The sequence below is a fragment of the Bradyrhizobium sp. USDA 376 genome (assembly GCF_054063675.1).
Genome location: NZ_JBSSGN010000001.1, coordinates 7,888,553 through 8,340,226, shown reverse-complemented (window position 1 = coordinate 8,340,226; position 451,674 = coordinate 7,888,553). Strand labels below are relative to the sequence as shown.

Here is a 451,674-nt window from a genome sequence, read left to right as displayed (position 1 = left end):
CCGAGCGGCAGGGCGTCGGGCAGGGCGTCGATCACCCTAGTGAGGTCGAAGCGTGCGGCCATGTCGCGGACCCGATCGTGGATTGTATCAGGTGCGAGCCGGAACAGGCGCGCGTGCAGCTCGAGATTCTGGCGGACCGTCAGCTCGGAATAGAGCGAGAACGCCTGCGACATGTAGCCGACGCGACGTCGCACATCCATGTCCCTGGGATCGACCTCGCGCCCGAGCAGCCGGGCATCGCCCTCGCTGGCCGGCAACAGCCCGGTCAGGACCTTCATCGTCGTGGTCTTGCCGCAGCCGTTGGAGCCGAGGAAGCCGAAGATCTCACCGCGGGCGATGCGGAAGCTGACATTGTCGACCGCCGTGAAGTCGCCGAATCTGACGGTGAGATGCTCGGCCTCGATCGCGATCTCATCGTCGTGTTCGCTCGCGCGAGGCGGGATCACCACCTCCCTGTGGTCCCGTCGCTGCTCTTCGGGCAGCAGTGCGATGAAGGCGGCGTCGAGATTGTCGGTGCCGGTCTGTCGCAGCAACTCGGCCGGCGTCCCGGTAGCGAGCACATGCCCGTCATTCATCGCAACCAGCCAGTCGAACCGCGCCGCTTCCTCCATGTAGGCGGTTGCGACGATGACACTCATACGGGGGCGATCATTCCGGATCTCGTCGATCAGCTCCCAGAACTGGCGGCGCGAGAGCGGGTCGACGCCGGTGGTCGGCTCGTCGAGGATCAGCAGGTCGGGGTCGTGGATCAAGGCGCAGCAGAGCCCGAGCTTCTGCTTCATGCCGCCGGACAGCTTGCCCGCGGGCCGGTCAGCGAACGGCGCAAGGCCGGTGTTTCCCAGGAGCTGTCGAATTCTCTCCTCGCGCTCGCGCCTGTCATGGCCGAACAGACGGCCGAAGAAATCGACATTCTCGAATACGGAAAGCGTCGGGTAGAGATTCTTGCCGAGGCCCTGCGGCATGTAGGCGATTTGCGGGCAGGTCCGCCGCCGGTGGGCGGCGTCGGCCATGTCTCCGCCGAGCACGTGAACGCGGCCATCCTGGATCGCGCGAGCCCCGGCAACAAGCGACAGCAGGCTGGATTTGCCGACGCCGTCGGGTCCTATCAGGCCCACCATGCGTGCCGAGGGAATCTCGAGAGCGATGCGATCAAGTGCGCGGATCGCCCCGTAGTGCAGGCTGACCGCCTCGAGGTGGATCACCGGCGCGACGGAGGATCGAGGTTCGGGCGACGCGTTGTTCATTTGACCAGGCGTTCCGTCAGCTGGGCCGGCCATGCGGCGTTGGAATCGAGGCGGACAAAGGCGCGGCCGGGCAGGCCGGTTTTGACCTGCTCGATGTTTCGCCGCAGCAGCTCCGGCGAAATATGCGCCCTGACGCGGAACATCAGCTTCTGCCGCTCCTCCTCGGTCTCGACCGTCTTCGGCGTGAACTGGGCGACGCTGGCAACGAACGTCGCCGTGGCCGGGATGACCCATTGCGGCGCGGCATCGAGGATGAGCCGGACCTCCGAGCCGATCGCGATGCGGCCGGCCTGCGCCGTCGGCAGGAAGAAGGTCATGAAGACATCGCCGAGATCGACGAGATTGAGTACGCGTCCGCCGGCGCTGAGAACCTCGCCCGGCTGGGCGACACGAAACTGGACGCGCCCGTCGCGCGGTGCGCGGAGTGTCGAATCGTTGAGGTCGGCCTTGATGCTCTCGATGGCCGCCTTTGCCGCCTCGACCGCAGCCTCCGCATCGACCACCTGCGCCTCGGCCGCACTGATGGCAGCACCCGAGGCGGCGAGCTGGGCCTCTGCCGCCGCGACGGCCGCGCGGGCGCCGTTGGCGGCCGCGCGGTCGTCGTCAAGCACCTGCTGGGATACGGCATTGGTTCTGATCAATTGCTCGGAGCGCTGCAGCTTTCGATCGGCAGCGTCCAGCTCCGCACCGCGCTGGTCGACGACGGCTGTTGCGGACTTCTTTTCGGCCTGGCGTTGGGTGACGAGGCTCCTGGCGGTCTCGATGCCGATCGTGGCGCGCCGCAATTGGGCCTGGGCCTGACGGTACTGCGCCTCGAGCTGCACGGTATCCATCTGTGCGAGCGCCTGTCCCGCCGAGACCAGATCGCCTTCCCGCACCAGGATGTCGCGGATGCGCCCGGGCGTCTTGGTCGCGATATCGATCTCGACGGCCTCGATGCGCCCGTTGCCACTGGCAAACCCGCTCGGAAGGCCGTCGCCCCCGAGTGTCTGCCAGGCGAAGTACCCGCCTATGCAGAAAGCAGCGACGAGCAAGGCGATCAGCCAGCGTTTTCGATTGCGTGTCATGGTCCAGGTCGTTTTCATCGAACCACCAGGCGGGATGCGGATTATTGCGGGCCTCGCGGCCCCAATGTCAGATGGGTTACGCCAGCCGCGAGATTGAGCCCGATCGAACGTTCGACCGAGATCGGCTGCAGCATCACGCTCCTTCGCGAGCCGCCGATCAGGACGTTGGCGCCGAGGCCGGGACCCAATGCAAAATTGCCGCTCGCGCCGACATAGCTGCCGCGGAGCGTGCCGGGGCCGATCCGCGAATTCCGCGCGAAGACCGCCCAGGACAGCGTGCCCGCGCTGGTCACACCGAGGTCAAGGCCGACGCGCCTGATCCGTCCCTCGTAGACGTACTGCCGCGGCGGGCGCAGCCCGTTGAACACGCAACGCATCGCCTGTGTCGACCCGAGCACCAGCCCGACGCGAGGTTCGGAGAAGCACAGCAGCCTGCCAATCCTGAATCTCTCGGCGCGCGCGGACGTGGTGGTGGTGCAAAGAACGGTCAGCGCGCAAATGGCCGCAAGACATCGCAATGTTCGCATTCAAGCCTCCGTCTGGTGTTGAGCTCCGGTCGCTGCGCCCGCGGGGCGGCCGTCCTGGCGCAGCCAGAACGAGATCGCGAGGCCGATCAGCAGCACGGCGCCGAGCAGGAAGAAGAAGATGGACTGCTTCAGCCAGGATATCGCCGGGACGGCCGCGCCCATCGCAAGGCCGAGAAAGGCGATCTGCAACGACAGCAGGCTGACGCCCGCAAGGAACGTGCCGAGCGCAAGCAGCATCAGCAGCACGAGACCGGTCGCCGGCGTCGGAAGCATCTGCTGAACCCCGGAGACCAGCATGATGTTCATGGTGATCAGGACCGCGATCCAGTGCAGTGCCTGGGTCCACACCAGGCGGATCTGCCTCTCCCTGCCTTCGGTCTCCGGCCATTTGGTGATGACGCAGACCACGCCGATGGCAAGCGCCAGGAACTCCCAATAGCCGACCAGCGGTTGGTGCGAGACGTTCGTATAGGCGACGCCTGCGATGGCGAGCAGCAGCGCGACGACATACGGAAGCTGCTGCCAGAGAAAACGACCGGCCCCTGCGCGCGTCAGGGGAGGCTCGGGAGCATCGCGTTGCCGTGCATCGATTTCGCTCATGGCGGTTCACCCACGATTGTCCGTTGCCGGCTCGCTGCGGTCGCCGAGATAGTCCTCGACGTAGAACCGGATGATCGCGACCCGTCCGACGGCGACGAGTGGCATCGCGAGCGCAATGCCCATGACGCCAAACAGGGCACCGAGCAGGACGATCGCAACCAGCGTCCAGGCCGGCGGTGTCTCGACCGCCCGGCGCTGGATCAGGGGGCCGATCACGTAGCCCTCGATCGACTGGATGATGGTGTAGACGGCGACGGCCCAGATCAGCAGCGAGGCGCCGAGCGGCATCGCCACGAGTGCGATCGGGATCGCGGCGACGATCGGCCCGAGATAGGGGATGAAATTCGACAAGCCCGCCTGCAGGCCCAGCAGGAACGGCCCCGGCAGCCCGATGAGATAGAGCGCGGGCCAGACGCACAGCGTCATCAGGATGATGCGGATCAACTGGCCGACGAACCACAGCCGCATGACGTTGCCGATCTCGTCCATCACGGCGCGCATGCGGGCGCGGTAGGATGGCCTGACCAGCACGACAAGGCTCTCGCGGTGGCTGGTGGGATCGAAGGCAAAGAGAATTCCCAGGAACACGACCACGAGCACGCCGGTCAGAAGGCTCGAGGCGCCCCCCAGCAGGAATTGCGCGTGGCTGAGAAAGCGGCCCTGATCGGCGAACAGCCATTGGGCGAAGTCGCGCCCCCATTCCGGGCCGAGCAGGTCCACGCCATAGGACAACAGGTGCTCTTGCAGAATGTCGACCTGGGTATCCATGACCTTGAGCAGCAGGCGCGTTTGTTCCGGCAGCTTGCCGGCGCCCCAAACCAGCCCAAAGCCCGACAGGGCCGACAGCAGCATGAGAACGAATGTCAGACGCCAGATGCGGCTGAGCGGAAGGACCGGCGCCAGAGCCCGCGCTGCGGCATCCAGAAAGGCTGCGAACAGCACCCCCGCGAAGACGATGAGGAGGCTGGACACCGTTTGCCACACCAGGAACAGGGCAACGGCTGCGGCGAGCAAAGTGAGGCCGATCGCGAGGAGGCTCGGCCGTCCGGCTTCCCCGGATTCGTCGACGGGACTCTCGCGCGGAACGACCCCGCGGACCCGCTCAGGTCCGATCCTGGAATCGCTCATTGATCGGTCCGCCGTCATGTCGCCGTGTCTCAGGTGCGAACGCGGCGGCTGCCATAATGCGGATGCTTGCCGCCGCGATGACGCCAGTAGCGGTGCTTGACCGGATTCGTATTGGTGTTGGGCCTCGCATCGCCTGGTGCGGCCGCGCCGGTCTGCTTCGGTGCCGCCACGGTGCTGTCCTTGGGCTGAGCCAGGGCAATGGCCGACGGTGCGGCGACGGTCACCACTGCGCTCAGGATCGAGGCTCGACACACGGTCCAGATGTTCATACTCGCCTCCATGCGGTCAGCGACAACTGGTCAGATTGAGATGGCTCCGACGGCCAGCCCATAGATTCCGGCGCCCGCGGCGATGGCGATGGCCCCGAACAGGACGGACTCGACCGGCCTGAACAGCCTCTCCTTGCGCTCGCGCTTGGCGATCAGGAACAGCAGCGTTCCCGGCGCGTAGAGAATTGCGGACAGCAGAAGAAATTTTGGTCCGCCGGCATAGATCATGCCGGCCGCGTAGAGCGTCGCGACGGTTGCGACGATCCCGTCGCTGGTGCGGGCGCGCTCGCCGGCATCATAGGCCTCGCCGGTCGATGCGAGCTTCAGGCCGTAAGCCGCGACGAGAAAATACGGGATCAGCGTCATCGCGCTCGTCATCTTCAGGGCGAGCGTGAAGGCATATTCGGCGAACCAGCTCACGACCAGAAACGTCTGTATCACGCAATTCGTGAGCCAGAGCGCCCCGACAGGAACCTTGTGCGCGTTCTCGCGCGCGAGAAAGGCCGGCATGGTGCGCTGGTTCGCCGCCGAGTGCAGGATCTCGGCCGCAAGCAGCGACCATGACAGGTAGTTGCCGAGGATCGAGATCAGCAAGGCGATGCTGATGAACACGCCGCCCCAGCGGCCGACCATCGCTTCCATCACGCCCGCCATCGACGGTGTCGGCAGATCCGCGAGTTCACCCCGCGGCAGGATGCCGTAGGACAGGAGCGTCACGAGCACGAGAAGACAGAGCACCGTCAGAAAGCCGGTGACCGTCGCGATACCGATGTCAGAACGCGTCTTGGCATACCGCGAATACACGCTCGCACCCTCGATGCCGACGAACACGAATACGGTGAGCAGCATCGTGCCGCGGACCTGGGACAGCACGTCCCGGGCGTCCGGCCGCTCCGCACCCCAGAAATTCCCCGAGAACACTTCGCCGTTCAGGGCGATCGCAGCCACGACGATGAACAGCAGGATCGGAATGATTTTCGCGAAGGTCGTGGCGGTGTTGAGCGCGGCAGCTCCCTTGATGCCGCGCAGCACCAGGACATGGACGCTCCACAGCAGCAGGGACGCCGAGGCGATCGCGATTGGCGTCGTGCCGTCGCCGAAGACAGGGAAGAACTGCCCGAGCGTGGCCTTGATCAGGATGAGACAGGCGACGTCGGCGAGGCAGCAGCCGATCCAATAGCCTGCGGCGGAGGCAAAGCCGATATAGTCACCGAAGCCGTCCTTGGCGTAGGCGTAGATGCCGGCGTCGAGCTCCGGCTTGCGCCGGGACAGCGACTGGAACACGAAGGCCAAGGTCAGCATGCCGGTGCCGGCAATCACCCAGGCGATGATCGCGCCGAGAGCGCCGGTGGCGCGTCCGAACTGGGCCGGCAATGCGAAGATGCCGGAGCCGACCATCGACCCGATCACAAGCGCAATCAGCGCGTTGCGCGAGAGTTTCTGATCGGCCTCGTTCGCCGCCATGACGGATGGCCTTCCAATCCGAGGCGTCCGCAGTTGCGGCGGCCGCCTCATGCGCGGACCTTAGAGGGCCGCACCCCGTGCGCCCATCAGGGATTCTCTGTAGGGAGCAGGGCAGGAAATCGGCGGGCGCGGAGCGTCAGGTGCGGACGTCAGGTCTTGGGTCAGGTCTTGGGAAGCAACGCGTCGTCCTCGTTCGTGGAGCAGGAGCGGGACTCCGTCGCCCGGGCAACGAGCACGACACTGCCACGGAAGAATTCGCCGGCCTTGGCAAGCTCGGCGGCAAGGCGGCTGGCATGCAGGAAGGCTGCGTCCTGCTCGGCATACTCGCATCCGATCCCGTCGGTCGAAACACCATATTTGTCAGCGATATGGAAGAAGAAGCGCATGCCCCCGATTAGGCCGGACCGCGGCATGCCTCCAGTGACAACGGCGTAAGGTGCCTCCGCCAAAAGACTGAGAGGCGCAGAAGGGGTTCCCGACTTGCGGGTTGGTCATGAACGCGGGTGCCGTGGGCGCTCTGGCGCCGCCGTGCCATTTGCATCGGAAGGCGGTGGTTTTCACCGGGGCCCCTCGGGGGATTGTCCGATGTTGGTCCGCAGGTTCGAAGGCTAGCGTGGTCTCACTCGGCGAGCGCCAGAGGAGACATGCGATGTCGAACTATGATCACAACCTCACCGCCACGGATGCCGCCGGCGGCCTGACCGCGGTGGATGCCGGATTGCGCGACTACATGCTGCGGATCTACGGCTACATGGCCGCCGGCGTCGGCTTGACCGCCGTCGTCGCCTGGGTGACCTATCAGGCCATCGGTCCCGAGTTGCTCCAGAGTCCCCTGATGTGGGTCTTCATCCTGGCGCCGCTCGCCCTGGTGTTCTTCATCGGCTCACGCATCAACACGCTGTCGGTGTCCACGGCGCGGATCCTGTTCTTCGTCTATTCGGCGCTGGTCGGCGTATCGCTGTCGATATTGCTGCACATCTATACCAGTTCGTCGATCACCCGCGTCTTCTTCATCGCGGCCGCGATGTTCGGGGCGCTTAGCCTCCTCGGCTACACGACCCGGCGCGATCTCTCGGGATTGGGCACCTTCCTGTTCATGGGTCTGATCGGGATCATCATCGCGAGCCTGATCAACCTGTTCCTGGGGTCGACCGCACTCGACTGGCTGATCTCGATCGTGGGTGTCGGCGTGTTTGCCGGCCTGACGGCCTACGATACCCAGCGGATCAAGGGGATGTACGACATCTCGGATGACCACACCGCGACGGGCCGCAAGTCGGTCGTTGCCGCGCTGTCGCTCTATCTCAATTTCCTCAACCTGTTCATGATGCTGCTGCGACTTGCCGGCGGCCGCCGTTGAGACGCGGGAGGACGGCGGCTCAGGCCGCCGGTCGCTCCACCGCACTGGCGAGCGCGTCGCGCAGCGCCGCTTCCTTGGTCTCATCGAGCGAGGTCTTGAGCACGACACCGCCGGCGTCCTTGATCTCCTTGATCACCTTGTCCGCGGTCATGTGCTTGATCAGGACGAACAGGGCGGCGTTGCCGGTCTGGAGATTGGCTGACAGGTTCTTCATGAAGGAATCGTCGATGCCGAAGTCGGAAAGCGCGCCGCCCAGCGCGCCCGACGCGGCGCCCACGGCGACCCCGAGGATCGGATTGAGAAAGAGGACTCCGATGAGGAGGCCCCAGAAGCTCCCGGTCATCGCGCCCATGGCGGTGGTGTTGACGAGCTGATTGAGCTTGATGCCGCCCGAATCCGTCTTCACGGCGATCACGGCGTCGCTGATCGTGATCAGATATTCCTTCTGCAGCTTGAGCAGCCGCTGACGCACTTCTTCGGCTTTTGCCTCGGACGGATACACGATCGCGACCAGATCGGACATGAAGACCTCCCGTTGGATCGAAGATGCAGACCGAAATGTTGGTGCGAACGGTATCCCGCGGGCGGCACCTCCGGGATCAGAGGAAACCCTGCCTCAGGCGGATGAATGTCCCAATGGGTGCACCCGCACTGCGCGTCGCTCTGGAGGTGGGGCGGCGCGTGACGACCGGAAGCCGCCTTGCGACGCCCGACCGGCGAGGCCCGGACGGGCCGAGTTCTGCCGCCGGAGCAGCTGTTATGCGCCGCCCGCGCGGTCGATCATGTGTCGGGCAATAACGTCGATCACGATTGTATCCGCGGGCGCTCAGTAGATTTACCGATACAAGGGCGATGGCTCCTCGGCAAAATCATCCGGTGAAGTCGACCGGTGATCATGTCATGCCGAGGCTCAGGACGATGGCAATTGCAGGCGCGGCGTCGCTGCTGCTGGCGGCCTGCGAAAGGGAGGCGGCCAAGGACGTCGCGCTGACGCCACGACCGGTTCGCACGACGACGATCGCGAAGCGGGAGTCGCCGACGCCGTTCGTCTTCACCGGACATATCGAAGCCGAGGACGAGATCAGCGTTGCGTTCCGAATTTCCGGACGGCTGCTCGCGAACAACACCAGGCTCGGCGATCGCGTCGAGGCCGGCAAGCTTCTGGCGCAACTGGAATCGCAGAACGAAGTGAACGCGCTGCGCCAGGCGCATGCGGCTCTCGCCGCCGCGCAGGGACAGCTCACCCAGGCACGCAATCATTTCGAACGTCAGCAGACATTGCTCGCGCAGGGATGGACCACGCGCGCCAATTTCGAAGCGGCAACGCAGGCGCAACAGACGGCGCAGTCCCAGGTCGACGCGGCCGAGGCCCAGTTGAGCGCCGCCCACGACCAGGTCAACTTCACCGAGGTGCGCGCCGATGCGCCGGGCAAGATCACCGAGACGGGGCCCGCCGCCGGCGAGGTGATCCAGGCCGGACAGACCATTGCGCGGATTGCGCGGCAGGATGGCCGCGATGCGGTCTTCGAGGTCCCCGCCCAACTGGTGCGAGCGGCTCCCGCCAATCTGCAGGTGACCGTCAGCCTGACGGACGATCCGGCAGTGACCGCGCAAGGGCGTATCCGGCAGGTTGCCGCGCAGGCGAACCCGGTCACGCGGACCTTCGAGGTGAGGGTGGGACTTAGCGATCCGCCCGCCGCGATGCGGCTGGGAGCCACGGTGGTCGGTCGCGCCGAGGCGAGCGCCGGACCGATGATCGACATTCCGGCAACCGCGCTGACCAGGATGAACCAACAGCCGGCCGTCTGGATCCTCGATCCCTTGACCAAGACCGTCTCCGTCCGGAACGTCGACGTGCTGCGGTTCGATCAGGCACAGGTGATCATCTCGCAAGGGCTCGACGCCGGCGAGATCGTCGTGACCGCGGGCGTTCAGGCACTTCACCCGGGCCAGAAGGTGCGCGTGCTCGGGTCGGAGCCATGACCGGCTTCAACCTCTCGGAATGGGCGCTCGAGCGCCGCTCGCTCGTCATCTATCTCATGCTCGTCGCCGTGCTCGCCGGCGGACTGTCCTATGTCCGTCTCGGCCGGAACGAGGACCCTGCATTCACCATCAGGACGATGGTTGTCCAGGCGGCGTGGCCGGGGGCGACGGCCGCAGAGACGATGAAGCAGGTGACGGAACGGCTCGAGCGACAATTGCAGGAGACGCCGCATCTGGACTTCCTGCGCAGCTTCACCCGGCCCGGCCTCACCACGATCTTCGTGAACCTGAAGGGGAGCGCCAACGCAAGGGATGTCTCCGATACCTGGTATCAGGTGCGGAAGACGATCGGGGATATCCGCCATACGCTTCCTGCGGGAGTTGTCGGCCCGGCGTTCGACGACGATTTCGGCGACACTTTCGGCATCGTCTACGGCTTCACCAGCGACGGGTTTACCGAGCGCGAGCTGCGTGACCGGGTCGAGGCGATCCGATCGCGCCTTCTGGGCGTGCCAGACGTTGCAAAGATCGAGCTGCTGGGCGCGCAGGAGGAAGTGATCTTCGTCGAATTCTCCAAGAAGGAGCTCGCAAATCTCGGCGTCGATCGGACAGCCCTGATCGCCCCTCTGCAGGCTCAGAATGTCGTGATGCCGACCGGAACGATCCAGACCGGGTCCGAGAGAATTTCGCTTCGGGTGTCGGGAGGCTTCCAGTCCGAGCAGGACATTGCCGGCATCAACTTCGCAGCCGGAGGCCGGATGCTCCGCCTGAGCGATATTGCGACGGTGCGGCGCGGCTATGCCGATCCGCCGCAGCCGCTGTTCCGGATCAACGGCCATCCGGCAATCGGGCTCGCGATCGCCATGCGCGACGGCGGCGATATCCTCGCTCTCGGCAGGAACGTCAAAGCTGAGATGGCAGCCATCACCGCCGATCTGCCGATCGGAATCGAGCCGAGCCTGGTTGCCGATCAGGCCGTCGTGGTGGACAGGGCGATCGGCGAGTTCATGACCTCGCTGGTGCAGGCGATCGCCATCATTCTCGCGGTGAGCTTCGTCAGCCTTGGCCTCCGTCCCGGCCTCGTCATCGCGCTGGCGATTCCGCTCACGCTTGCCATCGTGTTTCCGACCATGGAGCTTCTCCGCATCGACATGCAGCGAATATCGCTCGGTGCCCTCATCATCGCACTCGCGCTGCTGGTCGACGACGCCATGACGACGACAGATGCCACGCTCAACCGGTTGGCGCTGGGCGACAGCAAGATGGCGGCGGCGAGCTACGCCTTCCGTACCCATGCGCTGGCCATGCTGGCCGGTACGCTGGTGACCATCGCCGGCTTCATTCCGGTCGGCTTCGCCGCCAGCGCCGCCAGCGAATACACGTTCTCGCTGTTCGCAGTGATTGCGGTCGCATTGCTGGCATCGTGGTTCGTCGCGGTCATCTTCGCGCCGCTGCTGGGCGTCGCCATCCTTCTGCCGCCCATGCAGACGGGCGCTCCGGCCCCCGGAGCGGTCTTCCGGCTGTATCGGCGCTTTCTGGTGCTGGCGATTCGCGCCAAATGGCTGACGCTGGGCGGGACGGCTGCGCTCTTCGTCGCGTCCGTGCTCGCGCTCCCGCTGATTCCGCAGCAGTTCTTTCCCCTGTCCGACCGGCCGGAGCTGCTCGTCGACGTCAGCCTGCCGCAGAACGCCTCGATCTTCGCCAGCGAAGCTGCGGCCGGGCGCCTGGACAAGGCGCTGACCGGTGATCCCGACGTCGCGCATTGGAGCACCAATGTCGGCCGCGGTGCGATCCGCTTCTATCTGCCTCTCAGCGTCGAGCTGCCGAACGAGTTCTTCACCCAGGCCGTCGTCGTCGCCAGAAACGTTGCGGCGCGCGAACGCCTGCATGCAAAGCTGGAGCGGTTCCTGGCGGATGAATTCCCCAACGCGATCTCGTCGGTTTCACCGCTTGGCCTCGGTCCCCCCGTCGGATGGCCGCTGCAGTATCGTGTTAGTGGTCCCGACGTCGAGCGGGTGCGCGACATCGCGCTCGCGGTGGCGCGGATCCTCGCCTCCGATCCGAGCGCCAGAAGCACGAACTTCGACTGGATGGAGCCGGATCGTCAGGTGCGCATCCGCGTCAATCAGGATGAGGCACGCCTTCTCGGTCTGAGTTCGCAGGCGATCTCCACAGTCCTGAACACCGTGATCTCCGGTACACCCGTCACACAGGTTCGGGACGATATCTATCTGGTCAACGTGGTGGTCCGCGCGACGGACGAACAGCGTGTCTCGCTGCCGAGCTTGCGAACGCTCCAGGTGCCGATCCCCGGTGGCCGGACCGTTCCGCTGAGCCAGTTTGCCTCTTTCGAATACGATCAGGAATTCCCCTTGATCTGGCGACGCGACCGCGTGCCCACCCTGACGGTGCGAGCTGCCATCCCCGACGGGGTACTGCCGGAGAGGGTCGTCAATGCGCTGGCTCCCGCCATCGCCAAGCTGAGGACGACGCTGCCGCCGTCCTACGATGTCGTGATTGGTGGCACCGTGGAGGAGAGCCGGAAGTCCCAGGCGTCCGTAATGGCCGTCGTGCCGGTGATGCTGTTCGTCATGTTCACGGTTCTGATGGTCCAGGTGCAGAGCTTCCCGCGGCTGTTGATGGTGATCAGCGTTGCACCGCTTGGTCTGATTGGCGTGGTCGCGGCGCTGCTCCTGTCGGGGCGGCCGCTCGGGTTTGTCGCCATTCTCGGCGTCCTCGCGCTGCTCGGCATGATCAGCAAGAACGCGGTGATCCTGATTGGTCAGATCGAGGCCGAACGCGCGCAAGGGAAGGGACCCTGGGAGGCCGCGGTCGATGCCAGCAGCTCGCGCTTTCGTCCGATCATGCTGACGGCGGTCTCCACCGTCCTCGGCATGATTCCGATTGCGCCGACCGTCTTCTGGGGGCCGATGGCCTTTGCGATCATGGGCGGGCTGCTCGTCGCAACCGTTCTGACGCTCGTCTTTCTGCCGACCTTGTATGTGGCCTGGTCGGGCGGAAAGGAGCCAGTCGCGCCGTGAGGGTAATCCCGGACTCCGACTAGGTAATCACCTGATAGGCCGCCTTCATATCGGGGAGCATGGTTCGGCCTCGGAATGAGCAGGCCGGCCAAGACGTCGTCCAAGGGACCGTCGAAGACATCGGTCACGGCATCGGTCATCGTTCGCGGTTCGAGGTCTCCCCATGACTGCGACGCCAACGGCCCAAAAGCTTTCGTTGTTCGCACTGACGGCAATGGTCGTCGGCTCCATGGTCGGCTCAGGCATCTTCTCGCTGCCGCGGACATTCGGCATCGCCACCGGCCCGTTTGGCGCCATTCTCGCCTGGTGCATCGCAGGCGGCGGCATGTACACGATGGCGCGCGTGTTTCAGACTCTGGCCGAGCGAAAGCCGGATCTCGATGCCGGCGTCTACGCCTACGCGAAGGCAGGTTTCGGCGACTATCCCGGCTTCCTGTCGGCGCTCGGCTACTGGATCGGCAGTTGCATCGGCAACGTGTCCTACTGGGTCCTGATCAAGTCGACGCTTGGCGCGTTCTTTCCCGTGTTTGGCGACGGCAATACGGTTACCGCGATCGTCGTCGCCTCGATCGGGATATGGCTGTTCCACTTCATGATCCTGCGTGGCGTGCAACAGGCCGCCGCGATCAACACCATCGTCACCATCGCCAAGATCGTGCCGATCCTGATCTTCATCGTCATCCTGGCGTTTGCCTTCAAGGCCGACCTGTTCCGCGCCAATTTCTGGGGCGGCGAGGGGATGCCGGACAAGGGTCTGTTCGACCAGATCCGCGCGACCATGCTGGTCACGGTGTTCGTCTTTCTCGGGATCGAGGGCGCCAGCGTCTATTCCCGCTACGCCAAGGAGCGGTCCCATGTCGGTGCCGCGACGATCATGGGCTTCGCGGTGGTCACGAGCCTCATGGTGCTCGTTACCATGCTGCCCTATGCCGTGCTGCCGCGCGCCGAGATCGCCGACGCGCGGCAGCCGTCGATGGCGACGGTGCTGGAGGCGGTGGTAGGGCATTGGGGCGCCGTCTTCGTCAGCATCGGACTTCTGGTCTCGGTGCTCGGAGCCTATCTCGCCTGGTCGTTGATCTGCGCCGAGGTGCTCTCCGCCGCCGGCCGGACCAGGGATATGCCGCGCGTGTTCGGCACCGAAAACGCCAACAGGGTGCCGGCCGCAGCGCTCTGGCTCACCAATATCGTCGTGCAGCTGTTCGTCATCAGCACCTATTGGTCGCGGGACGCCTTCGCGTTGATGCTCAATTTGACGAGCGTCATGAACCTCATTCCGTTTTTCCTGGTCGCCGCCTACGGGCTCCTGCTGGTCAAGCGGGGCGAGACCTACGAAAAGAGCCCGGACGCGCGCAGGCGTGACCTGGTCTTCACCGGCATCGCCGTCGTCTACACGCTCTTCCTGATCTATGCCGCCGGGATGAAATATCTGCTCCTGTCGGCGATCCTCTACGCTCCTGGCACGGCGCTGTATTTCTGGGCGCGCCTCCAGCAAAAGGCGAAGATCTTCACTTCGATCGATTGGGTCATCTTCATCGTGGCCGTGATCGGCGCCGTGATCGGGATTCATGGCCTGGCCACCGGCTACATCACCATCTAGGCGAGGCACCTCCCATGGCGACAGCACAGGCGTCGGATTCAAGGATCCCGTTCGGTGTCCATTCGGAAGTCGGTCAGCTGCGCAAGGTGATGGTCTGCTCGCCAGGCCGCGCGCATCAGCGCCTCACGCCCACGAACTGCGATACTTTGCTGTTCGACGATGTGCTGTGGGTCGACAATGCCAAGCGCGATCATTTCGACTTCGTGCAAAAGATGCGTGACCGCGGCATCGATGTCGTCGAGATGCACAACCTGCTCACCGATACCGTCGCCATTCCGGAGGCAAGGAAGTGGATTCTCGACAACCAGGTGGTTCCCAATCAGGTCGGGCTCGGGCTGATCGACGAGCTGCGCAGCTATCTGGAAAGCCTCAAGCCTCGTGAGCTGGCGGAGACCCTGATCGGCGGATTGTCGACCCACGATTTTCCCGAGGCCCATGGCGGCGAGATGCTCAGGCTGATCCGTGAAGCGGCGGGCATGACCGAATATCTGCTGCCGCCGCTTCCGAACACCCTGTACACGCGCGATACCACTTGCTGGATCTATGGCGGCGTGACACTGAACTCGCTGTTCTGGCCGGCGCGCCATGAAGAGCCGATCCTCGCCACGGCCATCTACAAGTTCCACCCGGACTTCGCCGGCAAGGTCAATGTCTGGTGGGGAGATCCGACGCAGGATCACGGCCTCGCCACGCTGGAAGGCGGTGACGTGATGCCGATCGGCAAGGGTAACGTTCTGATCGGGCTGAGCGAGCGGACCTCGAGGCAGGCGATCAGCCAGCTTGCTGCGGCGCTGTTCGGGAAGAAGGCGGCCGAGCGGGTGATCGTGGCCGCGATGCCCAAGCTCCGCGCGGCGATGCATCTCGATACCGTCTTCACCTTCGCCGACCGCGATTGCGTGCTGCTCTATCCCGATATCGTCAACAACATTACCGCATTCTCGTATCGGCCGGCCGACAATCCGGCAGGCCTCGAGTTGCGCAAGGACGAGAAGCCCTTCGTGGACGTCGTCGCAGACGCGCTCGGCCTGAAGAAGTTGCGTGTCGTCGAGACCGGCGGGAATGCCTATCTGCGCGAGCGAACCCAGTGGGACAGTGGCGCGAATCTCGTCTGCGCATCCCCGGGCGTCGTGTTCGCCTATGACCGCAACACCTACACCAACACGCTGCTGCGCAAGGAGGGGATCGAGGTGATCACCATCGTCGGCGCGGAGCTCGGACGGGGGCGCGGCGGCGGCCATTGCATGACATGCCCGATCATCAGGGACGCGGTTGACTACTAGGCGTACGTGACTTTGCGGCCGCCACCGAACGCTGATTGATCGCATCAACCAGTGATTTAAAATTGTGACATTAACACGCCACAATCGTTGCGCAGCGTGACGCGAAACCCGGTCTGCGCAGCAGCATCGGAGGTGGGCGCCATGCGAAGCTCTGGATTCCTTCTGCCGGTCGTCGGCTTGCCCATCCTCGGCTTACTCAGTGCGGGCACGGCCGGGGCGGCGGACCTTGATCTCACCGAGTTCAAGACGAGCCCGATTGCCGCTGTACCCTACTATTCCGCACCGTCCTGGAGCGTCGTCGGTTCCATCTCGCCGACCTTCACCGACAACGCGCTCTTCACCCGCGACAACCGCAAGTCGGACATCTACTACGAGCCGGACGTCAGTGTCAGGCTCGACGGAAACCTCACCAACGACCTGTCCTACCGGCTCTATGCGCGGGCCCAGTACGAAGCCTTTTCGCGGGAGAAGGATGGCAATTTCGCCGTGGCGCGCATGGGCGCGCGTCTGACCGAGAACTGGAACGGCTGGCGCTTCTCCGCCATCTACGAAAACCGATACGATTTCGACGGGGTCTACCGCGACCTCGCATTCACGTCCCATGATGTGATGGGCTCGGTGGCGCGCGACTTCCGCATCGACAACACGATTTTCTCGCCGCTGCTGCTGCTGACCTATCGGTTCTCGGACCTCGCGGAAGCGCGCCGCTGGCGCTTTGACGCCGTGCTCGGTATCGAGGTCAAGCTCGATCCCAGATGGTCCATCGTGAGCACACCGCTGTTCGAGGCCTACTGGTTCACCGATGGGCTCAACAGCGGGCGTCAGGATCAGCTCTATTCGGTTGATGTGGGCGTGAAGTATAACTTCGCCAGCAATGTGGCGCTCACGACCACCGTGCTATACGAAGCGCGAACATCGAACGTTCCGCTGCGGCGGTACAGGGATGTTCGCATCGGCCCTCGCCTGGATTTCGCCTTTTGAGTGAGACCTGAAAGATGCCCGCAAGACGCCTGTTGACGCTGACCTGCATCGTCGCCGGAAGTCTGTCGGCATCGGTGGCGCTCGCCGATCCGCGCGATGCGGTGGATCGAGGCCAGCGTCTCGATACCGATGCGCTTCGGGATGATGCCGCAACGCACCGTCTGCAGCAGCCGTCGCATCCCCTCGATATCGCGCCGACTCGCCCCGCACCAGCGGCGAAGGCAGTGAGGAAGAAGAAGTCAGGCACCAGCAGCAGCCGCTAGGCCGGTCGCGCATCGTGCCCAGCGGGCCGGGAATGATGCTGATGAATTGCGGCAGGCGTACTGCTGCGTATCGGTGCAACCGCGTTGCCACAGTGCCCTCGCGGCCATCCGCATCTTGATTTTGAATCTCTGTTGCATCGGATTTGATGTCGCGGGCGTGGCACAAACTGCATAGCGCCCGCCGCAGAACGCATGCCTCACGAATTCGAGATTTCAATCTGGAAATAATACTACCTGATGGTGTGGCCGCGCGGCGGGGTGTATGATTGGTCAGCCCCAACGGCGTGCGTCTTCCGGATCCGGTGGCGGATGTCTCGCCGGTGGGGCGGGGAGGGGACCTGCGATATCGTCGCCAATATCGGGCGTCGCCGGAATAGAGTGAGTGCGTACCGTGAAGCCACATGGCTGCCCCGACAGCGAGTCGGATCGAACCGGTCTGAAGAACTGGCTGCGCATAGGTTCGCAAGAATCGATCGACGAGCTCTATTGGATATCTTCGGCAGATCTTCTCTTCGTCGCGCGCCCGTCTTTCCGCGGACACTTTGCCTATGAAGGAATCAATCCGGCATTCGAGTCTCAGCTCGGCGTATCGTCGGAAGACGTCAGCGACATGGACGTTTTCGATTGCATGAGTGCGGACGACGCAAGGTCCGTCTGCGAGGCGCTTCGGGCGGGCCTCGCGGAGGGAACGGAGGTCAGGATCCGCCAGCGACTCTCGCTCGGCGGGTCGCCACGGGCGATGGAAACGACGGTCACGCCGATCGTGGACGGCGGTGTGGTCCGGTTGATCGGCAGCCACCGCGAGCTGCGCAACGGTGCTTTGGAGCACGCCGCCGCATGCGATGACGGGCTCGATATCGACGTCGGCCTGCTCGCCATTCAGGAAGGCATCCAGCAACGGATCGCCTCCGATCTGCACGATTCGACCTGTCAGCATCTGATCGCCGCCAGCCTCGGCCTGATGCGGATGCGGAGCAATCTGGGCGACGCCGCCCTGGCGGAGCGGCTCTGCGACGACATCGACGCGTCGATCGATGAGGCGCTCAGGGAGCTCCGCGCCTTTGCCTATCTCCTGCATCCGCGGAATCTGGCGGGTGAGGGATTGAAGGCTGCGATCGAGCGATACGCGGAAGGATTTGCGGCGCGCACCTCTTTGCGTGTGACCGTGAACATCGTGCCGGATATCGATCGGCTGCCGTATGAAACGAAGCGTTCGCTGCTGCGCGTCGTTCAGGAGGGTCTCACGAACGTCTTCCGCCATGCCAAGGCGACGGAGGTGGCGATCGTCGTCTGCCTCGCCGAGGGCCGTTTCGTGCTGACGATCAGCGACAATGGACGCGGTCTTCCCGACGCGGTCGGGCGCGGCCACAAGGCCGTATCGACCGGGGTCGGCATTCCCGCCATGCGGGTGAGGCTGCATGAGATCGGAGGTACGCTCGACATCCGGTCCAGCCGGACCGCGCCACTTTCCGGAACCGTCCTGTGCGCGATGTTTCCGCGCCGTCTCGCGGCGAACAGGCGGAATCGGCGAAGCACCACGACCATCATGAGGGCCCACGCAGGCACACGATCAGCGAAAGAACATTAGCCCGCGGCGGCAGGCCGGAAGGGCGGCCGGACCGCCGTGAAGGATTTGGAGCGTGCTGCCATGAAACGAATTCTGATAGCCGACGATCACGAAGCGGTGCGTTCTGGCTTGCGGGCGGTGCTCGAACAGCGGGCGGATTGGGAGGTGGTCGCCGAGGTCACCGATGGCGGCCGGGCGGTCGCTGCGGCGATCGAGAGCCAGCCTCACGTCGCCATCCTCGATTTCTCGATGCCCCGCATGACCGGCGTGGAGGCGGCGCGGCGGATCAAGGACCATCCGTTGCAGACCGAGATCCTGATCTTCACCGTGCACAATTCGGGCCTGATCGCGCAGCAGGCATTCGAGGCCGGCGCGCGTGCGTTCCTGGTGAAGTCGGACGCGAACAAGCTGCTGCTTGCGGCGGTCGAAGCGTTGCTGCTGCACCGGCCATTCTGCACCACGAGCTGCGTGACGGAATTCGACCGCGGGTCGGGTGCCAACGGCGAGCGGCATCACGAGCTGACGGCGCGCGAGCAGCTCGTGGTCAAGCTGGTTGCGGAAGGCTACAGCAACAAGGGGATCAGCGCGATCCTCAATCTCAGCGTCAAGACAACCGAGGCGCATCGGGCGGCTGCGATGCGCAAGCTCGAGGTGAATTCGACGGCAGGCCTCGTCCGGTATGCGGTCCGGACCGGGCTGATCGAGGCCTGAACGGTGATATCGGCGAGCCGACCCTGGGCGTCAGTACCTTCGCCGGGACATCTCAGGGTTTTGTTGGATAACGCTGGCCGCAGGGCGCCGTATGATCGTTCGACCTTACGGCCGGTCACTGCCGTTGTCCGCCCGGTCGGATAGGAGCCGGCAAACGGGAACGATGTCGTGAAACGCATCTTGATTGCGGATGATCATGAAATCGTACGTTCCGGCCTTCGCGCGATCGTTGGAACGCGTTCCGACTGGATCGTGAGCGGAGAGGCCACCAACGGCGAGCAGGCCGTCGCGCTGGCGCTCGAAACCCGACCGGACATCGTGATTGTCGATTACTCCATGCCGATCATGAACGGCCTGGAGGTCAGCCGTCGCCTCAGGACGCTGCATGTGCGAACCGAGGTGCTGATTCTGACCATGCACGAAAGCGAGGAACTCCTGACGGAGGCCATCCTGGCCGGCATTCGCGGCTTCCTGTTCAAGTCCGATGCCCGCAAGCACCTGATTTCAGCTATCGAGGCCTTGCTCGACGGCAGGCCCTACTTCACCAGCGTTCTCCTGGAAAAGCTGCTTCACGATTACCAGGCGAACAAGCAGAACCGGGCCGACATGCTGCTGACGTCACGCGAGCAGAGCGTGGTCCAGCTGATCGCGGAAGGGAATACCAACAGGTCGATCAGCGCGATCCTGAATCTGAGCGTGAAGACCGTCGAGACCCATCGCGCCTCGGCCATGCGCAAGCTCAGGATGTCGTCCACCGCCGAGCTGGTGCGCTATGCCGTACGCAAGAAGCTGGTCTCGCCCTGAACGGATGCTGATGTGCCGCGCCAAGTGCAGTTTTGGGGGCGTATGACGACCTTATCTAGAAGTCCGAGACCTTTCCGACCGCAAGTCCGGCAAAGCGGTCCGGCCGATAGGGTTGGGGATCGACGATCGGCGCGGCGCCAGTCACGAGATCCGCGATGAGGTGCCCGGCTCCTGGACCGATGCCGAAGCCGTGGCCGCTGAAGCCGGCGGCCAATATCAACCCAGGCAGGCCGGAGGTCTCTCCGATGACCGGCACACCATCGGGCGTCGAGTCGATGTAGCCGCCCCACGCGGCGGTGATCCTGGTGTCCTTCAGGGCGGGCAACAACTCGAGCGCGCGCCGATGGGTGAGCTCGATCGTGTTCTGATCGGGCGCGGGATCCAGAATGCGCATGCGCTCCATCGGTGTCGGCTCGCTCGCGCGCCAACGCTGGAGCGTTTCGTGTCCGGACCTGACGCCTTCGAGGCCGCCCGGGAGCAGACTGCGCCAGCGCCGCCGAAACATCGGCAGGAATTGCGGCGCGAAGCGCAATTGCTGCGCGGTCGGATCGACGCGGCCTCGGCCGCTGATGGCGAGTGTATAACCGCCATCGCCGCGTTTCGTCACCGAGACAGCGGCAGTGTGGAGCGCGTCCGGCAGGCCTTTTGCATCCCCCGAGACGGACAGAATGGACGATCGAATCGAGGCGAGCGGAAGACGGATGTCGGCCTGATGGCAGAAGGAGGAGGACCACGCGCCGCCTGCCAGTATGGCGACACGCGTGCGAATCGTGCCGCGCTCCGTCACGACGGCGCTCACGCGGCCGCCCTCGGTCTCCAGCCCGCGCGCCGCGCACATCTGGTGCACGGTGCCCCCGTGCCTGAGTATCGCCCGCGCCACCGCCGGCGCAGCCCTGCCGGGATCGGCGATGCCGTCGGTCGGGGAGAAGACGCCACCCTTCCAGGCGCGTCCCGTCGCCGCACCGCGCTGCGTCGCTGCGGCTGCATCGAGCATGTGCGTGGTGACGCCGACCGTTCGCGCGAAGTCGCGCCAGCGCGCCCAGCCGTCGAGCTCGGCCTCGTCATTGCTGAGATACAGAAGGCCGCAGCGGGAGAAGCCCGTGCTCTCGCCGCTTTCGGCGTCAAAGCTCTCCCACAGGTCGAGGCTCTTGGTCGCCATCGGCAACTCGCGGGTATCGCGATTTTGCTGCCGGCACCAGCCCCAGTTGCGGCTGGACTGCTCGGCTCCGATTCGCCCCTTCTCCACGAGGACGACGCTGAACCCTCGCAGGGTGAGATAGTAGGCCGCGAACACCCCGACGATGCCGCCTCCGATGACCACCACGTCGGCGGCACGGGGCAGCTCCGGCGAGGTCTCGATGTGGCTGAGTGGGGCGGGCATCCTGGCTTCCTAGATTTCGCTCGTCGCAGCGTAGGTCGCGCATCGGCGCAGGCGGCGCTGGATTCGATGGCGGGCCAGCATTTTATGCTGTATCGTCACTGCGCTACAAAACTGCCTTCTACTCGAAGGATATGATGTCAGTGGTGGACGATAGGTGCAGGCTGAGTGAGCTTTCGGTGCATTTTACCAAATTTTCTGCTGCGCCTTCCGGCGCGTGCTCAATGGAGAGTCACCAATGAAGCTGGACCGGATCGACATCAAGATCCTCCACGAACTCCAGAAGAACGGTCGCATCACCAATGTCGAGCTCGCCGAGCTGGTGAACCTGTCGCCCAGCCCATGCCTCATGCGCGTGAAGAGGCTGCAGGCCGAGGGCTACATCGAGGGGTATGCCGCCCAGATCAACGTGCGCAAGCTGGGACAGACGCTGACGGTGTTCACCGAAGTGACGTTGAAGAACCATCGACAGATCGACTTCGCTCGTTTCCTGTCGGCGGTCGACAAGGTCGATCAGCTGATCGAATGCCATCTGGTCTCCGGAGGCTACGACTACATGCTGAAGTTCGTCACCGCGAGCATCGGCGAGTACCAGACGATCATGGAGCGGTTGACGGACATGGATATCGGCATCGACAAGTATTTCAGCTTCGTCGTTCTCAAGTCGCCCATCGTCCGTTCGCAGATGCCGCTGACCAGCCTGTTTCCGGCTTGATGCCGGCTGCGCCTACGGATGGCAATAGGCCCGCACCTGGTCGGCATCCTGTTCCAGATTGTCGAGCCAGCCGGTATCGAGCTTGGGCACCGAAGAGAACAGCAGCCGCGTATAAGGGTGCTCCGGTGCTGCCAGGCGGGTCGACGCGATCTGTTCGACCTTCTGACCGCGATACATCACGATGATCTCGTCGCAGATCGCCTCGACCACCGACAGGTCATGGCTGATGAAGATGTAGGAGATGCCGAGCTCACGCTGCAGCTCCTTCAGCAGCTCGACCACGGCGGCCGCCACGACCGTATCGAGAGCCGACGTGATCTCGTCGCACAGGATGAGCGTCGGCTCGGCGGCGAGTGCCCGGGCAAAATTCACCCGCTGCTTTTGGCCGCCTGACAGCTCTCCCGGCAATCGATGCCGCACGGATTTGGGCAGCCGGACCAGATCGAGCAGCTCGCTGACGCGCGCATCGCGGGCCTTGCCCCTCATGCCATGATAGAAGGTGAGGGGACGCCTCAGGATGTCTTCCACCGACTTTGCCGGGTTGAGCGCGGTGTCCGCATGCTGGAACACGATCTGGATCTGGCGGAGCTCGTTGCGGGTGCGGTTGCGGCCGGCCTTTCCCAATTCGCGCCCGTTGAAGACGATGTCGCCCGCATGAGCCGGCAGGATTCCGGCAATCGCTCGGGCAAGCGTCGACTTGCCGCAGCCGGACTCGCCGATGATGCCGAGATTCCGCCCTTGATCCAGCTTGAGGCTGACGGCCTGCACGGCAGTGATCAGCGGCTGTCCATCGCGCGTGCGAGGTCCGTAGCCGACTGTGAGATTGTCGACCTCTAGCAACGGGCGCTTTGTCGCGCCCTCGTCGTCAGGCTGCCGCTGCTGGGTCTTTGGCCTGAACGCGGCCAGCAGCTCCTTTGTGTAGGGGTGCTGGGCCTCCTCGAGGATATCGTTGGTCGTCCCCATCTCCTGGACCGTACCGTCCTTGAGCACGACGATCCTGTCGGCGATCTGGGCGACCACGGCCAGATCGTGCGAGACGTAGACGCCGGCGATGTTGTGCTGCGCCGTGACGGACTTGAACGCCCGCAGCACCTCGACCTGCGTCGTGACATCGAGCGCCGTGGTCGGTTCGTCGAAGATGACCACCTTCGGTTGGCCGATCAGGGCCATCGCGGCGGCGAGGCGCTGCAGCTGACCGCCCGAGACCTGGTGCGGGTAGCGGTTGCTGATCGTTTCGGGCTCAGGCAGCGACAGGGCTTTGAACAGCAAGAGGGCTTTCGCCTGTGCTTCGGCGGCCGACATGAGCCTGTGGATCCGCGCCACCTCGATGACCTGATCCATGATGGTGAGCGCAGGGTTGAAGGCGGCCGCAGCGCTCTGCGGCACATAGGCGACGCTCGTCCCGCGAATGCCGGCGCGTTCCGCTTCCGACAGCTTCACCATGTCGACGCCGCCCACCCGCACCTCGCCGCCGGTGATCGCGCAGCCCTGCCGGGCGTAGCCCATGAGCGTCATGGCAATCGTGGTCTTGCCCGAGCCGCTCTCGCCGATGAGGGCGACGATCTCGCCTTCGGCAATGTCGAGGCTGACGCCCTTGATGATCTCGACCCGCCTGCCGGCGTCGGTCGTCGCCTCGACCCTGAGATTGCGGATTTCGACGAGGTTTCCCGTCATTCGGCGCTCCGGTCGCGGATTTTGCGCGGCAGGTTATCGATCAGAAGGTTGACGCTGATGGTGAGGCTTGCGATCGCGAGCGACGGGAAGACCACCGCCGGCGCGCCAAAGGGCAGCCCGCCGATGTTCTCGCGAACCAGTGCGCCCCAGTCCGCGTAGGGCGGCTGCACGCCGAGCCCGAGAAAGGACAGGCCGGAGAGCAGCAGCACGATGAAGACGAAGCGCAGGCCGAGATCGGCGAGCACGGGACCGAGAATGTTGGGAAGAATCTCTGAGGCGATGAGATAGGGCAGGCGTTCGCCCCTGATACGGGCGACCACCATGAAGTCCATGGTATTGACGTTGACGGCGAGGGCGCGAGCGAAACGATAGGCGCCGGGCGTGTAGATCACCGAGAGCGTCGCAACGAGTGCCGGGATCGACGAGCCGACCGCGGCGACCACGACGAGGCCGAACAGCTTGCTGGGTATAGAGTTGAGCGCATCGAGAAACCGGCTCAGCATGCTGTCGAACCACCCTCCGGCGACTGCCGCAGTCATGCCGAGCGCGACGCCGCTGAAGCAGGCAATGGAGACGGCGGCAAGCGAGATGCCAAGCGTGTAGCGCGCGCCCATCAGGATGCGCGAGAAGATATCCCGGCCGAGATAGTCGGAGCCGAACCACAGCTCCCGGCTCATGGGACCGAAATAGTCGGTATCGACGATCTCGCCGACGGAATGCGGGATGATCTGCGGAGCGAACAGGGCGATGCCGGCCCAGAGGAGGATGATGCCGAGGGCCGAGACGCCGACGAGATTGAAGCGATAGCCCAATCGCATGCTGAGCCGGCCTGACGAGGTCGGATTCGTCATCGGAGCCTCGGATTGGACAGGACGGCAATGATGTCGGCGGCCGTGATCAGCGCCAGATAACCCAGGCAGAAGATCATCGCGCAGGTCTGGATCAGCGGCAGGTCACGGGTCGAAACGGCATCGACCATCAGCTTGGCCACGCCGGGATAGTTGAAGATGGTCTCCACGATGATGACGCCGCCGAGCAGGTATGACAGCGAGAGCGCAACCGCATTGACGATGGGGCCAAGCGCATTGGGCAGCGCATGTCGCAGTACGAGCCGCGGGCGCGAGGCGCCCTTGAGCAGCGCCATCTCGACATAGGGCGTGTTCAACGTCTCAACCACGGCGGCGCGGGTCATGCGGATCATCTGCGCCGAAACGCCGAATGTGAGCGTCATGACGGGCATCGCGTAGATCCGCACCAGGTCATGGAACGACTTGACCTCGTTGGTGAGCGACAGGGCCGGCAGCCATTTGAGGTAGACCGCAAAGAGCAGCACCGCCAGCGTTGCAATCATGAACTCCGGCACCGAGATGATGCCGATGGTCCCGACGGTCACGATGCGGTCGTACAGCGTGCCGCGCCACATCGCAGCGGTGATACCGAGCGTCAGCGCGAGCGGCACGGCAATCGCAGCGGTCAATCCTGCAAGCTTCATCGTGTTGACGAACCGTCCGCTTATCAGAGCGGCGACCGGGACATTGTTTGCGTAGGACTTGCCGAAATCGCCCTGGAAGAGACCGGCGATCCATCTCAGGAAGCGGATGATCGCGGGATCGTCGAGATGCATTGCCTTGCGCAGGCCCTCGACGGCTTCAGGTGTCGCGGACTGCCCGAGCAGAATCGTGGCCGTATCGCCCGGCAGGAGCGTGGTGGCAAAGAAGACGGCGAAGGAAACGATCACGAGTGTGATCAAGGCGATGAGAAGCCGCCTCACCACGAGCGACGAAACTTGTCCTCTCACATTCGTCCTCCCACGCCACGCCGCTCATTTTGGTCAGCTCGGGTTCCGATTCCGGCCCCCGTGCCGCGACCTCGCCCTGTGCCGGTCAGGCGGTCAGCCAGACGTATTCGGCGAAGGCGTAGCCCATCATGCCGCCGAGCGGGTTGGGCTGAAGTCCCTTCAGCTTGGCGCTGATGGCGTCCACGTTAGAGATGTAGGCCGGAATGATGGTGCCGGCTTGCTCCGACACCAGGACCTGCATCTCATTGTACATCGCGCGACGCTTGGCCTGATCGAGCGAGCCACGGGCTTCGAGCAGCATCTTGTCGAATTTTTCCGAGGTGAACCGGCTCTCGTTCCACGGCGCATCAGACTTGTATAGCAGGGAGAACAGAATGTCGGGCGTCGGACGCGGATTGATGTTGCCGAAATGGATCGGCGCCTTCAGCCAGTAATTGCTCCAGTAGCCGTCGGACGGCACGCGCTTCACATCGAGCTTCATGCCGATCTGGGCGGCGCTTGCCTGGACGATCATGGCCATGTCGATCGACGAACCGGCCGCCTCGGAAGCGATGACCTCGATGGTCTGACCGAGCACGCCGGCCTTCTGGAAATGGAATTTTGCCTTGTCCGGATCGAACGATTTCGGCTTGAGGGCCGCATTGTGGTAGGCGTTGGCGGGCGACACCGGCTGGTCATTGCCGACGACACCGAAGCCGCGCAGGGCCGATTTGACGATCTGCTCGCGGTTGATCACGTATTTCATGCCCTCCACGAAATCGCTGATGTTGCCGGGCGCCATGTCCATGCGGATGTTCAGGTCGGTGTAGGTGCCCGACGTGGTCGTGGACAGCGCGAAGCCATCCTTGCCGTCGAGGAGGCGGACCGATCGCGGGTTGATCGAGGCACCGAGATGAATGTCTCCGGACAGCAGGGCATTGATCCGGGCGTTTTCATCGGGGATCGCGAAGAACTCGAATGAATCGACGTTCGGGCCTGCCTTGAAGTAGTTCGGATTCCGCACGCCGATCGAGCGCTCGCCGGGGGTGAACTGCTTGCACGTGAAGGCGCCGGTCCCGTTGCCCGAGGAGAAGTCGGTGGTGCCGTCGGCCACGATCATGAAGTGATGCATGGACAGGATCGTCGGCAGGTCCGCGTTGGGGCTCGCCAGCGTCACCTCGACGGTGCTCTTGTCCACGGCCTTGAAGTCGGTCATCTGGGACGCGATCGCAGCGACCTTCGATCCGGTTGCCTTGTCCAGATGGCGCTTCAGCGAGAAGATGACGTCGTCGGCGCTCAGCTCCTTGCCGTTATGGAAGGTGACGCCTTTCTTGAGCTTGATCGTCCAGGTCTTGGCATCGCCGCTCTCGATCGATTCGGCGAGCTCCATCTGGGGCACGCCGGTCTGGTCGAGAAATGTCAGGCGATTGTAGAAGGAGCAGCAGCGAACATAATCGGTCGAGAGCGAGGCCTTGGCCGGATCCAGCGTATCGGCGGTCGACGAGGACCAGGCCGCGGCTTTCAGGGCTCCGCCTTTCACAGGCGTCGCCGCCACCGCGTCCGACGCGCGGCCGAAGATCGTGCCGGCTGCAGCCATGGCGATGCCATTGGCGAGCATCAGCTTCAGAAGATCGCGGCGCGAAGCCCCGCGCCGAATGGCGTTCTCGATCGTGGCATCGTCTGAACGGGACCAGTTCGTCGTGTCGCTCATGTCAATCCCCTCGCTGATTAAGGCTACGACTCGTGTTGCGGTGAGCGGCGGATTGTTCTCCCGCGCCGTTGTGGTGGATGCTGGCGCGGTCTGTCGTAACGACGTTGCCGCGTCTCCACTCAGGACTGCATTCTTTCCCGCGATCGAAGTCTCGCAGGATAGTCCCGCGGCTTTGGCCGAAAAAACCGCGGGCAGCGGCACAAAATTGCGAAGATGTCTCTGTTTCTAGTATTTCGAGCCTGCGTCCAGCCGCCTCGTTGTGCATGCCTATTATTATCGCAGTGCGGCGCGAACTTCGGCATCAGCCAGCGTATCGTCGAGCGTCGTGGCGGTGCGCTCGATGATGGCGTCGATCTCCGACTCCGAGCAGCAGAGCGGCGGGGCGTAACCCAGTACGCCCGTGGGGAAAGCCCGGATGACGAGGCCGTTCTTCCAGGCCCGGTCGAAGATGCGTTTTGCCGGCTCTGCCGCGGCAGGAAGCGGCGTCTTGCGTTGCTTGTCGGTGACGAGCTCGAGCGCGGCCAGCATGCCGCGGCCGCGCACGTCTCCAACGAGGGGATGATCCCTGAGCGATTGAAGGCCGGCCATCAGACGGGCACCCGCCCTCGTGCCGTTCTCGAGCAGGCCGTTTTCGTAGAGGCGCAACACTTCCAGGGCGACCGCGGCGCTGACCGGATGGGCGGAGTAGGTGTAGCCGTGGCCGACGGCGCTGGAGCCCGCCGCATCGGCGATCGTGTCGTAGACGTGATCCGACATGAAGACAGCGCCCATCGGGACGTATCCCGAGGTCAATCCCTTCGCGACCGTCATGAGGTCGGGGATGATGTCGTCCTCGCTGCATGCGAATAGCGGCCCGGTTCTGCCGAACCCGGTGATGACCTCGTCCGCGACGAAGAGGATGCCATGCGCCTTGCACCGCGCGCGCATGGCCTTCATCCAGCCCTTTGGTGGTACGAGCACGCCGCCCGAGCCCTGGATCGGTTCGGCGTAGAACGCGGCGACGCGTTGTGCGCCGCCGATCTCTTCGATCTTCGCGTCGAGCGCGGCGAGCGAGGCGGCGATAATGGCGTCGTCGTCCTCGCCGGCCGGATTGCGATAGGCATAGTGCGAGGGGATCCTGTGCTGCCAGCTGAGCGGCACGCCGAATCCGGCGTGGAAGGCGGGCAGGGCCGTCAGCCCGGCACCGACGGTCGAAGACCCGTGATAGCCCTGTTCGACCGAGATGAAATGCTCGCGCAGCGGCTCGCGCCGCGCGTGCCAATAATAGCGGACGAAGCGGACCGTGCTGTCGACGGCATCCGAGCCGCCAAGCGTGAAATAGACATGGTTGAGATCGCCGGGCGCGCGCTGCGCCAATTCGGCCGCAAGCCGGATCGCGGGCTCCGAGCCGAGGCTGAAGTAGCCCGTCGCGTAGGGAAGCTCCCGCAACTGGCTGGCAGCGGCTGCAACGATGCTCTCGTGCCCGTAGCCGGCATTGACGCACCAGAGTCCGGCGAAGCCGTCGATCAGCTGATGTCCGGAAGCGTCCGTCACGGTCGCTCCCCTGGCCGACTTCAGCACCTTGACGCCGGCCGCTTCGTGACCCCGGTAGGATGCGACCGGGTGGATGAGGTGAGCCCGGTCGAGCTCGATGAGCGAATTGCTAAGCATCAAAGTCTCCGTCTATCCAAAAGCCTGGCTGGCGAGGGCGAATGTCGTGAACGGGGAGGGGCTGGATGGCACCGCGACGGGGCGCTGCATGGCGATGCCGTCGCCGACCTGGACCAGGCCTTGCTCCGAGAGCCAGGCGCTCAATTGCGAAGCTTCGGCAGTATCGACGCGAACGAAACGCCCTTCGCTCCGGGCCATGAAGAAGCTGAGCAGAGCTTTTCCGTCATCGACATTGGCTGCAACCACAGGTCCGATCACTTCACCTCTGCCGAAGGTGCGCGACGCCGCAAATCCAGCGATCCCATGGCCACGATCGAGCACGGCCAGCTGGCCGACCTCTGCAAGCGTCCGCAGCAGGCATCTGCGGTCGGCGCCGAATGCGCTTCTGTCGAGCGCGAGGATGCTGAAGATGTCGTGCGACCTGGCCGGCCGGACATCGGCGGGCGCTGCGACGGGCAAGACCGTTCCCTGGTGCTGGATGATCGTTCCGGTCCGGCAAAAGCCCAGCTTTTGATAGAGCGGCAGGCCCTCGCCGGTCGCGACCAGCCTCAGCGCACGCAATCCCGCCTGCTCGATGATGGCTTCCATGAGCTGGCGCCCCAACCCACGGCCGCGGGCAGCTTCATCGACGATGACCATGTTGACGGTTGCGACATCCCGCTTGTAGGGCGTCATCAGGATCGTTCCGACAACGGTTGAAGCATCCATATCCAGGGCGACGAATCCCGCGCTAAGATCGAGCGCCAATTGCCAGTCCGCGAGGCGGTGCGGCCATCCGGCTTGACGCGAAAGACGCAACGCGCCCTCGAGATGATCGGGGCGAAGGGCCGTGAGCGATATGGTGCTCTGGGTCATTGACTCGTGTTCCTGTCCGGCACCAGTTTCTTATCTCGGCGACGTGCAGATCGTCTGAAGGGCCGGGCGCGAACGATATCTTCCACCGCAGCCGGCGAAAAAAGCCGCATCTTATGCCGCGTTGACATTCTATTGTTGCAGCCCTGACATTGCGCGGCGCACCAGGATAGGATGATGAGCCAGTTTCGCCCGAAATACGTGACCTTCGACTGCTACGGCACGCTGACGAATTTCCAGATGGCGGAAGCGGCGCAGGATCTCTATCGCGCGCATCTTCCTGAACCGCAAATGGCCGCGCTGGTGCGGGATTTCGCGGCGTATCGGCTCGACGAGATTCTCGGCGACTGGAAGCCCTATGCCGACGTGATCCACAACGCGCTGGAGCGTGCGTGCAAGCGCAACGGCGTCGCCTTCAGGTCCGAGCACGGGCAGATGGTCTATGACCGCGTGCCGAGCTGGGGACCGCATCCCGACGTTCCCGCCGGTCTTGCCAAGGTCGCCAAGGAGATTCCGCTCGTCATCCTCTCCAACGCCATGAATGCGCAGCTGCCGTCCAACGTTGCCAAGCTCGGGGCGCCTTTTCACGCCGCGCTCACCGCCGAACAGGCCCGATCCTACAAGCCTCGCATGAAAGGCTTCGAATTCATGTTCGATACGCTGGGTTGCGGGCCTGAGGACGTTGTGCACTGCTCCTCGTCCTTCCGCTACGACCTGATGACCGCGCACGACCTCGGCATCAAGAACAAGGTGTGGGTCAATCGGGGGCACGAACCTGCCAACCCCTATTACGGCTATGTCGAGATCAAGGACATCGGCGGCCTGCCGCGCGTGTTCGGGCTCTGAGCCGGCGGGATCTGCGGTGAAATACGTCTCCTATTGGCACGATACCGCACCGCGCTTTTCCGGCGGCGCCGAAGGTCCCGTCGAAGGGCATTATGACGTTGCGGTGATCGGCGGTGGCTTCACGGGCCTTGGAGCTGCGCGCCAGCTTGCCAAGGCGGGAGCGAAGGTCGTCGTGCTCGAGGCGGACCGGGTGATCGGCGGCGCATCGGGCCGGAACGGCGGGCATCTCAACAATGGTCTCGCCCACAGCTATCTCGCCGCCAAGGCGGAATTGGGCAAGGAGCGAGCCGTCGCGCTTTACCACGCGCTCGACGTTTCGATCGACACGCTCGAGGCGCTGATCGCGGAGGAGGGGATCGCATGCGATTTTCGCCGCGCCGGCAAGCTCAAGCTCGCCTCCAAGCCGAAGCATCTCGACGCCATCGCGCGCAATTTCGAAGCGGTCCATCGCGAGGTTGATCCGGACACCGCATTGCTGTCCGCTCGGGATCTCGGCGCGGAGATCGGCTCACCCTTCTTTGGCGCGATGCTCTCGAAGAAGAGCGCGATGATGCATATGGGACGCTACGGCGTCGGCCTGGCGGAGGCCGCCAAGCGCCGCGGCGCGATCGTCTTCGAGCAGGCACCGGTCACCGCGCAAGCGCGCGAAGGATCGCGCCATCGCCTGACGACGCCGCGTGGCAGCGTCACCGCCGATCAGGTGCTGCTGGCGACCGGCGCCTACACCACGCCCAACTTTGGTTACTTCCGGCGGCGCCTCGTCGCCGTCGGCAGCTTCATCATCGCGACCCGTCCACTGGATGCGGCCGAAATCGCGGCCACCATGCCAGGCAACCGCACTTGCGTCACGTCGATGAATGTCGGCAACTATTTCCGCCTCGCGCCCGACAATCGTCTGATCTTCGGCGGACGGGCGCGTTTCTCGGCGACTTCGGACCAGCGTTCCGACGCAAAGAGCGGCGCCATTCTCGTCGACGGTCTCACGCGACTCTTCCCGCAGCTCGCGGGCATCGGGATCGACTATTGCTGGGGCGGGCTCGTCGACATGACCAGCGACCGCTTCCCGCGGGCCGGCTATCAGGACGGGCTGTGGTATGCGATGGGTTATGCCGGTCACGGCGCGCAGCTGTCGACCCATCTCGGCATGATCATTGCCGATGCGATGCTCGGACGCGAAGACCGAAATCCGATGAAGGGCCTCGACTGGCCTGCGGTGCCCGGTCACTTCGGCAAGCCGTGGTTCCTGCCGCTGGTGGGAATGTACTACAAGATGCTCGATCGCGTTCAGTAGGGCGAAGGGCTGCGCCCTTCGCCCACTGCTGCTTAGCCCAATCCACCAATGTGGAAGGCCTTGGTCTCTAGATATTCCTCGATCCCGACCTGCGCGCCCTCACGCCCCAGCCCCGATTGCTTGATGCCGCCGAACGGGGCCACCTCGGTCGATACCATGCCCGTGTTGAGGCCGACCATACCGGCTTCGAGCGTCTCCGCAACGCGCCAGGACCGCTTCAGGTCTCGCGTATAGAAATAGGCGGCAAGGCCAAAGGGCGTCGCATTGGCGATGGCGATCGCCTCGTCGTCGGTCTCGAAGCGGAAGAGGGGCGCGACGGGACCAAATGTCTCCTCATGCGCCAGCACCATGTCGGTGGTTGCCTCGGTGAGCACGATCGGCGCCGTAAATTGGGAACCCTTGGGCAAGGTCGCGGGCTGGGCGGCGATACGGGCGCCCTTGGACAGCGCATCGGCGACATGGCGGTTGATCTTGCTGATCGCCGCTTCGTTGATCATCGGTCCGATCGCCACGCCCGGCTCAAAGCCCGATCCCACCTTCATGATCTTGACGCGGGCGACGAGCTTGTCCGCGAAGGCGTCGTAAACGCCGGCCTGCACGAGGATCCTGTTGGCGCAGACGCAGGTCTGGCCGCCATTGCGGAATTTCGACATGATTGCACCCTCGACCGCGAGGTCGAGATCGGCGTCGTCGAAGACGATGAAGGGCGCATTTCCGCCGAGCTCGAGGCTCACACGCTTGACGCTGTCGGCGGCACCGCGCATGAGCAGCGAGCCGACGCGGGTTGAGCCGGTGAACGAAATCTTGCGCACCGTTTCGTTGGCCATGATCTCGGCGCCGATCTCGCTCGGCAGTCCGGTGACGATGTTGATCACGCCGGCGGGAATTCCAGCGCGCTCGGCCAGCACGCCGAGAGCCAGCGCCGAATAGGGCGTGAAGTCCGATGGCTTGATCACGACGGTGCATCCCGCCGCAAGCGCCGGCGCGACCTTGCGGGTGATCATCGCGTTCGGGAAATTCCAGGGCGTGATGATCGCGCATACGCCTACCGGTTCCTTGAGCACGACGATGCGCCGGTCCGGAGTGGGCGAGGGAATCGTGGTGCCACCGATCCGCCGGGCTTCCTCCGCGAACCATTTGACGAAGGAGGCGCCGTAGCGAATCTCGCCCTTGGACTCCTCCAGCGGCTTGCCCTGTTCGAGAGTGAGGATGCGCGCGAGGTCGTCGAGATGCGCGATCATGAGGCCATGCCAGGCTTCCAGAAGCGCGGCACGCTCGGCATTGGTCTTCGTGCGCCAGGTCGCGTAAGCCTTCGCGGCCGCGGCGATGGCGGCGCGCGTGTCGTCCCGTCCCATATCCGGCACGGTCCCCAGAACGGATTGCGTCGCCGGGTCGATCACGTCGATCGTCGCGCCCGAGAGCGACGCTTGCCATTGGCCGCCGATCAAGCCCTGCTGGCGGAAGAGTTGCTGGTCAATCAGTTTCTGCATCTGTTGCGCCTTGTCATGATACCGTGACGTAGATCTTGCGGACGGTCTCGATGGTCTTCCAAACGCCGGTGAAGCCGGGCTTCATGACGAAGCTGTCGCCGGCCTTGAACGTGATTGGCTCTCCGCCATCCGGCGTGATCTCGATCCGGCCGGCGAGGATGTGGCAGAATTCGAAGGTCTCGCCCTTGATCGAGCGCGTCTCGCCCGGCGTCGCTTCCCACACGCCGGTATGCACCAGCTCACCCTTGGCCTCGTCCTGCGCCCAGGTCTTGAAGCGCGGCGCGCCGGCAATGAGCCGCTCCGGGATTGGGCCGGATTCCTCCGGGGCGAACGTCGGGTTGGGATCAATCCGTTTCAGCAGCAAGTTGGGCTCCTCTCAGATTGCGCGATGTTATCGGAGCGGCGTTCCATCCGGTGCCGAATGCAATCGCGATTTGGTGGATTGTTTTGCCAGATGGCTGTTCTGAAACGTAATCTGCGGCGAAGCTCGGTTATGCTGAGCGCCACAGCGGCTCTGGAGCGACCTCGGAAGGCGCTACCGCGACCAATGTCAGGCCGATCAGGGGGAGACATGAAGTCCCGCACGACCCGTTCGCTGACGATCGACGCATTCGATGCGCGTGCGGTTGACATCGACACGGTCGAGCTCGACCAACTCTACACCCTCTCGATCGGCGTCGGCTGGCCGCACCGCCCGGAGGACTGGCAGTTTCTGCGTGACGCCGGCCACGGCATCGTCGTTCATGATGAAATCGGGCGGGTCCTGGGATCGGCCATGTGGTTTCCCCATGGGGCGGATTTTGCCACCGTCGGCATGGTCATCACCTCGCCCCGTCTTCAGGCGCTTGGCACGGCCCAGTGGCTCATGAAGCGCATTCTGTCCGCCGCCAAGGGACGCAATCTCCGCCTCAATGCCACGCATGCAGCGCGCAAGCTCTATCTCTCGCTCGGCTTTCGTCGCGAACGAACGGTGTTCCAGCGGCAGGGCGAGGCACAGTGGTCCGGCGAGGTGCCGAGTCCCTCCGAAGGTGGCGAGCTGCGGGAGCTGGCTCGGAAGGACCTGCCGGCCATCGCTCAACTGGATGAACAGGCGTTTGGCGCCTCGCGCCTCGATTTGCTTGCGGCGCTTCTCGGACAATCCGCCGGGTTCGGACTCTATCGGCAAGGTCGTCTCGAAGCGTTCGCAATGTGTCGCCCGTTCGGGCGAGGGCACGTCGTGGGGCCTGTCGTCGCATCGAGCGACGAGGATGCGATCCTGGTCGTCGCGCCGCATGTCGCGGCTCACGAAGGACAGTTTCTGAGGATCGACACGCATCTGACCGACGGTGAGTTCTGTTCCTTCCTGGCCCGCTGTGGCCTCGTCTTTTTCGACACCGTCACGACGATGTCGCTTGGCGGAGCGTTTCGTGATCCCAACGATCGCTCCGGAGACACACCTGTAACCTACGCGCTCGCAAGCCAGGCGCTTGGCTAAGAACGTCGACCCTGACGAGATCGCCGAAGCCCCCGGCACTCAATTGACGTTGTCGCCGAGCATGTTGCGCAAACCCGTGGTGACCGCGGCGAGGCCGCTCGCGCCTTGCATCAGCGCGATCTCGCCCTGCTGCGCGTGGCGGATCGCATGAGCCATGACCCGAAGACGCGGATCGCCGCGGCTATGCCACATCTGGTCGGCCATTTTGACCGCCCCCTTGTGATGCCTGCTCATGCTTTCGACGAACGTCGTGTCGAATTGGCCGGGCGACGCTGTCTTGATCAGCCGCATCTCCGCCGGCGTCAGGAAGCCGGGCATCGCAGCACGTTCCTGCGCGTCGCAATCCGGCATCTCCGTGTCGAACCAGCTCAGCCACCAGTTCTCGAAGATCCGGCTCTCGCCGGTCTGGCTTGCGACCATCAGCGTCGCGAGCTTGCGCAGATGCGGATCGTTGGCGCGTTCGGCGCCGAGGCGTGCCAGTTCGATGCCTTGGGCGTGGTGCGCGGTCATATAGCGAATATAGGTCTGGTCCGCATCCCTGTCGTAACCAAGCCACGGCGGCTCGTAACCGTGACTGCCGAACAGCGCGACCGCTCCGAGCAGAGCGATGACGACGAGCGCCCCCGTGATCCAGGCATTGGTGAAACGCAAGTCCTGCCTCGGCACGTTACCGTGTGCCCAGCGCAGCCGAGCAAACAGAGGATACATCACCGCCGACGAGCCATGGACAAGCAGCCCGATCCAGTACGGCTGCTGCAGCGTGAACAGCGGCTGCCAGAACGGAAACAGCGGGACCAGCAGGAGCCACTCCATGCCTGAGGAGAACACTGCCCACGGCATCGCGAGCAGCAGGATCGTCAGCGGCCGCAGGTTCGCCGTCCAGCGGCCGAGCACGCCGAAGAACAGCAGCACCCAGGAGAAGTCCGCCCATTGGTGAAAGGCGATTCCTGCGAGGATCGCGCCCCACGATGGTTCGGCAGTGATGGCCCAATCGCCCGCCGAAATGGCGGCAACCGTCATCCAATCGACCGTTGCATCACGGCCGATCCGCGCCGCGAACAGTTGGCTGACGATTGTCGAAAACGTACTGCTGATCAGGCCGAGCTCGATTGCGGCGATCCAGCGCGAACGGCGTTGGCTCGTCATGCGCGCCGCTGCGCTTGCCTCGGTCGGCCCGGCTGAAGCGGCGGGCGGCGCGGTCGCACTCACGTGAGTTTGTTGAGCTTCTTGAACGGATTGAGTTCGCTCGGCTTGTCCTGTTCTTCGCGGCCACGCTGCGCTTGCGTCTTGCCGTCCTCGTGCAGATCCTGGTCTCCGATGACCTCACCGACGGCCTGCTTGGCTTTACCGACGATCCGTTGCTGCAAACCCTTCGTCTTGCCCATGGCCGGCCTCCGAGCTCACGCCGCGACCCCGGCGCATGAAGGGGGCTGAGCGCCGGGGCTGCGGTTTCGTCCAGTCTGCCTCCGGCAGCAGGGGGGATGGTGCCGGAGGCGTTGGTGAGACTCGGTGGCGCTCCAATGGTTCCTCGCGCGGCTACCGGATCTCGAGCGCGATAACGACGCCTTCATTGGCCCGGAGCAGGATCGAGGCATGGAACGCGGGCAGGTGCCTGCAGTTCCTATCCTCAGGCATGAGAGGGAGGGTCGACATGGCCGACGAACGCTTCGCTTATCTGCTGGGCCAGGCCGCCATGGACGTGTGGGGTGATATGCCGCGCGACGTCCAGGAGGCACTGTTCGAGACGGCGATGAAGGGGCGCGCCTCGGAGCGGGAAGCGCTCGCGCGACTGCTGCACGACCGTCATCCGCGCACGGCACATCCTGCCAAGCCCGCGTGAGGGTGCGAACGAACAACGTCTCGCTGATCAAGGCGTTTTGCGAGTGTTGACCATGGAGCCGATGGAAGCCGAATCCGTCACCGAGCTTCCCCGCGGGGCGCAATGGCAATACGACCTCGCCTATCGCAGCGGCGCGCGGGACGGGATGCAGAAGATCAAGCTGCTGCGATCGGCCGATTGCGTGATCGGCGGCTTCAGATATGGCGAGAAGAAGCAGGGCAAACGGAAGGTGATCGGCTCGCTGCTGCTTGGGCTGTATGATGACGCCGGCCGCCTGCATCACGTCGGCTTCACCTCGGCGATCAAGGCGTCCGACAGGCCTGGCCTCACCGAGAAATTCGAGAAGATCATCGGCAAGAGCAGCTTCACCGGCAAGACCCCGGGCGGGCCCAGCCGATGGTCGACCAGGCGATCTGCCGAGTGGCAGCCCGTGCGACCGGTTCACGTCGTCGAGGTTTGCTACGATCATGTGTCCGGCGACCGGTTTCGTCACGGCACGAAGATCCTGCGCTGGCGCCCGGACAAGAAGCCTTCGCAATGCCGCATGGATCAGCTTCGGCAGAAATCAGCGAAGCGACCCAAGGCAAGAGACGCGAAGACGGATGAGCGATAGCGGCGAGCCTGCGCTGGAACGTGGGGTGCGGGAGGACGTTGAGAGCGCAGATATCGGAGGGAGGAGGCGCAGGTGCTGTCGCGCCTGCGGCGACGCTCGCCAAGCAGCATCGCAAGATGGCGGAACCCGGCTCCGCCAAGCACTAGCCGGTGAAAGCGAGGAAGGAGATTGTCATGTTTCAAAAGTCAATGTTGGCCGGCGCTCTGCTCGTGCTCAGTTCGACGATCGCGCTCGGCGGGCCCTGCAATACGGCCAGCCGCGATGCCGGCTCCGGGCCGGTGACAATAGGGAAGGCCGGTGAAACGACGGGAGTTGCTTCATCCAATGCCAAGGAGCATCCGCCGACCGAGGCCATGAAGAAGGCGACCGAGGGTACCGCGGCCTCGTCGCAGGATGCCCAGCGTCAGATGCAAAGCCAGCCGACGGCGGCCGAGCAATCGACCAAGTCCACTGCGGCGGACGCCAGCAAGTCAACCGCTGCCGACGACGAGGGCTGCTGACTGGGTTCGCCTGTCGTTGTTCTGATGAAGGAGGGCGCCCCGTTACCGGAGCGCCCTTTTTTGCGATCGTCCTTCAATTCGCCCTAGGGCATGGACTGCGGCGTCTCGGCCGGGCGGCTTGACCAGCGGTTCGAATGCGTCATCCAGGCGGAAAGTGGCGCACCATCCCTGTGCCGTCCGCCTGCCGCGGCGCCAGCCCAGGCGGCAACCGCTCCAAACAGCAGTGCAGCGGCTGCCGAAAAAGCCAGGATGATGCTCGCCGCGCGCGCCCTGGAAATGGCTTGCTTGGCGTTCGCAATCGTCGCGTCGACCCGCTTCTCTGAATCCGGTCCGGTCAGGCCTGTGAGCGCGGTGACCTGCTGGACGAGGTAGGCGCGATCGTCGGTCGCAACGCCACTATGGCTGGACGACGTCATCAGGATGCGGGCAGCTTCGGCTCGTTCGGCGCTCAGATCGACGTTCGGCGGCCGACGCGGCGCGCGGAACAGGCGATCGAGCTCGAAACTGAGAACCGAAGGTGCGGAAGCCGAAGGCGCCTGCATCGTTGAGGACGGCTTGCTGGCCACCGATGCAACCAAGGCGGCCAGGACGGCGCCGATCACGACGGCAAGCGCCCAGGAGGCAACGCCATGCATCCCGTCACGGGTTGCAACGTCCTCGTTGACGGAGGCATAGGGCGCCCGGATGCGTCCGGCAAAATAGCCGCCACAACCGAAGCTGATGAGGGCTTGAAAGATCAGGTAGACGCCCGAGAGCAGCCAAAGCGCAAACGACGTGTCCCGCCAGGTCGGAGCCGTCGAAGCGACACCAAGCCCAAGAGCGGTCGCAAACGAGATCAGGATCAGGGACAGCGCCGATGCCGCCAAAGCGCCGGCAACGACAGGCGTCCATTGCAAACTCCACGGTGGCACTCGGTCTTGCTCGAGCGCCGTCGCTTGTCCGGCTGAAACCAGCGTTTCCATCGTTGTCACCGCAAGCCGAACAGAGACAGGATGAACATGATGATCACGATCAACCCGACGAGATAGATAATCCCATTCATATGAAATCCTCCGAATTGTGCGGTACCAATTCGGTGTTGTCGCGGGGGTTCCTAATCAGGCCGGTGGCGATCCAGGAAGGCCGCCCACACGACGTCACGCCCCGTGGCGGTACAGTCGTTTCATGGCGCGGTCAGAGTTACGTACCTTTCAGCAGAGGAGGCGGCCTGCCGGCTATATCCAAGGCCATATGATTGGCGCGAGGAGCGTCATGAAATGACAGCTTGGTCGGTGCACTTCGCGCTTCGGCGCGACTGATCAATCGTCGCGCCCGTGCACCTGCGCCGGCGGTGCTGTCGCCTCGATCGCGGTAAAGGTCTTCTGAATCCGGTAGGCGTGCTTTGCCTGCGCTGGAACGAGCCAGGAATCGCCGGGTTTCAGATTGATCGTTTGCCCTTCAAGCGTGAGCTCGGCCTGGCCCGCAATGACATAGCCAACAGTCTCGTATTCTCGCTGCGTCGTCGCGCCCTGTTGCGGCGCCTCGTTCTGCCACAAGCGCATTGAAACGTGCTTTCCGGAGACCAGGTACGTTTGTCCCATCTCCCCGACTGGAGAGTGGCTGGCCGAAACTTTCTTGATCGTGGTGTCGCCCATGCTGGACCTCCGACGTCGTTCTGTCCGGTTAAGAAGCCAGGCTCCTGCTTGTTCCTCGCGGATGCGTCTTGGAACCAGCGTTCCTGTTTCAGGTTTCTTGGGCAGGCCTGCAGTGGCCGGAAATTACTCTGCGACGCCGCACCGCGCCTCAGGCGCGGGCGCTGCAAGCGGATCGGTCGGGCTCGTGAGTACGGGTCATGCAGGCGGACGGTGACAGATAATGAGGGATAGCAAGTCGGAGGTCGCGGAGATTCGCGGCGCCGTTCATCTCTGCATCGACATGCAGAACATCTTTGCTCCCGGCGGTCTCTGGGAGACTCCGTGGATGGAGCGAGTTCTGCCAACGATCGTCACGATCGTGTCGCGCTACGAGGTGCGAACCGTGTTTTCGCGCTTCATCACGCCGCAACACCCGGAGGACCGTCCCGGGCAATGGCGCAGCTATTTCCGGCGTTGGGAGCAGGCCACCCGCAACCATCTTCGAGCATCCGCGCTTGACCTTGTCCCGGCCTTGGCACGCCACGCCCCGCCGGCCCGCGTCGTCGACAAGCCGGCCTATTCGGCGTTCAGCAATCCGGCGCTGGCAACTTCGTTGATCGAAAGAGGAATCGGGACGGTGGTCATCACAGGCGCCGAAACCGATGTTTGCGTCCTGTCGACGGTCTTGAGCGCGGTCGATCTTGGCTTCCGGGTCGTCATCGTGGAGGACGCTCTGTGCAGCTCATCCGACGTCGGCCATGACGCGCTCATGACGATGTATCGCACGCGCTTCCATGGTCAGGTCGATCTGGTGACCGCGGAGGAGCTCGCGGAATTCTGGCGCGAATAGCAATGCGGTATTGCGCGCGGCCTATAGCAGCGCCCCCTCCTGCCTTAGGAACCGCACGCAGCACTCTCCGGTTGATCGGATCGCACCGATATCCAGAGGAGACAGCATGACGGATCCGGACATTCGCAAGGGGATGCCACCCGTCAAACTGTCGCGCGAGGCGTTTGAGCGCCGCTACAGGGACCAGTTTGTTGATCCCTTGTTTGCGCCCCTGCAGCATGAGCTGGATGCTGTGATCGGAGCGGCCTGGGATGCCTACAGTCATTCGCGCAAGGCGCCGGTGACCCGGAAGGCAGGGGCGGGCTTTTTCGATCCGGACTACGATCTCGCGATTGACTGGCTGAATGCCCGGTCTGCGGTCCTCGAGGCCCAGCGGCGGCATGATGACGCCAGTGCGCCTCCCCGCATCCTCATCATCAACGGGTCAGCCCGGAGCGAGCACACCTGTCCTGGCGAGATGTCCAAGACCTGGCGCATGGTCAAGATGGCTGAACCCGTCTTCATCGAGATGGGCTTTGCCGTGGATATCCTCGATCTCTCCCGCCTGACCTCGGAGTTCGGCAAGAACATCCATCCCTGCAAAGCCTGCGTGTCCACGGCCATGCCGCTCTGCCACTGGCCGTGTAGCTGCTATCCGAATTACTCGCTGGGCCAGACCAGCGACTGGATGAACGAGATCTATCCGCTCTGGGTCGCCGCCCACGGCATCCTGATCATGACGCCCGTGAACTGGTACCATGTCCCGGCCGGACTCAAGGCGATGATGGACCGGCTCGTGTGCGCCGATGGGGGAAATCCCGATCCGACCTCGACGCATGGCAAGAAGGCGGATGAGGCCAAGGCGATCGAGCTGAAAGGCTGGCCCTATCCGCGTCATCTCGCCGGCCGCCATTTTTGCCTCGTGGTTCACGGCGACAGTGTCGGCAGCGAGGGTGTGCGCAGAACCCTGTCTGACTGGCTGACGGACATGCACCTGATCTCGGCGGGTCGCTTCGGCGAGCTCGACGGCTACGTCGGCTATATGGAGAAATATGCCACGTCGCATCAGGAGCTGGACGAAGACCGCGCATTTCAGCAGGAGGTGCTGAACGTGGCGCGCGCGCTGGGACATGCAGTCCAGCTTGCGAGGGCCGGCCGGTTGGATGAACCGGGCGCAGGATTGGAACAGCCCAACCCGAAGTGACGCGAGGGTGTTCGGCGCCAACTCTGTTCAATCGAGCGCGGAAATCACGCCTCCGATGAGATTGCACGCCAGCAGATGGTCACTCGTGGGCGCGGCGGTGCGCTGGATCTCGACCAGGGATGCGTCGATGCGCCTGATCCGTTCGCGCATGTCGCGGGCGAGCTGCACGGCGACGTCCTCTTCGATCGCCTGAAAGCGGACGCGTTCGCCGGGGCGGAGCTGAGCAAGCCGCGGCAGGTCCGCCGAGATCACGGTTGCGATCTTTGGATATCCTCCAGTGGTCTGGCGATCGGCGAGCAGGATGATCGGCTGGCCATTTCCCGGAACCTGGATGCTGCCAAACACCGTGCCGTCTGAGACGATGCCCACCGCGCCCGCATGCTGAACCCGCGGCCCCTCGAGCCGGCATCCCATGCGATCGGACAGGGCCGTGACGGTGTAGTCGGAGCCGAAGAAGGTTGCGATCCCCTCGGCGCTGAAGGCATCGTCCTGCGGGCCGAGGAGGACGCGAACCGGGCCTTGCGCGCGACGGCGGTGCGCCGGGGGCACCATCAAATGTGGCCGGGCCGGCAGTCCGGGCGCTGCCAGGGGCAATCGATCGCCCGCACGCAGCGGACCACCGTCGAGCCCGCCGAGCTGGCTGCGCGAATGCGTCGAGACGCTGCCGAGCATCGGTGCGATCTGAAAGCCGCCGGAGACGGCGAGGACGGCGCGTGCGCCGTCTCGCGCGGTCCCGACCGAGAGGCGCTGGCCTGCCTTCAGATCATGTGTTTCGTGCGACGAAACCGGCCGCCCGTCGATGGCGATTGCGAAGTCCGCGCCTGCAAGAGCGAAGCGGAGATCGGCGCCGGCGCAGGTGAGTGTGGGTCCTGCGAGGGTGATTTCGAGGGCGGCCGTTTCGGCCTTGTTGCCGACCAGTGCATTGGCGGTCGCGAGTGCAATCGGATCCATCGCGCCCGACGCCGAGATGCCAAAGCGCTGGAATCCACGGCGGCCAAGATCCTGGAGGGTCGTTGCAAGACCGGGCTCGATGATTGCGAGATCAACAGACATTGCGCCGCTCAGACCTTCAACTCTTCTCTCTCGGCGATGATCGCGCCTGCTTCGGCCGCGCGCTCCAGCGCGGCAAATTCGCTAGCAGCGATGGGATGAAACCGCAGCAGATCGCCTGCGCGAAACAAAAAGGGCTCGTGCGTGCGTCGCGGGTCATAGGAGCGCACCGGCGTGCGCCCAAGCATGTGCCAGCCGCTCGGCGAGGCGAGGGGCGGCGCAACCGCGGCCTGCTGGCCTCCGACGGAGACGCTGCACGGGGGGGTCACGAGCCTGGGTTCCGGGCGCCGATCGACATGAAGTGCGGGATCGAGCCCGCCGAGATAGGCAAACCCCGGCATGAAGCCGATCATGTAGACACGGTATTCGGCTGCGCTGTGCCGCGCCACGATCTCGTCCGTGGTCGTGTCGAGCCGCTGCGCGAGCCAGTCGAGGTCCATGCCGTTGTCGCCGCCATAGGCGACGGGAACGGACCAGCGGCAGCGGACCTGTCCCTTCGGCGCCACCGGCGGCCACAGCGCCATGATCTCGGCCTCGATCTCGCGCCGTGACAGCACGACCGGATCGAAGCAGACCAGCAACGTGCGGTAGGTCGGCACGATCTCGACGATGCCGGGCAGCGCACGCTCGGTCAGTGCACGGTCGAGATCGACGACCCGCGCATTGACATCGGCGTCGATGCCGTCGCCGACTTCGACCGTCAGCGCGGCATCGCCCGAGCGGCGGAAGCGTGGCACCGCGTAGAGTGCATCATCGGCCATGCTCATTGAGGCCCTGGTGAGATCGTTGGACGTAGCCATGCTCTTCGAAAAGCGTCACCGCCCCATGCAAGCGGCGCGCCGAATTTGTCGTGACGCGCAGCGCGCATCATGTCTATATCGAACCTGAGCGACAAGCGAGGACGACGATGACTCTGATCGATATGAACTGCGACATGGGGGAAGGTTTCGGCGTCTATACGCTCGGCGATGACGCCGAGATGCTGCGGACCGTCACCTCCGCCAATATCGCCTGCGGCTTTCATGCCGGCGATCCGCTCGTCATGCATCGCACCCTGAGCGAGGCGAAGGCCAATGGCGTACAGGCCGGTGCGCATCCCGGCTTTCTCGATCTCTGGGGTTTTGGCCGCCGGCCCATCCAGGGCGAGCGCCCCGCCGACATCGAGAAGATCGTGCTCTACCAGGTGGGCGCGCTGATGGCGCTGGCGTCCGACGCGGGGCACCCCGTCCGCCACGTCAAGACCCACGGTGCGCTCGGCAACATCGCCGCGGAGGATCGCGACCTCGCCGAAGCCGTGGCGCGTGCGATCCGCACCATCGACCGCAACCTGATCTTCGTGGTGATGCCCGGCCAGGAGACGGAGCGGGCCGGCGAGAAATTCGGCCTGCCGCTGGTGCGCGAGATCTATGCCGATCGCGCCTATGCCGACAATGGCAATCTGGTGTCGCGCCGCCTCGCCGGAGCCGTCATTCATGATGCCGAGGTCGCGTCCGAACGGGTCATTCGCATGATCGAGGACCGCGCGATCACGTGCCTGTCGGGCGCGCAGTTGCCGACCCGTATCGACAGCGTCTGTGTCCACGGCGATACGCCCGGCGCGGTCGCGATGGCGCAGCGCCTGAAGGCGCGCCTTGCCGCAGCTGGAGTGACGCTGGCGCCGATGGCCAAGGTCATCGGCGCCTGAGCCGCCCTTCGTCGGGCCTTCGCCCGGGGGGCAGGCCTAGACGTGGATCGCGTGGCCGAGTGCCCTAAAGGCCGCTTCCTGGATCGCTTCGCCCAGCGTGGGATGCGCGTGAATCGTGCCGGCGATGTCCTGCAAGACGGCGCCCATCTCGATCGCCAGGCCAAACGCGGCAGAAAGCTCCGAGACGCCCTGTCCAACGGCGTGGATACCGAGGATGCGTTGATTGTCGGCCCTGGCGACGACGCGCACGAAACCGGGTTCGCCATGGCGCGTCATCGCGCGGCCATTGGCTGCAAAGGGAAACTGCCCAACCTTGATGTTGATGCCGGCTTGGCGAGCCTCTTCCGGTGACAAGCCGGCGGAGACGATCTCGGGATCGGTGAAGCAGATCGCTGGGATGCACTGCTTGTCCCACGCGCGCGGCATGCCGGCGGCGATTTCCGCCACCATCTCGCCCTGCGCCATGGCGCGATGGGCCAGCATCGGCTCTCCCGTGACATCGCCGATCGCATAGATGCCGCGCATCGAGGTCTCGCAATGCTGGCCGATGCGGATGAGGCGGCCGTCCATGTCGAGGACGAGTTGCTCCAGCCCCAATGCGGCGGTGACCGGCGCGCGCCCGACCGTGACGAGAATCTTGTCCGCCGGCAGGCTGCGCTCCCTGCCGTCGGTCGTCTCGACGCGCAATCCGTCGCCTTTGGCGGTCAGGCCGAGCGCCCGGGCCCCGGTCAGCACCTCGACCCCGAGCGCGCCCAGACGTCTTGTGATCGGAGCGGTCAACTCGGCATCGTAGAGCGGCAGGATATTGTCCAGCGCCTCCACCACGGACACCTTGCTCCCCAGCTTGGCGAAGGCGGTCCCGAGCTCGAGCCCGATATAACCGCCACCAACGACGACAAGGGATTTTGGCACTTCTGCGAGCGAGAGAGCGCCGGTCGAGGAGATGACGTTGCCGCCGAACGGCAGCGAGGGCAACTCGACAGGTGCCGAGCCGGTTGCGATCACCACCGTTTCGGCCTTGATCGTCTTCGGGCCGGTCTCGGTCTCGACAACGATCGTCTTGCCGTCGCGAAAGCGAGCATGGCCCTGGACGATCTTGACCTTGGCCTTGCGGAGCAGCGCGGCGACGCCGTTGTTCAGCCGCTGGACGATACCGTCCTTCCAGGCGATCGCCTGCTTGAAGTCCAGCGCGGGCTTTGCCGCAGTCAGGCCGAACGGCGTCTTGCCGTGTGCGGCCTCGGCCAGCTTCTCGAATTCCTCGGCAACGTGAATCATCGCCTTCGAGGGAATGCAGCCGACGTTCAGGCAGCTTCCGCCCAGCTTGCCGCGTTCGACGAGGACGGTGTCGAGGCCGAGCTGGCCGGCGCGGATCGCGCACACATAGCCGCCGGGGCCGCCACCGATAACGACAAGCTGACAGGTGATCTCGGTCATTGCTTCTTCTGCCTCAGGGATCGACGAAGATCGTCGCCGGATTCTCCAGCAGCTCCTTGAGCCTCTGCACGAAGACGGCGGCATCCCATCCGTCGATGACGCGGTGATCGAAGCTGGAGGAGAGGTTCATCATCTTGCATGGCATGAACTGCGTGCCGTCCCAGACCGGACGCACCGCGATCTTGTTGACGCCGACAATGGCGACCTCGGGGTGGTTGATCACCGGCGTGGTCGCAAGGCCGCCAAGCGCGCCGAGCGAGGTGATGGTGATCGTCGATCCGGTCAGTTCCTCGCGCGTCGCGGTGCCCTCACGGGCGCGCTGCGCGAGGCGGTTCAGCTCGATGCTGCAGTCCCGCAAGTCGCGCGCCTCCACATGCTTCACCACGGGCACGACGAGGCCCGACGGGGTCTGGGTCGCGATGCCGATATGGATGCCGGCATGCTGATGCACGATGCCGGCCTCGTCGTCATAGAGCGCGTTGAGCGCGGGCTGCTCGGCAAGCGCCTTGGCCATGGCGCGCATCAGGAATGGCAGCAGCGTGAGCTTGGGATGCTCCGGCGCCGGCTTCCTGTTGAGCGACGCGCGAAGATCCTCCAGCGGGGAGACGTTGACCTCCTCGATGATGGTGATGTGCGGGATGCGTGACTTCGACAGCGCCATCTTCTCGGCAATGCGGCGGCGCAAGCCCACCACCTTGACGTCTGTGACGGCGGTCTTCGGGGTCATGCCGCGACCGTGGACCGACGCCGGTCCGCGCGAGAGGAAAGCGTCGATGTCCTCGTGGGTGATGCGTCCGGCGGGGCCGGTGCCGTGGACCTGGCGCAGGTCGATGCCGGCTTCCCGCGCCTGGAGGCGTATGGCGGGCGAGGCCAGCGGCTTCTCGCCCGGCGCGCGGCGGACCGCAGATGTCGTCGCCGGCCTGGCCTCGATCGCCGCGGGACGAACGCGGGCAGGGGGCGTCGGCCGAGCGTCAGGGGTTTCGGCTTTCGTCACGGCCGATGGCGCCGCGACGTCTTTCGTCGGTGCCTCGTCTGCCGGCTCCGAGGCGTCGTCGCCGGCGACCTTAAGTTTCACGAGCGTCGAGCCGATCGCGACCGCTTCACCGATCTGGGCGCCGACCCAGCTGACCTCGCCCGCGAGCGGCGAGGGAATTTCGACCGAAGCCTTGTCGGTCATCACGGTGGCAAGCAAATCGTCCTCGCGAACGAGATCGCCCACCTTGACGTGCCATTCGACCAGTTCGGCTTCGGCAATGCCTTCCCCGATATCCGGGAGCTTGACGCTGCGCTCGCCCATCAGCGTGTCTCCACGATGTCGCGTAGCGCCTGACCGAGCCTGGCAGGGCCGGGGAAATAATCCCATTCCTGTGCATGCGGGTAGGGCGTGTCCCAGCCCGTGATACGCATCACCGGCGCTTCGAGATGATAGAAGCAGTGCTGCTGCACCAGCGCCGTCAGCTCCGCGCCGAAGCCGGAGGTCAGGGTTGCCTCGTGCAGCACGATGCAGCGGCCGGTCTTGGCGACCGAAGCCACGATCGTCTCGAGATCGAGCGGAAGCAGGGTGCGCAGGTCGATCACCTCGGCATCGACGCCCGTCTCCTCGACGGCGGCGAGTGCGACGTGAACCATGGTGCCGTAGGCGAGGATGGTGACAGCCTCGCCGGCGCGTCGCGTCACCGCCTTGCCGAGCGGCGTGGTGTAATGTCCCTCCGGTACTTCGGAGAGCTCATGCCTGGCCCATGCGGTGACCGGGCGATCGTGATGACCGTCGAACGGGCCGTTGTAGAGCCGCTTCGGCTCCAGAAAGATGACGGGGTCCGGATCCTCGATAGCCGCGATCAGGAGGCCCTTCGCATCATAGGGATTTGACGGCACCACCGTCTTCAGTCCCGCGACATGCGTGAACAGCGCCTCGGGACTCTGGCTGTGGGTTTGCCCGCCGAAAATGCCGCCGCCGGTCGGCATGCGGATGACCAGGGGACAGGTGAAGTCGCCAGCCGAACGATAACGCAGGCGAGCTGCCTCCGAGACGATCTGGTCGTAAGCCGGATACATGTAGTCGGCGAACTGAAGCTCGACGCAGGGGCGTAAGCCATAAGCGGCCATGCCGATCGCGGTGCCGATGATGCCGCATTCGCTGATCGGCGCATCGAAGCAGCGCGAGACGCCGTACTTCTGCTGCAGGCCCTGCGTGCAGCGGAACACGCCGCCGAAAAAGCCGACGTCCTCGCCATAGACCACGACGTCGTCGTTACGAGCCATCGAGACGTCGAGCGCCGAACGGATTGCCTCGATCATCGTCATGCGCGGCATCGCGTCAAACTCCGATCTGCTGGCGCTGGCGCCGCAGATGCGGCGGCAGCTCGGCATAGACATCCTCGAAGATATCGCGCGCCGAGGGCTTGCCGCCGGAATGCAGGGTGCCGAAGGCCTCGGCTTCCTTCTGCGCGGCGATGACGGTGGCAAGAATCTCGGCCTCGGTCTGCTTGTGGCGCTCTTCCGACCAGGCGCCGGCTGCGATGAGGTGCTGCTTGAGCCGGATCACGGGATCGCCCAGCGGCCACTCCTCGGATTCGTGCTTCGGCCGGTAGGCGGAAGGATCATCCGACGTCGAATGCGCGCCGGCGCGGTAAGTGACGTATTCGATCAGTGTCGGCCCGAGGTTGAGTCGCGCCCGCTCGATCGCCCATTTTGCGACGGCATAGGTCGCGAGATAGTCGTTGCCGTCGACCCTGAGCGCGGGGATGCCGAAGCCGAGGCCGCGCGCCGCGAAGGTGCCCGAGCCGCCACGCGCGATGCCCTGGAAGGTCGAGATGGCCCACTGGTTGTTGACCACGTTGAGGACGACCGGCGCCTTGTAGGTCGAGGCGAAGACAAGCGCCGCATGGAAATCCGACTCCGCCGTCGAGCCGTCGCCGATCCAGGCGGCGGCAATGCGGTTGTCGCGCTTGATCGCCGACGCCATGGCCCAGCCGACCGCCTGGACGAACTGCGTGGCGAGGTTGCCCGAAATCGAAAAGAAGCCGTGTTTTTTCGAAGAGTACATCACGGGCAATTGCCGGCCCTTGAGCGGATCATGCTCATTGGAATAAATCTGACACATCATGTCGACCAGCGGATAGTCATGTGCGATCAGAAGCCCGGCCTGGCGGTAGGTCGGAAAGTTCATGTCGTCTGGACCGAGTGCGATGCGGAACGCGCAACTCACCGCTTCCTCGCCGGTGTGCTGCATGTAGAAGGATGTCTTGCCCTGGCGTTGCGCCATCTGCATGCGCGCGTCGAACGTGCGCAGGGTCATCATGTGGCGCAGGCCGGCGACCAGCTCGTCCTGGGAGAGGTCCGGCACCCATGGCCCGATTGCCCGGCCCTCGTGATTGAGCACGCGGATGATCGAGTAGGCGAGGTCACGAATCTCCTCAGGGAGCACGTCGACCGGCGGACGCCGGACCGATCCTGCCTTCGGAATCGAGACGCCGGAGAAATCCGGCTTTCCGCCTGGCCGGCTTGCAGGCTCCGGAACGTGAAAGCGAAGTGGCGTGGGGCTGTTCATGGGAGTATCCGCTCGTTTGCGGGTTCTGAAGAGGCAACGCCTGGCCGCCCGGAGTCCTCACGCGCGAGCTCCACGACGTGAAGGCCGGTGATTGCCGGATGCCGTGACAACCGTTCCGCAAGGTCTGTGCAATCGGCCGACGGCTGGACTTCAAGAACCATCCGTATCGTTCGGTTCCCATCGGGGTGCGTCGTCATCGCGACCTGGTCGAGGCCGAAGCCGAAACGCGCCGCGTCGAGCACAAGCCGGACGATCCCGTCGAAGGGGTCGGGCGTGGTGGCCATCACGCTGACGCGCCGGGGGTGCCGAGGTTGCATGTCACGTTCTCTCGCGACACATGATAATCTCCTGTTTCAAGAAAATTTCCCAAAATTCAGACAGAAGTGCAAAAATGGCGGAAGGTTTTCCCGGCAAAATACGAAATGACAGAAGGATCTTCCGATGCCCTCCAAACGCAGCCCCGTCGAGGAGCTCGATCAGCTGGATCGCCGGATTCTCTCGGCGCTTTGCGAGGACGGCCGGCTGACGACGAGTGCGCTGGCGGAGCAGGTCGGGCTCTCGAGCTCGCCGTGCTGGACCAGGGTGAAGCGCCTGGAGGAAAACGGCGCGATCGAGAAATATGTCGCGGTGCTCAATCACGCCCATCTCGGCTACAACAACATCGCCTTCGTCGAGATCACGCTGGACAAGCATGACGAGAAGGTGCTCGAGCGCTTCGGCGCCGCCCTGTCGCGAATTCCGGAGGTGATGGAAGCCTATCTGGTGACCGGCGAATACGACTATCTCATCAAGGTCGTGGTGCGGGACACCGATCACTACGAGCGCTTCCTGCGACAGGCGTTGTACAGGATACCGGGCATCCGGCAGTCGCGAACGACGTTCGGCCTGCGCACCCTGAAGCGCCAGATCTCGATCGATCCTTCCAAGGCCGTCCAGCCCTGACATTCGGCTCCCGTGTTCGAGCGGACGACCACGGCTCATCACAATGCAGCCCACGCCATCGTGGTGGACCCTGCCCGAGGCGAGGAATCACCGCTATGAAAGCGCGAAATCAAATAGCGGCGTGGCATCCGTCCATCGCCTCTGTTGAGACAGGAGTACTGCGATGACGAAAGCTGACATCCGATTTCCGATCGACGGCCGAACCCGAAAGATGTTCGTCGATGGCTCCTGGGTGGAAGCCCGCTCGGGCAAGGACTTCGAGACGCGCAATCCCGCGACCGGCGAAGTCATCGGTCGTGTCCCGCGCGGCGAGGCGGCCGACATCAACGAGGCGGTCGCCGCGGCCCGTCGCGCCTTCGTCGGGCCGTGGAGCCGTTTCAAGCCGTTCGAGCGGCAGGCGCTGCTGCTGCGTATCGCCGACCTGTTCGAGAAGCACTGGGAGGAGATCAGCCAGTCCGATACGGCCGATATGGGAATGCCGATCGCCCGGACGCGGGCGAACAAGCTCCGCGTGATCGGCATGCTGCGATACTACGCCGGCATGGCGACCGCGCTCCACGGGCAGACGGTGGACAATTCGCTTCCGGGGGACATCGTCTCGTTCACGCGGAAGGAGCCCGTCGGCGTGGTTGGCGCCATCATTCCCTGGAATGCACCGACGGCCGCATCGGTCTGGAAGATCGGACCCGCGCTCGCGACCGGCTGCACGATCGTGCTCAAGCCGTCGGAGGAGGCGCCGCTGACGCCGCTGCTGATCGCGGATCTGATGAACGAGGCCGGCGTGCCGCCGGGCGTCGTCAACGTGGTGACCGGAACGGGGGCGGAGGCCGGCGCGCCTCTGGCCGAACATCCCGGCGTCGACAAGATCGTCTTCACCGGCTCCACCGCGACAGGCCAAGCGATCATCCGGGCATCGGCCGGCAACCTCAAGCGGGTCTCTCTCGAGCTTGGTGGAAAATCACCGGTCATCGTCTGCGCTGATGCTGATCTCGACAAGGCCGTGCCGATCGCCGCGATGGCGGCATTCGCTAATTCAGGCCAGATCTGCATCGCCGGCTCGCGGCTGTTCGTGGAGCGTAAAATCCATGATGAACTGGTCGAACGGCTCGGGAAGTTCGCCTCGGCGCTGAAGATCGGCGATGGCGCGGATCCGGCGACGGAAATCGGGCCTCTCGTTTCCCAGCGACAGCTCGACAAGGTCGAAGGCTTCCTGCAAAGCGGGCGCGAGGAGGGCGCGAGGGTGGTGGCCGGCGGCCGGCGCATCAGGGAGGGCAGTCTTGCGAGAGGCAACTTCGTCGAGCCGACCGTGTTCGCCGGCGTCTCAGACGACATGCAGATCGCCCGGGACGAGATTTTCGGCCCGGTCATTTCCGCACTGCCGTTCGACACCCTCGACGAGGCCGTGGAACGCGCCAACGCGACGCCGTACGGGCTCGCGGCAGGTGTCTTCACGCGCGACGTGAGCAAGGCCCACATCATCTCGCGCAGCTTGCGCGCAGGGTCGGTGTGGGTGAACACCTATCACGCGCTGGATCCCGCCATGCCGTTCGGCGGCTACAAGATGAGCGGTTATGGCCGCGAGGGCGGCACCGAGCACCTCGACGAATATCTGCAAACGAAGGGCGTCTGGATCAAGCTGGACTGATGCGCGGCTATTGCCGGGCAGCGATGGCGGTCATCTCGAGCTTGACGCCAGGCCCGAGATCGGCCACGCCGATTGCGGCCCGCGCCGGCAAATGAGCTTCCGCGAAATGCGCCCTTCCAGGCCGCATTGAACTCCGCCTTCTCCTTCAGGTTGGTCATGTAGATCGTCACCTGCAGGACGTTGCCGAGGTCGGATCCGAGCGTCTTCAACAGGCGCGCCAGCTGCCCGAGGACGTCGTTGGCCTGGCCTGACATATCGAGGCTCGTATCCTCGGGGACGATCCCGCCGATGTAGAGCACACCATTATGCTCGACCACCTCGTGGAGCAGTCCTTCGTAGGGCAAGACGCGATTTATCATGATGAGACCGATGCTGCTGTGGAACGGGCGGCATATCGCACATTTCCATGTCGATGTCGTTTGAAGAGATTCCCCACCAAGCCCGATCGGATGAGGGAGCGCAGCACCCGCGCGTGGCCAGATAAAGCATTGGAAACAATGCATAAATGGCTCGGTGTCGCCGTCCATCGCTGGTCGAAATGTTCACCAAGCTTGCGCTTGCGCGCAGGAGCCCAGCGTTTCCGCTGGCCTGATCGCGACGACATCGGGATGTGGATCGGTATACTGCCACCCCCATAGCGATGCGAACGACTCGGGCCCGGACCGGAACAAGGATCAGACGATGGACGATAAGATTGGCTTCCCCGACCCCGGCCTCGACCTGTCCGACGGCTTCAAGCCGCACACCTCGCATTGGGGTGTGTTCTCGGCGCGCAACGGCGCGGCGGGGCTCGAGGTCAGGGCCTATGCGGGTGATCCCGATCCGAACGGCATCATCGACAATTTCCCCGGCGCGCTCCGCCATCAGGCGCGCATTGCGCAGCCGGCGATCCGCCGCGGCTGGCTCGAGCGCGGGCCCGGCCCGGACGACCGCCGCGGCCGTGACGAATTCGTGTCGGTGAGCTGGGAGAAGGCGCTCGACCTGCTCGGCGACGAGCTCTGCCGCATCCGCGACACGCGCGGGCCCGGCGCCGTGTTCGGCGGCTCCTATGGCTGGTCGAGCGCAGGCCGCTTCCATCACGCGCAGAGCCAGGTGCATCGCTTCCTCAACATCGCGATGGGCGGCTATGTGCGCTCGGTGAACACTTATTCCTCCGGCGCGTCCTCGGTGCTGCTGCCGCAGATTCTCGCGGGCTACGAGGACATCACCAAGCGCAACGTCACCTGGGAGCAGATTGCGACCGAAACCGATGTGGTGCTGGCCTTCGGTGGCATGGCGCTGAAGAACTCCATGGTGGCCGGCGGCTCGATCAGCAAGCATGTCGAGCGCGGCGCCATGGAAGCTGCGCGCCGGCGCGGCTGCGAGTTCATCCTGGTCAGCCCGCTGCGCGACGATCTTCCCGTCGAGGCCGGTGCCGAATGGATGACCTGCCTGCCCGGCACCGACACCGCGCTGATGCTCGGCATCGTCCATACGCTGGTGAGCGAGAACCTGCACGACCAGGCCTTCCTCGATCGCTACACCGAAGGCTGGCCGGTCTTTCTGCGCTATCTCACCGGCGAGAGCGACGGGCAGGCGAAGCACGCCGAATGGGCCGCCGCGATCTCGGGCGTCGATGCGAGCACGATCCGCAAGCTCGCGCGTCGCCTTGCCGGAAAGCGCGCGCTGATCACCGTCTCGCACTCGCTCCAGCGCGCCGAACATGGCGAGCAGCCGGTGTGGATGGGCATGGTGCTGGCGGCAGCCCTCGGCCAGATCGGCCTTCCCGGCGGCGGCTACGCCTATTCGCTCGGGGCGATCGGTTATTACGGCCGCCGCGTCAACGATGTGCCGGGGCCGACGCTGGCGCAGGGCCGCAACGGTGTTGCCGATTTCATTCCGGTGGCGCGCATCGCCGACATGCTGCTCAATCCCGGAACCACCTATCGCTACAATGGCGAGACGCGCACCTACCCGGACATCCGCCTCGTCTATTGGGCCGGCGGCAATCCCTTCCACCACCATCAGGACATCAACCGTCTGCGCAAGGCCTTTGCGCAGCTCGACACGTTCGTGGTGCACGAGCTCGCCTGGACCGCGACGGCGCGGCATGCCGACATCGTGCTGCCCTCGACGATGACGCTCGAACGCGAGGACATCGGCTATTCCACCAACGATCCTCTCATGGTCGCGATGCACCAGATCGCCGAGCCGTTCGGCCTTGCGCGCGACGATTATGAGATCTTCGCCGATCTCGCCGACCGCCTCGGCGCGCGTGAACCCTTCACCGAGGGGCGCACGTCTCGCCAGTGGCTGGAATATCTCTACGAGCCGACCCGCGCCTCTCTGGCCAAGCGTGGCCTGGAAGCCCCTCACTTCGATGAATTCTGGCGCCGCGGCAGCCTGGTCGTGCCGCAGCAGCCCGACGACGGCGGCCGGCTGCGCCGCTTCCGTGAGGATCCGGTCAATCATGCGCTGCCGACGCCGAGCGGCCGCATCGAGATCTTCTCGGCCAAGATTGCGGCCCATGGCGATGCCGATTGTCCCGGCCATCCGGTCTGGCTGGAGAAGACCGACATGCCGAAGCCCGGCACACCGTGCTTCCTCGTCGCCAACCAGCCGGTGACGCGCCTGCACAGCCAGCTCGATTTCGGTGGCCATTCGCTTGGAGCAAAGCATCGCGGCCGCGAGGTCGCGTGCATGAATCCGCGCGATGCCGGCGCGCGCGGCATCAAGGACGGCGACATCATCCGCCTGTTCAACGACCGCGGCGCGTGCCTCGCCGCCGTCCACGTCACGGACGGCATCGCGGCCGGCGTCGTCCAGCTTCCGACCGGCGCCTGGTACGACCCCATGGATCCCGAGGACGACGCCCCGCTCTGCGTTCACGGCAATCCCAACGTGCTGACCCGCGACATCGGCACCTCATCCTTCGCGCAGGGCTGCACCGGGCAGCTGACGACGGTCGAGGTGGAGAAGTTCACCGGCAACCTGCCGCCGATCCGGGCGTTCGATCCGGTGTAGGGATTCACGTCACTCTCGTGCCCCGGACGCAGCGCAGCGCTTCTTCAGCGGTGCGCTGCAGAGCCGGGGCCCATCTCTCCGCATTGTGCCATGTCGCCTCCTGGGTCCCGGCTGCTGCGCAGCGTCACTGCGTGCCGCAGCGCGTCCGGGACACGAGACCCCCCCGTGCGAATTCGAAATCGTCGCGCGCATGACGGAAGAACCACAAGCGCGGCGCTGCTAAGGGTTCGTCCCCTCACCGACGGATCAACGAACATGACCAAAGCAGACCTTCAAAGCCCGACCGATCTCGGCGCCAATGCGAACCGCGACATTCCCGCCGCGCTGCGCGCTTTGCTCGCCGACGTCTTCGTGCTCTATCTGAAGACCAAGAACTTTCACTGGCACATGTCGGGCAGCCATTTTCGCGACTATCACCTGCTGCTCGACGAGCAGGCCGACCAGATATTTGCGATGACCGACGACATCGCAGAACGCGCCCGCAAGATCGGCGGCACGACGCTGCGCTCGATCGGCCAGATCGCGCGCGAGCAGCGCATCCTCGATAACGACGCGGACTATGTCGATCCCCTCGATATGCTGGCGGAGTTGCGCAGCGACAACCAGCAGCTCACGCGCGAGATGCGGCGCGTGCACGAGCTCTGCGACGAATATGGCGATGTCGCAACCGCAAGCCTGATCGAGAACTGGATCGACGAGGCCGAGCGACGGGTCTGGTTCCTGTACGAGTCGGGCCGCACCGGCGCGCATGGGTGATTCCAGACGCCAGAAAAAGGGGCCGTCCTGTGTGGGAGCAGGGACGGCCCCAATTGGCTCACAGACCCGGGAGGAAGAGGGTGCGAGCCGGCGCAAGTTGCAGGGCGCTTGCGCCAAAAGAGCGTAACGACGAGCTACGCAGCCGCGCTGGCGATCCAGTCCCTGTCCGGAGCGGGCCGATGCCGCAGCAGCGCTTCGATCTCACAGCGCTCGCCCTTGCTGGCGAGGCGCCAACGTGCCGGGGACTGGCCGCTGATGCGCTTGAAGACGGTGGAAAAATGCGCCTGCGTAGAGAAGCCGACGGCAAGCGCGATCTCGGCCAGCGGCCGCCCGGTCGTCGCCAGCAGCGTCTTCGCATGTTCGATCCGGTGATTGAGCAGATATTCGCGCGGACGATAGCCGGTCGCGGCCCGGAATTGCGCCGCAAAATGCATCCTGGAAAGCCCGGCCACGTTGGCGAGTTCGGACAGGCTGATGCTGCGGTCGAAATGATCGGCGATATGCTGCTCGACGCGTCGCAGCCGCCATTTCGGCAATGCATTGACCCGCGCGCGTGGCGGCTCCAACCGCGCAAGATGCATCGCAAGGGTCTGGCCGATACAGCGCGCGAATTGACGGTCCGCGGCATCGCCATGCTCGATCAGCGCCTTGGCGAGCTCGGCGGCGAGCGGGTCGCGCAGCAGGACGAGATCGCCAAGCCCGTCGGTCGCGGGCGATTGAGCCGGGAATTGGTCAGCCGGGATGTGGAAGTGCAGGAAGGCGCACGGCGCCTGGAATTGCGCGCTGAGGTGCCTCGACGGCGCGCTGACATAGAGCGTGCCTGCGGGCATGGTGCCGTCGAAAATGATCTGGCGGTCGCGCGTCAATTTCGCGCGCGTGGACTTCAGCGCGATGCCGACGAAATAGCGATCCTCCGGGGTCGTCGCGTCATGCGACGAGCTGTCTCTCGGCTCCTCCCATCGCGAAATCGTGATGCCCTCGATCGCCGCATTCGGGCCGCGCTCGAGCCGGCGCCATCCGTTCTCCCTGGGAATCGGCTGCGCCGTCTGATGCACCTCGTGATCCCGCGGGTTGGCCTGAAGATCAATCCAGGCATGTGCCGCCTGCAAGTCGGTAAACATCGCTCATTCTCTCCGCATCGCGGTCGCTGGTGGCGACCGGCAAACTCTCAAGCCCAGTCACCAGGCTTTCGAGAAGGCTTTCCATGCTCGGAGGATAGGCGTGGGCCCGACAAGAAGCCCGTTAGTGGTGATTAGGATGTGTTAGATTTTGTGCGAGCGCACATGGTGTGACAGCTCGTCGCAGTTGGTCTGACTTCGTCAAGCTTTTCAATTTCTTGCGGCGGCCGGCGTGGTGCGGGGATGGCGCGGGAGAGTTCGATCGGCATTGCGCGCGGCGCGGCGGAACGCCACGCCGTCGTTGTTCAGCCCTTGTGGCCGTCGAGCCGTGCAAGGAAGTCGCGCACGAGCCCGGCGATCTCGTCGGTCGCCTCGTCCAGCGCGAAGTGACCGGCTTCGAGCATGTGGACTTCGGCATCCGGCACATCGTCGCGATAGGCGGTGGCACCGGCGACGGTGAAGGAGGGGTCGTATTTGCCCCAGACCACCAGCGTCGGCGGCCGCGCCTTGCGTAGCCAGTCCTGCCACTTCGGATAGGACGCGACGTTGGTCCGGTAGTCCAGGAACAGCGTGGTCTGGATCTCCGCCTGGCCGGGACGCGTCAGAAAGGCGTATTCGTCGATCCAAGTGTCAGGGTCGTAGCGCTCGGGATGCGGGCTGGAGCCGAGGTGGCGCTGGCGCGTCGCCTCCAGGGACGTGAAGTTGGCCTTGAGCGCCTCGAGCCCATGCGCGGGATCGGCCCAGTATTTGCGGCGCGCTTCCCACAGCGGGCTCAACCCTTGCTCATGAGAGACCGCGTTCTGGATGATGATGCCGCGGATACCTTCAGGATGTGCCAGCGCCATGCGGAAGCCGACCGGACCGCCATAATCCTGCATGAACAGGACGTAGCTGGTGAGTCCGAGCTTCGCCGTGAGCTCGCCGATCACGCCGGCGATGTTGTCGAATGTGTAGCCGAAGTCGGATGGCGGCGGCGCGCTGCTGTGGCCGAAGCCGGGATAGTCCGGCGCGATCAGGTGATATCTGTCCGCGAGCAGCGGCAGCAACGGCTCCCACATCCGCGATGACGAGGGAAAGCCGTGGAGCAACAGCACGGTCGGAGCGTCCACGGGCCCAGCCTCGCGGTAGAAGATCTTGAGGCCGCTCACGTCGACGCTGTGATAGCTGATCGACCGACGGCTTGATCGCAGATCGTCTGCCGCAGCCTGCGCGCTCGTTGGCGCGTCGCCGCTGCTACTCGAATACGGCATCAAAAATCTCGACGTCCATCAGCACCGGCTTGGCGATCACGGTTCCGTCAGGCTGCAGCGCCTGCGCGCGCCGAAGCGTCGGCACCACGATGCCACCGAAACTGTCGTGGGCCCAGGAGTGGTGAGCAACCTTCGTCCCGAACAGATCGTGATCCGTTCGCCGTTGCAGCGCGTTCTCGTCGAAATAAAAGATCTGATCGGGCGCGAGCGTGATCAGGCTCGGGGGGAATTGCGCGCGCAGCCGCCGCCAGGTTTCGGTGTTCTCGCGCCACGGCGGCAGTTCCTCCAACACGACACCGGGATGGGCGAGCAGGAATGGATTGGTCAGATAATTCCAGATCGCGACGCCGCAGAAGAACACGAGGTGCAGCTCGTCCGCGAGCGCATCGGAGCCGGCCTCGGGGAACGCCAGGCTCGGATTGCTCCAGGTCCGCAGCACCTCGCCATCGGGGCTTTCGATCGTGATCGCATCCGGTTGAAAGGAGCCCGAGTATTCCCCGCCGGTGATGCCGGTGAAACGGACGGATTGCGTCCGGGTCGAGCCTTCCGCGGTCACATCCTTGAACTCCCTGGCATGTCCGGCGCTTGCGAACAGCGTTCCGCCGACGGACAAATGGAGCGTGAACCGGTTCAAGCTGTTCCAGCGCGCCAGACCGCCGCTGGCATCGATTACGTCGTCGAGAAGAGCCATGTCCCGCCAAGTCCACCGTGAAGCGCCACCACCATGGCGGGGCGCTTGCGGCTTGGCGTGTTAGAAGTTGTTAGGAGTTGCGAGCGGGCAGGATGATTGTATCCCGTTGAAGATGCTCTCAATTCAGCGCGCCCAGGAGCCCCCCGGCGGCCACGAGATCGCGGGTCTGGAGGCCTTCCTGGTAGCGCGCGACGAGCGGAGCGAGCAGGTCGCGTGCGTCGCGGGCTTTTCCTTCCTGGTGCCAGATGCGACCGAGGCTGATCGCTCCGCGAAGCTCCCAGCCGAGAGCGCATTGCCGGCGCGACAGATCGAGCGATTTGCGCAAGCAGCTTTCGGCCTCCGCCGCGTTACCCGAGCGGGCCAGAATATCGCCCTTGACCCTGAGCATCTCCGGCATGTCGAAGGATTCGCCGTGATCGGGAATCTGCGCGATGGCCTCGTTGATCGTGCGCAAGGCCTCGCCGGTCTGGTTCTGCGCTGCGAGACCCTCCGCGAGCGCCGTCGCAAACACCGTGGTCATGATCCGGTGCCGCGTCGCATAGAGCGTGGCCTGGCTGCGGCGAAGATGCTCGATGCTGCCGGCAAGGTCGCCGCGGCGCAGCAGCAGCTCGCCTTTCTGGCCGATCCCGACGGCGTGATAGGGGCCGAGGAAGTGCCGCGCCGAATGATCGATCAGCCGCTCTATCAAGGTTTCGGCATTGGCCCAGTCGCCGACCCAGAGGAAGACGTAGATGGTCCAGATCAGGGAAATGCCGAGCGTGAGCGGCTGTTCAAGCAGCTCGGCCTCGCGCACCGTATATCTGGCCGCCTCGACCGCGCGATCGGGCCGGCCGGTGAGCCACAGCCCGCGCGCCAGCGCCACCAGCGCGACGATGCGGTCGTCGTAGCCGAGATGCCCGATATTCAGCCGCTGCGAGCCGGGATTGTGCACCATCGCGCTCTCGCAGAACTGTACGGCCTTGTCCTGGTTGCCGATCAAATGATGCGCGACGCCGAGCATCCATTCCACGTTGAGCGTGGCAGCGGGATCATTCAGCTTGCGCGCAACACTCTCGCCGTCTACGCCGGTGCCGAGCGCGCCGTGAAAATCTCCGACCCTGGTCAGGTAGATGTGCAGGCCGCGCAGCAGCCAGAGCTGCCAGTGCAGATCCTCAAGCTCGCGGGCAAGCCGGAGGCTGCGCGTGAACGCGGAACGGACCGCCTCCGTATTTCCTTGCGTGAACATCACGGAGACGCCGAGAGCGGCCTGCAGCGTCATCTCCTGGCGGCCGTCCAATGTGCCCGTATCGGAAGCGGCCAGCGCCTGCTGCGTCCAGCGAAAACACTCCGTCAGCAGGGTCAGCTCGAGGAAGAACTGGGCGGCCGAGGCTGCGAGATCGACGCCGATTGCCCGGTCGCCGCTGTCCGAAAAGCTCCAGGTCAGCGCGGCCCGGACATTGGGCAAATGGTCCGCATAGGGCAGGAAACCGCCCGCCGTCTGCAGCCCCGAGGATTTGAGTGCGATGTCGCGCAGGAAATCGCGGAAATATTCGGCGTGTGCACGCGCGACGTGGTCCGCTTCCCCGTTCTCGACGAGCTTGTTGCCGACGAAGGTGCGGGTGGTATCGAGCAGACGATAGCGCAGCCGCCGCTCCGCAGGCGAGGTTGCGATCAGTGACTTGGAGAGCAGGTTCGAGATCGCCTCGACCGCCTCGGATTCGCCGATGCCCTGGCCGGATGCGACGGCCAGCGCGGCCTCCAGCGTGAACGGCCCGACGAACACCGACAATCCGCGCAGCGTCGCGCTCTCGGCTGCGGGGAGCAAATCATAGCTCCAGGCGAGCGCGGCGCTTAAGGTCTGATGCCGTGGGATCGCGGTGCGCCGTCCGCGCCACAGCAGCGAGAAGCGGCTGTCGAGCAGCGAGGCGGTCCCGGCGATGCCATAGGCGTTGACGCGTCCGGCCGCGAGCTCGATCGCGAGCGCGATGCCGTCGAGCCGCCGGCAGATTTCGGCGACGAGCGGCGCGTCCTCCTCGCTGAGCTCGAACTCGCTCAGGCTCTCGGCAATGCGCTCCACGAAGAGCTGGCTTGCGGGATAGGCAAGGATATCGGCAATGCCGAGCCCGTCGCGCTCCGGCGGGCTCTCCAGAGGAAACAGCCGATGGACGCGCTCGCCTTCGGTGCGAAAGGATTCGCGGCTGGTGGCGAGAACGTGCAGCTCGCTTGCCTCCTGGACGAGGCGCTCGGCCAAGGGCGCGAGCTCGTCGAGGATGTGCTCGCAGCTGTCGAACACCAGCAGCGTGCGCCGGCTGCGCAGGAAAGTCAGCAGGCCCGGCATCGGGTCGTCGGAATTGACCGTCAAGCCGAGGGCGGCCGCGATCGTTCCGGGGACGAGGCGGGCATCCGTGAGTGCGCCGAAATCGACGAAGCACACCTGGCCCTGGAAGGCTTCCAGCTCGCGATGCGCGACGGCGAGTGCGACCGATGTCTTGCCGATCCCGCCGGGGCCGACGATGGTGACGAAGCGGTGCAGGGCGAGCTCGGTGGAAATCTTCTCGACGGCGTCGTCCCGCCCGATCATCCGCGCAAGCGGCGATGGCAGCACGTGCAGCGAAGCGACAGGGCTGGCCCGGCCGTCCGAAGCAGCAGGGCGGAGCAGCGGGGCAGCGAAGCAGTAGCCGCGTCCGGGAACGTTGACGACATAGCGCGAGCCTTCGCCGGCATCGCCCAGGACCTTGCGCAGCGTCGTGATGTGGAAGCGCAGGCTGCCTTCGTCGACGTTCACGTCGGACCACACCTGCTTGATCAACTCTCGCTTGTCCACGACCTCGCCGGCGCGTTCGGCAAGAAAAATCAGGATGTCGAGTGCGCGGCCGCCGAGATGAAGCGGGACGCCGTCCTTCTCCAGCAGGCGCGACTTTGCAAGCAGCCGGAATGGTCCGAAGGAGATGGCCGAATCCTGGTCGTTAGTGTCCGGCACGAGCCAATGGTTCCAGTGGAAAGGCTGCTGTTTGCAACTTTGGTCTAGCAGAACGACATTGCGAGTAAACTGGTCGAAAGTGGCGAAATGGCGCGGCGATCGCCGCAGCTTCCAGGGAATAACCGTGGCAAATTTTGCTTAAACGCGAGCGGCTTACGACGCGGCCCGCGACAATTCGTCAGTGTGCTTGACCGTCGTGGCGACAGTCTCCGCTGCGCAGATTGTGACGCCGCCGATCATAACAGAATCTTGCAACGTCTAACGAGCAAATTGCAGGCGACGCATTCACTATGGCCTTTCGGGGCAGGTCCTGTTGCAACGGAGAGGCTATCATGTCCGCCATCGGCCCGATGCCGAACGGCAGCGCCGTTCGATCGCAATTCGGCGCAGGTCTCGACGATCGGTCGCGCGATTGGGAACTCGTGCTGCGTGAATCCCACCACCGCATGAAGAACACGCTGACGCTGCTGGGTGCGTCAGTCCGCCGCGACTTCACGCGGACCGGCACCAGGGACGTCTCGCTGGCGGTGGACCGGTTCGAGCGCCGCATCGTTGCCTTTGGCAGGCTCTATCAGCTCCTGTCCGACAACGACGATCCGTCGGCGGTCGCCGTCGCGCCCTTCTTTGAAAATCTGTGCGGGGCGCTCTCCGAGGCGGTGCTGGAGCCGGCGGGCATCCGCTGCGAAGCCGCAATCGAATGCGGCGTGCTGCCGGCCTCACAATGTCATCGGCTCGCGTTGATGCTGACGGAGCTGGTCACGAATGCGGCGAAGCACGCCTTCGCCAACAAGAGCGGCGCCCTGATCCGCATCGAGGTCGCGCGCCGCGACGACGCCTGGGTCTGCACGGTGGCCGACAACGGCATTGGCGCGACCGGTCCGCTCCAGGGCACCGGCAGCCGCATTCTCGAAGGGCTCGCCCGCAGCATTCATGCGCGGCTGCATGGCGAAGCGGGGCAGGGCGGCACGCGGGTGACCATCGTAATGCCGTCCGCCGTTTGAAGGATCGCCTTAACTCACACCATGGGAGCTCGACATGGCTACACTCGAAATCGACCGCGACGCCGCGGCCAAGCCTTCGAAATCACATCAGGTCGATACGAAGCTCGAAGTCGTCGTGATCCCGGTGTCCGACGTCGATCGCGCCAAAGCGTTCTACGCGCGCCTCGGCTGGCGACTGGACGCCGATTTCGCCTCTGGCGACGAGTGGCGGGTGATCCAGTTCACGCCGCAGGGTTCGGCCTGCTCGGTGATCTTCGGCAGGAATGTCACCGCAGCTGCGCCAGGTTCGGCGCGCGGTCTGTATCTGATCGTCTCTGATCTGGAAGCTGCGCGAAGAGATCTGCTCGAGCGCGGCATTGCTGTCAGCGAATCCTTCCACGGTGCCGGCGATGTTCATGCAGGTCCCGATGAGCCATACCTGTTCGGCAGCCTTCGGGTCAGCGGCGCTGACCCGAAGCGCGGCAGCTACAGCTCATTCGCCTCGTTCAGCGATCCCGACGGCAATGGCTGGCTGTTTCAGGAGATCACGACGCGACCGCCGGGACGCATCGCGGCAGACGACACGACATTTGCATCGCAAACTGATCTCGCCGCGGCGCTGCGTCGCGCTTCAGTGGCGCATGGCGAGCACGAGAAGCGCACCGGCGGTCATGACGAGAACTGGGCGGACTGGTACGCCGACTACATCGTGCGCGAGCAGACCGGTCAGGAGCTGCCAACCTGAAGCGACTGCATTTCTCGGACCACGGCGCGGGGCCACTTCGCCGCCTGGGAGCAGCCCACGCTGTTCTCGCGGAAGTGTGCACTAGAGCGTTTTCGAGCGAAGTGGATACCGGTTCGCGTCAAGAAAACGCGTCAACCATGAATCCTGAGCCCATTCCGAAACCATCGGAACGGGCTCAGGCGGAACCGCTGCGGCGCTCGACCGGTTGGGAGGACGGCAGGCGGTCACGCCGATGTCGCCTTCCACCGGTACGGAGCGCCGGTGCTTGAACACAAACAAGGAGAACTGAAATGATCCGCAAGGCAACAGCAGTCTGGAAGGGCACTGGTCGCGATGGCACAGGTCAGCTGTCGAGTGAATCCGGCGTGCTGGCCGGGACGCCTTATTCGTTCAAGACTCGCTTCGAGAACGAGAAGGGCACCAATCCCGAGGAATTGATCGCCGCGGCCCATGCCGGCTGTTTCACCATGGCGCTCGCCTTCGGACTTCAACTCGCCGGCTTCACGCCGGACGAGCTCTCGACGGAAGCTGCCGTCACGCTCGAGCCCGAAGGCAAGGGTTTCAAGATCAGCAAGTCGGCGCTGACCTTGCGCGCAAAAGTGCCGAACCTGGACGAAGCAAATTTCGCCAAGATCGCGGGCGAAGCCGAGAAGAATTGCCCGGTGTCGAAGGTGCTCAACGCCGCGATCACGCTCGACGCCAAATTGGGCTAGAGCCGAGTTTTCAATTTGGGTCCATCCGGTTCTAGGAACCGGATGGACAGGCGTGCCATGCGTGACTTTCGGCCGGGCGGCCGAGAGCATATGATGCGGTAGATGCAGAGCGATCAATTGGGAGCGGACAGATGACGACTGAGCGCGCAGTTTTGGCCGGAGGCTGTTTCTGGGGCATGCAGGATCTCATTCGCAAGCAGCCGGGCGTGATCTCCACCCGCGTCGGCTACACCGGTGGCCACGTGAAGAACGCGACCTATCGCAATCACGAAGGCCACGCCGAAGCCATCGAGATCATCTTCAATCCCGCGAAGACGAACTTTCGGACCATGCTGGAGTTCTTCTTCCAGATCCACGACCCGACCACGCTCAACCGTCAGGGCAATGATCTCGGCACGAGCTACCGTTCCGCGATCTTCTACACCAGCGACGAGCAGAAACGGATTGCCGAGGACACTATCGCCGACGTCGAGGCGTCCGGCCTGTGGCCCGGCAAGGTGGTCACCGAGGTCACGCCCGCAGGCGAGTTCTGGGAAGCCGAGCCTGAGCATCAGGATTATCTCGAGCGCTATCCCGACGGCTACACCTGCCACTTCATCCGGCCCGACTGGAAGCTGCCGCGCCGCGCGGCGGCGATGGGAGGTTAGCGCGCATCAGCGCGCGGTCAGTACCGCAGTTGCGCCATCAATTCGCGCGCGGTGCGCATGTCGGCGATCTCCGCACCCTCCGCGAACGATCCGGAGACGTTCTCCAGAATGGCTAGAGCGTCGGCGCTCTGGCCGGCCTCGCCCATCAGCCGCGCGAGGCTGGTCGCGCAGCGCAGCTCCCAGAAGCGAGCGCCCTGCTGGGCCGCGATGCCCATGGCCTCGCGAAAGAGCGCTTCGGCGTCGCCCGAATGCTTCGCGCTCCTGCGCATCAATTCTCCCTTGATGCGGGTCAGCTCCGGCAGATACCAGAGCTCCTGCCGGTCATGGCAGCGGGTCAGGACGTCCTCGATCACGTCGAGGCCGCGGTCGATCTGGTCGGCCTCGCCAAAGCAGGCCGCAAGCTCGCCAAGCAGGGGAAGGAAGCGCGGCAGGAAGCGCGCATCGCCGGCCCGGTTGAGCTCCTCGCGCAGCAGCGGCAGGCCGCTCGCAACGTCGCCGCGCCTGGCGATGACCGCCGCATTGAACGCACGTGCCCACAAGCCCCATAGCCGGATCGCGTGCCGCTCGGTGTGCTCGAGCAGCTCGGTGCCGTGGCGTTCCGCAGCGTCGAAATCGCCGGCCCAGAAGGCGATGGGGCAGGCGGCCTGTCCCAGCACGCTGCAGAAGGTCAGGGCGTGGCCGTTGGCGCGGCCCTCGTCGATGTTTCTGGCGGCGAGCGCCTGGGCCTGGTCGGCGAGACCCTGCAGCCACAGGATGCGGGCGCGGAAATATTGCGTCGAGATTCTGAGATCGAGCGGGAAGATCTTCGGCTTCTCCGCCAGCACATGCAGCGATGCATGCACCCGGTCGATGCGCAGCCGTGCGTCGTTCTGGTCGCCGAGATAGTGCAGCGCGACGGCCGTCAGCCGGTCGCCCAGCATCACGTCGGTCCTGTCGGGAGAGTTCGCCGCCGCGTTCGCAAAACGATCGGCGAACGCACGGGCCTTGCCGAACTGTCCGTTGTTGAACTGGTCGATGCACAGGCCCCACAGCGCGCGCAGCCGGAAATCCTTGTCGTCGAGCCTGTCGGCGAGTTCGAGCGTGGTCTCCAGGATCGGGCGCGCCTCACGCGCACGGCCCTCGCCATACATCAGCGACCAGCCGAGTGCCGACAGGAGCTGCATGCGGATACGGTCGTCGCCGGTGTCGCCGAGCACCGCCAGTGCCGTCCTGCATCGTTCGCGGCATTCGGCGAACAGGGAAAGCCGCACCCAGAGCGTGACCGCGGCCGCCGTCAGCGCGATTCCCAGCTCGGCATCGCCGTCGGGCGCAAACGCCCAGTCGAGCGCTGCGCGCACATTGTCCAGCTCGGCGCCATAGATGCCGAGCCATTCGGGCAGCGGCGTCGACGTGTCGGCCTCCGCGTGCGCGAAGAAATCGCGAAAATGCTCGGCGTGGCGGCGTGCGAACTGCCTTGTTTCGTCGAGCTCGCTGAGCTTTCCAAGCGCGTAGGCCCGCGTCGTGTCGAGCAGGCGATAGCGCAGCGTCCGCGCGCCGGACGGCGAGATCAGCGACTTGGTGACCAGGCTGTCGATGGCCTCCAGCGTTTCCGATGCGCTGAGGCCGTCACCGGATGCAACCGCGGCGGCCGCTTCCGGGGCGAAAGGCCCGGCGAACACCGAGAGCCGACGCAGGGTCGCGCTTTCGGCCGCAGGCAGCAGATCGTAGCTCCAGTCGAGCGCGGCGGCGAGGGTCTGGTGCCGCGGCACGGCCGTGCGCCGGCCGCGCCATTGCAGCGAGAATCGGCTGTCGAGCAGCGATGCGGTGCCGGCGATGCCGTAGGCATTGACCCGCCCCGCCGCGAGCTCGATCGCGAGCGCAATGCCGTCGAGGCGCCGGCAGATGCTCGCGACCAGCGGCGCTTCGTCCGCGCTGAGCTGGAACGGACCGGAGCTCTGCGCGATGCGCTCGACGAAGAGCTGGGCGGCGGGATAGGCGAGGACCTCGGCGACATCGAGCCCCTCGCGCTCGGGCGGACAATCCAGCGGGAACAGCCGGAAGATGCGCTCGCCTTCGCTGCGGAACGATTCGCGGGTGGTTGCGAGAACCCGAAGCTGCGGCGCCTCGCGCACGATGTGCTCGACGAGCGGGACCAGATTGTCCAGCACATGTTCGCAGCTGTCGAGGATCAGCAGCGCCGGGTCGACCTTGAGGAACGTCAGCAGGGCCGGTGTCGGATTCTCTGCGCTGATGGTCAGGCCGAGCGCGGAGGCGATGGTGGTTGCGACGTGGCTGGCATCCCGGAGCGGGCCGAAGTCGACGAAGAAGACGCGCCCGCGAAAATCCTGGGAGCGGCGATGCCCGACGGCGATGGCGACGGCCGTCTTGCCGATGCCGCCCGGGCCGACCAGGGTCATGAAGCGATGGAGCGAGAGGCCGCTCGATATCTTTTCGACGACCTCCTCCCGTCCGACCATTTTCGAGAGCGGCGCGGGAAGGGCGCGGGGCGGCAGGATGTCGATGGTGGGCTGCGCGGCGGGCGAGGCCGGCGGGGCGAGCGAGGCGACGAAGCAATAGCCGCGGCCGGGCACGTTGACGACGTAGCGCGCCGACTTGCCGGTATCGCCGAGCGCTTTGCGCAGCGCTGCGACATGGAAGCGCAGGCTGCCCTCGTCGACATTGACGTCGGCCCAGATGCGCTTGACCAGCTCCCTCTTGTCGACGACTTCACCGGGCCGCTCGGACAGAAAGATGAGGATGTCGAGCGCGCGGCCGCCGACATGGAGCGGCACGCCCTCCTTCTCCAAGAGCCGGGACTTTGGAAACAGTCGAAATGGCCCAAATGAAATGGACGAGTCTTCGCTACGATCTGGCACGCGCCATTACCCCCGCGACGGGAGTCAAAAGGTATTTCTTTGTGGTCTATCAGAACGAACCGTACAGTAAACTGGCCGAAAGGCGTGGGCGGGGCCGGCAGCCCTGCGTGGACCGCGTGGGTCAGCCGGATTCCGAAATATTGTTTTAAAAGCAGCGACTTAGAGCGCATGACATGGCGGTGACGCCGCCGACTAGTCCGGACGGAGCATTGACGTCGGTCGCCGATTGCTGCGATGGAATCGTCCGGGAGCCGGTCCCGCCTCCATAGTGACAACCGACTTCCGGATTCCAATATGCTCTCCTTCTCGCGGCGACAGGTCGTCCATGCATTGTCGGGCGCAGCTGCGCTTGCGGCGATTCCGCGCAGCGGACACACCGCCGACTATCCATCCCGTCCCATTCGCCTGGTGATCCCGTACGGGGCTGGCGGATCGGGCGATCAGATCGGGCGTCCCTGGGCAGAGAAGATGTCGTCGCTGCTCGGACCCGTCTTCATCGAAAACATCACCGGTGCGGGCGGCGCGATCGGGACAGCGGCGGTCGCGCGCGAGAAGCCCGACGGCTACTCGCTGCTGCTCGGAAACGACAGCACGCAGGCGGCCATTCCGCTGCTGTCGCAAAATCCGTCCTATGCGATGGACGATTTCCGCGCCATCTGCCGCCTCATCACCAGCGCGCTTGTTTTCGTTGTCCATCCGTCGGTGCCCGTCGCAAATCTGCGTGAGCTGATTGCCTACGCGAAAGCCAATCCGGGAAAGCTGTCCTACGGGACACCCGGTATCGGCAGCGGAAATCATCTCGTCGGCGAAGCCTTCAAGCAGCAGGCGGGCGGGCTGGACATCGTCCATGTCCCGTATCGGGGCATCGCGCAGGCCAGCAACGACCTCCTCGCCGGCCAGATCCCCCTCATCATTGCCGTGATGTCGGTGCAATTGCAGCAGTGGAGCGAGGCCCGCAAGATCCGGATGATCGCGGTCGCCACCGAAAAGCGGCTGAGCGTGGCCCCCGATATCCCGACCGCCATCGAATCCGGCATGCCGGGCCTCCGCTATGACGGCTGGTTCGGCGTGTTCGCGCCCCGGCAGACCGACGATGCGATCATCGACCGGATCGCGCAGGCGACGCGCATTGCCATGGCCGACAAGGCGATGCAGGCCAATTACCGTGCCGAGGGCATGGAGCCGGACGGCGACTCGAAGCCGGCTGAATTCCAGCGCCTCGTCGAGGCGACGTCGGCGAGCCTGGCGCGCATGATCAAATCGATCGGGCTGGAGAGGTTTTGAGACGACTCAACCCGCGGGGCGCGTGACGATGCGGGCCGACAATGTGACCAGACACATCAGCGCGGCCAGAAGCCAGAACGCCGTCGGCAATCCGCCAAGGCGGGCGACGAAGCCGACGCCGGCAGGACCTATGAGGATGCCGGCATAGCCGGCGGTCGTGATCGCGGCGACGGCGAGCCCCGTTGGCATCACCGTCTGCCATGCTGCGCGGCGGAACAGCACCGGCACGAGGTTCGATGCGCCGAGGCCGATGAGCAGGAAGCCGGCCATAGCAACCGCTGCAACTGGAGCCGTGAGCAGCACCACGAAGCCCCCGATCGCAATGAGGCTGCCCCAGAACAAAGTCGCACGATCTCCGATGCGTGCGACGACGGCGTCGCCGCCGAGCCGCCCCATCGTCATCGCGATCGAGAACACGATGTAGCCGGTCCCGCCTTGCGCCTCCGGGACGAGGCCTGCACCAATCACCAGCAGCGCGCCCCAGTCGAGCATCGCGCCTTCCACCAGGAAGGTGATGGCGCCGAGCAGCGCGAGCAGCAGCACGGAGCCGTGCGGCAGCACCAGGAGCGGCCCGTCCTGCACCTGCACGGAGCGAAGCAGCCGGGGCGACGTCGCCATCATCGCGATCAGCATCAGGACCGAGCAGATCAGCGTGCAGGCGAGGGCGCCGAGCTGCAGCGAGAGCAGCGCGGTCATCAGCGCCGATCCGGCAAAACCGCCGATGCTGAACAGCGCGTGGAAGCCGGACATCAGCGGAATTTTCGCGGCGCGCTCCACCTCCACCGCATGGATGTTCATGGCGACGTCGATCGAGCCGAGCGCGGCGCCGAAGGCGAACAGCACCAGTGCCAGCGATGCGGGCGTACTCGCGATGGCCAGCAGCGGCAGCACCAGCGCGAGACCGAGCCCGCCGGCCATGATGATCGGCCTGCTGCCGTAGCGCGCGCTCATGATGCCGGTCAGAAGCATCGCGGCGACCGAGCCGATGCCGAGGCTGAGCAGGAGCAGCCCGAGCACGCCGTCATCGACGCCGAGCCGCGTCTTCGCGAACGGCACCAGCGGCGCCCAGCATGCGATGCCGAAGCCCGCGACGAGGAAGGCAAGCCGCGTCGCAAGGCGTGTCGCCGGCCGGTCGGCAGAAGACATTGGAACTCCGGGGGAAGCACGATGAAGGAGGCGAGGCCGACAAGCCCGACGATTGCCGCGACTTTATGGCCGGGACGCCTCCGGCGCCTTGCCGGTCTTGGCGAGCTGCAAGCGGACGCACAGGCCTTTCGGCGCGTTGTCGAGCAGCTCGAGGGTTCCATCATGCGCGGTCACGATCGCCTGCGCGATCGAGAGGCCGAGGCCGAATCCGGTCGTCTCGTCCATGGTGCGGGCGTCCTCGCCGCGGACGAAAGGCTCCAGCATCGCCGCCTTCCTGTCATCGGGAATGCCGGGTCCATTGTCGGAAACGTCGATGACGAGATGATCCCCCGATATCGACAGCGCGACGTCGATCCTGGTTCCGAAGCGCGTTGCGTTCTGGACGAGGTTGGTGACCGCGCGGATGATCTCGTCGGGTCGCAGCACGAAGGCGGCGCGATCGGGGCCGGAATAGGTCACTTCATGGCCGCTGTCGGAAAATTGCTCGCACACCATCTGCAGCAGCGCGGCGACGTCCACCAGCGTCGGCTTCACCGGGCTTTCACTGCGCAGCAGCGAGAGCACCGATTCCAGCATCGACTGCATCTGGTCGAGGTCGCGCACGGTCTGGGTGCGCTGCGCCGGATCCTCGATATATTCCGAACGCAGCCGCAGCCGCGTGATCGGCGTGCGCAGGTCGTGGCTGATGGCCGCGAGCATGCGCGTCCTGTCGTTCATCAGCGCGGTGATGCGCTCGCGCATCCGGTTCAGCGCCCTTGCCGCGGACCTGATCTCCTCCGGCCCGTTTTCCGGCAGCGGCGGCGAGGACCGGTTCAGGCTGAAATTCTCCGCGGCGCGCGCGAAGGCCGAGAGCGGCGAGGAGAGCGCCCGGCCGGCCCAGACGCCGAGCAGCGTGACGCTCGCCACCAGGAACAGCAGTGTCGAGGTCCAGAGGCCGCTGACGAAGCCCGGCAGTTTCGGCGATCCCATCGTCGCTTCGAGCACGTCGTCGCTGGCGAGATAGAACCAGACGCGGTCCTCTTGGCCGTTGCCGCGTACGAGCTCGGCCCGGCCGCCAAGCGCGGACGGGATCGGCAGCGGTGTCCGCGTCGGCTGCGGTGTCATGGAGGTGGAAACGCCTTGCCGCAATTGCAGCTTCAGCGCCGGAAAGGTCCGGCTGATGGCGTCGAGGACGACCGCGCGCTCCGCCTGCGGCGTCTTGGTGATGATCCGCGCGATCAGCTCGAACTGCTCGACCGGCGAGTCCGCGAGCAGCTTTGGCTGGTTGAGCAGGAAATATCCGGCGATCAGTACGTGGATCAGGAGCAGCGAGACCAGGATCAGGGCGGCGATCTGACCGCTGATCCGCCTGAAGCTGAACAGCGCCAGGATGTCGGCGGCGCGGCTCATGCTTCCTCCACCCTTGGTGTGAAGATGTAGCCGCCGGTGCGGATGGTCTTGATTACGGATGTGCCCTCGGTGCGGTCGAGCTTGCGGCGCAGCCGGCTGACCAGCACGTCGATGCTGCGGCCGAAACTTCCGCCGGGGCGGCCGCGCGTCATGTTCAGGAGGCTGTCGCGGCCGAGAACACGGCCGGCGCGCTCGCAGAAGGCCTGCAGCAGGTCGAACTCGGCGCTGGTCAGCGGCACCTGCGCGCCCTCGGGGTCGCGCAATTCCCGCAGGCGCAGATCGATGGTCCAGCCCTGGAACTTCAGCCGCGTCGCGGTGGAGGCGGCCGTGTGACCGCTCGCGTGCCGGCGCAACACCGCGTTGATCCTGGCGAGCAGCTCGCGCGGGTTGAACGGCTTTGGCAGATAGTCGTCGGCGCCCATTTCGAGGCCGAGGATGCGGTCGAGGTCCTCGCCCTTCGCGGTGAGGATGATGATCGGCGTCGTGGACTCCATCCGCAACCGGCGGCAGAGACTGAGGCCGTCCTCGCCCGGCAGCATCAGGTCGAGCACGATCAGATCGGCGCGGCTCTGCGAGAGGTGGCGGTCCATCTCCTTGCCGTTGGCGACGGCGCTGACCGCGAACGAGTGCTCGCGCAGATAACGCGAGATGAGGTCGCGGGTCGGCGGATCGTCCTCGACGATCAGGATGTTGGGCGTGCCGTTGGTCATGGTTGAGATCGCATCGGGGGCGCCGATCGTTGGTCGATTTGCGGACGATTGTCTCGTCCGAAGAACTACGGTCATGGTGCAATCCTACGGTCAGTCACGGCTCAGCGCCACCACGGGGTCGAGGAAGGCGGCGCGGCGGGCGGGGAAGAAGCCGAAAGCGATTCCGATCCCGGTCGAGGTCAGGAACGCCGCGCCGATCGAGAACGGCGAATAGCTGACCTGGAAGCCGGGCACCGCGACGTTGATGGCGACGCCGAGCAGAACCGCGATCAGGATGCCGGCGATGCCGCCGATCGACGAAATCAGGGTCGCCTCCACCAGGAATTGCTGGAGGATGTCGCTGCGCCTCGCGCCGACCGCCATGCGCACGCCGATCTCGCTGATCCGCTCGGAGACGGACACCAGCATGATGTTCATGACGCCGATGCCGCCGACGACCAGCGAGATCACCGCGATCGCCGCCACCAGAAACGCCAGCGTCTGCGTCGTGCTGGTGATGGTGCGGCGGATGTCGTCGGTATTGAGGATGACGAAATCCTTGGTGTTGTGGCGCTGCGTCAAGAGCGTGGTCACCGCGTCCTGCGCCAGATTGGTCGAGACCTCGTCGCTGATGCGCAAGAGGATGCTGCGCAGCGCGCGGTCGCCGGTGAATTGCGCCTGCACGGTGGTGTAGGGCAGGTAGACCGACAGGTTCTGGTTCGAGCCGAAGCCGCCCTGCTGCTGCGCGATCACGCCGACGATGCGGCACGGCACCTTGCCGAGCCAGATCACGCGGCCGATCCCGGACGTCTGGTCGTCGGCGAAGAAGGTTTTTCTTGTGTTGTCGTCGATGACGGCCTGCCGCTCGATGTTGCGGACGGCGTCTGCGTCGAACAGGCGGCCTTTCGCCAGCTTGGCGCCCTTCACCAGGAAATAGCTCTCGCCGACGCCGTTCACCAGCACGTTGGATTCGTTGCCGCGATATCGCACCGTGGTGCTGGTCGACACCGTCGGGGTAACACCGGCGATGAATTCCTGCCGGTCGAGTGCGCGGGCATCGTCAAGCACGAGCGTCTTGATCTTGCCGGCGCGCGCATCGCCAAAATCCTTGCCCGGAAACACCTCGATGGTGTTGGTGCCGAGGCTTGAGATGTCGGACAGCACCTTGCGCTGCGACGCATTGCCGAGCGCGACCACCGACGATACCGCCGCTATGCCGATGATGATGCCGAGCATGGTCAGGAACGCGCGCAGACGGTGCGCGGCCATCGCCACCAGCGCCATCCGCGAGGCCTCGCGCAGGCGTCCCAACGCGCCGGTCCAGCCGGCACCGCTGTTCGATGCGGTGCGGGCGACTGCAGCAGACGGCTCCGGTGTGACGGCGCCCTCCGTGCGGCGATCGGAAACGATTCTGCCGTCGCGCAGCTCGATGATGCGCTCGGCCCGCGCGGCGACGTCGGCATCGTGGGTGACGATGATGATCGTCCGTCCCTCGCGATGCAGTTCTTTCAGGATCTTCAGCACCTCCTCGCCGCTGCGCCGGTCGAGCGCACCGGTCGGCTCGTCCGCCAAAATGACTTCTGCGCCGTTGATCAGCGCCCGCGCGATCGAGACGCGCTGCTGCTGGCCGCCGGAGAGCTGGTTCGGGCGGTGGCCGCCTCTCGTGCCGACGCCGAGCCGCTCGAGCAGCGCGCTCGCACGCATCCGCCGTTCGCGCGCATTGAGGCCGGCATAGACGGCGGGGATCTCGACATTCGCGGCGGCGGTGAGATCGCCGAGCAGATTGTAACGCTGGAAGATGAAGCCGAAATGCTCGCGCCGCAGCGCCGCCAGAGCGTCGGCGTCGAGCTCGGAGACGTTCTTGCCGGCGACGCGATAGGCGCCGGACGTCGGGCGGTCGAGACAGCCGAGGATGTTGAGCAGCGTCGATTTGCCCGATCCGGACTGACCGATGATCGCGACCATCTCGCCGGGCTGGATGCTCAGCGAGAGATCATCGAGCGCCACCACGGTGGTGTCGCCGGCCGCGAACTCGCGGCGGATGTCCTGGAGATCGATGATCGGATCGGTCATGTCAGGGACCTCCCCCTCCGGGCGGGCCGCCGGGCATGCCGCGCGATGCGGTCTGCTCGCTGGCCTCTCCGGTCACGACCCGTTCGCCCTCGTCGAGACCGGACCTGATCTCGACGGTGGTGCGGTCGTTGAGGCCGGTCTTGACCTCGCGCTCGCGAACGTCGCCCGACGTGCCGAGGGTGCGCACCGTGCTGCGGCCGTCGGATTTGCGCATCACGGCGAGCGCCGGGATGACCTTTACCTGCTTGGCCTCGCCGGTGATGATGTGCACCTCGGCGGTCATGTAGGTCCGGAGCGCATAGTTCTTGTTCGGGACGTTGAAGACGCCGATGTAGTAGATCGCCGTGCTGGTCGAGCTCGACGAGCTCGATGTTGAGCTCGACGTCGCGGTCGAGGAGAAGCTGGCGTCGTTCTTGATCGACTCGGGTGCCGGCTCGATCTGCTCCAGACGCGCCTCGTAACGGTGATCCTGGTCGCCGAGGATGGTGAAGTAGAGCGATTGCCCCGGCCGGACCTTGACGATGTCGGCCTCGGAGATTTCCGCCCGCACCGTCATCGTCTCGAGCTGGCCGAGCACGACGATGGTCGGCGCGGACTGCACCGCGTTGACCGTCTGCCCCTCCTGCACCACGGTCGCGAGCACCGTGCCGTCGATCGGCGCGGTGATGCGGGTGTATTCGAGGTTCACCCGCGCCGTCTCGACGCTGGCTTCGGCGCCGACGATCAGCGCCTCCAGCGCAGCGATCTGGGCGCGGGTCTGGCGCACCGTCGCTTCCGCGCTGTCGAAATCGCTGCGCGAGGTCGCGCGCTGCGCCAGTGTCGCCTGCTGGCGCGCGAGGTTGGCTTCGGCCAGCACCAGCGCGGCCTCCTTTTCGGCCTTCTGGGCGCGGTAGTTCTTCAGCGACGCTTCCGAGCTGCGCAGGTCGTTCTGCTTGGTGACGGGATCGATCTGGGCGATGACGTCCCCGGCCTTGACCGTGTCGCCGACGCGGACGTTGAGCGCTGTGATCCGGCCGGACACCTGCGCGCCGACGGCGGTCAGCCGTGCCGGCTTCAGCGTGCCGCTGGCGAGCACCTCCTCGCGGAGATCGCTGACCGCGACCTGCGCGGTGATGTAGGATTGCGCCTTGTTCGACGTCCCCGGGGCCCGCGTCGCCAGCACCATGCCGGTCGCGACCACGGCAAACACCGCGGCCGCGATCTTGACGCGCTTGACGGTGATGATCCCAGTCACTTCTGCGCCTCCCGGACGTGAGGTCCCGTGTTGCTGTCCACGATGATCGGCGTCGACACGTCGACCGGATCGGACCAGCCGCCGCCGAGCGCCTTGGCCAGCGCGATGTAATCCTTGGCCGCAGCCACCTTGCTCTGGATCAGCGAATCCTCTGCCGAATAGAGCGAGCGCTCGGCGTCGAGCACGTCGATGAAGCTGGCGCTGCCGGTCTCGAACAGCGATCGCGACAGCTTTGCGGCCTCGCGGTAGTTCGTCGCCGCTTCGGTCAGCTTGGTCGCGCGCACGCGTTCCAGTGACAGCGACACCAGCGCGTTCTCGACATCTTCGAGTGCGGTGAGCAAGGTCGCATGGAACGTCGCGAACGCCTGGTCGCGCTGTGCTTCCGCGATCCTCACCGTGGCCAGTCGCTTGCCCGCATCGAACACCGGCACGGTGACGGAAGGCCCGACCGACCAGCTCACGCTGGAATATCTGGCGAGATCGCCGACGCGCATCGCCGAGGTGCCGACCGAGCCGGTCAGCGACACCGCCGGATAGCGGTCGGCCTCGGCCGCGCCGATCTTGGCGGTCGCCTGCGCCAGCTTGCGCTCGGCGCTGGTGACATCAGGACGGCTCATCAGGAGATCGGCGGGCAGGCCAATCGGCAGCGGCATGCGCGGTGCCGGCACGGGTGCGGGCCGCGCCATCAGTGAACCGACACTATCCGGCGGCCGTCCGAGCAGGATGCCGAGCCGATGAAGGTCGGCGGCGAGCGCGGCCTGATAGGTCGGAACGTTGGCTTCGGTGCTCGCGGCCTGCGCGGTGGCCTTGGCGAGATCGACGGCGTTGCCGCTGCCGGCCTCGTATTTGCTGCGGGTGAGCTTTTCGGTGTCGCGCTGGGAGACCGCGGTGCGCTGCGCCAGCGCGATCCGGGCCTGATAGCCGCGGGCCTCGACGTAATAGGCGGCGACATCGCCGATCAGCGTGACGAGGCTGTCGCGCAGATCCTCCTCGGCCGACTGCGCCCCGCGCACCGCCGCCTCGATGCTCCGCTGTGTGCCGCCGAACAGGTCGAGCTCCCAGCTCGAATCGAAGCTCGGCTGGTGCAGCGTATAGGGCGCGCTGTCGACGACGGCTGATGCGGAGCCCGAGCTTGTCTTGTTGTCGGTCACCGAGGCCGAGCCGCTGACCGACGGAAACAGGCCGGCGCCGGTCTGCTGCACCGTCGCGCGTGCCTCGCGCACCACCGCTTTCGCCTTGGCGACGTCGGGATTGGCCTCGACGGCCTGTTCGATCAGGCGGTTGAGCAAGGGATCGCGCAGGCGCAGCCACCAGCGATCGAGCGTGCCTGCGCCGTGCCGCGAAGCGGTCTCGGTGCTCCAGTGCGAAGGCAAGTCCAGCCGGGGCGGTCCTGCGTAGTCCGGCCCCACGGCACAGCCCGCCAATGAGCCGGTCAGCGCCAGCGCGAGGCAGGCCGATCCGGCACGGGAAAGGACTGCGCGCAGCGGAAGGGGCGTCGGATGACGGTTCTCCTTTGCGGAAGGCACGGGGATTGGGACGGACAAGTGTGACGGCATCAAATCGGCTGAGATTCATTGGCCTCGCCCCGGAAGGAGGAGGGCGTTCACGGCCCTCGGAGGGCAGGATGAGGCAGGAACCACTAGCCTAGGGATCGTGGCCTTTCGGCAGCCCGAATGTTGCTGAATGTAAACAGATGTTGCGCGGCATCTCGGTGCCGGCGGGAAGGGGGATGGTCGGGAACAGCATCGCCCCTGTTTCGCAGGTCAGTCAAGCCCTCGCGATAAAAACATTCCACTTTACCGAAATTCGGATTTATCGTATATATCGGCCATCCCGGTTCATCCTTGAGGGGCGATCATGTTGTCGTCACGATACGCGAGCCGGGCTTGCGGTGGACGCGGCAGCGTCGGCACGAACAGGTCGCGGGCAGGGCGGGTAGTCCCTGTGAGCTCGTAACCGCGTGCGGATGAGCGGCGCTGTGTAGTTCGTCGCGCCAACATTTCGATGGCAACGTGCACAACGTCATCGAACCCTGTGGCGCCAACGAACGCGCGTACGGCAAAACCGTGTGGTCCTGGCCGTCGTTGCTACGGTCAAGCCTTTCGCGAAGATGCGCGCGAGCCCAACCGGGCAGACGGCATCGTCAATTCGCGGGGTGAGGGAGGCCAGAACGAACTCGGCTCCCGGGAGAGCACGGCATAAGCCGTCCAACCACTGCGCAGGGTAGGCCGTGTGTTGGGCTTCACCTGTATGCTGCTGTGCGGTTTCTCTGCGTGTGCTTTTCGCGCGGCGGACCGCGGGTGCTAGCCGGCACCCGGCCTTCCCTGCGCCCTCTTGGCTTTGAGGGTGGAGTGACGAAGCAAAGCTCGGGCGAATTGCGCCGCGAGAATGCGAAGGCGTGTCTGCGATTCGAAATGCAAGCCGAACAAGCGACGCTGTTTCCTCATACTCCGTCATTGCGAGCGCAGCGAAGCAATCCAGAGCCTTTCCGCGGCGGCAGTCTGGATTGCTTCGCTGCGCTCGCAATGACGAGATTGAGGAGGCTGCGTGCCACAAGTGCGGAATCGTAGGGTGGGCAAAGGCGCAAAGCGCCGTGCCCACCACTGATGATTGGTGGGCACGCTTCGCTTTGCCCACCCTACGGCACTTCGGCTGTGCGCAGAGCCTGGGCCCATGTTTGCGGCGTTGCCTTCTGGGTCCCGGCTCTGCGCCGCAACGCTTACGCGTTGCAGCTTGTCCGGGACACGAGAGTGGGCAATGGCGCTACCACCGATAGCTCAACGTCCCGATCACCTGACGCCGTGCGCCGGCGTAGCAATAGCCGGACTGGCAAGTGTCGTACTTCTTGTCGAACAGGTTGGTAGCATTCACACGCATATAGGCGCCCCGGAAGCTGCGGTCGAGCTTGCCGAGATCGTAGTCGACCACGGCGTCGAACAACGTGACGGCCGCATTCTCGAACGTATTCTGGTCGTTGCCGAAGTTTGCGCCGATATAGCGCACGCCCAGACCCAGTCCCAGCCCTTCCACCGGCATGCCGGACTGGAACGTGTACTTGCCGAATGCCGCGAACGAGTCTCTCGGAATGCCGGAATACTCGTTGCCGGTCGTATCGGTATTGCCGCGCGTGATCACGACGTTGAGGTGGGTGTAGGCCGCGGTGAGATCGAAGCCGGGCTTGAGCGCGAGCTTGGCCTCGAGCTCAACGCCCTTGGACTCGATCTGTCCGGTTGCCGCCTGGAATGCAACTGCACTGGGATCGGTACGCAGAACATTGTCCTGCTTGATGTCGAAGGCAGCGGCGGTCAGCAGCAGCGGAACATTCGGCATCTGATACTTGACGCCGACTTCCGTTTGCTCCCCGGTGGTCGGTTTGAACGTGGCCCCCGTCACGTCCACGCCGGTTTGCGGGCTGAACGAGGTGGCGTAGCTGACATAGGGCGCAACGCCGTTGTCGAACACATAGCTCAGGCCCGCGCGGCCGGTGAAGGCCGAAGGCTTCGAGGTATCCGGCGCCCCATTCAGCGTCGTGGTCGTGCTCTGCGACACCCAGCTCTGACGGCCGTTGAGCGTCAGGATGAATCCGCCGAGCCTGGCCTGCTCCTGCGCGTAGACTCCGATCTCGTTGGTCGACTGCTTGGTGAAGATCGAGAATGCCGGCGTCGCGATCGCCTGCGTGCCGTAGTTCATGGTCGCAAGATTGAGATCGGGCGCTGCTCCCCACCCGATCTTGTCGTCGTAACGGGAATTGCCGTAGTCGACGCCGAACAGGACGGTGTTCTTGACCGCGCCGAGCATGAACTTGGCTTCGGCCTGATTGTCGAGCGTGGCGGTCTTGAAATTGTCGAGAATTCGCCAGGCCGAACGCGTCGCGGTCTGGGTCGCGAAGTCGAGCGTATCGATCTGGGTGTATTTCGCGTCGGTGTTGACCTGATAGAACCGGAAATTCTGCCGGACGGTCCAGGTGTCATCGACATTGTGCTCGAACGCGTAGCCGACGCGGAACTGCTTCTGGTCCATGGCGCTGAACGCCGGATCGTTCGAGTAGATGTTGGTCAGCTTGCCATCCGCCGTGCGCGCGTTGCCGATGCTCGCGGCGGTGCGGCTGGTCTGGTACTCTCCGAGGATGGTGAATGTCGTATCGAGGTTCGGTTTCCAGGTCAGGGCAGGGGCGATATAGGCGCGGTCGTCGTCGTTGCCGGGAAACCAGGTTTTTGCGTCGCGCAGCAAGCCCGTGAGTCGGTAGTACAATTGATCGCTGCCGGGAACCGGCCCGCCGACGTCAAAGGCGCCCTGGTAGCGATCATAATTGCCGGCCTGCAATTGCACCTCGCCAAACGCCGTCATCGGTGGTCGCTTGGTCGTGACATCGACGATGCCGCCCGGAGAGCCGAGGCCATAGAGGCCGGAGGCCGGCCCGCGGAGGATAGATACGCTCTCGATTCCATAGGGCTCGATCTTGGGAATGGCGAAATTGCCGCCGCCCTGCCGCAGGCCGTCGCGATAGATGCCGGTATAGGTCACGTCGAAGCCGCGGATGGAAAAGGCGTCGAAGCGCGGATCGTAGCCGAATGCCGTGGTCGTGACGCCGGGCGTGTAGTTGACGGCGTCCTTCAGCGTCTGGACGTTGCGATCCTCGAGCTCCTTCTTCGTCACGACCGAGAGGGATTGCGGCGTCTCGATCAACGGCGTGCTGGTCTTGGTGCCGGCGGTACCGCTGGTCGCGACGTAGCCGGTCGTCGTACCAGCCGCGCCCCCAGCCGCCTGCGGCGCGCGATTCTGATCGGCTGCCAAATTGCCCCGACGATTCGCGGTGGTCGCGCGCTGAGACCGCGTGCGCTGATTGGACGAGGCACTGCTGCGCGTCTTCGGCGCGCTCGGCGCTTCGACGGTGACCGGTGGCAGGTTGCTGCTCTGGGCCTGTGCCTGGGACGCCAGGACGTCAACAGATACGAATACGACCGAACCGAACATCGTTGCGTTGATCGCTGCTGCGCTTCCAAACCAACGATGTTTCCTCTCCGACAAAGCAACGCCCACCAATGATGATCCCCAATTTCGCAGAACTGATGTCGATCGAACGCAGCGCAGCTGTGTGCTGCGCGCCTCGAACGATGCGGACTTCTATTGGTGAAGAGATCGGAATTCCACACGCGCAAAATAGAATTGCTTGAACGTGCGATGAGCGAACTTGGAATGATTCAAGACGAATGTGGAGAACATGAAATCGCGTGCGGCAGATGCGCGCACGCACACGTCATCTCCGCTCGCGCGCAATTGCCAACGTATGACCAGCGGAATACTGCTGGAAGCAGCGCATTGACTGTCGTCTCGTTTATCGAGGCGGCAGTCAGGAGTCCCGCAAACCGGTCACCACGAGATCGGGATTCTCTGTGTGAATCCGCCCAGATCCGAGTCGGGGCTGAGCGGCTGGCGATCGAGCGGCCGATTGTTGTTCTCGCGCGCAAACGAGATGCCGGGCGGCAAGGCAAAGTCGCTGAACTTGCGCTCGCCGGGGAGCACCTCGGTCCCTCCATCGAGCCAGGACCGCTTGCTGACATAGATACGCGTGTGCGCGTCGGACTGATAGGACCGGTTGGGGCCGCTTGGACCGTATTCATAGACAGTATTTTGTGTCGTCCGCCGTTGATCGCGCTTGCCGGCCGTCGCGGCATGAGCGGCCAAGGTCGAGGCGAGGAGAGCGACCAGCACCATACCCATGCGAGTTCCTGATGTCGTCGCCTCTCGCACCGCCTTAAGCCTCTGTAAAGAATCCGGGCGTTGCGCGATGTTGCTGAAAGCCCGCAACGGCAAGCCGTATGCGTGGCAGGCTCAATGCCGTCCAGTCACGCCGCAGGCCCCGCGCGATCGTCATGGCTGCCACGCCTGCGTGCCGATCCGCCAATCAAATTGAACGACCAGAAACAATGCAGAAATCACAAAGCCACATCGCGGCCACAGCCGTCTCGTTTCAGAGCAGGCTAGGTGCTCTTGAGGTGTGGAATGTCGTTTTTGCGGCCCTGGCTGATCGCGGTGGTGATGTGCGGTGTATCGATTGCGAGTTCAGTCCCTGTCGCGCTGTTGCCGCAGCCGGCGGCCGCGCAGGCGGTGGAGACGATCGTCGTCGAGGGCAATCGCCGCGTCGAGGCCGAGACCGTGCGCTCCTACTTCAGGCCCGGCCCGGGTGGGCGTCTGGATCAGCCGGCGATCGATGAAGGTCTCAAGGCGTTGATCGCGACAGGCTTGTTCCAGGACGTGAAGATCAACCAGGCCGGCGGCCGCATCGTCGTGTCGGTGGTGGAAAATGCCGTGATCGGGCGCATCGCCTTCGAGGGCAACAAGAAGATCAAGGACGAGCAGCTCTCGGCCGAGATCCAGTCCAAGCCGCGCGGGACCTTCTCGCGGGCGCTGGTGCAGTCCGACACGCTGCGAGTCGCCGAGATCTATCGGCGCTCCGGCCGCTACGACGTGCGCGTCACGCCCGAGATCATCGAGCAGCCGAGCAACCGCGTCGATCTCATCTTCACGATCGTGGAAGGCGTCAAGACCGGCGTGAAGTCGGTGGAGTTCATCGGCAACAGCGCCTACTCGGCCGCGCGCCTGCGCGACGTGATCAAGACGCATGAGAGCAATCTGCTCAGCTTCCTCGGCAACAACGACCTCTACGACCCCGACCGCATCGAGGCCGATCGCGACCTGCTCCGCCGCTTCTACCTCAAGAACGGCTTCGCCGACGCCCAGGTCGTGGCCGCGCTCACCGAATACGATCCGGAGAAGAAGGGCTTCAACGTCACCTTCAAGATCGAGGAGGGCCAGCAATATCGCGTCGGTTCGGTCGATTTCCGCTCCAGCATTGCCAATTTCGACACGAGCTCGATGCGCTCCTATTCGCGCGTCGGTGTCGGATCGCTCTACAACGTCGAATCGGTCGAGAAGTCGACCGAGGAGATGCAGATCGAGGCCTCGCGCCGCGGCTACGCCTTCGCCGTGGTGCGGCCGAGCGGCGACCGCAACTTCGAGGCGCACACGGTGTCCGTCGTGTTCAACATCGACGAGGGCCCGCGCACCTATATCGAGCGCATCAACCTGCGCGGCAACACCCGCACGCGCGACTACGTCATCCGCCGCGAGTTCGACATCTCGGAAGGAGATGCCTACAACCGCGCGCTGGTCGACCGCGCCGAGCGGCGCCTGAAGAACCTCGACTATTTCAAGAGCGTGAAGATCGTCACCGAGCCGGGCTCCTCCAGTGACCGCGTCATCCTCGTCGTCGACATGGAGGAGAAGTCGACCGGCGACTTCTCGATCTCCGGCGGCTATTCCACGACCGACGGCGCGTTGGCAGAGGTCTCGGTCTCCGAACGCAACCTGCTCGGCAAGGGCCTCTACGCCAAGGCGTCCGTCAGCTACGGCCAGTATTCGCGCGGTATCTCACTGTCCTTCGTCGAGCCATATCTGCTCGACTACCGACTGGCGCTCGGATTTGACACCTACTGGCGCCAGCAATTGTCGAACAGCTATACGAGCTACGGCGTGACGACGCTCGGCTTCTCGCCGCGCCTCGGCTTTGCGCTGCGCGAGGATCTCTCGCTCCAGCTCCGCTACTCGCTGTATCAGCAGAGCATCACGCTCGCCAGCGCGTACAATAACTGCAACAACAACGCGTCGAACACCTCGCTGGCCTTCAACCCGACGCCGGCCTACATCAAGAACGTTCTGGGCGGCGTGGATCCGACCAATGCCACGGATTCCGGTGTTTACGGATACGGCTGCTACGGCGACGGCGAGTCGAGCCTGCCGGTCCGGAAAGAGCTGGCGAACGGCGCGACCTGGACGTCGGCGCTCGGCTACACGCTGAACTACAACACGCTCGACAACACCAAGAACCCCACGGATGGCTTGCTGATCGACTTCCGCCAGGATTTCGCCGGTGTCGGCGGCGACGTCACCTATCTCAAGACTGTGGTGGACACCAAATACTACACGCCGCTGGTATCCGAGATCGTCAACGTGATCCACCTGCAGGGCGGCATCCTCAACAAGATCGGCAACAACGATCTGCGCATGCTGGATCACTTCCAGATGGGCCCGAACCTCGTGCGCGGCTTCGCTTCCAACGGCATCGGTCCGCGCGACATCACCTACTACAATTACGGCGCGAGCGGTGATGCGCTCGGCGGCACGAAATACTGGGGCGCCTCCATGGAATTGCAGATGCCGTTCTGGTTCCTGCCGAAGGAGGTCGGCCTGAAAGGCGCGGTCTATGCCGATGCCGGCTCGCTCTGGGGCTACCAGGGACCGACGTCGTGGACCGCCACGGGCGAGGTCAACACCAAGGCCTGTCCGACCTGCGGGCTGCAATATGACGACGGCAACGTGGTGCGCTCCTCGGTCGGTGTCGGCCTGATCTGGGCCTCGCCGTTCGGACCGCTGCGCTTCGACTACGCCGTGCCGATCACGAAAGGCAAATACGACATGGTCCAGGAGTTCAGGTTCGGAGGCGGCACCTCGTTCTAGCGCCGCGAGGCCGGCATGGGAACTTGCGGCATTTGTCGTGCATTTGTGAAAATGCCGGATGGCCTCGCGCGAGCGTGCGTGGACAACCATTTGCGGATGTCGGATGATGTGCCTTGCAATTTGCGGGACACTGTGGCCTGCACTTGAGCTTCCACGGAAGGACGATCGCGATGACACAGGCAGGCGCCTACGGGCAGAGGCTTGGGCAGTTCCTGCGCTTGAAGGACGCGCCGCCCGCGCTGGTCGCCCGCTCGCTGCGTAGCGCCGAGCTGGCGGTCACCGAGACCCGGAACGACCATCCGGAGCGCGGCCTGTCCGGCTCGCTGGCCGCTGAAGATGCCTTTCTCGTCAGCCTGAAGCTTCACGATTATCCGGACTGCGAGCTCTGGGAGCGCGGCAAGTCCATCATGACGGCGGACGTCCGCGCCGGCACGACCTACCTCTATGACCTCAAGCACGATCCACGCTATGTGATCGACAAGCCGTTCCATTCGCTGTTCTTCTATATTCCGCGCTCGGCGCTTGACGGCATCGCCCGCCAGAGCAATGCGCCGCGGGTCGACCAGCTCGACTGCCAGATCGGCGTCGGCCATGACGATGGAATCGTCCGCCACATCGGCGCGTCGCTGCAGGAAGGGCTGCGCAGGCCGGACGAGGCCAACCAGCTCTTCGTCGATCATATGATGCTCGCGCTGACCGCCCATGTCGCCCAGACCTATGGCGGACTTCAGCGCACGGGCGGACTGGCGCGCGGGGGACTCGCTCCATGGCAGGCGAAACGCGCCTGCGAGCGGCTCGAGTCCGATCTCAGCGGCAAGCTTTCGCTGCACAAGGTCGCGGCCGAGCTCGACCTGTCGGTCAGCCATTTCTCGCGCGCATTTCGAATCTCCGTCGGCATGCCGCCGCACCAATGGCTGCTGCATCAACGCGTGAAGGCGGCCAAGCAGTTGATGGGTGTCCGCGACCTGCCGCTGTCGGAAATCGCGATCTCGGCCGGGTTCGCCAACCAGAGCCACTTCACGCGCGTGTTCTCCTCGATCGCCGGCGTCAGCCCCGCAGCATGGCGCCGTGAGGCGCTCGGCGCCTCGGGCGGCGAGGTGTGAGGCGCAGCGCTCAGCTCCGTTTCGCGAGTGAGATGGTGTAGGCGGCGCGCCGTGCCGCAAAGATCTCATCCGGCGGGTGACCGATGCCCTCAGCGAGATTGGCCGGATTGAAGATGGAGCCGTCGCAGGCCTGATCGGGCTCGAAGGCGGTGATCACGATCGTGCCGAGCCGCACCTCCTCGCGATGATCCTCATCCGGCCAGCGCATGGTCACGTCCATGGTGGGATCGCCCGGCCGGTCGAGCAGCGCCATGACATTGAAGCGGGCATGGCCCGTAGCGATCCGCGCAGCCAGATCGTCGCGCAGGAAATCGGCCGGCTTCGTCCTGGCCTCGTCCGAGTTCAGCGTGATCTGGCCGCGGGCCGGGACCACCTTGAACTTGATGAAGCGCGTCTCGTCGTGCTCATTCGTGGCCGGGAAGGCATGCACGCCCCAATAGGTCGTGCCGGCAAGGCTTCCGGGCAGCGGACGCGCGGCGATGTAGTTCGCCTGATTGAGCGTTTCAGGATTGGCCGCCGAGAACGCCTTGACCTTGGCCATATCCGGCCTGCCGTCCGGCCCCGGCATGCGCGCCTCGAGGAAGGCCAGCATCTGGTCGAGCGTTCGCGCAAAATGCACGGGCGCGCTCTCCACGAGGATGTCCGAGCGGTGATCGTCGCCGCCAAGCTTGAAGCTGAAGCCACGCAGCACAAGATTGTTTGTGTCGGCGACGCCGGGATTGCCGCCGCCGACCGAGAAGCGTGCCAGCACGCGTGATGGTTTCGTGAAACTCTGCGATCGCGTGACTTCCCCGGCTCGGTCCGACGGGGTGTAGGTGCCGCGAACGCACCAGCCCTTGGCGAAGCTGGCGCGGACCTTCGGCGGATTGCCGGCGACGGCCTTCAGGGCTTCGACGATGGAGGCGGGCGTTGCGGCGGGGATTTGAGACATGGTGAGCCTTCTCGCGGGGGCGAGGCAGGCTAGGCGTTACGCGAAACAGCGTCTTTTCCAAACCGATCGCGCCTTGCACGATTCTGCTCAAGGCGCGTGCAAGGTGGAACGCTGATTGGTTGCCGTCGTGTCGGCCCGATGCGGAGGACCGCGTCCGGCTAAGCGCTGAGGATGCGCCGGCAGGCATCGACGAAGACCTGCGCGCCGGTGATGATATCGGCATCGGCGGTATTCTCGGTCCAGTGATGGCTGATGCCGCCGATCGACGGCACGAACACCATGCCGGCCGGCATGACGGTCGCGAGCATCTGCGCATCGTGGCCGGCCCCGCTGGGCATGCGGATGGATCGCCCGCCGGCAACGGCCTTGCTCGCAGCTTCGATCGCGTCCTGAAAGCCCGCGTTCATCATCGCAGGTGCGCCGGTGCGCAGCTTCGTAACGCTGACGGTGCAGGGACCCTTCGCGCTGGCCTCATCTGCCATCGTGTGCAGCAGCTGCTCCAGCCGCGCGATGACGGCCGGATCGTCGTCGCGGATCTGGAACAGCATTTCGGCACCGCCCGGAATGATACTCGGCGCGCCCGGCTCGAGCGCGATACGGCCGGTGGTCCAGACCGTGCGCGGACCGCAGGTATCAGGAAAACGTTCGTCGATGGCGACGCAGAACTTCGCCAGCGCCAGGCCCGCATCCTTGCGCACGGCCATGCGCGTGGTGCCGGCGTGGTTCTGCTCGCCGGTGAAATTGATCCGGTATTGCCAGATGCCGACGATCGAGGTCACGACGCCAACCGCAAGATGGCTGCTCTCGAGCGTGTCACCCTGTTCGATATGCGCCTCCAGGTACCCGACGTGCCGGCCCGGTTCGACAGCGACACGTGCGCGCCCCGAGAGACCCATCTCGGCGAGGGCATCGCGCATGGCGCGGCCGCTGGTGCGATCGCGCGCGGCGTCGATCTCGGCCTCGGCCACCTGCCCGACATAGGAGCGCGAGCCGAGGAAGCTGCCGAAATGGCCTTCCTCGTCACACCAGGCGGCGACCTCGACGGCTCCCTTCACGGAGGGATCGGCATTGAGCACGCGGGCGGCTTCGAGCGCATAGACGACGCCGAGCGGGCCATCGAGCCACCCGGCATAGTTCTGGCTCTCCAGATGCGAGCCGGCAAGAAGCTTCGGTCCGGGCTTCGTGCTCGTCCCGAACACATTGCCGATGCCGTCGATCGTAGCCGAGAGGCCCGCGTCGGGCAGCTTCTGAACCAGCCAATCGAGCGATTGCCTGTGCGGCTCGGAAAATGTCGGCTTGTGCACGCCGGTCTTGTAGGCGCCGATGGCGCGCAGTGCGTTGAGGTCGGCGAGAACGCGATTCCCGTCGGCGTGGAGCTGAGTATCAGGCATGTTCGGCCACCTTCAACGCCTCGGTGCGGATCTCCTCGACCAGCCGTTCCTTGAGCTGGACGAATTCGGGCGTCGTCTTGATCTTGTACGAGCGTGGATGCGGCAGGTCTACATTGATCTCGGCCTTGATGCGGCCGGGGCGGGCGCTCATGACGATGACGCGGCTGCCGAGGAAGATCGCTTCCTCGATGTCGTGGGTCACGAACAGCACGGTCTTCTGGTCGCGCTCCCAGATCCCGAGCAGCATTTCCTGCATCAGGGCGCGGGTCTGGTTGTCCAGCGCGCCGAAGGGCTCGTCGAGCAGCAGGATTTTTGGATCATTGGCGAGCGCACGCGCGATCGCCGTGCGCTGCTGCATGCCGCCGGAAAGTTGTTTCGGCCAGTGGTTCTCGAAGCCGGACAATCCGACCTGGCGGATGAGGGCATCCGCGATCTTGTTTCGCTCCGCCTCCGACACGCCGCGCTCGCGCAGGCCGAAGGCGATGTTCTCGCGCACGGTCAGCCAGGGGAACAACGTGTAGGACTGGAACACCATGCCGCGATCGGCGCCGGGGCCGGTGACCTCGCGCCCGTCGAGCGTGACGCGCCCGCTGGTCGGGCGGTCGAGGCCGGCGACGATGCGCAGCAGCGTGGACTTGCCGCAGCCGGACGGGCCGAGGATGGTGACGAAGTCATTGTTGCCGATGGTGAGGTCGGTCGGCTCCAGCGCGCGCGTTGGCGCGTTGCCGTGGCGTGCCGGGAAGGTGCGCGAGACCTGCTCGATCTTCAGCGTGGTCATGCGAGCCTCCACGGAAACAGCCAGGCGTTGAACGCCTTGAACATGAAGTCCGAGAGGAGGCCGATCAGCCCGATCACGATGATGCCGAAGATGATCTGACCGGTGTTGAGCAGCGCCTGGCTGTCGGTGATCATGTGGCCGATGCCCGAGGACGAGCCGATCAGCTCGGCGACGATGACATAGGTCCAGGCCCAGCCCAGCACCAGCCGCAGGATCTCCGCAATCTCGGGGGCGGAGGAGGGCAGCAGCACGCGGCGGATGATGCCGCGGTCGCTCGCCCCCAGCGTATAGGCCGCCTCGACCAGGTCCCGCCGCGTGGCGCCGACAGTCACCGCGACCATCAGGATGACCTGAAACACCGAGCCGATGAAGATGACGAGCAGCTTCTGCAATTCGCCGATGCCGGCCCACAGGATCAGAAGCGGGATGAAGGCGGAGGCGGGCAGATAGCGCGCGAAGGAGACGAACGGTTCGAGGAACGCCTCGACGGGCTTGTAGGCGCCCATCAGCACGCCGAGCGGCACCGCGATGATCGCGGCGAGCGCAAAGCCGCCGACGACGCGCCAGATCGTCATGCCGATGTCGAACAGGAAGCCCTGCCTGGCGAGCAGGTCATAGCCTTCCTGCACCATGGTCAGCGGGTTGGCGAGAAAGGTCTTCGAGACATGGCCGCCGAAGGTCGCCCAGGACCAGAGGGCAACGAACAGCACGAAGAACGCGAGACCAAAGGCCACGCGCTGCCTCGAAGTCACGGGATCCAGGGGGCGCATCGAACAGTCTATCCGGGTGGTCGATCGGGCGCCGGTCCCGCCTTGCGGCGAGACCGGCAGCTCGTCGGAGCTTACTTGATGAAGCTGGCGTCGTAGAGGTCCTCGACCTTCGGCGCGGACTTGATGATGCCGATCTCCAGCAGGAGCTCGGCAGCGTCCTTGTTGAAGGTCAGGAAGTCGCCGGCGAAGAACTTCTGGTTCGCGGCCTTGTCCTGCCAGCGCAGGTACTTTGCCGAGTTGCCGAACTGCTCGCCGGTCTGCTTCACGTCCGCGCCCATGATCTCATAGGCCTTGGCCTGGTCCTTGGCGATCATGTCGAGCGCCTCGAAATAGCTGTTGGCGAGCGCCTGCGCGGCCTTGGGATTCTCCGTCAGGAACTTCGGCGTGCAGCCAAAAGTGTCCATGACCATCGGGTAGTCGAGCGTGGTGGCGATGATCTTGCCTTTGTCCGGCGCGGCGCGCACGGTCGACAAATATGGCTCATAGGTCATCGCGGCATCGTTCTGGCCGGAGACGAAGGCCTGCGCGGCGGCAGCCGGCTCGAGATTCACTACGGTGACGTCCTTCACCGACAGCCCGTTCTTCTTGAGCATCCAGGCCAACGCGAAATAGGGCGACGTGCCCGGCGCGGAGGCCGCGACGGTCTTGCCCTTCAGGTCCTTGATTGCGGCGACGTCGTTGCGCACGGCCATGCCGTCGGCGCCATAGCTCTTGTCGAGCTGGAAGATCTGCTTGGTGGCGACGCCGTTGGCGTTCCAGGAGATCCAGGTCTCGACCGTGGTCGCCGCGCACTGGATGTCGCCGGAGGCGATCGCAAGGTGGCGGTCCTTCTGCGGGATCTTCTTGATGGTTACGTCGAGGCCGTTCTTCTTGAAGATGCCGGCTTCCCTCGCCAGCGTCAGCGGTGCGAAGCCGGTCCACCCGGAGATGCCGACGCCGACCTTGACGTCGTCGGCGAGCACGGGAGTGGAGGCCGCGAGGGCAATGATTGTCGCAAAAATTGTCGAATTACGCATGTTTGTCGTCCTCTTGCCGATCGATGGATTGACGTCCTGTTGATCCCTATTGGTCCATGCAGACCGTTGCCCGAAGCATTGCACGAATTGTGCCGACATTCCTCTCTCAGCCTCCCTTGAATCGGGCGACAAGGCGGTGAGAGTCACCGGGATAGAGCAGACGCACGGCGGTGATCGTGCGTGCACTGCGCCAGGTGTAGCGGTCGATCACGAGGCAGGGTGCGCCGACGGCGATGTCGAGCGCTTCCGCCGTGCGATCGTCCGCAACGATGGCGCTGATCGTATGCTCGGCCTCTGTCCATGGGACATGGTGAAGCAGCCAGGAGCCGGGCGGCTCGCGTGAGAAATCCGCGGTCGCGGCGTTCGGCACGGATGAGAGATCGATCAGCCTGTCCTCGACCGCGAACGGTACCTTGTCGGCGCTGTGCCGGCAGGTGATCGCGACCACCTTGCCGGCCTTCTTGACGCCGAGACGGTCGCGGTCGGCAGCGGTCGCAGCGCGCAGCTTGCGGCCGATCAGCTCGTAGCCGTAAGCGCGCCCCAGCGCGGTGATCTCGGCGCGGATGTCGGCGATCTTGAGCACCGCCGACTGATGCTGCGGCCGGCGCACGAAGGATCCGGCACGCCGCCGCCGCTCGATCAAATCGGCCTGGGCGAGCTCCGACAGCGCCTTGTTGACGGTCATGCGCGAGCAGCCGTAGCGCGCGACCAGCTCGTGCTCGAAGGGAATGCGATGGCCGGGCGGCCATTCGCCGGTCAGGATGCGCTTCTCGATGTCGGCGCGGATGCGCTTGTAGAGCGTCGGCTGGTCGGCTGCGTCTGCGGTGAGGCTCATGCGACGAGCCTCCGCACCGCGGCGTTGAAGCGTTCGCGCGCCGTCTGGCGCAGTCTGTGCCGCCCGCCTTCGACCACCTTGTTGCCGCCGGCCCAGACGCAATCGATCGCAGCGCCGCCCGCGGCAAAGATCCAGCCGTCGATGACAGCGTCGTGCGTGCGTCCCGCCAGCGACGGATGCGTGGCCTCGAGCGTGACGATGTCGGCGCGTGCGCCGGGCGCGAGGCCGATGGTCGGCTGCGCCAGCGCCCGCGCGCCGCCGGCAAGGGCGTCGTCGAACAGCGTCCGTCCTGTCGAACGACCTGCGCCGCCAGAGAGCACGTTGCGTTGACGGTGCTTGAGCCGCTGGCCGTATTCGAGCTGGCGCAACTCGTCGGCGACGCCGATCAGCACGTTGGAATCGGTGCCAACACCGAAGAGGCCGCCAGCGTCGAGAAATTCGCGCGCAGAAAAAATGCCGTCGCCGAGGCTTGCTTCCGTGATCGGGCAGAGGCCGGCGACCGCGCCGGTCTTCGCGAATGCCGCCACTTCCTCATCCGTCGTGTGGGTTGCGTGAATGAGGCACCAGCGTCGATCGACGGGGGCGTGCTCCAGCAGCCATTGCACCGGCCGTCGGCCTGACCAGGCCAGGCAATCCTCGACTTCCTTGACCTGCTCGGCGGCGTGAATATGCACCGGTCCACCTTCGGCGAGCGGAATGATCGCGGTCAGCTCGTCCGGCGCCACCGCGCGCAAGCTGTGCGGCGCGATGCCGATATTGGCGCCCGGCAATGCTGCAATCGTCTTGCGCGAGGCTGCCATCAATGCTGCGAACTGATCGACCGTACAGATAAAGCGGCGCTGGCCGGCATGCGGCGCTGCGCCTCCAAAGGAGCCATGCGCATAAAAACTCGGCAGCAGCGTCAGCGCAATGCCGGAGGCTTCGGCAGCCTGCGCGATCCGCGCTGCCATCTCCGCGATATCGGCATAGGGCGAACCGTCGCGGTCGTGATGCAGATAGTGGAATTCGCCGACGCGGGTAAAACCCTGCTCCAGCATCTCGACATAAAGCAGCGTCGCAACAGCCGCGACGTCGTCGGGCGTCATTGCCAGCGCGAAGCGATACATCGTCTCGCGCCAGGTCCAGAACGTGTCGGTGGAATCGCCGCGCAGTTCCGCAAGCCCCGCCATGCCGCGCTGGAAGGCGTGGCTGTGCAGGCTCGCAAGTCCCGGAAGCGCGATGACGTGGCGCTCGTCGCCAGCAGACGGGGCCACGCCCGGTGTCACCGCCGCGATCGCGCCGGCGGTGACGACCACCTGCACGTCATTGGCCCAGCCCGAGGGCAGGAGCGCGGAGGCGAAATGCAGTCGGGACATGATGACACGCCGGCTGGACAGAACCGCCTTACGATTATATGTCTAGACATATAAGTCAAGCATCCGACGGCGAATGGATCCCCGCATGGCAGAGCGCTTCGACCGGATCTGGCACAATGCCCGGCTCGCGACGATGCGGGCCGACCGTCCCGATCTCGGCGAGATCGAGCACGGTGTCATCGCCGCGCGCGGCGGCCGCATCGCCTATGCGGGTGCGCAGGCGGATTTTCCTGTTGATGCGGATGCGATCGATCGGATCGATTGCGAGGGGCGCTGGATCACGCCGGGTCTCGTCGACTGCCACACCCATCTCGTCTATGGCGGCAACCGCGCGCATGAATTCGAGCTGCGCCTGAAGGGCGCAAGCTACGAGGAGATCGCGCGCGCCGGCGGCGGCATCGTCTCGACGGTGGCGGCAACGCGCAAGGCGAGCGAAGCCGATCTCGTCGCAAGCGCGCTGCCGCGGCTCGATGCGCTGATCGGCGATGGCGCCACCACGGTGGAGATCAAATCCGGTTATGGCCTCGATGTTGAAACCGAGATGCGGCAACTCTCCGCAGCGCGGAGCCTCAGTCGTCAGCGGCCGGTTGCGATCAGAACATCCTTCCTCGGCGCGCATGCGTTGCCGGTGGAAGCCGATGGCGACAAGGATCGCTACATCGATCTCGTCTGCAAGGAGATGCTGCCCGCAGTCGCCAAGGCCGGTCTTGCCGATGCCGTCGATACCTTCATGGAGGGGATCGCGTTCTCGGCTGAGCAGACCGCGCGGGTGTTCGAGGCCGCGAGGGGGCTTGGCCTGCCGGTGAAGCTCCATGCCGACCAGCTGTCGAATCTCGGCGGCGCTGCGCTTGCCGCAAAATACGCAGCATTGTCGGCCGATCACCTCGAGCACACGGATGAAGCCGGTGCGGCGGCGATGGCGAAAGCCGGCACGGTGGCCGTACTGCTGCCGGGCGCGTTCTACTTTATCCGCGAGACGCAGAAGCCGCCTGTCGAAGCGTTTCGCAAGCATGGCGTTCCCATGGCGCTCGCGACCGACTGCAATCCCGGCAGCTCACCGCTGACATCGTTGCTGCTCGCCATGAACATGGGTGCGACGCTGTTCCGGATGAACGTGGCCGAGTGCCTCGCCGGTGTCACCCGTGAAGGCGCGCGTGCGCTCGGTGTGCTGGATGAGACCGGCACGCTGGAAGCGGGGAAATGGTGCGATCTCGCGATCTGGGACGTCGAGCGTCCCGCCGAGCTCGTTTACCGCATCGGCTTCAATCCGCTGTATCGACGGGTATGGAGGGCGCAGTGACGGAGCAGGGTACGGCGATCGTCGTCAAGCCGGGAGCAGTGAGCCTCGACGACCTCGTGCGCGTGCTCGAAGGTGCACCTGTCGTCCTCGATCCGTCGTTCTGGCCGCGCGTCGAGGCGGCTGCGCAGATCGTTGCGCGGGCCGCGCAGGCCGACGTCCCCGTCTATGGCATCAACACCGGCTTCGGGAAGCTCGCATCGAAGCGCATTCCACCTGACCAGACTGCGCTGCTCCAGCGCAATCTCATCGTCTCGCATTGCTGCGGCATCGGCCCGGCGACGCCGGAGCCGATCGTCCGCCTGATGATGGCGCTGAAGATCATCTCGCTCGGGCGCGGCGCGTCCGGCGTGCGGCGCGAGGTGATCGAGCAATTGCAAGGCATGTTGGTGCGGGGTGTCTACCCGCTAGTGCCGCAGCAGGGCTCGGTCGGCGCCTCCGGCGATCTCGCGCCGCTCGCGCATATGACCGCGGTGATGATCGGCGAGGGGCAGGCGATCGTTGGCGGGAAAACTGTATCCGGCAGCGAGGCGCTCGCCGCCGCCGGTCTCGCGCCGCTGACGCTCGGGCCCAAGGAAGGCCTTGCTCTGATCAACGGCACACAGTTCTCGACCGCCTATGCCATTGCAGGCGTGCTGCGTGCATTTCGCCTCGCCCGTGCCGCGCTCGTGACCGGCGCGCTGTCGGTCGATGCGGCGATGGCCTCGACGGCGCCATTCCGTCCCGAAATCCAGGCGCTGCGCGGCCATGTCGGCCAGATCGCCGCGGCGGCGACGCTGACCGCGCTGCTCGACGGCAGTGACATTCGCCTGTCGCATCTCGAAGGCGACGAGCGCGTGCAGGACCCTTATTGCCTGCGTTGCCAGCCGCAGGTCGCAGGCGCCGCGCTCGATCTCGTCACGCAGGCCGCGCGCACGCTGATCGTCGAGGCCAATGCCGTCACCGACAATCCGCTGGTGTTGGTCGAGACCGGCGAGATCGTCTCCGGCGGCAATTTCCACGCCGAGCCGGTGGCCTTTGCCGCCGACGCAATCGCGCTGGCGTTGTCGGAGATCGGCGCGATCAGCGAGCGGCGCATCGCGACCCTGGTCGACCCCGCGCTCAATTTCGGTCTGCCGCCGTTCCTGACGCCAGATCCGGGACTCAACTCCGGCTTCATGATCGCCGAGGTGACGGCGGCTGCGCTCTATGCCGAGAACAAGCAGCGCGCGATGGCCTGCTCGATCGACTCGACGCCGACCAGCGCCAATCAGGAAGACCACGTCTCGATGGCCGCGCACGCCGCGCGGCGTCTCGCCGACATGGCGGACAACCTCGCCGCCATTTTGGGCATCGAGCTGCTGGTCGCGGCACAGGGCATCACGCTGCGCGCGCCGCATGCGACCAGCGTGCCGCTGATCGCCGTCATCGCGACCCTCCGCGAGCAGGTGCCTGCGCTCGGTGCCGACCGCTACATGGCCGGCGATCTCGCCAAGGCCGCCGCGCTGATCGAAGCCGATGCATTGCCGGCCGCGGCGATTGCCGCGCTTCCAACCGATCCTTTCCGAGACTTGACTAAGAGGTCCACATGAACCGCCGACTGGACAACGACCGCACCATCCGTGCTCCCCGCGGCAGCGAGATCAGCGCCAAGAGCTGGCTGACGGAAGCGCCCTTGCGCATGCTCATGAACAATCTCGATCCCGATGTGGCGGAGCGTCCGAGCGAGCTCGTGGTCTATGGCGGCATCGGCCGCGCCGCGCGCGACTGGGAGAGCTTTGACCGGATCACGGCTGCCTTGCGCAAGCTCGAGGGCGACCAGACGCTGCTGGTGCAGTCCGGCAAGCCGGTCGGCGTCTTCCGCACCCACGCTGATGCCCCGCGCGTCCTGATCGCCAACTCCAACATCGTGCCCCACTGGGCAACGCTCGACCATTTCAACGAGCTCGATCGCCAGGGCCTGATGATGTACGGCCAGATGACTGCGGGCTCCTGGATCTATATCGGCAGCCAGGGCATCGTGCAGGGCACCTACGAGACATTTGTCGAAGTCGGGCGTCGCCACTATGGCGGCAGCCTCGCCGGCAAATGGATTCTGACCGCCGGTCTCGGCGGCATGGGCGGGGCGCAGCCGCTGGCCGCGACCATGGCCGGCGCGTCGATGCTCGCGGTCGAATGCCAGCCGAGCCGCATCGAGATGCGCTTGCGCACCGGCTATCTCGATCGGCAGGCCGCAACGCTCGACGAAGCGCTCGCGATCATGAACGAAGCGGCGAAGACCAAGAAGGCGGTCTCGGTCGGCCTGCTCGGCAATGCCGCGGAGATTTTCCCCGAACTGGTCGGCCGCGGCATCAAGCCCGACATCGTCACCGACCAGACCAGCGCGCATGATCCGATCAACGGCTACTTGCCGAAGGGCTGGACGCTGGCCGATTGGGAAGCCAAGCGCGCCTCCGATACGAAGGCGGTGGAGCGCGCCTCGAAGACGTCGATGGTCGAGCACGTCCAGGCGATGCTGGATTTCCACGCGCAAGGAATCCCAACGCTCGACTACGGCAACAACATCCGCCAGATGGCTCAGGACATGGGCCTGAAGAACGCCTTCGACTTCCCCGGCTTCGTGCCCGCTTATATCCGCCCGCTGTTCTGCCGCGGTGTCGGGCCGTTCCGCTGGGCCGCGCTCTCGGGCGATCCCGAGGACATCTTCAAGACCGACGCCAGGGTCAAGGAGCTGATGCCTGATGACAAGCATCTGCATAATTGGCTCGACATGGCCAAGGAGCGCATCAAGTTCCAGGGCCTGCCGGCACGAATCTGCTGGGTCGGCCTCGGCGATCGCCATCGCCTCGGCCTTGCGTTCAACGAGATGGTGGCGCGCGGCGAATTGAAGGCGCCGATCGTGATCGGCCGCGATCATCTCGACAGCGGCTCGGTGGCGAGTCCGAACCGCGAGACCGAGGCGATGAAGGACGGATCGGATGCGGTGTCCGACTGGCCGCTGCTGAACGCGCTGCTCAATTGCGCCAGCGGCGCGACCTGGGTCTCGCTGCACCATGGCGGCGGCGTCGGCATCGGCTATTCGCAGCATGCCGGCATGGTGATCGTCGCGGACGGCACGCCGGAAGCGGCAAAGCGGATCGAGCGCGTGCTGTGGAACGATCCCGCCAGCGGCGTCATGCGCCATGCCGACGCGGGTTACGACATCGCGATCGATTGTGCCCGTGACAAGGGGCTCGATCTGCCGAGCCTGGCGGAGTAGCCGCGCCTCAGGCCACGACCTCGGCTCCGGCGCCGCCGAGGCGCTGGTCTTCCTGGGCCAGGTACTCGCCGATTACATGGCCCGGCATGGGCTTTGCGAAATAATAGCCCTGAATGAAGTCGCATCCGAGCCGGCGCAGGGTATCGAGCTGGGCGCGCGTCTCGACGCCCTCGACGACGCAGGCGATCTCCATGTCGTCGCACAGGCCCGTGAGCGACTTGATGATCTTGTGGCTCACCGGATTGTCGTTGATGTCGGCGACGAAGCTGCGGTCGATCTTGATCTTGTCGAGCGGCAGCCGGTGAACGTGGCTCAGCGAGGAATAGCCGGTACCGAAATCGTCCAGCGAAATGCCGCAGCCCATCGCCTTCAAGGCCGTGATCGATTGCTGCGCGCGTACGAAGTCGAAGGTGACGGCGGTCTCGGTGATCTCGAAATCGATCCGGTGCGGCGGCAGCCCGCTCTTCTCGATGATCGAGATCAGCGGCAGGATGCCCTCGGCCGCGCAGACGTCGTGAGCGGAGAGGTTGAACGACAGGCGGATGTGGTCGGGCCAGGTCCTGGCGATTGCAAGCGCGCGCGTCAGCAGCGCCTGCGTCAGCGGCCGGATCAGACCGATGCGCTCGGCGGCCGGAATGAAGTCGGCGGGAGAGACCCAGCCGAGGCGAGGGCTGTTCCAGCGCGCCAGCGTTTCGAAGCCCGCGGTGTGCTCGCTCATGGCGTCCACGATCGGCTGGAACACCAGGTCCATCTCGGTGCTGAAATCGGCGGTACGCAGCAGGTTCTCAATCACGCCGCGGCTGCGGATCTCGGCCTCGAGCTCGCTCGAGAAGATCACGGTGCGGCCGCGCAGATGACGCTTGGCGTGATAGAGCGAATAATCGGCGCATTCGTAGAGCGCTTCCGCTGTCGTTGCTGATTGCGGGAACAACGCAAAGCCGATCGAGCAGGACAGCCCCGTATGGGCGGTGTCGAGCTGATAGGGAAGCTTGACCTGGTCGCCGATGCGCTGGCCGAGCCGGAGCAGATCCGCATCATCGGGGTCACCGCACACGACGAGGCCGAACTCGTCGCCGCCGAGTCGGGCGAATTCCGCGCGCTGCGGACCAAAACCCTCGCAGACCTCGCGGATGCGCCGGCCGGCCTCGATCAGCACGCGGTCGCCGACCGAGTGGCCGTAATTGTCGTTGATCGGCTTGAAGCCGTCGAGATCGATGATTCCAACCGCAACGCGAACGCTCCTGCGCTCGGCATCCGTGAAGGCGCTCGACAGCTCGGCGAAGAAGCGGCGGCGGTTCGGCAGCTCGGTGAGGGAATCGAGATTGGCGAGGCGGAAGTTCTCGTCCGAAAGCGCCTGCGTCGCCGCCTGCTGTGCGAGCAAAGATTTACGGCTGGCGACGAGATCGGCGAAGTCGCGATAGTAGATGAACAGCACAGTCACCATCGCGCCGGAGACGAGCAGGTTGTTGACCGCGATCGCCTTCAGCGTCGGCTCGCCGGTGGCCCAGAAGAACAGCACATAGGGTACGTCGACGACCAGCGTCACGATCAGCGCCGCGGAGCGCAGATGCATCAGCGAGAAGATGCAGCCGATCACGGTGACGGCCATGTAGAAGGCGACCTGGCTCTTGGCGAAGGGATCGCCGTAAGGGAAGAGCGCGAAGGACCAGGCGGTGAAGCCCGCTCCGATCGGCAGTGTCATCCAGTTGGTGGCGCGCAGATTGCGCAGGATGTCGGCATCGCTACGCACGAGATGACGCTGGCCCAGCCACCAGAAGGTGCGCAGAGCCGCCAGCACGGTGAGTACGCTCGGCACGATCATCGTCAGCCAGTCCGGCGCCACGTTCACGTAGGTGTAGGCGACAGCGATCGTGTTGCTCATGAGGATGAAGTAGAGCAGCGGGATCTGCTTGGAGAATGCGTCGAACTGCGCGCGCGTCAGGTCCGGGTCGGTCGGCACGCGAAACAGCCGCATGGCGGCGGCCAAATGAGACTTCAAATCGCCGACAGGCATTGCAATACGCGCCCCGGATCCCTTCAAAAAACGGGGGCGATCTTGCACGGCGGGGGTAAAGGGCGCGTTAGACGGGTTCCATGCGAAAAGGTTGGCGCAGGTTGCACGCGACCGCATCAATTCCGGCCGCGTGCATTGGTGAGGCCGCATTAACGATATGAGCCGGGGAAGCGAGCCGTATCAACTGCAAAGCACCGTAGAGGCGCGGCTACACTCTGCTAACCATGCGCGCCGGCCGCAACGTGTTGCCGCACCTCTCCCTCGGCGGGGAGAGGTGGGCAGCACCTGATGGCGCTATTTCTTCTCCAGCGCCGCGGTCTGCTGTGCGAGTTGCTTGTCGAACTCCTGCGACAGGCCGGTCGCGTAGGTCGCGAGCTCGCCCGGCTTGACGAACGGGTTCGGCGCGCCGTCCTTCATCTCCGCGCGCTTGGCCTGCATGCCATAGACTTCCGGATGCGGCCCGAGCAGCACGTCGATCTTCATCGCCTTCACCTTGTCGTAGGTCGCGCGGTAGTCGTCGACGATGCCGGGATAGGTAGGCTGGCCGGCCAGCCGGTTCAGCGCCACCGTGCCGCTACAGAAGAACAGCACCTCGCGGTCCTCCTTGCCGTCCTTGACGGTTATCTCCCAACTGGTGCAGCCCGGCGAATGGCCTGGCGTTGCGTGCGCGGTCAGCGTGGTGTCGCCGAGCGTGACCTTGTCGCCTTCCTTGACGGTGCGGTCGACCTTCACCGCGGGGAACGCGAGGTCCTCGTTCTTCTCGTCGCCCGGATAATAGCCGCCTTCGAGCAGCGGCTTGTCGCGCTCGCCGGCGATGAGCTGCGCGCCGGACTCTTTCTTGATCTCGGCGAAGCCGCCGGTGTGGTCGAGATGCGCGTGCGAGTTGAGGATGATCTTGATGTCGGCGACCTTGAAGCCGAGCTTGGCGATGTTGTCCTTGATCATGCCGGTCGATTGCGGCATCGCCGTATCCATCAGGATCAGGCCCTGCGAGGTCTTGATGACGTAGACGGCAATGCCGTCGGTGCCGACATAGTAGATGTTGCCGATGAGCTGGAACGGCTCGAACGGCGCCGTCCATTTCTTCATGGCGATTGCCAGGAAATCCTTGATGGTCTGCGCTTGCGCGCCAGTCGAGAGCAGGGCCAGTGCACACAGCGCGGCCACGAGTTTCTTCATAGTTTCCTCCCACAGTGTTCTTGTCGTTTTTGGTCGGGCGCGGACGTCGTGGCCCGGGCGGTGCGCAAGTTACGTCGCGGCTGGCGTTGAGGGCAACTGTCTTGCGTCTGCAAAAATTCGTGGCCCTGCGGGAATATCGGCGTGTTTTCTGAGTGAGCGGGAGCCTATCGCCCGATCGTCACGCCGGCGGTCGAGCGCATGGCGTCGCGCAGGCTCGTCGCCTTCATGTCGTCGAGGACCTCTCGCGTCAGCACGGTGGTCTGGCCGGGCGTGTTCAAGATCGTCTCGCCACGCGAGGACGAGAGCCGGTCGGCTTTGTAGCCCGCTGCGGCATCGGAGGCATGCGCCGTTGGCGGCACGTGGCGCGGCCGCTTGCTGGACGCCGCAAATGCTCCTTGCGAGAAGCAGAGGGCGGCGATGACGATCAATCGCAACGATGTCGCGCGCATGCGATCTCCCATATCCGGGGCGGCTAGCCTAGCATATGGCGAGCATCGTTCGCAGGGAAAAGGATCAGGCGAGGGCGGCCTGCCGTTCCCGCGCGGGTTCGCGAGCCCGGTCCGGAACTCGCGGCTCGGCGAGTCGGGTGAAGCTGCGATGGCCCGCCTGCACGGGCGCCTCGACGATGACGCCCTCGCACACGATCTGCCCGCCGAGCATCCTGAATTCCAGCTTGTCGTAGCGTGGCATGGTCTCGCCGGGCGCGGGCGGCAGCAGCTCGATGCTGCCCTGGATGTTCAGCGTGGCATCGCCGGTGCCGTGAAGCCGCGGATTCCACATCCTGATGCCGGTCTCGGCCCAGCGCTGTCGGATCAGCGCGGCGCGATCAGCCGGTTCCGCGGCCTTGGCGCGAACTTTCGGTGCGCTGCGGACCTCGGGCGCGGCAGGCGCCAAGTCCGGCGCGATGTCCGCGGCGACGCCGGGCGCGTCGTCCGAAGAGCTCTCAGTGACGACTGCGACGACGACCGGCGCTGGATCGGTCGCAGGGATCGGCTCGATCTCGATCGCGACGCTGGAGGTCGGCGCGCTGTCGATGCAGCTCTCGGAGACGTCCTCCACCGGGACGTCGCTGCCGGCAAGCGCGACGCAGGGCGCGTCTGCGACGACGGGCTCGACATCGGCGGGAATGCCAGAGGAGTGATCATCGTTGACGATGAGGGCGTCAACCGGCGCGATCGCGACGTCGACGGACACGACCTCGGTCTCCTCGGCGATGACAGGCGCGATGCCGGCAGGAGGCTCGGGAGATGGGTCGCTGCTGATAGCAATGGGCTCGGGCTCGGCGTCGACCGATTCACTTTCGGCTTTGACAGATGCGGCCGCGGCCTGCTCGGGCTCGCCGGGCGCAACATCGGCCGAATGTTCCGCCGGAGGATCGTTGTCGACGATGGGCTCGGGAATATCGGTCGGCTCGGGCGCGACGTCGACCGGCGAAATTGCAGCCTCCGCGACGACGACCGGCCCAACTTCTGTCGGCGTCTCCTGCAATGAATCGTCGGTGACGCTCACATCAACCGGCGCTGCCGACGGGCTGTCCGCGACGACAGAGATCGCGGCTTCGTCCGCGGCGACCGCGATGGCTGCGTCGCTGGGTAGTGGATCGGCGCTGATGCCGACGTTCGGAGCCGGCGCAGTTTCTGCGGCATCGACGACGAGAGCTGGCAGATCATCTGCGGCAATCGGGGCGGCGTTGCCGCCATGCGGCGAGGGCCGAAGCCGGGTCAACGCCCATTCCACCGCAGGGATGCGGCGCAGCAACGATATCAGTCTCGAAAGCACTGGGAGCTGTCCAAGAGGTACTCGGCGTGAGGCGATCGCTGATTCGTCAGCAATATCAAAAACTGCCCCGGCCGTCACACCGATGTCAATGTAGGTGGGACCAATTGCAGAACATGCGCGCGTCGCTGGCTAGCCCCTGATTCGACTCTGCGGCGTGACGCGACACTTCCCGTGGGAGGGGACATCCGTCCCCTCCCGGGATATCGCGGTTACTTCCCGGAGCCTGCGCCACCGCCGGCCTGGCTACCCATGTTGTTGGTGTTGCTGCCGCCGGCCGAAGGCGACTGCGTGCCCTTGCTATCCGCAGCCTCGTTCTGCATGTTCGAGGAACGTCCCGTCGTCATTCCCTTGGTGGCGGGGCCTCGCGACGAGGGACCGACCTCGTTCTGACCGGATGCGCCTGGAGCTGGTTGCGTCTGAGCGAAGGCGCCGCCGGTCGCCAGCGCCATGATGCACGCCGATGCCAAAATGATCTTCTTCATGTCGTTCTCCTGCTGCATTGCCCGAGACAACCTGTGCGTGGAGGGGGCGTTCCAAACTCGGGCGTGGCGCGTCGCAGCAATGTGAGTTGCGCCGAATGTGGGGGTTCCCTGTGGTGCGCACTCAAGGTTAGCTTGGAACTCCCGGGCATCTTCTGTAGGGACGACGCATGAGAAAAATAGTCGCCATCGGAGCGGTTCTGCTCTGGTCCACCATCGCGTGCGCGCAGGATCGCACCATCACCGTGGCTTCGACGACGTCGACGGAGCAATCGGGATTGTTCGGCCATCTGCTGCCGCTGTTCTCGAAGGCCGAGGGCATCGATGTGAAGGTCGTTGCCGTCGGCACGGGCCAGGCGCTGGACATCGGGCGGCGAGGTGATGCCGACGTGGTGTTCGTTCATGACAGACCTGCCGAAGACAAGTTCATGTCGGAGGGGCAGGGCGTGAAGCGCTTTGACGTGATGTACAACGACTTCGTCATCGTCGGCCCGAAGAGCGATCCCGCGAAGATCGCCGGCGACAAGGACGTGGCCGAGGCGCTGCGCAAGATCGCGGCCGCAAAGGCGCCGTTCATCTCGCGCGGCGACAAGTCCGGCACGCACGCAGCCGAGTTGAGATTGTGGAAAGAGGCGGGTGTCGATCTCAGTGCCGGCAAGGACAGTTGGTACCGCGAGATCGGCCAGGGCATGGGTCCTGCGCTGAACATGGCCTCGTCCTCGAACGCTTATCTGCTGTCGGATCGCGGCACCTGGCTGTCGTTCAGGAATCGCGGCGAGCTCGCTGTCCTCACCGAGGGCGACAAGCGGCTCTTCAACCAGTACGGCGTCATGCTGGTCAATCCGGCCAAGCATCCGAACGTGAAGGCGCGGGACGGGCAGGCCTTCGTCGACTGGCTGGTGTCACCGAAGGGACAGCAGGCGATTGCCGGCTACAAGGTCGGCGGCGAGCAGCTATTTTTCCCCAACGCGGCCAACTAGCAGAAAGGCGACGGTCGACACCGCCACGCTGAGTGCGAGCAGGATCAGCCCGAGACCCAGCGCCAGCGGCAGGTCGCCCTTGCTGGTCTCCAGCGCGATCGCGGTCGTCATGGTCCGCGTGAAGCCGCGGATATTGCCACCGACGATGATGATGGCGCCGACCTCCGCGATGGCGCGTCCGAAGGCCGCGAGAAAGGCCGTCAGCAGCGAGGTCCGTCCCAGCGCGAGCAGGAGCGCCATGCTGCGGAAGGCCGACAGACCGTCGATCCGCGCCAGATCGCCATACTCCGCCCAGAGCAGGCTCGCCGGCCGGTGCACCAGCGCCACCACGATCGGCGTCGCGAGCAGCGTCTGCGCGATCACCATGGCGGTGGGCGTGAACAACAGACCCGCCGCCCCGAGAGGGCCGGACCGCGACAGCAGCAGATAGAGCGCGAGCCCGACCACGACCGGCGGGAGGCCGAGCAGCGCATTGGTCAGCACGATGATGACCTGCCGTCCGCGGAAGCGGGTGATCGCGAGCAAGGCGCCGAACGGTGCGCCGATCGCCAGCGCGACAAGGCTGGCGGTCAGGCTGACCCGGACCGACAATGCGACGATGCCCAGCAGCTCGGCGTCGGCATCGCCGATCAGAACGAAGGCGGCGCCGATGGATCGCGCGAAGTCGTTCATCCGGCCGGACGCTTCGGCGATGGACAGAATGCCTCGGGATTGACGATATCGAGGGCGCGCAACTGCTTCACGACCTGGTCTCTGCGAGTCTTGTTAAGGTACACAGAATACCCAGGGCGAACGATTTGGAAACGCGTTTCGTCCACAAAATGTGTGCCAGTACCGCGTTGCACAGGCTTCCCGGACGTGTCCGAACAGCGTTTCGCGTTGATCCGTCGGTCGATCTTTCGCGCCTCAACGTTTCACGGCGGTCGACACGGAGACCGTGGGGGCTGCTTCAAGGCTCTGCTGCCAGTAGCGCTCGATCTGGTCGATCAGGGCGGTGGGCAGCGGAACGTAGTTGAGGGTTGCGGCCTGGGCTTTTCCATTCTCCAGCGACCAGCGGACGAAATCGATCGCGGCTGCCGATCGCTCCTGTGATTTCGGCGTCTTCGGCATCAGCACGAAGGTGGTGGCCGTGATCGGGTAGGCGTCTTCGCCGGGTGCGTTGGTGAGCACGAGATGGAAATCCTTCTCCGCCTTCCAGTCCGCGCTCGAGGCTGCCGCCTGGAACGAGGCGGCATCGGGGACCACGAAATTGCCGGCGCTGTTCTGCACGATGCCGAAGGAGATTCGATCCAGTCGCTGCAGGGCGTAAGTGTATTCGAGATAGCCGATCGCGCCAGGCACGAGACTGACCAGCGAGGCGACGCCGTCATTGCCCCGGCCGCCGAGGCCGAGCGGCCATTCGACCGAGGTGCCTTCGCCGACGCTCGTCTTCCATTGCGGGCTGACTTTCGAGAGGTAATTCGACCAGTTGAACGTGGTCCCGGATCCGTCGATGCGATGGACCACCGTGATCGGCGCATTCGGCAGCCAGATGTCGGGATTGATCGCGCGAATGGCCGGATCATTCCAGGATTTGAGCTTGCCGAGATAGATGTCGGCGAGCATCCGGCCGGTGAAGCGGATCTGGCCGGGCTTCACGCCGTCGATGTTGACGACAGGCACGACGCCCCCGACCACGATCGGGAATTGCATCAAGCCGAGGCGGTCCAACTCCTCGGGGGCGAGCGGCATGTCGCTGGCGCCGAAATCGACGGCTTCCTTCTTGACGAGGCCGAGGCCGATGCTGGAGCCGACGGCCTGATAGCTGACGATGTTGCCGGTCTTCGCCTTGTACGCGTCGATCCATTTCGCCATCACGGGCGAAACGAAGGTTGAGCCGGCTCCTTTGATCTCGGCGGCCAGGCTTTGCGTGGCGACGAGCAGAGCGGTGAGGATGATCGGGAGCTTGATGGATTTCGTCATGTGCGCGACGCTAACAGGTCGGGCACGCGGCCGATGTGGCCTATGTCACAAAAACGTCACAAGGCGACTCCGTCGCGCCCGGTAAAATGCGGCCGCGAGACCTTGGATCAGATCAACCCGCGCAGCTCGTCGATCAGCCGGCCGCACTGCTCATCCGTTCCGACCGTGATGCGCAGGAAGTCCTCGATGCGAGGCTTCTTGAAATGCCGGACCAGCACGCCACGCTGGCGAAGCGCGGCCGCGAGATCGGCACCGCTCCGGCTGCGATGGCGCGCGAACACGAAGTTTGCAAGCGAGGGCAATACCTCGAAGCCGAGTTGCCCGAGATCGCGCGCCAACACGTCGCGGCTTGCGATGATGCGGGCGCGGGTCTCGATGAACCACGCCTCGTCCTCGATGGCGGCGACGGCGCCGGCGATGGCGAGACAATCGACGGGATAGGAGTTGAAGCTGTCCTTGACCCGCTCCAACGCCTCGATCAGCGGCCGCTGGCCGATGGCAAAGCCAACCCGCAAGCCCGCGAGCGCGCGCGACTTCGAGAAGGTCTGGATGACGAGCAGATTGTCGTGGCGCGCAACGAGCGGCACGGCGCTCTCGGCGCCGAAATCGACATAGGCCTCGTCCACCACCACCAGCCGGTCCGGATTCTCCGCGAGCAGCGCAGCGATCGCCTCGCGCGGAAGGGCAATGCCGGTGGGCGCGTTGGGATTGCAGAGCAGGATGGCGCTCGACGCTCGCCTGTAGCTGGCGGTCTCGATCCTCATCGCGGCATCGAGCGGCACTTCCTCGTATGTTATGCCATAGAGGCCGCAATAGACCGGGTAGAAGCTGTAGGTGACATCGGGAAACAGAAGCGGCGTATCGTGCTTCAGAAGCGCCTGGAAGGTGTGGGCCAGAACCTCGTCCGATCCGTTGCCGACGAACACCTGCTCGGGCGCAACGCCGCCATAGGCCGCGATCGCCTCGCGCAGGCGCGTAGCGTGCGGATCGGGATAGAGGCGTAGCCGCTCCGCAGCCGACGTGATAGCCGTCAGCACGCGCGGCGAGGGCGGATAGGGATTCTCGTTGGTGTTGAGCTTGACGACGCCGTCCTGCTTCGGCTGCTCGCCCGGCACGTAGGGCGAAAGCGTGTGGACGACCGGACTCCAGAAGCGGCTCATGATCTCCAATCCGGGTTGATCCGGCACAGTAGGGGATGCAGGGCCTTGGCGGAAGTGCATCTGCCTTCAGCATCCCCCGGTCGATCCGCGCGGGCCTCACGGCCAGTGACGTTCCCCCAGGCGCGGCCTTCATGCTAGCCTCATCGTGCAAACGCAAGACCTGAAAACAACAAAGAAGGCCGGCGCAGCCCAAGGCTGCGCAGAAGAGCCGCAAAGAGAGGAACGCATGCCGGGTGCAGCCCTTGTCACCGCTCCCTCCATTCCGACCGCGCCCGTGACGCCGGTCATTCTCGATCGCTTGCAGGCGATCGTCGGCGACAAGGGCCTGATCCTGGACGAGCACGACAAACGGCCGTTCGTGACCGACTGGCGCGGCGAGCTAGCAGGGCAGGCTGCAGCGGTCGTGCGACCGGCCAGCACCACGGAAGTCTCCGCGGTCGTCAAGCTCTGCCATGACAACGGCATTGCCATCGTTCCGCAGGGCGGCAACACCGGCCTGATGGGCGGTGCCACGCCGTGGCCTGCGCATCGCGGCATCCTGCTCTCGCTCGGCCGCATGAACCACGTGCTGCATGTCGATCCCGTCGGCTACACCATGACGGTGGAGGCGGGTTGCATCCTCCAGACGCTTCAGGACACCGCCGCGCGCCATGACCGCTTCTTTCCGCTCAGCCTGGGCGCCCAGGGCTCGTGCATGATCGGGGGTAATCTCTCCACCAATGCCGGCGGCGTGCAGGTGCTGCGCTATGGCAACGCCCGCAATCTGGTGCTGGGCCTCGAGGTCGTCCTGGCCAACGGCGATGTCTGGGACGGGCTGCGTGCGCTCAAGAAGGACAACACCGGCTACGACCTCAAGCACCTGTTCATGGGCGCTGAAGGCACGCTGGGCATCATCACCAAGGCGGTGCTGAAGCTCTGGCCCGCGCCGAAGGACGTCTGCACGGCGTGGCTTGCGATCCGCGATCCCAGCGCGGCGATCGAGCTGCTGTCGGAGGCGCATGCGGCCTCCGACGACAATGTCGGTTCTTGCGAGCTGATGAGCCGCGCATGCACCGACATGGTGCTGCGGCATATTCCCGGTACCCAGGATCCTCTCAAGGCGGAGACCGATTGGTATCTCCTGCTCGAATGGTCGTCGGCCCGCCCGCGGCAGGACGGCGGCGCGGGCATGTCGGACAGGATGGAGCAGTTCCTGGCCGATCAGCTCGAGGCGGGCCGGGTGCTGGATGCGGTGATCGCGCAAACCGAAACGCAGTCGCGCAACATGTGGCGCATCCGCGAGAGCGTGGCCGAGGCTTCGCGCGCCGAAGGGCCCGGCCTGAGCTACGACGTGTCGGTTGCGATCTCCCGGATTCCCGAATTCATCGACAAAGGCCTGAAGTCCGCGCTCGACATCCTGCCGACGATCCGCCCCTATCCGCTCGGCCACATCGGAGACGGCAATGTGCACTTCTCCTTCATGGGTCCGAAGGGCATGGATCGCGAGACGCTCGGCCAGTATTCCCCGGCGATCACGCGGGCCGTCAACGACCTCATCACGTCCATGGGGGGCTCGATCTCGGCCGAACACGGTATCGGCATCGAGAAGCTCGACGAGCTCCAGCACTATCGCTCCAGGACCGAGCTCGACATCATGCGCACGATCAAGCGGGCGCTCGACCCCAGCAACATCATGAATCCGGGCAAGGTGCTGCGTCTCGGGTGAGATGAGGACCGGCGCCATAGGTCGGCCGCCGTTCGGCGACCACCGGAGGCTGGATGTGGTGCAAACCCGGGCAAAACAGGCGACAAAGGTGCCAAATCATGCCTTTTCGCCGCGGACGAACGGCTTTATTCCCCCCTTGGATGCTTTAAGGAAGGGGCAGGATCAGGTCGCAGGCGCCCCTTGGCGGTGCTAGACCCTGATGCAGGAACAATGGGGCCGGGCCGGTAGCCGGCTGGCCCCGCAAGGATAAAGGATATGAGGCAATGATCCAGAGCGTTGGCATCATCGGGGCAGGGACCATGGGGAACGGCATCGCGCAGATCTGCGCGGCGGCCGGGCTGTCGGTTGTGATGGTCGACATTTCCGATGCGGCGGTGAATCGCGGCCTGTCGACCGTTGGCGGGAGCCTCGAGCGCCTGGTCAAGAAGGAGAAGATGTCTGCGGCCGACCGCGAGGCAACGCTCAAGCGCATCACCGGCACGACCGATCGGGCGAAGCTGTCGGATTGCGACCTCGTCATCGAGGCCGCCACCGAGAACGAGGAGCTCAAGGTCAAGATCCTGAAGGATCTCTGCGCGACGCTGTCGCCGCGCACGCTGGTTGCGACCAACACCTCGTCGATCTCGATCACCAAGCTCGCAGCCGCGACCGATCGTCCGGACCGTTTCATCGGCATGCACTTCTTCAACCCGGTTCCGGTGATGGCGCTGCTGGAGCTGATCCGCGGCCTGCAGACTTCCGACGACACCCACGCCAAGGCGCTCGATTTCGCCCAGCGCGTCGGCAAGGTGGCGATCACCGCCAAGAACAGCCCGGGTTTCGCCGTCAACCGCATCCTCTGCCCGATGATCAACGAGGCGATCTTCGCGCTTCAGGAAGGCATCGCGACGGCCGAAGAGATCGACGCCGGCATGAAGCTCGGCTGCAACCACCCGATCGGGCCGCTGGCGCTCGCCGATCTCGTCGGGCTCGACACCATGCTCTCGGTGATGGAGGTCTTTTACAAAGGCTTCAACGATCCTAAATATCGGCCAGCGCCGCTGCTCAAAGAGATGGTCGATGCCGGCCATCTCGGCCGCAAGACGGGGCAGGGTTTTTACACTTACAACGCCTGATCGAGGCGTCGGCGGCGGGCGTCGAGCGTCCGCCGCCAGATCCCGCAATTTGCGCTGCGACAAAGACGCCGTGCGCGATTGGCCCGACAATGTCGAACGGGCGGCCTCGCGGGAAACAACGAAACGGATAACAAGGGACATGTCAGATCGACTGAAGGCCGAGCGGGAAGCTGCGGCCGCGCGGCGGAACCTATTGACCCAGGATGCGATCGAGCGCACCGGGATCACCGAGGAGATGATCGGGGAACTCGTCACTCGCTTCTACGGGCGCGTGCGCGAGGACGCGCTGCTGGGGCCGGTGTTCGCGATCGTGCAGAATTGGGACGAGCATCTCGCCAAGCTCAGGGATTTCTGGTCGTCGGTCGTGCTGATGAGCGGCCGCTATCATGGCTCGCCGATGCGCGCGCACCTGCCGCTGAGCCTGGTTGGAGGCCATTTCGACCGCTGGCTCGATCTGTTCGAACAGACCGCACGCGAAGTCTGCCCGCCCGCGGCGGCTGCGCTCTTCATCGACAAGGCGCGTCGCATCGCCGACAGTTTTGAGATGGCGTCGGCAACCGTTGCAGGCCGCATCGCTTCACCGCGTCACGTGCTCAGGTCGTGAAATACAAAATGCATGCCTGAGAAACGTGCAGCTCGCATCGCGTGATGGCGCGTTGCACCAATTCCTGCATCATCGGTCTGATCTGCAAAATCATCATGCCGTTCGCGCAATACGATGTAGAATTTGCGAAAACGCGCTTGCTCGCGTTCATTCTCGCTCAATCAACGCGAGCAAAGACATATTGATGCACTGCGGCGCCAATTCTTCGCCTTGTTTTCGGCAGAGTTCCAGCGCCTGCTAGCGAGCATGGCTCGCGCATCGTTCAACACCACATCTTCATCCTCCGAGAGTGCTGCAGACCCTGACGTTGACGCGGGCACGGAGCAGACGCGGCGAACGCTGCTGCTTGGTGCACTCGTCACCACCGCATGCCTCGGCTGTTCCACTCAAACGCACGCCGGCGAGGATGCGCCTGGCTCCGACGAACGGCCGCAGAAGGGCGACGTGTTCGTATTTTCCGAAGGAGATCAGGAGGGAAAGCCGGTCACCTTGGCCGATCTGCCGGCCGGTGGGCCGCCGGTGCATGCCTGGCCGAAGGATCCCAAGACATCGGTGGTGCGCAGTGCGTCTCGGCTCAACGAGATCCTGATCATCCGCCTCGATCCCGCCGAGCTCGACGAAAAGACCCGCGAGCGCGCCGTCGATGGCATCCTCGCTTATTCGGCGATCTGCTCGCATGCCGGCTGTCCCGTCACCGCCTGGGTGAAGAGCGATGTCGGCGACAAGGAGGTGTTCAAGTGCATGTGCCACAACTCCGAATACGATCCTCGCGCGGGCGCGCAGGTCGTGTTCGGACCGGCGCCGCGGCGGCTCGCGGCGCTGCCGCTCGCGCTGGCTGATGGATCGCTCAGCGTCGCCGGCAACTTCGTCGGAAAGGTAGGTGGCGCGCAGCCGGGATGATGGACGGTGCGGGGTATGCCCGCGTCACGAGAGGCCGCATCCGCCGAGGGGCGGACGACGGGACGAACGACAAGAATTCAAATCAAGAATTCAAGCGGATGAAAAAGGGGAACGTCCATGAAAACGTCCAAGGAAACGTCCAAGGAAACGTCGAACACCAGAAAGCAATGGTACCTGTCCGGCTTCGTCGCCTTCACCTGTCTTGCCGCGACCGCCGCAACTGCCGGCCCGATCGAGAAATATTCTCCGGTCACCGCGCAGCGGCTGGAAAATCCGGAACCCGGCAACTGGATGCTCTACCGGCGGACCTATGACGGGCAGGGCTACAGCCCGCTTGACCAGATCAACGCCTCGAACGTGAAGAATCTCACGCCGGTCTGGACCTTTGCCACCGGCGTCGTCGAAGGCCACGAGGCGCCGCCGATCGTCAACAACGGCGTGATGTTCGTGGCGACCCCGATGGGGCAGGTGATCGCATTGAATGCGAAGACCGGCGACGAATACTGGCGCTACAAGCGGCAGCTTCCCGACGATCTGTTCCAGCTGCATCCGACCAGCCGCGGCGTCGGCCTCTGGGAGGACAAGCTCTATCTCGCAACCACCGACGACCACGTCGTCGCGCTCGACGCCAAGACCGGCAAGGTGGTGTGGGACACCAAGGTGCAGGACTACAAGAAGGGCCAGTACATGACCCTGATGCCGCTGGTCGTCGACGGCAAGGTCATCGTCGGCGGCTCCGGCGGCGAGTTCGGTGTGCGCGGCTATGTCGCCGCGTTCGACGCCAAGGACGGCAAGGAGCTGTGGCGGACCTACACCATTCCCGGCGAAGGCGAGCCCGGTCACGACACCTGGCAGGGCGACGACTGGAAGAACGGTGGCGGCTCGGCCTGGATGACCGGCAATTACGACAAGGAAACCAAGACGATTTATTGGGGCGTCGGCAACGCCGCGCCCTGGCCCGGCGAGATGCATCCAGGCGACAATCTCTACACCTCGTCGGTGCTCGCGCTCGATCCGAACAACGGCAAGATCAAGACCTATCACCAATATCACCAGAACGATTCCTGGGATTGGGACGAGGTCGAGGCGCCGATGCTGATCGACCTGCAACGCGATGGCCGCAACATCAAGAGCCTGGTCCATCCGGGACGCGATGCGATCTTCTGGGTGCTCGAACGCGCGCCGACCAAGATCAACTACGTCGCCGGCTGGCCGTTCGTCTCCACCGACGTCTGGAAGGGCATCGATGCAGAAACCGGCAAGCCGATCGTCGATCCCGCCCACAAGCCTGTCATCGGCAAGCGGGTGGAGTTCTGTCCGTCGCTGTGGGGCGGCAAGGACTGGCCGTCGGCGGCCTACAGCGAAAGGACCAAGCTGGTCTACGTGCCCGCCAACGAGAATTTCTGCGGCGGCTTCACCGGCGAGAAGCTTCCATTGAAGCCGGGTGAGCTCTGGCTCGGTACCAAGCCGGAAGACATCGGCCTGAAGGCCAAGCCCGGTGCCGACCATTTCGGTGAGCTGCAGGCGTGGGATCCCGCCACGGGCAAGAAGGTGTGGCAGCACAACTTCCCGAAGTCACAGCTGTTCGGCTCGGTCACGGCAACCGCGGGCGATCTCGTCTTCGCCGGCGGCACCAACGACCGCAACTTCCGCGCCTTCAACGCCAAGACCGGCGAACTGTTGTGGGAGCAGAAGACCAACTCCGGCATCATGGGCATGCCGGTGTCCTATGAGGTCGACGGTACCCAGTACATCGCCATCCAGTCGGGATGGGGCGTGGACGCGCAGCGCATCCAGGATGCGCTCGCCACCAACAATATCGGCATCGAATCCAACGTGCCGCAGGGCGGCGTGATCTGGGCGTTCGCGCTGAAGAAATAGCTCCGCGGGCGGATCGACGAAGGCGGAGCAGCAGGGGGGTGGTGAATGCGGCGGACGGCAACGTCCGCCGCATTCTTGTGTGGGCCTCGTCTTTTTTCCTTGGCAACCAGCGCCGCCGCCCCCCACGAGGTAGGGCGCAGATGGCTTCTTGATGACGGCCAGAGCAAGCGCCTCGTCCTTCGAGACGACCGCTTCCAGCGGTCTCCTCAGGATGAGGCTAAGCAGCATTGGCTCCGTTGAAATTGCTGTCGCACACTCCGTCCTCATCCTGAGGGCCCGCCATCGGCGGGCGTCTCGAAGGATGGGCTGCGGGCGAATGCGCCTGCGGCCGTCAAAAGAAAGGCGCCCGACAGCGAGACTGCGAGCGCCTTTGAGATGTTGGTCATCGATCTGCTCCTGTCAGATCGATGGAAACGGCGCGAGGCCGCCTCCGTTCCGTTCCCTCACGCCTCCAATTGCTTGCCGAGCGGCAAGCTCCGGATGCGTTTTCCGGTCGCCGCGAAGATGGCGTTCATCAGCGCCGGCGCGAACGGCGGCACGCCGGGCTCGCCGACGCCGCTCGGCGGCGTGTCCGGGCCGGGCGGCACGATGTAGACGTTGGTCACGACAGGAGATTCGTCCATCCTGACGACCTGGAAGTCGTCGAAGTTCTTCTGCTGCACCTTGCCGTCCTTGAACGTGATCTCGCCGTATTTGGCGATGCTCAGGCCCATGATCGCCGCGCCCTCGATCTGCGAGGCGATGCGCTCGGGGTTGACAAAGGTGCCGCAATCGATCGCGGTGTCGACCCGTGGCACCGTCAGTTTGCCCTTCTCATCGACGGCCACCTCGACGATGGTTGCGATGTAGCTGACGAAGCTGCGGTGCACGGCGATGCCGAGACCGTGGCCCTTCGGCACCTTGCGTCCCCATTCGCCCTTCTCGGCGACCAGCTCGACCACCTTGCGCAGCCGCGCGGTGTCGATCGGGTAGCTGTCCAAGGGCTCGCCGTAGTTCCAGAGGTCCTTCACCGCCGGCTTGACGATGCGCGGACTTCCGATCAGCTCCAGCAGCATCTGCTTCTGGTCGCGGCCCGTGGCCTGCGCGATCTCGCCGACCATCGACTGCACCGCGAAGGCGCGCGGGATGTTCGAGACCGAGCGGAACCAGCCGATGCGGGTGTGCGCGGCCGCCTCCGGATTTTCGCAGCTGATGTTGGCGATCTCGAACGGCATATCGACGAGACCCATGCCGATTTCGAAGGGCGCCTGATGCACCGTGCCGGCCGCAAAGGTCGAGGCGATGCTGGGGGCCACGCTGCGGTGGCGCCAGGCGATCACCTTGCCGCTCTTGTCGAGACCGGCCTCGATCCGCTCGACCGAGACGGTGTGCAGGAAGCCGCTGTGGATGTCGTCCTCGCGCGTCCACTGCACCTTCACCGGCGCGCCGAGCTCCTTCGACAGTAGCGCGGCTTCGAGCGCAAAGTCGCATTTCGACTTGCGGCCGAACCCGCCGCCGAGCAGCGTCACGTTGACGGTGACGTTCGCTTCCGGAATGCCTAGCGTCTTGGCGACGTCCTCGCGCGTGCCGCCCGGGCTCTGCACCGGCGCCCAGATCTCGGCCTTGTCGCCCTTGACGTCGGCCACCGCCACCGGCGGCTCCATGCTGACATGGGCCAGATGCGGAATGTAGTACTCGCCGACGATGACCTTGTCGGCGCCCTTCAGGGCGGCGTCCGCGTCGCCCTCCTGGCGCAGGACCAGGCCGGGCTTGCGCGAGGCCTCTTCGAGCTCCTTGCGGTAGGCGACCGATTCGTACTTGCCGTTGGGGCCGTCGTCCCAGACGAGCTTCAGTGCATCCCGGCCCTTGATCGCAGCGCCGGTGTTGCGCGCGATCACGGCGACGCCGCCGAGCGGCTGGAATTTCGAGGGCCACGGCCAGCCGCGCACCTGCATCACCTTCTCGACGCCGGGCACCTTCAGCGCCTCGTCCGGCTCGAACTTGACCAGCTTGCCGCCGGTCACCGGCGGCCGCGCGATCACGGCGTACTTCATGCCTGATAGCCGCACGTCGGCGCCGTATTGCGCCTTTCCGGTGGTGATGTCGTGGAGATCGACGATGCCGACCTGGCCTTTGCCGAGATAGCGGAAGTCCTTGGGGTCCTTCAGCTTGAGGCCTTCGATGCTCGGCACCGATTCCTTGGCGGCGTCGGCAGCGAGCTCGCCGAAGCCGAGCTTGCGTCCGCTGGCGCTGTGGACGACCTCGTGATTGACGGCCTTGACCTGGGTCGCCGGCACGCCCCAGCGCTTGGCCGCGGCCTGCTCCAGCATGGTGCGGGCGGAGGCGCCGATCTGGCGCATCGGGATCAGATAGTGCCGCGTGCTGCGCGAGCCGTCGGTGTCCTGGTTGCCGAACTTGACCTCGTCGCCATGGGCCTGCTGCACCTTGACCCTGGACCAGTCGGCTTCCATCTCTTCGGCCACGATCAGCGGCAGGCTGGTACGCACGCCGGTGCCCATTTCGGAGCGGTGCCCGACGATGGTGACGATGCCGTCGGGCGCGACCGAAACGAACACGCGCGGATCGACCACGACGCCGTGCGGCATCTTTCCGGCGCCTGTCTCATAGGCGAGCGCCTGGCGCGACATCACGGGCGCGGCAAGCACGAAGCCGCCGGTGACGCCGAGCCCCTTCAGGATGCTGCGGCGCGAGACCTTCTCCACCCTGATGTTTTTTTCGAAGCCGCGAAGCCTGCGGGGATTGTCGATGAAATTCATGTCACACTCCCGTCGATGCGAGATGGACCGCGTTCTCGATGCGCTGGTAGCAGCCGCAACGGCAGATGTTGCCGGACATCGACTCGCGGATCTGGTCGTGCGACGGCTTTGGATTGTCCATCAGAAGTGCCGCGGCCTGCATGATCTGGCCGGCCTGGCAGAAGCCGCATTGGGGAACGTTGACCTGGCGCCAGGCCTTTTGAACCGGGTGATCGCCGGTCGGGTGCAGCCCCTCGATCGTCGTGACCTCGCGTCCGGCGACGTCGTTCACTGACGTGATGCAGGCGCGCACGGCTTGCTTGTCGACGATGACGGTGCAGGCACCGCACAGGGCCTGGCCGCAGCCGAACTTGGTGCCGGTTAGCCCGGCCTCGTCGCGCAAGAACCAGAGTAGCGGGAGATCCGGGTCGCCGTCCCAGCTCTGTTCCTGGCCATTGATCTTCACCTTGATCATGATCGTCCCTCGCTCTTCATAAGCATCTTGATTGAAATCCGCCGATGTTGGCGGGCGGTGGTCCGTGCATTGCTTCGCCGCCTGCCGTCGTCCCGCGCGGGCAAATCCCGGAGGGAGGCAGGAACGCCGATGACGATGTCTGGATGTTCTCGATACCTCCCGTCTTGTTCTTAATTGTTTTGAACTTCGTGCGGCATCGTGACGGCGCGAGCGTAGCAGAGATCGCGCCGACCCGGCGTTCACAGCCGAGTGTTCTCACCGGGAAAAGATTGCATCGATGGTTTGTCAAAAGCAGGGCGCGAGGTCGCGCCGCGTGCATCGCGCGGCCGCAAATGCGCCCCTGCAGCGAAAAAGGCTTCGTCCGCCAGGAAGACTGCGCGGACGAAGCAGGATGCCTCAGTCGAGGGAGGGAGAACGCAGGGACCGCGGACCTCAAGCAGGAAGCGGGCGGCCCTGCGCAGTCATTCAGAGACCAGGACTGAGGGAGCCGACGGTTCTCGCCAGTCCATCGACGGCGAGGAGGCGGCTTCGCCGCAATCGTCCGGGAGCCAGGCCCGTCCGGTTCGCTGGGAGTGAGGGAGGGGGAACCAGCGATCGGACGGGCGTGGCGAGAGCGTGGGCCGCCGGCTCAGGCGGCCCGTTCAAACCGCTTCTCAGGCGGCCTTGGCTTTGGCCACGTGGGTCGCGATCGCGTCCATCAGCGCTGGCGACAGGCAGTCATAGGGCTCGAGCCCAAGCTCCTTGAACCGAGACCGTATTCCGCCCATCTGCTCCGGCTTCACGCCCGATTCGATCACCGACGAGACGAAGGCGGCGAATTGCGGCGCTGCCGAACCCTGCTCCTGGAACAGTTCGGCGTGGATGAAGTCGAGGCCGTAGAACGGATGGTTCTTGTTCTCGATGCGGCCGTACATGTGCGTGCCGCAACCGGTGCAAGCGTAGCGCTGGATCACCGCGGAGGGATCGACGATCTGAAGCTTGTCGCCGTTCTCGAGCACGGTGATGTTCTGGCGCGGCACCACGGCCACGACCGAGAAGATCGCGCCCTGCGGTTTCCAGCACTTGGTGCAGCCGCAGGCGTGGTTGTGGGCGACGTCGCCCTTGACGGCGACCTTGACCTGATGGTCCGCGCATTTGCAGGCCAACGTGCCGCCGGCAAAGCTGCCGCTGCCCTGTTTGACGCCGTTATCGATCGAGGGATGGAGTGCAACAGTCATGGGTCGATCCTCCTTGGGGGTGACGATTTCGAGCTAGAACACGACGACTGAACGGATGGATTTGCCCTCGTGCATGAGGTCAAAGCCCTTGTTGATCTCTTCGAGCTTGAGCACGTGGGTGATCATCGGATCGATCTGGATCTTTCCGTTCATGTACCAGTCGACGATCTTCGGCACGTCGGTACGGCCGCGCGCGCCGCCGAAGGCCGTGCCGCGCCAGTTGCGCCCGGTGACGAGCTGGAACGGGCGGGTGGCGATCTCCTTGCCGGCTTCGGCAACGCCGATGATGATCGAGGTGCCCCAGCCGCGATGGCAGGCTTCCAGTGCCTGGCGCATCACCGTGGTGTTGCCGGTGCAGTCGAAGGTGTAGTCGGCGCCACCGTCGGTCAGGTTGACGAGATGCGGGACGATGTCGCCGGTGATCTTCTTGGGATTGACGAAGTGGGTCATGCCGAACCGGCGGCCCCAATCCTCCTTGGAGTCGTTGACGTCGACGCCGATGATCTTGTCGGCGCCGGCCATCTTGGCGCCCTGGATCACGTTGAGGCCGATGCCGCCGAGGCCGAACACGACCACGTTGGAGCCCGGTTCGACCTTGGCGGTGTTGACGACGGCGCCGACGCCGGTGGTAACGCCGCAGCCGATGTAGCAGCTCTTGTCGAACGGCGCGTCCTCGCGGATCTTGGCGACCGCGATCTCCGGCAGCACGGTGAAGTTCGAGAAGGTAGAGCAGCCCATGTAGTGGTAGATCGGCTTGCCCTTGTAGGAGAAGCGGCTGGTGCCATCGGGCATCACGCCCTTGCCCTGCGTCGCGCGGATCGCGGTGCAGAGATTGGTTTTCTGGCTCAGGCAGCTTTTGCACTGCCGGCATTCCGGCGTGTACAGCGGAATGACGTGGTCGCCCGGTTTCACCGAGGTCACGCCAGGGCCGATCTCGCGGATGATACCGGCGCCCTCATGGCCCAGGATCGACGGAAAGATTCCTTCGCTGTCGAAGCCGTCGAGCGTGTAGGCGTCGGTATGGCAGATGCCCGTCGCCTTGATCTCGACCAGGACTTCGCCGGCCTTCGGTCCTTCCAGATCGACTTCGACGATCTCGAGCGGCTTCTTGGCTTCGAAAGCAACGGCGGCACGTGTCTTCATCGTAAACTCCTCAAATTCTCGCAGGACGCCAAGAGGCAATCCCGGCAACCCTCGCAACGTTCATTTCTTGCCCATGCAGGCGTCTTCCGCCTTGGTGTAAGTCTCATTCTTCTCCTCCTTCTTGGAGGGACGCTGTCGGCCCCATGCCTCGTCGGAGCGAGCGCGCAGATAGACATAGAGATCATCCATGTAGCAGGCGACGTTGGGGTTGTCGCCGAAGGCGGGCATGACGTTCTCCTGCGCGGTCGAGATGTTCTTGCGACCGGAGGCGACGACACCGAGGAAGTCGCCATAGCTCATGGTCTTGACCGAGTCCTTCAACGCCGGTGCGTAGGTCGATCCCATGCCGTCGGGGCCATGGCAGACGTGGCAGTCGGAGTGATAGCGGCGGTATCCGGAATAGGTGAACCAGTCCACGGTGCCGTCGGCCGAAATCTTGTAGGTCGGGTTTCCGTCCTTATCGAGCCACTTTCCGTCGTCTTCCTTCTTCACGGCGGTCGGGTCGCCCGGACCGTCCGCGGCAGCAATTCCTCCCGATGCAACGAAGAACATCGCAACAATGACAGAGCAGATTTTACGCAAGAGATTTTCCTCGAAGGCGTTCGGTGGAGACGAGCCGGCGCGTGGAGTTGATCCACGCGCCGGAGCGATACTGAACGGGCCTAGTTCGTCGGCAGCGAGAACACGGTCAGCGTCCCGCCGAGTGCCGTGTAGTTGCTGAGGGCCGCGTAGCCGCCGACGGCGCCGAGACCGGCGGTCGGATCGGTCAGACCTGCGGCCAGACCGATGCCGGCCCAGCCACCCACGCCGGAGAGCACGGCAACGTACTGCTTGCCATTGTTCTCATAGGTGGTGACGTTGCCGATGATGCCGGAGGGAGTCTTGAACTTGTAGAGCTCCTTGCCGGACTTGGCGTCGACCGCCTTCAGGTAGCCTTCGAGCGTGCCGTAGAACACCACGCCGCCGGCGGTTGCGAGCGCACCCGACCAGACCGAGAACTGCTCCTTGTTCGACCAGACGATCTTGCCGGTCTTGCCGTCCCAGGCGATGAAATTGCCCATGTGGCTTTCACCCTGCGGCGGATACATCGAGAGCGTCGCACCCACATAGGGCTGGCCCGCGGTGTAGCTCACCTTGAACGGCTCGTAGTCCATGCAGACGTGGTTGGTCGGAACGTAGAACAGCTGCGTGTCCGGCGAGTAGGCTGCCGGCTGCTCGTCCTTGGTGCCGAGCGCGGCCGGGCAGATGCCCTTCACGTTGACGTCCTCGCCCGCCTTGTCGGTCGAAGCTGCGTCGAGCACCTTCGGACGGCCATAGGTCGGCGAGTTCTTGTTCATGTCGACGCCGGAGGTCCAGTTCACCTTCGGATCGTACTTTTCGGCGACCAGCAGTTCGCCGTTCTCACGGTCCATGGTGTAGGCGAGACCGTTGCGGTCGAAATGGGTCAGGAGCTTGCGAGGCTGGCCGTTGATCTGCTGATCCGTGAGGATCATCTCGTTGACGCCGTCATAGTCCCACTCGTCATGGGGCGTCATCTGATAGACCCACTTGGCCATGCCGGTGTCCGCGTCGCGCGCGAAAATGGTCATCGACCATTTGTTGTCACCCGGACGCTGCTTCGGATTCCAGGTCGAGGGATTGCCCGAGCCGTAATAGACCATGTTCAGAGCGGGATCGTAGGAGATCCAGCCCCAGGTGCAGCCGCCGCCGATCTTCCACTGATCGCCTTGCCAGGTCTTCAAGCTGGAGTCGGCTCCGACCGGCTTGCCGAGCGACGTCGTCTTGGCCGGATCGAGCTTGATCTGGTCATCCGGACCTTCGGAGAAGGCGCGCCACACCTGCTTGCCGGACTTGAGGTCGTAAGCGGTGACGTGGCACTGCACGCCGAACTCGCCGCCGGAGATGCCGACCAGGACCTTGTCCTTGACGACGAGCGCCGCCGAGGTGCCGGTCTCACCCTTCGCAGGGTTGCCGTTGGTCGAACTCCAGGCCACCTGGCCGGTCTTGGCATCGAGCGCGACGAGGTTGGTGTCGGCCTGATGCAGGATGATCTTGCCGTCGCCATAGGCCAGGCCGCGGTTGACCGTGTCGCAGCACATCACCGGGATGACGTTCGGGTCCTGCTTGGGCTCGTACTTCCAGATGATCTTGTTCTCGTTGGAAAGGTCAATAGCATAGACCTTGTTCGGGAACGGCGTGTGGACGTACATGACGTTGCCGATGATCAGCGGGCCGCCTTCATGGCCGCGCAGCACGCCGGTCGAGAAGGTCCAGGCGACCTGGAGCTTGCCCACGTTTTGTGCGTTGATCTGGTTCAGCTTGGAATAGCGGGTATTGGCGTAGTCGCCCGCCGGCATGACCCAGTCTTTCGGGTTCTGCGACATCTTGATCAGCTCATCATTGGCTGAAGCGCTGCCGACGGCGAGAGCCGCCGCGGAGCCAAGATAGGTCGCCAGTAGCACCTTGCGCATAGTTATTTCCTCCGTTGGTATCGTTTATTGTTTCCGAAGCATTGCTCAATCACCGGGCTTCTCGTCCGGCGTCTGCTCGTGCAGGGCGGTCACGGTTGGGACCAGAAACGATGCTGTGGTGTTTCCTCCTCCTGATGAGAGCCACGGGTCCACGTGCAGGAGCGGCCCGTTCTTGTTGTTCCTGCCGCCATCCCTAGCCACTTCGCCATCGGGAAACTTGCCCAAGAGAGAAGGCGGTTTGCTTGACAGCGCACGGAGGCGAAGATTTTGATTTTGCAGTAGCGAATTCAGCGGCTTCGGTAAGCCTTTTGAGCCGGCTTCAACGGTCAGGTTCCCCTTGACGGCGCTGCAACTAAGGCGGAGGATTAAGTTTCAAGAGTGGCAATGGAACGATGGCGCTCGTTGCAAAAGACCGCTCAAATTCGAGGTAAACGTCACGCAATCACGGCTGAGGGCTATGGCAGCGCTGGTCGCGATTCGCGTCGAATCTCCGGATCAAACCAGTGGCTGGATTAATGTCCGACACCATTCACACGCTCTCGACGACCGGAATGACGCCGAAGCGGCAGATCCAGAGTTGGATCGACGGGCTGACCAGCCTGTGCGGGTATTTCGACGTCGATCCGCTCGAGGCGTCCTCGCTCGAAGGCCGCATCGACTACACCACGGTCTCGCGCCTGAAGCTCTGCCAGATCGAGGTCAGCCAGCATCGCATCGCGCACACGATGGCGCGGGCCAAGGCCAATGAACACCCGTACATCAAGATCCACTTCCAGACCTACGGCGTGTCCTATTTCGAGCAGGAAGGCCGCCACATCGAAATCAACCCGGGCGATATCATCGCTTATGACGTCTCCTGCCCGCATTCGATCATCAGTCCCGCCTTCACCCGTCACGACGTGGTGATCGTGCCGAAGGCGCTGCTGCGTGATCGCGGCTTCCCCTCGCAGCGGATGCCTGCGTGCAAATTGTCGGCGAAGACGGGGACGGGGCGGATCGCCCACGATTTCGTCCATGCGACCTTCGACGAAGCGGCAAAACTATCGGCGAACAGCGCGGTCGGCGTTGCCGATTCGCTGATCGACCTGTTGCTGCTGCCGCTGCGCGAAGCCGACACGATGTTCGACCGTGTCGGGCCCGAAGCGATGTATGTGCGCGCCCAGTTCTTCATCCGCGAGCACCTGCGCGATCCGGACCTGTGCATCGACCAGATCTCCACCGAACTCGGCTGCTCCAAGCGCTATCTGCACATGTTGTTCTCCGAGCGCGGCACCACGGTGAGCGACTACATCTGGCAGGCGCGCCTGCAGAACTGCCGCCAGGAGCTCGAGGCGCACGCCGGCAAGACCATCACCGACGTGGCGTTCTCCTGGGGCTTCTCCAGCTCGTCGCATTTCAGCCGCGTGTTCCGGAAATATTTCGGCGTGGTGCCGTCCTCGATCCACAAGGCGCAGCAGGGCACCGCAAGCTCGGGCGAGCATTAGGCGCGCGCGGGAGAACTTCCGGCGCGGTGGCCGACGTGCTTACGCTGTCGCCGCAATATAGGGAATGCTGGCCACGAGAGCGACGAGCAGCACGGCGTTGCCAAGCATTCCGCTCCAGTGCAGCCGACGCAGCCGTCGCGGGGCCTCGGCATCGCCGGCATCCCTCGCGCTGAGCTGATCGTCCATCCGTCGCATGAACCATCCGCGTCCCCAGATGGCCAGGGCTGCAATGGCGCCGACGCCCATCGCGGCGAGCAGGCGGCCGTCGAGGAGAAGAGCCACCGTTCCGACGACGCCGGCAACGCGCATCACCAGGAAATGGGCATTGAACATTCCGCGCAGCAACTGCGCGACGGGCTGGATATCGAGCCTCACCAGCAGGAAGGCGGGCGATGCCAGCGTGAAATAGCCCATCGGAAAGAGCAGGATGACCATAACGGCGACTGCGACTCCATCCGGTGTCATGCGATCGGCCCTTCTTGTCCGCCCCATCGAGGGCTTGCGGCAGCGGCGCACAATCATAGCGGGAAAATTCGCCGCCGACACTAGGCTTTGGTCGGACGCCGGGCCGGGAAGGGCGCAACCGGCGCCGCGCCGGGCGGCGGCTCGAGGTCTCAGGCCGGCTCGAGCCCGAGCGACTGCGCGCTCTCGATCCAGATCGGCAGCTCGCGCTGGTACAGCGCATTGCTTTCCTTGAATCCGATCGCGGGTTCGAGCACGAAGGTCGCGAGAACCTCCTTCACCTTCGGATCGTTGTTGGCTGCGACGCAGAGCTCGGCGAGGCGATCGACCACCGGCTGTGGCGTCGCCTTCGGCACAGCCCATCCCGAGAAACCGCTCACCGTGAAGAACTTTGAGGTCGCGCCCTGTTCCGGCAGCGTCTTGACGTTCGGGATCGCGTCGACCTTCTTCGAATGCACCGCGAACACGGTGCCGCGGTCGCTTTGCAGAACCGACTGTGCGGCCGTGTAGCTGCCCATGGCGGCATCGAGCGTGCCCTCCAGCATTCCCGTCCACATCGGCGCCTCGCCGCGATAGTGCACCGGCTCGATGTTGAGGCCGTACTGCTTGTTGAGCTCGTTGATCGTCATGTGCGGGGCCGAGCCGGCGCTGTAGGTACCGAAATTCACCTTGCCGCTCTTGCGCGCGAAGGCGACGAAATCCTCCAGCGTCTTGACGCCGGTCTTGGGGTTCGCCACCAGCAACAGGCCGGCGCCCGGAATGATGCTGACGAGCGTCAGGTCCTTGTCCATGTCGTAGCCGGGGTTCTTCATCACCACCCGGTTCATGATGTAGGTGGTCGAGATCGAGCACAGGATGGTGTGGCCGTCGGGCTCGGCGCGGGCGACCTCCGCCGTGCCGATCGCGCCGGAGGCGCCAGGCTTGTTCTCGACGACGACGGTCTTGCCGACCTGCTTGGAGATGAACTCACCATAGGCGCGCGCAAGCAGATCGGTCTGGCCGCCGGCGGGATAGCTGCAGATCATGCGAATCTGCCGCGACGGCCACGCGGCTTGCGCCGAGGCGCCGCGCGCGACGAAAGGCATCGCGAGGGCCGTGGTACCGGCGGCGATGAAGTGGCGGCGATCGAATTTGGCAGACATGATTCCCTCCTGATTTTGGCCGAACCTACTGCATCGGGCTGGCGCCGCCATGGGCGGCAGGCGAGACAGATTGGCGCATTCGATCAGGCGGCGCGGCGTTCATTTTCCGTCACCCGGACGATCGCGCCTTTCGCAGGACGCGCAGCCAGACGATCTCGGTCAGGGCCACGGCAATAAGGCCAAAAGTGCCGCCGATCAGCACGTTGATGATGCGCTCTTCCGCAATCCCGCTGGCGCCTCCGGCAAAGGACGCGGCCAGCGCGATGAAGAAACAGCGCAGGCCGAAGCCGACGGTATAGCGCGAGAACGAGATCAGGGTGAGGGTGGCCGCAAGCACCGCGATCGCGTAGCCGACGCGGCTTTGCGGCAGGACAAGGCCGGCGAGAAAGCCGAGCGGCACGCCGACCAGGGCGCCGATCGCCCGCTGCTTCAGCTTGCCGGTGGATGCGGTGAGATCGCCGACCACGACGCTCGCGGCCGACCACATCACCCATTGTCCCTGCGCAAGGTTGAGGATCTCGACCAGCGCCGCCGCGGCAAAGACCGCCATGGCGGTTGCGGCCGCGGGCAGAAACCACTCGGCCGCTGGCGGTCCGAACGAGGTGACGGTTTTGGTATGCCGCCGCTGGTCATAGATCTGGATGCCGCAGACCAGCGCCAGCGCAATCGGCGAGGACATGATGATCACACCGGCATGGCGCATCGCTTCCGGAGCGCTGACGCCCTCCCGCACCTCGCAGGCGAGATAGACGGCGGGGATGAACACCCAGTTGCCGAGCGTGCGGAAGTGCTCGCCATAGCGCGTTCCCGCGACCGCAAGGAAGCCGGCAAGCGCCGTCAGCACGACGAACAGCGGCTTGATCGGGGCTGCCAGGAAGAGTGCGGCGAAGGTGACGAGGATGGCGAGGTAATGCCACGCCACGACTTTCGGCGGAAAGTGCTGCCTGAGCGCCGGGATGAGCAGCGAGACCGCGACCAGCCCGAGATTGAGCAGCGCGGTCTCGCGCGCGATGAAATAGGCGGCGACCATGGGGCCGACCACGATCAGCGCGCGCAGCAACTCGGCGGTCTTGATCTCGCGCGCGATGAGGGCGCGAAAGCCTGCAGCGTTCGGGAAGTTCACGGGGCACCAAAGAGGCGAATGAAACCCAACGCATAGCACGGAAATGGGGCGAGCACTTGGGTGCGCGAGGCGATGGCCGTGCCACGCTCTCGCTGTCATCGCCCGCTTGACCGGGCGATCCAGTACTCCGTGACGTCAGTGGTTCAATCGATAAGCCGCTGCGTACTGGATGCCCCGCCTTCGTGGGGCATGACACCGATGATGTGGTGGCTGCTGCCCGCCGCTAACGGTTCGTCACCGCTGAATGATCTTCATCCAGACATCGCCCAGGATCGCGGGCTCGCGCGGCGGCAGATAGGTCAGGCCGGCCTGCTTGCCGAACTCGGCGATCTTGCCTTCCGTGGCAAGCTCCGCCAGCGCCTTGTTGACCGCGTCGATCAGCGCGGGGTCGCTGGCGAGCCCGACATAGCCGCGATTGGCGCCGATCGGGTAGTAGTAGCCCGACGCGGTGATCGCCGTATCAGGATGCGCGGTGCGGTAGGCGTCGAAGCGGCCGAGGTCGATCAGCGTCGCGTCATGGTCGCCGCGGTTGAGCGCGCCGAGGAGGTCGTCGCGGCCGGGGACGAGATGGGTGATGCTGTCGATCAGGCGTCCCTTGTCGAAGGTCATCAGGATGGCATCGCCGAGCGAGCCGCTCTCGATCACGAGGCGGAGCCCTGCGAGATCGCTGATGCCGGCGATCCTGCGCCCCTGCACCTTCGGCCCGAGCACCACCGTCATGGGCGAGTAGACGTAAGGCCCGCTCGGCGCGAGCACGCCGAGTGCGACGCGGCGGCGCCGGTCTTCGCGGGTGGCCCCGGCAAAGTCCGGCAGGCGCGCCGTCTTCATCCCGGGCTTCACGAGCGAATCCTGCGTCAGCGCATAGCCGCCGACCAGCGAGCATCGACCGTCGGAGAGCAGCGCATTGGCCTCGAGCTGCGGGCTGGAATCCTCGTCCAGCTTGCTCTCGAACCACTGGATTTTCAGCGGCCGGCCAAGGCGCTCCGCGATTGCCTGCGCCAGCAGCAGGTCGAAGCCGGCGTCCGGTTTGCCCTTGTGATGCACCGAGAGTGGAGGGCGATCCTCGTCGAGACAGATCTTCAGCGGATCATCGGCCGCGTGCGCATCCGTCGTGGCCGCGAAGACCGCGGCAACACTCCACGCCGCTAGCCAGCGTCTCATGGCTTCCTCCGGCTCGAGACGAAGGCCCAGAGGTCCCCGATCTCATCGTCGCTGAGGATGTCGCCCCAGGGTGGCATCTTGTTGTTCTTGCCGTTCTTCACGGTGGAGACGAAGCGCGTCTTGTCATCGGGAAAGACGCGCAAATCCGGTGTGATGGTGCCGGAGTTCATCATGTTGGGACCGTGGCAGTGCGAGCATTTCGAAGCATAGGTCGACTTGCCGTGATCGATCTGCGCCTGCAGGGGATTGCCGGTTGCGTCATCCGCGGCGCGGACGGTCGCCGCAAGCGCGACCGTCAGCACCGCGACGGTGGCGATCGTCGCCACCGTCCTGTGTGATACTTCTCTCAGCATCGTGCCGTGGTTACTGCTTGACCGCAAAGACCCACAGCGAACCGCCGGGCGGCACCTTGGCAAGCCGCTCGTCGCCTGAGAACAGCGAATAGACGCCGCCATAGCCGCTCGTCACGGCGACGTATTGCACGCCGTCCTGCTGCCAGGTCACCGGTTGTCCCTCGATGCCCGAGCCGGTCTGGAACTGCCAGAGCTTCTTGCCGGTGTCGGCATCGAAGGCCTCGAACTCGCCGGTCAGCGCGCCCGTGAACACGACGCCGCCCGCGGTCGAGAGCACGCCCGAGAAGCGCGGAATGTCGGCGGGGGCTTCCCACTTGGCCTTGCCGGTCATGGGATCGATCGCCTTCAGATGACCGCGCGGGCCGTCACCCCATTCCCAGAGGTCGGTCAGGTCCATGCCGAGATACCATTCACCCTGCTTGAAGGTGACGGGCTCTGTCTTGTACCTGCCGCCGAAGGCGAGGGTGTTGGCGTAGGCGAGGCCGGTCTGCGGGTTGAACGACATCGGCTCCCAGTTCTTGCCGCCGAGGATCGAGGGATAGACCGTCACCTTCTTGCCCTCGCGCGCGTCCTTGCTGACGTCGGTCTCGATCGGCCGGCCCGTCTTCATGTCGATGCCGGTCGCCCAGTTGACCTTCACGTAAGGATTGGCCGCGAGCAGCTTTCCATTGGTGCGGTCGAGCACGTAGAAGAAGCCGTTGCGGTTGGCATCCATCAGCACCTTGGTCGGCTTGCCCTCGACGTTCATGTCGGCGAGCACCATCTCGGCCACCGAGTCATAGTCGAACGGATTGTTCGGCGAGAACTGGTAGTGCCACTTGATCTTGCCGGTCTTGGGATCCATCGCCAGCACGGAGCAGGTGTAGAGATTGTCGCCGGGGCGCACCGCCGAATTGAACGGGCCGGGATTGCCGATGCCCCAATAGACCGTGTTCAGCTCGGGATCGTAGGACCCGGTGATCCAGGTCGAGCCGCCGCCGAGCTTCCAGGTGTCGCCCTTCCAGGTGTCGCCGCCCGGCTCGTCCGGCGAGGGAATCGAATGGGTGCGCCAGAGATGCTTGCCTGTCGCCGGATCCCAGCCGTCGATGAAGCCGCGGGTGCCGAACTCGGCGCCGGAGATGCCGGTGATGACGACACCGTCGGCGACCAGCGGGGCCACCGTCATCGAATAGCCTTCCTTGATGTCGGCCGCCTTCTGCCGCCACAGCTCCTTGCCGTCCTTGGCGTCGAGCGCGATCACGTTGGCATCTAACGTGGTGCGGAACACCTTGCCGTCGTAGAGCGCCGCGCCGCGGTTGATGATGCCGCAGCAGACGATGCGCGGCGTCTCGGCGGGATATTCGATCTTGGATTTCCAGATCTGCTTGCCGGTCTTGGCATCGACCGCCATGGTCGCGTTGTGCGAGGTCACGTAGATCACGCCCTGGTACACCAGCGGCTGCGATTCCTCGCTGCGATCGTCGTTGAAGGAGTAGTTCCAGACCGGGACGAGGTTCTTGATGGTGTCCTTGTTGATCTGGTTCAGGGTCGAGAAGCGCTGCAGATTGTAGCCCATCCCGTAGTTGAGAACGTTCGATGTATCGGTCGCGCCCTTGACCAGCTGCTCGGTGGTCTGTGCATACGCACACGTCGATGCAAGCATGACGAGGCTCGCGGCCATCGCAAAGCGTTTCATCCGTTCCTCCCAATATGCGCGCCTTTTGACGCCGCGACGGCAACACTCCGCCCGAATGCAAAACGCGTCAATACGAAAGTCGAATGCGTGCTGCCGATATGTTGGATGCCAGACGCCGGCCACCTGACGGAGACCTTACATACAACTCTCACTTGTGCGCAGGCGCTGGAAAAATTCCGCGGCGTGACGCAGCGCCGGAGGCCGGTGCGGACAGCTGGGTTCCCTGAGGTTACCGCGCGCAGGTTGTGATTCCGCTTGAACCGGGGTTGGCCTTGCGGATTTATGTTGCTTTGATCCCGCTCGAAGCGGGGCTCTTGGTCTGGGAGGTCATGATGATATCGCGTCGCTCTGTTGCGCTTGCGCTCACGCTTGCAGTTCTGTCCGGCCCGGCCTGGTCGGCATCTGCCGTCAAGATGTTCGATACCGACAATGACGGCACACTCGATCTCGCCGAGGTGAAGAAGGCCGCGACCGCGCTGTTCGCAAAGCTCGATCCCGATCACGACGGCACGCTGGACGCGCGCGAATTGCGCGGACGGTTGACGGCCAAAGAGCTCGCCGCCGCTGATCCCGATCGCGACGGGACTCTGACGCTGGACGAATATCTGTCCGTGGTGGAGCAGCGCTTCAATGCGGCCAATCCCGACAAGGACGGAACGCTGGACGCAAAGGAGCTCAACTCGCGCGCCGGCCGCGCGCTGCTGCGCTTGCTGCGGTGAGTGCGGCAGCGCTTGACTGAGAGCGAAGGCGATTTGCACGAGAGCGAAATTCGCAAGCAATTTGCGACAGTTCGCTGTATCGTCGGTTCGATTCCAGCTTGCGCTGTGCATGATGCAGCCCTAGGTTTTGCCCCGCGCGATGTCGCGCTCAATACCTTGGGGAGACCCCGAATGGCTTGGAAAGCTCCGAAGATCGTGGAAGTGCCGGTCGGCATGGAAATCAACATGTACGCCTGCGCTGCGCGCAAGTAAGACTGACGAACCTGCCGCGGCTTCGGTGGCGAATGCCATCGGAGCCGTGGTAGTGTTTGCCAGATGCGCATTGGAGCCCACACAATTTGGATGGCGGTCGCGTGCACGGTTGCGCTCGCGCCTGCATGTGTCAGCGCCGAGGAGGGCTTTGACACCGAGCATATCTTCGGCTTCATGATCGGCACCGATGTCGGCAACGTCGGCGAGCGCGAATTCCAGACCCAGACGACAGGGCGTTTCGGGAGGGGCGGGGGCACTTATCGCGCCCTCGAGCACGAGGTCGAGATCGAGGTGGTGCCGCTGCCGAACTTCCGCATCGAGCTCGGCGCCACCGCCAGCCTGCACGACATCACCGGCGTTCCTGACATCGACGACCGCCGCCAGTTCAACTTCCAGGGCGCCTCGCTCGACCTGCGCTATCGCCTGCTCGACCGCGAGCGGTCACCGTTTGGACTCACGGTCGCCGCCGAGCTCCACGGCGACCGTATCGACGAGACCAGCGGCGCGAAGGGGCGGATGTACGGCACCGAATTCACGCTCGCCTTCGACCGCGAGCTCGTTCCGAACTTCGTCATCGGCGCCGCCAACCTGATCTATCAGCCGGAATGGGCGCGCTTCGAGGTGGCGGGGACGTCCGAGAAGAGTTCGACGATCGGCGCGGCGTTTGCCGCCCTGGCGCGGGTGCGCCCCAATGTGCTGCTCGGCGGCGAGATGCGCTACTTCCGTCAATATGAGGGCATCGGCCTTGGCGAGTTTTCAGGCCAGGCGCTGTTTGTCGGGCCTACGGCCTATTTCCAGCTATCGGAGAAGTCGCGGCTGACCATGAGCTGGAGCATGCAGGCCTGGGGGCGCCCGGCCGGCTCAGGCGGCAATCTCGACCTCGTCAATTTCGAACGGCATCAAGCGCGATTGGTGTTCGGGGTGAATTTTTAGCGAGCTTGTTTCGCCTCTCCCCGCAAGCGGGGGGAGGCGACGGAGGTAGTTCCCCCATCCTCAAGTCCGATTGAAACTTCCCGCTCCCTGACACGTAGCCTATCGTGCTAGTCTCGATTGCCCCGCGAGAGGATCCCGGCATGAACCCTATCGACCTGGTGGTGACTGTGTGTGCGGTGCTCTCGCCTGCGACCTGCGAGGAGCAGCATCTGGTGTTCAACTACACGGGCTCGCCCCGCCAATGCGTGATGGCCGCGCCGCCCTATATCGCGCAATGGGTCGGCGAGCATCCGAAATGGCAGGCGGTGCGGTGGCGCTGCGAATATCCGCACCCGAACGACAAGGCGTAAGCCGGGCGCGCTACTTCGTGCAGTCCTTCAGATCCTTGTCGGCGATCGAGAACACCGCATCGGTCCTGATCTCGATGTCGCGGACGATGCACTGCCGTGCATTGGGATAGCTGACCTTGGCGTCGTAGCGGCCGGGCTCGACGCCGGTGATGCGCAGACGCTCGTCGTGGTCGACCTCCTTGTCCTTGTCGTTGAGGCACTGGTTCGGTCCCCAGTCGGTCTTGCCGGCCGGCGAGAGCTGAAAGCCGGAGATCGTCTCCGTCGTCAGATTCCACAGCCTTATGCCCTTGCCCTTGGTCTGCGCGGCGGCTTCGCCGGCAAGCGTCAACAACGCGATCAAAGCAAGAACCCCACGCATCAGCCAGTCCTCCCAAAGGCGCCGTCATTCCCTGATCAGGCGCTCGCGGTTCTTTGCCTTGTCGAAATTCTTGGCGCGGTCAAGGCCGTTCGGTGCGATCAGCTTCGCCGAGACGAGATCGGCGCCGTCGAAATCGGCGTCGGCGACGATGGCGCCGGTCAGATCGGCTCCGCCGAGCTGGGCGTTTTTCAGTGATGCGCCGCTCAGATCGGCGCCCCTGAGGACTGCGAATTCGAGGTCGACGCGCGACAAATCGGCGTTGCGCGCGTTCAGCCGTTCCAGGTTGGCGGATCTCAGCACCGCGCGCATCAGCCCCATCGACTGGTTGCGCATGTCGGCGCCAAGATTCGCGTCCGCGATCGAGGCGCCGACCAGGCTTGCGCCGGTGAGGTCGGCAGCGATGCGCGCTCCCGACAGGTTCGCGCCGTCGAGACGCGCGCGGGCCATTTGCGAGGCGAACAGATTGGCGCCCTTCAGGCTTGCGCCGGTCAGATCCGCATCCAGCAGCCACGCCTGATCGAGGATCGCACGGTCAAGCCTGGCGTCTCGGAGTATTGTCTTGTTGAGCCGCGCGGCGCGGAGAACCGCGTTGGACAGGTCCAGCCCCGAGAGATCGAGGCCCGACAGGCGTTTGCCAGTGAAATCGGCAGGCTGCGTTGAGCTCGCCTTGGCCAGCACGGCCTCGACCTCTGGCCTCGTCATTTCGGCCGAGACCATCGCGGGGGAGGTGAGGTCGACGTCACGCATCATGTCCTGCGCGCCCGCCGTCGTCGCAATGAGTGCGAGGCTAAGCGCTGCAAGACCAAGCGTTGCGAAGGCGACCGTCCGCGTCATCATCAGCTCCGCCGCCGGCCTATAGCATGATCCGGAAAAGTGCGAAGCGGTTTTCCGGAAAGATCATGCGCAAACAACAACCTAAAGCGCGATGACTATTCATCCAAATCTCATCGCGCTTAGTCTAGCACGTCTGCCAGGCGACCGACTATGAGACATCTCGCTCGGTGCGGTCGCCTTGAGTTCGTTGGGCGAGGCCGGCCTTGATGGCCGCAATCTCGGCTTCGCCGCGTGTGTCGCGCGGGATGCCGATCGGCACCTCGGCCACGACCCGCGCCGGTCGCGGCGACAGGAAGAACAGCCGGTCGCCCAGGCGCACTGCATCGTCCAGGCTGTGTGTCACCAAAAGCGTCATCACTGGCCGGCTCGCGACGAGCGTTGCAATCTCATCGCGCAGGCGTCCGGCGAGAGCGTCATCGAGCGATGCCAGCGGTTCGTCGAGCACCAGAATATCCGGCTCGACGGCAAAGGCGCGGGCGAGCGCCACGCGCCGGGCCAAACCCAGCGAGAGCTCGCCGGGATAGTGGCTGCGATGGGCTTCGAGCTCCAAAATTCTGAACAGCTCGGCCAGTTTGGCCTCGGTGACATCGGGCGCAGCCAGCCGCACATTCTGCTCGACTGAGCGCCAGGGCAGCAATCGCGGCTCCTGGAACACCATGCCGATCCGAGCCTCCGGCGGCCGCGCGACGTGGCCTGCAAAGTCGTGGTCCAATCCCAGGATGATGCGCAGCATCGTGCTCTTGCCGCAGCCGGACGGGCCGATCAGCACGCCGACCTCGCCGGATTGAAGCGCGAACTTGACCGGCGCCAGCACCTCGTGCGTTCCGCCCGCGGCACTCCTGAAGGTCTTGCCTGTGATATCGACCTCAAGCCGCACGGGGCCGCCACCTGTTTGCGCGGGCTTCGAACGGCTGCACCAGCAAGGTTTCGATGACGAGCACGACAGCGGCGAAGGTCAGCGAATAGGCCAGCAGCCGCGGCGTGTCGAACAGCTGGAAGGCGACGCCGATCTCGAAGCCGACGCCGTTCGGCCGCCCCAAGAGTTCGGCGACCAGCACGATCTTCCACACCAGCGACAGCCCGGACCGGGCTGAGGCTGCGATATAGGGCGCGAGCTGCGGCAGCACGACGTGGCGGAACGCGCGCCAGCGCGGCATCGCGAACACGCTTGCCATCTCGTCGAGCGAACGGTCGAGCGCACGCGTCCCCTCGCGCAAGGTGACGATGGCTGTCGGCAGCTTGTTGATGGCGATCGCCGCGATCGCGGCGGCTTCAGTCAGCCCGGCCCAGATATAGGCGAGCACGATCACGACCAGCGCCGGCAAATTGAGCAGCAGGATCAGCCAGGGATCGCCGAGCCGGTCGGCGAGCTTCACCCGGCCCATGAGGTAGCCGATGGCACTGCCGAGCGACATCGCCAGGGTGAAGGCGAGCGCGACGCGGGCCAGCGTCGCCCCGAGATGCAGGAACAGTGCGCCGGACGAGGCTTCTGCGATCATCACCTGAAGCACGGCCGGCGGGGAGGGCAGCTTCGCGCCGCCGACGAGGAGCGCGGCAATCCACCAGATCGTGAGGAACAGGGCGAACGAGAGCAGACGCAGCACCTCAGTCTCCGGGGACCGCGTGATAGAAGGTGCCGGGGTCGAGCTCGGCCGCGGGACCGACGAGATCGCGGCCGCCGATCTCGGCCAGCACGCGGTAGAGCACGCGCGCGTCCTTCTCCTCGTCGTCGATGCTCCGGCGCGGAATACCGTCGCGGTAGCGCTCGCGGTAGGTCTTGAGCATGGCCGGATCGGCGGTGCCGGTGAGCGGGGTGATCTTCTCCCAGGCGGCATCTGACGTCACCAGCAGCTGCTTGGCCTTGCGGGTCATCGCGATGAAGCGGGCGACTGCATCCTTATGGCTCGCGGCCCAGCTCTCGTCGAAGACGTAGCCGACCGCGGACACCGCGCCCTTGGCGCCGAGCTTCGGCAAAATCTCCTCGATGCCCGCGAGGCGCCTGAAACCCTTGGCCTCGAGCTGGGCACAGAAATTCCAGAAGTTGAGGCTTGCATCCATCTCGCCGTCGAGGGCCTTGGCCGCGATCAGCGGCGGGGCGCCGTAGACGATGGTCGCGTCCGACTTCAGGTCGATGCCGTCCTGCTTCATCCGCGCCTGTAGCAGCAGCCAGCTCTTGTCGATCGCCCCGCCGGCGACCGCGAGCTTGCGGCCCTTGAGGTCGGCGAGCGTCTTGATCGGCGAGGAGGCCGGCACCATCACGGCGCCGAGCGCGCTCGAATAGGGATAGAAGGTGAGCTTGGCGCCCAGCGCGCGCTCGCGCGACACCCACAGCCAGTCCGACAGGATGATGTCGGCGCTGCCTGCACGCATTGCGATCTTGCCGGCTTCGGTGCTCGCGAGCTCGGTGACCTCCAGCGACAGGCCGGCCTCCTTGTCGAGGCCGGTGCTGCGGATCGCGGCCAGCTCCCAGGAGAATGTTCCGGTCTTCTGCACCGCAAGACGGATGGTATCCGCAGCGCGCGCCGGTGCAGCCAGCGTCAGCGCCAGCGTCGCCGCGAGCGCCAATATTCGTCCCAAAACTCTCATCACCTTGTGAGCCGCTTCCTCTGACAGAATGCTTTTCAGGACAATACGCATAGCATAGCTTTGGTCGCAACCAGCGGGAGGACGCGCATGAAACTGGCCTGGCAGCTACGACCGATTGTCGCCGCATTGGCGGTATTGGCGACGACCGTGTCGGCGGCGCGAGGCGGGGAGGCCAATGACTATCCGACCTCGGCGCGCGCGGAATATGTCTATGGCTGCATGAAGGCCAATGGCGAGAGCCGGCAGTCCATCGAGCAATGTTCCTGCTCGATCGACGTGGTCGCCTCGATCATGCCCTTTGAACGCTATGTTACCGCGGAGACCGCGCTCAGCATGTCGCAGGTGCGCGGTAATCTCGGCGTGCAGTTTCGTACCTCGGAGCAGGCGAACTCGGCGGTGAATGATTTGCGCCGGGCGCAGGCGGAAGCCGAGGTGAGGTGCTTTTGATTTAGCACTGTCATTCCGGGGCGATGCGAAGCATCGAACCCGGAATCTCGAGATTCTCAGGCGCGCAACCGCGCGCCGGAGTTCGGCCCTGCGGACCGCCCCGGAATGACAGCGAGAAACGCAGCTACGTCCCCGGCTTCTCCACGTCCCACTCGTTGCGGAACACGTGCCCATCCGTGTCCTTCGCTTCCGCACGGAAGCGCTTGGCGCCATTGGAGACGTAGGTGAAGCGCAGGTTGGGATCCTCCGAGATCGAGATGCCGCCTTCCATCGACAGCACGGGGCTGTCGTCCTGCGTCAGCTTCAGCTGGTTGATGAAGAAGGCGGGAATGTAGAGCTGCGTGACCTGGTCCATCTGCAGCCCGGAATTGTTGGGATGGCCGATCATGATCTGCGCTTCGCGCACGCGGCTCGCCGGCGCGTCCTCGCGGGCGAACTGCCGGTAGCGCATCTGGCCGAGCCTGTTCCTGGCTTCCTCGACGTTCTTTCCCGCCGGTGCGGAGCAACCGCCGGAGGCTTTCACGTAGACTTTCGAGACGTAGAGCTGGCCGTCGCTGAGCTCAGCGACAGCGTGGACGTCGGTGTAATTGTTGACGCGCACGCGGGTCGAGATTTCCGTGACATTGGCCTCCGGCCCGAGCTCGAACTTCGCCGCCATCGGTGCGGGATTGCGGTCGATTACCAGCGTGATCGAGCGGATGCGGCGGCCATCAGCCGGCGACAGCTTGCTGCGCAGGGTCACCGGCACGATGGCGGCGTCCTCGGCGCGGTACGGCATCTCGATGCCGATGACGTCGCCACCGTCATTCATCGGACGGTTGCTGAAGATGTCCTGCACCAGGCCCGGCCAGGGGTCATAGGCCTCTTCCGCCTGCGCCGGCGCGGCGAAGGCAATGCCGAGGAGCAGGGCGATCAGGGGCAGGCGGCGTGTACATCCCGTCATGGTCATGGTCCAGCGTAGCGCGCCCGCTACTCCCATTCAATTTCCGAAAATGCTGCAGTTGCGTTGCGGGCATTGTAGTCGTCAAACAATTGCCAGCGCGGCCGCTCTTCAGCGGCCGCCTTGTCCGCGGCGGCGCGGATCGGCTCGCCCTTCTTGTTCAGGGCGCGGACGTCGGACAGCAGCGTTGACAGGTAACGCCGTTCATCACTCAGCGCCGCAGGCCACGCGCTCACAGGGCCGTGACCGGGAACGACGCGCAGTGCCGGGACGGCCTCCAACTCCTTCAGCGTGGCGAGCCAGCCGCGGATGCTGCCGTCCATCACCGGAATGTGGCGGAGAAAGACGAGATCGCCTGCGAACAGGGTCTTGGTGCTCTCGTCGAATACTGTCAGATCATTGTCGCTGTGCCCGGCCGGCCATGAGCGCAAGGTCAGGCGGCGGGAGCCAAGGTCGAGCGTCATTGTGTCCGCAACGAGCAGGGTAGGCGGCACGATCTTCACGGGATCGATTAGCTCGCCGCCCATGATGCGTCTGAAATTGTCGAGATAGAATGGCCCGCGGCTCGCCAGCGCCTGCGGCAGCTTGCTGTGGCCGACGAAGCTGGTTCCCTCCGCCACGAAGGCGGCGTTGCCGAAGACATGGTCGGGATGGCCGTGGGTATTGATGACATAGCGGATCGGCTTGGATGTGCGCGCGCGCACCGCCGCCAGCAGCGCCTCGCCCTCGCGAAAACTGCCGCCGGTGTCGACCACGGCCACGGCATCATCGCCCACGATGAAGCCGACATTGGCGATGTCGCCCTCGTTCTCGCGCGTCATCAGGGCGATGGTCCCGGAGTGTACGAAGATTCCCGGCGCGACTTCGCTCACAGGCAATTCGGCCGCCCCGGCGCGTGCTAGCGTCGCGAGTCCGAGGGACAAGGCTGCGATCACGAGAGCAATGCGAGACACTTTTCCGCCTCACTTCAAAGGGTTTTCCGCATTGCACTGCAACAAGGCAAAGCCGGCACAAGACTTGGCAAAACATGGCGCGTCATGCGTTGATAACATTCAAACAAAACGAGGAGGAAGCGCGATGACGGAGGCCGGACGACATCGTCGCTGGTTGATCTTGCTGTGGGGCCTGGCCGCGGCCTGCACCCTGGGCGACGTCGCCATGGCGCAGACCAGCGAGACCGGAGACCTCTCGTTCGAACTGGTGGACCCGAAAGTGCTGCGCGTCTGCGCTGACCCGCGCAATCTGCCGTTCTCCAACGAGAAGGGCGAAGGCTTCGAGAACAAGCTCGCCGAATTCCTTGCAGACAAGCTGCAGAAGAAGCTCGACTACGTCTTCTTCCCGCAGGCCACCGGCTTCGTGCGGATGACGCTGGGCGCGCATCGCTGCGACGTCATCATGGGCTTCCCGCAAGGCGACGACCTCGTTCAGGGCACCAATCCCTATTACCGCACGACCTATGCGCTGGTCGCCAAGACCGGAAGCGGTCTCGAGGGCGTCGATACGCTCGAGGATCCGAAGCTGAAGGGCAAGCATGTCGGCATCGTCGCCGGCACGCCGCCGGCGACCAACATGGCGCTTGCAGGCCTGATGGGCGATGCAAAGCCCTATCCGCTGATGATCGATACGCGTTTCGACAATTCGGCCCAGGCGATGATCGATGATCTCGCCGCCGGCAAGATCGATGCCGGCGTGCTGTGGGGGCCGATGGCCGGCTACTACGCCAAGAAGGCCGGCGCGTCGCTCCATGTCACGCCGCTGGTGAAGGAAACGACGGGGCCGAAGCTGGTCTATCGCATCGGCATGGGCGTGCGGCCCGCCGATCAGAACTGGAAGCGGCAGCTCAACCGGGTGATCCAGGAGAACCAGGGCGAGATCAACAAGATCCTGCTCGATTTCGGCGTACCGCTGCTGGACGAGAGCGACCGGCCGCTCGGTGCGGAGACCGCCAAGAAGACGCCATGAGACGGCCTGTTGCCGCTGTGCTGGTTGCCGCCGTTCTGGCGGTACCGGCTTTGGCGCAGCAGCAGGAGCCGTTCGAGCCCGAGGGCTATCGCGCCGATAATTACCGCGCGCCGGTGCCGGCGACGCTTGTCGGCGCGCGCGTGCTCACCACGGCTGACGCCGAGGCGATCTGGCGCGCGAAGAGCGGCGCGTTCATCGACGTGATGCCGCGTCCGCCGAAGCCGAAGAATTTGCCCGAAGGTACGGTGTGGCGTGATGCCCCGCGCAGGAACATTCCGGGCAGCCTGTGGCTGCCCGATACCGGCTACGGCAATTTGCCGCCTGCCATGGACGATTATCTCCGGCGCGGCCTTGCACGTGCCTCGCGCGGCGACAAGGCCGCGCTGCTGGTGATCTATTGTCTTGCCGATTGCTGGATGTCCTGGAACGCCGCCAAGCGCGCCTTGGCTTACGGCTACTCCAACATCGCCTGGTATCCCGACGGCACCGACGGCTGGGAGCACGCGAAGCTTCCGACGGAAGAGGCGCAGCCGGAGCCGCGGCCGGAGCAATAGGGATCGAGCGCAGGTGTGCTCCCTCGCCCCGTTCTTACGGGGAGAGGGCTGGCAAGCGGGGAGAGGTGAAAAACCAGCGCTACTGCTTCTGCAGCTTCGTCAGCGTGCCCGTGCCGTTGGTGTCAGTCGCCGAGTACGTCACCCTGTCGCCGGCATGGACCGCATCCAGCATCGCGGCATCCTTGGTCTTGTACTCCTGGAGCGTGCCGGCGCCGCCGGCGCTGGCGCCGACCGTGCCCTTCTGCGTCTGCTGGATCGAAATCGTGCCGTTGAGCCGATCGATCCGCGTGACCATTCCGGTCATGTCGTCAGCGAGAGCGCTGGATGCGAGCATGCTGAGGGCCGCAGCGCCCGCGAAGATGAATTTTGTTGTTCCCATCGAGGTCTCCCGACGTCTGGCGTTGACTTCGACAAGCCACCATAAATGGATTTGGTTCCGGCAGATAGCGCGGCAAAAGCTTAACGTTCCCGAGGCGATCGCGGGAACTTTTCGTGAGCCGTCAGCGTGGCTGACGCTATTCCATTTCCTGCTGGATCACGCGCCCGAGCGCGAACAGTCGCTGGTCGATCGAGGTTGGAACCTCGCAGACGAAGCGTACCACCTTGTGACGGTCCTCGAAGATGCGGGTCTTCCAGATCAGTTCGTTGCTGAGCGCCTCGACCTTGGCTTCGTCGCGCGGCGTCGCGCCCTGAAGGGCCTGGAGCTGAAGCGTCTCCTCACGGATCTTGTCGGCGGCGTCGCGCTGCTTGCGGCTGACGCGCTCGAGCCCGATCATGACCTGGGAGCGCTGGGCGTTGAGCGTGTCGAACAGGCCCGCGAACAGGAGTTTTGCGTTCGCGGTCTTGTCGGCGGTGGAACCGCTCAGGAACTCCTTCACCGACTTTTCCGCCTCATCCAGCGGCGTCTTGCGCGCCGCAAGTTTCGAGACCAGCGCGCTGACCTTGGCGTCGTCCTTCCACCTTGTCTCGGCGTCACCGAGCGCAGGACCGGCCCAGACCGCGGCAAGCGAGATCTCCGGCACCTTGGCTTGCGTGCAGGGCCAGTCCGGGTAGCGGGGATCGGCCGCGCGCGCGGCCGTGCTCGCAGCAGCGAGCGCCAGTACAGCCGTCGCCAGAACCCGAACCTTCATCCTTCGCCTCCCGCGGGCCCCCGTCGCGCCAGCCCGCGCGAGGGATCATAGGCCAGAATTGCGCCGATCATGAAGACGATTGTGCAGGCCGCGACGACCGCCAGCGAGATCCAGTTGACCTGACCGTACAGCGCGAAGCGGATCAGTTCGACCGCATGGGTGAACGGATTGGCCTCGCAGAGATAATAGAGATAGGGGCTGCCCTCCTGCACCCGCCAGAGCGGATAGAGCGCGGAGGAGGCGAAGAACATCGGGAAGATCACGAAGTTCATCACGCCGGCGAAGTTTTCCAGCTGCTTGATGCCGGAGGAGATCAGCATGCCGAGCGAGCCCAGCATCAGCCCGGACAGGATCAGCGCCGGCAGCACGGTGAGATAGCCCGATGGCGGCGGCGTGATGTCCCAGAGCCAGGCGATCAGCAGGAACGCATACACCTGAAGCAGCGACACCGCGGTGCCCGCGAGCAGCTTGCAGAACAACAGGAAGCCGCGCGGCAGCGGGCTCACCAGCAGCGTGCGCATGTTGCCCATCTCGCGGTCATAGACCATCGACAGCGAGGACTGCATGCCGTTGAACAGCTGGATCATCGCCATCAGCCCGGGCGCGATATAGACTTCGTAGAGGATGTAGGTCTCGTAAGGTGGGATGATGGAGATGCCGAGCACCTGGCGGAAGCCGGCGGCGAAGATGAACAGCCACACCAAAGGCCGCACCAGCGCCGAGACGAAGCGCTCGCGCTGATGCAGGAAGCGCAGTCCTTCGCGCCACACGATGCCGGTGAGGCAGGTCATGTATTCCGCGGCCGAGAAGCCGCGCGGCGCATCGCGCGTGGTGATGCTGCTCATGCGCCGCCTCCCGGCATGGTTTGCGCACCGGTGAGGCGCATGAAGGCGGTGTTGACGTCCTGCGCGCCGGCCTCCGTGACGACGCGGCTCATCGGCCCCTGCGCCAGCACCTTGCCCTGGTGCAGCACCACGAGATCGTCGTCGGGCATGATCTCGTCGAACAGGTGCGTGGCCCAGAGCACGCCGATGCCTTGCTCCGTCACGAGCTGGCGGACATGGCTGATGATGTCGGCGCGCGCCTTGACGTCCAGGCCGACGGTCGGCTCGTCGAGCAGCAAGAGGCGCGGCCTGTGCAGCAGCGCCCGCGCGATTTCCAGCCGCCGCATCTGTCCGCCCGAGAGATCGCGCACCTTGCTGCCGGCACGATCGGCGAGCCCGATGCGGCCGAGCAGCTCGGCGCTGCGCGCGGCAGCCTCGCGGCGGCTGATGCCGTGCAGCGCGGCGTGATAGAGCAGGTTCTGCGTCAGCGACAGATCGAGATCGAGCGTGCGCGGCTGGAACACGACCCCGAGCAGCCGCAGCGCCTCGCCGGGACTCTTGCTGACGTCATGCCCGAAAATGCCGACACGGCCGGACTGGATGCCGAACAGACGCGTGATGAGCGAGAACAGCGTGCTCTTGCCCGCGCCGTTCAGCCCAAGCAGCGCGGTGAAGCTCGCGGGCTGCACGTTGAAAGACACGTCCATCAGCGCACGACGCGGACCATAGGCATGGCTGACGCCGTCGATCGACAGCGCCGGCACCGTGGCCGGATCAGGCCTTGGCGCCTCGCGTGATTCGGTGATGGGAGCAGGGCTGGTCATGGCGCGATCGTGATGCCCCAGGGCAGTTCGCCCACCTGAATGGTCTTGATCACCTTTTGCGCGGCAACGTCGATGACGGATACGTCATTCGACACGCCGTTGGTGGTGAGCAGGTATTTTTCGTCCGGCGTGAACGCCATGTGCCAGACGCGCTGGCCGACCAGCAGATATTTCGTCACCTTGCGTGTGGCGACATCGACCACGGCGACGCGGTTGGCGGGGCCGAGCGCGACGAAGGCGGTCTTGTCGTCTTTGGTCATGCCGATGCCGACCGGCTGGATCGCTTCTTTCCGCAGCCCCGGAATCTCGAAGGTGACCTTGCCGATCACCTCGTGCTTCCCGGGATCGATCACCGAGACGGTGCCGCCGATCTCCGAGGATACCCAGACTTCCGAGCTATCGTGCTTGAATTCGGCAAAGCGCGGCCGCGCATCCACCAGCACATTGGCGACGATCTGGCGCGATGAGGTGTCGATGAAATGCGCCATGTTGGTGGTTTCGGACGTGTTGATCAGCGTCTTGCCGTCCGGGCTGATGGTCATACCCTCTGGCTCGACGCCGACCTGGATGTCGCCGAGGCGCGCGCGCTTCTCGAGGTCGATCACGGTCACCGTGTTGTCGTTCTCGTTGGCGACGTAGAGTATCTTGCCGGCGGCGTCTTGCGCGAACAGCTCGGGGTCGGGCCCGGAGGGCAGGCTGTCCACTATGGCCTGCGTCTTCGCATCAATCACCTGAATGGTGTCGTCATCGCCGACCGCAACCATGACGAACTTGCCGTCGCGCGTGAAGTCGATGCCGCGCGGGCGCTGGCCGACCTTGATGGTCTTGGTCACGGTCCAATTGTCGGTGTCGATCACCGAGACCGTATTGCTCTTCTCGTTCGAGACATAGGCGATGAACGCATGCGCGGGCGTGGCGGCGAGCGCGATTGCCACGGGCAAGGCCGTCACCAGCATGCGCAAGGTCTGTCCGCGAGCGGTCTTCACCTCCCCCGCTTGCGGGGGAGGTCGTATCGCATTGTCAGATGCGATACGGGAGAGGGCTCTCTCCTCTTGGGGGTTATCGCTCGTGGAGACACCCTCTCCCCAACCCTCCCCCGCCGGCGGGGGAGGGAGCGCAGCGTCGTCGCGGCGAGGGCTCGATCTCATCACATCGCTCATTTCAGCTTGCATTTGCTCTCCGGGCGATCGTAGCCGAGCGTGTCGAGCTCGGAGACCTGGTGCAGGAATCCTTCCTGCGGCGACACCGACACCACCATGCGGCCGTCGACCAGCAGGATCGGCTGGCGCAGCTGCAGGTTCCAGTCGCGCAAGGTGAGCCGCGTGCCCTTGAAGGCGGCGACCGAGAAATCCGGGCCCTTGATGAAGTCGGTGACTTTCTTGACGTCACCGGAATTGGTGCGCGAGGTGGCTTCCCCAATCATGCGCACCGCGGTCCAGGCCTGCATGTCGAGCGCGGTCATCCGCCGCGAATTCAGCTTGATGAAGCGGTTCTGCATCTGGATCGCGCCCCACTGGTCCTGCGATGCGTCCCAGCTGCGCGGCACGAGACCGGCCGAGCCCGCGACCGGCCGCGGATCCCAGGTGCGATAGGGCAGGTAGGCGCCGAACACCTCGCTCTCGTCGGCGGCGACCAGCACGTCGTAGGCGGGTGCCTGCTGCGTGAACACCGGGATCTGCCGCTGGATCTGCGTGACGCCCGAATCGGTGCGCCGTGCGCCGCCTTTGTCTTCAAATGTCCGCTCCTGCACGATCTTGGCGCCGAACCGCGTCGCGGTGCGCCTCAGCGCATCGGCGAACTGCTTGTCCTCGTCATGCGAGCCGACCACCAGCAGCCAGCGCGACCACTTCTTCCACACCAGATATTGGCCGAGCGCATCGGCCAGCATCGCGCGCGTCGGCGCGGTGTGGATGACGTTGGCGCGGCAATCGGCCTCGCGCAGCCGCTCGTCGATCGCCCCCGCATTGAACAGCAGCGTGCCGCGCTCGCGCAGGGCGTCGGCAACCTTCAAGAGCGCATCAGCCGGCAGATCGGCGATGATGAAGCCGTTCTTCTCGGCGAGCGCGGTTGCGGTCTGCACCGCGTCCTCGCCTTCCCTCAGGCGGCGCTCCTCCAGCGTGAAGCGCTGGCCCGTGAATTTTCCGGTGGTGTTGTTGTCCTCGATGGCGAGGCGGGCGCCGGCAACGCCGTCATTCTCGGCGGGCTGCTCGACCAGCGACAGCGTCGATCTGGTGCCGGCGACACCGAGATAGCCGACGCCGATCGTGACAGGGTCGGCCGCGAACGCGCTCGTCGCGGCAAGACTCCAGCCGATCAGGCCGACCAACCATCGGATCATATTTCCTCCAGGCGTTCTCCCCGGCTTGACCGCCAGTGGAGAATTGTTTCTGCTTCAAGCATGACCGATTTGTCAGGGCATGCAACCCCGCATTTCGTCGTCGCGGCGAGAGGAGCGGAATCACGATCATGCGAGCGCTGATATGTTTCATCGCTTTGCTGTTGACGGGCTCGGCCGCGTTCGCCGACCCGCCGAAGCTCGCCGTGTTTGATTTCGAGCTGATCGACACCAGCCTGCCCGGCGAGTTCTACGGCTCGAAGCCCGAGCTGGCGCGGCTGGAGCGCATCAGCGAGCAGCTGCGCAAGGAATTGGCAGAGTCGGGCAAGTTCCAGGTGCTCGATATCGCGCCGGTCAGGGACGCCGCCCGTCATGCGAACTTGCAGGCCTGCGGCGGCTGCGACCTCAAGCTCGCCGGGCAGCTCGGCGCCGAGCTCGAGATCACCGGCATGGTGCAGAAGGTCTCGAACCTGATCATCAATCTCAACGTCTATCTGCGCGACGTGAAGACCGGCAATATGATCACCGCCGCCAGCGCCGACATGCGCGGCAACACCGATGAATCCTGGACGCGCACGATGAGCTACCTGATCCGCAACCGCCTGCTGGCGCCGAATTACGGCAAGCCGGAGTAGGGGCGTTCTTCACCCTCCCCTGGAGGGGGAGGGTCGATCGCGCAAAGCGCGAGCGGGGTGGGGTGACAGTCTCTCCTTTGAGGCGCTGCCCGAGTGGAGAGATCACCCCACCCCGCTTCACCTCTCGCTTCGCTCGACGTGAAGCGACCCTCCCCTCCAGGGGAGGGTAAGAAAAATCACGCCGTCAATCTCGCCGCATGCCAGTGCAGATGATCGCTCATGAACGTCGAGATGAAATAATAGCTGTGGTCATACCCAGCCTGGCGCCGCAGCGTCAGTGGGATGTTGGCCTTGCTGCAGGCCGCGTCCAGCAGCTCCGGCTTGAGCTGCTCCTTCAGGAAATTGTCGGCATCGCCGTAGTCGACCAGGAAGCCCGAGAACTTCGCACCGTCCTCGATCAGCGCCACCGTGTCGTGGTTGCGCCAGGCATCCTTGTTCGGTCCGAGATAGCCGGTCAGGGCCTTGATGCCCCAGGGCACCTGCGAGGGCGCGACGATCGGCGCAAACGCGCTGGCCGCGCGATAGCGGTGCGGGTTGCGCAGCGCCACCGTCAGCGCGCCGTGGCCGCCCATCGAGTGCCCCATCACCGATTGCCGCTTGGCATCGACCGGAAAGTTCTCCGCCACGAGCTTCGGCAGCTCGTCGGTGACATAGCTCCACATGCGATAGTTGCGCGCGAACGGCTCTTGCGTCGCGTCGACATAGAAGCCGGCGCCCAGGCCGAAATCATAGGCGTTGTTGGCATCGCCGGGCACGTCGGGCCCGCGCGGTGAGGTGTCGGGCGCGACGAAGATCAGGCCGAGCTCGGCGCAGGCCTTGCGGAATTCGCCCTTCTCGGTGACGTTGGCATGCGTGCAGGTGAGGCCGGAGAGGTACCAGACCACGGGCAGCTTGGCGCCGTCGGCATGCGGCGGAACATAGACCGAGAACACCATGTCGGTGCCGGTCGCCTGGCTGGCGTGGCGATAGACGCCCTGCACGCCGCCGTAGGATTTGTTGGTCGAGACAGTCTGAATCGTCATGCCCTAAGCTCCAGTGGCATCTCACCACATCAACATTGCAACGCTTGTGTGACCGAATTTGCGGCGGCGCGTGTCGTCAGGCGACGCCGCTGTCGATCGCCAGCCGGACCAGCTCGACCGAGGTCTTCACGCCGAGCTTCTGTCGCATGATCGAGGAGGTGTTGGCCACCGTCTTGTAGGACGATTGCACCAGCCAGGCGATCTCGGACAGGCTCTTGCCGGCGCTGAGCAGCCGCAAAATCTCCATCTCGCGCGCGTTCAGCTTCGACAGCGGGCTTTGCGCCAGCGTCGGCCCTGCGAAGGCGATGCTGCGCGCAATCGCGGTAGGCAGATAGGTGCCGCCGCCTCCGACGGCGCGGATCGCCTCGACGAGGTCGTCGGGGTCGCCGGTCTTGGAGACGTAGCCCTTGGCGCCGCATTCGATCGCGCGCGCTGCGAAAGCCGGGTCGTCGTTCATGCTGAACATGATGATGCGGGCCTCGGGCGCGCGCTCGAGGATGCGGCGCGCGAGCTCGAAGCCGGAGACGGTCGGCAGGTTGATGTCGATGATGCAGAGGTCGGGGCGCTCGACGATGAAGATGCTCTCGCCGTCTTCGGCGTCGGCGGCCTCCAGGATCTCGATCTCGCCCTCGTCGGCCAGCACGGCACGGCAGCCGGAGGCGACAATGGGATGATCGTCGACGATCAGAATGCGCATAGGCGTTTCCCCGTAACAGCGCCGGCCTGTTGTCGCGCCGCATGATACCGAACAGGAGCGCCAAACGCGCCCTCATGTCGCCTCATGCAACCCGGCCGGGATTGCTGTACGCTTTCGATTAGATATCGGGCGCTTCGCCCCTGTCAACTCATCGGACAGGTGCGAGCCAACCTTCGCGAGGTACGGCGAGATCAATGTGGCAAAATCTATCCTTGCGCGGGCGCATCAACCTCTTGCTGGCGCTGCTGCTGGCGCTGGGGCTCGCGGTCAATATCGGCCGCCAGGTCGCCGAGGCCGGTCCGCGCGTGCAGGCCGAGGATCAGAGCGTGATCCGCCTTGCACGCGAATTCATCGAGATGATCGTTGCCGATCTCAACGAGGCGCCCGATCCGGATGCGCGGCTGAACCAGATCGCCCGCGATCTCAGCCGCCTGCGCCATGTCAGCATCGCGCTGCATGATTCCGGCGGGAACCCGCTGACGCCGCCGCGGCCCGATGCCGACGACGACGCGCGCGCCCCGCCGGCCTGGTTCGTCAGCCTGGTGCATCCCGAACAGACGGCGGTGAGCGTGCCGGTGTCGATCCATGGCAAGCCGGGCTCGCTCCGGATCACCTCGCATCCCGATGACGAGATCGCCGAGATATGGGACGGCATCGTGACCCAGCTCGAGGTCGGCTCGGTGATCGCGCTCGCGCTGTTTTTCCTGATGATGAACGTGGTCGGCCGGGCGCTGGCACCGTTGCAGTCGCTGGCGGAGGTCATGGGGAAGCTCGAAGGCGGGCACTACGAGGCGCGCGTCGCGCCGGGCGGCGCGCCGGAGCTCGCTGCAATCTGCACCAGGCTCAATCATCTTGCGGCGACGCTCGGCGAGGCGGTCGAGGACAAGCGGCGCCTCGCCGAGCGAGCGGTGTCGCTGCAGGACGTCGAGCGCAAGGAGATCGCGCGCGAATTGCACGACGAATTCGGGCCGTATCTGTTCTCGCTGCGCGCCCATGCCAGCGCGCTGGCAAAGCTCGCGGACGGGAAGGCGCCGAGCGCAGAGGCGGTGCGCAAGCATGGCAGCGCCCTCCTGGAGCAGATCAACGCGCTCCAGCAATTCACCCGCCGCGTGCTGGAGCGCCTGCGGCCCGTCGGCCTTGCCGAGCTCGGCCTCGGCCAGGCGCTCGAATCGCTGTCCCGGCTGTGGCGGGAGTCGCATCCCGACGTCACCATCGAAACCACGATCTCGCCGCGGCTGGGGGCGACCGGCGAGACCGCCGACCTCACCATCTACCGCGTGGTGCAGGAGGCGCTCACCAACGTGTTCCGCCATGCCGGCGCGACCGCGGTCAATGTCGTCATCGAGCCCGCGGACCAGCCGACGCGCGACGGCCGCCTCTGCGCCCGGGTGCGCGTCAGCGACAACGGCCGCGGCATGGAGCCGGGCCAGAAGCTCGGCTTCGGCCTCGTCGGCATGCGCGAGCGGATTCTGGCGCTGGGCGGCACGCTCAACGTGGTCTCCGGCGACGGCGGCCTGACCGTCGAGGCGCTGGTGCCGACGGCGGCGGCCTGATCGCGCCCGACCAAATCGGGAATTTTTCCCGATTTGGTCGGGAAAACGGGTGCGGACATTGCCCGACCTTTTGTGGCTGGCGCGTGAGCTGCTGCCGATTACACTCCTCTGCACCAACCGGCGAACATCAGAACAAGTCGGTGGTCACGGGTGGGAAGGCAGGGATGGGCAAGCGTTTTTGGGGCAAGCATGGTTTGTTGACGGCCTCGGTGTCGACGGGGCTGGTATCAGGGCTGGTCTTTGCCAGCCCTGCCGGGGCCGCGCCGGACGAGGAAACCAACGTCCAGAACCTGCCGCCGGTCGAGGTGACCGCGCCGTCGCCGTCGACAGCGAGGCGCACGACGCCAACGCGGCCGGTGGCGCAAGCTGGAGCTTCGTCGTCGAACCGCCCCAAGCCACGCATCTACGTCTACCCGACCTCGCCGGGCACCGGCAGGGGTCTCGATGTCGACAAGGTTCCTTCGGCCATCAACGCGGTCGATGCCAACCAGATCAGGCGCACCGGCTCGCTCAATATCACCGACGCGCTGCGCGACAACATCGCCGGCGTCAACATCAGCGAAGTCACCGGAAATCCGTTCACGCCTGATGTCGAATTCCGCGGCTTTGTCGCCTCGCCGGTGACGGGCACGCCGCAGGGCCTTGCCGTTTACCAGAACGGGGTCCGCATCAACGAAGCCTTCTCGGACGCCGTCAACTGGGACCTGATCCCGACCGCCGCGATCAGGTCGGTGACGCTCGTCACCAACAACCCCGCTTTCGGCCTCAATGCACTCGGCGGTGCGCTCAACCTGCAAATGAAGGACGGCTTCACCTATCAGGGCGCCGAGCTCGATGTGATGGGCGGCTCGTTCGGCCGTATCCAGGGCTCGGCGCAATGGGGCAAGCAGGTCGACAAGAACTACGGCGTCTACGCCGCGCTCGAAGGCCTGCGCGACAACGGTTTCCGCAATTTCTCGCAATCGACCGTGCGACGCTTCTACGGCGATGTCGGCTACAAGGCCGGCGACAGCGAGTTCCACGCCAACATGGGCGTTGCCAAGAACGATTTCGGCGCCAGTGCCACCGTTCCCGCCGAGCTGTTGGACCAATATTGGGGCGCGACCTACACGACGCCCCAGACCACTTCCAACCGCGTCGGCTATCTCAATTTCACCGGCAAGGTCGATGCGACGCCGACCTGGACGCTGGAAGGCACCGCGCATCTGCGCAGATACGAGCAGAAGCTGGTCGACGGCAATCCGACCGACGTGCAGGAATGCGGTGCGGATCCAGCGCTGCTCTGCTTCGGCGATGACACCACGCCCGCGAATGGCACGAACGGCGTGCAGCTCGCCAATCCTTTTGCGCCGGGAACGATTCTCGGCGAGATCGATCGCAGCTCGATACGCTCGACCACCGTCGGCGTGTCGGGGCAGGCCACCAACACCGATCAGCTGTTCGGGCACGACAACCGCTTCGTCATGGGCGCAACCTATGACGCCAGTGTCACGCGCTACAACGCCACAGCCGAGATCGGCACGATGGGAGAAAACTACGTCGTCAGCGGCAGCGGCATCTTCCTCGGGCCGACCGGCGTACCTGACCCCGTCGCAGGTCCGGTCTCGCTGCGGACCGTCAATCAATATAACGGCCTCTACGCGATGGACACGTTCAACGTCACGGATGCCTTCGCCATCACCGGCGGCGGCCGCTTCAACGTGGCGCGCATCACGCTGGAGGATCAGCTCGGCGCCAGTCTCAACGGCGACCACACCTTCACCCGCTTCAATCCGGTGATCGGCGGCACCTACAAGATCACGCCCGAGCTGACCGCCTATGCCGGCTATTCCGAGGCCAACCGCGTGCCGACGCCGCTCGAGCTCGGCTGCGCCGACCCGGTCAGGCCCTGCATGCTCGCGGCGTTTCTGGTTTCGGACCCGCCGCTGAAGCAGGTCGTGTCCAAGACCGTGGAGGCCGGCTTCCGCGGCACCAGGGAGCTGAACATCGGCTCCCTCGGATGGAAGGTCGGCGCGTTCCGCGCCACCAACTATGACGACATTCTCGCCGTTCCCGCTGTCGGGCGAACCGGCTTCGGCTATTTCACCAATGTCGGCCGCACCCGGCGTCAGGGGCTCGAGGCCGAGGTCAACATCAAATCGCCCACGCTTCAGTTCCAGGCGAGCTACGCCTTCGTCGATGCACGCTACCTCGACGCTTTCGAGCTCGGCTCTGAAAGCCCGTTCAGGGATCCCGTGACCGAGACCATCCAGGTCCTGCCCGGCGACCAGATCCCCGCGATCCCCCGCCACCGGGTCAAGGTCGGTATCGACTACAACGTCACCGACGTCTGGAAGGTCGGCGGCAACGCGCTGTTCGTCTCCAGCCAGTATTTCGTCGGTGACGAATCCAACCAGTATTCGAAGCTGCCGTCTTACACCGTGTTCAATCTCCACACGTCGTACCAGGTGACGAAGAACTTCCAGCTCTACGGCCGCGTCGACAACATCTTCGACAAGCGCTACGCCACCTACGGACAGTTCTTCGACCGCGAAGCCTTGCCCAACTTCACCAATGGCGGCGCCGAGTTCACCGACCCGCGCTCGCTGAGCCCGGCCCGGCCGCGCGCGTTCTATGCAGGGATGCGGGTGACGTTCTAGGCGCGCCGAGGTTCGGCCGCCTGCGTCACGGGCGAGGGGGGCTTAGGGCAGACATGCACAGCCCCGCGCAGACAGCTTGCGCAAAATATCCCGTCTCCGGCATCATGGGCCCGGAGGCTTGCTTTGTCGTGTCATTGAAGAATCCGGACGCCGTCGCCGCTATCGTTGCGGCGCTCCGACACGTTTACGGTGACGAGGTTGCGCGCCTCATGCTCGTCGAGGGCATGAGCCTCGCCAACCTGATCGATGCGATGTTTTCCGCACCCTTGACGCACCGCGAGGCGATCAGGGCCATCACCGACGGACTGGATGACTTCGTCATTGCACCGGACCTCGGCCGCATGTGGCACCTCAGGTACATCTATGCCGACGAGCCCGGCTCTCTGCATGTCGTGGACATGGAGATCGCGACGCCCAGTGGTACGCTGGTGAGTAAGGACGTCTGGCTGCGCCTGTCGTCTTAGAGGGGCTCCCCCTTCGTCGCGGCGGCGCCTCCAGTAAGGGGACGTGAGCCCGGCCCGTTCTACTTCAGGCCGATTGACTCAATGTTCATGATTTGTTCTTATGCTGCGCGTCCAGCCAAGGAGCGAGCCATGGACAACCGCATCAATGAAATCCGTAAGATCATCAGGGCGTTACGTGTGAGCATGCGTGAGGCCGAGGCCATCATGCATGAGCAAATCAACCGGGACGAAGACTGCACCTTCGTGGCCGAGGAGGTTATGAAGATGCGCACCGTGATGAGCGGGCTCGTCCAGGAGCGGGCTGCTCTCGGGGACACCGACCCGATCGTCGTCGCCAGCCTCTTCGTTCCCCGCCGGCGGCTGGCGCCACCGCGCATCGGTGTCGAGAAGCGCCGCCTCGTTCCGCCCAGAGAGGTGGCGCGGGCATGAAGGGAGAGAGGCCGACCTACTTCTCCGATATGCGCGAGCCGCCGGAGTTCTTGAAGGCTCTCGAGCACGCGCGGCGCCTGTCCTGCCTTGAAGGCTGGTGCCGCATGCACGTCGAGGCGATCCAGGTCGCGATCGATCAGTACGCGGAAGCGGCTCTCGGCAATCGGGAGTTCTTCCTCAACAAGCCGCACAGCATCGGCGAGAGTCGCAGGAGCGGCGAGGTGCCGTGATCTACCCCCGGCTCAGCCGTTCTCTTAAGAATTCGATGAAGCGTTGCGTCTTGGCTGGGAGCAGTCTGGTCTCGGTGACGGCGTAGATGGTCATGGGCTGGCCCTGCCATTGCGGCATGATGCGGCGTAGCCGACCGGCTGCGACTTCGTCGGCCACGATTTCCTGCGGCATGAACGCGATGCCCATGTCGAGCGTCGCCAGGCGGCGGAGCATGCCGATGCTGTTGAGATGAAAACGGCCGTCGATGTCGGCGTCGACCGTTTGCGTTCCGTTGCGCAGCGTCCAGGTGCTCACCCTCGTCTGGCAGAGGCATTGATGGCGCGCGAGGTCGGCTGGTTCGCGCGGCTCGCCGCTCAGTTCGAGATACCGCGGCGAGGCGTAGAGATAGCCGTGAAGGCGCGCGAGCGGCCGCGCGATCATGTGCGAGGCCTCGGATTCTCCGACGCGGATCGCCAGGTCGTACGGCTCGGAGACCAGGTCGACCCGCCGCGGCGTCAGGTCGAATTCGAAATCGATGCCGGGATATTGCTGCGCGAATTCGGTGATCAGCGGCGCGAGATAAGTGTTCGCGAAGTCCACCGGCAGTGAGACGCGCAGCAGCCCGCTTGGCTGCGCCAGCATCTCGCCGAGTTGCTCATGCGCCAGGCGCGCTTCATCGACGATGCGCTTGCAGCGCTCGAAATAAAGCTGGCCGGCTTCGGTCAATTCGATCCGGCGCGTCGTCCGGTTCAGCAGGCGAAGACCGATTTCCTTCTCCAAGAGGCTGATCCGTCGCGACAGGGTCGAGTTAGGCATGTCGAGGGTTGTGGCGGCGCCCCGGAAGCTTCTGGCCTTCGCGACCTCCACGAAGAGTGCCATGTCGTTCAACAGCTCCACGAAATTATCCCATATATGGATCAATCTGCTCCATTATACGGTATTTATTCCATCAGGTGGAGGCTCCATTTCCCTTCTCTGCATCATCGAGAAGGAACTTGCCGTGAATTCGCTATTCAGTCCTGTCCGCGTCGGCGGACTAAACCTTCCGAACCGCCTGGTCATGGCCCCCATGACCCGTTCGCGCGCCGACGCCAATGGTGTTCCCGGCAACCTCGCCGCCGAATATTACGCGCAGCGCGCCGGCGTTGGCCTGATCGTCACCGAGGGCACCCAGCCGTCCGATGACGGGCAGCCCCGGTCTCTCGCGACCGACGAAGTGCGCCAGACCGTCGCCGACTTCCGCGACGCCGCGCGCCACGCCATCGCGGCGGGCGCGGATGGCGTCGAGATCCATGGTGCGAACGGGTATCTGGTCCAGCAGTTCGTCGCGCCGAGCGCAAACATCCGGACCGACGCGTATGGTGGCTCGATCGAAAACCGCGCACGTTTCGCCATCGAAGTTGCGGCCGCCATCGCCGCGGAGATCGGCGCGGACAAGACGGCGATCCGCCTGTCGCCGGGCATCACGATGTGGGGCATCGACGAAGGCGCCGAAGGACCGGACCTCTATCGCCATCTGGTCGCCGAGCTCGACAAGCTCTCGCTTGCCTATCTTCACATCATGCATCAGGGCGACGATCACCTGCTCGCCGACCTCCGCAGACTGTGGCGCGGCAAGCTGATCGTGAACAGGCCGGGCCGTCCGCGCGATCGCATCGGTTCCGACGTCGCTACGGGGCTGGCCGATCTGGAAGCGTACGGCCAGATGATCCTGGCGAATCCCGATTTTCTCGCGCGCCTGAAATCCGGCGCGCCGCTGAACGAGGCCGATCGGCGGACGTACTTCGGCGGCGATGCCCGCGGGTACACCGACTATCCCGCGTGGGACGCAGTTGCCGCCGGATAAGGGCCCGGCGGTCACCACATTCATCGGCTCTGCACCGCCGCTGCGGTGCAGAGCGCTCGTTTTCATCACTGCTTGCGGAAGGCACCCGAAGTGAAACGCGTGGAATTGGAGAAGAGCCTCAACGTGACCTTGCCGTCGCTGGAAAGCCTCCGGCTCTCCGGTCTGAATGTCGCGGTGATCGGTGGGACCGGCGGCATCGGTCGCGCGCTCAGCCGTCAGCTTGCGGCCAGGGGAGCGCATGTCCTGGTCGTCGGTCAGACCTTCCGCGATCGGGAGGTGCCGCGCATCGCGTTCTTGAAGGCCGACCTGGGGTCTATGCAGGAAGCCAAGCGGATAGCCGGCGAACTTCCCGCCGGCAAGATCGACATCATCGTCTTCACGACCGGCGTCATGGCCGGCCCCGAACGCGAGGTGACGAGCGAAGGCATCGAACGCGATCTCGCTGTCAGTTATCTGAGCCGCCTCGTCATTCTCAATGAGATAGCTCCGCGTCTGGGCAAGGACCGGGCGAGGGCCGACCTCAGACCCCGGATCTTCGTCATGGGATTCCCGGGCACGGAGCAGAAGGCGAACGTCGACGACCTGAACTCGGAGCGAAGCTATAAGCGCTTCGCGGCACATTCGAACACCGTGGCCGGAAACGAGGTGCTTGTCCTCGATGCAGCCAGGCGCTTCCCTGATATCGACGTGTTCGGTCTCAACCCGGGCTTCGTCAAGACCAACATCCGTGCCAATCTGCTCGGCTCGCGCGCGCTTCTCGCCGTCGCGGAATGGCTCACCAGCTTCATGATGGTCGAGCCTGAGATTTACGCCGAGCGCTTGCTACCGCTCCTGGTGTCGCGCGATCTCGACGGTCGTAGCGGCGCGATGTTCGATAACAGGGCCAGGGCCATCCTGGCGAGTCCGTCGTCCATGGAGCCATCCTACGCGGCCGCGCTCATGGAGGCTTCCGACAAACTGGTCAGCCGCGCGTTGGCAGGTCGGGCAGGTGAGGGCAAGCGGACATGACCGTCGTCAGTTCCGAGCTCGCACAGAAGCCTGGCGCGCCATGGTTTCTTTACCGATCGGAAACCATGTCAAATGATCCGAAAACTTTAACGAAACTGTTCGGCTGTCTCCGCGTCAGTTCGGCGGAGGGGTCGTCCGATGACAGAGCACCAGTTGAAAGAGCGGCAATTCCAGATCGCGCGTTACCGGCGCCTGGAGCGGGAAGTCACCGATCCGCTTGCGGCGGGTCTGCTTCACAGCATCATCGAGGAGCTTGAAGAGGAGCTGCGCAGGGAGGTCCCGGATTGTCACGGGCCGCGTGATTAACGCTTTCTTAGCGCTGATCATGCGGATTGTTCGTGTGGGACTACCAGGGGAGACTGCTCCCATGCTGAAGGACGGCACCTACGCGGCTTGGTACAAGACGCCGATCGATCAGGGCACCGGGATTGTGCATGTCGCGGACGGTCAGATCTGGGGCCGCGACAGCCTGATGACCTATCACGGCTCGTGCAAGGTCGATGGAGACCATTTCACCGCCACCGTGTCGACGAAGCGTCATACCGACGGGCGCGCGACGGTCTTCGGTATCGAGGACGAGCTGACGCTGGACATCGAGGGAAGCTGCCCCGGCAAGATCGCGACTTACACGGCGACGGCACAACAAGTGCCGGGAATGGTTCTCCATGGTACGCTCATTCTGACGGAGCAGCAGCCGCCGGCGTCCGAGCAAACCGAGCGGGTGCCGGCGTTCAATCCCGGCAAGCTTCCAAAGCTGCCGAAGCGCCCGCGCTGACCGCAGCGCTCCATGTCCTGAGACGAAGCTACGCCAGCAATCCGTCGAGATCGGAATAGATGACGTCGGCTGTGCGCTGATAGTGCTGCTGAAGCAGACGCACGGCCTGCTCGCTGTCCCTGGCGAGAACCGCCTGAAGGATATCGCTGTGCTCGGCACCGACCTTGCGCGCCGGATAGGCCTTCGCAATCGACATCATGCGATACCGATAGAGCCGGTCGGCGAGCTGCTCGCAGAAGCCGAGCAGCGGCCGTGAGCCGCAAAGTCCGATCAGCGTCGCGTGGAAGGCGCGGTGCACCTTCTCCCAGTCCGGATTGTCCTCGAATGTGTCGGGCTTGAGCGAGCGCGGCGTACGATCGAGCCGGTGATGCGCAACCAGCAGGGCCTCTTCCCAGGTCTGGGTCGCATTCTGCATGGACTCGCGAAGCGCCAGACCTTCGACCCAGCACCGCGTCTTGGTCAACTCCTGGAGCTCCTCCTTGCTGACCTCCTTCACATAGAAGCCGCGCTGCTCCATGCCGACGACGAACTCTTCGGTGGTCAGGCGGTTGAGGGCCTCGCGCAGTGGGGTCTGTCCGACGTTGTACTGCTCCATCAGGAAGCGCGACTGGAGCTTGCGACCGGGCTCGAGCCGCGTCGTCAGGATGTCGGCCTTGAGGCGCGCGTAGATCGTGGTCGCCAGCGTTGCCGGTTGCTCGACCCTCTGGCTTGGCAGGTCAGTGCTCATGGGGCATCCATCAGAATCTCCAGCACTTACGTACATTAGCATAGCTTGCGCCAATTATTTATAAATTTCTGCTTTACGAGAGGTTTTGTACATATTAATGAGGTGGCGTTCGCATTCTTGATGAGGACGTCCAATGTCCGACTTTCCGGTGACGGCCCTGCGCAGCGTCGAAGTCACGACGCCGCAGCTTGCCGGCTCGGTCGAGTTCTACAGCAAGGTCTGGGGCCTCGACGTCACGGCGGAAGCGGACGGCACGGTGTACCTTGCCGCGACGGGCAGCGACTTCCACGTCCTCGAGCTCACGCCGGGCGAGGCGACATCGCTCCGCAAGATCAGCTTCCGCACCCGCTCGCACGAAGATCTGCACCGCCTGTTCGCGCGTGCGCGGCAGGCCGGCTGTGAGATGATCAGCTCACCCGCGCCGTCGCTTGCGCCGTCGGGCGGGACCAGTTTCGCGGTTCGCGAAGCGCAGGGATGCGTCATCGAGTTCGTTCATGGCGATCTTACGAAGCCGGCGCGCGTGATCGCTGATCGGCCCGAGCGGCTGGCACATGTCAACATCAACAGCGCCGACATCGAAAAGCTGTCCGTATTCTACCAGGAGACCCTGGGATTCCGGCTGTCGGATCGCTCCAAGCTGATGGCGTTCCTGTGCTGCAACAGCGATCACCACGCGATCGTGCTTGCGGAGGCCCCTCGCAACGGCCTCAACCACGTGGCCTTCCTCATGCCTGATCTCGAGTCCGTCATGCGCGGTTCCGGCCGCATGGTGGACTACGGCTATCCGATCGGCTGGGGCGTCGGCCGTCACGGCCCGGGCGACAACGTGTTCGCCTACTTCGTCGATCCGGCAGGTAGCGTGATCGAATACACCGCCGAAGTCCTGCAGATCGACGACAGCTACGTCGCGAAAGGCCCCAGCGATTGGGTCTGGCCTCCGGGACGAACAGATCAATGGGGCATCGCTCCGCCGAAGTCGGAGGCCTGCAAGACGGCGCAGCTCGCCATTCCCTTCGCGACGGCGCGCGCATGACGGATACGGCTGGCGCCATCGACTATGACGTGCTCGTCGTCGGCTTCGGGCCGACCGGCGCCGTTGCCGCAAGCCTGCTCGGCCGCCTCGGTCATCGCACCCTCGTCATCGACCGTCTGACGGATGTCTACGACAAGCCGCGCGCGATTGCGCTCGATCACGAGATTTTCCGTCACTTCGACAATATGGGGCTCACTGATGCGATCTCGCCCCATATCGAGCCTTTCATCGCATCGGAGCATTTTGGCGTCGACGGCCAGTTGATCCGCCGCATCGACATGGTCGCAAAACCCTATCCGCTCGGCTACACGCCGAGCATGGTGTTCAGCCAGCCCGCGGTCGAGGCCGAGCTGCGCCGTCACGCGACCGGATTCTCCAATGTGCGGGCAGAGCTCGGCGTCGAGCTGCTCGATCTCGTTCAAACGCCCGATCGCGTCGAGGCGCGTCTGAAGGACAGCGATGGACGGCATCGTTCGGTGACAGCGCGCTACGTGCTCGGCTGCGATGGCGCATCGAGCACCGTGCGTCAGACCGCAGGTCTTGCGCTCGAGGATCTCATCTTCGATGAACCTTGGCTGGTGGTCGACGTCCGCGTGAACGGGAGCGCGCTGGCCCGCCTGCCGCAATGCTCCGCGCAATTCTGCAATCCGGCGCGCCCCGTGAGCTTCCTCATCGGTCCGAAGAACCACCGCCGCTGGGAGATCATGCTGCTGCCGGGCGAAGATTCGCGGCAGATGGAGCAGCCCGACAATGTCTGGAAGCTGCTCGCGCCCTGGCTCACGCCAAATGACGGGGAATTGTGGCGGGCTGCCTCCTATCGCTTCCACGCCCTCGTTGCCGCCGACTGGCGCAACGGCAGGATCCTGATCGCCGGCGATGCCGCGCATCAGCAGCCTCCCTTCATCGGCCAGGGCATGTGCCAGGGCCTGCGTGACGCCACGAACCTCGTCTGGAAGCTGGATCAGGTGCTCAAGGGCGTCTCCTCCGACAGCCTGCTCGACAGCTACACGGTTGAACGCAAGCAGCACGTCATCGAGCTGACCGGCAAGATCAAGGCGATCGGCCAGTCGATCTGCGAGCGCGATCCGGCAGCGGCGCGGCGACGCGATGCGCAAATCCTGGCCGACGGCGGCGGCAAGCCGCTGCTCCTGACGCGGCAGGAAATCATTCCGCCGCTCCGCGCGGGATGCTTGTCACATCACGAAACGCCGGCGCGAGGCACTCTGTTTCCGCAGCCGCGCATCGCGAGCGGCGGTGCGGCTCGTTTGCTGGACGAAGTGACCGGGGCCGGCTGGCGCGTGTTGATCGACGGCCGCAGCAATGATGCCGCTTCGATGCTCTCGCTCTGTGCCGCGCGCCCGGACGTATCGGTAGCGGCAGTCGAGCCGGCCGGCGCAGGTCTGCCGAATGCGCTCGAAGAGACCGAGGGCGTGCTCGCGAATTGGTTCGACCGCCACGGTGTCGTCGCCGCGATCGTGCGGCCCGACCATTACGTCTTCGGCACGGCACGCAATGCCTCCGGGCTCGGCGATCTCTTAGCCGAGATCGACATGCTCCGTCGCGACGCCCCCGCCAAGCAAGACCATATTCCCGATGTGACAATGGAGAGAACGCTGTGAAACTGGCCACTGTAGCGATCGACGGCCGCACCACCTGGGGCATCGTCGAGGGCGAGACCTTTTTTGATGTCGGCGCTGCGCTCAAAGCGCGCTATGCCGATCTCAAGGCCGCCATCGGTGCGGCCTTCGCCGGCGTTGCGGATGCAAAGACCTCCGCCGCTGCCGTTCCGATCTCAAAAGTCACCTGGCTGCCGGTCATCCCGAACCCGGACAAGATCCTGTGCGTGGGCCTGAATTACGAGACCCACCGCAAGGAAACCGGCCGCGCCGAGGTTGATCACCCCACCATCTTCTCGCGCTACGCCAACAGCCAGACCGGACATTTGCAGCCGATCGTGCGGCCGCGCGTCTCGACCCATCTCGATTTCGAAGGCGAGCTCGCGGTCATCATCGGCAAGGCCGGCCGCTACATCTCCCGCGCGGATGCCATGGACCACGTCGTGGGCTATTCCTGCTACAATGACGGCAGCATCCGCGACTTCCAGCGTCACACGCATCAATTCACGCCGGGCAAGAATTTTCCGGATACCGGCGCGTTCGGGCCCTGGATGATGACACCGGACGAGCTCGGTCCGCTCGGCGAGCTCAAGCTCCAGACCCGCCTCAACGGACAGGTCATGCAGGAAGCGCTGATCAAGCAGATGATCTTCGATATCCCGCGCCAGATCGAATACTGCTCGACCTTCACGCGGCTCGAGCCCGGCGACGTCATCGTCAGCGGAACGCCGGGGGGCGTTGGCGCGCGGCGCGAGCCGCCACTCTGGATGAAGCCCGGCGATGTCGTCGAGATCGAGGTCGAACGCCTCGGCGTGCTCAGGAATGTCGTCGCAGACGAAACCTGATCGAGCGGCCGCAGCCGGTAACGGCTGCGGCCTGCGAACGACCCATAAAGCCCGCAAGCGGCATCTTTCAGGGAGGAACACCATGTCCGGACTATCGCGTCGTCTGCTGCTCGCCGGCGCTGCACTCTGCCTCTCTCTTCCGGCCTTCGCGCAATCGTGGCCGCAGAGGCCCGTGACCGTCGTCGTGCCGCAGCCGGCGGGCAATAGCCCCGACGTGATGTGTCGCCTCATCACCGAAAAACTCTCGCGGACCTTCGGGCAGCAGTTCGTCGTCGAGAATCGTCCGGGTGCCGCAAACCTCGTCGGCACGCAGGCGGTCGCCCGTGCGGCTCCGGACGGCTACACATTTCTGTTCGCGACATCGGCCGCGCTCGTCACCAACCCCTACACGTTCAAGAAGCTCCCCTATGATCCCGTGAAGGACTTCGTGCCGGTCGCGATGGTGGCCAAAAGCAACCACGTCCTTCTCGTCAATCCCGAGGTGAAGGCCAATACGCTGCCTGAATTGATCAAGCTCGAAAAATCGGCGCCGGGTTCGCTAAGCCTCGCCGTCGATGGTGCGCGCAACCTCTCGGGCCTGATCGCTCAAGCCATCAACAAGAGCGCCGGAACCGGTTTTGTCCTCATCCCCTACAACACGACCACGAATGCGGTGCAGGACGCCATCTCGGGCCGTATCCAGGTGACGATCCAATCGGCATCGATCGCCGAGGCCTTCATCAAGGCAGGTACGCTGCGACCTGTTGCGGTTGCAGGTTCCAAACGGATCGAGTCCCTGCCGGACGTTCCCGCGATCGCTGAGATGCTGCAAAGCGTCGATCTCCAGGGCTGGTTCATGTTCATGGCGCCGGTCGGCACGCCCGCCGACATCGTCGAAAAACTGAGCGCCGAGATTGCGCGCGCCCTGGAATCGTCCGATGTGCGCGAGCGCGCACCCACACTCGGCTTTGATGTTCGTGTCGGCGATGCCGTGACGACGGCAGGCGCAAAGCGCTTCCTCGACAACCAGCTCGCCTCGTCCGGCAAGATCATCCAGGGGCTCGGCATCGAGCCTGAATAGCGACTCATTGGAGCAGGGGCGCTCTTCTGCATTTTTGCATCGTCAACTCCTGCCTCCACTGCTTCTCAAACTGCCCGTGACCGGTCATTGTGGGGCCCCATCAACCAGCTCGGGGGCAGCATCACATGTCGGACAAGGTCTCGCGTCGCCAGTTTGCCGCGCTGGCGGGATTGTCCGCGGCGGCAATCGCAAACCCTCTGGAAGGCGCGGACGCCAAGCCGGCGGCCGCGGCCGCGCGCGACAGCGGCTTTCCGGCAGGCTTTCTCTGGGGCACGGCGACCTCGTCCTATCAGATCGAGGGCGCGGTCAACGAGGGCGGGCGAGGGGTCTCGATCTGGGACAAGTTCGTTCGCATCCCCGGCAAGATCGAGGACGGTTCGACCGGCGACCGCGCCAACGAGCACTACCACCGCTACAAGGAGGATATCGCGCTCATCAAGGAGCTCGGCTGCAAGGCCTATCGCTTCTCGATCGCCTGGCCGCGGGTGTTTCCGGATGGGGACGGCAAGCCGAACGCCAATGGGCTCGACTTCTACAATCGGCTCATTGACGAGCTGCTCAAGAACGGCATCGAGCCGTGGGCGACGCTCTATCATTGGGACCTGCCGCAATCGCTCGAGGACCGCTTCGGCGGCTGGCGCTCGACCGAGACCTGCAAGATCTTCGGCGACTATGCGGCCTATGTCGCCGAGCACCTGACCGACCGCGTCAAGAACGTGTTCACGCTGAACGAGAGCGGCCGCTTCGTCCAGTTCGGCTACGGCCTCGGCATCGATGCGCCCGGCGTGACGCTGCCGCAAAGAGAGGTCAACCAGGTCAGGCACAACAGCGCGCTCGCGCATGGGCTCGCGGTGCAGGCGGTGCGGGCCCATGGCCGCCGTGGCACCAGGGTGGGACCTGCCGAAAACATCGACGTCTGCGTTCCCGCGATCGACACGCCCGAGCATGTCCAAGCCGCCGAGATCGCGCTGCGCGAGATGAACGCCGGCTATCTCAACGTCATCATGGAAGGCCGCTACACCGACGCCTTCCTGAAATACGCCGGGGCCGATGCGCCGAAATACACCGAAGCCGAGCTGAAGATCATCTCGTCGCCGGTCGACTTCCTCGGCCTCAACATCTACGCGCCGCAGAACTATGTGGTGCCGTCCGAGGAGGGCGCGGGCTTCATGCCGCTGCCGATCCCGAAATCGTTCCCGCACATGAGTTCGGACTGGCTCCGCATCGCGCCGGAGACGATCTACTGGGTGCCGAAACTCGCGGCGAAGATCTGGAAGACCGATGCGATCTACATCACCGAGAATGGCACCTCCGGCGACGATGTGGTCTCGCCCGACGGCAAGATCTACGACACCGACCGCATCATGTACCTGCGCAACTATCTCGCCCAGCTCCAGCGCGCCACCGCCGAAGGCGTGCCGGTGCGCGGCTATTTCCTGTGGAGCCTGATGGACAACTTTGAATGGGTGTTCGGGCTCAGCAAGCGCTTCGGCCTCTACCACGTCAACTTCGACACCCAGGTGCGCACGCCGAAACTCAGCGCGAGCTACTACCGCAACGTGATCGCGAAGAACGCGGCGGGGGTGTGACGTCTTCGCCTCTCCTCGCGCTTGTCCCGCCGAAGCTTTTTGCGAAGGCGGATACGGGGAGAGGGCAGGGGTGAGGGCTCTCTCCGCGGGGCCATCTGTTACCGTCCTTGCTGAAGCTCTCGTAGGATAACGCAAGTCTGACGCGGCTTAACGTCTTTGCAGGTTCCTTGATCTCATCTGCGATTTGCTCAACCGTGGTGTCGTGCGTCCGCGGATCTTCTAGCCTTAGCCAAAGCGCTATCTCTTCGAGCAACGGCCGAATTTCAACGATTCGAATCGAGCCAAGAACTCCAAGGGCGTGCTCAAGATCTGCCCGCGCTCTCGATAGCGCGGCGCGAGCCTGGCTCGTGCTGGCAAAGCGCAGCTCACGCGGGTTGATAGGAATGCCTTGGAATGGCAATCGCTTAAAATCTTGTGGAAGCGCGGAGGATTCGCTTGGGGGGCAGGACAAGCCCGGCCACGACGTCGTGGAAGCTTCCGTGTCAGTCGCTCAGGTCGGCGGATTTTACGCACAGCGGAAAATCCGCCGTGGGGGTAGATGCTCCACATTGACACCCTTCTCCCCCTTATTCAAAACGTCCTCAACACTCATAACAAGAGGACAACGCCCATGACCGACGCGCTGATCATCGATGCCTGCCGTACCCCGCGGGGCGTCGGCAAGGCCGGCAAGGGAGCATTGTCGGGCATTCATCCGCAGCAGCTGGGTGCAACCGTGCTGCGTGCGCTCGCCGATCGCACCGGCATCAATACCGCCGACGTCGACGACATCGTCTGGGGCTGCAGCGCACAGGTCGCGACGCAAAGCGGCGATCTCGGCCGCATGTCGGCGCTCGATGCCGGCTATGACGTGCGCGCCAGCGCGGTGACGCTGGATCGCTTTTGTGGAAGCGGCATCACCAGCGTCAACATGGCGGCATCCTCGATCATGGCGGGCGCCGAAGACCTCGTCATCGCCGGCGGCTGCGAGATGATGTCGATGGAGGGCCGCCGCGGCGGCGGTCCGATGATGATGGATTCCGGCAATCTGCGCCTGCGGGCACGGCATCCCCAGTCGCATCAGGGCGTCTGTGCGGACGCGATCGCGACCATGGAAGGCATCACGCGCCATGACGTCGACGCACTCGGTCTCGAAAGCCAGAAACGCGCCGCGCATGCGATGGCGAACGGCCATTTCAAGAAGAGCCTCGTGCCCGTGCATCGCGAGGACGGCAGCCTCGCGCTCGACCAGGAAGAATATCCGCGGCCGCAGACCACGATGGAGGGCCTCAGCAGCCTGAAGCCGGCGTTCCCTGCCATCGCCGACTATGCGCTCGACGACAAGGGCACGACCTATCGCGGCCTGATCCTGCAGAAATATCCGGACCTGAAGATCGACTTCGTGCATCACGCCGGCAACTCGTCCGGCGTCGTCGACGGCGCCGCCGCGATCCTGCTGGCCTCGCCCGCCTATGCCAAGGCGCATGGCCTCAAAGTCCGCGCCCGTGTCGTGGCGATGGCGAACATGGGAGACTCGCCGACCTTGATGCTGAACGCGCCGGTGCCGGCGACGCGCAAGGTGCTGGCCAAGGCCGGCCTCTCCATCGACGATATCGATCTGTTCGAGATCAACGAGGCCTTTGCGGTGGTGGCGGAAAAATACATCCGCGACCTCAAGCTCGACCGCGCCAAGGTCAACGTCAATGGCGGCTCGATCGCGCTCGGGCATCCCATCGGCGCGACCGGCTCGATCCTGATCGGCACCGTGCTCGATGAGCTGGAGCGGCGCGACTTGAAGCGCGGTCTCGTCACCATGTGCGCCGCCGGCGGCATGGCGCCCGCCATCATCATCGAACGCGTCTAGCTGCCTTCTCTTCACCTCTCCCCGTAAAAACGGGGAGAAAAGCGGCTGCAGTGCGATCCGACCCTTATTTTTCAGGGTGAATCGCACGCGGTCGTCCGGTCGTCGCTTGTCGAAAGACGCGAATCAGCTTTAGCAAGGTTGCGTGCGGGCCTTTGAAACAAGGTAAAATTCGCTGCCCGAGGCTTCTTTCGCTCCGGAAGTAGCTAAAAAGCAGGGTTTTTTGCCACAGGGGGCCAAAAAAGCCCGTAAAATCTCGACAAAACTGTGCAGAAGGCTATAGGCCTTCGCCGCTTGGTCTAATATGCAACCGGCAACGAATCAGAGGAGACACGATGCCAGCCCAAATGTCCAAATCGCAGTTGATCGAAAAGATTGCGACCGCCACCGAGCTTTCCAAGCGCGATGTCAAGAGCGTCATGGAGACGCTGACGGACGTCGGCCACAAGGAGCTCAAGAAGAACGGCCTGTTCCTGGTGCCGGGCTTCGCCAAGTTCGTGGTCATCAAGAAGCCCGCGACCAAGGCGCGCAAGGGCACCAACCCGTTCACGGGTGAAGAGATGATGTTCAAGGCCAAGCCGGCCCGGAAGATCGTCCGCGCCCGCCCGGTCAAGGCTGCCAAGGACGCCGTGGCCTGATAACGCAAAGGCCCCCTCGGATAGGAGGGGGCCTTTTATTTGGGGCAGCCGCGAGGGCCTGAGACGGAGGGCTCAACCCTTGCGGCGCTTCACCCGGACCGGGACCGGCTGAAGCCGCGGCTCGGGGCCTGCAAGCGCATCGCGAACCCGGTCGATGGCGCGATCGAGCAGCTGGCGCAGCCGCTGCGTCTTGCGCGATCTCTTGGCTTTTTCCAGCAGTTTCTTCATCGCATCACTCCGCCGCTTCGACCTTCGCATCGACTTGGGCTTCCGCCGGCTCGAGCGCCACGGCGATAGCCTCGTCGACGCGCTCCAGCCAGATGAATTCCAGGTTGTCCCGCGCGCTCTGCGGGATGTCGTCGTAGTCCCGCTTGTTGCGCGCCGGCAGCATCACCCGCTTCAGGCCGGCGGCAGCCGCAGCCACCACCTTCTCCTTGATGCCGCCGACCGGCAGCACCAGGCCGCGCAGCGAGATCTCGCCGGTCATCGCGGTGTCGCTGCGCACCGTGCGATTGGTGAGCAGGGACGTCAGCGCCGTGAACATCGCAACGCCCGCGCTCGGTCCGTCCTTCGGGGTTGCGCCCGCCGGGACGTGAACGTGGATGTCGCTCTTCTCGAACAGCTGGGGATCGATGCCGAGCTGGGCGGCTCGGCTCTTCACCAACGTCAGCGCAGCCTGCACGCTCTCGCGCATGACCTCGCCGAGCTGGCCGGTCAGGATCATGCCGCCGCGGCCGGGCACGCGCGAGGCCTCGATGAACAGGATGTCGCCGCCGACCGGCGTCCAGGCAAGGCCGGTGGCCACGCCCGGAATGCTGGTGCGCTGCGCGATCTCGCCCTCGAAGCGCGGCTGGCCGAGCACGGTGGCGATGTCCTTCGGGCTCACCACGACCTTCGCAGCCGTGCCCTCGGCGACCTGCACCGCGGCATGCCGGAACACCTTTCCGATCTCGCGCTCGAGGTTACGCACGCCGGCTTCGCGGGTGTAGCCCTTGACGATCAGCTTCAAGGCCTCCGGCTCGATCTCGGCCTGCCCGGCCGAGAGGCCGTTGGCCTCCAGCTGCCGCCGCACCAGATAGCGCCGCGCGATCTCCAGCTTCTCGTCCTCGGTGTAGCCGGCGAGGCTGATCAGCTCCATGCGGTCCAGCAGCGGACCCGGGATCTGGTCCAGCATGTTGGCGGTCGCGATGAACACCACGCGCGACAGGTCGAAGGGCACGCCCAGGTAATTGTCCCGGAACGTCCCGTTCTGCTCGGGGTCGAGCACCTCCAGCATGGCAGCGGAGGGATCGCCCTGCACGCCACGGCCCATCTTGTCGATCTCGTCCAGCATCATGACGCAGTTGCGGGCGCCCGCCTTCTTGATGCCCTGGATGATATTGCCGGGCAGCGCGCCGATATAGGTGCGCCGGTGACCGCGGATCTCGGCCTCGTCATGCACGCCGCCGAGGCTGACGCGCACGAAGGGACGATCCATCGCGCGGGCGATGGACTGGCCGAGCGAGGTCTTGCCGACGCCGGGCGGGCCGACGAAGCACAGGATCGGCGCTTTGCCCTGCGGCGCCAGCTTGCGCACGGCCAGATATTCGATGATCCGGCTCTTGATCTTCTCGAGGCCAAAATGGTCGGCGTCCAGGATGCGCCGCGCCTCCTTGATGTCGATCGGCTTCTCCGCGGGCAGCGCCCAGGGCAGCTCGATCAGCCAGTCGAGATAGGTGCGGACCATGCCGGCTTCGCCGGCCGCCTCGGGCATGCGCTCGTAGCGGCGCAGCTCCTTCTTGGCGTGCGCCTCCGCTTCCGGCGGCATGTTGGCCTTGGCAATCGCAGCCGTCAGCTCGGTGACCTCGGCCGCCTTGCCGTCGCCTTCGCCGAGCTGGCGCTGGATGGTCGCCATCTGCTCGCGCAGGATCGCCTCGCGCTGCCGCTCGTCGAACGTGGCGCGGGTCTTCTGGCCGATTTCGTTGCTGATGCGCAGCACTTCCAGCCGCTCGGCCAGGTGCTTCGACACCTTCTCGACGCGCAAGGCGAGATCGATGGTCTCCAGCACCTCCTGCTTGTCCTGCGGCTTGATGTCCATGAACGAGGTCGCCAGGTCCGCCAGCGCGCCGGGCGCGCTGGTACTCTGGAACATCGCGACCAGCTCGGGCGGCGCCTGCGGCAGCAGTTCGATCGCCTCGATGGCCTGGCGCTGCAGGTTCAGCGCGCGCGCCTCGATCTCGGGCGAGCTCGTGGTCGGCTCCGGAATCTGCTGGACGCGCGCGGCCGGGAACGGCGTCCCCGGCAGGAAGTCGAGGATGCGCGCGCGCTGCACGCCCTGGCAGACGATGTGATGGGTGCCGTCGGGCGCGGTGATGTAGCGCACGATGTTGGCGATGGTCGCGACCCGGTAGAGATCGTCCGGCCCGGGCTCCTCGATCTCGGGGCTGCGCTGCAGGACGATGCCGACCGGGCGCTGCTCGCGCAGCGCCTGCTGTGCGGCGGCGATGGACTTCGCCCGGCCGATCGCGATCGGCGCGATGGCGCCGGGGAACAGCACCATCTCGCGCACGGGGATGATGATCAGCGCGTCCTCGGGGATCTTCACGTCGGGCTCGGTGGAATTGGTCTGTGCGTTATTCATCTGTTCGGTGGCCATGATCGACCTCAGGATTTGGCGAGGCGTAGTGCGACGCAGCCGTCCATCACGAAGCGGCTGATGGCGTAGCGGCCAAGGGGCAGCGCGATGCGCCGCTCGAAGCGGCCCTGCGGCAGCTCGAGGCGGTGGATGCGGGCGTTGCGAAGCTCCGGCGGAAGCGTGCGCTGGCCGGAGATCACGAGCACGCCGTCATGGATGACAGTCTCGACATTGTCCGGATTGACGCCGGGAAGCGCGACCAGGATCAAAAGCTCATGCTCGGTCTCGAGCACGTCGATCGGCGGCTCCCAGCAGGCTTCCTGCCGGCCGAACTGGTGCCGCAGCCGTTCGGCGCGGGTCAGCGAGTCCAGGGCTTCGGACAGCATCCAGTCGAGGGGATTTTTGGGTTGCATGATGCGGACTCGGGGGCTGGGAAAGCCCCCATATGGGGCTGGTTCCCGGGAAATCCAGTGCAGTGGCGCTGACGTGCCATGCGCCATCGTGCGATCCAACAAGCGAACGCCGCGGCTCGGCCGCGGCGTTCTGTCGTGCAGTGCGGCGCGGCATCAGGCGGCGGCGCGATACTCGCCTTCCGCTTCGAGGTTGATGACCGAGGTGGCGAGCTCCGTCAGCGCGTGATCGGTCGCCTCTTCCTCGTCCAGTGTCTCCTGCAGAAGCCTTGCTGCGTCCTGCATGCCGAGCTCCTCGGCCCAGGTGCGCAACGTACCGTAGCGGGAGATCTCGTAATGCTCGACCGATTGCGCCGCTGCGAGCAGTCCGGCGTCGAGGGCGGGGGCTCCCTTGAACTCCTTCATGATCTCGGCGCCCTCGTCCGCGATGCCGTTGATGGCTTCGCAAGGCTTGCCGCGTGCGGGCTTGCCCAGCATCTTGAAGATCTGGTCGAGACGCTTGACCTGACCCTGGGTCTCGCGCAGATGCTTGTTGAAGGCAGCCGCGAGGTCCCTCGACTGCGCGGCCTTGGCCATCTTGGGCAGGGTCTTGATGATCTTGTTCTCGGCGAAATAGATGTCCTTCAGCGTTGCCAGGAACAGGTCGCTGAGCATCTTCGGCGCCTGACGCGGCCGGCGCGCCGCGGCCTTCTTGGTTGTGCGTTTCTTCGCTCGTTTAGCCATACGTCCTCCTCTTGAGGTGACACGGGAAGGCTCGCCTTCCTCAATCCTCAGGCGATCAAGAGTCGGGATGAGCAAATGTTCCTCGCGAAGGCGGCCGCGAGCCGCTATGGCTTCCTGCCGGAGCTACGCCAGAGACGCTTTGCAATGCTTGACTTCGCCCTGTCCGCCTTCGTGACGCTGTTGCTGGTGGTCGATCCGGTCGGCCTTGCGCCGGCTTTCCTGGCCGCGACCTCCGGCATGCCCGACAAGGTCAAGCGGACGATCGCGTTGCGGGCGCCGCTGATCGCCGCCTCGATCCTGGTGGTGATTGCGCTGGTCGGAAACTGGCTGCTGCGGCAGCTCGGGATCGGCATCCCCGCGTTCCAGATCGCCGGCGGGCTGCTGCTGTTCGGCGTCTCCTACCAGATGATCTTCGGCGACCGCCCGCATCGCGAGGCGCGCGAGGCCGACAAGGCGACCTCGGAGCATGCCTCCGACGTCGCGGTGTTCCCCCTGGCCATCCCGATGATGGCCGGCCCCGGCGCGATCGCGACCACGCTGCTGCTGTCGGGCGATGCCGGCTATGGCGCGCGGCTCGCGATCATCATCGCGATCGTGATCGCGGTGTGCCTGCTCTGCATGCTCTGCTTTCTCTCCGCGGGCCTGATCGCCCGCACCCTCGGGCGCACCGGAAATGCGGTGCTCTCGCGCGTGCTCGGCATGCTGCTCGCTGCCTATTCGGTGCAGTTCGTGATCAACGGCGTAACGGCCGTCCGCGCGAGCCTGGCGTAGGCCTGCGACAATCTGTTAATTTGTTGATTTTACGGTCTATTTCGAGAAGGAGCGGGCGCGCCGTCCGGATGGCCGACGGGCCGGTCGCTTTCGCTTGCGCTGCCATGTTGCTTTGACGTACTCCCCTTTCATCAGCACCAGGAAATCGGGATGTCGATGACAGCGGACGAGCTCGCCAAGAGACAGGCCATCATCGACGCCTGCCGCCGCATGAACGCGCTCGGCATCAACCAGGGCACATCAGGGAATATCAGTGTCCGGCATGCGGACGGGCTTCTGGTCACGCCGACCAGCGTGCCCTATGACAGCATGACGCCGGACCGGATCGTGTTCATGGCGATGGACGGCTCGCATGCGCGCCATCAAAAGCCGTCCAGCGAATGGCGCTTCCATCGCGACATCCTGAAGTCGCGGCCCGACGTCAACGCCGTCGTCCACGCCCATCCGGCCTATTGCACCATTCTGGCGATCATGGGCATGGAGATCCCGCCCGTGCACTACATGATCGCGGCTGCCGGCGGCGATAGCATCCGCTGCGCGCCCTATGCCACCTTCGGAACGGAGGAATTGTCCGAGCACGCGGTTCGGGCGCTGGAGGGCCGGCTCGCCTGTCTGCTCGACCATCACGGCATGATTGCGATCGGCAAGACGCTGGACAAGGCGATGTGGCTCGCCGTCGAGGTCGAGACGCTGGCGCGGCAATATCACGGCTGTCTTCAGATCGGACAACCGCCGCTGCTTTCCAGTGACGAGATCGAACGGGTCCGCCAGCGCATGGCCGGCTACGGCCTGTCGGAAGGGTAGGACGGGCAAAAGGTGTTCGTACGGATCAGGCATCTCGTCGATCGCAAGGGAACGAACCGCACCATGGTTCGGCTGCGCGCGCTCTTGCGCAGCAACGAGTTCTACCTGATCCCGCTGGCCCTCGTGATCGGCACGCTTGCCGGCGCCATCGTGACGCTGATGGCCGAGATCGCGCAGATCGCCCATGTGGTGATCTACGGCATTCCCGTCGACGTTCGCCTGTCGGCCAATGCACGCGTGAGCCCCTGGGCCGCGCTGCTCGCGCCTGCGCTCGGCGGACTGGCGCTCGGCATCATGGAATGGTCGCGGCGGAGGATGAAGATCTCCAACGCGGTCGACCCGATCGAGGCCAACGCGCTACGCGGCGGCAATCTCTCGATGCGCGACAGCGTGGTGGTGTCGAGCCAGACGCTGATCTCCAACGGCTGCGGTGCGTCGGTCGGCCTCGAGGCCGGTTATACCCAGATCGGCTCGGGCATCGCCTCGCTGCTCGGCAAATTCTTCAATCTGCGCCGCAACGACCTGCGCCTGATGGTCGGCTGCGGTGCGGCCGCCGCGATTGCGGCCGCGTTCGGCGCGCCGATCACCGGCGCCTTCTACGCGTGCGAATTGATCGTCGGCGTCTATTCGGTCGGCAGCGCCGCGCCGATCCTGGCGGCCTCGCTGGCGGGCGCGCTGACCGCGCAATGGCTCGGCGGCGCGCCATATTCGTTGGAGATACCCAAGGTCAGCGCCGTCGGCGTCGAGCAGTACCTGGCACTGATCGGGCTCGCGCTCATCACCAGCGGCGTCGGCATCGCCGTGATGCGTTCCTCGCCGATGTTCGAGCGCCTGTTCGCCTGGCTGCCGGTCTGGCTTCGTCCGGTGTTCGGCGGCCTCATCGTCGGCGGCTTTGCGATTGTCACGCCGCAGGTGCTGGCGGCCGGCCACGGCGCCATGGTGCTCGATCTGTTTCACGACATGACGATCGGCCTGATCGCGCTGATCATCGCCCTGAAGGTGACGGCGTGCCTGATCTCGCTGGCCTCGGGCTTCCGCGGCGGCCTGTTCTTCGCCTCGCTGTTCGTCGGCAGCCTGATCGGGAAGTTCTTCGCCGAGCTGTTGGAGCTGATCAGTCCGAACTTCGTGATCGATCCGCTGGTGGCGATGCTGACGGGCATGGCGACGCTGGGCGTTGCCATCGTCGGCGGCCCGCTCACCATGTCGTTCCTCGTGCTCGAGATGACCCGCAACGTCGACGTCACCGCCGTGGTGCTGGCCGGCTGCATCGTCACCTCGATCTGCGTGCGCTTCATGTTCGGCCACTCCTTCTCGACCTGGCGCCTGCATCTGCGCGGCGAGACCATCCGCAGCGCCAACGACGTCGGCTGGCTGCGCAACCTCACCGTCGAACGGCTGATGCGCTCGGACGTCGGCAAGGTGCCGTCGACCACGACGATCGCGGCTGTGCGCCGTGAATTCGCGCTGGGGTCGCGGCCCGGTATAGTCATCGTCAACAACGCGGACGAATATGTCGGCCTCGTCCTGCTGCCCGACCTGTACTCCAGCGATCTCGACGCCATCGCAGACGACATCCAGGTGATCGAGCTCGCCCGCCTGATCGACATTGTGCTGATCCCGGAAATGAACGTGAAGTCGGCGATGGCGGTGTTCGACGAGGCGGAGGCGGAGATGCTGGCGGTGGTCGATTCCACCGACAGCCGCAAGGTGGTCGGCTTTCTCACCGAGAACTTTGCCCGCCGCCGCTATGTCGAGGAGATCGACAAGGCGACGCGCGGCGTGCTGGGGGCGTTGTCGTAAGACGGGACGGCGTGCATGCGCCGCCGTCCGAGCCTTCTATCGGCCTGGTTGAGACGGGGACGCAACGAGGCAGGCCACGATCCGGCGGACCAGCGGCAGCACCACGAGCAGCGTTGGGAAGGCGACGAGCCATGACAGCCCCCAGGCACCGGGCCAGGTAGCCAGGAACGCCGGCGTTGCGCCGAGGCTCCGGAGCGTCGAAATAACCGACACTACGGCCGTCATGAGGATGGACAGCACGAATGGCATCACGATCGGCGCATAGCGCGCCGGCAGTTTGCGAACCGCAATCATCTGATTTCTCTTGAAGAAAAGGACGCGTCAGTCACGTTGAACCCCGGAAATTGGCATCGATCCCGACGGCGTCGGTTGATGCGTTGGTTCACGTGAACGCTTACGGCGACCGAAAAACGGCGCGGCTGTTCATTATCCGCTCAGGTTGAGTGGTGCAAGCTGGATCGGATCGTTCGGTTTACAATCGTTCAAAGAGTGGCAGATTGCCGCGATCCTGAAACCAATTCAGTGGTTTGCGCATTATATATGGTTTGCACGCGTTATATCGGGCGAGAACATAGGAAGGTCAAAATGAGTGCAGGACGCATGATTTCCGCAGCCGCCGGCAAGACGGTGCTGGCTGCGTTCGCAACCCTCGCCCTGGCCGCGGCGTCCGTGTCGCCGTCGGCTGCCGCTTCGACCACGCCGGCGCCGAAGGCCGCCGTTGCCGGACAGGCCGCCTCCGACGCCACCGATTTCAGCGCCGCCAAGCGCCGCTACTATCGTCGCGGATCGAACGCTGCCGCCCTTGCCGTCATGGGCGCGGCGGCCGGCGTCATCGGCGGTGCGATCGCCGAGAGCCGCCGGCGCGACTATTACGAGGACCGCTACTACTACGATCGCGGCCCGACCTACGCGCCCGGCCCGTACTATGCCCCACGCGCATATTATGGTGGCGCGGGTCCGCACTACCGGCGGCCCTATGCTGACGACGTTCCTTGGGGTGTTCCGCGCTATTGATATCGGAAGAAGGTTCGTAGGGTGGGTTAGCGTAGCGTAACCCACCATCGAGCTATGGCGGACAAGTCGCTCATCCGGCTACGGGCCGGGCTGTGTCGCCCGGCTGTCAATCCGCCGCGCTGAAAATATTCCGCTTTACCGAAATTCGGATTTATCGTATGTGTCGCCCATCCTGGCTCATCCTTGAGGGGCGATCATGAGGTCGTCATTGTCGCGAGCCGGGCTTGCGGTGGACGCGGCAGCGTCGGACGCGAGGTTAAGGGCAGGGCGGATTGCTCTCCGTGAGCCCGAGGCTTCGTGCGGACGAACGGCGCTGTCAGGTTCGTCTCGTCTGTAAGTTTCCGGCTCCGTCGACAGGGCAGGAAAAACTGCGGCGAAATGGCGGGCCGCGCGTACGGCAAAACCGTGTGGTCCTGGCCGTCGTTGCTACGGTCAAGCCTTTGCGGAGGCGGCAGTCGCGTCAACCGGCGCGGTGCCGGTGAATTTCGCGAAGGTGAGGGAGGCCAGAACGAACTCGGCTCCCGGGAGAGCACGGCATAAGCCGTCCGACCATCGCGCAGGGAAGGCCGTGTGTTGGGCTTCACCTGTATGCTGCTGTGCGGTTCTTTTTGCGCTACCTGCGCACAGCGGACCGCGGGTGCCGCCGGCACCCGGCCTTCCCTGCGCCCTCTTGGCTAAAGAGGGTGGAGCGACGAAGCAGAACTCGGGCGGAATGCGCGGCGAGGACGCGGAGGCGTGCCCTCTGTTTGAGAATCTCAAAATCGATGATGCAGGCTCAAATTTATGACCGTCACCCTGAGGTGCGCGCTCTGCTGCGCGCAGCGCTGCAGAGCAAGCCTCGAAGGGCGACGGCCCGGCTGCATCTCGGCCGTACATCCTTCGAGGCTCTCAATGGGACGCGCTGCGTCCCATTGCTCGCGCCTCAGGATGAAGGAGATAAGGTCGTCTACTTCTACCGTCCCGCCGGCGCCGACATCGCGCCGTTGGCATAGCGCGACCAGTCGGGCACGGTCGGCTGCGACGGCCACATGGCGGCGTTGGAGTCGCGGACCGATTGAGTGATGGGAGCAGGGTGCGCCTTGCGGGCGTGACGACGGTCGCTTGCGGCGGCGGTCTGGACGGTGGCGGCGGCGATCAGCACGGCGCCAAGAATGGCAAACGTCTTTCGCATGGTTGTTTCTCCCGTGACGACGCTCCGGCTATGAGAGGTGTTGTCGTCGTCACGGCTGACATGGCGATGTGGCTTGCCGAATATCAGCGGCGCCACCATCACGTTGGAGCGAGCAAATTTTTTGGTCCCGGCTAAATATTCGGCAGGCAGCCCGCGGCGCCGATGGACTTGCCCGCCGCAATCCGGTTCAATGGGATGAATTGGCTTTCCAGGCGACAACGATGTCGAAATATCTGCTGGTCCTTCTCCTGATCGCCGCGCCGGCTGCGGCGCAGATCAAGCCCACGCCGAAGAGTTCGGCGGCGCATCCGGACCCCTGCGCGCCGATCGGGCGGACCGCAGACGGCAAGCTGGTCTATTCCATGAAATGCGAGAATCTGCCGGCACCGCCCGCACCGCCGCCGCAGGCGGAACTGAAGGAGGCGCCGCCTGCGGCTGCCGCCGAGCCGGAGCCGGAGGTGCGGCGGAGCGGCATTTTCGGCTGGTCCTACGACCGCAGGTGATGCGACGCCGCCCCTTGCGCGAAGCCCGATGGAGTGCTTTTTGCTGAAAGTTCCCCGCGGGGCCTTCAGCCCCCGATCCAGAGAGATGAGATGAGCAAACTCGTTATCCGCGCCGGCGATTTCACCTTCGATGCCCGTTTCGAGGAGCAAGCGGCGCCCAAGACCGTCGCAGCGTTCCGCAAGGCTCTGCCGTTCGAAAGCCATATCATCCATGTGCGCTGGAGCGGCGAGGCGGTGTGGATGCCGCTCGGCGACCTCGATTTCGGCGTCGGCTACGAGAACCACACCAGCTATCCCGCGCCGGGCCAGATCATCCTCTATCCCGGCGGCATCAGCGAGACCGAGATCCTGCTGGCCTATGGCGGTGTAAGCTTCGCCAGCAAGATGGGTCAGCTCGCCGGCAATCACTTCATCACCGTGACCTCGGGGCTGGAGAATCTGGCGACTCTCGGCAAGAGCGTGCTGTGGAAGGGCGCGCTGCCGATCCGCTTCGAGGAAGTCTGAGTGACTGAGACCCGCTACCCGCGCGATCTCCGCGGCTACGGCCGCAACCCGCCGCATCCGCAGTGGCCGGGTGACGCGCGGGTCGCGGTGCAGTTCGTCGTCAATTTCGAGGAAGGCGGCGAGAACAACATCCTGCACGGCGACCGCGCCTCGGAAGCGTTCCTGTCTGATGTGCTCGGCGCGCAGCCCTGGCCGGGCCAGCGCCACGCCAACATCGAATCCATGTTCGAATATGGCTCGCGCGCCGGCTTCTGGCGGCTGTGGCGGATGTTCACCGAGCGCAAATGGCCGGCCACCGTGTTCGGTGTCGCCACTGCGCTCAAGCGCAATCCGGAAATCGTAGCTGCCATGAAGGAGGCGGGCTGGGATATCGCCAGCCACAGCCTGAAATGGATCGAGCACAAGGACATGACGGAGGCGCAGGAGCGCGCCGAGATCGCCGAGTCCATTCGTGTCCATACCGAGGCGACCGGGGCGCGGCCGCTCGGCTGGTACACCGGGCGCTCCTCGATCAACACCAACCGGCTGTTGATGGAGGAGGGCGGCTTCCTCTATCTCTGCGACTCCTACGCCGACGACCTGCCTTATTGGGTCAAAGGCGCCAACGGCAAGCAGCTCATCATTCCCTATACGTTAGATGCCAACGACATGCGGTTCATCAACCCGCAGGGCTTTGCCGAAGGCGAGCAGTTCTTCACCTATCTGAAGGACGCCTTCGACGTGCTCTATGCCGAGGGTGAGACCGCGCCGAAGATGATGTCGGTGGGGCTGCACTGCCGTCTTGCCGGGCGGCCCGGCCGCGCCGCGGGGCTGATCCGCTTCCTGGATTATATTGGCAAACACGATCGCGTCTGGGTGCCGACCCGGCTCCAGATCGCGCAGCATTGGCACGACAAGCACGCGCATCTTGCCGCCGACGCGTTCGAGATCGGATGAAGCTGTGATGTCGCAAATTTCGCTCGCCGATCTCAATGCCGCAAGCAAGGCCGATTTCGTCGCCGCGCTCGGCAACGTCGTCGAATATTCGCCGTGGATCGCGGAGAAGCTTGCCGAGCAGCGGCCATTCACCGGCATCAACCTGTTGCACGCGGCGCTGATGGCGGCGATCCAGGCTGCGGAGCCCGATGTGCAGCTCGCGCTGATCCGGGCGCATCCCGATCTCGCCAACAAGACCCAGCGCGCTGCAGGCCTGACGGCGGAATCGACCGACGAGCAGAACAGCGCCGGCCTCGACCGGCTGTCGGATGCCGAATACACCGCTTTCGAGCGCGTCAACAACGCCTATCGTGACAAGTTCGGCTTCCCCTATATCGTCTGCGTGCGCCGTCACACCAAGGATTCCGTGCTGCGCGACTTCGAGACGCGGCTGCTCAACATCGCCAAGACCGAGACGCGCCGCGCGATCGAGGAGATCGGCCGCATCTCGGCGTTGCGGCTCGATCAGCTCGTCGTCGCCGACGACAAGCTGAAGGTGCACGGCCGGTTCTCGACGCATGTGCTGGACAACCACGCCGGCAAGCCCGCGCCCGGCATCCCGGTGGAGCTCGTCGAGCTCTCCGCGCTCGGCGAAAACCGCATCATCGCGCGCACCGTCACCAATGCGGACGGGCGCACTGACCAGCCGTTGATCGGCGGCCGTCCGCTGCCGATCGGCCGCTATGAGCTCCGCTTCAGCGTCGCCAAATATTACGCCGAGCGCAACGTGCCGCTGTCGGACCCGCCGTTCCTCGACGAGATCCCACTGCGCTTCGCGATCAGCGAGCCGGAAAATCACTATCACGTTCCGCTGCTGGTCACGCCCTGGAGCTACGCGACCTATCGCGGCAGCTAGCTGCCGAACTTCTCGTGCAGCGCCGGAAACAGTCGGTCCGGCTTGAAAGGCGGCGCAGTGAAGCGAATGCCGGTGGCGTCCGCGATCGCATTGCCGAGGGCTGCTGCGACCGGATTGTACGGGCTCTCGCTCATCGACTTGGCGCCAAGCGGCCCGATCGTGTCCGACGTCTCCGCGAACAACACTTCGGTGCGCGGCACGTCGGCGAAGGAGGGCAGGTGGTAGTCGCGGAACTTCGGGTTGGTGACGCGGCCGGTCGCGTCGATCACCATCTCCTCGTAGAGCGCAGCTCCGAGCGCCTGCGCCACGCCGCCCTCGACCTGGCCGCGGCACTGCATGGGATTGGCGACGATTCCGGCGTCTGCGGCCTGCACGCTCCTGAGAATCCTGAGCTCGCCGGTGCCCTTGTTCACGGCGACGCGAAAGCCCTGCACGTTGAAGCCGACCGAGCGCGGCGTGCCACCGGAATTACCGCTGCTTGCGAGCGGTTGGCCGCGCTCACGGCCGAGCTTGGCCAATTCAACAAAGGACATCCGCCGCACGCCGCTGACGACCGCCTCGCCCTCGAGCGCGCAGGCTGCGACATCGCACAGCCAGGCGTCCGCGGCCGCCGCCTTCAGCTCGGTTGCAAGCTGCGAGGCGGCTGCCTGCGTCGCCTTGCCGGCGACGAAGGTGCCGGCGCTGCCATAGGCGCCGGTGTCGTGGCCGCCATGGGCGGTGTCGGACTGGCGCAGGCGAATCCTGTCGACGGTGGTCGCCAGGATCGTCGCCGCGATCTGGCGATGGACGGTGCTGGTGCCGTTGCCGAACTCGGCGGTGCCGACGGTCAGGTCGAAGCTGCCGTCGTCGTTGAGCGCGATCATCGCATCCGCGATGTGGCCGGCCGGCGGCACCGTGTCGATCATGGTCAGCGCGACGCCGTCGCCGATCAGCCATTCCGGCGAGAGCTCCGGCTGCGGGCCATCCGCCTGCATCGCGCGCTCGACGAGGTCGAGGCACTGATCGAGACCATAGGAGCCGTAGAGCACGTCGTGAAATTCGGACGGCGGCGGCGACAGCATGGGGTCACCCAGCCTGACGATGTTGCGCCGGCGCATCTCGTAGGGACTGATGCCGAGCTGCTTGGCCAGCTCGTCGATCGCGGCCTCGATCGCGATCAGCGTCTGCGGCAGGCCATAGCCGCGAAACGCGCCCGATGGCACCGTGTTGGTGTAGACGGCGTAGCCGTCGACCCGCTTGTTCGGGCAATTGTAGACGGCGATGGACTCCGACAGGGAGTGGAACATCACGGGACCGGCGTGATTGCCGTAGGCGCCGGTATTGGAGAGCACGTCGAGCTGGAGCGCGGTGAGCTTGCCGTCGGCGTCCGCGCCGGCCTTGATATGGACCCGCATCGGATGCCGCGTCGAGGTCGCGATGAACTGCTCCTCGCGCGTGAGTTCCAGCTTCACCGGACGCCCGGTCTTCAGCGCGGCGAGCGCCAGGATGTCCTCCACAAACATCTCCTGCTTGCCGCCGAAGCCGCCGCCGACGCGCTCGCAGAACACGCGGACCTTGTCCATGGGAAGCTGGAAGATATCCGACAGCGCGCGCCGGGTCAGGAACGGCACCTGCGTCGAGGTGCGCACATTGAGCACGCCCGCTTCATCGAGCCAGGCGAGACCGCCATGGGTCTCCAGCGCCGCATGTTGCACGCGATGGCTGTGGAAGGTGGCTTCAAAGGTGACGGCAGATGTGGCAAGCGCCGACGCGACATCGCCGAACTCGCCATGCGTCTCCGCCGCGAGGTTACGCTGGGGATCGGCGATGCGGTTCGCGGTGGTGCGGTCAGGATGAAGGACGGGCGCGCCCGGTGCCATCGCCTGCTCGGGATCGATCAGCGCCGGCAGAATCTCGTACTCGACCTTGATCCGCCGGCAGGCCTCCTCGGCGGCGGCTTCGCTCTCGGCCACGACCGCGGCAACCCTCTGACCGATGAAGCGGACGACCTCGTCGAGGACGCGGGTATCCTCGGGGTCCATCCAGTCCTTCTCGTGCCGGGCAGTCGAGATCAGGAGTGACGGCGCATCCCCATGCGTCAGCACGGCGTGCACGCCCGGAACGCGAAGGGCTTCCGACGTGTCGATCGCGACGATCCTGGCGTGGGCGTAGGGCGAGCGGAGCAGCTTGATATGCAGCAGGCCGTCGATTGCGGTATCGAACGTGTAACGCGCCGTGCCGCGGACGACGTCGGGACCTGCGGGGGCCGGCAGGCTGCGGCCGAAGGCGGCGCCGGCTTCCACGCTCTCGTCGATATTGGTCTTGCCGAGCAGCGCGTCCTCGATCGCGCGATAGCCGGTGCAGCGACAGATATTGCCCTTCAGCGCCGCGCCGAGATCGGTGCGCTGGGCCTGGTTCAGCGAGGCGCAGGTCAGGATCATGCCGGCGGTGCAGAAGCCGCATTGAAAGCCTTGGGCGTCGAGGAAGGCCTGCTGCATCGGATGCGCGCCGTGGTCGCCGCCGAGGCCTTCGATCGTGGTCACGGTGCGGCCCTCGGCGCGGAAGGCCGGGATCAGGCAGCTGTGCACCGGCTCGCCGTCGAGCAGCACGGTGCAGGCGCCGCAATCGCCGGCATCGCAGCCCTTCTTCACGCCGAAATGGCCGAGCTCGCGAAGGAACGTGCGAAGGCACTGACCGGCGCGCGGCTGTTGCGCAAACGTCGTTCCATTGACCTCGAAGCTCATGACGGCGTCGCCCCCAAAAGTTCGCCGCGAATCTCCTCGGCGAGCCGTAGCGTCATGTGCTTGCGCCAGAGCGGCTTGCCGTGGATGTCGGTGTGGTAGAGGTCGTCGGTGATCTGCTGCGTGATCGCATCGCGAAGCGTGCTCGCATCGGGCAGCTTGGGAAACGACAGCTGGATCGGCCGCACCGTCGATGCGGTGACCGTCAGCGTGAGCGTGCCACCGGCATCGAAGCTGCCGATGAGGAGCGCCGCCGAGCGGCCGACCGGCGCCAGCGAGATCTGGCGAAACGCCGTGCGGCGCCTCAAGGCCGCAATCGGGATGTCGATCTGCCTGAGCAGGTCGCCTGGCGTCAGGCGGTTGCGCTGGTTGCCGGTGACGAAGTCGACGACCGGAATCTTCTGCTCGCCCCCACCGGCCTTCCAGATGGTGCAGACACCGTCGAGCGCGGCAGTGAGGGAGATCATCGGTCCGGCCGGCAGCGACATGCAGAGATTGCCGCCCACCGTCGCGGTCTTCCAGATCTTGAACGACGCGAGGAAGGCGCGGCAGCACTGCCCGATCAGCGGTGCTGCGAGCCAGTCGGGCGGGCAGGCGAGGCCATCGAGCTGCGCGACGGTGCATGTTGCGGCGATAGAGAGGTGGCTATCCGCGATCGTCAGCGCCGGCCATTTCAGATCGGTGAGATCGATGAGCCGCGTGAGGTACGCTTGTGGCTCCGAGAACAGCCAGGTGCCGCCTGCGAGCCAAGCATCGCCTGGCGTCCAAACGGGCAGTTGCGCGCGCGTTTGCGGATGGGCGACCTCTGTGATGGTATTCAAATCCATGGCTGCGCCAGAAAGCTTCCGCCCGGTGAATCGTGCGATAGAGTTTTGCAAGACCGGAGCCAAGTCGCAACAAGCAAAGTCGTAGTATGAACGTGTTCGGACTGGCGTCCGCCTTGCGGGCCTGTCGTCAGCCGATGTGAGGAGAAGCAACGCCATGAGCGACGCAAAGCCGATCTGGATCAGGGATCCGCTGGCCATCCTCGCCGACGGCGCCGAGCGCGGAGTTGTGATCAGGGATGGCCGGATCGTCGAGCTCGTGCCGGCCGGCGGCACGCCTGCAACCACGGATGTCGCGGTGTTCGACGCGGGCGAGCACGCCGTGCTGCCGGGCCTCATCAACACGCATCATCACTTCTACCAGACGCTGACGCGGGCGCTGCCCGCGGCAATGGACCGCGAGCTGTTTCCGTGGCTCCAGGCGCTCTATCCGGTGTGGGCGAAGCTGACGCCGGAGCGGCTGGAACTCGGCGTTACCGTGGCGATGTCCGAGCTGCTGCTGTCGGGCTGCACCACCACGACGGATCATCACTATGTCTTCCCGGCGGGGCTCGAGGAATCCGTCGACATCGAGGTCGGTGTTGCAAAGCGGCTCGGCATGCGCGTGCTGCTCACGCGCGGCTCGATGAACCTGTCGCAGCGCGACGGCGGGCTGCCGCCCGACAGCGTCGTGCAGGACGAGGACATCATCCTCGCCGACAGCGCGCGCGTGGTGGCCAAGCATCATCAGCGCGGCGCGGATGCGATGGTGCAGATCGCGCTGGCGCCGTGCTCGCCGTTCTCGGTGACGACGTCGCTGATGCGCGCCACCGCCGATCTCGCCGACAAGCTCGACGTGCGCCTGCACACCCATCTCGCCGAGACCGAGGACGAGAACAGATTCTGCCAAGAGATGTATGGTTGCCGCCCACTCGATTATCTCGAGCAGTGCGGCTGGCTCAATGCGCGGACCTGGCTCGCCCACGGAATCTTCTTCAATCCGGACGAGATGAGGCGGCTCGGCAAGGCCGGCACGACCGTCAGCCATTGCGCCTGCAGCAACCAGCTGCTGGCGTCCGGCTGCTGCCCGGTGTGCGAGATGGAGGAGGCCGGCGTCGGCATCGGCATCGGTGTCGACGGCTCGGCCTCGAACGACGGATCGAACCTGATGCAGGAGGTGCGCGCGGCCTTCCTGCTGCAACGGGCGCGTTACGGAGTGACGAAAGTCAGCCACAAGGATGCGCTGCGCTGGGCCACCAAGGGCTCGGCAGCCTGCGTCGGCCGTCCCGAGCTCGGCGAGATCGCGGTCGGCAAGGCGGCGGACCTGGCGCTATTCAAGCTCGACGAGCTGCGCTTCTCCGGCCATGGCGATCCCCTGGCCGCACTGGTGCTGTGCGGGGCGCATCGGGCCGACCGGGTCATGGTGGCAGGAAAATGGGCGGTGATCGACGGCGCGATCCCGGGCCTGGATGTCGCCGATCTCATCCGCCGCCACAGTTCGGCGGCGCGGGCCATGCAGGCGGGATAATCAGGCCGAAAATTGAAAGAGGGGGCGACCACAAGTGCCGGGTGCTTCTGGCCACCCCCTCCGAACCTCCTCCGGGAGGAGCAGGTGATCTGGGCAATGCAAGAAGCGTGCTACTTGCCCGGCAGCTTGTCGTCGATGCCTTTCACGTAGAAATTCATGCCGAGGATCTGGCCGTCAGCGAGATTGGCGCCGCCCTTGCACTCGACCTCCTTGCCGTCCTGCCCAATGACCGGGCATTTGAACGGATGCAGCTTGCCCGCGGTGATCGCGGCCTGGGCATCCTCGGCCATCTTCTTCACGTCGTCGGGCATGTTCGTATAGGGCGCCATCGCGAACATGTGGCTGTCGAGACCGCCCCAGGTGTCCTCGGACTTCCAGGTTCCGGCGAGCTCGGCCTTGACGCGTTCGATGTAGTAGGGGCCCCAGGTGTCGAGGATCGAGGTCAGCTGGGTCTTCGGGCCGAACTTGATCATCTCGGAATCCTGGCCGAAGGCGAGCTTGCCTCGTTCGCTGGCGATCTGCATGGCGGCCGGCGAATCCGTGTGCTGCATGATGACGTCGGCGCCCTGGTCGATCAGCGCCTTGGCGGCGTCGGCCTCCTTGCCCGGATCGAACCACGTGTTGGCCCAGATGATCTTGACCTTGATGTTCGGGTTGATGGTCTGCGCCGCCAGGATCGTCGCGTTGATGCCGGAAACGACCTCGGGAATCGGGAACGAGCCGATATAGCCAAGCACGCCCGACTTCGACATCTTGGCCGCGATCAGGCCCTGGATGTAGCGGCCCTGGTACCATTTGGCCGAATAGGTCGACATGTTCTTGTCGCGCTTGTAGCCGGTGGCGTGCTCGAAATGCACGTTCGGATACTTCTTGGCCACCTTCAGCGTCGGGTCCATGTAACCGAACGAGGTGGTGAAGATCAGCTTGTTGCCGGCGCGGACCAGCTGCTCGATGGCGCGCTCGGCGTCGGGACCTTCAGGCACGTTCTCGAGATAGGTGGTCTCGATCTTGTCGCCCAGTTCCTTCACCAGCGCCTGTCGGCCGACGTCATGCTGGTAGGTCCAGCCGAGGTCTCCGATCGGACCCAGGTAAATGAAGCCGACCTTCAGCTTGTCGGCGGCGGAGGCTGCACTGACGCTCCCGGCAAGCAAAAGCCCGGCAGTCAGCGCAAGAAGTGATTTCCTCATCATCAATCTCCAAACATCAGGGGAAAGCCACGATCCGCAACGTGCGCGCCCCATCGCGCATGCCGCGGAAATGAAACTCAGCGGTCAGGCACGAACACGGTGCCGAGCGCGGCCGGCGCGGTCGAGCCGCCGGTGCGCGCGCGGGAGAGCAGGACCAGGACGATGACGGTCGCGAGATAAGGCAGCGCCGACATGAATTGCGAGGGAATGCCGACGCCCCAGCCCTGCGCGTGCAATTGCAGGATCGTCACCGCGCCGAAGAGATAGGCGCCGACCACGAGCCGGCCCGGCCGCCATGACGAAAAGACCACCAGCGCCAGCGCGATCCAGCCGCGCCCCGCAGTCATGCCGGGAATGAAGAACGGCGTATAGGCGAGCGGCAGATAGGCGCCCGCAAGCCCGGCGCAGGCGCCGCCGAACATCACGGCGAAGGTGCGGATGCGCAGCACGGGATAGCCGAGCGCATGCGCGGAGACGTGGTTGTCACCGCACGCGCGCAGGATCAATCCCGCCCGCGTGCGGTACAGGAACCACCAGACGCCAACGATCAATGCGACGGAGAAATAGACGAAGCCATCCTCGCCGAACAGCACGCGGCCGATCAGCGGAATGTCAGTGAGGCCGGGAATGTAGAGGTGCACGGCCGGCGTGATGCGTTCGCCGACGAAGCCGGCGCCGATCAGGCCGGAGAGACCGATGCCGAGGATGGTCAGCGCAAGACCCGTCGCGACCTGGTTGACGGCGAGCCCGAGCGCCATCAGGGCGAAGACGAGCGACATCAGCATGCCCGCAACGATGCCAAACAGTGCGCCGGTCAGAACCGAGCCGGTCAGCCACGCGCCGGCAAAGCCGCACGCAGCGCCGACGATCATCATGCCCTCGACACCGAGATTGAGCACGCCGGAGCGTTCGGTCACGAGCTCGCCGGTCGCCGCAATCAGGAGCGGCGTCGATGCGGCAAGCACCGCCAGGATGATGGCTTCAACCAGTTCCACGGGCCACCTGTCGGTTCGGGAACACCAGCTTGAAGCGGTAGAGGATGAGGGAGTCGCAGGCGAGCACGTAAAACAGCAGAATGCCCTGAAACACCTTGGTGACATCCAACGGGATCTTCATCGCGATCTGCGCCTGCTCGCCGCCGATAAAGGTCAGTGCGAGAAAAAGGCCTGCAATTAGTATTCCAAGCGGATTCAGCCGGCCGAGGAAGGCGACGATGATCGCGGTAAAGCCGTAGCCCGGCGAGATGCCGGGCTGGAGATGCCCGACGGGACCCGCGACTTCGATGATGCCGGCAAGGCCCGCGAGCGCGCCGGAGACCGCGAAGGTCAGGATGATCAGCTGGTTGGCGTTGAAGCCGCCAAACCGTGCTGCGCGCGGCGCGGCGCCGACCACGCGGATCTCAAAACCCTTGATGGTGCGCCCGAGCAGGATCGCTGCCGCCGCGACGACGAGCAGAGCGATGATGGAGCCGAGGTGCAGCCGCCCGCCTTCGATCAGCAGCGGAACGGTTGCGACCGGATCGAACTCCGCGGTGGTCGGGAAATTGAAGCCATGCGGATCGCGCCAGGGGCCGCGCACGAGATAGTCGAGAAAGAGATCGGCGACATAGACCAGCATCAGGCTGGTCAGGATCTCGCTGGCGCCGAACTTCACCTTGCAGATCGCCGGGATCAGTGCATAGAGCGCGCCTGCGGCGGCGGCGAGCACCAGCATCGCCGGCAGCACCCAGGCCCCGGCGTCGGTGCCTTGCGTCTTCACGGCGATCCAGCTTCCGGCCACCGCGCCGATCAGGAATTGCCCTTCGGCGCCAATGTTCCAGGCATTGGCGAGATAGCAGAGCGACAGGCCGATCGCGATCATCACCAGCGGTGTCGCCTTCACCGCGATCTCCTGCAGCGAATAGCCGTCGGTGAGAGGCGCGATGAAATAGGCGTGGAGTGCGAGCAGCGGATTCTTGCCGAGGATCGCGAACAGGATGGTCATGGTGACAATCGTCAGGCCGATCGCGATCAGCGGCGAGACCAGCGCGATCGTGCCGGAGCGCTCGGCGCGCTTCTCAAGCACCAGCTGCATGGGCGGCCTCCTTCGGCTCCAGGCTGCTGCCGCCCATGAGAAGGCCGAGCTTTTCGCGCGTCGCCTCATTTGTTGCGAGCGGGGCCGAGAGCCGGCCGTGGAACATCACGGCGATGCGGTCGGCGATTTCCGCGAGCTCGTCGAGATCCTGGCTGGTCACCAGCACGGCGGCGCCGGCGGTTGCGAGATCGAGCAACGCCTGGCGGATCACCGCGGCGGCGCCTGCGTCGACGCCCCAGGTCGGCTGGCTCACCACCAGCACCGCCGGATTGCGCAGGATCTCGCGTCCGACGATGAATTTTTGCAAGTTACCGCCGGAGAGGGATGCTGCTTCCGGATCGCGCTTTGCCTTGCGCACGTCGAATGTTTCGGTCGCGCGGTCGACGGTCTTCAGCATAGCTGCTGTGTCGATGAAGCCGTGATTGACCATGCCGCTGGCGGCATGCCCGGTCAGCAGCGCGTTCTCCGACAGCTTCATGCGTGGCGCGGTGCCGTGACCGAGCCGCTCCTCGGGCACAAAGGCGGCGCCCAGCTTGCGCCGCTGCGTGATGGAGAGATGGCCGGCGGCGATGCCTTCGATCACCACGGTGCCGGGATCCTTGGACAGCCGTTCGCCGGAGAGCGCGGCAAAGAGCTCGTCCTGGCCGTTGCCGGCGACGCCGGCGATGCCGAGGATCTCGCCGCCCTTCAGCTCGAACGAGATGTGCTCCAGCCGCACGCCATGCGCTTCGCCCGGCGCAAGCGAGAGATCGTTGACCACCAGACGCGGCACCGTCGTCTGCCGGCCGGCGGGAGCCTTCACTTCCTTGATCTCGCCGCCGACCATCATGCGGGCGAGCGAAGCTGCGGTCTCGAGCCTGGGATTGCAGGTCTCGACCTTCCTGCCGCCGCGCAGAATCGTTGCAGTGTCGCAGAGGCGCTTCACCTCCTCCAGCTTGTGGCTGATGTAGAGGATGGCGCGGCCTTCGGCCTTGAGGCGCTCCAGAACGATGAAAAGCTGGTCGGCCTCCTGCGGCGTGAGCACCGCGGTGGGCTCGTCCAGGATCAGGAATTTCGGATCCTGCATCAGGGCGCGGACGATCTCGATGCGCTGGCGCTCGCCGACCGACAATTGCCAGACCTCGCGCCTGGGATCGAGCGGCAGGCCATAAGTCTTCGACACCTGCTCCAGCCGCGCCGACATATCCTTGAAGGATTCCTTCCCATCGAGGCCGAGCGCGACGTTCTCGGCGACCGTGAGATTGTCGAACAGCGAGAAGTGCTGGAACACCATGCCGATACCGCGGCTGCGCGCTTCGGACGGACCGGACAGCACGATTCGTTCGCCCTGCCAGCGAATCTCGCCGGCGCTGGGCTGGATCAGCCCGTAGATCGCCTTGACCAGCGTCGACTTGCCGGCGCCGTTCTCCCCGAGCAGGGCGTGGATCTCCTTCGGCCAGATGTCGAGGTCGATGGAATCGTTGGCGAGGAAATCGCCATAGCGCTTGCTGAGCCCGAGCGTCTGAAGCAACGGGGACTCGCCGGAATGCAGGCCGTTAGGCGTCGGATCTAACATTCGCTGATGCGCTTGCATGGGGTGAAGTGCCTCAATAGTGGGCTAGTTTGAACCGCCGCGTAAGGTGTGAAAAAGCGTCATCCCTTGCTCAACGCTTCGGCAGGCGGGTGGTGTCGGCGAGTCGTGGCTCTCGCCGGGCGCGGGTCGTGCTCGAGCACTTCAGGATTGCCCGGTGAGGGCCGTGCTCGCGCGTGACGCCTGTTGCAAATTTGTGACGGTACAAACCAAATCGGAACCCACTGTGCAGCCTTGACCTGACGCTGAGCAAAATCGCGCCAGAACGCGTATGCAATGTCGGATCGCCGCATCATGCGCCGTCGGCAATTCGGCCCGCCTTGTTCGTTCGACACGAAATGCGAACAAAATCAAATGGGAATGTCTGGCAATGGCCGGCCGCGTATCGCAGCGTGACAATGCGCATGGCCCGCAAATGCCACTCAAAATCCCGAAGGGAGACGTCGGCCACTGCCGAAACAAGCGGCATGCCTTGAAAAAAGTTGAGGCTTCTCACTCCGGAATATCGGCGCAAGTGTCGCACCCAAGGGCGTTCATTTTTACGTGTCCAAACTTGGGGGTATTCAGGATGTCGTTTCGTTTCAAGGCAATTGCAGCAACGGCGCTGTCACTTGCTACGCTGGCCATCGGTGGCTGGGCTCACGCGGCGGATCTGCCGGTCAAGGCTGCCAAGAAGGCGCCCGATCTCCCGTTCTTCCTGGTGATCGACAACCGCGTGTCGTTCTCCTGGATGCCCAAGGGCACTGACCCCGGCATGTGGAGCGTCAATCCCAACGGCACCATCAACGGCACCACCCCCAAGCAGGTCTACTCGTTCACCCACTTCGATCTGTGGGCTTACGGCACCAACTTCTTCACCATCTCGATGTTCAAGTCGGGTAAGAACGATCCCGCCAGCCCCTGCGTCGCCCCGGGCGTGACCATTACCGGCGGTGCCGCGGACTGCGCCGGCGCGACCGAGATCTACGGCCTGTTCCGCTCGACCTTCGGCTGGAACGAGCTATTCAACACCAAGGCCTTCACCATGGGGCCGCTGCACAACATCTCGTTCGAAGTCGGTATGGACGGCAATACCGAGAACAACTTCCTTGCGCCGGCCAAGCGCGACGTCGTCGCCGGTCTGCAGTTCGCCTTCGACCTTCCCTACAAGGGCTACTTCAACGTCGCGCCCTTGATGTACTACGAATTCCTGAACCACAACGCCTTCACCCAGTGCGGCCTGTTCGGACCGGGCGTGCCGGGCGTGACCTGTAACTCGGACGGCAACGTCAGCTATCGTCCGACCTGGGCCGTCGAAATCAACTACTACATGGACCTCGGCTTCCTGCCGCCGAACATGCAGTTCTGGTCGATCAGCGGCCGCGCCGGTTGGTATGGCCCGAAAGGCGACTCCAACGGTCTGCCTGCGCTCTCGGGCGTCGGCCGTTTCTCCACCGCTTCGAAGACCGAGCTGAACAGCGAACCGATCCGCCTGACCTTCGACGCCTCGAAGGCGGTCTGGGGTGACAAGTACTCGCACTTCGTCGACCTCTGGGTCGCCTACCGCTACTGGCAGAACAAGTTCGGCCTCGACCACAACGCCATGCCCGGCGTCTGCACCATCGCCGCGACCGGCCAGAGCACCAAGAGCTGCACCGAGTCGACGGTCTATGGTGGCATCACCGTGAAGTTCTGATCGACTGAAGATCTCCAGGTGGATGACGTCGCGCAGAGATGCGCGGCGTCATTCTGCGTCTTGGCGCGGAATCGTAGGGTGGGCAAAGCGAAAGCGTGCCCACCACTTCTGCTTCGTTTGCATTGAGATGGTGGGCACGGCGCAAGGGCGCCTTTGCCCACCCTACGAGACCGGTTGCTGGAATAGCTACTTCGTCCAAACGCCGTCGTGCAGCGCTTCGGCTTCGTCTTCGAGTAGCGGCCCGACGACCTCCGTCGGTCGCTGGCCGCTGGCAAAGACCTCACGGCAGGGCAGGTCCAGCGTCGGGTTCTCCGGATGGTTGCCGGTGACGCCGCGCAGGCGGTGCTCGCTGAGGCCATAGACGACGCGGCCGATGCCGGCCCAGTAGATTGCGCCGGCGCACATCGCGCAGGGCTCGGCCGAGGAATAGAGCGTGGCCTTGGCCAGCACATCGCGGGCGAGCGTACGGCAGGCCTGGGTGGCTGCGAGGCGCTCGGCGTGCGCGGTGCCGTCGTGATCGGGCATGTAGCCATTCTCGCTCTCGATCAGCACCTTGCCGTCGGCATCGACGACGATGCAGCCGAAGGGGTGGTTGCCATGGGTGAGCGAGCGCCGGGCGACCGCGAAGGACAAACGCAAGAACTGTCTGTCGCGTTCGGTTGCCTTGCTCATCGCTCCTCCGCGATCAATGACCCGCCATGTGCCGGCCGACCACGGTGAGGTCGGCCTCGCTGGTGCGTGCTTCATACACGAATTCGCCGTGGAACATCACCACCAGCCGGTCGGAGAGTTCGAGCAATTCGTCGAGATCCTCGCTGACCAGCAGCACCGCCGCGCCGCGGTTGCGTGCCGCCATGATCTCGGCGTGGATCTGCGCCACCGCCGCGAAGTCGAGGCCGAAGCAGGGATTGGCCGCGATCAGCACTTCGACGTCGCCGCCGAGCTCGCGGGCGAGCACGGCGCGCTGCACGTTGCCGCCTGACAGTGCCGAGATCGGCGTATCCGGCGTGCGCGTCTTGATCTTGTACTGGCCGATCTTCTTCCTGGCGTCGTTGCGGAAGGCGCTGCGATTGAGCCACCAGCCGCCACTTGCAAAGGGCGCCCGGTCGAATTCGCGGAAGGCGATGTTGTCGGCGACGCTCATGCCGCCGACGCAGGCGTTCTTCAGCGGCTCCTCGGGCAGCAGCGACATCCTGTGGCGCCGCATCTCCTCGCGCCTGGCGTGATAGGGATCGCCGGCGACGCGGATATCGCCGCTCTCGGCCTCGCGCTGGCCGGCCAGCACCTCGACGAGCTGGCGCTGGCCGTTGCCGGAGACGCCGGCGATGCCGACGATCTCCCCGGCGCGCACTGTGAGCGAGACATCGTGCACGGCAACGGCGCCGGCATCGTCGAGGGCGCGGAGCTTTCGCAGCTCCAGCCTGGCCTGTCCGGCTTCGCCGGTGCGCGGCGGCTGCACCGTCAGCTCCTCGGCGCCGATCATGGTGCGCGCCATCGCATCCGGCGTCAGCTCGGCGACCTTGCCGGCGCCGGCGAGCTTGCCGCGGCGCAGGATCGTGACCTCGTCGGCGAAGGCCATGACCTCGCGGAACTTGTGCGTGATCATCAGGATGGTCAGCTCGCCCCTGACCACCATGTCGCGGAGCATGCCGAGCACTTCATCCGCTTCCGCCGGCGTCAGCACCGAGGTCGGCTCGTCCAGGATCAGGAAGCGCCGTTTCAGATAGAGCTGCTTGAGGATCTCGCATTTCTGCCGCTCGCCGGCGGAGATGTCGGAAACTTTTGCGGAGAGCGGCACCTTGAAGGGCATGCGCGCCAGGAAGGCTTCGAGCTCCTTCATCTCCTTTGGCCAGTTCACCACGGCCGGAACATCGTCGCGCGCCAGCACGAGGTTTTCGGCAACCGTCATGGCCGGCACCAGCGTGAAATGCTGGTAGACCATGCCGAGGCCGAGCGCGTGGGCATCCTTGGGATTGGCGATGGCCTGCTCGCGGCCGCCGACGATGATGTCGCCCTCGGTGGCGTGGTAATAGCCCATGATGCATTTGACGAGGGTCGACTTGCCGGCACCGTTCTCGCCGAGCAGGGCGTGGAACGAGCCGGGCCGCACCTTCAGCTCGACATTGTCCAGCGCCAGGAAGTCGCCGAAGCGCATGGTCATGGCGATGACGTCGACGCCGAAGGCACCCGACGGCGGTGGCGTTTCGCCGATGATCACGAAATCGCTCCGATGAAGGCATCCGAGGTCGAGACGGCGCCGAACACGCCGCCCTGCATCTTGATTATCTTGAGTGCATGGTCGTGGTTGCTCTTGTCGGTCGCGCCGCAGCAATCATGCAGCAGGACGCATTCGAAGCCGCGGTCGTTGGCTTCGCGCATGGTGGTGTGGACGCAGACGTCGGTGGTGATGCCTGATAGCACGATGTTCTCGATGCCGCGGACGCGCAGGATCAGCTCCAGATCCGTGGCGCAGAACGAGCCTTTGCCCGGTTTGTCGATGATGGGCTCGCCCGGCAGCGGCGCCAGTTCCTCGATGATGTCCCAGCCGGGTTCACCGCGCACCAGAATGCGGCCACACGGACCGGGATCGCCGATACCGGCGCCGATCTGGCGCGAGCGCCAGCGCTTGTTGGCGGGCAGATCGGAGAGATCGGGGCGGTGGCCTTCGCGGGTATGGATGATGTGAAAGCCTTGGGCGCGCATCGCCGTCAGCAGTTTCTTGATCGGCGCGATCGGCGCCCGCGTCAGGGAGAGGTCATAGCCCATCTTGTCGACATAGCCGCCGACGCCGCAGAAATCGGTCTGCATGTCGATGATGATCAGCGCGGTGTTCTCGGGGCGGAGATCACCATTGTAAGGCCAGGCGTAGGGCTCGGACTTGATGTAGCGCTCGGGCATGGACGACCTCGTGCGTGTTACCGTGTGATCGAGAGTTCGGCGGGTGCGCCAGTCAGCGTTCGCTTCGGCGAGCAGGTGATGATCATGATCGCCAGCGTCAGGATGTAGGGCGCGGCATTGAAGAGGTGGTAGCCGGAGGTGACGCCGACCGATTGCAGCGCCGGTCCCAGCGCCGCGGCGCCGCCGAAGGCGAGCGAGGCCCATAGGCAGAGCAGGGGGTCCCAGCGCGCGAAGATCACGAGCGCCACGGCGGTGATGCCCTGGCCCGAGGAAAGGCCCTCGTTCCAGCTGCCGGGATAGAACAGCGACAGAAAGGAGCCGCCGATGCCGGCGAGGAAGCCGCCGACCATGGTGGCGCGCAGACGGATCAGCAGCACGGAATGGCCCATCGCGCGGGCGGCATCCGAGCTCTCGCCGGCGGTGCGGATCAGCAGGCCCCAGCGCGTGGTGCGGAAGGCCCAATAGAGGATCGGTGCAAGTGCTACGCCGATCAGGAACAGCACGTTGATGCGCAGCGCGGCGCGCACCTGCGGGATGTCGCTCCACCAGCCGAAGTCGATGGCGGGCAGCCGTGGTGCGGTAGGCTCGATCAATGGCTTACCGAGATAGAAGGCAAGGCCGGTGCCGAACAGCATCAAGGCGATGCCGATCGCAACGTCGTTGACGCGCGGCAGCGAGCAGATGCCGGCATGCAGTGCGCCCAACAGCGCGCCGGTGATGCCGGCGGCGAGCACCCCGAGCCATGGCGATCCCGTGACATAGGAGATGCCGTAGGCGCTCATCGCGCCCATCACCAGCGTGCCCTCGAGGCCGAGATTGATGCGACCTGCGCGCTCTGTGATGCATTCCCCTAAGCTCACGAACAGGAACGGGGTGGAGACGCGAATGGCGCCGCCGAGTACGGCGAGCGGGACGGTCCAGAGTCCGATCGATCCGTCTGCCATCAGGACTTGCCTTTCAGGAATCCGATGCGGCCGTAAAGCGCATCGCTGGCGAGCACGAAGACGAAGATGATGCCCTGCAGCACGAGCACGGACGCGTCGGGCAAACCCAGGCGGCGTTGCAGCAGGCCGCCGCTGGCGCTGATACCGCCGAGCAGGATCGCGACGGGAATGATGGCGAGTGGATTTTGCCGCGCGAGGAAGGCGACGAGAATGCCGGTGAAGCCGTAGCCCGCTGCGAGATTGGCGTTGGTGCGCCCCTGCACGGCGGCGACCTCGACCATGCCGGCAAGACCGGCCGCGCCGCCGGCGAGGAAGCAGACAGTCAGGATCAGCTTGCTGACGCCGAGGCCGACGATCTTCGCAGCACGGATGTTGCCGCCGGCCACACGCGCGGCGAAGCCGAACACGGTGTGATAGATCAGGACGTAAGAGGCGATCGCGGCGATCAGGCCGAAGACGAGACCCCAATGCACGTCGGTGCCGGGGATGGAGCCGATCATGTTGGCGGCGCCGATCTCGCGCGTCGACGGTTTGTTGAGGCTGGCGGGATCGCGCATCAGCCCCTCGACGAGATGGTTGAGGATCGCGAGCGCGATGTAGACGAGCAGCAGGCTCGAGATGGTCTCGTTGACGCCGCGATATTGCCGCAAGCCGCCGGAGACCATGATCCACAAGCCTCCACCGATCACGCCGGCGCAGATCATGGCGATCTGCACGACGACCGGCGGCATGCCCTGAAGCGCGAGCGCTGCGCTGGTCGCCGACAGTGCGCCGATCAGCAGCGCGCCTTCGCCGCCGATGATGACCATGCCGAGCTGCGCCGGCAGCGCGGTACAGAGTGCGGTGAGGATCAGGGGCGCTGCGCGCGTCAGTGTGTTCTGCCAGGAGAACCAGGTGCCGAACGCGCCGTAATACATGTAGAAATAGAGATCGAGCGGGTTCTTGCCGAACATCGCGACGAAGATGCCGAACACCGCGAGCGCGCCGATCAGCGCCGCGCCCGGGATCAGGACATATTCGATCGTGCCGCCGTGACGCTGGAGGAAGCCGGGATCGGCGGCCGGGGCGACTGTCCCGACCGCGTCCGTAGAATCCGCCGCTTCCGTGGTCACGAAGTGGCTCCGATCACTCCTTCGACCAGATAGTCCATCTTCTCCAGCTCAGGATCCTTCTGGCCTCGGTCGGTCCCGGCGGGGATCACCGTCTTGCCCTTGTTGTCGACGAGGCCGCCCTTGAAGATGGCGTAGCCTTCTGCCGACAGGAATTTTGCCTTGGCCTCGTCGGCCGCCTTGCGCGCTTCGGCCGAGACCGCTTCGCCGTAGGGCGAGACCTTCACGATCTCTTCCTTCAGACCGCCGCGGTAGAAATTCGGGATGCCTTCGCCGGCGGCGATCATCTTGACGAACTTCGGATAGAGCGCTTCCCAGTTCCACTCGGCGCCGGTGAGATACGCCTTCGGTGCCAGTGCCGACTGGTTGGTGTGATAGCCGCAGACGAAGGCGCCGCGCCGCGCGGCGTTCTCGACCATGGTCTTGGGGCCATCGACGTGACAGGTGAGCACGTCCACGCCCTGATCGATCAGGCTGTTGGTGGCTTCGGCCTCCTTGACCGGCATCGACCAGTCGCCGGTGAAGATCACCTGCGTGGTGGCCTTCGGATTGACGGACTTGGCGCCAAGCGTGAAGGCGTTGATGTTGCGCAGCACTTGGGGAATCGGCTTGGCCGCGACGAAGCCGAGCTTGCTGCTCTTCGACGTCAGGCCGGCGACGATGCCCGAGATGTACTGGGCTTCGTCGATGTAGCCGAAATAGCTGCCGGCGTTCTTGGGATCCTTGTCGCTCCAGAGGCCGCCGCAGTGCTCGAAGCGCAGCTTCGGGTACTTGCTGGCCATCTTGATCATGTGCGGATTGTAGTAACCGAACGATGTCGGGAAGAGCAGGGTGGCGCCGTCGAGATTGATCATGGACTCGATCGTCTTCTCGACCGCGTCGGTCTCCGGCACCTTCTCCTCCTCGACCACCTTGAGGCCGGGAATCTTCTTCAGTGCCGCCGCGCCCTGCGCATGCGCCTGGTTGTAGCCATAGTCGTCGCGCGAGCCGACATAGATGAAGCCGATGGTGGTCTCGGCCGCGAAGGCCGGGCGGAGGCCCGCTGCCGCACCGAGGGTGAGGGCCGCGCCGCCCTGCAACAAATGACGTCGTGAAATCCTGCCAGAATCCATTGCTCGCTCCCCTTGGCGGATGCCCCGCCTTGATCTCGCGGCTGCGCCGGCCTGGCGGAGCCGGGATCAGATGTCGCAAGCTTCGTGCCAGAGGCTATGAAGAGTGCAATTCCATACAAGTGACTGAAATATATAAGGTATAATCGGCGCCAAGAGTTTGGCGAGGAAAGTGGCAGATTAATTTATGGGCAATGTCTTTGGATTGTATGCAGTGGAGTTGAGCAGCCTTAACCAGCTCCTGCATGTGCATGACCGGCCCGGACGGTCGGCCGACGCGGCGCATTCATGCTAACCACGCGCTGACTGGGACGGTGCCGGAGGATTTTCGCTGGCACCGAACTTGTATCGATTGTCGTCAGGACCGCCGTGTCCTCAGAAGATGGAAAGCTCGCCGAGATGGGCGCTGGTATCACCGTTCACGATGCATCGCTCGGCAAGGAGATCGTTCGCCGGATCAACGAGCTCGGCGCGATCTCGGAAGAGCCCGAAAAACTCACCCGCATCTTCCTCAGCAAGGAGTTGCGCAGGGCCGCGGACCTCATCTTGAGCTGGATGCGCGAGGCCGGCATGAGCGCGCATCTCGACGCCATCGGCAATGTTTGTGGCCGGTATGAAGGAGAGCGACCGGGCGCGCCCTGCCTGATGCTCGGCTCGCACTACGACACCGTGCGCGATGCCGGCAAATGGGATGGGCCGCTGGGTGTGATCACCGCGATCTCCTGCGTCGCCGATCTCAGCCGCCGCGGCAAGCGCCTGCCGTTCGCGATCGAGGTCATTGGCTTCGCCGACGAGGAGGGCGTGCGGTTTGCCTCGACCCTGCTCGGCAGCCGTGCGGTGGCCGGCACCTTTGACGAGAGCGTCCTGAACACGCGCGACCGCGACGGCGTGTCGATGCGCGATGCCCTCGTTCAGTTTGGGCTGGATCCCGATCACATCGGCGCGGCCGCACGGGCCCGGCGCGAGCTGCTCGCCTATCTCGAATTGCACATCGAGCAGGGGCCGGTACTGGAAGCTCAGAACCTGCCTGTCGGCGTGGTCACCGCGATCGCCGGCGCGACACGGCTTGCCGCGCGGCTGACCGGCATGGCCGGGCATGCCGGCACGGTGCCGATGGCGCTGCGCCGTGACGCGCTCACCGGCGCTGCCGAATGCATCGGCGCGATCGAGCAGTTTTGCCGCACCGACGAGGGCGGCCTGGTCGGCACCGTCGGCTACATCCAGGCGAGGCCCGGCGCGACCAATGTCATTCCGGGCGAAGTGTCGTTCACCATCGACATGCGCGCGCCGACCGACATGCACCGCAAGCGCGCGGTTGCCGACGTCGTCCGCCAGATCGAGGCGATCGCGAAGCGGAGGCAACTGGCACTCCAGCTCGATGTCACCCACGAGAACCGCACCGCGCCCTGCGCACCCTGGTTGAAGCAGCAGATCGCGCAGGCGATCGCTGCGGAAGGTCTCTCCGTGTTCGAGCTGCCGAGCGGAGCGGGGCACGACGGCATGGCCATGATCGACATCGCCGATGTCGGCATGATCTTCGTCCGCTGCCGGGGCGGCATCAGCCATCACCCGGACGAGCATGTCGAACTCGACGATGCCGACGCCGGCGCGCGGGTGCTGCTCAGGGTGATCGAGAATTTCAGGCCGCGGGAGTCCTAGGCGAGCGTCACAAACCCGCAAGTCACCGGGTAGAGATACGAATCAGTCATGTTTAAAATGGTGGCCGCCATCACCGGAGCCACGAGACATCAGCCGATTGACGGACATGAACAGCGACATCTCTTTTCCAGCGCACAGTGAGAACCGGTTTTACCAAGGGATGGCTGCGACCTTTGTCGCCAACGCTCTCCAGGCAGTGAATTTTCTCGGTGATCGCTTCCTGAGACAATCGCCTCATTCGCTGTCGGCTATCGAGGACCTTTACCGTCACTCGATGGACAGCGCCTTTTCGGTGACCGAGGCCTTCCTCGTCACGGGCGCTCCGCACGCCTCCGCCTATTATCCGCGCGACTTCGCCTGGTTCTATCCTGATGTCCTCGACCCCGAGACCATCATGGATGCGCAGGATGCGGTTCGACGGGCTCGTTTGCTCGAGAAGAGCGTCCGTCTCCTTCTGGAGGCGGTGCGCGCCGACGTCGTCACGACGACCATCGTTCCGGCGGGACGCGGCCGGTATCTCGGCGTAAACTATTTTTCGCGACCCTCGGATACGCTGCTTGGCATTCTCGCCGGTCTCCAGCAGATGCTCTCTGCCGAGGAGAGGGTGTCGTCCTATCTGGCGATGTCACAATGCGCGCATGCCGGCCGTCTGTTGCTGGCCGAATATGGTGCCGATCTGAGGCGGGCGATCCTGAAGCTTGCAAGCGAGCTGGAGCCGTTCGACGCTGACGGCACCAGACATTTGCTGTGCGACGCCGGCGGGCCGCGCTCTGCGGCAACGGACACGCGGGCCGAGCGCCGGCGTTTCGTCACCAATGCCTGCGTCTACACGACCTTCGTGTGGGGCGTGCAGCTCGGGATCGTCGGCGAGAACGAGCTGAAGCGGCTGCTCGGGCGCGACCTCGCGCAGTACAAGAGGGACCTGCTCCGCCTGTTCGGGAAGGACGGCTACATTAGGCACTCCCTGGATGGTCCGGCTGGCGCGCCCGTGTCCTTGGTCGCACTGGATTTCGTCAGCGTGCATCGCGGATTCTGGGATATGAGCGATTCCAGCGAGCGCGCGCTGTTCGCGGCGACGACCGACCTGATCATCGCCGAGCCGCGCTTCCGCATCCCCAGCACGTTCCACTTCCTGGTGTCGGCGGATAATCCGCGCAACAAGATGATCCACAAGATCGCGGCGCCGGCCTATCAGGGGCGTTCGTCGTGGCCGACGTTCAATGTCGAGTTTGCGGATCGCATGCTGGACTTCGATGAGGCCTCAGGGAGCGATACTTATCGGACCTGCGCGCAAGGAATCTTGAAGGACATCCGGACCGCGACCGAGGTCCACGGCGGCTATCAGGAACTGATCTCGGAGCAGGGTCTGAAGTATCGCACCTGGGCCTATAAGGGCGCCGTGGCGCATTCCTGGTTTCCGCGCTTCCTGTCGGTCTGGAGGAGGGCGTATGGAACGCCGCTCCTCCAGTGGAATGATTGATCAGCGCTACCCCGCGGTCACGTCCACCAACTCGCCGCCTTCGAGCACCTTGGCCGCCTTGGCGCGGTCGAGGTCGCCTTCCCATGCGGCGACCACGACCGTTGCCACGCAATTGCCGACGAGATTGCCGAGCGCGCGGGCCATGCCGATGAACCAGTCGACCGAGAGAACCAGTACGAGGCCGATCGCGGGGATGCTCGGCACCGCGTTCAGCGTCGCGGCCAGGATCACGATGGCCGAGCCCGGCACGCCGTGTGCGCCCTTCGACGTGATGAGCGAGACGCCGAGCACCAGCAGGAGATCGCCGAACGATAGCGGCGTGTTGGTCGCCTGGGCAATGAAGACCACGGCCAGCGTCAGGTAGATCGAGAAGGCGTCGAGGTTGAAGGAATAGCCGGTCGGGATGACGAGGCCGACGACGGAATCCTTCACGCCCATGCGCTCCAGCTTCTTCATGATCTGGGGCAGCACCGCATCCGAGGACGCCGTCGCGAGCACGATGGTCAGCTCCTCGCGCAGGTAGGCGAGGAATTTGAGGATGTTGATGCCTGCGAGTGCCATGACGCCGCCGAGCACGCCCAGCACGAAGATGCCGACCGAGACATAGAACAGCATCACCAGCGAGACGAGCTGCTTCAGTGAGCCGACGCCGTATTTGCCGACGGTATAGGCGACCGCGCCGAGCACGCCGAGCGGCGCGACGCGGACGATCAGGCCCATGACACGGAACAGCACGGTCGAGGCCGCGTCGATGATGGAGGTGACGAGCGCGCCCTTCTCGCCGCCGACGAGCGCGAGGCCGACGCCGAACAGCACGGCGAAGAACAGCACCTGGAGCACGTCGTTGCGTGACAGCGCATCGAAGGAGGTGGTCGGGATCACGTTCATGAGGAAGGCGCCGACGCCACCGCCGGACAGCTTGTGGGCGTTGTCGGCATAGGTGTTCAGCGCCTTGGCATCCAGCGTCGAGGGATCGATGTTCATGCCGTGGCCGGGGCCGAAGATGTAGGCGAGCAGCAGGCCGACCACGAGCGCCACGGTCGTCATGACCTCGAAATAGACCAGCGCCTTGACGCCGACCCGCCCGACCTTCTTGAGGTCGCCGGCACCGGCGATGCCGTGCACGACGACGCAGAACACGATCGGTGCCACGATCATCGAGATCAGCTTCAGGAAGGCGTCGCTGAGGATCTTGAGTCCGATGGCGAAGTCCGGCACCGCCATCCCCAGGATGACGCCAAGCACCAGCGCGGCCAGGACCTGGACGAACAGCGAGGTGTAAAGCGGCTTGGACTCGGCGGCGGGTGCCGCGGCAATCGTCGACATGAGAACTCCCCTTTGACGCGTCTTGGACGTCAAAAAGGAGCAACAACCGTGCCAGAATGTCGCGGTTAAGCCCGAGAAACCGGCTATTCCGCCGCCTTGGCCGTCCTGCCGAACATCCGCGTCGGGGCCGGGAAGCCGCAGGAGGTGCCGTCGGTAACCTTGACCTGGTCTTCCCATGGCAGGCGGAAGGTGCCGGCGACCATGTCCTGCATGAAGGTGTAGGGACAGTCCATCGCGCCGCCCTTCACCGCGACATAGCCGCGGTGCCAGAGCTGGTAGATGTTGTTCTCGACGCCCCAATTGATGCGGGCCTCGCGCACGAGGTCCGGGCGAACCTCGGCGGTGATGATCTCGTCGGCGCGGCCGGTGGTGCCGTGCGCCAGCACGGTGCCGTCGAAATTGACGATCATGCCTTCGCCCATGGAATCGAACGAGCCGTCCGAGCCGCACATGCAGACATTCGCGGTGACCATCAGGTTCTGGAACGAATTGGCCTGATTGGTGAAGCGCCAGGCGTCGCGGATCGGCGCGGTGTAGCCGGCAGTGCGGATCATGATCTCGGCGCCCTTATAGGCGCATTCCCGCGCCATCTCCGGGAACATGCCGTCATGGCAGATGATCAATGCGATCTTCGCACCCTTCGGCCCCTCGATCACGGGAATGCCGATATCGCCGGGCTCCCACGGTTCGACCGGAATCCAGGGATGGAGTTTTCGGTAATAGAGCTTGATCTCGCCGTGGTCGTCGATGATCAGGCCGGAATTGTAGGGATTGCCGTGCGGGTTGAACTCCATGATGGAGAAGCAGCCCCAGATCTTGTTGTCGATGCAGGCCTTCTTGAAGGCTGCGACCTCCGGTCCGTCGAGCCGGCACATGATCTCGGGATTGGTGTCCATCGAGAGGCCATGCAGCGAATATTCGGGGAACACCACCAGATCCATGGTGGAGAGATTGCGGCGCGCCTTGCCGACCATCCAGACGATGCGCTCGGTCTGCCCCGCCAGATCGGCCGGGGTCACCACGTTCGGCAGCTGCAACTGCACGAGCCCGATGACGACGCCCTCAGGCGATTTGTTCAGCCCGCCAAGCCCGTTCATGATCAGCTCCCTTGCCTGTCTGGCGCTGCGTCGTTGCGCGCCGGATCTTGTCGCAAGAAGCAAATCCGATTTCGGCGAGGAGCTAAAGATTATTTTTCAGGCGATGGCGCAGTTACGCGGCAGCGGGCGATCTCATCACGCCACGAGATCCAGCAGCCGGCACGAACCGCGCACCAGCACCTTACGTCCGGCGGAGGTGATCGCAGGGACGCCGTCATTCATGACAACGAGGCCGAGCTTGACCAGGCTTTCGATGAGATAGGCCTTCGCGAGGCGACCATTCGACACCGGGTTGCGAAGCGCCTTCAGCGCTTCCCATTGGTCGGATGAAAGATCGAAGTCGAAATCGTTGCTCATGTTGCCTCAGGCGATCGTCCGGTTCGCGTGCCCCTGTTAGCGGCGCCGCATGAAGACCGTGCGACGACAATGAGTCGGGAATTCGGTCAGCCGTTTAGAACGCCTCTTCACAATTGCCTCACTTCGTTGCGCCACAAGAGTTAAGATCGTTTGCGCGCGAATATCGTCCCGATGATCACTAATTGATGATCCGCACTTGATGTTGCGCTGCGAATTGTCGCGCTGCACGGGAAGCATCGCTGTCCCATTCTGCGTCGCGATATCTACAGAAATCATGAGGCGAGCGGCTCGGGACTCTGTTACGTTGATTCGCGGCGAATGGCTTCACACGGCAGGAGTGGAGTGCATGATCAGGCTGGTGGAAATTCGCAGTCAAGAATCCCTGTGTCGCGAGCGCGCCGCGCTGGATTCGGAGCGCCGGGTGTTCTGGCTCGCGCAGGCCCAGGAGTGGGAGCAGCGCGCGCTCGACGAAATTGCGTATCACTTTCGCGAGTGCAATCTCATCCAGGCCGAGTTGACTGCCGCCTGACGCCGGAGACGGCGTGGTCGTCGCCTATTGATAAGTCGCAACGATGTCGGACACCGCGCGCTCGAGCTGCTGCGCGGTGGCGCACTGGCGCACGACGCTGCAGAAGGTCGCGTAGCGCGGCATCTCGGAATCGCCAAAGCCCCAGGCGAGCCGACCCTCGGGATTAAGCCAGACCAGCCGCTTCGAGCGCTCGGATTGGCGGCGCAGGATGTCCGCGCGCGGATCGAGATTGTTGCTGCGGGCATCGCCGAGCACGATCACCGTGGTCTGCGGCGTCAGCGTGCTCATGAAGTCCTTCTCGAAATCGACCAGCGAAGAACCGTAGTCGGACGAGCCGAAGCCGACCTTGGACATGATCTCGGCCATCGCCTCTTCCGGCGATTTCGATTCCAGGATCTCGCTGACCTCGATCAGATGCGAGGAGAAGGCGAAGGAGCGGACGTCGTCGACGACCTCGTGCAGGGAGTGGATCAGCAGCAGGAAGAAGTCGGACACCTGCGCAACCGAGCCCGAGACGTCGCAGAGCGCCACGATCTTCGGCCGGTCGCGATGCTTGCGCTTCCACGCCGTGAGGAAGGGGACGCCGCCCCAGGCCGCGTTGCGGCGCAGCGTGCGGCGGACGTCGAGATGGCCGCGGCGCTGGCGCTTGCGCGGCTTGGAATAGCGCTCGCGCAGCCGGCGCGCGATCTGGCGGATCAGCGCGCGCATTTCGGCGACCTGGCGCCGCTCAATACGGGCAAGCGGCGCGTTGCGCAGAATCTCGTTTGCGGAGATTTTCAGCTTCCTCGCGGGCATAGAGCGCAAGCCCCTGCGAGACCGTGTCGCGCACCGCTTCGCGCAAACCATCGAGCGCGGCGCGCAGACGCTCGGCCAGTGACGGATTGGTTGCGGTCAGTTCGTCGAGATCGTCGCGGAGGCGCTGGAGGCCCATGGCATCGAGGATGCGGCTGGAGAAGATGCCGCGCTGGGTCGAGTAGCGGATGTCGGACAGGGAGGCGGCGCCGGCCGCGCTGGCGATCGCGGCCGCGATGGCATTGCGATCCTGCGACAGCAGCATCTGCGCGAGCGGCCCGAGTTCCTGTTGTGGCGAGCCGCCGCCGGCATCGCCGGCCGCGCCGGAAGAGGGCGCTTGATCCGCCTCCTGCGAGGAATCCCGATCGGCGCCCTCGGGCTGCTCCTGTCGCGGTTCGGGCTGGCTGAAGAACAGATCGAAGCAATCGCCGAGCGCGAGCTTCTCGTCCTGCGACTTGGCAAGCGTCAGCAGCAGCGCGTCGCGCAGGATGGTCCGGTCGGAAAAGCCGACCTGCGACACCGCGCGCATCGCATCGATGCTTTCGGCAGGCGAGACGTGGACGCCGACGCCGCGCGCCGCCCGAAAGAAACGATGGAGGTTCTCGCGCATCGGCGTCAACCGAAGACGTTGGACCGGGCCGCCTTGGCAATGAAGGTCGTCACCTGCGGCGTTGCTGCCTCGATGTCGGCTTCGTATTTCAGGAGCACGTTAAGGGTGTCCTTGACGATGTCGGTGTCGAGCTCGGAAGCCTGGAGCAGGACCAGCACGCGCGCCCAGTCGATGGTCTCGCTGACCGAGGGCAGCTTCTTCAGATCCAGCGACCGGATCTCGTGGATGAAGCCGACCATCTGTCGGCGTAGTGTCTGCGAGATGCCGGGCACGCGGCCTTCGACGATGCGCTCCTCCAGCCGCTGCTCGGGGAAGCCAATATGCAGATGCAGGCAGCGCCGCTTCAAGGCGTCGCCGAGGTCGCGCTCGCTGTTGGAGGTGAGGATCACCGTCGGCGGCGTGATCGCGGAGACGGTGCCGAGCTCGGGGATCGTGACCTGGAAGTCGGACAGGATTTCCAGCAGCAGCGATTCGAATTCAGCGTCCGACTTGTCGATCTCATCGATCAGCAGCACGCAGCCGCCTTGCTGCTCCAGCGCCTGGAGCAGCGGCCGCGGCTCGACGAATTCCTTGGAGAAGAACACGTCGCCGAAATCGTGGAGCTGGTCGAGCGCAGCGTGCAGCGTCTGCGCGCCGCCGAGCACTTCGCCGAGCTTGTCCTTGAGGATCTGGGTGTAGAGAAGCTGCTTGGCGTATTTCCACTCGTAGAGCGCCTTGGCCTCGTCGAGACCCTCATAGCATTGCAGGCGGATCATCTTCTTGCCGCGCCAGGCGGCGATCGCCTTGGCGAGCTCGGTCTTGCCGACACCCGCGGGGCCTTCAACCAGGATCGGCTTCTCGATCTGTTGCGACAAATAGACGGCGGTCGCGATCTGCCGGCTCGCGATATAACCCTGCGCGGCGAGGCCGCTCTCCACTGCCTCGATCGACGTCGAGGCCTTCTGATCAGCCACGAAATGGCGCTCCCAAAGGTCCTGCTTTGAGGCTTGTTCTGCCTGCGTTCCCGGCAAAGAACAAGCCTCGTTTGGGAGACATCAGATCCGCGTGAGCGGCGTTTTTTCCGTTCAGCGCAAATAGTTGAGCGGTTCTTCGGTCGGGCTCAGTGCCGCAACAGCTCCGGCTTGCGGATCGTCTGCCGGACCTCGGCGCCGCAATCGGCGCATTCATAGATGAAGTCGATCTTGGCAAGGCTCCAATGCGGCTCGACCTCGCGCACATACATCGGAAGGAACCCCATGCACGTCGGGCAAATCACAGGCGCGATCTCGATATCCTGATGATGCTGTACATAAGCTGGCATCTCGGCTCTCCTTCGCAGGCGACCACCAATCCCCGCGCAAAAGGTACTGCCGGTTGCTGCAGAGCCGTCATCAACTCTTTCGAACAGAGGCGGAACGGCGGGTGTTTGTCGTTCGCTGTGACATTCTTGTTACGCCTCTGTACTGTAACGGGCGGACCAAATGCCTATCTCACAGGCCGATCCGGTTCTCGGACCTTCACTGCAACGATAAGGGAGCAACCCCATGACGCATGCCATTCGTTTTCACAAGACCGGCGGACCGGAAGTCCTCGTCTGGGAAGAGGTCAGTGTCGGCAAGCCCGGACCTGGCGAAGCGCGCATTCGCCACACGGCCGTCGGCCTCAACTTCGTCGACATCTACAACCGCTCGGGTCTTTATCCCGCGCAATTGCCGAGCGGGCTCGGCAGCGAGGCGGCCGGCGTCGTCGAGGAGGTCGGGCCAGGTGTCACGGATCTGAAGCCGGGCGATCGCGTCGCTTATGGCGCTTCGCCGCTCGGTGCCTATTCGGAGGCGCGGCTGATCCCCGCCGACCGTCTCTTGAAGCTGCCCGACGGCGTCGATGACAAGACCGCGGCGGCGATGATGCTGAAGGGGCTCACGACGCAGTACCTGATCCGGCAGACCTACCGGGTGAAGGCAGGTGACACCATCCTGCTCCATGCCGCGGCCGGTGGCGTCGGCCTCATCCTCAGCCAGTGGGCCAAGCATCTCGGCGCGACCGTGATCGGCACCGTCAGCAACGACGAGAAGGCGAAGCTCGCCAAGGCGCATGGCTGCGACCATGTGATCATCTACACCCGCGAGGATTTCGTGAAGCGGGTCGACGAGATCACCGGCGGCAAGAAGGTGCCGGTGGTGTACGATTCCGTCGGCAAGGACACGTTCCTGAAATCGCTGGACTGCCTCGCGCCGCTCGGCGTTGCCGCGCTGTTCGGTCAGTCCTCCGGGGCGGTCGAGCCGCTCAATCTCGGCCTGCTCGCCCAGAAGGGCTCGCTCTACGTCACCCGGCCGACGCTGTTCACCTATGCCGCCAAGCGCGAGAACCTGGTGGCGATGGCGGGGGAGTTGTTCGACGTCGTCAAGTCCGGTGCGGTCAAGATCGAGGTGCGCCAGACCTATCCGCTGAAGGACGCGGCCAAGGCGCACGCCGACCTTGCCGCGCGCAAGACGACGGGATCGACCGTTCTCCTGGTGTAACATTCGTCCGGGCGTGATGCATGCCGCCGCGGCCTGCATCACGTCCGTTCGTGCTTGCGCAGGTCGCGGGCGTGATCGAGGCGGATCGCCTGGAGATCGACGTCCTCGGGCTCGATCTGTGGGAGGGCCGCCTCGGCCAGGATGGCCTCGGTGACGTCCTCGACCGAGTTCTCCACGATCTCGTGGATGAACGAGACGTTCCGATACTCACCCGAGGCGAGGCGGGAGATGACCTCGCGCCTGGTGATTTCAGGATCGACGACCGCCTCGCGGCCGCGCCGCCCGTAGTCGATCATCACGACGAAATACTGCATGAAAACGATCCTGCCGCGCCCCATGGTCGGGTGCGCGGCAGAGTATTTCCGAAAAACAGAATATAGTCAAGGTGGATTTCCAAAAATCGGAAATCCTTGGGCGCCCAATCCTTGGGCGCCTACTTGCCCTTCTTGCGGGGACGAGCCGACTTGGCACGCAGCCGTTCGAGCTGCCCCTTGGGCATGGAGAGGCAGATTTCCCCGACCCAGTCGAGCTTGACGCCGACGATCGGCTTGGCGTTGAAGCTGGTGAGATTGACGACTGAGGGGGATTTGCCCCGCTCGATGGTCTTCAAATAGCGTTCGCCGGTCTTGAGCCGGACCACCGCCTCTTCGCCGTAGAAACTCGACAGCGGATGGCGCTGGTCCTTGTAGACCACGATCACGTCACCGCTCTCGTACTTGGGCAGCATCGAATCGCCCACGATCTCGAAGGCAACGGTCTCTTCCATGATCGGGAAGGGCAGCGCGATGTCACCGAGGCCTTCCGGGGGAACCTGCTCATAGTCCGGTTCGATCACCGCGCCGGCCCCGACGCGGCCCATGATCGGCGCGAGATTGAGCTCGAGATATTCCATGATCGGAATGATTTCCGACGCCTTCACCAGGCGCTCGCCGCCGAGGATCTCCGACACCGCGCCGGGCCGCACGCCCATGGCCGCTGCCAGGCCGCCCTTGCTCTTGCCCGTCTTCTCCAGGCCCCGCTCGATCATTGCAACGTCCAACATGGTGATTCCCTCGATTGCCCATCGTGTCGTCTCTTGTAATCCGAAATTCGGAATTGATGCAATTATGAATATCAGAATTTATGCTTGACTCGGTCTTCGGAATACCGGAAGGTGTGTCCCGCCTCCGGATCGTGCGGTCGGAGGAGGCGCATCACAGGACAGCATCATGGAACCGGGCCATTGGCCGTCGGAACACTCCGACGCGCTTCGCGACTATTTTCTCAAGGGAATGTCTTATGCGGAGATCGGAAGGCAGATTAACGCAAGATTTGGAACGGCTTACACGCGCAACGCGGTGGTCGGTCGCGCCAAGCGGCTCGGGCTTGTCGTGCCGGAATGGATGACGAGCCCGTCGATCGTGCCGCATTTGCCGGGCGAGACTCTGGTTTTGCCACGCCGCTCGGCATTGCCGAGCCTGAACCTGCCGCCGAAGTCCGCAATGAAGCCAGCCGCGCGGGTCAAGCTCCGCTGCGTCGGCGTCCAGCCGCGCCTGATCGAACTGGTCGAGCTTGAGGCGGCCGACTGCCGCTATCCCTACGGCGGCGACAAGGACGGGGAGGAAATCACCTTCTGCGGCCATCCGCGCCAGCCGGGTGCCAGCTATTGCGCACCGCATGCGCGCCTGACGCGCCGTTCCGGAACTGCGTCCGCCCGCATCGCAACTCCTGTCGCGCTGAGGCTGGTCTCCCACGCCTGAAGCTGCGCCGTCCGTTCAATCGTCAGTCTTGCAAGGAGCATCCGAGTGGCACGTGCCCGACGTAACAAGTCCTACAAATTGGCGCAGATCTACGACCGGCGGTCGCGGGAGGTGCCGTTCAATGCCGAGGTGGCGGAGGTGGAGGTGGACAATCCGCTCGCGCTCGATTCCGGCGAGAAGATCCTGGCTATCCGGTCGACCCGCGGCGATCCGCTCGGCCGGCTCCACGCGCACCGCCAGATCGACGAGGCGCAATACCGCGGTGGGCGCGCCTTCCAGAACGACTGGGAGCGGGCAGAGCGAGGCCCTCAGGCGGTGGATACGACCCGCGAATATGTCGATGGGACCGGCACGCGCGAGCCTGTCACCGAGAGCCAGCGACAGGCGGTGCTGCGGCTGAACCGGGTCGAGCGCGAACTCGGCACCGACGGCGCCGCGCTGGTGCACGACGTCCTTGTGCTGGGTCTGACCATGGATCAGATCGGGCAGCGTCGTGCCGTTCGTACGCAGCGCTGGAACGATTATTTTGGCCGGCGGTTTCGCGAATGTCTGGATCGGCTGGCGCTGATCTACGGCTTTGCGACGGAGCCGGGGACAGGGCGTACGGACCGGCCCAGATGATGGTGGCGCGCCGGCGGTCTCGGCCGCCGGCGCGCCGTTGTGCTCGTTACGGATGAGGAACAATCTGGTAAGGCGTGGTGTAGGGCTCGACACGGAGCGAGGCGTTGGCCAGAAGCCCGATTTTGGCGGTCGGCGCCTGCTGCAATTCACCGTTCGGGCCGCGATGCACGTTGTATTGCCAGACGGTGAGGTCGCCCTTCTGTGCCAGCGCATGTGCAACGGCGCTCGCATCATTGCCGCCGAGCGCCTGCAGTTCCTCCGTCGACAATCCGACGACGATTTCGTCCTTGATGGTGACGATCTTGAACAGGTTCATCCTGGTCTCCTGCGCCCATGCGCCTTGTATCGAGAGGGTGAGAAGCGCGACCGCGGCGCCCTTGATGAGATCGCAGCGAGAAAGCATGCCGTCGTCCTTGTGCTGAGGCGCGCCCGAATCGATCAGTTCATCAGCCATGGCGCCCGTGATCTGCGTGGCCGTTTCGCAAACGCTTGGTCGTTCGATCTTGAGTAACGGTTCACGGGCAGAGATATCGCTCGGGAGAGCGATGAACCTTGATGCGAAGAGGCGAGTCCAAGCCGAAGGCTCAGGGGTATGTCGGATGAAATTCGCCGGAACTGTTTACTTTCTCGTCTCCGTCGGCGACGCGGGCACTGCCGCGGCTGCAGATCCCTTCTACATCGGCACCTGGACATTCACGGCCGCCGTGGTCGCGCCGTGGGCCGATTCGCAGCGTAAGCCTGACGGCACCGAGCGGGAGCGGCTGATCGGCAAGGCAGTCGTCCTGAAGGCGAAAGAGATTTCGGGGCCGCGCCCCTTGGCCTGTGCCAAGCCGCATTACAAGGTGACCGATTATGGCCCTGACATGACCTTCCAGGGCGCATTCGACGAGATGCAGCGTGTCGACAAGAAGGCCGATCCGAAGGCGCTTGCCGCCTCACTCGGCTTTGCCGGCGCGCCAATCAAGACTTTGGAAACCGGCTGTGAGATCGACGTTCATTTCGTCGACGATACAACCGCCGAAGTGGGACTCAACAATTACGTGTATACGCTGAAGAAGCGATAGACGCCTCCGCCAATGCCCATTCACACCTGAAACAAGGCGAAATGCAGTGCGGGTTGACAGCAATCGGTGCTGCGTGCGTGATTTGATGCAGCTTCTTGACGCAGGTGGGTGACGACAGCTCATATTCCTGTTATCCGGAATTGCGGTGGAGCGATGCAGGCGAAGCATCGCCAAGCCGTTGGTTGGGCTTGCCGGACGGGTTGTTCCTTGGCATAATTGCAACCTCGGTTGAGCCCGGATGTGTCGTTGAGGGTGCTAAGCTGCCGGGCCCTCCGGCCGAGAGTTCGTGCTCGCCATGACGTCCGGTTGTGGTGTTCGGCTCTCGCGTGGACCCCGATGTCAGCTCAGGAAGGCCGATGCTTGTCATAGGTGCGAGATGAAGAACCTCAACTTCGCGGCTGAACTGCACCTCAAGCTTGGCGCGCCTGCGACCGGCACCGTCGAAAGCCTGCGCCTGCTCCGCGCTTTTCTGAAGCTCGCGCCTCGACAGCGTTTCGAGGTGATCAAGCTCGTTGAAGACCTCGCCACCGAAGAAGCCCTTCCCGAACACCCCTTGTCCTGAGCCGGACCGCGCGTCTCACGCCTTTTTCCCTCGCTTTCCTGCCCAAGCCAGGCTCCCGGGGGTGTTTGCCCCGGCGTTCGCTGCTGGAAGGCGGTCAGGCAAGTGTGGTATTCAGTCAGGAAAACGGGGAGGAGTGCGACCATGATCGAACCGAAGCTTGAAGTTCCGGCCGAACTGCGCGACCTGGCCGAGAAGACAATTGACCAGGCAGAAAAAGCATTCGGCATGTTTTTCGAAGCCGCCACGAAATCGATGACGTCTGTTCCGGGAGCCGGCACGGAGGTGTCGAAGCAGGCGCTTGCGTTCACCGAGCAGAACATGAAGTCGGCATTCGAGCATGCACGCAAGCTCGTGCACGCCACCGACCTTCAGGAAGCGATGCGGATCCAGTCCGATTTCCTGCGCAGCCAGTTCACCAGCGCCGGAGACCACATGCGCCAGATGACCGGCAGTTTCATGCAGTCGGGCAAAGGCAAATCCTGATTCCTGGTCTGTGTGCCAGCTGCCTACAAATTGATCTTGCGCGGCACGAAGATCCGCATTTCGATACTGGTGCAGGTCCATGATGGGCCACCGAGTGATGTTTCATTCGCCGTCCATCATCCTTTCTGCTGATCCCTGTCGGTCCTCCGGCAGGGATTTGCAGTTTGTAGCGGCTGTCGCGATTGGCCGGCACGCTTTGATTCAAAAGATCATGCTCTAGCGCAGTGATCCGATGTAGGCCGCGATGTCGCCAGCTTCGCTCCGGCTCAAGGGAAAGTTCGGCATCTTCGGATGCGGGTCGAGCAGGAAGAAGGCGAGCTTCTCCGAACTAAAGTCCGGCCGTCGTGCAATGGATGCAAAAGAGGGGACGTCGGCGCTGGCTGCCGCCTGGCCGCTGGCCACGACGTGGCAGCTTGCGCACCAGCGCTTGGCGAGGTCGGCACCGTGACCGGCATCGGCGGCCAGAGCAGAGGACGTGCCTAAGCTCGAGGTCACTACGAGCAGCAGGCAAATTCGTCTCAAATGCTGGTGCATGGGGCAACCTTCATGCGCTCGCCTGCGGCCGTGCTCATCCGCAGCACGATCCCGGAAATTGCGACAGATCGATGCGGGCAATGATCGACCGTAGCAGCCTGCGGGTCGCACGATAGAGATGCCGCGCGAATGACGGCGTTCTCGTCGCTGGCAGGCCGAGGCCTCTCGCATGAAGACTTTCGGTATAGTGCGACACGTATCTCTCCGACGCTACATGGCCTTTCTAGCCTGCCGGCCCGGAGGTGCCTTGATCTGCCGCAAAGGCGCTCCCGGCTAATAGTCGCCAGGGTTCATGATCATCGGACTTTTCGTATCGACCGGGGCGAGTGCGCTGCTGGCGCTGTCCCGCAGGAAGCGGTCGAGCGTCGCCTGGATCTTCTCCTTGACCGCGTCGGGACCGCGGTCGCTCATTTCGTTATGCTGCGCACCGGTGTGGACGATGTCAATGCCGCGCGCCTTAGCCTCTTCGGGGGTCGGCAGCACGCCCGAGTCGGTAAGGAAATGCGGATCCTTCGAGCGGAACGACAGGATCTTCATGTTATCGCTAAGGACGAAAGGCACCCGCAGATTGTCGAGCGTGATCACTTTCGACACCAGCTCCGGGTGCTGATGGGCGACATACATCGAGACGTCGCCGCCGTTGGAATGTCCAACGAGGGTGATGTGGTCGTAGTCCGCGTTCTCCTGCCGCCGCTTCAGTTCGCCCAGGGTGAAGAGGATATTCGCCTCGCAGCGGATGTGGACCTCACGCCGGCCGACATATTGCTGTCCGACTTGAGTCATCAGCGGCGGGTCGCTCGGCAGGTCCTGCTGGATGCTGGCAACGAGATAGCCGCGCGCTGCGAGCACGTTGGCGAGGAAGGAATACTCGGTGGCCTTGACGGTATTGCCGTTGCTGATGACGGCGAGCGGCAACTTCCAGAGACCGAGATTGGCCTTGGTCTCGTAATCGCGTCGCACCGCGATCTCGACCGAGATCGGCCGCTGGCGCGAGGCGTCGAACAGGGTCAAAGTCTCATGGCGGATCGCGAACCGGCTGACGATGAAATATTCACCGACCCCGAGGAGGCAAAAAAACGCCAGGATGGCAAAAACCCTCTTCATGATTCCGTCCCAATCACTTTCGGCTGAAAATGGTCATTGGAGCCCGCCGATCGAGCGATCGTGAGCAGGTTAAGGGATTAAATTTAGGCAAGTCTGTGCGCAAGACCGCAAAACGGCCGTATGCCGACCCCGTTGCGGGAAACGAGCTACAGGCAGCCACTCCGGCCGCGCTCGGGGCGGGGCCGAAACGCGCTCGACAGCGTGAACAGGAAGCGCGGGCTGCGGCGTTCGTTGTCCGGCGCCCGGTAGCTCAAGGGGACGGCCACGCCGAGGTCGGTCTGGAGGTCGTCCCACAGGAAGAAACGCACGCCGGCTCCGGCTGACGTCAGCGACAGGCCATCGCTCAGCCGGTAACCGTCGTTCCAGACTGCGCCGGCGTCGCCGAAGGCGTAGAGCTGATAACCGCTCCAGTAGCGGAAATTGAGCTTCTGGTCGAAGCGCAGTTCGAGCGAGCCGGCAAGACCGTTGTCGCCGCTGATCTCGGCTGCGCCATAGCCCCGGCCGAAGGCCGCGCCGCCGAGGTAGAATTGCTGCGAGGTGAACAGCGGCCGCGATGCCGTCTGGCTCGCCGCGGAGAGCTTGAGCGACCAGGCGTCGCTGAGCGTCTGGTAGCGCGTGAACCAGAGGTTCAGCACCGAGAAGTTCGACGAGGCGCCGTCGCGCGACAACAAATCGTCGTCGAAATGTGAGGCACCGAACACGTCGAGGCCCTGGCGGTAGGTCAGCGTCGCGAAGTTGGTGCCGCCGAAACGATCCTGGAGCCGGTAGTCGGCGGTCAGGCTCGCGGTCCTGATGTGGTCGTTGTACCAGGGGCCGTACAGGTCGTGCTCGGACACGTTGCTGAAGGTCCCGGCCAGGGTGAGCGTCAGCGCCGACGATTGCGACATGAAGGGCACCGTGCTTGCCCGCACCTCGAGAGCCTCGGTCGTGGTGATGTCGCTGTCGAGGCGGCGGGCGTCGCCCGGCCGGACCGCGCTGTAGAGGACGGACGCGCCGAGTCGCACGCCATCGACGCCGACGGGCGCGTCATAGGACAGCCGAGCAAAGCCGAGCTCGCGCGGGTCGTTGGCAATGGTCGACAGGTTGACCGCCAGCGTATCGCCGGGCGTGAGGTAGGAGTTGAACGCGCCTGTCGCGTAGGTCTGCCACGGGCCGACCGAGGACGAGCCGAGATTATCCAGGCCGAATGACGAGAAGACGTGCCATGTCTTCAAATAAACGATGAGGCGGAAACGGCCGGTCGTACCGCCGATCTCCTCCAGCGCGGTGTCGGTGATCCGGACGCCGGGCCTGCCGTTGACGAGGAAGAGTTGGCGTTCGAGCGTTGCCAGCCGCGACGGTTGCTCGGCCAGAACCGGCTCGAGCATCGGCCTCACGCCGAACTGCTCGGCGCCGTCGCCTTTCAGCTCGGCCTGCACGATGGCGCCTTCGATCACCTGGATCCGGACGCGCCCATCGGCAATGTCTTGCGGCGGCACGATGGCCCGGCTCAGATGGAAACCATCGGCGCGGTAGAGGTCGCTGATCGCGCCGGCGATCGCGGCGAGATCCGCCTGCGAGACCTTCTTGCCGAGATAGGGTTGATAGACCGCGGTGATACGATCGCGAGGGACGGCTTGAGCACCGGTGACGTTGACGCCGCGCAGCACGAATTGAGGCTTGGTGTCGCCGCCGGTGTCGGGTTGGCCGACGGTCGGAAGCCTGACCGGGGGACGATTCAGAGTTTCCCGCTCGGTTTGGTTTTCAAAGTATTTCTCGGGCTGCCGCGGATCAAAACCCGGCTGGTTCGCCTGTTGTGCGAATGTCTGCGGAGCTCCCGCAAAAAGCGGTACTAACAGCGCCAATGCGGTAACGAGATGCCGCCTCTCAACGCGCGCAACAAACCTGTCTCCGTAGTTTGACGGAGCGATGGCCGCGGCGCGGTAAGGGATCGTTAGCTGCATGATTTTTCATAGGTTTTTATGGTCAATGAATGGTTAATACGGCAGTTCCACTGACCTCTTCCTGCTAATCCTCTCTTGAGTGATTTCGGATACGCCTCAGGCCGTAACGGGGACTGAGGATCGTCATGCTCGGCAGAATTGGAATGCGGTGCGCCTTCATGGCGGCGCTGACCCTGGGAACGGCTTCAGGTGCATTCGCGGCGGACGAAGACGTCTGGTCGGTCAGCAAGGCCACCGGTGAGGTCTGGGTCGCGACCGATGGCGCGCAACAGGTCTCGCTGAACCAGGAAGAGACCCTCAAGCCCGGCAATACCATTCGCACCGGACGCAATGGCCGGGTGCTGCTCGTCCGCGGTGAGGAGACAATCCTGATCTCGCCCAATTCCGTTGTCGGCTTGCCTGCCGAGAAGAAGGACGGGCTTTCGACCACCATCATCCAGCAGGCGGGTTCGATCCTGCTCGAAGTCGAGAAGCGCAACGTCAAGCATTTCGAGGTCGAGACGCCCTATCTCGCCGCCGTCGTCAAGGGAACGCAGTTCAGCGTCACGGTGGGTGCGGGCAGCACCAAGGTCGGGGTGCTGCGCGGCCAGGTCGAGGTCTCCGACTTCAAGACCGGACAGATCGCCCAGGTCATGCCGGGACAATCGGCCACCGCCTTCGAGCATGGCAAGCCCGGCCTCAGCCTGAGCGGCACCGGCACCTTCAATCCGATCGAGCATGGCAAACCACGCGCCTCGACCATCGAGCGGATTCAAGTCCCGAAATCGGGACTGTCGGCGCCCCGCAACGCGGCGAATGGTCATGCGATCCATGCGCACGGTCCGATCGACAAGGGGACCAAGGCAGCGGGCGCGTCGATGCAATCGCACCAGGCGGCTGGAGGTCAAGCGCCCAAGGCCGGCGTCGTGCGCATCTCGAGCTCGCTCGGCGAGGTCAAGCTGAATGTCCACAAGGTCACGAATGGCCTCGCTCACGGAGCCGCGACAACGGGGCGCGTGCGCAACGCGAATGCCAGTACCGGTATCGGCACAGCTACGGTGTGGAGCGATAGCTCCACGAATACCACCACCACAGCCTCTAATAGCTCCACCGTGACGGCGGTCGCCGCGAGCAGCAGTGCATCGACGGCCAGCGCCGCCTCGACGTCGTCGAGTGCGACGACAACTGTTGCGACCACCGCCGGGTCGAGCAGCAACGTGTCCACCGGAACTTCCGGGACCGGAAGCAGTGGGACGGGTGCGACGGGCAATGGAAGCGGCGGCACCGGCAACAATGGTAACAGCGGCAACAATGGCAACAACGGAAATGGCCACAACGGCCACCATTACGGCTGGTACTGGGGCAGAGGCCATCATTAGGACCGTGCCGTCGGCATAGGTGGCACTCGGCGGCAAGCACCGCCGGTGCAAGGGGAGCAAAGTGAAACGCTATCGGCCGCATATTCTTGTCGTGATCGCGCTTGCGGTCGTGCTGTCCACGGGGTGGCATGCTTCGCTTCGCAATGCGCTCACCGATCTGCGGTTCGCCTGGCAGTCGCGTGCGGCCAGTGGCAATGTCGTCGTGGTCGCCATCGACGCGCCCTCGATCGACCAGATCGGCGTGTGGCCCTGGCCGCGCCGGCTCCACGCCGAACTATTGCATAGGCTCGAGGCTGCGGGTGCGCAGGACGTCGCCTTCGACGTCGATTTCAGCACACCGTCGGATCCGGTCTCCGACGAGGCCTTCGTCAAGGCGCTTCGTGATGTCGGCGGATCGACGATTCTGCCGTCCTTCAGGCAACCGACGGTAAATGGTGGCGCGGCTCACCTCAATCGCCCACTGAAGCCTTTCAGCAACCAGTCGTGGCCGGCCCTCGTCAATGTCGCGGTCGAATCCGACGGGCTGGTTCGTCGTTATCCGTTCGGTGAGAAATTCGACGGCGCCTTGATGCCGTCGATGGCCGTCGTCTTGGCAGGGCAGGACGCCGGCCGGCGGCCGCCTTTTCTGATCGACTTCAGTATACAGGCGGCGTCCATCCCGCGCGTCTCCTATGTCGACGCGCTGCGCGGCGATCCTGCGACTCTCGACAAGCTGAGAGACAAGAAGATCATCGTCGGCGCCACGGCGCTCGAGCTCGGCGACCGATTCAGCGTTCCAAATGGCGGCATCGTCTCGGGGCCGGTCCTCCAGGCACTGGCGACGGAATCGATCCTGCAGAACCGGATGCTGCGCTGGACGTCCGACGTCGGAATGATCCTGGGTCTGGGGGCGATCGGCCTGCTGATGATGTATTCGTGGCGGCGCTTCGCGCCGGGATTGCGCGTCGCAATCCTCATCGCAGCCGGGGCGGCTGTCGAAATGACCGCAGTCTTCGTGCAGGCAAGATGGCCCCTCGTCATCGACACGTCGCTGTTCCACATCGCGATCGTCGCCTATCTGACCGCGATTGCGCTCGACGAGATCGATTTCCGCAGCCTGTTGGGACGCATCGCCGAAAGCCGCTTTCATCGCATCGCGATGTCGCTCGGCGATGGTCTCGTCTGCACCGACGCGGACCACCGGATCACGGTCTGGAATCCCGGCGCCAGCGCCATCTTCGGCTATATGCCTGCAGAGATCATCGGCCGCCCGTTCGAAACGCTTTGTGCTCTGCCGGCGAACGGCGAGGCGAGGCCGTCGATGGGCAACGCCGCGCGCCAAGCGCTGCTGGTCCCTGGCGGGGCCGTCGTCGTCGAGTTCGAAGGCCGGCGCAAGAATGGTGAGACCTTCCCGGTCGAGGCGAGCTTTTCCGGCTGGCAGGGAACGGACGGCTTCCAGTATGGCGCGATCCTGCGCGACATCTCAGTCCGCAAGCGCGAGGCCGAACGCGTCAGGTATCTGGCTGAACATGACGCGCTGACGGGACTTGCCAATCGCAACATGCTGCACGCGGGCCTCACCGGTCTGATCACCGTGGCGGCGCAGCGGTCTTCCGAGGTCGCGCTGCTCGTGCTCGGGCTAGACGGCTTCCAGCAGATCAACGACATGCTCGGACATTCGGCCGGCGACCTCGTGCTGCGGGCTGTTGCCGAGCGTCTCCGCAACGAAGTCGATGGCAAGGCGATCATTGCCCGGCTCAGCGGTGACGAATTCGCCATCGCGCTCGACTGCGCGGAGGCCGGCGAGCCGATTGCGGAATTCGCCGGTCGGATCGCACGCGCGTTCGAAGTGCCGCTTGCAACAGGCACACGACAGCATCGCGTTCGGATCAGCATCGGCGTTGCCGTCTATCCCGACGGTGGACACACCGCGGACGACCTCCTGGGCAACGGCCATCTGGCGCTGAGCCGCGCGAAGGCGACGCGGCGCGGCAGCCACGTGATCTTCGAGAGCGCGATCAGGCAGGAGCTGGAGAACCGGCTGACGCTTGAGAGCGAATTGGCGCTTGCCGCGGATCGCGGCGAGTTCGAGCTGTTTTACCAGCCCCAGGTTCGTTTGGTCGACGGCAGCCTGCTCGGAGCCGAAGCGCTCATCCGCTGGCGGCATCCCGTGCGCGGCTACGTCTCGCCCGGCGAGTTCATGCCGGTGGTCAATACCTCGGCGCTATCAGAGCGGATCGCGACCTGGGTGATGGAAACCGCCTGTCGACAGGCGCGGGCGTGGGAATTGTCCGGCAACAGCGTACGCGTTGCGATCAATCTTTCGCCCTCTCAGCTCGAGGCCGGCGATCTCGCGCATTCGGTTGCGACGCTGCTCGAAGCGACGGGACTCACCCCCGCGCTGCTCGAGCTCGAGGTCACCGAAGACATCCTGCTGCATGACGAAGGCCGCGTGCTGGATATGTTCAAGCGGATCCAGCAGCTCGGCGTGCGTGTCCTGTTCGACGATTTCGGTACCGGTTACGCGAGCCTGAGCTATCTGAAGAAGTTTCCGCTCGACGGGCTCAAGATCGACCGCTCATTCGTGCTCGATCTGCTGACTGATTCCGACGACGCCGCGATCGTCGGCTCGACCATCGGCCTCAGCAAGCAGCTCGGGCTCACGGTCGTGGCCGAAGGCATCGAGAACCGGGCCACAGCCGATTTCCTCGTCAGCATGGGGTGCGAGGAAGGACAGGGGTATTTCTTCGGCCGCCCGATGCCTGTTGAGGCATTCGAGAAGCAATTCCAGCCCCGGTACGAAGCCGTCAGCGCTGCCTGAACGCGCTCTTTTCGATTTTAACGCCGGCGCGCGACAGCGATGCCGAACAGGAAAGCGACGAACAGGCTGGCCAAAGGTGCCTCGCGCGTGATGGCCGCAACCGTCGCGAGGGGCCGGCCGGGCTTTCGAGCTTCGTCAATTGCGGCGGTGAGGCGATCGACCGCGGCGTGTAGGCCGCCTGCGACCTCGCCGATCGTACGGGATACGTCGGTCGCGGCATCGATGGCGCGCTCGGCCACGCCGGGCTGGGGATCGGGGTGCGGTATCTCCGTGCTCAAGCTTGCGACCTCCAAAACCCGACGAAGCGACTGAGGCCGGCACCTTTGGCTATCCGCGCGAGCGCTCGTTCTGAACAGCGGGTCTGGCGACCTTTGGCTATCCGCGACAGGCGCCGTAATTGACGGCGGGCACCGGCCTTGGAATGGCAATTCGGCGCGCGGGGTTTTGTTCCGGCCGGGAGACGGACGATCCCCGTGAAACGACGGATGCGAATCTCTGTTAGGCTGACGGCAACCTTGCTGATCACAGGAGATCGCCGTGACCGATCGGACCATGACGGATCGAGCCCGGCACATCGCCTTGCTCGGTGCTCCCATCGACATGGGAGCTTCACAGCGCGGCACCCTGATGGGCCCCGCTGCGCTGCGTACTGCGGGCCTTGCGACGGTGCTCGAGAGCCTGGATCTTGAAGTCGTCGATTACGGCGATCTCTCCGTGACCGAGGTCGGCGATCTCAGTGACAAACCGCCTGAAAAAGCCAACCACTACCGCGAAATCCAGCGCTGGACGCGCGTGCTGAGCCGTCGAGGCTATGACATCGCGAAAACCGGTGCGCTGCCGATCTTCCTCGGCGGAGATCACACGCTGTCGATGGGCTCGGTCAATGCCATGGCGCGCCACTGGCAGGAGCGCGGACGGGAGCTGTTCGTGCTCTGGCTGGACGCGCATGCCGACTACAATACGCCGGAGACGACGATCACCGCGAACATGCACGGCATGTCGGCAGCGTTTCTGTGTGGCGAGCCGGGTCTCGACGGCCTGCTCGGCGATGACCCGCGTGCGTCGATCGATCCTGACAGGCTCGACCTGTTCGGCGCGCGTTCGATCGACAAGCTAGAAAAGGAGCTGATGCGCTCGCGTCGGATCAGGGTTGTCGACATGCGCAAGATCGATGAATTCGGTGTCGCCGTGCTGATCCGGCGCGTCATCGAACGCGTCAAGGCGTGCAACGGCGTGCTGCATGTCAGCTTCGACGTCGACTTCCTCGACCCCTGCGTTGCGCCGGGCGTCGGCACGACAGTACCGGGCGGCGCGACCTATCGCGAGGCACATCTGATCATGGAGCTGCTGCATGATTCCGGCGTGGTGGGATCGGTAGACATCGTCGAGCTCAATCCCTTCCTGGACGAACGTGGCCGGACTGCGCGAACCGCGGTCGAGTTGATCGGCAGCCTGTTCGGGCAGCAGATCACCGACCGTCCGACTCCAAGCAACGCGATCGCTCCGGGCGAGTGAATCGGGCCGGCGGTGTCTATGCGCTGCATGGAAAGGAAGTGCTCTCGCAGTCGGGCGATTTAGATCGGACCTGATCGAAATCGCCTGCGTTTGATGATGTCTATGCGGTGTCCGCTTTCATCCTGAACCTGAAAGGGCTGGTGGGAGCGGATGCGACGCTCGACGCGAAATCCCTGGCCGCTGTGAAGATGCCGAAACCGCGACAGATTTGTCGGCGATGCTCGCCCGGATGTGAAACGATGAACGGAGCAAGTTTCGAAGGTTTGGCGCGGAACTTGCTTCGGTGGCCTGGGGAACTCCGAGGGGCGCAAGCGAATTAAACCTGCGATAGGAAAATAGCGGATCCCTCGATGACGACTGATCGTTTCGCGAACTCCATCTCCACGGCGCTCCGTCATCCCGGCGTGATCGCGCTGATCGTGGCTGGTTTGACCATTGCAGCCATGCTGATCGTCGACCACGGACCGTGGAACCGCGCCAAGACACAGCCGGCCCATGTCGCGATGTATGCGACGACGGGGGAAGCCGCACGCGCCGCAGGCGCTGCAGTGCTTCCGACCGAACCAAAGTCGCCGATCGAGCCGGCGCGGCCGGGGCCGAAGACATCCCCGACCGTCAATCCGGTGACGCCGTAATCCGCGTCAGCTCTTGCGACCGTAGTTGAGGAGCCCGCCGCTCGTCCTGGGCGGATGGGCACGGAGCGCGTCCTCGTTCGGCTCGGTGCCCCAGCCGGGCCTGTCCGGGACGAGGAGATGGCCGTTCTGGATCTCGGGCTCGTGCGTGAACAACTCGCGATCCCAGGGAAGACGATCGATGTCGATCTCCATGATGCGCAGGTTCGGAACGGCGGCGCAGAAATGCGCGTTCATCATCGAGCAGAGATGGCCGTAGAAATTGTGCGGGGCGACGTTGACTTCGAACGCTTCGGCCGCCGCGGCGATCTTCATCGATTGCCAGACGCCGTTCCAGGGCGTGTCGATGATCGCGACATCCATCGCCTGTTCGTGGAAATACGGCAGGAATTCACGCAAGCCCAGCAGCGTCTCGCAGGACGAAATCGGATGCGGGCTTTGCCTGCGGATATAGCCGAGTGCTTCCGGGTTGAAGCTGTCGATCTCGATCCAGAACATGTCGAGATCCGCGATGGTGCGCAGGATCTTCAGGTAGCCCTCGGTCTTGGCGTTGAAGTTGCAGTCGAGCAGGATGTCGACGTCGGGACCGGCGCCCTCGCGGATCGCCTCGAGATGCATGCGCAGGTCGCGTAGAATTTTCCTGTCGACATTGATCTCCGGTGCGAAGGGTGAGCCGAAGCCGGGACGCCAGCCGGTCGGTTTACCTTCGTCGTAGGAGAAGATGTTGGTCTTGAGTGCGGTGAATTTCTTCTCGCGCACCTCGCGGCCCATCGCCTTGACGCCATCGAGGCTTTCGATCGGCGGCTTGTACCAGGAGGGATGATTGATCCGCCACGTCGCGCAATGCGACCAGTAGACCCGGACACGATCGCGAATCTTGCCGCCGAGCAGCTCGTAGCAGGGTACGCCCAGACACTTCGCCTTGGCATCGAGCAGCGCGTTCTCGATTGCCCCGAGCGCCTGGGCCACCACGCCGCCGGCGGCGGGGCGGGTGGCTGCGAACAGCTCGGCGTAAATGCGCTCGTGCTGGAAGACATTCTGCCCGATCACGCGGGCGGACAGGCGCTGGATCGCGGCACCGACCCCGGGCGAACCAAAGCCCTCGTCGAATTCGCTCCAGCCGACGATGCCGTCTTCGGTCGTCAGCTTGACGAAATGGTAATTTCTCCAGCCGGCATCGCAGGCGAGGATTTCGAGGCTTGTTGCTTTTGATGATTTGGTCATGTCGCTCTCTGGGGCCCGGTCGAGGCATTATTTTTATTGTGGCGAGCTCGAAAGAGCCGCGCCCAGGTTGCAACTGTTAGGCCAACAACGGACCGGTGTGAAGCCCACTGCAGCGCGCCGTGAGGCGCCGCGCGCTCCAACTCCGCGGGGTGATCTGCAGACGGTGGGGCTGTGTCAGCCGATCACTGAGGAGCCGAGCAGCGCGAGGACGGCCAGCGCCATCAGCGCGGTGCCGAGCCAGCCCAGCGCGATCAACCACGGCCGGGCCCTGAAACGGCCCATGATCGTGCGGCTCGAGACGATCAGCATCATCATCGCCATGATCGGCACTGCGACGATGCCGTTGAGCACGGCGCTCCAGACCAGCATGTGCATGGAATCGATGCCGGTGAATCCCAGCCCGAAGCCGATCGCGGTCGCGGTCGCGATGATGGTGTAGAAGCCGATGGCCTCGTCGGGTTTCGCCTCGAGCGTGGCGTGCCAGCGGAAAATCTCCGCAACGCCGTAAGCCGCCGAGCCCGCCAGCACCGGGATCGCGAGCAGTCCCGTGCCGATGATGCCGAGCGCGAACAGGGCAAAGGTGAAATCGCCGGCGAGCGGCCGCAGCGCCTCGGCGGCGTCGGTCGCCGAATTGACGTTGGTGACGCCGTTGGCGTGCAGCACCGATGCCGTGGTGAGGATGATGAAGAAGGCGATGCCGTTGGAGAGCAGCATGCCGGCGATGGTGTCGGCCCGGATGCGCGCGAGCTCCGGACCGCCGCCGTGCTTCATCTCGCGAAGCGGCTTATCGCGCTTGCCCTGGTTCATCTCCTCGACTTCCTGTGAGGCCTGCCAGAAGAATAGATAGGGGCTGATGGTGGTGCCGAGCACGGCCACCACCATCATGAAATAGCCGGCACTGCCATTCGCCTCCGGCCACACTGCGGCGAGCAGCGCCGTGCTCCACGGGATCTTCACGGTGAAGGCGGTCGCGACATAGGCAAACAGCGCCAGAGTGAGAAACTTCAGCACGGGTGAATAGCGGCGATAGGGTACGAACACCTGGAGCAGGGTCGAGCCGGCCGCGAAGATCAGGGCGTGCTCGTGGTTGAGGCCGCCGATGACGAGGGAGAGCGCCTCGGCCATCGCGGCGATGTCGGCGGCGATGTTGAAGGTGTTCGCGGCGACGAGCATGAAGACGAGCGCCAGCACCGCCCAGCGCGGCGCGACCCGCATCACGTTGGCGGCCAGCCCCTGTCCGGTGACCCGGCCGATCTGCGCGCTGACGAGCTGAATGGCGATCATGAACGGCGTGGTCAGAAACACCGTCCAGAGCAGCCCGTAGCCGAATTGCGCGCCGGCCTGCGAATAGGTGGCGATGCCGGAAGGATCGTCGTCGGCCGCCCCGGTGATGAGACCCGGCCCCAGCCTTTTCAGGAATGTCGACGTGGATTTCGTCGGCGCGAGGGCGCTGTCGGTCATGTAGGGTCTCGGTCCTTCCGGCGTGCCGTTTTGCGAAGGGAAAGTCCGGAAAGAAATGCCGCGGGGGAACGATGGTTCCTGTGACAGGGAAAGGCGGCGGGCCGGCGGGATAATTCCGATTAAGCGAAGTCCGGTTTGACCCGTCGGGCAAAACAGCTGTATAAGTGCATCATCGCAAGAGCAGTCGATGCAGGCGGCGCCGGCCGCCGCTCTGCCAAGCTCTCCTCCTTGAATCCGGCCCGTACCTGGCGCGCTCGCGCGGCCGGCCGTGCTGTGCAAGGCGCTTGCCTATCGCATCCTGAGGTTGTAGGTGGCGGCATGAGCTTTGAGCCGATGTTCACCAAGGTCGCGCCCGTGCAGGCTGAGCAGGCGGCCGCTCTCGATCGTGACGGCTATCTCCTGCTGCGCGGCACGGTCCCCGCGGCGTGGCACGAGGCCCTGCGCGCGGCCTTCGATGCGGGCGTGGGGACCGGCGATCAATGGGCCGCTCCTCGCGGCGCCGGGTGGCGCCATGCTCTCGTCGATCTCGATCCGACGGTGCAGCGAACCTGCCGCCTGCCGCCGCTGCTGGCGGCGGCGGCGCGGATGCTGGGCGGTCCATTCTTTCTTGCCCAGGTCGAGGGCCGCGAGCCGCTGAAGGACGGCGGCCACCAACCGCTGCATCGCGACGGCGCGGGCATGAAAGCCGTGGCGGCGCTGGTTTTCCTGGATGCCTACGGGCCGGACAATGGTTCAACCCGCATTGTCCCGCGTCATCTCGACCCAGGACCTCTGGATCAAGGCGAGCTGGACGAGACCCTGGCCGTGATGACAGCGGGCGAGGCGGGAGACATCCTGGTGCTCGACGCTGATCTACCGCACGGAGCGAGCCGCAATCGCTCGGGGGCACGGCGACGTTCGCTCCTGCTCAGCTTCATGCCGGTGTGCAACCGCGCGGCCATGGACGCCAGTCGCACCATCCGCAACGTGCGCATGGACACCGGCGAGGTGTTCGCGCCCTGAGCGATCGGTTGCGCCCGCTCAGGACGATGGCGACAGATGCAGATAGCGCCCGTCGAATTGCGCCAGCTCCTGGAGCTTGTGCTCGTTGAGAATCCGCACGGTGCGGCGCTGAAGCTCCAGAACGCCATCGATGCGGAGATCGCGCAGGATGCGGTTGGTGTGAACGCTGGTCACGCCCATGGCCTCGCCGAGCTGCTCCTGCGTCAGCACCAGCGTATCGCGCCAACCGGGTGAATATAACAAATGTTAAGTCGCGGACCGTGCCGCCGGCAACATGGCCTGACTATTCGTCAACTTGCGTGCCCGAATTTAGGAACCAAACGGCGATGGAGCCGTTGCGCTGCCGTTTCATGGTCGGCCGATCTGATTTTCAAAGTCGCCATCATCACGCTGTTCACGTTCTCGGCGGTGCTCGCCTCGATGCTGTGGCTGAGGGTGTGAAGAGCGCGGTACCGACGCGAAAGCTTGCATGGTCGGCCCGCTCAGGAACGGCAGCTCCTTTGCCGCGTTTTCCCCGCGAGAGCGAGGATCAGACGATGGACAATCTGACGAAGCGCGCGCAGCCGGACCGCAGCAAGATCAACATGCACGAGGCCTTCGAGGTCAAGTACTGGACCCACGCGCTTGGCGTGTCCAGGGAGGATCTGCAAAAGGCCGTCGACAAGGTCGGCAATTCCGCTGCCGCCGTCCGCAAGGAGCTGGCGGTGACCAACGCGCGCGACGACGAGGCGCGGTCCTCTACTTGATGCTGACGAACATGCCCCAGGCGGCGGCCAGCGCCGCGCCGGTGAAGACGACCACGGGATTGTCGCAGAACGTACCACCATAGCGGCACACGTTCGCGCCGAACTGGCCGAGCTCGTGATGGCCCGCGGAGTAGAACAGTCCCGACAGCACCAGCAATGCGGCGGCGACGTAGTACATCGACGGTCTCTCCGAAGCGTTTCGACCTGTGCCCCTTGCGGGCGACATGTCTCAGCTTGGCGCGAAGAGATTTTGTTTCGCCGAATCTGATTTGCCGGATTTGAGTAAAATTTGCGCCGGTCGGGTAAGACGGGAGAGTATACATGTGCAACTGACTAGATTTATTGTTCCTAGCGCTGCATCAATGAGAGAAGCCGTTGCCGATCTTGCTGACGCTGTCGCTGGTTCTCGCGCATGATTTCAAGCTCGGCCTCGGCATTGCTCGGATCTTGATGTTGCCGTTTCAGGTCAACGATCATCGCCTCCTGCTGGGCCAGCCGCCGCTCCCCTTCAATCACCTCACGTTCCAGCTGCCTCAGCTGGTCCAGGATGGCATCGTTGAACATCGATCAAACGCCGCGCGGTCGCACAGTTCGAAACGGCCCCAGCACAACCCTAAATGCTGGGGCCGTTGGAGGTTGCCCGGCGAAATGAACCAGGCGGATCAAGCATAAAGTAATCCCGGATTCTTTTTATGTTCACTTTTGCACAGAGACGCTACCTATTTTTCCCGACTGGATTCACATAAGCGAATGCAGCCGAACAACCGGTCGCCTCCACTTGTCGCTGATTCCAAGCAGGCGATTGGAGGTGATCCTTGACTGACAGTGAGCCGTCGCAGAGCAGATTTTTCGTTCGGATGGGTGGCAAAGGTTGGATGGTTTACGATCGAGAACGCAAGGGACCAGCGTTGGTTGGAACCGATATGGCCGCAAATCTAACGAAGGAACAAGCCGAGCGGTTACATAGAATCCTGGCATCACCAGGCGGACGGAATCTGAGAATCTAGCCTGCGAGGATTTCGGGCAAAACGCCCAGCTTGGATCAACATCTACAGGGGCGCGGACCACCCCCAGTCTGCTGCTGGCCACAGCCGACGACGAAACACGCCTGAAACAATCCGGAAACCCGATTGTCCTGAACGCCTTTTCCGCTCGCCTCGACCAACCAAGCGAAAAGGAGACAATCATGATCCAGGTCGGTTCGAAGGAAGAAGTCGCGTTTCTGCTGATGCTGTTCGGCACCCACACCCAGCCGGTCAAGCGGCCGAAGCCGAAGTCGCGGCAAGGCTGAGGCAAAAAACCATGCCCGGCTTGGCCGAATGCCAGAGCCTCTTGCGTCTTCTGATCGCAAGGGGCGATCCGAAGGCGATCCCGCAAGCCAAGGGCGCCATCGACCAATATCTGAACACGGCGCCGGTCAGCGCCCGTGGGCGCGGCCTGCGCGTGCTGCAGCGCGATGCGCTCGACCTGCATGTTGCCGCGGTCGGCGTGCAGCGCTCCTTTGCCGAAACGGTGGATGCCTATATCGAGCGGAAGCTCGCGGAGGAGTGACCGGGCCGCTTGTCGGGGCCCGCGTCTTCGGGCGAGGCTGCGGCGGTCGGTGCCGCCGCTTTCAGCAGGCCGATCCTGCGACCGAGCTGCCAGACCTCGACGTCGCCCCGGCGCGTGAAGCGCCGCGCGAACAGGAGCGCGGACGCATCGGACCGCGCCTCGAAAGCCTCGGCGGATTGAAACACCCCGTTCTCCCCGACGAGATAGGCGCGGTATTGCTGCATCATGTCGGCGCCCTCAGGCCGGGCGAACGGAGCCAGGCGTCGATCTGCACCGCCGTCTCGTCCTGCCGCGCCCTGCGCAGCAGCATCTCGCGCTCGCGCCCGGGCGGCAACGCGCGCGCCTTATCGCGAAGGCGGGCCGCCTCTTCGGCAAGCCGCTGATCGAGAGTTCTGGTGTGCTTGAAACGCCGCCGCGTCAGCATGCTCTGCTCCCTTGCTGGAGTGGGGCGGGAGCGCAATTGGCGTTCTCATCACCGATCGTTGCCACGAGCCTCGCGGTGACGGGGTAAGCCTAGGCCTCTTTCGACGAGGCGTCGCCATCATTTGATAAGTGCTACGAAGACGAATCCCGGCTTCTGACGAGGCGTGGTCTGCGCTGTTTGAGCTGGTTACTCATTCTTCGCCTCGGCGCTGCTGGGGCTGAGCTGGGAAGTGGCGCGTCGGTTGGTGGAGGGGGCTTTCGAATATGGTGTGGTTCGGGGACTTGGCGGTGCGGGACTTGCGCAGATCCTGCAATCCGCTGAGTGCTATGCAGCACCTGCACAAGTTGACATTGTTCCTGTTTTGTTCTATCGAGCGAAAACTCAACCTGTAAGCGAGCCGTGATGGCACCACCTCACGCCGCAAAGCGTCCATGAGGCGGCCGATGAGTAAGTCTTTTCTTGCCCTGGTCTTGCTCGAAACACCTGCAACGCCGGACATGGTGGCGCTTGCCGAAGCCGTCCGTGCGCGACATCCAGAACTGCCGATGGAGGTGGAGGGAGTACAACGAGTATACCTTGTTCGGCCCTGAATGCATACAGGAGAGGATCCCCACGCTGTTGAGTCGTATTTTGTCCGTCGTGATTGTCGCAACAGGCGCATTGCCTCGCCTTAATTGTTACCGGATCCTAAGCCGTTGCCTCACGTAAATTGCTCCCCTGGACCGGGAACGAGCGAGGGGCGGAGATGGGGTGGCTAAGCATGGCAACGCGGAAGGAACTGACGGCGGCGGCAGGCGTGCGCTATCGGCGGTCGGATCGCGCGAAGAAGGCGCGGATATTGGACGAGTTCGTCGACATCACCGGATTCCATCGGAAGCATGCGATGCGTCTACTTCGAAACCAGGAAGGCGTACATCCGGGCCGACGGGCGCGACGTCGGATATATAATGAAGCAGAACACACCGCACTCGTGCTGCTTTGGGAGGCGTCAGACCGCATCTGCGGGAAGCGACTGAAAGCATTAATGCCCGCGCTGATTGAGGCGATGGAACGGTACGGGCACCTCGACCTTGCCCCTGAGATTCGCACCAAACTTTTGGCGATGAGCGCTGCGACGATCGACCGCGCCTTGGTGCGGGTTCGAGAAAAATTGGGTCGCAAGCGCCGGCGGCACGCGGGGCATTCCCTGCGTCGCAGTATTCCAATACGGACTTCGGCAGATTGGAATGATCCGGCGCCGGGATTCGTCGAGGCCGACCTTGTAGCGCATAGCGGTCCATCTGCGCGCGGCAGCTTCATCCAGACCCTCGTGCTCACCGACATTGCTACCGGCTGGACAGAGTGCGCACCTCTGATCGTGCGCGAACAGACGCTGGTGAGCACGGTGCTGACGGAATTGCGCAAGCAATTGCCTTTTGCGCTGCTCGGCTTCGACACGGACAATGACACCGTGTTCATGAATGAGACGTTGAAGGCCTACTGCGAGGCGGCCAACATTGTCTTCACGCGTTGCCGTCCCTACCGGAAGAATGACCAGGCGTTCGTCGAGCAAAAGAACGGCGCCGTCGTGCGCAGGATGGTCGGCTATCGTAGGTTCGAAGGCCCTGGAGGCGGCCAAGCTACTGGCGGAACTCTATCGGTCAGCGCGGCTGTTCGTAAACTTCTTCCAACCTTCGTTCAAACTGTTAGCCAAGCAGCGCGACGGTGCTCGTGTACGTAAGACATACAGCGCGCCGGCAACACCCCACCAGCGCCTGTCAGCGGACGCCCGCACGCCTGATGCGGTCCGCCACCATCTCCAGGAAATCTATACCGCTCTCGATCCGGTCACGTTGTTGCGCGACATCCGCGACGTGCAGGAGCGCCTCGCGGCGCTCGCGGATATCCAACCATCCGCCCATCCTGCTGCGGCATCACAATCGATTGATCGCTTCCTGGCAAGCCTGCGAACGGCCTGGAAGGACGGCGCCACGCGCCCGACGGATCGGCCAATCGTGAAGGCTAAAAGGGGCCGGCGTCGTCCCGATCCGCTTATCCGGGCAACGTCAGATTTGAGAAAATGGTTTGAAGCCGAGCCTTGGCGGACCGGCAGCGAACTGCTCTCGCGCCTGCAGGTGGAATATCCTGGAGACTATCCGAACAAGCTTCTTCGAACCCTTCAACGTCGGTTGAAATCCTGGCGCAGCGAGCAAGCGAATGCGCTGCTGTTTGCTTCAGAAAAAATGCCGCCAGGGCATGAGGTCACAACACCCCAATGACGTGCGAGGTGCCAGCGGAGGAGGCCGGGCGCTCCGAAACCCCGGCCATCTCCGCACCCGGCCTCCTCCTCAACTCAGGCCAGGAGCAAAATAAATGAGGCAACTGATCGCGCCCGGGAGCATCGATATGTGAGGCAATACGCAGGCTTCTTCCGTCGGTCGGTGCGTTTGCTGGTGATTGCACCGTATCTTATGCCTTCGACGGCACGACGAGGGAGGATGTCGTCGCAGGCGCGACGAGCGCGCTCAACGAAGAGGGGATCACGAAAGAATGTCAGTATGAAAGGCATTGCGCGATAGAGCTGACGAAATCGGATCTGATGATATCTTTCCGTGTTGAGCGCTCTGGGTACCACAGGGTGGTCGTCTTCGCCGACGGCGGCCGTAGCCGCCGCGTCGATTGCCGCTTTTTTTCCGACGGTGGTGGCCTGGTTGCGAGCGGGCTTACCCAGCCATTGCTTCGCCTCCACATCTACGAAGGGCATGCTCGCAAGAGAAACGAATACGTCCAAAATCTCCCTTTGGGGCTTCTGTATCTCCAATTTTCAGATTTGAAATAGTTCGGCGTTCGGGAGCGCCTTAGCGCGTCTCCACCGTCTTGTTCGTCAGCCGAAGCCTCCTGCGGTCCTTCGTTGATTGCGGGGCCGGATTGGCATGTCTCCAAAGGAACTCATCATGGCTACCATCGAGCGGCAGTATCTGCCTCCACTGAATCCGAGACAACGATCGCGGAGGTGGATCGTCCGCGCATCTACGACATCGTTCGCAAGCAGTTGGCCGATCTCCTGGAGGGCGACCAGTCCTATTATCCGGATGGGGTCCAGAAGGACTGGCAGGCACGGGCCGATGATCTTGATGGCTTCATCGGATCGATTTCGAGCTTGCGAGGGCGTCGCGACCGAATCGAGAAGGCAGAGCCGTCCGATAAGATCGAACTTCCGCCTGAGCTGTCACCGGCAACGCGGGACAGGAATGAGCTGTACCTCGATCCAAATCCGTTTGCTCCCGCAATGAAGACTCGTCCTCGGCCGCGACAAGAATGGCCGATTTCGTCGATCCCTGAAGGCGCCACGGGCGGTGTGGCGACCAGGCCAGAGCGGCGCATCACGCCACCAATATCTTTCCGTTCTAGGCATCTTCCTTGATCTTCCCGCCCGCCGATCAACCGACAAAGTGAATCTACGATAGGAAAACTTACCGTGAGCGAGGACAGCAGGAATTTCATTGAACGCGCCGAGTCCATTACCGGAAATCTCTACGGCGAACCGATGTCACCGGATCGCATCGCGGAGAATTTTGCGTTGTACGGGCTGAAGAAGCGCGTGGCGGCACTCGAGAGGTTCGATGCCGAGCTGGGCGGCGAGATCGACTCGAGCCCGCACAGCTTGCGCAGGCGCGTCCAGCTCGTCGATCTGCGCCGGCGGATGGGCAGTATCCACGAGGCGCTGCGCAAAGCGAAGCGATGACTCATCCATTGCTCACGGCGCTTGCGCAGGCACGATTGCGCGATGCGCCGATGTTCGTCAAATGGTGCGAACTGAACGGCGTGAACGCCTGTCCAGCGGGGCCTGCGTCGGTGGCGCGTTTTGTGACCGACTGCGCATCGCTCGGCATGGACCGGCTCTGGCCGGCCGTGCAGGACATATCGCGGATGCATGTGGCGCTCGATCTCGCGGACCCGACCCTCGGTGGTGCGGCGGCAAGTGCGATGAACGCGATCGCGGCCATTCCTCCGCCACGGTCCTGGCCGCAGCCGTTCAAGCGCCGGTTCGCGATCTTACCGTATGACATCCAGCTTCATCTTGCCTCGCGCGAAGCTCAACGGGAAGCCATACGCTGACAACAGCGCAATTGGCTTCACATACACACTTGAATACGTTGTCCGATCCTGGACACGTGCACTCGTACCAGCGTGCGGAGTTCGGTGAGCAGAAGCCGGCATCCGGCGGCAATGCGCCGTTTGCCAACTATTCCTCGCAAAACACGGGATCGGCGACCACTGGGATCACGATCAACAACGTCGCAGCTGGCGGCGGCAACGCTCATAACAATACACAACCGACGATTATCGCCAATAAGCTGCTGAGGATTGCTTAGAGGGGGCTGTGCCACCGCATCATTTGGTGATCTCGCGGGATGATGGATCCGACAGCATCCCTTGGAAAAAACAAAAAATCTCGATGACCGGTCAATCCAAATTTGGGATGAGGACTCCGTGAGAGTTCTTCTATTCGTGCGTACCTTTTCCCAAGAAACATAATTCCCAAATAGCCGAGATCGCTGAAGAACTCTAGCAACGGGTCAATTTCCCCGAGCATGCTCTCAAACTGGATCACTGGAGAGAACCGACGAATTAGATGCTCTCCGCCACGAAAGACGTTGAGTTCGTGCCCTTCTACGTCGCACTTGATGAATTTCAAGTTCGAGATTGGTCCGAGATCATCTAGTTTGGCGAGTTTAACGGGTATTGAACTGCCGATGTTCCTAGAGAGAGAGGCGCTTCCGTCTCCGGGACGCTTTCTTGACAACTGAGATACGCCGTCGGCGTCGGATAAAGCAAGGTTGACAATCTCGACATTCGGTCCAAGGCGGCGCTGACGAATATACTGGGCCATCTCTGGCTGAGGTTCGATTGCGAGAACCCGTCCGTGACGTCCAACAGCTTTAGCTAACCAATAGGAGTAAATGCCCTTATTGGCCCCAATGTCTAAGACGGTGGCGCCGGTCAGCCGCAAGTGCAGAAGAGTTTTGAGCTGCAAGCTCTCGGTTCTGAACCTGTAGCGCAGGCACCGGAGCAAAAAATGGACATCCTCAAGCATGACTTGAGGCTACTACTACACCCCCCAACCGAGTCAACCCATGGTAGACCTCAACGCCCTCACTCGGGCGAACGGCGACCGCTGGTCAAAAGCCAAGCCAACCCGCCAATCCGAAGCAGCCAAAGTCGCTTTACGCCTTTCTCAGGCCAGGCGCCGATATCAGGCCGTCGAGCGTGAGACAGGCGTCCCATGGCCGGCGATTGCCGTCATTCACGAGCGGGAATCCTCACAGGACTGGAAGGCTTCCCTGGCGCAGGGAGACCCCTGGAACCGCGTCTCGGTCCACGTTCCGGCTGGGCGCGGCCCGTTCGCCTCGTGGGAGGCGGCCGCGATCGACGCTCTGGTCAAGTGCCCGCCCTTTCTCGCGCGCCACAAGGACTGGTCGATCGCCGCGGCGCTGACGGCGCTCGAGACCTATAACGGCATCGGCTACGCAGCCCGCGGCGTGCCGTCACCCTATCTCTGGGCGGGCACCAATCAGTACCGCGCCGGAAAGTACGTTCGGGACGGCGTTTACGATCCGAGCAAGGTCGATCCGCAACTGGGATGCGCAGCGCTCATGATCGCTCTGATGGAGCTCGATTCCGAGATCAGCTTTGCGGGAGCGATCGCAAGGAGCCCGACGGCTAGAGCCCCGGCAAGGCCTTCACTAACGAATCCGTCGAAGGGCTCGATCGGCGCGTTCGTTGTCAATCTGGTCAGAGCGATCTTTGGAAGGAAGTGAACATGCGGACAATGTTCGACATTGCTCTCTTCGCGGCCGGCTTTGCTACCAGCTGGTACTGCAAGGACCCCGTCCTTCGGATCGTGACTGGGACCGACGCCCTGATCAAGTCGCTCGAGGCAAGACTTACGACGTTGCGAGGCAAATCGTGATGCTCGCAAGGATCAAGGCGGCCTGCTTGCATTCCGTGACCATCGCCTGGAGCTATTGCATCGGCCTAGCCGGTGCGCTGGCCTCGGTCATCGACGACTTCGCCGATGCGCTCGGTAATCCCGACTTCAAAGACCAGATCAGCGCGGCTATCGGCGATGTCAAGATAACGGGGCGCATCCTGCTGGTGATCTCCGTCGTGACGATCATCGCACGCCTGCGAACCCTTCGGAGGAAAGATCAATGTGGATGACGCTTATCTCCTTTCTCGGCGGCCCCGTCGTCACGGCGTTGATTGACGCCTACAGCGCGAAACTGAAAGCCGAGAATGTCGACACGAAGATTGCGGCGGATCTGGCCGCGAGCGAGATCGCGGCGCAGACGGTCGAGGCCAAAGCCGTCATGCAGTATAGAGTCGCGGAGCTCGGCTACTGGTACGAGCCGGATAAATTGATCGGGTATTGCGTGACCGTCTACTTCGCGAAGCTCCTTGTTTGGGACAAGGTTCTCGGCCTCGGCACGACGGACGCCCTGGCCGGATTTGCGGCGATCACTGCCAATCTCGTCGTCTCCTTCTACTTCGCCAAGCGCGGGTTCGAGAACGTCGCAAGGATCATCAAGCGGTGAAGATGTCAGAGGACGAGATCAGGGCGATCGTTGCCGAAACGCTGGCTGAGCAGCACAGACTCCAGCAGGACAGCATCGACGCGATCGTATTGAAGGCCGTGGCATCGGTTATGGCCTCCTTTGGTATCGAAGATGACGATCGGAAGGAGGTTAGGGCAGACCTTCAGCATCTCCGGCGTTGGCGGAAGAGCGTGGAGCAGGCGCAGAGCTATACATTCAAGGCAGTGATCACGGTGCTCGTCACCGGTTTGGTCGGCGCTGCCTGGCTCGGTGTCAAAGTCATGTTGGGCAAATGAGCCGCGGCGACGACCGAGTTGCCGTGGCTCGATCTGGAACTGTTTCCGTCAATGGGCCATCCCATGTACAGAATTGGTGTCGTCGATGCTGACGATGAGGAGATCGTCGAGACCCTCGGCGATCTGCACAGGCTCACATTCTTCGATGGTGCGGCCATGCCTCGGTTTGAGCTGGGCACCTGGTGGCTCGCCTATCACAACGACGGCCCGGTCGCCTTCGCCGGCGTCGTGTCGTCGACCCATGCACGAAACAGCGGGTACTTCTGCCGCGTCGGGGTCATGCGGCGGCATTGGGGACGCGGTCTTCAACTCAGGCTGATGCGGGCGATCGAGGCGAGGGGACGGCGTGTCGGGTGGGATAGTATCGTCTCGGATACAACGGACAATCCGGCCTCTGCCAATAATTTCATCCGGGCTGGCTATCGGCTCTACGTGCCCGAGGTGCCCTGGGCCTGGTCGCATACGCTATACTGGCGAAAGCGGTTGCGCTGAGGGGCCGGGTTTCCCGTGATGCGGAACGTGGCCTTCGGTAGGTAGAACGACTTGCAACGAAGCCCGGTGCAGCCTTGTATGCCCGATGTGTCGAGAGGCCCGGCAGCTTGACGGCTGCCGGGCCTTTTTGCGTTTTCAGGAATGTCGTTGAAGCACTTGCGAAGTCGGCTGCGCCGGGCTTTAAGTTTGCTCTTGCAGGAAATTCGGCGACCACAAGCCGATGTAAGGGAGCGTCATCGATGTCCACGAAGCCTCAATTGCCGGAACGTCCCTTGCGAGCAACGGAAGGGCCTGCGGCGCTCGATGGTCTGCTGGTCGTCGATTTTACGCGCGTGGTGGCTGGCCCGGCCTGCACGCAGACGCTGGCTGATTTCGGTGCGCGCGTCGTCAAGATCGAGAACCCGGACGGTGGCGACGATACGCGCGCGTATGAACACGCCGAAATCGGCGGCGAGAGCGCTGCCTATCTCAGTCTTAACCGCAACAAGCGCGGCATCGCACTCGACCTCGCCGTGCCTGAAGCCCGCGAGATCGCGCTGGATCTGATTCGCAAGGCTGACGTGGTCGTCGAGAATTTTTCGAGCGGGGTCATGAAGAAATTCGGGCTCGACTACGACGCGGTCGCGCCACTCAACCCTCGGCTGGTCTACTGCTCGATCTCTGCCTATGGGCGCTCGGGGCCGTTCGCCTCTCGTCCCGGCTTCGATCCCATCACCCAGGCGGAAAGCGGCTTCATGTCGCTCAACGGATTTGCCGACGGTCCCCCGGTTCGCACCGGCCCGCCCATCGTGGATATCGCGACGGGAATGACGGCCTGTAACGCCATCCTTCTCGCCCTGCTGGCGCGGGATCGGCTGGGCCGCGGCCAGCACGTCGAGGTCGCCCTGTTTGACATAGCAATGGCGATGACGGGTTTCTACGGCATGGCCTATCTGATTAACGGCCAAAATCCCGGCCGGTTTGGAAATTCGCCGAGTGGGTCTCCCACCGTCGGCGTCTACGAGGCTTCCGATGGGCCACTCTACATGGCTTGCGCCAACGACCGTCTCTATCGCCGGCTGGTCGTCGAGGTGCTGAACCGGCCAGATCTCATCACCGATCCGAAATTCGCGACGCGCAAGGCGCGTTCCGAGAACAAGGAACTCTTGCGGGCAGCCATCGCGGAAGTCTTTGCAAGCGATACTCTCGAGAATTGGATGGCGAAGATGAAGCTGGCCAGTATTCCGGTTGGCTATCTCCGCACCGTCGAAGAGGGCTTTAACGCACCTGAGGCCCGCGACCGCCATCGTTTGGGCCGGATTCCGCATCCTACCGCGGACTGGGTCCCCAACATCGAGACGCCGATTACCATGAGCCTAACCGGCGCAATCGATCCCGTGGCCGCACCTCTGTTGGGCGAGCATACGCTGGACATCTTGCGTGACACGCTCGGTTATGACCAGCGTCGGATAACTGAGTTTACCCAAAGGGGGGTTTTTGGATCGGGTAAGCCCTCGGTTTGAGACCGAACGTTAACCTCGCCGGCAGGCATCGCGCGGCTTGCGGATCGCAGCTTTGCGATGCCAGTTCGCCATATCGCCTCCTTTTCCGGTAGCGAGGTGCAAAGGGATCGGCTTGATTTGGCGATCTTCCCGCCGCATAAGTGTAAGAAAGCGAGGGATGCGGAATGGCGCCTGGTCAAGAGCCGAGCGTGGGCCAGCCTGAGGGGCCGGGATCCGGCGAGCGCGCTTACGCAGCAATGATCGAGAACGCTCGGGCGCTCCAGCCACGACTGCGAGAGCGAGCCGCCCGAACCGAAGAGCTGCGACACCTTCCGGCCGAGACCGAACGGGATCTGCACGACGCCGGCCTGTTCCGGATGCTTCAGCCCAAGCGCTTTGGCGGTGCTGAGCTCGATTATGTCGCCCTGATCGACTGCGCCGATCTGCTGGGTCAGGCGGACGCGTCCGTGGCCTGGAATCTCGCTAATCTGGCGAGCCATCACTGGATGCTCGGCATGTTCGAGCACAGGGCGCAGGATTTGGTCTGGGGCCGTGATCCCGATACGCTGATTGCCTCCTCGTTTATCTTTCCTGCCGGCCGCGCCACGAGGGTCAAGGGCGGATACCAGCTGCACGGAAGCTGGCCGTTCTCTTCCGGCGTCTCGTCCTGCGAATGGAACATGCTTGCAAGCGTGGTCTCCTCAGAAGACGAGGCAGATGGCATCGAGTATCGGATATTTCTGCTTCCGAAGGGCGACTATAGGGTCCTCGACACCTGGAATGTCGCCGGGCTGCGAGGCACGGGTTCTTGCGACGTGGAGGTCCGGGACGCCTTCGTCGCCGACGATATGACAGTGGCCGTTAGCGAGCTCACCGGCGGCCGGCCGCCGGGGAGCAAGATCAATCCCAATCCGTTGTATACGTTACCTGTGTTCTCGCTGTTTCCTTACGTCTTGTCCGGCGTTGCGCTCGGCAATGCGCAGGCGTGCCTGAACGACTATATCGAGGTCGCGCGTCACCGCATGTCCACCTACAACCAAGCCAAGCTGAGCGACTTTCAAAGCACGCAGATCAAGATTGCGGAGGCTTCCGCCAAGATCGACGCTGCTCGCCTGATCATGCGTTCGGCTTGTGTGGATGCCATGGAGAATGCAAGGCGTGGTTATGTTCCCGATATGTCAGCCAAGACCCGATATCGGCGGGATGGGGCCTTTTCAGTGAACTTGTGTACCGACGCGGTCTCGATGCTGTTTGCGGCGAGCGGAGCGCGCGGCTTGTTCACATCGGGGGGGTTGCAGCGGCAATTCCGCGATGCACACGCGATCAACTCACATCTCGCGTTCAATTTTGATGCGGCCGGAACCAACTATGGACGCGTGGCGCTGGGCCTACCGTCCGAAAATCTTACGCTGTGAGGCCGGCCGATGAATGATCTGCCGAAGCAGCCGGCCGCTCCCGATCCAGCCAACGAACTTGCGAGCGGCAGCTCGCCGATCGATCCCCGCGATTTTCGAAGTGCGCTCGGCACATACGGAACGGGCGTAACGATCATCACCGCCACGGCGGCGGATGGAAAGCCTTATGGCATCACCTGCAATTCATTTGCATCGGTCTCCTTGAATCCTCCTCTGGTTCTCTGGAGCCTCGGGGTCTATTCCTCGAGCCTGACTGTGTTTCAGAACGCCAGCCACTTCGCCGTCCATGTCCTCGGCACGTCGCAGCAGGCGCTTGCGAACAAATTTGCGAGATCGTCCGACGACAAATTCGCTGATGTCGATTGGACACCGGGTCTCGGCAACGCCCCGGTGCTTGCCGAGAGCGTCGCCAGTTTTCAATGCCGCTCCGTCAACCGCTATTATGGTGGCGATCATGTGATTTTTCTCGGAGCAGTCGAGGCCTATGTCTACAATGCCAAGGAAGCTCTGCTGTTTGCGCGGGGAACATATGGTCGCTTCTTGGCCGACGATGAACGCAAGAAGTCGCCATAACGCGCTTCTGGTCGAATTCGATAGTTCAATGCTCTGCCGCTGAAAGCCTGTAGATCTCCAGCGCGTCCGCATCCGCGCCGCGCGCGGCGTTGGCCAGCCTGAAAAGTTGACCCGCAAGCGATGCCATTGGGACCGGCGTCGACGTCGTCTGCGCGACAGCGGCGACCGTATCGAGGTCCTTGAGCATCGTGGCGATGTGACCGAGTGGCGGGGAGTGAATGCCCTGGACCATCCGTGGCACGAAAAGCTGAAGCGGAATGGAATCCGCAAAGCCACCGGCGAGCGCTTCGGGCAACCGGTTGGCGTCAATCCCAGCGTTCACGGCAAGGCGGGTTGCTTCAGCGAGGACGGCCATCGCGCATCCGACAATCACTTGATTGCATAGTTTTGTCATCTGCCCCGCGCCGGTGGGGCCCATATGTGTGAACCTGCGCGCCATCGCGAGGACGTAGGCGCGTACCCTCTCGATATCGGCGGCCTGTCCGCCGGCCATGATCGCGAGCGTACCTTCTTCGGCGCCCTTGGTACCGCCGGATACGGGTGCATCGATCCAGCCTGCGCCGTTGGCGTCTTTCAGGCGCGTAGCAAGGTCGCGCGCAGCGTCGGGATGGATCGACGAGAAGTCGACGACGAGCTTGCCCGCGCCGGCCGCGGCCGAAAGACCTTCAGCTCCGAATATCACCTCCTCAACCGCTACGGCGTCCGTCACGCACATGAAGACGATATCCGCGTCCGTCATAACGTCGCGGGGGGTGATTGCGCGCCGTGCACCAGCTTCAACGAGCGGAGCCACCTTGCTCTCGGAACGGTTCCAGACGGTGACCTGATAGCCAGCCTTGAGCAGGCGGCGGGTCATGGGTGTTCCCATCAGTCCGAGGCCGACATAGCCAAGCCGCTCGGCGCCCTGCGGGTTTGTCTTGCTCGTATCAGCCATAGGTTGCCTCCTCCTGTCGCACCGCAATGGCGCACGATCGCCGCATTACCATACATGGCGTGCCCCGCGGCGAAACCGGGCCGGCTTGCATGGCTTGCCTGATTGTTTGAACCATGAAACATTTGGGCTGGTCGGGTTGGGTGGCGCCGGTCGGCGCCGGAGCAACGGAGTGGGCGCGATGCGAACGGTTTCGAGGTTGATGCTGGCAACGGGGGCGGTGGCGGCCGCGATTGCGGTCGCCGGCCCCTCACGGGCGCAGCAGACGATCCGCGTCGGTTGGACGATCCCGGCCGAGGAGTCCAAGTACTGGATGATGCGTCGCCCGGCTGAATTCCCCGATATCGGCAAGACCTACAACATCGAATGGACCCAGTTTCAGGGCACCGCGCCGATGACGCAGGCATTGGCGGCGGGCGCTCTGGATTGCGCGACGCAGGCACCGCTGTCGCTCTCCAATGGCGTGGTTGGCGGCAATCTCAAGGCCTACATCGTGGCGCAGCATGTCTTCGAGAAGCCCGGCGGCTTTTCGGTCTATTGGGCGGTGATGGATGACTCGCCGATCAAGACCATCGCCGACCTCAAGGGCAAGACCGTCGGCATTTCCGTGATCGGCGGCGGCACGCAGGGGCCGTTCAACCTGCTCCTGAAGCAGAATGGCGTCGACCCGGCCAAGGATATCAAGCTGGTCGAGGTCGGTTTTGCTGTGTCGGAAGACGCGCTGCGCCAGGGCCGGGTCGATGCGGTCAACATGAACCAGCCGTTTGCCGCGCGAGCAGAAGCGAAGGGTGGGACAAGGAAACTGTTCTCGCTGTCACAGGCCATGCCGAACATCGTGCACATTCTGGAAGCCTGCCGTGCCGATTTCGTCGACAAGAATCCGGAATTGGTCAAAGCATATGTCCGTGACATCACGTCGGGCATGAAGAAGGCTCTGGCGAACCGCGAAGAGACGTTGAAGGTCGTGTCCGAGGTGCTGAAGGCTCCCGTTCCGGTGCTCGAGACCTACCTGCTCAAGGAGAACGACTTCGGCCGTGACCCGGGAGCTGCGCCGAACTTCCCGGCCATTCAGAAGATGCTCGACATCTACGCAGAAACGGGAATGCTGCCAAAGCTGGACGTTGCGCAGTTCAAGCATCCGACGATCGTCGCTCCGCTGCAATAGGCGGTAGAGCGAACCATCCGGACAATGAGATCGCAACGTTCCGGTCCGGCGGCACGTTGCATGAAGAAGATGCACGCATGAAGAAGTTGCGATCACGGGTGACGACGGACGGGCTCGACCGGGCTCCGCATCGCGCTTTCATGCGCGCGATGGGTCTCGATGACACCGCGATTGCTAGGCCGATGGTCGGCGTCGTCAGTATGAAGGGCGAGCAGACGCCCTGCAACATGACCCATGATTTCCAGGTGGCTGCAGCCAAGACGGGAATCGAGGAGGCCGGCGGGACGCCGCGCGAATTCTCCACCGTGTCGGTCTCCGACGGCATCAGCATGAATCATGAGGGAATGAAGTTTTCCTTGTTTTCGCGAGAGCTGATTGCCGACTCGATCGAAGCGGTCGTCCATGGCCTCGCCTACGATGCGCTGATCGGATACGGCGGATGCGACAAGACGCTTCCCGGCGTGATGATGGGCATGGTTCGTTGCAATGTGCCGTCCATTTTCATCTATGGCGGCAGCTCGCTACCGGGGCGCGTCGACGGGCGAACCCTCACGGTGCTCGACTCCTATGAGGCCGTCGGTAGTTTCATGACGGGCGAGATCGGCGGAGAGACGCTCGAGCGGATCGAGCGTGCTTGTCTGCCCACGATCGGTGCGTGCGCCGGCCAGTTCACGGCGAACACCATGGGGATGGTATCGGAAGCAATGGGTCTTACCATCCCCAACGTGTCGATGGTGCCTGGCGTCTACGCCGAGCGTGCGCAGATCTCGCGCCGCGCCGGACGCCTGATCATGGAGATGCTGGCCCGCGGCGGGCCGCTCCCGCGCGACATCGTGACGCGGAAATCCCTCGAGAATGGCGCGGCCATCGTGGCGGCCACAGGCGGGTCGACCAACGCTGCACTGCATTTGCCCGCGATTGCGAACGAGGCAGGCATCGCGTTCACGATCGACGACGTCGGTGAGGTCTTCGCCAGGACACCGCTGATCGGAAACCTGCGCCCCGGAGGCAAATACACGGCGAAGGACGTCTACGATATCGGCGGCGCGGCCGTCGTGATCCGCGAGCTGATTCAGAGCGGGCATATCGATGGCAGCTGCCTGACCATCACGGGCCGCACGCTCGCGGAGGAATACGGCACGGCCAATGCCCCCGATGGGGAGATCGTGTACACCGTGCGCGCGCCGATCATGCCGGATGGCGGTGTGGCGGTGCTGAAGGGAAATCTTTGTCCGGACGGCGCGGTCATCAAGGTCGCAGGTCTCAAGAGCCTGGTCTTCGAGGGTATCGCCCGCGTTTTCGAAGACGAGGAAGGCTGTGTCAAAGCGGTTCGTGACCGTAGTTACGGCGCGGGCGAGGTTCTCGTTATCCGCAATGAAGGGCCGGTCGGCGGCCCCGGCATGCGCGAGATGCTCGGCGTCACTGCGTTGATCTACGGCCAGGGCATGGGCGAGAAGGTGGCCCTGATCACCGATGGCCGATTCTCCGGTGCCACCCGCGGCATGTGCATTGGCTATGTTTCTCCCGAAGCGTTCGTGGGCGGTCCGCTGGCGCTTGTTCGCGACGGTGACAGGATCCGGATTGACGCGGCTGGCCGTCGCATGGATGTGCTGCTCGACGAGCAGGAACTCGCCGCGCGCCGACGCGACTGGAAGCCGCGACCGCCACGGCATCGGGCCGGCGCGCTGGCGAAATATGCGCGACTGGTTGGCCAAGCGCCGGGTGGAGCGGTCACGCACGAAGGCCCGGCGGAATGGCCCTGGTTCGAATGACGCGAGCCGCGGGTTGCCAAACGCAATCGTCCGTCTGGCAGGCTTCTTGCTACGCTCGTCCTGCTGGTGGATCAGCAGGTCGATTGCGTGACGTTCGCGGATGCGTGAAGTGAGAGCGGGATGAAGGTAGTGCCTTCGAGATCGAGCGAATGGGTGAGACCGGTGACGTCACAAAGGCCGGCTTCTGCGATCATCGAGATCGATAGCGTCTCACAGGTTTTCCAGACCTCGGCGCGCAAGGACCATTTGGCGCTGTCGGGCATCTCACTGACGATCGACGAAGGAGCTTTCGTTTCCATTCTCGGACCGTCCGGCTGCGGCAAGTCGACACTGCTCTACATCGTCGGAGGCTTTGTCAGCCCAACCAGTGGCGCGGCGAAGATCAAGGGGCAGGCGATCACAGGACCCGGTCCGGATCGCGGACCGGTCTTCCAGGAGTTTGCACTGTTTCCCTGGAAGACGGTGTTGGGCAATGTGATGTACGGGCCACGCCAGCAGGGTGTGCGGGCCGCGGAGGCGGACGCGCAGAGCCGGGCGCTGATTGAGATGGTCGGCCTCAAGGGCTATGAGAACTTCTATCCCAAGGAGCTGTCGGGCGGCATGAAGCAGCGCGTCGCGCTCGCCCGGACACTCGCCTACCATCCCGAAGTCCTGTTGATGGACGAGCCGTTCGGCGCGCTCGACGCTCATACCCGGACGCGTCTGCAGAACGATCTCCTGAACATCTGGGAGCGTGATCGCAAGACGGTGTTGTTCGTCACCCATTCGGTCGACGAAGCCGTCTTCCTGTCGGACAAGGTGGTGATGATGTCGAAATCGCCCGGTCGCATCCGGCAGGTCATCGATATCGATCTGCCACGGCCGCGTCGCCGCAACGAATTGCTGCTCGATCCGCGTTACCAGAAATACGTCGTGGACATCGAACGCATGTTCGACGAGAGCGACGAAGCCGGGGCGCCCTCATGATGTCGCAGGCTGCCGTGCTCAAGCGTGCCGCCCCGGTGCTTGCCTGCGTCGGGCTGTTGGCAATATGGCAGGCCGCTGCGCTGGTGCTGAAGAACGACAGCTTTCCAACGGCGATCGAGGCGATCCGCGCGATCCCGGATATCCTTGGCGACAAGGAATCCCTGATCAACATCCTGGCCTCGCTTCGTCGCATGGCGGTCGGGTTCGGCATAGCCGTGCTTGTTTCGATCCCGCTCGGTCTGTTGATGGGCCGGAGTCGGGCCGTTGCTGCTTTCTTTAACCCACTCCTGATGGTCATCTACCCAGTGCCGAAGGCGGCATTGATGCCCATTATCATGCTGTGGCTTGGCGTCGGCGACATCACAAAGACGCTGGTGATCTTCCTCGGTGTCAGCCTGCCAGTGATCTATCACAGCTTCGAGGGCGCCAAGGCCGTCGAAGAGAAGATGCTGTGGTCAGGCGCTGCGATGGGACTCTCTCCCCTGCAACGCCTGGTCCGGATCGTGCTGCCTGCTGCGCTTCCGGAGATCTTGACCGGATGCCGCACGGGATTGGTGCTGGCTCTGATCACAATGATCACCAGTGAGATGATCGCCCGGCAGTCCGGCGCGGGGAACATCCTGTTTAATGCGCTGGACATGGGTCAATACGACACAGTCTTCGCGATGATCATCATCGTGGGGGCGATGGGCATCTGCCTCGATGCGATCTTCGAGCGGATCCGCGCCAGGCTGGTGCGTTGGTCCGAGCCTCAGTTCGACATGCCGCTGAGCTTCTCATGATATCGCGCGCTTTCTCAGCAAACCTCCTTCTTGGGCTCGCGCCGATCGCGCTGGTGATCGCGCTGTGGCAGGGCCTCGTATCGTTTGGCTTTGCCCCAGCGGTTCTGCTGCCGCCACCGGGTTATGTCTTCAGCCGGCTGCTGCAGCAACTCGTGACCTGGACGTTCCAGCAGGAGATCGCGGCGACCCTGATCCGGCTGTTTGCCGGCTTTGCGATCGCGGTCGTGCTCGGCGTCAGTATTGGCATTGCCGCTGCCGCCAGTCCGGCAATCAACGCCGTGGTCCGGCCGATCGTACGGGTATTGGCGCCGTTGCCCAAGGTTGCGCTCTATCCGGCACTCCTCCTGCTGCTCGGTTTCGGCCACGGATCGAAGATCACGTTGGTGACTGCGGACGCACTTTTCCCTATTCTTTTGTCCACCTATTACGGCGCATCGACGGTCGAGCAGAAGCTGATCTGGTCGGCCATGGCGGCAGGGACGCCTCGCTACGAAATCCTGTTCAAGGTCGTATTGCCGGCGGCCATGCCGTCGATCCTGACTGGCTGCCGGATCGGCCTCGTCATTTCCTGCATCGTGGTGTTTCTGGCCGAGATGATAACGTCGACGGACGGGCTGGGCCACGCCCTGGTCACGGCGGCCCGGACGTTCCAGGCCGTCGACATGTTCGTGCCGCTGATCACGATCTCGTTGCTGGGGTTGATCTTGAACGCCCTGTTGGGCGCCGTGCGATCGTACCTCTTGCGGGGCTTCCCCGAAGCGTGATCTGACTTAACAAGAAACCACGATACCGGGAGTGAGCCATGCTGGCCGATCGCATCGAGGCAAAATGGATCGACGCATTTTGCGAGATTTTTGAGCGATGTGCCGTCAAGGCCGGTGATACCGCGGCGATCCTCTCGGAGACCCAATCGCGCGCGTTGAATGTTCATCTCGCAGAACTTGCGCTGCTGCGTATGGGCGCACGGCCGTTCCACGTGGTGATGCCGACGCCGCGCAACCGGAATATCGTTCCGGTTCGCTCGACCGGGGCGAGCGAGGCGATCCAAAAGCTCGGTCCGGTCATCACCGCCCTTCAACAGGCCGGCTTTGTCGTGGATTGCACCATCGAGGGCCTGATGCACGCGGTGGAGACGCCTGAAATCCTGAGAGCCGGCGCGCGTATCCTGGTGATCTCTAACGAGCATCCGGAGGCGTTGGAACGTATGGTGCCGGATCCGGCGTTGGAGAAGCGCGTCCGCGCCGCAGCCAAGATGCTGCGCGGAACCAAGCGCATGCGAGTGACCTCGAAGGCCGGCACGGCGCTCGACATTGATATGGTCGGTGCTTCAACGGTCGGTGTGTGGGGCTGGACTGACAAGCCCGGCACGCTGGCGCATTGGCCCGGCGGCATCGTGGTCAGCTTTCCCAAGAGCGGAACGATCAACGGCACGCTGGTAATGGCACCTGGCGACATCAATCTCACCTTCAAACGTTACCTGACCTCGCCGGTGAAGATGACGCTGAAGGACGACTATGTCGTCGAACTGGAAGGCGAGGGCACGGATGCCGCGATGATGCGCGCCTATCTCGCCGCCTGGGGCGATCGCGAGGCCTACGCCGTGTCGCATGTCGGCTTCGGCATGAATCCGGGCGCGCGTTACGAGGCGCTGTCGATGTATGACCAGCGCGATACCAACGGCACGGAGATACGTGCAGTCTCCGGTAATTTCCTGTTCTCCACCGGCGCGAACGAATTCGCCGGCCGCTACACGGCAGGACATTTCGATCTGCCGATGATGGGAACGACCATCGAGCTCGATGGCGTCGCGGTGGTCCGGGAGGGCGTGCTCCAGGACGTCTTCGGCTAGTTGCGGTCGAGCACGGGCGGGCGAGCCAGGTTGAAATGCCGGAGCAGGTCCACCATGGCCTGCAGCCGCTCGACGCGATAGGCATCGACGTCCATGCCTGAATAGTCGAGGAAGCCGGCGCCCGTGCGGAGACCGATCCGGCCCTCGTGCATGTTCTTTGAAATCACCTCGGGCGCCCGATAGCGGTCGCTGCCGAGCGCGCCCTCGAGATAGCGGCTGGCGTAGTATAAAATGTCGCCGCCGCCCCAGTCGATGAATTCGAGCAGCCCGAGCACGGCATAGCGGAAGCCGAAGCCATAGCGGATCGCCTTGTCGATTTCCTCGGCGCTCGCGACACCTTCCTCGACCATGCGCGCGGCCTCGTTCATGGCCAGCGCCTGGATGCGCGGGACGATGAAGCCGGGCGTCGCCGCGCAGACCACCGGTACCTTGCCAATGCCTTCAAGCAGCGCCTTGACCTCGTCGACGATGGCGGGATCGGTGGCCTTGCCCGGCGAAACCTCGACCAGCGGGATCAGATAGGCCGGATTGAGCCAGTGCACGTTGAGAAAGCGCCGAGGGTTCATGATAGCGCCGGAGAGATCGTCGACGAGAATCGTGGATGTCGTCGAGGCGATGATCGTGTCCGGACCGACCTGCCTCGAGGCTGCCCCCAGGACTTCTAGCTTGAGCTCGACAACTTCAGGGACACCCTCAAAGACCAATCCGGCATCGGCGAGCGCTGCGTTGCTCTGGCTGGCCGGCACCACCGACACACGAGCGATGAGGGGATCGACATCAGCCTCGGTGAGCAGCCCCAACCTTGATAGGCTAGAGAAAGTCTTCCCGACTTCGCCGAGTGCGTCCGCCTCCAGCTTGGCGAAACCTTCCGCTGAACGGGCCTTGACGTCGATCATCGTGACCGTATGCCCTGCATAGGCGAACGCGACGGCGATGCCGCGCCCCATGCGGCCAGCCCCGAGACAGGCGATGTTGGCGCGACGGGTCATCGATCAGAATCCATTGCGAAGCAGCGTCTGCAATTCGGCCTTGCTGAGATTGCCAAGGCCAAGCGTATCCAGCGTTCGGCCGCCTTGTGCGAAATCCTCGCCGCACACCGCGCCGCCGATGGCCAGAAAAGCCTTGGCCAACGGCGTGGCGACGCCCGCCAAGCCGGCGACAGAGACCAGCAGCGATAGCCCAAGCCGCAAATCCTCACGCATGTAGCGGTGCTCGGCCAGCACGATGCGTTCGCGCCAGTCGCCGGAATCGGTCAGCCGGTCGTGCGAGCCGCGGCCGTACATCCAGATCTCGCCTTCCCTCGCGTAGTGATGGGCGAGCGGGAAATGCGGCGCGCCGTAGCCGAGTGCCTCGCGCACGGCGATGCGTTCGGCGTCGAGCGCGTCGGTAACCCGGCGGATCGCGGCTTGCGTGCCTTCCTTGTGGATATCCCATTTTTCGAAATGCTCGATCGGGCCGGCGTTCATCACGATCAACGGCGGATGGATGATGGGACCCGCATTCATCAGCGCGCCGGACAGCGCATCGCCGCATGGTTCGATCGCATCGGGGAAGGCGCGTCCGATCACCTCGAGCGCGTGCGGCGCCTGGTCGAGCGGAAACACGCCGACCGGCAGCCGTTTGGCGCGGATGGTGATCGCAACCTCGAACGGCCCATGCTTGCGGGTGAGCCAAGGCAGCGTGCCGGTCTCGGCAAAGCTCACCCGGGCGTGGTTGCCGGCATCCCGTGTGGCCTGTGCGAAGATCATCGAGCCAAATGTCGCCGGCGGCAGAAACACGACCTGACCGTCCTGCAGATGTGGCGCGAGGAGCCGGGCAATGTCCGGCTGAGCGAAAGCCGGGGCAGGGCACAGGATCAGTTCGGCGCCGCTTGCCGCCTCGGCAACATCGGTCGTGACCAGCGCGAGCTTTACGTCGTGGCGGCCGTTATGATCCTTCACCAGGACGCGCGAGCCGGCGGCGCGATGTGCCGTGACCTGATCTGCGTTCCGGCGCCAGAGCCGCACCTCGTGCCCCGACAGCGCAAAATCGCCAGCGGCCGCGAAAGAGCCGTTTCCTCCACCCAGGACCTCAATCTTCACGATGCTTCTCCTTGCGCGCGCGAGCGCGCATCAAGCTGCTTCAGCAGGAAGTGCTGGACCTTACCGAGCGCCGTACGCGGCAGGTCGGTGACGAAGACGATGTCACGCGGAACCTTGTAACGCGCGAGCTGCGCCTGAAGATGCACTCTCAATTCGTCCGCTTCGAGCCGGCAGCCTGACCGCCGGATGACATAGGCGATCGGCACCTCGTCCCAGCGCGGGTCGGGCCGGCCGATCACGGCGCATTCGCTGACGTCAGGGTGCTCGAGCAGAACGCGTTCGACCTCGGCCGGATAGACGTTCTCGCCGCCGGAAATGATCATGTTCTTCTTGCGGTCACGCACCCAGAAATAGCCTTCTGCGTCGCACAGGCCGATATCGCCGGTGCGATACCAGCCATCGTGCAGCGCATCGCGTGTGGCATCCGCATTGCCCCAATACTCGAAGAACACGTTGGGGCCGCGCACCGCGATTTCGCCCGGCGTGCCTGCCGGCACTTCAGCGCCGGCTTGGTCGATCACTTTCGCTTCGCAGCAAAGGCCGGCAAGTCCGGTGGACCCCGTGCGCGAAAGATCGCCGCCAAGCCGCGTGTAGACCGCGATGGGGCAGGTTTCCGTCGAGCCGTAGACCTGAAGCACCGGGACGCCGCGCGCGACGAAGCGCTCGATCAGGTGGGGCGGCACGATGGTCGAGCCGGTGGCGACGGCCTTGAGTGAAGACAGATCGGACGCAGGCCAAGCCGGATGCTCGCTCACAGCCTGGATGATCGCGGGTACCATTACCGTCAGGGTTGGTCGTTCCTGTTCAATGGCAGCAAGCGCCGTATCCGGCGTAAACCGCGCATGGATCGTGACGGTTGCGCCCAACTGGAGCGCCGGCGTGGTCTGGATGTTGAGGCCGCCGACGTGGAAGAACGGCAGCACCGTAAGCACATGATCGTCGGACGTCATGTTGTGCATGTGCTGGCTCATGACGCCGTTCCAGAACAGCGCCTCCTGGCGCAATACGGCGCCTTTGGGCCGTCCGGTCGTTCCTGATGTGTAGACGATCAGGAGCGGGCAGGAGAGATTGGTGTGCGGGTTGCGGCCGTTGCCTTCGCCACGGGCCAGCAGGCTTTCGAATGTCGTGCCGCGAGGAGGCGTGAAATCGAAGCCGATGACGGCGGCGCCCGGCGCGATCTGCGCGAGCTCCGGGAGAACTCCCTCGAATGCCTGCTCGAGCACCAGCACCTTGGCACCCGCATCGGTGAGAATGAAGAGCTGCTCGGCGATGGCCAGCCGCCAGTTCAGCGGCACCAGCATCGCGCCGAGCCGCGCGCACGCGTAGAGCAGAACCAGATAGTCCGGCCGGTTCAGGCTGAGAATCGCAACGCGGTCGCCGCGACCGACGCCGAGCTCCTGCTTCAAGGCTGTGGCCGTTCGCTCGATGCGCGCGGCGAATGCAGCATAGCTCAGCCGTTCCCCTTCGAAGGCAATGGCTGTCTTGTCTGGCGCAAACGCCGCGTTGCGATCGATCAGACTACAGAGGTCCACCGTCAGTCGTCCGTTTCGCTGGCCTCGTACAGCGCTTCGCGCCCGATCCGGTCGAGGCAAAGCTCGGCCGTCCAGGGCAGCATCAGCGAGCCGCACCGGCTGTCGCGGTAAATGCGCTCCAGCGGCAGCGACCGGAGCATGGCCTGGCCGCCACAGGTGCGGATCGCGAGCGCGGCGAGCTCGTTTGCGCCTTCCATCACCGAATATTGCGCGGCATAGGCCCGTAACACCTGCTCCTTGCTCGGATTGGCGCGTGCTTCGGTCACGGCCTGGAACCAGATCGACTTGATCTGCTCGAGCTTGATCTGCATCTGCGCGACCGCGATCTGCTTGGTCGGATACATCCGTCGCTTGACCGGTGGCATACCCGGCACCTCGCCACGAAGATAGCGCACCGTGAAGTCATAGGCCGCTTGCGCGAGGCCCATATAGGTTGGCGACAGCGTCAGGAACATGTGCGGCCAGCGCATCGCAGCCTGAAAATAGACGCCGCGCGGCATCAGCGCCGAATCCTCCGGGACGAACACATCCTTGAACAGCAGCGTTCGCGAGACCGTGCCGCGCATGCCGAGCGGATCCCAGTCGCCGACAACGGAGACGCCTTCCGATTTTGCGGAGATCGCGAGGTAAAGCGTATTGCGGCGCGAAGCCTTCTCGCCTTCTTCGATCTCGGTGCACAGCACGCCGTAATAGTCGGCGTGGCCGGAGAGCGATGCAAAGATCTTCTTGCCGTTGACGATCCAACCACCCTCCACTGGCCTCGCTTCCGTGCCGAAGGCAACGCCGCCTGCGGCCGCCGCGCCGCCCTCGGAGAAGGGCTGCGAGTAGACCGCGCCATCCTCGACGATGCGCTTGTAGTGGATTGCGCGGCGCCGCTCGTGCTCTGCACGGGTTGCCGTATCCATGTCGAGATCATCGGCGAGGGGCCCCGACCACAGGGTCGAGCAGACGTGCATATTCCAGGTTAGCGCGGTGGCGCCGCAATAGCGGCCGATTTCGGCGGCCGCGAGTGCATAGGTCTGGTAGTTCGCGCCAAGCCCGCCATGCTTCTTGGGGACGGCAATACCGAGCAGACCGACGCGGTGCAGATCGCGATAATTCTCCGTCGGGAAGATCGCCTCGCGATCGTAGGCCGCCGCACGGCCGGCGAACACGCTCTGACCGATTTCACGGGCGCGCGTGATGATGCCAGCTTGCTCGTCGCTGAGGCGGAATGCGACGGGGTCGAAGATCGGCGCATCCAGCGCGACCTTGCCGGTTGCGCCGATAGTCTTGCTGACTTGCATGGTCATTGCGCAGTCACCTTACGCTTTGGTCGCGACGGAATTCAGGAACCGGCCGAGTGCCTCGTCAAAGGCGCGGGGCCTCTCAAGGTTGGCGAGATGGCCGACGCCGGCGAGTTCAGTGTATTCGGCGGAAGGGATGTAGGTCGCTGTCTTCGCCATCATCGGCGCGGGCGCATTGTTGTCCCTGGAGCCGGACAGCAGCAGTGTCGGCACGGAAATATCCTTGAGCGTGCTGCGCTGATCGAAGCCGATCAGGGCCAGAATCATGGCGCGGTAGCTTGCCTCCGGCACACTTCCCATGCACTCGCGTGCAAGCTCCATTCCCCTGGGATCAGGATCGTCGCCGACAAGTTCCTTCACCAGTGAAGGCGCCAGCGACTTCATCGTCTCACCGCGATCGAGCGGCCCGAGGCGCGCTGCTATGAACGATTTCTGCCAGTCGCCGTCGGCCTTGCCGAATGCTGGGCTGGTCTGCGCAAGAACGACCGCGCGCGCCAGTTTCGGCGATTGCACCAGCCATTTCTGGACGATCATGCCGCCGATGGAATGGCCGACCAGAATAGGCCTGGTCGCACCAAGCTGCTCGATGAATTGCTGGAGCGCATCGGCCAGGGCAGCGATGCTGACGCTGGCAAGCGGTGCCGATCCGCCATATCCGGGCATGTCCCAGGCGATCGCGCGGAAGCGGCTGCCGAATGTAGCCAGCTGGTGCCGCCAGGCGCGCGCCGCGCCACCGATGCCATGCAGGAAAACCAAGGGTGTCGCGCCGGGGTTGCCCGCAGCTTCATAGGCGAAGCGTCCGTCCTTTGTTATCATTGGCGCAGGCTGCGACACGCGACATCCTTTTGCTTGGCCCCGCGATGCTAACAGGCCTGTGGGGGATGGAAAGAGATAATTTTATACTTAAAGCAATTTCCGGGCCGGTCTCTGGCGCAGACTGTTCACGGCGCCGATCGGCGCTTTCGTTGCAAAAATTTGAAGTTTAAAATATATCCGAACGAGCGATCAGCAGATCCCGAGGAGCCAGCGCATGTCCGCATTGCCGCAATCGCCGCACGCGCTGGTGACCGGTGGCGGCCGCGGCATCGGCCGCGCGATCGCAGCCGCTCTCGTCGGGGCCGGCGCAACCGTAACGGTGCTCGGCCGGAACGCCGCAACTCTCGAAGAGGCGATCAAGGCGGGAGCCGCGCATTTCGCAGCCGTCGCCGACGTCTCGGATGAGATGTCGCTGAACGCCGCCATCACGGAGGCGAGTGCGCGCCAGCCGATCGATATCCTGATCGCCAACGCAGGCAGCGCCGAATCCGCGCCGTTCGTCAAATCGGACAGTGCCCTTTTCTCGCGCATGATGGACGTCAATTTCATGGGCGTGGTCCATGCCATCCGCGCGGTATTGCCGGGAATGAAGGATCGCCCCTATGGACGCATCGTGGCGGTTGCGTCGACAGCCGGCCTCAAAGGCTATGCCTATGTCAGCGCGTACACTGCGGCGAAGCACGCCGTGGTCGGGCTCGTGCGTTCGCTCGCCCTCGAGATGGCTGGCAGCAATGTGACGGTGAATGCAGTGTGCCCCGGCTTCACGGACACCGATCTCGTCGCCGGCAGCATCGAGAATATCATGAAGAAGACGGGCCGAAGTCGCGAACAGGCGATTGCGGACCTCGCCAAGCACAATCCGCAAGGACGGCTGATCACACCGCAGGAGGTGGCGGACGCCGTGCTCTGGTTGTGCGGCGAGGGCGCCGGGGCCATCACCGGGCAGGCGATCGCCGTTGCTGGCGGCGAGATCTAGCGTGGCGCAAGTTCAGAACAGGAAGGTCAAGGAGATCATATGAGCAGACCAGCCAATCCCGTGACCGTACCGCTCGCGGACTATTCGCCGCAGCACTTCCTGCTGGCTGTGGTCGACGGTGTTGCCATGGTGACGCTTAACCGTCCCGAGCGGAAGAACCCGCTGACATTCGAAAGCTACCGGGAGCTGACCGATTTCTTCCGTGCCTGCGCCTTCGACGACGCTGTCAAGTCCATCGTCGTGACTGGCGCCGGCGGCAATTTCTCGTCCGGCGGCGATGTGTTCGAGATCATCGGCCCGCTCGTCAAGATGGACACCAAGGGGCTGACGGCCTTCACCCGGATGACCGGCGATCTCGTCAAGGCGATGCGGGCTTGTCCGCAGCCGATCGTGGCCGCGGTCGAGGGCATCTGCGCGGGCGCCGGGGCGATCATCGCCATGGCCTCCGACATGCGCCTCGCTGCCAGCGGAGCAAAGGTGGCATTCCTGTTCAACAAGGTGGGCCTTGCCGGCTGCGACATGGGCGCCTGTGCCATCCTGCCGCGCATCATTGGGCAGTCCCGCGCCTCCGAGTTGCTCTATACCGGCCGGTTCATGACCGCGGAGGAGGGCGAGCGCTGGGGCTTCTTCAGCCGGATCGTCACACCCGAGCAGGTGCTGCCCCAGGCGCAGGTCCTGGCCAGGCAGGTTGCGGAAGGGCCGACCTTCGCCAACACCATGACCAAGCGGATGCTGGCGATGGAATGGGCAATGTCGGTGGAGGAGGCGATCGAGGCGGAAGCCGTCGCCCAGGCGCTGTGCATGACCACGGCGGATTTCGAGCGCGCATTCGAGGCCTTCGCCAACAAGGTCAAGCCGGTCTTCAGGGGCGACTGAGCCGGCTGCTAATATCCGCAGCCAGGCCAGCGACGGGGACTTGCGTGAAATTATTTTAGGCTTAAAATAGTTTTCATGGCCGGTTGAATTGGCGAGGCTCCCATGAAAGTCGCGATCATCGGTGGCGGACCTGCGGGTCTTTATGCGGCGATCCTGCTGAAGAAGCAGCGGCCAAGCGCCGACATCACCGTGTATGAGCGCAACCGCGCCGACGACACCTTCGGCTTCGGCGTGGTGTTCTCCGACGCCACGCTCGACAATTTCGAGAAGCACGATCTTCCGAGCTACCGCCGCATCACCCAGGAATTCGCCTACTGGGACGATATCGCCGTGCACTTCCGCGGCACCGTACACCGGGTCGGCGGCAACGGCTTTTGCGGCTGCTCGCGGCAGAAGCTGCTCCTGATCCTCCAGGAGCGTGCGCGGGAGCTTGGCGTCGCGCTGCATTTCGAGGTGGATATCGACGACGAATCCCGCTTCGCCGATGCCGATCTCATCCTGCTCGCCGATGGCATCAACAGCCGCTTTCGTGAAAAATACCTCGACCATTTCCAGCCGGAGGTCGACGTCCGCGCCAACAAGTTCGCCTGGATGGGCTCGACCAGGCCGCTTGATGCCTTCACCTTCATCTTCCAGGAAACGGAGTGGGGGCCGTTCATCGCCCATGCTTATCAGTACGAGGCGGGGCACTCGACCTGGATATTCGAGACGGATCCCGAGACGTTCGAACGCGCGGGGCTGACGGGTCTGAACGAGACCCAATCCGCAGCGCGGATGGCCGACATCTTCGGCTGGTTCCTAGATGGCCACAAGCTGCTCACCAACCGCTCGATGTGGCGGAATTTCCCGATGATCCGCAGCAAGCGCTGGGTCAGGAACAACATGGTGTTGCTCGGCGACGCCAAGGCGAGCGCGCATTTCTCGATCGGCTCGGGCACCAAGCTCGCGATGGAAGACGCAATCGCACTGGCAGAAGCAATGGAGAAGGCGCCCAGCATCAAGGCGGCGCTGGAAGTTTACGAGCACGGCCGCCGTGAGGAGGTCGAGAAGACGCAGCACGCCGCCGACGTCTCGCTGGTCTGGTTCGAGCACGTCGACCGCTTCTGGGACTTCGATCCCGTGCAGTTCGCCTTCGGCGTGATGACGCGCTCGAAGGCGATCACCTACGACAATCTCAAGCTTCGTGCGCCCGATTTTGTGGCCGAGGTCGAAAAGTCCTTCGCAAAGAAGGTTCGCAGCAGCGGCTTCGACGTCGACACCAATAAGCCCTTGGTGCCGCTGTTCCAACCGTTCCGCCTGCGTGAGATGGAGATCGCCAATCGCGCCGTGATGTCGCCGATGTGCATGTATTCGGCGAAGGAAGGTGTGCCGACCGACTTCCACCTCGTGCATTACGGCTCGCGCGCGATCGGCGGCGCCGGCCTGATCTTCACGGAGATGGCCTGCGTTAGCCGCGACGCCCGGATCACGCCCGGCTGCGCCGGCCTGTGGAATGACGAGCAGGAGATGGCGTGGCGCCGCATCGTGGATTTCGTCCACGGCAACTCGGCCGCGAAAATCTGCCTGCAAATCGGCCATGCCGGCCGCAAGGGCGCGACCAAGCTGATGTGGGACGGCATGGACCGTCCGCTGGCGGAGGGCGGCTGGGACGTGGTCTCGGCATCGCCGCTACCCTATTTCCCGGACAGCCAGGTGCCGCGCGAGCTCGATCGCGCCGGCATGAATGCGGTGAGGGACGCTTTCGTTGCGGCAGCCGAGCGCGGTGAGCGCTGCGGCTTTGATATGCTCGAATTGCACTGCGCCCACGGCTATCTGCTCGCGAGCTTCATCTCGCCACTGACGAACACCCGCACGGACGAGTATGGCGGCTCGCTCGAAAACCGCCTGCGGTTCCCGCTCGAGGTTTTTGAGGCACTGCGGGCGGTCTGGCCGTCGCATAAGCCGATGTCGGTGCGCATTTCCGCAACCGACTGGGTTGATGGCGGCATCATTGGCGACGACGCGGTGGCCATCGCCCGCGCCTTCGCCGAGGCCGGCGTCGATCTCGTCGACGTCTCGACCGGGCAGACCGTGCGCGACGCGCAGCCGGTCTACGGCCGCATGTTCCAGACCCCGTTCTCCGACCAGGTCCGCAACGAGGCGCGGGTCGCCACCATGTGCGTCGGCAACATTACGACGGCAGATCAGGCCAACACCATCTTGGCGGCCGGCCGGGCGGATCTCGTCGCGCTCGGGCGTCCGCATCTGGTCGACCCCTTCTTCACCATGAAGGCGGCGGCCTGGTACGGGGCAAACGACGCCTTCTGCCCCCCGCAATATCTGCCCGGAAAAGATCAGATTTTCCGCAACAGCGTGCGCGACCGGCAGGATCTCGACGAGCTGAGAATTAAGGCTAAGCCCAAGACCCGGGCCGAGCTGAAGGCGGAGGCGACAAAGCCGCTTGCGGCGGAGTGACCGCCCGTGCGACGTTAACCCATTGCCTGTGTTTCGAGTGGAGTTTGGGTGATGAAGGCGATTATCGTCGGTGGCGGTATCGGAGGTCTCACCACGGCATTGATGCTGCGCTCGCGCGGCGTTGATTGCGAGGTCTTCGAACAGGCCGAGACCATCCGCGAGCTCGGTGTCGGTATCAACACGCTGCCGCACGCCATGCGTGAGCTCGCCGGCCTTGGGCTGCTCCAGAAGCTCGACGACGTCGCGATCCGCACCGACCAGCTCTACTACCTCAATCGCCACGGCCAGGAGGTCTGGCGCGAAGCCCGCGGTATCGACGCCGGCCACGACGTGCCGCAATTCTCGATCCACCGCGGCCGCCTTCAGGGCGTCATCCACCGTGCCGTCGAGGAGCGACTCGGCGCGGACGCGATCCACACCGGATGTCGGCTCGGTGCCTTCACGCAGGACGAGGGCGGCGTCACGGCCTACTTCTTCGATCGTGCCGGCGCGCACATCCACACGGCGCGTGGCGATATCCTGATCGGTGCCGACGGCATACACTCCCGCGTTCGCGAGACGCTGTTTCCCAACGAGGGCCCGCCCTGCTGGAACGGTTTGATGCTGTGGCGCGGTGCGCGCGACTGGCCGTTGTTCCTCACCGGCAAGTCGATGATCGTGGCCGGCGGCCTCAACGCCAAGGTGGTGATCTATCCGATCGCGGAGGGATCGAGTCCCGCAAGCCGTCTGACCAATTGGGCGGTGCTGGTGAAGGTCGGTGAAGGCAATGCCCCGCCCCCGCGGAAGGAGGATTGGTCGCGGCCGGGCCGCCGCGAGGAGCTGATGCCGCATGTGGCGCGCTTCTCGGTGCCTTATATCGACGTCAAGAGCCTGATCTCGGCAACACCTGAATTCTACGAATATCCGACCTGCGACCGCGATCCCTTGCCATACTGGTCGTCCGGGCGCGTCACGCTGCTCGGCGATGCCGCGCATCCGATGTACCCGGTCGGCTCCAACGGCGCATCGCAGGCGATCCTCGATGCGCGGTGCCTCGCGGATGCGCTGGTGCGTGCCGAGCATCCGCGCCAGGCGCTGGTCGAATATGAGAAGAAGCGCCTGCCGATGACCGCAGACATCGTCCGCTCCAACCGCCGCGGCGGCCCGGAGGGCGTCATCGATGCCGTCGAGCAGCTCGCGCCCGATGGCTTCGACAATGTCGATAACGTGCTGAGCTATTCCCAGCGCGAGGCGATCGTGCGTGGCTACGCTACAAAGGCAGGCTTCGCCGCAGTGCCAGGACTTGCGGCAGTGCGTGCTTGATGCACTTCTGATTGAGCATGCCCCTTCCGGAAAACCGCTTCACACTTTTCCGGGGGCATGCTGTTAGCCGGCGCCGGGAGGCGGCGGCAGGAAGTGGACATTGAACTCGGCGGCCATCGCCACCACGTCCTCGGGCTTCTGTTCCTTCATGTTGTGAAGGCCCCAGAACAGGTCGAACAGCTTGCGGCTCGGCGAGACCCAGAACAGCACCTTTGCGGTCTGCTCCGATTTGTTGAAAATGCCGTGCGGCACGCCCATGCCGAGACGGATCAGGTCGCCCGCAGTCGCCTGCGCCTCCGAATTGCCGAGCACGAAGTCGAGCTTGCCCTCCAGCATATAGAGATATTCATCCTGGTCGGGATGGATGTGTGGCGGCACGAACGTGCCCGGCGGCAGCGTCGCGTGCCAGGAGAAGCTGTTCTCGGCATAGCTCTTCGGCACGTAAGTTTGGCCGAGGATGTTCCAGGAAATGCCCTGGATTCCCTCATTGGCCCGCGTGATGCCGGTGATTTCGCTCTTCATTGCAGTCCTCCCGTAACGCGATGCGGCTTAGTTCGCCGCCTTGCAATCCTTGGCATAGCGGTCGCCGTAATTCTCGAAGACCTTCTGGACGATCTCGGTCTGGAACTTGCCGTCCGGACGCTTGGCGACCTTGGTCAGGTAGAAATCCTGGATCGGATAGCCGTTGGTGTTGAACTTGAAAGCGCCACGCAGCGAGGTGAAATCCGCCTTCTTCAGCGCGGCTCCGACAGCGTCCTTGTTCGAGAGGTCGCCTTTCACGCTCCAGATGGCGCTGTCGATCAGCATCGCGGTATCATAGGCCTGGAATGCGTAAGTGCCGGGCACAACGCTGTAGGCAGCCTCATAGGTCGCGACGAACTTCTTGTTCTGGGGATTGTCGAGATTGGGCGCCCAGTTCGCGCCGCCGAACATGCCGACGGCCGCGTCCTGCTGTGCCGGCAGGGTCGATTCATCCACCGTGAACGCCGAGAGCACCGGAATGCTGTCGGCGAGGCCCGCCTGGCGGTACTGCTTGACGAGATTGACACCGAGGCCGCCCGGCATGAACGTGAACAGCGCGTCGGGCTTCTGCGAGGAGATCTTGGACAGCTCCGGCTGGAAATCGAGCGTGTTCAGCGGCATGTAGGATTCTTCGACGATCTCGCCCTTGTAGTCGAGCTTGAAGCCGGCGACCGAGTCCTTGCCGGCCTGATAGTTCGGCACCATCAGATACATGCGCTTGTAGCCGCGATCCTGGGCGACCTTGCCGAGGATCTCGTGGACCTGGTCGTTCTGATACGACGTCACGTAGAAGAACGGATTGCAGTCCTTGCCGGCAAAGGTCGAGGGGCCGGCATTGGGGCTGATCAGGAACACTTTCGATTCCGTCACGGGACGGTGGATCGCCTGGAGGATGTTGGAGAAGATCGGGCCGACCACGAAATCGACCTTCTCGCGCTCGAGCAGGCCCTTGACCTTGGTCACCGCCGCGTCCGGCTTGAGCTCGTCGTCGACCACCACGACCTCGACATCGCGCCCCCCCATCTTGCTGCCGAGGTCCTTCACCGCGAGCGCAAAGCCGTCGCGAACCTGCTGGCCGAGCGCGGCGGCGGGCCCCGACAGGGTCACGATCACACCGAGCTTGATCTTGTCCTGGGCGAGGGCAGGGCTCATCGCGGTGCCGAGCAGCACGGTGGCTGCGGCCAAGGTCAATTGCATTTTCATCGTTTGTCCCTCGTGACATCAGGGCCTGCGCAGCAAGCCGCGTACTCCAATCCAAGCTTATGCCGATGATGGCTGCCGCGGCAAGCAAGGCTCAAGACGTCGCCATCCCGCGGCACAGCGCGCATGCAAGCGGCGCGCCAATTATTTGAAGCCTAAAGAAATCGGCGTGCGGTCGATTGCTGCAGCTTTGGACTTGCGGCCGGCTTCAATTTATTTGAAGCTCAAAACGTTGGGGAATCCGTGCCGGCGCCAATGCCTGCCGTCAATGACTGCACCAGATGCTTGATTCCGAGACCAAGGCCGTCGAGACGCCGGAGGACCATGCCGAGGAGCTCCGGCTGTGGCTGCGCTTGTTGACCTGCACCACCCTGATCGAGGGTGAGGTGCGCGGCCGGCTGCGGCAGCGCTTCGACGTCACGCTGCCCCGGTTCGACCTGATGGCGCAGCTCGACAAGGCGCCCGACGGCATGACGCTGTCCGACGTCTCCAAACGCATGATGGTCTCCAACGGCAATGTCACCGGTCTCGTCGAGCGTCTGGTGGAATCAGGCCATCTCGACCGGCGCACCTCGGAGACCGACCGCCGCGTCCAGGTGATCCGCCTGACAAAGCTCGGTCGCGCCGAGTTTCGCAGGATGGCCGCGGAACACGAGACCTGGATCGCCGATCTCTTCGCCGACCTGACGCCGAAGGACGTGCGCGAACTGATGCGCCTCCTCGCCAAGACCAAGGCATCGGCGCAGAAATCGGCCGCACGCCGCCGGCCCTAGGACCACGGTCGGCCGGTCTTCCAATCCACTTTGCCGCAGCAAAATGCACGGGATGCCCAAAATCCGCTATTGCGCCAAATTGTTTTAAGCCTAAAATGTTTCCCAGATAGTGCTGCCGGGTGCTTTCCATGCGCAAAGGAGCGTGCGATGGCCAACGCCGCCAAGGTTCAAGCGTCGGGCTCGTATGACGGCAACGCCGCGACGGCCCATGTCGATACATTCGCGCGGCAGCATCTGCCGCCGCGCGAGCTCTGGCCCGAATTCATCTTCACGCGGCCGGAGCTGCACTATCCGCCACGATTGAACTGCGTCAGCTATTTTCTCGATCGGTGGGTGGAGCAGGGCCACGGCGATGCGCCTTGCGTCATCAGTCCCGCCGTGAGCTACACCTATCGCGAGCTGCAGGCGCTCGTGAACCGCATCGCCAACGTTCTGGTTGGCAAGCTCGGCCTCGTCACCGGCGGGCGTGTGCTGCTGCGCTCGGCCAACAATCCGATGATGGTCGCAACCTACCTCGCCGTGATCAAGGCCGGCGGAATTTGCGTGGCGACGATGCCGCTGCTGCGCGCCAAGGAGTTGTCCTATCCGATCCAGAAGGCGGAGATCACGCTGGCGCTCTGCGACGGAAAGCTCGCCGACGAGATGGAGAAGGCGAAGCTAGCTGCGCCCGGCCTCAAGCGGGTCGTCTATTGGGGTAATGGCGCGCCCGACTCGCTCGAGGCGCTGATCGCCGATGCCAGCCCCGAGTTCACAGCTGTCGATACCGCGTCCGACGATATCTGCCTGATCGCCTTCACATCTGGCACAACAGGCGACCCCAAGGGCACCATGCATTTCCACCGCGACATGCTGGCGGTCTGCGACGGCTACGCGCGCAACATCCTGCGCGCCGAGCAGAAGGATCGCTTCGTCGGCTCGGCGCCGCTCGCCTTCACCTTCGGCTTCGGCGGCGTGTTGTTTCCGATGCACATCGGGGCTTCTTTCGTGGTGCTGGAAAAGACGACGCCGGACGACATGCTGACGGCGATCGAGCAGTACAAGACCACGGTCTGCTTCACCGCGCCGACCGCGTATCGGGCGATGATCGGCAAGCTCGCGGGCCGCGACATTTCCTCGCTTCGGAAGTGCGTCTCGGCTGGTGAGACATTGCCAAAACCGACATTCGATGCCTGGCTCAAGGCCACCGGCATCAAGCTGATGGACGGTATCGGCTCGACAGAACTGCTGCACATCTTCATCAGCGCGACCGAGGATGAGATCCGCCCGGGCGCCACAGGCAAGCCGGTACCGGGCTATGAAGCGAAGATCGTGGACGACGCGGGCAACGACGTCCCGTCGGGCACGATGGGACGTCTCGCGGTGCGAGGACCGACCGGGTGCCGCTACCTCGCTGACGAGCGCCAGCGCAAATACGTCCAGAATGGCTGGAACATCACCGGCGACACCTATCTGATGGATAGCGACGGCTATTTCTGGTACCAGTCGCGCTCCGACGACATGATCGTGTCGGCCGGCTACAACATCGCAGGCACCGACGTCGAGGCAGCGCTGCTGACGCACCCTTCTGTCGTTGAGTGCGGTGTGGTCGGTGCGCCCGACGAGGCGCGTGGGATGATCGTGAAGGCCTATGTCATCGCCGCGCCCGGCGTGACGCCGGACGCTCAGCTCGCAGCCGAGTTGCAGGAGCATGTCAAACGCGAGATCGCGCCGTACAAATATCCGCGCGCAATCGAGTTTGTGACGCAGTTGCCGAAGACCGAGACCGGCAAGTTGAAACGTTTTGCCCTGCGACAGCTCGCGCAGGCCGCAGCGACGTCCTCGGGCGTCGCGGCAGAATGAGAGAAGGATAGAGAATTGTCCGTGACGACGCCGAAAGGCCCGCAGCTTGCGGTGCTGCCGACTGTCGATGAGAATGACACAGGTTCGGTGGCGCAGATCCTCCAGCCGTCCGGTTGGCCGGTGCCGAAAGGCTATGCCAACGGCATGGCTGCCGAAGGCCGGATCGTCGTCACCGGAGGCGTGATCGGCTGGGATGCCGACGAACGGCTCGCCGACGGATTCGTCGCGCAGGTTCACCAGACCCTGAGCAACATCGCCGCGATTCTGAATGAGGCCGGCGCACGCCCCGAACACCTCGTGCGCCTCACCTGGTACGTCGTCGATATGGACGAATACCTGGCGAACCTGAAGGAGCTCGGCAGGGTCTATCGCGCCGTCTTCGGTGCGCATTATCCGGCGATGGCGCTGGTCCAGGTCGTGCGGCTTGTCGAGAAGGCGGCTCGCGTCGAGATCGAGGCCACCGCCGTCATCCCACGCTGAGCCGCGTTCACTCCTTCAGTTCGCCTCGTCAGCTTGCCTTGGCGAGATCGTCGTCTTCAGGTGAGTTCAGATAGACGCCGGACATGGTGTCGACCCAGCACAAATGGTCGTGCACCTTCTTCACGCCTTCGACGGTCTCCGCCGCGACGACCGCGGCCTGCCGCGCGCGTTCTTCGGTGATGACGCCGCTGAGGTGAACGATGCCGTCACGGACGATGACGTTGAGGCCGAACGGGCACCAGTCGTTCTTCTCCATGGCATCGATAATGCGGCTGCGAATGTGATCGTCGTCGGCCGTCGGATCCGGCACGTCCCGGGCGAGCCCTGCGACTGCCTGCAACAGATTGGCGCGGGACACGATCCCGACGACCATGTCGCCACGCACAACTGGCAGGCGCTTGACGTTGTTCCGCTCCATGAGATCGACGATCTCCGCAAGCGCCGTATCTTCGGTGATGGTCACGGGCGAGGGGGTCATCACCTCGGCAACCTTACGGCCGTGTTCTTGGACGAAGTCGCTGGCCGACGTTCCCGGACCCAGGATGAACCGCAACCAGCGACCCCGCTTGCGCCCGGTGCCGATTTCGCTGCGGCGGATGAAATCGCCTTCCGAGACGACGCCGACCAGCCTGCCGGCCTCGTCGACCACCGTGAGGCCGCTGACGTGCCGCTTCAGCATGATGTTCGCCGCCTCCACGATGCTGGTGTCGGGGGTGACCGAGATGACCGACCGGGTCATGATCTGATGGGCGCGCATGGAAAACTCCGCTGGCATGTCGAATTTCAATGCGCAAAACCTAGTCCGGCCGTCGGGGTGCGGTTTGACCCAGGTCAAGCGGACAAGGCCGTCTTCTCCTGATTGAGCAATCGTGATCCGTGCCGGGATTTGATGCAGCTCAACGCGCATAGGGAGCGTCGCCATATCCTGCTGCCGGCGTAGAACAGAGGCCCGCAGGAACATTGAGCCATGAGCGTCGTGAAGATATTTCCACGGGCCGAAGAGGCGCCGCAAGCTCGCCCGGCTACCCTGGCTGACGAGGCCTCCGCGGCGATCGCCGAAAAAGTCCCGGGGATGCCGGTTGCCGCCAACCCCCCGCCCGTATCAGAGCCATATCCTCTTGACCGCGCGTTTCACGCCATGCTGGCGCGTTTCACGGGCGGGATTTCGCCGGTGGCCTTGTCGCTGGCCTGGCTCGATTGGGGCGCGCATCTTGCGGCGGCGCCACAGCGCCAGATGGAAATTTCCCGCAACATTCTCCGCGATACCGGCCGGCTCCTCAAAGCTGCCGCGCATGCGACGTCGCAAAAGCCGTGGTCCGTGATCGAGCCGCAAGGACGCGATCGTCGCTTCAAGGGCCGACAATGGGAAGCCGCGCCGTTCAATCTGCTCGCGCAGGCGTTTCTGCTCACCGAGCGCTGGTGGCGCGATGCCACGACCGGCATACGCGGCGTGTCCCACACAAATGAAGCCATCGTCGAGTTCTCGATGCGCCAGATGCTCGACATGCTGGCACCCTCCAACTTCGCGGCCACCAATCCGCAGGTTCTGGAAAAAGCGTTCCAGAGCGGCGGAGAGAATTTTGTGTTCGGCTGGCAAAACTGGTGCAGCGATTTGATGCGCCTGCTCTCCGCCTCGAATCCGGTTGGCGACGATCAGTTTGTCGTCGGCAAGATGGTGGCGGCCTCGCCCGGCAAGGTCGTCTACCGCAACGGCCTGATCGAGCTGATCCAGTACCATCCGACGACCGCGCAGGTGCGGCCGGAGCCAATTCTGATCGTGCCGGCGTGGATCATGAAATACTACATCCTCGATCTCTCGCCGCAGAATTCCCTGGTCAAATATCTGACCGGTCAAGGCTTCACCGTCTTCGCGATCTCCTGGCGCAATCCGGATGCGAACGACCGGGATGTGGCCTTCGACGACTATCGCAAGCTGGGCGTGATGGCCGCATTGGACATGGTCGGTCGGATCGTGCCGGGCCGGAAGATCCACGCGCTCGGCTACTGTCTGGGAGGCACTTTGCTGTCGATCGCCGCTGCCGCCATGGGACGCGACGGCGATAGCCGTCTCGGCACCATCACGCTGCTCGCCGCGCAGACCGACTTCACCGAAGCCGGCGAATTGACGCTCTTCATCAACGAGAGCCAGGTTGCCTTCCTCGAAGACATGATGTGGCAGCGCGGCTATCTCGACACGACACAGATGGCCGGCGCGTTCCAGCTGCTGCGCTCCAACGAGCTGATCTGGTCGCGGCTGTCGCATGACTATCTGATGGGCGAGGCCTCGCCGTCGAGCGACCTCATGGCCTGGAACGCCGACGCCACGCGGCTGCCCTATCGCATGCACTCGGAGTATCTGCGAAAACTGTTCCTCGACAACGATCTGGCCGCCGGCCGCTATCGCGTCGAAGGCAGGAGCGTCTCGCTGTCCGACATTCACACGCCGATGTTCGTGGTCGGCACGCTTACAGATCATGTCGCGCCGTGGCGATCCGTCTACAAGATCCATTACCAGGTCGATGCCGACGTGACGTTCCTGTTGACCAGCGGCGGTCACAATGCCGGCGTCGTCGCGCCTCCTGGCGAGTCCTGGCACAACTACCAGGTCAAGACCAAGGCCGCGGACGCGCCTTACGTCGGTCCGGAGGAGTGGCTGAAGCTGGCACCGCATGTTGAGGGATCGTGGTGGCCGGAATGGGCGCAATGGCTGGCGGCGCGCTCAGGCGCGCCCTGCGATCCTCCGTCGATCGGGGGCGGAGACATTGACGGCCTGCCCGACGCGCCGGGCGACTACGTCCAAACCTAGAGCCCCATTCCGAATGAATCGGAACGGGCTCTAGATTTCTATTTCTACGCGTTTTCTTGACGCGAACCGATATCCACTTCGCTTGAAAACGCTCTAATCCTCAGGCTGCGCGTTCGGCGCAAGGTCTGACGAGCGGAACGGCTTGGCCTTGTCCAGCTTCCGGTAAGCTTTCGAGGCGGCTTGCAACAGCTTCTTTTCCCGCTTGCGGTCGAGGAAGCGAATGCCAGCCTCGGGGCCGGCGCCGTTCAATGAGGCGGCCAGCGCCTGCCCACGCGCATCGTCGTTCAATTGTCCAAGGGATTTCTGCGCCTTCCTCAATTGCTTGAGGATCGATTTCTGCTTCGTCAAGGATTCGTCGGCGAACAGGTCCGCGAGCGACTCGACCGAATAGGTCATCCGCTTGTTGAGAAGCCGCAGCTTGTGACGCTTCTCGACGTCGAGCTTGCGCAGCTTCCGGGCCTTCCTGAGCAACGTCTCTTCCCACTCGGTCAGGCGGGCCGTCGCGTGGCCGGCCAGCGGGCATCGGCGCAACCTGACCGCCTCCTTGCTGCGCCGGGTCGACCAGGGGCCGCTCTCGATCCAGGCCGAGGTCTGCTCGACCAGGCGCCGAAAGCGCGCGGACTGCAGTGCGCGCGCGAGCAGGCGGTGGCTCTCGGCGCGTTTCTCGTCCCAGTGCTGGAGCTCGGCAATCACGTCAAGCTCGCCGCCGCTCTCGGCGATGACCCGGTCGATCGCTACGTCGAGGTCGCGCACCATGCCGAGCTGGCTGTTCAGCCATTTCAGCTCGGCCCAGACGTTTGGCCGTAGCCCGTCATCGACCATGGGCGAGAAGAAGCGAATGGCCGTGCGCAGATGCGTCAGCGCGATCCGGATCTGATGCAGTGCCTCCGGGTCCCCACGGCATGTGCCGTCGTGCTGGGCGAGGACGGCATCGAAATGGCGGCGGGCGATGATGCGGAACGCGGTATCGCAGGCCATGCCGGGGCTGAGGCGGCCGGGCAGGACATTGCGCCGCGTCGCCGGCTTGGCGGGCGTGGTCGCCGTCGAACTCGTGGTGGGTCGCGACATCCTTGCCCGCGTCAATCAGATTGCCTTGCTTGCCTTGCGATCGCGTCCCGGCAGCTCTGGAGCGTCTGCTCCCGTGTGCCGGATGCATCGATGGTCGCCCAACCGATGTGACCGATATTATAGTGCTCTTGCTGCGCAGCAACCTCCTGCGTGGCGTCGGAAGCATCGCCATGGCGGGCGCCGATGCGGGCCTGACGGGTCGCAAGGTCGGCGACGAGAAATAGTCCGCTCAACGGCACGTTGCATTCGCGCCCCAGCGCGGCCAGCTGGTCCCGTTCGGACTCGCGTGCAAAGACGGCATCGACGATGACGGAATGGCCTTGCGCCAGCGCCTGCCGGGCACGCTGCGCCAGCACCTCGTAGATGCGTGCCGTGACGTCGGGCCGGTATGTGGACGGCGGCAGTCGGTCGGTGTGTCCCACCTGAAACAGCTGCTTGCGAACGACGTCGCTGCGCAGCACGACGGCTCCCGGCTGCGGCGCGACGTGGGGCGCCAGGGTGCGGGCGAGGACGGATTTGCCGGTGCCCGATAGTCCGCCGACGGCAATCAGGCGCGGGGTGGGCGGAGTGATCAGAGTCCGAGCGAGATCGAAATAGCGCCGTGCTTCGGCGAGAATTCTGCTCCGGTCGGCATCGGGCCGCGTCAGCCGCGCCAACGCCACCTGCGCACGGATTGCCGCGCGAATCGACATGAACAGCGGCAGGGCGGCCAGGGCGTCGAGAGTTTCGACGGGCGACGTGGTCAGGTACTGGTTCAGCACGACGTTCGCTGCCGCGGCCTGGTCATGGCTGAGCAGGTCCATCAGGACGAATGCGAGGTCGTAGAGCACGTCGACCGTTGCCATCTGGGCATCGAACTCGATGGCATCGAACAGGACAGGCTGTTCGCCGATCAAGACGATGTTCGCAAGATGAAGGTCGCCGTGACAGCGGCGCACGAAGCCCTGACGGCCGCGCTCTTCAAGCTGAGGCCGCAGGCGCAGGAACATCGCGTGCGAGGCCTTGCCGAGCTCCTCGATCGCCTCGGCTTCGAGATGGTTGCCCTTCCGCAGGCCGTTGCTGTTTGCATCGATGAGGCCGGGGATGGAGGCAACCCATGCCTTGCCGTCGGCGTGGAGCGCCGCCGCATGCGAAGCCGCGATGGCGTCGGCGGTTGCCGAGGCGAGGTTCGCATCGAGCGGGCCGGCCTTCGCCAGATGATCCAGCGTCCGGCTTTCGTCGAAGCGGGACATGTCGACCGCATACTCGACCGGCCGGCCGCTGCCGTCGACCTTCAGCGATCCGTCGGTTTCCTCGGTGATCGCCACGACGCGATGATAGATCTGCGGCGCCAGCGGCCGGTTGATCCTGATCTCTTCCTCGCAGGCCGCCTTGCGTTTCTCGAGCGTTGAATAGTCGAGGAACGGAAACCGGACGGCTCGTTTGATCTTCAGCGCCCGCGGCCCGTCGAGAAAGACCGAAGCGGCATGCGTATCGATCCGCGTCACGCCGGGATGCGCGCAGAGCGCCGCGAAGATCCGTTCCTGGGCAGCGGTTTCGTCTGTCATCGAAGCTGGTGTCCCAGGATGCGGTCAGGGCTTCAGCACGGCAGCGCCGAGAATTTGTCCATTCCGCAGCATGTCCAGGACTTCATTGGCCTGGTCGAGCGGGAACGCGGTCGTTTCGGTGCGCACGCCGGCTTGCGGGGCGATGCTTAGAAAATCGAGACCGTCCTGTCGGGTGAGATTGGCGACGGAGATCAACTGCCGCTCCTGCCAGAGCAGATCGTACGGGAAGCTCGGAATGTCGCTCATGTGGATGCCGGCGCACACCACGCGCCCACCCTTGCGGACGGCGCGCAACGCGGCCGGCACGAGCCCGCCGGCAGGGGCGTAGATGATGGCCGCGTCGAGCGGCGTGTCCGGCGTCTCGTCCGAAGCGCCGGCCCAGACGGCGCCGAGCCGGCGCGCGAGGTCCTGTGCAGCCACATCTCCATGCCGCGTAAACGCATGGACCGATCGTCCCTGCCAGACTGCGACTTGCGCAACGATGTGGCCGGCGGCGCCGAAGCCGTAGATGCCGAGCCGCTCGGCCTCGCCGGCCAGGACCAGCGAACGCCAGCCGATCAGGCCTGCACACAGCAGAGGGGCGAGAGCCACGTCGTCGCCGGCCTCGCCGAGCGGAAAGGCGTAGCGCGCGTCGGCGACCACGTGCGTGGCATAGCCACCGTCCCTTGTATAGCCGGTGAAGAGCGGCCGGTCGCAGAGGTTCTCCATGCCCTCCCGGCAAAACCGGCAGCTTCCGCAGGTGAAGGCGAGCCAGGGAATGCCGACCCGCTCGCCCAGCGCGTGCGTTACGACATTCGGGCCGATGAGATCGACGCGGCCGACGATCTCATGGCCGGGCACGATGGGATAGCGGATGTCGGGCAGTTCGGCATCGACGACATGAAGATCGGTCCGGCAGACGCCGCAAGTGCTGACCCTGACCCGGATCTGGCCTTCGCCGGGGATTGGATCGGGGCGCTCCTCCATCCGGAGCCGCGCTCGCGGGGCCGCCAACACCATCGCACGCATCAGTCTCTCCGGGGCGGACCGCTCCGATCGAACTATCCATAGAATGGCAGCGCGCGGCCAGTCCTTGACTTCCGTCAATGCCCGTCCTTGCCCGGTCGGCCAGTTCCGAGGCTTGACGAGGATCAAGCACCCTACCGAAAGCCGGGCCTATTCTGGCAGTTAAGGAGAATTCCGATGCCCATCAAGGACGTCTTCCTGCCGCTTGTCGGTCAGCCGCGTGGACCGGCCCTTGCAGCGATCGAGAAATGCGTTTCTGTCGCCGCCGACCTCGGCGCCAGGATCACCGCGCTTGCGCTCGAGGAAGACGTGTTCGTGCGGCCGAAAGTGCTGCTCTCGGACGATCCCGGTGCCGCCGAGGCAAGGGGACCTGCCGGGGCGGGTGACACGCAGCAACTCCTGAATGCCTTCACCGGTGCGGCGTCGCGCGCCGGCATCCGGGCCCAAAGCCGGTCGGGCAAGGTGCCGTCGGACCAGATCGCGCCGATCCTCGCCGAACATGCGCGTTTCAGCGATCTCACGCTGGTTCCTGTGAAACCGCATGACAGCCGAACGGAGCACATCATCGAGACGCTCCTGTTCGAATCCGGGCGACCGCTGTTGCTGTGCCCGGAGCAGCATGTGGAGGTGCTGCGACCCGAATTCGAGAACGTCATGATCGGCTGGGATCACTCCGCGCGCGCGGCGCGCGCCGTCGGTGACGCGTTGCCTATCCTTCAGGCTGCGGCCTCGGTCCGCGTGGTGACTGTGGCCGACGACAAGACTGACGAGATCGTGCATTCCGGAACCTCGCTTGTCGAGCATTTGAGGGAACACGGTGTCTACGCCTCGTTTGAAACGACGAAGGGCGGCGGCAGCTCGATCGGTAAGGTGCTTGGAAGCTGGGCGAATTCCAACGCCATCGATGCGATCGTGATGGGAGCCTACCATCATTCACGCCTGAATGAGATCGTCTGGGGCGGTGTGACGAAGACCGTCATTGGCCAGCCACCGTGCTGGGTTATGATCTCGCACTAGCGCATGATCCGGAAAGGTGCGCAGCGGCTTTCCGAAAGATCATGCCTGAACAACAATCTAAAGCGCGATGACGGTTCACCTCGATCTCATCGCGCTTTAGGCTCGTCGCCAGCTTTCCGGCCTGATCTCTCGACCATCGGAACCGCCCCCGACCAGGCGCATTTGCTCTCATGTCCACCTATCGCTTGAAGAATCTGCTGTCGCCGCGTTCAGTCGCGCTTGTCGGGGCGAGCGCCCGCCCGGTCTCTGTGGGACGCGCCGTCCTGGAAAACATTCACGAGGCCGACTTCAAGGGACAGTTCGGCCTGGTGAATCCGCGCCATGCGGAGATCGCCGGCGTTGCATCGGTCAAGAGCCTGGACAGGCTGGAATTCGTGCCCGAGCTGGTGGTCATCACGGCGCCGGCGCGAGAGGTTCCCGGCATCATTGACCAGGCCGGGCGGCGCGGCTCGGCAGGCGCGCTGATCGTCTCGGCGGGATTAGGCCATGGGCCGGGATCGCTGCAGGAGGCGGCAATCGCCGCAGCCCGCAAATACGGCATGCGGCTGATCGGGCCGAACTGCCTCGGCATCATGATGCCCGGCGTGAGCCTCAACGCCAGCTTTGCCGCACACATGCCGGGAGCGGGAAATCTCGCGCTCATATCGCAATCCGGCGCGATCGCCGCCGGCATGGTGGATTGGGCCGCGCAACGTGGCGTCGGGTTCTCCGGCATCGTCTCGATCGGTGATCAGATCGATGTCGATATCGCCGACCTGCTCGACTATTTCGCAATGGATCACAAGACCCGCGCGATCCTGCTCTATATCGAGGCCATCAAGGACGCGCGCAAGTTCATGTCGGCGGCGCGCGCTGCGGCGCGCGTCAAGCCGGTCGTCGTGGTGAAGTCCGGCCGCATGGCGCAGGGGGCGAAGGCGGCCGCGACCCATACGGGCGCGCTCGCGGGCGCCGATGCCGTCTATGACGCGGCGTTCCGCCGCGCCGGCGTCCTGCGGGTCTCCGATCTGCGCGAGCTATTCGACTGCGCCGAGACGCTCGGCCGCGTCGAATCGCCGACGGGAAAGCGCCTCGCTATTCTGACCAATGGAGGCGGCATCGGCGTCCTCGCGATCGATCGATTGGTCGAGCTTGGCGGCATCCCCGCGACCATTTCGGCAGATGGACGCAGAAAGCTCGACGACGTGCTGCCGCCGACCTGGTCCGGTGCAAATCCCGTGGACATCGTCGGTGACGCCGATGCCTCGCGCTACGCCGCGGCGCTGGAGGTTCTGCTCGCCGATCCCGACAATGATGCCGTTCTCGTTCTCAACGTGCAGACAGCGATCGCTTCGGCCGCCGACATCGCCGCGACCGTGACGGAGCTCGTCGGCAAATATCGCAAGCAGCACGGCCGATGGTCGAAGCCCGTGCTGGCCGCCTGGGTTGGAGCCGACCAGCAGATTGTTCAGGCGCTGTCCGACGCCGGTATGCCGAATTATCCGACCGAGGATGATGCCGTGCGCGGCTTCATGCACCTCGTCCGGCATCGCGAAGTGGTGGAGGAGCTGAGCCAGGTTCCTCCCGCCATGCCTGACACATTTGCGCCCGACGCTCGCGCTGCCCGCCAGATTGTCACCGCTGCGATCGCGGACGGGCGCCAATGGCTCGAGCCTGTCGAGATCAAGCACCTGCTCGAAGCCTACGACATCGCGATGGTGCCGACCTATGCCGCAGCCGATGTCGAGCAGGCGGTGGCCTGCGCGAACGAGATATTTGCCCAAGGCGGGACCGTCGTGCTGAAGATCATGTCGCGCGACATCGTGCATAAATCCGACGTCGGTGGCGTGGTGCTCAATCTGACGACACCGGAGGCCGTGCGTGCCGCGGCCTCCGACATTCTCGCCAGAGCCAGGAAGCTGCGGCCCGAAGCTCGCATCGGTGGGGTCATCGTCCAGGCGATGGTCGTCAAGGCGAAGGCGCGCGAGCTCATCCTCGGTCTTGCCGACGATCCCACCTTCGGCACCGTCGTCGTCTTCGGCCGGGGCGGAACGGCGGTGGAGATCATCAACGACAAGGCGCTGGCATTGCCGCCGCTCGATCTGCAACTCGCCCGTGATTTGATCGATCGCACGCGGGTCTCGCGGTTGCTGCGCGCCTATCGGGACGTGCCTGCCGTCAAGCAGGACGCCGTCGCCATGGTGCTGGTCAAGCTTGCGCAGATGGCGGCCGATATTCCGGAGGTTCGCGAGTTCGACATCAACCCGCTGCTTGCGGATGAGACCGGCGTGACGGCGGTCGACGCCCGTGTCGCGGTGGGGCCGTCGCAGCGGAAATTCGCAGGCTCTGGCCCTGCCAATTTCGCCGTTCGCGCCTATCCGTCGCAGTGGGAGCGCCGACTCGAGCTCAAGGACGGCTGGCGGATCTTCGTGCGGCCGTTGCGTCCCGAGGACGAGCCGACCATCCACGAGTTCCTGCGTCACGTGACGCCTCACGACCTTCGCCTGCGCTTCTTCGCGCCGATGAAGGAGTTCACCCATGAATTCATCGCGCGGCTGACCCAGCTCGACTATGCGCGCGCGATGGCCTTCATCGCGTTCGACGAGGCGACCGGCGAGATGGTCGGCGTCGTCCGGCTCCATTCGGACTCGATCTACGAGAGCGGCGAATATGCGATCCTGCTGCGGTCCGATCTCAAGGGCAGGGGGCTCGGATGGGCCCTGATGCAGCTGATCATCAACTATGCGAGGTCGGAAGGGCTGAAGGCGATCTCGGGCGATGTGCTTCAGGAGAACACAGTGATGCTCGAGATGTGCCGGCAGCTCGGTTTCGAGGTCAAGCCGGATCCGACCGAGCCTGATATCTGCGACGTCCGGTTGAAGCTCTGAGCGCCCCCGCTAGGAGGGCGCTTCGGCCGAATTTGCGGCGGCGGATGTCTTGGCAGATGTCTTGGCAGCGGTTCGCAAAGACTTGACGATAATTGCGATCAGGGGCACCAGCACCGGCACGATCGTGCTCAGCGGATGATGCACCGCGCCCGACACCTGAGCCTGAAGCGCGCGCGCCTCGAGCTGAAGGGCCTCGATGGACGCGCCGTGAATTTCATTGGCGAGCTCGATGTCGCGGCCGGACGGAGCGCGGCCGGCGACGACGAAGAGACCCGCCGCGATGGCAAAATTGACGGCGCCGAGAATGGCGGCCGCGGCAATGGCGCTCCAGATCTGGACCAGCGCGAAATAGGCCGACAGTTCCAGCATCAGCAGCCCGAACGCCGCGATCAGCGCCGCAAAGGCGCGCAGGCCGAGGCCCATCAAGAGGTGGCGCAGCCTGATGTCCGCGATGATCCTGTCGGTGCGCCACAGCAGGCGCAGATGTTTGACGACATTCTCGCTATTCACCTAGTGTCTCCTCAGCATGAAGCCGACGACCACGCCGAGTGCGAAAGCCGAGGCGAGCGACGTCATCGGGCGCTCCGCAATGAGGCCTTGAAGCTGCTCCTGCTCGTCGCTGACGGTTTCACCGAGCTCGGCAAGCGCGGCCTTGATCTGATCGGCCAGAGCCTCGGCCCGCTCCTTCGAGCTGTCGAACATCTGCTCGCCGGCGGTGCTCAAGAGGCGCGTGACGTCCACCTTCAACGATCGCAGTTCTTCGCTCATCCTGTCGCTGTCGAACATGGATTTGATGTCTCCATTGAATGAAGCGAACCCTAGGGCCCGCCGGCACGACCGCGCTTGACCTGCGTCAAGACGTGGGTAGCTCCTGCTCTTGAGACAGGTCAAACCGGCCGCCACACGCTGGCCTAGAAGTAGCGGCTGAATGGGGACCAATTGTCCCGATGAGGTGCAAGCGTGAACTCCGAACCGCTGTTGCTGGCGACGCCGTCTGGCGATGCGCTGAAATTGCGCCCGGAAGGGCCCTGGACCGCAGCGAATGTGGCGACGCTCGAAACTCTGTCCCGGTCGGTCGGAGCCGACGTCGATCGGTCGAGAGTTGTGACACTGGACATGTCGGGCATCAGCGCGCTGGATACGCTGGGCGCCTGGGTCCTGGAGAAGCTGTCGCGCCGAGCCGCCTCATCCGGCAGATCGGCGGAATTCGTCGGTGTCGCCGACCATTTCAGCGGTCTCATGGAGGAGGTGCGCCAGGTCAACCGCCAAGCGCCGCCGCCGACATCCGCGTCCAATCCGGTTCTGCTCAGGTTGAACGATCTCGGCAAGGCCACGGTCGGCGCGCGGGAGGACATCACGATCTTCCTGCAAATGCTTGGCGCCTTGTTCATGGCCATCGTCGGCGTGCTGCGCCGGCCGCGAACGCTGCGACTGACGTCGCTGGTCTACCAGCTCTACCGCATCGGGTGGCAGGCGATCCCCATCGTCGTTCTGATCACCTTCCTGATCGGCGCCATCATCGCCCAGCAGGGGTTCTTCCATTTCCGCAGGTTCGGTGCGGAATCCTACACCGTCGACATGGTCGGCATCCTGGTGCTGCGCGAGCTCGGCGTTCTGATCGTCGCCATCATGGTCGCCGGACGTTCGGGAAGCGCCTACACCGCCGAGCTTGGCTCGATGAAGATGCGCGAGGAGATCGATGCGCTCTCGACCATGGGGCTCGATCCCGTCGACGTCCTGATCCTGCCCCGCGTTGCGGCGCTGGTGATCGCGCTGCCGATCCTGGCCTTCATCGGATCGATTGCCGCGCTCTATGGCGGCGGCCTGGTCGCGCAGTTCTATGGCGACATGGGACCGGCGATCTACATCGCACGGCTGCATGAGGCCATTTCCGTCACTCATTTCGAGGTCGGCATCCTGAAGGCGCCGTTCATGGCGCTGGTGATCGGGATCGTCGCCTGCAGCGAGGGCTTGCGCGTCAAGGGCAGCGCGGAGTCGCTCGGGCGGCAGACGACGACGTCCGTGGTGAAGTCGATCTTCCTGGTGATCGTGCTCGACGGCCTGTTCGCGATCTTCTTCGCTTCCATCGGAATGTGACGATGGACGAACAGCAGGACGAGTTCGCAATCCGCGTCCACGACCTCGTGGTCGGTTTCGGCCGCCAGACCGTGCTCGATCATCTCTCGCTCGATGTCCGCCGGGGCGAGATCCTCGGGCTGGTGGGCGCGTCCGGCGGCGGCAAGTCGGTGCTGATGCGGACCATCATCGGCCTGATCCCGCGTCGCAGCGGCACCATCGAGGTCATGGGACAGCCGATCGGCGGCCGCACGCAGGGCGCGGCCACGGCCTGGGGCATCCTGTTCCAGCAGGGCGCGCTGTTCTCCTCGCTGACGGTCCGCCAGAACGTCCAGTTTCCGCTGCGCGAAAATCTCGTGCTGTCGCAGGAGCTGATGGACGAGATCGCGATCGCCAAGCTCGAGATGGTGGGATTGCGGGCGCAAGATGCCGACAAATATCCGGCGGAGCTGTCGGGCGGCATGACCAAGCGCGTGGCGCTGGCGCGCGCGCTCGCGCTCGATCCGCCGATCCTGTTCCTGGATGAGCCGACGTCCGGCCTCGATCCGATCGCCGCCGGCGATTTCGACGCGCTGATCAGGACTCTGCAAAGGACCCTGGAGCTGACCGTCTTCATGGTCACCCACGATCTTGCCAGCCTCACCACGGTCTGCGACCGCGTCGCCGCGCTCGCGGACGGCAAGATCGTGGCGATTGGCCCGATGCGCGACCTGCTGCAATCCGAGCATCCCTGGGTGCGCGCCTATTTCCACGGCAAGCGCTCGCAGATGCTGCAACACGAGATGAGATGAGACATGGAAACCCGCGCTCCCTACGTGCTGATCGGCAGCTTCGTGCTGGCCGCGATTGTCGCGGTGTTCGGCTTCGTCTACTGGCTGAACAACACCGGCGGCATCGGGCCGCGTACGAACTATCACGTGCAGTTCCAGGGACCGGTGCCGGGCCTGCTGGTCGGCGCCGGCGTGCTGTTCAACGGCATCCGCGTTGGCGAGGTGACCCAGCTCGGGCTCGCGCCGGACAATCCGCGCTTCGTCAACGCGACGATCTCGGTTGCTTCGGCCACACCGGTGCGCGCCGACACAAAGGTCGGTCTCGATTTCCAGGGCTTGACCGGCGTGCCGGTGGTGACGCTGGAGGGCGGCATGATCGTCGCCAAATCCGGCGAGCCCCTGACCCTGATCGCCAAGGCCGGTGCAGGCCAGAGCATGACGCAGGCCGCGCGCGACGCGCTGCGGCGGGTCGACGCCGTGCTGGAGGACAATTCCGGTCCGCTGAAGGACACCATCGCCAATCTCAAGACATTCTCCGACGGGCTCGTGCGCAACACCGGCAAGATCGACGGCATTCTGGCGGGCCTCGAGAAGATGACAGGTGGCGGGACGCCCGCGCAGAAGATCACCTACGACCTGCGCGCTCCGCAGAACCTTGGCCCCGCCGGCAAGACGTTCTCTGCGTCGCTGGCCATTCCCGAGCCAACCGCGGTCGCGATGCTCCAGACCCAGCGCATGCTGTTCTCCCCCGTGGGCGACAACCCGGGCTTTGCCGATTTCCTGTGGGCCGACAGCATTCCGAAGCTGGTGCAGGCGCGGCTGATCGACAGTTTCGAGAACTACGACATCGCTCATGCGCCGCTGCGCACGAGCGATCTCGGACAGGCGGACTACCAGCTTCTGATCGACATCAGACGCTTCCGGATTGCCACGGAGGGCGAGACAAGGGTCGAGATCGCCCTGTCGGCGCGGATCGTCGACAAGAACGGCAAGGTACTTGCCTCGCGCCTCATTGAGACCAGTGAGAAGCTCGACAAGGTCGAGCCGGCGGCCGCGGTCGCGGCGTTCGATGCGGCTTTCGCCCGCATCGCCAAGGAGCTGATCGGCTGGACGGTGCAGGCGGTGTGAAGCCGGCTATTCCAGCGTCTTCAGGTACGACAAGAGGTCGTGGATCTGGTCCGGACTGAGCTCGAAGGCGGGCATGTCGGCGTGGCCGGTATAGATACCCTCCGCCAGCGCTTCGCCAAGGGTCTCGATCGGATAGCGCCGGTGCAGGGTGCGTAGCGGGGGCGCGATCTTGAGCGGGCTCTCGGAGACGCGGTCGATCGCGTGGCAGCGCGCGCAATTGGTCCGTGCAAAGGTCTTGCCGCGTTGTTCGGCGGTAGGGGCCGCGACCGCGGGCGTGATTAGAAGCAGGCCGATCAGGCCCTGGCGGAGCGCGTGCTGAAGCATGGAAGGCGGGATCCCGTCGAACTCTCGACGCAGAATAGAGGGAGGAGGGCTGCCAAAATTGATCTGGGTCAATCGGGTTTGTGGCGGCGCAGTAAAATGCAGCCGCGTGGCGGACTCGGCCGGGGGCGGAGCTGGACCGACGCTTGGAGCGGTGGATGAAGCCTTCCGTGGTCACGATTGAGCCGAACGGGCATTTCTGCAGCGATTGTGCCGTACGTGGATCGGCGGTTTGCTCGTCGCTGGATGCGGCCGAGCTCAGGGAATTCGAGCATCTCGGACGCCGTGTTCACTTTTCCTCGGGTGAGACCGTGTTCTCCGAGGAGGACATCACGACCTCGTTCTACAACGTCCTCGAAGGCGTCATGCGGCTGTACAAGCTGCTGCCGGACGGCCGGCGGCAGATCGTGGGTTTCGCGTTGCCCGGCGATTTCCTTGGGATGAATCTTTCCGGCCGTCACAATTTTTCGGCCGATGCAATCGGCGCGGTGACCGTCTGCCAGTTCGCAAAGGCGCCCTTCGGCCGCTTCATCGAGGATCGTCCGCAGCTGCTCAGGCGGATCAACGAGCTGGCCATTCGGGAGTTGAGCCAGGCACGCGACCATATGGTCCTGCTCGGCCGCCGCTCGGCGGACGAGAAGGTCGCGGCTTTCCTGCTCGGCTGGCGCGAACGGCTGTTGGCACTCAAGGGGCCGTCCGACACGGTTTCGCTTCCGATGAGCCGCCAGGACATCGCCGACTATCTCGGCCTGACCATCGAAACCGTCAGCCGCACCTTCACCAAGCTCGAGCGCCACGGCGCGATCGAGATCATTCACGGCGGGATCAGCCTGCGCGACCCGGCGCGCGTCGAGGCCCTCGCCACAGCCTGAGAGACTTTCCGCAACGCTCCCGGATTTTTGATTCCGATCAATGACGCCGGGGACCCGTCGCAAATAATGCCCTCAAACAATCCGGGAGGAGCATGATGCCCACAGACGCGTTGCTGATGACCATTGTCGTCGTGGCGATCTTCGTCGGTTTCGCCGCAGCTCTGGCGTGGGCGGATCGGCAAACCAGCGCAGGCCGGATCGACCTCGATACCAAGCGTTGAAGCTCTCGATCGTAGATTCCCGTCTAATGTGCTAAGCTGCCGACTCGAGCGCAGTCGGCTGTTGGCCGCTCGGCAGCGCCTCAACACAACACGACCTGCGGGGTCCGCAACTCTGCATCGACGGGGGCGCATTGGCACATCCTTCGGGTGCGGGCTTCGGGCCGGGCGGAGGCATTTTCGCCGCATTTGCCTTAAACCGTGGGCATGCTTTCCGGTTGAAATGCCGGACAACACTGACTACGCAGGAACCCTAGTGCCTCGCAGCCTTAGGAGCCCAGCGGCGTGCCTCAGGACAAGACCGGCGACCCCCGACAATCGGCGGGCAACAAATTATCGGTCCTGCGCAAGCACCCGATCTTCGCGGATCTGGAGCCGGAGGCGCTCGATCAGCTTTGCCGCTACGCCAAGCACACCACCGTGAAGCGCGGCGCGACGATCGCCGCCAAGGGCGATCCCGGCAACAACCTGTTCGCGGTGATCACCGGGACAGTGAAGATATCCTCCTCGTCGCCAGACGGGCGGAATGCCATTCTCAATCTGATCGGGCCTGGAGAAATCTTTGGCGAGATCGCGGTTCTCGACGGTGCGCCGCGTTCGGCGGATGCGACCGCCAATACCAATTGCGAGCTCTATATCATCGACCGCCGCGACTTCCTGCCGTTCGTGAAGAGTCAGCCGGCGCTGGCGATGAAGTTCATCGAACTGCTCTGCGCGCGCCTGCGCTGGACCAGCCAACAGGTCGAGCAGGTGATCCTGCAAAATCTGCCGGGGCGGCTCGCAAGCGCGCTGCTCGGCCTCACCGAGGAGCGCAAGCTCGATTCCGGCAGTGGTACGCTCGCCATCACCCAGCAGGAGATCAGCGAGATGGTGGGGATGACACGCGAGAGCATCAACAAGCAATTGCGCGCCTGGGCCGGACGCAACTGGGTTCGTCTCGAGCACGGCGCCATCGTGGTGCTCGACACCGATGCGCTGCGCGAGCTCGCCGAAAGCGGCCTCGACGGCGAGTGACCCGCCGCGCCTAATCGTCGATGATGGCAACCGCGCGGGTCCAGCCCGCCGAGGCGCGTTCGATCTTCACCGGGAAACACGAGACCGTGAATCCGGTCGATGGCAATTGATCGAGATTGTGCAGCTTCTCGAGATGGCAATAGCCGATGTGCCGTCCCGCCTTGTGGCCTTCCCAGATCAGGCCCGCGTCCTTGGTTTCGGCATATTTCTTCGCGGTGTAGACGAATGGCGCGTCCCAGCTCCAGCCGTCGGTGCCGGTCAGGCGCACGCCGCGTTCGAGCAGATACATGGTCGCCCCGTAGCCCATGCCGCAACCGGAGTTGACGTAATCGGCGCGGCCGAATTTGGCGCCGGCGCTGGTGTTGACGACGACGATCTCCAGCGGCGATAGCGTGTGTCCGATGCGCTTGAGCTCCGCCTCGACGTCGCCGGCGGTCACGACATAGCCGTCAGGCAGATGCCGGAAATCGAGCTTCACGCCGGGCTGAAAGCACCACTCCAGCGGCACCTCGTCGATGGTCCATGACCGCTCGCCGCGGTTCATGGTCGGATGAAAGTGCCAGGGCGCGTCGAGATGCGTGCCGTTGTGCGTCGACAGCGACACCTGCTCCACGGCCCAACCCTGGCCGTCCGGCAAGTCTTCCGCCTTGAGGCCGTCGAAGAACTGCAGCATGCGCGGCAAGCCCTGCTGGTGGTCGATGTACTGGATCGTCGGATGGTTGCCTGGCGGATCGGACGTCACGTCGTTTCGGAGTGGCACGGAAATATCGATCAGCTTCCGCGGCATGGGCATTCCCTCGAGATGATCCGCTGTTTCGAACATCTTGAGGGGCCTCCATTGGAGGCGTCAAGTCACGTGCCGGCGACGGCGGACCAGCCCGCCATACCCACCATAGTGCGATTGCGCCGGAAATTGATCGATGCAACTCTTGGATTGATCGATGCTGGATTTGGCTTGGACAGAGAATGCCGCCCGCCCTAGGGACGACATTGGCGCTTGACTTCACGCCTGAAGTGGAGCGACCCAAGACGGCCTGCAGCCTGCCCGACAACGACATAATCACCTCAGGAGGAAGCCCAGATGAAGACACTCACCGGTATCATCGCAGCCGCTGTGCTGGCGGTCTCAGCGCCGCTGGCGACTGCGCGCGATTTCCGCTCCGCCGACGTCCATCCGGCCGACTATCCGACCGTCGAGGCCGTCAAGTTCATGGGCAAGCAGCTCGCGGCGGCGAGCGGCGGCAAGCTCGGCGTGAAGGTGTTTCCGAACGGCGCCCTGGGCTCGGAAAAGGACACCATCGAGCAGCTCAAGATCGGCGCGCTCGACATGATGCGCATCAACGCATCGCCGCTGAACAACTTCGTGCCTGAAACCGTCGCCCTGTGCCTGCCCTTCGTCTTCCGGGACACGCAGCACATGCGTACCGTCCTCGACGGTCCGATCGGCGACGAGATCCTGGCGGCGATGGAGCCCGCCGGCCTGGTCGGTCTTGCCTATTACGACAGCGGCGCCCGGTCCATCTACACCGTCAAGGCACCAGTCAAGTCGCTTGCGGACCTCAAGGGTCTCAAGATCCGTGTCCAGCAGTCAGACCTCTGGGTCGGCATGATCCAGAGCCTCGGCGCCAACCCGACCCCGATGCCCTATGGCGAGGTCTACACCGCCCTCAAGACCGGTCTCGTGGACGCGGCCGAGAACAACTGGCCCTCCTACGAGTCCTCGCGTCACTTCGAGGCGGCCAAGTTCTACAACGTCACCGAGCACTCGCTCGCTCCCGAAGTTCTCGTGATGTCCAAAAAGGTCTGGGACACGCTGAGCAAGGAGGATCAGGCGATGGTCCGCAAGGCGGCCAAAGAATCGGTGCCGGTCATGCGCAAGCTCTGGGACGAACGCGAGCAGGCCTCCCGCAAGACCGTCGAGGCGGCCGGCGTCCAGGTCGTGACCGTCGCCAACAAGCAGGAGTTCGTCGATGCGATGAAGCCGGTGTACCAGAAGTTCGCCGGTGACGAGAAGCTGCAGAGCCTCGTCAAGCGTATCCAGGACACGAAGTAAGAGCACGGCGGATCGGGTCCGGCGTCGCCGCAAGGTGACACCGGACCCTCGCGAGGGAGGCGCGCGATGACAGACCCACACGTCGCAGATCACGAGCAGGAGGTGGTCACCGGACGGCCGTCCACTGGCCTGCTCTCGCGGATCAATGCACCCATCGCACGCCTCGGCATGTATCTGTCGGTGACGGGACTGCTCGTCATCGTCACCATCGTGTTCTATCAGGTGTTCGGACGTTACGTGCTCAATTCCAGCCCGACCTGGACCGAGAATCTCGCGCTGGTCCTCATTCTGTACGTCACACTGATCGGTGCCGCCGTCGGCGTGCGCGATGCCGGCCACATCGGCATGGACAGTCTGCTGGTCATGCTTCCGGATCATGTGCGGGAGAAGATCGAGATCGTGATCCACGTTCTGGTGGCCGTCTTCGGCATCGCGATGGCCTATAATGGCTGGATCCTCGGGGCATCGGTCGGCACCGTGAAAATCCCCAATCTCGGCCTTCCCGAGGTCATCCGCTACGTGCCGCTGATCGCGTCGGGCATCCTGATCGTCTCCTTTTCCATCGAGCACATCATTGCTCTCCTGCGCGGCGAAGAGGTCGTCCCGTCATGGAACTGATCATCCTCGGCGCCACCTTCTTCGGCTTCCTGATTCTCGGCGTACCGGTCGCCTTCGCGATCGGCCTCTCGGCGATTTGCACCATCCTCTATGAAGGCCTGCCGGTCGCCGTCATCTTCCAGCAGATGATGTCGGGGATGAACATCTTCTCCTTCCTCGCCATCCCGTTCTTCGTCTTCAGCGGCGAGCTGATGCTGCATGGCGGCGTCGCCGACAAGATCGTGAAGCTCGCCAAGAATCTCGTCGGGCACATCCGCGGTGGCCTCGGCATGTCTAACGTGGTCGCCTGCACGCTGTTCGGCGGCGTCTCCGGCTCGCCCGTGGCCGACGTGTCGGCGATGGGCGCGGTGATGATCCCGATGATGAAAAAGGAAGGGTTCGACACCGACTACGCCGTCAACGTCACCACCCATGCCTCGCTGGTCGGAGCCTTGATGCCGACCAGCCACAACATGATCATCTATGCGCTTGCCGCCGGCGGCAAGGTCTCGATCGGCGCGCTGATCGCCGCCGGTCTCCTGCCGGCGCTGGTGCTGATGGTGTGCATGCTGGTCGCGGCTTACGCAGTCGCGGTGAAGCGCGGCTATCCGGCGGGCAAGTTCCCGGGCTGGGCCGAGGTGTTCCGTTCGCTCGCCGCCGCGCTGCCCGGCCTCCTGATCGTCGGCATCATCCTCGCCGGCATCTTGTCCGGCGTCTTCACGGCCACCGAATCCGCAGCGGTCGCGGTCACCTACACGATCCTGCTGACCTTCTTCATCTACCGCACCATGACCTTGCAGAACTTCCTGCGGGCCGCGGCCAAGGCGGTGAAGACGACGGGCGTGGTGCTGCTGCTGATCGGCGTCTCCACCATGTTCCAGTACCTGATGGGTCTTTACGAGGTGGCCGACTTCGCCGGTGACCTCATGAGCAAGGTCTCGACGCAGCCCTGGATGATCTTCCTGCTCATCAACATCATCCTGTTCGTGCTCGGCACCTTCATGGACATGGCGGCGACCATCCTGATCTGCACCCCGATCTTCCTGCCTATCGCGATGAAGGCGGGCATGGATCCCGTACAGTTCGGCATGCTGATGCTGATCAACTGCGCGCTCGGGCTGAACACCCCGCCGGTCGGAACGACGCAGTTCGTCGGCTGCGCCATCGGCGGCATCTCGGTGGGCGCGGTGATGCGCACCATCCTGCCGTTCTATGCCGCGCTGATCGCGGCGCTGATGTTCGTCACCTATGTTCCTGCCTTCTCGCTGTGGCTGCCGCGTCTTTTGATGGGATACAAGGGATAGCTGCCGTGCGTGCGCCGGCACTTGGCCGGCGCACTGGCCTTGCGTAGTTTGCGTCACAACAACAGGGAGAATCTGTCCGTGACCGACTATCGCAAGCTCTTCGATCTTACCGGCAAGACGGCCGTGGTGCTCGGCGCCGCCTCAGGGATCGGCAAATCGTCGGCCGAGGCGCTGGCCGGGCTCGGCGCCCGCGTCGTCTGCGCTGATCGCGCGCTTGACGCGGCGGAAGCGACTGCCGCCGGCATTCGCGACAAGGGCGGCTGGGCGGAAGCAGCTGGCTGCGACGCCGCGAGTGCTGCGGACGTCAATGCGCTCGCCAAGACCGTGATGCAGAAATTTCCGCGGCTCGACATCGCCGTGACCACGCCGGGGCTCAACATCCGCAAGACCATTCTCGACTACACCGAGGAGGATCTCGATCGCGTCCTCAACCTCAACGTCAAGGGCACGGTGTGGTTCTTCCAGGCCTTCGGCCGCATCATGGTCGAACAAAAGGGCGGCAGCATCATCGCCTGCTCCTCGGTGCGTGCGGTGACCATTGAGCCGGGCCTTGGCGTCTACGGCTCCACCAAGGCGGCGATCGGCCTCTTGGTGAAGGGTTTTGCCTCCGAGGTCGGCCATGCCGGCGTGCGCGTCAACGCGATCGCGCCGAGTATCGCCGAGACCGCGCTGACCGGCCCGTTCAAGCAGCGGCCGGACATCTACAATCTCTATGCCGGCCACACCGTGTTCAACCGCTGGAGCAGCGCCGACGAGGTCGCCACCGCCGTGGCCTATCTGGCCTCGGATGCCGCGAGCTATGTCAGCGGCAGCACGTTGTTCGTCGATGGCGGCTGGACCGCGGTCGACGGGCCGCCGACCGGTCTCACCCAGTTGCACAAATAAGGCTCGCATCTAGCCGGCAAAGCCCACGCGCTGGCGCAGCTCCCTGTGATCTGCGCCGGTCAGCAACGCGACCAGCGCGGCTGCCTCCTTTGGATGCGCGGCCCGCGTAGTCACGCCGGCCGTGTACATCGTCACCAGCTCGCATCCCGGCGGCAATGATCCCGACAGTGCGATGCCGTCGGTGGCAATGATCTCGGTGGCCTGGGTGCATCCGATCGGTCGCGCTGCGGTGGAGGTCGCAAGCTCTCGCATCGCGGTCGCGCCGTTTGGAAATATCTTGAGGCGCGAGGCGACCTCATAGGCGATGCCGAGCCGATCCAGCACTCTTGCCACGTGTTGTCCCGCCGTGGACGCCTTGATGTCAGGGACGTAGATCGCGTCCGCGGAACGCAGCACCTCGCGCAAATCGGCTTCGGTCTTCGCCGTCACCTTGGGATCACGGTTGCGGACCGCCAGTGCGGTCTCCACCCGGCCCACATCCGCGATCGAGGAGGGGACAACGAGCTTCTGTTCGGCGAGCTTTGCGAGCAGGGCCTGCGTCAGGATGACGAGATCGGCCGGCGTTCCCGCGCGCAACTTGTCGGCCATGATACCGACGGCGCCGAACTCACCGTCGATGCCAAAGCCGGTCTGCGCCTTGAAGGCATCGGTAAGGCCGCGCACCAGGCCTTGCGCGGCGCCGCCGCTCAAAATGGTCACTGTCGTCACGATGCAAGCTCCATGGCTGCAATGATCCTGTCGCGCGTGATCGGCAGATCGCGCACGCGCACGCCGAGGCAATCGAACACGGCGTTCGCGATCGCCGCCGTCACCGGACCGTGCGCGGCTTCGCCGGCCCCGACCGGCTCGATCTCCGGCCGCTGGATGATCTCGACATCGACCGCCGGCACCTCGCTGAACGTCAGGATCGGATAGTCCGTCCACGAAGTCGAGGTGATACGCGTGCGGTCGAAGCGGACGCGCTCTTTCAAGACCCAGCTCGTCGCCTGGATCGCGCCGCCCTCGATCTGGTTGATCACGCCATCAGGATTGATGGCCTCGCCGACATCGACCGCTAGCGTCAGCCGTTTCACGCGGATGTCGTCGGCGCCTTCGATCTCGGCAATCGCGGCGCAATAGGCACCTGTGTTCTTGTAGCGCGCAAAGCCGACGCCGTGACCGATACCGGCCTGCTTCTGCGGTTTCCATTGCGCGCGTCGCGCTGCAGCGCGGATGACGTCGCGCGCACGCTCGTCCCGCAGATGGCGCAGGCGAAATGCGATGGGGTCTTCGCCGCGCAAGGCGGCGATCTCGTCGAGCAGGGACTCGATGGCGAAGACATTGCCTTGTCCGCCCAGCGTCCGCAGCGCCGAAGTGCGCACCGGCATCGTCAGCAGCCGGTGGCTCGTGATCGTCCAGGCCGGGAGGTCATAGAGTGGAACAGAGTTGCGATCGCTACCGCCGCCATTGGCGGCGGGCGGATTGGTCGAGATCATGCGCGGGTAGGGGTTTGCGATCTCGGTTGCGCCGAGCAACGCCGGCTGCGCCGCGCGTCCCGGCCGCGCCGCGTGGCCGTTGCTCCAGATCGCATGGCGCCAGCCGACGATCTCATTGTCTGCGTCGAGCTCGGCCTCGATCTCGATGGCCATTGCGGCGCCAAACGGTGCATGGGACATCTCGTCGTGGCGCGACCACTGCACCCGGACCGGTCGGCCGCCGGCCGCTTTCGCCAGCAACACGGCATCAAGCGCGACGTCGTCGGCGGCATTGTGCCCGTAGCAGCCGGCTCCCTCCATGTGCTCGACGACGATGTTCTCGGCCGGCAGCTTGAGCACAATGGCGAGATCGGCGCGCAGCAAATAGACGCCCTGGCTGTGCGTCCAGACGTGGACACGATCACCCTCCCATCGCGCCATGGCGCAGGAGGGCGCGATCGAGGCATGGGCGATGTAGGGACGGGTCTATTGCCTGCGGAGGGTACGGGCGTGCTCGCGCGTCGGCGCCGTCCTGGTGTCGATGACAGTGGTCTCGACCGGCTGGCTCTTCAGGAAGCCTCCCAGATCATCCTCGTCGGGTAGCGGCTCTCCGGCCGACCATGTTGCGCCCTTGCGCAAGGCTTTCAGCGCCACTTCCGCCGCTGCCTCCCCGTCGGCAACCACGCCGGCAAAGCCGCCGTCGCGGGCGATCGCGACGAGGCCCGGGACGGCGCGTGCGGCTGTTTCATCCAAAGCGATCAGCTTGGCGCCCGAGATGTCCGGCCGCAGCACGCGTCCGTGCAGCAGTCCGGGCAACGCCTGATCATGAATGAAGCGAGCTTGAGCGAACACTTTGTCGGGAATGTCCACGCGCTGCACGGAATGTCCGGCGATGGCGCGCCTGGCGGCGCTCTTCGCCGCCGCGCATGGGGTGGCATCGTGGTCGAGCGAGACGTCGCCCGCAAGCTCCCAATAGCTGGTCCTGACATTGCCGGGACCCGAGATCGTGCCGTCATCGACACCGAGCAACGCCTCATCGACGCCCAGACGCTCGGACGCCGCAAACAGGAAGCGCTGGCGCACCTCGGCACAGGCGTGGCGCAGCGCGCGGCCGGATTGCTGGATCGAAAGGCTGCCTGACGTAACGCCTTCGTTTGGGCTGGCTGCCGTCGAGGCGCGGATCATCTCGACCTTGGAGATATCGACGTCGAGCTCGTCCGCAGCGATCTGCGCCAGCGCGGTGACAATGCCTTGGCCGATCTCGACCTTGCCGGGCGAGATCGCCACGCGGCCGTCGTCGGTAAACCGCACCCAGGACGATAGTTTTGGATTGGCGGCCAGGCTGACCGGCAGCTTTGGGGCAGGGGACGTCATGGAGTCGCCATCTCCGAGACCGCGCGCAACACCGCACGCACCATGCGGTTATGCGATCCGCAGCGGCAAAGGTTACGATCGAGCGCCGCTCTCACCTCAGCCTCCGTCGGCGACGGATTGCGCTTCAGCAATGCCGCCGCGGTGATCAGGATTCCTGAGGCGCAATAGCCGCACTGCATCGCCTGTTCCGCGATGAAGGCGCGTTGCAGCGGATGCGGCTGCGCCGCCGTGCCAAGGCCCTCCAGCGTGACGACGTCCTTGTCCGCGACCGACCACATCGGCATGTCGCAGGAGGTCATCGCGCGATCATCGACCATGACATGACAGACGCCGCATTCGCCGGCTCCGCAGCCGAAATGCGCACCAGTGACACCGAGCCGGCTGCGCAGCACATCGAGCAGCGTCTGATCCGGATCGACGTCCACGGCGATCGCAGCGCCGTTGAGCCGGAATTGAACGGTGGGCATGGGCAGTGCGGCCTCAGGACTTGTCGAACTTCTTGACGACATCGGCCCATTTCTCGATGTCGCCGCGCAGGAATCTTTCGAATTCCTGCGGCGTCATCGACATGGGTATGGCGCCCTGCTCAGTCCAGAGCTTGATGATGTCCGGACGCTTCACCATTGCGTTTACAGCGGCATTGAGCTTGTCGATGACGGGTTTGGGTGTGCCCGCGGGCGCCATCAGGCCGAGCCAGATCGTGGCCTCATAGCCGGGAACGCCGGCTTCGATCGCGGTCGGCACGTTCGGCAGCACCGCGGAGCGCTGCTTGCCCGTGGTGGCGAGCGGGCGAACCTGGTTTTCGGCAATGTTCGGCGCCATCGCCGGCACCGCGTCTATCATCATCTGCACCTGTCCGCCGATCACGCCGCTGCGGGCTTCGCCGCTGTTGCGGTAGGGGACATGGACGACGTCGATGCCGGCCATGGCTTTGAACAGCTCACCGGCCATGTGATACGGCGTGCCCTGACCGGAGGAGGCGTAATTCAACTTTCCGGGCTGCGATTTGGCCAGCGCGATGAACTCGGCAAGCGTCTTCACTGGGACTTGCGGGTTCACCACGATGACGAGATCGGAATAGTTCACCGGCGCGATCGGCGCGAGGTCGCGCATCAGTTCGTATTTGCGCTTGTCCGGCGTCAGCAGCGATTCATTCGCGGTCTGGGTGTTGGACATCATCAGCAGCGTGTAGCCGTCGGCCGGCGACTTCGCTGCCTCGACCGTGCCGATGACGCCTCCGGCACCGGTGCGGTTCTCGATCACGAAGGGCTGGCCAAAGCTCTCCTGGAATACGTTGCCGATCAGCCGGGCCGCGACATCGGCCGGCCCGCCCGCCCCGAAGGGGACGACGATGCGGACCGCGTGCGTGGGATAGTCCTGCGCCAGTGAGGGGGGCGCGGCGAATGCGGCGAGCAGGCCGGCGGCCAGCGCCAGCATGAAGCTTCGGGCTGTCATGCCCACCTCCCTGATGTCGTTCTTGTTGGCCGGCACTGTAGCGGCAGGAAATGCGGACTGTCGACGCCTCACAAAGCTGATCCGGCCGGGAATATCCGGGGGGATTCGGTGTGATTGGGCCGCATTTCGCGGTTGCGGCAGGAACCGCCGGCGCGCGCGGTTTGAGCAAATCGCATGGGCGTTGCCGGATAAATGCCCTCGGCTGACAGGTATTTTGGTGTTACGAACCGGGACATGAACCAGCACGCCAAGATCGAAATCCGCCATTCGACCTGTCCGCATGATTGCCCCTCGGCCTGTGCCCTCGATGTCGAGGTGCTCGAAGGCCGCAGCATCGGCCGCGTGCGTGGTTCGAAAAAGCAGACCTATACGGCCGGCGTCGTCTGCGCCAAGGTCGCCCGCTACGCCGAGCGCATCCATCACCCCGAACGGCTGATGTATCCGATGCGCCGCACCGGACCGAAGGGCTCCGGCCAATTCGCGCGGATCTCTTGGGACGAGGCGCTGGACGAGATCGGGCACCGCTTCAACCAGGTCGAGCGCGAGTTCGGCGCGTTACTATGCCGGCACGATGGGGCTGGTGATGCGCGACGGTCTCAACCGCCTCACGCATGTGAAGAAATATTCGCGTTTCTACCAGACCATCTGCGCCAATGTCGGGCGCATCGGCTTTGCGATCGGCACCGGCAAGATCGCCGGCGTCGATCCGCGCGAGATGGCGCTCTCCGACCTCGTCGTGATCTGGGGCACCAATCCCGTCAACACCCAGGTCAACGTGATGACCCACGCCTCGCGTGCGCGCAAGGAGCGCGGCGCGAAGATCGCGGCGGTCGATATCTACGACAACGAGACGATGAAGCAGGCTGACATCAAGATCATCCTGCGCCCTGGCACCGACGGCGCCTTCGCCTGCGGCGTCATGCATGTCCTGTTCCGCGACGGCTATGCCGACCGCGCCTACATGGACAAATACACGGACTGCCCCGCCGAGCTCGAGGCGCATCTGAAGACGCGCACACCGGAATGGGCTTCTGCAATCTGCGGCGTACCGGTGGCGGAGATCGAGGCGTTCGCCAAGGCGGTCGGCGAGACCAAGCGGACCTTCTTTCGTTATGGCTACGGCTTTACACGCAGCCGCAATGGCGCCGTGCAGATGCACGCGGCGAATTGCATTCCCGCCGTGACCGGTGCCTGGCAATATGAAGGCGGCGGCGCCTTCTTCAACAATTACGCGCTGTGGCATTTCAACGAATCCATCATCGAGGGCCACGATGCCATCGACCACAGCATTCGCGCGCTCGACCAGTCCAAGATCGGCCGCATCCTGACCGGCGACGCCGAGGCGCTGCGCGGCAAGGGGCCGGTCAAGGCGATGCTGATCCAGAACACCAACCCGATGACGGTGGCGCCGGAGCAGGCGCTGGTCCGGCAGGGCTTTGCGCGCGAGGATCTGTTCGTGGCGGTGCACGAGCAGTTCATGACCGAGACGGCGCAAATGGCCGACATCGTGCTGCCGGCGACCATGTTCATGGAGCACGACGACCTCTATTACGGCGGCGGGCACCAGCACATCTCGGTCGGGCCGAAGCTGATCGACCCGCCCGGCGAATGCCGCTCCAACCATGAGGTTCTGCAGGCGCTGGCGCCGCGGCTTGGCGCCAAGCACCGGGGCTTCGAGATGACGCCGCGCGAACTGATCGACGCGACGCTGAAGCTGAGCAACCACGGCGACATCGGTGCTCTCGAAGCGGATGTCTGGCGCGACCTGCAGCCGGATTTCCGCACCTCGCATTTCCTCGACGGCTTTGCCCATGCCGACAAGAAATTCCACTTTAGGGCGGATTGGGCGCACCCGCCGTTCGGCGTGACGATGGGCGATTTCGACAAGATGCCGGGATTGCCGGACCATTGGGCGGTGATCGAGCACGCCGACCAGGCCCATCCGTTCCGGCTCGCCACCAGCCCCTCGCGCAGCTTCCTCAACACCACCTTCAACGAGACGCCGTCCTCGCAGGCGCGCGAGGGCAAAGCGAGCGTGATGATCCATCCGCTCGATGCGGCCGCGCTCGACATCGCCGACGGCGATGCGGTGACGCTGGGCAACAGCCGCGGCGAGACCACGCTGGTCGCGACGCTGTTCGAGGGCGTGCGGCGCGGTGTGCTGATTGCGGAGTCGGTTCACCCGAACAAGAACCATATCGGCGGCCGCGGCATCAACATGCTGACGGGCGCGGACACGATCGCGCCGATCGGCGGGGCCGCCTTCCACGACAACAAGGTCTGGATCAGGAAAGCGGTCGCCTGAGCGCGCACGGCGATCGCCGCGCAATTTGTGTCGAGGCGCTAAAGCGGCGCCGAGCCGCAGTTTGCGCTTGCACCTCTCGTCCAAGCTGCCGCAAATGGCGGCAAACGGGAGCAAGGAAGCGAGCGTGCCATGACCGACACCACAGCCGTCATCACCGAAAAGCGCGGGCAGGCGTTCTGGATCACCATCAACCGGCCGGAGAAGCGCAACGCGCTGAACGGTGACGTGATCGCCGGCATCAGCAAAGGCTATCGCGACGCGCATGAGGACAAGGACGTCCGCGTCATCGTGCTGACGGGCGCGGGCGACAAGGCGTTCTGCGCGGGCGCGGACTTGCAGAATTCCGGCGCGGCTTTCGCGATGGATCATTCCAAGCCGAACGTCGACTATGCCGATCTGCTGCGCTTGTCGCAGAACGCGACCAAGCCCGCGATTGCGCGCCTCAGTGGCGTCTGCATGGCCGGCGGCATGGGCCTGCTCTGCATGACCGACATGGCGGTTGCTGCGGATCACGTCATCTTCGGCCTGCCCGAGGTGAAGGTCGGCGTATTCCCGATGCAGGTGCTGAGCCTTTTACAGAGGATCGCGCCGCCGCGCCTCGTCAACGAATGGGCGCTGACGGGCGAACCGTTCGATGCGAAGGCCGCGCAAGCTGCGGGCTTGCTTAACTACGTCGTGCCCACCGCCGAGCTCGATGCCAAGGTCGATTGGCTGATCGGACGCATCGTCGACAAATCCCCGACCGCGATCCGCCGCGGCAAATACGCCATGCGCGCCATCGCCGCGATGTCGTTCGACGAGAGCATCGCCTACACCGAGAGCCAGATCGCGCTGCTGGCGATGACCGAGGATGCCAAGGAAGGGCTGAAGGCGTTCAGCGAGAAGCGAAAGCCGGTCTGGACGGGGAGGTAGAGAGGAAGTTCGTAGGGTGGGTTAGCCCTGCAGATGCGCGAAGCGCATCTGCCCGGCGTAACCCACCACTGTTTGTTTCCGTCGAGGCAGAAGCGGTGGGTTACGCCCTGCGGGCCGCGCTTTGCGCGCCCACAGTGCTAACCCACCCTACGGCACCTACCCCGCGTTGGGCTTCAGCCCCGCGGCCTGGATGCCGGCGACGGCGCAGGCCTCGTCATTGTCGGAGGTGTCGCCGGAGACGCCGACGGCGCCGAGCAGGGTTGCGCCGTCCATGATCAGCACGCCACCGGGGACCGGCACCAGCGCGCCCTTGGCAATGGTGTTCACGGCGTCGATGAAAAAGGCCTGCTCCTGCGCGCGCTGGAACAGGGCGCGCGAGCCCATGCCCATCGCGAGCGCGCCGTAAGCCTTGCCGTGCGCGATCTCGCCGCGCATCAGGCTGGTGCCGTCCTGCGCGGCGGCGAGCTTCAGCACGCCGCGCGCGTCCAGGATGGTGACGACGAGGGGCTTGAGCTTCAGCTCGCCGGCCTTCGCGAAGGCGGCGTCGAGGATCTTGCGGGCGACGTCGAGGGTCAATTCAGCCATGGCTTGGTTCCTTTGTAGCGGGAGTGGCGTTTGAAGGGGTGGTGCGATCGAGGCTCATGGCCAGCACGCGCGCGACGTGAAGCGCCTCGCGCTGCGTGCCGTCGTGGATCTGGTGGCGGCAGGAGGTGCCGTCGGCGACGACCAACGTATGTGGATCCGCGCGCCGCACGGCAGGCAGCAGCGACAGCTCGGCCATCTCGATCGAGGCATCATAGGTGTCCGCGCCATAGCCGAAGGCGCCGGCCATGCCGCAGCAACTGGACTCGATGGTCTCGACCTTGAGCCCGGGGACGAGGCGCAGCACCTGCTCGACCGGCTTGAAGGCGCCGAAGGATTTTTGATGGCAGTGGCCGTGCACCACGGCCTTGTCGGCGACGTTGCCGAGCGGCAGTTGCAGCCTTCCGGCCTCAGCCTCGCGCACCAGAAACTCCTCGAAGGTCAGCGCATGGGCGCCGACGGCCTTGGCGTCGTTGTCCTTGCGCAGCGAGGCGAGCTCGTCGCGCAGCGTCAGGAGGCAGCTCGGCTCCAGGCCGACGATCGGCACGCCGCGCGCGGCGAATGGCGCGAAGGCCGAGACCAGCCGGTCGAGCTCGGCCCTCGCTTCGTCGACGAGACCAGCCGAGAGGAACGTGCGGCCGCAGCACAGCGGTCGGTTACCGCTCGCAGGCTTCGGCAGATGCACGCGATAACCGCCGGTCGCGAGCACGCGGAGCGCGGCGTCGAGGTTTTCGCGTTCATAAATCCGATTGAAGGTGTCGGCGAACAGCACGACCTCGCGGCCATCCACAGGTCCAACAACCTCAGCAGGCGGCACGAACACATCGGCGCGGAAGGCGGGGAGCGCCCGGCGCGCGCTGATGCCGGCAAAGCGCTCGAACAGTTTTCGCAGCAGCGGACTGTGGTTGCGCAAGTTTGCGAGCAGCGCGAAGCGGGACGCAAGGCCGGCATAGCGCGGGAGATAGCCGACGAGGCGGTCGCGCAGCGTCAGGCCGTGGGTGGCTGCGCGTGCCGCCAGCACCTCGATCTTCATCTTGGCCATGTCCACGCCGGTCGGGCATTCGTGGCGGCAGGCCTTGCAGGAGACGCAGAGTTTCAAGGTCTCCATCATCTCGTCGGAGGCGAGCGCATCGGGGCCGAGCTGGCCGGAGATCGCAAGGCGCAGCGTGTTGGCACGGCCTCGCGTAACGTCCTTCTCGTTGCGCGTCGCGCGATAGGACGGGCACATCACGCCGCCCTCGAGCTTGCGGCAGGCGCCGTTGTTGTTGCACATCTCGACCGCGCCCTGGAAGCCGCCGCCGGCGCCGGGATAAGCCGACCAGTCGAGCTTCGTCTTCATCTCGCCAACGCGATAGTCCGGCTTGAAGCGGAATAGCGAGCGGTCGTCCATTCTGGGCGCATCGACGATCTTGCCGGGATTGAGCACGCCCTCGGGGTCGAAGCGCCGCTTCACTTCCGTGAAGTCGGCGACAAGGCGTTCGCCGAACATGGTCTCGTGGAATTCGGAGCGCACCAGGCCGTCGCCATGCTCGCCGGAATGCGAGCCCTTGTATTCGCGCACCAGCGCGAAGGCCTCTTCGGCGATGGCGCGCATCGCCTTGACGTCCTTCTCCAGCTTCAGGTTCAATACCGGGCGCACATGCAGGCAGCCCTCGGAGGCATGCGCGTACATCGTGCCGCTGGTGCCGTGCTTGGCAAACACCTCGTTCAGCCGCGCGGTGTAGTCGGCAAGGTGCGGCAGCGGCACGGCGCAGTCCTCGACGAAAGAGACGGGCTTGCCCTCCTGCTTCATCGACATCATGACGTTGAGGCCGGCGGCGCGGAAATCGGCGATGCCGCTCTGCAGCGCAGGCTCGGTGATTTCCACCACGCCGCCCCATTTGCGCGTGTCGTTATTCCAGCCGAAGCCGAGATCGCCCATCAGCTCTGTGAGCTGCTTCAGCCGTATCAGATTGTCGGCCTGATCTTCTTCAGCGAACTCGACCACCAGCACGGCGTCCGGATCACCCTTGATGGCCGCGGAGATGATCGGCCTGAACATCGCGATGTCGCGGCCGAGCGCGATCATGGTGCGGTCGACCAGCTCGACCGCGATCGGCTTGAGCTTGACCAGATGCTGGGCCGCGTCCATCGCCTCGTAGAAACTGCCGAAATGGCAGACGCCGAGCGCCTTGTTGCGGATCACCGGCCACAGCTTCAGCTCGACCTTGGTGGTGAAGGCGAGGGTGCCTTCCGAGCCCACGAGCAGATGCGCCATGTTGTTCGGCGCATTGCGCGGCACCAGCGCATCGAGATTGTAGCCGCCGACCCGGCGCTGCACCTTGGGAAAGCGCGCCGCGATCTCGTCGGCCTCGCGCGTGCCGAGATCGAGCATGTCGCGGAACAGCGCGCGGGTGCTGTCGGGTGCCTCGACGTCGGAGAGATCGCGCGACACCTCGCCGAAGCGGCTCAGCGTGCCGTCGGCGAGCGATGCCTCCATCGACAGCGTGTTGTCGCGCATGGTGCCGTAGCGCAGGCTGCGGCCGCCGCAGGAATTGTTGCCGGCCATGCCGCCGATGGTGGCGCGGGAGGCGGTGGATACGTCGACCGGAAACCACAGGCCGTGCTTTCTAAGCTGGCGGTTGAGGTCGTCGAGCACGATGCCGGGCTCGACCACGCAGGTGCGGCCTTCGACATCGAGCGACAGGATCCGGTTGAGATGCTTGGAGAGATCGACCACGAGGCCGTCATTGACGGTCTGGCCGCATTGCGAGGTGCCGCCGCCACGCGGGGTGACCTTCACGCCCTCGTCCCGGGCGATCGCCAGCGACAGCAGGGCCTCGCCCATGGTCTTCGGGACCACCACGCCCGCCGGCATGATCTGGTAGAACGAGGCGTCGGTGGCGTAGCGGCCGCGGCTGAAGCCGTCGAACAGGACGTCGCCGGTCAATTCCGACCGCAGGCGCCGTTCGAGCGAGGAGGCGTTTGTCATCCCTGATCCCGGACTGCCTCAGCGAGGCTCAGCCTTGCTGAGTTATTCATTATGGTTCCAGACCGATTATATTATGAATGCAAAATGGGCAAGCCGAGCACCCTCAGGCCGAGGCCGGCGCGTCCTCTTGGGGCTCGGTCAGGTGCTCGATCGCCGCCGTCCGCTTGTTGCGCAGGTGCTGGAACAGGATGTCGCTGAGCTCGCTGCCGGCGCGGCGGCGCAGCGCATCGAGGATGGCCTCATGCTCGCGCATCGCTTCCGCCCAGCGCTGCCGCTTGCGGGCGAAATTGGCGGAGTAGCGGACGCGGCGAATGCGGCCGGCGAAGTTGGCGTAGGCCGTCTTCAGCGTCTCGTTGCGCGCGGCCGCGACGATGCTCTCGTGGATGCGCTGGTTGGTCTGGAAATAGCCGTGCATGTCGCGGTGCAGATAGTGGCCATACATCTCGTAGTGCAGCTGCTCGATCGCAGTGATCTCCGCGTCTGTAATGGCTTCGCAGGCGAGCCGCCCGGCCAGGCTTTCCAGCCCCGCCATCACATCGAACAGCTCCTCCAGGTCGCGCTGGCCGAGCTGGCGGACGCGTGCGCCGCGATTGGGCAGTAGCTCGATCAGCCCCTCGGCGGCGAGCACCTTCAGCGCCTCGCGCAGCGGTGTGCGGGAGATGCCGAGCATCTCGCAGAGCTGCCGCTCGGGAACGCGCGCGCCCTCCGCGATGTTGCCTTCGACCACGTAGTCGCGCAGCCGCAGCAGGATCTCGCCGTGAAGCGAGGCCTCCTGGCGGTCGCCGCCGTTGCCGGCGGGCGGGGTGATCGGAACCCCGGTGTCGGGAATCGTGGATTTCATTTGCAGCACAATAGTTTGCCCGTTTGGTCGCGTCGACGTCCACAATCGAATACCAAATTTCGATTGAAAGGACAAAAAATGAATGCAAAATAGCCGGCAGAGCCGGCCATAACCCGCCGACAGGGAGGTTTTCATGCATCAGGGACGCCATTTCCTTCAGATTCCGGGCCCGAGCCCGGTCCCCGAGCGCGTCCTGCGCGCCATGGACATGCCTGTGATCGATCACCGCAGTGCGGAGTTCGGCGAGCTCGGCCGCACCGTGCTCGAAGGCAGCCAGAAGATCTTCCAGACCAAGGGGCCGGTCATCATCTTCCCCTCGTCGGGGACCGGTGCCTGGGAAGCCGCGATCGTCAACACGCTGTCGCCGGGCGACAAGGTGCTGATGGTCGAGACCGGCCATTTCGCCACGCTGTGGCGGCAGATGGCGGGCCGCTTCGGCATCGATGTCGATTTCGTGCCCGGCGACTGGCGCCGCGGCGCCGATCCGGCGGTGATCGAGGCGAAGCTCACCGAGGACAAGGCGCGCACGATCAAGGCCGTCATGGTCGTGCACAACGAGACCTCGACCGGCGCGACCAGCCGCATCGCCGAGATCCGCGCCGCGATCGACCGCACGGGCCATGCTGCGCTGCTGATGGTCGACACCATCTCCTCGCTCGGCTCGGTCGATTACCGCCATGACGAGTGGAAGGTCGACGTCAGCGTCAGCTGCTCGCAGAAGGGTTTTATGCTGCCGCCCGGTCTCGGCTTCAATGCGATCTCGGAGAAGGCGCTGGCTGCGTCCAAGACCAACAAGATGCCGCGCTCCTATTTCGATTGGGAGGAGATGCTCAAGCCCAACGCAAAAGGCTTCTTCCCGTACACGCCGGCGACAAACCTGCTCTACGGACTGCGCGAGGCGATCGCGATGCTGCTGGAGGAGGGGCTCGCCAACGTCTTCGCGAGGCATCAGCGGCTTGCCGCCGCAACCCGCGCCGCCGTCAATCATTGGGGCCTCGAAGTGCTCTGCCAGGAGCCTTCAGAGTTCTCGCCGGTGCTGACGGCCGTGCTGATGCCGCCGGGACATGATGCCGATCAGTTCCGGAAAGTCGTGCTCGACAATTACAACATGTCGCTCGGCTCCGGGCTGTCGAAGGTCGCCGGAAAGGTCTTCCGCATCGGCCATCTCGGCGAATGCAATGCGCTCACCTTGCTCGGCGCGCTCACGGGGGTCGAGATGGGCCTCTCGGTTGCGGGCGTGCCCCACCGCTCCGGCGGCGTCGATGTCGCGATGAAGCTCTTGGAGCAGCGTCCGCAGGGCAATTCCTCGCCGCATCTGAAAGTGGTCGGCACGTAAATGGCGCCGGCACGCGGACGACAATCATAAAAAGCAGATCGGGAGGGGTGAGATGGGGGTTCGGTTCAAGGCCACGCATGTCGTGCTGGCGATGCTCTGCGCGATGTATTTCATCACCTATGTCGACCGGGTGAACATCGGCACGGCCGCGAGCGAGATCCAGAAGGAGCTGGGCCTGTCGAACACCCAGCTCGGCCTGGTCTTCTCCGCCTTCGCCTATCCTTACCTGCTCTTCCAGGTCATCGGCGGCTGGGTCGGCGATCATTTCGGGCCGCGCAAGACGCTGTTCTGGTGCGGCATGATCTGGGCGGCCGCCACCATCATGACCGGTTTCGTCAACGGTCTTGCTGCGCTGTTCGTCGCGCGCTTCGCGCTCGGCTTCGGCGAGGGCGCGACGTTCCCCACTGCAACACGCGCGATGCAATATTGGACGCCGGCGAACCGCCGCGGCTTTGCGCAAGGCCTCACCCATTCCTTCGCCCGGCTCGGCAATGCCGTGACGCCGCCGGTGGTGGCGCTGCTGATCCTGTGGCTGACCTGGCGCGGCGCGTTCGTCGTGCTTGGCTTCGTCAGCCTGATCTGGGGCGTGATCTGGGTCTGGTACTTCCGCAACGAGCCGAAGGAGCATGCTTCCATCACCGAGGCCGAGCTTGCAGCACTGCCGCCGCGCCCGACCGGCGAACGGCCGCGTGTGCCGTGGGGTCCGTTGCTCGGCCGGATGTGGCCGGTGACGCTGACCTATTTCTGCTACGGCTGGTGCCTGTGGCTCTACCTCAACTGGCTGCCGCTGTTCTTCAAGAACAACTACAATCTCGACATCAAGAATTCGGCGCTGTTCGCCTCCGGCGTCTTCTTCGCCGGCGTGGTCGGCGACAGCGTCGGCGGCGTGCTGTCGGACAAAATCCTCGATCGCACCGGCAATGTCCGCCTGGCGCGGCTCAGCGTCACCGTAACAGGATTTACGGGGGCGCTGCTCTCGTTGCTGCCGATCCTGTTCGTCCACGACATCACCGTGGTGGCGCTGTGCCTGTCGGCCGGCTTCTTCTGTGCCGAACTGGTGATCGGCCCGATGTGGTCGATCCCGATGGACATCGCCCCGAAATATTCGGGCACCGCCTCGGGAATCATGAACACCGGCTCGGCCTTCGCCGCGATCGTCTCGCCGCTGGTCGCGGGCTTCGTGATCGATGCGACCGGCAACTGGTATCTGCCGTTCCTGATGTCGATGGGTCTGCTGCTGCTCGGCGGCTTTTCCGCCTTCCTGATGCACCCGGAGCGGCCGTTCGCAGAGGTCGAAGGCAGGGGGCCGGCCGGAAAGATGGTGGCCGCGGAATAGGGGCGGCCGAGGCCCGCCGCTTATGCATGGGAGGCGTCTTCAGGGGAGGGGACAAGCCGGTCAAATGGTGCTATTCGGCGGCCATCAAAACCAAGGCTAGACCGGGAAGGACGCCTATGACCGTGCATACTGGAAGGCATTTCTTACAGATTCCAGGACCGACCAACGTGCCCGACCGCGTGCTGCGGGCCATGGACATGCCGACGCTGGACCATCGCGGTCCGGAGTTCGCCGAGCTCGGTTTCGCGGTCCTCGCCTCGATGCAGCGCGTGTTCCGCACCAAGCAGCCCGTGATCATCTTCCCCTCGTCCGGCACCGGCGCCTGGGAAGCGGCGATGGTCAACGTGTTCTCGCCCGGCGACAAGGTTTTGATGTGCGAGACCGGCCAGTTCGCCGTGCTCTGGCGCGGCATCGCCGACAAGTTCAAGCTCGACGTCGACTTCATCCCGAGCGACTGGCGCCATGGCGCCGACCTCGCCGAGATCGAGCAGCGTCTTGCCGCCGACAAGCAGCACACCATCAAGGCGGTCTGTGTCGTCCACAACGAGACCTCGACCGGCTGCGTGACGCCGCCGCTGGAGGTGCGCAAGCTGCTCGATCGCGTCAAGCACCCGGCGCTCTTGATGGTCGACACCATCTCCGGCCTCGGCTCGATGGAATACGAGCACGACGCCTGGGGCATCGACGTCTCGGTCGCGGGCTCGCAGAAGGGCCTGATGCTGCCGCCGGGCCTCGGCTTCAACGCCGTCTCGGAGAAGGCGCTCGCGGTTGCCAAGGCCAATCCGGGCATGCGCTCCTATTGGGATTGGCAGGAGGTCATCAGCTTCAACAAGCTCGGCACCTTCCCCTATACGCCGGCGACCAATCTGCTCTACGGCCTGCGCGAGGCGGTGAAGATGCTGGAGGAGGAAGGGCTGGAGAACGTCTGGTCCCGCCACAAGCGCCACAGCGCGGCGACGCGTGCCGCGGCCAAGGTCTGGGGCCTGGAGACGCAGTGCATCGATCCTGCCGCGCATTCACCGGCGCTGACCGGCGTGCGCGTGCCTGAGGGCCACGATGCCGATGCCTTCCGCAAGGTGGTGCTGGAAAACTTCGACATGTCGCTCGGCACCGGCCTGAACAAGGTCAAGGGCAAGGTGTTTCGCATCGGCCATATCGGCCATTTCAACGATCTGATGCTGATGGGCACGCTCGCCGGCGTCGAGATGGGCCTGGATCTTGCAAAGATCCCGCACCGGAGCGGCGGCGTGCTGGCGGCCATGGACGTCCTGAAGGGACGCGATGTGGTGCCGATGACCAAGGCTCAGGTGGCCTGAACCAACTTGGAAGGTGATAGCGCGATGAACGCACCGACGACGACCAACGACGACCTGCTCTACTCCGTCACGGACGGCATCGCGCGGATCACCTTCAACCGTCCCCAGGCGCGCAACGCCATGACCTTCGCCATGTATGACCGCATGGCGGAGATCTGCCAGGAGATCAACGCCGACCGTTCGATCAAGGCGCTGATCCTGACCGGCGCCGGCGACAAGGCCTTCGCCTCCGGCACCGATATCTCGCAGTTCCGTGCTTTCAAGACCGCGCAGGACGCGCTCGATTACGAGGCGCGGATCGACCGCGTGCTCGGCACGCTGGAGCAGTGCCGCGTGCCCGTGATCGCGGCGATCGCGGGCGCCTGCACCGGCGGCGGCGCCGGCATTGCGGCCTGCTGCGATCTGCGCATCGGCACCGAGACGACGCGGATGGGCTTTCCGATCGCGCGCACGCTCGGCAACTGCCTGTCGATGTCGAACATCAGCCGCGTCGTCGCGCTGGTGGGGCCTGCCCGTACCAAGGATCTGATCTTCAAGGCGCGCCTGGTCGAGGCGCCGGAAGCCCTCGCACTCGGCCTGCTCAACGAGGTCGTGCCCGACGTCGAGACGCTGCAGCGCCGCGCCGACGAGACCGCAAGGCTCGTCGCCAGCCACGCGCCGCTCACGCTGGAGGCGACCAAGGAAGCGGTGCGCCGCATCCGCCGCACGCTGTCGCGCGAGGAAGGCGAGGACCTGATCCTCAAGGCCTATATGAGCGAGGATTTCCGCGAGGGCATGGACGCCTTCCTCAACAAGCGGACGCCGGTCTGGAAGGGCAGGTAGGCGCCCCCACGGCTTTTTGCGCCGTATACGCGGCGTGCAGAGCCAAAGCGATTGATGAAATCAATCGTCAGTCGACCGTGTAAATCCAATTGTCACAGACGTCTCAGGCGGTTCCGTCATTCGGAACCGCGATTGTGGACGCTCGCGCCCACGCGTCTACGTTGACGGCGTGCTGAGCCCGGGCATAGGATCGTAGAGGTTGCATTCCACCGTCTCGCTTTCCGAGGCGATGGTCCGGCCGGACTGATTGAGGCCCAATCGATTGAGCGACGTTAATTGTGTGAAGCGTTCCGGCGGACCGTGCTGCAACCGGACGTCATTGAACTGAAATCCAACTGTAGAAGTAGCGACGTAGTTTCCACGACGCGAGCCGCGCCAGAATTTCATTGCTGCTGACCATCCCGACGCCAGGCACGACCTCGCGAACAAGCCAAAGCTCCTGAACCAAGACCCTCAAGCCAAGACCCTTAAGCCAAGACCCTTAAGCCAAGACCCTTACGCCAAGGCCTTTGAGTCAAAAGCCGTTGAGTCTCGTCTGATTTCTCAGACCGATTAGTCACGTCGCCGCTTCCTCATGCGGCGGCGCCTTCATGGCAACGCAGGCAGGGATTTTCCATGACCAACCACACGCCGATTTTCACCTCGTCGTCCGCGACGGGCAGCTTCACCGAATTCGCCAACCTCAATGATTCAACCACGCTGCATACGCTGTCGGGGACGATGAGCTTCAAGGACAGCGACAAGACCGACACCCATACGACCACCGCGACGCTGCATTCCGCGGTGGTGTCGGGCGGCACGGTCATCCCTGCCGCCTCGCTCGCGCAATTCCAGACCGCGATGCAATCGCAGATCCTGAGCGATGCAAACGGCTCCGGCCAGCTGAAATGGACCTTCAGCGACGAGGACGAGGATTTCGACTTCCTCGCCAAGAACCAGACGCTGGTCCTGACCTATGACGTCAAGGTCGCCGACAATCACGGCGGCTTCGCGATCCAGACCGTCAAGATCACGATCACCGGAACCGACGACAAGCCCGTCATTAACATGACGACGGCGGCGACCGTCACCGAGCAGGCGAACCAGACGCTTTCGCTCTCGCCCGACACGGTTCACGTCGCGCTCAACTTCACCGACGACGACCTCGCCAACACCGGGCACACCGCGACGGTGACCGGCGTGTCCGCGTCCGGCGCCACGGCCGGCCTGCTGCCGGGGCCGTTCGGCGATGCCGAACTGATGTCGTTCTTCCGCGTCGACAACGTCATCAAGACCTCCGGCTCCTCGACCGGCACCATCAACACCACCTTCTCGGCGCCCGATCTCGCCTTCGACTATCTTTCGGCCGGCCAGCATCTCGACATCACCTACACCGTCCAGCTCGACGACCACGCCGGCGGGATATCGACCCAGACCGTCACGGTGACCGTGGTCGGCACCAACGACAAGCCGCTGTTCCTGTCGTGCCCGGAATCGGCCGCCCTCGTCGAGGACCAGAATGTCGATCCGAGCGGCAATCTCACCGCACATGACAGCCTGCTCTTCACCGACATCGATCTCGCCGACGCGCATTCCGTCTCGACGACGGTCACGGCGACCCGTTCGGGCGGCGGTTCGATACCTCTGACGAATGCGCAGCTGCTGGCCGCGTTCGGCACCTCGCTGCAGGATTCGACCGGTCATCTGTTCGGCGAGGTCGACTGGAATTTCGCGCTGGCCAATTCCTCGACCAACTTCCTCAATGGCGGCGAGACGCTCAAGCTCGTCTATCACGTCGCGGTGGACGACGGTCATGGCGGCTCCACCACCCAGGACGTCACCATCACCATCCTCGGCGTCAATCAGCCCGTCGTCATCACGAGCGGTCCGGAATCCTCAACCGTCGTCGAGCAGGATGCCACCACGGGCTCTTCCGCGCCGGATACGACGCCGACAATTCCGGCGGGCACGCTCGCCTTCACCGACCAGGACACCAGCGACGCCCACACCGTGACGGTGACGCTGGATTCGACTTCCGGACCGACACCGCCGGCGGCGACGCAGGCCGATCTCGCCGCGGCGCTGACGACCGTGCTGCACGATTCCACGGGAACGGGCTCGGGAAGCATCGACTGGAATTTTGCGATTGCCGACAAGGATCTCGACTACCTCGCGGCCAACGAGACGCTGACGGTGAATTACAACATCAAGGTCGCCGACGGCTCGACCAGCTCCACGCAGAGCGTCTCCGTCGTGATCACCGGCGCCAACGACGCGCCGGTGATCACGAGCGGACCGCAAGCCGCGTCGCTGGCGGAGCAGCCGGGCGTCACGGGATCGCAATCGCCTGACACCACGAGCCCGGTGCCGACGGGAACGTTGAGCTTCGACGACGTCGATCTGTCGGATACGCATTCGATCAGCGTGGTGCTGAATTCGGCGGTATGGTCGGCCAACACTTTTGCCGTGCCGGGCCAGACGATCGTGGACCTCCAGTCGGCGCTCTCCACGGTGCTGCATGATTCCACGGGAACCGGCACCGGCAGCATCGACTGGACCTTCAGCATCGCCGATGCCGATCTCGATTTCCTCAGTTTCGGCGAGACGCTGACGGTGCAGTATGACGTCAACGTCTGGGACGGTTTCACCAATTCGACGCAGACCGTGACCGTCACCATCGACGGTGCGGCCGACCCGCTGGTGCTGACACCGCTGACTATCGCGGCGTCTGACGCCGCGGGCCCGGATGCCGGCACGGCAATCGCAACCGGCGCCATTTTCGACGTGACCCAACCGGTCGACCTGAGCACGCCGCGGACGATCATCGAGGTCAACGGCAGCGCCGCCAATGTCGGCAACACCGTGGCCGGCACTTATGGCACGCTGGTGCTCAACGCGGACGGCTCCTACGGCTATGTCGCCAATGCAGCGGTCGACGCGCTGCTCGCCGGCGACACCGTCACCGACCAGTTCACGTTCACGGTCGATGACGGCCAGGGCCATCAGGCCTCGACCACGCTCAACTTCAATATCGCCGGCGCCAACGACAATCCGCTGGTCTCAGCCGCCAATGTCAGCGGATCGGTCACCGAGGACGCCGGCCCGCCGGTGATCCTCAACGGCGATTTCGAGACCGGCAATCTCGCCGGCTGGTCGGTCAGCGGCGGTGGCCACATCCACGTCGCACAGCTCGAGCTCGGCGGCAGCTTCGGTCACTATTCGGTCGAGCTTCTGCCGACGAGCGGACCGGAAACGCTGTCGCAGAGCGTCGCGACCGCGCCCGGCCAGCACTATTTCGTCAGCTTCGACATCATCGGCGATCCCGAGGGCGTCAACACGCCGTTCTCGGTGTCATGGGATGGCGCAACGATCCTGGCGCTCGCCAACGTACCGGCCGGCGTCAACCACTATTCCTTCGACCTGATCGGTGATCCCTCGCTGTCGTCGACGCTGCTGCAGTTCTCCTATGAGGACGATGCCACCGGCATGATCCTCGATTCCGTCAATGTCAGTCCGGCGACGGGACCCGCGACCGAATCCACGACGGGCTCGCTGTCGTTCTCCGACGCCGAGACGGGAGATACGCATAGCGCGAGCTTCCTGGCGAACGGCAGCGGTTATGTCGGCACCTTCACCCTCGATCCGGTCAGCGAGGCCGGCGGCACCGGATCCGTCGCCTGGCACTTCACGGTCGACAACGCCGATATCCAGTTCCTGGCGCAGGGGCAGACGCTGACCCAGGACTATGTGGTGACGATCACCGACAACAATGGCGGGTCGACCACGCAGGACGTCACCGTCACCATCAACGGCACCAACGATGCGCCGACCGCGGTGAGCGAGACCGTCATCACCGATGTCGGCGCGAGCGCGACGGTCCAGATTCCGGGCTGGGCCCTTGCCATGAACGACACCGACCCCGACACCATCGACCACCTTTCGCTCGGCACCATCACCGCAAGCTCCGGCGGCAGTGCCGTCCAGTTCGGGGATGCCTTCTTCAGCGACGACGCGACGCTCGGGGGCTCGTTCAGCTACACGACCTCCGACGGAACGACGACCTCGTCCAACACTGCAACCGCGACCGTCATCAACAACGCGGCCGGCGCGACTGCGCTTGCGGGCACCGGCGGTGACGACATCCTGATCGCCACCAACGGGGCCGAGACCATGAGCGGAGGCGGCGGCAACGACGTCCTGATCGCGACGGCCAGCGGCAATGCCATGACCGGCGGCGGCGGCAATGACACCTTCGCCTTCCTGCAGCCCTCCGGTCCGAGTGCGATCGGCGACTTCAACAACACCACCGAGCACGATCGCATCGCCGTCTCCGCGAGCGGTTTCGGCGGCGGGCTGACGCCGGGGATGGACGTCACGTTCGAGACGTCCGGTGACAATGTATTCTCGGGCCTCTCGCAATTCCATTTCGACACCGGCAACCAGACGCTCTACTACAGCGCCGACGGGACCCAAGGCGCGGCGATCGCATTGGCCACCGTCCAGAACGGCGTGCTGCTCAGCCAGCACGACATACTGGTCGTGTAGGCCGCAGCTACTGCGCTGAAACCTGAGGCGCGGGCCCTGAAGGGGGCCCGCGTCGTTTGCGGCGCGCCGATCTCATTCCAAAGTCATACGGGGGATGCCACGGGACGGCTTGAACTCGGTCGGATTCGTCAGCACAATGGCGCTGAATTCATCTCTGAATTTCCAATCCGAACAAGAACATAGGGAAGACGCACGTGGGACATGGAATGAAGGCGGCAATCGCGCTGGCGGCCGCGCTTTGCGGCACGCCCGCCTTTGCCGGCTGGGAGCCGACCAAACCCGTCGAGATCGTCGTGGCGGCAGGTGCCGGCGGTGCCTCCGATCAGATGGCCCGGATGATGCAGGCCGCGATCCAGAAGAACAATCTGATGAAGCAGCCCATGGTGGTCTCGCTCAAGGGCGGCGCCTCGGGTGCGGAAGCGCTGATGTACATGAAGTCCAGCGAGGGCGACCCGAACAAGGTGCTGATCGCCTATTCGCTGATCTACATGTTGCCGCTGTCGGCGAAGATCCCGTTCAACTGGCGCGAATTGACCCCGGTCTCGGTGATCGCGCTCGACCAGTTCGTGCTGTGGGACAACAGTGCAGGTCCCAAGACGGTGAAGGAGTTCGTCGCGGCGGCGAAAGCCGCGAGCTCGCCCTTCAAGATGGGCGGCACCGGCTCCAAGCGTGAGGACCACGTGCTGACCGTCTTCCTCGAGCAGAAGACCGGCGCGAAGTTCTCCTATCTGCCCTACAAGTCCGGCGGCGAGGCCGCGACCCAGCTCGTCGGCAACCACACCGAATCCAACGTCAACAACCCCTCCGAAAATCTCGAGGTCTGGCGCGCCGGCCAGGTGCGTCCGCTCTGCGTGTTCGACAAGGAGCGCATCTCCTACACCAGCAAGGTCACGGACACCCAGTCCTGGGCCGACATTCCGACCTGCAAGGAGGAGGGCGTCGACGTCCAGTATCTGATGCTGCGTGCGATGTTCCTGCCCGGCAAGGTCACAGCCGAGCAGCAGGCGTTCTACGTCGATCTGTTCCACAAGGTGACGCAGACCGCCGAATACAAGGACTACATGGAGAAGCAGGCGCTGAAGCCGATCTTCCTCACCGGCAAGGACATGGTGCAATTCCTCGAGGAGGACGATGCCGTCAACAAGGCATTGATGACGGAAGCCGGATTCGTCGCGAAGTGATCGTCGCTTCTCCCTTTCCCCGTTCTTACGGGGGCGCGACGAGCTTCGCTCGCGCTGGGAGGGCTGGGGTGAGGGGCTCTCTCCGCGAGTCCGACACTCACCGTCCCCGTGGAGACTCCCCCTCACCCCAACCCTCTCCCCGCAAGCGGGGAGAGGGGGAATTGAACGCACTCCGTCCCTGACAGAGCATGTCCCAAACCGATCTTGAAATCGTCGTCGACGATCCGACCGCTCCTGAAGACGACTCGCCCTCCGTCGTCTCCTCCGGCACGATCGAGATCATCGTCTGTCTCCTTCTCCTCGCGCTCGCCGTCACGCTCGGCTACGACAATTGGCGCACCGGTGCGTCCTGGGATGCGACCGGGCCCGAGCCCGGCTATTTTCCGTTCTATCTTTCCATCATCCTCGGCGGCGGCAGCCTCTACGGCCTGATCGTGGCGCTGGTCGCCCACCGCAAGGCAGCAGAGACCTTCGTCACCCGCGCCCAGGCGCGCCGCGTGATGGCGGTGTTCGTGCCGACGCTGCTGTTCTGCCTCGTCATGCAGTTCCTCGGCCTCTATGTCGCGAGCTTCCTCTTGATCGCAGGTTTCATGCGCCTCGTCGGCAAGATCGCGCTGTGGAAGTCGCTGCTCACCGCTCTCGTGTTCACGGCGATCATGTTCGTCACCTTCGACATCGCCTTCGACGTCATCATGCCGAAAGGGCCGCTCGAAGCGGCCTTCGGCCGTTAAAGCGGGCGAACCATGGAAGCTCTCGGTCTCCTGCTTCACGGCTTCGCCGTCCTGCTCACCTGGAAGACGCTGGTCCTGATGATGGTCGGGCTGGTGCTCGGCATCTTCGTCGGCGTGCTGCCCGGGCTCGGCGGCCCCAACGGCGTCGCCATCCTGCTGCCGCTCACCTTCACGATGGACCCGACCTCGGCGATCGTGATGCTGTCCTGCATCTACTGGGGCGCGCTGTTCGGTGGCGCCATCACCTCGATCCTGTTCAACATCCCGGGCGAGGCCTGGTCGGTCGCAACCACCTTCGACGGGTATCCGATGGCCCAGCAGGGCAGGGCGGCCGAGGCGCTGACCGCGGCGTTCACGTCCTCCTTCGTCGGCTCGCTGGTCGCGGTGCTCCTGATCACCTTCCTCGCGCCGATGATCTCGTCCTTTGCGCTGAAATTCGGCCCGCCCGAGTTCTTCGCGGTCTATCTCTTGACCTTCTGCTCCTTTGTCGGGCTCGGGCGCGAAGCCAAGCACAAGACTGTCATCTCGATGTCGCTGGGGCTGCTGCTCGCCGGCGTCGGCATGGACACGGTGTCGGGCAATCTGCGCATGACCTTCGGCTCGGCCGACCTGCTTCGCGGCATCAACTTCCTGGTCGCCGTCATCGGCCTGTTCGGCATCAGCGAGATCCTGCTGACGATGGAGGAGCGCCTCGCGCTGCGCGGACATGCGGCGAGCATCTCGCTGCGCGTCGTGCTCGGGGTCTGGAAGGACTTGCCGAAATACTGGGTGACGCTGCTGCGCTCCTCCTTCATCGGCTGCTGGCTCGGCATCACGCCGGGCGGTGCGATCGCGGCCTCCTTCATGGGCTACAACCTGGCCAAGCGCTTCGCCAAGGAGCCCGAGAGCTTCGGCAAGGGCCGCATCGAGGGTGTGTTCGCGCCTGAGACGGCGGCGCATGCCTCCGGCACCTCGGCGCTGCTGCCGATGCTTGCGCTCGGCATTCCCGGCTCGGGCACTGCCGCGATCCTGCTTGGCGGCCTCATGGTATGGGGGCTCAATCCAGGCCCGCTGCTGTTCGTCGAGCACAAGGACTTCGTCTGGGGCCTGATCGCCTCGATGTATCTCGGCAATGTGGTCGGCCTCGTGCTGGTGCTGACGACGGTGCCGGTCTTCGCCTCGATCCTGCGCGTACCGTTCGCGGCGGTGGCGCCGATGATCGTGGTGTCCTGCGCGATCGGCGCCTATGCGATCCAGAACGCGATGTTCGACATCTGGCTGATGCTGGGCTTTGGCGTCGTCGGCTACGTCTTCAAGAAGATCGGCATTCCGCTGGCGCCGTTCACGCTGGCGCTCGTGCTCGGCAACCGCGCCGAGGATGCCTTCCGACTGTCGATGATCGGCTCCGGCGGGAACCTCAAGGTGTTCTGGTCGAACGGCCTGGTCGGCTCCATCACGACGCTGGCGATCGTGCTGCTGTTCTGGCCTGTCATCGACGGGGTGCTGGGCCGCGTCGGACTGACGCAGCGGACCAGGGCGACATCGCGTTAGCGCCGTAGAACAACATCGTTCCAGATCAATGGCTTAGATGAGGCGGTGGCGTTCCGGTAACGGCACCGCCTCAGCTCGATCGTTTCCAAATGTTGCCGCTGCGCGACAGCTTCGGTTCCGCTCAAAGGTTATGGTTCCAGCCAGATTTTAAGTTTTGCCGGAGGGGATGTTATGAAGCGATTTGTGATCGGGCTGGCGGCAATGTCGCTGTTCGCGACGGGGGCCATGGCGGCCGATCTGGGCGCGAGACCGTACGTAAAGGCTCCGCCCGTGGTTGACCCAGGCTGGGGCTGGACGGGCTTCTATGCCGGTTTGAACGCTGGATATAGCTGGGGCAGGGCCAACACGACCATTGCGCCGATCGCGCTTCCGCTCCCGGCCGTGCAATTCGGTTCGTCCCATCAAAACGTGGACGGTTGGCTGGCCGGCGGTCAGATCGGCTACAACTGGCAAGTCGATCCCAAGTGGGTCGTCGGACTTGAGGGAGACATCCAGGCGACCGGTGAGCGCTCGTCGCGGACCGTGACGACGACGAGCGCGCGCTACGGTTCGAACATCATTGGCATTCCGGGCGGCAACGACTTCAATTCCATTGCGTCGTTGACCGCAAATCTCTCCTACGACCTGCAGTGGTTTGCAACGTTCCGGGGGCGCGTCGGCGTCCTGTCGGATCCGCAAACCCTTTGGTATGCAACCGGCGGTCTCGCGGTCGGCGAGTTCAAGTACTCGTCGGCCACCGCGCTTGGAATCCAGGTATTCGGACCAGGCCTCGGCGGCGTGACTCCCGTCGGCGCGTTCAATCTCCCGATCGGTCCTGGGGTCAGCAGCAGCGATACCCGGGTTGGCTGGACGGTGGGCGCCGGTGTTGAACGCAAGTTCACCCGGAACTGGTCGGCCAAGCTCGAATACCTCTACATGGATTTCGGCTCCAAGACCTACTTTGTCGGGACCGCCAATCAGGCCGACGTCAGCTTCCACGATCATGTGCTGCGCGCCGGCTTCAACTATGCGTTCAATCCGACGCCGGTCGTCGCGAAATACTGAGCGGCATAGAGCCGCCATGCATCAATGCCCGGCGTCTTGCCGGGCATTGTCGTTTGGAGCCTAGACCACCTTGGCCTCTCGAAGTTCGGCGATCTCGTCCGCACCGAAGCCGAACTCCTCCAGAACCTCTTCGGTCTGCTCGCCGAATTCCGGCGGTCGCGCCACCATCTTGCTCGGCGTGCGCGACAGCGACACGGGCTGGCCGACCAGGCGGATCTCCCGGCCCTCGTCGTTCGGCACGTCCTGGGCGATGCCGAGATGCTTGACCTGCGCGTCCTCGAACATCTGGTCGATGGCGTAGATCGGCCCGCAGGGCACGCCGGCCTCGTTGAACTCGCGGACCCAGGTCTCGGTCGATTTCGTCACGGTGCGCTTTTCGATCTCGGCGTTGAGCGCGTTGCGGTTCCTGGAGCGGTCAGGGGCCGTCGCATAGTCGGGATGACTGTAGAGCTCCGGCGCGCCGATTGCCTGCGCACAGCGCTCCCAGATCCGCCCGCCGGTCGTGGCGATGTTGATGTACCCGTCCGAGGTCTTGAACACGCCGGTCGGGATGCTGGTCGGATGGTTGTTGCCGGCCTGCTTGGCGACCTCCTTCTCCATCAGCCAGCGGGCCGCCTGGAAGTCGAGCATGAATATCTGGGCCTGCAGCAGCGAGGTCTGCACCCACTGGCCCTTGCCCGAGACCTCGCGCTCGAGCAGCGCGGTGAGGATGCCCATGGCGCAGAACAAGCCCGCGGTGAGGTCGGCGACGGGAATGCCGACCCGCATCGGGCCTTCACCCGGCGCGCCGGTGATCGACATCAGCCCGCCCATGCCCTGCGCGATCTGATCGAAGCCCGGCCGCTTGTGATAGGGGCCGTCCTGGCCGAAGCCGGAGATGCTGCCATAGACGATGCGCGGATTGATCGCGGCGAGGCTCTCGTAATCGATGCCGAGCTTCTTCTTCACGTCGGGACGGAAATTCTCGACCACGACGTCGGCCTTGGCGGCGAGGCGCTTGAACACGGCGAGCCCGCGCTCGTCCTTCAGGTTCAGCGTCATGGCCCGCTTGTTGCGATGCAAATTCTGGAAGTCGGAACCCCGGCGCGGCCCGCCCGGCTGCTCGCCGCCGGCATCCTCGGTCAGTGCGTCGATCTTGATGACGTTGGCGCCCCAGTCCGCGAGCTGACGCACGCAGGTGGGCCCGGACCGGACTCGCGTCAGATCGAGCACGGTGAAGCGCGACAGGGCTTCCGAGGCATGCGGAAAAGGCATCTTGAAAGGCTCCGGGACAGATTGCGGAGCCACCATAGTGCCGAAACATCAGGCGGCAAGTCTGCCTCGGCGCGGATGCCGCCTGTCGAAATGCAGGCCTGACCGCGCTGCGCAAGGATCAGCGCGACAGGCGCTTCAGCTCGGCACGCGCCTGCTCGGCCAGCGGGTCATCGCCATGGCGCGCGATGAAGAGCTCGAACGCCTCCCGCGTTCCCGTCCGACGGGCGGCTTCGAATTCCTCCGCCACCGCGACGGAGGGATCGCGGGCCATTGGCATCGAGGGGGCACGACCCGCCTTGGTGTTCCCCTTGCTGCTTTCGTTCGCATTGGCTTTCGAGACCATGATAGACTGTTCTCCGATGGGCAGACGTTCCGGCCCGGCGAGCATCGCCAGGGCTCCGATCACACCGGCCGAAAGTGGGCCCAGTTTCATGGTTTCCTTTTCGGAACAGGTGAGGCGCGGAACTGCGTGCAGTCGCTGATCCGTATCACTACGGAATTTGATGGCTAACATGGCGTTACGGCCCGACTGATGGCCCGACGCCCAAATTAAACCAAACGTATAACTCTCTAGCTAAAATCATGCCCCTGCGCAGCGAATCGCGCGCGATGCATCGTTCCGGAGAGTTCATTGGCTACCTCTGTTTCCGTCAGTGCCACCAACAACGCCGAGATCGACGGCCTGCTGTCGGGCTATAAATGGACCGGCACGATCAGCTACAGCTTTCCGGATTCGCCCAGCGACTATTCCAATCCCTACTACGGCGGCAGCAGCGAACCGACCTCGTCGGGTTTCGCCTCGGCGCCCACTCAGATGCAGGCGGCGATCAACTACGCGATCGGGCTGATCCTCGGCTACACCAACGCCACGATCCAGTACAACGGGACTGGAAGTGCCGATATCATGATCGCGCAGTCCCCGTCAGCCAATCCGACCGCCTACGCCTACTACCCCGGCAACTATGCGTCCGGCGGCGACATCTGGTTCGGCACCCAGTACAACTACTCGCTGGCCAAGCTCGGCAACTACTATTTCACGACGGCGCTGCACGAGCTCGGCCACGCCCTCGGCCTCAAGCACAGCCAGGAGGCCGGTGGTCCCGCCAACGTCGCAGTGCCGAGCGCGCATGACGACAGCGAATACACCGTCATGAGCTATCGCAGCTATGTCGGTGCGTCGACGACCAGCGGCTACACCAATGAGTCCTATGGATATCCGCAGACCTATATGGCCAACGATATCCTCGCGCTCCAGACGATGTACGGCGCGGACTACACGACCCAGAACGGCACGACGGTCTACACCTGGAATCCGACCACGGGCCAGGAGTTCATCAACGGCGTCGGGCAACTCGCGCCGGGCGGCGGCGCCGGCGGCTCGGCCAATCGCATCTACGAAACGGTTTGGGACGGCGGCGGCGTCGATACTTACGACCTGTCGAACTACACGACCAACCTGAGCATCAACCTCAATCCCGGCGCGTCATCGCTGTTCTCTGCGACGCAACTGGCCAATCTCGGCAACGGCCATTACGCCTCGGGCAACGTCTACAACGCCTACCTCTACAACAACGACGCGCGCTCCTACATCGACAACGCCATCGGTGGGTCCGGCAACGACACCATCGTCGGCAACGTCATCGCCAACTCGCTCAATGGCGCCACCGGCAACGACACGATCACCGGTGGCGGCGGCAACGACACCATCGTCGGCGGAGCCGGCACGGACACGGCGGTGTATTCGGGGGGGCGGGCCAGCTATCTTGTCTCGTACAATTCGGCGACGCAAACCTTCACGATCACCGACCAGCGCGGCAGTTCGTTCGACGGCACCGATACGGTCACGACCGTCGAGTATTTCCAGTTTTCCGACCAGACGGTCGCGAGCTCGACACTCACGGGTCCTCTCACCCTCGAATCCGTCGGCACGACAGCGCTCGTTCTCGACGCCCAACACTATGAGCTCAATCCGACCGCGGGCGGTACCGGTCCCATCCTGAAGAATGGCGGGGCGGCGGTCATCGCTGGCAATTATGGTGCCTGGTCGCCTGTTGCCGCCGAGCAGGTCTCGGGCGGCGGCTATGACGTCGCCTGGAAAAATGCTTCGACAGGCTATTTTTCGATCTGGAGCACCGACAGCAACGGTAACTTCCAATCCACGCTGACGCCGGAAGTACCTGGATCCGACTCCCGACTGATTTCGCTGGAGACGTCGTTCCATCAGGATCTCAACGGCGACGGCAATATCGGTGCTGCAGTCGTCACCATCGAAGCTCAGGGGACGACCAGCCTGGTCCTGGACGCAGGCAACTACTATCTCAATCCGACCGGAGGCGGCACCGGTCCCATCCTGAAGAATGGCGGAGCGCCTGTCGTTGCCGGCAACTACGGCGCCTGGTCGCCGGTGGCTGCCGAGCAGGTCTCCGGCGGCGGTTATGACGTCGCCTGGAAGAATGCCTCGACCGGCTATTTCTCGATCTGGAGCACCGACAGCAACGGCAACTTCCTGTCGACGCTGACGCCGGAGGTCGCGGGAAGCAACGCCTCTCTGGTCTCGCTGGAGGCGACGTTCCATCAGGATCTCAATGGGGACGGCAGTATCGGCGCGTCGAACGGCCTGGCGAGCACCACGATCGAGAATGCGGGCACGACCAGCCTGATCCTGAGCGCCGGCAATTACTCTCTCAATCCAACCGCGGGCGGCACCGGCCCCGTCCTGAAGAATGGCGGGACGGCGGTCGTCGCCGGCAATTATGGTGCGTGGTCGCCTGTTGCCGCCGAGCAGGTCTCTGGCGGCGGCTATGACATCGCATGGAAGAACGCCTCGACCGGCTATTTCTCGGTCTGGAGCGCGGACAGCAACGGCAACTTCGTGTCGACCCTCACGCCCGAAGTACCTGGAACGGACTCCCGCCTGAAGGCGCTCGAGCCGGTATTCCACCAGGACCTCAATGGGGACGGTGCCGTGGGCGCAGCGCCGGTCGCGGTCTCCGAGGGCAGCTTTGTCTTCAATCACAGTGCGGGCGGAACGATACCGTCCGCCTCGTCTGAGCTGCCGGACTTCATGCCCGAGCCAGCCAACGCTCAGACCCCGTCAGAGCAGGGGATTGTCGCCGATGCGGCGGGGGGGCACGACGCGGCTGCGATCGACGCTCTGCTTCACGCTCTCCACAACCTGCACGATGCCGGCTTCATGCTTGGCTGACCGGCATGGTGTCGTCGCGTCGAATCGACGCAGATTGCGCGGTGATTTCTGTCACAGCTTGCGTCTAGCGTCGCAATGGTAGGTTGTGCACGACATTCGTGCCATCCGCTGGTCAGATCGTCACCGGCGAGATGCCGAGGCAGGATAAAAAAACCGGTCAAATTGAACCTTGCCGGATCCGGTGCGACCACTAGAAGGCCTGCGGCCCATCACGCACCAGTTGCGCGATGTAAAGTTGATAAAGTCCTGAGTCTCGTATTTCCCAGTAGCGCTGCGTACCCAATCAATTTGAATGCGAAGGTCTTAGTGCGAGCCTAAGCGGCGGGGGGAAGTTCCAACAAATGTGGAGAGTGATGTCGTCGGCGGGCGCAACGCGCAGCCTGCGGCAGCAACGATTTGTGCATAGCAACGAGCTGAAATCTCAGCTCAATTTCGGGAGGACGAAATGCATCGAATTGCACTCTGGGCGCTGGTTGCAGGACTGTTCATACCACTGATTGCATCGCAACCAGCTCACGCCCAGGCCACAAGAACCTGGGTGTCCGGCGTTGGCGATGACGCCAACCCGTGCAGCCGCACCGCGCCGTGCAAGACATTCCCCGGTGCGATTTCGAAGACGGCGGCGGGCGGTGAGATCAACTGTCTCGACTCGGCCGGATTCGGCACGGTGACCATCACCAAGGCGATAACGATCTATTGCGAAGGTGTCGTGGGCGGCATTCTGGCCTCCGGTGTCAACGGCGTCATCGTCAACGCGGCGGCAAGCGACCACGTCGTGCTGCGCGGCCTCGACATCGATGGTGCGGGGACCGGCCTCAAGGGCGTCACCATTCTCCAGGCCGCCTCGGTGGTGATCGAGCACTGCTTCATCCGGAATTTCAACTCCGCCGGTGGAATCGGTGTCTCCGCGGCCCCGACCAACTTCAACTCAATGATCATGATCCGCGACAGCGTGATCTCGCACAACGGCACCGCAGGCACCGGCGCCGGCGTTCAGATCACCACGAACGGCGGCAGCGCGAGGGCTACGATCAACAACACGGCGATCCACAAGAATTTCGTGGGCCTGAACGTGCTGGGAACGTCCAACGTTCAGGTCAACGAGAGCAACATCTCGGAGAACCTGAGCACGGGATTTGCTCTGAGCGGTGCCGCCTCGGGGCGCGTCGGCCGCTCGATGATCGTCAACAATCTGGGGGCGGCGACCAGCGGCGGCGTGCTGTCCTATTTGGACAACCAGATCAACGGCAACAATCCGGATACGACCCCGGCCACCGCTGGCGGATATCACTAGGCACTGTGTTTCCAGAGAATCGTCTGGCATGACAACAACGTAAGTTTCTTGGTTCAATTTTGGAGGTTGAAATGCGTCGCATTGCACTATGGACTCTCTTGGTGGGAATGCTCTTACCGTTCGCTGCGTCGAAGCCGGCTCACGCCCAGGCAACCAGAACCTGGGTTTCCGGCGTCGGCGATGACGTCAATCCCTGCAGTCGTACCGCTCCGTGCAAGACTTTTGCCGGCGCGATTTCGAAGACCGCGGCTGGCGGCGAGATCAACTGCCTCGATTCTGCGGGCTTCGGCCTCGTGACCATCACCAAGGCGATGACGATCTATTGCGAGGGCGTTGTCGGCAGCATCCTGGCGTCGGGCAGCAACGGCGTGAACATCAACGCCGCGGCGACCGATCACATCGTGCTGCGCGGCCTCGACATCGAGGGCGCGGGCACCGGGCTCAAGGGTGTCAACATCATCCAGGCGGCCTCGGTGGTCATCGAGCACTGCTTCATCCGGGACTTCAACGGCGCGTCCGGAACCGGCATCTTCTCCAACCCGTCGAATTTCAACTCGATGCTGCTGATCCGCGACAGCGTCGTCTCGCACAATGGCGCTGCGGCCGCCGGGGCCGGGATCAGCATCAACACGAACGGCGGCAGCACCCGGGTCACGATCAACAACACGGCCATCCACAACAACTTCGTCGGTCTGAGCGTGCAGGGCACGTCCAACGTCCAGGTCAACAACAGCAACATCTCGGAGAATCTGAGCACGGGCTTCGCCCTGAGCGGTGCCGCCTCGGCGCGCATCGGACGATCGATGATCGTCAACAATCTCGGAGCGGCGACGACCGGCAGCGTGCTGTCCTATCTGGACAACCAGATCAACGGTAACGCCCCCGACACGACGCCGGCCACTGCTGGCGGATACCACTAGGCCTCGTCCAATTCGATCAGCTCCGGGCGCCATGCGCCCGGAGCTTTTTTGCGCCCGGCTCCCACTCTGGATTTCGGCATGGCCGCGGACTAGTCTGCCTGCTTATGCAGGGAGTGCGAGCGGGATGGAGACTCTCGACAATCAGGATCCGGTGTTTTGCCGAGAGGTGCCGCAGGCACGGTTGCGCGGTTTTGCGCGACGGACGGGATTGGCCTGCACCGCCATTGCCATAACGCTCGCGCTCGCCGCGCCGGCCGAGGCCCAGTCGCTTCGCCAGGGCGTCTCCGCATTCCAGCGCCAGAACTATGCCGCGGCCTCCCGCATCTTCATTCCGCTGGCCGAGCGCGGCAACGCCGCGGCGCAGACCTATCTCGGCTACCTGTTCGAGACCGGGCGCGGCGTGCCGCAGAACTATACGGAAGCTGCGATGTGGTACCGCCGCGCGGCGGAGCAGGGCGACAGCCGTGCCCAATATTCCCTGGGCCTGCTCTACGACCGCGGCTTTGGCGTGCCGCAGGACATTGTCGAGGCCTCCAAATGGCTCAACCTGTCCACGGCCGCAGCGCCGGCGCCGGCGCGCGAGGCGCGAGCCCGGATCCGCGACGCCGTCACCACCAAGATGACGCGCGGCGAGATCGCCCAGGCCCGCCTGCGGGCGCTGGAATGGGCGCCGAGCCGCGAGCATTGACCGCGGTACCTCGCAGCCGGGCGGTTAGGTGTTCGCAACGCGGAGGCGTTGGGAGCAAAATCCCATGCTGACATAGTACCGCTGTTTTGCCCGACGAGTCAAAATCGCTTCGAAAAAACCGCAACGTGTTGCGGCCACGGTTAAGTCATTGATGAAGCTGCCGCCGTCTACTGTGCATGGGGTTGTTTTCGCATTTTATGTTGGAGCAGGTCCTGCCTTAGCCGAGCCAGTTCGCGTACCAGGTCTCGCCCAGCCAACCGAGCCAGATCGCCGGGGCCAGGAACAATCCGAACGGCAGAAAGGCGGTCGCGCGCAGCGGTTTCTTTCGCAGGACGGCATTGGCGGCATAGGCGGCGATCGCGAGCAGCGCCGCAAGCTCGATCACCGCGGCCACGGTCACGAGATCGAGCCAGGCGCCGCACACCGCGGCGAGCTTGACGTCGCCGAGCCCAAGCCCGTCACGGCCGCGCCAGCGCCGGTAGAGCGCCATCAGCAGCAGCAGCGGCAGCGCCACGGCTGCGGCACGGGCGAGCGGCCAGAGCAGCGCCTCCAAGCCGATATCGGGCACGAACGCCCCGGCACGGAGTAAGCCGAGCGCGAAAGCCGTGCCCGTCAGCTCGTTCGGAATGAGGTAATGGCGGGCATCGTACGCGGCGATCGCCAGCATCAGGGCAGCCAGAAACGCGCCGTACAGGCCTTCCGCCCCCGGCGCGGTGACGAGGCTCGCGAACACCCCCAGCAGCAGGGCGATGCCGAGCGCGAGCGGAGGGCCCGTGTCGTCGTTCACAGCCCGGTTTGTCACGCCGTCAGCGCGCCGCCCTGGGCGGGCTCACGGTGACCACGGGATTGCTGGTCCCGACGATGCGGCCGTTCATCTTGCTGCGCATCTCCTCGGCGATGACGTGAGCATCGACGCCGTCCTTGATCACGGTCGGGCGGATGAACAGGATCAACTCGGTGCGGGCACGCGCGGTGGACTGATGCGAGAAGGCATCGCCCATGCCGGGAATGGAATCGAGGATCGGAATGCCCTGGCGCTGCCTGTTCTCGGTCTCGCTGATCAAACCGGCGAGCAGCACGGTCTGTCCGCTCGTCACCGCGATCGAGCTCTTGACCCGGCGCTGCGAAATCGTCGGCGTCAACGAGTTGGCACTGCCGGCGGCCACGCTCGAGATCTCCTGCTCGATGTCGAGCACGACGTTGCCGTTGGCGTTGGCGCGTGGCAGCACGCGCAGGATGATGCCGGTGTTCTTGTAGTCGATGGTGTTGACCACGGTGTTGTTGGCCGTCAGCACGGTCGCTGTGCCCGTCGAGAACGGCACCTGGTCGCCGACCTGCAAGGTCGCGGCCTGGTTGTCCAGCACCACCAGCGACGGGTTCGACAGCACCTTGACGTTGGTGATGCCGTGCAATGCGTCGAGCACGACGCGCGGCGAGTTTTCTGAGCCGATCAGGAAGTTGAAGCCCGGCAGCGCGCGGCCGAGCAGGGCGCCGGCGGCGGCGTTGACTGGGTTGCTGGCCGGCTCGGTGTTGCTGCCGATCGTGGCGCTGTTGCTGATGCCCGAAACGGTGTTGGAGATCGAGCCTTTCTGGCTCGCCAGGAAGAACTGCACGCCATAGTTCAGCTGGTCGTTGAGCGTCACCTCGGCGATCGTCGCCTCGATGGCGATCTGGCGCTGCGGCCGGTCGATCTGCCGGATGGTCTGCTCGACGATGCGCTGCGCCTCCTGATTGGCGTAGACGAGCACGGCGTTGTTGGTGACGTCGGCGGTGATCCGCACGTTCTGGAGGATGCCGTTGAGGCCGGGCTTGGCCCCGCCGCCCGAGAGTCCGCCGAGGCCATTGTCCTGCGCCGGCGTTGCGGCGGCGGCCGGAGCGGGACGGGCGCTGAGCGATGATCCCGGAGGCGTGGTGACCGGCGTTGCCGCACCCGCCGCAGCGGTGGGCAGTGCGCTCAGCGACGCCACGGGATTGCTGGAGGAGGTCGTCGACATCCCGGCACCTGGCGCAATCTGACTCGACGCGTTGTCGAGCGTCGAACTGCTCGCCGAGCCCTGGTTGAGCAGCATCTCGTTCAGCAGCGCCACGACCAGCTTGGAATTGCCGTAGCGCAGCGGATAGGACTTCAGGTTCACCCCGTCGGTGTCGGAGCGATCGAGCCGCGCGATCCACGTCTGGGCGCGCTTGAGATATTCCGGCTTCTGGCTCACCACGAGGATCGAGTTGAGCCGCGAGATCGGCTGGAACTTGATCACGTTCTGGCTCATGCCGCCTTCACCGGAATCCATGATCTTCTCGATCTCGGTGATAACAGGCTCCGGCGAGGAATTGCGCACCGGGAAGATGCCGACGGATTGTCCGCGCATCCAGTCGGCGTCGAAGGAGAGGATGGTGTCGACCGCGGTCGCCCGGTCGGTGCCGCTGCCGCTGACGATCAGCGTGTTGCGGGCGTTGTCGGGACGCATGGTCGAGGCCTTCACGCCGAAGGCGTCGAGCAGCTTGAAGATGTTCTGCGCCGAGACATAGCGCAGCGGCACCACCGTGACGCCCTGGCCGGCCGCGGCATTCATCGAACGGTCGACGCCGCCGGGCCCGGCTTCCGGTGCCGGAAGCAGCCGATAGCCGGTGCGGTCACGGACCAGCGCGACACCGGACATGCGTAGCGCGTTCTCCAGCACGTAGAGCGCGTCTGCCTTGGGCACGGGCCGCACCGAGGCCAGCGTCACGGTTCCCTGCACGCGCGGGTCGATCGTGTAGCCGACGTTCAATACGTCGCCAAGGACCACCTTTGCCACGGTGGCGACCGGCGCATTCTCGAAATTGAGGTCGTAGCCGCTGCCGCCGCCATCATCGCGCTCGGCCAGCGCGCCACCCTGCGGCGTTGCACCATCGCTGAGATAGATCGCGGGCTTGGACGATTTCGCCTGGGCAATGCCGCTGGCGCCTGCATCCGCAGGTTGCCGCGGCTGCAGGTCGAGGGAGCGGATCTTGTCGGCGATGTCCTGGGCGCGCGGATCCCTGGGATCGGCCTCGATCGACTGGTCGGCGGTGACGATGCAGGCGCCGAGCAGGAAGGCGGACGATAACAGGATGAGCGCAGGCAACGCTGAGCGGAGGCGCAAAAGCGGCTGGAGCACCCTAAACAAAATACGCCTGCCAACGCTAGGAGTGATTGGAATTTGCATCCGATCCCCCTCGGTTCGGACGCGCAATTGTTTGCGCCACGATTATGTTTTTGCTAAGAAATAAGTCAAGGGCAAAGGGTCGTCCGTCACCCCCAAGTTGTTGCATTCAGGTAACAAGGTCAACGCTGTGAATGCGATGCGCGACCGCTCCGCAGATAGCTTCCGGCAGCACCTCCTGGACAAATATTCACTGCCGGCACGGGCGCACGCCCATATCGACGGGTCAGTCAATCCCGCGCTGACGCGCCCCTTGCGCGAATTGTGGGAGGCCACCGATCTTTCCGCAGCCGAATTCGCAGATGAAGTCTCCGATTATTTTGCCCTGCCGCGGCTGAGCCTTCCGCAACTGCTCGCTGCCACGCCTCGTCTGGACGGCTTTTCGCGCCGTTTCCTGCGCGAATCCACCATTTTTCCTTTCAGTTCGACCGATGACGGGTTTCGGCTGGCCGTCGCCGACCCCTCCGACACCGCTGCCATTCGCGCCGCCGAAATCGTGTTCGGGACACCGGTCGATGTCGTCGTAGCGTCATATGAGGACATTACGACGGTGCTCGATCAACGGGCCGAGGCCGACGACGCAAATGCCGATCGAAGCGGCAGGAGCGTCGCGCAGCAGTCTGACGACGACATCGAAAGTCTGCGCGATCTCGCCAGCGGTGCGCCGGTGGTGCGCGCGCTCAACGATCTCCTGGAGCGCGCGGTGGACTTGCGCGCGAGCGACATCCATGTCGAGCCTTTCCGCGCCGGACTTGCCGTGCGCATGCGCGTCGACGGCCTTTTGCGCGCGCTGCCGTCGCCGCACGGCATCCCGCCGCAGGCGTTGATCTCGCGCATCAAGATTCTCGCCAGCCTCAACATCGCGGAGCGGCGGCTGCCGCAGGACGGCGCCGCGCGCGTGCGCGTCGGTCGCAGCGAGATCGACGTCCGCGTCGCGACCATGCCGACGCAGCACGGCGAGAGCGCCGTCATCCGCCTGCTGCCGCGCGACCGGGGCCTTTTGGAGATGAGCAAGCTTGGCCTCGCCGCACGCGACGAGAGCGTGATGACACGCCTGCTGGCGATGCCGCACGGCATGATCGTCGTGACGGGTCCGACCGGCAGCGGCAAGACCACGACGCTTGCGACCATGCTGTCGATCCTGAACGAGCCGACGCGAAAGATCCTCACCATCGAGGATCCCGTCGAATACGAGATCCCCGGCATCAACCAGTCCCAGGTCAAGCCGTCGATCGGCCTGACCTTCGCCTCGGCGATGCGCGCTTTCGTGCGCCAGGACCCCGACGTCATCATGGTCGGCGAGGTCCGCGACGCCGAGACCGCCCATATCGCGATCCATGCCGCGCTGACCGGCCATCTCGTGCTGACGACGCTGCACACCGAGACCGCGGCGGCAGCCGTGCCGCGCCTGATCGATCTCGGCATCGAGGGCTTCCTGCTGAAGTCGACGCTGCGCGCGGTGGTGGCGCAGCGCCTGGTGCGCGTGCTCTGCGACCGCTGCAAGGTGCCGCATGCATTGACCGAGGCCGATCTGGCCAACGACCCGCGCCTTGCGGTGATCGGCTTCAGATGCGGCGAGGTCGTGCACCAGGCCGGCGGCTGCGAACGCTGCGGCGGCACCGGCTATCGCGGCCGCAACGGCGTGTTCGAGATCCTCGAAATGTCCGACGAGGTGCGCGCCCTGGTCGGACCGCAGACCGACTCCCATTCGATCGACGCCGCCGCGATACGGGGCGGCATGACCACGATGCTGGAGGACGCGGTGGCCAAATGCCGGGCCGGGCTCACCACCGTGCCCGAGGTCTTCCGCGTCACGACGGTGCGCTGACGCCCATGCCGAACTATCGTTACCGTGCGCTCAACGCCAACGGCGAACTGGTCTCCGGCGCCATCGTCGCGCCTGCGGCGAGCGATGTCGCGCAGCGGATCGAGCGGCTCGGCCTTGTCCTCGTCGACAACGTCACGCCGGAGGAGGGCGGCGCGGCTGGCCGCATGACCAGCCTGTTCAACCGGCCGAAGCCGGAAGACGTCACCATCTTCACCCGCGACCTCGCGCTGCTGTTGCGGGCCGGCGCCCGCATCAATGACGGATTGGAGCTGCTCGCGGCCGATCCCGATTTCGGCCGGCTGCGGCCGGTCGTTGCCGACATCCGCTCCCGCGTCGTTTCGGGCGAGAGCTTTGCCGAGGCACTGGCACGGCATGAGGGGCTGTTTCCGCCGATGTACATCGCGCTGGTGCGGGTCGGCGAGGCCTCGGGATCCCTTGATCAGGTGCTGGAGGTGCTCGCCGGCGAACGCGCGCGCAGCGAGGCCTTGAGGCGCCGGCTGTCGGATGCGATCCGTTACCCCATCTTCGTGCTCGGCGCGGCCGGCTGCGTGCTGCTGTTCTTCCTCACCTTCGTGCTGCCGCAGTTCGCATCGGTGTTGCAGGATTTCGGTGCCAAGGTCGATCCGGTCGTCGGTGTCTTCCTCAACATCTCGACCTTCCTGCGCAGCAATTCCGACGTGGTGCTGGCCGGCCTTGCGACCGTGATCGCCGCGACATGGCTGCTGCTGCGGCAGCAGCGTGTCCGCCGCGGCATCACCAACGCGATCGTGCGGCTACCGGCGATCCGCAACATCATGAGCGCGTACCGCACGGCGCTGTTCTGCCGCAATCTCGGCCTGCTGCTCGGCAGCGGCGTCAATCTCACCACCACGCTGCGCATCCTCATCGACATGATGGCTACGACAGGCCCGTCCACGGTCTGGAGCGAGGCCGCCGACCGCGTCCGCCATGGCTCGAAACTTTCCGATGCGCTGGCCGAGACCGCGGCGTTGCCGGCGATGGCGGTGCGCATGCTCCGGCTCGGCGACGAGACCGGGCAATTGCCGATGCTGTCCGGCCGGGTCGCCGAATTCTACGAGGCCAAGTTGCAGCGTACGCTGGACCGCGCCGTCGGCATCGCCGGACCGGCGGCGATCATCGCGATCTCGCTGGTCGTCGGTGGCCTGATCACCTCGGTGATGACGGCGCTGATGTCGGTGAGCCAGATTGTCGGATAGCCAGGGAACGGGAGAAGCTCGAAGTGACCAAACATCCATCAGCAGGCCGCGGGCGGCGGCGCGCGGGCCGAGGGGAAGCAGGCTTCACCCTCGTCGAGATGCTGGTCGTCATCACCATCATCGGGATGATCATGGCGCTGGTCGGCCCGCGCGTGCTGAACTATCTCAGCGAATCCAAGGCGAAGGCGGCGAAGATCCAGATCGAGAGTTTTTCCAGCGCGCTCGATCTCTACTATCTCGATCTCGGCCGCTATCCGACGTCCAATGAAGGCCTCACGGCGCTGACCCGCAACAACAACCAGTCGGGCTGGAACGGGCCATACTTGCGCGGCGGCATGGTGCCGAACGATCCGTGGGGCCACATCTACGTCTATCGTTCGCCGGGCGCGAGCGCGCCCTACGAGATCATCTCGCTCGGATCGGACGGCCAGGAAGGCGGCAGTGGAACGGCAGCCGACATTGTCAGCGGCGCGCGCTGAGGACATCCGCGATGCGCACGGCTTCGCGCTGATCGAGATCCTGTGCGTGCTCGCGATCATCGGCCTGCTCGCGGCGATCATCCTGCCGGCGATACCGCGCTCGACGACCCGGGCGAGGCTGGAAAGCTACGCGGTCGAGACCGCGGCACTGCTGAAGGCCGACCGCAGCGCCGCGCTGCGCCGGCAGGTCAGGGTGGCGACGCAGGTGGACGCGGAGGCGCGCGCGATCCGTTCCGGCGTCACCGGGCGGACCATCCGCCTGCCGGGCGACGTGGTCATGCAGGCGATGCTGGCCTCGCGCTGTGCCGATCGCGCAACGGGGCGGTCGATCGACTTCTTTCCGTCGGGCATGTCGTGCGGGGGAACGATCGCGCTGGCGCGGCCCGGCATGGGCTACGAGGTGCGCGTCAACTGGCTGACCGGAGGCGTCGAGATTGTCCCGCAGAAGCTGCTCTGACGCCGCCGGCTTCACGCTGATCGAGGCGCTGGTCGCGCTCGCGATCATCGCCGTCGTGCTCGGGACGATCGGCTCGGTCATTGCCACGACCGTGAAGGGCACGCGGGCGATCGACCAGGGTCTCGTGCTCGCCGGTACGGCCGAGACCCTGCTCGCGAACCTGCCGGCGCGGTCCTTGCTGAAACCGGGGCGGCAGAGTGGCGAACTCGCCGGCAGCCGCTGGCGCGTGGACGTTGCGCCGATGAGCGTGACGGGTGGCAATCCCGAGACCGATCGCTTCGTGCCGATGGCCGTCAATCTGCGCCTCCAGCGCGCCGACGGCGCTGCGATCCAGGTCACGACGGTGAAGCTGGTGCCGAGGACGTCGCAGTGAAGGGCTTTTCTATCAAAGGCTCTCTTGAAGGCCTGGCCATGAAGCGCCTGCGCCGCGCACTCGCCGATGAGGCAGGCTTCACCCTGCTCGAAGTGCTGCTCGCGACGCTGCTGATGACCGTCATCCTGGCGGCACTTGCGACGGTGACGGCGCAATGGCTGCCCAACTGGAACCGTGGCATCGCCCACGTGCAGCGGGCCGAGCGCCTCGCGACCGGGCTCGATCGCATCATCGCCGACCTGTCGGTCGCCGAGCAGATGACGGTCAACGGCGATGCCAAGGCGCCGCTGTTCGAGGGCGCCGAATTGTCGGTGACGTTCCTGCGCACCGCGCTCGGCCCGAGCGCGCGTCCCGGGCTCGAATTCATCCGCTTGATCGAGAAGGCCGACGCGCAGGGGCTCGCGCTGGTGCGCGAGCGCGCGCCGTTCCAGCCGATGCCGACGGACGGGCAGATCCGTTTCGTCGACCAGGTCGTGCTGATCCGGGCGCCGTTTCGCGTCAGCTTCGCCTATGCCGGGCAGGACGGTCAGTGGCAGCCGACCTGGCGCGGCCAGCCGCAACTGCCGGCCCGCATCCGCATCACCGTGCGTGACGGCGCCAGCGGACAGGTGCTGGCGGTGTCGGGCGCGGTGATCCCGCACATCACGGCACCGGCCGAATGCGCGCGGGCCAAGAATCCGGTGACCTGCGTCGCGGCGGGCACCCGCCCGCAACAGCCGACGAAAGAGGAGCAGCAGCTGTGAGAGGCGGCAGGCCCGACCATGCGACGCCTGGTGACGGCCGCGGCTTCATCGTCGTCGCGGTGCTCTGGATGCTGGCGGCGCTGGCCGCGCTGGCGCTGATCTATCTGACCTATGTCACCAACACCGCGGTCACGGTCGCCGTCAACGCCGACCGGCTGCAGGCCGACGCGCTGGTGAATGCCGGGCTTGAACTCGCGGCCTACCGGCTGACAGCGCAGAACGAAGCGGCGCGTCCGACCAGCGGCACCTTCAATGCCCGCGTCGGAGCCGGCCGGGTGAGCGTGACGTTCCGCTCGGAGGCCGCGCGCGTCGACCTCAACATGGCGCCGAAGCCGGTGCTCGCCGGGCTGATGACGGCGCTCGGCGTCTCTGCAAGCGACGCGCCCGTCTATGCCGACCGGATCCTTGCCTGGCGCTCGTCGACGGAGTCCGGACAGGACAATCCGGAGGATTCCTATTATCGCACGCTCGGCGCACCGTACCTGCCGCGTCACGCGCCGTTTCCGCACAGCGACGAGCTCTGGCTCGTGCGCGGCATTCCATCCGCCGTGGTGGAACGCGTGATGCCGTTCGTCACCGTGTTCAGCAACATGCGCACCGTGAACCTGCTCGACGCCGCACCGCAGGTGGTGGCGGCGCTCCCCGGCATGACGCCGGAGACGCTGCAGCAGGTGCTGCGCGACCGCGCCGATCCCAAGGTCGACCCGCGCTCCCTGGTCGGGCTTGCCGGCAGCGCCAATGCGACGATCGAGGGCTCGAAGGCGTACCGGATGACGGTCGTCGTCGAGGCGCCGTCGCATCGCCGCAGCTCGGCCGAGGTCGTCATCCTGCTTCTCGAAAGCGGCGATGAGCCCTATCGTGTATTGTCATGGCACAACGCCTTCGATGGCTCAGCCGGAAAGCCTCTGTGAGATGAGCTCGCTCAATTCCCTTCGCGGCATTCTCGACGCCTGGACCGGCACCGTGGCCGGCACGATCGTGGCCGCCATGGAACGGGTGGTGGCGCCGCGTCTGGTGCGGCTGGTCGAGACAGGGACCGGCGCATTCGCGCTGGAGGCCTCGAACACGGAGAACGTCCCGAACGAGCTCACCTTCGAGGACGGCAAGTTCGTCGGCGCCAATCTCGCCCCGATCGTCCGCGGCAGCCGCGTCGAGATCGTGCTGCGGCCGACGCGCTTCCTGTTTCGCCCCCTGGAGCTGCCGGCCCGCGCGGCCGATTTCCTCGACGGCATCGTGCGGGCCCAGATCGACCGGCTGACGCCGTGGAGCGCCGCCGAGGCGGTGTTCGGGTGCAGTCCGCCGGTGGCGCATGGCAGCGAGGGCATCACCACGGAGATCGCCGCGGCGCCGCGCCGGCTGGCAATGGGCTATGTCGAAGCGCTGTCGGGCTTCCACCCCTCGGCGATCGCGATTGTGACCGAGGCGGCGGATGGCCCGCGCATCAAGGTGTTCGAGCAGAAATCGCGCGGCGCCGTCGACCCGGTGCGGCTGAGCCGCGCGCTGCAAGCCGTGCTGGCGCTTGCCGCGGTCGCCGCGGTGACCGGGTCGGTCGCGGCCAGCTATCTGGCCGACAGCCTCAGCACGCAGCAGAGCGAGCTCGAACGGCAGATCACCCAGCGCCGCGCCGCGCTGCGCGGCAGTGACGGCGAGCGCTCGCCGCTCGCGCTGCTCGAGCGGCGCAAATACGAGACACCGGCGAGCGTGATCGTGCTGGAGTCGCTGAGCCGGCTGCTGCCCGATCACACCTATGTCACCGAGCTGCATGTTGCCGGCAGCAAGATCCAGATCGGCGGCATCACCCGTGATGCGCCCTCGCTGATCCCGCTGATCGAGCAGTCCCAGCACTTCACCCGCGCGACCTTCTACGCCCCGACCACCCGCAGCCCCTCCGATCCCGGCGAGCGCTTCCACATCGAGGCGCAGATCGAACCGAGGAACGTGCCATGAACAGCGCCATGAGCAGCAAGGTTGCGAGCGGAAACGCGGTGACGCGGGTGCTGACCGGCTCGCCGCTGGTTGCGGTCTCGCTCTACATCGCCATCGCCGGGGGGCTGTTGCTGATGGCCGGCCTCTCGATCGCCGACGTCATCGCTCACCGCCAGGCGCTGGCGGAGAGCTCCGACCTGCTCGATCAGCTGCGCGGCCGCAAGGGCGGCGCCAAGTACGCCGCGACGTCGCCGGCCGAGCATCCCGGCACGCCGTTCCTGGAAGGGCCGACCGTGACGGTCGCGGGCGCCAACCTGCTGCAGCGGGTTGCAGCCGCCGTCGGCAATGTCGGCGGCTCGGTGCAGTCCTCGCAGGTGGACGTATCAGGTGCGCAGGTGAAGGACGGCTTCGTCGGCCTCGTCGTGAGCTGCGAGCTGGAGCAGCCCGCGCTGCAGAAGCTGCTCTACGATCTGGAGGCCGGCATGCCGTTCCTGTTCGTCGACCAGCTCGACGTCCAGGTGCCGCAGACCACGGCGCTCGGCGATGCCCCCACCGGTCGCGTCAGGGTGATCCTGGGCGTCTCCGGCCAGTGGCAGGCGGGGAAATAGGGCGGCCTCACCAGCTGTACTTGAAGACGCCCTTGCCGGAATAGCTGGTGACGTTGCCGGAGAATTCGCCGTCGAAGGTGCCGGCGATCGAGAAGCCGCTCAGCCATTTCATCTCGGCGCTGGCGCTGACGAGCGCGGAGTCGGCATCGACCCTGGCGCCGTTCACGACGAACGACGTGCCCGGCAGGGTCTGGAACAAGGCGGTGACGGCGCGGCTCGGATTGTAATCGTGCGCCCAGGCGGCGCGGCCGCGCAAGGTCAGCACGCCGTTCTGCACCGCGTAGGACTTGTCGGTGCGCAGGCCGAGTTCGGAGCGGGTGTCGGTGAGGGACTGCGCAGCGTAGTTCAGCGCGAACAGGCCGCCGCCATTGAGGCTCGTCTCGGCATAGTTCGGCAAGTTGAAATTCGTCACCTGCGCCGCCGCGTAGGGCGTGATGCCGATCATCGGCGTTGCGAAGCGATAGCCGCCCTCGAAACGGGCCGAGAACGTGTCGGCCTTGTAGCGGGCCTGGAGCTGGTCGGCCCCGGCGAGTGCGACGGTGCGGTTGGTGGTGACGTCGTGCCAGCCATAGGCGAGGGCGGCCGAGATGTAGGCCGGTCCGAAATTGTGCCGGCCATAGACGCCGGCCTGGAACAGGTCGGACGAGCCCGAGCCCATCGCATTCGCAACCGAGTAGTTCAGCCCGCCGCCGCCGAGCGCGAAGCCGACGAGGGTGTCCAGCGAAATCCTGTAATCGGCGCCGGCCGCGCCGCCCCAGACCCGTGCGGTCAGGTCCTGCGAGCCGACCGCGGCGTTGCCGCCGACCTCGGCCGAGCCGCCATAGCCCGCCGACCAGACACTCCAGCGGCTGCTCGGCTGCGAGGAGAGCAGCGGCGCCTTGGTCGCCATCGCATAGGCTTCGCGCTCGCGCGCGTTGGCCGGACGCATCCTGGCGTAGGCGGTGGCGTCCTCGCTCTCGGCGAATTGCGCGACGCTGCCCGCCTTGGCGAAGCCGCCGGAGCGGCCGATGATGGTCGGGTCGAGCATCAGGTTCATGAACTGGCCGTCGGCATTGATCGCGGCCTGGAGGATGCCGGTGCCGAGCTCGCCCGAGGCGGTGGTCAATCCCGCCGGCGTCAGTGCGGCGAAGGCCGCGGGAATGCCGCCGGTCGTGTTGAAGAAATTGGTCAGCGTGTTCGCGACGTTCTGCTGGTTGGCGTTGAGGCCGCCGCTGGGTGTGAAGTTGACGTTGACGTTGAGGTACACGTTGTTGGGGTCGTAGCTCAGCGTCGTGTCGAGCGCCGGCATGTTCGACAGAACGGTCGGATTGAAGGTGGTATTGCCGAGGCCGCCGGTCGCGTTCAGGATCGTGTACTGCTTCTTGACCGTGCCGGAGGCGAAGTTCGCGCGAACCGTCGCACCACCGAGATCGGCGCTCCCGAACACGTTGGTCAAGCTGGCATTGGTTGAGGAGACCTGCACGAGATAGGTCGAGGCGGCGGTGAAGCTGAGCGAACCGTTCACCGTGAGCGGTCCGAACGGGCTCGCCGAGCTGCCCGGGGCGAGCGTACCGCCATTGACCGCGACATTGCCGGCGACGCCGCTGCCGGCGAGCGTACCGCCGGCATTCACGGTGCTCGCGCTGATGATCGAGCCGTCGACCACCAGTGTGCCACCGCTCACCGTGGTGGCGCCGGTATAGGTGTTGTTGCCGGACAGCGTCTGCGTGCCACCGGTCAGCGTCAGGCCGCCGCCGAAGCCGGCATCGTCGATGACGCCGGAGAAGGTTCCGCTGGCGTTGGTGATGGTCAGCGTGTTGAAGCCGAGATTGACTGTGCCCGAGCCTGACAGTGCCTTGATCGAGGTGCCGCCGTTGAGCAGGCCCGAGATGTCGAAGACGCCGTTGGCGATGACGCCGCTGGAGGTCGCGATGCTGCCGTTGAGGCCGCCGAAATCGATGAGATCGAGCTCGCCGCCGGCTGCGATGGTCGTGGTGCCGGTATAAGTGTTGGTGCCGAACAGCTGCTGCGTCGCGCCGTTCGCGATCACGAGGTTGCCGCCGGTGCCGCCGCCGATGCCGCCGTCCTGGATGACGCCGCCATAGAAGCTGCCGTTGGTGATCGTCAGCGTCTTCGATCCCAGCGAGACGAAGCCGGCGGTGCTGGCGGAGAGCAGGCCGCCGACCGAAGCGCCTGAATTGGTCTGGGAAATATCGAGCGTGGCGCCGGCGCCGGCGAGAGCGACATAGAGCGAGCTCGCAATCGAGCCGCTGCCCTTCAAGGCGAGCGTCGCGCCCCCGTCGATCTGGGTGACGTTGCTGTAGGTGTTCACGCCCGAGAGCGTCTGAGTGCCGGCGCCGACTTCAAATCCGCCAGTGCCTTGAATGACACCCGCGAATTCGGTCGAGCCGTTGCTGATGAACAGCCCGTGGGCGCCCATGTTGACGACGCCGCTCGAACTGCCGGCGAGCGTCGTGACGGCGATGATCGGGAACGCGGCCGCAGAGATGTCGAATGTCCCATTCACCGTCACGACACTGGAACTCGCGATGCTGCCGGCGCCGGATAATGCCAGCGTTCCGGCCGAGATCGTCGTCGGGCCGGTGTAGGTGTTGACATTGGTCAGTGTCAGCGTGCCGGTGCCGACCTTGGTCAGGCCGCCGCCGGTGCCGGAGATCACGCCGTCGACCTGGGTCGAGGTGTTGAGGCTGCCGGTGGTGAGCGTGTTGGCGCCGAGCACGTAATTGCCCGCGCCTTCGATCGAGCCGCTGGTCATCCCGCCGCTGGTGAGACCGGAAATGTCGACGGTGCCGCCGCCATTGGTGATGAAGCGCGCGCTGCCGCCAGTCGCCGCGCCCGAGAAATTCGTCGTCGCGCCGTTGTTGGTGGTGATGGTGGCGCTGGCGCCGCTGGCGGAGCCGTCGAAATTCACCGTTCCGTCGTTGATGATGGACGAGGTGGCGGCGGTGGTGGCGTTGTGGAAGCTCAGCGTGGCGCTCGCCGCGTTGTTGATCGTGGCGTTGCCGGCCGAGGCGCTGGTGAAGAAATCGATCTGGCCGCCGGCATTGTTGGTGATCTGGGCGCTGCCGGCGGTGCTGGAATCCTCGAAGGTGAGGAAGCTGCCGTTGATGATGCTTGCCGTTCCCGCCGTGCTGTTCTGGAGGAACGAGACAGTGCCGCCGGCGCTGTTCGTGATGGTCACGGCACCAGTTCCACCGCTCGCGGTGCTGCTGCCCTGGAACACCATATTGATGCCGCCGGACGCGGACACGAAGTTCTGCGTGTTGCCCGAATTGTTGATGATACCAGTGCCGTTGAGGATGAACGCGTCGCCGACCGTGACCGTGTAGGCCTGTGCGGTGTTCGTGAACTCCACCGTGCCGATGACGACGACGCCGTTGAAATTGTCGACGTTCGCGCTGCCGGTGTTGGTGAAGGTCGCGGTTCCGTCCGGCACGCTCGGGTTGGATGACCAGTTGGCCGGATCCGTCCAGTCGGTGCTGGCACCGGTCCAGGTGCCGTCCACGGCATGCGCGGCGACGACGCCGAGCGCGGTCGTGGCGAGCAGGGTCGCCAGCGCGTGGCGCGTGACGGACCGCAGCCGGTATCCGACCCTCTCGGGCGCCATTTTCGGTCCGGCCATCGGGGTTCTCAAATCAGAGGAAAATATTCGCAATGGTGCAACTTTTACGTGCAGAAGGACTCTGTGCGTGTGCCATGATCTCATGGCGTCTCGGTGCCTCGCAATGAACGGAGGTCTATTTGCGCGGGGTTCCAAGCTGATCCGCGTGCAATTTCCGCAATCGTGGCCGTTGGGCAACATTTTCACGCGTCGCAACATCTGCGCGGGAGATGCGGCCTTTCCGACGAATTGAGCCGATACGAGGCGGGTTGATGGTCGGGCCCATCGGGCCTAGTTTGTTCCGGAACGCCTGCTCCCGCGCCGGCGCGGCAAGGGACCTTGCAAGGAAATTCGATGTCCGGGTGGCTTCGAGCGATGAGTCTGGCTGCGCTGTGGACGGTGCTGGGCAGTGCCGCGACCTGGGCTGCCACTTCCTCGCGCATCGACATCCTGCCCGACGATGCCGCGGGCAGCCCTGCCGAGAGCGTCGATGTCGGCGCGGTGAGGCCGATTGCGCGGCCGGCGCAGGCTGTGAGCAAACCGGTCCCCCGCGGCAATCCTCTGTGGACGGTGCCGCTCTCGGCGCTGACGGCAACCCAGGAGCGCCCGATCTTCTCGGCCTCGCGCCGGCCGCCGCCACGCGCGGTCGCCGGGTCTCCGGTCGAAGAGGTGCAAGCAGCCCCGCCGCCCAAGCCGGTCGAGGCGCCGCCGCCGCTGCTGCTGGTGGGGGCTGTGGTGGGCGAGGGCGATGCCATCGCGATCCTGGTCAACCGCATCGACCAGAAAGTCGTACGCCTGCGGCAGGGCGAATCGCTCGGCGGCTGGTCGCTCACGGAGGTTCAGCCGCGCGAGGTGACGTTCAAGCAGGGTGATCGCAGCGAGGTCCTGGCGCTCCAGCGCCCGGCGGATCCGGCAGCGGCCCCCGCGGCTCCCCCTGCGGATGCCGGCGGGAGGCCGATGATGCCGGGGACGAACGATCCGTCGTTTGCGCCCTTTGTGCCGCGTTCGACGCCGAAGAACGGCGAGTCGGATGGGCTCTGAGCGCTTAATCCCGAGATCGGGAAGCCCTCGTCCGTGATGCGTCCCGGCAACTTGCCGTGCCCGACCGGGTCCGGCACAGGCGCCCAGTTGTTACCTCCGCAGGCTATCGACAATCCGTGCACTGACTGCTAGCCCGAATTCGCGCTGCTTGGGGGAACCCTGATTGACGAGGTGGCAAAGGCTTGGTGAGGGTACGGCCGGGTGGCTGGCATGACTTCGAGAAAAAGACCGCCCGATCTGCTGGGGAACTCCGCTTGGAATGCGATGGCCTTCCTGGTGGCCGTGGTGCTGAATCTCGCCATCCTGCCTTTTGTGATCGTTCACCTCGGCCTCGCTGCGTTCGGCGTGGCGGGTCTCGTCACCGCCTGCATTGCACCGGCGCTGGTGTTCAGCACCGCGCTGGGACTTTCGACGGCGCGCGAGCTCGCGCAGCGACTGGAGCCATCCGATCGTGACGATGCGCGGCGCCTGTTCGCGACCTCTGTGATGCTCGCGATCGGCGCGGGCGGCCCGATCAGCGTTTTCTTTCTGGTTGCCGGGGCCCCCCTTGCGCGTCTCGGATTTCATCTGGGCGGTCCGGCCGCCGACGACCTCGGATGGGCCTTCGCACTGGCTGGTATTGGCTGGCTGTGCCAGTGCGTATCTGCGGTCTTCGTTGCCCTGTTTACCGCGCGTCAGGACTATCGCCGGATTGCCTCGGTCGGCATTGCCAGCACCGTGGTTTCGACTTTCTCGATGCTCTTGCTGATTCCCGTTTCGCCCCATGCGTCGACGTTTCTCGGTTGCCAGGCGCTGGGATTTGCGAGCGGTCTGCTGATGGCTGTGGCCTGGTCCCGCGGCACAATCGGTCAATGGCTTGCACCGCCGGCATTGCATCGCGATGCCTTCGCAAGGCTGGCTCGGTTCGGCATCTGGCAGGTGGCCGCACAGGGCGGGGCACTGCTTGCGGCGCAGGCTGATCGATATCTGCTTGGCGCGCTGCTGCAACCACAATTCGTCGGTTTCTATGGTGTGGCGCAGCGCCTCCAGGAGGCGACCTATATCGGCATCCTCAAGGTCGGCGAGATCCTGTTTCCGTTCTTCAGCACGCTGCAAAAAGAGAGCGAGGATCGCAAGGTCGATCTGCTGTTCCGATCGTCGTGGATTCTGAATGTCCTTGCCGCAAGTGCCTTGGGCGCATTGATCCCCGTGGCCGGTCCGCTGCTGCATGTCTGGACCGGAGCGGAGGTCGCGGCCGAGGCCGCGCGGGTGCTCGTCGTCCTGTCGATTGCCGGTATCCTTGGATCGAGTGCGAACGTGTTCGGCTTTTATCTTCTGGCGCAGGGGCGCTCGCGCTCCAACGCGCTCATCGCGTTGATCACGGGTATCGTCACCCTCGGCACCAGTGCGATCGTATTGCCGAGCTTCGGATGGCAGGCCGCAGGCTGGAGCGCCTGCGCCGGCATGATCGCGCAGATGGCGACCATCGTCGTGCTGCTGCGCCGTAGTTTTGACATTTCCGGCATTTGGCCGCGCGTCATCCATTGCGTACTGATGCCGCTTGGCATCGGGATCGCGACGGCGCTGGCACTGCGCACCGGCCTCGACCGCGCACCGTTCCACCTTGCGCCGTCCTGGTGGTCGGTGGGAGGCGTCGCGTCGGTGACGGCTGCGATCATCTTTGTCGTCGAAGTTGCCGCGTCGCAGCTGGGACCGTACCGAAGGGCCTGCTTGCAGGACTTGCGCGCCATTCTCACTCGCTTCGTGCCCCTGAAGGCCATCTAGGACATGTGCGGGATCGCCGGAATCGTCAATCTGCGCGGCAATGCGGTCGAGCCGGCCGACATCTCGCGACTGACCAGCCTGATCGCGCATCGTGGTCCGTTTGGCGAAGGAACGTGGTTCAGCCCGGACCGCACTCTCGCATTCGGCCATCGTCGCCTTGCGATCATCGATCCCGGCGAGGGCGGCTATCAGCCGATGCTGTCTGCGGACGGCCGTCACGTCATCGTTTTCAACGGTGAGATCTACAATTTTCTCGAGCTGCGCCGCGAGCTCGAGGCGCGAGGCGCGGTGTTCCGCAGCGAATCCGATACCGAAGTGATCCTGGCCGCCTGGGACGCCTGGCGGGAGGACATGCTGCCGCGCTTCAACGGCATGTGGGCCCTGGCGATCTTCGATACGGCTACGAGCGAATTGTTCCTCGCGCGCGATCGCTTCGGCATCAAGCCGCTGCTGTATGCCATGTCGCCGGAGCGATTTGTCTTTGCCTCCGAGCAGCGGGCGCTGGTGCGGAGCGGGCTGATCGATGCTTCCGTCGACCTGGAGGTGGCGCGGCGGCTGTTGCTCGACGCCTTCGGTATCGAAGGAAGCGACCGCACCTTGTTTCGGCAGGTTCGCCGTCTGCAGGCCGGCCATTGCATGTGGCTGCGCCAGGGCAAGGTCAGCGTCAGGCGCTGGTGGCGGACGATCGATCATCTGCCTTCGGTGCCGGCCACGGAATCCGAGCGTGTGGCCGGCTTCCGCGAGCTGTTCCAGGACGCCGTGGCGCTGCGGATGCGCAGCGACGTGCCGATCGGGACGTGCCTGTCGGGAGGCTTCGATTCATCGGCGGTGATCTGCACCATGGCGGCGCATGAGCAGGCCGGGATGGGGCCGCGCGACAGCGCAGCGTGGCGTCATGCCTTCGTCGCGACGTTCCCGGGGGCATTGAACGACGAGCGGCCGATGGCCGAGGAGGCCGCCGCCTGGGCCAAGGTCGAGCCCACGTTCCTCGAAATTGGACAGGGCGATGCGTTGACGGACCTCGACCGGATTCTCGACGATCTCGACGACGTCTATATCGGGTTGCCCAGCGCGGCGTGGCTGATCTATCGGCAATTGCGGCAGAACAACGTGACGGTGTCACTCGACGGCCACGGGGCGGACGAGTTGATGGGTGCCTATTTGCAGGAAGGCCAGGCGGCTGCGTTTCGAATCCGGAACGCCGCGGAAGATCTGGCTTCTCGATCGCCGCTGGCACGTCGCGGCGTGGACCTCCTGCGCGTGCTGGCCTTGAAACGTCAAGGCGTCTATTTTCTGCGGGGCGGCCTGCGCGATGTTCCGGGCCCGCTTGCGCTGGTTGCCGAGGACGATGTGCTGCCGCGTGAATGGGGCGGCCTGAACCGGCGGCTCTACCGCATGTTTCACAGCACGGTGTTGCCCACGATCCTGCGCAACTTCGATCGTCTCTCGATGGCTCACGGCGTCGAGGTCCGTATGCCCTTCATGGACTGGCGCCTGGTGACCTACACGATGGCGCTTCCGGAAAGCAGCAAGTCGGCAGACGGCTATACCAAGGCTGTCGCCCGGCGGGCGATGGCCAACCTGATGCCGGAATCGATCCGGACCGCGCGCCGCAAGGTCGGCTTCAATTCGCCGATGCCCGAATGGCTGAACGGACCTTTGGCCGGCTGGACGGCAGACCTGCTCGACCGCGAGGTGCCGGCGTTTGCCGAACTGGTGGATGAAGCGGCCTTGCGACGAGCGGTCAGCCGCTTGACGGCGTCAAAGACGTGGGATTGGGAGACGGTCGGGCGGATCTGGCCGTATCTGAACATGAAATGGATGTTGGCAAGGTACGCCTGAGCGATGCGCCTGTTCCAGAATAGCTGCTTCTATCCGTCCTATCTGCCGCGGTTCAACCAACTCGCGGCAAAGGCGCTCAGTTTCGACGCGCGGCGCCAAGTGTTTCTCAACGACCGTTTCGGCGCGGCGCATTTCCTCAAGCCGGTGCTGGACGGATCGCCGGAGGCCTTCTTCACCAACGGGGACGACAAGGTCCTGCAGCGCCGCTGGGCGCGCGAGCAGGGCATGTCGGGCGAGCCGTCGCTCGAGGCCATCCTGCTCGCGCAGATCGAGCATCACGCCACCGAGGTGTTCTACAATCTCGATCCCGTGCGCTACCCAAGCACATTCGTTGCCAAGCTGCCGGGCTGCGTGAAGACGACGCTGTGCTGGCGCGCGGCGCCGTCGGGACATGCCGATTTCACGGCCTATGGCGCTGTGCTCGGCAATTTTCCTTCGATCCTCGACATCTGGCGCAGCAGGGGATGCCGGGGCGAATTGTTCCGTCCGGCGCATGATCCGGTGATGGACGAATATGGTCGCGGCGAACGTCCGATCGACGTCGTTTTCGTCGGCGGCTATTCGCGACATCATCGCGCACGGGCCAGAACACTGGAGCGAGTCGCTCACCTCGCGGACAGCCACAACATCGTGCTGTGTCTCGACGCATCGCGCCTGACCAGGCTCGCCGAGAGCGCGATCGGACGATTGCTGCCGCTGGGACGTCACAGGCGTCCCAATGCCATCGCGGCCATCGCAAGACCCCCTGTATTCGGGAGAGATCTCTATGAGCTGATCGGCTCTTCCAAGATCGTGCTCAATGGCGCGATCGACATGGCCGGCGAGGATCGTGGCAATATGCGCTGCTTCGAGGCCATGGGGTGCGGTGCGCTGCTCGTGTCCGACGCCGGAAGATATCCGGAAGGCATGCAGGACGGCGTCACGATCGAGACCTACGGTACCCCGGAACAGGCCGCTGAAGTCATCTCGCGCAGTCTTCAGGATTGGCCCAGATCGGCCGAGATCGCCGCGCTGGGGCGCGCGCGCATTGGCGGCGTTTATGGCAAGGACGCGCAATGGAAAGCGTTCGTCGATCTCGTCGGACGCCTGTAGCCATGCTACAGCATTCGTTGCGCGCCCTCCCGATTGATTGCATGTATTTTCAACTTACGGATCCAGTGGAGGACGGAGGCTGGCTCCGTTGGAGGTGTCATGAGAATCCGACCACGTTCGATCTTGCGACGTGAGAGGGTGCGCTAATGTCCAGCCTTTCCACGCTTGTACGCCATTGCGCGCATGCCATCGATGGCATCAATTGGCACTATATCGTCCAGCGCCTGATCGGGCGGGCGACCTGCCGCTTGCACCCTGGAGCGTTCCTGGCTCATACCGCGCGGATCAGGAACGCGCTGGGCGATAGCGAAAAGATCGTCATCGGCAGTCATTCCCACGTCCGGGGTGAGTTGATGATCCTCGGTCACGGCGGCCGCATCACAATTGGAGAGTGGTGCTACGTCGGAGTCGGTACGCGCATTTGGTCGGGAGCCTCTATCGACATCGGAAACCGCGTCTTGATCTCGCATTCAGTGAACATATTCGATAATCTTTCGCATCCGATCCGCGCTGCTGAGCGGCACGAGCAGGCGAAGCAGATTTTTACCTTGGGACACCCGCGCAAGCTCTCGCTCGACGATCGTCCGATCAAGATTTGCGACGATGCGTGGATCGGTGCTTGCGCGATGGTCATGCGAGGCGTGACGATCGGTGAGGGCGGCATCGTCGCCGCGGGCGCGGTGGTCACCAAGGATGTTCCGGCATATTCCATCGTGGCGGGTAATCCCGCCACCATTGTTAGGGAGCTGTCGCCGGACGAGCGATAGGGGACACCCATGACAACGAGGATTGTAATGCGCTCACCAGCCAACCGTCTGCACGCCAGGTAGAGCCATGTCCATGTGGGTTACCGGCGCGAATGGGTTCATCGGCCGCCATCTCGTCCGTGAGCTGGCGGGCAGCGAGCATGCTGTCCACGGCGTTGGCCATGGAGCTCTCGATCCGGCCGATGCGCGCGCGCTCGGTTTGCAGACCTGGATCAATGGCGAAGTCGACGCCGCCAATCTGAGCGCGCTCGCCGCCGCGCACGGACTGCCGTCGCACGTCTTCCACCTGGCCGGCGGGTCGTCCGTCGGATTGTCGATGGAGCGCCCGTTCGAGGACTTTTCGCGGACCGTGGCCAGCACAGCGCGTTTGCTGGAATGGCTTCGAAGCTTTGCGCCCGAGAGCAGGCTGATCGTCGTATCGAGCGCTGCCGTCTACGGGGCCGATCACGCCGGGCCGATCCCCGAGAGCGCGGTGCTGACGCCGATGTCGCCCTACGGCCACCACAAGCTGATGATGGAACAGCTGTGTCAAAGCTACGTCCAGAGCTTCGGCATCCGCTGCGCGGTCGTGCGATTGTTCTCGGTCTACGGTCCCAACCTTCGCAAGCAGCTGCTCTGGGATATCTGCTCGCGGCTGCGCAACGAGCAGCGCACGCTGAATCTCGGAGGAACAGGAGCCGAGATCAGGGACTGGACCGATGTTCGCGACGTCGTTCGCCTGCTGGTGCGCGTCGCGGAGGGAGCGTGGCAGGACGATTTTGACGTGATCAATGGCGGCTCGGGACGCGGCGTGAGCGTTGCCGGCATCGCCGATGGCCTGATCGGGTGTTGGGGGAGCAAAACGGCCGTGCAGTTTTCCGGCGTGGCGCGGCCGGGCGATCCGACGAGCCTGCTGGCCGATAACCGGCGCGTGCTCGACATGAATTTCGACTGGCGCATTCCGCTGGAACGGGGTCTCGCCGACTACGTCGCATGGTTCAAGGGCCAAGCTCGTGCCTGAGCGTGCGCCGCTGCGGATCGCATTCACCAACATTCCGCGCCGCCTGTGGGCGGGAGGCTACAACTATCAGCGCAATCTGTTCGAGGCGCTCAACAGATACGCGCCGGGAGCGGTGACGCCCGTGCTGTTTGCCGGAACGGCTGACGAGCCTGAGGAGATTGCAGCGCTGGCCGGCATTCCCGCCGTCGAGGTCGTGCGCTCGCCGGTGTTCGATCACGCCGCGACCGGTCTGGCCCGTGCGACGAATCTTGCCCGCGCGATCGCCTTTGGCCTGGACGGACCCGCGGTTGCCGAATTCGAGCTGCGCAAGATCGACATGGTGTTCGAATCCGCACGCTTCTTTGGCTGGCGCCTGCCGTTTCCGGCGATCGCCTGGTTCCCGGATTTCCAGCACCGCCTGCTCCCGCACCTTTTCTCCAGGAGCGCATATTGGCGGCGCGATCTCGGCTTTCGAGTCCAGATCGCGTCCGGCCGGCACATCATGCTGAGCAGCGCCAGCGCGCTTGCGGATCTCAAGAGGTTCTATCCGGGCTTGTCGAACGGCGTCTCCGTGGTCCGGTTTGCGACCGAGCCGCCAGCCAGCCTGCTGGCCACGAATCCGTCCGACGTGATCGCAGGCTACGGCCTGCCGGCGCGCTATTTCTATCTGCCGAATCAGTTCTGGCGGCACAAGAATCACCGGATCGTCGTCGATGCGCTTGATCTTTTGAAACACCGCGGGCTGGACGTCGTCGTCGCGGCGTCCGGAAACACGAAGGACTCCCGTGAACCCGATCTCTTCGAAACGACCATGAGGCAAGTCAGGTCCCGCGGTCTCGAGGCGAATTTCAGGCACCTCGGGATGATTCCGCTGGATCACGTCTATGCCCTGCTGCGCGCGTCGATCGCTCTCATCAATCCGTCGGAGTGTGAGGGATGGAGCACGACGGTCGAGGAAGCCAAGTCGTTCGGCGTCCCGATGATCCTGTCCGACATCGACGTTCATCGCGAACAGACCGAGGGACGCGCGCGATATTTCGGCATCCACGACGCTGAGACCCTGGCCGATCAAATGTCTGAGGTTGCGCAGGCGGCCGGGCCTGTGACCGCCCGCAATCTGTTGCCGGATCTCGAGCAGCGCGTCGAGGCGTTCGTGGCGGATTTCATCCGGCTGACCGCGGATGCGATGGCGTCACGGGCCGCCTAGGAAGTGGGCGACGCGACTAGCGTCCTTCTGCAAAGACGCTCCGAGGCATCACATACCAGAGCAGGAAGAGAAGGGCCGTGCCGTGCGTGACAAGCGCGACCGTGAGCGGCACGTTGAGCAGGACGTGGGGGAGCGTTCCGGCGGATATCAGCACGAAGCGAGGCGGTAGTCCCGCAGACGCCCGGTTGCCGAGCGCCAGGACGAAGCTCGACGCGAGCGCGGTCAACGGAGCGAGATAGAGGCCGACGGAGGCGATGCCTTCAGTCGCAAACAGTGACGCATTCAAATTGCCGAAGCCGTAGGTCTCCTGCATCACGACGGACAACTGCTGCTGGTAGGGGCAATGGACCATCGGCTTGACGACGGATATCTGGCAGAACCAGGTCAGCGGATGGCTTGCGAAGAAGTGGTTGTAGATGTCGAGCGCGCTCGACGCCGTCGCGATCATCCGGATGTTGACGATGTCGAAATATTTGCCGGGCAGGCTGTTCAGGTTGGCGCCTGTCATCCAGATCAGGAGCAGTCCGATCAGCATTGGCCCGAAAATCGACGCGATGACGGATGTTCTCTCCGTCAGAAGCCGGGACAGGATGGTCAGCACGATCAGCCAGACCGGCGTGAAGAGCGCAAATTTCGTCAGCGTGATCGGGTAGAAGAACAGGAGCAGGACCAGCACCAGGCCGGCACGCCAGCGGTGGCCGAGCAGCCAGTAGCAGGCGAAGGCGAATGGCAACAAGGTGCTGGAGACCCAGCCCGTGAGATATCGCAGCGCTGCCGGAAATTCGATTGTATCCCGGTAGTCGTAGATGTGCGCGATCGATACCATGCGGAAATTGTAGGCCGACGCCACCGCAATGGCGGCCACCGAGATCGCCAGGATGAGCGTAAGCAGATGCTCGAAACGAGCATTGGACAGGACCACGATCTGCCGCATTGGGGCCTTGACGAACAGCATCGGCAGCAGGAAGAGCAGCAGCGCCAAGGCTGCCGAGAGTCCGGCATGCCATCGCGGGTAGCTATACCCGGAGAAGACCGCGATCCACAGGAAGCCCAGGATCATCGTGTAGAAATAATACCCGACGAAATAGCCGAAGCAGAAGCGGGCGAACACGAACAGCAGCGAGACGACGGAAAAGCCGATGGCGACGATAGCCGCGACCCACACGTGGTTCGCGTCGAAATTGATGTAGGATTGAAAGGTCGCGACCTCGATCAGCGACAGGCAGATGACGGCACTGTGCAGCAGCACCAGGACGGTCAGCGCGGCTTTCGAATCCAGGCGACGCCGAAACTCGCTAATGAGGTCTGACGGTACGCTCATGGCGGACAGGCTCGCTGCGGACGAGGAGAGTTGCGAGCGTATCAGGCGATTTCCAGCGAGTGCTTGAAATAGGCGATCGTCTCCTTCAGGCCGTCCTCGAGCGCCACCTTCGGCTCCCAGTTCAGAGCCGCCTTGGCCTTGGAGAGATCGGGCTGGCGCTGGCGCGGATCGTCCTGCGGCAACGGCTTGAACTCCAGCCTGGAGCGCGATCCCGTGAGCTCGATGACCTTCTCGGCGAGCTCGCGGATGGTGAACTCGGAATTGTTGCCGATGTTGATCGGGCCGGTGACGTCTTCGCTCGTCACCATCAGCCGCATGATCGCCTCGACGAGATCGTCGACATAGCAGAACGAGCGGGTCTGCCCGCCGTCGCCGAACACGCTGATCGGCTCACCCTTCAGCGCCTGGACGATGAAGGACGACACCACGCGGCCGTCATTGGGCTGCATGCGCGGGCCGTAGGTGTTGAAGATGCGCGCGACCTTGATCGGCAGGCCGTGCTGCCGCCAATAGTCGAAGAACAGCGTCTCGGCGCAGCGCTTGCCCTCGTCGTAGCAGGAGCGGATGCCGATCGGATTGACGTTGCCCCAGTAATCCTCGGTCTGGGGATGGATCAGCGGATCGCCATAGACCTCGCTGGTCGAGGCCTGGAAGATGCGCGCCTTTAACCGCTTGGCAAGGCCCAGCATGTTGATGGCGCCGTGCACCGAGGTCTTGGTGGTCTGCACGGGGTCGCGCTGGTAGTGGATCGGCGAGGCCGGGCAGGCCAGGTTGAAGATCGCGTCGACCTCGATGTAGAGCGGAAAGGTAACGTCGTGCCTGACCGCCTCGAACAGCGGATTTGCGATCAGATGGGCGATGTTGCGCCGGCTGCCGGTGAAGTAATTGTCCGCCGACACCACCTCGGCGCCGGCATCGAGCAGCCGCTCGCAGATGTGCGATCCGATGAAGCCGGCGCCTCCGGTGACGAGGATGCGGCTGTTCTTGTAGCTTTCAAACGGCATGATCGGTTCCAGATTGTCCGCGGCGGGGCGGGCTGAGTGGTATCGGCAACCGCCGGACTCGCCAATAGCCAAGTGGGCTTGGGTGCAGGTATTTAAATACCCTTACTGTGCATGGGGTTGTTTTCGCACTTTTTTCAGCCGGGTGCCCGGCGATACGTTTAGAACTCCCGCCGCTTCAGCCACGCCCGCGCCCCCCAATGGGCGAAGCACCAGGCCGAACGGACCAACGAGAGGTGTTCGACATTGCGGTAGATCTGCCAGACCCATTTGGCCGAGCGTACCGGGCGGCTGGAGACCGAGGAGCCCCTGACGCGGTAGCGGGCAAGGTCCTCGTTGAGGCCGTATGCGGTGTGGCCGCGCTTCAGGATCGAGAGCCACAGGCAGAAATCGTCATAGCCCTCGTTCTTCATTGCGATGGGACCTGCGATCTCGCGGTCGATCATCGCGGTCAGCGTCGCGATCGCGGTGTTCTTCAAGAGCTGGCCATAGCTGAGCGAGGCCGGCACCTCGATCAGCCGTCCGGTGACCGTGTTGGTCTCGTTGATGCGGCGGAAAGCGGTGTAGCTGAGCGCGGCCTGCTTCGCCTTCGCGAAGGCGAGCTGCCGCTCGAGCTTCTCGGGCAGCCACAGATCGTCGCTGTCGAGGAAGGCGAGATAGCGGCCCTGTGCCCGGTCGATCGCGGCTTGGCGCGCCAGCGCCGGCCCGCCGTTCTTCGCCTGCCGGATCAGCTTGACGCGCGGATCGCGCGCGCCGATGTCAGCGATGATCTCAGGTGTCCTGTCGGTCGAGCAGTCGTCGGCGATCAGGAGCTCCCAATCGGCAAAGGTCTGGCTCTGGACCGAGCGGATGGTCTCCTCGATCAGGCCTTCGACGTTCCAGGATGGGGTGATGATCGAGACGAGCGGCATGACGGGTCCGTTCAATTCGCGCGGGCGGGCTCAGCGATCGCGGCACGCAAGGAGGCCGCAAACGTATCGAGCAGCTTGGGATCGCTGATGTAGAGCTCGCCTGGATAAGACCTGCGCCAGGCCGCTTCGAAATAGGGCGCGCCCCTGGCTGGATCAAACGGCCCGGCGGAGAGCGCCTGGCGCAGCCGCGCGGGCACGTCCGCCAGACGGTCGACCGCATAGACCAGCGGGCACGAGCGATAGAACGCATCGCCCATCACCACCACCGGCTTGCCGAGCAGCAAGGCTTCGGCGCCCGATTTGCTGTTGACGGAGATCACCGCATCGGCGCGGTTGAGCACGGTGTAATTGTTGGTCTGCGGCGGCAGCAGCACGAAATTGTCGAACCGGCGCGCCAGCTCGAACAGGCGGTCGGCCGAGATCGCGCCGATCTGGGCGGGGTGTTCCTTCACCACCAGCACATGCGAGTCCGGGATCGTCCGCAGCAGGAAGTCGACGGTCGCGACCTGGTCGAGATAGTCGGGCGAGCGCAGCGTCAGCGCCATGTCGGCCGGGACATGGAACGGATAGTAGACGAAGGGCGCCTCGGGGATCGGCTTGTAGAGCTTGCGCAGCCGCGTCGCATTGAGCGCCATCGCGGCGTGCACGCGGGCGTGGCGCAGATTGTGCCCGAACTCCTGGTGCTTGCCGAGCGCGAACTGGTCCCACAGTTTCTCGGTGAGGCGGCGGGCATTGCGCAGGTTCACGACCTTCTTGAAGGCCGCCGAATAATGATGCTGGTCCTTCTTGGGGATGACGATCGCCCGTTGCGTCAGCGTGTCGTCGAGATAGGCCCGCACCTCCGATGACACCGTGTCCGCCGGCGTCGGCATCACGTCGGGCGCGCCGAGAGTGTCGGGCGTGAAGTACATGCGGCCGCGAAAGAACGACGGCTCGATGAACCAGTTGCGGATGTTGCGGCGCCGGGCGGCGTAGAAGGTCGCGATCACCGAGAGAAAGCCGCCGAGCTCCTGCACCAGCTCGACGCGCTTGCCTTGCCGCTCCAGCCGGTCGAGCGCCGTCTCCATCGCATTGGCATAGATCATGAAGCGCCGGCGCAAGGCGGCCGTATCGCGGATGCCGAAGGTGAAGCGCTCATGGCTGAACAGGAAATTGGTCCCGTCCAGCCCGTAAGCTGCGACACGCGCATCGAACGCGCCGCGATCGTCGGGTGAGGGGCCGGTCTTGAGGCCCTCGCGGTACATGTTCGTGACAGGCACGCCCTCGGCCGCCGACATCTCGGCGCTGCGATCGTCGAACGCGAGCAGCTCGACCTCATCGCCGGCCGCGCGCAGCCGCTGCGCGACTGGAAGCCAGAACCGGGTCTGGTATTCGGCGAGCGTGGTGATGAGGATGGTTCTTGGGGATGTGGCCATGGTCTATCGGGCGGGTTCGATGGCTATGCTCGCGAGCGGCAGGCCTGTCGTCGCGCAGTGCGCGCGCGTTGCGGTGAACTGCGACGGGCTCGCGCCGTCATGAGTTGCGATACGCTGCAGCAGGGTCCTGACGAAGACAGACTCGATCCGCTTGTCGCGCCGGGCGGGGTTGAACCGGCTGCGCAGCCGTTCGGTGACGGCCGATCCGAGCACGGCGCTCGCGGCGCCCTTGACGATTTGGCCGATGCTCGGCTTGTCGCGCGTGCCCTTCACGGTCGCGAGCAGCGAGACGTAAGGCCGGCGCGAACGGCCTGCAGCCGTCAGGACATCGGCGACCCGCTCCGCGGCTTGTCCGTCGTTGAGATGGAAGAACGCCTCGATATCGGCGGCGTGAACGCGCGCGAAATCGAAGGTCTCGGTCTCGCGCTCGATGTGGTCGATCGCGCCAAGCAGCTCGTCGAACGAGGCGACCGGGCGGCTCACCCGCGCGGGTAGCGCGGCATGGCCGGCGGTGACCGGCGTGTTCAGATATTCGAGCTGGAGCGGAAGCTTTCCGAGCAGGACGGATTCGACGGCCGTGCCGCAGTTGAGATGCACGACCGCGGCCGCGTTGCGGATGCGGTCGAGCACGCTGCCGGTGCCGTCGATCAGGACGTTGGCATGGCGCGCGAGCGCATTGCGATAGACATCCTCGCTCTCGAAAGGATGCGGACGCACGAGAACGGTGCGGTCAGGGCGCGCGCCGGCGAGGCGGTCGATTTCGGCGAGGTAGTTCGTGAAGACCTGCTTCAGGTCCGCGATGAAGCGGTCGACATAGGCGCCATCCCAGCCGGCCCGCACCATCGCCTCGCGCTCGCCGCCCGGCTTGCCGGTAAAGCGTGAATTGACCAGCGGGAAGTTGGCGTTGACGAGCAGATAACCGCGCGGCTCGCCGTCCAGCAGCGCGCGCCAGCGTGGCGCCGCAAAATCGAAACGCGGGCATCCGGTGAGGTGAAGCTGCTCCGGCTTCATGGTTCCTGCCGCCACGAAGGCGTCGTGGAGCCGGCTGCCCCAGAAGAAATAGCCGGCCAGGATGTCGGCGTAGCCGCTTCCCTTGACGTGCGCGGCCATCGCCGGCGGCGAATTGCCGCCCTTCTCGGCGAGCACGCCGCCCTCGGTGTCGAGCACGTAAAGCGCAAGGCCCGCCTTGGCAAAGCTGCGCATCAGGTCGAGATTGACCGGGCGAGCATAGTTGACGACCAGCGCGTCGAGCCCGAGCCGCGGGACATCGACGGCCTGCTCGTACATCGGCACCAGCACGACCGAGACGCCGCGCCGCGCGAGTTGATAGCCGAGCATGACTGCACCCGGCAGGTCACGCTTGGGGTGATCGACCACCAGGCCTATGCGCAAGATGTGAGCTCCCGGCAGGTCCGTATCAGAGCCGCATCACGGTGCGCTCGAGGTCGGTCAGGGCGCCGGCCGCGCGGAAGCGCGCCGGCGGTTCGGGATAGATGCGCGGCTGCTGGATGTAGGTTGCCGTGTATAGCAGGCGGCTGTGATCGGACTGGATCCGGCTTCCCATGTGCAGGCAGCGGGCGGTGTTGACGATGAAGCACGACAGGCGGGGCGCGATCATCTCCTTGACCGCATCGGGGCCGGTCTTGGCGAACACCTGCGCGTCGCGCAGGTGGCTCTTCAGCGTGTTGCGGAAGGCCTTTGACGGCCCCGCCGGAATGAAGGTGAACGGACCGTCGGCAGTGTCTCTCACATCGGTCAGATAGATGAAGAGCTTGCAGACGCGCTTGTCGTCATGATCGAGATGCCAGAGCTGGGAATAGCTCAGCGCCTGGTTCGGCGTCGGCTGGGACAGCGTCAGCACCACGTCCGACAATTGCGGCAGGTCGTGCATGAAGCCGCCGATGATGCGCAGCGCGGCCGGCTGTAGTGCGTTGCGCACGAAGGGATGGTCGGTCGCAAAGGCGCCGTTGACGAGGTCCTCGTCCAGCAGGCTGACCCAGAACGATTTGTGTCCTTCCTTTTGCCGGCCGACGAGCTCGTTGAGGCGTTTCACCTTGCCGTCGGCGAACGAGGCGACGGCTTCAGCGAGGCTGCGGTCGACGAGCGCGGTTACGTCGACATAACCGTCCTCGCCGAGCTTGCGGCTCGCCTCGGCCCATTCGGGCTTGGCAGGAAGCTGCTTGAGGAGCGCGACGCGCCTGGCGCGCGCCGGCAGTTGCAGGCCGGTCAGAGCCGCCTTGATCGCCCATCCGAGATCGGTGCGGTTGACGTGCCACAGCAGGCGGCGAAATTGGCTGATCTTCTGCTTTTTGGGGGCAGGCCGATCGGCCGTCGCGTTGATGGTCGTCATGTGGGCTCCCAGCAATACAAAAAACCATCATTGTGGATCGTCGGCGCGAACGGCATCCGGTCACGCGCCAGGATGCGAACGCGGCCCTGCCGCTCGTAGTCGTCGAGGGTCGAGAACAGCTGCGTCTGGTAGTCGACCGAGCGGATGTAGAGGAAGCTGACGATATCCCGGAGGCTTGTGAAGTTCAGCAGCTCGGTCGTCGGCTCGATGTTGATCACGCGTTTCGGCCTTGCCGCGATGATGTTGTCCACAACCTTTCGCACGTCATAGGGAATCTGCTCGATGCAGAAATAGGTGAAGACGACCTTGTCCCTGATGGCGGAGTAGCTCGGGTCGGTGCCGTCGGTCAGGTCGATCCTGTCGAGCGAAATCCGGTCCGACAGGCCGTAGTGCGCGGCTATTTCGCGGCCGGCTGCGATGCCGTTCGGCGCGATGTCGAATCCGCGCAGCCGCCAATCGGGATGATTGAGGTGAAGCGACAGCAGATTGACGCCGCAGCCCGCGCCGAGCTCGATGATCTCCGTGGCGTCCCCCGTGTACCGGGCGAGCAATTCGCCGAGGGCCCTCGCGCGATAGCGGTAGTAGTCGTCGGCGGCGACCCTGCAGATCTGATTGTCGACCTTGCGAAGATCACTCGCAGAATTCCTCGGGGCGATGAAGTCGACGATGCTTGCGGACCTCGTCCAGCTCTTTTCCGAGAGCGTTCGCTGCCAATGCCGCAGGTTGTACTCGGAATCCACGACGTCGGCGGTGCGCTTCACGCGGCGCATGGCGAGGCGGCCGATGCTCTTTGCCGCGTCGAGCGCATAGGTTACCGCCCTATCCGGCAACGATGCCGGAGCGAAATCTGTGGGGACGGCTTTCATGTCTGTCGCGCGGATGTTCATTCAGCTGCTTTTGGATGTCAGTCCCATCAATTGTCCGACCGCCGGAAATACCGTCCGGTGCCGCTTGTCGAGTACCAGAAAGTATTGGAGCACCCAGGTGATCAGGCAGAAAACCATGGAACCGAGCGCGAGCTTTAGCACGCTGTCAAAGCGAATGTAACCTGCAATTGTTGCTAGAAAAATGCTTGCCAACACCAGGATCGCGAACTGGGTTCCAAGCACCTTGGCGAAGCGATTGCGGTCGAGCGCGAGTGCGCTGCGCAATTCTTCGAGCTGCCAGGGCAGGACCGCGATGCTGCCGACGACCTGGCCGAGAATCAGCGCGCGTTCCGCGAACAGATGCAATGTCGCGGCGGAGACCGCTGCCCAAAGCAGGAGTTGAACGGCCATCAGCTTGTTGAGCCGGACCTGCACCTCGGGTCGCGTCAGGAAGATCAGGCTCCCGATCGCGACGTATTGCGCGCAGATCGGAACCAGGAAGCTCAGGCCCATCCAGAACGCGTAGGGTGTCAGGAGGGAACCGATCCAGATGTTCATGATCTCGGGCGAGAGGATCGCGGTCGCGGCAAGCGGCGGCACCACGAACATCGGCATCATGACGAGGCCGAGGTCGCCGAGGCGCTGGAACGATGTCACGCTGCCGCGCTCATCGAGGCGGCTGGCAACGGGAAGCAGTGCGGATGTCAGAAGGCTGACAACGACTTTGGAAACCCGGGACAATCGGACCAGCGCGTCGTAGGTGCCGACAGCCTTCGGCCCGAACAGCAAACCGATCAGGAACGGCTGGAGTGGGCCGGAAATGCTGCCCATCAGCTTGCCTTGCAGGAGCAGCACGCAACGATGCAGAATATCCTGGCGGATGTCACGCGTCCACGGCAGCAACCGCACGTGCTTGAACCGCAGGGCGACGAACGCGGCGATGCCGATGACGACGGCGCGGGCCACCAGTGTGGCGAGGTAGATGTAAGCGACCACTTCAAAGCCCGCTGCCATCGACGCGGCCGCAAATGTCAGCCCGACATACCCCGCCGTTGACGTGACCTCCGCGACGCGAAGCAGATTGTAGCGCTCGAAGCCTTTGATGATGCCTTCCCATACCAGCGCCGGAACGAAGATCAGGTTCGCGAGGGCCGTGTAATGCATGATCCGGCTGAACGCTTCCAGATGCGCGGCGTCGACCTTCATGACGATGACGAGCAAGGGCGTCGCCAGCCAGATCGCCGCGCTCAGGGCCAAAGCGAGCGCGATCGAGACCACTCCCAGGAAAGCGATCTGGCGACCCGCCTGCGCCCAATTGCGGTGCTCGCGCGCGCGCGCGACGACCTGGGTGGCCACCTCGGACAGACCGAGGTCCAGCACCGCCATCATGCCGCTGGGCAGCAGCAATCGCGAGATGACGATCAGGCCGAACTCGGTCACGCCCCAGGTCTGGATGATCAGCGGGATGACCAGAAGGCCAAGCAACGCGGCCACGCCGAAGGCAAGCGCCGAAATCACCGTATTCTGGATCAGGCGCTTGATCATTGGCGTTTCGCTACCATGCGCTCAGCCCGCCATCGACGGCGATGTTCTGGCCGGTCACGTAGGACGCCGCATCGGACACCAGGAACAGCATCGCGCCCACCATCTCGTCGGCGCGGGCCATGCGGCCGAGCGGAATGCGGGCGCCATAGCGCTGCTTGAAGGTTTCGTTCTGTCCGCTCTCGACGCCGCCCGGGGTCAGCGTGTTGACGCGAACGCCCTTCGCCGCCCAGTAGGTCGCGAGGTGCTTGGTCAGCCCGATGACCCCGGCCTTTGACGCGGTGTAGACCGCAGGCGTGTTGATGGCGCGGCCGAGATATTCGGAGCCTTCGTAGATGCGCTGGTCCGGGGCCATCAGTCCGTAGATCGAGGCAGTCTGCACGATGGCGCCATAGCCGCGCTCGGCCATCCGTCCGCCGAACACCTGCGCGACGTTGAACATGCCGTCGAGATTGACAGCCATGATCTCCCGCCAGGTGTCCTGCGAGAATTTCTCGACGGGGGCAAAGAAGGCGTCGACGTCGCGGGTCTTGCTCGCGGCGTTGTTGAGCAGGATCGAGACCGGTCCGAGGTCGGCTTCAAGCGCATCCGCCGCGGCGCGCACGGAGGCGGGCTGGGTGATGTCGCAGCCATAGCCTCTGGCGCGGACGGAGTGGCGCGAGGCGAGGTCGGCGGCCGCGGCATCGGTCGCGGCCTGATCGAGATCGACGATCGCGACATTGGCGCCGAACTCGGCGAGGCCGTCTGCGAAGCGAAGCCCGAGAATGCCGGATCCGCCGGTCACCACGGCGGTGCGGCCGGTCAGATCGAACAGAGCCTTGAAGCTCGTGGTCATCGCTTAAGCTCCCTCAGGCCGCCAGTCGCTGGCGCAGCAACAGTTCCACCAACGCGAAATCGAGATCGGAATCGATGTCGATCGAACGCTCCTCGGGCATCTCGAACAGACGCGTGTCCGGATAGAAGACCGCGGGCTGCTCCAGGAACGGCGCGACGCGCCAGACATAGATCGACGCGTTCATGTCGAAGCAGCGCGGCGCATCCTGCCGTCGCGTGATCGGAGGATTGGCGGATTTGGACAGGCCGACGCTGCCGTCGCTGCGCTGCTCGACCAGGTTGAAATAGGGCGAGCGCCGCGCCGGCGCCCCGGTGATGACGTTGCGGGCGCCGCTCTCGCGCAGCAGTGCCACCGCACCGGTGATGTCGGAGGCCAGCCTGAGCGGCGAGGTGACGTCGAGATCGACGAAGATCTCCGGCGTCGTGCCGGTTCGCGCCATGGCCTGCTCGAGGCAATGACGGATCGCCGGCAGCTTCGGCGCGGTATCGGTCGCCATCTCGTCCGGACGCTTGACCGCGATGTCGGCGCCGGCCTTCAGAGCCGCCTCGAGCAGAGCGTCCGAATCGCTGCTGAAGGTGATCGCATCGAACAGGCCGGTCTCGCGCGCCTGCGCGATGCTCCAGGCGAGCACGGGCTTGCCGAGGAGATCGCGCGCATTCTTGCCGACGACCCCCTTCGAGCCGCCTCGCGCGCAGATGGTGCAGAGAAGGCTCATGGCGATACCCAGGTCTTGCTGCGCAGCGCGCGCTCGCTGGCGTCGATCAGATGCACGACGCCGAGCGCCTCTGGCAGGGAGCAGGCGGGGCTCGCGCCCCGCATCGCCGCGACATGCATGTCGCGATAGCTCTGGTCGCGATCGCTGGCGATCTCCGTTGCCTTGCCGTTGACGGTCAGTCGGCTGCCGACGAGATCGGCCTCGATGGTGTCGTCGTCGACATTGACGCGGATGCGGCGGATGCCCTGGCGGTCGAGATAATCCATGTGGACGTGGACGGACGGAGCGCGCTGCATGTCGAGCAGCAGGTCGAGATGGTCGTCGACGTCGATATCGCGCGCGCCGGACGCGCCGCCGAGCGCTGCGACGCGGTGCCACGGCCCGAACAGCCACAGCAGATAATCCAGCTCGTGGCTGAGATCCCTCAGCACGCCGCCGCCGGCGTCCGTCGTCGCGGATGCGGTGGTGCGATGGTCGCGGCCAGGCCGCCAGTCCCTGATGTCCTGCCCGACATAGGCGGCGACCGTGATCGCCTCACGCCCGCGCAGTTGCTCGACCAGAGCGGTCATGACCGGATGGAAGCGCAGATTGTATCCGACGCTGACATGGGCGAACGGATATTTCGGCGGCGCCGCCGCCGTCGCGAACAGCGGCTTCTCGACCAGGACCGCACCGCGGAAGCCGGCCTGCGCGAGCGCTTGCAAATCATCGGCATGGCGTGCGGTCTCGGTGGCAATCACCGCGTAGTCCGGATGCGCACCGGTGACGGCCTGCTCGATCGACCCATAGTCGCCGCCGTCACGGCGGCTCACCGTCGCGACCTCAAGACCAAGCTCGCGCAGGATCCGCGCATGCCTTGTGCCGATCGAGCCGAGGCCGATCACGACGGCGGTTTTCGAGGTCACGGGAAGACCTCATGAAACTCCGCATGCGCCTGCTCGAAATCCTCGAGGCGGCCGATGTCGAGCCAGTATTCGCGGATCGGATAGACCGCGACGCGACCCTCCCCGGCGATCACACGCTCCAGCACGGTCGGCATGTCGATCCTGACGCCGGGGGCGACATGGCGGAAGACGGAGCTTCCGATCACATAGATGCCGGCGCTGACGAACCAGCTTTCGGTCGGCTTCTCGCGAATGGCCTGGAGAAAGCCTTCCGACGTGGAAACCACGCCATAGGGGACGTGCACCTTGTGCTCGCGGACGGCCATCGTCGCTTCCGCCGGCGTCCCATTGTGGAAGTCGAGAAGCGCGCCGTAGTTGATCGTGGTGAGGATGTCGCCGTTGGTGACGATCATCGGCAGATCGGGCGGCGCCGGAAACAGCCCGAGCGCACCGGCCGTGCCCAGGCGTTCGGTCTCGTGCACGTACTGGATCTTGGCGCCGAAGGCGGCGCCGTCGCCGAAATGACCCTTGATCGTCTCGGCCTTGTAGTTGACCGAGATGTAGATGTTGGAAAAACCCTGCTGCACCACGTTGCGGACGATCGTCTCGAGCAGGGGCCTGCCGCCGACATTGAGCATGGGCTTCGGGACGTCGCGCGTCAGCGCGCCCAGGCGCTCGCCGAGCCCGCCGGCCATGATCAGGACCGGATTGGCATAGTGGCGCGGCTCGAGCAGCTCGTCGAGCGTCTCGACCACGACCAGATGGCCGCCTTCGTCGACAAGTGGGAGCTGCTTGATCGACTTGTGCCGCATCAGATGCAGGCGGTCGTCGCGGGACAGCGTCGCCGGGGCCGACACCGGCGCGCGGTTCATGATGTCGGTGGCAAGCCCGGTGAGCGGGATACCGCGCAGCAGCCCGCGCCTGACGTCGCCGTCGGTGACCACGCCGAGCAGGCGGTTCTGGTCGTCGAGCACCAGCGCAATCTGGATGCTCCCGCTCTCGATCGCGGCAATGGCCTCGCCGACGGTCGCCTGCGTTCCAACGACGGCCTTACGCCAGGATTTCATGGCAATCTGCCTCGTATACGCCAGATAATTGGGGAGCGGCCCACGGCTGAGCCTGCTATATCGCGGCTGCGAGAGGCGGCGTCAACCCCGCCAGGGGATCCTGCGTTGTCCTTGTTAATTCTCGCGTTTTCAGGACCGTTCCGGCGGTTTGAAGTGCCGTGGCCCGGTCGCTAAGATCGGGGCGCGCTTGAGGGAATCTCGATGGACGATCTGATCATCATTGGCGGCGGCGAACACGCCTTCATGGTCTATGAGGCCGCGCTCCTGTCGGGCCAGTTCAACGTCGTCGGTTTCCTCGATCGCCAGCCGGGAACGCTGGGCGATGCGCGCTATCTCGGAACCGATGATGTTGCGCCGAACTATCCGGACGCCGCCTTCGTGGTCGGGGTCGGAACGATGCAGGCGGGGCCCGCGCGCCGGCAGATGATCGGCCGGCTGCAGCTCAAGCGCTGGGCGTCGGTGATTCATCCGCGCGCGTTCGTCTCGCCGTCGGCGACGATCGGCGCGGGCAGCGTCATCATGCCCGGCGCGATCGTCAATGCGCGAAGCATGATCGGCCATCACTGCATCATCAATTCGGGCGCAGTCGTCGAGCACGACGTGCGCGTCGGGCACTACACGCATCTTTCTCCGGGAACGGTGGTCGGCGGCGGCGCTGAGATCGGCGACAATTGCTTTGTGGGGCTCGGCAGCCGCGTCCGCGATCACATTTCCATCGGCAACGATACGCTGGTGGCGATGGGCTCGGTCGTCACGGGTTCATGGCCGCCCGGGTCCGTGCTGCGCGGGGTGCCCGCAAAGCCTCGCCGTTAAACCGGATCGTCGGGTTCGAGCGCCCGCGGCGCCGCCGTTCCGATCAGGGACCAATATTCGATCGGAGGCCGCCCAGCGCCCGGCCGCTTGGCGGTGATGTCGGCAGGACCGATGATCTCGCCGGCCTTCAGCGCGCGCGCCGCCACGATGCTCTTGCGTGCCACCGGCACATTCCTGACCTCGGACTCCTTCGGTGTCTTCACGCCATCGCCGAGCGCGGCCTCGACGTTGCGAATGGCGCTGACCATCCGCTTGAAATCGTCAGGCTCGAGCGAGGCTGCGTGGTCGGGACCGGGCGCATTGCGATCCAGCGTCAGGTGCTTCTCGATGATGGTTGCGCCGAGTGCAACCGCGGCGACCGAAATCTCGAAGCCGTCGGTGTGATCGGAATAGCCGACCGGAAGCTGGAACGCGGATCGCATCGTCGCCATCGCAGCGAGGTTCACGTCGGCGATGGGGCAGGGATATTCGGTCGTGCAATGCAGCAGGCTGACGTGCCGGGCCAGCGCGGCGCGCGCCGCCGGATCGCGCCATGCCGCGCGGAACGAGGCGATGCCGGCAGGATCGCTACGCTGCGCGTAGCCATGGGCCAATACGCCGAGCGCTTCCTCGATCTCGCTGAGCGTCGCCATGCCCGTCGACAGGATCAGCGTCGCGCCGGCCCTTGCTGCCGCATGCAGCAGCGGGGCATTGGTGAGATCGCCCGATCCGATCTTGATGCGCGGCAGCTTCAGCGACAGCAGGAAGCCGAGGGAGGCGTCATCGAACGGCGTCGACAGGAATTCGATGCCGCGTTCGGCGGCGTGCGCGATCAGCGTGTGATGGGCGGCCTGCGGCAGCTCGAGCCGCTCCAGCATGGCGAGCTGGCTCTCGGCGGCGTCGGTCGTGCGCCGCTGGTAGTCGGCCTTCTTCGCCGCTCCGCCCGCCAGCGCCTTCGCATTGAAGGTCTGGAACTTGACGATGGCGGCGCCGGCATCGGCTGCCGCATCGACCAGGGCCAGTGCCTTGTCCAGGCTGCCGTCGTGGTTGACGCCGGCTTCCGCGATGATCAGCGTGTGCGTCGTCATGGCCGAGCTCCGCCTGCCGGAAGTTCGTTGAAGCTTTTCTTCAGGAGCTGCCCGAAATCCGGGATGCCGGCAATGATATCGGCAAATCGCCCGCTGGATTCGCCGTCGCCATAGGGATTGACGGTGTCCTTGCGGCCGCGCTGAAGCGCTTGCGAGATGGCGCTGCCGATCGCGCCGCGTTCGGACGCGGCGTGAAACACCGAAGCCGCGCGCTCGCGTCCCTTCTGGCGGTCGCCGACGTCGACCGTGGGAATGCCGAATGACGGCGCTTCGAGGATGCCGCTCGACGAATTGCCGATCACGACGTCCACCTGGCTCATCAGGCTGAGATAGCGGAGCTGCCCGAGCGAGGCGACCGCGATGGTGTTCGGCCGGCTTGCCGCGAAGGCCTTGGTGCGGTCATTCAGCGCGCGCCCCTCGGCGTCGGCATTGGCGAGCGTGAAGATGAGGCGGAATTCGGGGTCGAGCGCCGACAGCGCCGCGAACAGCTCGTCCAGCTCGGCCACCGAGCGTCCGGCCTCGACCGTGACCGGGTGGAAAGTCACGAGCGCATTGCGCTCGCCGAGCGGCAGGCCGACCGCGCGGCCGATGCTGTCGCGGTCCATCAGGTCGAGATGCCTGATGGCATCGATGCCGACCGAACCGATGGTGTGAATCCGGGACGGATCCTCTCCGAGCTGCACCAGCCGCCGCGCCGATCCCGCATTGCTGGCAAAATGCAGGTGCGACATCTTGCTGATGGCGTGGCGGATGGATTCGTCGATCGCGCCTTCGGTGACGTCGCCGCCGAACAGATGCGCCATCGGCAACCGCATGAACATCGCGGCCTGTGCGGCCGCGAACATCTCGAAGCGGTCGCCGAGCAGGACCACGAGATCGGGTTGCAGCCGTGCGAAGGCGTCGGCAAATCCGATCACGCCGAGCCCGACCGATTTCGCGACGCCGGCGCCGGTGTCGCTGGCGAGCAGCGTCTCGACGCGCTCGTCGACCTCGAATCCCTCGTCGAGGATGGTGTTGAAGGTGTAGCCGAATTCCGGCGCGAGATGCATGCCGGTGGCGATGAGCTGGAGTGTCAGGCCCGATGTCTCGCGGATCGCACGCATCGGCCAGACCAGCAGTCCGAAATCGGCCCGGCTGCCGGTGACAAAGCAGATCTTTCGCGCGACGCTATTCATCACGGGCCCTGATGCTGGCGCTGCTCGGCAGGTTGATCAGGCGGCGCTCGATCGATTCGGCGGTGGCAAGATCGCCGCGCGGGCTTTGCGCGAACATCGGCAGGCGGTGCATCAGGGTCCAGGCCGGGCGCGCGCCGAAGCCGGCTTCGTTCAGCGCCGCGAGCACGTCGTCGCGCCGCCCGGCATAGGCGTCGTCGAGCAGGATCGCGTTCAGCCAGTAATTGCTCGTGGTGCCCTCGGGCTCGCGTGAGAAGCGCACGCCGGCTACGTCGGCAAAAACGCGCTCATAGGCCGCAGCCAGCCGGCGCTTGCTCGCCAGGAAGCCGTCGAGCTGCTCGAGCTGGGCGCAGCCGAGCGCGGCGTTCAGATTGGGCAGGCGGTAGTTGAAGCCGATCTCGTCGTGCACGAAGGCCCATTTGTGCGGCAGCTTCGCGGTGGTGGTGAGATGCTTGGCGCGCCGTCCCAGTTCCTCGTCATTGGTGAGGATTGCGCCGCCGCCGCCGGTGGTGACGATCTTGTTGCCGTTGAAGCTCAGCGCCGCGAGCCGCGCCTGCGATCCGACGGCGTGGCCCTTGTAGGTCGAGCCCAGCGATTCCGCGGCATCCTCCACCAGCGCAATGTCCCAGTCGCGCGCGATCGCGGCGATCTCGTCAAGCTCGACGGGATGCCCGAACGTGTGCATCGGCGAGATCGCGGCGATGCGGCGTCCGGTCTCGCGATTGATCGTGCCCTTAGGCGTCCGCTCCGCAATCGCCTCGAGCCGCGCGGCGAGGGCGCGCGGGTCCATGCCGAGCGTCGTGAGCGAGCTGTCGATGAAATGCGGCACCGCCCCGCAATAGGCGATCGCATTGGTGGTCGCGATGAAGGTCAGGGCCGGCGACATCACCTCCTCGCCGGGCTCGACGCCGGCGAGGCGGAAGCAGGCGTGCAGCGCGGCCGTGCCGTTGACGACGGCGACGGCGCGCCTGGCGCCCGTCACCTCTTCCAGCATGCGCTCGAAGCGGTCGACGAAGGGGCCGACCGAGGAGACGAAGGTGCTCTTGATGCACTCTTCGAGATAGGAGACTTCGTTGCCGGCAAACACCGGCTCGTGCAGGCCGAGGATGCCGTTGGGCGTGCCCGCGGCGCGGCGGACGGCATCGACCACGGCCTTCGGATCGAAGGTGCGCGTGGAGATGTCGGATCTGGTCGTGGCCGTTCCCACCTTTGCCTCAGACATTGTACACGTCCGCCTTGTAGCGGCTGAGATTGGCGGGGTTGGTGAACCAGTTCACCGTCTTCACGATGCCCTGGCGCATGCCGTCGACCCCGCCGAACTCCGGGCTCCAGCCGAGCTGCTGGCGTGCCTTGGAATTGTCGGCCCAGAGCCGCTCGACCTCGCTGTTGGCCGGACGCAGGCGCGCCTCGTCGGTCTCGATCTCGATCTTCACGCCCATCACGTCGGCGATCATCTCGACGGTCGCCCCGACCGAGATCTCGAAGCCGCTGCCGAGATTGATGGTCTGGCCGACACATTGTTCGGCCGGCGCGGTGAGGCCTGCGATCAGGCCGCGCGCGGTGTCGGTGACGAAGGAGAAGTCGCGCGTCGGAGTGACTGCGCCGAGGCGGATCCTGCGCTTGCCGGTCGCGATCTGGCTGATGATGGTCGGGATCACCGCGCGCGCCGATTGCCGCGGTCCATAGGTGTTGAACGGCCTGATGACGACGACCGGCATGTCGAAGGAGGCCTGGAACGACAGCGCCATCTGGTCGGATGCGATCTTCGAGGCCGAATAGGGCGATTGGCCGACCAGCGGATGGTTCTCCTTGATCGGCACGATCTGGGCCGTGCCGTAGACCTCGCTGGTGGAGGTCTGCACGAAGCGCCGCACGCCGGCCATGCGCGCCGCCTGGAGCACGTTGACGGTGCCGCGCACATTGGTCTCGACATAGGAGTCGGGCGCGACATAGGAGAAGGGAATCGCGATCAGCGCCGCCAGGTGCAGCACGTCGGTGCAGCCGCTGGCGGCCGCGATCATGAAATGCGGATCGCGGATGTCGCCGGCGACCACCTCCACGGACTTCATGATGTCGGCGGGAACCGTGTCCAGCCAACCCCAGGAATTGAAGGAGTTGTAGTAGACGACCGCCTTGACGCGGGCTCCGGCTTTCACCAGCTCCTCGACGACATGCGAACCGATGAAGCCGTCGCTGCCGGTAACGAGGACGCGGGCGTCCCTCAGATCTGCCATGCCGGACCCCAGAAGGCGATTAACTCAGTATTCGCAACGAGATGGCGCTATAGCACACTGGCGGTCGCGCGCAACAGAGCAGCGCCCGAAAGCTGTCAAATGCCCGGGGATTCAGCAGTTTTTGGGGCACGCGCCTAGGCCTTGCCGGCGGGGTTCAGGCGCTGTCTCACAAACGCCTCGAGATCGCCGCCCTCGAACAGATGGCCGGGGAGGCCGGCAGCCCGCGCGGCCTCGATGTCGCTCGGCTTGTCGCCGATCACCATGCTGCGCGTCATGTCGACCGGAAAGCGCTGCGCGAGGTCCGTGATCATGCCCGGCGCCGGCTTGCGCCGGTCGCTCGTGCGGCAATAGCGCGCGACGGTTCCGTCGGGATGATCCGGGCAATATTCGAAGGCGTCGATGTGCGCGCCGACCTCTGCCATCTGGTCCGCCATCCAGCGGTGCAGGGTGACGACGTGATGCTCCTCGTAATAGCCGCGCGCGACGCCGGATTGATTGGTGATGACGAAGGCGAAATAGCCGGCGTCGTTGACGGTCTTCACCGCCTCGCGTGCTCCCTCGATCCATTGAAGCGCGTGCGTCTCGAACGTGTATCCGGAATCGTGGTTGAGCACGCCGTCGCGGTCGAAGAAAACGGCGGGACGCCGCAGCTTCTCGCGCAGCTCGCGATCGGCGCGCGCGAAATCATCGGGGATGCCGATGTCGATGAAATAGCCGCGATAGGCGGTGCCGCGCAGCTCGCCGCGCGAGACAAGGCCGGGAAACACGTCCTGTTCGAGGGAAGCGGGAAGCTTCGCGATGTCAGCGAGAACGGACTTGTCGACGACGTAGATGCCGGCATTGACCGGTCCCGTGGCGCCGGCCCCCGGAGCGATGAAATCGCGCACCACGTCGCCGTCGAGCACGACGCGCCCGTAGCGGTCTCCGACGACGCCGTCGCGCAGTGCCATGTGAACGCGGCGGCCCTGCGCACGCGCGATCAGATCCAGCAGGTTGAAGTCGAACAGCGAGTCGCCGTTGAGCAGCAGGAAACGGTCATGCAGGAGGTCGCGCGCGTGCACGAGCGCACCGCCGGTGCCGAGCGGCTCGGTCTCGCGCGAGACGATGATCTTTGTCCGGTCCCTGGTCGCGTCGGCATAATGGGTCTCGACGATCTCGGCCTTGTGGCCTGCAAGCAGGAGAATCTCATCGAAGACGTCATAGCGGACGAGCTCGTCGATCAGCGTGTCCAGGAACGGCCGCCCGCCGATCTCGAGCATCGGCTTCGGAACCAGCCTGGTGCGCTCGCCAAGCCGGGTGCCAAGCCCGCCGACGAGGATAACGGCCTGTCTCAGCATGGAGCGGGGATCTTGCGACATCGATCGAGCTGTCGGTGAAAGGCGAGTGTCATTTCCAATGTCCATAGCGCGCCACCGATCTCCGCGCCAGATGCGCTTTCGTCGTGACGGAGAAGCCTGAGGTCAGCGTTCGCACGGAATGCGAACGACGGCAGTCTGCTTGTTTGCAAACAACGCCTGGAACGGCCCGGCACGAAGCAACTTGATGAGTCCGGAATCGAGGGCCCCCGTTGGCGGAAAATAGGGGAGCCGTTGACCGGCGCCGAGATCAATCCATCCGATCGTGCGGGGATTGATCACGGCGACGAGCTGCCAGGTATCCTGGCCGGTCCCCAGCACGCCCTGGATCACCTCGCGATCCGCCTCTTCCGTCGCCTCGGGCGTTTTCGGAGTTGCCGCCTCCGGCTCCGCTGTCTCCGGCGCTTTCGTGGGACGGACAGGTCGCAAAATTCCAGCCAGAGCGTCGGCCCTGTGCATCTGAAAAGACGTCTCCTGGTTCATCTCCTGCAGGATCGGCCGGATGGAGGCGCAGGCTTTGGCCAGCCGCCGCGCTCCGTCGTCCGTTTCGATAATCGCGGAAAGGACTGCGCGTACCGGCCTGGCGGTAGCCTCGTTGACAGTATCCAGATTCGAGAACGTGTAAGCCGCCGGGGCACCGGTCATGGCCTGGATCACGCTGAGCGTGTAGGGATCGGACAGCAGGATACCCTTCTTCAAATTGCCATGCAGCCAGAGTGCGGCGTCCAGATCGCTGGCATTGTAGTGCGTGATGGCTGTGGCACCGCCCGGAAGCGGCCCGTAGCTGTAACTCTTGGACATGCCGGCGATACCGGCGCGGTCGAGGCCGATGCCCAGAGCCATGATGGTCGCGAGCGCGCCGACATGAATCCATCTCGACCGGATCAGCGCCATCGGCACGAGCGCCACGAGGAGAACCGTTCCCGCGATCTCGGCCGGCCGGAGGAAATCCTTGTACTGTGCGGAGGGCAGGTCGGGCCGCAAAGTGAAAGAATAGACCGCGAGCGCGAGACCGGCGGCGAGCAGGGTAACCGTGATTGCCGCAGTCGCCCGCCGGCGGAAGGACGCGGGAGAGGGATCGACCAGCAACTGGCAGAACGCTTCGGTTGCCGTGATCGTGAGCAGAACCAGGACGATCATGGTGGTGCGGTACAGGAACGGAAAGCCTGACAGCACGGCGACGGCAAGGCTGCACGCGATCGTCCACGACCACAGCAATTTCGACATGCGTTCGGTTTGGACAGGGGTGGAAGCCGTGCCTAAGGGAGTGATCGTGCGATCGATCCACCACCAGGCCATCGCCATCGCGATGCAGACGGCAAACAGCGGGCCTATGGCCCGGCCCAGTTCGATCACTGCGACCTGCGGGCCGGCGCCAAGGAACAGCTCCTCGCCACTCTCGATCGTTTTGCCCAGCACCAGTCCTGTGATGTGAGAAAATACCACGTTGGCGTTCGCTGAGGGCAGATACTCGAGCCGCATCGCCACGATCGTGGCGACGATCCCGCATATGATGAGCGGCAGCACGACGGATAGGGCGCGGAGAATCCGCAGGCTCCGCGCCGGCCGGCGTGACATCTCGCGCAGGATGAGCAGGTAGCTCAGCCAGGCGGCAAGGACAGCCGGGATGAACAGGTACGATCCACGGTGAGCCAGGAGCAACGTCGCGGGCCATCCGCACCCCACGAAAAGGATACTTTCGCGCGGATGGCCTTTGCCCAGTATCCTGAGCAGGAACAGCCCGACCGTCAGGAGCGCCAGCACCAGTGCGTTGTTGTTGAGCATGAAGGCGGTGAGAAGCGAGGTAGCCGCACTCAGCGTCAGCAACGCGACTGAGCCCGCCGGAATTTCCTCCTTCGCATCCCGCCCGGCATTGGCGAACAGGACGCCAAGGAAGACCACGCTTCCGGCGAGCGCCAGGCTGCCATTCGTCAGCAGCCCGACGCCGTTGCCTGCCGCCGCGAAGAAAAAGGTGATCCATCTCCGTATCGGGTCCGCATAGAGGCCTTCTGCGAACGCGTAGAAGGCCAGAAGAAAGAACAGGATCGAGACGTAGCGGTAGGTCCAGCCAAAGTGCAGGAGATCGAGGCCGAGAGTGCCTGACAACACACCAGCCAATGCCGAGCGAAGATCGACATACGATTGCGACGCGTACGGGTTGATGACACCGCTGTCGGCGTATTCCTGCGCCGTCTTCATCCAGTGAACGTCAGCGCCGATATCTGAATAGGGGAATTGCGAAAATGCGCCGAACGTCCACCACCACGTCGCGAGCGCGATCGGGAGCGATACCAGGCACCAAAGCATGATCTTTCCGGCGTCGCCGGTGCGCGGGCGCCAGGCCGGCCAGGTCCATGCCAGTCCGAACGCGGACAGCGCAACCATGATCGCCAGATGAAGCCGGATGTCGCCAATCAGAACGGAGCAGAGCCCGAGAAGAATGCCCACGGCGGAGGCGCCGATCGCATATCCCAGCACCACGAACTGGAGCTTCGTCAGTTGGCTCCTCTTGATCAACTCCAGCGGCACAATCGCCAGGATGGAAAAGCCGATGCCGAGCTGAATCAGGAAGAATACGAGGGTCAAAAGCAACGTATTTATCCACATCGCGACATCTCTATCGTTCTTCCAGCAGAGCTGGGCGGGTACATGTGACGGGCCGGCCCCGGCGCGGCGAATGGCTGCCAGTCATTTCGAGGGTGCCGCGTCGTGCCGGGTTTTCCGAAGGTGCGGTACAATCCAGCTCCATTCACAGTTGATTCCCAATACAGCTGAGCGTAAACATCCGTGAAGTTGTGCAGGATTTTTAGCATGCGGGCGAGAACATCTGGGCGCAATCTTCGCTATCCGTCGGCCAATCCGGCCTGATCGTTGCTTCCCGCCGAGTTTCGTCGCATGCCCGGTGAATTGCAGATTGGCGAGGCCGTCGCAAGGGGCTATCCGCCCGCGGTGCTCTACCTGCGCAACGACGAGACCGTCACGACGGAAGTCTGCGCATTCAACTATTTCTCGGTCTTCATGAAGGACCATCCGGACGTGGATGCCCACGTCTGGTTGTTCGACGGGGCGGGCAAGCAGGTTGGATATTTCCACAGGGAACTCGGAGTTAACGGGCAATTGCAGCTGCAGACGTCCGAGCTCTGTCCGCGCGTTTCGGGAACGGTGGCGATGGCGCTGGTGCCAAAACATGAGGCCCAGCTACGCCCCGGACGAAAGGTGACGACCGGCTATTACGCACAATATTTCTCGCAGCACGGCGCAATAACTCTGTCGCACGAGCGCGAGCCCGTCGCCGCATCGCCATTTCCGACCACCGCCTGGATGCAATCCTATCTCACACGGCTCCTGAAGGAGTCCGGCGTGGTGCTCGTGAACTCCTGCATGGCATCTCAAGGCGTTTCGGTAGGGACGGCTCGGCTCATGGCTCTGGACGGCACCGCCCTGGGCGAGCGGGTACTTCCGGAAATTGCGCCGATGGGCGCGGCCCGCATCAGCACGCTGGACCTGTTCCCCGAGGCCGAAAGGTTGGTGGGTGCGGGTGAGGGGTTTGCCCTGGAGTTCAAGGGCACCAACATCGCCAGCCCGTTCAGCTATTATGAATTTGCCAACGGCAAGTTCAGCTTGCACCACTTTTAGAGGCGGCGCCCGTGACACGTTTCTCGTCCAGTCCCTGGAAGCCTCACGAGCCCAGATTCATGTTCCCGACCTTTGCGGGCATCGAGTCGCGCATGGGCTTCTCGATTCCCGCCTGGTATCGTCCGGTTGACGTCCGATATCTCCGCAGCCTCGTCGCTGGCAGCCTGCGCAAGAACTTTCGCGAGACGGTCAAGGACCTCGTTCCCGAACTCGCCAGCCTTGTCGCCTCGGGTTTCAGCAAGAAGCTCAGGTTCAAGCTGCACATCCTGTCGCGGCAGGGCGACTACCGGGCGACCTACGAGTTCCCGGAAAGCTATGCGCCGGGCGCCACCGTCGAGATCGAGCTGTCGCGCCTCTTCGCGTCGCTCAAGCTGCCTCAGGACGATTATCTGGTCATCGCCGTGATGTCGCGCGGACGCATGGACGGGTTTCGTTCCTCGCCCGCAAGCTATTCCATGACCTATGTGGATCAGGACAACGTCGCGATCTATCGCACCGGCGCATTTGCCCGGCCGCTGAACGAGGGCAGGCTAAAGGCGCATGTCGGCTTCACCGGGATCAATCCGAAGATCATTGCGACCAATGACATCGTCAGCAGCCTGATGCTGATCAATCATTCCTCCGATCCCGAATATGCTCATGCGGCGCGACCGACGTCGAGGCTGATCCGCGAGGACGGCGAGGAACTCGAAGCGGACTTCGGCGAGATCCCGCCGCTTGGCGCACGCGAGATGTCGGTTGTGGATATGTTTGGCAGTCGTGTGTTCGACTTCCTCAAGCCGTTCGGCGGCCGCGGAAGCACAGTCACCACCTGCACCGGGGTCACGCTCGCGAGCCTGCATTTGCAGCGCACGAACGATAACCGGCGGACGCTGCTGGGCATCGAGCACTCGCGCCCCGCTCACATGAATCTCGCCGGCATCTTGCAACACTGATTTGGAAATCGATTGACGGAGCGTGGGTCAATGCTGTCATCGCTCGGCGGTCCTGGCCGATTGCTGAATTTCGACGAGCGCATGAAGGCTCCATCCCTCGGCCTGGTGATGGGATTCTGGGTCATCTCGAACGTTCTGGTTATCGCCTGGTGGTGGGCCGACATATCCGACAGGTTTCTGCCTGGCGTGCTGCGATATGCCGGAATAGCCTTCTTCGTGGGTGCGGCTCTCGTTCCGCTCGTGCTGCTCTTCAAGATTCGAAGGAGTTTCTTCAATCCGGTCGTGCTGGGGTTGCTCGTTTGTTGCTGTCTTGCGCTGTCCATCACCGCGCACGAAGCCAACCTGCTGCGCGAGCGGCTGCAGTTCAGCCTCGATCACGAGCGCGAATTTGCCCATATCGATGCCGTTGAAGGCGTCATCCGGCCGTTGATCGCCAGGATCACCGAGGTTTACGTCCAGATTCTTGGCGACGATCACACCCGGGGAGGCTCGACGTTTCATACCCACATCGTCGCGAACTACATGTTCGATTCGCTGTCGTTCCTTGCGGTATTTGCGCTGGCGACGCTGCTGCTTTCGCCGACGGCGTCATGGCTGTGTCTGCTGACTTTCGCGTTCTACACTCAGATCGCGATCTATCCGGGACGCATGGGCCCCGTCTTTATCGCGGGCGGATTGTTCTGGCAGCTCTTTCTGCTGGTGTCGCGTCGGTATCCAGCCGCGATCATTTCGGGGTTGATCATCAGTTTCGGTCGCACCGACGTCGTGTTCGCTTCGGCATTCGTGCTTCTGAGTCTTGCCGCTTTCGAGCGGCGATGGCCGACGCTGAAGGAATGGGGCCTGTTTGGCCTGCTCGTCGGCATTTCGATAGCCGTGCCGAAGATTCTGATCTGGATGCACCCTGGAACGGACTTCAGATCATTCCTGATCACGCACGGGGATTATTTCTCCAAGCTCGTCGTCAATCTGCTTACCATGAAGCTTGCGGTGGCGATCGCCAGCCCCGTCCTCGCGATCGTGATCGTGAGGACGTTTGCGCTGACGCGGACGATGGCCGTCGTCCTTCCGGCAGGGCTGGTCCATGTGGGGATCGTCTTTGTGATTGCCGACTTCTCCGAGACGCGACTGATCATACCTGCGCTGACCGCGCTTGCTTTTGTGGCCAGCGAAGCGCTCGGAAAATTGCTCGAAACAGGCGCTACGGACCGGGGCGTGACGACCACCCAGGATGCCTCGCTGGCCGACGGGCGCTGAAGGCGCGGGGCGTCACCAGACGTCAGGTCGGTCAGAAATTGATCCGTTCGCGCTCGACCACGATCGGCCGTCGCCGGACCTGGTTGTAGATCGCGACGATATATTCGCCGAGTACGCCGAGGAAGAACAACTGCACGCCACCGAAGAAGAACAGGCCGATGATGATCGTGGGGATGCCGTGCGGACCGATGTCGAAGCCGGCTATCTTGAGCAGGAACACGACGAACGCATAGGCGAAGCTCAGCGACGAGATGATCAGCCCGAAGAAGAACGCGGTACGTAGCGGCACGGTCGAGAAGCTGATGGCGCCGAGCAGCCCCTGGTCGATCAGGCTCGACAGCCGGTTGCGCGAGATGCCGTGCTTGCGCGCCAGCCAGGTGTAGGGCACGCCGATCGAGCGGAATCCGCATTCGAACGGCATCATCCGCATGAAGGGCTGGACGTCTTCGAATTGCTTCATCGCGTCGAGCACCTTGCGATCGACGAGCTGGTAGTCGCCGACGTCGGCCGGGTAGTCGACATAGGACATGCGGCTGATCATCTTATAGTAGAGATGGCGCGCGGTTCGGCTCAGGAGAGGCTCTTCGCGCCGGGCCCGGATGCCGAACACGATCTCGTAGCCTTGCTCCCAGTGCTTGACGAAAGTCGGGATCAGCGACGGCGGGTCCTGCAAATCCGCGGGCATGAACAGCACGGTGGCATCGCCTGTCGAGGCCAGCACGCCGTTGTAGGTGTTCCTCAACACGCCGAAGTTCCGGGCGTTCACGATGACCTTCACCGAGGGATCCTCGGCTGCGATCTCCTTGAGAATCTCCACGGTCCGGTCGCTCGAGGCGTTGTCACAGAAGATGTGCTCGCGCTCGTAGTCCGGAAGCTCGCGGTCGAAGATATCCTTGACCGCCGCGTAGCACTCCCGGATTCCCGCCTCTTCGTTGTAGCAGGGCGTCACAAGGCTGATCTTTTTCCGCATCAATCCTCCAGGACGTCCATCGAGCGGGATCAGTCGCCCGTGGGGAAGCGGGCAGCCGGCGGCCGCCCGAGGGGACTGGCGCGCCGGTGGTGGGGTTGCCATCGTTCAATCATTTCTTTAGCAGGTAAGTCGACAACTTCAACCGTTCCGGGAACAGGGCGGGGATGGTTGGATCTTGTTGACAAGACTGGTCTAATCGTTCTGATGTGACGTTTTCTGCTGGACGGGTATGAGCATGAAGGCCGTGATTCTGGCAGGTGGATTCGGGACTCGCATCACCGAAGAGAGCCACATCAAGCCGAAACCCATGATCGAGATCGGCGGCAAGCCGATCCTGTGGCACATCATGAAGATCTTCTCGTCGCACGGTATCGACGAATTCATCATCTGCTGTGGCTACAAGTCCTACGTCATCAAGGAATATTTCGCTAACTACTTCCTGCACATGGCGGACGTCACCTTCGACCTCGCCAACAATTCGATGGAAGTGCACAACAAGTTCGCCGAGCACTGGAAGGTGACGTTGATCGACACCGGCCTCAACACCATGACCGGCGGCCGTCTCCAGCGCGTCAGGGACTATGTCGGCAACGAGACGTTCTGCATGACCTATGGCGACGGGCTGGCTGACGTCGATATCGGCGCGCTGCGGGAGTTTCATCGCGCTCACGGGCGTCACGCGACGGTCACCGCCATCCAGCCGCCGGCGCGTTTCGGCGCGCTCGATATCGGCGAGGACGTGGTCCGGCATTTCGAGGAGAAGCCGCGGGGCGACGGTCGCTGGATCAACGGCGGCTTCTTCGTGCTGGAGCCGGCGATCTTCGACTATCTCGGGGACGACGCCACCATCTGGGAGCAGGAGCCGCTGAAGCGCCTGTCGCAGGACGGACAGCTCGCGGCCTACCGTCACACCGGCTTCTGGGAAGCGATGGACACCCTGCGTGACAAGCTTCATCTGGAGCAGCTCTGGGAGAGCGGGCAGGCCCCCTGGAAGCGATGGCAATGAACCCTGGCTTCTGGACGGGCAAGCGCGTTCTCGTTACCGGCCATACCGGCTTCAAGGGCGGCTGGATGGTGGCCTGGCTGCGGCATCTCGGCGCCGAGGTCGCGGGTCTCGCGCTGCCGCCGTCGACGACGCCCAACCTGTTCGATCTGGCGCAGACTGCACAGGACATCGTGTCGGTCTTCGCCGATATCCGCGATCCGCTCGCGGTCAAGGCGGTGTTCGACCGATTCCGGCCCGAGATCGTGTTTCACATGGCCGCCCAGGCGATCGTGCGGGCATCCTATGACGATCCGGTCGGCACCTATGCGACCAACGTCATGGGCACCGTGCACGTCTTCGAGGCGGTGCGGACCTCCGGCGTGCGCGTGGTGGTCAACGTCACCAGTGACAAATGCTACGACAATAAGGAATGGGTCTGGGGCTACCGCGAGACGGATCCGCTCGGTGGCAAGGACCCCTATTCCAGCAGCAAGGCCTGCGCGGAGCTGGTCACGGCGGCGTATCGGTCGTCGTTCTTCAGCGGAACTCGCCGGATCGGATTCGCCAGCGCTCGCGCGGGCAACGTCATCGGTGGCGGCGACTGGGCGCAGGATCGTCTCATCCCCGATGTGATCGCCGCGATTCGCAACGGACAGCCGGTGCCGGTCCGCAATCCCGATGCGGTGCGGCCCTGGCAGCACGTGCTCGAGCCGCTGTCGGGCTACATTCTGCTCGCCGAGCATCTGTGGCGCGATCCTGCTGCCTTCTCCAGCGAATGGAATTTCGGTCCCGACGCCGATAGCGTGCGCACGGTGCGCTGGCTGGTCGACCGTCTAGCCGTCCTCTGGGGTGTTCCGCCGCAGCAGATGCCGCAGCCGGGACAGCATCCGCACGAGGCGAGGCTGCTGTCACTGGACAGTTCCAAGGCTCGGGCTCATCTCGGCTGGGCGCCGCGTTGGGATCTCGATCGTGCCGCCTCTGCCGTGGTGGAGTGGTACAAGGCGTTCGAGCAGGGCGCCGCGGTCAGGCCGGTGATGGTTGACCAGATCGACGCTTTCATGAACACCGGGCGGGATTAGCCGCCCTTCAATTCGGATCAATATGATGGCCACCACGTCAACGAGACCGCTTACCGAGATCAAGAGTTGCGAGGTCTGCGGCAACGACAAGCTCGTGCCGGTGCTCGATCTCGGCCTGCATCCCCTGTGCGACGACCTGGTGGCGGTCGGCGATTCGCGCCAGTGCCGCGAATATCCGATTCTGATCGATTTCTGCCCGACATGCGCCACCGGCCATCAGCGCTTCCAGGTTCCGAAAGAGGACCTTTTCCCCAAGGATTATCATTACCGCTCACGTTTCACGGCCGATGTGCTCTCGGGGATGAAGGGTCTCGTGGCGACCTGCGCGGAGCGGATGGGCCCCTTGACCGGCAAGATCGCGCTCGACATCGGCTGCAACGACGGCAGCCTGCTCGATTTCTTCCGTGAGGCAGGCGCGACAACGGCCGGCATCGAGCCGACCGGCGCGGCGCAGGACGCCGCCGCCAAGGGCCATTTCGTGGTGCAGAACTATCTCAGCACGGAGACCGCGGCCGAGATCCGTCGCGCCGTCGGCACGCCCGACATCATCACCTTCACCAACGTTTTCGCGCATATCGAGGATCTGAACGGCGTGCTGGCGGCGCTGAAGGCGCTGCTCGGGCCCGAGACGGTGATCGTGATCGAGAACCACTATCTCGGCGCGGTGCTGGACCGGCATCAGTTCGACACTTTCTATCACGAGCATCCGCGCACCTACTCGTACAAATCGTTCAGCTTCATCGCGAGATCGCTTGGCCTCGACATCGTCAATGTCGAGTTTCCCGCGCGCTATGGCGGCAATATCCGCGTCATTCTCGGACACGCTGCCAAGAGCGATGCCGTCGCAGCGGAGATCGTCGCACGCGAAAACAATTTCCGGACCGAGTTCGCCCAGCTCGCGCGCGATGTCGAGCTCTGGAAGGCGCGCAAGGGCGCAGAGCTGAAGAAGATCATCGCGGCGCATGGTCCCGTCAGGGCCAAGGCGTTTCCCGGCCGCGCGGCGATCCTGGTCAAGCTGCTGGGACTGACCGAAAAGGAGATCGTGGCGGTCCACGAGAAACCCGGCTCGATCAAGATCGGCCATTATGTGCCAGGCACGCGCATTCCGATCGTGTCCGACGACGAATTGTTCGCGCATGGCGACCAGGGCAAGCCACTGCTCAATCTCGCCTGGCACATCTCGCGCGAGATCCGTCAGTATCTCCAGGACAACGGATACAAGGGACCTGTGATCGACGTGCTTGGCGCGGACGATTTCCATGCCTGAGGCGCCCGTTTTCACGATCCTCGGATCGGGTTTCGGGATGTATGGATATCTGCCTGCGCTGATCGAGTGCGGGATGAAGGTGGCGCTGCCGGAGCGCTACCGTGCGGTGGTCGGCGGGCGAAGCGAACTCGTCCAATATATGCCCGAGGTGACCTGGTGTCCCGGCACCGAGGAGGCGTTGGCACAGGCGAGCGGTGCGGTGATTGCGCTTCGCCCTGCCGACCAGGCCGGCTGGATGGCGCGGCTGGCGGAGATGCCCGACATCCGAGAACTGATCCTGGAGAAGCCGGTCGCGCCGACGCCGCAGCTTGCGGCGCAGCTCATCGAGGCATTCGAGCACACCGGCAAGCGCTATCGCGTCGGCTACACCTTTCGTTTCATGCCGTGGGCGGAGCGGCTTCGCGCGGTGCTCGGCGAGAAAATCGACGGGCTTTCGCTGGACTGGAGCTTCATGGCGCATCACTACCGCGCCAATCTCGCGAACTGGAAGCGGTTCGACGCCAGTGGCGGCGGCGCTCTCCGCTTCTACGGCATCCATCTGATCGCACTTCTCGCAGAGCTCGGCTACGACGATGTCTCGTCGTCGGCGGTTGGTGGCCCCGCGGATGGCGAGACGGCGTCCTGGGAGGCGGTCTTCACTGCACAGGCCCTGCCGCCATTTGCGCTGCGGGTCGACAGTCGCTCCGCGAAGACCTGCTTCAGGATTGCGGCAGGCGAAGGTGGGCCCCCCATCGTGGACCTGCTCGATCCCTTCGCGTCGGTGAATCAGGCCGCTGCGAATGTTCGCGATCCCAGGGTCGATGTGCTTGCACGCTTGTGCCGCTCGCTCGACGCGGACGACGCAGGCCACGCAGAGCGTCAGCGCAACATCATCGCGCTGTGGGCGCGGGTGGAGGCGACGACGTCTCGCCGGATTGCCACGCCATGAGTTTGGCTGGCAACGGTGCGAGCCGCTACCACACGCTCCGCCCGCCATCCATCACCAGGTTCTGCCCGGTCATGTAGCTCGACGCATCCGAGCAGAGGAACTGGACCGCGGCGCGATATTCGTCGACCTCGGCCATGCGCCCCATCGGGATCAGGCGGGTGAGCCGCTCCACGAACGCGGGATCCTGGTTGTTGAAGACGCCGCCCGGCGAGATCGCGTTGACGCGCACGCCGTGGTCGGCCCAGTAGGTCGCCAGATATTTCGTCAAGCCGATCAGCCCGTGCTTGATCACCGAGTAGGTCACGGGCTTCACCGGCTGCTCCTCCTCGCGCGTCACATGCGGCTGGCGGTAGAGCCGCTGGTCCGGCGCGATCACGCCGAGATCGGAGGCGATGTTGAGGATCACGCCGCGGCCGCGCCGGGCCATCTGGCCGCCGAATTCCTGCGCGCACAGCATCGCCCCGGTCAGGCCCACGGCGATCTCGGTCTGCCATTGCGGCACCGGGAACGCTTCGAAGCGCGAGGAGTGCATGACGCCGGGGCTCGAGGTCACCTTCGGATCAATCGCGGCGTTGTTGACGAGGATGTCGATGGTGATCCCGCGGCCCGCGAGCTGATCGCTCGCGGCGCGCACCGAATCCTGCGCGGTGACATCGAGCGCGAGCGCGATCAGATCGGCGGAGGGCGTGGCCTGTTTCAATGCGGCGATCGCCGCCTCGGCCTGCGCGAGGCCGATTTCGGTAACGACGACACGCGCGCCCGCTTCGGAGAGCGCGGCGACATGCTGCCGCCCGAGCAGGCCGCCGGCGCCGGTCACGAGCGCCGTGCGTCCGGCGAGGTCATAGCGGGAGGAGGGGCTTGCCATTGAGAGGCTCCTGTTCAGCTGCGCAACTGGCCGCCATCGGCGACCATGACGCTGCCGGTGATGAAGGCGGCGCGGGGCGAGGCAAGGAACGCGACGAGGTCGGCGATCTCTTCCGGCTTGCCGAGCCGTCGCAGCGCCACCTCGCGCGCAAGCATGTCCTCGACCGCGGCCTTGTTCTCGGCGAGCTTGCGCGCCCAGGTCCCCTCGGCGGCGAGGATATTGCCCGGGGCGACGGCATTGATGCGGATGCCCTCGAGCGCCAGCGGCCGCGCCAGTCCGCGCACGGTCGCATTCAGCGCTGCCTTCGCGGCATAGTAGGTCACGGGCGCGCCGAGCGCCGCCATGCCGGCGATCGAAGAGATGCAGACGATGGACCGGTCGCCGTTGCCGCGCGCCATCAGCGGCCGTGCGGCCTCGATCGTGTTGGTGGTGGCGAAGAGGTTGAGGTCCATCACCCGTGACCATTCCGCCGCGGTTTCCTTGCCCGGCGGGACCGAGGCGCCGCTGCCGACGTTGCAGACGAGGACGTCGAGGCGGTCCCACTGCTGTTCGACGTCCTGGATCAGTGCCGCAGCGGCGACCGGATCGGTGACGTCGGCGATATGGATCGAACTCTGTCCGCCGACGGCCGCGCGCGCCGTGTTCAGCGCATCCGAGCCGCGTGCGGCCAGCGCGACCTTCGCTCCCTCCGCGGCAAGTGCAGCGGCAATGGCAAGGCCGATGCCGCGGCTGGCGCCGGTGACGAGAGCGACGCGGCCTTCCAGCTCGAGCTTCATCGCGCCGCGTCCTCGATCCAGCCGACCGTCATGTCGCGATATCTGGCGAGCGCGCCGGCATGGTCGCCGTCGGCGGCGCGTGCGGTTTGCAGGATGTACTGTCCCCTGTAGCCGGAGCGCTCGATCAACCGGATCGTCTTGGCGAGATCGGCATTGCCGGTGCCGAGCGGCACGGTGGTGCCGCCGCGAACGCGGTCCTTCACATGCACATTGAGGATGCGCGGCGCGTAGGCTTCGATCTCCTCGGCACTGTCATAGCCGAGCGAGGCGCTGTTGCCGCTGTCGTAGTTGATGCCGAACACGTCTGCCGGAAACGCCTCCATGAAGCGGGCGAGATCGCGCGGCGGCAGATCGGATTCGAAGACGATCTTGACGTTCTGTCTAACAAGCTGTTCGCGGCGGGCGATCAGCACCCGCTTGAGCGTATCGCTCTCGCTCTCACGTTCGATCTTGCCATTGTCGACCAGCGGGATCACGACGAACTCGATGCCGATCCGGCTGCAGGCGGCAATCAGCAGATCGAGATCGCCGACGAGAGCGTCGCGCACGACGGCATCGACTTTCCAGAACGGCGCCTGCATGAAGCAGTCCCCGGTCAGGCTCGGAATGCGCAAGCCGTTCTCGCGCGCCAGCGCGATGATCTCCGCCTGGCCGGATTCGGTCATGAGCGGATTTTCCCGCAGCCGTTCCTGATCGATGGTCCATTCCATCCGCGTCAGGCCGAGCGCCTTGGCGCGGAGAAATTCATCGCGCCATTCATCCCACGGGAACGCCTGAATCTTGCCGTCGACCAGTGCCGACAGGCGTCCCTGCATGAAGCCGATGCGTTGCAGTGTTGGGGTCACGACTTGTTATCCGAGCTGATGGCGAGGCCCTTGGCGGTCCAGCCGCCGTCGACGAAGATCTCCTGGCCGGTCACATAGGCCGAGGCGTCCGACGCCAGGAAGATGGCGGCGCCGACCATGTCGGCGGGTTGTCCCCAGCGGCCGAGCATGGTGTGGCGGCGCCGCTCTTCGTGCATGGCGGGATCGGCAAAACTCTTCGCGGTCATCTCGGTCGCGACATAACCGGGCGCCAGCGCGTTGACGCGGATGCCGTCGCTCGCGTAGTCGGCGGCGAGCGCGCGCGTCAGTCCGGCAAGGCCCGCTTTCGCCGCGACGTAACCGGGATTGCCGGGGAAACCGCGGGTCGAATTGATGCTGGTGACGTTGATGATCGCGGCCGAGCCCGTGGTCTTGAGCAGCGGATAGGCGGCAAGGATCGTGGCGTAGACGCCGGTGAGGTCGGTCGCGACCGTGGCGCGGAAGCGCGCAAGCTGGCTTTCGGCGCCCTGCGAGGGAAGGCTGATGCCGGCCGCGTTGACCAAAGCGTCGACGCGTCCGCCTTGCGCCGCGATGGCGTCGAACGCGCGTCCGATCGCGGCATCGTCAGAGAGATCGCAGGCCATCGCAGTGACGCCTTGCGGCGCGGTCCCGGAACGGCTGAGACCGAACACCGTGGCGCCGGCCTCCTTGAGGCCGCCCGCGATTGCAGCGCCGATGCCGCGCGAGGCGCCGGTGACGACGGCGATCTTGCCGGCAAGAGAGAAGGCGCTGAGATCAGGCATAGCCGTAACTGCGCATGATGGCGCCACAGAGCTTGACGTCTTCCGGGCGGTCGATCTGGAACATCTTGTGGCGCTCCATCAGGTGAAAGCCGATCTTGCCGCCGAGACGGTTGCTCTGCTCGCGCAGGAGTGAAGGAATCAGCACGTAGAACGAGCCGTTCTCCAAATAGCGCTTCTCGATCTGCTGCCGCATGCGGCGGTTGCGGTAGTCGTAGTTGATCGGCTCCGGCCCGTTTTGGCCGATGCGCCAGTTGAAATAGTCCTCGACCTCGCAAACCGAGAGCAGGCTGTCGAGATGCTCGCGATCGAAAGTCGCAAGCGCCGCCTCGATGTCGCCGGGCTCGCGGATCGGCGAGGTTGCCTGCAGCGCGACGATGCGCTCGAAGCGGCCCATCCGCTCGTCGACGGCCTCGAGCGCATGCAGCCAGGCGGATTCGGAGGAGGCGAGGTCGCCCGAAATATCGTCGGGACGCCGCACGCCGACCGCACCGGCGGCTTCCGCCGCTTCCAGTATCCTGTCGCTGTCCGACGAGACCGCCACCACGTCGACGCCCTGCGCGGCGCGCGCCTGCTCGACCGTCCAGGCGAGCAACGGCTTGCCGCAGAGATCGAGCAGGTTCTTGTGCGGGATGCCTTTGGAGCCGCCGCGGGCGGCGATCACGGCCAGCGTCTTGCGCGCCATCAGATGTGTCCCTCGAGGCGCTCGAGTGCGGTCCAGAAGCCTTCGCCCATGTTCTTGTGGCCCTGCCAGATCTCGGGAATGAAGGATGCGGTGGGGGCATGCTTGCGCAGCACCTGTCCGATCTCGTCGAAGTCGATCTCGCCTTCGCCGACCTGCAGGCCTTCGCCGTCGAGGCCCTTGGCGTCGCCGAAATGCAGATGCGCGGTATGAGGGCCGAGCTGGGCGAGGCCCTGCGCGAAGTCGAAGCCGAAATGATTGGCGGCGAGTTTGGTGTGCGAGATGTCCACGCACATGCGCAAATCATGCTTGGCGCAGAACGCGGCCGATTCTTCCGGGAAGATGAAGATGTTCTGGTGACGCTGGCCGCCGAAATGCCAGGGGAAGGGCGCCATGGTCTGCGGCGTCAGCTCGACGCCGTCCATGTCGAGCTCCTTCAGGCTCTGCGCGAAAATGCGGTAGCGCTCGGCCTTCTCTTCCGGGGGCAGCGGCTCGTCCATGGTGAAGCCGCCGATATTGGCGACGATCGGCGGACGCTTCGTCTTGGGAAAGAACTTCTTCAGGCCGCGGGTGATGTCGATCACCGCCTGCGTCTGCTCGAGCGAATAGCGGCGCAGCGCCTCGTCGGGCGTTGCGAGATCCATCAGCTTGGAGCCGGCGAACAGTTCCGGCGCATGCACGACGAAGCCGATATCGTAGGTGCCGGAGAGATAGGCCGCCGGATCACGCTCCATGTCGCTGTAGCTGAGATGGAATTCGATGATGTCGGGCTCGCAGATCTCGAGAAAGCGCTCGGTATCGTGATAGCGCACCGGCACGCCCCAGGGCCGGTCGAAGCGGTAGCGTCGCGCCTTCGCGGCGCCCGCGTCGAGGTCGCTCTGGAAGAAATAGTCGTCGGCCGCCATCCTGCGCTTGAGAGTCTTGCCGATCAGGGCCGGCATCTTCAGCGGCGACAGGCCCTGGCCCGGGCTCTTCACGGCGACGTCGTCCTCGGAGATGACCGTGCCGGCTTCGATGTCGCGCGCAGCGACGAGGCTCTTTGCGAGGTTTTCGCGGTTGATCAGCTCGCCCTGGCTGAGCGCGCGCTCGGCGAGCTTTTCGCCGCGCGCCGCTTCCACCTCGCGGATGCCGGTGACGAGCGCCTTGAACTCCTCCGGCTCCAGGCTCGCGGCGTGGTCCGGGCCTTCCATCTCGCGGTCGAGCGTGATGTGACGCTCGATCACGACGGCACCGAGCGCGACCGCCGCGGTCGACACCGCGGTGCCGCGCTCATGGCCGGAATAGCCGACGACCGGGTGGATCTCGCGCAGCGTCTCCATGAAGCGCAGATGGATGTTGTGCAGTGCTGCGGGATACGTGCTCTGGCAATGCAGCAGCACGTAGCCGGCGTTGCGGTCGTCGAGGAATTTTGCCGCGGTCCTGATCTCGTCCGTCGTGCTCATGCCGGTCGAGACGATCAGCGTCTTGCCGGTCGCGGCGAGCCGGGCGAGCAGGGGAAGGTTGGTCAGGTCGGCAGAAGCAACCTTGTAGGCCTGCACGCCAAAACCTTCGAGCACCGCGACGCTCTTCGCGTCCCAGGGCGTGCAGAGATATTGAATGCCCTTCGAGGCGCAGTAGTCGGCGATCTTCTTCTGCTGCTCCGTGGTCAGCTCGAAGCGGCGGAGCAGGTCGAGCGTGTACTCGACGGCGAGGTCGTCGTCCTTTCCGGAGAGCGAGGAAGCGCGATAGACCTCGTCGAGCTTTCGCATCTGGAATTTGGCGCAATCCGCGCCGGCCGCGACCGCGGCGTCGACCAGCGCGATGGCGCGGTCGAAATCGCCGTTATGGTTGTTGCCGATCTCGGCAATGACGTAGCAGGGCTCGCCCTCGCCCAGGAGGCGGTTGCCGATGCGGACTGGAGCAGGCTGTTTGGGCGGTGTCATCAACATTCTTGTCTCATACGTCAGGCGGATCGCGCCGGAAGGCGCGATTTCCACGTCCGCAGTCCGTTCTCTTCGAACATGATGCGCGAGCAGCTGTGCCCCTGCTGCTCCAGCGCCGCGATGAGCTGGTAACGCTCGAACGGACGCACGAAGAACATGAAGTAGCCGCCGCCGCCCGCGCCCAGCAGCTTGCCGCCGACGGCGCCGTGCGACTTGGCGAAATCGTAGAGGGCGTCGAGCTCGCTTGAGGAGATCTTGGAGCTGAGCTTGCGCTTGGCGTGCCAAGCTTCGTCGATGAGGTGCCCGCAATCAAGCAGGCGGCCGCGCAGCAGATGCTTGCGGATCTCGCGCGTCACCTCCTTCTGCTTGGCAGCGGCGGTCACCGCGTCGGTCGTCTCGTGCTGCGCCTTCTGGTCGCGATGGATCGCGCCGGAGTCGCGGCCCGCGCCGGTGTAGCAGAGCACGAGGCTCTCCTCGAGCTCGGCGATGATGTTGGGGTCGAGACGCAGCGGTACGATGGTGTTCTGGTCGGAAAAGAACTCCATGTGGTTGAAGCCGCCGAACACGGTGGCGTATTGATCCTGCCACCCGCCCGGAATGTTGAGCATCAACCGCTCGGCCTGAAACGCCATTTCCGCGATCTCGTGGCGATCCCATTGATCGCTGCGAAATTCGTTGAAGCAGCCGATGATGGCGGAGGAGACCACCGCCGAGCCGCCGAGGCCGGAGCCGACCGGGAAGTCGGCGGAGACCTCGAGCTCGAACCCGTAGGTCGGCTTGATCAGGCGCACCACCGATTTGATCAGGGCGAGATCGCCGCCCGTGCCGAGCTCGGCGAGATTCTCGGCCTCCACCGTGCGGCGAAAATCGTGCGAATAGATTCGGATGCGGGGATCGCTCCGGCGCCGCAAGGTCGCATGCGCGTACATCTTGATCGTGGCGCTGATCACCGCGCCGCCGTCGTTGGCGACGAAGTAGTGCGTCAGATCGGTGCCGCCGCCGGAGAAGGAAATGCGGACCGGCGAGCGGGCACGCGCGAAAACCTCGCTCTCCTCCGACAGGTTGAACAGCTCGCGGCTGAACACGTCGACCAGCCGGCCCTCGGTATCGAGGATGGGCACGACGTGCACGCGCTGATCGAGCAGCTTGAGGATCTGCTCCCGCGGTCCCCCGGCCTGCGCCGAGACGAAGTTGCGATTGATGCAGGCCGCCACCTGGTCGTGGATCGTGACGCCCGTCAGCATCCGCCGGCGGATGTCGCCATCGGTCACCGCGCCGACGATTCGTCCGGCCGCATTCTGCGCGAAGAGGATCCCGAGCATGTTGGCGTTGAGGCGCCGGAAGGCTTCCTCAATGGTCTCGGTTTCGGCGATGGTGAGGTGGCTCGTTTCTGCCAATGTGATGGATCCAAAAAGGGAAAGGAATTTCAGGCCTTTAACCCCGCCACGAGCCGCCTTTTCGAGTCGTTAGATACGGCAGGGGGGCGGATCATGCAAGTTTCCCGGAATCGAGCGTCTTCGCGCCGCAAATGGGCTCATCAGCGCCGGAACCGGCTTCATCAAGGGCCGGCTTGGACATGGCAGACCGCTCGCGGTGTCCTGCCCCAGCTGGTTGCGCCACAGGCGTTGCGGGGACGGTTCGGCCTGCCTAGTCTACCGCTCGCCTTGCCTTGCCGTCTGCTTTGCCTGTATTTGACCAACCTGGCACTTGCGGACGGTCGGCCTTTGCCTCGGCCGGCCCCGTCCGCGATCACCGGCTTTTACCGGTATGATGAAGGCTCTGCATGATTAGATTTGGGCTGCTCGGCTGCGGGCGAATTGCCAAACGCCACTCCGACCTCTTGGGCGGCAATCACGTAGAAGGTGCGAGCCTCGTTGCGGTCTGCGATCCCGTCCGCGCACGCGCCGATGCCATTGCCGGAAAATTCGGCGTGCCGGCGGTCTACGACATGGATGACTTTCTCGCCCGCAAGGACATCGACGCGGTCGCGGTGCTGACGCCGAGCGGGCTGCACCCGGCCCACGTCATCGCCTGCGCCAGGGCCGGCAAGCATGTCGTGGTAGAAAAGCCGATGGCACTCCGGCTGCAGGATGCCGACGACATGATCCGTGCCTGCGACCAGGCGGGCGTGAAGATGTTTATCGTCAAGCAGAACCGCTTCAATGTTCCCGTCGTCAAGGCGCGCGAGGCGCTCGATGCCGGCCGTTTCGGCAAGTTGATCCTGGGCACCGTGCGCGTGCGCTGGTGCCGCGATCAAGCCTATTACGACCAGGACGCCTGGCGCGGCACCTGGGCCTATGACGGTGGCGTGCTCACCAACCAGGCGAGCCATCACATCGACATGCTGGAGTGGTTCTTCGGCGACGTCGTCAGCGTGCATGCGCGCGGGATGACGGCGCTCGCGAAGATCGAGACCGAGGACACTGCGGTTGCGACGTTGAAGTTTCGTAACGGCGCTCTCGGAATTGTCGAGGCCACCACGGCGGCGCGACCGACCGACCTGGAGGGATCGCTCTCGATCCTCGGAGAAAGGGGCACGGTGGAAATCTCCGGCTTCGCGGTCAATCAGATCCGGCATTGGCGCTTCGTCGACGAGCTGCCGTCCGACAAGGATGTGGTCGAGAAGTTCTCGGTCAACCCGCCCAACGTCTATGGCTTCGGCCATCAGGCCTATTATCACCATGTCGTCGACTGCCTGGTGAACCAGCGCGCCGCTCTGGTCGACGGGCTCGAGGGCCGCAAGAGCCTGGAGCTGATCTCCGCGCTGTATGAATCGATCGAGACCGGCGCGGAAGTGCCGCTGCGATTTACACCGCGGCTGAGCCGCCTGGGTGTCGTCACGTGAACAAGCCGGACATCCATCAGGCCGCTATTCGCGATGTCGCGTTCGGTGTCGGCGTGAAGGTCGTCGAGCCCTGCAATCTCTATGGCTGCAAGATCGGCGACGATTGTTTTGTCGGTCCGTTCACCGAGATTCAGAAGGGCGTGGTGATCGGCGCGCGGACGCGCGTGCAGTCGCATGCCTTTGTCTGCGAACTGGTGACGATCGGCGAGGACTGCTTCATCGGTCATGGCGTGATGTTCATCAACGATACGTTTTCGACCGGTGGCCCGGCGCGCGGCCTCAAGGAACTGTGGCGCGAGACGGTGATCGGCAATCGGGTGTCGATCGGCTCGAATGCCACCATCCTGCCGGTGAAGATCACGGACGACGTCGTGATCGGCGCGGGCTCCGTGGTGACCAAGGACATTACCACGCCGGGCACCTATGCCGGCAATCCGGCGCGCCGGCTGTAGACCGGTAACTTTAAGGGAATACGATCGATGGCCGTGCCTTTTGCCGATCTGCATCTGCAGCATCAGACCATCAAGAGCGAGATCGATGCTGCAATCGCGGGCGTGATCGGTGACAGCGCGTTCATTCGCGGCAACTATGTCGATGCCTTCGAACGGGAATTCGCCGAGGCAGCCCAGGTGAAGCATTGCGTGTCGTGTGCCAACGGTACCGATGCGCTCTATCTCGCCATGAAGGCGCTGAAGGTGAAGCCGGGTGACGAGGTGATCACGACGGCGCATTCGTGGATTTCGACGGCGGCGATGATCACCCATGCCGGGGCCTCGGTCGTGTTCTGTGACACCGACGGCGCGACCTTCACGATCGATCCGGCGGCAATCGAGGCCGCGATCACCCCGCGCACCGTCGGCATCATCCCCGTCCATCTCTACGGTCAGCCCGCCGACATGGATGCGATCATGGCGATCGCAGCCAGGCATGGACTATGGGTGATCGAAGACTGCGCGCAGGCGCATCTGGCGCGCTACAACGGGCAGATGGTGGGTACATTCGGCGCCGCTGCAACCTATTCGTTCTATCCAGGCAAGAATCTCGGTGCGATGGGGGATGCCGGCGCGGTGGTCACCAATGACGGCGGACTTGCCGAGCACATGACGATGTTGGCGCGCCATGGCGGGCTAGTGAAGCATCAGCACCAGATCGAGGGCATCAACAGTCGGCTCGACGGCCTGCAGGCGGCCATCCTGTCGGCGAAGTTGCCGCATCTGGCGGCCTGGACCGAGGCACGACAGGCTGCAGCAAAAGTCTACGACGCAGGACTCGGCCAAATCGAGGACACCATGGTACCCGCGATCGCGCCCAAGCGCAGTCACGTCTACCACCTCTATACCATCCGCCATCCGCGCCGCGATGCATTGGCCGCCCACCTCAAGGCCAATGGCGTGCAGACGGCAATCAACTATCCTACTGCATTGCCATTTCTGGCCGCCTATCAGCGGCTCGGCTACCGCACGGAGCAGTTTCCGAACGCATATCGCGACCAGACGCAGATATTATCGCTGCCGATGTTTGCCGAAATCACCCGTCGGCAGCAGGACGAGGTGATCGACCTGGTTCGCAAATTCTAGCGCTCGTCCGCGATCACCTTGCCGTCGTTAGGCAGCGCGCCTGGGCCGACCAGCTCGATCGCGCCGCCGAGCTTTGTCACCGCCCGCAATGTGCCCGCGATCTCCTCGCGCAGCGCCTCGCTTGCCGCCGCCGTTTCCGCCTTCAGCGTCATCGCGTCGGTTTCGCCCTGGCGCGTGACGACGAGACGGAGGCGGCCGAGTGCGGGATGACGCTTGCTGATCTCGGCGACCTGCTCGGGACGGACGAACATGCCCTTGACCTTCGTGGTCTGGTCGGCGCGGCCCATCCAGCCCTTGATCCGCATGTTGGTGCGACCGCAGGGGCTGGTGCCCGGCAGCGCGGCGGTGAGGTCGCCGAGCGCAAGCCGGATCCAGGGATGGTGCGGATCGAGCGAGGTGACGACGATCTCGCCGACGTCGCCCGGCGCGACGGGATCGCCGGTGCCGGGCCTGACGATCTCCATGATCAGGTCCTCGTTCACGACCATGCCTTCACGGGCCTCGGTCTCGAAGGCGATGAGACCGAGATCGGCGGTGCCGAAGGCCTGGTAGGCGTCGATGCCGCGCGCCTTGATCTCGGCCTGGAGGGAGGGCGGGAAGGCCGCGCCCGAGACCAGCGCGCGCTTGATCGAGGAGACGTCGCGACCCGCGGTCGCGGCTGCATCGAGCAGGATCTTCAGGAAGTCCGGCGTGCCGCTGTAGCCGACCGGCCGGTAGGCTTCGATCAGCTCGAATTGCTGCTCGGCATTGCCGGGACCCGCGGGGATCACCGCGCAACCGAGTGCGCGCGCGGACGAGTCGAAAATGAAGCCGCCGGGCGTGAGGTGATAGCTGAAGGTGTTGAGCACGATGTCGCCTCCCCGGAACCCGGCCGCGAACAGCGCCCGTGCGCCGCGCCACGGGTCGGGCTGCCGTCCTTCCGGCTCGAAGATCGGCCCCGGAGAGGTGAAAAGCCGCGCGAACGAGCCCGGTGCCGCCGCCACGAAGCCGCCGAAGGGCGTGGAGGCCTTGTGCAGGGCCGGCAGTTCCGACTTGCGCAGCACCGGCAGGCGCGCCAGCGCCGCTCGCGTGGCCACTGTGTCCGGATCCACGCCTTTCAGCCGCTCGGCATAGGCAGGGGCCGCCATCGCGCTACGCAGCACGCCGGGCAGGCGCGAAAACAGCTCGGCCTCGCGCGCAGCTTGCTCGCGCGTCTCGAGGGCGTCGTAATGGGCGGTCATGGCTGATCTTTCCGGGTTGGCATCCGTTGCACGCCGCCGCTGGCATGGGTATCAGACGGCCATTGTCGGGACGTGGAGAGAGCGAGATGGCGGAAGAACGGATCATGGCGGCGGAGGAGACGGCCGGCGTCGTCGCGCGCCTGAAACGCCGCATGATCGATGACGCGATGCCGCTCTGGTCCACCGTCGGCTGGGATCATGCCGCGGGCGGCTTCATCGACCGGCTGCACCGCGACGGCACGGCCGATGCGGCCGCGCCGCGGCGGGTGTTCGTGCAGGCGCGCCAGATCTACTGCTACGCCAAGGCCGCGCAGATGGGCTGGTATCCGGAAGGGCGCGCCATCGCGCTGAAGGGGCTGGAGCACCTGCTGGCGAAGGCCAAGGCGCCCGACGGCAGGCCCGGCTATGTGCACCGGCTGACGCCGGATGGCGCGGTGCTGGACGGCCGGCGCGATGCCTACGACCACGCCTTCATCCTGTTTGCGCTCGCGACGGTCTACGCGCTCGACAGGGATGCGCAGGTTCGCGCTGAAATCGACGCGCTGCTCGCCTTCCTCGACGGCCACCTGCGCTCGCCGCATGGCGGCGTCCACGAAGGCCTTCCGGCCTCGCTGCCGCGTCGGCAGAACCCGCACATGCACCTGTTCGAGGCGATGATCGCGTGCTTCGACGCGACCCACGACCTGTCGTTCCAGAACCGTGCCGGCGAGTTCTTCGCGCTGTTCCTCGCCAACCTCTACGACAAGCGGAAGCACGTGTTGTCGGAGTATTTCGAGGAGGACTGGTCGAAGATCGAGCCGGTCAGTGTCGAGCCCGGCCATCAGGCGGAATGGGTCTGGCTGCTGAAGGGATTTGAGCGCATCACGGGTTGTCCGACCGGGCCGCGGCGCGCGGAGCTGCTGGCGACGTCGCTGCGCTATCGCGACGAGGCGACGGGCTGCCTGATCGACGAGGGCGATGCGAGCGGCAACATCCGCCGCAGCACACGCCGGCTGTGGCCGCAGACCGAGATCGCGAAGGCGTGGATCACGCAGGCCGAGTCCGGCGAGGCGGGCGCGGCGGACGAGGCGCGCGCGGCGCTGGTGCGGCTCGAACGGCATTATCTCAGCCATCCCGTCAGGGGTGGCTGGTACGACCAGTTCGATCGCGACGGCAAATCGCTGGTCGACACCATTCCTGCGTCGTCGTTCTATCATGTTCTCTGCGCAGTCACGGAAGCGGAGCAGGTTTTGGAAGGTTAAAGCTCTTTTGTTTTGACGCGTTTTCTTCACGCGAACCGGGTCCCACTTCGCTCGAAAACGCTATAACCATCGCTTGCGCCGCTTGAAGCTCTTGAGGTTCTTGAAACTCTTGCGCTGGTCGCCGGCGCCGCCGAGGTAGAACTCCTTGACGTCCTCGTTGTCGCGCAGCTCGTCCGCTGTGCCGTCGAGCACGACCTTACCCTGCTCCATGATGTAGCCGTGGCTCGCCACGGACAGCGCGGCGCGCGCGTTCTGCTCGACCAGGAGGATGGTGACGCCGAGATCGCGGTTGATCTTCTGGATGATCGAAAACACCTCCTTCACCAACAGCGGCGACAGGCCCATCGAAGGCTCGTCCATCAGGATCATCTTCGGGCGCGCCATGAGTGCGCGGCCGATCGCGAGCATCTGCTGCTCGCCGCCGGAGAGGTAGCCGGCAAGGCCGGTGCGCTCCTTCAGGCGCGGGAAATAGTTGAAGACCATGTCGAGGTCGGCATCGACCTCGCGGTCCCTGCGGGTGAAGGCGCCGAGCTTGAGGTTCTCCAGCGACGTCATGTCGGCGACGATGCGCCGGCCCTCCATCACCTGGAAGATGCCGCGGCGGACGATCTTGTCGGGATCGATGCCGTTGATGCGCTCGCCCTCGAACAGGATCTCGCCGCGCGTGACCTCGCCGTCCTCGGTCTTGAGCAGCCCCGAGATCGCCTTCAGCGTGGTCGACTTTCCGGCGCCGTTGGCCCCCAGCAGCGCCACGATTGCGCCCTTGGGCACGTCGAGGCTGAGCCCCCGCAGCACCAGGATGACGTCGTCATAAACGACCTCGATGTTGCGCACGGCGAGGAGGGGCGGCGCGGGGACGATGCTGGGAGAAGGGCGCTCGATCTGAGCCGTTTCACTCATGGTTAGTTACTCTCTCGGTGTCGTCGCGGCTATATCCCGTCATTCCGGGGCGGTCCGCAGGACCGAACCCGGAATCTCGAGGTTCCGGGTTCGCCTCTTCGAGGCGCCCCGGAACGACCATGGAGGCGAGTGCCGGGCTCACCACCCCAGCCATTCCGGCTTGCGCGGCAGCTCGACGGTCTTGACCTTCTCGAGCTTGATCGTGCCCTTGGCCATGAGGTCGTTCAGGTCGCCATCGGTCGAACCGGAGACCTTGGTGCGATAGAGATCGACCTTGAGGGTGCCGCGATGGTCCTTGTCGGTCCAGGTTGAGGGATTGCAGACGCCGTCCATGCCGGCCGGCACCCAGTCCTTCTTCTGGTAGAAGCCCTTGGCGACGTTCGCACCGGTGGCACCTCCGTTCTTGGCGGCCCAGTCGAGCGCTTCCCTGGTGTAGAGCGCGCTACAGATGCCTGCGATATAGTGCACCGGGCGATAGGCCTTGCCGCTCGCATCCGATATTTTCGAGATTTCCATCACCGTCTTCATGCCTGGCGCGTTGCCGCCCCAGGTCACGGCCGTGCGCAGTGGGAAGACGACGCCGTCGGCGGCGTCAGCCGCGGTCTTGGCGGCGTTCTCGTCCATGCCCCAGACATTGCCAAGGAACTGCACGTCCACGCCGGCGGCCTTACAGGCCTTGAGCACGGAGATGTTCGAGGCTGCGGTGTTGCCGAGATAGGCGTAGTTGGCGCCGGAGCTCTTCAGGCTGAGGCATTGCGCGGAGTAATCGCCGGGCGTCAGCGCGAACACGATCGGCGGCAGCACTTCGAAGCCGAGCTCATTGGCGATCGCCTCGCCGGCGGCCTTCGGTGCGTTCGGGTAGGGATGATTGCCGCCCATATGGACGAATTTCGGCTTGCCGCTCTTGCCCTTGGTCTTCCAGTCTTCCGCCGCCCAGGTCACCAATGCCCGCATCGCGTCCGAATAGCTCGGGCCGTAGAAGAAATTATAGGGCGCGGGTTTGGCCTTGCCGCTCACGCCTTCCGGATCGGTCAGCGCCGCAGCGTAGGAGGCGGAGATATAGGGAATCTTGTCCTGCGCGACAAAGCCGGTCAGCGCTTCGGTGTCGGCGGTACCCCAGCCCATGATCGCGGCAACCTTGCCATCCGGCGCCGACCATTTCTTGTAGAGCGCGATCGCGCGCGGCACCTGATAGCCGTAGTCGTTGGTATCGAGGTTGACCTGCTTGCCGCCGACGCCGCCGTTCTTGTTGATCCAGGCAAAGGTGTCGGCAACGGCCTGGCCGTAAGGCGTGCCGACGTCCGACGTCGCACCGGAATAGTCGGCGAGATGGCCGACGGCGATCTGGGCCTGCGCACTGGCCGCAAAACCAGCGATCGCAAACGCGAGCGACGCGGTGCTCAAAAGCGATTTTGTCTTCATGGGTTGGTTCCTCCTGTTATCGTTTAAGTGAAGTTGCCGTGCTCAATGCGAGAACGGGTAGAGTTTCCAATAGGCCTTGATCTGCCGCCAGCGGTGCGCGATTCCGTCCGGTTCGAACATCAGGAACGCGATGATGATGAGCCCGATCGCGATCTCGCGCAGGAAGGTGATGTTGGTGTTGAGCGACAGCGCCTTGTCGATGGCGCCGCCCTTCAGCTGCAGGCTGATCCATTCCATCGATTCCGGCAGCAGCACCACGAAGGCGGTTCCCATCAGCGTGCCCATGATCGAGCCGGTGCCGCCGATGATGATCATAGCGAGGAACAGGATCGAGCGCTCGATACCGAAACCCTCCTGGGAGACAACGAGCTGATAGTGCGCATAGAGCGCGCCGGCGATGCCGGCGAAGAAGGCGGCAAGGCCGAACGACAATGTGCGGTACTTGGTGAGGTTGATGCCCATGATCTCGGCTGAGAGATAATGGTCGCGGATGGCCACCAGCGCGCGGCCGTCGCGGGTGCGCATGAGGTTTGTGACGAGGATGTAGCTTGCCAGCACATAGGCCAGCACGACGTAAAAATACTGCCTGTCGCCGCGCAGCGTGTAGCCGAAGATCGAGAGCGGCTCGGCGCTCGCCGGCACCGATCCGCCCGAGAACCACTCGGCGCGGGAGAAGAAGTCGAGCAGGATGTATTGCGCGGCCAGCGTCGCGATGACGAGGTAGAGGCCTTTCAGCCGCGCCGCCGGGATGCCGAAGATCAGGCCGACCAGCGCGGTCACGACGCCCGCGAGCGGAATCGCGAAGAACACCGGGATCGGCGCGTTGTTGGAGATGTAGGCCGAGGTGAAGGCGCCGAGCAGGAAGAAGGCGGCATGCCCGATCGAGATCTGGCCGGTGAAGCCGACCAGGATGTTGAGGCCGAGCGCCGCGATCGAGAAGATGCCGATCTGGATCAGGATGCTGAGCCAGTAGCCGCTGAAGAGTTGCGGCGCGAGGCACAGCAGCAGCACGCCGGCGATCGCGAAGTTGCGGCTGGTGGTGGTCGGGAAGATCGTGGTGTCGGCCGCATAGGAAGTGCGGAAGTCACCAGCGGGGATGAGGGCAGGGCCAGCCATGGGTCAGATCCGCTCGATGTCGTGGGTGCCGAACAGGCCGTAGGGCTTGATCATCAGCACGATGATGAGGACGTAGAAGGGCGCGATCTCGTAGAGATTGCCCCAGTGCAGATACTCGCTGTCGACATATTGGGCGACGTTCTCGAGCAGCCCGATGATGATGCCGCCGAGCACGGCGCCGCCGACGGAATCGAGCCCGCCGAGGATCGCCGCCGGAAACACCTTGATGCCGTAGGCGGCAAGGCCCGAGGAGACACCGTTGACGACGGCGACGACGACGCCGGCAACGGCCGATACCGTCGCCGAGATCGCCCAGGCCATCGCGAACACGCTCTTGACGGAGATACCGAGCGACTGCGCGACCTGCTGGTTGAACGCGGTGGCGCGCATGGCGAGGCCGTACTTCGAAGCACGGAAGAACCAGGCCATGCCGATCATCATCGCGACCGAGACCACGAGACTCATGACATAGACGGTCTGGATCTGGAGGCCGAACAGGCTGACCGACTGGCTCTCGAACACGCGCGGGAACGGCTGCGGGTTGACGCCGAACATCCATTTCAGCGTCGCCTGCAGCACGGTGGAGAGGCCGATCGTCACCATGATCACAGAGATGATCGGCTCGCCGATCATCGGCCGCAGGATCAGGACCTGAATTGCGATGCCGAACACGAACATGAACACCAGCGTGATCGGCATGCCGATCCAGAACGGCACCTGGTATTTGGCGAGCAGCGCCCAGCACACCCAGGCGCCGACCAGCAGCAATTCACCTTGCGCGAAATTGACGACCTGCGTCGCCTTGTAGATCAGCACGAACGACATCGCGACCACGCCATAGAGCGTGCCGACCACGAGGCCGTTGACCAGGAGCTGGATGAGGAAGGCGGTGTTCATGTCGGTTGACCCAACTCGTCATTGCCGGGCTTGACCCGGCAATCCATCGATGTGGAAGGAAGACTGTTCGGAAGAGGATGGATGCGCGGGTCAAGCCCGCGCATGACGACCATTTGTGTCACTCCGCAGCCTCCGCCATGTGTCCGTGTCCGCCAAGATCCACCACGCGCAGCGTCGTGCGCACCCTCTGCGTGGTGCCGTCCTGGAAGCGGATCACGGTGTCGACGGGGATGTCGGCATCGCCGCGGTAGATCGCGTCGATGATGCCTTCGTACTTCTCGTTGATGACGCCGCGGCGCACCTTTCTCGTGCGGGTGAGCTCACCGTCGTCGGCGTCGAGCTCCTTGTAGAGCAGCAGGAAGCGCGAGATGCGCTGGGCTGGCGGCAGCGTGGTGTTGACGGTCTCGACTTCCTTCTGCAGCAGCGCATAGACCTCGGGACGCGAAGCGAGGTCGCTGTAGGTCGTGAAGGAGAGGCGGTTCTTCTCCGCCCATTTCGAGATGATGGAGTAGCGGATGCAGATCATCGCCGCGAGCGCGTTACGGCCGGCGCCCAGCACCACGGCCTCCGCGATATAGGGCGAGAATTTCAGCTTGTTCTCGATGAATTGCGGCGAGAAGCGCTCGCCGCGCGAGGTCTCGGCGAGATCCTTGATGCGGTCGATGACGACGAGCTGGCGGTTGGCGTTGAAATAGCCGGCATCGCCCGAAAGCATCCAGCCGTCCTTGATGTCGGCAACGCTGGCCTCGGGGTTCTTGTAGTAGCCGAGGAACATGTTGGGATGCCGCACCACGATCTCGCCGACGCCGTGGACGTCGGCATTGTCGATGCGGATCTCGACGCTGTCGGCCATCGGCACGCCGGTCGTGTCAGGATCGACCTTGCCCTCGGGATGCAGCGTATAGGCACCCAGCAGCTCGGTCTGGCCGTAGAGCGTGCGCAGCGGTACGCCCATGGCCTGGAAGAACTTGAAGGTATCGGGCCCCAGCGCCGCGCCGCCGGTGGCGGCCGAGCGCAGGCGGGTGAAGCCGAGGCGGTCGCGCAGCGCGCGGAACAGGATCGTGTCAGCAAAGCCTGAGCGCTTGCCCTGCTCGAGCGCGGCGAGGCCCGACTTCATGCCGATGTCGAACAGACGCTGTTTGAAAGGCGTCGCATCCATCACCTTGGCGCGGACGTCGGCGGCGATGGACTCCCAGACCCGCGGGGCAAAGAGCACGAAGGTCGGCGCGATCTCGCGCAGATCGTTCATCATCGTGTCGGGCTCTTCGACGAAGTTGATCTTCATCCGGCAGAGCAGGCCTTTGCCGAGCACGTAGACCTGCTCCATGATCCAGGGCAGCGGCAGCACCGAGACATATTCGTCGTCCGGCCCCTTCGGATCGAAGGCGAGATAGGTCGCGCAATGGCCGAGTACGCGGCCGGCGGCGAGCATCGCGAGTTTGGGATGCGAGGTGGTGCCGGAGGTGGTGCAGAGGATCGCGACATCCTCGCCCTTGGTGGCATCGACCAGCTTGTCGTAAAGCTCCGGCTCGCGCGCGGCGCGGGCGCGGCCGAGCTCGGCAAACTTCTCCGCCGACATCAGGCGCGGATCGTCATACTTCCGCATGCCGCGCGGATCGGAATAGATGATGTGCTTCAGCTTCGGGACGCGGTCAGCGAGCGTGAGCAGTTTGTCGACCTGCTCCTCGTCCTCGGCGAAGACGAGCTGCGCCTCGCCATAATTGAGGAGATAGGAGGCCTCCTCATCCAGCACGTCGCGATAGAGCCCGAGGCTCAATCCGCCGATGGCATGCGTTGCGACTTCCGCCGCGACCCAGTCCGGCCGGTTGTCGCCGATGATGCCGATGACGTCACTGCGACCAAGCCCGAGCTCGATGAGGCCGAGCGCGAAATCGCGCACCCGCCTCTGGTAGTCGTTCCAGGTGAAGATGCGCCACAGCCCGAGATCCTTCTCACGCAGCGCGATCTCGTTGCCGTGCTCCTTCGCATTGAGCCGGAGCATCTTGGGATAGGTATCGGCCTGCGCGACGCGGCCTGCATAATCCATCATGCCGCGCTCTCCTGCGTCGGCGCGGCATCGTCGGGATCGACCAGCACCTCGTCCTCTTCACCGAGATAGGCGCGCCTGACGTGGGGATCGGCCAGCACTGCCGCGGGATCGCCCTCGGCGATCTTCTTGCCGAAATCCAGCACCATGACGCGATGGGAGATGTCCATCACCACGCCCATGTCGTGCTCGATCATCACCACCGTCATCCCGAACTCCTCGTTGAGATCGACGATGTAGCGGGCCATGTCCTCCTTCTCCTCGAAATTCATGCCGGCCATCGGCTCGTCGAGGAGGATGAGGCGCGGCTCCAGCGCCATGGCGCGGGCGAGCTCCACGCGCTTGCGCAGACCGTAGGAGAGGGTGCCGGCGGTCGCCTTGCGCACCGACTGCAGGTCGAGGAAGTCGATGATCTCCTCCACCTTGCGGCGGTGCTCGAGCTCTTCCTTGCGTGCGCCGGTGAGCCAGTACAGCGAGCCCGTGAGGAAGTTGTTCTTCAGGAGGTGATGGCGGCCGACCATGATGTTGTCGAGCACGCTCATGTGGTGGAACAGCGCGAGGTTCTGGAAGGTGCGGCCGATACCGAGCGAAGCGCGGGCATTCGGCGTCAGGCCGGTGATATCGCGATCGCCATAGAACAGCTGGCCTTCGGTCGGCTTGTAGCGACCGGAAATACAGTTCACGATCGAGGTCTTGCCGGCGCCGTTGGGGCCGATGATCGAGAACAGTTCGCCTTCCTTGATGGCGAAGCTGACATCGGTCAGCGCACGGACGCCGCCGAATCGCAGGGACACGCCGCGCACTTCGAGACTGGTAGCCACCAAACAAATCCCTCCCGGTGATGGCGCATTCTGCGGCGCTCTTCGTCGGTTCTGTCGGGCGATCCTAATACGGCCGTGCCGGACAGACCATGCAGCTATTGGTCTCGACCGGACGGTCGCCACTTTCGTTCCCGTTTGGGATCAAAAGCCGCATCACCCGAGGTGGCTCTCAATAAGGGAAAGCGCTATTTTGAAATGTCTCCGGCCTGACAATTCTGCGACAAAGTTTTTCGGACCGAGGCGGCCTTCATCTTTCGTCGGATGGCGGCCGGAATGATGATGTTGCGATGCAGCATAAGAACGGAGTGACGACACGGTGCGGCTGACTTCGGGATCATGATTTCAGAGGATCATCTGAAGCGCGTTGCCGCCTGGTCGCGCGAGCTCACGCAAGCGGAGATCGAGGTCGCCCGCGCCGGAATCACGGAGCGGTCCTACGGCACCGGCGAGACCGTGTTCATGCGAGGCGACAATTTCGACTATTGGGCCGGCATGGTCTTCGGCCTCGCCCGGATGGGCGGGGTGTCGCGCGACGGCAAGGAGACCAGCCTTGCCGGGCTGACGGCGGGGGCCTGGTTCGGCGAGGGCAGCGTGCTCAAGAACGAGCCGCGCCGCTACGACGTGGTGGCGCTGCGCAACAGCCGCGTCGCGCTGATGGAGCGCAGCGCGTTCATGTGGCTGTTCGAGAACAGCGTCGGCTTCAATCGCTTCCTGGTGCGCCAGCTCAATGAGCGGCTCGGCCAGTTCATCGGCATGCTCGAAGTCAACCGCACGCTCGATGCCACATCGCGCCTTGCCCGCAGCATCGCCTCGCTGTTCAACCCGATCCTCTATCCGGAATCGACGGCGCACCTCGAGATCACCCAGGAGGAGATCGGCGCTCTCTCCGGCATGTCGCGCCAGAACGCCAACCGCGCGCTGAACCGGCTGGAGAAGGAGGGGCTGCTGCGCCTGGAATATGGCGGCGTCACCATCCTCAATGTCGAGCGGCTGCGCGGGTATGGGGATTAGGCGCGCCGGCGCCGAGCGCGGTCATATAGTTTTCATCTTGCTGTGGCCCTAAGGGCTGGCGGGCTCGGGGGAGCGGAGCGATCGCAGCATGTGGGTACGTTGGCAAAAATTTGCCGCGCGGCTTTTCGGTTCCCTGTTTCTCGCGAGCGTCGTCGTGTCGCCCTGCCGGGCGGGTCCGCAAGACATGCTGACGCTGATGCAGCGCATTACGTCGCTGGCGAAGGAGGGCCGCTATGGCGAGGCGGTTGGCCTTGCGCGCAAGCTTGTCAGCGAGGCCGAGAAAGGCACGGGGCGACAGTCGCCTCTGACCGCAACCACGCTTGTGGTGCTGGGCCAAGCACTGCAGGCCCAAGGCGAGACGGCCGAGGCCGAAACCGTGCTGCGGCGGGCGCTTGCGATTCGCGACAAGAGCCTCGGCCCCAATCATCCTGATGTCGCGGCCGTGCTTGCCACGCTCGGACAGATCGAGCTGGGCCAGAACCGGCTTGGCGAGGCCGAGCGGGACATGTCGCGGGCCATCGCCATCGACGAGAGCGTGCTGGGCCCCGACCATCTCACAACGGCGCTGGCGCGCATACAGCTCGGCAATCTCCGCCACCGCCAGATGAAGGAGACGGAGGCGCTCGACATGTTCAATCGCGCGCTGGATGTCCTCAGGAAGTCGCCGGGTCAGGCCGACATCATGATCCCGGTGACGCTGAACAACATCGCCGAAGTCTATCGGGCGCAAGGCCGGTTGCCGGAGGCCGAAGCAAACTTTGCCGAAGCGCTCACGCTGCAGGAAAAGCAGCACGGCCCCGACAGCATCTATCTGACCGCGACGCTCAACAATCTCGGTGAGCTCCGACGCGTGCAGGGGCGGCTTCAAGACGCCGAGCAGCTGGCCCGCCGGGCTATGGCCATCAGGGAAAAGTCACTCGGGCCCGATCATCCCGACGTCGCCGCTAGTCTGAACAATCTTGCCCTGGTGTTTTCGCGCGAGGGCCGGGATGCGGAGGCTGAGGGGCTGCTGACACGGGCGCTCGCAATTCAGGAAAAGACTTTTGGAGCGGCGCATCCGAACGTGGCGACGGCGCTGAACAATCTTGCGCAGGCCTGGACGCATCTCAATCGCAAGCAGGAGGCCGAGCAGCTCTTCCGCAAATCGCTCGCCATTCGCGAGAAGGCCCTCGGTCCTGGTCATCTCGACGTTGCGATCGCTCTCGATAATCTGGTGACGCTGATGGGCGAGGGCGATCGATACGCCGAGGCTGAACCGTTCGCGCGCCGGTCGCTCGCCATACGTGAAGCCGCGCTCGGCCAATCTCACCCGCTGGTCGCAAACAGCCTCAACAATCTGGCTGTCGTTCTGGACAGCACCGGCCGGACGCAGGAGGCCGAGCCACTCTTGAAACGTGCGCTGGATATCCGCCTGCGTTCTCTCGGCGAGCAGCATCCGGACGTCGCCAACGGCTTTGCCAATCTCGGCGCCCATTTCCTCGATTTGAAGGATTGGCCGCAGGCCCGCGATGCGTTCGCGCGTGCGGTGGCGATCCGGAACGGCCGCCGTGCCGCGGAGTTCGGCGAGGAGAGCCGCAGCGACCTCAAGGCCCATGAGGACACCAATCCATATCCGGGGTTGATCGCCGCCACCTACAATCTCGCGAGCGCCGCCAGTGACGAGCAGAAGGGTGCATTGCGATCGCAGGCGTTCGAGGCGGCACAGTGGATCGGTGACGAGCAGGCCGCGCGCGCGATCGCCGGGATGTCGGCCCGCGTCGCGGATGGCCGCGGGGACCTCGCGACCCGCGTCCGTGAGCGCCAGGATCTGGGTGCACAAGCGGTGGCGACCGACAAGATGCTGGTGGCGGCGATCTCGCAAGCCAACGTCGCGCGCAATGCAAGCGCGGAGCAGGCGCTTCGTGCCCGTGCCTCGGCTATCGCAGGTCAGATCCGGGAATTGGACCGCATGATCGCCGCCCGGTTTCCGGACTATGCGGCGCTGGTGACCAAGGCGCCGATCTCGATCGAGGACGTCCAGAAGCAGCTTCGTCCCAATGAGGCGATGTTGCTGTTCACGACGACGTCGCGTGCCACTTATGTCTGGACGGTGACCCGCTCGGATGTGCGTTGGCATGCGGCTGACCTTGGCGAGAGGCAGCTCAACGAGGCCATCGGCGCCCTGCGCTGCGGTCTCGACGCGGAGGCATGGCTGGACAAGGCATCCACATGTCCTCAGAAACTCGGCCGCAAGACTCCGCTGGGCGCAGACGAGCCGTTGCCGTTCGATCAGGAGCGCGCCTTTGCACTTTATCAAGCCCTGCTCGGCCCGGTCGCGCGCGACATCGATGGCAAGGAACTGATCCTGGTGCCGTCAGGCCCGCTGGCGGCGCTGCCTTTCCAGGTCTTGCTGACGGACCGGCCGGTGGCAGGTGGAGACCTCACGAAGGCGCCCTGGCTGGTCAAGCGATTTGCGACGATCGTCTTGCCCTCCGTCTCCAGCCTCAAGGCGCTACGCCAGGTCGCGCGCGGGAGCGCGGCGCCGAAACCGTTTCTCGGCGTCGGCAATCCTACGCTCGACGGAGATGGTCGCAGCGAAGTCGCGGTCGCGCGCGCCAAACTGGCGCGCCAGATCCAGACCTGCGCCGCCATCCCGACGCAAGCGACCCAGGCCGCGCAAAGGTGCGTGCCGTCGATGCGCTATCGGGCGGCACGGCGGACATCGCGCAGCTCAGGCGCCAGATGCCGCTGCCGGAAACCGCGCTCGAATTGTGCGCGGTGGCCAATACCTTCGCGCCCCTCAAAGGCGATGTCGTCCTCGCCAATGATGCGTCCGAGACGAGGATGAAGACGCTCAGCCAGAGCGGCGATCTCGCAAAATATCGCATCCTGCATTTCGCGACACATGGGGCGCTTGCGGGGCAGGTGCGTGGATCGATCGAGCCAGGGCTCATCCTCAGCCCGCCCGCGGCGCCGACCTCCACCGATGACGGCTATCTTTCATCGTCGGAAATTTCGGGCCTCAGGCTCGACGCCGACTGGATCATCCTGTCGGCCTGCAACACGGCCGGCGGCCAGGCGGCCAATTCCGAGGCCTTCTCTGGTCTTGCGCGCGCGTTCTTTTATGCCGGCACGCGCGCGCTGCTGGTCTCGCACTGGGCGGTCAGCTCCGATGCTGCGGTTGCCATCACCACCGGCACGATCGATGCCATCAATGCGCATCCCGACATCGGCCGCGCGGAGGCGCTGCGCCGCTCGATCTCGGCCCTGATTGCGAAAGGCGGCGAGAATGCGCAGCCCGGCATCTGGGCGCCGTTCGTGCTCGTGGGCAATGCCGCGATGTAGCCGCCTCCCGCATCAACGCGCCGTGGCCGGCTTCCGCTCCGCCAGCGCACTCGCCATCGCCGAGATCAGTGGACGCATGAAATAGGCCTCATCCGCCGGCGAGACGTCGGTGCGCAGGCCGTGCGCGGCGAGTTCGCCGGAGACTGCCGGGCCTACTGATGCGATCAGTGTGCGTTCGAGGCCTGCGCGCAGCTTCTCCTCGCTGCCATGCGCCTTGGCGGCTTCGATCAGGCGGCGGACCTGGCCGAGATTGGTCAGGGCGATGGAGTCGATCCGTCCCTCCGCCATGTCGTCGATGGCGGCGACGATGTTGGCATCCGCGGCCTTGGAATCGTAGACATAGGGCAGCACGGTGTCGACCTCGGCACCTTGTGCCGAGAGCGCGCCGGTCAGCGCGCTGTGGTCCTTGTCCGGATAGAGCTGCAGGCCGAGGCGGTGCCCCTTCAGGTCGAGCCTGCCCAGCATCTCGATCACGCCCTCGGTGGTCGGTTTCTCCGTGGTCTGCTGCGCCTCGAGCGAGATCTCGCGCAGCGCCTTGCCGGGCTTCGGCCCGCGGGTGAATTTTCGCGACCTGGCGAGGGAGGTGACGAAGGCCTGATCGAGCCCGCGGGCGCGCGCGAGCTTCATGATCCGCCGCAGGCCTTCGCCGGTCATCAGCACGAGGTCATCGAAGGGCCTGTCGATGGCGCGGCGGATCCAGGCCTCGACCGGGGTGGGGTCCGGTGCATCCTGGATGGTGAACATCGGGCATTGCACGACCTCGGCGCCTTGCTCGGCCAGAAGCTTCGAAAACTGCGCCTCCTCGCGTGTTTCCAGGATCAGGATGCGGGTGCCGTTCAAGCGGTCGGCCATGGGCGTGCTCCGGTCGTAAATCGCAATGGTACGTTCATCCTGACTCTGCGCCCGGGATTGGCGCAAGGCCAGGGTCGGTGCTAGAGCAGGGCGCAAATCGCGGGATGTTCCGCGGCCGTTGCACAAACCTTCATCAAGAGCCATGCCCGACCATCAATATGTCCTGACCCTGTCCTGTCCGGATCGCCCCGGCATCGTCTCGGCGGTGTCGACCTTCCTGGCCCATAACGGACAGAACATTCTCGACGCCCAGCAGTTCGACGACGTCGAGACCAAGAAGTTCTTCATGCGCGTGGTGTTCACCGCGGCCGATCTCGCCGTCGAGCTCGCGGCGCTCCAGACCGGCTTTGCCGCGATCGCCGAGCGGTTCGGCATGGAGTGGCAGATGCGCGACCGCGCAGCGCATCGCAAGGTGATGCTGCTGGTCTCCAAGTCCGACCATTGCCTGGTCGACATTCTCTACCGCTGGCGCATCGGCGAGCTGCCGATGGTTCCGACCGCGATCGTCTCCAACCATCCGCGCGAGGTCTATGCGGGGCTCGATTTCGGCGGCATCCCGTTCCACCATTTGCCCGTCACCAAGGAGACCAAGCGGGAGCAGGAGGCGCAGATCATGGACCTCGTCGGCAAGACGAAGACCGATCTGGTGGTGCTCGCCCGCTACATGCAGATCCTGTCCGACGATCTCTCGGCAAAGCTCTCGGGACGCTGCATCAACATCCACCACTCGTTCCTGCCCGGCTTCAAGGGCGCAAAACCCTATCACCAGGCGCACGAGCGTGGGGTGAAGCTGATCGGCGCCACCGCGCATTACGTCACGCGTGATCTCGACGAAGGCCCGATCATCGACCAGGACGTCGAGCGCATCAGCCATCGCGACACGCCGGAAGATCTCGTGCGCAAGGGCCGCGACATCGAACGCCGCGTGCTGGCGCGCGCGATCCGCTACCATCTCGACGACCGCGTCATCCTCAACGGCCGCAAGGCCGTGGTGTTCGTGGATTAGGGCACCGTCATTCCGGGGCGCCTCGAAGAGGCGAATCCGGAATCTCGAGATTCCGGGTCTGGTCCTTCGGACCATCCCGGAATGACGATTGTCTTTCAGCGTACCGCGCCAGCCGACGTCGTCCCCGTCGCGCCCTTTTGCGCCTGCTCTTCCTTCTCGCGGTCGGCCGCCGGCATCAGCCGCTTGCGCTCGCGCTCCTTCATGTAGGCGTCGTATTGCGCCGTGCCCGGCCGCGGCGGGGCGTCCGCCGGAAGGCCGCCGGCCCATTGCGGGACGTAGTCGCCCATGCCGGCCGAGAGTTTCTCGTTGACCGTGCCGCAGCCTGCAAGGTTGGAGGCGAGCAGGACGACTGCAGCAGCGATCGAAAGCGAACGGGAGCGCATGGACATCTTCTAGGTCGTGCCCGATCGGGCGCGGGATGAGGCGACGCCGGATGGCGTCAGCGGCGAACTATAGCCCTCAACATCTAAAATTGGCCTATTCGAGGGTCAGTGATGATGTATACAAAAAGGTATTATAATAAGCCAATTTAGCCTTTGAATGGGCAAATTTAGCTGATACGGTATACATTACGTATTCAACGACGTGCTCGTTCGGTGAGCGTCATCAAGTGGCTCCACCGCGAAGCACGTGAGATGTCCAGATTCTGCAAATGAGAGGCGGAATCCTCCATCTACGGTGTCGTGCGGCCTTCTTAAAATGGCGCATCAACAACCATCGCCCAACCGGCCAGCGCCACGAGGGGCTTTTTCGTTGACAGGACCATTTTATTTGTACAATCGTACAAATCTCTCCCTGCCGACGTTGAGGCAGATCACGCGGCTTGCGCCGAATGGTCGCCCAACGTTCGATTGACAACGGGGTTGCAGAGGACGCCATGTGGCCGCACGGCATGGCTTGTCCGTAAGTGAAGCGCGGCAAGGACCGGGCACTCGGTCCGGCTCACAAGAGGTCAGGAATGAAGGGGAGGGACATCTGATGTTCGAACGCAAGATTTTTTCACGCGCCGCGGCGGTCGCTGCCATCGCGGGCCTCGCGGCCGTCGCGCCCGCCAAGGCGGAAGACACGGTCAAGGTCGGTCTGATCCTGCCGATGACCGGCGGCCAGGCCTCGACCGGCAAGCAGATCGAGAACGCGATCAAGCTCTACATGCAGCAGAAGGGCGACACCGTCGCCGGCAAGAAGGTCGAGATCATCCTCAAGGATGACGCTGCGATTCCCGACAAGACCAAGACCGCCGCACAGGAGCTGATCGTCAACGACAAGGTCAATTTCATCGCCGGCTTCGGCGTGACGCCGGCCGCGCTCGCGGCGGCTCCGCTGGCGACGCAAGCCAAGATTCCGGAAGTCGTGATGGCGGCCGGTACCTCGATCATCACCGAGCGCTCGCCCTATATCGTGCGCACCAGTTTCACGCTGGCGCAGTCCTCGACCATCATCGCCGACTGGGCGGTGAAGAACGGCATCAAGAAGGTGGCGACGCTGACCTCGGACTACGCGCCGGGCAATGACGCGCTGAACTTCTTCAAGCAGAATTTCACCGCCGGCGGCGGCGAGGTGGTCGAAGAGGTCAAGACGCCGCTGGCCAATCCCGACTTCGCGCCGTTCCTGCAGCGCATGAAGGATGCCAAGCCCGACGCGATCTTCGTGTTCGTGCCGGCGGGCCAGGGCGGCAACTTCATGAAGCAGTATGCCGAGCGCGGCCTCGACAAGGCCGGCATCAAGGTGATCGGGCCGGGCGACGTCACCGACGACGACCTGCTCAACAACATGGGCGACGCCGTGCTCGGCACCGTCACCGCGCATCTCTATTCCGCGGCGCATCCGTCCGCGATGAACAAGGACTTCGTCGCGGCCTACAAGAAGGCCTTCGGCAACCGTCCCGGCTTCATGGCGGTGAGCGGCTATGACGGCATCCACCTGATCTACGAGGCGCTGAAGAAGACCGGTGGCGACACCGACGGCACCAAGCTGGTCGAGGCGATGAAGGGCCAGAAGTGGGAGAGCCCGCGCGGTCCGATCTCGATCGACCCCGAGACCCGCGACATCGTGCAGAACATCTACATCCGCAAGGTCGAGAAGGTCGACGGCGAGCTCTACAATGTCGAGTTCGCGACCTTCGAGGCCGTCAAGGATCTCGGCAAGACGAAGAAATAAGGACGTGTTGTTTGCGTGGAGCGCGCCACGAACTCGCTGCACCTCTCCCGCTTGCGGGAGAGGTCGGCGCAAAGCGCTGGGTGAGGGCTCTCTCCTCGTTGGGAATCTCTCTGTGGAGAGACCCTCTCCCCAACCCTCTCCCGCAAGCGGGAGAGGGAGCGCAACTCCACCCTCGGCTATACTTGAGATGACTTCTGGCGCCCGATGACCTCAATTCTCACCAACCTGTTCGATGGCGTTGCCTACGGCATGCTGCTGTTCGTGCTCGCCTGTGGGCTCGCGGTCACGCTCGGCCTGATGAACTTCGTCAATCTCGCTCACGGCGCCTTCGCCATGGCCGGCGGCTATGTCTGCATGGTGCTGGTCAACCGGATGGGCTGGCCGTTCTTCGCCGCGCTGCCGCTCGCCTTCGTCTCGGCCGCCGCAATCGGCATCGCACTTGAGCGCACGCTCTACCGACACCTCTACACCCGCAGCCATCTCGACCAGGTGCTGTTCACCATCGGCCTGACCTTCATGTCGGTTGCAGCTGTCGACTACATCCAGGGCTCCTCGCGCGTCTTCATCAACCTGCCGGCCGCGCTACAGGGCCAGTTCGACCTGTTCGGCGTCGGCATCGGCCGCTACCGGCTGATGATCATCGTGATCTGCGGCCTGCTCACCATCGGCCTGCAGATGGTGCTGGCCAAGACCCGCTTCGGCAGCCGCCTGCGCGCCGCGGTCGACGATCCGCGCGCCGCGAGCGGCCTCGGCATCAACGTGCCGCAGGTGTTTGCCTTCACGTTTGCATTTGGCTGTGGTCTCGCCGGCCTCGGCGGCGCGCTCAGCGCCGAGATCCTCGGCCTCGATCCGTATTTCCCGCTGAAGTTCATGATCTACTTCCTGATCGTGGTCACCGTCGGCGGTTCGTCATCGATAACAGGCCCGTTCCTGGCCTCGCTCCTGCTCGGCATCGGCGACGTCGCCGGCAAATATTACGTGCCGAAGATGGGACCCTTCGTGATCTACACCATGATGATCGTCATCCTGATCTGGCGCCCGAACGGTCTGTTCGGCCGCACGGCCGCGCGTTGAGTTTGCCGATGACCGCTGCTTCCGACGTCGGTTTTCACGCCCAGCGCCAGGCGCGCTGGCACTACGGCGAAGTCGCCTTCTGGCTCATCGTGCTGGCCTGCGGCTTCGCATTTCCCACGCGCTATCTGATCATGACCGACATCCTGCGCCTGGCGCTGTTCACGATGTCGCTCGATCTGATCCTCGGCTATGCCGGCATCGTCTCGCTCGGCCATGCCGCCTTCTTCGGCGTCGGCGCCTATGCCGCGGGACTTCTTGCCCTGCACGGGATCATCAACGAGCCCGTGCTCGCGCTCGTCGTCGCGGGCCTTGCCGCGATGGTGCTCGGTTTTGCCACCAGCTTCCTGGTGATCCGCGGCGTCGACCTGACCCGGCTGATGGTGACGCTCGGCATCGCGCTGCTGCTGGAGGCGCTCGCCGAGCGCTTCTCCAACATCACCGGCGGCACGGACGGTCTGCAAGGCATCGAGATGCAGCCCATCTTCGGCGAGATCCCGTTCGACATGTTCGGCAAGGCTGGCTTCTTCTATTCGCTCGCCGTGCTGTTCGTCCTGTTCCTGTTCGCCCGCCGCGTCGTGCACTCGCCATTCGGCCTGTCGCTGCGCGCGATCAAGAACAATCCGCTGCGCGCAGCCGCCATCGGCATCCCCGTCAACCGCCGCCTGATCGCGATCTACACGCTCGCGGCGTTCTATGCCGGCATCGCAGGCGCGCTGTTCACCCAGACCACCGCGATCGCCTCGCTCGACGTGTTCGCCTTCGAGCGCTCCGCCGATTTGATGCTGGTGCTCGTGATCGGCGGCACCGGCTATCTCTATGGCGGGCTGATCGGCGCTGTGGTGTTCCGCATGCTCCAGGAATTGTTCTCCACCATCACGCCGCAATACTGGCAGTTCTGGATCGGCCTCGTGCTGGTCGTGATCGTGCTGGTCGGCCGCCAGCGCCTGCATCGCTGGGTGCTGTATGTGCCGAACCTGATCATCAGGCTGGTTGCGGGACGTAAGGCCGTCGTCGCCGTGCCGGAGAGCGACGCATGACCATCGCGCTCGAAACCCGGAACCTCGAAAAGACCTTTGGCGGCCTGCGCGTCACCCGCGATCTCTCCCTGAAGATCGAGCAGGGCGCCCGCCATGCGTTGATCGGCCCGAACGGCGCCGGCAAGACCACCGTGATCAACCAGCTCACCGGCGTGCTCAAGCCGAACTCCGGCCGCATCCTGCTCGAAGGCCAGGACATCACCGATCTGCCCGTACACAAGCGCGTGCTGCGCGGCCTCTCCCGCACCTTCCAGATCAACCAGCTCTATCCCGACCTGACCCCGCTCGAGACCATCGGCCTTGCCGTGTCCGAACGCCTCGGCCATGGCGGCGACTGGTGGCGGCGGATGGGGACGCGCAGCGACGTCAACGGCGAGATCGCCGAGTTGCTGACACGCTTCCACCTGCTCGACGTCATGAACGAGCAGACCGTGACGCTTCCTTACGGCAAGCAGCGCCTGCTCGAGATCGCGGTCGCCATTGCGGCCAAGCCGCGCGTGCTGCTGCTCGACGAGCCCGCCGCCGGCGTGCCCGAGAGCGAGCGCCATGACATTCTCGCCGTGGTCGGCGCGCTGCCGCGCGACGTCACGGTGCTGCTGATCGAGCACGACATGGACCTCGTCTTCTCCTTTGCCGACCGCATCTCGGTGCTGGTCTCCGGCGCGCTGCTCACCGAGGGCCGGCCCGAAGAGGTCGCGCGCGATCCGCAGGTGAAGGCGGTCTATCTCGGCGAGGAGGCGGTCAATGTCTGACCTGCTCGCAATCGATGCACTTCGTGCCGGTTATGGTGAGGCCGTGGTGCTGCCGAAGATGTCGCTGCGTCTCGCCGAAGGGCAGGTGCTGGCACTGCTCGGGCGTAACGGCACCGGCAAGACCACGCTGATCAACTCCATCGTTGGCGTCACCCGCCGCTTCTCCGGCACCGTCGCGCTGGCCGGCACCGACGTCACCACCTTGCGGCCCGACCAGCGGGCGCGCGCCGGCATCGGCTGGGTGCCGCAGGAGCGCAACATCTTCCGCTCGCTCACCGTCGAGGAGAACATGACCGCGGTGGCCCAGCCCGGCCCCTGGACGGTGGAGAAGGTCTACGAGATGTTCCCACGGCTGAAGGAACGACGGAGCAATTTCGGCAACCAGCTCTCCGGCGGCGAGCAGCAGATGCTGGCGATCGGCCGCGCGCTGACCCTCAACCCGAAGGTCCTGCTGCTGGACGAGCCGACCGAGGGCCTTGCCCCCATCATCGTCGAGGAGCTTTTGAAGGCGATCGGGACCATCACCCGGGCAGGCGGCATCTGCTCCATCATCGTCGAGCAGAATGCCCAAAAGATTCTCGGGCTCGCCGACCGCGTTGTGATATTGGAGCGCGGAACGATCGTCCACGACGCTCCGAGCGCGGCGCTGAAGGCAGATCCCTCGGTCCTGGAGCGCCATCTCGGCGTCGCCGGAGCGGCCGCCCATTAACCTTCGCCTCGCCCCGCAGGCGGGGAGAGGGAGTACAACCTGCGCCACTGAAATTTCGGGAGAGATAACAAATGCAGCGAACCAAAGCCCCCTTCCGCGCCGACGAGGTCGGCAGCCTCCTGCGTCCCGCCAAGATCAAGGAAGCCCGCAGCCGTCTCGAGAAGGGCGAGATCTCGGCCGACGATCTGCGCAAGATCGAAGACATGGAGATCGAGAAGGTCGTGCACAAGCAGGCCTCGCTCGGGCTCAAGCTCGCCACCGACGGCGAGTTCCGCCGCTCCTGGTGGCATTTCGACTTCCTGGCCAAGCTCACCGGCTGCGAGCTGTTCCATCCGGACACCGGCATCCAGTTCACGGGCGTGCAGACCCGTCACGATGCGGTGCGCGTGATCGGCAAGCTCGACTTCCCCGATGACCACCCGATGCTGGACCACTTCCGCTTCCTGAAGAAGGTCGCCGACCAGGCCCACGTCACCGCCAAGATGACGATCCCGTCGCCGGCCGTGCTGCACTTCCGCGGCGGCCGCAAGTCGATCTCCAAGGACGTCTATCCCGATCTCGACGCCTTCTACGAGGATCTTGGCAAGACCTACCGCAAGGCGGTGAAGGCGTTCTACGACGCCGGCTGCCGCTATCTTCAGTTCGACGACACCGTCTGGGCCTATCTCTGCTCGCAGGATGAATTGCAGAAGGCGCGCGAGCGCGGCGACAATCCCGACGGTCTGCAGCAGATCTATGCCCGCATCATCAACTACGCGCTGGCGGAGAAGCCCGCCGACATGGTGGTGACGACGCATGTCTGTCGCGGCAATTTCCGCTCGACCTGGATTTCCTCGGGCGGCTACGAACCCGTGGCCGAGACCCTGCTCGCCGGCACCAATTACGACGGCTATTTCCTTGAGTACGACAGCGACCGCGCCGGCGGCTTCGAGCCGCTGCGCTTCCTGCCCAAGGGCAACAAGGTCGTCGTGGTCGGCGTCATCACCTCGAAGTTCGGCGAGCTCGAGAAGAAGGACGACATCAAGCGCCGTCTAGAAGAGGCCGCCAAGTTTGCGCCGCTGGAACAGCTCGCGCTCTCCCCGCAATGCGGCTTTGCCTCGACCGAAGAGGGCAACATCCTCTCCGAGGAGGAGCAGTGGGCCAAGCTCAGCCTCGCGGTCGAGATCGCGAAGGACGTGTGGGGCCACTGACGCGTACGTCCAGGCTGGCGCGAGATGGAACGCTCGCGCCACTCTCTCGGTGTCGTCCCAGCGAAGGCCGGGACCCATACTCCGAGGCAGTACTTGTGGATGCGAAGCTGGTAACTCCGAGTATTCTTCAAACTACGTTCTGTGGTTATGGGTCCCGGCCTTCGCCGGGACGACATCGTGATTGGGGAGCGAACTCGGCTACGGTGCCGTCCGCATCATTGGCCCCAGCATCTCGTGGACGTCGTAGGTCATGACCGCGAGCAGGGCTGCGAGCGCGAGATAGGCGCTGCCGTATTCGAGCTTGGTCTGGAGTGGCACGCCGTAATAGGCGACGTTCTCCGGCGCGTGGGGATCGTATCGCCACGCGCTGATGAGCTGCGGAGCCGCGAGGATCGCGACGATGAGCAGCATCGGGCTCGGCCGATACAGCATCACCGCAACAAGGATAGGCACGCCGACGAACCAGATTCGCGGGCTGAGCACGGCCGTCACCCGGCCGCCATCGAGCGGCGAGATCGGCAGCAGATTGAACAGATTGAGGAACAGTCCCGCATAGGAGATCGCGAGCAGCAGGGCGCTGTCTTCCGATCTTGCCCACAGATAGACCACGAGTGCGGCGGCCGTTCCGACCACGGGACCCGCGATCGCGACATAGGCCTCCGTCTCGACGTCGACGGGCTTGTCCTTGAGCGCGATCCACGCGCCGACGAACGGGATGAAGGCGGGCGCGCCGACGTCGAGGCCGCGCTGGCGCGCGGCGATGTAGTGTCCCATCTCATGCGCGAACAGCAGGGCGATGAAGCCTGCCGCATAGCGCCAGCCCCAGATCGTTGCGTAGACCGCCAGCGACAGCAGCATGGTGCCGCCGCTGGTGGCGAGCTTTCCCCACTTCAGCCCGGAGAACAGCAGCAGGAAGAGAGTCTTCATGCCGTGCCGCCGGCGGAATCGTCGCGCGGCTTGCGGCGGAAGAATTTCGCCACGCCGGCGCCGGCGACCACCAGACCGAAGATGATGGCCTTGGCGAACTTGAGCACAAAGGCAAGCAGCACTGCAAACAGGCCGAGCTTCTTGGCGGCGACGCCGCCGACCAGGGCGAGCAGGCCGTATTCTGCGATACGGTCGGTCGAGGCGCTGAAGTCCTCGTAGCGCTTGCCGGATTGATAGGAGAGGTTGGCGAGCAGTTCGTGGGCCGCGCCCTTGTCCGTTGCGATCCGGGCCGAGTCCGACAACAGGTTCAGGCTGAAATAGCCTTCGCGTCCCAAAGCATAGGTGTTGTAGTTGACGTCCTTTTCGACGTTGTCCGGCGCGCCCTTGTCCTTGCCGAGGACCGACCACACCAGGCGGTGCGACACGGCATCGTATTTCGGCGGCTCGATCCAGCCGATCACTTCCATCTCGGGAAATCCGCGTGCAACGCGGTCCTTGTTGGACTCCTCGACGCCTTCCTTCAGGTTCTTCAGGAGGTCGTCCGCATTCCAGTCCTTGGCGGCATCATCCTTGATGTAACCTTCCTTGATGTAGTTGATCACGACCAGCCACCGGTCGTTCTGCCGGGTGCCGAGCACGAGGCCGACAAAGTTGGTGTCGTGGACGACATTGCCGAGCGCGCGCATCACTCTCGCCGCTTCGGCCTTCGGCACGAAGAAGTCGCCGGTCGGGATTTTCAGCGTCGCCTGGTCGATCAGCGGAACGTCTGCGGGGCCAGCGGTGCCGGCATTGCCGGCTGCCTGCCACGCGGCGGCGAGTTCGGCCTTGCGCGCCGCCTCGCTCGATGGTGCACTTTGAGAGAATCCAGGCTGCGATCCGAATATGACGGACAGGATGACGCCAGCGGCGGCAACGAATTTTCTCACAATATCCCCCAGCAACCAATGCACCGGTGTTCGGTGTTGCCGGAACTGTAGAATAACGATAGGCGGCATGACAGAGCAGCCGTAGGTTGCGCTCGACTATCTCACCGGCTGTTGCAATTTTGACGCGTTGGCGCAGGATGTCCGTACCATCGCCAAAGCCGCAATCGTAACCCGCATGAGCGTAGCGATATGCGGGACTGCTTGCTTCCTGATGTCGCTTCGCTGATGCGGGCTACGGCGATCTGCACGGACGATGCAAATTCGCCCCTCACTTCTCCGCCAGATAGACCTCACCCAGCAGCGACGAGTTCGACCACGGAACCTGCTTGTTCTTCGTGGTCGAGACCACCTCCGCCCGCACCCGCGTGAGCATCTGCTGCACCTCCAGCCCGGGCGTGCCGATATGGCGGGACAGTGCAGCGGAGAACGGCGAATTGGCGCCTTCGCCGTCGAGCGCGACCTGGCCCGGTGCGGTCGCGAAAGCGATCAGGGTGCCGGCGCCCAGCGTTGCGCCGGCGCCCAGGCTCGTGGGCGCGGCGAGACCCGAGGCCCCCTCGATGCCGCGATTGGTGCCGGCGCTCGCCACCTGCTGCGCCATCGGATTGTTGCGGCAGGCATCGAAGATCAGGATGTTGGTGCGGACCTGGTCGTCGAGGCCGGCCATGATCGTGTCCATGTCGATCATCGCCTCCGTCATGCCCGTGCCGGGCTTGAGCGCGACGTCGACGGGAATGAGATAGTTGCGGCCGTCCACCTGAACGCCGTGGCCGGCATAGTAGACCAGCGCGACCTGCGCCCGCGCGGCCTCGCGCAGAAAGTCGCGCGTCATCTTCTGCATTGCCGCGCGGTCGAGGTCGACGCCTTCGGACACGGTGAAGCCGATGTCGCGCAGGCTTTTCGCGACGGCGCGCGCATCGTTGGGCGGATTGGGCAGCGGCTTCACATGTGCATAGGAACCGTTGCCGATGATCAGCGCCATGCGTGCGCCGCGGACAGCGGGAGCGGGCGAGGGGGGAGGTGATGCGCCGGTCTGCTGCGGGGCAGGGGATGCCGCTGGCTGCGTCGCGGGGGAAGGTGCATCGCGCGGGATCGGTGCGGCCGCGTCGCTCACCAGCGACAGCCGCACCTTTGCGGTCGCCTGGTTGGCCTTGCTGCCGGCATCGGACGCCACGATCGCCAGCGTGGCCTTGTAGTCGTCGCGCGCGTGGGCGTAGTCGCCCTTGGCTTCATAGGCCAGTGCCCGATGGGTGTAGCCCGAGATCAGCACACTGTTCGGCGGCGTCATGATGTTGACCGGGGGCTTGTCCTTGGCGAGCCGGATCGCTTCGCTGCCGTCGGCGATGGCGCGATCGAAATCGCCCTTGGCGCGCCAAATCGCGGTGCGGTTGATCAGCGGCTGCGGCAGCGACGGGTCGAGCCGGATCGCCTGGTTGATGTCGGCGAGCGCGCCGTCGAGATCGCCGAGCGCTTCCTTTGAGATGCCGCGGTTCTGGAACGAGAACGCCGATTTCGGATCTGATTTGATCGCCATGTCGTAGTCGGCGATCGCCTTGGCGTAATCGCGCTTGCCCCGCCAGGCATTGCCGCGATTGTGGAAGATGATGCCGCTGGGCGGGCCGAGCTTCAGCGCATCGTCGAAATCGGCGATCGCGATGTCGTAGTCGCCCTTGTCGTAATAGGCCGATCCCCGCAAGTTGTAGACCGCCTGGCTCGGCTGCAGCCGGATCGCCTCCGTGGCGTCAGTGATGACCTTGGCGTAGTCGCCCTTCTTGTTCCAGCCTACGGCGCGCCAGAAATAGACGGTCGCGAGCTGCTCGCCCTTGAAAACCTTCAGCGCAATGATCTTGGTGCAGGCGTCGACCATCTTGTCCGCCGGGGTGGTCTCGGTGGTGCAGAGCGGCCCGAGCTGGTTGCGCGCCTGCGCCAAGGCGGATGCCGGCCATAGCGCGGCGGTGAGCAGGCAGAGCGCGACAAGCAGGCGGCGCATGGCAGTCGTCCCAAAGGAGGAGAGGCGCTTGTTTGTTGCCCGGCCGCGCCAAGGGGTTCACCCGCCCGCAGTGTGAACGCAGTGGTGGAAGGGATTCAGCCCCTATTTCCCCGGTGGGCAGAATTTGCTAAGGGGTAGTCCAAGATAAATCTGCCCACCGCCTTCCCACTCATGAAAAACGACGAAATCCTGAGCCAAATCACCGAGTTCTGCCGCAAGGCGGGCATGGCGGAATCGACCTTCGGCCGGCGTGCGGTGAACGATGGGAAGCTCGTGCAGCGCCTGCGCGAGGGCAAGCGGATCACCATCGACACGCTGGAGCGGATCCAGGCCTATATCGCTGCATCGACGACGGGCGGCCTGCCGCCGCCGCGCGGGCTTCAGGTGCCCCCCGAGAAGCGCGATCCGCGCGGCAATTTCCGCTTCTTCGAGAACCGGCAGAAATATCTGCTGTTCGTCCACACCTGCAGCGAGAAGCGGGTGATCGCGGACCGGGTCGCGCTGGAGCTTGCCGCCATCCATCCGCGCCCGCCGGCGCTGCGTATTTTCGACGCGGGCGTCGGCGACGGCACGGTGCTGGCGCGGGTGCTGCGGGCGACGCACCAGCGCTACCCTCACATGCCGTTCTACGTGGCCGGCAAGGAGCTCAGCCTCGAGGACCTGCGGCTGACGCTGGAAAAGGTGCCGGACCGCATTTTCGAGCATCCGGCGTCGGTTTTCGTCTTCACCAACATGTTCTATTCGGAGGCGCCCTGGCTCACGCCGGCGTCGCCCGCGGCGGCAGCGGCCACCGTCTGGCACGAAGTCCCGCTCCGGGGCTCTTCATCGGGCGAGTTCGAGCAGCAGATCGCCGAGCTCCGGCCATTCCTGGAGCAGAACTGGCGCGCCGCGATCAGCCCGCGCACGGCCATGCCGCTCTATGAGCGGCCGGTCGTCCTCGTGCTCTATCGCGAGGACCACAGGTTCCTGCTGGATTCGACCATTCCGCGGCCGGGCCAGACCGAGGCCAATTTCGACCTCGTAATTGCATCCCAGCCATACCGCGCGCTGTCGTCGGTCAATTTTCGGGCAAAGCGGATCATTGCGCCCCTGGCGCGGGCCTTGCGGCCGGGGGGGCGCCTGATCGGTATCCACTCCCATGGTCAGGATCCGGGCATGGAAATGATCCAGGCGATCTGGCCCGGAGAAAATCCTTTCTCGGTGAGCCGTCATGAGCTACTGCGCGCCGTGAAGTACGAGCTTGGGTCGTTGGGCCGCGACTTAAATTTTAATGCTTATGCTGATAACCGCTCGATCTTCAGGTATGATATGGAAGCTCTGCCCAACGAGGTTACCGGCAATATCGGAACCTCGACGGCCTTTGCAGCGTGGAATGCGGCGGTGTATGTCGCTCAGATCGAGGACGACCGGTTGACAGAAATGACTCAAAACGGCCGCACTCTGGATGCCGCCAGGGACGTGCTGAGAAAGTACAACGGCCTCTGGTTTCTTGACGAATCCTACGTCATCTCGCGCCGGCGTGATTGACACAATCCAACGGTAAACATCGCAAACGAACCGCCGTCGAGTGGCGGAACAAGGGGTTACTTGATGCGCGCGTCCTATCTCTTCACCAGCGAGTCCGTGTCCGAGGGCCATCCCGACAAGGTCTGCGACCGGATCTCCGATGAAATCGTCGATCTGTTCTACCGCGAGGGGCCGAAAGCCGGCATCGACCCGTGGCAGATCCGCGCCGCCTGCGAGACGCTCGCGACCACCAACAAGGTCGTGATTGCGGGCGAGACCCGCGGTCCGAAGTCGGTCACCAACGAGCAGATCGAGAGCGTCGTGCGCGGCGCGATCAAGGACATCGGCTACGAGCAGGAAGGCTTCCACTGGAAGACTGCTGACATCGAGATCCTGCTGCATCCGCAGTCGGCCGACATCGCCCAGGGCGTCGATGCGCTCCAGCCGGGCGAGGTCAAGGAAGAGGGCGCGGGCGACCAGGGCATCATGTTCGGTTACGCCACCAACGAGACGCCGGATCTGATGCCGGCGCCGATCTTCTACGCCCACAAGATCCTCCGCCTCATCTCCGAAGCCCGCCACTCCGGCAAGGAGAAGGTGCTCGGTCCGGACTCCAAGAGCCAGGTCACCGTGCAGTACGAGAACGGCAAGCCGGTCGGCGTGCGCGAGATCGTGGTCTCGCACCAGCACCTGGTTCCGGACCTCACCTCGAACCAGGTTCGCGAGATCGTCGAGCCGTATGTGCGCGAGGCGCTGCCGAAGGAGTGGATCACGTCGAAGACCATCTGGCACATCAACCCGACCGGCAAGTTCTACATCGGCGGTCCCGACGGCGATTCCGGCCTGACCGGCCGCAAGATCATCGTCGACACCTATGGCGGCGCGGCCCCGCACGGCGGCGGCGCGTTCTCCGGCAAGGATCCGACCAAGGTCGACCGTTCGGCGGCATACGCCGCGCGCTACGTCGCCAAGAACATCGTCGCCGCCGGTCTTGCCGACCGCTGCACGCTGCAGCTCGCCTACGCCATCGGCGTGGCGCGCCCGCTGTCGATCTACATCGACACCCACGGCACCGGTAAGGTGTCGGAGGACCAGCTCGAGAAGGCCGCCGCCAAGGCGATGGACCTCACCCCGCGCGGCATCCGCAGCCATCTCGACCTCAACCGCCCGATCTACGCGCGCACCTCGGCCTACGGCCATTTCGGCCGCACGCCCGACAACGAGGGCGGCTTCTCCTGGGAGAAGACCGATCTCGTCGAGCAGCTCAAGCGCGCGCTCTGACGCTCTTAACCTCGCCCCGCTTGCGGGGAGAGGTCGCCGCGAAGCGGCGGGTGAGGGGGACTCTCCGCAAGCTCAGTGCTTGGATAGAGCCCCTCACCCCGGCCCTCTCCCCGTAAGAACGGGGAGAGGGAGAATGGTGCCACACAGCGTGCAGCTTGCCTTGCTACTGACACGCCAGCCTCACTGATTAGGAAACAGACATGAACGCGAAGCCCGGCTTCACCGATTACATCGTCAAGGACATCTCGCTCGCCGATTTCGGCCGCAAGGAGCTCTCGCTGGCCGAGACCGAAATGCCCGGCCTGATGGCCACCCGCGAGGAGTTCGGCCCGAAGCAGCCGCTGAAGGGCGCGCGCATCGCCGGCTCCCTGCACATGACGATCCAGACCGGCGTGCTGATCGAGACGCTGGCCGCACTCGGCGCCGACATTCGCTGGGTCTCCTGCAACATCTATTCGACGCAGGATCACGCTGCCGCCGCGATCGCGGCCGCCGGCATTCCCGTCTTCGCCGTCAAGGGCGAGACGCTGACCGAGTACTGGGACTACACCGCAAAGCTGTTCGACTGGCACGGCGGCGGTCACCCGAACATGATCCTCGATGACGGCGGCGACGCCACCATGTACGTCCATCTCGGTCTGCGCGCGGAGAACGGCGACACCGCGTTCCTGGACAAGCCGGGCTCGGAAGAAGAGGAAGTCTTCTTCGCGCTTCTGAAGAAGCAGCTCAAGGAAAAGCCGAAGGGCTACTTCGCCGAGATCGCCAAGAGCATCAAGGGCGTTTCCGAAGAGACCACCACGGGCGTGCATCGTCTCTACGACATGCAGAAGGCTGGCACGCTGCTCTGGCCTGCCATCAACGTCAACGACAGCGTCACCAAGTCGAAGTTCGACAATCTCTATGGCTGCCGTGAATCGCTGGTCGACGGCATCCGCCGCGGCACCGACGTGATGCTGTCGGGCAAGGTCGCGATGGTCGCCGGCTTCGGCGACGTCGGCAAGGGGTCGGCGGCTTCGCTGCGCCAGGCCGGCTGCCGCGTCATGGTGTCGGAGGTCGATCCGATCTGCGCGCTCCAGGCCGCGATGGAAGGCTACGAGGTCGTGACGATGGAAGATGCCGCGCCCCGCGCCGACATCTTCGTCACCGCGACCGGCAACAAGGACATCATCACCATCGAGCACATGCGCGCGATGAAGGATCGTGCCATCGTCTGCAACATCGGGCACTTTGACAACGAGATCCAGATCGCGAGCTTGCGCAATCTGAAGTGGACCAACATCAAGCCGCAGGTCGACGAGATCGAGTTCCCCGACAAGCACCGCATCATCATGCTGTCGGAGGGCCGCCTCGTGAACCTCGGCAACGCGATGGGCCATCCGTCCTTCGTGATGTCGGCGTCCTTCACCAACCAGACGCTGGCGCAGATCGAGCTGTTCGCCAACAACAAGGACGGCAAGTACAAGAAGGAAGTCTACGTGCTGCCGAAGACCCTCGACGAGAAGGTCGCGCGCCTGCACCTCGCCAAGATCGGTGTCAAGCTCACCGAGCTCCGCAAGGACCAGGCCGACTACATCGGCGTGAAGCAGGAAGGTCCGTACAAGTCGGATCACTACCGCTACTGATCTGCAGGCAGTTGCGAAACAAAGGCCCCGGAGCGATCCGGGGCCTTTTTTTGCAGACCCGTTGTGCTACGCTCGGAGGTAGAGCCAGAACAAGCCCGCACTTCTGAAGCGGGTGGCCGCGTTTCCCACGTTCATTGTCAGATGCATATGGAGGGAATGCGATGTCCAGCGAAGCCAACGTTCAGTTGCTCAAGGAAGCCTATCGTCGGTGGAACGACAGCAAGGGCGGCAGCGTCGACTATTGGTTCGACAGCGTCATCGGTCCGCAGATCAAATTCGACTCGCTTCCGCAGGGGGCTCCGGCGGTGCCCTTTGCCAAGTGTTATGACGACCGCGCCCAGCTGCGCTGCTATTTCGACGGTCTGCTGGCCGACTGGAGCATGCAGCACTACACCATGAATGAATACGTCGCGCAGGGCGATGCTGTCTTCGCGCGCGGCTCAACTGCCTGGACCAACAAAAGGACCGGGAAGGTCTTTGAGACCCCGAAGGTCGATTTCTGGCGCTTCAAGGACGGCAAGGCGATCGAATTCTACGAGTATTTCGACACAGCCCTTGTCTACGACGCTGCCACCGCCTGACGGTTGCAATTCGGCACGGCGTCGCCCATCCTGTGCCGGGGAAGAACGCCATGACCGAAGCTAAAGAACATTTCGACGTGCTCATCGTCGGTGCCGGCCTGTCCGGCATTGGCGCGGGCTATCACCTCCAGACCAAGTGCCCGGGCAAGAGCTACGTCATCCTCGAGGGCCGCGACTGTGTCGGCGGCACCTGGGACCTTTTCCGCTATCCCGGGATCCGCTCTGACAGCGACATGTTCACGCTCGGCTATTCCTTCAAGCCGTGGACCGATCCGAAGGCGATCGCCGATGGCCCGCAGATCCTGAACTATGTGCGCGAGACCGCAAGCGAGAACGGCATCGACAAGCACATCCGCTTCCGCCATCGCGTCAAGCGCGCGGCGTGGTCGACGCCGGATGCGCGCTGGACCGTCGAGGCCGAACGCATCGCAGGCGAGGGCGCAACGGAGCTCGTGAGCTTCACCTGCAATTTCCTGTTCATGTGCTCGGGCTATTACAAATACGAAGCGGGCTACACGCCGGAGTTCAAGGGCACGGCTGACTTCGCCGGCCGCATCGTGCATCCGCAGAAATGGACCGAGGATATCGACTACGCGGGTAAGCGCGTCGTCGTGATCGGCTCCGGCGCGACCGCGGTGACGCTGGTGCCGGAACTCGCCAAGACAGCGGCACAGGTCACCATGCTGCAGCGCTCGCCGACCTATGTGGTGTCGCGCCCGGCGCAGGATCCCGTCGCCAACAAGCTGCGCCGCAATCTGCCGGCGCGGCTTGCCTATCATCTGATCCGCTGGCGCAACGTGATGTGGGGGATGTTCTTCTTCCAGCTCAGCCGGCGCCGGCCTGCAAAGGTCAAGGATCTCATCCTGAAGGGCGTACAGATGGCGCTCGGGCCCGACTACGACGTCGCGACCCATTTTACGCCGCGCTACAATCCCTGGGACCAGCGGCTGTGCCTCGTTCCCGACGGCGACCTCTTTAAGGCAATTCGCGAAAAGCGCGCCGCTGTGGTCACCAACGAGATCGACACTTTTACGCGCGACGGCATCCGCCTGAAGGATGGCAGCGAGCTTGCCGCCGATATCATCGTGACGGCGACGGGGCTGGTGCTCCAGGTCGTCGGCGGTCTCGAGGTCAGCGTCGACGGCCGTGCCGTCGATTTCGCCAAGACGCTGACCTACAAGGGCATGATGTATGCCGACGTGCCGAACATGGCCTCGGCCTTCGGCTACACCAATGCGTCCTGGACGCTGAAATGCGATCTCACCTGCGAATATGTCTGCCGGCTCATCAACTACATGGACCGGCACAATTTCCGGCAATGCATGCCGCACAATGACGATCCGGAGATCACCGCGCAGCCCTCGCTCGATTTCACCTCGGGCTACGTGCAGCGCTCGGTCGCAAAAATGGCGAAACAGGGCTCGAAGCGGCCGTGGCGGCTGTACCAGAACTACGCGCTCGACATCGTCTCCCTGCGCTTCGGCCGGATCGACGACGGCGTGATGCAATACTCCTGATCTTGCTACGTAGGATACCGGGATAGCCTCGCGTTCGCTTGAGACGAATCGCGACTTGCGGTAGTATTTTTGCGCTGCAAGAAGGTTATTTCCGACAACGTCTGAGTTCCGCGTCGTTGCCGTCTTGAGGGGAGCGCAGGACATGCACGTCCTTGCCCTGGTCACGCAAAAAGGCGGAAGCGGCAAGAGTACGCTGTCCGTTGGACTGGCGGTCGCAGCAATGCAGCGCGCGGAGCGCGTCGCTCTCATTGAGGCGGACGCGCAAGGTACGATCTCGAAATGGAAAGAGCGCCGCGAGCATCCCTATCCTCGCGTCGAGCGCGTTACCGATCCTGCCGAGATCGAACCGTTGATCGCGCGCCTGAGGGCCGAAGGCGTCTGGCTTGCCATCATCGACACAGCTGCCACGACCAACAGCCTGGCAATGCGCGTCATCGCCTGCGCCGATCTCTGTCTCATCCCGGCGCGCCCGAGCCCGGCCGATATCGAAGCCGCAATCCCTACACTGATCGCCATTCGCAGGCTCAACCGCCGATTTGCCTTCATCCTCAATCAGACGCCGACGCGGGGGTGCCGGCTGAGCGAGGCTGCCACATCACTAAGCTCGCTCGGCGTGCTTGCGCTTCCGCTTATTGCGCAGCGTAACGATCACCAGGATGCGCTCGGAGCAGGGCTGGGTGTGACGGAGTTCGCATCGGCGGGCAAAGCTTCGGACGAAATTGTCGGTTTGTGGGGTTGGATCGCGGCGCACTTGGCCGAGGAGTCGAATGATCATGGGAAAGGCGCGCTCAAAGCTGCCTGCTGACGTTGCACGCGCCGGGCGTCGCTCGCTGCTGGAACTGGCGGCGGAAGTGAGCCGTGCGGTCGACGAGGGCTTGGCCATGCCGCCGGGCTCAGTCGCCGTCTTCCCCCAAGATGAGCCGCGGATCGCGCAGGAAGCGCCTGCTCCGATACAAGAAGCGGCCAGCGTCATCGTTGCAAGACCTGAACCTCCGAGCAGTACCACCACTGATCTCATCGTGGACATGGCCAAGGAGTATCAAGCCCGCGCTTTGGACGGCATGAGCGCTGCGCTCAACTACGCCAATGACCTCGCAAAGTCACGGCTGGCCGGTGTGACATCAGAGGCCAATGGAACCGTCGTCGCGGAAAGCGACCTCATCGACGCGATTGGAACGGCAGCCGAGTGTCGCACCGTCGTGCTCGAACTGATGAAGGTCAATGCGGGCGCGACCTTGGAGTATGCGCGGGAGCTAGCCCGTGCAAAAACGCTGGCGGAGTTGGTGGAGCTGTCGGGCACGCATACGCGAAAGCAATGTGAGTTGGTCCTGAAGCAAACCGAGTTGCTGAGGTCGCTTGCTCAAAGCATGACAAAGCCCAGTGCCAGGTAATGCCGCTCGCCTGCCGTCATCGCGCTCAGGATCTGCGCGGGACGATCAGGGCGCGGCCAAGATCGATCGCCAGCGCGAGGACGACCGCGCCGCCACCGAGGCCGAACAGGACCAGGTAGTCTCCGCCGGTCTGCGCATAGATCCAGGAGAAGCCGTAAGCGGCGGCTGCCTGGAACAATGCAAAGCTGGTGGTGGCATGGCTCCACGTCGCGCGCTGCTGTTCGGTCGAATGAGGCACGAGCTCATGGATGCGTCCGAGCACCAGCGGCACGATGCCCGGCGTGAAGCCGCCGACCACCACGCTCGACACGATCAGCGATAGCGGCGCGGTGCTGACGGTCGGCAGCAGCACGGCCGCCGCCTCGATCAGGAACGCCGCGCGCAGGGCGGGACCAAAACCTGAGCGGTCGCCGAGATGGCCGGTGACGAGCGGACCGACGATCGCGCCGAGGCCATACAGTACCCAGTAGCGCGATCCCGCAGCAATACCCTGGCTGAGCCCCCGCGCCACGAAATCGACGATGAAGACCATATGCGGCACCAGCGCCACGGCATTGAGGCCGTATTGGACAAGCAGCGCACGGGTGGCCGTCGACGCATGGTGATGCTTCGCGGGGTGATGTGAAGGCGCAGCATCAGCCTTGGTTTCCGCAGGCCAGTTCCACCAGCTCGCGAGCGTCAGCGCGGCCGAGAGCACGCCGAGGCCATACCAGCTCTGCTGCAAGCCCTGTTGCAGCAGCAGCGGCACCAGCGTGCCCGACGCGGCGACGCCGAGCCCGACGCCCGCAAAGATCACGCCGCCGACGATGCCGCGCCTTGCGGCCGAGGTGTGCGGCAGAATGACGGACGCCGCCAGCACCATGATGATGCCGCCGGTGAGGCCCGACAGGAAGCGCCAGGCGAAGAACCAGGTGAATGACACCGGGGCTGAGCTCGCAAGGAAGGAGAGTGTGGCGAGCAGCATCATCGCCCGCAGCGCGCGGACCGTGCCGATGCGGGTGGCGACGGCGCGTGCCGCGAGCGCGCCGGCGAGATAGCCGGCAAGGTTCGCAGCACCGAGATAGACGACGTCGGAGGCGCTGAACCATTTTGCCGCAATCAGGGCCGGGGTCAGCGGCGTATAGGAAAAGCGGGCAAGGCCAAGCCCGACCAGCGATGCGGACAAGCCGGCCACGGCGTATCGCCAGGTTTGCTGTGAGGACGTCTGTTGAGACGCCGATCCCGGCCGCGGATGCGGCCGGGTCTCGACGTGTTGCTTCGTATCTGCGCTGGTCATGTCATCCTCTTGCGCGTGATGGCGCACGGGTCATCCCGTCTGGGCGGCGCGGCGGCACCGGAATTCCTGCACGGGCAGGCCGCCCCAGCCCCAATTGTCGGTGTCGACTTCCTCGATCACGACGAAGGTGGACTCGGGCGGCTTGCCGAGCACGTCGCGCAGCAGCTCGCTCGATCCCTTGATCAGCGCGGCCTTCTCCTCCGCCGTGAGCGACGCCGCACCCGGCGTCGTTCCCTCGCGGGTCACTTGAATGGTGACGATGGGCATCGTGGTTCTCTCTCGGCTCAGTGACCGGCGCTCTGGCCGCCGTCGACATGCAGGATCTCGCCGGTCACGAAGGAGGCACGTTCGAGATAGAGCACGGCATCGACGATGTCGGACATCTCGCCCATGTGGCCCACGGGATGCATCGCGCCGTACTGCGCATGCGTCGCGACGGCGTGCATCGGCGACTTGATGATGCCGGGCGACACCGCGTTCACGCGGATGCCGCGCCTGGCGTATTCGATCGCAAGCGACTTGGTCGCGGCGTTCAGCCCGCCCTTGCTCAGCGAGGCCAGCACCGAGGGCACGTTGGAATTGGCGTGGTCGACCAGCGTGGTCGTGATCTGGACGACGTGGCCGGACCCCTGCTTCTCCATTTCGGCAATGGCGAGCTGCGTGATGTTGAAGAAGCCCGCGACATTGGTGCCCATCACTGCGGCATAGTCTTCGGCGGTGTACTGCGTGAACGGCTTGGCGACGAAGATGCCGGCATTGTTGACCAGCGTGTCGACGCGGCCGAAGCGGGCGACCGCCTGCGAGACCACGCGCTCGGCGGTGGAGCGGTCGGCGATGTCGCCGGCAACGGCGAGGACGTCGTCGTCGCCCGACGGTTTGATGGAGCGCGCCGTTGCGACGACGCGATAGTTGCGATCGCGAAAACCCTGGACCAGGGCGGCGCCGATACCCTGTGATGCACCGGTGATGATGGCGACCTTCTGCTCGATACCCATGACGGGCTCCTGTTGTTGGCTTGAAAACCTGCGCCAGCTGCGGCCGGCTTGCCCGCTGAGTTACGCTGCGGCGGCTTGCTTGCGAATATCCGCTGCTCGGCAGACACTCTTTCGCGGCGCGAACGAATGCCGGATCAGCGCCCGGCGGCGGTTGTCGCGGCCGCAGCGAACGCCTAGTTTGCAGCCGAAAACGTGGGGCCGGCGGGACACGCATGGATCGTCTGGATGCGATGAAAGTGTTCGTCCTTGCGGTGGACGAGGGCAGCCTGGCTGCCGCCGGGCGCAAGCTCGGCCGCTCGCCGGCGGCGGTGAGCCGCGCCATCGCCTTTCTGGAGGAGCGGATCGGCGCCGAGCTGCTGCACCGGACGACGCGGTCGATCAAGCTGAGCGAGGAGGGCGAGCGCTATGTCGCGATCTGCCGCCGCGTGCTCACCGAGCTGGAGGAGGCCGAGGACATCGCGGCCGGACCGCGCACGGCGCCGCGCGGCCTGCTCACGATCACCGCTCCGGTGGTCTCGGGGGAGATGGTGCTGCGGCCGATCCTCGATGCGTTTCTCGACGCCTATCCGACCGTGTCGGCAAAACTCCTGCTGTTCGACCGTGCGGTCAATCTGATCGAGGAAGGCGTCGATATCGCGCTTCGCATCGGTCCGCTGGCGGATTCGGCGATGGTGGCGATGCGGGTCGGCGGGATCAGCCGCGTCGTGGTGGCCGCTCCCCGTTACCTGAAACAGCATCCGCGCATCGCCGAGCCCGGCGATCTTGCCAAGCACCAGATCGTCGCGATGGCGCATTTGCCGAATTCCTGGACCTTTGCGCCGCAGGCGGGCTCATCGGCGCCGCGCACCGTGCAGTTCACCCCGCGGCTCGTCGTCAACAGCACCTATGCGGCAGTGGCCTCCACCGTGGCCGGGCGCGGCGTGGCGCGGATGTATTCGTACCAGGTGGCCGAGCAGGTCGCGCGTGGCGAACTCGAGATCGTGCTGGCGGACGACGAGGATCCGGAGATGCCCGCCCATCTGATTTGCCCGCAGGGCCGGCTCTCGGTGCCCAAGGTGCGCGCCTTCACCGACTTCGCCGTGCCCCGGCTGAAGAAGCAGTTTGCACTGCTGAAGAGGAGTATGAAGCCGCGCTGAGCCGCTTCGCGCCGTCCGCAATGCGTTGTTTTGCGTATACGGCGACCCAGCTGAATCGGTGATGGTTCCAAAACGGTTAACGCCGATTTAACGGATGAGTCCTAGCCTGTCTCGGCCGGGGTTACTCGCAAGGCCGAGGTGAGCCCAATGGAAGCCCAGAAGATCGCGGTCGACGCCGTCGTCGCGCTGACCGATTGCGACCGAGAAGCCGTCGTTGCCTTCATCCGCCGGCTCTACCTTGCCGGCGTCACCGACCCCAAGCGCCTGACCTTCAAGGGCCTCCAGGCGCTGGCACGGGCTTGATTCGGGCGGTTTCGACCCTTTCGCCCCCAAGTTCCGTCCGATCGCTCTCCCCAGCGTGATTGCAACCCAGCGGTGAATATCTTGCCGCTCGGGCCGGCGCGGAGTAGATGACGTCCCCGGCTGGGTCACTGGGGAACTTGGGGAAATGTTGAAACAGCTTTTTGCGCCGCAACTCGTCATTTTATATGTGCTTGCGGCCTCGACGATCTACGTTCACTTCCGCGGCAAGCAGCGGCTGCGCTTCGCGCGCCAGCTTGGCGATCACTCGACCTATCTCGCGCCCTACAACGTGCTGATGTACGCCGGCTCGGCCGTGCCGAACAAGCCGGTGATCTCGGTCGAGCAGTTTCCGGAGCTCAAGCCCCTCAGCGAGAACTGGGAGACCATTCGCGACGAGGCCGTGCGTCTGTTCGACGAGGGCTTCATCCGTGCCGCTGCCAAGAACAACGACTGGGGCTTCTACTCGTTCTTCAAGAGCGGCTGGAAGCGGTTTTACCTGAAATGGTACGACGACTTCCTGCCGTCGGCGAACACGCTGTGCCCGAAGACGGTGGAGCTGCTCAAGTCGATTCCGAGCGTGCACGGCGCCATGTTTGCGGTGCTGCCGCCGGGCGGCAAGCTGGGCGCGCATCGCGATCCCTTCGCCGGCTCGCTGCGCTATCACCTCGGCCTGGTTACGCCGAACTCGAACAAGTGCCGGATCCTCGTCGATGGCGTCGAATGCGTCTGGCGTGATGGCGAAGCCTTCATGTTCGACGAGACCTTCATCCACAGCGCTGAGAACGCGACCGACGTCAATCGCATCATCCTGTTCTGCGACGTCGAGCGTCCGATGAAGTTCGGCTTCATGACCGCGATCAACCGCTGGGTCAGTCATCACATCGTCAAGGCGTCGGCGACCCAGAACGTCGACGGCGAGAGCGTCGGCGTGCTCAACGAGGTGTTCGGCAAGCTCTACGAGATCCACCTCGCAAGCCGCAAGGTCAAGGAGTGGAACCGCAACGTCTACTACACGCTGAAATACTCGCTGACGGCGCTGATCCTCGGCCTGATCGTGATGTCGGCGTTGCGGTAAGCCGACGTGCGTAGGGTGGATTAGCGAAAGCGTAATCCACCATTCGGCAGAACGACAATCGACCCCGGGGGGTGTGGCGCGATGCGTTGGCGGATTACGCTTCCGCCTTCGCTCTTCGAGCTACGGCGGACAAGTCGCTGATCCGCCCTACGGGGCAGAATCAAGAGGCCCCGGAGTGATTTCCGCGGCTTTTTTCTTTGTGGTCTCGGCCGCCTACGTTGTACGTAGGCAGAATGATCTCAGTGTTATTTGCGGTCATTTCGCTGTTGTACGCAACGGTGGGCCAAGCTGGCGGTACGGCGTTTCTCGCCTTGATGGCGTTCGCCTCGTTCCCACCGGTTGAAATGCGTCCCACGGCCCTCCTGCTGAATATTGTTGCTGCCACGTACTCCACCTGGCTTTTCAATCGCGGTCGTTTGGTCGACTGGACCAAACTCCGTCCGTTGCTAGCCGCTTCGCTGCCGGCCGCTCTTGTCGGCGGCTTGATCGTGCTTGATGCGCATCTGTACAAGGCTTTTACCGGTATTGTGCTTTTGCTCGCGGCGGCAATCCTTGCTGTTGGTCACGTACGTCAGGGAGCACAAGATCGATCGATGCCGTTGCGCGGCGCCTTCGCTGTCGGCGCGGCGGTTGGTCTCGTGTCTGGGCTTACCGGTGTTGGTGGCGGGATCTTCCTGGCACCGATCTTGATTACGCTGCGCTGGGCTTCGCCGAAACAGACGGCAGCTCTCTCAGCGCCTTTCATTTTGGCAAATTCGGTTCTGGGGTTTCTCGGCGCAGCATATGCTGGTCAAGCCCCTTCCGAGCAGACTTGGCTCTATGCCTTGGCGGCGCTTGCAGGTGCGATGCTCGGGACATTGATAGGTTTGCGCTGGTTGTCGGAAAGGATGACACGTTGCGCTCTGGCAGCGATCCTGGGCATGGCTGGCCTTCAGCTTTTGCTCCTACCCTATTTGCGAACGTAAACTGGTATAGGCACGGCGTCGATTGTTTGGCTACGGGCAACGTCGGAAGCGATGGGCTTGCCTCCGTTACCAGCAACATGGCGGACATCGGACGCGCTGTGTTGTAAGGGTAGAGGCCTTGTGGCCAATATGGAGCAGGCAATGGCGCCCTTGCCGACCGCGAATGCAGAGATCACGCAGTTCTTCCGCCAGTGGCTGGAAACCTTCGCGGGCTATGTTCGCGAGGTCGACTACGCCTCGGCGAGGCCGCTTTTCCACCCCGAGGTGCTCGCCTTCGGTACGCACAACGACGTCATCCCCGGCCTCGATCAATGGGTCAAGACGCAATGGGACAACGTCTGGCCGAAGACGGCCGACTTCCGTTTCGTCCTCGATCAGACTTCTGTTCTGGCATCACCCGACGGAGCGATGGCGACCGTAATCGCGCCGTGGACGAGCACTGGCTATCATCCCGATGGCAGCGCGTTTGCGCGGCCGGGCCGGGCCACAATGGTGTTTTCAAGGAATGGCGACGGCTGGCTGTGCGTGCATTCGCACATGTCGCTCAATCGCGGTGTGCCGCAGGCAAGCCACGCCAACCGGCCGGTGAAGGCCTGGTAGCGCGCGTAGGGTGGATTAGCGAAGCGTAATCCACCAATAGGCGCGAGCAACAATTGACGTTCTTTGTTGTCGTACGTCTGTAGTGGTGGATTACGCTTTCGCTAATCCACCCTACGATATCGAGCCTATTCCGGCTGGCCGATGCTCACCTTCAGCGTGCCGACGCCGTCGACGCCGCATTCGAGCTTGTCGCCGGGCTGCAGCTGCGACACGCCGGCGGGCGTGCCGGTCATGATGATGTCACCGGCGGCGAGCTTCACCTGCTGGGAGAGCTGCCAGATGATCTCGGGCACGTTCCAGATCATCTCGTTGAGGTCGCCCTTCTGGGCTTCCTTGCCGTTGACGGTGAGCCAGATCTTGCCGGTCGAGGGGTGGCCGATCTTAGAGGCGGGCTGCACCGCGGAGGCTGGCGCCGAGCCGTCGAACGACTTGCCGATCTCCCACGGGCGCTCCTTCTTGCGCGAGGCGATCTGGAGGTCGCGGCGGGTGAGGTCGATGCCGACGGCATAGCCGTAGACGTGATCGAGCGCCTTGTCGGCGGGAATGTTGAGGCCGCCGCTCTTCAGCGCGACGATCAGCTCGACCTCGTGATGCAAATCCTTGGTCAGCGGCGGATACGGAATGGTGGCGCCGTCGGGCACCAGCATGTCGGCGTGCTTGGCGAAGAAGAACGGCGGGGCGCGCTCGTCATTGCCCATCTCGCGGATGTGCTCGAGATAGTTGCGGCCGACGCACCAGATGCGGCGCACCGGAAAACGGCCGCTCTCCCCGACGACGGGAAGCGAAGCCTGGGGCGGAAGCGGGATGACGTAGGAGGCGGCGTTCATGGAGCGGTCTCGCTGCTCTTGAGGTTGATGAGGAACTCTATGCGGTTGCGCTGATCGGCGCCAGAGTGCCGGCGTCGCGATGTTGCAGGCGGAAGAACGAAGCATAGCGCCCGCCGCGGCGCAGGAGCTCGTCGTGGCGGCCCTGCTCGACGATCTCGCCGCCCTCGACCACCAGAATGGCGTCGGCGTGCATGATGGTGTGCAGGCGGTGCGCGATCACGATGGTGGTGCGGTTCTGGCAGAGATGCTCGATCGCCTCCTGCACCTGCCGCTCGGATTCGGAGTCGAGTGCGGCGGTGGCTTCATCGAGCAGGATGATCGGCGCGTTCTTGAGCAGCGCGCGCGCCACCGCAATGCGCTGGCGCTGGCCGCCCGAGAGCTGCGTGCCGTGCTCGCCGACCGGCGTGTCGTAGCCGAGCGGGAAGCCCATGATGAAATCATGCGCGCAGGCGGCCTTCGCCGCCTCGATGATCTCGGCCTCGCTCGCGCCCGGCTTGCCGAAAGCGATGTTGTTGCGGATGGTGTCGCGGAACAGATAGACGTCCTGGCCGACATAGGCGGTCTGCGCCCGCAGCGATTTGCGCGAGACCGAAGAGATCGACTGGCCGTCGATCACGATGTCGCCTTGCGTCACCTCGTAGAAGCGCAAGAGCAGCCCCAGCACGGTCGATTTGCCGCCGCCGGACGGGCCGACCAGCGCGGTGACCTTGCCGGGTTCGGCCACAAAGCTCATGCGGTTGAGCACGGTCTCATTGGCGCGATAGGAGAAGCTGACGTCGCGCAGCTCGATCCGTGCGTCGGAGAGCTTCAGCGCCGGCTTGTCGTCGTCCGACTGCTCGCTCGCGGGACTGTCGACGACTTCGAGCAGCATCCGCGCGCCGACGAGCTGGCTGTTGAGATCGATGTTGAGCCGCGCCAGGCGCTTGGCCGGCTCGGTCGCCATCAGGAACGCGGTCATGAAGGAGAAGAAGGCGCCGGGCGTGGCGTTGAGCGCGACCACGCTGTAGCCGCCATAGAGCAGACAGCCGGCGACCGCGAAACCGCCGAGCATCTCCATCAGCGGGTTGGAGCGGTTGGCGACGCGGGCCATCTTGTTGGCGTTGCGCTCGACGATCGCGATGTTCTCGTCGATGCGCTTCTGCATGGTGTCTTCGAGCGTGAACGCCTTGACGGTTCGGATGCCCTGCAGCGATTCCTGCATCGTCTCCATGATGTCGGCGGTGCCGGTGAACTGGTTGTAGGCGAGGCCCTTGATGCGCTTGACCAGCTTGCGCAGCACCAGCATCGCCGGCGGCACCGCGACGAGACCGATGAACGACATCAGCGGATCCTGCCACACCATCACGCCGATCATGGCGAGCAGCATCAGCAAGTCGCGCCCGACGGCGTTGACCAGCATGTTGAGCACGTCGGTGATGGATTTTGCGCCGGCCGTCAGCCGCGCCAGGAACTCGGACGAATGCCGCTCGGAGAAGAAGCCGACGCTCTCGCGCATCAGCTTGGCGAACAGCTGGCGCTGGTTGGTGGCAAGGATGGCGTTGCTGATCTTGGTCAGGATCACCATCTGGCCGTATGTCGCCACGCCCTTGATGAAGAGCAGGATCACCGTGATCCCCGAGAACATCGCGATGCCCGGGATGTTCTTGTCGACATAGGCCTGGTTGATGACCTGGCCGAGCACATAGGTCGCGCCTGCGGTTGAGCCCGCGGCGAGCGCCATCAGCGAAAAGGCGACGAGGTAACGCCGCCAGTAGACCACGCCCTGTTCGGTGACCAGGCGGCGAATCAGGACCGCTGCCGCATAGGGATCGTCGGTGATTTTCTTTGGAAACTGGGCCATCCGTAGTCCATTGACGGCGCAGGGAAGCCTGCCCGCGCGTCAGGGATCGAATGGCCTCTGTGCCCGCTCAAGCGGGGTTTTTCAAGCCCAATTAAGGGCTTGCGTCCGGACGGAATCTAGGCCGAGACGGCCTGGCGGAGCTCGCCATGGCGCTCGCGGAACAGCTTGTCCTCCCAGGCCAGCGCGTGGGCCGCGATGGTTTCGAGGTCGTCATATTGCGGCTTCCAGTCGAGCAGGCCGCGGATGCGGCTGGTGTCGGCGACCATGGTCATGATGTCGCCGGGCCGGCGCGGGGCGTACTGGACGGCGAAGCTGCGCCCGGACACCCGGCGCACGGCGTCGATGGTCTCCAGCACCGAATAGCCGCGGCCGTAGCCGCAATTCAGCGTGGTCGAGGCGCCGCCGTTGCGCAGGTAAGCGAGCGCCGAGCGATGGGCCTGCGAGAGATCCGTGACGTGGATGAAGTCGCGGATGCAGCTTCCGTCCGGGGTCGGATAGTCGGTGCCGAACACGTCGATCTTGGCGCGCTGGCCGGTTGCGGCTTCCACCGCGATCTTGAGCAGATGCGTGGCGCCGACGGTGGCTAGCCCGATGCGCGCCTGCGGATCGGCGCCGGCGACGTTGAAATAGCGCAAGGTGACGTACTGCATGCCGTAGGCGGCGGCGACGTCGTGCAGCATGATCTCGGTCATCAGCTTCGACGAGCCGTAAGGCGACAGCGGCCGCGTCGGCGCGTGCTCGGGCACCGGCACCTGGTCCGGATTGCCGTAGACCGCGGCGGTCGAGGAGAAGATGAAGCGGCCAATGCCGCGCTTGACCGCGACGTTGAGCAGGTTGCGCGCGGTCGTGAAATTGTTGCGGTAATAACCGAGCGGATCGCGCATCGAATCCGGCACGACCACGGAGCCTGCGAAATGGATGATACTCTCGATGTTGTGCTGGGCGATCACGCCTTCGAGCAGGTTCTCGTCGCCGGCATCGCCGATGAACAACGGCACGCCCTCGGGCAGGTAAGCGGAGAAACCGGTGGAGAGATCATCGATCACGACGACGTCCTCGCCGGCTTCCGCCAGCGCCAGGACCGTATGACTTCCGATATAACCGGCGCCGCCGGTGACTAGCACAGTCATGGTCTCACCCGTCCTCGATCAACGCGCAAAGCTAGCGCTTGCGTGGTGAAGAGGGGGTATCGGCGGCCCTGAACTGGTCACTATGCTTAATGTTGCGTATAGGGACCTTTCGAAACGGAGCATGACGTGGCGAATTCCCAGGGCGATCTCGAGGTGATCGTGCCAAATCTGCACAGGCGCTATTCCGGGGTCACCGCGACCAACCGGATGGTGGCGCCGCGGCTGGCGAAACTGTATCGCGCCGCCTGGTTCGGCTCGGACGCGCCGGAGGGGATCGCGCGGCTGAGCGGCGCTGATTTCCTGCGGCTGTGGCGCCGCAAGTCGCCGCTGATCTGGCACGCGCGCCGCAACAACGAGATGATCGCGGGCGTCGTGCTGCGCGCGCTCGGCTGGCCGCTGAAGCTCGTGTTCACCTCGGCGGCGCAGCGGCATCATAGCTGGATCACGCGCTGGCTGATCCGGCGCATGGACGCGATCATCGCGACGAGTGACATCTCGGCCTCGTTCCTGAAGGTGAAGGCGACCGTGATCCCGCATGGCGTCGACACCGAAATCTACGCGCCGCCGATCGATCGCGCCGCGGCTTTCGCGGAAGCCGCGCTGCCGGGCCGCTACGCCATCGGCTGCTTCGGCCGCGTGCGCGCGCAGAAGGGCACCGACGTGTTCGTCGATGCGCTGTGCCGCTTGCTGCCGCGCTACCCGGACTTCACGGCCGTCATCGTCGGTCAGGTCACGCCGGAGCAGACGCCGTTTGCGAACGACCTGAAGAAGCGCATCGAGGCAGCCAACCTGCAATCGCGCATCGTCATCACCGGCGAGTTGCCGATCGAAGCGGTGCAGCGCTGGTATCAGCGCTTGACGATCTACGCCTTCACCTCGCGCAACGAAGGTTTTGGCCTGACGCTGATCGAGGCGATGGCGGCGGGAAGTGCGCTAGTCGCCGCGCGCGCCGGTGCGGCCGAGCTCGTGGTCGAGGATGGTGTCACCGGCGTGCTGGTCCCGACGGGCGATGCCGACGCGCTCGCTGTGGCACTCGAGCCGCTGATGCGCGACGTGGCCGCTGCCACCGTGATGGGCCAGCGCGGGCGGGCGCGGGTGCTCGAACGATTCAGCCTCGATGCCGAAGCGGCGCGGATCGGCGAGGTCTATCGGCCGCTGCTCTGAGCGCCGCTTGGTGGTCGCAAACAAGAACTGCGAAAACAACCCCATGCACAGTAGCCGGGGTCAATGGAATCAATGGCTTGGGCGGAGGGCGTCAAGATTTACGGATTTTACGAAATTATTTTGACCCGTCGGGCAAAACAGTGGTAGATTGGCATGATCCCAAACTGCCCAAAGTGTCTTGCCCCTCGCTGAGGCGAGTTTGCAGTCCGCGCGCCGTTCTCCTACAAATTCAAAACAGCTCTCATCAAGTTTGTCGGTACGCACAAAGAGTATGACGGAATAGACGCGGAGACTGTGTGATGATGGACGTAAAGCCGTTCCACAACGAACAGGATTACGATTGGGCCATCCGCGAAGTGTCCCGCTATTTCGAGGCCGAGCCGACACGCGGTACGCCTGATGGTGATCGCTTCGAAGTTTTGTCGTCGCTCATCAAAGAATACGAAGACAATCACTTCGCGACCATGCACGGCGATCCGATCGACGTCCTCCATTTCGCAATCGAGTCCATGGGGCGATCGCAGGCAGAATTGGCGGCGTTGATTGGACGCAATCGCGCGTCCGAGATTTTGAATCGCGTCCGCCCACTGACACTGGAGATGATCCGGACCATCAGCAAGGAATGGAATATTCCGATTGGTGCTCTGACAGCTCAATATGAGCTGGGGCGTGCATCTGCATAGTTCTGTCGGCGAACTCTGACGCTGACGTCCCCAAGATACGAACCGTCCTCGCAGGTGACGGCTAAACTCGCGCTCCCGCCTCACCCAGCACCCGCTGCGCGATCCCCACCACCTCCGCCGCCGCAATATCCCGCATGCAGCGGTGGTCGTTCATTTTGCAGATCGTGCTCTGGCAGGGCTGGCAGGAGAGCACGCTCTTGTCCTGGACCACGGTGGCGGCAAGGCCGTTGAGGGGAGCCCAGAGATAGGGGCTGGTCGGGCCGAAGATGCCCATGGTGGGGGTGCCGAGCGCGGCCGCGATGTGCATCAGGCCGGAATCGTTGGAGATCGCGACGCCCGCCGCCGCCATGGCCAGCACGCCGTTGCGCAAATCGTTGCCCGTGAGATCCCGCACCCCAGGGCCGCCAGCGGTCCCGGGGCCGCCCGCGGCGACGATCTCCTGGGCGAGGCCCTTTTCGGCGGGGCCGCCGACCACCCAGACCTCGAGGCCGCGCTCGACCAGCAGGCGGGCGGCTTCCGGATAATAGGTCCAGCGCTTGGAGACGCCGACCGAGCCGGGGGCCAGCGCCACGGCGGCGCCGGCGCTAAGGCCGTTGGCCTGCCGCCAGCGCACGATCTCCTCGGCGGGAACGCGCAATTGCGGCACCGGCCATTCCGGGGGCAGGGGGGCGCCGTCGGGCTGGGCCAGCGCAGCGTTCTTGTCGATGAAGCGGGGCAGCTTCTTCTCGCCCCAGCGCCAGCGGTTGAGCAGGCCGAAGCGGAACTCGCCGACGAAGCCGACCCGTTCGGGGATACCGGCCAGCGCCGGCGCGATGGCCGCCTTCCAGGTCCGAGGCAGCACCAGGGCGGTGCCGTAGTTCCGCTTCCGCAGGAGGCTCGCCAGGCCGAACTGCCGGCCCACGGCCAGCCGGCTGCGCGGCAGGTCCCAGACGATCCCCTCGCGAACGCCGGGCATGTAATCGACCAGCGGGGCGCACAGGGATGTGGTCAGGAGATCGACCGGCCGATTCGGCCAGCGCTCCTTCAGGACCCGCACCACGGTGTGATTCCGGACGAAATCGCCGATCCACATGTAGGGAATAATCAGGATCGGGCGCGTGTCGTCCCGATCTGCATGTCCACTAAGTTGCGAATCTTGGTTCATTCGTTAATAGGGCCGAAGGCGAGCTGATGTGGCGGTTCGGTTAGCCGCTCCGGGCCGGGACGTAAAGCAGGGAGAGCGCGAGTCCAAAAGCGTCTGCCCAAAATGCTTACACTTTGGCAGATGATGCGCTACGGCAGGGTCGGACCTTAAGAAAATCGGGCAGGTAGGTGGAATGTTGCTGGTGACCGGCGGGGCCGGTTTTATCGGATCGAATGTCGTGGCCGCGCTGAATGATGCCGGCCGCAGCGACGTCGTTGTGTGCGATCTGCTCGGCAATGACGGCAAGTGGCGCAACCTCGCCAAACGCCAGCTTGTGGATATCGTCCCGCCGGCCGAGCTGCCCGACTGGCTGCAGGGGCGCAAGTTGGATGCCGTTATCCATCTCGGGGCGATCTCCGCGACCACCGCAACCGACGGCGACCACGTGTTCGAGACCAATTTCCGGATGTCGATGCGCCTGCTGGACTGGTGCACGGCGGGCGCCGTGCCGTTCATCTATGCCTCCTCGGCAGCGACCTATGGCGACGGCGAGGCCGGCTTTGGCGACGACGCCTCGTTGCCGGCACTGAAGAAGCTGCGGCCGATGAATCTCTACGGCTGGAGCAAGCACATGTTCGATCTCGCGGTCGCCGGGCGCGTAGCGAACGGCGATCCGCTCCCGCCGCAATGGGCGGGCCTGAAATTCTTCAACGTGTTCGGCCCGAACGAATACCACAAGGGCTCGATGATGAGCGTGCTGGCGCGCCGCTTCGACGACGTCAAAGCGGGCCGCGTCGTGCAGCTGTTCAAGTCGCATCGCGAGGGCATCGCCGACGGCGACCAGCGCCGCGACTTCATCTATGTCGACGACGTCGTGCGCGTCATCATGTGGCTGCTGGCCACGCCCTCCGTCTCCGGGCTCTTCAACGTCGGCACCGGCAAGGCGCGCAGCTTTAGGGATCTGATGCTGGCCGCCTATGCCGCGCTCGGCACCAGGCCCAACATCGAATACATCGACATGCCCGAGAACATCCGCGGCGCTTACCAGTACTTCACCCAGAGCGAGGTCGATCGCCTCTGCCGCGCCGGCTATAACGGCGGCTTCACGACGCTCGAGGACGCGGTGAAAGCCTATGTCGGGGATTATCTCGACCGGCCCGACCGTTTCCGCTGAGGCTTTTTGATCATGGCGACGCCCATTCTCGATTTCGACGCGCTTGCGCAAACGATCTCGGCCCGCACGGTGCTCTGCATCGGCGACATCATGCTGGACGAGTTCGTCTATGGCGAGGTGTCGCGGATCTCGCCGGAGGCGCCGACGCCGGTCATCGCCGCCCAGCGCAGCGAGATCCACACCGGCGGCGCCGGCAACGTCGCGCGCAATGTCGCTTCCCTCGGCGCGCGCTGCATCTTCGTCGGCCTCGTCGGAGAGGACGATGCGGGCAGGCGACTGGCGTCAGCGCTGGGCGAGCAGACCGGAATCGAAAGCGTGCTGGTGTGCGATCCGTCGCGGCCGACCACGCGAAAGGTCCGCTTCGTCTCCGAGCATTTTTCCACGCACATGCTGCGCGCGGACTGGGAGCAGGCGGCACCTGCCTCCGACGCGATCGAGACCGAGCTGATCGAGGCGATCCTGCCGCAGATCGCACGGGCCGACGTCGTGCTGCTGTCCGACTACGCCAAGGGCGTGCTGACCGCGCGCTTGATCCGCCATACCATCGATGCCGCGCGAAAACTCGGAAAGCCGGTGATCGTCGATCCCAAGAGCCTGAATTGGGCGATCTATCGCGGCGCGACGCTGCTGACGCCCAATCGCAAGGAATTTTCGGAAGCCACCCGCAGCCGCGCCGACACCCCGCAGAGCATCGCCGATGCCAGCGAGGACGTGATGCGGCTCGCCGATTGCGAGGCGATCCTGGTCACGCAAGGCGAGCACGGCATGACGCTGGTGCCGCGTGGCGGCGGGTTCGTTCACGTTCCTGCCGTTCCCGTGAAGGTGCGCGACGTCTCCGGCGCCGGTGACACCGTCGCCGCCGCGCTCGCGGTCTCGCTCGCGGCGGGCGCGGACTGGGACACCGCGCTGCGCATGGCCAACGCCGCCGCGGCCGTCGCCGTCGGCAAGCAGGGTACCGCCAGTGTGAGCGCGGCCGAGCTGCGGCGAAAGATCCTGCCGCACGCCTATCTTGCGGCCGAGGAGAAGATCGTGCTCGAGCCTGATACGCTCGACGCGCAGCTCGCCGAATGGAAGCGCCAGGACCTCCGCGTCGGCTTCACCAATGGCTGCTTCGACATCCTGCATCCCGGCCACGTCAAGGTGCTGACCGCGGCGCGCGCCGCCTGCGACCGCCTGATCGTGGGCCTGAACAGCGACGCCTCGGTGCGGCGGCTGAAGGGTGCCGATCGTCCCGTCCAGGACGAGCGTGCGCGTGCCGAGGTGCTCGCCGCGCTCGAAGCGGTCGATCTCGTCGTCATCTTCGAGGAGGACACGCCGATCGACCTGATCACCCGGATCAAGCCGAGCGCCTTGGTGAAGGGCGGCGACTACACCCGCGAGCAGGTGGTCGGCTACGACGTGGTCGAGGCCGCAGGCGGGGTGGTCGTGCTGGTCGACATCCTCCAGGGGTTCAGCACGACGGCGCTGGTGCATCGCGCGCGGGGAGGGGCCAAGTGACTGCTCAAGTGACAGATCAAGCGACGCTGGCCCGGGAGACGACGGGCCAGATGCTGTCGCGCCGCTTGCGCAGCCCGGCAGCCTGGAGCGAGACGGTCGACTGGTTCGCCATCCTGACCGCGGCCTCGCTGCCCTGGTCCACGTCGCTGGCGGGGATATTCAACGCCCTGATGCTTCTCTGCATGGTGCCGTTCCTCGACGTCCGGGCGTTCCTGCAATCGCTGAAGCGGCCGATCTGCATTGCGCCGATCGCGCTGGTCCTGCTCGCGCTGGTCGGGACGCTGTGGTCGGACGCGGCCTGGGGCGCGCGCTTCTATGCCGTCAATCCGACCGTCAAGCTGCTCGTGCTGCCGGTCCTGCTCTACCATTTCGAGCGCTCGCCGCGCGGACGCTGGATCTTCGTCGCCTTCCTGGTGTCGTGCGCGCTGCTGTCGGTGATGTCCTGGCTGGTCGCCCTCTATCCGAACCTCGCGCTCAAGAACGATCCGCCCGAGCGCGGCATCTTCGTCAAGAACTACATCGACCAGAGCCAGGAATTCGCGCTATGCGCGGTCGCGCTCGCCTATCCGGTCGTGATGTTGCTGCGCGAGAAGCGCTACTGGCTCGCCGGGCTGCTCACCGCGCTGGCGTTCAGCTTCTTCGTCAACATGGCTTTCGTGGTGGTGTCGCGCACCGCACTCGTCACCGTTCCGATCATGTTCGGCGTGTTCGCGCTGCTTCATTTGCGCTTGCGCAACATCGCGATCATCTTCGCCGCTCTGCTCGCCGGCGCAGCTCTCGCCTGGCAGGCCTCGCCGCAATTGCACAGGACCGTCGACACCTTTGCCAGCGACTACACGCGCTATGTGGAGAAGGGCGAGCCGACCTCGGCGGGCCTACGACTCGAATTCTGGCGGAAGTCGCTCGGCTTCTTCGCGGAGGCGCCGATCAAGGGGCATGGGACGGGCTCGACGCGCGGATTGTTCGAGCGCGTCGCCACACCCAGCGGTCAGTACCAGGCCTCCGCCGAGGTGATCGGAAACCCCCATAACCAGACGCTGAACGTCGCCGTGCAATGGGGCGTCATCGGCATCGTCATTCTCTACGCGATCTGGATCCTGCATCTGCGCTTGTTTCGAGGCGATAGCCTCGCCAACTGGGTCGGCCTGCTGGTCGTGGTGCAGAACGTCTTCACCTCGCTTTTCAACTCCCATCTGTTCGATTTCCACGCGGGCTGGATGTACGTCATCGGCGTCGGCGTTGCCGGCGGCATGGTGATCCGGGCACAACAGGCCGAGGCGAAGATGGGGGAAGCCGGTTCCTGAACGGCCGAGCGGCTGGCAAGTCCCGTTAAGATGGGCTATCAGCGCGGTCAGGTTGCACTCAACGGGATATTCATCGGTCGGCGGATGACGCGTCTTTCGCATCTCACCTTGCGCAATTTTCTGATCGCGCTCCACGACCTGCTGGCGACCACGGCGGCGCTGTTCGTCGCGTTCTATCTGCGTTTCGAGGGCGGAGACGGCTTCTACGACCGCCTGCCGCTGCTGTTCCAGATCCTGCCCTACTTCCTCGCCTTCAGCGTGGTCGTGTTCTTCGTCTTCAACCTGACCACCACGAAATGGCGCTTCATCTCGCTGCCGGACGCGCTGAACATCATCCGCGTCGCGAGCGTGCTGACGGTGGCGCTGCTGGTGCTGGACTACGTCTTCGTCGCTCCCAACGTCCGCGGCGCCTTCTTCCTCGGCAAGGTGACGATCGTCCTCTACTGGTTCCTCGAGATCACCTTCCTCAGCGCGTCGCGCATGGCCTATCGCTATTTCCGCTACACGCGGGTGCGGCGTCATGCCCGCACCGACGATGCGGCACCGACGCTGCTGATCGGCCGCGCCGCGGATGTCGAGGTGCTGCTGCGTGGCATCGAGAGCGGGGCGATCAAGCGGATCTGGCCGGTCGGCGTGCTGTCGCCGTCGAGCTCGGATCGCGGCCAGCTGATCCGCAACGTGCCGGTGCTCGGCGGTATCGACGACGTCGAGGACGTGATCGCCGACTTCGCCAAGCGCAACAAGCCGATCGCGCGCCTCGTGATGACGCCGTCGGCGTTCGAGCCTGAGGCGCGTCCGGAATCGATCCTGATGCGGGCGCGCAAGCTGGGCGTGATCGTCAACCGCATGCCTTCGCTGGAGAGCGGCGATACGCCGCGCCTCACGGCCGTCGCGGTCGAGGACCTGCTGCTGCGGCCGAGCGAGAAGATCGACTATGCGCGCCTCGAAGCCCTGATCAGGGGCAAGGCGGTGATCGTCACCGGCGGCGGCGGCTCGATCGGTTCCGAGATCTGCGAGCGCGTCGTCGCCTTCGGCGCCGCGCGCCTGCTGATCGTCGAAAATTCCGAGCCGGCGCTCTACGCGGTCACCGAGGCGCTCGCCGCGCACGGCACGGCTGCCGCGATCGAAGGACGGATCGCGGACATCCGCGACCGCGAGCGAATCATACGCCTGATGGCCGAGTTCAAGCCGGATATCGTGTTCCACGCCGCGGCGCTGAAGCACGTGCCGATCCTCGAACGCGACTGGAGCGAGGGCGTCAAGACCAACATCTTCGGTTCGATCAACGTTGCCGATGCCGCGCACGCCGCCGGCGCCGAGGCCATGGTGATGATCTCGACCGACAAGGCGATCGAGCCGGTGTCGATGCTCGGCCTCACCAAGCGCTTCGCCGAGATGTACTGCCAGGCGCTCGACCATGATCTTGCCGCCAGCGGCGGCGCCAAGGCACCGATGCGGCTGATCTCGGTCCGGTTCGGCAATGTGCTGGCCTCCAACGGCTCGGTGGTGCCGAAGTTCAAGGCCCAGATCGAGGCCGGCGGCCCCGTGACGGTGACGCATCCCGACATGGTCCGCTACTTCATGACCATCCGCGAGGCCTGCGATCTCGTCATCACGGCTGCGACGCATGCGCTCGGAACGCAGCGTCACGACGTGTCGGTCTACGTGCTCAACATGGGCCAGCCGGTGAAGATCGTCGATCTCGCCGAGCGCATGATCCGCCTCTCCGGCCTGCAGCCGGGCTACGACATCGAGATCGTGTTCACCGGCATGCGGCCGGGCGAGCGGCTGCACGAGATCCTGTTCGCTTCCGAGGAGCCGACCCGCGAGATCGGCGTCGCCGGCATCATGGCGGCGCAGCCGAACGAGCCGCCGATGCAGACGCTGCGCAAATGGATCGCGGCGCTGGAGCAGGCGATCGCCCGCGACGATCGCGCCACGATCAGGACCATCCTGAAGGATGCGGTCCCGGAATTCGGGTCGACCGCGGCCTGACCATGCAGCCGCAAGACAAGATCGCTGGCAAGATCGTCGTCGCGAGCCAGCATTATCCGCCGGATCCGAGCACGACGGCGGCGATCATGGCCGAGATCGCCTGCCGCCTCGCGGCAGTGCATGAGGTCGTCGTGCTGTCGGGTTCGCCGGGCGCGTTGCCGACCGCGCAGACCGGGCCGGGCAAGCCGCGCGTCGTGGCGATCAAGAACCAGATGGCCGGCAAGGCGGCGCTGGTGCGGCGCGGGGTGTCCGAGCTGCTGTTCGTGGCGCGCACGTTCTTCGCACTGATACGGGAGCTGCGGCGCGGGGACGTCGTGCTCACCGTCACCGCGCCGTTCATGCTGCCCTACGCCGTCGCCGCTGCGGCAAGGCTCAGGGGCGCGCGCTCCGCGCTGATCATGCACGACCTCTTTCCCGACGTGCTGGTGATGGCGGGCCTGCTGAAGCCGGGCTCGATCGTGACGCGGACGATGCGCTTCGCCAACAGCCTGATGTTCCGCGCGCTCAACGCCGTCATCACCATCGGCCGCGATGCCGAGCGGCCGCTGCTGAGCTATTCCGGCATGAGACGGAACAAGATCCGCTTCATCCCGAACTGGGCGACGCTGGTGCCCGGGCCGCGTCCGCTGGCGCAGGACAATCCGTTCCGTAAAGCGATTCCCGCGCGTTTCGTCGTCGGCCTGTCGGGCAATCTCGGCTTCACCCACGATCCCGAGATCGTGTTCGAGGCGGCGCGCCTGCTCAAGGACGAGCCGGATATCCACTTCCTGCTGTCCGGCTGGGGCATCGGCTTTGCGCGGCTGAAGCAGTTGCAGGCGGAAGCAAACCTGCCCAATGTGACCTTCGTGGCCCGGGTGGAAGACGCCGAGCTCGAGGCGTTTCTGGCGTCGGCCAATCTCTGGATCATTCCATACCGCAAGGACGTTGCAGGGGTGTCAGTACCGAGCCGGTTCTACAATCTGCTGGCGGTCGGCCGTCCCGTGGCGCTGGTCTCGGAGCCGGAGGCAGAGGCCGCGTTGACGGTGGTGGAGAACGGGCTTGGCTGGGTCGTGACGCCGGGCCGCGCCGATCAGCTCGCAGACGCAATCCGCGCGGCCTCCCGCTCCGACGACGGTGCCATGGCGGAGCGCGCGGTGAAGGCGGCGGCGAGGTTCGATCGTGTCACCGCGATGAACGCCTATGCCGCGCTGGTCGACGAATTGTTGTGCAACCCGGACCTGTCGGAGCAACGATGAGCGAACGGAAACCGGTCGTGCTGGTGACGGGAGCGAGCGGCTTTGTCGGCCGTCACGTCGTGCCCGCGCTCGCACGCGCGGGCTGGTCGGTCCGCCGCGCGGTGCGCAGCTCTGAAGGCGCCGAGGACGAGGTCGTGATCGAGACGATCGGTCCCGAGACCGACTGGCAGGCGGCGCTCGAAGGCGTCGACGCCGTCGTCCATCTTGCCGCGCGCGTGCATCACAAGCACGAGGAGCACGCCGTTCAGCTCTACCGCAACGTCAACATCGCTGGCACGCTGCATCTGGCGCGCTCGGCGGCGACGGCCGGCGTGCGCCAGTTCGTCTTCGTCAGCACCGTGCTCGTGCACGGTCGCAGCAATGACGGCCGCGCCCCCTTCAGCGAGGACGACATCCTGACGCCGCGCGGCCTCTACGGCATGTCCAAGGCCGCGGCCGAAGCGGGGTTGAGGACGCTGGCGCGCGACGGCGTCATGAAGATCTCGGTGATCAGGCCGCCGCTGGTCTATGGGGCGGGCGCCAAGGGCAATTTCGCACTGCTGACGCGTGCGGTCAGCCTGGGGCTGCCGCTGCCCTTTGCCGCGATCCGCAATCACCGCGCTTTCCTTGCCGTGCAGAACCTCTCGTCGTTCATCCTGCGCCGGCTCTCCCATCCCGATTCCGCCGGCAATTTCGAGATCTTCCTGGTGGCCGACAGGGAACAGGTCTCGACCCCCGAATTCATCGAGCGTCTGGGGCGGGCCTCCGGCAAGGTCCCGCGGCTGTTCCGCGTGCCGCCGGACCTGCTCGGCATGCTCTTCAACGTGATGGGACGGCAGGATACGCATGACAGCCTGATCGGCTCGCTCGAGCTCAACGTCTCCAAGGCGATCGCAACCGGCTGGCAGCCGGAGGTCTCGCTCGACGAGGGTTTGCAGCTTGCGCTGTCGGCTCAGGAGCCTTGAGGGCGGGAGAAACGCCGCAGCACGAATCCGACCGCGATCGCGCCGGCGAGCAGCGCGGGCAGCGTGACCGCCATCATCGCTGCGCGAACGGCGAGGATCGCCAGCGCTGCGAGCACGAGGTTGAGCAGGAAGACCTCGCCGGTCACCCGGGACACCGAAAAACCGTTGTCGGTCGCATGCTGATAGAAATGCGAACGGTGCGCCGACCAGAACTGCTCGCGTCGCGCGATGCGCCGAAACAGCGTGATGGTGGCATCGGCGAGGTAATAGGCCGGCAGCAGCAACGCCGCGGCCGCTTGCCCGTGCCAGGCGAGCTCGAGCAGGCACCAGCCGAGCAGGAGGCCGATCGGCAGGCTGCCGACATCCCCTAAGAACACTTTTGCGACCGGCTTGTTGAAGGGCGCGAAGCCGAGCGTGGCGCCGCACAGCGTGGCGGCGACGAGTGCGGCCGGCCAGGACAGATCGCCCAGCCATCCGAGCAGCAGCAGCGCGGCGGTGACCGGCACGACTTCGGCCACCGTCATCAGGTCGAGCCCGTCCATGAAGTTGACGAGGTTCACGAACCAGATGCCGGCGAGCAGGATGAGGCCGCGCTCCAGTGCAAGAGGTATCGCCGGCACGATACGCGCGGTCTCGGGTGCGGTGAACACGACGGCGCCGACGGCCGCCGCCTGCAGCACGAGCCGCACGGTCACCGGCAGCGACACGATGTCGTCGGCGAAACCGACCAGCGCGATCGCGATTGTCGCAATGACCAGCGCCGGCGGGATCGCGACGTTCGCCCAAGCCGCCCATGCGGATGCGACCAGCAGTGTCGCCGAGATCACCGCGATGCCGGCGCCCTGGGGCGTCGGGATACGATGCGAGGACCGCGCATTCGGCCGCGCCAGCGCGTAGCGCTGGAGCAGGGGGCGGCTGGTCCAGGTGATGAGAGCCGATATCAGCGCGGCGATCGCAACAGCCAGCAGCGAGGGGACGGCGGCGACGGCTTCGGTGGCCGGGTTCACTCAGGCACTCCGAGCTGAGCCGAGCCTTGCGCGGCTTTCTCTGCGCTGAGGATCCAGACGAGGCCGCCGACCGCGCCGACGATGAAGTACACCGCGCCGAACAGCAGCGAGATGTTGACGCCCTCGTTTGCGGCAAGTCCCGCGAAGCCGAAGGCGAGGCCCATGGTGGCTTCGCGCACGCCCCAGCCCGCGATCGAGATCGGCATCATCGTGATCAGCATCACCGGCGGCACGAGCTGAAAGACATCGCTGAAGCGGACCGGAGCGGCGATCGACTGCACGACGCACCAGGCGATCACGACGGTGAGCACGTGTACGGCGAGCGACAGGATCGAGACGATCGGTCCGCGCGTGCGGCTGAAGATCACGCGGTTCGCGATCACGGCGCAGGCGTGAATATGATGCGTGGCCCACCAGGTTTTCAGCCAGCGCCATTTCAGCGCGCCGAAGACCAGGAAGCCGAGACCACCCGCCAGCGCGGCGAGGTCGACCAGCAGCAGCGCCGAGCGCCCGTGCGGATCGGTGATGAGGGCATAGCTCCAGGGCAGGCTCGCGACGATGAGGATCGCAAGCGCGATCAGGCCGATGGCGCGGTCGACGAAGATCGAGTAGGTCGCCGCGCGCCAGCCGGCGCCGGCACGCGCGACCAGCCACAGCCGGACCGCATCGCCGCCGATCGCGGAGGGCAGGGTCTGGTTGAAGAACGAGCCGATCACGTTGTAGCGCATGGCACGGGCGAGCTCGAGCGGCGCGCCGCATTCGGCGCTGATCTCGCGCCAGCGCAGCACGCCGACGAAGATCTGCAGGAACGTGATCGCGATCGCGAGGCCGATCCAGAACAGGCTGGTCACGGTGAAACGCGAAAACAGTTCGGACAGATCGACCTTGCGCAGCGCCAAATAGAGCAGCGCCCCGGAAATCAGGATCTTGGCCGTCGACAGCAGGATTCGGCGCATTTCGCCCGCATGAACAGGGTTTGCGAAGATTGTGGCAACCCGACGCGAGGCGCCGAATTCGGCCGCTTTGGTATGGTCTTGGCGCCGATCTTGCAATAGCGGTGATAGGGAGCGGTGATGGGAGCGGTTATAAGCGGCGGTCATGAACGGCCGTTATGACGGGCCGGACGGCACTTGCGACCCCCGCGATGCGGCGGCTAAAGAGGCGCAGAAAGGCCGGGGATCGGGTCCCTCGGGAACAGGATGACGGATCAGGCGATTTTGGTCACCGGCGCCGCCGGATTCATCGGCTTTCACCTCGCCCGGCAGCTTTTAGCCGAAGGCCGGCCGGTCGTCGGGCTCGACAATCTCAACAGCTATTATGATCCGGCGCTGAAACAGGCGCGCCTGGAACTGCTCCGCCGCGATTCCCGTTTCTCGTTCGTCAAGGCCGATCTCGCCGACCGCGAAGCCATCGCGGCGCTGTTTGCGCGCCACCGATTCACTGAAGTCGTGCATATGGCCGCCCAGGCCGGCGTGCGCTACTCGATCGAGCAGCCGCAGGCTTACGCCGATTCCAATCTGGCAGGCTTTCTCAACGTGCTGGAGGGCTGCCGCCACAACGGCTGCCGCCATCTCGTCTACGCCTCGTCATCCTCCGTTTACGGCGCCAACACGAAGCTGCCATTTGCGGTCGGGGACCGCACCGACCATCCGGTGAGCTTCTACGCTGCGACCAAGAAGGCCAACGAGGTGATGGCGCAGTCCTACAGCCATCTCTACCGGCTGCCGGTCACCGCCTTGCGCTTCTTCACCATCTACGGCCCGTGGGGACGGCCCGACATGGCCATGTTTCTGTTTGTGAACGCCATCATGGAGGGCCGGCCGATCCGGCTCTTTAACCATGGCAAGATGCGCCGCGACTTCACCTATATTGACGACGTCACCCGTGTGGTGTCCAAGCTGATCGATCGGGTGCCTGCGGATGATCCGGCTGCCGCAAATGCGCCGTCTAAGGTCTACAATGTCGGCAACCACCACCCCGAGGAGCTGATGCATGTCGTCGGACTCCTGGAGCAGGAGCTGGGTCGGACGGCGATCAAAGAATTGCTGCCGATGCAGCCGGGAGACGTTTTGGAAACGTTCGCGGATGTCGAGGACCTGATGCGCGACACCGGCTTTGCGCCGTCAACGCCGATCGCGCAGGGGGTCCGTAATTTTGTCACCTGGTATCGGGACTACTTCAAGGTTTGAGATGACGATGGACAAACGCATTATCCCCCTGATCATGTGCGGCGGTGCCGGCACGCGGCTGTGGCCCGCCTCGCGCGAGGTGCGCCCGAAACAGTTCCTGCCGCTGTTCGGCACGCGCTCGACCTTCCAGGACACGCTGCTGCGTGTCTCTGACGCCTCGCTGTTCGATCGCCCGATCGTCATCACCAATGCGTCCTATCGCTTCATGGTGCTGGAGCAGCTCGCCGAGATCGGCATCGAGGCCGACGTGATCCTGGAGCCGATGCGGCGCGATTCCGGCCCCGCGATCGCCGCCGGCGCCGTGTTCGCGCAGAACCGCGCCAGTGAAGCGATCGTGCTCGCGCTCGCCGCCGACCACGTCGTGCAGGACAATGCCGCCTTCGTCGCGGCGTGCCGCGAAGGCCTCACCGCCGCGAGCGCCGGGCGCATCGTCACCTTCGGCGTCAAGCCGGAGCGGCCCGCGACCGAATACGGCTATATCAGCCCGGGCGATGTGATCTCCGGTCAGGTGAATGCGGTCGCACGCTTCGTCGAGAAGCCTGACGCCGTGAAGGCGGCCGACTACGTCAATTCGGGCTATCTCTGGAACAGCGGCAACTTCATGTTCCCGGCGAGCGTCCTGCTCGACGAATACCGCAAGGTCGATGCGGCAAGCGTCGAGGCAATCTCCAACGCGGTCAACAATGCCGGCCGCGATCTCGGCTTCGTGACGCTGGAGCCCGAGGCGTTCGGCGCGGCCAAGGCGATCTCGATCGACTACGCCGTGATGGAGAAGACCTCGCGCGCCGCCGTGGTGCCGGTGTCCTGCGGCTGGTCCGACGTCGGTTCCTGGCACGCGGTGTGGGAGCTGTCCGAGAAGGACGCGCAGGGCAACGCGGCGCACGGCACCGCGGTGTTCGAGGATTCCCGCAACTGCAACGTCACCACGGATTCCGCGCTGGTCGCGCTCGAAGGCGTCGACGATCTCGTCGTGGTCGCCACTGCGGACGCGGTGCTCGTCTCGCGCCAGAAGGATGCCAACGGCCTGAAGCGCCTGGTGACCAAGCTCAAGGCGATTGCCCCGAAGGTCACCGAGGAGCATCTCAAGGTGCACCGGCCCTGGGGCAGCTATCAGTCGGTCGATAACGGCGAGCGCCACCAGGTCAAGCGCATCGTGGTGAAGCCCGGCGGGCGCCTGTCGCTGCAAAAGCATCATCATCGCGCCGAGCACTGGATCGTGGTCCGGGGCGCGGCCCGCGTCACCGTGAACGAGGTCGTGAAGACGGTGCACGAGAACGAGTCGATCTACATCCCGATGGGCGCGGTGCACCGGATGGAGAACCCCGGTAAAATCATGCTGGAGCTGATCGAGGTCCAGACCGGCTCCTATCTCGGGGAAGACGACATCATCCGGATTGAAGACGACTATCAAAGGTCGTAACCAGCAGGCTCCGAATCACGCGACCCGGGCCGGAATAACGGCCTCTTTCAGCGGCTAAGGCCCGGGGAACGTGTAACTTTTTGAATCAAATCGTGTCCGGTCAATCAGGCCGGCATTCGCCACAAATGTGGCACCCGTGCTAGAAGCGGCCCGGGGATTTGCGTTGAATCGGGGTTTGCTCAGATGAGTTCCAAAGGGTCACAACCGGCAAAGGCCGGCTTGCGCGTCGGCGTGATTGGCGCGGGCGTCATGGGCAGCAACCATGCGCGCGTGCTCAGCGGCCTGCCTGGCGTCAGCCTCGTCGGCGTCGTCGATCCGTCGCCCGCGCATCGCACGCGCGCGACGGAACTCGCCGATTGCGCGAGCTTCGAGACGCTCGACCAGCTCTTTGCCGCCGGCGTCGACGCCGTCACCATCGCTGCGCCCACCCATCTGCATCACGAGGTCGCGCTCGCCTGCATCGCCAAGAACATCCACGTTCTGGTCGAGAAGCCGATCGCATCCACGGTGGAAGAGGGACGTGAGATCGTCGCCGCCGCGCGAGATGCCGGCGTGACGCTGATGGTCGGCCATGTCGAGCGCTTCAATCCGGCCGTCGCCGCGGTCAAGCAGGCGATCGCGGGCGAGGACATTCTCTCCATCGCGATCACCCGCGTCGGCCCGTTCCCGCCGCGCATGTCCAATGTCGGCGTCGTCATCGACCTTGCCGTGCATGACATCGACCTGATCCGCTGGTTCACCGAATCCGACATCGTCGAGGTGCAGCCGCAATTGTCGAGCGCGGTGGCCGAGCGCGAGGACATCGCGCTCCTGCAGTTCCGCACCGCCAACGGCGTGCTCGCCCACATCAACACCAACTGGCTGACGCCGTTCAAGGCGCGCAGCGTCACGGTCGCGACCCGCGACAAATACGTGATGGGCGATCTCTTGACGCGCCAGGTCACCGAATGCTTCGGCTTCAAGCCGGATGGCAGCTATTCGATGCGGCATCTGCCGGTCGGCCATGACGAGCCGCTCCGCGCCGAGCTGATCGCGTTCCTCAAGGCGGTGCGTAACGGCGAGACGCCGGCAGTCACGGGCGATGAGGGCGTTGCCAGCCTCGAGATCGCCACGCAGTGCCTGGAGACGCCCTCGCGTCCTGCCGCGACGGCGCCCGCCCGCAAGGGGCCGCGCCGCGTCGCCGGCTGATCCCTTTCCATGTCGACTTCTCAAACTTCGCAAGGCGCCATGAACCAGCATCTGCGTTCCGAACCCATTCCCTTCATCGACGTCGCCTCGCAGCGCCGCCGGCTCGGCGCCTCGCTCGATGCGGCCGTCAAGCGCGTGATGGACCATTGCCAGTTCGTCAATGGTCCCGAGGTTTTCGAGCTCGAGAAGCAGCTCGCGGCCTACTCAGGCGCCAAGCACGTGATCGGCTGCGCCAGCGGCACCGACGCGATCCTGATGGTGATGATGGCGATGAATGTCGGGCCCGGCGATGCCGTGCTGTGTCCGTCCTTCACCTTCATCGCGACCGCCTCGCCGGTGGCGCGGACCGGCGCGACGCCTGTCTATGTCGACGTCGACGAGACGACCTTCAACATGAGCCCTGAGTCGCTGAAGCGCGGCATCGCGACCGCCCGCAAGGCCGGCCTGAAGCCGGTCGCGGTCATTCCGGTCGACCTGTTCGGCCAGCCCGCCGATCACGATGCCATCGCCGAGATCGCCAGGGCCGAGGGCCTGTTAGTGCTCGACGATGCCGCCCAAGGCTTTGGCGCGAGCTACAAGGGCCGCAAGCTCGGCACGCTGGCGCTCGCGACCGCGACCAGCTTCTTCCCGGCAAAGCCGCTCGGCTGTTTTGGTGACGGCGGCGCGATCTTCACCGATGACGACGCGCTCGCGGCCACGCTGCGCAGCATCCGCGTGCACGGGCAAGGCGTCGACAAATACGACAACGTCCGCCTCGGCCTCACCGGCCGGCTCGACACCATGCAGGCCGCGGTCCTGATCGAGAAGCTGAAGATTTTTGACGACGAGATCGCCGCCCGTAACAGGGTCGCGGAGCGCTATGCGCGTGGACTGTCGAATGTCGTCACCGTGCCGCGCCTCGCGCCCGGCAATACCTCGGTCTGGGCGCAATACACCATTCGCCTGCCGAAGGGTACCGACCGCGACGGCTTCGCTGCCGCGCTAAAAGCCCAAGGGGTGCCGACCGCGATCTATTACGGCAAGTCGATGCATCAGCAGACCGCCTACAAGCAGTATCCGGTCGCCGAGGGCGGATTGCCGGGTTGCGAGAGCCTGTCGCAGGACGTCATCAGCCTGCCGATGCACGCCTACCTGACCGAAGCCGACCAGGAGCGAATCATCGCCGCCGTCCGCGGCGCGCTCGCGGGTTGATCTTGCTTCACCTCTCCTGCTTGCTGGAGAGGTCGCGCCGAAGGCGCGGGTGAGGGCTCTCTCCTCTGGGGGAGTCTTCGTTGCTGAGACACCCTCTCCCCAACCCTCCCCCGCAAGCGGGGGAGGGAGCACACCTCCACTGCGGTTTGCACCTAGACCTGATCTCGCCATGCTCTAAAACAGACGCATGCTCGGACGCATCTTCACGGTCGGTGGTTACACGCTGCTCTCGCGGCTGACGGGATTTGCCCGCGACATCATGCTCGCGGCGATCCTCGGCGCCGGCCCGGTGGCCGACGCCTTTTTCGTGGCGCTGCGGCTGCCCAATCATTTCCGCGCGATCTTCGCCGAAGGCGCCTTCAACGCCGCCTGGGTGCCGGCCTATGCGCATGTCCATGGCGAGAAGGGGGAGGCGGCGGCAAAACTGTTCGCCGACCGCATCTTCACGCTGCTGCTGGCCTCTCAAATTGTGCTGCTGGTCGTCGCCTGGCTGTTCATGCCGCAGGCCATGAGCATTCTGGCGCCGGGCTTTTCCGAGGATGCCGAGCAGCGCAAGCTCGCGATCGAGCTGACCCGGATCACCTTTCCCTATCTGCTGCTGATCACGCTGGTGACGCTCTATGGCGGCATGCTCAACGTGATGCAGCGCTTTGCCAGCGCCGCGGCGGCGTCGATCTTCCTCAACGTCGCCATGATGATGACGCTGGCGGTTGCCGTCTGGTTTCCGACCGCCGGCCATGCCGCCGCCTGGGGCGTCCTCATCTCCGGCTTCCTGCAATATTTCCTGCTCGCCGGCGATCTCGCCCGCCATGGCGGTCTGCCGCGCTTTGCGCCGCTCAAGCTCGACGAAGACGTTCGCGGTTTCTTTAGGGCGCTGGGACCCGCGACGCTGGGCTCGATGGGCACGCAGGTCGCGCTGTTCGCCGACACCATCATCGCGACCTTCCTGCCCGCCGGTGCGCTGTCGGCGCTCTATTATGCCGACCGCCTCAACCAGCTCCCGATCGGCGTGATCGGCATCGCCATCGGCACGGTGCTGCTGCCGGAGATGTCGCGGCGGATCACCGCCAACGACCATGACGGCGCGATGAGGGCGCAGCGCCGCGCCTTCGATTTCACGCTGCTGTTTTCGGTGCCGTTCGTCGCGGCCTTCCTCACCGTGCCCGATGCGATCATGCGCGCGCTGTTCGCCCGCGGCGCGTTCTCGAAGGCCGACGCGGCCGCCGCCGGCGCGACGCTCGCGGCCTATGCCATCGGCCTGATCCCCTTCGTGCTGATCCGCAGCGCGGTCGCGACCTTCTACGCGCGCAAGGACACCGCAACGCCGGTCCGGGCGTCGCTGACCGGGATTGCCGTCAACGTCGCGCTGAAGGTCGCCTTGATGGGATCGCTCGCCCAGATCGGTCTTGCGCTGGCCACCGCCGTTGGTGTCTGGACCAATCTCTTGCTGGTGCTGTTCTTCGCCGTGCGGCGCGGCTTTCTCGTGCTGGACCGCGCCTGGCTGTTGTCGCTCGGCAAATTCCTGCTGACTGGGCTGATCCTCGCCGCCGCGTTCTGGCTGATTGCGCGCTTCAGCCCTTCGATACTGGGCTCGATACACTTCCGGGATGAATTGACCCTAGTCCTGTTGGCCGTCGGAGGCACTATCGTCTACGTGCTCGCGATCCTCGTGCTGTTCGGCCGCCGCTGGCTGGTCTCGCTGGTGCGCGGCTAGGCGAGATCAACAGGTTTGTCACGTCCGCTTTGTCTGCGAATGTATCGGCGCAGAGCTCTACTCAAAGGTACGTTTCTCGTACGTGATGCGCTCGTAGATGTCGCCGGAAATCATATGGGCGATGCCGCTAAGATCGTCGGGATTGCCGATATACTGCCGGCCCGCAAGTTGTGCGCCACTGGATACGTCCCAAAGCCTAAACTCGACTTTGACGCGGTCATCGGGTTGACGGGTGATGCGGCCGGCGATCAACGCCTGTGTGCTGGTTCTGCGCCAATCGGAAAATTCGGGCGGCACGTCGATATTCACGTTCCTTTTCAGGAATGCCACCTGATCAACCAACTCGAACACGCTGCTTTGCTTGAGATCAGAGGCAATGGTCCGCGAGAGTGAATTGGCTAGTTCAGTCTCCGAAGGGCCGGCAGCGACAAAGTCAGGCAACGCTATCCGCACCGGCTGACCAAATCGAATAACGGGACGCTGAAGGAAAGGATCGGCGCCCGCAGGTCCGCTGATCGCAATGGCTATGACGGCAGCGATTATTCGAAAGCGCATCACAATGCCCTCAGAAGACAATCCGGGAATAGAGGTAAGCATTCGGGCGGAATTTGGTGCACGTCGGCGTAGGCTCGCGTAGTGCCGCCGCAGGGGGCTCGCCTCAAGGCTGCAACCGACATCCGCACATCTCTTGATTTTATGCGATTGCCATGCTATTGTCCGCTCATGATCAAATCCGTGCGCAACGTTAACCTCTCGGACATGACCCGCTTCGGCTGGGCCGTGGAAGGAGTCGCGCGCTAGGAATTCGTCGACGACATCTTTTCACAAGGGCCCCGCCGGCATCGGACGGGGCCTTTTCTTTGGCCACGCTCCCTGCCGGCACAACAGCAGGAGCATCCGATGCCACCACAATTGACGAACAGCACATGCGAGGCGGAGGGCGATGCCGCGAGGCGCGGCCTCGACTTTTCCATCGCCTTGAGCTTGCTCAAGCGATATTGGCGAGCCTTTTTGGAGCAGCGCCGGAGCCCACGAGTCAGCTTGCACGACCTGAGTGATCGGGAGCTGATGGACATCGGCCTGACGCGTGGCGAGATCGACTCCATCACGCCTGAGCGTGCTATCGAAAGGCTGCGAGATCGCGCGACGGATCTGTGGAGCCGCGGCGCGATGTAGGTGATCAACCGTAGAGTTCTTCGGGCATGATTCCGTTTCTTGAACGACTCGACCACGCAAGCAAAGTGCTTGTCGCAGGCTGTGGCGGCGGCTTCGACGTTTTCGCCGGGGTCCCGCTCGCCCAGCATCTGACGGCGCGAGGTAAGGAGGTGGTGTTCGCCAGCTTCTCCTTCACGAACTTATGGCTATGCGGCGGCGAGCGTGTCGGGGAGGCGATTTGGCGCGTCGATCAGCGCGCCGCCGAGATTCCTTACTTCCCGGAGAAGTGGCTGGCCGAATGGCTTGGTCGCCGCGAGCAGCTCGTGCCGATCTACGCCTTTGCGAAAAGCGGTGTTCGGCCGCTCGCGGCGGCGTATCGATGGATCATCGCTTCCCATGACATCGATACCGTGGTCCTAGTTGACGGCGGGACCGACAGTCTCGTGTTCGGCGATGAGCCCGGCGCCGGAAGCGTCGTCGAGGACGCTGTCTCGCTCGTGGCTGCCGATCAGGCCGCGGGCGAAAACGTGCTGCTCGCCGCGATCGGCTTCGGAGTGGATCATTATCACGGCGTTTCGCATCACGCCTTCCTCGAGAACACCGCCCAGCTGATTCGCGATGGCGGGTTTCTCGGCATGTTCTCGCTGTCGCAGGGCAGCAGGGAGGCCGATGCCTTCCTCGATCTCGTCGACTACGCCAACCAGCGTCAGCCCCAGCACCCAAGCATTGTGTGCAATTCGATCGCGAGTGCACTGCGGGGCGAGTTCGGCAACTATCATGCCACCAACCGAACCAGCGGAAATGAACTTTTTATCAACCCGCTGATGACGCAATATTGGACGTTCCAGTCCTCAGCGGTGGTTCGTCGCATGGCCTATGCGGGCCAGCTGGCCGAGACTGAGCGTGCGGAGGACGCCCGCAGAATCATCGATCTTCACAGAGAAATGACCGAGCTGCGGCCTTTCCGCCCAATTCCACTCTGACATGGCGCCAGTTCAGCCCTCTTGTCCGGAGCCTTGCGCGCGATTGCGCTTGAGTTCTTGTGCTTCGTAGCGGGCATTGAGCGCCGGATCATTGGTATCGCCAGCGACCGTATCCGCATCGCTGCCGTCTAGACCTGGTGCGGCCTTGATGGCGTCGGCAAGTCCCTTCGGGTCGGGGCTCTCCTGAACAAATGGCTTTAGATAGGTGTCGAGTTTGCCCTTGCCAGGCTCATCGAGCTCTTGGGTCAAGGCCGTAAGGTATTCATCCTTGCCGGTGGCGGACCAATCGATGCTGATCGCGGCACGCCGCGCCATCTCTGCATGAACCAGCATAATCGTGCGTCCGTTACCGTCGAGGAAGGGATGTCCATAGGCGAGATAGCCCATCACCTCGCCCGGTTTTTTCGCCATGAAGGCCCTGTCTTGGCCCTTCTCCAGCGCGTAGTTGATGGCTTTGCGAATGTCGCTTGGATGCGCAAAGAGAACGGATCCCTTTTTCACAAAGATGTGGGGCGCATTCTTGAGGCGGTCCTCTCCGGCCCATGGAAACACCGCTTCGAAAAGCGTCTTGTGGGTCTGCTGCACGTCGGCGTAGGTCAGGGACGATCGCGCCTGAAGATACTCTACGGCGGCATCGATGCCGGTTAGGAACGAATTGTGAAGAAGACGCTGAACAATGTCGGGATCCTTGGCTTTTGCGACGTTGCGCAAGTAACCTTGCGTCGCAAAATCACCGAAAGGATCGAAGGTCACGGACGGCTTTCGCGCAGATAGCGTGCCTGAAGGCGTACCGCCTGGACGCGGCTCAAAATCCCGGCTCGTTGCAGGGCAACAATGGTGTTCTCGATATCATCGAATTTCACGTCATCGCCGGAGAGGCGTGTGGCGTGGTGAGCAAAAACGTCGTTTGATGACACAACGACCGCCACGTTGTTGCTGCTCGCAAGCCGTCGAATGACTTCGGCGGTATAGCGGGGCCGGGTCGCAGAACGTCGAGCGGACATGGATTCTCCTCGTCTTCAATATAGTACGGAGAGGCCCGAAAATCCATCATGTTGCGGCATCCGGGCCAAGCCCAGGGACCAGGGCGCCGGGAGTCTGCACGCCCAAACCCATTTGCCTTGCCACTTTTTCCACGGCAATATGCCGGCAAAACAACCATAGGACGGGTCAAGACAATGGCTGCTCCCATCAAGTTCGGCGTTGGCCAAAGCGTGCTGCGCAAGGAGGATGACGCGCTCATCCGCGGCAAGGGCCGCTATACCGACGATTACGCGCCGCAGGCCGCGCTCCGCTGCTTGATGCTGCGCTCGCCGCATGCGCATGCCAAATACACCATCGATGCGAGCCGCGCCCGCGGGCTTCCCGGCGTCGCGCTGATCCTGACCGCCGACGACGTCAAGGATCTCGGCAATCTGCCCTGCCTGTTCAATCTCGAGACCGATCCGTTCACCGGCCCGCCTTACCCGATCCTCGCCAAGGACGAAGTGCGCCATGTCGGCGATTCCATCGCCTTCGTCGTCGCCGAGACCATCGATCAGGCCCGCGACGCGATCGAGGCGATCGAGGTCAAATGGTCGCCGCTGCCGGCGGTGACCGGCGTCGTCAATGCTGTGAAGAAGGGCGCGCCGCAGGTCTGGCCGGACAAGGCCGGCAACGTGCTGTTCGACGTCTCGATCGGCGACAAGGCCGCGACGGAAGCTGCCTTCGCCAAGGCGCATGCGGTGGCCGAAATCTCCATCGTCAATCCGCGCGTGGTCGCGAGCTTCATGGAGACGCGCGCGGCCGTCTGCGAATACGACGCCAAGCGCGACCATCTGACGCTGACGGTCGGCAGCCAGGGCAGCCACCGCCTGCGCGACATCCTCTGCCAGAACGTGCTCAACATCCCCACCGACAAGATGCGGGTGATCTGCCCGGACGTCGGCGGCGGTTTTGGCACAAAGCTGTTTCCGTACCGCGAATACGCCCTGATGGCGGTCGCGGCGCGCAAGCTGAAGAAGGCGGTGAAATGGGCGGCCGACCGCTCCGAGCATTTCATGGGCGATGCGCAGGGCCGCGACAACGTCACCACCGCGAAGATGGCGCTGGCCGAGGACGGCAAGTTTCTCGCCATGGATTGCGACCTGATGGGCGACATGGGCGCGTATCTGTCGACCTTCGGGCCCTACATCCCCCATGGCGGCGCCGGCATGCTGCCGGGCCTCTACGACATCCAGGCCTTCCACTGCCGGGTGCGCACCATCTTCACCCACAGCGTGCCGGTCGATGCCTATCGCGGCGCGGGCCGGCCCGAGGCAGCCTACGTCATCGAACGTCTCGTCGATGCCTGCGCGCGAAAACTCGACATGACGTCGGACGCCATCCGTCGCAAGAATTTCATTCAGCCGAAGGCGCTGCCCTACAAGACCGCGACCGGCAAGGTCTATGATTCCGGCGACTTCGCCGCGCATCTGAAGCGCGCGATGGAGATCGCCGAGTGGAAGGAATTTCCCAAGCGCGCCAAGGCGGCCAAGAAGGGCGGCCTGATCCGCGGCATCGGCCTTGCGAGCTATGTCGAGATTTGCGGCGTGATGGGTGAGGAGACGGCCAATGTCCGCCTCGATCCCAATGGCGACGTCACCGTCCTCATCGGCACACAGTCGAGCGGGCAGGGCCACCAGACCGCCTATGCGCAGATCGTCGCCGAGCAGTTCGGCGTCGCGCCCGAGCGCGTCCACGTCCGCCAGGGCGACACCGACGAGATCGCGACGGGCCTCGGCACCGGCGGCTCGGCCTCGATTCCCTCGGGCGGCGTCAGCGTCGAGCGCGCCACGCGCGAACTCGGCTCGAAGCTCAAGGAGATCGCGGCGCAGGCGCTGGAAGCCAGCGCCGGCGATCTCGAGATCACCGATGGCATCGTGCGCATCTCCGGCACCGATCGTTCGATCTCGTTCGCCGATCTCGCCAAGCGGCCCGGCGTCGATCCGTCGAAGCTCAACGGCAGCGCGACCTTCGCCAGCGCCGACGGCACCTATCCGAACGGCACGCATCTGGCGGAGGTCGAGATCGACCCGGCCACCGGCATCATCAAGATCGTCAACTACGTGATCGTCGACGATTTCGGCAAGACGCTCAATCCGCTGCTGCTGGCGGGCCAGGTCCATGGCGGCGCCATGCAGGGCATCGGCCAGGCCTTGATGGAGCAGGTGGTCTATGGGCCGACCGACGGCCAGCTCATCACCGCCACCTACATGGACTATGCGCTGCCGCGCGCGGCGGACGGTCCGTCTTTCGTGTTCGAGACCCACAATGTCCCCTGCAAGACCAATCCGCTGGGGGTGAAGGGGGCGGGCGAGGCTGGCGCGATCGGCTCCTGTCCGGCCATCGTCAACGCCATCGTCGACGCCCTCTGGCGCGAATACAAGATCGACCACATCGACATGCCGGCAACGCCGGAGCGGGTGTGGATCGCCATCAGCGAGCACCGTCGCCGCCACAGCCTCTGAACCCGATCTCCGCGCGCACGGGAATAAACGCGCCGCGCGGGGTTCTACCCATGATGGGTCCCGGCTTCACGTGAAGCCGGTGAAGTCTCATTCCCTGAACGTCTCGAGAGCCGGAGAAACGGACCAATGAAACGGACGATGATTGTCGCGGGCGCCCTCGTGCTCGGCGCGGGCGCCGTCATGGCGCAACAGGAGATTGCCGTCCAGCAGGACAATCTGATGCGCTCGATCGCCAAGAGCCAGTATGGCGTGATCCAGAAGATGACGAAGGGCGAGATCCCCTTCGACAAGAAGGCCGCCGATCAGGCCATCGCCAGCATCGAGGCCGATGTTGCCAAGATCGCAAAGACCTTCGAGGTCAATCCCAAGCAGGATGTCGTCAACGCGACTTATGGCGCCTCGCCGAAGGTCTGGCAGAACAAGGCCGATTTCGACTCCAAGATCCCGCCGGTGCAGAAGGCGATCGCCGACGTCAAGGGCAAGATCACCGATGTCGCGAGCCTGAAGGCCGCCTACACCTCGGTTAACGACCGCTGCAACGATTGTCACGAAACTTATCGGGTGAAGTTGAAATAACCGGGCGACGAGGCATCAGGAAAAAGGCGGTTGCGAAAGCAGCCGCCTTTTTTGTGTGGCTGCGACTCGCTGCGCGGTAGAATTTCTGTCCGCAAGGCCTGACGGATCGCTGTCGGAGCGGCTATCTTTGCGCCAACGGCCGTGCGCTGACACGAGTCGACGCATCCTTCTCCCGAAAGCCTCACGACGTCGGGAGTTCCAACGCGCGGCGGGCAGCTGAACCAACAGCGAGGCAGGCCATGGTAAAACCGTTCCCGTCGAAGACCCATATCGGCAACCATATGCTGCATCCGGAAACCCTGATGCTGACCTATGGCTATGATCCGCAATTGTCGGAAGGTGCGATCAAGCCTCCGGTGTTCCTGACCTCGACCTTCGTGTTCAAGACCGCCGAGGACGGGCAGGACTTCTTCGATTACGTTGCCGGCCGGCGCGAGCCGCCGGAAGGCATGGGCGCGGGCCTGGTCTATTCGCGCTTCAACCATCCCAACAGCGAAATCGTCGAGGACAGGCTCGCGGTCTATGAGCGCACCGAGAGCTGCGCGCTGTTCTCCTCGGGCATGGCGGCGATCGCGACCACGATTCTCGCCTTCGTCCGTCCCGGCGACGTCATCCTGCACTCCCAGCCGCTCTATGGCGGGACGGAGACGCTGCTGACGAACACGCTGGCGCGCCTGTCGATCGGCGCGGTCGGCTTTGCCGACGGCATCGATGAAGCATCCGTCAGGCAGGCCTCGGAGGAGGCGATGGGTAGGGGGCGGGTTTCGATGATCCTGATCGAGACCCCGGCCAACCCGACCAACGGCCTCGTCGACATCGCGATGATCCGCCGCATCGCCGATTCCGTCGGCAAGGCCCAGGGACACACGCCGATCATCGCCTGCGACAACACGCTGCTCGGGCCGGTGTTTCAGCGGCCGATCGAGCATGGCGCGGACCTGTCGCTGTATTCTCTGACCAAATATGTCGGCGGCCATTCCGACCTGATTGCGGGCGCCGCGCTCGGATCGAAGGCGATCATGAAGGGCATCAAGGCGCTGCGCGGCGCCATCGGCACCCAGCTCGATCCGCATTCCTGCTGGATGATCAACCGCTCGCTCGAGACGCTGAGCCTGCGCATGGAAAAGGCCGATGTGAATGCGCGCCTGGTGGCGAGCTATCTGCGCGACCACCCCAAGGTCGCCAGGGTGCACTATCTCGGTCATCACGAGCAGGACTCGCCCTCGGGGCGCGTGTTCGCGCGGCAATGCCTGGGGGCGGGATCGACCTTCTCGTTCGACATCATCGGCGGCAAGGAGGCGGCGGCGAAATTCCTCAACGCGCTGCAGATCCTCAAGCTGGCTGTGAGCCTTGGCGGCACCGAGTCGCTCGCGAGCCTGCCCGCAACAATGACCCATTCCGGCGTTCCCGCCGAGATCCGCCAAAAAATCGGCGTGCTCGATTCCACGATCCGGCTGTCGATCGGCATCGAGAACCCGTCGGATCTGATCGCGGATCTCGCGCAGGCGCTGAACGCGGCTTGAGCGGGGCGATCAAAGCGGATTGGACGCGCGGCATGCCGACATGATCGCCGCGGCAGCCTCGTTGCTCTGCGCGCCCGAGAGCTGCCGCACGAGGCAGATGTAATAGCCCTTGCTGGATTCATTCAGCAGGGAATCGCCGTTGACGACGAGCCAGTTGCAGGCGGAGCGGATGTACTGCACGGCAAGGGCCGACCGCGTATCGCGGATTGCGGACAGCTCGCACTGAGCCCGCTTCTCGATATCGCTCTGCGCGAGGACAGGTGCGGAGAAGGAAAGCAGCGCTCCGGCCACGATGAGGCCTGCCAGAACGTTTGAAGGCCTATACGCAGATCTTCTGATGCTGGCGTCATCGGGCCGATCGAGAACGCTGGAAACAAGCCGCACGGTGCTACTCTGGAGATTGATGGGGCCGAAGTTTACGGCGGAACGCGCGAGGCTGGCAAGGCACGAGCGTGGACATTGCCGGAGCCGCCTCCGCTGCAAATCGAAAAGGCCGGACGCTCCCTCCTTGCGTCCGGCCTTTCCGCGACGAAGCCGCGTTGTCGCTTTACTTCGTCACCCTATTTCATCACCCTATTTCGTCGCTCTATTTCGTTACTCTATTTCGTCACTTGGCCGCGGATCTCGCCGCCCGGGTTCGCCGCCGTGTGGATGTTGATGTAGTACTTGCCGCCGAGCAGGTCGGCGGCCTGCGCGTCGGTGAGCGTCGCTTCGCCCTTGACCGGGCTCGAGCCTGCATTGGCGATCGGGACTGCGACGCCGGCGTTCTTGCCGGCCTCGGCGGGGCCGTGGAAATGGGCGGCGGTGGCAGGACCGGAGAGCCCGGAATAGCTGACGGTCCACGACAGCTTCTTGCTGGCGGCGTCATAGTCGAGCTCGGCCGTTCCGGTGCCGCTGCTGGTGTTGGCGGGTACTTGGGATTTGCCGTCCAGCGTCGCCTTCAGTTTCTCCGCGCTGGCCGGGGCGGCGAACGCAACGGCAGCTCCGAGTGCCAGTGTGGCAAAAACGGCTTTTGTCATGGGTCTCTCCCTGTTGACGCCTGATTGCTGTGAACTTCCAAACAGTACGTCTTTCAGTTTATTCCCGCATGACAGCCGGACCATCTAAAATATTCGTGGCTGGATCGGGCGCGGCATGACCCTTAAGTTCGCGCGCTCACGATGGAATGATCGAATGCTGCGACGAACGCTTCTTGCCGCCCTGATCGCCGCCGTCGCGGCGTTCGGCCTCTATTGGTGGTTGACCGCCCCGGCGGCGCTGGCCCTGCCGGCACCGACACGCAGCCCCGATCTCGCCAACGGGCAGGAGATGTTCAACGCCGGCGGCTGCTCGTCCTGTCATGCGGTGCCCAACCAGCCCGATCGCCTGCGGCTCGGCGGCGGCCTGGCGCTCGGCTCGCCGTTCGGGACGTTCTACGTCCCCAATATTTCCCCCGATCCGACCGACGGGATCGGCCGGTGGAGCGAGGCCGATTTCGTCGACGCCGTGATGCGCGGCATCTCGCCCGAGGGCACGCATTACTTCCCGGCGTTTCCCTACACATCCTATCATCTGGCGAAGATCGACGACGTCCGCGATCTCTTCGCCTATCTGAAGACGCTGCCGCCGGTATCAGGCAGAGTGCGCGACCACGCGCTGCCGTTTCCGTTCAACATCCGCCGCAATGTCGGCATCTGGAAGCTGCTGTTCATGGACAGCGGGCGGTTCGTCGCGGACGCTGCACGCTCGCGGCAATGGAATCGCGGGGCCTATCTCGTGAACGGTTTCGGCCATTGCGCCGAATGCCACAGCCCGCGCAATCTGCTCGGCGGCATCGTCACGGCGCAGCGCTTCGCCGGCGGCCCCAATCCGGACGGGGAGGGCTGGGTGCCGAACATCACGCAGCAGGGCATCGGCAGCTGGAGCGAGAAGGATATCGCCGATTTCCTCGAGACCGGCGACATGCCCGAGGGCGACAGCGCCTCGGGCGCGATGCGGCCAGTGATCAAGAATCTAGCGCAGCTGACCGCGGAAGATCGCGCCGCGATGGCCGCTTATCTGAAATCGCTGCCCCCGGTGCAGGGACCGACACCGCCCAAGCGCAAGGAGGGCGGCTAGCTAGCCCGTGCCGAATGCCTTGAAGGTGATGATGGTGAGGGTGTCCTGGATGCCCGGCAGCACCTGCACCTTCTCGTTGACGAAGTGGCCGATGTCGGTGTCCTTGTCGACGTAGAACTTCACCAGCAAATCGTATTGGCCGGCGGTCGAGTAGATCTCGGAGGCGATCTCG

The 451,674-nt window shown here is 64.5% G+C and carries 418 protein-coding genes and 8 pseudogenes (2 of these 426 only partly in view); 216 read left to right on the top strand and 210 right to left on the bottom strand.

Features of this window, described 5'->3' with window-relative positions; all coding sequences use genetic code 11:
• The 8 genes from rbbA to ACVJ19_RS39265 form a co-directional block, all read right to left on the bottom strand.
• On the bottom strand, positions 1-1,244 hold the start of the coding sequence (rbbA, locus tag ACVJ19_RS39300; RefSeq protein WP_453954395.1) for a ribosome-associated ATPase/putative transporter RbbA. 1,534 nt of this gene lie to the left of the window's left edge; only the first 1,244 of its 2,778 coding nucleotides appear in the window; the start codon lies at positions 1,242-1,244; its stop codon lies off the left edge, out of view.
• Positions 1,241-2,311 carry an HlyD family secretion protein gene (locus tag ACVJ19_RS39295; protein WP_453954394.1) on the bottom strand — a complete coding sequence of 357 codons (1,071 nt, stop codon included), beginning with the start codon at positions 2,309-2,311 and terminating at the stop codon, positions 1,241-1,243. The genes rbbA and ACVJ19_RS39295 overlap by 4 nt, the downstream gene beginning before the upstream one ends.
• 41 nt (positions 2,312-2,352) lie before the next feature.
• Positions 2,353-2,838, bottom strand: a complete 486-nt coding sequence (locus tag ACVJ19_RS39290) for a DUF992 domain-containing protein (RefSeq protein ID WP_453954393.1) — start codon at positions 2,836-2,838, stop codon at positions 2,353-2,355.
• A complete protein-coding gene (locus tag ACVJ19_RS39285) occupies positions 2,839-3,438 on the bottom strand; it encodes a hypothetical protein (protein ID WP_453954392.1) in 600 nt (199 codons plus the stop codon). It lies immediately after the preceding gene.
• A 6-nt stretch (positions 3,439-3,444) separates the two neighbouring features.
• Positions 3,445-4,566, bottom strand: coding sequence for an AI-2E family transporter (locus ACVJ19_RS39280; RefSeq protein WP_453954391.1), 1,122 nt, complete (start codon positions 4,564-4,566; stop codon positions 3,445-3,447).
• A 29-nt stretch (positions 4,567-4,595) separates the two neighbouring features.
• On the bottom strand, positions 4,596-4,835 hold the full coding sequence (locus ACVJ19_RS39275) for a hypothetical protein (protein ID WP_453954390.1): 240 nt from the start codon (positions 4,833-4,835) through the stop codon (positions 4,596-4,598).
• A 30-nt stretch (positions 4,836-4,865) separates the two neighbouring features.
• Complete coding sequence (locus ACVJ19_RS39270) at positions 4,866-6,299, bottom strand: basic amino acid/polyamine antiporter (RefSeq protein ID WP_453954389.1); 1,434 nt, start codon at positions 6,297-6,299, stop codon at positions 4,866-4,868.
• Positions 6,300-6,460: 161 nt separating this feature from the next.
• Positions 6,461-6,685 (bottom strand): DUF6894 family protein, encoded by a 225-nt coding sequence (locus ACVJ19_RS39265; RefSeq protein ID WP_453954388.1) that lies wholly within the window; start codon positions 6,683-6,685, stop codon positions 6,461-6,463.
• A 263-nt stretch (positions 6,686-6,948) separates the two neighbouring features.
• On the opposite strand from ACVJ19_RS39265, the gene ACVJ19_RS39260 reads away from it, so the two are divergent.
• On the top strand, positions 6,949-7,659 hold the full coding sequence (locus ACVJ19_RS39260) for a Bax inhibitor-1/YccA family protein (protein ID WP_453954387.1): 711 nt from the start codon (positions 6,949-6,951) through the stop codon (positions 7,657-7,659).
• A gap of 19 nt (positions 7,660-7,678) precedes the next feature.
• Here the strand turns inward: ACVJ19_RS39260 and ACVJ19_RS39255 are convergent, their stop codons facing one another.
• Positions 7,679-8,182, bottom strand: coding sequence for a DUF1269 domain-containing protein (locus tag ACVJ19_RS39255; protein ID WP_018642556.1), 504 nt, complete (start codon positions 8,180-8,182; stop codon positions 7,679-7,681).
• A gap of 377 nt (positions 8,183-8,559) precedes the next feature.
• On the opposite strand from ACVJ19_RS39255, the gene ACVJ19_RS39250 reads away from it, so the two are divergent.
• From ACVJ19_RS39250 to ACVJ19_RS39210, 9 genes are all read left to right on the top strand, one after another.
• Positions 8,560-9,642 (top strand): efflux RND transporter periplasmic adaptor subunit, encoded by a 1,083-nt coding sequence (locus ACVJ19_RS39250; protein ID WP_453954385.1) that lies wholly within the window; start codon positions 8,560-8,562, stop codon positions 9,640-9,642.
• Positions 9,639-12,683 carry an efflux RND transporter permease subunit gene (locus tag ACVJ19_RS39245; protein WP_453954384.1) on the top strand — a complete coding sequence of 1,015 codons (3,045 nt, stop codon included), beginning with the start codon at positions 9,639-9,641 and terminating at the stop codon, positions 12,681-12,683. Before ACVJ19_RS39250 ends, ACVJ19_RS39245 begins: the two co-directional genes overlap by 4 nt.
• Positions 12,684-12,846: 163 nt before the next feature.
• On the top strand, positions 12,847-14,280 hold the full coding sequence (locus ACVJ19_RS39240; RefSeq protein ID WP_453954383.1) for a basic amino acid/polyamine antiporter: 1,434 nt from the start codon (positions 12,847-12,849) through the stop codon (positions 14,278-14,280).
• Between the two features lie 14 nt (positions 14,281-14,294).
• Positions 14,295-15,560, top strand: coding sequence for an arginine deiminase (gene arcA, locus ACVJ19_RS39235; RefSeq protein WP_453954382.1), 1,266 nt, complete (start codon positions 14,295-14,297; stop codon positions 15,558-15,560).
• Between the two features lie 96 nt (positions 15,561-15,656).
• Positions 15,657-16,541, top strand: coding sequence for an outer membrane beta-barrel protein (locus tag ACVJ19_RS39230; RefSeq protein WP_453955298.1), 885 nt, complete (start codon positions 15,657-15,659; stop codon positions 16,539-16,541).
• A 14-nt stretch (positions 16,542-16,555) separates the two neighbouring features.
• Complete coding sequence (locus ACVJ19_RS39225; RefSeq protein WP_453954381.1) at positions 16,556-16,804, top strand: hypothetical protein; 249 nt, start codon at positions 16,556-16,558, stop codon at positions 16,802-16,804.
• A 382-nt stretch (positions 16,805-17,186) separates the two neighbouring features.
• A complete protein-coding gene (locus ACVJ19_RS39220) occupies positions 17,187-18,392 on the top strand; it encodes an ATP-binding protein (RefSeq protein ID WP_453954380.1) in 1,206 nt (401 codons plus the stop codon).
• A gap of 60 nt (positions 18,393-18,452) precedes the next feature.
• On the top strand, positions 18,453-19,082 hold the full coding sequence (locus ACVJ19_RS39215) for a response regulator transcription factor (RefSeq protein WP_453954378.1): 630 nt from the start codon (positions 18,453-18,455) through the stop codon (positions 19,080-19,082).
• 168 nt (positions 19,083-19,250) lie between these two features.
• Positions 19,251-19,886, top strand: coding sequence for a response regulator (locus ACVJ19_RS39210; protein WP_018642565.1), 636 nt, complete (start codon positions 19,251-19,253; stop codon positions 19,884-19,886).
• A gap of 55 nt (positions 19,887-19,941) precedes the next feature.
• Here ACVJ19_RS39210 and ACVJ19_RS39205 read toward each other — a convergent pair whose 3' ends face one another.
• Positions 19,942-21,267, bottom strand: coding sequence for an NAD(P)/FAD-dependent oxidoreductase (locus ACVJ19_RS39205; RefSeq protein WP_453954376.1), 1,326 nt, complete (start codon positions 21,265-21,267; stop codon positions 19,942-19,944).
• Between the two features lie 235 nt (positions 21,268-21,502).
• Between ACVJ19_RS39205 and ACVJ19_RS39200 the strand changes: the two genes are divergently transcribed.
• A complete protein-coding gene (locus ACVJ19_RS39200; RefSeq protein ID WP_018642567.1) occupies positions 21,503-21,979 on the top strand; it encodes an Lrp/AsnC family transcriptional regulator in 477 nt (158 codons plus the stop codon).
• A 12-nt stretch (positions 21,980-21,991) separates the two neighbouring features.
• Here ACVJ19_RS39200 and ACVJ19_RS39195 read toward each other — a convergent pair whose 3' ends face one another.
• The 6 genes from ACVJ19_RS39195 to ACVJ19_RS39170 all read right to left on the bottom strand — a co-directional run bounded on the left by ACVJ19_RS39195 (position 21,992) and on the right by ACVJ19_RS39170 (position 29,646).
• Positions 21,992-23,653 (bottom strand): ABC transporter ATP-binding protein, encoded by a 1,662-nt coding sequence (locus tag ACVJ19_RS39195; protein ID WP_453954374.1) that lies wholly within the window; start codon positions 23,651-23,653, stop codon positions 21,992-21,994.
• On the bottom strand, positions 23,650-24,504 hold the full coding sequence (locus ACVJ19_RS39190; RefSeq protein WP_453954373.1) for an ABC transporter permease: 855 nt from the start codon (positions 24,502-24,504) through the stop codon (positions 23,650-23,652). The genes ACVJ19_RS39195 and ACVJ19_RS39190 overlap by 4 nt, the downstream gene beginning before the upstream one ends.
• Positions 24,501-25,451, bottom strand: a complete 951-nt coding sequence (locus ACVJ19_RS39185; protein ID WP_453954372.1) for an ABC transporter permease — start codon at positions 25,449-25,451, stop codon at positions 24,501-24,503. The genes ACVJ19_RS39190 and ACVJ19_RS39185 overlap by 4 nt, the downstream gene beginning before the upstream one ends.
• 85 nt (positions 25,452-25,536) lie before the next feature.
• A complete protein-coding gene (locus tag ACVJ19_RS39180) occupies positions 25,537-27,141 on the bottom strand; it encodes an ABC transporter substrate-binding protein (protein ID WP_453954371.1) in 1,605 nt (534 codons plus the stop codon).
• Between the two features lie 273 nt (positions 27,142-27,414).
• On the bottom strand, positions 27,415-28,791 hold the full coding sequence (locus tag ACVJ19_RS39175) for an aminotransferase class III-fold pyridoxal phosphate-dependent enzyme (RefSeq protein ID WP_453954369.1): 1,377 nt from the start codon (positions 28,789-28,791) through the stop codon (positions 27,415-27,417).
• Positions 28,792-28,803: 12 nt separating this feature from the next.
• Positions 28,804-29,646 (bottom strand): GNAT family N-acetyltransferase, encoded by an 843-nt coding sequence (locus ACVJ19_RS39170; protein WP_453954368.1) that lies wholly within the window; start codon positions 29,644-29,646, stop codon positions 28,804-28,806.
• A gap of 174 nt (positions 29,647-29,820) precedes the next feature.
• On the opposite strand from ACVJ19_RS39170, the gene ACVJ19_RS39165 reads away from it, so the two are divergent.
• Together ACVJ19_RS39165 and ACVJ19_RS39160 are read left to right on the top strand one after the other, a co-directional pair.
• Entirely contained in the window at positions 29,821-30,489 is a 669-nt protein-coding gene (locus ACVJ19_RS39165) for a haloacid dehalogenase type II (RefSeq protein ID WP_453954366.1), read from the top strand.
• A 16-nt stretch (positions 30,490-30,505) separates the two neighbouring features.
• Positions 30,506-31,780, top strand: a complete 1,275-nt coding sequence (locus ACVJ19_RS39160) for an NAD(P)/FAD-dependent oxidoreductase (RefSeq protein WP_453954364.1) — start codon at positions 30,506-30,508, stop codon at positions 31,778-31,780.
• Positions 31,781-31,812: 32 nt separating this feature from the next.
• Here ACVJ19_RS39160 and ACVJ19_RS39155 read toward each other — a convergent pair whose 3' ends face one another.
• Complete coding sequence (locus tag ACVJ19_RS39155; RefSeq protein ID WP_453954362.1) at positions 31,813-33,270, bottom strand: NAD-dependent succinate-semialdehyde dehydrogenase; 1,458 nt, start codon at positions 33,268-33,270, stop codon at positions 31,813-31,815.
• A gap of 13 nt (positions 33,271-33,283) precedes the next feature.
• Positions 33,284-33,634: a cupin domain-containing protein gene (locus ACVJ19_RS39150; protein ID WP_453954361.1), complete on the bottom strand. Its 351-nt coding sequence runs from the start codon at positions 33,632-33,634 to the stop codon at positions 33,284-33,286.
• Between the two features lie 207 nt (positions 33,635-33,841).
• On the opposite strand from ACVJ19_RS39150, the gene ACVJ19_RS39145 reads away from it, so the two are divergent.
• Positions 33,842-34,744, top strand: coding sequence for a GNAT family N-acetyltransferase (locus ACVJ19_RS39145; protein ID WP_453954359.1), 903 nt, complete (start codon positions 33,842-33,844; stop codon positions 34,742-34,744).
• Between the two features lie 39 nt (positions 34,745-34,783).
• Here the strand turns inward: ACVJ19_RS39145 and ACVJ19_RS39140 are convergent, their stop codons facing one another.
• Together ACVJ19_RS39140 and ACVJ19_RS39135 are read right to left on the bottom strand one after the other, a co-directional pair.
• A complete protein-coding gene (locus ACVJ19_RS39140) occupies positions 34,784-35,890 on the bottom strand; it encodes a DUF305 domain-containing protein (protein ID WP_453954358.1) in 1,107 nt (368 codons plus the stop codon).
• Positions 35,891-35,949: 59 nt separating this feature from the next.
• On the bottom strand, positions 35,950-36,129 hold the full coding sequence (locus ACVJ19_RS39135) for a CsbD family protein (RefSeq protein ID WP_453954357.1): 180 nt from the start codon (positions 36,127-36,129) through the stop codon (positions 35,950-35,952).
• A gap of 266 nt (positions 36,130-36,395) precedes the next feature.
• Between ACVJ19_RS39135 and ACVJ19_RS39130 the strand changes: the two genes are divergently transcribed.
• The 3 genes and pseudogenes from ACVJ19_RS39130 to ACVJ19_RS39120 all read left to right on the top strand — a co-directional run bounded on the left by ACVJ19_RS39130 (position 36,396) and on the right by ACVJ19_RS39120 (position 37,697).
• On the top strand, positions 36,396-36,584 hold the full coding sequence (locus ACVJ19_RS39130; RefSeq protein ID WP_453954356.1) for a hypothetical protein: 189 nt from the start codon (positions 36,396-36,398) through the stop codon (positions 36,582-36,584).
• A gap of 112 nt (positions 36,585-36,696) precedes the next feature.
• Positions 36,697-37,197, top strand: a pseudogene (locus tag ACVJ19_RS39125) (ATP dependent DNA ligase); the annotation flags it as partial.
• A 173-nt stretch (positions 37,198-37,370) separates the two neighbouring features.
• Positions 37,371-37,697, top strand: coding sequence for a hypothetical protein (locus ACVJ19_RS39120; protein WP_453954355.1), 327 nt, complete (start codon positions 37,371-37,373; stop codon positions 37,695-37,697).
• A gap of 83 nt (positions 37,698-37,780) precedes the next feature.
• Here ACVJ19_RS39120 and ACVJ19_RS39115 read toward each other — a convergent pair whose 3' ends face one another.
• Both ACVJ19_RS39115 and ACVJ19_RS39110 read right to left on the bottom strand, forming a co-directional pair.
• Entirely contained in the window at positions 37,781-38,659 is an 879-nt protein-coding gene (locus ACVJ19_RS39115; protein WP_453954353.1) for a hypothetical protein, read from the bottom strand.
• A 336-nt stretch (positions 38,660-38,995) separates the two neighbouring features.
• Complete coding sequence (locus ACVJ19_RS39110) at positions 38,996-39,331, bottom strand: cupin domain-containing protein (protein ID WP_453954352.1); 336 nt, start codon at positions 39,329-39,331, stop codon at positions 38,996-38,998.
• 220 nt (positions 39,332-39,551) lie between these two features.
• Between ACVJ19_RS39110 and ACVJ19_RS39105 the strand changes: the two genes are divergently transcribed.
• A complete protein-coding gene (locus ACVJ19_RS39105) occupies positions 39,552-40,160 on the top strand; it encodes a cysteine hydrolase family protein (protein ID WP_453954351.1) in 609 nt (202 codons plus the stop codon).
• Positions 40,161-40,266: 106 nt separating this feature from the next.
• Entirely contained in the window at positions 40,267-41,343 is a 1,077-nt protein-coding gene (locus ACVJ19_RS39100; RefSeq protein WP_453954349.1) for a flavodoxin family protein, read from the top strand.
• 27 nt (positions 41,344-41,370) lie between these two features.
• Here ACVJ19_RS39100 and ACVJ19_RS39095 read toward each other — a convergent pair whose 3' ends face one another.
• Positions 41,371-42,396, bottom strand: coding sequence for a 5-oxoprolinase subunit C family protein (locus ACVJ19_RS39095; protein ID WP_453954348.1), 1,026 nt, complete (start codon positions 42,394-42,396; stop codon positions 41,371-41,373).
• An 8-nt stretch (positions 42,397-42,404) separates the two neighbouring features.
• On the bottom strand, positions 42,405-43,160 hold the full coding sequence (gene pxpB / locus ACVJ19_RS39090) for a 5-oxoprolinase subunit PxpB (RefSeq protein WP_453954347.1): 756 nt from the start codon (positions 43,158-43,160) through the stop codon (positions 42,405-42,407).
• A gap of 140 nt (positions 43,161-43,300) precedes the next feature.
• Here pxpB and ACVJ19_RS39085 point away from each other — a divergent pair, with 140 nt between their 5' ends.
• Positions 43,301-44,077 (top strand): LamB/YcsF family protein, encoded by a 777-nt coding sequence (locus ACVJ19_RS39085; protein ID WP_453954346.1) that lies wholly within the window; start codon positions 43,301-43,303, stop codon positions 44,075-44,077.
• A 36-nt stretch (positions 44,078-44,113) separates the two neighbouring features.
• Here the strand turns inward: ACVJ19_RS39085 and lpdA are convergent, their stop codons facing one another.
• From lpdA to ACVJ19_RS39060, 5 genes are read right to left on the bottom strand one after another with little or no spacing between them, the layout of a single operon-like run.
• The gene (gene lpdA / locus ACVJ19_RS39080) at positions 44,114-45,511 is read right to left on the bottom strand and encodes a dihydrolipoyl dehydrogenase (RefSeq protein WP_453954345.1); all 1,398 of its coding nucleotides are present in this window, start codon (positions 45,509-45,511) and stop codon (positions 44,114-44,116) included.
• A gap of 13 nt (positions 45,512-45,524) precedes the next feature.
• Positions 45,525-46,808: a dihydrolipoamide acetyltransferase family protein gene (locus tag ACVJ19_RS39075; protein ID WP_453954344.1), complete on the bottom strand. Its 1,284-nt coding sequence runs from the start codon at positions 46,806-46,808 to the stop codon at positions 45,525-45,527.
• Positions 46,808-47,824 carry an alpha-ketoacid dehydrogenase subunit beta gene (locus ACVJ19_RS39070; RefSeq protein WP_453954343.1) on the bottom strand — a complete coding sequence of 339 codons (1,017 nt, stop codon included), beginning with the start codon at positions 47,822-47,824 and terminating at the stop codon, positions 46,808-46,810. The genes ACVJ19_RS39075 and ACVJ19_RS39070 overlap by 1 nt, the downstream gene beginning before the upstream one ends.
• A gap of 4 nt (positions 47,825-47,828) precedes the next feature.
• On the bottom strand, positions 47,829-49,061 hold the full coding sequence (locus ACVJ19_RS39065; protein ID WP_453954342.1) for a thiamine pyrophosphate-dependent enzyme: 1,233 nt from the start codon (positions 49,059-49,061) through the stop codon (positions 47,829-47,831).
• Positions 49,058-49,345: a hypothetical protein gene (locus ACVJ19_RS39060; RefSeq protein ID WP_453954341.1), complete on the bottom strand. Its 288-nt coding sequence runs from the start codon at positions 49,343-49,345 to the stop codon at positions 49,058-49,060. Before ACVJ19_RS39060 ends, ACVJ19_RS39065 begins: the two co-directional genes overlap by 4 nt.
• 157 nt (positions 49,346-49,502) lie before the next feature.
• Here ACVJ19_RS39060 and ACVJ19_RS39055 point away from each other — a divergent pair, with 157 nt between their 5' ends.
• Positions 49,503-50,003: an Lrp/AsnC family transcriptional regulator gene (locus ACVJ19_RS39055; RefSeq protein ID WP_453954339.1), complete on the top strand. Its 501-nt coding sequence runs from the start codon at positions 49,503-49,505 to the stop codon at positions 50,001-50,003.
• Between the two features lie 163 nt (positions 50,004-50,166).
• On the top strand, positions 50,167-51,648 hold the full coding sequence (locus ACVJ19_RS39050; protein WP_453954338.1) for an aldehyde dehydrogenase family protein: 1,482 nt from the start codon (positions 50,167-50,169) through the stop codon (positions 51,646-51,648).
• Here the strand turns inward: ACVJ19_RS39050 and ACVJ19_RS39045 are convergent.
• Entirely contained in the window at positions 51,573-52,175 is a 603-nt protein-coding gene (locus tag ACVJ19_RS39045) for a Rid family hydrolase (RefSeq protein WP_456739502.1), read from the bottom strand. The genes ACVJ19_RS39050 and ACVJ19_RS39045 overlap by 76 nt on opposite strands.
• A gap of 154 nt (positions 52,176-52,329) precedes the next feature.
• Between ACVJ19_RS39045 and ACVJ19_RS39040 the strand changes: the two genes are divergently transcribed.
• On the top strand, positions 52,330-54,651 hold the full coding sequence (locus tag ACVJ19_RS39040) for a molybdopterin guanine dinucleotide-containing S/N-oxide reductase (RefSeq protein WP_453954336.1): 2,322 nt from the start codon (positions 52,330-52,332) through the stop codon (positions 54,649-54,651).
• Positions 54,652-54,906: 255 nt separating this feature from the next.
• Positions 54,907-55,407 carry a Dps family protein gene (locus ACVJ19_RS39035; protein WP_453954335.1) on the top strand — a complete coding sequence of 167 codons (501 nt, stop codon included), beginning with the start codon at positions 54,907-54,909 and terminating at the stop codon, positions 55,405-55,407.
• Positions 55,408-55,541: 134 nt separating this feature from the next.
• Here ACVJ19_RS39035 and ACVJ19_RS39030 read toward each other — a convergent pair whose 3' ends face one another.
• From ACVJ19_RS39030 to ACVJ19_RS39015, 4 genes are all read right to left on the bottom strand, one after another.
• Positions 55,542-56,528, bottom strand: coding sequence for a helix-turn-helix domain-containing protein (locus ACVJ19_RS39030; protein ID WP_453954334.1), 987 nt, complete (start codon positions 56,526-56,528; stop codon positions 55,542-55,544).
• A gap of 302 nt (positions 56,529-56,830) precedes the next feature.
• Positions 56,831-57,775 (bottom strand): alpha/beta fold hydrolase, encoded by a 945-nt coding sequence (locus ACVJ19_RS39025; protein WP_453954333.1) that lies wholly within the window; start codon positions 57,773-57,775, stop codon positions 56,831-56,833.
• Positions 57,759-58,466: a hypothetical protein gene (locus ACVJ19_RS39020; protein ID WP_453954332.1), complete on the bottom strand. Its 708-nt coding sequence runs from the start codon at positions 58,464-58,466 to the stop codon at positions 57,759-57,761. The genes ACVJ19_RS39025 and ACVJ19_RS39020 overlap by 17 nt, the downstream gene beginning before the upstream one ends.
• Positions 58,467-58,584: 118 nt before the next feature.
• Positions 58,585-61,425, bottom strand: a complete 2,841-nt coding sequence (locus tag ACVJ19_RS39015; protein ID WP_453954331.1) for an ATP-binding protein — start codon at positions 61,423-61,425, stop codon at positions 58,585-58,587.
• Between the two features lie 332 nt (positions 61,426-61,757).
• On the opposite strand from ACVJ19_RS39015, the gene ACVJ19_RS39010 reads away from it, so the two are divergent.
• From ACVJ19_RS39010 to msrA, 4 genes are all read left to right on the top strand, one after another.
• Positions 61,758-62,426, top strand: coding sequence for a sensor histidine kinase (locus ACVJ19_RS39010; protein WP_453954330.1), 669 nt, complete (start codon positions 61,758-61,760; stop codon positions 62,424-62,426).
• 34 nt (positions 62,427-62,460) lie between these two features.
• Positions 62,461-63,150 (top strand): VOC family protein, encoded by a 690-nt coding sequence (locus ACVJ19_RS39005; protein WP_453954328.1) that lies wholly within the window; start codon positions 62,461-62,463, stop codon positions 63,148-63,150.
• Between the two features lie 290 nt (positions 63,151-63,440).
• On the top strand, positions 63,441-63,863 hold the full coding sequence (locus ACVJ19_RS39000; protein ID WP_453954327.1) for an OsmC family protein: 423 nt from the start codon (positions 63,441-63,443) through the stop codon (positions 63,861-63,863).
• A gap of 131 nt (positions 63,864-63,994) precedes the next feature.
• Positions 63,995-64,510, top strand: a complete 516-nt coding sequence (gene msrA, locus ACVJ19_RS38995) for a peptide-methionine (S)-S-oxide reductase MsrA (protein ID WP_453954326.1) — start codon at positions 63,995-63,997, stop codon at positions 64,508-64,510.
• Positions 64,511-64,527: 17 nt separating this feature from the next.
• Here msrA and ACVJ19_RS38990 read toward each other — a convergent pair whose 3' ends face one another.
• Positions 64,528-67,365 (bottom strand): ATP-binding protein, encoded by a 2,838-nt coding sequence (locus ACVJ19_RS38990; protein WP_453954325.1) that lies wholly within the window; start codon positions 67,363-67,365, stop codon positions 64,528-64,530.
• Positions 67,366-67,659: 294 nt separating this feature from the next.
• On the opposite strand from ACVJ19_RS38990, the gene ACVJ19_RS38985 reads away from it, so the two are divergent.
• Positions 67,660-68,649 carry a Bug family tripartite tricarboxylate transporter substrate binding protein gene (locus ACVJ19_RS38985; RefSeq protein ID WP_453954324.1) on the top strand — a complete coding sequence of 330 codons (990 nt, stop codon included), beginning with the start codon at positions 67,660-67,662 and terminating at the stop codon, positions 68,647-68,649.
• 6 nt (positions 68,650-68,655) lie between these two features.
• On the opposite strand, the gene ACVJ19_RS38980 is transcribed toward ACVJ19_RS38985, so the two are convergent.
• The 7 genes from ACVJ19_RS38980 to ACVJ19_RS38950 all read right to left on the bottom strand — a co-directional run bounded on the left by ACVJ19_RS38980 (position 68,656) and on the right by ACVJ19_RS38950 (position 79,974).
• Positions 68,656-69,795 (bottom strand): MFS transporter, encoded by a 1,140-nt coding sequence (locus ACVJ19_RS38980; protein WP_453954323.1) that lies wholly within the window; start codon positions 69,793-69,795, stop codon positions 68,656-68,658.
• Between the two features lie 63 nt (positions 69,796-69,858).
• Entirely contained in the window at positions 69,859-71,184 is a 1,326-nt protein-coding gene (locus ACVJ19_RS38975; protein ID WP_453954322.1) for an ATP-binding protein, read from the bottom strand.
• Positions 71,181-71,894, bottom strand: a complete 714-nt coding sequence (locus tag ACVJ19_RS38970; RefSeq protein ID WP_453955297.1) for a response regulator — start codon at positions 71,892-71,894, stop codon at positions 71,181-71,183. The genes ACVJ19_RS38975 and ACVJ19_RS38970 overlap by 4 nt, the downstream gene beginning before the upstream one ends.
• A 90-nt stretch (positions 71,895-71,984) precedes the next feature.
• Entirely contained in the window at positions 71,985-73,946 is a 1,962-nt protein-coding gene (locus tag ACVJ19_RS38965) for a MacB family efflux pump subunit (RefSeq protein WP_453954321.1), read from the bottom strand.
• A gap of 1 nt (position 73,947) precedes the next feature.
• Positions 73,948-75,180, bottom strand: a complete 1,233-nt coding sequence (locus tag ACVJ19_RS38960) for an efflux RND transporter periplasmic adaptor subunit (RefSeq protein WP_453954320.1) — start codon at positions 75,178-75,180, stop codon at positions 73,948-73,950.
• Complete coding sequence (locus ACVJ19_RS38955) at positions 75,177-76,736, bottom strand: efflux transporter outer membrane subunit (RefSeq protein WP_453954319.1); 1,560 nt, start codon at positions 76,734-76,736, stop codon at positions 75,177-75,179. The genes ACVJ19_RS38960 and ACVJ19_RS38955 overlap by 4 nt, the downstream gene beginning before the upstream one ends.
• A gap of 1,207 nt (positions 76,737-77,943) precedes the next feature.
• Positions 77,944-79,974 carry a TonB-dependent siderophore receptor gene (locus tag ACVJ19_RS38950; RefSeq protein ID WP_453954318.1) on the bottom strand — a complete coding sequence of 677 codons (2,031 nt, stop codon included), beginning with the start codon at positions 79,972-79,974 and terminating at the stop codon, positions 77,944-77,946.
• Positions 79,975-80,023: 49 nt separating this feature from the next.
• Here ACVJ19_RS38950 and ACVJ19_RS38945 point away from each other — a divergent pair, with 49 nt between their 5' ends.
• On the top strand, positions 80,024-80,314 hold the full coding sequence (locus ACVJ19_RS38945; protein ID WP_453954317.1) for a hypothetical protein: 291 nt from the start codon (positions 80,024-80,026) through the stop codon (positions 80,312-80,314).
• 236 nt (positions 80,315-80,550) lie between these two features.
• Here the strand turns inward: ACVJ19_RS38945 and ACVJ19_RS38940 are convergent, their stop codons facing one another.
• Positions 80,551-80,895, bottom strand: a complete 345-nt coding sequence (locus tag ACVJ19_RS38940; RefSeq protein WP_453954316.1) for a hypothetical protein — start codon at positions 80,893-80,895, stop codon at positions 80,551-80,553.
• 288 nt (positions 80,896-81,183) lie between these two features.
• Between ACVJ19_RS38940 and bamA the strand changes: the two genes are divergently transcribed.
• The gene (gene bamA / locus ACVJ19_RS38935; RefSeq protein ID WP_453954315.1) at positions 81,184-83,697 is read left to right on the top strand and encodes an outer membrane protein assembly factor BamA; all 2,514 of its coding nucleotides are present in this window, start codon (positions 81,184-81,186) and stop codon (positions 83,695-83,697) included.
• 170 nt (positions 83,698-83,867) lie between these two features.
• Entirely contained in the window at positions 83,868-84,800 is a 933-nt protein-coding gene (locus ACVJ19_RS38930) for a helix-turn-helix domain-containing protein (RefSeq protein ID WP_453954314.1), read from the top strand.
• A 10-nt stretch (positions 84,801-84,810) separates the two neighbouring features.
• On the opposite strand, the gene ACVJ19_RS38925 is transcribed toward ACVJ19_RS38930, so the two are convergent.
• The 7 genes from ACVJ19_RS38925 to ACVJ19_RS38895 form a co-directional block, all read right to left on the bottom strand.
• Positions 84,811-85,731, bottom strand: a complete 921-nt coding sequence (locus ACVJ19_RS38925) for a catalase family peroxidase (protein WP_453954312.1) — start codon at positions 85,729-85,731, stop codon at positions 84,811-84,813.
• 158 nt (positions 85,732-85,889) lie between these two features.
• Positions 85,890-87,122 carry a hydantoinase/carbamoylase family amidase gene (locus ACVJ19_RS38920; RefSeq protein WP_453954311.1) on the bottom strand — a complete coding sequence of 411 codons (1,233 nt, stop codon included), beginning with the start codon at positions 87,120-87,122 and terminating at the stop codon, positions 85,890-85,892.
• A complete protein-coding gene (locus ACVJ19_RS38915; RefSeq protein ID WP_453954310.1) occupies positions 87,115-87,900 on the bottom strand; it encodes an ABC transporter ATP-binding protein in 786 nt (261 codons plus the stop codon). Before ACVJ19_RS38915 ends, ACVJ19_RS38920 begins: the two co-directional genes overlap by 8 nt.
• On the bottom strand, positions 87,897-88,670 hold the full coding sequence (locus ACVJ19_RS38910; RefSeq protein WP_453954309.1) for an ABC transporter permease: 774 nt from the start codon (positions 88,668-88,670) through the stop codon (positions 87,897-87,899). The genes ACVJ19_RS38915 and ACVJ19_RS38910 overlap by 4 nt, the downstream gene beginning before the upstream one ends.
• A gap of 71 nt (positions 88,671-88,741) precedes the next feature.
• Complete coding sequence (locus ACVJ19_RS38905) at positions 88,742-89,686, bottom strand: ABC transporter substrate-binding protein (protein ID WP_453954308.1); 945 nt, start codon at positions 89,684-89,686, stop codon at positions 88,742-88,744.
• A gap of 106 nt (positions 89,687-89,792) precedes the next feature.
• The gene (gene hutC, locus ACVJ19_RS38900) at positions 89,793-90,521 is read right to left on the bottom strand and encodes a histidine utilization repressor (RefSeq protein WP_018642644.1); all 729 of its coding nucleotides are present in this window, start codon (positions 90,519-90,521) and stop codon (positions 89,793-89,795) included.
• Positions 90,518-91,876, bottom strand: a complete 1,359-nt coding sequence (locus ACVJ19_RS38895; RefSeq protein WP_453954307.1) for a formimidoylglutamate deiminase — start codon at positions 91,874-91,876, stop codon at positions 90,518-90,520. The genes hutC and ACVJ19_RS38895 overlap by 4 nt, the downstream gene beginning before the upstream one ends.
• An 85-nt stretch (positions 91,877-91,961) precedes the next feature.
• Here ACVJ19_RS38895 and hutI point away from each other — a divergent pair, with 85 nt between their 5' ends.
• Genes hutI through hutU form a run of 3 tightly spaced genes read left to right on the top strand, consistent with a single transcriptional unit; the run spans position 91,962 to position 96,411 of the window.
• Entirely contained in the window at positions 91,962-93,176 is a 1,215-nt protein-coding gene (gene hutI / locus ACVJ19_RS38890; protein ID WP_453954306.1) for an imidazolonepropionase, read from the top strand.
• Positions 93,173-94,744 (top strand): histidine ammonia-lyase, encoded by a 1,572-nt coding sequence (gene hutH / locus ACVJ19_RS38885; RefSeq protein ID WP_453954304.1) that lies wholly within the window; start codon positions 93,173-93,175, stop codon positions 94,742-94,744. The genes hutI and hutH overlap by 4 nt, the downstream gene beginning before the upstream one ends.
• Positions 94,741-96,411: a urocanate hydratase gene (hutU, locus tag ACVJ19_RS38880; protein ID WP_453954303.1), complete on the top strand. Its 1,671-nt coding sequence runs from the start codon at positions 94,741-94,743 to the stop codon at positions 96,409-96,411. The genes hutH and hutU overlap by 4 nt, the downstream gene beginning before the upstream one ends.
• A gap of 7 nt (positions 96,412-96,418) precedes the next feature.
• Here hutU and ACVJ19_RS38875 read toward each other — a convergent pair whose 3' ends face one another.
• The 5 genes from ACVJ19_RS38875 to ACVJ19_RS38855 all read right to left on the bottom strand — a co-directional run bounded on the left by ACVJ19_RS38875 (position 96,419) and on the right by ACVJ19_RS38855 (position 101,865).
• Positions 96,419-98,425 carry a putative bifunctional diguanylate cyclase/phosphodiesterase gene (locus ACVJ19_RS38875; RefSeq protein WP_453954302.1) on the bottom strand — a complete coding sequence of 669 codons (2,007 nt, stop codon included), beginning with the start codon at positions 98,423-98,425 and terminating at the stop codon, positions 96,419-96,421.
• 294 nt (positions 98,426-98,719) lie between these two features.
• Complete coding sequence (gene blaBJP, locus ACVJ19_RS38870) at positions 98,720-99,604, bottom strand: BJP family subclass B3 metallo-beta-lactamase (protein WP_453954301.1); 885 nt, start codon at positions 99,602-99,604, stop codon at positions 98,720-98,722.
• 164 nt (positions 99,605-99,768) lie between these two features.
• Positions 99,769-100,053, bottom strand: coding sequence for a TonB-dependent receptor plug domain-containing protein (locus ACVJ19_RS38865; protein ID WP_453954300.1), 285 nt, complete (start codon positions 100,051-100,053; stop codon positions 99,769-99,771).
• 64 nt (positions 100,054-100,117) lie between these two features.
• Positions 100,118-101,362, bottom strand: coding sequence for a hypothetical protein (locus ACVJ19_RS38860; RefSeq protein WP_453955296.1), 1,245 nt, complete (start codon positions 101,360-101,362; stop codon positions 100,118-100,120).
• A 230-nt stretch (positions 101,363-101,592) separates the two neighbouring features.
• Positions 101,593-101,865 (bottom strand): hypothetical protein, encoded by a 273-nt coding sequence (locus ACVJ19_RS38855; protein WP_453954299.1) that lies wholly within the window; start codon positions 101,863-101,865, stop codon positions 101,593-101,595.
• 167 nt (positions 101,866-102,032) lie between these two features.
• On the opposite strand from ACVJ19_RS38855, the gene ACVJ19_RS38850 reads away from it, so the two are divergent.
• Positions 102,033-102,842, top strand: a complete 810-nt coding sequence (locus ACVJ19_RS38850; protein ID WP_453954298.1) for an extracellular solute-binding protein — start codon at positions 102,033-102,035, stop codon at positions 102,840-102,842.
• Here the strand turns inward: ACVJ19_RS38850 and ACVJ19_RS38845 are convergent.
• The 3 genes from ACVJ19_RS38845 to hisC form a co-directional block, all read right to left on the bottom strand.
• The gene (locus ACVJ19_RS38845; protein WP_453954297.1) at positions 102,816-103,514 is read right to left on the bottom strand and encodes an ABC transporter permease; all 699 of its coding nucleotides are present in this window, start codon (positions 103,512-103,514) and stop codon (positions 102,816-102,818) included. The two genes, ACVJ19_RS38850 and ACVJ19_RS38845, sit on opposite strands and share 27 nt — an antisense overlap.
• A gap of 234 nt (positions 103,515-103,748) precedes the next feature.
• Positions 103,749-104,804 carry a phosphate ABC transporter substrate-binding protein PstS gene (gene pstS / locus ACVJ19_RS38840; RefSeq protein WP_453954296.1) on the bottom strand — a complete coding sequence of 352 codons (1,056 nt, stop codon included), beginning with the start codon at positions 104,802-104,804 and terminating at the stop codon, positions 103,749-103,751.
• Between the two features lie 107 nt (positions 104,805-104,911).
• Positions 104,912-105,964 (bottom strand): histidinol-phosphate transaminase, encoded by a 1,053-nt coding sequence (gene hisC / locus ACVJ19_RS38835; protein WP_453954295.1) that lies wholly within the window; start codon positions 105,962-105,964, stop codon positions 104,912-104,914.
• Positions 105,965-106,190: 226 nt separating this feature from the next.
• Between hisC and ACVJ19_RS38830 the strand changes: the two genes are divergently transcribed.
• From ACVJ19_RS38830 to ACVJ19_RS38810, 5 genes are all read left to right on the top strand, one after another.
• Positions 106,191-107,669 (top strand): FAD-binding oxidoreductase, encoded by a 1,479-nt coding sequence (locus ACVJ19_RS38830; RefSeq protein WP_453954294.1) that lies wholly within the window; start codon positions 106,191-106,193, stop codon positions 107,667-107,669.
• Between the two features lie 263 nt (positions 107,670-107,932).
• Complete coding sequence (locus tag ACVJ19_RS38825; RefSeq protein WP_211409983.1) at positions 107,933-108,784, top strand: 3-hydroxybutyryl-CoA dehydrogenase; 852 nt, start codon at positions 107,933-107,935, stop codon at positions 108,782-108,784.
• A gap of 139 nt (positions 108,785-108,923) precedes the next feature.
• Entirely contained in the window at positions 108,924-109,388 is a 465-nt protein-coding gene (locus ACVJ19_RS38820; RefSeq protein WP_453954292.1) for a group III truncated hemoglobin, read from the top strand.
• Positions 109,389-109,634: 246 nt separating this feature from the next.
• Positions 109,635-110,288: a QcrA and Rieske domain-containing protein gene (locus ACVJ19_RS38815; RefSeq protein WP_453954290.1), complete on the top strand. Its 654-nt coding sequence runs from the start codon at positions 109,635-109,637 to the stop codon at positions 110,286-110,288.
• Positions 110,289-110,405: 117 nt separating this feature from the next.
• A complete protein-coding gene (locus ACVJ19_RS38810; protein ID WP_453954289.1) occupies positions 110,406-112,169 on the top strand; it encodes a methanol/ethanol family PQQ-dependent dehydrogenase in 1,764 nt (587 codons plus the stop codon).
• A 263-nt stretch (positions 112,170-112,432) separates the two neighbouring features.
• On the opposite strand, the gene ACVJ19_RS38805 is transcribed toward ACVJ19_RS38810, so the two are convergent.
• The 7 genes from ACVJ19_RS38805 to xoxF5 form a co-directional block, all read right to left on the bottom strand.
• A complete protein-coding gene (locus ACVJ19_RS38805; RefSeq protein WP_453954288.1) occupies positions 112,433-112,555 on the bottom strand; it encodes a hypothetical protein in 123 nt (40 codons plus the stop codon).
• 57 nt (positions 112,556-112,612) lie between these two features.
• Entirely contained in the window at positions 112,613-114,925 is a 2,313-nt protein-coding gene (locus ACVJ19_RS38800; protein WP_453954287.1) for a molybdopterin cofactor-binding domain-containing protein, read from the bottom strand.
• 1 nt (position 114,926) lies between these two features.
• On the bottom strand, positions 114,927-115,379 hold the full coding sequence (locus ACVJ19_RS38795; RefSeq protein WP_453954286.1) for a (2Fe-2S)-binding protein: 453 nt from the start codon (positions 115,377-115,379) through the stop codon (positions 114,927-114,929).
• A 653-nt stretch (positions 115,380-116,032) separates the two neighbouring features.
• The gene (gfa, locus tag ACVJ19_RS38790; RefSeq protein ID WP_018642665.1) at positions 116,033-116,596 is read right to left on the bottom strand and encodes an S-(hydroxymethyl)glutathione synthase; all 564 of its coding nucleotides are present in this window, start codon (positions 116,594-116,596) and stop codon (positions 116,033-116,035) included.
• A 33-nt stretch (positions 116,597-116,629) separates the two neighbouring features.
• Entirely contained in the window at positions 116,630-117,739 is a 1,110-nt protein-coding gene (locus ACVJ19_RS38785) for an S-(hydroxymethyl)glutathione dehydrogenase/class III alcohol dehydrogenase (RefSeq protein ID WP_453954285.1), read from the bottom strand.
• A gap of 60 nt (positions 117,740-117,799) precedes the next feature.
• Positions 117,800-118,291 carry a c-type cytochrome, methanol metabolism-related gene (locus tag ACVJ19_RS38780; RefSeq protein ID WP_453955295.1) on the bottom strand — a complete coding sequence of 164 codons (492 nt, stop codon included), beginning with the start codon at positions 118,289-118,291 and terminating at the stop codon, positions 117,800-117,802.
• A gap of 110 nt (positions 118,292-118,401) precedes the next feature.
• Positions 118,402-120,210 (bottom strand): lanthanide-dependent methanol dehydrogenase XoxF5, encoded by a 1,809-nt coding sequence (xoxF5, locus tag ACVJ19_RS38775; protein WP_453954284.1) that lies wholly within the window; start codon positions 120,208-120,210, stop codon positions 118,402-118,404.
• Between the two features lie 515 nt (positions 120,211-120,725).
• Here xoxF5 and ACVJ19_RS38770 point away from each other — a divergent pair.
• Positions 120,726-121,694 carry a helix-turn-helix domain-containing protein gene (locus ACVJ19_RS38770; RefSeq protein WP_453954283.1) on the top strand — a complete coding sequence of 323 codons (969 nt, stop codon included), beginning with the start codon at positions 120,726-120,728 and terminating at the stop codon, positions 121,692-121,694.
• A gap of 39 nt (positions 121,695-121,733) precedes the next feature.
• On the opposite strand, the gene ACVJ19_RS38765 is transcribed toward ACVJ19_RS38770, so the two are convergent.
• The 6 genes from ACVJ19_RS38765 to ACVJ19_RS38740 all read right to left on the bottom strand — a co-directional run bounded on the left by ACVJ19_RS38765 (position 121,734) and on the right by ACVJ19_RS38740 (position 127,610).
• Positions 121,734-122,159, bottom strand: a complete 426-nt coding sequence (locus ACVJ19_RS38765) for a hypothetical protein (protein WP_453954282.1) — start codon at positions 122,157-122,159, stop codon at positions 121,734-121,736.
• 149 nt (positions 122,160-122,308) lie between these two features.
• Positions 122,309-123,298, bottom strand: a complete 990-nt coding sequence (locus ACVJ19_RS38760; RefSeq protein ID WP_453954281.1) for a Bug family tripartite tricarboxylate transporter substrate binding protein — start codon at positions 123,296-123,298, stop codon at positions 122,309-122,311.
• Between the two features lie 109 nt (positions 123,299-123,407).
• Positions 123,408-124,421, bottom strand: a complete 1,014-nt coding sequence (locus tag ACVJ19_RS38755; RefSeq protein WP_453954280.1) for an FUSC family protein — start codon at positions 124,419-124,421, stop codon at positions 123,408-123,410.
• Positions 124,422-124,655: 234 nt separating this feature from the next.
• Positions 124,656-125,582 (bottom strand): substrate-binding periplasmic protein, encoded by a 927-nt coding sequence (locus ACVJ19_RS38750; RefSeq protein WP_453954279.1) that lies wholly within the window; start codon positions 125,580-125,582, stop codon positions 124,656-124,658.
• Positions 125,579-125,935, bottom strand: coding sequence for a c-type cytochrome (locus ACVJ19_RS38745; protein ID WP_453954278.1), 357 nt, complete (start codon positions 125,933-125,935; stop codon positions 125,579-125,581). Before ACVJ19_RS38745 ends, ACVJ19_RS38750 begins: the two co-directional genes overlap by 4 nt.
• Positions 125,936-125,945: 10 nt before the next feature.
• Positions 125,946-127,610 (bottom strand): methanol/ethanol family PQQ-dependent dehydrogenase, encoded by a 1,665-nt coding sequence (locus ACVJ19_RS38740; RefSeq protein WP_453954277.1) that lies wholly within the window; start codon positions 127,608-127,610, stop codon positions 125,946-125,948.
• 332 nt (positions 127,611-127,942) lie between these two features.
• Between ACVJ19_RS38740 and ACVJ19_RS38735 the strand changes: the two genes are divergently transcribed.
• The 4 genes and pseudogenes from ACVJ19_RS38735 to ACVJ19_RS38720 all read left to right on the top strand — a co-directional run bounded on the left by ACVJ19_RS38735 (position 127,943) and on the right by ACVJ19_RS38720 (position 129,864).
• The gene (locus tag ACVJ19_RS38735; RefSeq protein ID WP_211405822.1) at positions 127,943-128,329 is read left to right on the top strand and encodes an EF-hand domain-containing protein; all 387 of its coding nucleotides are present in this window, start codon (positions 127,943-127,945) and stop codon (positions 128,327-128,329) included.
• A 171-nt stretch (positions 128,330-128,500) separates the two neighbouring features.
• Complete coding sequence (gene pqqA, locus ACVJ19_RS38730; protein WP_012029362.1) at positions 128,501-128,581, top strand: pyrroloquinoline quinone precursor peptide PqqA; 81 nt, start codon at positions 128,501-128,503, stop codon at positions 128,579-128,581.
• 25 nt (positions 128,582-128,606) lie between these two features.
• Positions 128,607-129,514, top strand: a pseudogene (locus tag ACVJ19_RS38725) (hypothetical protein).
• 140 nt (positions 129,515-129,654) lie between these two features.
• The gene (locus ACVJ19_RS38720; protein ID WP_453954276.1) at positions 129,655-129,864 is read left to right on the top strand and encodes a hypothetical protein; all 210 of its coding nucleotides are present in this window, start codon (positions 129,655-129,657) and stop codon (positions 129,862-129,864) included.
• 10 nt (positions 129,865-129,874) lie between these two features.
• On the opposite strand, the gene ACVJ19_RS38715 is transcribed toward ACVJ19_RS38720, so the two are convergent.
• The 5 genes from ACVJ19_RS38715 to ACVJ19_RS38695 all read right to left on the bottom strand — a co-directional run bounded on the left by ACVJ19_RS38715 (position 129,875) and on the right by ACVJ19_RS38695 (position 133,642).
• Positions 129,875-130,222, bottom strand: a complete 348-nt coding sequence (locus ACVJ19_RS38715) for a hypothetical protein (RefSeq protein WP_453954275.1) — start codon at positions 130,220-130,222, stop codon at positions 129,875-129,877.
• A 24-nt stretch (positions 130,223-130,246) separates the two neighbouring features.
• Positions 130,247-131,056 carry a pentapeptide repeat-containing protein gene (locus ACVJ19_RS38710; RefSeq protein WP_453954274.1) on the bottom strand — a complete coding sequence of 270 codons (810 nt, stop codon included), beginning with the start codon at positions 131,054-131,056 and terminating at the stop codon, positions 130,247-130,249.
• A gap of 148 nt (positions 131,057-131,204) precedes the next feature.
• Positions 131,205-131,933, bottom strand: a complete 729-nt coding sequence (locus ACVJ19_RS38705; RefSeq protein WP_453954273.1) for an ABC transporter ATP-binding protein — start codon at positions 131,931-131,933, stop codon at positions 131,205-131,207.
• Positions 131,923-132,660, bottom strand: coding sequence for an ABC transporter permease (locus ACVJ19_RS38700; protein ID WP_453954272.1), 738 nt, complete (start codon positions 132,658-132,660; stop codon positions 131,923-131,925). The genes ACVJ19_RS38705 and ACVJ19_RS38700 overlap by 11 nt, the downstream gene beginning before the upstream one ends.
• 1 nt (position 132,661) lies before the next feature.
• Positions 132,662-133,642: an ABC transporter substrate-binding protein gene (locus ACVJ19_RS38695; RefSeq protein ID WP_453955294.1), complete on the bottom strand. Its 981-nt coding sequence runs from the start codon at positions 133,640-133,642 to the stop codon at positions 132,662-132,664.
• Positions 133,643-133,729: 87 nt separating this feature from the next.
• On the opposite strand from ACVJ19_RS38695, the gene ACVJ19_RS38690 reads away from it, so the two are divergent.
• Entirely contained in the window at positions 133,730-134,089 is a 360-nt protein-coding gene (locus ACVJ19_RS38690; protein ID WP_453954271.1) for a hypothetical protein, read from the top strand.
• Between the two features lie 124 nt (positions 134,090-134,213).
• Here the strand turns inward: ACVJ19_RS38690 and ACVJ19_RS38685 are convergent, their stop codons facing one another.
• Positions 134,214-135,032 carry a quinoprotein dehydrogenase-associated SoxYZ-like carrier gene (locus tag ACVJ19_RS38685; RefSeq protein WP_453954270.1) on the bottom strand — a complete coding sequence of 273 codons (819 nt, stop codon included), beginning with the start codon at positions 135,030-135,032 and terminating at the stop codon, positions 134,214-134,216.
• Positions 135,033-135,058: 26 nt separating this feature from the next.
• Positions 135,059-135,982: a quinoprotein relay system zinc metallohydrolase 2 gene (locus tag ACVJ19_RS38680; RefSeq protein ID WP_453954269.1), complete on the bottom strand. Its 924-nt coding sequence runs from the start codon at positions 135,980-135,982 to the stop codon at positions 135,059-135,061.
• Positions 135,983-136,106: 124 nt separating this feature from the next.
• On the opposite strand from ACVJ19_RS38680, the gene ACVJ19_RS38675 reads away from it, so the two are divergent.
• Positions 136,107-136,991: a substrate-binding domain-containing protein gene (locus ACVJ19_RS38675; protein WP_453954268.1), complete on the top strand. Its 885-nt coding sequence runs from the start codon at positions 136,107-136,109 to the stop codon at positions 136,989-136,991.
• Positions 136,988-137,545 carry a PQQ-dependent catabolism-associated CXXCW motif protein gene (locus tag ACVJ19_RS38670; protein ID WP_453954267.1) on the top strand — a complete coding sequence of 186 codons (558 nt, stop codon included), beginning with the start codon at positions 136,988-136,990 and terminating at the stop codon, positions 137,543-137,545. Before ACVJ19_RS38675 ends, ACVJ19_RS38670 begins: the two co-directional genes overlap by 4 nt.
• Positions 137,546-137,624: 79 nt before the next feature.
• On the opposite strand, the gene ACVJ19_RS38665 is transcribed toward ACVJ19_RS38670, so the two are convergent.
• The 6 genes from ACVJ19_RS38665 to ACVJ19_RS38640 form a co-directional block, all read right to left on the bottom strand.
• Positions 137,625-137,924, bottom strand: a complete 300-nt coding sequence (locus ACVJ19_RS38665; protein WP_453954266.1) for a copper-binding protein — start codon at positions 137,922-137,924, stop codon at positions 137,625-137,627.
• A 136-nt stretch (positions 137,925-138,060) separates the two neighbouring features.
• Positions 138,061-138,675, bottom strand: coding sequence for a hypothetical protein (locus tag ACVJ19_RS38660; RefSeq protein ID WP_453954265.1), 615 nt, complete (start codon positions 138,673-138,675; stop codon positions 138,061-138,063).
• On the bottom strand, positions 138,672-139,520 hold the full coding sequence (locus ACVJ19_RS38655; protein ID WP_453954264.1) for an ABC transporter permease: 849 nt from the start codon (positions 139,518-139,520) through the stop codon (positions 138,672-138,674). The genes ACVJ19_RS38660 and ACVJ19_RS38655 overlap by 4 nt, the downstream gene beginning before the upstream one ends.
• Entirely contained in the window at positions 139,517-140,323 is an 807-nt protein-coding gene (locus ACVJ19_RS38650; RefSeq protein ID WP_453954263.1) for an ABC transporter ATP-binding protein, read from the bottom strand. Before ACVJ19_RS38650 ends, ACVJ19_RS38655 begins: the two co-directional genes overlap by 4 nt.
• On the bottom strand, positions 140,320-141,279 hold the full coding sequence (locus tag ACVJ19_RS38645) for a YVTN family beta-propeller repeat protein (RefSeq protein ID WP_453955293.1): 960 nt from the start codon (positions 141,277-141,279) through the stop codon (positions 140,320-140,322). The genes ACVJ19_RS38650 and ACVJ19_RS38645 overlap by 4 nt, the downstream gene beginning before the upstream one ends.
• Before the next feature lie 200 nt (positions 141,280-141,479).
• Positions 141,480-142,661 (bottom strand): ABC transporter substrate-binding protein, encoded by a 1,182-nt coding sequence (locus ACVJ19_RS38640; protein ID WP_453954262.1) that lies wholly within the window; start codon positions 142,659-142,661, stop codon positions 141,480-141,482.
• A gap of 128 nt (positions 142,662-142,789) precedes the next feature.
• Between ACVJ19_RS38640 and ACVJ19_RS38635 the strand changes: the two genes are divergently transcribed.
• A complete protein-coding gene (locus tag ACVJ19_RS38635) occupies positions 142,790-143,293 on the top strand; it encodes a DUF3280 domain-containing protein (RefSeq protein WP_453954261.1) in 504 nt (167 codons plus the stop codon).
• 176 nt (positions 143,294-143,469) lie between these two features.
• Here ACVJ19_RS38635 and fghA read toward each other — a convergent pair whose 3' ends face one another.
• Together fghA and ACVJ19_RS38625 are read right to left on the bottom strand one after the other, a co-directional pair.
• A complete protein-coding gene (fghA, locus tag ACVJ19_RS38630) occupies positions 143,470-144,315 on the bottom strand; it encodes an S-formylglutathione hydrolase (RefSeq protein ID WP_453954260.1) in 846 nt (281 codons plus the stop codon).
• Between the two features lie 76 nt (positions 144,316-144,391).
• Complete coding sequence (locus ACVJ19_RS38625; protein ID WP_453954259.1) at positions 144,392-145,012, bottom strand: response regulator; 621 nt, start codon at positions 145,010-145,012, stop codon at positions 144,392-144,394.
• Between the two features lie 194 nt (positions 145,013-145,206).
• Between ACVJ19_RS38625 and ACVJ19_RS38620 the strand changes: the two genes are divergently transcribed.
• From ACVJ19_RS38620 to ACVJ19_RS38600, 5 genes are all read left to right on the top strand, one after another.
• Entirely contained in the window at positions 145,207-146,565 is a 1,359-nt protein-coding gene (locus ACVJ19_RS38620; protein WP_453954258.1) for a histidine kinase, read from the top strand.
• A 164-nt stretch (positions 146,566-146,729) separates the two neighbouring features.
• Positions 146,730-149,204 carry a TonB-dependent receptor domain-containing protein gene (locus ACVJ19_RS38615; protein ID WP_453954257.1) on the top strand — a complete coding sequence of 825 codons (2,475 nt, stop codon included), beginning with the start codon at positions 146,730-146,732 and terminating at the stop codon, positions 149,202-149,204.
• A gap of 104 nt (positions 149,205-149,308) precedes the next feature.
• On the top strand, positions 149,309-149,668 hold the full coding sequence (locus ACVJ19_RS38610; RefSeq protein ID WP_453955292.1) for a hypothetical protein: 360 nt from the start codon (positions 149,309-149,311) through the stop codon (positions 149,666-149,668).
• Between the two features lie 129 nt (positions 149,669-149,797).
• On the top strand, positions 149,798-150,097 hold the full coding sequence (locus ACVJ19_RS38605) for a hypothetical protein (protein ID WP_453954256.1): 300 nt from the start codon (positions 149,798-149,800) through the stop codon (positions 150,095-150,097).
• Positions 150,094-150,327: a hypothetical protein gene (locus ACVJ19_RS38600; RefSeq protein WP_183242239.1), complete on the top strand. Its 234-nt coding sequence runs from the start codon at positions 150,094-150,096 to the stop codon at positions 150,325-150,327. Before ACVJ19_RS38605 ends, ACVJ19_RS38600 begins: the two co-directional genes overlap by 4 nt.
• Position 150,328: 1 nt before the next feature.
• On the opposite strand, the gene ACVJ19_RS38595 is transcribed toward ACVJ19_RS38600, so the two are convergent.
• On the bottom strand, positions 150,329-151,204 hold the full coding sequence (locus tag ACVJ19_RS38595; protein WP_453954255.1) for a LysR substrate-binding domain-containing protein: 876 nt from the start codon (positions 151,202-151,204) through the stop codon (positions 150,329-150,331).
• 103 nt (positions 151,205-151,307) lie between these two features.
• Here ACVJ19_RS38595 and ACVJ19_RS38590 point away from each other — a divergent pair, with 103 nt between their 5' ends.
• The 4 genes from ACVJ19_RS38590 to ACVJ19_RS38575 all read left to right on the top strand — a co-directional run bounded on the left by ACVJ19_RS38590 (position 151,308) and on the right by ACVJ19_RS38575 (position 153,936).
• Positions 151,308-152,153: an oxidoreductase gene (locus ACVJ19_RS38590; protein ID WP_453954254.1), complete on the top strand. Its 846-nt coding sequence runs from the start codon at positions 151,308-151,310 to the stop codon at positions 152,151-152,153.
• Between the two features lie 105 nt (positions 152,154-152,258).
• Entirely contained in the window at positions 152,259-153,161 is a 903-nt protein-coding gene (locus ACVJ19_RS38585) for an SDR family NAD(P)-dependent oxidoreductase (RefSeq protein ID WP_453954253.1), read from the top strand.
• A gap of 138 nt (positions 153,162-153,299) precedes the next feature.
• The gene (locus tag ACVJ19_RS38580) at positions 153,300-153,467 is read left to right on the top strand and encodes a hypothetical protein (RefSeq protein ID WP_453954252.1); all 168 of its coding nucleotides are present in this window, start codon (positions 153,300-153,302) and stop codon (positions 153,465-153,467) included.
• A 61-nt stretch (positions 153,468-153,528) separates the two neighbouring features.
• The gene (locus ACVJ19_RS38575; RefSeq protein WP_453954251.1) at positions 153,529-153,936 is read left to right on the top strand and encodes a hypothetical protein; all 408 of its coding nucleotides are present in this window, start codon (positions 153,529-153,531) and stop codon (positions 153,934-153,936) included.
• 28 nt (positions 153,937-153,964) lie between these two features.
• On the opposite strand, the gene ACVJ19_RS38570 is transcribed toward ACVJ19_RS38575, so the two are convergent.
• Complete coding sequence (locus tag ACVJ19_RS38570; RefSeq protein ID WP_260424196.1) at positions 153,965-154,663, bottom strand: GntR family transcriptional regulator; 699 nt, start codon at positions 154,661-154,663, stop codon at positions 153,965-153,967.
• Between the two features lie 133 nt (positions 154,664-154,796).
• On the opposite strand from ACVJ19_RS38570, the gene ACVJ19_RS38565 reads away from it, so the two are divergent.
• The 7 genes from ACVJ19_RS38565 to ACVJ19_RS38535 all read left to right on the top strand — a co-directional run bounded on the left by ACVJ19_RS38565 (position 154,797) and on the right by ACVJ19_RS38535 (position 163,284).
• On the top strand, positions 154,797-155,696 hold the full coding sequence (locus ACVJ19_RS38565; protein ID WP_453954250.1) for a VOC family protein: 900 nt from the start codon (positions 154,797-154,799) through the stop codon (positions 155,694-155,696).
• On the top strand, positions 155,693-157,315 hold the full coding sequence (locus ACVJ19_RS38560; protein ID WP_453954249.1) for a bifunctional 3-(3-hydroxy-phenyl)propionate/3-hydroxycinnamic acid hydroxylase: 1,623 nt from the start codon (positions 155,693-155,695) through the stop codon (positions 157,313-157,315). Before ACVJ19_RS38565 ends, ACVJ19_RS38560 begins: the two co-directional genes overlap by 4 nt.
• Positions 157,312-158,157, top strand: coding sequence for a fumarylacetoacetate hydrolase family protein (locus ACVJ19_RS38555; protein WP_453954248.1), 846 nt, complete (start codon positions 157,312-157,314; stop codon positions 158,155-158,157). The genes ACVJ19_RS38560 and ACVJ19_RS38555 overlap by 4 nt, the downstream gene beginning before the upstream one ends.
• Positions 158,158-158,239: 82 nt before the next feature.
• On the top strand, positions 158,240-159,217 hold the full coding sequence (locus ACVJ19_RS38550) for a Bug family tripartite tricarboxylate transporter substrate binding protein (RefSeq protein WP_453954246.1): 978 nt from the start codon (positions 158,240-158,242) through the stop codon (positions 159,215-159,217).
• Between the two features lie 125 nt (positions 159,218-159,342).
• Positions 159,343-160,806, top strand: coding sequence for a GH1 family beta-glucosidase (locus ACVJ19_RS38545; RefSeq protein ID WP_453954245.1), 1,464 nt, complete (start codon positions 159,343-159,345; stop codon positions 160,804-160,806).
• 610 nt (positions 160,807-161,416) lie between these two features.
• Complete coding sequence (locus ACVJ19_RS38540; RefSeq protein ID WP_453954244.1) at positions 161,417-162,649, top strand: acetyl-CoA C-acetyltransferase; 1,233 nt, start codon at positions 161,417-161,419, stop codon at positions 162,647-162,649.
• Between the two features lie 332 nt (positions 162,650-162,981).
• Positions 162,982-163,284 (top strand): HU family DNA-binding protein, encoded by a 303-nt coding sequence (locus ACVJ19_RS38535; RefSeq protein WP_008139488.1) that lies wholly within the window; start codon positions 162,982-162,984, stop codon positions 163,282-163,284.
• A gap of 72 nt (positions 163,285-163,356) precedes the next feature.
• On the opposite strand, the gene ACVJ19_RS38530 is transcribed toward ACVJ19_RS38535, so the two are convergent.
• The 4 genes from ACVJ19_RS38530 to ACVJ19_RS38515 all read right to left on the bottom strand — a co-directional run bounded on the left by ACVJ19_RS38530 (position 163,357) and on the right by ACVJ19_RS38515 (position 167,031).
• On the bottom strand, positions 163,357-163,512 hold the full coding sequence (locus tag ACVJ19_RS38530; protein WP_453954243.1) for a hypothetical protein: 156 nt from the start codon (positions 163,510-163,512) through the stop codon (positions 163,357-163,359).
• Between the two features lie 4 nt (positions 163,513-163,516).
• Complete coding sequence (gene lon, locus ACVJ19_RS38525; protein WP_453954242.1) at positions 163,517-165,919, bottom strand: endopeptidase La; 2,403 nt, start codon at positions 165,917-165,919, stop codon at positions 163,517-163,519.
• 8 nt (positions 165,920-165,927) lie between these two features.
• Positions 165,928-166,311, bottom strand: coding sequence for an Hsp20/alpha crystallin family protein (locus ACVJ19_RS38520; protein ID WP_018647936.1), 384 nt, complete (start codon positions 166,309-166,311; stop codon positions 165,928-165,930).
• Between the two features lie 153 nt (positions 166,312-166,464).
• Positions 166,465-167,031, bottom strand: coding sequence for a YciE/YciF ferroxidase family protein (locus ACVJ19_RS38515; protein ID WP_453954241.1), 567 nt, complete (start codon positions 167,029-167,031; stop codon positions 166,465-166,467).
• A gap of 144 nt (positions 167,032-167,175) precedes the next feature.
• Between ACVJ19_RS38515 and ACVJ19_RS38510 the strand changes: the two genes are divergently transcribed.
• From ACVJ19_RS38510 to ACVJ19_RS38500, 3 genes are all read left to right on the top strand, one after another.
• A complete protein-coding gene (locus tag ACVJ19_RS38510) occupies positions 167,176-167,802 on the top strand; it encodes a MarC family protein (RefSeq protein WP_453955291.1) in 627 nt (208 codons plus the stop codon).
• 150 nt (positions 167,803-167,952) lie between these two features.
• Positions 167,953-168,606 (top strand): L-fuculose-phosphate aldolase, encoded by a 654-nt coding sequence (locus ACVJ19_RS38505; protein WP_453954240.1) that lies wholly within the window; start codon positions 167,953-167,955, stop codon positions 168,604-168,606.
• Positions 168,607-168,618: 12 nt separating this feature from the next.
• Positions 168,619-170,406 (top strand): chloride channel protein, encoded by a 1,788-nt coding sequence (locus tag ACVJ19_RS38500; protein WP_453954239.1) that lies wholly within the window; start codon positions 168,619-168,621, stop codon positions 170,404-170,406.
• A 36-nt stretch (positions 170,407-170,442) separates the two neighbouring features.
• Here the strand turns inward: ACVJ19_RS38500 and ACVJ19_RS38495 are convergent, their stop codons facing one another.
• Positions 170,443-170,700: a DUF2798 domain-containing protein gene (locus ACVJ19_RS38495; RefSeq protein ID WP_211409926.1), complete on the bottom strand. Its 258-nt coding sequence runs from the start codon at positions 170,698-170,700 to the stop codon at positions 170,443-170,445.
• Between the two features lie 291 nt (positions 170,701-170,991).
• On the opposite strand from ACVJ19_RS38495, the gene ACVJ19_RS38490 reads away from it, so the two are divergent.
• Complete coding sequence (locus tag ACVJ19_RS38490) at positions 170,992-171,420, top strand: hypothetical protein (protein WP_453954238.1); 429 nt, start codon at positions 170,992-170,994, stop codon at positions 171,418-171,420.
• A gap of 952 nt (positions 171,421-172,372) precedes the next feature.
• Here the strand turns inward: ACVJ19_RS38490 and ACVJ19_RS38485 are convergent.
• The gene (locus tag ACVJ19_RS38485) at positions 172,373-172,591 is read right to left on the bottom strand and encodes a hypothetical protein (RefSeq protein ID WP_453954237.1); all 219 of its coding nucleotides are present in this window, start codon (positions 172,589-172,591) and stop codon (positions 172,373-172,375) included.
• Positions 172,592-172,812: 221 nt separating this feature from the next.
• Between ACVJ19_RS38485 and ACVJ19_RS38480 the strand changes: the two genes are divergently transcribed.
• The 4 genes from ACVJ19_RS38480 (at position 172,813) to uraD (ending at position 175,429) form a co-directional block, all read left to right on the top strand.
• Entirely contained in the window at positions 172,813-173,094 is a 282-nt protein-coding gene (locus ACVJ19_RS38480; protein WP_260371786.1) for a hypothetical protein, read from the top strand.
• A gap of 90 nt (positions 173,095-173,184) precedes the next feature.
• On the top strand, positions 173,185-173,598 hold the full coding sequence (locus ACVJ19_RS38475; RefSeq protein WP_453954236.1) for a DUF3830 family protein: 414 nt from the start codon (positions 173,185-173,187) through the stop codon (positions 173,596-173,598).
• On the top strand, positions 173,599-174,534 hold the full coding sequence (puuE, locus tag ACVJ19_RS38470) for an allantoinase PuuE (RefSeq protein ID WP_453954235.1): 936 nt from the start codon (positions 173,599-173,601) through the stop codon (positions 174,532-174,534).
• Between the two features lie 7 nt (positions 174,535-174,541).
• The gene (gene uraD, locus ACVJ19_RS38465) at positions 174,542-175,429 is read left to right on the top strand and encodes a 2-oxo-4-hydroxy-4-carboxy-5-ureidoimidazoline decarboxylase (RefSeq protein WP_453954234.1); all 888 of its coding nucleotides are present in this window, start codon (positions 174,542-174,544) and stop codon (positions 175,427-175,429) included.
• On the opposite strand, the gene ACVJ19_RS38460 is transcribed toward uraD, so the two are convergent.
• Positions 175,426-178,152, bottom strand: a complete 2,727-nt coding sequence (locus ACVJ19_RS38460; RefSeq protein ID WP_453954233.1) for a molybdopterin-dependent oxidoreductase — start codon at positions 178,150-178,152, stop codon at positions 175,426-175,428. The genes uraD and ACVJ19_RS38460 overlap by 4 nt on opposite strands.
• Positions 178,149-178,976, bottom strand: a complete 828-nt coding sequence (locus tag ACVJ19_RS38455; protein ID WP_453954232.1) for an FAD binding domain-containing protein — start codon at positions 178,974-178,976, stop codon at positions 178,149-178,151. The genes ACVJ19_RS38460 and ACVJ19_RS38455 overlap by 4 nt, the downstream gene beginning before the upstream one ends.
• 154 nt (positions 178,977-179,130) lie before the next feature.
• Between ACVJ19_RS38455 and ACVJ19_RS38450 the strand changes: the two genes are divergently transcribed.
• Complete coding sequence (locus ACVJ19_RS38450) at positions 179,131-180,480, top strand: 8-oxoguanine deaminase (protein ID WP_453954231.1); 1,350 nt, start codon at positions 179,131-179,133, stop codon at positions 180,478-180,480.
• 110 nt (positions 180,481-180,590) lie between these two features.
• Here the strand turns inward: ACVJ19_RS38450 and ACVJ19_RS38445 are convergent, their stop codons facing one another.
• From ACVJ19_RS38445 to ACVJ19_RS38430, 4 genes are all read right to left on the bottom strand, one after another.
• Positions 180,591-181,667 carry a BMP family ABC transporter substrate-binding protein gene (locus ACVJ19_RS38445; protein WP_283025033.1) on the bottom strand — a complete coding sequence of 359 codons (1,077 nt, stop codon included), beginning with the start codon at positions 181,665-181,667 and terminating at the stop codon, positions 180,591-180,593.
• Between the two features lie 77 nt (positions 181,668-181,744).
• Positions 181,745-182,662 carry an ABC transporter permease gene (locus ACVJ19_RS38440; RefSeq protein WP_453954229.1) on the bottom strand — a complete coding sequence of 306 codons (918 nt, stop codon included), beginning with the start codon at positions 182,660-182,662 and terminating at the stop codon, positions 181,745-181,747.
• Complete coding sequence (locus tag ACVJ19_RS38435; protein ID WP_453954228.1) at positions 182,649-183,740, bottom strand: ABC transporter permease; 1,092 nt, start codon at positions 183,738-183,740, stop codon at positions 182,649-182,651. Before ACVJ19_RS38435 ends, ACVJ19_RS38440 begins: the two co-directional genes overlap by 14 nt.
• Entirely contained in the window at positions 183,724-185,295 is a 1,572-nt protein-coding gene (locus ACVJ19_RS38430) for an ABC transporter ATP-binding protein (RefSeq protein ID WP_453954227.1), read from the bottom strand. Before ACVJ19_RS38430 ends, ACVJ19_RS38435 begins: the two co-directional genes overlap by 17 nt.
• Positions 185,296-185,878: 583 nt before the next feature.
• Here ACVJ19_RS38430 and ACVJ19_RS38425 point away from each other — a divergent pair.
• The gene (locus ACVJ19_RS38425; RefSeq protein WP_453954226.1) at positions 185,879-186,985 is read left to right on the top strand and encodes a hypothetical protein; all 1,107 of its coding nucleotides are present in this window, start codon (positions 185,879-185,881) and stop codon (positions 186,983-186,985) included.
• 186 nt (positions 186,986-187,171) lie between these two features.
• Here ACVJ19_RS38425 and ACVJ19_RS38420 read toward each other — a convergent pair whose 3' ends face one another.
• From ACVJ19_RS38420 to ACVJ19_RS38395, 6 genes are read right to left on the bottom strand one after another with little or no spacing between them, the layout of a single operon-like run.
• Entirely contained in the window at positions 187,172-187,657 is a 486-nt protein-coding gene (locus tag ACVJ19_RS38420; RefSeq protein WP_453954225.1) for a nucleoside deaminase, read from the bottom strand.
• A gap of 13 nt (positions 187,658-187,670) precedes the next feature.
• On the bottom strand, positions 187,671-189,203 hold the full coding sequence (locus ACVJ19_RS38415) for an ABC transporter ATP-binding protein (protein WP_453954223.1): 1,533 nt from the start codon (positions 189,201-189,203) through the stop codon (positions 187,671-187,673).
• Entirely contained in the window at positions 189,200-189,883 is a 684-nt protein-coding gene (biuH, locus tag ACVJ19_RS38410; protein WP_453954222.1) for a biuret amidohydrolase, read from the bottom strand. Before biuH ends, ACVJ19_RS38415 begins: the two co-directional genes overlap by 4 nt.
• Positions 189,884-189,900: 17 nt before the next feature.
• Positions 189,901-190,827: an ABC transporter permease gene (locus ACVJ19_RS38405; RefSeq protein ID WP_453954221.1), complete on the bottom strand. Its 927-nt coding sequence runs from the start codon at positions 190,825-190,827 to the stop codon at positions 189,901-189,903.
• Positions 190,827-191,939, bottom strand: a complete 1,113-nt coding sequence (locus ACVJ19_RS38400; protein ID WP_453954220.1) for an ABC transporter permease — start codon at positions 191,937-191,939, stop codon at positions 190,827-190,829. Before ACVJ19_RS38400 ends, ACVJ19_RS38405 begins: the two co-directional genes overlap by 1 nt.
• The gene (locus tag ACVJ19_RS38395; protein WP_453954219.1) at positions 191,936-193,048 is read right to left on the bottom strand and encodes a BMP family ABC transporter substrate-binding protein; all 1,113 of its coding nucleotides are present in this window, start codon (positions 193,046-193,048) and stop codon (positions 191,936-191,938) included. The genes ACVJ19_RS38400 and ACVJ19_RS38395 overlap by 4 nt, the downstream gene beginning before the upstream one ends.
• Positions 193,049-193,444: 396 nt before the next feature.
• Between ACVJ19_RS38395 and ACVJ19_RS38390 the strand changes: the two genes are divergently transcribed.
• Together ACVJ19_RS38390 and ACVJ19_RS38385 are read left to right on the top strand one after the other, a co-directional pair.
• Positions 193,445-194,704 carry an allantoate amidohydrolase gene (locus tag ACVJ19_RS38390; protein ID WP_453955290.1) on the top strand — a complete coding sequence of 420 codons (1,260 nt, stop codon included), beginning with the start codon at positions 193,445-193,447 and terminating at the stop codon, positions 194,702-194,704.
• A gap of 106 nt (positions 194,705-194,810) precedes the next feature.
• A complete protein-coding gene (locus ACVJ19_RS38385; protein ID WP_453954218.1) occupies positions 194,811-196,184 on the top strand; it encodes a hypothetical protein in 1,374 nt (457 codons plus the stop codon).
• Positions 196,185-196,190: 6 nt separating this feature from the next.
• Here ACVJ19_RS38385 and ACVJ19_RS38380 read toward each other — a convergent pair whose 3' ends face one another.
• From ACVJ19_RS38380 to ACVJ19_RS38370, 3 genes are all read right to left on the bottom strand, one after another.
• Entirely contained in the window at positions 196,191-197,510 is a 1,320-nt protein-coding gene (locus ACVJ19_RS38380; protein WP_453954217.1) for a dicarboxylate/amino acid:cation symporter, read from the bottom strand.
• Positions 197,511-197,593: 83 nt separating this feature from the next.
• The gene (locus ACVJ19_RS38375) at positions 197,594-198,607 is read right to left on the bottom strand and encodes a formamidase (RefSeq protein ID WP_453954216.1); all 1,014 of its coding nucleotides are present in this window, start codon (positions 198,605-198,607) and stop codon (positions 197,594-197,596) included.
• Positions 198,608-198,742: 135 nt separating this feature from the next.
• Positions 198,743-198,964 (bottom strand): hypothetical protein, encoded by a 222-nt coding sequence (locus tag ACVJ19_RS38370; RefSeq protein ID WP_453954215.1) that lies wholly within the window; start codon positions 198,962-198,964, stop codon positions 198,743-198,745.
• Between the two features lie 346 nt (positions 198,965-199,310).
• Here ACVJ19_RS38370 and ACVJ19_RS38365 point away from each other — a divergent pair, with 346 nt between their 5' ends.
• The gene (locus ACVJ19_RS38365) at positions 199,311-199,493 is read left to right on the top strand and encodes a hypothetical protein (RefSeq protein WP_453954214.1); all 183 of its coding nucleotides are present in this window, start codon (positions 199,311-199,313) and stop codon (positions 199,491-199,493) included.
• A gap of 24 nt (positions 199,494-199,517) precedes the next feature.
• Here the strand turns inward: ACVJ19_RS38365 and ACVJ19_RS38360 are convergent.
• From ACVJ19_RS38360 to ACVJ19_RS38350, 3 genes and pseudogenes are all read right to left on the bottom strand, one after another.
• Positions 199,518-200,895 (bottom strand): annotated as a pseudogene (locus tag ACVJ19_RS38360) (vWA domain-containing protein).
• A 5-nt stretch (positions 200,896-200,900) separates the two neighbouring features.
• Entirely contained in the window at positions 200,901-201,848 is a 948-nt protein-coding gene (locus tag ACVJ19_RS38355) for an AAA family ATPase (protein WP_453954212.1), read from the bottom strand.
• A gap of 146 nt (positions 201,849-201,994) precedes the next feature.
• Positions 201,995-202,195 (bottom strand): hypothetical protein, encoded by a 201-nt coding sequence (locus ACVJ19_RS38350; protein WP_063688375.1) that lies wholly within the window; start codon positions 202,193-202,195, stop codon positions 201,995-201,997.
• Positions 202,196-202,418: 223 nt separating this feature from the next.
• On the opposite strand from ACVJ19_RS38350, the gene ACVJ19_RS38345 reads away from it, so the two are divergent.
• Complete coding sequence (locus tag ACVJ19_RS38345; RefSeq protein WP_453954211.1) at positions 202,419-203,393, top strand: quinone oxidoreductase family protein; 975 nt, start codon at positions 202,419-202,421, stop codon at positions 203,391-203,393.
• A 38-nt stretch (positions 203,394-203,431) separates the two neighbouring features.
• On the opposite strand, the gene ACVJ19_RS38340 is transcribed toward ACVJ19_RS38345, so the two are convergent.
• On the bottom strand, positions 203,432-203,707 hold the full coding sequence (locus tag ACVJ19_RS38340; RefSeq protein WP_018644791.1) for a hypothetical protein: 276 nt from the start codon (positions 203,705-203,707) through the stop codon (positions 203,432-203,434).
• 119 nt (positions 203,708-203,826) lie between these two features.
• Entirely contained in the window at positions 203,827-204,435 is a 609-nt protein-coding gene (locus ACVJ19_RS38335) for a S24 family peptidase (RefSeq protein ID WP_018644790.1), read from the bottom strand.
• 166 nt (positions 204,436-204,601) lie between these two features.
• Between ACVJ19_RS38335 and ACVJ19_RS38330 the strand changes: the two genes are divergently transcribed.
• Both ACVJ19_RS38330 and ACVJ19_RS38325 read left to right on the top strand, forming a co-directional pair.
• Positions 204,602-205,132 (top strand): GcrA family cell cycle regulator, encoded by a 531-nt coding sequence (locus tag ACVJ19_RS38330; protein ID WP_453954209.1) that lies wholly within the window; start codon positions 204,602-204,604, stop codon positions 205,130-205,132.
• Between the two features lie 45 nt (positions 205,133-205,177).
• A complete protein-coding gene (locus ACVJ19_RS38325; protein WP_453954208.1) occupies positions 205,178-205,753 on the top strand; it encodes a hypothetical protein in 576 nt (191 codons plus the stop codon).
• Positions 205,754-205,799: 46 nt separating this feature from the next.
• Here the strand turns inward: ACVJ19_RS38325 and ACVJ19_RS38320 are convergent, their stop codons facing one another.
• Complete coding sequence (locus ACVJ19_RS38320; protein ID WP_453955289.1) at positions 205,800-206,156, bottom strand: hypothetical protein; 357 nt, start codon at positions 206,154-206,156, stop codon at positions 205,800-205,802.
• Positions 206,157-206,205: 49 nt separating this feature from the next.
• On the opposite strand from ACVJ19_RS38320, the gene ACVJ19_RS38315 reads away from it, so the two are divergent.
• The 3 genes from ACVJ19_RS38315 (at position 206,206) to ACVJ19_RS38305 (ending at position 207,862) form a co-directional block, all read left to right on the top strand.
• Positions 206,206-206,817 (top strand): hypothetical protein, encoded by a 612-nt coding sequence (locus ACVJ19_RS38315; protein WP_453954207.1) that lies wholly within the window; start codon positions 206,206-206,208, stop codon positions 206,815-206,817.
• A 376-nt stretch (positions 206,818-207,193) separates the two neighbouring features.
• Positions 207,194-207,379: a hypothetical protein gene (locus ACVJ19_RS38310; RefSeq protein WP_018644785.1), complete on the top strand. Its 186-nt coding sequence runs from the start codon at positions 207,194-207,196 to the stop codon at positions 207,377-207,379.
• Positions 207,380-207,520: 141 nt separating this feature from the next.
• Positions 207,521-207,862 (top strand): phasin, encoded by a 342-nt coding sequence (locus ACVJ19_RS38305; protein WP_453954206.1) that lies wholly within the window; start codon positions 207,521-207,523, stop codon positions 207,860-207,862.
• 216 nt (positions 207,863-208,078) lie between these two features.
• Here ACVJ19_RS38305 and ACVJ19_RS38300 read toward each other — a convergent pair whose 3' ends face one another.
• From ACVJ19_RS38300 to ACVJ19_RS38290, 3 genes are all read right to left on the bottom strand, one after another.
• Complete coding sequence (locus tag ACVJ19_RS38300; RefSeq protein ID WP_453954205.1) at positions 208,079-208,396, bottom strand: c-type cytochrome; 318 nt, start codon at positions 208,394-208,396, stop codon at positions 208,079-208,081.
• Between the two features lie 273 nt (positions 208,397-208,669).
• Entirely contained in the window at positions 208,670-209,500 is an 831-nt protein-coding gene (locus ACVJ19_RS38295) for an alpha/beta fold hydrolase (RefSeq protein WP_453954204.1), read from the bottom strand.
• A gap of 146 nt (positions 209,501-209,646) precedes the next feature.
• Entirely contained in the window at positions 209,647-211,443 is a 1,797-nt protein-coding gene (locus tag ACVJ19_RS38290) for a ShlB/FhaC/HecB family hemolysin secretion/activation protein (protein WP_453954203.1), read from the bottom strand.
• 125 nt (positions 211,444-211,568) lie between these two features.
• Between ACVJ19_RS38290 and ACVJ19_RS38285 the strand changes: the two genes are divergently transcribed.
• Together ACVJ19_RS38285 and ACVJ19_RS38280 are read left to right on the top strand one after the other, a co-directional pair.
• On the top strand, positions 211,569-212,801 hold the full coding sequence (locus ACVJ19_RS38285; RefSeq protein WP_453954202.1) for a FecR family protein: 1,233 nt from the start codon (positions 211,569-211,571) through the stop codon (positions 212,799-212,801).
• A 61-nt stretch (positions 212,802-212,862) separates the two neighbouring features.
• The gene (locus tag ACVJ19_RS38280) at positions 212,863-215,601 is read left to right on the top strand and encodes an EAL domain-containing protein (protein ID WP_453954201.1); all 2,739 of its coding nucleotides are present in this window, start codon (positions 212,863-212,865) and stop codon (positions 215,599-215,601) included.
• Between the two features lie 17 nt (positions 215,602-215,618).
• Here ACVJ19_RS38280 and ACVJ19_RS38275 read toward each other — a convergent pair whose 3' ends face one another.
• Complete coding sequence (locus ACVJ19_RS38275; protein ID WP_453954200.1) at positions 215,619-215,879, bottom strand: hypothetical protein; 261 nt, start codon at positions 215,877-215,879, stop codon at positions 215,619-215,621.
• 259 nt (positions 215,880-216,138) lie between these two features.
• On the opposite strand from ACVJ19_RS38275, the gene rocF reads away from it, so the two are divergent.
• The 3 genes and pseudogenes from rocF to ACVJ19_RS38260 all read left to right on the top strand — a co-directional run bounded on the left by rocF (position 216,139) and on the right by ACVJ19_RS38260 (position 217,751).
• Entirely contained in the window at positions 216,139-217,116 is a 978-nt protein-coding gene (gene rocF, locus ACVJ19_RS38270) for an arginase (protein WP_453954199.1), read from the top strand.
• A 92-nt stretch (positions 217,117-217,208) separates the two neighbouring features.
• Positions 217,209-217,359: pseudogene (locus ACVJ19_RS38265) on the top strand (c-type cytochrome); the annotation flags it as partial.
• A gap of 107 nt (positions 217,360-217,466) precedes the next feature.
• The gene (locus ACVJ19_RS38260; RefSeq protein ID WP_453954198.1) at positions 217,467-217,751 is read left to right on the top strand and encodes a hypothetical protein; all 285 of its coding nucleotides are present in this window, start codon (positions 217,467-217,469) and stop codon (positions 217,749-217,751) included.
• A gap of 6 nt (positions 217,752-217,757) precedes the next feature.
• Here ACVJ19_RS38260 and ACVJ19_RS38255 read toward each other — a convergent pair whose 3' ends face one another.
• Both ACVJ19_RS38255 and ACVJ19_RS38250 read right to left on the bottom strand, forming a co-directional pair.
• Entirely contained in the window at positions 217,758-218,972 is a 1,215-nt protein-coding gene (locus ACVJ19_RS38255; RefSeq protein WP_453954197.1) for a mandelate racemase/muconate lactonizing enzyme family protein, read from the bottom strand.
• A gap of 174 nt (positions 218,973-219,146) precedes the next feature.
• Complete coding sequence (locus ACVJ19_RS38250) at positions 219,147-220,433, bottom strand: NRAMP family divalent metal transporter (protein WP_453954196.1); 1,287 nt, start codon at positions 220,431-220,433, stop codon at positions 219,147-219,149.
• Between the two features lie 333 nt (positions 220,434-220,766).
• On the opposite strand from ACVJ19_RS38250, the gene ACVJ19_RS38245 reads away from it, so the two are divergent.
• A complete protein-coding gene (locus tag ACVJ19_RS38245; RefSeq protein WP_453954195.1) occupies positions 220,767-221,435 on the top strand; it encodes a phytanoyl-CoA dioxygenase family protein in 669 nt (222 codons plus the stop codon).
• 18 nt (positions 221,436-221,453) lie between these two features.
• Here the strand turns inward: ACVJ19_RS38245 and ACVJ19_RS38240 are convergent, their stop codons facing one another.
• Positions 221,454-221,678 (bottom strand): helix-turn-helix domain-containing protein, encoded by a 225-nt coding sequence (locus ACVJ19_RS38240; RefSeq protein ID WP_453954194.1) that lies wholly within the window; start codon positions 221,676-221,678, stop codon positions 221,454-221,456.
• Positions 221,679-221,971: 293 nt separating this feature from the next.
• Here ACVJ19_RS38240 and ACVJ19_RS38235 point away from each other — a divergent pair, with 293 nt between their 5' ends.
• On the top strand, positions 221,972-222,181 hold the full coding sequence (locus ACVJ19_RS38235) for a DUF3606 domain-containing protein (RefSeq protein ID WP_453954193.1): 210 nt from the start codon (positions 221,972-221,974) through the stop codon (positions 222,179-222,181).
• Here the strand turns inward: ACVJ19_RS38235 and ACVJ19_RS38230 are convergent.
• Together ACVJ19_RS38230 and ACVJ19_RS38225 are read right to left on the bottom strand one after the other, a co-directional pair.
• Positions 222,174-222,359 carry a hypothetical protein gene (locus tag ACVJ19_RS38230; protein ID WP_271585183.1) on the bottom strand — a complete coding sequence of 62 codons (186 nt, stop codon included), beginning with the start codon at positions 222,357-222,359 and terminating at the stop codon, positions 222,174-222,176. The genes ACVJ19_RS38235 and ACVJ19_RS38230 overlap by 8 nt on opposite strands.
• A 170-nt stretch (positions 222,360-222,529) precedes the next feature.
• Positions 222,530-222,745: a hypothetical protein gene (locus ACVJ19_RS38225; protein WP_211404122.1), complete on the bottom strand. Its 216-nt coding sequence runs from the start codon at positions 222,743-222,745 to the stop codon at positions 222,530-222,532.
• Positions 222,746-223,483: 738 nt separating this feature from the next.
• Between ACVJ19_RS38225 and ACVJ19_RS38220 the strand changes: the two genes are divergently transcribed.
• On the top strand, positions 223,484-223,732 hold the full coding sequence (locus ACVJ19_RS38220; RefSeq protein ID WP_018644764.1) for a hypothetical protein: 249 nt from the start codon (positions 223,484-223,486) through the stop codon (positions 223,730-223,732).
• Here the strand turns inward: ACVJ19_RS38220 and ACVJ19_RS38215 are convergent.
• Both ACVJ19_RS38215 and ACVJ19_RS38210 read right to left on the bottom strand, forming a co-directional pair.
• Entirely contained in the window at positions 223,702-223,959 is a 258-nt protein-coding gene (locus tag ACVJ19_RS38215; RefSeq protein ID WP_453954192.1) for a hypothetical protein, read from the bottom strand. The genes ACVJ19_RS38220 and ACVJ19_RS38215 overlap by 31 nt on opposite strands.
• Positions 223,956-224,156: a hypothetical protein gene (locus tag ACVJ19_RS38210; RefSeq protein WP_453954191.1), complete on the bottom strand. Its 201-nt coding sequence runs from the start codon at positions 224,154-224,156 to the stop codon at positions 223,956-223,958. The genes ACVJ19_RS38215 and ACVJ19_RS38210 overlap by 4 nt, the downstream gene beginning before the upstream one ends.
• A 745-nt stretch (positions 224,157-224,901) precedes the next feature.
• On the opposite strand from ACVJ19_RS38210, the pseudogene ACVJ19_RS38205 reads away from it, so the two are divergent.
• Positions 224,902-226,414, top strand: a pseudogene (locus ACVJ19_RS38205) (ISNCY-like element ISBj12 family transposase).
• A gap of 74 nt (positions 226,415-226,488) precedes the next feature.
• On the opposite strand, the gene ACVJ19_RS38200 reads toward ACVJ19_RS38205, so the two are convergent.
• The gene (locus tag ACVJ19_RS38200) at positions 226,489-226,926 is read right to left on the bottom strand and encodes a hypothetical protein (RefSeq protein WP_453954189.1); all 438 of its coding nucleotides are present in this window, start codon (positions 226,924-226,926) and stop codon (positions 226,489-226,491) included.
• Between the two features lie 222 nt (positions 226,927-227,148).
• Here ACVJ19_RS38200 and ACVJ19_RS38195 point away from each other — a divergent pair, with 222 nt between their 5' ends.
• From ACVJ19_RS38195 to ACVJ19_RS38180, 4 genes are read left to right on the top strand one after another with little or no spacing between them, the layout of a single operon-like run.
• On the top strand, positions 227,149-227,559 hold the full coding sequence (locus ACVJ19_RS38195; RefSeq protein ID WP_453954188.1) for a hypothetical protein: 411 nt from the start codon (positions 227,149-227,151) through the stop codon (positions 227,557-227,559).
• Between the two features lie 54 nt (positions 227,560-227,613).
• On the top strand, positions 227,614-227,880 hold the full coding sequence (locus tag ACVJ19_RS38190) for a hypothetical protein (RefSeq protein WP_453954187.1): 267 nt from the start codon (positions 227,614-227,616) through the stop codon (positions 227,878-227,880).
• 8 nt (positions 227,881-227,888) lie between these two features.
• Positions 227,889-228,254, top strand: coding sequence for a hypothetical protein (locus tag ACVJ19_RS38185; protein WP_453954186.1), 366 nt, complete (start codon positions 227,889-227,891; stop codon positions 228,252-228,254).
• A 29-nt stretch (positions 228,255-228,283) separates the two neighbouring features.
• Positions 228,284-228,511, top strand: coding sequence for a hypothetical protein (locus ACVJ19_RS38180; RefSeq protein WP_453954185.1), 228 nt, complete (start codon positions 228,284-228,286; stop codon positions 228,509-228,511).
• Here ACVJ19_RS38180 and ACVJ19_RS38175 read toward each other — a convergent pair.
• Complete coding sequence (locus tag ACVJ19_RS38175; protein WP_456739501.1) at positions 228,508-229,233, bottom strand: FkbM family methyltransferase; 726 nt, start codon at positions 229,231-229,233, stop codon at positions 228,508-228,510. The two genes, ACVJ19_RS38180 and ACVJ19_RS38175, sit on opposite strands and share 4 nt — an antisense overlap.
• 40 nt (positions 229,234-229,273) lie before the next feature.
• Here ACVJ19_RS38175 and ACVJ19_RS38170 point away from each other — a divergent pair, with 40 nt between their 5' ends.
• The 8 genes from ACVJ19_RS38170 to ACVJ19_RS38135 all read left to right on the top strand — a co-directional run bounded on the left by ACVJ19_RS38170 (position 229,274) and on the right by ACVJ19_RS38135 (position 234,991).
• Complete coding sequence (locus ACVJ19_RS38170; protein WP_453954183.1) at positions 229,274-229,957, top strand: hypothetical protein; 684 nt, start codon at positions 229,274-229,276, stop codon at positions 229,955-229,957.
• Between the two features lie 187 nt (positions 229,958-230,144).
• Positions 230,145-230,360 carry a hypothetical protein gene (locus tag ACVJ19_RS38165; protein WP_456739533.1) on the top strand — a complete coding sequence of 72 codons (216 nt, stop codon included), beginning with the start codon at positions 230,145-230,147 and terminating at the stop codon, positions 230,358-230,360.
• Positions 230,351-230,734 carry a hypothetical protein gene (locus ACVJ19_RS38160; RefSeq protein WP_453954181.1) on the top strand — a complete coding sequence of 128 codons (384 nt, stop codon included), beginning with the start codon at positions 230,351-230,353 and terminating at the stop codon, positions 230,732-230,734. Before ACVJ19_RS38165 ends, ACVJ19_RS38160 begins: the two co-directional genes overlap by 10 nt.
• A 2-nt stretch (positions 230,735-230,736) precedes the next feature.
• Entirely contained in the window at positions 230,737-231,030 is a 294-nt protein-coding gene (locus ACVJ19_RS38155; protein WP_453955288.1) for a hypothetical protein, read from the top strand.
• 63 nt (positions 231,031-231,093) lie between these two features.
• Positions 231,094-231,522, top strand: coding sequence for a GNAT family N-acetyltransferase (locus ACVJ19_RS38150; RefSeq protein WP_453955287.1), 429 nt, complete (start codon positions 231,094-231,096; stop codon positions 231,520-231,522).
• Positions 231,523-231,761: 239 nt separating this feature from the next.
• A complete protein-coding gene (locus tag ACVJ19_RS38145; RefSeq protein ID WP_453954180.1) occupies positions 231,762-233,024 on the top strand; it encodes a CaiB/BaiF CoA transferase family protein in 1,263 nt (420 codons plus the stop codon).
• Positions 233,025-233,188: 164 nt separating this feature from the next.
• Positions 233,189-234,418, top strand: coding sequence for an acyl-CoA dehydrogenase family protein (locus ACVJ19_RS38140; protein ID WP_453954179.1), 1,230 nt, complete (start codon positions 233,189-233,191; stop codon positions 234,416-234,418).
• A 9-nt stretch (positions 234,419-234,427) separates the two neighbouring features.
• Complete coding sequence (locus ACVJ19_RS38135) at positions 234,428-234,991, top strand: flavin reductase family protein (RefSeq protein WP_453954178.1); 564 nt, start codon at positions 234,428-234,430, stop codon at positions 234,989-234,991.
• 25 nt (positions 234,992-235,016) lie between these two features.
• On the opposite strand, the gene ACVJ19_RS38130 is transcribed toward ACVJ19_RS38135, so the two are convergent.
• Positions 235,017-235,925, bottom strand: coding sequence for an NAD(P)-dependent oxidoreductase (locus ACVJ19_RS38130; protein ID WP_453954177.1), 909 nt, complete (start codon positions 235,923-235,925; stop codon positions 235,017-235,019).
• A gap of 178 nt (positions 235,926-236,103) precedes the next feature.
• Between ACVJ19_RS38130 and ACVJ19_RS38125 the strand changes: the two genes are divergently transcribed.
• The 6 genes from ACVJ19_RS38125 (at position 236,104) to ACVJ19_RS38100 (ending at position 242,456) form a co-directional block, all read left to right on the top strand.
• Positions 236,104-237,087 carry an ABC transporter substrate-binding protein gene (locus ACVJ19_RS38125; protein ID WP_453955286.1) on the top strand — a complete coding sequence of 328 codons (984 nt, stop codon included), beginning with the start codon at positions 236,104-236,106 and terminating at the stop codon, positions 237,085-237,087.
• A 77-nt stretch (positions 237,088-237,164) separates the two neighbouring features.
• On the top strand, positions 237,165-238,859 hold the full coding sequence (ilvD, locus tag ACVJ19_RS38120; RefSeq protein ID WP_453954176.1) for a dihydroxy-acid dehydratase: 1,695 nt from the start codon (positions 237,165-237,167) through the stop codon (positions 238,857-238,859).
• Positions 238,860-238,979: 120 nt separating this feature from the next.
• Positions 238,980-239,825 carry an ABC transporter ATP-binding protein gene (locus tag ACVJ19_RS38115; RefSeq protein WP_453954175.1) on the top strand — a complete coding sequence of 282 codons (846 nt, stop codon included), beginning with the start codon at positions 238,980-238,982 and terminating at the stop codon, positions 239,823-239,825.
• A complete protein-coding gene (locus tag ACVJ19_RS38110) occupies positions 239,822-240,607 on the top strand; it encodes an ABC transporter permease (RefSeq protein ID WP_453954174.1) in 786 nt (261 codons plus the stop codon). Before ACVJ19_RS38115 ends, ACVJ19_RS38110 begins: the two co-directional genes overlap by 4 nt.
• Entirely contained in the window at positions 240,604-241,371 is a 768-nt protein-coding gene (locus ACVJ19_RS38105; protein ID WP_453954173.1) for an ABC transporter permease, read from the top strand. The genes ACVJ19_RS38110 and ACVJ19_RS38105 overlap by 4 nt, the downstream gene beginning before the upstream one ends.
• A gap of 38 nt (positions 241,372-241,409) precedes the next feature.
• Positions 241,410-242,456: a peptidase M29 gene (locus tag ACVJ19_RS38100; protein WP_453954172.1), complete on the top strand. Its 1,047-nt coding sequence runs from the start codon at positions 241,410-241,412 to the stop codon at positions 242,454-242,456.
• Here ACVJ19_RS38100 and ACVJ19_RS38095 read toward each other — a convergent pair.
• From ACVJ19_RS38095 to ACVJ19_RS38075, 5 genes are read right to left on the bottom strand one after another with little or no spacing between them, the layout of a single operon-like run.
• Positions 242,453-243,445 (bottom strand): 3-hydroxybutyryl-CoA dehydrogenase, encoded by a 993-nt coding sequence (locus ACVJ19_RS38095; RefSeq protein ID WP_453954171.1) that lies wholly within the window; start codon positions 243,443-243,445, stop codon positions 242,453-242,455. The two genes, ACVJ19_RS38100 and ACVJ19_RS38095, sit on opposite strands and share 4 nt — an antisense overlap.
• A gap of 3 nt (positions 243,446-243,448) precedes the next feature.
• Positions 243,449-244,537 (bottom strand): NAD/NADP octopine/nopaline dehydrogenase family protein, encoded by a 1,089-nt coding sequence (locus ACVJ19_RS38090; RefSeq protein ID WP_453954170.1) that lies wholly within the window; start codon positions 244,535-244,537, stop codon positions 243,449-243,451.
• Positions 244,534-246,069, bottom strand: coding sequence for a class I adenylate-forming enzyme family protein (locus ACVJ19_RS38085; RefSeq protein ID WP_453954169.1), 1,536 nt, complete (start codon positions 246,067-246,069; stop codon positions 244,534-244,536). Before ACVJ19_RS38085 ends, ACVJ19_RS38090 begins: the two co-directional genes overlap by 4 nt.
• Positions 246,070-246,071: 2 nt before the next feature.
• Positions 246,072-247,361 (bottom strand): acyl-CoA dehydrogenase family protein, encoded by a 1,290-nt coding sequence (locus tag ACVJ19_RS38080; RefSeq protein WP_453954168.1) that lies wholly within the window; start codon positions 247,359-247,361, stop codon positions 246,072-246,074.
• 12 nt (positions 247,362-247,373) lie between these two features.
• Positions 247,374-248,171 (bottom strand): alpha/beta fold hydrolase, encoded by a 798-nt coding sequence (locus ACVJ19_RS38075; RefSeq protein WP_453954167.1) that lies wholly within the window; start codon positions 248,169-248,171, stop codon positions 247,374-247,376.
• Positions 248,172-248,385: 214 nt separating this feature from the next.
• Here ACVJ19_RS38075 and ACVJ19_RS38070 point away from each other — a divergent pair, with 214 nt between their 5' ends.
• The 4 genes from ACVJ19_RS38070 to ACVJ19_RS38055 all read left to right on the top strand — a co-directional run bounded on the left by ACVJ19_RS38070 (position 248,386) and on the right by ACVJ19_RS38055 (position 253,779).
• Positions 248,386-249,147 (top strand): SDR family NAD(P)-dependent oxidoreductase, encoded by a 762-nt coding sequence (locus tag ACVJ19_RS38070; RefSeq protein ID WP_453954166.1) that lies wholly within the window; start codon positions 248,386-248,388, stop codon positions 249,145-249,147.
• Between the two features lie 39 nt (positions 249,148-249,186).
• Positions 249,187-250,023: an enoyl-CoA hydratase family protein gene (locus ACVJ19_RS38065; protein WP_453954165.1), complete on the top strand. Its 837-nt coding sequence runs from the start codon at positions 249,187-249,189 to the stop codon at positions 250,021-250,023.
• Between the two features lie 102 nt (positions 250,024-250,125).
• Positions 250,126-252,477, top strand: coding sequence for a bifunctional salicylyl-CoA 5-hydroxylase/oxidoreductase (locus ACVJ19_RS38060; RefSeq protein WP_453954164.1), 2,352 nt, complete (start codon positions 250,126-250,128; stop codon positions 252,475-252,477).
• Between the two features lie 51 nt (positions 252,478-252,528).
• Positions 252,529-253,779, top strand: coding sequence for a flavin-dependent oxidoreductase (locus ACVJ19_RS38055; protein WP_453954163.1), 1,251 nt, complete (start codon positions 252,529-252,531; stop codon positions 253,777-253,779).
• A gap of 63 nt (positions 253,780-253,842) precedes the next feature.
• Here ACVJ19_RS38055 and ACVJ19_RS38050 read toward each other — a convergent pair whose 3' ends face one another.
• Both ACVJ19_RS38050 and ACVJ19_RS38045 read right to left on the bottom strand, forming a co-directional pair.
• Positions 253,843-254,301 (bottom strand): cupin domain-containing protein, encoded by a 459-nt coding sequence (locus tag ACVJ19_RS38050; protein WP_453954162.1) that lies wholly within the window; start codon positions 254,299-254,301, stop codon positions 253,843-253,845.
• A 27-nt stretch (positions 254,302-254,328) separates the two neighbouring features.
• Complete coding sequence (locus ACVJ19_RS38045) at positions 254,329-255,504, bottom strand: ABC transporter substrate-binding protein (protein ID WP_453954161.1); 1,176 nt, start codon at positions 255,502-255,504, stop codon at positions 254,329-254,331.
• A 278-nt stretch (positions 255,505-255,782) separates the two neighbouring features.
• On the opposite strand from ACVJ19_RS38045, the gene ACVJ19_RS38040 reads away from it, so the two are divergent.
• The 3 genes from ACVJ19_RS38040 to ACVJ19_RS38030 all read left to right on the top strand — a co-directional run bounded on the left by ACVJ19_RS38040 (position 255,783) and on the right by ACVJ19_RS38030 (position 258,593).
• Positions 255,783-256,274 (top strand): MarR family winged helix-turn-helix transcriptional regulator, encoded by a 492-nt coding sequence (locus tag ACVJ19_RS38040; RefSeq protein WP_035971233.1) that lies wholly within the window; start codon positions 255,783-255,785, stop codon positions 256,272-256,274.
• Between the two features lie 147 nt (positions 256,275-256,421).
• The gene (locus ACVJ19_RS38035; RefSeq protein ID WP_453954160.1) at positions 256,422-258,113 is read left to right on the top strand and encodes a benzoate-CoA ligase family protein; all 1,692 of its coding nucleotides are present in this window, start codon (positions 256,422-256,424) and stop codon (positions 258,111-258,113) included.
• Positions 258,114-258,134: 21 nt separating this feature from the next.
• On the top strand, positions 258,135-258,593 hold the full coding sequence (locus ACVJ19_RS38030; protein WP_453955285.1) for a RidA family protein: 459 nt from the start codon (positions 258,135-258,137) through the stop codon (positions 258,591-258,593).
• 28 nt (positions 258,594-258,621) lie between these two features.
• Here the strand turns inward: ACVJ19_RS38030 and ACVJ19_RS38025 are convergent, their stop codons facing one another.
• Complete coding sequence (locus ACVJ19_RS38025) at positions 258,622-259,350, bottom strand: CBS domain-containing protein (RefSeq protein WP_453955284.1); 729 nt, start codon at positions 259,348-259,350, stop codon at positions 258,622-258,624.
• A gap of 210 nt (positions 259,351-259,560) precedes the next feature.
• Here ACVJ19_RS38025 and ACVJ19_RS38020 point away from each other — a divergent pair, with 210 nt between their 5' ends.
• Positions 259,561-261,399 carry a PHA/PHB synthase family protein gene (locus ACVJ19_RS38020; RefSeq protein ID WP_453954159.1) on the top strand — a complete coding sequence of 613 codons (1,839 nt, stop codon included), beginning with the start codon at positions 259,561-259,563 and terminating at the stop codon, positions 261,397-261,399.
• Positions 261,400-261,492: 93 nt separating this feature from the next.
• Here the strand turns inward: ACVJ19_RS38020 and ACVJ19_RS38015 are convergent, their stop codons facing one another.
• Genes ACVJ19_RS38015 through ACVJ19_RS38005 form a run of 3 tightly spaced genes read right to left on the bottom strand, consistent with a single transcriptional unit; the run spans position 261,493 to position 265,022 of the window.
• Complete coding sequence (locus tag ACVJ19_RS38015; protein ID WP_453954158.1) at positions 261,493-262,467, bottom strand: CHAD domain-containing protein; 975 nt, start codon at positions 262,465-262,467, stop codon at positions 261,493-261,495.
• 11 nt (positions 262,468-262,478) lie between these two features.
• Positions 262,479-264,014 carry a bifunctional aminoglycoside phosphotransferase/ATP-binding protein gene (locus tag ACVJ19_RS38010; protein WP_453954157.1) on the bottom strand — a complete coding sequence of 512 codons (1,536 nt, stop codon included), beginning with the start codon at positions 264,012-264,014 and terminating at the stop codon, positions 262,479-262,481.
• Positions 264,015-264,038: 24 nt separating this feature from the next.
• Positions 264,039-265,022 carry a zinc-dependent alcohol dehydrogenase family protein gene (locus tag ACVJ19_RS38005; RefSeq protein WP_453954156.1) on the bottom strand — a complete coding sequence of 328 codons (984 nt, stop codon included), beginning with the start codon at positions 265,020-265,022 and terminating at the stop codon, positions 264,039-264,041.
• A gap of 174 nt (positions 265,023-265,196) precedes the next feature.
• Here ACVJ19_RS38005 and ACVJ19_RS38000 point away from each other — a divergent pair, with 174 nt between their 5' ends.
• On the top strand, positions 265,197-266,036 hold the full coding sequence (locus ACVJ19_RS38000) for a universal stress protein (protein ID WP_453954155.1): 840 nt from the start codon (positions 265,197-265,199) through the stop codon (positions 266,034-266,036).
• 170 nt (positions 266,037-266,206) lie between these two features.
• A complete protein-coding gene (locus ACVJ19_RS37995; protein WP_453954154.1) occupies positions 266,207-268,900 on the top strand; it encodes a bifunctional acetate--CoA ligase family protein/GNAT family N-acetyltransferase in 2,694 nt (897 codons plus the stop codon).
• A gap of 9 nt (positions 268,901-268,909) precedes the next feature.
• Here ACVJ19_RS37995 and ACVJ19_RS37990 read toward each other — a convergent pair whose 3' ends face one another.
• Both ACVJ19_RS37990 and ACVJ19_RS37985 read right to left on the bottom strand, forming a co-directional pair.
• Positions 268,910-269,410: a phage holin family protein gene (locus ACVJ19_RS37990; RefSeq protein WP_453954153.1), complete on the bottom strand. Its 501-nt coding sequence runs from the start codon at positions 269,408-269,410 to the stop codon at positions 268,910-268,912.
• Positions 269,411-269,686, bottom strand: a complete 276-nt coding sequence (locus ACVJ19_RS37985) for a hypothetical protein (protein ID WP_453954152.1) — start codon at positions 269,684-269,686, stop codon at positions 269,411-269,413. It abuts the gene before it with no gap.
• 174 nt (positions 269,687-269,860) lie between these two features.
• On the opposite strand from ACVJ19_RS37985, the gene ACVJ19_RS37980 reads away from it, so the two are divergent.
• The 3 genes from ACVJ19_RS37980 to ACVJ19_RS37970 are packed head-to-tail and all read left to right on the top strand — an operon-like array spanning position 269,861 to position 272,874.
• Entirely contained in the window at positions 269,861-270,997 is a 1,137-nt protein-coding gene (locus ACVJ19_RS37980; protein ID WP_453954151.1) for an ABC transporter permease, read from the top strand.
• A gap of 2 nt (positions 270,998-270,999) precedes the next feature.
• Positions 271,000-271,767, top strand: a complete 768-nt coding sequence (locus tag ACVJ19_RS37975; protein WP_453954150.1) for an ABC transporter ATP-binding protein — start codon at positions 271,000-271,002, stop codon at positions 271,765-271,767.
• A gap of 3 nt (positions 271,768-271,770) precedes the next feature.
• Complete coding sequence (locus ACVJ19_RS37970; protein ID WP_453954149.1) at positions 271,771-272,874, top strand: ABC-type transport auxiliary lipoprotein family protein; 1,104 nt, start codon at positions 271,771-271,773, stop codon at positions 272,872-272,874.
• A gap of 6 nt (positions 272,875-272,880) precedes the next feature.
• On the opposite strand, the gene ACVJ19_RS37965 is transcribed toward ACVJ19_RS37970, so the two are convergent.
• Positions 272,881-273,198 (bottom strand): c-type cytochrome, encoded by a 318-nt coding sequence (locus ACVJ19_RS37965; RefSeq protein WP_453954148.1) that lies wholly within the window; start codon positions 273,196-273,198, stop codon positions 272,881-272,883.
• 155 nt (positions 273,199-273,353) lie between these two features.
• Here ACVJ19_RS37965 and ACVJ19_RS37960 point away from each other — a divergent pair, with 155 nt between their 5' ends.
• The 3 genes from ACVJ19_RS37960 to ACVJ19_RS37950 all read left to right on the top strand — a co-directional run bounded on the left by ACVJ19_RS37960 (position 273,354) and on the right by ACVJ19_RS37950 (position 275,299).
• Positions 273,354-274,067, top strand: a complete 714-nt coding sequence (locus tag ACVJ19_RS37960) for a helix-turn-helix domain-containing protein (RefSeq protein ID WP_453954147.1) — start codon at positions 273,354-273,356, stop codon at positions 274,065-274,067.
• A 95-nt stretch (positions 274,068-274,162) separates the two neighbouring features.
• Positions 274,163-274,288, top strand: coding sequence for a hypothetical protein (locus ACVJ19_RS37955; RefSeq protein ID WP_456739500.1), 126 nt, complete (start codon positions 274,163-274,165; stop codon positions 274,286-274,288).
• Between the two features lie 282 nt (positions 274,289-274,570).
• Positions 274,571-275,299: a Crp/Fnr family transcriptional regulator gene (locus ACVJ19_RS37950; RefSeq protein WP_092260910.1), complete on the top strand. Its 729-nt coding sequence runs from the start codon at positions 274,571-274,573 to the stop codon at positions 275,297-275,299.
• Positions 275,300-275,309: 10 nt separating this feature from the next.
• Here the strand turns inward: ACVJ19_RS37950 and ACVJ19_RS37945 are convergent, their stop codons facing one another.
• A complete protein-coding gene (locus tag ACVJ19_RS37945; RefSeq protein WP_453954146.1) occupies positions 275,310-276,086 on the bottom strand; it encodes a cyclase family protein in 777 nt (258 codons plus the stop codon).
• 294 nt (positions 276,087-276,380) lie between these two features.
• Between ACVJ19_RS37945 and ACVJ19_RS37940 the strand changes: the two genes are divergently transcribed.
• From ACVJ19_RS37940 to ACVJ19_RS37925, 4 genes are all read left to right on the top strand, one after another.
• Entirely contained in the window at positions 276,381-277,352 is a 972-nt protein-coding gene (locus tag ACVJ19_RS37940) for a TRAP transporter substrate-binding protein (RefSeq protein ID WP_453954145.1), read from the top strand.
• A gap of 66 nt (positions 277,353-277,418) precedes the next feature.
• Complete coding sequence (locus ACVJ19_RS37935) at positions 277,419-277,970, top strand: TRAP transporter small permease (protein WP_453954144.1); 552 nt, start codon at positions 277,419-277,421, stop codon at positions 277,968-277,970.
• Entirely contained in the window at positions 277,961-279,253 is a 1,293-nt protein-coding gene (locus ACVJ19_RS37930) for a TRAP transporter large permease (protein ID WP_453954143.1), read from the top strand. The genes ACVJ19_RS37935 and ACVJ19_RS37930 overlap by 10 nt, the downstream gene beginning before the upstream one ends.
• Before the next feature lie 78 nt (positions 279,254-279,331).
• Positions 279,332-280,138 carry an SDR family NAD(P)-dependent oxidoreductase gene (locus ACVJ19_RS37925; RefSeq protein WP_453954142.1) on the top strand — a complete coding sequence of 269 codons (807 nt, stop codon included), beginning with the start codon at positions 279,332-279,334 and terminating at the stop codon, positions 280,136-280,138.
• A 9-nt stretch (positions 280,139-280,147) separates the two neighbouring features.
• Here ACVJ19_RS37925 and ACVJ19_RS37920 read toward each other — a convergent pair whose 3' ends face one another.
• From ACVJ19_RS37920 to ACVJ19_RS37905, 4 genes and pseudogenes are all read right to left on the bottom strand, one after another.
• The gene (locus tag ACVJ19_RS37920) at positions 280,148-280,846 is read right to left on the bottom strand and encodes a molybdate ABC transporter substrate-binding protein (RefSeq protein ID WP_456739499.1); all 699 of its coding nucleotides are present in this window, start codon (positions 280,844-280,846) and stop codon (positions 280,148-280,150) included.
• Positions 280,843-282,966: pseudogene (locus ACVJ19_RS37915) on the bottom strand (molybdopterin cofactor-binding domain-containing protein). Before ACVJ19_RS37915 ends, ACVJ19_RS37920 begins: the two are co-directional and overlap by 4 nt.
• Positions 282,963-283,433, bottom strand: coding sequence for a (2Fe-2S)-binding protein (locus ACVJ19_RS37910; protein WP_453954141.1), 471 nt, complete (start codon positions 283,431-283,433; stop codon positions 282,963-282,965). The pseudogene ACVJ19_RS37915 and the gene ACVJ19_RS37910 overlap by 4 nt, the downstream one beginning before the upstream one ends.
• A gap of 13 nt (positions 283,434-283,446) precedes the next feature.
• A complete protein-coding gene (locus ACVJ19_RS37905; protein WP_453954140.1) occupies positions 283,447-284,421 on the bottom strand; it encodes a Bug family tripartite tricarboxylate transporter substrate binding protein in 975 nt (324 codons plus the stop codon).
• A gap of 234 nt (positions 284,422-284,655) precedes the next feature.
• Here ACVJ19_RS37905 and ACVJ19_RS37900 point away from each other — a divergent pair.
• Together ACVJ19_RS37900 and ACVJ19_RS37895 are read left to right on the top strand one after the other, a co-directional pair.
• Positions 284,656-286,726, top strand: a pseudogene (locus ACVJ19_RS37900) (molybdopterin oxidoreductase family protein).
• Positions 286,727-286,855: 129 nt separating this feature from the next.
• The gene (locus tag ACVJ19_RS37895; RefSeq protein WP_453954139.1) at positions 286,856-287,638 is read left to right on the top strand and encodes an enoyl-CoA hydratase/isomerase family protein; all 783 of its coding nucleotides are present in this window, start codon (positions 286,856-286,858) and stop codon (positions 287,636-287,638) included.
• A gap of 156 nt (positions 287,639-287,794) precedes the next feature.
• Here ACVJ19_RS37895 and ACVJ19_RS37890 read toward each other — a convergent pair whose 3' ends face one another.
• The 3 genes from ACVJ19_RS37890 to ACVJ19_RS37880 form a co-directional block, all read right to left on the bottom strand.
• Positions 287,795-288,223, bottom strand: coding sequence for a GlcG/HbpS family heme-binding protein (locus tag ACVJ19_RS37890; RefSeq protein WP_453954138.1), 429 nt, complete (start codon positions 288,221-288,223; stop codon positions 287,795-287,797).
• Entirely contained in the window at positions 288,216-291,191 is a 2,976-nt protein-coding gene (locus ACVJ19_RS37885) for an FAD-binding and (Fe-S)-binding domain-containing protein (protein WP_453954137.1), read from the bottom strand. Before ACVJ19_RS37885 ends, ACVJ19_RS37890 begins: the two co-directional genes overlap by 8 nt.
• 103 nt (positions 291,192-291,294) lie before the next feature.
• Positions 291,295-292,032, bottom strand: coding sequence for a GntR family transcriptional regulator (locus ACVJ19_RS37880; RefSeq protein ID WP_453954136.1), 738 nt, complete (start codon positions 292,030-292,032; stop codon positions 291,295-291,297).
• Positions 292,033-292,165: 133 nt separating this feature from the next.
• Between ACVJ19_RS37880 and ACVJ19_RS37875 the strand changes: the two genes are divergently transcribed.
• The 4 genes from ACVJ19_RS37875 to ACVJ19_RS37860 all read left to right on the top strand — a co-directional run bounded on the left by ACVJ19_RS37875 (position 292,166) and on the right by ACVJ19_RS37860 (position 296,842).
• Complete coding sequence (locus ACVJ19_RS37875) at positions 292,166-293,368, top strand: pyridoxal-phosphate-dependent aminotransferase family protein (protein ID WP_453954135.1); 1,203 nt, start codon at positions 292,166-292,168, stop codon at positions 293,366-293,368.
• Positions 293,369-293,420: 52 nt separating this feature from the next.
• Complete coding sequence (locus ACVJ19_RS37870; protein ID WP_453954134.1) at positions 293,421-294,704, top strand: MFS transporter; 1,284 nt, start codon at positions 293,421-293,423, stop codon at positions 294,702-294,704.
• A 116-nt stretch (positions 294,705-294,820) separates the two neighbouring features.
• A complete protein-coding gene (locus ACVJ19_RS37865) occupies positions 294,821-296,020 on the top strand; it encodes a pyridoxal-phosphate-dependent aminotransferase family protein (protein WP_453954133.1) in 1,200 nt (399 codons plus the stop codon).
• Positions 296,021-296,044: 24 nt separating this feature from the next.
• Positions 296,045-296,842 (top strand): enoyl-CoA hydratase/isomerase family protein, encoded by a 798-nt coding sequence (locus ACVJ19_RS37860; protein ID WP_453954132.1) that lies wholly within the window; start codon positions 296,045-296,047, stop codon positions 296,840-296,842.
• A 156-nt stretch (positions 296,843-296,998) separates the two neighbouring features.
• On the opposite strand, the gene ACVJ19_RS37855 is transcribed toward ACVJ19_RS37860, so the two are convergent.
• Positions 296,999-297,229, bottom strand: a complete 231-nt coding sequence (locus ACVJ19_RS37855) for a hypothetical protein (RefSeq protein ID WP_453954131.1) — start codon at positions 297,227-297,229, stop codon at positions 296,999-297,001.
• A gap of 228 nt (positions 297,230-297,457) precedes the next feature.
• Here ACVJ19_RS37855 and ACVJ19_RS37850 point away from each other — a divergent pair, with 228 nt between their 5' ends.
• The 5 genes from ACVJ19_RS37850 to ACVJ19_RS37830 all read left to right on the top strand — a co-directional run bounded on the left by ACVJ19_RS37850 (position 297,458) and on the right by ACVJ19_RS37830 (position 305,852).
• Positions 297,458-301,366, top strand: a complete 3,909-nt coding sequence (locus tag ACVJ19_RS37850) for a beta strand repeat-containing protein (protein ID WP_453954130.1) — start codon at positions 297,458-297,460, stop codon at positions 301,364-301,366.
• Positions 301,367-301,572: 206 nt separating this feature from the next.
• Entirely contained in the window at positions 301,573-302,547 is a 975-nt protein-coding gene (locus ACVJ19_RS37845; RefSeq protein ID WP_453954129.1) for a Bug family tripartite tricarboxylate transporter substrate binding protein, read from the top strand.
• Positions 302,548-302,735: 188 nt separating this feature from the next.
• Positions 302,736-303,278 (top strand): tripartite tricarboxylate transporter TctB family protein, encoded by a 543-nt coding sequence (locus ACVJ19_RS37840; RefSeq protein WP_453954128.1) that lies wholly within the window; start codon positions 302,736-302,738, stop codon positions 303,276-303,278.
• Positions 303,279-303,290: 12 nt separating this feature from the next.
• Positions 303,291-304,808, top strand: a complete 1,518-nt coding sequence (locus ACVJ19_RS37835; protein WP_453954127.1) for a tripartite tricarboxylate transporter permease — start codon at positions 303,291-303,293, stop codon at positions 304,806-304,808.
• A gap of 171 nt (positions 304,809-304,979) precedes the next feature.
• Positions 304,980-305,852 (top strand): outer membrane protein, encoded by an 873-nt coding sequence (locus ACVJ19_RS37830; RefSeq protein WP_453954126.1) that lies wholly within the window; start codon positions 304,980-304,982, stop codon positions 305,850-305,852.
• Between the two features lie 60 nt (positions 305,853-305,912).
• Here the strand turns inward: ACVJ19_RS37830 and ACVJ19_RS37825 are convergent, their stop codons facing one another.
• Positions 305,913-307,106 carry a CaiB/BaiF CoA transferase family protein gene (locus ACVJ19_RS37825; RefSeq protein WP_453954125.1) on the bottom strand — a complete coding sequence of 398 codons (1,194 nt, stop codon included), beginning with the start codon at positions 307,104-307,106 and terminating at the stop codon, positions 305,913-305,915.
• A 118-nt stretch (positions 307,107-307,224) separates the two neighbouring features.
• Entirely contained in the window at positions 307,225-307,620 is a 396-nt protein-coding gene (locus tag ACVJ19_RS37820) for a hypothetical protein (protein WP_453954124.1), read from the bottom strand.
• A 117-nt stretch (positions 307,621-307,737) separates the two neighbouring features.
• Here ACVJ19_RS37820 and ACVJ19_RS37815 point away from each other — a divergent pair, with 117 nt between their 5' ends.
• From ACVJ19_RS37815 to ACVJ19_RS37800, 4 genes are all read left to right on the top strand, one after another.
• Positions 307,738-310,311, top strand: coding sequence for a M10 family metallopeptidase C-terminal domain-containing protein (locus ACVJ19_RS37815; RefSeq protein ID WP_453954123.1), 2,574 nt, complete (start codon positions 307,738-307,740; stop codon positions 310,309-310,311).
• Positions 310,312-310,756: 445 nt separating this feature from the next.
• Positions 310,757-311,605, top strand: a complete 849-nt coding sequence (locus ACVJ19_RS37810; protein WP_453954122.1) for a right-handed parallel beta-helix repeat-containing protein — start codon at positions 310,757-310,759, stop codon at positions 311,603-311,605.
• Between the two features lie 107 nt (positions 311,606-311,712).
• Complete coding sequence (locus ACVJ19_RS37805; RefSeq protein WP_453954121.1) at positions 311,713-312,525, top strand: right-handed parallel beta-helix repeat-containing protein; 813 nt, start codon at positions 311,713-311,715, stop codon at positions 312,523-312,525.
• Between the two features lie 124 nt (positions 312,526-312,649).
• Positions 312,650-313,213, top strand: coding sequence for a tetratricopeptide repeat protein (locus ACVJ19_RS37800; RefSeq protein ID WP_453954120.1), 564 nt, complete (start codon positions 312,650-312,652; stop codon positions 313,211-313,213).
• A gap of 217 nt (positions 313,214-313,430) precedes the next feature.
• Here the strand turns inward: ACVJ19_RS37800 and ACVJ19_RS37795 are convergent, their stop codons facing one another.
• On the bottom strand, positions 313,431-314,000 hold the full coding sequence (locus ACVJ19_RS37795) for a prepilin peptidase (RefSeq protein ID WP_453954119.1): 570 nt from the start codon (positions 313,998-314,000) through the stop codon (positions 313,431-313,433).
• Between the two features lie 19 nt (positions 314,001-314,019).
• Complete coding sequence (gene gspD / locus ACVJ19_RS37790) at positions 314,020-316,398, bottom strand: type II secretion system secretin GspD (RefSeq protein WP_453954118.1); 2,379 nt, start codon at positions 316,396-316,398, stop codon at positions 314,020-314,022.
• A 136-nt stretch (positions 316,399-316,534) separates the two neighbouring features.
• On the opposite strand from gspD, the gene ACVJ19_RS37785 reads away from it, so the two are divergent.
• The 9 genes from ACVJ19_RS37785 to gspM are packed head-to-tail and all read left to right on the top strand — an operon-like array spanning position 316,535 to position 324,026.
• On the top strand, positions 316,535-318,223 hold the full coding sequence (locus ACVJ19_RS37785) for a GspE/PulE family protein (protein WP_453954117.1): 1,689 nt from the start codon (positions 316,535-316,537) through the stop codon (positions 318,221-318,223).
• 5 nt (positions 318,224-318,228) lie between these two features.
• Complete coding sequence (locus ACVJ19_RS37780; RefSeq protein ID WP_453954116.1) at positions 318,229-319,440, top strand: type II secretion system F family protein; 1,212 nt, start codon at positions 318,229-318,231, stop codon at positions 319,438-319,440.
• A 23-nt stretch (positions 319,441-319,463) separates the two neighbouring features.
• On the top strand, positions 319,464-319,919 hold the full coding sequence (gene gspG, locus ACVJ19_RS37775; RefSeq protein WP_453954115.1) for a type II secretion system major pseudopilin GspG: 456 nt from the start codon (positions 319,464-319,466) through the stop codon (positions 319,917-319,919).
• A complete protein-coding gene (locus ACVJ19_RS37770) occupies positions 319,882-320,376 on the top strand; it encodes a pilus assembly FimT family protein (RefSeq protein WP_453954114.1) in 495 nt (164 codons plus the stop codon). The genes gspG and ACVJ19_RS37770 overlap by 38 nt, the downstream gene beginning before the upstream one ends.
• The gene (locus ACVJ19_RS37765; protein WP_453954113.1) at positions 320,354-320,749 is read left to right on the top strand and encodes a type II secretion system protein; all 396 of its coding nucleotides are present in this window, start codon (positions 320,354-320,356) and stop codon (positions 320,747-320,749) included. The genes ACVJ19_RS37770 and ACVJ19_RS37765 overlap by 23 nt, the downstream gene beginning before the upstream one ends.
• A gap of 38 nt (positions 320,750-320,787) precedes the next feature.
• Positions 320,788-321,492 (top strand): hypothetical protein, encoded by a 705-nt coding sequence (locus ACVJ19_RS37760; RefSeq protein WP_453954112.1) that lies wholly within the window; start codon positions 320,788-320,790, stop codon positions 321,490-321,492.
• A complete protein-coding gene (locus ACVJ19_RS37755; RefSeq protein ID WP_453954111.1) occupies positions 321,489-322,403 on the top strand; it encodes a general secretion pathway protein GspK in 915 nt (304 codons plus the stop codon). Before ACVJ19_RS37760 ends, ACVJ19_RS37755 begins: the two co-directional genes overlap by 4 nt.
• A gap of 1 nt (position 322,404) precedes the next feature.
• On the top strand, positions 322,405-323,439 hold the full coding sequence (locus tag ACVJ19_RS37750; protein WP_453954110.1) for a PilN domain-containing protein: 1,035 nt from the start codon (positions 322,405-322,407) through the stop codon (positions 323,437-323,439).
• Positions 323,436-324,026, top strand: a complete 591-nt coding sequence (gene gspM, locus ACVJ19_RS37745) for a type II secretion system protein GspM (RefSeq protein WP_453954109.1) — start codon at positions 323,436-323,438, stop codon at positions 324,024-324,026. The genes ACVJ19_RS37750 and gspM overlap by 4 nt, the downstream gene beginning before the upstream one ends.
• A 7-nt stretch (positions 324,027-324,033) precedes the next feature.
• On the opposite strand, the gene ACVJ19_RS37740 is transcribed toward gspM, so the two are convergent.
• Positions 324,034-327,648: an autotransporter domain-containing protein gene (locus ACVJ19_RS37740; RefSeq protein WP_453954108.1), complete on the bottom strand. Its 3,615-nt coding sequence runs from the start codon at positions 327,646-327,648 to the stop codon at positions 324,034-324,036.
• A gap of 333 nt (positions 327,649-327,981) precedes the next feature.
• Between ACVJ19_RS37740 and ACVJ19_RS37735 the strand changes: the two genes are divergently transcribed.
• From ACVJ19_RS37735 to ACVJ19_RS37705, 7 genes are all read left to right on the top strand, one after another.
• Positions 327,982-328,668, top strand: coding sequence for a hypothetical protein (locus ACVJ19_RS37735; protein WP_453954107.1), 687 nt, complete (start codon positions 327,982-327,984; stop codon positions 328,666-328,668).
• Positions 328,669-328,878: 210 nt separating this feature from the next.
• A complete protein-coding gene (locus ACVJ19_RS37730) occupies positions 328,879-330,432 on the top strand; it encodes a lipopolysaccharide biosynthesis protein (protein ID WP_453954105.1) in 1,554 nt (517 codons plus the stop codon).
• Positions 330,433-330,435: 3 nt separating this feature from the next.
• Complete coding sequence (gene asnB / locus ACVJ19_RS37725) at positions 330,436-332,274, top strand: asparagine synthase (glutamine-hydrolyzing) (protein ID WP_453954104.1); 1,839 nt, start codon at positions 330,436-330,438, stop codon at positions 332,272-332,274.
• Positions 332,275-332,277: 3 nt separating this feature from the next.
• A complete protein-coding gene (locus ACVJ19_RS37720) occupies positions 332,278-333,366 on the top strand; it encodes a glycosyltransferase family protein (RefSeq protein WP_453954103.1) in 1,089 nt (362 codons plus the stop codon).
• 146 nt (positions 333,367-333,512) lie between these two features.
• Complete coding sequence (locus ACVJ19_RS37715) at positions 333,513-334,133, top strand: acyltransferase (protein ID WP_453954102.1); 621 nt, start codon at positions 333,513-333,515, stop codon at positions 334,131-334,133.
• A gap of 67 nt (positions 334,134-334,200) precedes the next feature.
• Positions 334,201-335,133, top strand: coding sequence for an NAD-dependent epimerase/dehydratase family protein (locus tag ACVJ19_RS37710; RefSeq protein WP_453954101.1), 933 nt, complete (start codon positions 334,201-334,203; stop codon positions 335,131-335,133).
• Positions 335,126-336,319 carry a glycosyltransferase family 4 protein gene (locus ACVJ19_RS37705; RefSeq protein WP_453954100.1) on the top strand — a complete coding sequence of 398 codons (1,194 nt, stop codon included), beginning with the start codon at positions 335,126-335,128 and terminating at the stop codon, positions 336,317-336,319. The genes ACVJ19_RS37710 and ACVJ19_RS37705 overlap by 8 nt, the downstream gene beginning before the upstream one ends.
• Before the next feature lie 16 nt (positions 336,320-336,335).
• On the opposite strand, the gene ACVJ19_RS37700 is transcribed toward ACVJ19_RS37705, so the two are convergent.
• The 12 genes from ACVJ19_RS37700 to ACVJ19_RS37645 all read right to left on the bottom strand — a co-directional run bounded on the left by ACVJ19_RS37700 (position 336,336) and on the right by ACVJ19_RS37645 (position 349,226).
• Positions 336,336-337,640 (bottom strand): hypothetical protein, encoded by a 1,305-nt coding sequence (locus ACVJ19_RS37700; RefSeq protein ID WP_453954099.1) that lies wholly within the window; start codon positions 337,638-337,640, stop codon positions 336,336-336,338.
• Positions 337,641-337,681: 41 nt separating this feature from the next.
• A complete protein-coding gene (locus ACVJ19_RS37695; RefSeq protein ID WP_453954098.1) occupies positions 337,682-338,644 on the bottom strand; it encodes a UDP-glucuronic acid decarboxylase family protein in 963 nt (320 codons plus the stop codon).
• A 158-nt stretch (positions 338,645-338,802) separates the two neighbouring features.
• Positions 338,803-339,552 carry a glycosyltransferase family 2 protein gene (locus ACVJ19_RS37690; protein ID WP_453954097.1) on the bottom strand — a complete coding sequence of 250 codons (750 nt, stop codon included), beginning with the start codon at positions 339,550-339,552 and terminating at the stop codon, positions 338,803-338,805.
• An 11-nt stretch (positions 339,553-339,563) separates the two neighbouring features.
• Positions 339,564-340,967, bottom strand: coding sequence for a capsular polysaccharide export protein, LipB/KpsS family (locus tag ACVJ19_RS37685; RefSeq protein ID WP_453954096.1), 1,404 nt, complete (start codon positions 340,965-340,967; stop codon positions 339,564-339,566).
• Between the two features lie 3 nt (positions 340,968-340,970).
• The gene (locus ACVJ19_RS37680) at positions 340,971-342,359 is read right to left on the bottom strand and encodes a surface carbohydrate biosynthesis protein (protein WP_453954095.1); all 1,389 of its coding nucleotides are present in this window, start codon (positions 342,357-342,359) and stop codon (positions 340,971-340,973) included.
• Between the two features lie 25 nt (positions 342,360-342,384).
• The gene (locus tag ACVJ19_RS37675) at positions 342,385-343,317 is read right to left on the bottom strand and encodes a hypothetical protein (RefSeq protein WP_453954094.1); all 933 of its coding nucleotides are present in this window, start codon (positions 343,315-343,317) and stop codon (positions 342,385-342,387) included.
• Positions 343,314-344,183 carry a class I SAM-dependent methyltransferase gene (locus ACVJ19_RS37670; protein WP_453954093.1) on the bottom strand — a complete coding sequence of 290 codons (870 nt, stop codon included), beginning with the start codon at positions 344,181-344,183 and terminating at the stop codon, positions 343,314-343,316. Before ACVJ19_RS37670 ends, ACVJ19_RS37675 begins: the two co-directional genes overlap by 4 nt.
• Before the next feature lie 21 nt (positions 344,184-344,204).
• Entirely contained in the window at positions 344,205-345,728 is a 1,524-nt protein-coding gene (locus tag ACVJ19_RS37665; RefSeq protein WP_453954092.1) for an oligosaccharide flippase family protein, read from the bottom strand.
• 10 nt (positions 345,729-345,738) lie between these two features.
• Entirely contained in the window at positions 345,739-346,560 is an 822-nt protein-coding gene (locus ACVJ19_RS37660) for an SDR family oxidoreductase (protein ID WP_453954091.1), read from the bottom strand.
• Positions 346,561-346,573: 13 nt separating this feature from the next.
• On the bottom strand, positions 346,574-347,275 hold the full coding sequence (locus ACVJ19_RS37655) for an acylneuraminate cytidylyltransferase family protein (RefSeq protein WP_453954090.1): 702 nt from the start codon (positions 347,273-347,275) through the stop codon (positions 346,574-346,576).
• Positions 347,272-348,180 (bottom strand): Gfo/Idh/MocA family protein, encoded by a 909-nt coding sequence (locus ACVJ19_RS37650; RefSeq protein ID WP_453954089.1) that lies wholly within the window; start codon positions 348,178-348,180, stop codon positions 347,272-347,274. The genes ACVJ19_RS37655 and ACVJ19_RS37650 overlap by 4 nt, the downstream gene beginning before the upstream one ends.
• Complete coding sequence (locus ACVJ19_RS37645) at positions 348,177-349,226, bottom strand: nucleotidyltransferase family protein (protein WP_453954088.1); 1,050 nt, start codon at positions 349,224-349,226, stop codon at positions 348,177-348,179. The genes ACVJ19_RS37650 and ACVJ19_RS37645 overlap by 4 nt, the downstream gene beginning before the upstream one ends.
• A gap of 201 nt (positions 349,227-349,427) precedes the next feature.
• On the opposite strand from ACVJ19_RS37645, the gene ACVJ19_RS37640 reads away from it, so the two are divergent.
• Positions 349,428-350,039, top strand: coding sequence for an acetyltransferase (locus tag ACVJ19_RS37640; protein ID WP_453954087.1), 612 nt, complete (start codon positions 349,428-349,430; stop codon positions 350,037-350,039).
• Here the strand turns inward: ACVJ19_RS37640 and neuB are convergent.
• The 6 genes from neuB to ACVJ19_RS37610 all read right to left on the bottom strand — a co-directional run bounded on the left by neuB (position 350,036) and on the right by ACVJ19_RS37610 (position 358,459).
• Entirely contained in the window at positions 350,036-351,106 is a 1,071-nt protein-coding gene (gene neuB, locus ACVJ19_RS37635) for an N-acetylneuraminate synthase (protein WP_453954086.1), read from the bottom strand. The genes ACVJ19_RS37640 and neuB overlap by 4 nt on opposite strands.
• Positions 351,103-352,281 carry a UDP-N-acetylglucosamine 2-epimerase gene (gene neuC / locus ACVJ19_RS37630; RefSeq protein WP_453954085.1) on the bottom strand — a complete coding sequence of 393 codons (1,179 nt, stop codon included), beginning with the start codon at positions 352,279-352,281 and terminating at the stop codon, positions 351,103-351,105. Before neuC ends, neuB begins: the two co-directional genes overlap by 4 nt.
• Positions 352,274-353,500 carry a LegC family aminotransferase gene (locus tag ACVJ19_RS37625; protein ID WP_453954084.1) on the bottom strand — a complete coding sequence of 409 codons (1,227 nt, stop codon included), beginning with the start codon at positions 353,498-353,500 and terminating at the stop codon, positions 352,274-352,276. The genes neuC and ACVJ19_RS37625 overlap by 8 nt, the downstream gene beginning before the upstream one ends.
• Positions 353,493-354,512 (bottom strand): NAD-dependent 4,6-dehydratase LegB, encoded by a 1,020-nt coding sequence (locus ACVJ19_RS37620; RefSeq protein ID WP_453954083.1) that lies wholly within the window; start codon positions 354,510-354,512, stop codon positions 353,493-353,495. Before ACVJ19_RS37620 ends, ACVJ19_RS37625 begins: the two co-directional genes overlap by 8 nt.
• A 134-nt stretch (positions 354,513-354,646) precedes the next feature.
• Positions 354,647-355,849 carry an HAD-IIIA family hydrolase gene (locus ACVJ19_RS37615; RefSeq protein WP_453954082.1) on the bottom strand — a complete coding sequence of 401 codons (1,203 nt, stop codon included), beginning with the start codon at positions 355,847-355,849 and terminating at the stop codon, positions 354,647-354,649.
• Positions 355,850-355,972: 123 nt separating this feature from the next.
• Positions 355,973-358,459: a hypothetical protein gene (locus ACVJ19_RS37610; RefSeq protein WP_453954081.1), complete on the bottom strand. Its 2,487-nt coding sequence runs from the start codon at positions 358,457-358,459 to the stop codon at positions 355,973-355,975.
• Positions 358,460-358,762: 303 nt separating this feature from the next.
• Here ACVJ19_RS37610 and ACVJ19_RS37605 point away from each other — a divergent pair, with 303 nt between their 5' ends.
• The 3 genes from ACVJ19_RS37605 to ACVJ19_RS37595 are packed head-to-tail and all read left to right on the top strand — an operon-like array spanning position 358,763 to position 361,692.
• The gene (locus ACVJ19_RS37605; RefSeq protein ID WP_453954080.1) at positions 358,763-359,503 is read left to right on the top strand and encodes a hypothetical protein; all 741 of its coding nucleotides are present in this window, start codon (positions 358,763-358,765) and stop codon (positions 359,501-359,503) included.
• 59 nt (positions 359,504-359,562) lie between these two features.
• Positions 359,563-360,438 carry a hypothetical protein gene (locus ACVJ19_RS37600; RefSeq protein WP_453954079.1) on the top strand — a complete coding sequence of 292 codons (876 nt, stop codon included), beginning with the start codon at positions 359,563-359,565 and terminating at the stop codon, positions 360,436-360,438.
• Positions 360,439-360,468: 30 nt separating this feature from the next.
• Entirely contained in the window at positions 360,469-361,692 is a 1,224-nt protein-coding gene (locus tag ACVJ19_RS37595) for a hypothetical protein (RefSeq protein ID WP_453954078.1), read from the top strand.
• 31 nt (positions 361,693-361,723) lie between these two features.
• Here ACVJ19_RS37595 and ACVJ19_RS37590 read toward each other — a convergent pair whose 3' ends face one another.
• Positions 361,724-362,662, bottom strand: coding sequence for a glycosyltransferase family 2 protein (locus ACVJ19_RS37590; RefSeq protein WP_453954077.1), 939 nt, complete (start codon positions 362,660-362,662; stop codon positions 361,724-361,726).
• A gap of 235 nt (positions 362,663-362,897) precedes the next feature.
• On the opposite strand from ACVJ19_RS37590, the gene rfbF reads away from it, so the two are divergent.
• The 4 genes from rfbF to ACVJ19_RS37570 are packed head-to-tail and all read left to right on the top strand — an operon-like array spanning position 362,898 to position 366,921.
• Complete coding sequence (gene rfbF, locus ACVJ19_RS37585; RefSeq protein ID WP_453954076.1) at positions 362,898-363,668, top strand: glucose-1-phosphate cytidylyltransferase; 771 nt, start codon at positions 362,898-362,900, stop codon at positions 363,666-363,668.
• Positions 363,665-364,726 (top strand): CDP-glucose 4,6-dehydratase, encoded by a 1,062-nt coding sequence (gene rfbG / locus ACVJ19_RS37580; RefSeq protein ID WP_453954075.1) that lies wholly within the window; start codon positions 363,665-363,667, stop codon positions 364,724-364,726. Before rfbF ends, rfbG begins: the two co-directional genes overlap by 4 nt.
• Positions 364,727-364,751: 25 nt before the next feature.
• Entirely contained in the window at positions 364,752-365,993 is a 1,242-nt protein-coding gene (locus ACVJ19_RS37575) for a class I SAM-dependent methyltransferase (RefSeq protein WP_453954074.1), read from the top strand.
• Positions 365,986-366,921: a hypothetical protein gene (locus tag ACVJ19_RS37570; protein WP_453954073.1), complete on the top strand. Its 936-nt coding sequence runs from the start codon at positions 365,986-365,988 to the stop codon at positions 366,919-366,921. The genes ACVJ19_RS37575 and ACVJ19_RS37570 overlap by 8 nt, the downstream gene beginning before the upstream one ends.
• Positions 366,922-366,946: 25 nt before the next feature.
• On the opposite strand, the gene ACVJ19_RS37565 is transcribed toward ACVJ19_RS37570, so the two are convergent.
• Genes ACVJ19_RS37565 through ACVJ19_RS37535 form a run of 7 tightly spaced genes read right to left on the bottom strand, consistent with a single transcriptional unit; the run spans position 366,947 to position 374,166 of the window.
• On the bottom strand, positions 366,947-367,786 hold the full coding sequence (locus ACVJ19_RS37565; protein ID WP_453954072.1) for an SDR family oxidoreductase: 840 nt from the start codon (positions 367,784-367,786) through the stop codon (positions 366,947-366,949).
• Between the two features lie 14 nt (positions 367,787-367,800).
• A complete protein-coding gene (locus ACVJ19_RS37560; RefSeq protein WP_453954071.1) occupies positions 367,801-368,562 on the bottom strand; it encodes an SDR family NAD(P)-dependent oxidoreductase in 762 nt (253 codons plus the stop codon).
• Positions 368,559-369,407, bottom strand: a complete 849-nt coding sequence (locus tag ACVJ19_RS37555; protein WP_453954070.1) for a sugar phosphate isomerase/epimerase family protein — start codon at positions 369,405-369,407, stop codon at positions 368,559-368,561. Before ACVJ19_RS37555 ends, ACVJ19_RS37560 begins: the two co-directional genes overlap by 4 nt.
• Positions 369,404-370,168 (bottom strand): SDR family oxidoreductase, encoded by a 765-nt coding sequence (locus tag ACVJ19_RS37550; RefSeq protein ID WP_453954069.1) that lies wholly within the window; start codon positions 370,166-370,168, stop codon positions 369,404-369,406. The genes ACVJ19_RS37555 and ACVJ19_RS37550 overlap by 4 nt, the downstream gene beginning before the upstream one ends.
• On the bottom strand, positions 370,161-370,850 hold the full coding sequence (locus ACVJ19_RS37545; protein ID WP_453954068.1) for an acylneuraminate cytidylyltransferase family protein: 690 nt from the start codon (positions 370,848-370,850) through the stop codon (positions 370,161-370,163). The genes ACVJ19_RS37550 and ACVJ19_RS37545 overlap by 8 nt, the downstream gene beginning before the upstream one ends.
• The gene (locus ACVJ19_RS37540) at positions 370,850-372,769 is read right to left on the bottom strand and encodes an N-acetylneuraminate synthase family protein (protein WP_456739498.1); all 1,920 of its coding nucleotides are present in this window, start codon (positions 372,767-372,769) and stop codon (positions 370,850-370,852) included. The genes ACVJ19_RS37545 and ACVJ19_RS37540 overlap by 1 nt, the downstream gene beginning before the upstream one ends.
• A gap of 20 nt (positions 372,770-372,789) precedes the next feature.
• A complete protein-coding gene (locus tag ACVJ19_RS37535) occupies positions 372,790-374,166 on the bottom strand; it encodes a GHMP family kinase ATP-binding protein (RefSeq protein ID WP_453954066.1) in 1,377 nt (458 codons plus the stop codon).
• Between the two features lie 386 nt (positions 374,167-374,552).
• Between ACVJ19_RS37535 and ACVJ19_RS37530 the strand changes: the two genes are divergently transcribed.
• The 3 genes from ACVJ19_RS37530 to ACVJ19_RS37520 are packed head-to-tail and all read left to right on the top strand — an operon-like array spanning position 374,553 to position 377,191.
• Positions 374,553-375,614 carry a Gfo/Idh/MocA family protein gene (locus ACVJ19_RS37530; protein WP_453954064.1) on the top strand — a complete coding sequence of 354 codons (1,062 nt, stop codon included), beginning with the start codon at positions 374,553-374,555 and terminating at the stop codon, positions 375,612-375,614.
• Positions 375,611-376,066 carry an acyltransferase gene (locus ACVJ19_RS37525; protein WP_453954063.1) on the top strand — a complete coding sequence of 152 codons (456 nt, stop codon included), beginning with the start codon at positions 375,611-375,613 and terminating at the stop codon, positions 376,064-376,066. Before ACVJ19_RS37530 ends, ACVJ19_RS37525 begins: the two co-directional genes overlap by 4 nt.
• 27 nt (positions 376,067-376,093) lie before the next feature.
• Entirely contained in the window at positions 376,094-377,191 is a 1,098-nt protein-coding gene (locus ACVJ19_RS37520) for a DegT/DnrJ/EryC1/StrS family aminotransferase (protein WP_453954062.1), read from the top strand.
• Here ACVJ19_RS37520 and ACVJ19_RS37515 read toward each other — a convergent pair.
• Positions 377,188-378,411 carry a phenylacetate--CoA ligase family protein gene (locus ACVJ19_RS37515; protein ID WP_453954061.1) on the bottom strand — a complete coding sequence of 408 codons (1,224 nt, stop codon included), beginning with the start codon at positions 378,409-378,411 and terminating at the stop codon, positions 377,188-377,190. The two genes, ACVJ19_RS37520 and ACVJ19_RS37515, sit on opposite strands and share 4 nt — an antisense overlap.
• Positions 378,412-378,497: 86 nt before the next feature.
• Between ACVJ19_RS37515 and ACVJ19_RS37510 the strand changes: the two genes are divergently transcribed.
• The gene (locus tag ACVJ19_RS37510; protein ID WP_453954060.1) at positions 378,498-379,652 is read left to right on the top strand and encodes an AGE family epimerase/isomerase; all 1,155 of its coding nucleotides are present in this window, start codon (positions 378,498-378,500) and stop codon (positions 379,650-379,652) included.
• A gap of 60 nt (positions 379,653-379,712) precedes the next feature.
• On the opposite strand, the gene ACVJ19_RS37505 is transcribed toward ACVJ19_RS37510, so the two are convergent.
• The 6 genes from ACVJ19_RS37505 to ACVJ19_RS37480 all read right to left on the bottom strand — a co-directional run bounded on the left by ACVJ19_RS37505 (position 379,713) and on the right by ACVJ19_RS37480 (position 386,855).
• Entirely contained in the window at positions 379,713-380,552 is an 840-nt protein-coding gene (locus ACVJ19_RS37505; protein ID WP_453954059.1) for an ABC transporter ATP-binding protein, read from the bottom strand.
• A gap of 138 nt (positions 380,553-380,690) precedes the next feature.
• Positions 380,691-381,974: an ABC transporter substrate-binding protein gene (locus ACVJ19_RS37500; protein WP_456739497.1), complete on the bottom strand. Its 1,284-nt coding sequence runs from the start codon at positions 381,972-381,974 to the stop codon at positions 380,691-380,693.
• A gap of 42 nt (positions 381,975-382,016) precedes the next feature.
• Complete coding sequence (locus ACVJ19_RS37495; protein WP_453954058.1) at positions 382,017-383,090, bottom strand: branched-chain amino acid ABC transporter permease; 1,074 nt, start codon at positions 383,088-383,090, stop codon at positions 382,017-382,019.
• A gap of 3 nt (positions 383,091-383,093) precedes the next feature.
• Positions 383,094-383,987 (bottom strand): branched-chain amino acid ABC transporter permease, encoded by an 894-nt coding sequence (locus ACVJ19_RS37490; RefSeq protein WP_028181436.1) that lies wholly within the window; start codon positions 383,985-383,987, stop codon positions 383,094-383,096.
• A 118-nt stretch (positions 383,988-384,105) separates the two neighbouring features.
• Positions 384,106-386,037, bottom strand: a complete 1,932-nt coding sequence (locus ACVJ19_RS37485; protein ID WP_453954057.1) for an AMP-binding protein — start codon at positions 386,035-386,037, stop codon at positions 384,106-384,108.
• Entirely contained in the window at positions 386,034-386,855 is an 822-nt protein-coding gene (locus ACVJ19_RS37480; protein WP_453954056.1) for an ABC transporter ATP-binding protein, read from the bottom strand. The genes ACVJ19_RS37485 and ACVJ19_RS37480 overlap by 4 nt, the downstream gene beginning before the upstream one ends.
• 336 nt (positions 386,856-387,191) lie before the next feature.
• Here ACVJ19_RS37480 and ACVJ19_RS37475 point away from each other — a divergent pair, with 336 nt between their 5' ends.
• The 3 genes and pseudogenes from ACVJ19_RS37475 to ACVJ19_RS37465 all read left to right on the top strand — a co-directional run bounded on the left by ACVJ19_RS37475 (position 387,192) and on the right by ACVJ19_RS37465 (position 391,190).
• Positions 387,192-387,866, top strand: coding sequence for a Crp/Fnr family transcriptional regulator (locus ACVJ19_RS37475; RefSeq protein ID WP_212342782.1), 675 nt, complete (start codon positions 387,192-387,194; stop codon positions 387,864-387,866).
• Positions 387,867-387,954: 88 nt separating this feature from the next.
• A pseudogene (locus ACVJ19_RS37470) lies at positions 387,955-389,391 on the top strand (tetratricopeptide repeat protein); the annotation flags it as partial.
• Positions 389,392-390,053: 662 nt separating this feature from the next.
• Positions 390,054-391,190, top strand: a complete 1,137-nt coding sequence (locus tag ACVJ19_RS37465; RefSeq protein WP_453955283.1) for a CHAT domain-containing protein — start codon at positions 390,054-390,056, stop codon at positions 391,188-391,190.
• A gap of 12 nt (positions 391,191-391,202) precedes the next feature.
• On the opposite strand, the gene ACVJ19_RS37460 is transcribed toward ACVJ19_RS37465, so the two are convergent.
• On the bottom strand, positions 391,203-392,042 hold the full coding sequence (locus tag ACVJ19_RS37460; RefSeq protein ID WP_453954055.1) for a uroporphyrinogen-III synthase: 840 nt from the start codon (positions 392,040-392,042) through the stop codon (positions 391,203-391,205).
• A 142-nt stretch (positions 392,043-392,184) separates the two neighbouring features.
• Between ACVJ19_RS37460 and purU the strand changes: the two genes are divergently transcribed.
• Positions 392,185-393,048: a formyltetrahydrofolate deformylase gene (purU, locus tag ACVJ19_RS37455; RefSeq protein WP_453954054.1), complete on the top strand. Its 864-nt coding sequence runs from the start codon at positions 392,185-392,187 to the stop codon at positions 393,046-393,048.
• A 95-nt stretch (positions 393,049-393,143) separates the two neighbouring features.
• On the opposite strand, the gene ACVJ19_RS37450 is transcribed toward purU, so the two are convergent.
• On the bottom strand, positions 393,144-393,437 hold the full coding sequence (locus ACVJ19_RS37450; protein ID WP_453954053.1) for a hypothetical protein: 294 nt from the start codon (positions 393,435-393,437) through the stop codon (positions 393,144-393,146).
• Between the two features lie 589 nt (positions 393,438-394,026).
• On the opposite strand from ACVJ19_RS37450, the gene ACVJ19_RS37445 reads away from it, so the two are divergent.
• From ACVJ19_RS37445 to ACVJ19_RS37420, 6 genes are all read left to right on the top strand, one after another.
• Positions 394,027-395,205 carry an ABC transporter substrate-binding protein gene (locus ACVJ19_RS37445; RefSeq protein ID WP_453954052.1) on the top strand — a complete coding sequence of 393 codons (1,179 nt, stop codon included), beginning with the start codon at positions 394,027-394,029 and terminating at the stop codon, positions 395,203-395,205.
• Positions 395,206-395,409: 204 nt separating this feature from the next.
• The gene (locus ACVJ19_RS37440) at positions 395,410-396,279 is read left to right on the top strand and encodes a branched-chain amino acid ABC transporter permease (protein WP_453954050.1); all 870 of its coding nucleotides are present in this window, start codon (positions 395,410-395,412) and stop codon (positions 396,277-396,279) included.
• 8 nt (positions 396,280-396,287) lie between these two features.
• Positions 396,288-397,316, top strand: coding sequence for a branched-chain amino acid ABC transporter permease (locus tag ACVJ19_RS37435; RefSeq protein ID WP_453954049.1), 1,029 nt, complete (start codon positions 396,288-396,290; stop codon positions 397,314-397,316).
• A complete protein-coding gene (locus ACVJ19_RS37430; protein WP_453954048.1) occupies positions 397,313-398,068 on the top strand; it encodes an ABC transporter ATP-binding protein in 756 nt (251 codons plus the stop codon). Before ACVJ19_RS37435 ends, ACVJ19_RS37430 begins: the two co-directional genes overlap by 4 nt.
• Complete coding sequence (locus ACVJ19_RS37425) at positions 398,061-398,777, top strand: ABC transporter ATP-binding protein (protein ID WP_183239983.1); 717 nt, start codon at positions 398,061-398,063, stop codon at positions 398,775-398,777. The genes ACVJ19_RS37430 and ACVJ19_RS37425 overlap by 8 nt, the downstream gene beginning before the upstream one ends.
• A 71-nt stretch (positions 398,778-398,848) precedes the next feature.
• Positions 398,849-399,967 (top strand): cobalamin-independent methionine synthase II family protein, encoded by a 1,119-nt coding sequence (locus ACVJ19_RS37420; RefSeq protein WP_453954047.1) that lies wholly within the window; start codon positions 398,849-398,851, stop codon positions 399,965-399,967.
• A 198-nt stretch (positions 399,968-400,165) separates the two neighbouring features.
• Here ACVJ19_RS37420 and ACVJ19_RS37415 read toward each other — a convergent pair whose 3' ends face one another.
• The 3 genes from ACVJ19_RS37415 to ACVJ19_RS37405 form a co-directional block, all read right to left on the bottom strand.
• The gene (locus tag ACVJ19_RS37415; protein ID WP_453954046.1) at positions 400,166-400,894 is read right to left on the bottom strand and encodes a site-2 protease family protein; all 729 of its coding nucleotides are present in this window, start codon (positions 400,892-400,894) and stop codon (positions 400,166-400,168) included.
• Entirely contained in the window at positions 400,891-401,820 is a 930-nt protein-coding gene (locus ACVJ19_RS37410) for a DUF2167 domain-containing protein (protein ID WP_453954045.1), read from the bottom strand. Before ACVJ19_RS37410 ends, ACVJ19_RS37415 begins: the two co-directional genes overlap by 4 nt.
• 268 nt (positions 401,821-402,088) lie before the next feature.
• The gene (locus tag ACVJ19_RS37405) at positions 402,089-403,807 is read right to left on the bottom strand and encodes a caspase family protein (protein ID WP_453954044.1); all 1,719 of its coding nucleotides are present in this window, start codon (positions 403,805-403,807) and stop codon (positions 402,089-402,091) included.
• A gap of 171 nt (positions 403,808-403,978) precedes the next feature.
• On the opposite strand from ACVJ19_RS37405, the gene ACVJ19_RS37400 reads away from it, so the two are divergent.
• From ACVJ19_RS37400 to ACVJ19_RS37370, 7 genes are all read left to right on the top strand, one after another.
• Positions 403,979-405,334 carry a hypothetical protein gene (locus tag ACVJ19_RS37400; RefSeq protein ID WP_453954042.1) on the top strand — a complete coding sequence of 452 codons (1,356 nt, stop codon included), beginning with the start codon at positions 403,979-403,981 and terminating at the stop codon, positions 405,332-405,334.
• Positions 405,335-405,397: 63 nt separating this feature from the next.
• Positions 405,398-406,594, top strand: a complete 1,197-nt coding sequence (gene metK, locus ACVJ19_RS37395; RefSeq protein ID WP_453954040.1) for a methionine adenosyltransferase — start codon at positions 405,398-405,400, stop codon at positions 406,592-406,594.
• A 200-nt stretch (positions 406,595-406,794) separates the two neighbouring features.
• Positions 406,795-408,216, top strand: coding sequence for an adenosylhomocysteinase (ahcY, locus tag ACVJ19_RS37390; protein ID WP_157326795.1), 1,422 nt, complete (start codon positions 406,795-406,797; stop codon positions 408,214-408,216).
• Positions 408,217-408,377: 161 nt separating this feature from the next.
• A complete protein-coding gene (locus ACVJ19_RS37385) occupies positions 408,378-408,797 on the top strand; it encodes a nuclear transport factor 2 family protein (protein ID WP_453954039.1) in 420 nt (139 codons plus the stop codon).
• A 50-nt stretch (positions 408,798-408,847) separates the two neighbouring features.
• Complete coding sequence (locus ACVJ19_RS37380) at positions 408,848-410,314, top strand: flavin-containing monooxygenase (RefSeq protein WP_453954038.1); 1,467 nt, start codon at positions 408,848-408,850, stop codon at positions 410,312-410,314.
• Positions 410,315-410,456: 142 nt separating this feature from the next.
• Positions 410,457-411,119, top strand: a complete 663-nt coding sequence (locus ACVJ19_RS37375; protein WP_453954036.1) for a nucleotide-binding protein — start codon at positions 410,457-410,459, stop codon at positions 411,117-411,119.
• Positions 411,082-411,705 carry a phasin family protein gene (locus ACVJ19_RS37370; protein WP_453954035.1) on the top strand — a complete coding sequence of 208 codons (624 nt, stop codon included), beginning with the start codon at positions 411,082-411,084 and terminating at the stop codon, positions 411,703-411,705. The genes ACVJ19_RS37375 and ACVJ19_RS37370 overlap by 38 nt, the downstream gene beginning before the upstream one ends.
• A 25-nt stretch (positions 411,706-411,730) precedes the next feature.
• Here ACVJ19_RS37370 and ACVJ19_RS37365 read toward each other — a convergent pair whose 3' ends face one another.
• The 3 genes from ACVJ19_RS37365 to ACVJ19_RS37355 are packed head-to-tail and all read right to left on the bottom strand — an operon-like array spanning position 411,731 to position 413,976.
• Positions 411,731-412,981: an MFS transporter gene (locus ACVJ19_RS37365; RefSeq protein ID WP_453954034.1), complete on the bottom strand. Its 1,251-nt coding sequence runs from the start codon at positions 412,979-412,981 to the stop codon at positions 411,731-411,733.
• Between the two features lie 30 nt (positions 412,982-413,011).
• Positions 413,012-413,248 carry a tautomerase family protein gene (locus ACVJ19_RS37360; RefSeq protein ID WP_453954033.1) on the bottom strand — a complete coding sequence of 79 codons (237 nt, stop codon included), beginning with the start codon at positions 413,246-413,248 and terminating at the stop codon, positions 413,012-413,014.
• A 17-nt stretch (positions 413,249-413,265) separates the two neighbouring features.
• Entirely contained in the window at positions 413,266-413,976 is a 711-nt protein-coding gene (locus ACVJ19_RS37355) for an SDR family NAD(P)-dependent oxidoreductase (protein ID WP_453954032.1), read from the bottom strand.
• A gap of 212 nt (positions 413,977-414,188) precedes the next feature.
• Here ACVJ19_RS37355 and ACVJ19_RS37350 point away from each other — a divergent pair, with 212 nt between their 5' ends.
• From ACVJ19_RS37350 to ACVJ19_RS37330, 5 genes are all read left to right on the top strand, one after another.
• Positions 414,189-415,112 (top strand): LysR family transcriptional regulator, encoded by a 924-nt coding sequence (locus tag ACVJ19_RS37350; protein WP_453954031.1) that lies wholly within the window; start codon positions 414,189-414,191, stop codon positions 415,110-415,112.
• A 147-nt stretch (positions 415,113-415,259) separates the two neighbouring features.
• Positions 415,260-415,415, top strand: a complete 156-nt coding sequence (locus ACVJ19_RS37345) for a hypothetical protein (protein WP_453954030.1) — start codon at positions 415,260-415,262, stop codon at positions 415,413-415,415.
• A gap of 145 nt (positions 415,416-415,560) precedes the next feature.
• Positions 415,561-416,490 carry an aspartyl/asparaginyl beta-hydroxylase domain-containing protein gene (locus ACVJ19_RS37340; RefSeq protein ID WP_453954029.1) on the top strand — a complete coding sequence of 310 codons (930 nt, stop codon included), beginning with the start codon at positions 415,561-415,563 and terminating at the stop codon, positions 416,488-416,490.
• 233 nt (positions 416,491-416,723) lie between these two features.
• Positions 416,724-417,455, top strand: a complete 732-nt coding sequence (locus ACVJ19_RS37335) for a sulfite exporter TauE/SafE family protein (RefSeq protein WP_453954028.1) — start codon at positions 416,724-416,726, stop codon at positions 417,453-417,455.
• A gap of 141 nt (positions 417,456-417,596) precedes the next feature.
• On the top strand, positions 417,597-418,055 hold the full coding sequence (locus tag ACVJ19_RS37330) for a YybH family protein (RefSeq protein ID WP_453954027.1): 459 nt from the start codon (positions 417,597-417,599) through the stop codon (positions 418,053-418,055).
• Between the two features lie 125 nt (positions 418,056-418,180).
• On the opposite strand, the gene ACVJ19_RS37325 is transcribed toward ACVJ19_RS37330, so the two are convergent.
• The 3 genes from ACVJ19_RS37325 to galE all read right to left on the bottom strand — a co-directional run bounded on the left by ACVJ19_RS37325 (position 418,181) and on the right by galE (position 421,852).
• Positions 418,181-418,882 carry a fumarylacetoacetate hydrolase family protein gene (locus ACVJ19_RS37325; RefSeq protein ID WP_453954026.1) on the bottom strand — a complete coding sequence of 234 codons (702 nt, stop codon included), beginning with the start codon at positions 418,880-418,882 and terminating at the stop codon, positions 418,181-418,183.
• A gap of 37 nt (positions 418,883-418,919) precedes the next feature.
• Positions 418,920-420,722, bottom strand: a complete 1,803-nt coding sequence (locus ACVJ19_RS37320; RefSeq protein ID WP_453954025.1) for an ABC transporter ATP-binding protein — start codon at positions 420,720-420,722, stop codon at positions 418,920-418,922.
• Between the two features lie 116 nt (positions 420,723-420,838).
• The gene (galE, locus tag ACVJ19_RS37315) at positions 420,839-421,852 is read right to left on the bottom strand and encodes a UDP-glucose 4-epimerase GalE (RefSeq protein ID WP_453954024.1); all 1,014 of its coding nucleotides are present in this window, start codon (positions 421,850-421,852) and stop codon (positions 420,839-420,841) included.
• A 126-nt stretch (positions 421,853-421,978) separates the two neighbouring features.
• Here galE and ACVJ19_RS37310 point away from each other — a divergent pair, with 126 nt between their 5' ends.
• Together ACVJ19_RS37310 and ACVJ19_RS37305 are read left to right on the top strand one after the other, a co-directional pair.
• On the top strand, positions 421,979-423,016 hold the full coding sequence (locus ACVJ19_RS37310) for a glycosyltransferase family 4 protein (RefSeq protein WP_453954023.1): 1,038 nt from the start codon (positions 421,979-421,981) through the stop codon (positions 423,014-423,016).
• 299 nt (positions 423,017-423,315) lie between these two features.
• Positions 423,316-423,699: a helix-turn-helix domain-containing protein gene (locus ACVJ19_RS37305; RefSeq protein ID WP_453954022.1), complete on the top strand. Its 384-nt coding sequence runs from the start codon at positions 423,316-423,318 to the stop codon at positions 423,697-423,699.
• 61 nt (positions 423,700-423,760) lie between these two features.
• Here the strand turns inward: ACVJ19_RS37305 and waaF are convergent, their stop codons facing one another.
• Positions 423,761-424,843: a lipopolysaccharide heptosyltransferase II gene (gene waaF, locus ACVJ19_RS37300; RefSeq protein ID WP_453954021.1), complete on the bottom strand. Its 1,083-nt coding sequence runs from the start codon at positions 424,841-424,843 to the stop codon at positions 423,761-423,763.
• Between the two features lie 172 nt (positions 424,844-425,015).
• Here waaF and rfaD point away from each other — a divergent pair, with 172 nt between their 5' ends.
• The 6 genes from rfaD (at position 425,016) to ACVJ19_RS37270 (ending at position 432,971) form a co-directional block, all read left to right on the top strand.
• Positions 425,016-425,996 (top strand): ADP-glyceromanno-heptose 6-epimerase, encoded by a 981-nt coding sequence (gene rfaD / locus ACVJ19_RS37295; protein WP_453954020.1) that lies wholly within the window; start codon positions 425,016-425,018, stop codon positions 425,994-425,996.
• A gap of 12 nt (positions 425,997-426,008) precedes the next feature.
• Positions 426,009-427,493, top strand: coding sequence for a D-glycero-beta-D-manno-heptose-7-phosphate kinase (gene rfaE1, locus ACVJ19_RS37290; RefSeq protein WP_453954019.1), 1,485 nt, complete (start codon positions 426,009-426,011; stop codon positions 427,491-427,493).
• A gap of 50 nt (positions 427,494-427,543) precedes the next feature.
• Positions 427,544-428,797, top strand: a complete 1,254-nt coding sequence (locus tag ACVJ19_RS37285; RefSeq protein WP_453955282.1) for an O-antigen ligase family protein — start codon at positions 427,544-427,546, stop codon at positions 428,795-428,797.
• Between the two features lie 84 nt (positions 428,798-428,881).
• The gene (locus ACVJ19_RS37280; RefSeq protein WP_453954018.1) at positions 428,882-430,792 is read left to right on the top strand and encodes an SDR family NAD(P)-dependent oxidoreductase; all 1,911 of its coding nucleotides are present in this window, start codon (positions 428,882-428,884) and stop codon (positions 430,790-430,792) included.
• 2 nt (positions 430,793-430,794) lie between these two features.
• Positions 430,795-432,027, top strand: coding sequence for a glycosyltransferase family 4 protein (locus ACVJ19_RS37275; protein ID WP_453954017.1), 1,233 nt, complete (start codon positions 430,795-430,797; stop codon positions 432,025-432,027).
• The gene (locus ACVJ19_RS37270; RefSeq protein ID WP_453954016.1) at positions 432,024-432,971 is read left to right on the top strand and encodes an NAD-dependent epimerase/dehydratase family protein; all 948 of its coding nucleotides are present in this window, start codon (positions 432,024-432,026) and stop codon (positions 432,969-432,971) included. The genes ACVJ19_RS37275 and ACVJ19_RS37270 overlap by 4 nt, the downstream gene beginning before the upstream one ends.
• Here ACVJ19_RS37270 and ACVJ19_RS37265 read toward each other — a convergent pair.
• Together ACVJ19_RS37265 and ACVJ19_RS37260 are read right to left on the bottom strand one after the other, a co-directional pair.
• Positions 432,959-433,978, bottom strand: coding sequence for a glycosyl transferase (locus ACVJ19_RS37265; protein ID WP_453954015.1), 1,020 nt, complete (start codon positions 433,976-433,978; stop codon positions 432,959-432,961). The two genes, ACVJ19_RS37270 and ACVJ19_RS37265, sit on opposite strands and share 13 nt — an antisense overlap.
• The gene (locus ACVJ19_RS37260; protein ID WP_453954013.1) at positions 433,975-434,934 is read right to left on the bottom strand and encodes a lysylphosphatidylglycerol synthase transmembrane domain-containing protein; all 960 of its coding nucleotides are present in this window, start codon (positions 434,932-434,934) and stop codon (positions 433,975-433,977) included. Before ACVJ19_RS37260 ends, ACVJ19_RS37265 begins: the two co-directional genes overlap by 4 nt.
• A gap of 243 nt (positions 434,935-435,177) precedes the next feature.
• Between ACVJ19_RS37260 and ACVJ19_RS37255 the strand changes: the two genes are divergently transcribed.
• From ACVJ19_RS37255 to murJ, 5 genes are all read left to right on the top strand, one after another.
• Entirely contained in the window at positions 435,178-436,167 is a 990-nt protein-coding gene (locus ACVJ19_RS37255; protein WP_453954012.1) for an SDR family NAD(P)-dependent oxidoreductase, read from the top strand.
• A gap of 7 nt (positions 436,168-436,174) precedes the next feature.
• Complete coding sequence (locus ACVJ19_RS37250; RefSeq protein ID WP_453954010.1) at positions 436,175-437,587, top strand: mannose-1-phosphate guanylyltransferase/mannose-6-phosphate isomerase; 1,413 nt, start codon at positions 436,175-436,177, stop codon at positions 437,585-437,587.
• Between the two features lie 183 nt (positions 437,588-437,770).
• Positions 437,771-438,775 (top strand): Gfo/Idh/MocA family oxidoreductase, encoded by a 1,005-nt coding sequence (locus ACVJ19_RS37245; RefSeq protein ID WP_453954009.1) that lies wholly within the window; start codon positions 437,771-437,773, stop codon positions 438,773-438,775.
• 39 nt (positions 438,776-438,814) lie between these two features.
• On the top strand, positions 438,815-439,966 hold the full coding sequence (locus tag ACVJ19_RS37240) for a DegT/DnrJ/EryC1/StrS family aminotransferase (protein ID WP_453954008.1): 1,152 nt from the start codon (positions 438,815-438,817) through the stop codon (positions 439,964-439,966).
• A 187-nt stretch (positions 439,967-440,153) separates the two neighbouring features.
• Complete coding sequence (gene murJ, locus ACVJ19_RS37235; protein WP_453954007.1) at positions 440,154-441,680, top strand: murein biosynthesis integral membrane protein MurJ; 1,527 nt, start codon at positions 440,154-440,156, stop codon at positions 441,678-441,680.
• A 57-nt stretch (positions 441,681-441,737) separates the two neighbouring features.
• On the opposite strand, the gene ACVJ19_RS37230 is transcribed toward murJ, so the two are convergent.
• Complete coding sequence (locus ACVJ19_RS37230) at positions 441,738-442,277, bottom strand: hypothetical protein (protein WP_453954006.1); 540 nt, start codon at positions 442,275-442,277, stop codon at positions 441,738-441,740.
• 303 nt (positions 442,278-442,580) lie between these two features.
• On the opposite strand from ACVJ19_RS37230, the gene ACVJ19_RS37225 reads away from it, so the two are divergent.
• Complete coding sequence (locus ACVJ19_RS37225; protein ID WP_453954005.1) at positions 442,581-442,856, top strand: DUF1127 domain-containing protein; 276 nt, start codon at positions 442,581-442,583, stop codon at positions 442,854-442,856.
• A 26-nt stretch (positions 442,857-442,882) separates the two neighbouring features.
• Complete coding sequence (locus ACVJ19_RS37220) at positions 442,883-443,818, top strand: DUF1152 domain-containing protein (RefSeq protein WP_453954004.1); 936 nt, start codon at positions 442,883-442,885, stop codon at positions 443,816-443,818.
• Between the two features lie 12 nt (positions 443,819-443,830).
• Here the strand turns inward: ACVJ19_RS37220 and ACVJ19_RS37215 are convergent, their stop codons facing one another.
• Both ACVJ19_RS37215 and ACVJ19_RS37210 read right to left on the bottom strand, forming a co-directional pair.
• A complete protein-coding gene (locus ACVJ19_RS37215) occupies positions 443,831-444,571 on the bottom strand; it encodes a Fic/DOC family protein (protein ID WP_453954003.1) in 741 nt (246 codons plus the stop codon).
• Positions 444,568-444,822, bottom strand: coding sequence for an amino acid kinase family protein (locus ACVJ19_RS37210; protein WP_183240039.1), 255 nt, complete (start codon positions 444,820-444,822; stop codon positions 444,568-444,570). The genes ACVJ19_RS37215 and ACVJ19_RS37210 overlap by 4 nt, the downstream gene beginning before the upstream one ends.
• Before the next feature lie 174 nt (positions 444,823-444,996).
• Here ACVJ19_RS37210 and ACVJ19_RS37205 point away from each other — a divergent pair, with 174 nt between their 5' ends.
• From ACVJ19_RS37205 to ACVJ19_RS37195, 3 genes are all read left to right on the top strand, one after another.
• Positions 444,997-447,306 carry a xanthine dehydrogenase family protein molybdopterin-binding subunit gene (locus ACVJ19_RS37205; RefSeq protein ID WP_453954002.1) on the top strand — a complete coding sequence of 770 codons (2,310 nt, stop codon included), beginning with the start codon at positions 444,997-444,999 and terminating at the stop codon, positions 447,304-447,306.
• A 126-nt stretch (positions 447,307-447,432) separates the two neighbouring features.
• The gene (locus ACVJ19_RS37200; protein ID WP_453954001.1) at positions 447,433-447,882 is read left to right on the top strand and encodes a c-type cytochrome; all 450 of its coding nucleotides are present in this window, start codon (positions 447,433-447,435) and stop codon (positions 447,880-447,882) included.
• Between the two features lie 239 nt (positions 447,883-448,121).
• On the top strand, positions 448,122-449,405 hold the full coding sequence (locus ACVJ19_RS37195; RefSeq protein ID WP_453953999.1) for a cystathionine gamma-synthase family protein: 1,284 nt from the start codon (positions 448,122-448,124) through the stop codon (positions 449,403-449,405).
• Positions 449,406-449,414: 9 nt separating this feature from the next.
• On the opposite strand, the gene ACVJ19_RS37190 is transcribed toward ACVJ19_RS37195, so the two are convergent.
• Complete coding sequence (locus ACVJ19_RS37190) at positions 449,415-449,696, bottom strand: VF_A0006 family four-cysteine protein (protein ID WP_453953998.1); 282 nt, start codon at positions 449,694-449,696, stop codon at positions 449,415-449,417.
• Between the two features lie 308 nt (positions 449,697-450,004).
• On the bottom strand, positions 450,005-450,424 hold the full coding sequence (locus tag ACVJ19_RS37185) for a CHRD domain-containing protein (RefSeq protein WP_453953997.1): 420 nt from the start codon (positions 450,422-450,424) through the stop codon (positions 450,005-450,007).
• Between the two features lie 154 nt (positions 450,425-450,578).
• On the opposite strand from ACVJ19_RS37185, the gene ACVJ19_RS37180 reads away from it, so the two are divergent.
• Positions 450,579-451,502, top strand: coding sequence for a c-type cytochrome (locus ACVJ19_RS37180; RefSeq protein WP_453953996.1), 924 nt, complete (start codon positions 450,579-450,581; stop codon positions 451,500-451,502).
• On the opposite strand, the gene ACVJ19_RS37175 is transcribed toward ACVJ19_RS37180, so the two are convergent.
• Positions 451,503-451,674, bottom strand: partial view of an Lrp/AsnC ligand binding domain-containing protein gene (locus ACVJ19_RS37175; protein ID WP_018642903.1) — the 3' portion only. It continues 74 nt past the right edge of the window; only the last 172 of its 246 coding nucleotides appear in the window; the start codon falls outside the window, past its right edge; it ends in the stop codon at positions 451,503-451,505.

What these genes read in the sequence shown, in the direction of transcription:
- ACVJ19_RS38025 (WP_453955284.1), bottom strand. Translation starts at nt 259,350, where the DNA reads ATGCGCGCCCATCAGATCATGACCCGGTCGGTCATCTCGGTCACCCCC.
- ACVJ19_RS37545 (WP_453954068.1), bottom strand. Translation starts at nt 370,850, where the DNA reads ATGGCGCGCAAGACGCTGGCCGTGATCGCCGCCCGCGGCGGCTCCAAA.
- ACVJ19_RS39290 (WP_453954393.1), bottom strand. Translation starts at nt 2,838, where the DNA reads ATGCGAACATTGCGATGTCTTGCGGCCATTTGCGCGCTGACCGTTCTT.
- ACVJ19_RS38650 (WP_453954263.1), bottom strand. Translation starts at nt 140,323, where the DNA reads ATGACCAGCCCTGCTCCCATCACCGAATCACGCGAGGCGCCAAGGCCT.
- ACVJ19_RS39280 (WP_453954391.1), bottom strand. Translation starts at nt 4,566, where the DNA reads ATGAGCGATTCCAGGATCGGACCTGAGCGGGTCCGCGGGGTCGTTCCG.
- ACVJ19_RS37560 (WP_453954071.1), bottom strand. Translation starts at nt 368,562, where the DNA reads ATGAAGCTCGAGCTGGAAGGCCGCGTCGCTCTCGTCACCGGCGCCAGC.
- ACVJ19_RS39180 (WP_453954371.1), bottom strand. Translation starts at nt 27,141, where the DNA reads ATGAGCGACACGACGAACTGGTCCCGTTCAGACGATGCCACGATCGAG.
- ACVJ19_RS37375 (WP_453954036.1), top strand. Translation starts at nt 410,457, where the DNA reads ATGCACGTCCTTGCCCTGGTCACGCAAAAAGGCGGAAGCGGCAAGAGT.
- ACVJ19_RS38040 (WP_035971233.1), top strand. Translation starts at nt 255,783, where the DNA reads ATGCTTGATTCCGAGACCAAGGCCGTCGAGACGCCGGAGGACCATGCC.
- ACVJ19_RS39115 (WP_453954353.1), bottom strand. Translation starts at nt 38,659, where the DNA reads ATGGAAACGCTGGTTTCAGCCGGACAAGCGACGGCGCTCGAGCAAGAC.
- ACVJ19_RS38445 (WP_283025033.1), bottom strand. Translation starts at nt 181,667, where the DNA reads ATGAGGAAATCACTTCTTGCGCTGACTGCCGGGCTTTTGCTTGCCGGG.
- ACVJ19_RS37595 (WP_453954078.1), top strand. Translation starts at nt 360,469, where the DNA reads ATGCTGTCATCGCTCGGCGGTCCTGGCCGATTGCTGAATTTCGACGAG.
- ACVJ19_RS37365 (WP_453954034.1), bottom strand. Translation starts at nt 412,981, where the DNA reads ATGACCAGCGCAGATACGAAGCAACACGTCGAGACCCGGCCGCATCCG.
- ACVJ19_RS38375 (WP_453954216.1), bottom strand. Translation starts at nt 198,607, where the DNA reads ATGAACGGGCTTGGCGGGCTGAACAAATCGCCTGAGGGCGTCGTCATC.
- ACVJ19_RS39225 (WP_453954381.1), top strand. Translation starts at nt 16,556, where the DNA reads ATGCCCGCAAGACGCCTGTTGACGCTGACCTGCATCGTCGCCGGAAGT.
- ACVJ19_RS38955 (WP_453954319.1), bottom strand. Translation starts at nt 76,736, where the DNA reads ATGCCGTCACACTTGTCCGTCCCAATCCCCGTGCCTTCCGCAAAGGAG.
- ACVJ19_RS37400 (WP_453954042.1), top strand. Translation starts at nt 403,979, where the DNA reads ATGAAAAACGACGAAATCCTGAGCCAAATCACCGAGTTCTGCCGCAAG.
- ACVJ19_RS38450 (WP_453954231.1), top strand. Translation starts at nt 179,131, where the DNA reads ATGAGCGACGCAAAGCCGATCTGGATCAGGGATCCGCTGGCCATCCTC.
- hutU (WP_453954303.1), top strand. Translation starts at nt 94,741, where the DNA reads ATGAACCGCCGACTGGACAACGACCGCACCATCCGTGCTCCCCGCGGC.
- metK (WP_453954040.1), top strand. Translation starts at nt 405,398, where the DNA reads ATGCGCGCGTCCTATCTCTTCACCAGCGAGTCCGTGTCCGAGGGCCAT.
- ACVJ19_RS38350 (WP_063688375.1), bottom strand. Translation starts at nt 202,195, where the DNA reads ATGCCAGCTTATGTACAGCATCATCAGGATATCGAGATCGCGCCTGTG.
- ACVJ19_RS38420 (WP_453954225.1), bottom strand. Translation starts at nt 187,657, where the DNA reads ATGAGCAAGGCAACCGAACGCGACAGACAGTTCTTGCGTTTGTCCTTC.
- ACVJ19_RS37820 (WP_453954124.1), bottom strand. Translation starts at nt 307,620, where the DNA reads ATGTTAGCCATCAAATTCCGTAGTGATACGGATCAGCGACTGCACGCA.
- bamA (WP_453954315.1), top strand. Translation starts at nt 81,184, where the DNA reads ATGTCGTTTTTGCGGCCCTGGCTGATCGCGGTGGTGATGTGCGGTGTA.
- ACVJ19_RS39270 (WP_453954389.1), bottom strand. Translation starts at nt 6,299, where the DNA reads ATGGCGGCGAACGAGGCCGATCAGAAACTCTCGCGCAACGCGCTGATT.
- ACVJ19_RS38150 (WP_453955287.1), top strand. Translation starts at nt 231,094, where the DNA reads ATGTACAGAATTGGTGTCGTCGATGCTGACGATGAGGAGATCGTCGAG.
- ACVJ19_RS37995 (WP_453954154.1), top strand. Translation starts at nt 266,207, where the DNA reads ATGTCCACCTATCGCTTGAAGAATCTGCTGTCGCCGCGTTCAGTCGCG.
- gspM (WP_453954109.1), top strand. Translation starts at nt 323,436, where the DNA reads ATGAACAGCGCCATGAGCAGCAAGGTTGCGAGCGGAAACGCGGTGACG.
- ACVJ19_RS38610 (WP_453955292.1), top strand. Translation starts at nt 149,309, where the DNA reads ATGGGCCCGGAGGCTTGCTTTGTCGTGTCATTGAAGAATCCGGACGCC.
- waaF (WP_453954021.1), bottom strand. Translation starts at nt 424,843, where the DNA reads ATGAACCAAGATTCGCAACTTAGTGGACATGCAGATCGGGACGACACG.
- ACVJ19_RS39005 (WP_453954328.1), top strand. Translation starts at nt 62,461, where the DNA reads ATGGCTACACTCGAAATCGACCGCGACGCCGCGGCCAAGCCTTCGAAA.
- ACVJ19_RS38365 (WP_453954214.1), top strand. Translation starts at nt 199,311, where the DNA reads ATGATCAGGCTGGTGGAAATTCGCAGTCAAGAATCCCTGTGTCGCGAG.
- ACVJ19_RS38385 (WP_453954218.1), top strand. Translation starts at nt 194,811, where the DNA reads ATGAACAGCGACATCTCTTTTCCAGCGCACAGTGAGAACCGGTTTTAC.
- ACVJ19_RS38830 (WP_453954294.1), top strand. Translation starts at nt 106,191, where the DNA reads ATGCCGGGTGCAGCCCTTGTCACCGCTCCCTCCATTCCGACCGCGCCC.
- ACVJ19_RS38510 (WP_453955291.1), top strand. Translation starts at nt 167,176, where the DNA reads ATGCTTGACTTCGCCCTGTCCGCCTTCGTGACGCTGTTGCTGGTGGTC.
- blaBJP (WP_453954301.1), bottom strand. Translation starts at nt 99,604, where the DNA reads ATGAAGAAACTCGTGGCCGCGCTGTGTGCACTGGCCCTGCTCTCGACT.
- ACVJ19_RS37590 (WP_453954077.1), bottom strand. Translation starts at nt 362,662, where the DNA reads ATGCGGAAAAAGATCAGCCTTGTGACGCCCTGCTACAACGAAGAGGCG.
- ACVJ19_RS37640 (WP_453954087.1), top strand. Translation starts at nt 349,428, where the DNA reads ATGGACGATCTGATCATCATTGGCGGCGGCGAACACGCCTTCATGGTC.
- ACVJ19_RS37335 (WP_453954028.1), top strand. Translation starts at nt 416,724, where the DNA reads ATGATCTCAGTGTTATTTGCGGTCATTTCGCTGTTGTACGCAACGGTG.
- ACVJ19_RS38175 (WP_456739501.1), bottom strand. Translation starts at nt 229,233, where the DNA reads ATGCTTGAGGATGTCCATTTTTTGCTCCGGTGCCTGCGCTACAGGTTC.
- ACVJ19_RS39175 (WP_453954369.1), bottom strand. Translation starts at nt 28,791, where the DNA reads ATGCTTAGCAATTCGCTCATCGAGCTCGACCGGGCTCACCTCATCCAC.
- ACVJ19_RS39130 (WP_453954356.1), top strand. Translation starts at nt 36,396, where the DNA reads ATGGCCGACGAACGCTTCGCTTATCTGCTGGGCCAGGCCGCCATGGAC.
- ACVJ19_RS37325 (WP_453954026.1), bottom strand. Translation starts at nt 418,882, where the DNA reads ATGAACGCCGCCTCCTACGTCATCCCGCTTCCGCCCCAGGCTTCGCTT.
- ACVJ19_RS37320 (WP_453954025.1), bottom strand. Translation starts at nt 420,722, where the DNA reads ATGGCCCAGTTTCCAAAGAAAATCACCGACGATCCCTATGCGGCAGCG.
- ACVJ19_RS38505 (WP_453954240.1), top strand. Translation starts at nt 167,953, where the DNA reads ATGTCGATGACAGCGGACGAGCTCGCCAAGAGACAGGCCATCATCGAC.
- hisC (WP_453954295.1), bottom strand. Translation starts at nt 105,964, where the DNA reads ATGAGCCGCTTCTGGAGTCCGGTCGTCCACACGCTTTCGCCCTACGTG.
- ACVJ19_RS38315 (WP_453954207.1), top strand. Translation starts at nt 206,206, where the DNA reads ATGGCGCCCGTGATCTGCGTGGCCGTTTCGCAAACGCTTGGTCGTTCG.
- ACVJ19_RS37955 (WP_456739500.1), top strand. Translation starts at nt 274,163, where the DNA reads ATGCCCACAGACGCGTTGCTGATGACCATTGTCGTCGTGGCGATCTTC.
- ACVJ19_RS38145 (WP_453954180.1), top strand. Translation starts at nt 231,762, where the DNA reads ATGTCCACGAAGCCTCAATTGCCGGAACGTCCCTTGCGAGCAACGGAA.
- ACVJ19_RS38435 (WP_453954228.1), bottom strand. Translation starts at nt 183,740, where the DNA reads ATGCAGCTGGTGCTTGAGAAGCGCGCCGAGCGCTCCGGCACGATCGCG.
- ACVJ19_RS38530 (WP_453954243.1), bottom strand. Translation starts at nt 163,512, where the DNA reads ATGAAGAAACTGCTGGAAAAAGCCAAGAGATCGCGCAAGACGCAGCGG.
- ACVJ19_RS38335 (WP_018644790.1), bottom strand. Translation starts at nt 204,435, where the DNA reads ATGTTGGACGTTGCAATGATCGAGCGGGGCCTGGAGAAGACGGGCAAG.
- ACVJ19_RS37960 (WP_453954147.1), top strand. Translation starts at nt 273,354, where the DNA reads ATGAAGCCTTCCGTGGTCACGATTGAGCCGAACGGGCATTTCTGCAGC.
- ACVJ19_RS39020 (WP_453954332.1), bottom strand. Translation starts at nt 58,466, where the DNA reads ATGGCTCTTCTCGACGACGTAATCGATGCCAGCGGCGGTCTGGCGCGC.
- msrA (WP_453954326.1), top strand. Translation starts at nt 63,995, where the DNA reads ATGACGACTGAGCGCGCAGTTTTGGCCGGAGGCTGTTTCTGGGGCATG.
- ACVJ19_RS38380 (WP_453954217.1), bottom strand. Translation starts at nt 197,510, where the DNA reads ATGTCGACGATTGCCGCGGCACCCGCCGCCGAGTCCAAGCCGCTTTAC.
- ACVJ19_RS37985 (WP_453954152.1), bottom strand. Translation starts at nt 269,686, where the DNA reads ATGTTCGACAGCGACAGGATGAGCGAAGAACTGCGATCGTTGAAGGTG.
- ACVJ19_RS37420 (WP_453954047.1), top strand. Translation starts at nt 398,849, where the DNA reads ATGCAGCGAACCAAAGCCCCCTTCCGCGCCGACGAGGTCGGCAGCCTC.
- rfaE1 (WP_453954019.1), top strand. Translation starts at nt 426,009, where the DNA reads ATGGCGACGCCCATTCTCGATTTCGACGCGCTTGCGCAAACGATCTCG.
- ACVJ19_RS37280 (WP_453954018.1), top strand. Translation starts at nt 428,882, where the DNA reads ATGACGCGTCTTTCGCATCTCACCTTGCGCAATTTTCTGATCGCGCTC.
- ACVJ19_RS38895 (WP_453954307.1), bottom strand. Translation starts at nt 91,876, where the DNA reads ATGTCCCGACTGCATTTCGCCTCCGCGCTCCTGCCCTCGGGCTGGGCC.
- ACVJ19_RS37935 (WP_453954144.1), top strand. Translation starts at nt 277,419, where the DNA reads ATGACAGACCCACACGTCGCAGATCACGAGCAGGAGGTGGTCACCGGA.
- ACVJ19_RS37735 (WP_453954107.1), top strand. Translation starts at nt 327,982, where the DNA reads ATGTCCGGGTGGCTTCGAGCGATGAGTCTGGCTGCGCTGTGGACGGTG.
- ACVJ19_RS39010 (WP_453954330.1), top strand. Translation starts at nt 61,758, where the DNA reads ATGTCCGCCATCGGCCCGATGCCGAACGGCAGCGCCGTTCGATCGCAA.
- ACVJ19_RS38310 (WP_018644785.1), top strand. Translation starts at nt 207,194, where the DNA reads ATGAAGAACCTCAACTTCGCGGCTGAACTGCACCTCAAGCTTGGCGCG.
- ACVJ19_RS38985 (WP_453954324.1), top strand. Translation starts at nt 67,660, where the DNA reads ATGCTCTCCTTCTCGCGGCGACAGGTCGTCCATGCATTGTCGGGCGCA.
- ACVJ19_RS38770 (WP_453954283.1), top strand. Translation starts at nt 120,726, where the DNA reads ATGTCCGACACCATTCACACGCTCTCGACGACCGGAATGACGCCGAAG.
- ACVJ19_RS38070 (WP_453954166.1), top strand. Translation starts at nt 248,386, where the DNA reads ATGTCCGCATTGCCGCAATCGCCGCACGCGCTGGTGACCGGTGGCGGC.
- ACVJ19_RS38665 (WP_453954266.1), bottom strand. Translation starts at nt 137,924, where the DNA reads ATGGGAACAACAAAATTCATCTTCGCGGGCGCTGCGGCCCTCAGCATG.
- ACVJ19_RS38750 (WP_453954279.1), bottom strand. Translation starts at nt 125,582, where the DNA reads ATGAGACGCTGGCTAGCGGCGTGGAGTGTTGCCGCGGTCTTCGCGGCC.
- ACVJ19_RS37845 (WP_453954129.1), top strand. Translation starts at nt 301,573, where the DNA reads ATGAAGGCGGCAATCGCGCTGGCGGCCGCGCTTTGCGGCACGCCCGCC.
- ACVJ19_RS38855 (WP_453954299.1), bottom strand. Translation starts at nt 101,865, where the DNA reads ATGAAGAAGATCATTTTGGCATCGGCGTGCATCATGGCGCTGGCGACC.
- ACVJ19_RS37895 (WP_453954139.1), top strand. Translation starts at nt 286,856, where the DNA reads ATGACCGACACCACAGCCGTCATCACCGAAAAGCGCGGGCAGGCGTTC.
- ACVJ19_RS38635 (WP_453954261.1), top strand. Translation starts at nt 142,790, where the DNA reads ATGCGAGCGCTGATATGTTTCATCGCTTTGCTGTTGACGGGCTCGGCC.
- ACVJ19_RS38160 (WP_453954181.1), top strand. Translation starts at nt 230,351, where the DNA reads ATGTGGATGACGCTTATCTCCTTTCTCGGCGGCCCCGTCGTCACGGCG.
- ACVJ19_RS38965 (WP_453954321.1), bottom strand. Translation starts at nt 73,946, where the DNA reads ATGACCGATCCGATCATCGATCTCCAGGACATCCGCCGCGAGTTCGCG.
- galE (WP_453954024.1), bottom strand. Translation starts at nt 421,852, where the DNA reads ATGACTGTGCTAGTCACCGGCGGCGCCGGTTATATCGGAAGTCATACG.
- ACVJ19_RS39255 (WP_018642556.1), bottom strand. Translation starts at nt 8,182, where the DNA reads ATGTCCGATCTGGTCGCGATCGTGTATCCGTCCGAGGCAAAAGCCGAA.
- ACVJ19_RS37430 (WP_453954048.1), top strand. Translation starts at nt 397,313, where the DNA reads ATGACCATCGCGCTCGAAACCCGGAACCTCGAAAAGACCTTTGGCGGC.
- ACVJ19_RS37435 (WP_453954049.1), top strand. Translation starts at nt 396,288, where the DNA reads ATGACCGCTGCTTCCGACGTCGGTTTTCACGCCCAGCGCCAGGCGCGC.
- ACVJ19_RS38570 (WP_260424196.1), bottom strand. Translation starts at nt 154,663, where the DNA reads ATGAGCACTGACCTGCCAAGCCAGAGGGTCGAGCAACCGGCAACGCTG.
- ACVJ19_RS37250 (WP_453954010.1), top strand. Translation starts at nt 436,175, where the DNA reads ATGGACAAACGCATTATCCCCCTGATCATGTGCGGCGGTGCCGGCACG.
- ACVJ19_RS38230 (WP_271585183.1), bottom strand. Translation starts at nt 222,359, where the DNA reads ATGTACTACGTCGCCGCCGCATTGCTGGTGCTGTCGGGACTGTTCTAC.
- pxpB (WP_453954347.1), bottom strand. Translation starts at nt 43,160, where the DNA reads ATGAGCATGGCCGATGATGCACTCTACGCGGTGCCACGCTTCCGCCGC.
- ACVJ19_RS38660 (WP_453954265.1), bottom strand. Translation starts at nt 138,675, where the DNA reads ATGAAGGTTCGGGTTCTGGCGACGGCTGTACTGGCGCTCGCTGCTGCG.
- ACVJ19_RS38125 (WP_453955286.1), top strand. Translation starts at nt 236,104, where the DNA reads ATGCGAACGGTTTCGAGGTTGATGCTGGCAACGGGGGCGGTGGCGGCC.
- biuH (WP_453954222.1), bottom strand. Translation starts at nt 189,883, where the DNA reads ATGCCCGAGCGCTACATCAAGTCCGAGCCCTACGCCTGGCCTTACAAT.
- ACVJ19_RS37345 (WP_453954030.1), top strand. Translation starts at nt 415,260, where the DNA reads ATGGAAGCCCAGAAGATCGCGGTCGACGCCGTCGTCGCGCTGACCGAT.
- ACVJ19_RS38970 (WP_453955297.1), bottom strand. Translation starts at nt 71,894, where the DNA reads ATGACCAACGGCACGCCCAACATCCTGATCGTCGAGGACGATCCGCCG.
- ACVJ19_RS38695 (WP_453955294.1), bottom strand. Translation starts at nt 133,642, where the DNA reads ATGAGAGTTTTGGGACGAATATTGGCGCTCGCGGCGACGCTGGCGCTG.
- ACVJ19_RS38540 (WP_453954244.1), top strand. Translation starts at nt 161,417, where the DNA reads ATGACCGACGCGCTGATCATCGATGCCTGCCGTACCCCGCGGGGCGTC.
- ACVJ19_RS37195 (WP_453953999.1), top strand. Translation starts at nt 448,122, where the DNA reads ATGGTAAAACCGTTCCCGTCGAAGACCCATATCGGCAACCATATGCTG.
- ACVJ19_RS37380 (WP_453954038.1), top strand. Translation starts at nt 408,848, where the DNA reads ATGACCGAAGCTAAAGAACATTTCGACGTGCTCATCGTCGGTGCCGGC.
- ACVJ19_RS39025 (WP_453954333.1), bottom strand. Translation starts at nt 57,775, where the DNA reads ATGCCGTATTCGAGTAGCAGCGGCGACGCGCCAACGAGCGCGCAGGCT.
- ACVJ19_RS37675 (WP_453954094.1), bottom strand. Translation starts at nt 343,317, where the DNA reads ATGACGACCATCAACGCGACGGCCGATCGGCCTGCCCCCAAAAAGCAG.
- ACVJ19_RS39200 (WP_018642567.1), top strand. Translation starts at nt 21,503, where the DNA reads ATGAAGCTGGACCGGATCGACATCAAGATCCTCCACGAACTCCAGAAG.
- ACVJ19_RS38690 (WP_453954271.1), top strand. Translation starts at nt 133,730, where the DNA reads ATGAAACTGGCCTGGCAGCTACGACCGATTGTCGCCGCATTGGCGGTA.
- ACVJ19_RS38545 (WP_453954245.1), top strand. Translation starts at nt 159,343, where the DNA reads ATGTCGGACAAGGTCTCGCGTCGCCAGTTTGCCGCGCTGGCGGGATTG.
- ACVJ19_RS38800 (WP_453954287.1), bottom strand. Translation starts at nt 114,925, where the DNA reads ATGAATTTCATCGACAATCCCCGCAGGCTTCGCGGCTTCGAAAAAAAC.
- ACVJ19_RS39295 (WP_453954394.1), bottom strand. Translation starts at nt 2,311, where the DNA reads ATGACACGCAATCGAAAACGCTGGCTGATCGCCTTGCTCGTCGCTGCT.
- ACVJ19_RS38580 (WP_453954252.1), top strand. Translation starts at nt 153,300, where the DNA reads ATGACAGAGCACCAGTTGAAAGAGCGGCAATTCCAGATCGCGCGTTAC.
- ACVJ19_RS37605 (WP_453954080.1), top strand. Translation starts at nt 358,763, where the DNA reads ATGCCCGGTGAATTGCAGATTGGCGAGGCCGTCGCAAGGGGCTATCCG.
- pstS (WP_453954296.1), bottom strand. Translation starts at nt 104,804, where the DNA reads ATGACGAAATCCATCAAGCTCCCGATCATCCTCACCGCTCTGCTCGTC.
- hutC (WP_018642644.1), bottom strand. Translation starts at nt 90,521, where the DNA reads ATGAGCCTCACCGCAGACGCAGCCGACCAGCCGACGCTCTACAAGCGC.
- ACVJ19_RS37205 (WP_453954002.1), top strand. Translation starts at nt 444,997, where the DNA reads ATGGCTGCTCCCATCAAGTTCGGCGTTGGCCAAAGCGTGCTGCGCAAG.
- ACVJ19_RS39170 (WP_453954368.1), bottom strand. Translation starts at nt 29,646, where the DNA reads ATGACCCAGAGCACCATATCGCTCACGGCCCTTCGCCCCGATCATCTC.
- ACVJ19_RS37720 (WP_453954103.1), top strand. Translation starts at nt 332,278, where the DNA reads ATGCGCCTGTTCCAGAATAGCTGCTTCTATCCGTCCTATCTGCCGCGG.
- ACVJ19_RS37875 (WP_453954135.1), top strand. Translation starts at nt 292,166, where the DNA reads ATGCATCAGGGACGCCATTTCCTTCAGATTCCGGGCCCGAGCCCGGTC.
- ACVJ19_RS37670 (WP_453954093.1), bottom strand. Translation starts at nt 344,183, where the DNA reads ATGAAAGCCGTCCCCACAGATTTCGCTCCGGCATCGTTGCCGGATAGG.
- ACVJ19_RS38920 (WP_453954311.1), bottom strand. Translation starts at nt 87,122, where the DNA reads ATGCCTGATACTCAGCTCCACGCCGACGGGAATCGCGTTCTCGCCGAC.
- ACVJ19_RS38605 (WP_453954256.1), top strand. Translation starts at nt 149,798, where the DNA reads ATGGACAACCGCATCAATGAAATCCGTAAGATCATCAGGGCGTTACGT.
- ACVJ19_RS37350 (WP_453954031.1), top strand. Translation starts at nt 414,189, where the DNA reads ATGGATCGTCTGGATGCGATGAAAGTGTTCGTCCTTGCGGTGGACGAG.
- ACVJ19_RS38110 (WP_453954174.1), top strand. Translation starts at nt 239,822, where the DNA reads ATGATGTCGCAGGCTGCCGTGCTCAAGCGTGCCGCCCCGGTGCTTGCC.
- ACVJ19_RS37510 (WP_453954060.1), top strand. Translation starts at nt 378,498, where the DNA reads ATGGCGGAAGAACGGATCATGGCGGCGGAGGAGACGGCCGGCGTCGTC.
- ACVJ19_RS37780 (WP_453954116.1), top strand. Translation starts at nt 318,229, where the DNA reads ATGCCGAACTATCGTTACCGTGCGCTCAACGCCAACGGCGAACTGGTC.
- ACVJ19_RS38915 (WP_453954310.1), bottom strand. Translation starts at nt 87,900, where the DNA reads ATGACCACGCTGAAGATCGAGCAGGTCTCGCGCACCTTCCCGGCACGC.
- asnB (WP_453954104.1), top strand. Translation starts at nt 330,436, where the DNA reads ATGTGCGGGATCGCCGGAATCGTCAATCTGCGCGGCAATGCGGTCGAG.
- ACVJ19_RS38520 (WP_018647936.1), bottom strand. Translation starts at nt 166,311, where the DNA reads ATGCAACCCAAAAATCCCCTCGACTGGATGCTGTCCGAAGCCCTGGAC.
- ACVJ19_RS39085 (WP_453954346.1), top strand. Translation starts at nt 43,301, where the DNA reads ATGACTCTGATCGATATGAACTGCGACATGGGGGAAGGTTTCGGCGTC.
- ACVJ19_RS38905 (WP_453954308.1), bottom strand. Translation starts at nt 89,686, where the DNA reads ATGCGTAATTCGACAATTTTTGCGACAATCATTGCCCTCGCGGCCTCC.
- ACVJ19_RS38345 (WP_453954211.1), top strand. Translation starts at nt 202,419, where the DNA reads ATGACGCATGCCATTCGTTTTCACAAGACCGGCGGACCGGAAGTCCTC.
- ACVJ19_RS38930 (WP_453954314.1), top strand. Translation starts at nt 83,868, where the DNA reads ATGACACAGGCAGGCGCCTACGGGCAGAGGCTTGGGCAGTTCCTGCGC.
- ACVJ19_RS39215 (WP_453954378.1), top strand. Translation starts at nt 18,453, where the DNA reads ATGAAACGAATTCTGATAGCCGACGATCACGAAGCGGTGCGTTCTGGC.
- ACVJ19_RS38455 (WP_453954232.1), bottom strand. Translation starts at nt 178,976, where the DNA reads ATGGATTTGAATACCATCACAGAGGTCGCCCATCCGCAAACGCGCGCG.
- ACVJ19_RS38250 (WP_453954196.1), bottom strand. Translation starts at nt 220,433, where the DNA reads ATGACCGACAGCGCCCTCGCGCCGACGAAATCCACGTCGACATTCCTG.
- ACVJ19_RS39030 (WP_453954334.1), bottom strand. Translation starts at nt 56,528, where the DNA reads ATGTTTACCGACTTGCAGGCGGCACATGCCTGGATTGATCTTCAGGCC.
- lpdA (WP_453954345.1), bottom strand. Translation starts at nt 45,511, where the DNA reads ATGACCGAGATCACCTGTCAGCTTGTCGTTATCGGTGGCGGCCCCGGC.
- ACVJ19_RS38060 (WP_453954164.1), top strand. Translation starts at nt 250,126, where the DNA reads ATGAAAGTCGCGATCATCGGTGGCGGACCTGCGGGTCTTTATGCGGCG.
- ACVJ19_RS37655 (WP_453954090.1), bottom strand. Translation starts at nt 347,275, where the DNA reads ATGAGCCTTCTCTGCACCATCTGCGCGCGAGGCGGCTCGAAGGGGGTC.
- ACVJ19_RS38425 (WP_453954226.1), top strand. Translation starts at nt 185,879, where the DNA reads ATGTCGTTTCGTTTCAAGGCAATTGCAGCAACGGCGCTGTCACTTGCT.
- ACVJ19_RS37855 (WP_453954131.1), bottom strand. Translation starts at nt 297,229, where the DNA reads ATGAAATTCTGGCGCGGCTCGCGTCGTGGAAACTACGTCGCTACTTCT.
- ACVJ19_RS37370 (WP_453954035.1), top strand. Translation starts at nt 411,082, where the DNA reads ATGATCATGGGAAAGGCGCGCTCAAAGCTGCCTGCTGACGTTGCACGC.
- ACVJ19_RS38135 (WP_453954178.1), top strand. Translation starts at nt 234,428, where the DNA reads ATGAATGATCTGCCGAAGCAGCCGGCCGCTCCCGATCCAGCCAACGAA.
- rfbG (WP_453954075.1), top strand. Translation starts at nt 363,665, where the DNA reads ATGAACCCTGGCTTCTGGACGGGCAAGCGCGTTCTCGTTACCGGCCAT.
- gspD (WP_453954118.1), bottom strand. Translation starts at nt 316,398, where the DNA reads ATGCAAATTCCAATCACTCCTAGCGTTGGCAGGCGTATTTTGTTTAGG.
- ACVJ19_RS38290 (WP_453954203.1), bottom strand. Translation starts at nt 211,443, where the DNA reads ATGCAGCTAACGATCCCTTACCGCGCCGCGGCCATCGCTCCGTCAAAC.
- ACVJ19_RS37495 (WP_453954058.1), bottom strand. Translation starts at nt 383,090, where the DNA reads ATGGCTGGCCCTGCCCTCATCCCCGCTGGTGACTTCCGCACTTCCTAT.
- ACVJ19_RS38330 (WP_453954209.1), top strand. Translation starts at nt 204,602, where the DNA reads ATGGAACCGGGCCATTGGCCGTCGGAACACTCCGACGCGCTTCGCGAC.
- ACVJ19_RS37885 (WP_453954137.1), bottom strand. Translation starts at nt 291,191, where the DNA reads ATGACAAACGCCTCCTCGCTCGAACGGCGCCTGCGGTCGGAATTGACC.
- ACVJ19_RS37690 (WP_453954097.1), bottom strand. Translation starts at nt 339,552, where the DNA reads ATGCCGCTCGTCTCGATCATCACCCCATCCTGGAACGTCGAAGGCCTG.
- ACVJ19_RS37530 (WP_453954064.1), top strand. Translation starts at nt 374,553, where the DNA reads ATGATTAGATTTGGGCTGCTCGGCTGCGGGCGAATTGCCAAACGCCAC.
- ACVJ19_RS38625 (WP_453954259.1), bottom strand. Translation starts at nt 145,012, where the DNA reads ATGCGCATTCTGATCGTCGACGATCATCCCATTGTCGCCTCCGGCTGC.
- ACVJ19_RS38715 (WP_453954275.1), bottom strand. Translation starts at nt 130,222, where the DNA reads ATGCGTGGGGTTCTTGCTTTGATCGCGTTGTTGACGCTTGCCGGCGAA.
- ACVJ19_RS37660 (WP_453954091.1), bottom strand. Translation starts at nt 346,560, where the DNA reads ATGACCACGAGCTTCAAGGCTCTGTTCGATCTGACCGGCCGCACCGCC.
- ACVJ19_RS37260 (WP_453954013.1), bottom strand. Translation starts at nt 434,934, where the DNA reads ATGCGCCGAATCCTGCTGTCGACGGCCAAGATCCTGATTTCCGGGGCG.
- ACVJ19_RS37695 (WP_453954098.1), bottom strand. Translation starts at nt 338,644, where the DNA reads ATGCCGTTTGAAAGCTACAAGAACAGCCGCATCCTCGTCACCGGAGGC.
- ACVJ19_RS37600 (WP_453954079.1), top strand. Translation starts at nt 359,563, where the DNA reads ATGTTCCCGACCTTTGCGGGCATCGAGTCGCGCATGGGCTTCTCGATT.
- ACVJ19_RS38285 (WP_453954202.1), top strand. Translation starts at nt 211,569, where the DNA reads ATGCTCGGCAGAATTGGAATGCGGTGCGCCTTCATGGCGGCGCTGACC.
- ACVJ19_RS38640 (WP_453954262.1), bottom strand. Translation starts at nt 142,661, where the DNA reads ATGATCCGATGGTTGGTCGGCCTGATCGGCTGGAGTCTTGCCGCGACG.
- ACVJ19_RS37465 (WP_453955283.1), top strand. Translation starts at nt 390,054, where the DNA reads ATGGCTGGACAAGGCATCCACATGTCCTCAGAAACTCGGCCGCAAGAC.
- ACVJ19_RS38875 (WP_453954302.1), bottom strand. Translation starts at nt 98,425, where the DNA reads ATGCCTGTCGGCGATTTGAAGTCTCATTTGGCCGCCGCCATGCGGCTG.
- ACVJ19_RS37970 (WP_453954149.1), top strand. Translation starts at nt 271,771, where the DNA reads ATGGAAACCCGCGCTCCCTACGTGCTGATCGGCAGCTTCGTGCTGGCC.
- ACVJ19_RS37360 (WP_453954033.1), bottom strand. Translation starts at nt 413,248, where the DNA reads ATGCCCATCGTCACCATTCAAGTGACCCGCGAGGGAACGACGCCGGGT.
- ACVJ19_RS38115 (WP_453954175.1), top strand. Translation starts at nt 238,980, where the DNA reads ATGAAGGTAGTGCCTTCGAGATCGAGCGAATGGGTGAGACCGGTGACG.
- ACVJ19_RS38925 (WP_453954312.1), bottom strand. Translation starts at nt 85,731, where the DNA reads ATGTCTCAAATCCCCGCCGCAACGCCCGCCTCCATCGTCGAAGCCCTG.
- ACVJ19_RS37340 (WP_453954029.1), top strand. Translation starts at nt 415,561, where the DNA reads ATGTTGAAACAGCTTTTTGCGCCGCAACTCGTCATTTTATATGTGCTT.
- ACVJ19_RS37570 (WP_453954073.1), top strand. Translation starts at nt 365,986, where the DNA reads ATGCCTGAGGCGCCCGTTTTCACGATCCTCGGATCGGGTTTCGGGATG.
- ACVJ19_RS38815 (WP_453954290.1), top strand. Translation starts at nt 109,635, where the DNA reads ATGGCTCGCGCATCGTTCAACACCACATCTTCATCCTCCGAGAGTGCT.
- ACVJ19_RS38050 (WP_453954162.1), bottom strand. Translation starts at nt 254,301, where the DNA reads ATGAAGAGCGAAATCACCGGCATCACGCGGGCCAATGAGGGAATCCAG.
- ACVJ19_RS37910 (WP_453954141.1), bottom strand. Translation starts at nt 283,433, where the DNA reads ATGCCCACCGTTCAATTCCGGCTCAACGGCGCTGCGATCGCCGTGGAC.
- ACVJ19_RS37750 (WP_453954110.1), top strand. Translation starts at nt 322,405, where the DNA reads ATGAGCTCGCTCAATTCCCTTCGCGGCATTCTCGACGCCTGGACCGGC.
- ACVJ19_RS39205 (WP_453954376.1), bottom strand. Translation starts at nt 21,267, where the DNA reads ATGCCCGCCCCACTCAGCCACATCGAGACCTCGCCGGAGCTGCCCCGT.
- ACVJ19_RS38975 (WP_453954322.1), bottom strand. Translation starts at nt 71,184, where the DNA reads ATGAGCCGCGCCGCCGACATCCTGGCGCTGTTCAGCTTCAGGCGGATC.
- ACVJ19_RS37830 (WP_453954126.1), top strand. Translation starts at nt 304,980, where the DNA reads ATGAAGCGATTTGTGATCGGGCTGGCGGCAATGTCGCTGTTCGCGACG.
- ACVJ19_RS38600 (WP_183242239.1), top strand. Translation starts at nt 150,094, where the DNA reads ATGAAGGGAGAGAGGCCGACCTACTTCTCCGATATGCGCGAGCCGCCG.
- ACVJ19_RS38005 (WP_453954156.1), bottom strand. Translation starts at nt 265,022, where the DNA reads ATGCGTGCGATGGTGTTGGCGGCCCCGCGAGCGCGGCTCCGGATGGAG.
- ACVJ19_RS37835 (WP_453954127.1), top strand. Translation starts at nt 303,291, where the DNA reads ATGGAAGCTCTCGGTCTCCTGCTTCACGGCTTCGCCGTCCTGCTCACC.
- pqqA (WP_012029362.1), top strand. Translation starts at nt 128,501, where the DNA reads ATGGCTTGGAAAGCTCCGAAGATCGTGGAAGTGCCGGTCGGCATGGAA.
- ACVJ19_RS37405 (WP_453954044.1), bottom strand. Translation starts at nt 403,807, where the DNA reads ATGCGCCGCCTGCTTGTCGCGCTCTGCCTGCTCACCGCCGCGCTATGG.
- ACVJ19_RS37440 (WP_453954050.1), top strand. Translation starts at nt 395,410, where the DNA reads ATGACCTCAATTCTCACCAACCTGTTCGATGGCGTTGCCTACGGCATG.
- ACVJ19_RS38340 (WP_018644791.1), bottom strand. Translation starts at nt 203,707, where the DNA reads ATGCAGTATTTCGTCGTGATGATCGACTACGGGCGGCGCGGCCGCGAG.
- ACVJ19_RS38055 (WP_453954163.1), top strand. Translation starts at nt 252,529, where the DNA reads ATGAAGGCGATTATCGTCGGTGGCGGTATCGGAGGTCTCACCACGGCA.
- ACVJ19_RS38480 (WP_260371786.1), top strand. Translation starts at nt 172,813, where the DNA reads ATGTCGAAATATCTGCTGGTCCTTCTCCTGATCGCCGCGCCGGCTGCG.
- ACVJ19_RS37715 (WP_453954102.1), top strand. Translation starts at nt 333,513, where the DNA reads ATGTCCAGCCTTTCCACGCTTGTACGCCATTGCGCGCATGCCATCGAT.
- ACVJ19_RS37860 (WP_453954132.1), top strand. Translation starts at nt 296,045, where the DNA reads ATGAACGCACCGACGACGACCAACGACGACCTGCTCTACTCCGTCACG.
- ACVJ19_RS38015 (WP_453954158.1), bottom strand. Translation starts at nt 262,467, where the DNA reads ATGTCGCGACCCACCACGAGTTCGACGGCGACCACGCCCGCCAAGCCG.
- ACVJ19_RS37850 (WP_453954130.1), top strand. Translation starts at nt 297,458, where the DNA reads ATGACCAACCACACGCCGATTTTCACCTCGTCGTCCGCGACGGGCAGC.
- ACVJ19_RS39035 (WP_453954335.1), top strand. Translation starts at nt 54,907, where the DNA reads ATGACCAAAGCAGACCTTCAAAGCCCGACCGATCTCGGCGCCAATGCG.
- ACVJ19_RS38475 (WP_453954236.1), top strand. Translation starts at nt 173,185, where the DNA reads ATGAGCAAACTCGTTATCCGCGCCGGCGATTTCACCTTCGATGCCCGT.
- ACVJ19_RS38225 (WP_211404122.1), bottom strand. Translation starts at nt 222,745, where the DNA reads ATGTTCAACGATGCCATCCTGGACCAGCTGAGGCAGCTGGAACGTGAG.
- ACVJ19_RS38785 (WP_453954285.1), bottom strand. Translation starts at nt 117,739, where the DNA reads ATGAAGACACGTGCCGCCGTTGCTTTCGAAGCCAAGAAGCCGCTCGAG.
- ACVJ19_RS39285 (WP_453954392.1), bottom strand. Translation starts at nt 3,438, where the DNA reads ATGAGCGAAATCGATGCACGGCAACGCGATGCTCCCGAGCCTCCCCTG.
- ACVJ19_RS38390 (WP_453955290.1), top strand. Translation starts at nt 193,445, where the DNA reads ATGGGCGCTGGTATCACCGTTCACGATGCATCGCTCGGCAAGGAGATC.
- ACVJ19_RS38745 (WP_453954278.1), bottom strand. Translation starts at nt 125,935, where the DNA reads ATGCTGAGAGAAGTATCACACAGGACGGTGGCGACGATCGCCACCGTC.
- ACVJ19_RS37760 (WP_453954112.1), top strand. Translation starts at nt 320,788, where the DNA reads ATGAAGCGCCTGCGCCGCGCACTCGCCGATGAGGCAGGCTTCACCCTG.
- ACVJ19_RS38000 (WP_453954155.1), top strand. Translation starts at nt 265,197, where the DNA reads ATGCCCATCAAGGACGTCTTCCTGCCGCTTGTCGGTCAGCCGCGTGGA.
- ACVJ19_RS39045 (WP_456739502.1), bottom strand. Translation starts at nt 52,175, where the DNA reads ATGGACGGCGACACCGAGCCATTTATGCATTGTTTCCAATGCTTTATC.
- ACVJ19_RS39265 (WP_453954388.1), bottom strand. Translation starts at nt 6,685, where the DNA reads ATGCGCTTCTTCTTCCATATCGCTGACAAATATGGTGTTTCGACCGAC.
- ACVJ19_RS38235 (WP_453954193.1), top strand. Translation starts at nt 221,972, where the DNA reads ATGGACAATCTGACGAAGCGCGCGCAGCCGGACCGCAGCAAGATCAAC.
- ACVJ19_RS37550 (WP_453954069.1), bottom strand. Translation starts at nt 370,168, where the DNA reads ATGCCTGATCTCAGCGCCTTCTCTCTTGCCGGCAAGATCGCCGTCGTC.
- ACVJ19_RS38845 (WP_453954297.1), bottom strand. Translation starts at nt 103,514, where the DNA reads ATGAACGACTTCGCGCGATCCATCGGCGCCGCCTTCGTTCTGATCGGC.
- ACVJ19_RS37305 (WP_453954022.1), top strand. Translation starts at nt 423,316, where the DNA reads ATGATGGACGTAAAGCCGTTCCACAACGAACAGGATTACGATTGGGCC.
- ACVJ19_RS39100 (WP_453954349.1), top strand. Translation starts at nt 40,267, where the DNA reads ATGACGGATCCGGACATTCGCAAGGGGATGCCACCCGTCAAACTGTCG.
- ACVJ19_RS39245 (WP_453954384.1), top strand. Translation starts at nt 9,639, where the DNA reads ATGACCGGCTTCAACCTCTCGGAATGGGCGCTCGAGCGCCGCTCGCTC.
- ACVJ19_RS38255 (WP_453954197.1), bottom strand. Translation starts at nt 218,972, where the DNA reads ATGACCAAATCATCAAAAGCAACAAGCCTCGAAATCCTCGCCTGCGAT.
- ACVJ19_RS37940 (WP_453954145.1), top strand. Translation starts at nt 276,381, where the DNA reads ATGAAGACACTCACCGGTATCATCGCAGCCGCTGTGCTGGCGGTCTCA.
- ACVJ19_RS38645 (WP_453955293.1), bottom strand. Translation starts at nt 141,279, where the DNA reads ATGCTGGTGACGGCCTTGCCCGTGGCAATCGCGCTCGCCGCCACGCCC.
- ACVJ19_RS37730 (WP_453954105.1), top strand. Translation starts at nt 328,879, where the DNA reads ATGACTTCGAGAAAAAGACCGCCCGATCTGCTGGGGAACTCCGCTTGG.
- ACVJ19_RS38260 (WP_453954198.1), top strand. Translation starts at nt 217,467, where the DNA reads ATGACGACTGATCGTTTCGCGAACTCCATCTCCACGGCGCTCCGTCAT.
- ACVJ19_RS38810 (WP_453954289.1), top strand. Translation starts at nt 110,406, where the DNA reads ATGAAAACGTCCAAGGAAACGTCCAAGGAAACGTCGAACACCAGAAAG.
- ACVJ19_RS38065 (WP_453954165.1), top strand. Translation starts at nt 249,187, where the DNA reads ATGAGCAGACCAGCCAATCCCGTGACCGTACCGCTCGCGGACTATTCG.
- ACVJ19_RS38215 (WP_453954192.1), bottom strand. Translation starts at nt 223,959, where the DNA reads ATGATGCAGCAATACCGCGCCTATCTCGTCGGGGAGAACGGGGTGTTT.
- ACVJ19_RS37225 (WP_453954005.1), top strand. Translation starts at nt 442,581, where the DNA reads ATGCCACCACAATTGACGAACAGCACATGCGAGGCGGAGGGCGATGCC.
- ACVJ19_RS38295 (WP_453954204.1), bottom strand. Translation starts at nt 209,500, where the DNA reads ATGAAGAGGGTTTTTGCCATCCTGGCGTTTTTTTGCCTCCTCGGGGTC.
- ACVJ19_RS39145 (WP_453954359.1), top strand. Translation starts at nt 33,842, where the DNA reads ATGAAGTCCCGCACGACCCGTTCGCTGACGATCGACGCATTCGATGCG.
- ACVJ19_RS38980 (WP_453954323.1), bottom strand. Translation starts at nt 69,795, where the DNA reads ATGTCTTCTGCCGACCGGCCGGCGACACGCCTTGCGACGCGGCTTGCC.
- ACVJ19_RS38740 (WP_453954277.1), bottom strand. Translation starts at nt 127,610, where the DNA reads ATGAAACGCTTTGCGATGGCCGCGAGCCTCGTCATGCTTGCATCGACG.
- ACVJ19_RS37700 (WP_453954099.1), bottom strand. Translation starts at nt 337,640, where the DNA reads ATGAGCGTACCGTCAGACCTCATTAGCGAGTTTCGGCGTCGCCTGGAT.
- arcA (WP_453954382.1), top strand. Translation starts at nt 14,295, where the DNA reads ATGGCGACAGCACAGGCGTCGGATTCAAGGATCCCGTTCGGTGTCCAT.
- ACVJ19_RS37490 (WP_028181436.1), bottom strand. Translation starts at nt 383,987, where the DNA reads ATGAACACCGCCTTCCTCATCCAGCTCCTGGTCAACGGCCTCGTGGTC.
- ACVJ19_RS39060 (WP_453954341.1), bottom strand. Translation starts at nt 49,345, where the DNA reads ATGGCCACCACGCCCGACCCCTTCGACGGGATCGTCCGGCTTGTGCTC.
- hutI (WP_453954306.1), top strand. Translation starts at nt 91,962, where the DNA reads ATGGCAGAGCGCTTCGACCGGATCTGGCACAATGCCCGGCTCGCGACG.
- ACVJ19_RS37460 (WP_453954055.1), bottom strand. Translation starts at nt 392,042, where the DNA reads ATGGCCGACCGCTTGAACGGCACCCGCATCCTGATCCTGGAAACACGC.
- ACVJ19_RS38130 (WP_453954177.1), bottom strand. Translation starts at nt 235,925, where the DNA reads ATGGCTGATACGAGCAAGACAAACCCGCAGGGCGCCGAGCGGCTTGGC.
- ACVJ19_RS37500 (WP_456739497.1), bottom strand. Translation starts at nt 381,974, where the DNA reads ATGAAGACAAAATCGCTTTTGAGCACCGCGTCGCTCGCGTTTGCGATC.
- ACVJ19_RS38035 (WP_453954160.1), top strand. Translation starts at nt 256,422, where the DNA reads ATGGCCAACGCCGCCAAGGTTCAAGCGTCGGGCTCGTATGACGGCAAC.
- ACVJ19_RS37415 (WP_453954046.1), bottom strand. Translation starts at nt 400,894, where the DNA reads ATGAAGACTCTCTTCCTGCTGCTGTTCTCCGGGCTGAAGTGGGGAAAG.
- ACVJ19_RS37505 (WP_453954059.1), bottom strand. Translation starts at nt 380,552, where the DNA reads ATGAGTGAAACGGCTCAGATCGAGCGCCCTTCTCCCAGCATCGTCCCC.
- ACVJ19_RS37975 (WP_453954150.1), top strand. Translation starts at nt 271,000, where the DNA reads ATGGACGAACAGCAGGACGAGTTCGCAATCCGCGTCCACGACCTCGTG.
- ACVJ19_RS37810 (WP_453954122.1), top strand. Translation starts at nt 310,757, where the DNA reads ATGCATCGAATTGCACTCTGGGCGCTGGTTGCAGGACTGTTCATACCA.
- ACVJ19_RS38560 (WP_453954249.1), top strand. Translation starts at nt 155,693, where the DNA reads ATGACGGATACGGCTGGCGCCATCGACTATGACGTGCTCGTCGTCGGC.
- ACVJ19_RS37330 (WP_453954027.1), top strand. Translation starts at nt 417,597, where the DNA reads ATGGCGCCCTTGCCGACCGCGAATGCAGAGATCACGCAGTTCTTCCGC.
- ACVJ19_RS39190 (WP_453954373.1), bottom strand. Translation starts at nt 24,504, where the DNA reads ATGACGAATCCGACCTCGTCAGGCCGGCTCAGCATGCGATTGGGCTAT.
- ACVJ19_RS39240 (WP_453954383.1), top strand. Translation starts at nt 12,847, where the DNA reads ATGACTGCGACGCCAACGGCCCAAAAGCTTTCGTTGTTCGCACTGACG.
- ilvD (WP_453954176.1), top strand. Translation starts at nt 237,165, where the DNA reads ATGAAGAAGTTGCGATCACGGGTGACGACGGACGGGCTCGACCGGGCT.
- ACVJ19_RS37615 (WP_453954082.1), bottom strand. Translation starts at nt 355,849, where the DNA reads ATGCTGAGACAGGCCGTTATCCTCGTCGGCGGGCTTGGCACCCGGCTT.
- ACVJ19_RS37575 (WP_453954074.1), top strand. Translation starts at nt 364,752, where the DNA reads ATGGCCACCACGTCAACGAGACCGCTTACCGAGATCAAGAGTTGCGAG.
- ACVJ19_RS37475 (WP_212342782.1), top strand. Translation starts at nt 387,192, where the DNA reads ATGATTTCAGAGGATCATCTGAAGCGCGTTGCCGCCTGGTCGCGCGAG.
- ACVJ19_RS38565 (WP_453954250.1), top strand. Translation starts at nt 154,797, where the DNA reads ATGTCCGACTTTCCGGTGACGGCCCTGCGCAGCGTCGAAGTCACGACG.
- ACVJ19_RS37230 (WP_453954006.1), bottom strand. Translation starts at nt 442,277, where the DNA reads ATGCTTACCTCTATTCCCGGATTGTCTTCTGAGGGCATTGTGATGCGC.
- purU (WP_453954054.1), top strand. Translation starts at nt 392,185, where the DNA reads ATGCCCGACCATCAATATGTCCTGACCCTGTCCTGTCCGGATCGCCCC.
- ACVJ19_RS37425 (WP_183239983.1), top strand. Translation starts at nt 398,061, where the DNA reads ATGTCTGACCTGCTCGCAATCGATGCACTTCGTGCCGGTTATGGTGAG.
- ACVJ19_RS38045 (WP_453954161.1), bottom strand. Translation starts at nt 255,504, where the DNA reads ATGAAAATGCAATTGACCTTGGCCGCAGCCACCGTGCTGCTCGGCACC.
- gfa (WP_018642665.1), bottom strand. Translation starts at nt 116,596, where the DNA reads ATGACTGTTGCACTCCATCCCTCGATCGATAACGGCGTCAAACAGGGC.
- ACVJ19_RS38550 (WP_453954246.1), top strand. Translation starts at nt 158,240, where the DNA reads ATGTCCGGACTATCGCGTCGTCTGCTGCTCGCCGGCGCTGCACTCTGC.
- ACVJ19_RS39250 (WP_453954385.1), top strand. Translation starts at nt 8,560, where the DNA reads ATGCCGAGGCTCAGGACGATGGCAATTGCAGGCGCGGCGTCGCTGCTG.
- ACVJ19_RS39070 (WP_453954343.1), bottom strand. Translation starts at nt 47,824, where the DNA reads ATGCCGCGCATGACGATGATCGAGGCAATCCGTTCGGCGCTCGACGTC.
- ACVJ19_RS37200 (WP_453954001.1), top strand. Translation starts at nt 447,433, where the DNA reads ATGAAACGGACGATGATTGTCGCGGGCGCCCTCGTGCTCGGCGCGGGC.
- ACVJ19_RS38910 (WP_453954309.1), bottom strand. Translation starts at nt 88,670, where the DNA reads ATGCGCCCCCTGGATCCCGTGACTTCGAGGCAGCGCGTGGCCTTTGGT.
- ACVJ19_RS39195 (WP_453954374.1), bottom strand. Translation starts at nt 23,653, where the DNA reads ATGACGGGAAACCTCGTCGAAATCCGCAATCTCAGGGTCGAGGCGACG.
- ACVJ19_RS38010 (WP_453954157.1), bottom strand. Translation starts at nt 264,014, where the DNA reads ATGACAGACGAAACCGCTGCCCAGGAACGGATCTTCGCGGCGCTCTGC.
- ACVJ19_RS37565 (WP_453954072.1), bottom strand. Translation starts at nt 367,786, where the DNA reads ATGGCAAGCCCCTCCTCCCGCTATGACCTCGCCGGACGCACGGCGCTC.
- ACVJ19_RS37905 (WP_453954140.1), bottom strand. Translation starts at nt 284,421, where the DNA reads ATGACAGCCCGAAGCTTCATGCTGGCGCTGGCCGCCGGCCTGCTCGCC.
- ACVJ19_RS38515 (WP_453954241.1), bottom strand. Translation starts at nt 167,031, where the DNA reads ATGGCTAAACGAGCGAAGAAACGCACAACCAAGAAGGCCGCGGCGCGC.
- ACVJ19_RS38220 (WP_018644764.1), top strand. Translation starts at nt 223,484, where the DNA reads ATGCCCGGCTTGGCCGAATGCCAGAGCCTCTTGCGTCTTCTGATCGCA.
- ACVJ19_RS38405 (WP_453954221.1), bottom strand. Translation starts at nt 190,827, where the DNA reads ATGGCAGACGGATCGATCGGACTCTGGACCGTCCCGCTCGCCGTACTC.
- ACVJ19_RS37185 (WP_453953997.1), bottom strand. Translation starts at nt 450,424, where the DNA reads ATGACAAAAGCCGTTTTTGCCACACTGGCACTCGGAGCTGCCGTTGCG.
- ACVJ19_RS38710 (WP_453954274.1), bottom strand. Translation starts at nt 131,056, where the DNA reads ATGACGCGGACGGTCGCCTTCGCAACGCTTGGTCTTGCAGCGCTTAGC.
- ACVJ19_RS38670 (WP_453954267.1), top strand. Translation starts at nt 136,988, where the DNA reads ATGAGACGGCCTGTTGCCGCTGTGCTGGTTGCCGCCGTTCTGGCGGTA.
- ACVJ19_RS38095 (WP_453954171.1), bottom strand. Translation starts at nt 243,445, where the DNA reads ATGACCCGTCGCGCCAACATCGCCTGTCTCGGGGCTGGCCGCATGGGG.
- ACVJ19_RS37220 (WP_453954004.1), top strand. Translation starts at nt 442,883, where the DNA reads ATGATTCCGTTTCTTGAACGACTCGACCACGCAAGCAAAGTGCTTGTC.
- ACVJ19_RS38765 (WP_453954282.1), bottom strand. Translation starts at nt 122,159, where the DNA reads ATGACACCGGATGGAGTCGCAGTCGCCGTTATGGTCATCCTGCTCTTT.
- ACVJ19_RS38105 (WP_453954173.1), top strand. Translation starts at nt 240,604, where the DNA reads ATGATATCGCGCGCTTTCTCAGCAAACCTCCTTCTTGGGCTCGCGCCG.
- ACVJ19_RS39075 (WP_453954344.1), bottom strand. Translation starts at nt 46,808, where the DNA reads ATGGGCGAGCGCAGCGTCAAGCTCCCGGATATCGGGGAAGGCATTGCC.
- ACVJ19_RS37385 (WP_453954039.1), top strand. Translation starts at nt 408,378, where the DNA reads ATGTCCAGCGAAGCCAACGTTCAGTTGCTCAAGGAAGCCTATCGTCGG.
- ACVJ19_RS37445 (WP_453954052.1), top strand. Translation starts at nt 394,027, where the DNA reads ATGTTCGAACGCAAGATTTTTTCACGCGCCGCGGCGGTCGCTGCCATC.
- ACVJ19_RS37825 (WP_453954125.1), bottom strand. Translation starts at nt 307,106, where the DNA reads ATGCCTTTTCCGCATGCCTCGGAAGCCCTGTCGCGCTTCACCGTGCTC.
- ACVJ19_RS38760 (WP_453954281.1), bottom strand. Translation starts at nt 123,298, where the DNA reads ATGTCTGCCAAATTCGATCGCCGCCACTTCATCGCCGCCGGTACCACG.
- ACVJ19_RS38020 (WP_453954159.1), top strand. Translation starts at nt 259,561, where the DNA reads ATGAGCGTCGTGAAGATATTTCCACGGGCCGAAGAGGCGCCGCAAGCT.
- ACVJ19_RS38080 (WP_453954168.1), bottom strand. Translation starts at nt 247,361, where the DNA reads ATGACCATGCAAGTCAGCAAGACTATCGGCGCAACCGGCAAGGTCGCG.
- ACVJ19_RS37180 (WP_453953996.1), top strand. Translation starts at nt 450,579, where the DNA reads ATGCTGCGACGAACGCTTCTTGCCGCCCTGATCGCCGCCGTCGCGGCG.
- ACVJ19_RS37645 (WP_453954088.1), bottom strand. Translation starts at nt 349,226, where the DNA reads ATGAAATCCTGGCGTAAGGCCGTCGTTGGAACGCAGGCGACCGTCGGC.
- ACVJ19_RS39135 (WP_453954357.1), bottom strand. Translation starts at nt 36,129, where the DNA reads ATGGGCAAGACGAAGGGTTTGCAGCAACGGATCGTCGGTAAAGCCAAG.
- ACVJ19_RS38720 (WP_453954276.1), top strand. Translation starts at nt 129,655, where the DNA reads ATGAACCCTATCGACCTGGTGGTGACTGTGTGTGCGGTGCTCTCGCCT.
- ACVJ19_RS39120 (WP_453954355.1), top strand. Translation starts at nt 37,371, where the DNA reads ATGTTTCAAAAGTCAATGTTGGCCGGCGCTCTGCTCGTGCTCAGTTCG.
- ACVJ19_RS38300 (WP_453954205.1), bottom strand. Translation starts at nt 208,396, where the DNA reads ATGCACCAGCATTTGAGACGAATTTGCCTGCTGCTCGTAGTGACCTCG.
- ACVJ19_RS37665 (WP_453954092.1), bottom strand. Translation starts at nt 345,728, where the DNA reads ATGATCAAGCGCCTGATCCAGAATACGGTGATTTCGGCGCTTGCCTTC.
- ACVJ19_RS38575 (WP_453954251.1), top strand. Translation starts at nt 153,529, where the DNA reads ATGCTGAAGGACGGCACCTACGCGGCTTGGTACAAGACGCCGATCGAT.
- ACVJ19_RS39260 (WP_453954387.1), top strand. Translation starts at nt 6,949, where the DNA reads ATGTCGAACTATGATCACAACCTCACCGCCACGGATGCCGCCGGCGGC.
- ACVJ19_RS37710 (WP_453954101.1), top strand. Translation starts at nt 334,201, where the DNA reads ATGTCCATGTGGGTTACCGGCGCGAATGGGTTCATCGGCCGCCATCTC.
- ACVJ19_RS37520 (WP_453954062.1), top strand. Translation starts at nt 376,094, where the DNA reads ATGGCCGTGCCTTTTGCCGATCTGCATCTGCAGCATCAGACCATCAAG.
- ACVJ19_RS37625 (WP_453954084.1), bottom strand. Translation starts at nt 353,500, where the DNA reads ATGTCTGAGGCAAAGGTGGGAACGGCCACGACCAGATCCGACATCTCC.
- ACVJ19_RS39105 (WP_453954351.1), top strand. Translation starts at nt 39,552, where the DNA reads ATGAGGGATAGCAAGTCGGAGGTCGCGGAGATTCGCGGCGCCGTTCAT.
- ACVJ19_RS37685 (WP_453954096.1), bottom strand. Translation starts at nt 340,967, where the DNA reads ATGGCCACATCCCCAAGAACCATCCTCATCACCACGCTCGCCGAATAC.
- ACVJ19_RS38735 (WP_211405822.1), top strand. Translation starts at nt 127,943, where the DNA reads ATGATATCGCGTCGCTCTGTTGCGCTTGCGCTCACGCTTGCAGTTCTG.
- ACVJ19_RS38320 (WP_453955289.1), bottom strand. Translation starts at nt 206,156, where the DNA reads ATGCTTTCTCGCTGCGATCTCATCAAGGGCGCCGCGGTCGCGCTTCTC.
- ACVJ19_RS38780 (WP_453955295.1), bottom strand. Translation starts at nt 118,291, where the DNA reads ATGTTCTTCGTTGCATCGGGAGGAATTGCTGCCGCGGACGGTCCGGGC.
- ACVJ19_RS39050 (WP_453954338.1), top strand. Translation starts at nt 50,167, where the DNA reads ATGACGAAAGCTGACATCCGATTTCCGATCGACGGCCGAACCCGAAAG.
- ACVJ19_RS37805 (WP_453954121.1), top strand. Translation starts at nt 311,713, where the DNA reads ATGCTCTTACCGTTCGCTGCGTCGAAGCCGGCTCACGCCCAGGCAACC.
- lon (WP_453954242.1), bottom strand. Translation starts at nt 165,919, where the DNA reads ATGGCCACCGAACAGATGAATAACGCACAGACCAATTCCACCGAGCCC.
- ACVJ19_RS38675 (WP_453954268.1), top strand. Translation starts at nt 136,107, where the DNA reads ATGACGGAGGCCGGACGACATCGTCGCTGGTTGATCTTGCTGTGGGGC.
- ACVJ19_RS37240 (WP_453954008.1), top strand. Translation starts at nt 438,815, where the DNA reads ATGAACCAGCATCTGCGTTCCGAACCCATTCCCTTCATCGACGTCGCC.
- fghA (WP_453954260.1), bottom strand. Translation starts at nt 144,315, where the DNA reads ATGACGATTCAGACTGTCTCGACCAACAAATCCTACGGCGGCGTGCAG.
- ACVJ19_RS39040 (WP_453954336.1), top strand. Translation starts at nt 52,330, where the DNA reads ATGGACGATAAGATTGGCTTCCCCGACCCCGGCCTCGACCTGTCCGAC.
- ACVJ19_RS38305 (WP_453954206.1), top strand. Translation starts at nt 207,521, where the DNA reads ATGATCGAACCGAAGCTTGAAGTTCCGGCCGAACTGCGCGACCTGGCC.
- ACVJ19_RS38485 (WP_453954237.1), bottom strand. Translation starts at nt 172,591, where the DNA reads ATGCGAAAGACGTTTGCCATTCTTGGCGCCGTGCTGATCGCCGCCGCC.
- ACVJ19_RS38865 (WP_453954300.1), bottom strand. Translation starts at nt 100,053, where the DNA reads ATGCGCGCGACATCGTTGCGATTGATCGTCATCGCCGCCCTCTGCTTC.
- ACVJ19_RS37515 (WP_453954061.1), bottom strand. Translation starts at nt 378,411, where the DNA reads ATGACCGCCCATTACGACGCCCTCGAGACGCGCGAGCAAGCTGCGCGC.
- ACVJ19_RS38655 (WP_453954264.1), bottom strand. Translation starts at nt 139,520, where the DNA reads ATGAGCAGCATCACCACGCGCGATGCGCCGCGCGGCTTCTCGGCCGCG.
- ACVJ19_RS39110 (WP_453954352.1), bottom strand. Translation starts at nt 39,331, where the DNA reads ATGGGCGACACCACGATCAAGAAAGTTTCGGCCAGCCACTCTCCAGTC.
- ACVJ19_RS37870 (WP_453954134.1), top strand. Translation starts at nt 293,421, where the DNA reads ATGGGGGTTCGGTTCAAGGCCACGCATGTCGTGCTGGCGATGCTCTGC.
- ACVJ19_RS38460 (WP_453954233.1), bottom strand. Translation starts at nt 178,152, where the DNA reads ATGAGCTTCGAGGTCAATGGAACGACGTTTGCGCAACAGCCGCGCGCC.
- ACVJ19_RS38535 (WP_008139488.1), top strand. Translation starts at nt 162,982, where the DNA reads ATGCCAGCCCAAATGTCCAAATCGCAGTTGATCGAAAAGATTGCGACC.
- ACVJ19_RS37785 (WP_453954117.1), top strand. Translation starts at nt 316,535, where the DNA reads ATGCGCGACCGCTCCGCAGATAGCTTCCGGCAGCACCTCCTGGACAAA.
- ACVJ19_RS38490 (WP_453954238.1), top strand. Translation starts at nt 170,992, where the DNA reads ATGAGTGCAGGACGCATGATTTCCGCAGCCGCCGGCAAGACGGTGCTG.
- ACVJ19_RS37965 (WP_453954148.1), bottom strand. Translation starts at nt 273,198, where the DNA reads ATGCTTCAGCACGCGCTCCGCCAGGGCCTGATCGGCCTGCTTCTAATC.
- ACVJ19_RS37880 (WP_453954136.1), bottom strand. Translation starts at nt 292,032, where the DNA reads ATGAAATCCACGATTCCCGACACCGGGGTTCCGATCACCCCGCCCGCC.
- rfaD (WP_453954020.1), top strand. Translation starts at nt 425,016, where the DNA reads ATGTTGCTGGTGACCGGCGGGGCCGGTTTTATCGGATCGAATGTCGTG.
- neuC (WP_453954085.1), bottom strand. Translation starts at nt 352,281, where the DNA reads ATGAATAGCGTCGCGCGAAAGATCTGCTTTGTCACCGGCAGCCGGGCC.
- ACVJ19_RS37540 (WP_456739498.1), bottom strand. Translation starts at nt 372,769, where the DNA reads ATGACACCGCCCAAACAGCCTGCTCCAGTCCGCATCGGCAACCGCCTC.
- ACVJ19_RS39000 (WP_453954327.1), top strand. Translation starts at nt 63,441, where the DNA reads ATGATCCGCAAGGCAACAGCAGTCTGGAAGGGCACTGGTCGCGATGGC.
- ACVJ19_RS37355 (WP_453954032.1), bottom strand. Translation starts at nt 413,976, where the DNA reads ATGGGTATCGAGCAGAAGGTCGCCATCATCACCGGTGCATCACAGGGT.
- ACVJ19_RS38140 (WP_453954179.1), top strand. Translation starts at nt 233,189, where the DNA reads ATGGCGCCTGGTCAAGAGCCGAGCGTGGGCCAGCCTGAGGGGCCGGGA.
- ACVJ19_RS38155 (WP_453955288.1), top strand. Translation starts at nt 230,737, where the DNA reads ATGTCAGAGGACGAGATCAGGGCGATCGTTGCCGAAACGCTGGCTGAG.
- ACVJ19_RS39055 (WP_453954339.1), top strand. Translation starts at nt 49,503, where the DNA reads ATGCCCTCCAAACGCAGCCCCGTCGAGGAGCTCGATCAGCTGGATCGC.
- ACVJ19_RS39065 (WP_453954342.1), bottom strand. Translation starts at nt 49,061, where the DNA reads ATGAACAGCCCCACGCCACTTCGCTTTCACGTTCCGGAGCCTGCAAGC.
- ACVJ19_RS37270 (WP_453954016.1), top strand. Translation starts at nt 432,024, where the DNA reads ATGAGCGAACGGAAACCGGTCGTGCTGGTGACGGGAGCGAGCGGCTTT.
- ACVJ19_RS37840 (WP_453954128.1), top strand. Translation starts at nt 302,736, where the DNA reads ATGTCCCAAACCGATCTTGAAATCGTCGTCGACGATCCGACCGCTCCT.
- ACVJ19_RS37255 (WP_453954012.1), top strand. Translation starts at nt 435,178, where the DNA reads ATGACGGATCAGGCGATTTTGGTCACCGGCGCCGCCGGATTCATCGGC.
- xoxF5 (WP_453954284.1), bottom strand. Translation starts at nt 120,210, where the DNA reads ATGCGCAAGGTGCTACTGGCGACCTATCTTGGCTCCGCGGCGGCTCTC.
- ACVJ19_RS38685 (WP_453954270.1), bottom strand. Translation starts at nt 135,032, where the DNA reads ATGACGGGATGTACACGCCGCCTGCCCCTGATCGCCCTGCTCCTCGGC.
- ACVJ19_RS37210 (WP_183240039.1), bottom strand. Translation starts at nt 444,822, where the DNA reads ATGTCCGCTCGACGTTCTGCGACCCGGCCCCGCTATACCGCCGAAGTC.
- ACVJ19_RS38825 (WP_211409983.1), top strand. Translation starts at nt 107,933, where the DNA reads ATGATCCAGAGCGTTGGCATCATCGGGGCAGGGACCATGGGGAACGGC.
- ACVJ19_RS39155 (WP_453954362.1), bottom strand. Translation starts at nt 33,270, where the DNA reads ATGCAGAAACTGATTGACCAGCAACTCTTCCGCCAGCAGGGCTTGATC.
- ACVJ19_RS38615 (WP_453954257.1), top strand. Translation starts at nt 146,730, where the DNA reads ATGGGCAAGCGTTTTTGGGGCAAGCATGGTTTGTTGACGGCCTCGGTG.
- ACVJ19_RS39165 (WP_453954366.1), top strand. Translation starts at nt 29,821, where the DNA reads ATGAGCCAGTTTCGCCCGAAATACGTGACCTTCGACTGCTACGGCACG.
- ACVJ19_RS37740 (WP_453954108.1), bottom strand. Translation starts at nt 327,648, where the DNA reads ATGGCCGGACCGAAAATGGCGCCCGAGAGGGTCGGATACCGGCTGCGG.
- murJ (WP_453954007.1), top strand. Translation starts at nt 440,154, where the DNA reads ATGCTCGGACGCATCTTCACGGTCGGTGGTTACACGCTGCTCTCGCGG.
- ACVJ19_RS37275 (WP_453954017.1), top strand. Translation starts at nt 430,795, where the DNA reads ATGCAGCCGCAAGACAAGATCGCTGGCAAGATCGTCGTCGCGAGCCAG.
- ACVJ19_RS39095 (WP_453954348.1), bottom strand. Translation starts at nt 42,396, where the DNA reads ATGTCTGTTGATCTCGCAATCATCGAGCCCGGTCTTGCAACGACCCTC.
- ACVJ19_RS39275 (WP_453954390.1), bottom strand. Translation starts at nt 4,835, where the DNA reads ATGAACATCTGGACCGTGTGTCGAGCCTCGATCCTGAGCGCAGTGGTG.
- rfbF (WP_453954076.1), top strand. Translation starts at nt 362,898, where the DNA reads ATGAAGGCCGTGATTCTGGCAGGTGGATTCGGGACTCGCATCACCGAA.
- neuB (WP_453954086.1), bottom strand. Translation starts at nt 351,106, where the DNA reads ATGACGACGCACACGCTGATCATCGCGGAAGCCGGCGTCAACCACGAC.
- ahcY (WP_157326795.1), top strand. Translation starts at nt 406,795, where the DNA reads ATGAACGCGAAGCCCGGCTTCACCGATTACATCGTCAAGGACATCTCG.
- ACVJ19_RS37865 (WP_453954133.1), top strand. Translation starts at nt 294,821, where the DNA reads ATGACCGTGCATACTGGAAGGCATTTCTTACAGATTCCAGGACCGACC.
- ACVJ19_RS37485 (WP_453954057.1), bottom strand. Translation starts at nt 386,037, where the DNA reads ATGATGGATTATGCAGGCCGCGTCGCGCAGGCCGATACCTATCCCAAG.
- ACVJ19_RS37245 (WP_453954009.1), top strand. Translation starts at nt 437,771, where the DNA reads ATGAGTTCCAAAGGGTCACAACCGGCAAAGGCCGGCTTGCGCGTCGGC.
- ACVJ19_RS37800 (WP_453954120.1), top strand. Translation starts at nt 312,650, where the DNA reads ATGGAGACTCTCGACAATCAGGATCCGGTGTTTTGCCGAGAGGTGCCG.
- ACVJ19_RS38820 (WP_453954292.1), top strand. Translation starts at nt 108,924, where the DNA reads ATGTCAGATCGACTGAAGGCCGAGCGGGAAGCTGCGGCCGCGCGGCGG.
- ACVJ19_RS38620 (WP_453954258.1), top strand. Translation starts at nt 145,207, where the DNA reads ATGTGGCAAAATCTATCCTTGCGCGGGCGCATCAACCTCTTGCTGGCG.
- ACVJ19_RS37890 (WP_453954138.1), bottom strand. Translation starts at nt 288,223, where the DNA reads ATGGCTGAATTGACCCTCGACGTCGCCCGCAAGATCCTCGACGCCGCC.
- ACVJ19_RS38170 (WP_453954183.1), top strand. Translation starts at nt 229,274, where the DNA reads ATGGTAGACCTCAACGCCCTCACTCGGGCGAACGGCGACCGCTGGTCA.
- ACVJ19_RS38795 (WP_453954286.1), bottom strand. Translation starts at nt 115,379, where the DNA reads ATGATCAAGGTGAAGATCAATGGCCAGGAACAGAGCTGGGACGGCGAC.
- ACVJ19_RS37450 (WP_453954053.1), bottom strand. Translation starts at nt 393,437, where the DNA reads ATGTCCATGCGCTCCCGTTCGCTTTCGATCGCTGCTGCAGTCGTCCTG.
- ACVJ19_RS37285 (WP_453955282.1), top strand. Translation starts at nt 427,544, where the DNA reads ATGCTGTCGCGCCGCTTGCGCAGCCCGGCAGCCTGGAGCGAGACGGTC.
- ACVJ19_RS37945 (WP_453954146.1), bottom strand. Translation starts at nt 276,086, where the DNA reads ATGCCGCGGAAGCTGATCGATATTTCCGTGCCACTCCGAAACGACGTG.
- ACVJ19_RS38495 (WP_211409926.1), bottom strand. Translation starts at nt 170,700, where the DNA reads ATGATTGCGGTTCGCAAACTGCCGGCGCGCTATGCGCCGATCGTGATG.
- uraD (WP_453954234.1), top strand. Translation starts at nt 174,542, where the DNA reads ATGTCGCAAATTTCGCTCGCCGATCTCAATGCCGCAAGCAAGGCCGAT.
- ACVJ19_RS38210 (WP_453954191.1), bottom strand. Translation starts at nt 224,156, where the DNA reads ATGCTGACGCGGCGGCGTTTCAAGCACACCAGAACTCTCGATCAGCGG.
- ACVJ19_RS38370 (WP_453954215.1), bottom strand. Translation starts at nt 198,964, where the DNA reads ATGAGCAACGATTTCGACTTCGATCTTTCATCCGACCAATGGGAAGCG.
- ACVJ19_RS38940 (WP_453954316.1), bottom strand. Translation starts at nt 80,895, where the DNA reads ATGGTGCTGGTCGCTCTCCTCGCCTCGACCTTGGCCGCTCATGCCGCG.
- ACVJ19_RS38395 (WP_453954219.1), bottom strand. Translation starts at nt 193,048, where the DNA reads ATGGATTCTGGCAGGATTTCACGACGTCATTTGTTGCAGGGCGGCGCG.
- ACVJ19_RS38430 (WP_453954227.1), bottom strand. Translation starts at nt 185,295, where the DNA reads ATGTTAGATCCGACGCCTAACGGCCTGCATTCCGGCGAGTCCCCGTTG.
- ACVJ19_RS38100 (WP_453954172.1), top strand. Translation starts at nt 241,410, where the DNA reads ATGCTGGCCGATCGCATCGAGGCAAAATGGATCGACGCATTTTGCGAG.
- ACVJ19_RS37930 (WP_453954143.1), top strand. Translation starts at nt 277,961, where the DNA reads ATGGAACTGATCATCCTCGGCGCCACCTTCTTCGGCTTCCTGATTCTC.
- ACVJ19_RS39140 (WP_453954358.1), bottom strand. Translation starts at nt 35,890, where the DNA reads ATGACGAGCCAACGCCGTTCGCGCTGGATCGCCGCAATCGAGCTCGGC.
- ACVJ19_RS37620 (WP_453954083.1), bottom strand. Translation starts at nt 354,512, where the DNA reads ATGGCAGATCTGAGGGACGCCCGCGTCCTCGTTACCGGCAGCGACGGC.
- ACVJ19_RS38245 (WP_453954195.1), top strand. Translation starts at nt 220,767, where the DNA reads ATGTTCACCAAGGTCGCGCCCGTGCAGGCTGAGCAGGCGGCCGCTCTC.
- ACVJ19_RS38850 (WP_453954298.1), top strand. Translation starts at nt 102,033, where the DNA reads ATGAGAAAAATAGTCGCCATCGGAGCGGTTCTGCTCTGGTCCACCATC.
- ACVJ19_RS38075 (WP_453954167.1), bottom strand. Translation starts at nt 248,171, where the DNA reads ATGATAACAAAGGACGGACGCTTCGCCTATGAAGCTGCGGGCAACCCC.
- ACVJ19_RS38805 (WP_453954288.1), bottom strand. Translation starts at nt 112,555, where the DNA reads ATGACCAACATCTCAAAGGCGCTCGCAGTCTCGCTGTCGGGCGCCTTT.